At 65.4% G+C, this 435,893-nt stretch carries 432 protein-coding genes, 6 tRNA genes and 8 pseudogenes (1 of these 446 only partly in view); 218 read left to right on the top strand and 228 right to left on the bottom strand.

Annotation, left to right across the window (positions count from 1 at the left end; all coding sequences use genetic code 11):
- A pseudogene (locus tag ACAG21_RS05920) lies at positions 1-342 on the top strand (resuscitation-promoting factor RpfA); the annotation flags it as partial.
- Between the two features lie 31 nt (positions 343-373).
- Here the strand turns inward: ACAG21_RS05920 and ACAG21_RS05915 are convergent.
- The 4 genes from ACAG21_RS05915 to ACAG21_RS05900 are packed head-to-tail and all read right to left on the bottom strand — an operon-like array spanning position 374 to position 2,018.
- Positions 374-799: a molybdenum cofactor biosynthesis protein MoaE gene (locus ACAG21_RS05915; protein WP_370495018.1), complete on the bottom strand. Its 426-nt coding sequence runs from the start codon at positions 797-799 to the stop codon at positions 374-376.
- Positions 796-1,278, bottom strand: coding sequence for a molybdenum cofactor biosynthesis protein B (locus ACAG21_RS05910; RefSeq protein WP_370495017.1), 483 nt, complete (start codon positions 1,276-1,278; stop codon positions 796-798). The genes ACAG21_RS05915 and ACAG21_RS05910 overlap by 4 nt, the downstream gene beginning before the upstream one ends.
- Positions 1,278-1,805: a cyclic pyranopterin monophosphate synthase MoaC gene (gene moaC / locus ACAG21_RS05905; protein ID WP_370495016.1), complete on the bottom strand. Its 528-nt coding sequence runs from the start codon at positions 1,803-1,805 to the stop codon at positions 1,278-1,280. Before moaC ends, ACAG21_RS05910 begins: the two co-directional genes overlap by 1 nt.
- A 12-nt stretch (positions 1,806-1,817) precedes the next feature.
- Positions 1,818-2,018 carry a hypothetical protein gene (locus ACAG21_RS05900; RefSeq protein ID WP_370495015.1) on the bottom strand — a complete coding sequence of 67 codons (201 nt, stop codon included), beginning with the start codon at positions 2,016-2,018 and terminating at the stop codon, positions 1,818-1,820.
- 138 nt (positions 2,019-2,156) lie between these two features.
- On the opposite strand from ACAG21_RS05900, the gene ACAG21_RS05895 reads away from it, so the two are divergent.
- Together ACAG21_RS05895 and ACAG21_RS05890 are read left to right on the top strand one after the other, a co-directional pair.
- On the top strand, positions 2,157-4,409 hold the full coding sequence (locus tag ACAG21_RS05895) for a helicase-associated domain-containing protein (RefSeq protein WP_370495014.1): 2,253 nt from the start codon (positions 2,157-2,159) through the stop codon (positions 4,407-4,409).
- A 96-nt stretch (positions 4,410-4,505) separates the two neighbouring features.
- Complete coding sequence (locus ACAG21_RS05890; protein WP_370495013.1) at positions 4,506-6,155, top strand: DNA repair helicase XPB; 1,650 nt, start codon at positions 4,506-4,508, stop codon at positions 6,153-6,155.
- 83 nt (positions 6,156-6,238) lie between these two features.
- Here ACAG21_RS05890 and ACAG21_RS05885 read toward each other — a convergent pair whose 3' ends face one another.
- Entirely contained in the window at positions 6,239-7,384 is a 1,146-nt protein-coding gene (locus tag ACAG21_RS05885) for a thiolase family protein (RefSeq protein WP_370495012.1), read from the bottom strand.
- A 17-nt stretch (positions 7,385-7,401) separates the two neighbouring features.
- Positions 7,402-7,815 (bottom strand): Zn-ribbon domain-containing OB-fold protein, encoded by a 414-nt coding sequence (locus ACAG21_RS05880; protein ID WP_370495011.1) that lies wholly within the window; start codon positions 7,813-7,815, stop codon positions 7,402-7,404.
- 240 nt (positions 7,816-8,055) lie between these two features.
- Here ACAG21_RS05880 and ACAG21_RS05875 point away from each other — a divergent pair, with 240 nt between their 5' ends.
- Genes ACAG21_RS05875 through ACAG21_RS05860 form a run of 4 tightly spaced genes read left to right on the top strand, consistent with a single transcriptional unit; the run spans position 8,056 to position 10,930 of the window.
- Positions 8,056-8,871 carry an ABC transporter permease gene (locus ACAG21_RS05875; protein ID WP_370495010.1) on the top strand — a complete coding sequence of 272 codons (816 nt, stop codon included), beginning with the start codon at positions 8,056-8,058 and terminating at the stop codon, positions 8,869-8,871.
- Positions 8,868-9,605 (top strand): ABC transporter ATP-binding protein, encoded by a 738-nt coding sequence (locus ACAG21_RS05870; protein ID WP_370495009.1) that lies wholly within the window; start codon positions 8,868-8,870, stop codon positions 9,603-9,605. Before ACAG21_RS05875 ends, ACAG21_RS05870 begins: the two co-directional genes overlap by 4 nt.
- A complete protein-coding gene (locus tag ACAG21_RS05865; protein ID WP_370495008.1) occupies positions 9,602-10,618 on the top strand; it encodes an ABC transporter substrate-binding protein in 1,017 nt (338 codons plus the stop codon). The genes ACAG21_RS05870 and ACAG21_RS05865 overlap by 4 nt, the downstream gene beginning before the upstream one ends.
- 18 nt (positions 10,619-10,636) lie before the next feature.
- Positions 10,637-10,930, top strand: a complete 294-nt coding sequence (locus tag ACAG21_RS05860; RefSeq protein WP_096290020.1) for a putative quinol monooxygenase — start codon at positions 10,637-10,639, stop codon at positions 10,928-10,930.
- On the opposite strand, the gene ACAG21_RS05855 is transcribed toward ACAG21_RS05860, so the two are convergent.
- The 3 genes from ACAG21_RS05855 to ACAG21_RS05845 form a co-directional block, all read right to left on the bottom strand.
- Positions 10,927-11,910, bottom strand: a complete 984-nt coding sequence (locus ACAG21_RS05855) for an LLM class F420-dependent oxidoreductase (protein WP_370495006.1) — start codon at positions 11,908-11,910, stop codon at positions 10,927-10,929. The genes ACAG21_RS05860 and ACAG21_RS05855 overlap by 4 nt on opposite strands.
- Before the next feature lie 257 nt (positions 11,911-12,167).
- Positions 12,168-14,312: a 3-hydroxyacyl-CoA dehydrogenase NAD-binding domain-containing protein gene (locus tag ACAG21_RS05850; protein WP_370495005.1), complete on the bottom strand. Its 2,145-nt coding sequence runs from the start codon at positions 14,310-14,312 to the stop codon at positions 12,168-12,170.
- A gap of 4 nt (positions 14,313-14,316) precedes the next feature.
- Positions 14,317-15,528, bottom strand: coding sequence for an acetyl-CoA C-acetyltransferase (locus ACAG21_RS05845; RefSeq protein WP_370495004.1), 1,212 nt, complete (start codon positions 15,526-15,528; stop codon positions 14,317-14,319).
- A gap of 224 nt (positions 15,529-15,752) precedes the next feature.
- On the opposite strand from ACAG21_RS05845, the gene ACAG21_RS05840 reads away from it, so the two are divergent.
- Positions 15,753-16,925, top strand: coding sequence for a pyridoxal phosphate-dependent aminotransferase (locus ACAG21_RS05840; RefSeq protein ID WP_370495003.1), 1,173 nt, complete (start codon positions 15,753-15,755; stop codon positions 16,923-16,925).
- Here ACAG21_RS05840 and ACAG21_RS05835 read toward each other — a convergent pair.
- The 4 genes from ACAG21_RS05835 to ACAG21_RS05820 are packed head-to-tail and all read right to left on the bottom strand — an operon-like array spanning position 16,912 to position 19,483.
- Entirely contained in the window at positions 16,912-17,364 is a 453-nt protein-coding gene (locus ACAG21_RS05835) for an SRPBCC family protein (RefSeq protein ID WP_370495002.1), read from the bottom strand. The two genes, ACAG21_RS05840 and ACAG21_RS05835, sit on opposite strands and share 14 nt — an antisense overlap.
- Before the next feature lie 29 nt (positions 17,365-17,393).
- Positions 17,394-17,846 carry an SRPBCC family protein gene (locus ACAG21_RS05830; RefSeq protein ID WP_090606428.1) on the bottom strand — a complete coding sequence of 151 codons (453 nt, stop codon included), beginning with the start codon at positions 17,844-17,846 and terminating at the stop codon, positions 17,394-17,396.
- Positions 17,847-17,903: 57 nt separating this feature from the next.
- Positions 17,904-19,034 (bottom strand): CaiB/BaiF CoA transferase family protein, encoded by a 1,131-nt coding sequence (locus ACAG21_RS05825; RefSeq protein ID WP_370495001.1) that lies wholly within the window; start codon positions 19,032-19,034, stop codon positions 17,904-17,906.
- Between the two features lie 5 nt (positions 19,035-19,039).
- Positions 19,040-19,483: an SRPBCC family protein gene (locus ACAG21_RS05820; protein WP_370495000.1), complete on the bottom strand. Its 444-nt coding sequence runs from the start codon at positions 19,481-19,483 to the stop codon at positions 19,040-19,042.
- Positions 19,484-19,547: 64 nt separating this feature from the next.
- Between ACAG21_RS05820 and ACAG21_RS05815 the strand changes: the two genes are divergently transcribed.
- Positions 19,548-21,251, top strand: coding sequence for an alpha-keto acid decarboxylase family protein (locus ACAG21_RS05815; protein WP_370494999.1), 1,704 nt, complete (start codon positions 19,548-19,550; stop codon positions 21,249-21,251).
- Positions 21,252-21,266: 15 nt separating this feature from the next.
- Here the strand turns inward: ACAG21_RS05815 and ACAG21_RS05810 are convergent, their stop codons facing one another.
- The 5 genes from ACAG21_RS05810 to ACAG21_RS05790 all read right to left on the bottom strand — a co-directional run bounded on the left by ACAG21_RS05810 (position 21,267) and on the right by ACAG21_RS05790 (position 25,221).
- Positions 21,267-21,443 (bottom strand): (2Fe-2S)-binding protein, encoded by a 177-nt coding sequence (locus tag ACAG21_RS05810; RefSeq protein WP_342926996.1) that lies wholly within the window; start codon positions 21,441-21,443, stop codon positions 21,267-21,269.
- Positions 21,444-21,459: 16 nt separating this feature from the next.
- A complete protein-coding gene (locus tag ACAG21_RS05805) occupies positions 21,460-22,083 on the bottom strand; it encodes a fatty-acid--CoA ligase (RefSeq protein ID WP_370494998.1) in 624 nt (207 codons plus the stop codon).
- Positions 22,080-23,483: a FadD3 family acyl-CoA ligase gene (locus ACAG21_RS05800; RefSeq protein WP_370495051.1), complete on the bottom strand. Its 1,404-nt coding sequence runs from the start codon at positions 23,481-23,483 to the stop codon at positions 22,080-22,082. Before ACAG21_RS05800 ends, ACAG21_RS05805 begins: the two co-directional genes overlap by 4 nt.
- Positions 23,484-23,515: 32 nt before the next feature.
- Positions 23,516-24,706, bottom strand: coding sequence for an amidohydrolase family protein (locus ACAG21_RS05795; protein ID WP_096290031.1), 1,191 nt, complete (start codon positions 24,704-24,706; stop codon positions 23,516-23,518).
- A gap of 92 nt (positions 24,707-24,798) precedes the next feature.
- Positions 24,799-25,221 carry a lipoprotein LpqH gene (locus ACAG21_RS05790; RefSeq protein ID WP_370494997.1) on the bottom strand — a complete coding sequence of 141 codons (423 nt, stop codon included), beginning with the start codon at positions 25,219-25,221 and terminating at the stop codon, positions 24,799-24,801.
- A 109-nt stretch (positions 25,222-25,330) separates the two neighbouring features.
- Here ACAG21_RS05790 and ACAG21_RS05785 point away from each other — a divergent pair, with 109 nt between their 5' ends.
- Both ACAG21_RS05785 and ACAG21_RS05780 read left to right on the top strand, forming a co-directional pair.
- Positions 25,331-26,077: an enoyl-CoA hydratase/isomerase family protein gene (locus tag ACAG21_RS05785; protein ID WP_370494996.1), complete on the top strand. Its 747-nt coding sequence runs from the start codon at positions 25,331-25,333 to the stop codon at positions 26,075-26,077.
- A gap of 38 nt (positions 26,078-26,115) precedes the next feature.
- Complete coding sequence (locus ACAG21_RS05780; RefSeq protein WP_370495050.1) at positions 26,116-26,523, top strand: hypothetical protein; 408 nt, start codon at positions 26,116-26,118, stop codon at positions 26,521-26,523.
- On the opposite strand, the gene ACAG21_RS05775 is transcribed toward ACAG21_RS05780, so the two are convergent.
- On the bottom strand, positions 26,439-27,146 hold the full coding sequence (locus ACAG21_RS05775; protein WP_370494995.1) for a TetR/AcrR family transcriptional regulator: 708 nt from the start codon (positions 27,144-27,146) through the stop codon (positions 26,439-26,441). The two genes, ACAG21_RS05780 and ACAG21_RS05775, sit on opposite strands and share 85 nt — an antisense overlap.
- 184 nt (positions 27,147-27,330) lie before the next feature.
- On the opposite strand from ACAG21_RS05775, the gene ACAG21_RS05770 reads away from it, so the two are divergent.
- On the top strand, positions 27,331-28,626 hold the full coding sequence (locus ACAG21_RS05770; RefSeq protein WP_370494994.1) for a cytochrome P450: 1,296 nt from the start codon (positions 27,331-27,333) through the stop codon (positions 28,624-28,626).
- Positions 28,627-28,644: 18 nt separating this feature from the next.
- Here ACAG21_RS05770 and ACAG21_RS05765 read toward each other — a convergent pair whose 3' ends face one another.
- Genes ACAG21_RS05765 through ACAG21_RS05750 form a run of 4 tightly spaced genes read right to left on the bottom strand, consistent with a single transcriptional unit; the run spans position 28,645 to position 31,107 of the window.
- A complete protein-coding gene (locus tag ACAG21_RS05765) occupies positions 28,645-28,932 on the bottom strand; it encodes a cytochrome C oxidase subunit IV family protein (RefSeq protein ID WP_370494993.1) in 288 nt (95 codons plus the stop codon).
- Positions 28,929-29,522, bottom strand: a complete 594-nt coding sequence (locus ACAG21_RS05760; RefSeq protein WP_370494992.1) for a cytochrome c oxidase subunit 3 family protein — start codon at positions 29,520-29,522, stop codon at positions 28,929-28,931. Before ACAG21_RS05760 ends, ACAG21_RS05765 begins: the two co-directional genes overlap by 4 nt.
- Positions 29,519-30,334, bottom strand: a complete 816-nt coding sequence (locus ACAG21_RS05755) for a hypothetical protein (RefSeq protein WP_370494991.1) — start codon at positions 30,332-30,334, stop codon at positions 29,519-29,521. The genes ACAG21_RS05760 and ACAG21_RS05755 overlap by 4 nt, the downstream gene beginning before the upstream one ends.
- Positions 30,331-31,107: a hypothetical protein gene (locus tag ACAG21_RS05750; protein ID WP_370494990.1), complete on the bottom strand. Its 777-nt coding sequence runs from the start codon at positions 31,105-31,107 to the stop codon at positions 30,331-30,333. Before ACAG21_RS05750 ends, ACAG21_RS05755 begins: the two co-directional genes overlap by 4 nt.
- A gap of 104 nt (positions 31,108-31,211) precedes the next feature.
- Between ACAG21_RS05750 and ACAG21_RS05745 the strand changes: the two genes are divergently transcribed.
- Positions 31,212-31,814 carry a TetR/AcrR family transcriptional regulator gene (locus ACAG21_RS05745; RefSeq protein WP_370494989.1) on the top strand — a complete coding sequence of 201 codons (603 nt, stop codon included), beginning with the start codon at positions 31,212-31,214 and terminating at the stop codon, positions 31,812-31,814.
- 2 nt (positions 31,815-31,816) lie between these two features.
- Here ACAG21_RS05745 and ACAG21_RS05740 read toward each other — a convergent pair whose 3' ends face one another.
- Positions 31,817-32,206 (bottom strand): hypothetical protein, encoded by a 390-nt coding sequence (locus tag ACAG21_RS05740; RefSeq protein ID WP_370494988.1) that lies wholly within the window; start codon positions 32,204-32,206, stop codon positions 31,817-31,819.
- 212 nt (positions 32,207-32,418) lie between these two features.
- On the opposite strand from ACAG21_RS05740, the gene ACAG21_RS05735 reads away from it, so the two are divergent.
- The 3 genes from ACAG21_RS05735 (at position 32,419) to ACAG21_RS05725 (ending at position 34,365) form a co-directional block, all read left to right on the top strand.
- Positions 32,419-33,162: a hypothetical protein gene (locus ACAG21_RS05735; RefSeq protein WP_370494987.1), complete on the top strand. Its 744-nt coding sequence runs from the start codon at positions 32,419-32,421 to the stop codon at positions 33,160-33,162.
- Complete coding sequence (locus tag ACAG21_RS05730; RefSeq protein WP_370494986.1) at positions 33,159-33,764, top strand: hypothetical protein; 606 nt, start codon at positions 33,159-33,161, stop codon at positions 33,762-33,764. The genes ACAG21_RS05735 and ACAG21_RS05730 overlap by 4 nt, the downstream gene beginning before the upstream one ends.
- Positions 33,765-33,843: 79 nt before the next feature.
- Positions 33,844-34,365, top strand: a complete 522-nt coding sequence (locus ACAG21_RS05725) for a hypothetical protein (RefSeq protein WP_370494985.1) — start codon at positions 33,844-33,846, stop codon at positions 34,363-34,365.
- Between the two features lie 60 nt (positions 34,366-34,425).
- On the opposite strand, the gene ACAG21_RS05720 is transcribed toward ACAG21_RS05725, so the two are convergent.
- From ACAG21_RS05720 to ACAG21_RS05675, 10 genes are all read right to left on the bottom strand, one after another.
- Entirely contained in the window at positions 34,426-36,165 is a 1,740-nt protein-coding gene (locus tag ACAG21_RS05720) for an MCE family protein (RefSeq protein WP_370494984.1), read from the bottom strand.
- On the bottom strand, positions 36,166-37,425 hold the full coding sequence (locus ACAG21_RS05715; RefSeq protein WP_370494983.1) for an MCE family protein: 1,260 nt from the start codon (positions 37,423-37,425) through the stop codon (positions 36,166-36,168).
- Positions 37,422-38,840, bottom strand: coding sequence for an MCE family protein (locus tag ACAG21_RS05710; RefSeq protein WP_370494982.1), 1,419 nt, complete (start codon positions 38,838-38,840; stop codon positions 37,422-37,424). The genes ACAG21_RS05715 and ACAG21_RS05710 overlap by 4 nt, the downstream gene beginning before the upstream one ends.
- Positions 38,837-39,955, bottom strand: a complete 1,119-nt coding sequence (locus tag ACAG21_RS05705) for an MCE family protein (RefSeq protein ID WP_370494981.1) — start codon at positions 39,953-39,955, stop codon at positions 38,837-38,839. Before ACAG21_RS05705 ends, ACAG21_RS05710 begins: the two co-directional genes overlap by 4 nt.
- The gene (locus ACAG21_RS05700) at positions 39,955-40,977 is read right to left on the bottom strand and encodes an MCE family protein (RefSeq protein ID WP_370494980.1); all 1,023 of its coding nucleotides are present in this window, start codon (positions 40,975-40,977) and stop codon (positions 39,955-39,957) included. The genes ACAG21_RS05705 and ACAG21_RS05700 overlap by 1 nt, the downstream gene beginning before the upstream one ends.
- Entirely contained in the window at positions 40,974-42,137 is a 1,164-nt protein-coding gene (locus ACAG21_RS05695; protein WP_370495049.1) for an MCE family protein, read from the bottom strand. Before ACAG21_RS05695 ends, ACAG21_RS05700 begins: the two co-directional genes overlap by 4 nt.
- A gap of 123 nt (positions 42,138-42,260) precedes the next feature.
- Positions 42,261-43,106 carry an ABC transporter permease gene (locus ACAG21_RS05690; protein ID WP_370494979.1) on the bottom strand — a complete coding sequence of 282 codons (846 nt, stop codon included), beginning with the start codon at positions 43,104-43,106 and terminating at the stop codon, positions 42,261-42,263.
- Between the two features lie 10 nt (positions 43,107-43,116).
- Positions 43,117-43,935, bottom strand: a complete 819-nt coding sequence (locus ACAG21_RS05685) for an MlaE family ABC transporter permease (RefSeq protein ID WP_370494978.1) — start codon at positions 43,933-43,935, stop codon at positions 43,117-43,119.
- Between the two features lie 273 nt (positions 43,936-44,208).
- Positions 44,209-45,414: a CaiB/BaiF CoA transferase family protein gene (locus ACAG21_RS05680; RefSeq protein WP_370494977.1), complete on the bottom strand. Its 1,206-nt coding sequence runs from the start codon at positions 45,412-45,414 to the stop codon at positions 44,209-44,211.
- Complete coding sequence (locus tag ACAG21_RS05675; RefSeq protein ID WP_370494976.1) at positions 45,411-45,596, bottom strand: hypothetical protein; 186 nt, start codon at positions 45,594-45,596, stop codon at positions 45,411-45,413. Before ACAG21_RS05675 ends, ACAG21_RS05680 begins: the two co-directional genes overlap by 4 nt.
- A 278-nt stretch (positions 45,597-45,874) precedes the next feature.
- On the opposite strand from ACAG21_RS05675, the gene ACAG21_RS05670 reads away from it, so the two are divergent.
- The 6 genes from ACAG21_RS05670 (at position 45,875) to ACAG21_RS05645 (ending at position 50,285) form a co-directional block, all read left to right on the top strand.
- Positions 45,875-46,576: an SDR family NAD(P)-dependent oxidoreductase gene (locus ACAG21_RS05670; RefSeq protein WP_370494975.1), complete on the top strand. Its 702-nt coding sequence runs from the start codon at positions 45,875-45,877 to the stop codon at positions 46,574-46,576.
- Between the two features lie 62 nt (positions 46,577-46,638).
- On the top strand, positions 46,639-46,839 hold the full coding sequence (locus ACAG21_RS05665; RefSeq protein ID WP_370494974.1) for a ferredoxin: 201 nt from the start codon (positions 46,639-46,641) through the stop codon (positions 46,837-46,839).
- Between the two features lie 14 nt (positions 46,840-46,853).
- Positions 46,854-48,218, top strand: a complete 1,365-nt coding sequence (locus tag ACAG21_RS05660; RefSeq protein ID WP_370494973.1) for a cytochrome P450 — start codon at positions 46,854-46,856, stop codon at positions 48,216-48,218.
- A gap of 128 nt (positions 48,219-48,346) precedes the next feature.
- A complete protein-coding gene (locus ACAG21_RS05655; protein ID WP_370494972.1) occupies positions 48,347-48,760 on the top strand; it encodes a hypothetical protein in 414 nt (137 codons plus the stop codon).
- 35 nt (positions 48,761-48,795) lie between these two features.
- Positions 48,796-49,734, top strand: coding sequence for a hypothetical protein (locus ACAG21_RS05650; RefSeq protein WP_370494971.1), 939 nt, complete (start codon positions 48,796-48,798; stop codon positions 49,732-49,734).
- Positions 49,731-50,285 (top strand): hypothetical protein, encoded by a 555-nt coding sequence (locus ACAG21_RS05645; RefSeq protein WP_370494970.1) that lies wholly within the window; start codon positions 49,731-49,733, stop codon positions 50,283-50,285. Before ACAG21_RS05650 ends, ACAG21_RS05645 begins: the two co-directional genes overlap by 4 nt.
- 45 nt (positions 50,286-50,330) lie before the next feature.
- Here ACAG21_RS05645 and ACAG21_RS05640 read toward each other — a convergent pair whose 3' ends face one another.
- The 4 genes from ACAG21_RS05640 to ACAG21_RS05625 form a co-directional block, all read right to left on the bottom strand.
- A complete protein-coding gene (locus tag ACAG21_RS05640; RefSeq protein ID WP_370494969.1) occupies positions 50,331-51,503 on the bottom strand; it encodes an acyl-CoA dehydrogenase family protein in 1,173 nt (390 codons plus the stop codon).
- A complete protein-coding gene (locus ACAG21_RS05635) occupies positions 51,487-52,485 on the bottom strand; it encodes an acyl-CoA dehydrogenase family protein (RefSeq protein ID WP_370494968.1) in 999 nt (332 codons plus the stop codon). The genes ACAG21_RS05640 and ACAG21_RS05635 overlap by 17 nt, the downstream gene beginning before the upstream one ends.
- A 205-nt stretch (positions 52,486-52,690) precedes the next feature.
- Positions 52,691-53,428: an alpha/beta fold hydrolase gene (locus tag ACAG21_RS05630; RefSeq protein ID WP_370494967.1), complete on the bottom strand. Its 738-nt coding sequence runs from the start codon at positions 53,426-53,428 to the stop codon at positions 52,691-52,693.
- Positions 53,429-53,435: 7 nt separating this feature from the next.
- Positions 53,436-54,080, bottom strand: a complete 645-nt coding sequence (locus ACAG21_RS05625) for a TetR/AcrR family transcriptional regulator (protein ID WP_370494966.1) — start codon at positions 54,078-54,080, stop codon at positions 53,436-53,438.
- 111 nt (positions 54,081-54,191) lie between these two features.
- On the opposite strand from ACAG21_RS05625, the gene ACAG21_RS05620 reads away from it, so the two are divergent.
- The 6 genes from ACAG21_RS05620 to ACAG21_RS05595 all read left to right on the top strand — a co-directional run bounded on the left by ACAG21_RS05620 (position 54,192) and on the right by ACAG21_RS05595 (position 59,322).
- Positions 54,192-54,572, top strand: a complete 381-nt coding sequence (locus tag ACAG21_RS05620) for a carboxymuconolactone decarboxylase family protein (RefSeq protein ID WP_370494965.1) — start codon at positions 54,192-54,194, stop codon at positions 54,570-54,572.
- Between the two features lie 2 nt (positions 54,573-54,574).
- Positions 54,575-55,480, top strand: a complete 906-nt coding sequence (locus tag ACAG21_RS05615) for an NAD(P)-dependent oxidoreductase (protein ID WP_370494964.1) — start codon at positions 54,575-54,577, stop codon at positions 55,478-55,480.
- Positions 55,481-55,762: 282 nt separating this feature from the next.
- Positions 55,763-56,854 carry an amidohydrolase family protein gene (locus ACAG21_RS05610; protein WP_370494963.1) on the top strand — a complete coding sequence of 364 codons (1,092 nt, stop codon included), beginning with the start codon at positions 55,763-55,765 and terminating at the stop codon, positions 56,852-56,854.
- A 40-nt stretch (positions 56,855-56,894) separates the two neighbouring features.
- Positions 56,895-58,040 (top strand): amidohydrolase family protein, encoded by a 1,146-nt coding sequence (locus ACAG21_RS05605; protein WP_370494962.1) that lies wholly within the window; start codon positions 56,895-56,897, stop codon positions 58,038-58,040.
- A 1-nt stretch (position 58,041) separates the two neighbouring features.
- The gene (locus tag ACAG21_RS05600) at positions 58,042-58,440 is read left to right on the top strand and encodes a Rieske 2Fe-2S domain-containing protein (protein WP_090606541.1); all 399 of its coding nucleotides are present in this window, start codon (positions 58,042-58,044) and stop codon (positions 58,438-58,440) included.
- Positions 58,441-58,455: 15 nt separating this feature from the next.
- A complete protein-coding gene (locus ACAG21_RS05595) occupies positions 58,456-59,322 on the top strand; it encodes an alpha/beta fold hydrolase (RefSeq protein ID WP_370494961.1) in 867 nt (288 codons plus the stop codon).
- Positions 59,323-59,327: 5 nt separating this feature from the next.
- On the opposite strand, the gene ACAG21_RS05590 is transcribed toward ACAG21_RS05595, so the two are convergent.
- Positions 59,328-59,801, bottom strand: coding sequence for a hypothetical protein (locus ACAG21_RS05590; RefSeq protein WP_370494960.1), 474 nt, complete (start codon positions 59,799-59,801; stop codon positions 59,328-59,330).
- 36 nt (positions 59,802-59,837) lie between these two features.
- Here ACAG21_RS05590 and ACAG21_RS05585 point away from each other — a divergent pair, with 36 nt between their 5' ends.
- The 12 genes from ACAG21_RS05585 to ACAG21_RS05530 all read left to right on the top strand — a co-directional run bounded on the left by ACAG21_RS05585 (position 59,838) and on the right by ACAG21_RS05530 (position 71,991).
- Positions 59,838-61,139 (top strand): NADH-ubiquinone oxidoreductase-F iron-sulfur binding region domain-containing protein, encoded by a 1,302-nt coding sequence (locus ACAG21_RS05585; RefSeq protein WP_370494959.1) that lies wholly within the window; start codon positions 59,838-59,840, stop codon positions 61,137-61,139.
- A complete protein-coding gene (locus ACAG21_RS05580) occupies positions 61,136-61,432 on the top strand; it encodes a ferredoxin (protein ID WP_370494958.1) in 297 nt (98 codons plus the stop codon). The genes ACAG21_RS05585 and ACAG21_RS05580 overlap by 4 nt, the downstream gene beginning before the upstream one ends.
- 379 nt (positions 61,433-61,811) lie before the next feature.
- The gene (locus ACAG21_RS05575; protein ID WP_370494957.1) at positions 61,812-62,249 is read left to right on the top strand and encodes an MmpS family transport accessory protein; all 438 of its coding nucleotides are present in this window, start codon (positions 61,812-61,814) and stop codon (positions 62,247-62,249) included.
- Positions 62,246-65,113, top strand: a complete 2,868-nt coding sequence (locus ACAG21_RS05570; protein WP_370494956.1) for an RND family transporter — start codon at positions 62,246-62,248, stop codon at positions 65,111-65,113. The genes ACAG21_RS05575 and ACAG21_RS05570 overlap by 4 nt, the downstream gene beginning before the upstream one ends.
- Positions 65,114-65,184: 71 nt before the next feature.
- Positions 65,185-65,808, top strand: a complete 624-nt coding sequence (locus ACAG21_RS05565) for a TetR/AcrR family transcriptional regulator (protein ID WP_370494955.1) — start codon at positions 65,185-65,187, stop codon at positions 65,806-65,808.
- A 23-nt stretch (positions 65,809-65,831) separates the two neighbouring features.
- A complete protein-coding gene (locus ACAG21_RS05560) occupies positions 65,832-66,152 on the top strand; it encodes a hypothetical protein (protein ID WP_370494954.1) in 321 nt (106 codons plus the stop codon).
- Positions 66,153-66,285: 133 nt separating this feature from the next.
- On the top strand, positions 66,286-67,950 hold the full coding sequence (locus tag ACAG21_RS05555; protein ID WP_370494953.1) for an OB-fold domain-containing protein: 1,665 nt from the start codon (positions 66,286-66,288) through the stop codon (positions 67,948-67,950).
- A 7-nt stretch (positions 67,951-67,957) separates the two neighbouring features.
- Positions 67,958-68,848 (top strand): alpha/beta hydrolase, encoded by an 891-nt coding sequence (locus ACAG21_RS05550; RefSeq protein WP_370494952.1) that lies wholly within the window; start codon positions 67,958-67,960, stop codon positions 68,846-68,848.
- Complete coding sequence (locus tag ACAG21_RS05545; protein ID WP_370494951.1) at positions 68,845-69,660, top strand: NAD(P)-dependent oxidoreductase; 816 nt, start codon at positions 68,845-68,847, stop codon at positions 69,658-69,660. The genes ACAG21_RS05550 and ACAG21_RS05545 overlap by 4 nt, the downstream gene beginning before the upstream one ends.
- A complete protein-coding gene (locus ACAG21_RS05540) occupies positions 69,657-70,454 on the top strand; it encodes an NAD(P)-dependent oxidoreductase (RefSeq protein ID WP_370494950.1) in 798 nt (265 codons plus the stop codon). The genes ACAG21_RS05545 and ACAG21_RS05540 overlap by 4 nt, the downstream gene beginning before the upstream one ends.
- Positions 70,455-70,574: 120 nt before the next feature.
- Positions 70,575-71,780 carry a cytochrome P450 gene (locus tag ACAG21_RS05535; protein ID WP_370494949.1) on the top strand — a complete coding sequence of 402 codons (1,206 nt, stop codon included), beginning with the start codon at positions 70,575-70,577 and terminating at the stop codon, positions 71,778-71,780.
- A 10-nt stretch (positions 71,781-71,790) separates the two neighbouring features.
- Complete coding sequence (locus ACAG21_RS05530; RefSeq protein WP_370494948.1) at positions 71,791-71,991, top strand: ferredoxin; 201 nt, start codon at positions 71,791-71,793, stop codon at positions 71,989-71,991.
- A 3-nt stretch (positions 71,992-71,994) separates the two neighbouring features.
- On the opposite strand, the gene ACAG21_RS05525 is transcribed toward ACAG21_RS05530, so the two are convergent.
- The 9 genes from ACAG21_RS05525 to ACAG21_RS05485 form a co-directional block, all read right to left on the bottom strand.
- Entirely contained in the window at positions 71,995-72,228 is a 234-nt protein-coding gene (locus tag ACAG21_RS05525) for a DUF1330 domain-containing protein (protein WP_370495048.1), read from the bottom strand.
- Positions 72,229-72,309: 81 nt separating this feature from the next.
- On the bottom strand, positions 72,310-72,510 hold the full coding sequence (locus tag ACAG21_RS05520; protein WP_370494947.1) for a ferredoxin: 201 nt from the start codon (positions 72,508-72,510) through the stop codon (positions 72,310-72,312).
- Positions 72,507-73,790: a cytochrome P450 gene (locus ACAG21_RS05515; RefSeq protein ID WP_370494946.1), complete on the bottom strand. Its 1,284-nt coding sequence runs from the start codon at positions 73,788-73,790 to the stop codon at positions 72,507-72,509. The genes ACAG21_RS05520 and ACAG21_RS05515 overlap by 4 nt, the downstream gene beginning before the upstream one ends.
- A gap of 143 nt (positions 73,791-73,933) precedes the next feature.
- A complete protein-coding gene (locus tag ACAG21_RS05510; protein ID WP_370494945.1) occupies positions 73,934-74,449 on the bottom strand; it encodes a hypothetical protein in 516 nt (171 codons plus the stop codon).
- Between the two features lie 32 nt (positions 74,450-74,481).
- Complete coding sequence (locus tag ACAG21_RS05505) at positions 74,482-75,075, bottom strand: TetR/AcrR family transcriptional regulator (protein WP_370494944.1); 594 nt, start codon at positions 75,073-75,075, stop codon at positions 74,482-74,484.
- Between the two features lie 106 nt (positions 75,076-75,181).
- A complete protein-coding gene (locus ACAG21_RS05500) occupies positions 75,182-76,330 on the bottom strand; it encodes an acetyl-CoA C-acyltransferase (RefSeq protein ID WP_370494943.1) in 1,149 nt (382 codons plus the stop codon).
- 4 nt (positions 76,331-76,334) lie between these two features.
- A complete protein-coding gene (locus ACAG21_RS05495; RefSeq protein WP_370494942.1) occupies positions 76,335-77,147 on the bottom strand; it encodes an enoyl-CoA hydratase/isomerase family protein in 813 nt (270 codons plus the stop codon).
- 55 nt (positions 77,148-77,202) lie between these two features.
- Positions 77,203-78,369: an acyl-CoA dehydrogenase family protein gene (locus ACAG21_RS05490; RefSeq protein ID WP_370495047.1), complete on the bottom strand. Its 1,167-nt coding sequence runs from the start codon at positions 78,367-78,369 to the stop codon at positions 77,203-77,205.
- A gap of 72 nt (positions 78,370-78,441) precedes the next feature.
- Positions 78,442-79,740 (bottom strand): amidohydrolase family protein, encoded by a 1,299-nt coding sequence (locus ACAG21_RS05485; protein ID WP_370494941.1) that lies wholly within the window; start codon positions 79,738-79,740, stop codon positions 78,442-78,444.
- A 418-nt stretch (positions 79,741-80,158) separates the two neighbouring features.
- Here ACAG21_RS05485 and ACAG21_RS05480 point away from each other — a divergent pair, with 418 nt between their 5' ends.
- Genes ACAG21_RS05480 through ACAG21_RS05445 form a run of 8 tightly spaced genes read left to right on the top strand, consistent with a single transcriptional unit; the run spans position 80,159 to position 86,227 of the window.
- Positions 80,159-80,689 (top strand): carboxymuconolactone decarboxylase family protein, encoded by a 531-nt coding sequence (locus ACAG21_RS05480; RefSeq protein ID WP_370494940.1) that lies wholly within the window; start codon positions 80,159-80,161, stop codon positions 80,687-80,689.
- An 18-nt stretch (positions 80,690-80,707) separates the two neighbouring features.
- The gene (locus tag ACAG21_RS05475) at positions 80,708-81,985 is read left to right on the top strand and encodes an aromatic ring-hydroxylating dioxygenase subunit alpha (RefSeq protein ID WP_370494939.1); all 1,278 of its coding nucleotides are present in this window, start codon (positions 80,708-80,710) and stop codon (positions 81,983-81,985) included.
- Entirely contained in the window at positions 81,969-82,292 is a 324-nt protein-coding gene (locus ACAG21_RS05470) for a hypothetical protein (RefSeq protein WP_370494938.1), read from the top strand. The genes ACAG21_RS05475 and ACAG21_RS05470 overlap by 17 nt, the downstream gene beginning before the upstream one ends.
- A 3-nt stretch (positions 82,293-82,295) precedes the next feature.
- Positions 82,296-83,519: an amidohydrolase family protein gene (locus ACAG21_RS05465; RefSeq protein WP_370494937.1), complete on the top strand. Its 1,224-nt coding sequence runs from the start codon at positions 82,296-82,298 to the stop codon at positions 83,517-83,519.
- On the top strand, positions 83,494-83,925 hold the full coding sequence (locus ACAG21_RS05460) for a nuclear transport factor 2 family protein (RefSeq protein WP_370494936.1): 432 nt from the start codon (positions 83,494-83,496) through the stop codon (positions 83,923-83,925). Before ACAG21_RS05465 ends, ACAG21_RS05460 begins: the two co-directional genes overlap by 26 nt.
- A gap of 10 nt (positions 83,926-83,935) precedes the next feature.
- Positions 83,936-85,042, top strand: coding sequence for an acyl-CoA dehydrogenase family protein (locus tag ACAG21_RS05455; RefSeq protein WP_370494935.1), 1,107 nt, complete (start codon positions 83,936-83,938; stop codon positions 85,040-85,042).
- A 2-nt stretch (positions 85,043-85,044) separates the two neighbouring features.
- Entirely contained in the window at positions 85,045-85,866 is an 822-nt protein-coding gene (locus tag ACAG21_RS05450) for an acyl-CoA dehydrogenase family protein (RefSeq protein ID WP_370494934.1), read from the top strand.
- A gap of 46 nt (positions 85,867-85,912) precedes the next feature.
- On the top strand, positions 85,913-86,227 hold the full coding sequence (locus ACAG21_RS05445; protein WP_370494933.1) for a DUF4190 domain-containing protein: 315 nt from the start codon (positions 85,913-85,915) through the stop codon (positions 86,225-86,227).
- Here the strand turns inward: ACAG21_RS05445 and ACAG21_RS05440 are convergent.
- A complete protein-coding gene (locus ACAG21_RS05440) occupies positions 86,224-87,399 on the bottom strand; it encodes an acyl-CoA dehydrogenase family protein (protein WP_370494932.1) in 1,176 nt (391 codons plus the stop codon). The two genes, ACAG21_RS05445 and ACAG21_RS05440, sit on opposite strands and share 4 nt — an antisense overlap.
- Positions 87,400-87,638: 239 nt before the next feature.
- Here ACAG21_RS05440 and ACAG21_RS05435 point away from each other — a divergent pair, with 239 nt between their 5' ends.
- From ACAG21_RS05435 to ACAG21_RS05425, 3 genes and pseudogenes are all read left to right on the top strand, one after another.
- A complete protein-coding gene (locus ACAG21_RS05435) occupies positions 87,639-88,289 on the top strand; it encodes a TetR/AcrR family transcriptional regulator (protein WP_370494931.1) in 651 nt (216 codons plus the stop codon).
- 152 nt (positions 88,290-88,441) lie between these two features.
- Positions 88,442-88,570, top strand: a pseudogene (locus ACAG21_RS05430) (cytochrome P450); the annotation flags it as partial.
- Between the two features lie 38 nt (positions 88,571-88,608).
- The gene (locus tag ACAG21_RS05425) at positions 88,609-89,448 is read left to right on the top strand and encodes a mycofactocin-coupled SDR family oxidoreductase (protein WP_370494930.1); all 840 of its coding nucleotides are present in this window, start codon (positions 88,609-88,611) and stop codon (positions 89,446-89,448) included.
- Positions 89,449-89,525: 77 nt separating this feature from the next.
- On the opposite strand, the gene ACAG21_RS05420 is transcribed toward ACAG21_RS05425, so the two are convergent.
- Positions 89,526-89,942 carry a DUF5313 domain-containing protein gene (locus ACAG21_RS05420; protein ID WP_370494929.1) on the bottom strand — a complete coding sequence of 139 codons (417 nt, stop codon included), beginning with the start codon at positions 89,940-89,942 and terminating at the stop codon, positions 89,526-89,528.
- A 9-nt stretch (positions 89,943-89,951) separates the two neighbouring features.
- Positions 89,952-90,437, bottom strand: a complete 486-nt coding sequence (locus ACAG21_RS05415) for a MarR family winged helix-turn-helix transcriptional regulator (protein ID WP_370494928.1) — start codon at positions 90,435-90,437, stop codon at positions 89,952-89,954.
- A gap of 107 nt (positions 90,438-90,544) precedes the next feature.
- On the opposite strand from ACAG21_RS05415, the gene ACAG21_RS05410 reads away from it, so the two are divergent.
- Positions 90,545-91,384: an SDR family NAD(P)-dependent oxidoreductase gene (locus ACAG21_RS05410; protein ID WP_370494927.1), complete on the top strand. Its 840-nt coding sequence runs from the start codon at positions 90,545-90,547 to the stop codon at positions 91,382-91,384.
- On the opposite strand, the gene ACAG21_RS05405 is transcribed toward ACAG21_RS05410, so the two are convergent.
- The 9 genes from ACAG21_RS05405 to ACAG21_RS05365 form a co-directional block, all read right to left on the bottom strand.
- Complete coding sequence (locus ACAG21_RS05405) at positions 91,381-93,795, bottom strand: CaiB/BaiF CoA transferase family protein (protein ID WP_370495046.1); 2,415 nt, start codon at positions 93,793-93,795, stop codon at positions 91,381-91,383. The two genes, ACAG21_RS05410 and ACAG21_RS05405, sit on opposite strands and share 4 nt — an antisense overlap.
- A complete protein-coding gene (locus ACAG21_RS05400) occupies positions 93,792-94,787 on the bottom strand; it encodes an enoyl-CoA hydratase/isomerase family protein (RefSeq protein WP_370494926.1) in 996 nt (331 codons plus the stop codon). The genes ACAG21_RS05405 and ACAG21_RS05400 overlap by 4 nt, the downstream gene beginning before the upstream one ends.
- Before the next feature lie 2 nt (positions 94,788-94,789).
- Positions 94,790-95,917 (bottom strand): M24 family metallopeptidase, encoded by a 1,128-nt coding sequence (locus ACAG21_RS05395; protein WP_370494925.1) that lies wholly within the window; start codon positions 95,915-95,917, stop codon positions 94,790-94,792.
- Complete coding sequence (locus ACAG21_RS05390; RefSeq protein WP_370494924.1) at positions 95,907-97,151, bottom strand: M24 family metallopeptidase; 1,245 nt, start codon at positions 97,149-97,151, stop codon at positions 95,907-95,909. The genes ACAG21_RS05395 and ACAG21_RS05390 overlap by 11 nt, the downstream gene beginning before the upstream one ends.
- On the bottom strand, positions 97,151-98,323 hold the full coding sequence (locus ACAG21_RS05385; protein WP_370494923.1) for an amidohydrolase family protein: 1,173 nt from the start codon (positions 98,321-98,323) through the stop codon (positions 97,151-97,153). Before ACAG21_RS05385 ends, ACAG21_RS05390 begins: the two co-directional genes overlap by 1 nt.
- Before the next feature lie 65 nt (positions 98,324-98,388).
- Entirely contained in the window at positions 98,389-99,633 is a 1,245-nt protein-coding gene (locus ACAG21_RS05380; RefSeq protein WP_370494922.1) for a cytochrome P450, read from the bottom strand.
- Between the two features lies 1 nt (position 99,634).
- Positions 99,635-99,829 (bottom strand): ferredoxin, encoded by a 195-nt coding sequence (locus tag ACAG21_RS05375; RefSeq protein ID WP_370494921.1) that lies wholly within the window; start codon positions 99,827-99,829, stop codon positions 99,635-99,637.
- Positions 99,830-99,840: 11 nt separating this feature from the next.
- Positions 99,841-100,506, bottom strand: coding sequence for a TetR/AcrR family transcriptional regulator (locus ACAG21_RS05370; RefSeq protein ID WP_370494920.1), 666 nt, complete (start codon positions 100,504-100,506; stop codon positions 99,841-99,843).
- Between the two features lie 109 nt (positions 100,507-100,615).
- On the bottom strand, positions 100,616-101,425 hold the full coding sequence (locus ACAG21_RS05365) for an SDR family NAD(P)-dependent oxidoreductase (protein WP_370494919.1): 810 nt from the start codon (positions 101,423-101,425) through the stop codon (positions 100,616-100,618).
- Positions 101,426-101,558: 133 nt separating this feature from the next.
- On the opposite strand from ACAG21_RS05365, the gene ACAG21_RS05360 reads away from it, so the two are divergent.
- The 3 genes from ACAG21_RS05360 (at position 101,559) to ACAG21_RS05350 (ending at position 105,015) form a co-directional block, all read left to right on the top strand.
- Positions 101,559-102,434, top strand: coding sequence for a hypothetical protein (locus ACAG21_RS05360; RefSeq protein ID WP_370494918.1), 876 nt, complete (start codon positions 101,559-101,561; stop codon positions 102,432-102,434).
- A gap of 88 nt (positions 102,435-102,522) precedes the next feature.
- Positions 102,523-103,281, top strand: coding sequence for an SDR family oxidoreductase (locus tag ACAG21_RS05355; RefSeq protein ID WP_370494917.1), 759 nt, complete (start codon positions 102,523-102,525; stop codon positions 103,279-103,281).
- A gap of 99 nt (positions 103,282-103,380) precedes the next feature.
- Complete coding sequence (locus ACAG21_RS05350; protein ID WP_370494916.1) at positions 103,381-105,015, top strand: multicopper oxidase family protein; 1,635 nt, start codon at positions 103,381-103,383, stop codon at positions 105,013-105,015.
- Here the strand turns inward: ACAG21_RS05350 and ACAG21_RS05345 are convergent.
- From ACAG21_RS05345 to ACAG21_RS05310, 8 genes are read right to left on the bottom strand one after another with little or no spacing between them, the layout of a single operon-like run.
- Positions 105,012-105,830 carry an alpha/beta fold hydrolase gene (locus tag ACAG21_RS05345; RefSeq protein WP_370494915.1) on the bottom strand — a complete coding sequence of 273 codons (819 nt, stop codon included), beginning with the start codon at positions 105,828-105,830 and terminating at the stop codon, positions 105,012-105,014. The two genes, ACAG21_RS05350 and ACAG21_RS05345, sit on opposite strands and share 4 nt — an antisense overlap.
- Complete coding sequence (locus tag ACAG21_RS05340) at positions 105,830-106,828, bottom strand: cyclase family protein (protein WP_370494914.1); 999 nt, start codon at positions 106,826-106,828, stop codon at positions 105,830-105,832. Before ACAG21_RS05340 ends, ACAG21_RS05345 begins: the two co-directional genes overlap by 1 nt.
- Positions 106,806-107,645, bottom strand: coding sequence for a coniferyl-alcohol dehydrogenase (locus ACAG21_RS05335; RefSeq protein ID WP_370494913.1), 840 nt, complete (start codon positions 107,643-107,645; stop codon positions 106,806-106,808). The genes ACAG21_RS05340 and ACAG21_RS05335 overlap by 23 nt, the downstream gene beginning before the upstream one ends.
- Before the next feature lie 20 nt (positions 107,646-107,665).
- Positions 107,666-108,970 (bottom strand): LLM class flavin-dependent oxidoreductase, encoded by a 1,305-nt coding sequence (locus ACAG21_RS05330; protein ID WP_370494912.1) that lies wholly within the window; start codon positions 108,968-108,970, stop codon positions 107,666-107,668.
- Positions 108,971-108,988: 18 nt separating this feature from the next.
- Positions 108,989-110,686: an FAD-binding protein gene (locus ACAG21_RS05325; protein ID WP_370494911.1), complete on the bottom strand. Its 1,698-nt coding sequence runs from the start codon at positions 110,684-110,686 to the stop codon at positions 108,989-108,991.
- Entirely contained in the window at positions 110,683-111,600 is a 918-nt protein-coding gene (locus tag ACAG21_RS05320) for a 3-carboxyethylcatechol 2,3-dioxygenase (RefSeq protein WP_370494910.1), read from the bottom strand. The genes ACAG21_RS05325 and ACAG21_RS05320 overlap by 4 nt, the downstream gene beginning before the upstream one ends.
- Positions 111,548-113,254, bottom strand: coding sequence for a bifunctional 3-(3-hydroxy-phenyl)propionate/3-hydroxycinnamic acid hydroxylase (locus ACAG21_RS05315; RefSeq protein WP_370494909.1), 1,707 nt, complete (start codon positions 113,252-113,254; stop codon positions 111,548-111,550). The genes ACAG21_RS05320 and ACAG21_RS05315 overlap by 53 nt, the downstream gene beginning before the upstream one ends.
- Complete coding sequence (locus tag ACAG21_RS05310) at positions 113,254-114,117, bottom strand: alpha/beta fold hydrolase (RefSeq protein WP_370494908.1); 864 nt, start codon at positions 114,115-114,117, stop codon at positions 113,254-113,256. Before ACAG21_RS05310 ends, ACAG21_RS05315 begins: the two co-directional genes overlap by 1 nt.
- A 127-nt stretch (positions 114,118-114,244) precedes the next feature.
- Here ACAG21_RS05310 and ACAG21_RS05305 point away from each other — a divergent pair, with 127 nt between their 5' ends.
- Together ACAG21_RS05305 and ACAG21_RS05300 are read left to right on the top strand one after the other, a co-directional pair.
- Complete coding sequence (locus ACAG21_RS05305) at positions 114,245-114,922, top strand: IclR family transcriptional regulator (RefSeq protein ID WP_370494907.1); 678 nt, start codon at positions 114,245-114,247, stop codon at positions 114,920-114,922.
- Positions 114,923-114,936: 14 nt separating this feature from the next.
- Positions 114,937-116,550 (top strand): FAD-dependent oxidoreductase, encoded by a 1,614-nt coding sequence (locus ACAG21_RS05300; RefSeq protein WP_370494906.1) that lies wholly within the window; start codon positions 114,937-114,939, stop codon positions 116,548-116,550.
- Between the two features lie 4 nt (positions 116,551-116,554).
- On the opposite strand, the gene ACAG21_RS05295 is transcribed toward ACAG21_RS05300, so the two are convergent.
- Positions 116,555-117,772: a sensor histidine kinase gene (locus tag ACAG21_RS05295; RefSeq protein WP_370494905.1), complete on the bottom strand. Its 1,218-nt coding sequence runs from the start codon at positions 117,770-117,772 to the stop codon at positions 116,555-116,557.
- 113 nt (positions 117,773-117,885) lie between these two features.
- On the opposite strand from ACAG21_RS05295, the gene ACAG21_RS05290 reads away from it, so the two are divergent.
- Positions 117,886-118,539 (top strand): response regulator transcription factor, encoded by a 654-nt coding sequence (locus ACAG21_RS05290; RefSeq protein WP_096290117.1) that lies wholly within the window; start codon positions 117,886-117,888, stop codon positions 118,537-118,539.
- Here the strand turns inward: ACAG21_RS05290 and ACAG21_RS05285 are convergent.
- Complete coding sequence (locus tag ACAG21_RS05285; protein WP_370494904.1) at positions 118,532-119,431, bottom strand: thiamine pyrophosphate-dependent enzyme; 900 nt, start codon at positions 119,429-119,431, stop codon at positions 118,532-118,534. The two genes, ACAG21_RS05290 and ACAG21_RS05285, sit on opposite strands and share 8 nt — an antisense overlap.
- Positions 119,432-119,559: 128 nt before the next feature.
- Positions 119,560-120,447: a methylmalonyl Co-A mutase-associated GTPase MeaB gene (gene meaB / locus ACAG21_RS05280; protein WP_370494903.1), complete on the bottom strand. Its 888-nt coding sequence runs from the start codon at positions 120,445-120,447 to the stop codon at positions 119,560-119,562.
- 313 nt (positions 120,448-120,760) lie between these two features.
- Between meaB and ACAG21_RS05275 the strand changes: the two genes are divergently transcribed.
- Together ACAG21_RS05275 and ACAG21_RS05270 are read left to right on the top strand one after the other, a co-directional pair.
- Positions 120,761-121,630: a proline iminopeptidase-family hydrolase gene (locus tag ACAG21_RS05275; RefSeq protein ID WP_370494902.1), complete on the top strand. Its 870-nt coding sequence runs from the start codon at positions 120,761-120,763 to the stop codon at positions 121,628-121,630.
- Positions 121,631-121,762: 132 nt separating this feature from the next.
- Positions 121,763-122,005, top strand: a complete 243-nt coding sequence (locus tag ACAG21_RS05270) for a CsbD family protein (protein WP_096290120.1) — start codon at positions 121,763-121,765, stop codon at positions 122,003-122,005.
- Between the two features lie 36 nt (positions 122,006-122,041).
- Here the strand turns inward: ACAG21_RS05270 and ACAG21_RS05265 are convergent, their stop codons facing one another.
- Genes ACAG21_RS05265 through ACAG21_RS05250 form a run of 4 tightly spaced genes read right to left on the bottom strand, consistent with a single transcriptional unit; the run spans position 122,042 to position 126,181 of the window.
- Entirely contained in the window at positions 122,042-122,809 is a 768-nt protein-coding gene (locus ACAG21_RS05265) for an enoyl-CoA hydratase/isomerase family protein (RefSeq protein ID WP_370494901.1), read from the bottom strand.
- 1 nt (position 122,810) lies between these two features.
- Positions 122,811-123,908, bottom strand: a complete 1,098-nt coding sequence (locus ACAG21_RS05260; RefSeq protein WP_370494900.1) for an acyl-CoA dehydrogenase family protein — start codon at positions 123,906-123,908, stop codon at positions 122,811-122,813.
- Positions 123,895-124,800 (bottom strand): acyl-CoA dehydrogenase family protein, encoded by a 906-nt coding sequence (locus ACAG21_RS05255; protein ID WP_370494899.1) that lies wholly within the window; start codon positions 124,798-124,800, stop codon positions 123,895-123,897. The genes ACAG21_RS05260 and ACAG21_RS05255 overlap by 14 nt, the downstream gene beginning before the upstream one ends.
- Positions 124,778-126,181 (bottom strand): class I adenylate-forming enzyme family protein, encoded by a 1,404-nt coding sequence (locus ACAG21_RS05250; protein WP_370494898.1) that lies wholly within the window; start codon positions 126,179-126,181, stop codon positions 124,778-124,780. The genes ACAG21_RS05255 and ACAG21_RS05250 overlap by 23 nt, the downstream gene beginning before the upstream one ends.
- A 151-nt stretch (positions 126,182-126,332) precedes the next feature.
- Here ACAG21_RS05250 and ACAG21_RS05245 point away from each other — a divergent pair, with 151 nt between their 5' ends.
- Genes ACAG21_RS05245 through ACAG21_RS05235 form a run of 3 tightly spaced genes read left to right on the top strand, consistent with a single transcriptional unit; the run spans position 126,333 to position 128,290 of the window.
- On the top strand, positions 126,333-126,665 hold the full coding sequence (locus tag ACAG21_RS05245) for a 2Fe-2S iron-sulfur cluster-binding protein (protein ID WP_370495045.1): 333 nt from the start codon (positions 126,333-126,335) through the stop codon (positions 126,663-126,665).
- 19 nt (positions 126,666-126,684) lie between these two features.
- On the top strand, positions 126,685-126,999 hold the full coding sequence (locus tag ACAG21_RS05240; protein ID WP_370494897.1) for a hypothetical protein: 315 nt from the start codon (positions 126,685-126,687) through the stop codon (positions 126,997-126,999).
- A gap of 25 nt (positions 127,000-127,024) precedes the next feature.
- A complete protein-coding gene (locus ACAG21_RS05235) occupies positions 127,025-128,290 on the top strand; it encodes an amidohydrolase family protein (RefSeq protein WP_370494896.1) in 1,266 nt (421 codons plus the stop codon).
- 184 nt (positions 128,291-128,474) lie between these two features.
- Here the strand turns inward: ACAG21_RS05235 and ACAG21_RS05230 are convergent, their stop codons facing one another.
- A complete protein-coding gene (locus ACAG21_RS05230; RefSeq protein WP_370494895.1) occupies positions 128,475-129,368 on the bottom strand; it encodes an SDR family oxidoreductase in 894 nt (297 codons plus the stop codon).
- Positions 129,369-129,530: 162 nt separating this feature from the next.
- On the opposite strand from ACAG21_RS05230, the gene ACAG21_RS05225 reads away from it, so the two are divergent.
- Entirely contained in the window at positions 129,531-130,436 is a 906-nt protein-coding gene (locus ACAG21_RS05225; RefSeq protein ID WP_370494894.1) for a LysR substrate-binding domain-containing protein, read from the top strand.
- A gap of 6 nt (positions 130,437-130,442) precedes the next feature.
- Here the strand turns inward: ACAG21_RS05225 and ACAG21_RS05220 are convergent, their stop codons facing one another.
- Genes ACAG21_RS05220 through ACAG21_RS05205 form a run of 4 tightly spaced genes read right to left on the bottom strand, consistent with a single transcriptional unit; the run spans position 130,443 to position 134,412 of the window.
- Positions 130,443-131,480 carry a CaiB/BaiF CoA transferase family protein gene (locus ACAG21_RS05220; RefSeq protein WP_370494893.1) on the bottom strand — a complete coding sequence of 346 codons (1,038 nt, stop codon included), beginning with the start codon at positions 131,478-131,480 and terminating at the stop codon, positions 130,443-130,445.
- Positions 131,477-132,433: an LLM class F420-dependent oxidoreductase gene (locus ACAG21_RS05215; RefSeq protein WP_370494892.1), complete on the bottom strand. Its 957-nt coding sequence runs from the start codon at positions 132,431-132,433 to the stop codon at positions 131,477-131,479. The genes ACAG21_RS05220 and ACAG21_RS05215 overlap by 4 nt, the downstream gene beginning before the upstream one ends.
- Entirely contained in the window at positions 132,418-132,834 is a 417-nt protein-coding gene (locus tag ACAG21_RS05210) for a cobalamin-dependent protein (protein ID WP_370494891.1), read from the bottom strand. Before ACAG21_RS05210 ends, ACAG21_RS05215 begins: the two co-directional genes overlap by 16 nt.
- Positions 132,835-134,412 (bottom strand): methylmalonyl-CoA mutase family protein, encoded by a 1,578-nt coding sequence (locus ACAG21_RS05205; RefSeq protein WP_370494890.1) that lies wholly within the window; start codon positions 134,410-134,412, stop codon positions 132,835-132,837.
- A 90-nt stretch (positions 134,413-134,502) separates the two neighbouring features.
- Here ACAG21_RS05205 and ACAG21_RS05200 point away from each other — a divergent pair.
- Positions 134,503-134,784, top strand: a pseudogene (locus ACAG21_RS05200) (SDR family NAD(P)-dependent oxidoreductase); the annotation flags it as partial.
- Between the two features lie 110 nt (positions 134,785-134,894).
- Positions 134,895-136,433: an amidase gene (locus ACAG21_RS05195; protein ID WP_370494889.1), complete on the top strand. Its 1,539-nt coding sequence runs from the start codon at positions 134,895-134,897 to the stop codon at positions 136,431-136,433.
- Between the two features lie 2 nt (positions 136,434-136,435).
- On the opposite strand, the gene ACAG21_RS05190 is transcribed toward ACAG21_RS05195, so the two are convergent.
- Positions 136,436-137,242 carry a methyltransferase domain-containing protein gene (locus ACAG21_RS05190; protein ID WP_370494888.1) on the bottom strand — a complete coding sequence of 269 codons (807 nt, stop codon included), beginning with the start codon at positions 137,240-137,242 and terminating at the stop codon, positions 136,436-136,438.
- Positions 137,243-137,301: 59 nt separating this feature from the next.
- On the bottom strand, positions 137,302-137,994 hold the full coding sequence (locus ACAG21_RS05185; RefSeq protein WP_370495044.1) for a M15 family metallopeptidase: 693 nt from the start codon (positions 137,992-137,994) through the stop codon (positions 137,302-137,304).
- Between the two features lie 380 nt (positions 137,995-138,374).
- Here ACAG21_RS05185 and ACAG21_RS05180 point away from each other — a divergent pair, with 380 nt between their 5' ends.
- Complete coding sequence (locus ACAG21_RS05180) at positions 138,375-138,872, top strand: hypothetical protein (protein WP_370494887.1); 498 nt, start codon at positions 138,375-138,377, stop codon at positions 138,870-138,872.
- On the opposite strand, the gene ACAG21_RS05175 is transcribed toward ACAG21_RS05180, so the two are convergent.
- Complete coding sequence (locus ACAG21_RS05175; RefSeq protein WP_370494886.1) at positions 138,873-140,153, bottom strand: cytochrome P450; 1,281 nt, start codon at positions 140,151-140,153, stop codon at positions 138,873-138,875.
- A complete protein-coding gene (locus ACAG21_RS05170; RefSeq protein ID WP_370494885.1) occupies positions 140,150-140,380 on the bottom strand; it encodes a ferredoxin in 231 nt (76 codons plus the stop codon). Before ACAG21_RS05170 ends, ACAG21_RS05175 begins: the two co-directional genes overlap by 4 nt.
- A gap of 149 nt (positions 140,381-140,529) precedes the next feature.
- Here ACAG21_RS05170 and ACAG21_RS05165 point away from each other — a divergent pair, with 149 nt between their 5' ends.
- From ACAG21_RS05165 to ACAG21_RS05155, 3 genes are all read left to right on the top strand, one after another.
- Positions 140,530-141,078, top strand: a complete 549-nt coding sequence (locus ACAG21_RS05165) for a TetR/AcrR family transcriptional regulator (protein ID WP_370495043.1) — start codon at positions 140,530-140,532, stop codon at positions 141,076-141,078.
- A gap of 99 nt (positions 141,079-141,177) precedes the next feature.
- Complete coding sequence (locus ACAG21_RS05160; RefSeq protein WP_370494884.1) at positions 141,178-142,017, top strand: mycofactocin-coupled SDR family oxidoreductase; 840 nt, start codon at positions 141,178-141,180, stop codon at positions 142,015-142,017.
- 25 nt (positions 142,018-142,042) lie between these two features.
- Positions 142,043-142,498 carry a PPOX class F420-dependent oxidoreductase gene (locus ACAG21_RS05155; protein WP_370494883.1) on the top strand — a complete coding sequence of 152 codons (456 nt, stop codon included), beginning with the start codon at positions 142,043-142,045 and terminating at the stop codon, positions 142,496-142,498.
- A gap of 4 nt (positions 142,499-142,502) precedes the next feature.
- Here the strand turns inward: ACAG21_RS05155 and ACAG21_RS05150 are convergent, their stop codons facing one another.
- Positions 142,503-143,453, bottom strand: a complete 951-nt coding sequence (locus tag ACAG21_RS05150) for a C1 family peptidase (protein ID WP_370494882.1) — start codon at positions 143,451-143,453, stop codon at positions 142,503-142,505.
- 202 nt (positions 143,454-143,655) lie between these two features.
- On the opposite strand from ACAG21_RS05150, the gene ACAG21_RS05145 reads away from it, so the two are divergent.
- The 7 genes and pseudogenes from ACAG21_RS05145 (at position 143,656) to ACAG21_RS05115 (ending at position 150,036) form a co-directional block, all read left to right on the top strand.
- Complete coding sequence (locus ACAG21_RS05145) at positions 143,656-144,666, top strand: LacI family DNA-binding transcriptional regulator (RefSeq protein WP_370494881.1); 1,011 nt, start codon at positions 143,656-143,658, stop codon at positions 144,664-144,666.
- Positions 144,667-144,825: 159 nt separating this feature from the next.
- Positions 144,826-145,991 (top strand): annotated as a pseudogene (locus ACAG21_RS05140) (cytochrome P450).
- The gene (locus ACAG21_RS05135; RefSeq protein ID WP_370494880.1) at positions 145,988-146,836 is read left to right on the top strand and encodes an SDR family NAD(P)-dependent oxidoreductase; all 849 of its coding nucleotides are present in this window, start codon (positions 145,988-145,990) and stop codon (positions 146,834-146,836) included. Before ACAG21_RS05140 ends, ACAG21_RS05135 begins: the two are co-directional and overlap by 4 nt.
- 34 nt (positions 146,837-146,870) lie before the next feature.
- A pseudogene (locus ACAG21_RS05130) lies at positions 146,871-147,125 on the top strand (alcohol dehydrogenase catalytic domain-containing protein); the annotation flags it as partial.
- A 409-nt stretch (positions 147,126-147,534) separates the two neighbouring features.
- Entirely contained in the window at positions 147,535-147,813 is a 279-nt protein-coding gene (locus ACAG21_RS05125) for a zinc-binding dehydrogenase (RefSeq protein WP_370494879.1), read from the top strand.
- Between the two features lie 349 nt (positions 147,814-148,162).
- On the top strand, positions 148,163-149,665 hold the full coding sequence (locus tag ACAG21_RS05120; RefSeq protein WP_068028321.1) for a hypothetical protein: 1,503 nt from the start codon (positions 148,163-148,165) through the stop codon (positions 149,663-149,665).
- Between the two features lie 59 nt (positions 149,666-149,724).
- Positions 149,725-150,036 (top strand): hypothetical protein, encoded by a 312-nt coding sequence (locus ACAG21_RS05115; protein WP_131806047.1) that lies wholly within the window; start codon positions 149,725-149,727, stop codon positions 150,034-150,036.
- Positions 150,037-150,093: 57 nt separating this feature from the next.
- Here ACAG21_RS05115 and ACAG21_RS05110 read toward each other — a convergent pair whose 3' ends face one another.
- Positions 150,094-150,675 (bottom strand): TetR/AcrR family transcriptional regulator, encoded by a 582-nt coding sequence (locus tag ACAG21_RS05110; protein ID WP_014710943.1) that lies wholly within the window; start codon positions 150,673-150,675, stop codon positions 150,094-150,096.
- Between the two features lie 83 nt (positions 150,676-150,758).
- Between ACAG21_RS05110 and ACAG21_RS05105 the strand changes: the two genes are divergently transcribed.
- Positions 150,759-151,952: a cytochrome P450 gene (locus ACAG21_RS05105; RefSeq protein ID WP_014710942.1), complete on the top strand. Its 1,194-nt coding sequence runs from the start codon at positions 150,759-150,761 to the stop codon at positions 151,950-151,952.
- Between the two features lie 58 nt (positions 151,953-152,010).
- On the opposite strand, the gene ACAG21_RS05100 is transcribed toward ACAG21_RS05105, so the two are convergent.
- The gene (locus ACAG21_RS05100; protein WP_014710941.1) at positions 152,011-152,646 is read right to left on the bottom strand and encodes a TetR/AcrR family transcriptional regulator; all 636 of its coding nucleotides are present in this window, start codon (positions 152,644-152,646) and stop codon (positions 152,011-152,013) included.
- 796 nt (positions 152,647-153,442) lie between these two features.
- Between ACAG21_RS05100 and ACAG21_RS05095 the strand changes: the two genes are divergently transcribed.
- A complete protein-coding gene (locus tag ACAG21_RS05095) occupies positions 153,443-156,529 on the top strand; it encodes an RND family transporter (RefSeq protein WP_024636820.1) in 3,087 nt (1,028 codons plus the stop codon).
- The gene (locus ACAG21_RS05090; RefSeq protein ID WP_014710939.1) at positions 156,526-157,422 is read left to right on the top strand and encodes an alpha/beta fold hydrolase; all 897 of its coding nucleotides are present in this window, start codon (positions 156,526-156,528) and stop codon (positions 157,420-157,422) included. Before ACAG21_RS05095 ends, ACAG21_RS05090 begins: the two co-directional genes overlap by 4 nt.
- A gap of 28 nt (positions 157,423-157,450) precedes the next feature.
- On the opposite strand, the gene ACAG21_RS05085 is transcribed toward ACAG21_RS05090, so the two are convergent.
- Positions 157,451-157,897: a DUF6188 family protein gene (locus tag ACAG21_RS05085; protein ID WP_014710938.1), complete on the bottom strand. Its 447-nt coding sequence runs from the start codon at positions 157,895-157,897 to the stop codon at positions 157,451-157,453.
- A 264-nt stretch (positions 157,898-158,161) separates the two neighbouring features.
- Here ACAG21_RS05085 and ACAG21_RS05080 point away from each other — a divergent pair, with 264 nt between their 5' ends.
- Entirely contained in the window at positions 158,162-159,730 is a 1,569-nt protein-coding gene (locus ACAG21_RS05080; RefSeq protein ID WP_224097130.1) for a hypothetical protein, read from the top strand.
- 7 nt (positions 159,731-159,737) lie between these two features.
- Here the strand turns inward: ACAG21_RS05080 and ACAG21_RS05075 are convergent, their stop codons facing one another.
- Complete coding sequence (locus ACAG21_RS05075) at positions 159,738-160,169, bottom strand: NUDIX hydrolase (RefSeq protein WP_008263949.1); 432 nt, start codon at positions 160,167-160,169, stop codon at positions 159,738-159,740.
- 79 nt (positions 160,170-160,248) lie between these two features.
- Between ACAG21_RS05075 and ACAG21_RS05070 the strand changes: the two genes are divergently transcribed.
- From ACAG21_RS05070 to ACAG21_RS05050, 5 genes are all read left to right on the top strand, one after another.
- Positions 160,249-161,043 (top strand): GntR family transcriptional regulator, encoded by a 795-nt coding sequence (locus tag ACAG21_RS05070; protein ID WP_020821582.1) that lies wholly within the window; start codon positions 160,249-160,251, stop codon positions 161,041-161,043.
- Between the two features lie 99 nt (positions 161,044-161,142).
- Positions 161,143-161,565, top strand: coding sequence for a hypothetical protein (locus ACAG21_RS05065; protein ID WP_008263947.1), 423 nt, complete (start codon positions 161,143-161,145; stop codon positions 161,563-161,565).
- Positions 161,562-162,908 carry a hypothetical protein gene (locus tag ACAG21_RS05060; protein WP_020821580.1) on the top strand — a complete coding sequence of 449 codons (1,347 nt, stop codon included), beginning with the start codon at positions 161,562-161,564 and terminating at the stop codon, positions 162,906-162,908. Before ACAG21_RS05065 ends, ACAG21_RS05060 begins: the two co-directional genes overlap by 4 nt.
- Positions 162,909-162,918: 10 nt before the next feature.
- Positions 162,919-163,152 (top strand): AlpA family transcriptional regulator, encoded by a 234-nt coding sequence (locus ACAG21_RS05055; protein ID WP_008263943.1) that lies wholly within the window; start codon positions 162,919-162,921, stop codon positions 163,150-163,152.
- Positions 163,153-164,310 (top strand): site-specific integrase, encoded by a 1,158-nt coding sequence (locus tag ACAG21_RS05050; RefSeq protein ID WP_008263933.1) that lies wholly within the window; start codon positions 163,153-163,155, stop codon positions 164,308-164,310.
- 32 nt (positions 164,311-164,342) lie between these two features.
- Here ACAG21_RS05050 and ACAG21_RS05045 read toward each other — a convergent pair.
- From ACAG21_RS05045 to mobF, 3 genes are all read right to left on the bottom strand, one after another.
- Positions 164,343-164,414 (bottom strand) — tRNA-OTHER (locus ACAG21_RS05045).
- Positions 164,415-165,155: 741 nt separating this feature from the next.
- Positions 165,156-166,133, bottom strand: coding sequence for a hypothetical protein (locus ACAG21_RS05040; RefSeq protein ID WP_370494877.1), 978 nt, complete (start codon positions 166,131-166,133; stop codon positions 165,156-165,158).
- A gap of 334 nt (positions 166,134-166,467) precedes the next feature.
- Positions 166,468-169,272, bottom strand: a complete 2,805-nt coding sequence (gene mobF / locus ACAG21_RS05035) for a MobF family relaxase (RefSeq protein ID WP_370494876.1) — start codon at positions 169,270-169,272, stop codon at positions 166,468-166,470.
- Between the two features lie 70 nt (positions 169,273-169,342).
- Here mobF and ACAG21_RS05030 point away from each other — a divergent pair, with 70 nt between their 5' ends.
- The 4 genes from ACAG21_RS05030 (at position 169,343) to ACAG21_RS05015 (ending at position 172,889) form a co-directional block, all read left to right on the top strand.
- Positions 169,343-169,882, top strand: a complete 540-nt coding sequence (locus ACAG21_RS05030; RefSeq protein ID WP_370494875.1) for a helix-turn-helix domain-containing protein — start codon at positions 169,343-169,345, stop codon at positions 169,880-169,882.
- Entirely contained in the window at positions 169,872-170,084 is a 213-nt protein-coding gene (locus ACAG21_RS05025) for a helix-turn-helix transcriptional regulator (protein WP_370494874.1), read from the top strand. Before ACAG21_RS05030 ends, ACAG21_RS05025 begins: the two co-directional genes overlap by 11 nt.
- Positions 170,085-170,145: 61 nt before the next feature.
- Positions 170,146-171,222 carry a tyrosine-type recombinase/integrase gene (locus ACAG21_RS05020; RefSeq protein ID WP_370494873.1) on the top strand — a complete coding sequence of 359 codons (1,077 nt, stop codon included), beginning with the start codon at positions 170,146-170,148 and terminating at the stop codon, positions 171,220-171,222.
- 149 nt (positions 171,223-171,371) lie between these two features.
- Positions 171,372-172,889, top strand: coding sequence for an ArnT family glycosyltransferase (locus tag ACAG21_RS05015; RefSeq protein ID WP_370494872.1), 1,518 nt, complete (start codon positions 171,372-171,374; stop codon positions 172,887-172,889).
- Between the two features lie 46 nt (positions 172,890-172,935).
- On the opposite strand, the gene ACAG21_RS05010 is transcribed toward ACAG21_RS05015, so the two are convergent.
- A complete protein-coding gene (locus ACAG21_RS05010; protein WP_370494871.1) occupies positions 172,936-173,562 on the bottom strand; it encodes a TetR family transcriptional regulator in 627 nt (208 codons plus the stop codon).
- Between the two features lie 186 nt (positions 173,563-173,748).
- Between ACAG21_RS05010 and ACAG21_RS05005 the strand changes: the two genes are divergently transcribed.
- The 3 genes from ACAG21_RS05005 to ACAG21_RS04995 are packed head-to-tail and all read left to right on the top strand — an operon-like array spanning position 173,749 to position 176,213.
- Entirely contained in the window at positions 173,749-174,336 is a 588-nt protein-coding gene (locus ACAG21_RS05005; protein WP_370494870.1) for a recombinase family protein, read from the top strand.
- Complete coding sequence (locus ACAG21_RS05000; RefSeq protein WP_370494869.1) at positions 174,333-174,986, top strand: hypothetical protein; 654 nt, start codon at positions 174,333-174,335, stop codon at positions 174,984-174,986. Before ACAG21_RS05005 ends, ACAG21_RS05000 begins: the two co-directional genes overlap by 4 nt.
- Before the next feature lie 24 nt (positions 174,987-175,010).
- The gene (locus tag ACAG21_RS04995) at positions 175,011-176,213 is read left to right on the top strand and encodes a helix-turn-helix domain-containing protein (RefSeq protein WP_370494868.1); all 1,203 of its coding nucleotides are present in this window, start codon (positions 175,011-175,013) and stop codon (positions 176,211-176,213) included.
- 54 nt (positions 176,214-176,267) lie between these two features.
- On the opposite strand, the gene ACAG21_RS04990 is transcribed toward ACAG21_RS04995, so the two are convergent.
- On the bottom strand, positions 176,268-177,158 hold the full coding sequence (locus tag ACAG21_RS04990) for a DUF4238 domain-containing protein (RefSeq protein ID WP_370494867.1): 891 nt from the start codon (positions 177,156-177,158) through the stop codon (positions 176,268-176,270).
- A gap of 121 nt (positions 177,159-177,279) precedes the next feature.
- Between ACAG21_RS04990 and ACAG21_RS04985 the strand changes: the two genes are divergently transcribed.
- Both ACAG21_RS04985 and ACAG21_RS04980 read left to right on the top strand, forming a co-directional pair.
- On the top strand, positions 177,280-178,038 hold the full coding sequence (locus tag ACAG21_RS04985; RefSeq protein WP_370494866.1) for a YfbU family protein: 759 nt from the start codon (positions 177,280-177,282) through the stop codon (positions 178,036-178,038).
- Positions 178,039-178,261: 223 nt separating this feature from the next.
- A complete protein-coding gene (locus ACAG21_RS04980; protein WP_370494865.1) occupies positions 178,262-178,813 on the top strand; it encodes a hypothetical protein in 552 nt (183 codons plus the stop codon).
- 699 nt (positions 178,814-179,512) lie between these two features.
- Here the strand turns inward: ACAG21_RS04980 and ACAG21_RS04975 are convergent.
- The 3 genes from ACAG21_RS04975 to ACAG21_RS04965 form a co-directional block, all read right to left on the bottom strand.
- Positions 179,513-179,586: transfer RNA gene (locus ACAG21_RS04975), tRNA-Phe, on the bottom strand.
- Positions 179,587-179,620: 34 nt separating this feature from the next.
- A tRNA-Asp gene (locus tag ACAG21_RS04970) sits at positions 179,621-179,694 on the bottom strand.
- Positions 179,695-179,742: 48 nt separating this feature from the next.
- Positions 179,743-179,815: transfer RNA gene (locus ACAG21_RS04965), tRNA-Glu, on the bottom strand.
- Positions 179,816-179,926: 111 nt separating this feature from the next.
- Here ACAG21_RS04965 and ACAG21_RS04960 point away from each other — a divergent pair.
- From ACAG21_RS04960 to ACAG21_RS04925, 8 genes and pseudogenes are all read left to right on the top strand, one after another.
- Positions 179,927-180,002, top strand: a tRNA-Lys gene (locus ACAG21_RS04960).
- Positions 180,003-180,238: 236 nt separating this feature from the next.
- Positions 180,239-181,204 carry an IS481 family transposase gene (locus ACAG21_RS04955; RefSeq protein WP_370495042.1) on the top strand — a complete coding sequence of 322 codons (966 nt, stop codon included), beginning with the start codon at positions 180,239-180,241 and terminating at the stop codon, positions 181,202-181,204.
- 94 nt (positions 181,205-181,298) lie between these two features.
- A complete protein-coding gene (locus tag ACAG21_RS04950; protein WP_054585416.1) occupies positions 181,299-182,471 on the top strand; it encodes a site-specific integrase in 1,173 nt (390 codons plus the stop codon).
- Complete coding sequence (locus ACAG21_RS04945; RefSeq protein ID WP_155723712.1) at positions 182,468-184,957, top strand: tyrosine-type recombinase/integrase; 2,490 nt, start codon at positions 182,468-182,470, stop codon at positions 184,955-184,957. The genes ACAG21_RS04950 and ACAG21_RS04945 overlap by 4 nt, the downstream gene beginning before the upstream one ends.
- Positions 184,954-185,535: a DUF6262 family protein gene (locus ACAG21_RS04940; RefSeq protein WP_081216275.1), complete on the top strand. Its 582-nt coding sequence runs from the start codon at positions 184,954-184,956 to the stop codon at positions 185,533-185,535. Before ACAG21_RS04945 ends, ACAG21_RS04940 begins: the two co-directional genes overlap by 4 nt.
- Positions 185,536-185,544: 9 nt before the next feature.
- Positions 185,545-185,970, top strand: coding sequence for an ester cyclase (locus tag ACAG21_RS04935; protein WP_062899705.1), 426 nt, complete (start codon positions 185,545-185,547; stop codon positions 185,968-185,970).
- 122 nt (positions 185,971-186,092) lie between these two features.
- Positions 186,093-186,419 (top strand): annotated as a pseudogene (locus tag ACAG21_RS04930) (IS481 family transposase); the annotation flags it as partial.
- Positions 186,420-186,592: 173 nt separating this feature from the next.
- Positions 186,593-187,387, top strand: a complete 795-nt coding sequence (locus tag ACAG21_RS04925; protein ID WP_370494864.1) for a TIGR04255 family protein — start codon at positions 186,593-186,595, stop codon at positions 187,385-187,387.
- A gap of 4 nt (positions 187,388-187,391) precedes the next feature.
- Here ACAG21_RS04925 and ACAG21_RS04920 read toward each other — a convergent pair whose 3' ends face one another.
- The gene (locus ACAG21_RS04920; protein WP_370494863.1) at positions 187,392-188,291 is read right to left on the bottom strand and encodes a class I SAM-dependent methyltransferase; all 900 of its coding nucleotides are present in this window, start codon (positions 188,289-188,291) and stop codon (positions 187,392-187,394) included.
- Positions 188,292-188,416: 125 nt separating this feature from the next.
- On the opposite strand from ACAG21_RS04920, the gene ACAG21_RS04915 reads away from it, so the two are divergent.
- The gene (locus tag ACAG21_RS04915) at positions 188,417-188,914 is read left to right on the top strand and encodes a nucleoside deaminase (RefSeq protein ID WP_370494862.1); all 498 of its coding nucleotides are present in this window, start codon (positions 188,417-188,419) and stop codon (positions 188,912-188,914) included.
- A 2-nt stretch (positions 188,915-188,916) separates the two neighbouring features.
- Here the strand turns inward: ACAG21_RS04915 and ACAG21_RS04910 are convergent, their stop codons facing one another.
- Entirely contained in the window at positions 188,917-189,975 is a 1,059-nt protein-coding gene (locus ACAG21_RS04910; RefSeq protein WP_370494861.1) for an oxygenase MpaB family protein, read from the bottom strand.
- A gap of 68 nt (positions 189,976-190,043) precedes the next feature.
- On the opposite strand from ACAG21_RS04910, the gene ACAG21_RS04905 reads away from it, so the two are divergent.
- From ACAG21_RS04905 to phoU, 5 genes are all read left to right on the top strand, one after another.
- Positions 190,044-190,655, top strand: coding sequence for a TetR/AcrR family transcriptional regulator (locus ACAG21_RS04905; protein WP_370494860.1), 612 nt, complete (start codon positions 190,044-190,046; stop codon positions 190,653-190,655).
- A 136-nt stretch (positions 190,656-190,791) separates the two neighbouring features.
- Positions 190,792-191,820 carry an acyl-ACP desaturase gene (locus ACAG21_RS04900; RefSeq protein ID WP_370494859.1) on the top strand — a complete coding sequence of 343 codons (1,029 nt, stop codon included), beginning with the start codon at positions 190,792-190,794 and terminating at the stop codon, positions 191,818-191,820.
- A 7-nt stretch (positions 191,821-191,827) separates the two neighbouring features.
- Complete coding sequence (gene dusB / locus ACAG21_RS04895; RefSeq protein WP_370494858.1) at positions 191,828-192,961, top strand: tRNA dihydrouridine synthase DusB; 1,134 nt, start codon at positions 191,828-191,830, stop codon at positions 192,959-192,961.
- A gap of 222 nt (positions 192,962-193,183) precedes the next feature.
- The gene (locus ACAG21_RS04890; protein WP_370494857.1) at positions 193,184-195,295 is read left to right on the top strand and encodes an LCP family protein; all 2,112 of its coding nucleotides are present in this window, start codon (positions 193,184-193,186) and stop codon (positions 195,293-195,295) included.
- Between the two features lie 57 nt (positions 195,296-195,352).
- Complete coding sequence (gene phoU, locus ACAG21_RS04885; protein ID WP_370494856.1) at positions 195,353-196,021, top strand: phosphate signaling complex protein PhoU; 669 nt, start codon at positions 195,353-195,355, stop codon at positions 196,019-196,021.
- A 4-nt stretch (positions 196,022-196,025) separates the two neighbouring features.
- On the opposite strand, the gene pstB is transcribed toward phoU, so the two are convergent.
- From pstB to ACAG21_RS04855, 6 genes are all read right to left on the bottom strand, one after another.
- Positions 196,026-196,802, bottom strand: coding sequence for a phosphate ABC transporter ATP-binding protein PstB (gene pstB, locus ACAG21_RS04880; protein ID WP_096290155.1), 777 nt, complete (start codon positions 196,800-196,802; stop codon positions 196,026-196,028).
- 12 nt (positions 196,803-196,814) lie between these two features.
- Entirely contained in the window at positions 196,815-197,729 is a 915-nt protein-coding gene (gene pstA / locus ACAG21_RS04875) for a phosphate ABC transporter permease PstA (RefSeq protein ID WP_370494855.1), read from the bottom strand.
- Positions 197,726-198,757, bottom strand: coding sequence for a phosphate ABC transporter permease subunit PstC (pstC, locus tag ACAG21_RS04870; protein WP_370494854.1), 1,032 nt, complete (start codon positions 198,755-198,757; stop codon positions 197,726-197,728). Before pstC ends, pstA begins: the two co-directional genes overlap by 4 nt.
- A gap of 47 nt (positions 198,758-198,804) precedes the next feature.
- Complete coding sequence (gene pstS, locus ACAG21_RS04865) at positions 198,805-199,929, bottom strand: phosphate ABC transporter substrate-binding protein PstS (protein WP_370494853.1); 1,125 nt, start codon at positions 199,927-199,929, stop codon at positions 198,805-198,807.
- 140 nt (positions 199,930-200,069) lie between these two features.
- Entirely contained in the window at positions 200,070-200,987 is a 918-nt protein-coding gene (gene mshD, locus ACAG21_RS04860; protein WP_370494852.1) for a mycothiol synthase, read from the bottom strand.
- Positions 200,984-201,754 carry a winged-helix domain-containing protein gene (locus tag ACAG21_RS04855; RefSeq protein ID WP_370494851.1) on the bottom strand — a complete coding sequence of 257 codons (771 nt, stop codon included), beginning with the start codon at positions 201,752-201,754 and terminating at the stop codon, positions 200,984-200,986. The genes mshD and ACAG21_RS04855 overlap by 4 nt, the downstream gene beginning before the upstream one ends.
- A 189-nt stretch (positions 201,755-201,943) precedes the next feature.
- Here ACAG21_RS04855 and lmeA point away from each other — a divergent pair, with 189 nt between their 5' ends.
- The 9 genes from lmeA (at position 201,944) to ACAG21_RS04810 (ending at position 210,030) form a co-directional block, all read left to right on the top strand.
- Entirely contained in the window at positions 201,944-202,756 is an 813-nt protein-coding gene (gene lmeA, locus ACAG21_RS04850; protein WP_370495040.1) for a mannan chain length control protein LmeA, read from the top strand.
- A complete protein-coding gene (locus ACAG21_RS04845) occupies positions 202,753-203,172 on the top strand; it encodes a thioredoxin family protein (RefSeq protein ID WP_370494850.1) in 420 nt (139 codons plus the stop codon). The genes lmeA and ACAG21_RS04845 overlap by 4 nt, the downstream gene beginning before the upstream one ends.
- 5 nt (positions 203,173-203,177) lie before the next feature.
- Entirely contained in the window at positions 203,178-203,297 is a 120-nt protein-coding gene (locus ACAG21_RS04840; protein WP_370494849.1) for an Ms5788A family Cys-rich leader peptide, read from the top strand.
- Between the two features lie 94 nt (positions 203,298-203,391).
- Entirely contained in the window at positions 203,392-203,862 is a 471-nt protein-coding gene (locus ACAG21_RS04835; RefSeq protein ID WP_370494848.1) for a DUF4395 domain-containing protein, read from the top strand.
- A 37-nt stretch (positions 203,863-203,899) separates the two neighbouring features.
- Positions 203,900-204,733, top strand: coding sequence for a sulfurtransferase (locus tag ACAG21_RS04830; RefSeq protein ID WP_370494847.1), 834 nt, complete (start codon positions 203,900-203,902; stop codon positions 204,731-204,733).
- 2 nt (positions 204,734-204,735) lie between these two features.
- On the top strand, positions 204,736-205,038 hold the full coding sequence (locus tag ACAG21_RS04825; RefSeq protein ID WP_036471607.1) for a DUF1416 domain-containing protein: 303 nt from the start codon (positions 204,736-204,738) through the stop codon (positions 205,036-205,038).
- 163 nt (positions 205,039-205,201) lie between these two features.
- A complete protein-coding gene (locus ACAG21_RS04820) occupies positions 205,202-205,867 on the top strand; it encodes an FABP family protein (RefSeq protein ID WP_342928989.1) in 666 nt (221 codons plus the stop codon).
- A 117-nt stretch (positions 205,868-205,984) separates the two neighbouring features.
- The gene (locus tag ACAG21_RS04815) at positions 205,985-208,357 is read left to right on the top strand and encodes a hypothetical protein (RefSeq protein ID WP_370494846.1); all 2,373 of its coding nucleotides are present in this window, start codon (positions 205,985-205,987) and stop codon (positions 208,355-208,357) included.
- Between the two features lie 152 nt (positions 208,358-208,509).
- On the top strand, positions 208,510-210,030 hold the full coding sequence (locus tag ACAG21_RS04810) for a sensor domain-containing protein (protein ID WP_370494845.1): 1,521 nt from the start codon (positions 208,510-208,512) through the stop codon (positions 210,028-210,030).
- A 240-nt stretch (positions 210,031-210,270) separates the two neighbouring features.
- On the opposite strand, the gene ACAG21_RS04805 is transcribed toward ACAG21_RS04810, so the two are convergent.
- The gene (locus ACAG21_RS04805; RefSeq protein WP_370495039.1) at positions 210,271-211,143 is read right to left on the bottom strand and encodes an aminodeoxychorismate lyase; all 873 of its coding nucleotides are present in this window, start codon (positions 211,141-211,143) and stop codon (positions 210,271-210,273) included.
- 171 nt (positions 211,144-211,314) lie between these two features.
- On the opposite strand from ACAG21_RS04805, the gene ACAG21_RS04800 reads away from it, so the two are divergent.
- Positions 211,315-212,409, top strand: a complete 1,095-nt coding sequence (locus ACAG21_RS04800) for a folate-binding protein YgfZ (protein WP_370494844.1) — start codon at positions 211,315-211,317, stop codon at positions 212,407-212,409.
- A 147-nt stretch (positions 212,410-212,556) separates the two neighbouring features.
- Positions 212,557-212,736: a DUF3073 domain-containing protein gene (locus ACAG21_RS04795; RefSeq protein ID WP_370494843.1), complete on the top strand. Its 180-nt coding sequence runs from the start codon at positions 212,557-212,559 to the stop codon at positions 212,734-212,736.
- Between the two features lie 63 nt (positions 212,737-212,799).
- On the opposite strand, the gene purM is transcribed toward ACAG21_RS04795, so the two are convergent.
- The 3 genes from purM to ACAG21_RS04780 form a co-directional block, all read right to left on the bottom strand.
- Entirely contained in the window at positions 212,800-213,894 is a 1,095-nt protein-coding gene (purM, locus tag ACAG21_RS04790) for a phosphoribosylformylglycinamidine cyclo-ligase (protein ID WP_370494842.1), read from the bottom strand.
- A 60-nt stretch (positions 213,895-213,954) separates the two neighbouring features.
- Positions 213,955-215,490, bottom strand: coding sequence for an amidophosphoribosyltransferase (gene purF / locus ACAG21_RS04785; protein WP_370494841.1), 1,536 nt, complete (start codon positions 215,488-215,490; stop codon positions 213,955-213,957).
- A gap of 136 nt (positions 215,491-215,626) precedes the next feature.
- Complete coding sequence (locus ACAG21_RS04780) at positions 215,627-216,016, bottom strand: sterol carrier family protein (RefSeq protein WP_370494840.1); 390 nt, start codon at positions 216,014-216,016, stop codon at positions 215,627-215,629.
- A 19-nt stretch (positions 216,017-216,035) separates the two neighbouring features.
- Here ACAG21_RS04780 and ACAG21_RS04775 point away from each other — a divergent pair, with 19 nt between their 5' ends.
- The gene (locus ACAG21_RS04775; RefSeq protein WP_370494839.1) at positions 216,036-217,241 is read left to right on the top strand and encodes an MCE family protein; all 1,206 of its coding nucleotides are present in this window, start codon (positions 216,036-216,038) and stop codon (positions 217,239-217,241) included.
- Positions 217,242-217,349: 108 nt separating this feature from the next.
- Positions 217,350-218,570, top strand: coding sequence for an HAD family hydrolase (locus ACAG21_RS04770; RefSeq protein WP_370495038.1), 1,221 nt, complete (start codon positions 217,350-217,352; stop codon positions 218,568-218,570).
- 6 nt (positions 218,571-218,576) lie between these two features.
- On the opposite strand, the gene purL is transcribed toward ACAG21_RS04770, so the two are convergent.
- The 3 genes from purL to ACAG21_RS04755 all read right to left on the bottom strand — a co-directional run bounded on the left by purL (position 218,577) and on the right by ACAG21_RS04755 (position 222,623).
- Positions 218,577-220,853, bottom strand: coding sequence for a phosphoribosylformylglycinamidine synthase subunit PurL (gene purL, locus ACAG21_RS04765; protein ID WP_370495037.1), 2,277 nt, complete (start codon positions 220,851-220,853; stop codon positions 218,577-218,579).
- A gap of 142 nt (positions 220,854-220,995) precedes the next feature.
- Positions 220,996-221,343: a VOC family protein gene (locus tag ACAG21_RS04760; protein WP_096290177.1), complete on the bottom strand. Its 348-nt coding sequence runs from the start codon at positions 221,341-221,343 to the stop codon at positions 220,996-220,998.
- Between the two features lie 11 nt (positions 221,344-221,354).
- A complete protein-coding gene (locus ACAG21_RS04755) occupies positions 221,355-222,623 on the bottom strand; it encodes a M18 family aminopeptidase (RefSeq protein ID WP_370494838.1) in 1,269 nt (422 codons plus the stop codon).
- Between the two features lie 109 nt (positions 222,624-222,732).
- Here ACAG21_RS04755 and ACAG21_RS04750 point away from each other — a divergent pair, with 109 nt between their 5' ends.
- Together ACAG21_RS04750 and ACAG21_RS04745 are read left to right on the top strand one after the other, a co-directional pair.
- Positions 222,733-223,752: a Dyp-type peroxidase gene (locus tag ACAG21_RS04750; RefSeq protein WP_370494837.1), complete on the top strand. Its 1,020-nt coding sequence runs from the start codon at positions 222,733-222,735 to the stop codon at positions 223,750-223,752.
- Positions 223,749-224,549 (top strand): family 1 encapsulin nanocompartment shell protein, encoded by an 801-nt coding sequence (locus ACAG21_RS04745; RefSeq protein WP_370494836.1) that lies wholly within the window; start codon positions 223,749-223,751, stop codon positions 224,547-224,549. Before ACAG21_RS04750 ends, ACAG21_RS04745 begins: the two co-directional genes overlap by 4 nt.
- Positions 224,550-224,599: 50 nt before the next feature.
- Here ACAG21_RS04745 and ACAG21_RS04740 read toward each other — a convergent pair whose 3' ends face one another.
- Positions 224,600-226,303, bottom strand: coding sequence for an MOSC domain-containing protein (locus ACAG21_RS04740; RefSeq protein WP_370494835.1), 1,704 nt, complete (start codon positions 226,301-226,303; stop codon positions 224,600-224,602).
- Between the two features lie 177 nt (positions 226,304-226,480).
- On the opposite strand from ACAG21_RS04740, the gene ACAG21_RS04735 reads away from it, so the two are divergent.
- The 7 genes from ACAG21_RS04735 (at position 226,481) to ACAG21_RS04705 (ending at position 232,796) form a co-directional block, all read left to right on the top strand.
- The gene (locus ACAG21_RS04735) at positions 226,481-227,350 is read left to right on the top strand and encodes an alpha/beta fold hydrolase (RefSeq protein WP_370494834.1); all 870 of its coding nucleotides are present in this window, start codon (positions 226,481-226,483) and stop codon (positions 227,348-227,350) included.
- Positions 227,351-227,428: 78 nt separating this feature from the next.
- Positions 227,429-228,130 carry a TetR/AcrR family transcriptional regulator gene (locus tag ACAG21_RS04730; RefSeq protein ID WP_370494833.1) on the top strand — a complete coding sequence of 234 codons (702 nt, stop codon included), beginning with the start codon at positions 227,429-227,431 and terminating at the stop codon, positions 228,128-228,130.
- Entirely contained in the window at positions 228,127-228,783 is a 657-nt protein-coding gene (locus ACAG21_RS04725) for a TetR/AcrR family transcriptional regulator (protein WP_370494832.1), read from the top strand. Before ACAG21_RS04730 ends, ACAG21_RS04725 begins: the two co-directional genes overlap by 4 nt.
- A gap of 140 nt (positions 228,784-228,923) precedes the next feature.
- Positions 228,924-229,973, top strand: coding sequence for a zinc-binding dehydrogenase (locus tag ACAG21_RS04720; RefSeq protein ID WP_370494831.1), 1,050 nt, complete (start codon positions 228,924-228,926; stop codon positions 229,971-229,973).
- A 42-nt stretch (positions 229,974-230,015) separates the two neighbouring features.
- A complete protein-coding gene (locus ACAG21_RS04715) occupies positions 230,016-230,705 on the top strand; it encodes a haloacid dehalogenase type II (RefSeq protein ID WP_370494830.1) in 690 nt (229 codons plus the stop codon).
- A 157-nt stretch (positions 230,706-230,862) separates the two neighbouring features.
- Positions 230,863-232,314: an NAD(P)/FAD-dependent oxidoreductase gene (locus tag ACAG21_RS04710; RefSeq protein ID WP_370494829.1), complete on the top strand. Its 1,452-nt coding sequence runs from the start codon at positions 230,863-230,865 to the stop codon at positions 232,312-232,314.
- 14 nt (positions 232,315-232,328) lie between these two features.
- Complete coding sequence (locus tag ACAG21_RS04705; protein ID WP_370494828.1) at positions 232,329-232,796, top strand: cupin domain-containing protein; 468 nt, start codon at positions 232,329-232,331, stop codon at positions 232,794-232,796.
- Here ACAG21_RS04705 and ACAG21_RS04700 read toward each other — a convergent pair.
- Positions 232,790-233,188 carry a VOC family protein gene (locus ACAG21_RS04700; RefSeq protein ID WP_370494827.1) on the bottom strand — a complete coding sequence of 133 codons (399 nt, stop codon included), beginning with the start codon at positions 233,186-233,188 and terminating at the stop codon, positions 232,790-232,792. The genes ACAG21_RS04705 and ACAG21_RS04700 overlap by 7 nt on opposite strands.
- Positions 233,189-233,416: 228 nt before the next feature.
- Here ACAG21_RS04700 and ACAG21_RS04695 point away from each other — a divergent pair, with 228 nt between their 5' ends.
- A complete protein-coding gene (locus ACAG21_RS04695) occupies positions 233,417-233,881 on the top strand; it encodes a hypothetical protein (protein ID WP_342929010.1) in 465 nt (154 codons plus the stop codon).
- Here ACAG21_RS04695 and ACAG21_RS04690 read toward each other — a convergent pair.
- On the bottom strand, positions 233,867-234,940 hold the full coding sequence (locus ACAG21_RS04690) for an NAD-dependent epimerase/dehydratase family protein (RefSeq protein ID WP_370494826.1): 1,074 nt from the start codon (positions 234,938-234,940) through the stop codon (positions 233,867-233,869). The genes ACAG21_RS04695 and ACAG21_RS04690 overlap by 15 nt on opposite strands.
- 143 nt (positions 234,941-235,083) lie before the next feature.
- On the opposite strand from ACAG21_RS04690, the gene ACAG21_RS04685 reads away from it, so the two are divergent.
- Entirely contained in the window at positions 235,084-235,890 is an 807-nt protein-coding gene (locus tag ACAG21_RS04685; RefSeq protein ID WP_370494825.1) for a lysophospholipid acyltransferase family protein, read from the top strand.
- Positions 235,891-235,894: 4 nt separating this feature from the next.
- On the opposite strand, the gene ACAG21_RS04680 is transcribed toward ACAG21_RS04685, so the two are convergent.
- On the bottom strand, positions 235,895-236,734 hold the full coding sequence (locus ACAG21_RS04680; RefSeq protein WP_370494824.1) for a mycofactocin-coupled SDR family oxidoreductase: 840 nt from the start codon (positions 236,732-236,734) through the stop codon (positions 235,895-235,897).
- Positions 236,735-236,940: 206 nt separating this feature from the next.
- On the opposite strand from ACAG21_RS04680, the gene ACAG21_RS04675 reads away from it, so the two are divergent.
- A complete protein-coding gene (locus ACAG21_RS04675) occupies positions 236,941-238,362 on the top strand; it encodes a wax ester/triacylglycerol synthase family O-acyltransferase (protein WP_370494823.1) in 1,422 nt (473 codons plus the stop codon).
- On the opposite strand, the gene purQ is transcribed toward ACAG21_RS04675, so the two are convergent.
- From purQ to ACAG21_RS04660, 3 genes and pseudogenes are all read right to left on the bottom strand, one after another.
- A complete protein-coding gene (gene purQ / locus ACAG21_RS04670; RefSeq protein WP_370494822.1) occupies positions 238,333-239,007 on the bottom strand; it encodes a phosphoribosylformylglycinamidine synthase subunit PurQ in 675 nt (224 codons plus the stop codon). The genes ACAG21_RS04675 and purQ overlap by 30 nt on opposite strands.
- Positions 239,004-239,243 carry a phosphoribosylformylglycinamidine synthase subunit PurS gene (gene purS, locus ACAG21_RS04665; protein WP_370494821.1) on the bottom strand — a complete coding sequence of 80 codons (240 nt, stop codon included), beginning with the start codon at positions 239,241-239,243 and terminating at the stop codon, positions 239,004-239,006. The genes purQ and purS overlap by 4 nt, the downstream gene beginning before the upstream one ends.
- Positions 239,244-239,307: 64 nt before the next feature.
- Positions 239,308-240,041 (bottom strand): annotated as a pseudogene (locus ACAG21_RS04660) (ATPase).
- On the opposite strand from ACAG21_RS04660, the gene ACAG21_RS04655 reads away from it, so the two are divergent.
- Positions 240,018-240,656, top strand: a complete 639-nt coding sequence (locus ACAG21_RS04655; RefSeq protein ID WP_370494820.1) for an MBL fold metallo-hydrolase — start codon at positions 240,018-240,020, stop codon at positions 240,654-240,656. The pseudogene ACAG21_RS04660 and the gene ACAG21_RS04655 overlap by 24 nt on opposite strands.
- Positions 240,657-240,742: 86 nt before the next feature.
- Here ACAG21_RS04655 and ACAG21_RS04650 read toward each other — a convergent pair whose 3' ends face one another.
- Together ACAG21_RS04650 and ACAG21_RS04645 are read right to left on the bottom strand one after the other, a co-directional pair.
- The gene (locus tag ACAG21_RS04650; RefSeq protein ID WP_370494819.1) at positions 240,743-242,410 is read right to left on the bottom strand and encodes an FAD-binding dehydrogenase; all 1,668 of its coding nucleotides are present in this window, start codon (positions 242,408-242,410) and stop codon (positions 240,743-240,745) included.
- Between the two features lie 50 nt (positions 242,411-242,460).
- Positions 242,461-243,165 (bottom strand): DUF2334 domain-containing protein, encoded by a 705-nt coding sequence (locus tag ACAG21_RS04645; protein WP_370494818.1) that lies wholly within the window; start codon positions 243,163-243,165, stop codon positions 242,461-242,463.
- A gap of 233 nt (positions 243,166-243,398) precedes the next feature.
- Between ACAG21_RS04645 and ACAG21_RS04640 the strand changes: the two genes are divergently transcribed.
- Together ACAG21_RS04640 and ACAG21_RS04635 are read left to right on the top strand one after the other, a co-directional pair.
- Complete coding sequence (locus ACAG21_RS04640; RefSeq protein WP_370494817.1) at positions 243,399-245,018, top strand: DHA2 family efflux MFS transporter permease subunit; 1,620 nt, start codon at positions 243,399-243,401, stop codon at positions 245,016-245,018.
- Between the two features lie 226 nt (positions 245,019-245,244).
- The gene (locus ACAG21_RS04635; protein WP_370494816.1) at positions 245,245-246,885 is read left to right on the top strand and encodes a DHA2 family efflux MFS transporter permease subunit; all 1,641 of its coding nucleotides are present in this window, start codon (positions 245,245-245,247) and stop codon (positions 246,883-246,885) included.
- Positions 246,886-246,892: 7 nt separating this feature from the next.
- Here ACAG21_RS04635 and ACAG21_RS04630 read toward each other — a convergent pair whose 3' ends face one another.
- On the bottom strand, positions 246,893-247,456 hold the full coding sequence (locus ACAG21_RS04630; RefSeq protein WP_370495036.1) for a TetR/AcrR family transcriptional regulator: 564 nt from the start codon (positions 247,454-247,456) through the stop codon (positions 246,893-246,895).
- A gap of 99 nt (positions 247,457-247,555) precedes the next feature.
- Between ACAG21_RS04630 and ACAG21_RS04625 the strand changes: the two genes are divergently transcribed.
- Entirely contained in the window at positions 247,556-248,002 is a 447-nt protein-coding gene (locus ACAG21_RS04625) for a hypothetical protein (protein WP_370494815.1), read from the top strand.
- Here the strand turns inward: ACAG21_RS04625 and ACAG21_RS04620 are convergent.
- Positions 247,931-250,081 (bottom strand): S9 family peptidase, encoded by a 2,151-nt coding sequence (locus ACAG21_RS04620; RefSeq protein ID WP_370494814.1) that lies wholly within the window; start codon positions 250,079-250,081, stop codon positions 247,931-247,933. The genes ACAG21_RS04625 and ACAG21_RS04620 overlap by 72 nt on opposite strands.
- A complete protein-coding gene (locus ACAG21_RS04615; RefSeq protein WP_370494813.1) occupies positions 250,078-250,971 on the bottom strand; it encodes a phosphoribosylaminoimidazolesuccinocarboxamide synthase in 894 nt (297 codons plus the stop codon). Before ACAG21_RS04615 ends, ACAG21_RS04620 begins: the two co-directional genes overlap by 4 nt.
- 57 nt (positions 250,972-251,028) lie before the next feature.
- On the opposite strand from ACAG21_RS04615, the gene ACAG21_RS04610 reads away from it, so the two are divergent.
- Positions 251,029-251,649, top strand: coding sequence for a hypothetical protein (locus ACAG21_RS04610; RefSeq protein WP_370494812.1), 621 nt, complete (start codon positions 251,029-251,031; stop codon positions 251,647-251,649).
- Between the two features lie 48 nt (positions 251,650-251,697).
- Here ACAG21_RS04610 and ACAG21_RS04605 read toward each other — a convergent pair whose 3' ends face one another.
- Complete coding sequence (locus tag ACAG21_RS04605) at positions 251,698-252,957, bottom strand: cytochrome P450 (protein ID WP_370494811.1); 1,260 nt, start codon at positions 252,955-252,957, stop codon at positions 251,698-251,700.
- Positions 252,954-254,372 (bottom strand): adenylosuccinate lyase, encoded by a 1,419-nt coding sequence (purB, locus tag ACAG21_RS04600; protein WP_370494810.1) that lies wholly within the window; start codon positions 254,370-254,372, stop codon positions 252,954-252,956. The genes ACAG21_RS04605 and purB overlap by 4 nt, the downstream gene beginning before the upstream one ends.
- A gap of 190 nt (positions 254,373-254,562) precedes the next feature.
- Between purB and ACAG21_RS04595 the strand changes: the two genes are divergently transcribed.
- Complete coding sequence (locus ACAG21_RS04595) at positions 254,563-255,309, top strand: DUF429 domain-containing protein (RefSeq protein WP_370494809.1); 747 nt, start codon at positions 254,563-254,565, stop codon at positions 255,307-255,309.
- Positions 255,310-255,313: 4 nt separating this feature from the next.
- On the opposite strand, the gene ACAG21_RS04590 is transcribed toward ACAG21_RS04595, so the two are convergent.
- Positions 255,314-255,931 carry a TetR/AcrR family transcriptional regulator gene (locus ACAG21_RS04590; RefSeq protein ID WP_036471656.1) on the bottom strand — a complete coding sequence of 206 codons (618 nt, stop codon included), beginning with the start codon at positions 255,929-255,931 and terminating at the stop codon, positions 255,314-255,316.
- Between the two features lie 73 nt (positions 255,932-256,004).
- Between ACAG21_RS04590 and ACAG21_RS04585 the strand changes: the two genes are divergently transcribed.
- Entirely contained in the window at positions 256,005-256,919 is a 915-nt protein-coding gene (locus tag ACAG21_RS04585; protein ID WP_370495035.1) for an alpha/beta hydrolase-fold protein, read from the top strand.
- A 19-nt stretch (positions 256,920-256,938) separates the two neighbouring features.
- On the top strand, positions 256,939-258,522 hold the full coding sequence (locus ACAG21_RS04580; protein ID WP_370494808.1) for a gamma-glutamyltransferase family protein: 1,584 nt from the start codon (positions 256,939-256,941) through the stop codon (positions 258,520-258,522).
- Here ACAG21_RS04580 and purD read toward each other — a convergent pair.
- Complete coding sequence (purD, locus tag ACAG21_RS04575) at positions 258,519-259,787, bottom strand: phosphoribosylamine--glycine ligase (protein ID WP_370494807.1); 1,269 nt, start codon at positions 259,785-259,787, stop codon at positions 258,519-258,521. The genes ACAG21_RS04580 and purD overlap by 4 nt on opposite strands.
- Positions 259,788-259,812: 25 nt before the next feature.
- Positions 259,813-260,244: a MarR family winged helix-turn-helix transcriptional regulator gene (locus ACAG21_RS04570; RefSeq protein ID WP_370494806.1), complete on the bottom strand. Its 432-nt coding sequence runs from the start codon at positions 260,242-260,244 to the stop codon at positions 259,813-259,815.
- A gap of 48 nt (positions 260,245-260,292) precedes the next feature.
- On the opposite strand from ACAG21_RS04570, the gene ACAG21_RS04565 reads away from it, so the two are divergent.
- The gene (locus ACAG21_RS04565; RefSeq protein WP_370494805.1) at positions 260,293-261,387 is read left to right on the top strand and encodes an aldo/keto reductase; all 1,095 of its coding nucleotides are present in this window, start codon (positions 260,293-260,295) and stop codon (positions 261,385-261,387) included.
- Positions 261,388-261,396: 9 nt separating this feature from the next.
- On the opposite strand, the gene ACAG21_RS04560 is transcribed toward ACAG21_RS04565, so the two are convergent.
- From ACAG21_RS04560 to ACAG21_RS04545, 4 genes are read right to left on the bottom strand one after another with little or no spacing between them, the layout of a single operon-like run.
- Entirely contained in the window at positions 261,397-261,825 is a 429-nt protein-coding gene (locus ACAG21_RS04560) for a carboxymuconolactone decarboxylase family protein (RefSeq protein ID WP_370494804.1), read from the bottom strand.
- Positions 261,826-262,683 carry an NAD(P)-dependent oxidoreductase gene (locus ACAG21_RS04555; RefSeq protein WP_370494803.1) on the bottom strand — a complete coding sequence of 286 codons (858 nt, stop codon included), beginning with the start codon at positions 262,681-262,683 and terminating at the stop codon, positions 261,826-261,828.
- Positions 262,684-262,731: 48 nt separating this feature from the next.
- Entirely contained in the window at positions 262,732-263,481 is a 750-nt protein-coding gene (locus tag ACAG21_RS04550; protein ID WP_342929029.1) for an SDR family oxidoreductase, read from the bottom strand.
- Positions 263,482-263,500: 19 nt separating this feature from the next.
- Positions 263,501-264,967, bottom strand: a complete 1,467-nt coding sequence (locus tag ACAG21_RS04545; RefSeq protein WP_370494802.1) for an aldehyde dehydrogenase — start codon at positions 264,965-264,967, stop codon at positions 263,501-263,503.
- Between the two features lie 224 nt (positions 264,968-265,191).
- On the opposite strand from ACAG21_RS04545, the gene ACAG21_RS04540 reads away from it, so the two are divergent.
- The 9 genes from ACAG21_RS04540 (at position 265,192) to ACAG21_RS04500 (ending at position 273,784) form a co-directional block, all read left to right on the top strand.
- Entirely contained in the window at positions 265,192-265,827 is a 636-nt protein-coding gene (locus ACAG21_RS04540; RefSeq protein ID WP_370494801.1) for a TetR family transcriptional regulator, read from the top strand.
- A complete protein-coding gene (locus ACAG21_RS04535; protein ID WP_370494800.1) occupies positions 265,828-267,051 on the top strand; it encodes a cytochrome P450 in 1,224 nt (407 codons plus the stop codon).
- The gene (locus ACAG21_RS04530; protein WP_370494799.1) at positions 267,051-267,875 is read left to right on the top strand and encodes an SDR family oxidoreductase; all 825 of its coding nucleotides are present in this window, start codon (positions 267,051-267,053) and stop codon (positions 267,873-267,875) included. The genes ACAG21_RS04535 and ACAG21_RS04530 overlap by 1 nt, the downstream gene beginning before the upstream one ends.
- Positions 267,872-269,224 carry a cytochrome P450 gene (locus ACAG21_RS04525; protein WP_370494798.1) on the top strand — a complete coding sequence of 451 codons (1,353 nt, stop codon included), beginning with the start codon at positions 267,872-267,874 and terminating at the stop codon, positions 269,222-269,224. The genes ACAG21_RS04530 and ACAG21_RS04525 overlap by 4 nt, the downstream gene beginning before the upstream one ends.
- 9 nt (positions 269,225-269,233) lie before the next feature.
- Positions 269,234-269,440 (top strand): ferredoxin, encoded by a 207-nt coding sequence (locus ACAG21_RS04520; protein WP_370494797.1) that lies wholly within the window; start codon positions 269,234-269,236, stop codon positions 269,438-269,440.
- A gap of 3 nt (positions 269,441-269,443) precedes the next feature.
- The gene (locus ACAG21_RS04515; RefSeq protein ID WP_370494796.1) at positions 269,444-269,998 is read left to right on the top strand and encodes a nuclear transport factor 2 family protein; all 555 of its coding nucleotides are present in this window, start codon (positions 269,444-269,446) and stop codon (positions 269,996-269,998) included.
- A 154-nt stretch (positions 269,999-270,152) separates the two neighbouring features.
- Positions 270,153-271,280: an NDMA-dependent alcohol dehydrogenase gene (locus ACAG21_RS04510; protein WP_370494795.1), complete on the top strand. Its 1,128-nt coding sequence runs from the start codon at positions 270,153-270,155 to the stop codon at positions 271,278-271,280.
- 15 nt (positions 271,281-271,295) lie between these two features.
- Positions 271,296-273,350: an FAD-dependent oxidoreductase gene (locus ACAG21_RS04505; protein WP_370494794.1), complete on the top strand. Its 2,055-nt coding sequence runs from the start codon at positions 271,296-271,298 to the stop codon at positions 273,348-273,350.
- A 17-nt stretch (positions 273,351-273,367) separates the two neighbouring features.
- Positions 273,368-273,784 (top strand): ketosteroid isomerase family protein, encoded by a 417-nt coding sequence (locus ACAG21_RS04500; RefSeq protein ID WP_370494793.1) that lies wholly within the window; start codon positions 273,368-273,370, stop codon positions 273,782-273,784.
- Positions 273,785-273,955: 171 nt separating this feature from the next.
- Here the strand turns inward: ACAG21_RS04500 and ACAG21_RS04495 are convergent, their stop codons facing one another.
- A complete protein-coding gene (locus ACAG21_RS04495; protein ID WP_370494792.1) occupies positions 273,956-274,612 on the bottom strand; it encodes a dihydrofolate reductase family protein in 657 nt (218 codons plus the stop codon).
- A gap of 73 nt (positions 274,613-274,685) precedes the next feature.
- Between ACAG21_RS04495 and ACAG21_RS04490 the strand changes: the two genes are divergently transcribed.
- Both ACAG21_RS04490 and ACAG21_RS04485 read left to right on the top strand, forming a co-directional pair.
- Positions 274,686-274,880: a DUF417 family protein gene (locus tag ACAG21_RS04490; protein ID WP_370494791.1), complete on the top strand. Its 195-nt coding sequence runs from the start codon at positions 274,686-274,688 to the stop codon at positions 274,878-274,880.
- 53 nt (positions 274,881-274,933) lie between these two features.
- Positions 274,934-275,344: an HIT family protein gene (locus tag ACAG21_RS04485; protein ID WP_370494790.1), complete on the top strand. Its 411-nt coding sequence runs from the start codon at positions 274,934-274,936 to the stop codon at positions 275,342-275,344.
- On the opposite strand, the gene ACAG21_RS04480 is transcribed toward ACAG21_RS04485, so the two are convergent.
- Entirely contained in the window at positions 275,341-276,792 is a 1,452-nt protein-coding gene (locus tag ACAG21_RS04480) for a sensor histidine kinase (RefSeq protein WP_370494789.1), read from the bottom strand. The genes ACAG21_RS04485 and ACAG21_RS04480 overlap by 4 nt on opposite strands.
- 35 nt (positions 276,793-276,827) lie before the next feature.
- Complete coding sequence (gene phoP, locus ACAG21_RS04475) at positions 276,828-277,547, bottom strand: two-component system response regulator PhoP (protein ID WP_370494788.1); 720 nt, start codon at positions 277,545-277,547, stop codon at positions 276,828-276,830.
- 158 nt (positions 277,548-277,705) lie between these two features.
- On the opposite strand from phoP, the gene ACAG21_RS04470 reads away from it, so the two are divergent.
- Both ACAG21_RS04470 and ACAG21_RS04465 read left to right on the top strand, forming a co-directional pair.
- On the top strand, positions 277,706-278,431 hold the full coding sequence (locus ACAG21_RS04470; protein ID WP_370494787.1) for a hypothetical protein: 726 nt from the start codon (positions 277,706-277,708) through the stop codon (positions 278,429-278,431).
- A gap of 29 nt (positions 278,432-278,460) precedes the next feature.
- A tRNA-Thr gene (locus ACAG21_RS04465) sits at positions 278,461-278,532 on the top strand.
- Positions 278,533-278,551: 19 nt separating this feature from the next.
- Here ACAG21_RS04465 and ACAG21_RS04460 read toward each other — a convergent pair.
- Positions 278,552-279,343, bottom strand: coding sequence for a DUF732 domain-containing protein (locus tag ACAG21_RS04460; protein WP_370494786.1), 792 nt, complete (start codon positions 279,341-279,343; stop codon positions 278,552-278,554).
- Between the two features lie 196 nt (positions 279,344-279,539).
- On the opposite strand from ACAG21_RS04460, the gene ACAG21_RS04455 reads away from it, so the two are divergent.
- From ACAG21_RS04455 to ACAG21_RS04425, 7 genes and pseudogenes are all read left to right on the top strand, one after another.
- Complete coding sequence (locus ACAG21_RS04455; RefSeq protein ID WP_370494785.1) at positions 279,540-280,256, top strand: SDR family NAD(P)-dependent oxidoreductase; 717 nt, start codon at positions 279,540-279,542, stop codon at positions 280,254-280,256.
- 156 nt (positions 280,257-280,412) lie between these two features.
- Positions 280,413-280,727 carry a hypothetical protein gene (locus ACAG21_RS04450; RefSeq protein WP_370494784.1) on the top strand — a complete coding sequence of 105 codons (315 nt, stop codon included), beginning with the start codon at positions 280,413-280,415 and terminating at the stop codon, positions 280,725-280,727.
- 134 nt (positions 280,728-280,861) lie between these two features.
- Positions 280,862-281,311 carry a hypothetical protein gene (locus ACAG21_RS04445; protein ID WP_370494783.1) on the top strand — a complete coding sequence of 150 codons (450 nt, stop codon included), beginning with the start codon at positions 280,862-280,864 and terminating at the stop codon, positions 281,309-281,311.
- Positions 281,312-281,426: 115 nt separating this feature from the next.
- The gene (locus ACAG21_RS04440) at positions 281,427-281,867 is read left to right on the top strand and encodes a response regulator (RefSeq protein WP_370494782.1); all 441 of its coding nucleotides are present in this window, start codon (positions 281,427-281,429) and stop codon (positions 281,865-281,867) included.
- A gap of 90 nt (positions 281,868-281,957) precedes the next feature.
- Positions 281,958-282,373 (top strand): annotated as a pseudogene (locus tag ACAG21_RS04435) (ATP-binding protein).
- A gap of 1,089 nt (positions 282,374-283,462) precedes the next feature.
- Positions 283,463-284,194: a response regulator transcription factor gene (locus ACAG21_RS04430; protein ID WP_370494781.1), complete on the top strand. Its 732-nt coding sequence runs from the start codon at positions 283,463-283,465 to the stop codon at positions 284,192-284,194.
- Positions 284,191-285,693, top strand: coding sequence for a sensor histidine kinase (locus ACAG21_RS04425; protein WP_370494780.1), 1,503 nt, complete (start codon positions 284,191-284,193; stop codon positions 285,691-285,693). The genes ACAG21_RS04430 and ACAG21_RS04425 overlap by 4 nt, the downstream gene beginning before the upstream one ends.
- Here the strand turns inward: ACAG21_RS04425 and ACAG21_RS04420 are convergent, their stop codons facing one another.
- From ACAG21_RS04420 to ACAG21_RS04385, 8 genes are all read right to left on the bottom strand, one after another.
- The gene (locus tag ACAG21_RS04420; RefSeq protein ID WP_370494779.1) at positions 285,694-287,331 is read right to left on the bottom strand and encodes a sulfite reductase flavoprotein subunit alpha; all 1,638 of its coding nucleotides are present in this window, start codon (positions 287,329-287,331) and stop codon (positions 285,694-285,696) included.
- A 108-nt stretch (positions 287,332-287,439) separates the two neighbouring features.
- Positions 287,440-288,210, bottom strand: a complete 771-nt coding sequence (locus ACAG21_RS04415) for an enoyl-CoA hydratase (RefSeq protein ID WP_370494778.1) — start codon at positions 288,208-288,210, stop codon at positions 287,440-287,442.
- Between the two features lie 16 nt (positions 288,211-288,226).
- On the bottom strand, positions 288,227-289,159 hold the full coding sequence (locus tag ACAG21_RS04410; protein ID WP_370494777.1) for an MAP_0585 family protein: 933 nt from the start codon (positions 289,157-289,159) through the stop codon (positions 288,227-288,229).
- Between the two features lie 51 nt (positions 289,160-289,210).
- Positions 289,211-289,675 carry a lipoprotein LpqH gene (locus ACAG21_RS04405; RefSeq protein ID WP_370495034.1) on the bottom strand — a complete coding sequence of 155 codons (465 nt, stop codon included), beginning with the start codon at positions 289,673-289,675 and terminating at the stop codon, positions 289,211-289,213.
- A 143-nt stretch (positions 289,676-289,818) separates the two neighbouring features.
- Complete coding sequence (locus tag ACAG21_RS04400) at positions 289,819-290,463, bottom strand: S1 family peptidase (RefSeq protein ID WP_370494776.1); 645 nt, start codon at positions 290,461-290,463, stop codon at positions 289,819-289,821.
- A 72-nt stretch (positions 290,464-290,535) separates the two neighbouring features.
- Positions 290,536-291,411, bottom strand: coding sequence for an alpha/beta fold hydrolase (locus ACAG21_RS04395; RefSeq protein WP_370494775.1), 876 nt, complete (start codon positions 291,409-291,411; stop codon positions 290,536-290,538).
- A gap of 24 nt (positions 291,412-291,435) precedes the next feature.
- Positions 291,436-291,606, bottom strand: coding sequence for a hypothetical protein (locus ACAG21_RS04390; protein WP_165796487.1), 171 nt, complete (start codon positions 291,604-291,606; stop codon positions 291,436-291,438).
- A 195-nt stretch (positions 291,607-291,801) separates the two neighbouring features.
- Positions 291,802-292,950 (bottom strand): TDT family transporter, encoded by a 1,149-nt coding sequence (locus tag ACAG21_RS04385; RefSeq protein ID WP_370494774.1) that lies wholly within the window; start codon positions 292,948-292,950, stop codon positions 291,802-291,804.
- A gap of 122 nt (positions 292,951-293,072) precedes the next feature.
- On the opposite strand from ACAG21_RS04385, the gene ACAG21_RS04380 reads away from it, so the two are divergent.
- On the top strand, positions 293,073-293,279 hold the full coding sequence (locus ACAG21_RS04380) for a hypothetical protein (protein WP_370495033.1): 207 nt from the start codon (positions 293,073-293,075) through the stop codon (positions 293,277-293,279).
- A gap of 23 nt (positions 293,280-293,302) precedes the next feature.
- Here ACAG21_RS04380 and ACAG21_RS04375 read toward each other — a convergent pair whose 3' ends face one another.
- Positions 293,303-293,953 (bottom strand): DUF2510 domain-containing protein, encoded by a 651-nt coding sequence (locus ACAG21_RS04375; RefSeq protein WP_370494773.1) that lies wholly within the window; start codon positions 293,951-293,953, stop codon positions 293,303-293,305.
- A 265-nt stretch (positions 293,954-294,218) separates the two neighbouring features.
- Here ACAG21_RS04375 and ACAG21_RS04370 point away from each other — a divergent pair, with 265 nt between their 5' ends.
- Positions 294,219-295,799 (top strand): LCP family protein, encoded by a 1,581-nt coding sequence (locus ACAG21_RS04370; protein WP_370494772.1) that lies wholly within the window; start codon positions 294,219-294,221, stop codon positions 295,797-295,799.
- An 18-nt stretch (positions 295,800-295,817) separates the two neighbouring features.
- Here ACAG21_RS04370 and ACAG21_RS04365 read toward each other — a convergent pair whose 3' ends face one another.
- The 4 genes from ACAG21_RS04365 to ACAG21_RS04350 form a co-directional block, all read right to left on the bottom strand.
- Positions 295,818-296,609: an SDR family NAD(P)-dependent oxidoreductase gene (locus ACAG21_RS04365; protein ID WP_370494771.1), complete on the bottom strand. Its 792-nt coding sequence runs from the start codon at positions 296,607-296,609 to the stop codon at positions 295,818-295,820.
- Positions 296,610-296,618: 9 nt separating this feature from the next.
- Positions 296,619-297,464, bottom strand: a complete 846-nt coding sequence (locus ACAG21_RS04360) for an SDR family oxidoreductase (protein ID WP_370494770.1) — start codon at positions 297,462-297,464, stop codon at positions 296,619-296,621.
- A gap of 100 nt (positions 297,465-297,564) precedes the next feature.
- Positions 297,565-298,500 carry an enoyl-CoA hydratase gene (locus ACAG21_RS04355; protein WP_370494769.1) on the bottom strand — a complete coding sequence of 312 codons (936 nt, stop codon included), beginning with the start codon at positions 298,498-298,500 and terminating at the stop codon, positions 297,565-297,567.
- Positions 298,501-298,607: 107 nt separating this feature from the next.
- Positions 298,608-299,576 carry a DivIVA domain-containing protein gene (locus ACAG21_RS04350; RefSeq protein WP_370494768.1) on the bottom strand — a complete coding sequence of 323 codons (969 nt, stop codon included), beginning with the start codon at positions 299,574-299,576 and terminating at the stop codon, positions 298,608-298,610.
- A 596-nt stretch (positions 299,577-300,172) separates the two neighbouring features.
- Between ACAG21_RS04350 and ACAG21_RS04345 the strand changes: the two genes are divergently transcribed.
- The 3 genes from ACAG21_RS04345 to ACAG21_RS04335 all read left to right on the top strand — a co-directional run bounded on the left by ACAG21_RS04345 (position 300,173) and on the right by ACAG21_RS04335 (position 302,476).
- The gene (locus ACAG21_RS04345) at positions 300,173-300,337 is read left to right on the top strand and encodes a hypothetical protein (RefSeq protein WP_090607062.1); all 165 of its coding nucleotides are present in this window, start codon (positions 300,173-300,175) and stop codon (positions 300,335-300,337) included.
- Positions 300,338-301,819, top strand: a complete 1,482-nt coding sequence (locus ACAG21_RS04340; RefSeq protein WP_370494767.1) for a trehalose-6-phosphate synthase — start codon at positions 300,338-300,340, stop codon at positions 301,817-301,819.
- 78 nt (positions 301,820-301,897) lie between these two features.
- Positions 301,898-302,476 carry a hypothetical protein gene (locus ACAG21_RS04335; RefSeq protein WP_370494766.1) on the top strand — a complete coding sequence of 193 codons (579 nt, stop codon included), beginning with the start codon at positions 301,898-301,900 and terminating at the stop codon, positions 302,474-302,476.
- 10 nt (positions 302,477-302,486) lie between these two features.
- Here ACAG21_RS04335 and ACAG21_RS04330 read toward each other — a convergent pair whose 3' ends face one another.
- The 12 genes from ACAG21_RS04330 to ACAG21_RS04275 form a co-directional block, all read right to left on the bottom strand.
- Positions 302,487-302,978, bottom strand: coding sequence for a mammalian cell entry protein (locus ACAG21_RS04330; protein ID WP_370494765.1), 492 nt, complete (start codon positions 302,976-302,978; stop codon positions 302,487-302,489).
- Complete coding sequence (locus tag ACAG21_RS04325; protein WP_370494764.1) at positions 302,978-303,691, bottom strand: mammalian cell entry protein; 714 nt, start codon at positions 303,689-303,691, stop codon at positions 302,978-302,980. Before ACAG21_RS04325 ends, ACAG21_RS04330 begins: the two co-directional genes overlap by 1 nt.
- Positions 303,692-305,380, bottom strand: a complete 1,689-nt coding sequence (locus ACAG21_RS04320) for a virulence factor Mce family protein (RefSeq protein ID WP_370494763.1) — start codon at positions 305,378-305,380, stop codon at positions 303,692-303,694.
- Between the two features lie 10 nt (positions 305,381-305,390).
- Complete coding sequence (locus tag ACAG21_RS04315; RefSeq protein ID WP_370494762.1) at positions 305,391-306,548, bottom strand: virulence factor Mce family protein; 1,158 nt, start codon at positions 306,546-306,548, stop codon at positions 305,391-305,393.
- A complete protein-coding gene (locus ACAG21_RS04310) occupies positions 306,545-307,972 on the bottom strand; it encodes a virulence factor Mce family protein (RefSeq protein WP_370494761.1) in 1,428 nt (475 codons plus the stop codon). The genes ACAG21_RS04315 and ACAG21_RS04310 overlap by 4 nt, the downstream gene beginning before the upstream one ends.
- Before the next feature lie 16 nt (positions 307,973-307,988).
- Complete coding sequence (locus ACAG21_RS04305; RefSeq protein ID WP_370494760.1) at positions 307,989-309,053, bottom strand: virulence factor Mce family protein; 1,065 nt, start codon at positions 309,051-309,053, stop codon at positions 307,989-307,991.
- On the bottom strand, positions 309,040-310,095 hold the full coding sequence (locus ACAG21_RS04300) for an MCE family protein (protein ID WP_370494759.1): 1,056 nt from the start codon (positions 310,093-310,095) through the stop codon (positions 309,040-309,042). The genes ACAG21_RS04305 and ACAG21_RS04300 overlap by 14 nt, the downstream gene beginning before the upstream one ends.
- The gene (locus ACAG21_RS04295) at positions 310,095-311,297 is read right to left on the bottom strand and encodes an MCE family protein (RefSeq protein WP_370494758.1); all 1,203 of its coding nucleotides are present in this window, start codon (positions 311,295-311,297) and stop codon (positions 310,095-310,097) included. The genes ACAG21_RS04300 and ACAG21_RS04295 overlap by 1 nt, the downstream gene beginning before the upstream one ends.
- Positions 311,298-311,314: 17 nt before the next feature.
- Complete coding sequence (locus ACAG21_RS04290) at positions 311,315-312,157, bottom strand: MlaE family ABC transporter permease (RefSeq protein ID WP_370494757.1); 843 nt, start codon at positions 312,155-312,157, stop codon at positions 311,315-311,317.
- A 19-nt stretch (positions 312,158-312,176) separates the two neighbouring features.
- A complete protein-coding gene (locus tag ACAG21_RS04285; RefSeq protein ID WP_370494756.1) occupies positions 312,177-312,941 on the bottom strand; it encodes an MlaE family ABC transporter permease in 765 nt (254 codons plus the stop codon).
- Positions 312,942-313,178: 237 nt separating this feature from the next.
- Positions 313,179-314,093 carry a 3-oxoacyl-ACP reductase gene (locus ACAG21_RS04280; protein WP_370494755.1) on the bottom strand — a complete coding sequence of 305 codons (915 nt, stop codon included), beginning with the start codon at positions 314,091-314,093 and terminating at the stop codon, positions 313,179-313,181.
- A gap of 35 nt (positions 314,094-314,128) precedes the next feature.
- Positions 314,129-314,320: a ferredoxin gene (locus ACAG21_RS04275; protein WP_370494754.1), complete on the bottom strand. Its 192-nt coding sequence runs from the start codon at positions 314,318-314,320 to the stop codon at positions 314,129-314,131.
- A 191-nt stretch (positions 314,321-314,511) separates the two neighbouring features.
- On the opposite strand from ACAG21_RS04275, the gene ACAG21_RS04270 reads away from it, so the two are divergent.
- The 4 genes from ACAG21_RS04270 to ACAG21_RS04255 are packed head-to-tail and all read left to right on the top strand — an operon-like array spanning position 314,512 to position 319,045.
- A complete protein-coding gene (locus ACAG21_RS04270) occupies positions 314,512-315,693 on the top strand; it encodes an acyl-CoA dehydrogenase (protein ID WP_370494753.1) in 1,182 nt (393 codons plus the stop codon).
- Between the two features lie 23 nt (positions 315,694-315,716).
- Positions 315,717-316,814, top strand: coding sequence for an acyl-CoA dehydrogenase family protein (locus ACAG21_RS04265; RefSeq protein ID WP_370494752.1), 1,098 nt, complete (start codon positions 315,717-315,719; stop codon positions 316,812-316,814).
- Positions 316,815-316,818: 4 nt separating this feature from the next.
- The gene (gene fadD17, locus ACAG21_RS04260; protein WP_370494751.1) at positions 316,819-318,327 is read left to right on the top strand and encodes a long-chain-fatty-acid--CoA ligase FadD17; all 1,509 of its coding nucleotides are present in this window, start codon (positions 316,819-316,821) and stop codon (positions 318,325-318,327) included.
- Positions 318,328-318,331: 4 nt separating this feature from the next.
- Positions 318,332-319,045, top strand: a complete 714-nt coding sequence (locus tag ACAG21_RS04255) for a hypothetical protein (RefSeq protein ID WP_370494750.1) — start codon at positions 318,332-318,334, stop codon at positions 319,043-319,045.
- 24 nt (positions 319,046-319,069) lie between these two features.
- On the opposite strand, the gene ACAG21_RS04250 is transcribed toward ACAG21_RS04255, so the two are convergent.
- Genes ACAG21_RS04250 through ACAG21_RS04235 form a run of 4 tightly spaced genes read right to left on the bottom strand, consistent with a single transcriptional unit; the run spans position 319,070 to position 323,882 of the window.
- Complete coding sequence (locus ACAG21_RS04250; RefSeq protein ID WP_370494749.1) at positions 319,070-320,620, bottom strand: acetolactate synthase large subunit; 1,551 nt, start codon at positions 320,618-320,620, stop codon at positions 319,070-319,072.
- Positions 320,617-321,441, bottom strand: a complete 825-nt coding sequence (locus ACAG21_RS04245; protein WP_370494748.1) for an amidohydrolase family protein — start codon at positions 321,439-321,441, stop codon at positions 320,617-320,619. Before ACAG21_RS04245 ends, ACAG21_RS04250 begins: the two co-directional genes overlap by 4 nt.
- Before the next feature lie 25 nt (positions 321,442-321,466).
- Entirely contained in the window at positions 321,467-322,234 is a 768-nt protein-coding gene (locus tag ACAG21_RS04240; RefSeq protein WP_370495032.1) for a fructosamine kinase family protein, read from the bottom strand.
- Between the two features lie 4 nt (positions 322,235-322,238).
- Positions 322,239-323,882, bottom strand: coding sequence for an acyl-CoA synthetase (locus tag ACAG21_RS04235; RefSeq protein WP_370494747.1), 1,644 nt, complete (start codon positions 323,880-323,882; stop codon positions 322,239-322,241).
- 64 nt (positions 323,883-323,946) lie between these two features.
- Here ACAG21_RS04235 and ACAG21_RS04230 point away from each other — a divergent pair, with 64 nt between their 5' ends.
- On the top strand, positions 323,947-324,771 hold the full coding sequence (locus ACAG21_RS04230) for a crotonase/enoyl-CoA hydratase family protein (RefSeq protein ID WP_370494746.1): 825 nt from the start codon (positions 323,947-323,949) through the stop codon (positions 324,769-324,771).
- A 101-nt stretch (positions 324,772-324,872) separates the two neighbouring features.
- Positions 324,873-325,736 carry a hypothetical protein gene (locus tag ACAG21_RS04225; protein ID WP_370494745.1) on the top strand — a complete coding sequence of 288 codons (864 nt, stop codon included), beginning with the start codon at positions 324,873-324,875 and terminating at the stop codon, positions 325,734-325,736.
- Positions 325,737-325,770: 34 nt separating this feature from the next.
- On the opposite strand, the gene ACAG21_RS04220 is transcribed toward ACAG21_RS04225, so the two are convergent.
- Genes ACAG21_RS04220 through ACAG21_RS04210 form a run of 3 tightly spaced genes read right to left on the bottom strand, consistent with a single transcriptional unit; the run spans position 325,771 to position 328,767 of the window.
- Positions 325,771-326,979 (bottom strand): cytochrome P450, encoded by a 1,209-nt coding sequence (locus ACAG21_RS04220; RefSeq protein ID WP_370494744.1) that lies wholly within the window; start codon positions 326,977-326,979, stop codon positions 325,771-325,773.
- Positions 326,976-327,692 carry an acetoacetate decarboxylase family protein gene (locus ACAG21_RS04215; RefSeq protein ID WP_370494743.1) on the bottom strand — a complete coding sequence of 239 codons (717 nt, stop codon included), beginning with the start codon at positions 327,690-327,692 and terminating at the stop codon, positions 326,976-326,978. The genes ACAG21_RS04220 and ACAG21_RS04215 overlap by 4 nt, the downstream gene beginning before the upstream one ends.
- A gap of 43 nt (positions 327,693-327,735) precedes the next feature.
- Entirely contained in the window at positions 327,736-328,767 is a 1,032-nt protein-coding gene (locus ACAG21_RS04210; protein WP_370494742.1) for an LLM class F420-dependent oxidoreductase, read from the bottom strand.
- A gap of 70 nt (positions 328,768-328,837) precedes the next feature.
- Between ACAG21_RS04210 and ACAG21_RS04205 the strand changes: the two genes are divergently transcribed.
- From ACAG21_RS04205 to ACAG21_RS04180, 6 genes are all read left to right on the top strand, one after another.
- On the top strand, positions 328,838-329,827 hold the full coding sequence (locus tag ACAG21_RS04205) for a Zn-ribbon domain-containing OB-fold protein (RefSeq protein WP_370494741.1): 990 nt from the start codon (positions 328,838-328,840) through the stop codon (positions 329,825-329,827).
- A 15-nt stretch (positions 329,828-329,842) separates the two neighbouring features.
- On the top strand, positions 329,843-330,907 hold the full coding sequence (locus tag ACAG21_RS04200) for a thiolase domain-containing protein (protein ID WP_370494740.1): 1,065 nt from the start codon (positions 329,843-329,845) through the stop codon (positions 330,905-330,907).
- Entirely contained in the window at positions 330,907-332,100 is a 1,194-nt protein-coding gene (locus ACAG21_RS04195; protein ID WP_370494739.1) for a thiolase domain-containing protein, read from the top strand. Before ACAG21_RS04200 ends, ACAG21_RS04195 begins: the two co-directional genes overlap by 1 nt.
- Positions 332,097-332,504, top strand: a complete 408-nt coding sequence (locus tag ACAG21_RS04190) for a nuclear transport factor 2 family protein (RefSeq protein WP_370494738.1) — start codon at positions 332,097-332,099, stop codon at positions 332,502-332,504. The genes ACAG21_RS04195 and ACAG21_RS04190 overlap by 4 nt, the downstream gene beginning before the upstream one ends.
- 80 nt (positions 332,505-332,584) lie before the next feature.
- Complete coding sequence (locus ACAG21_RS04185) at positions 332,585-333,538, top strand: NHL repeat-containing protein (protein ID WP_370494737.1); 954 nt, start codon at positions 332,585-332,587, stop codon at positions 333,536-333,538.
- 108 nt (positions 333,539-333,646) lie between these two features.
- Positions 333,647-334,618 (top strand): NHL repeat-containing protein, encoded by a 972-nt coding sequence (locus ACAG21_RS04180; protein WP_370494736.1) that lies wholly within the window; start codon positions 333,647-333,649, stop codon positions 334,616-334,618.
- A gap of 36 nt (positions 334,619-334,654) precedes the next feature.
- On the opposite strand, the gene ACAG21_RS04175 is transcribed toward ACAG21_RS04180, so the two are convergent.
- On the bottom strand, positions 334,655-335,179 hold the full coding sequence (locus ACAG21_RS04175; protein ID WP_096290274.1) for a gamma carbonic anhydrase family protein: 525 nt from the start codon (positions 335,177-335,179) through the stop codon (positions 334,655-334,657).
- Positions 335,180-335,306: 127 nt separating this feature from the next.
- Here ACAG21_RS04175 and ACAG21_RS04170 point away from each other — a divergent pair, with 127 nt between their 5' ends.
- Entirely contained in the window at positions 335,307-336,479 is a 1,173-nt protein-coding gene (locus tag ACAG21_RS04170; RefSeq protein WP_370494735.1) for a Rieske 2Fe-2S domain-containing protein, read from the top strand.
- Between the two features lie 4 nt (positions 336,480-336,483).
- On the top strand, positions 336,484-336,930 hold the full coding sequence (locus ACAG21_RS04165) for a hypothetical protein (protein WP_370495031.1): 447 nt from the start codon (positions 336,484-336,486) through the stop codon (positions 336,928-336,930).
- Positions 336,931-337,079: 149 nt separating this feature from the next.
- Here ACAG21_RS04165 and ACAG21_RS04160 read toward each other — a convergent pair whose 3' ends face one another.
- The 7 genes from ACAG21_RS04160 to ACAG21_RS04130 form a co-directional block, all read right to left on the bottom strand.
- Positions 337,080-338,225, bottom strand: a complete 1,146-nt coding sequence (locus ACAG21_RS04160) for a sulfotransferase (RefSeq protein ID WP_370494734.1) — start codon at positions 338,223-338,225, stop codon at positions 337,080-337,082.
- Positions 338,225-339,007 (bottom strand): SDR family oxidoreductase, encoded by a 783-nt coding sequence (locus tag ACAG21_RS04155; RefSeq protein WP_370495030.1) that lies wholly within the window; start codon positions 339,005-339,007, stop codon positions 338,225-338,227. Before ACAG21_RS04155 ends, ACAG21_RS04160 begins: the two co-directional genes overlap by 1 nt.
- A 2-nt stretch (positions 339,008-339,009) precedes the next feature.
- Positions 339,010-340,137, bottom strand: coding sequence for a hypothetical protein (locus tag ACAG21_RS04150; protein WP_370494733.1), 1,128 nt, complete (start codon positions 340,135-340,137; stop codon positions 339,010-339,012).
- A 101-nt stretch (positions 340,138-340,238) separates the two neighbouring features.
- Complete coding sequence (locus ACAG21_RS04145) at positions 340,239-340,541, bottom strand: hypothetical protein (protein ID WP_370494732.1); 303 nt, start codon at positions 340,539-340,541, stop codon at positions 340,239-340,241.
- 67 nt (positions 340,542-340,608) lie between these two features.
- The gene (gene dmpG, locus ACAG21_RS04140; RefSeq protein WP_370494731.1) at positions 340,609-341,661 is read right to left on the bottom strand and encodes a 4-hydroxy-2-oxovalerate aldolase; all 1,053 of its coding nucleotides are present in this window, start codon (positions 341,659-341,661) and stop codon (positions 340,609-340,611) included.
- A 51-nt stretch (positions 341,662-341,712) separates the two neighbouring features.
- Positions 341,713-342,627, bottom strand: coding sequence for an acetaldehyde dehydrogenase (acetylating) (locus tag ACAG21_RS04135; RefSeq protein WP_370494730.1), 915 nt, complete (start codon positions 342,625-342,627; stop codon positions 341,713-341,715).
- Between the two features lie 60 nt (positions 342,628-342,687).
- Complete coding sequence (locus tag ACAG21_RS04130) at positions 342,688-343,473, bottom strand: 2-keto-4-pentenoate hydratase (RefSeq protein WP_370494729.1); 786 nt, start codon at positions 343,471-343,473, stop codon at positions 342,688-342,690.
- A 72-nt stretch (positions 343,474-343,545) separates the two neighbouring features.
- Between ACAG21_RS04130 and kstD the strand changes: the two genes are divergently transcribed.
- Positions 343,546-345,228: a 3-oxosteroid 1-dehydrogenase gene (gene kstD, locus ACAG21_RS04125; protein WP_370494728.1), complete on the top strand. Its 1,683-nt coding sequence runs from the start codon at positions 343,546-343,548 to the stop codon at positions 345,226-345,228.
- A 1-nt stretch (position 345,229) separates the two neighbouring features.
- Positions 345,230-346,090, top strand: coding sequence for a MaoC/PaaZ C-terminal domain-containing protein (locus tag ACAG21_RS04120; protein ID WP_370494727.1), 861 nt, complete (start codon positions 345,230-345,232; stop codon positions 346,088-346,090).
- Between the two features lie 61 nt (positions 346,091-346,151).
- Here the strand turns inward: ACAG21_RS04120 and ACAG21_RS04115 are convergent, their stop codons facing one another.
- The 7 genes from ACAG21_RS04115 to ACAG21_RS04085 all read right to left on the bottom strand — a co-directional run bounded on the left by ACAG21_RS04115 (position 346,152) and on the right by ACAG21_RS04085 (position 353,055).
- Complete coding sequence (locus tag ACAG21_RS04115; protein ID WP_370494726.1) at positions 346,152-346,997, bottom strand: hypothetical protein; 846 nt, start codon at positions 346,995-346,997, stop codon at positions 346,152-346,154.
- A 120-nt stretch (positions 346,998-347,117) separates the two neighbouring features.
- On the bottom strand, positions 347,118-348,287 hold the full coding sequence (locus tag ACAG21_RS04110; RefSeq protein WP_370494725.1) for a lipid-transfer protein: 1,170 nt from the start codon (positions 348,285-348,287) through the stop codon (positions 347,118-347,120).
- The gene (locus ACAG21_RS04105) at positions 348,287-348,688 is read right to left on the bottom strand and encodes a MaoC family dehydratase (RefSeq protein WP_370494724.1); all 402 of its coding nucleotides are present in this window, start codon (positions 348,686-348,688) and stop codon (positions 348,287-348,289) included. The genes ACAG21_RS04110 and ACAG21_RS04105 overlap by 1 nt, the downstream gene beginning before the upstream one ends.
- Positions 348,685-349,641 carry a bifunctional MaoC family dehydratase N-terminal/OB-fold nucleic acid binding domain-containing protein gene (locus tag ACAG21_RS04100; protein WP_370494723.1) on the bottom strand — a complete coding sequence of 319 codons (957 nt, stop codon included), beginning with the start codon at positions 349,639-349,641 and terminating at the stop codon, positions 348,685-348,687. Before ACAG21_RS04100 ends, ACAG21_RS04105 begins: the two co-directional genes overlap by 4 nt.
- Complete coding sequence (fadE29, locus tag ACAG21_RS04095) at positions 349,638-350,801, bottom strand: acyl-CoA dehydrogenase FadE29 (RefSeq protein ID WP_370494722.1); 1,164 nt, start codon at positions 350,799-350,801, stop codon at positions 349,638-349,640. Before fadE29 ends, ACAG21_RS04100 begins: the two co-directional genes overlap by 4 nt.
- Positions 350,792-351,805, bottom strand: coding sequence for an acyl-CoA dehydrogenase family protein (locus tag ACAG21_RS04090; protein ID WP_370494721.1), 1,014 nt, complete (start codon positions 351,803-351,805; stop codon positions 350,792-350,794). The genes fadE29 and ACAG21_RS04090 overlap by 10 nt, the downstream gene beginning before the upstream one ends.
- Positions 351,805-353,055 (bottom strand): cytochrome P450, encoded by a 1,251-nt coding sequence (locus ACAG21_RS04085; protein ID WP_370494720.1) that lies wholly within the window; start codon positions 353,053-353,055, stop codon positions 351,805-351,807. Before ACAG21_RS04085 ends, ACAG21_RS04090 begins: the two co-directional genes overlap by 1 nt.
- A 121-nt stretch (positions 353,056-353,176) precedes the next feature.
- Between ACAG21_RS04085 and ACAG21_RS04080 the strand changes: the two genes are divergently transcribed.
- From ACAG21_RS04080 to ACAG21_RS04065, 4 genes are all read left to right on the top strand, one after another.
- Positions 353,177-354,340: a steroid 3-ketoacyl-CoA thiolase gene (locus ACAG21_RS04080; protein WP_370494719.1), complete on the top strand. Its 1,164-nt coding sequence runs from the start codon at positions 353,177-353,179 to the stop codon at positions 354,338-354,340.
- Between the two features lie 8 nt (positions 354,341-354,348).
- Complete coding sequence (locus ACAG21_RS04075; protein ID WP_370494718.1) at positions 354,349-354,747, top strand: hypothetical protein; 399 nt, start codon at positions 354,349-354,351, stop codon at positions 354,745-354,747.
- A 10-nt stretch (positions 354,748-354,757) separates the two neighbouring features.
- On the top strand, positions 354,758-355,204 hold the full coding sequence (locus ACAG21_RS04070; protein WP_370494717.1) for a nitroreductase family deazaflavin-dependent oxidoreductase: 447 nt from the start codon (positions 354,758-354,760) through the stop codon (positions 355,202-355,204).
- Positions 355,205-355,347: 143 nt separating this feature from the next.
- The gene (locus ACAG21_RS04065; protein WP_370494716.1) at positions 355,348-357,429 is read left to right on the top strand and encodes an MFS transporter; all 2,082 of its coding nucleotides are present in this window, start codon (positions 355,348-355,350) and stop codon (positions 357,427-357,429) included.
- Here the strand turns inward: ACAG21_RS04065 and ACAG21_RS04060 are convergent.
- From ACAG21_RS04060 to ACAG21_RS04050, 3 genes are all read right to left on the bottom strand, one after another.
- Positions 357,419-358,294, bottom strand: coding sequence for a sulfotransferase domain-containing protein (locus ACAG21_RS04060; RefSeq protein WP_370494715.1), 876 nt, complete (start codon positions 358,292-358,294; stop codon positions 357,419-357,421). The genes ACAG21_RS04065 and ACAG21_RS04060 overlap by 11 nt on opposite strands.
- 245 nt (positions 358,295-358,539) lie before the next feature.
- Positions 358,540-359,445, bottom strand: coding sequence for an SDR family oxidoreductase (locus tag ACAG21_RS04055; RefSeq protein WP_370494714.1), 906 nt, complete (start codon positions 359,443-359,445; stop codon positions 358,540-358,542).
- Positions 359,446-359,464: 19 nt separating this feature from the next.
- Positions 359,465-360,247 carry an SDR family oxidoreductase gene (locus ACAG21_RS04050; RefSeq protein WP_370494713.1) on the bottom strand — a complete coding sequence of 261 codons (783 nt, stop codon included), beginning with the start codon at positions 360,245-360,247 and terminating at the stop codon, positions 359,465-359,467.
- Positions 360,248-360,312: 65 nt separating this feature from the next.
- Between ACAG21_RS04050 and echA20 the strand changes: the two genes are divergently transcribed.
- From echA20 to ipdC, 4 genes are read left to right on the top strand one after another with little or no spacing between them, the layout of a single operon-like run.
- On the top strand, positions 360,313-361,071 hold the full coding sequence (echA20, locus tag ACAG21_RS04045; protein WP_370494712.1) for a (7aS)-7a-methyl-1,5-dioxo-2,3,5,6,7,7a-hexahydro-1H-indene-carboxyl-CoA hydrolase: 759 nt from the start codon (positions 360,313-360,315) through the stop codon (positions 361,069-361,071).
- A complete protein-coding gene (ipdA, locus tag ACAG21_RS04040) occupies positions 361,068-361,952 on the top strand; it encodes a cholesterol ring-cleaving hydrolase subunit IpdA (RefSeq protein WP_370494711.1) in 885 nt (294 codons plus the stop codon). The genes echA20 and ipdA overlap by 4 nt, the downstream gene beginning before the upstream one ends.
- Entirely contained in the window at positions 361,949-362,692 is a 744-nt protein-coding gene (ipdB, locus tag ACAG21_RS04035; RefSeq protein ID WP_370494710.1) for a cholesterol ring-cleaving hydrolase subunit IpdB, read from the top strand. The genes ipdA and ipdB overlap by 4 nt, the downstream gene beginning before the upstream one ends.
- The gene (ipdC, locus tag ACAG21_RS04030) at positions 362,689-363,759 is read left to right on the top strand and encodes a (3aS,4S,5R,7aS)-5-hydroxy-7a-methyl-1-oxo-octahydro-1H-indene-4-carboxyl-CoA dehydrogenase (protein WP_370494709.1); all 1,071 of its coding nucleotides are present in this window, start codon (positions 362,689-362,691) and stop codon (positions 363,757-363,759) included. The genes ipdB and ipdC overlap by 4 nt, the downstream gene beginning before the upstream one ends.
- A 108-nt stretch (positions 363,760-363,867) precedes the next feature.
- Here ipdC and fadA6 read toward each other — a convergent pair whose 3' ends face one another.
- From fadA6 to ipdE1, 4 genes are read right to left on the bottom strand one after another with little or no spacing between them, the layout of a single operon-like run.
- Positions 363,868-365,028 (bottom strand): steroid 3-ketoacyl-CoA thiolase FadA6, encoded by a 1,161-nt coding sequence (gene fadA6, locus ACAG21_RS04025; protein ID WP_370494708.1) that lies wholly within the window; start codon positions 365,026-365,028, stop codon positions 363,868-363,870.
- Positions 365,029-365,030: 2 nt separating this feature from the next.
- Positions 365,031-365,633 (bottom strand): TetR family transcriptional regulator KstR2, encoded by a 603-nt coding sequence (gene kstR2 / locus ACAG21_RS04020; protein ID WP_370494707.1) that lies wholly within the window; start codon positions 365,631-365,633, stop codon positions 365,031-365,033.
- Positions 365,634-365,675: 42 nt separating this feature from the next.
- Positions 365,676-366,464: a (5R,7aS)-5-hydroxy-7a-methyl-1-oxo-2,3,5,6,7,7a-hexahydro-1H-indene-carboxyl-CoA reductase gene (gene ipdF, locus ACAG21_RS04015; RefSeq protein WP_370494706.1), complete on the bottom strand. Its 789-nt coding sequence runs from the start codon at positions 366,462-366,464 to the stop codon at positions 365,676-365,678.
- Positions 366,461-367,609: an acyl-CoA dehydrogenase IpdE1 gene (gene ipdE1, locus ACAG21_RS04010; protein ID WP_370494705.1), complete on the bottom strand. Its 1,149-nt coding sequence runs from the start codon at positions 367,607-367,609 to the stop codon at positions 366,461-366,463. The genes ipdF and ipdE1 overlap by 4 nt, the downstream gene beginning before the upstream one ends.
- A gap of 48 nt (positions 367,610-367,657) precedes the next feature.
- Here ipdE1 and fadD3 point away from each other — a divergent pair, with 48 nt between their 5' ends.
- The 5 genes from fadD3 to ACAG21_RS03985 are packed head-to-tail and all read left to right on the top strand — an operon-like array spanning position 367,658 to position 373,385.
- Positions 367,658-369,193, top strand: coding sequence for a 3-((3aS,4S,7aS)-7a-methyl-1,5-dioxo-octahydro-1H-inden-4-yl)propanoate--CoA ligase FadD3 (gene fadD3, locus ACAG21_RS04005; protein ID WP_370494704.1), 1,536 nt, complete (start codon positions 367,658-367,660; stop codon positions 369,191-369,193).
- A 1-nt stretch (position 369,194) separates the two neighbouring features.
- Positions 369,195-370,340 carry an acyl-CoA dehydrogenase family protein gene (locus ACAG21_RS04000; protein ID WP_370494703.1) on the top strand — a complete coding sequence of 382 codons (1,146 nt, stop codon included), beginning with the start codon at positions 369,195-369,197 and terminating at the stop codon, positions 370,338-370,340.
- Positions 370,337-371,272 carry an acyl-CoA dehydrogenase family protein gene (locus tag ACAG21_RS03995; RefSeq protein WP_370494702.1) on the top strand — a complete coding sequence of 312 codons (936 nt, stop codon included), beginning with the start codon at positions 370,337-370,339 and terminating at the stop codon, positions 371,270-371,272. The genes ACAG21_RS04000 and ACAG21_RS03995 overlap by 4 nt, the downstream gene beginning before the upstream one ends.
- Positions 371,269-372,219: an acyl-CoA dehydrogenase family protein gene (locus tag ACAG21_RS03990; protein ID WP_370494701.1), complete on the top strand. Its 951-nt coding sequence runs from the start codon at positions 371,269-371,271 to the stop codon at positions 372,217-372,219. Before ACAG21_RS03995 ends, ACAG21_RS03990 begins: the two co-directional genes overlap by 4 nt.
- A 44-nt stretch (positions 372,220-372,263) precedes the next feature.
- Entirely contained in the window at positions 372,264-373,385 is a 1,122-nt protein-coding gene (locus tag ACAG21_RS03985; protein WP_370495029.1) for a pyridoxal phosphate-dependent aminotransferase, read from the top strand.
- Here ACAG21_RS03985 and ACAG21_RS03980 read toward each other — a convergent pair.
- Together ACAG21_RS03980 and ACAG21_RS03975 are read right to left on the bottom strand one after the other, a co-directional pair.
- Complete coding sequence (locus ACAG21_RS03980) at positions 373,375-375,210, bottom strand: fatty acyl-AMP ligase (protein WP_370494700.1); 1,836 nt, start codon at positions 375,208-375,210, stop codon at positions 373,375-373,377. The two genes, ACAG21_RS03985 and ACAG21_RS03980, sit on opposite strands and share 11 nt — an antisense overlap.
- 250 nt (positions 375,211-375,460) lie before the next feature.
- Positions 375,461-376,291 carry an arylamine N-acetyltransferase gene (locus ACAG21_RS03975; protein WP_370494699.1) on the bottom strand — a complete coding sequence of 277 codons (831 nt, stop codon included), beginning with the start codon at positions 376,289-376,291 and terminating at the stop codon, positions 375,461-375,463.
- A 165-nt stretch (positions 376,292-376,456) separates the two neighbouring features.
- Here ACAG21_RS03975 and ACAG21_RS03970 point away from each other — a divergent pair, with 165 nt between their 5' ends.
- The 3 genes from ACAG21_RS03970 to ACAG21_RS03960 all read left to right on the top strand — a co-directional run bounded on the left by ACAG21_RS03970 (position 376,457) and on the right by ACAG21_RS03960 (position 383,800).
- Entirely contained in the window at positions 376,457-379,564 is a 3,108-nt protein-coding gene (locus tag ACAG21_RS03970; RefSeq protein WP_370494698.1) for a kelch repeat-containing protein, read from the top strand.
- A gap of 175 nt (positions 379,565-379,739) precedes the next feature.
- Positions 379,740-382,922, top strand: a complete 3,183-nt coding sequence (locus ACAG21_RS03965) for a kelch repeat-containing protein (protein ID WP_370494697.1) — start codon at positions 379,740-379,742, stop codon at positions 382,920-382,922.
- A gap of 398 nt (positions 382,923-383,320) precedes the next feature.
- Positions 383,321-383,800 (top strand): hypothetical protein, encoded by a 480-nt coding sequence (locus ACAG21_RS03960; protein WP_370494696.1) that lies wholly within the window; start codon positions 383,321-383,323, stop codon positions 383,798-383,800.
- 11 nt (positions 383,801-383,811) lie between these two features.
- Here the strand turns inward: ACAG21_RS03960 and hsaB are convergent, their stop codons facing one another.
- Genes hsaB through hsaA form a run of 4 tightly spaced genes read right to left on the bottom strand, consistent with a single transcriptional unit; the run spans position 383,812 to position 387,342 of the window.
- Positions 383,812-384,375: a 3-hydroxy-9,10-secoandrosta-1,3,5(10)-triene-9,17-dione monooxygenase reductase subunit gene (hsaB, locus tag ACAG21_RS03955; RefSeq protein ID WP_370494695.1), complete on the bottom strand. Its 564-nt coding sequence runs from the start codon at positions 384,373-384,375 to the stop codon at positions 383,812-383,814.
- 2 nt (positions 384,376-384,377) lie between these two features.
- Complete coding sequence (gene hsaC, locus ACAG21_RS03950) at positions 384,378-385,280, bottom strand: iron-dependent extradiol dioxygenase HsaC (protein ID WP_370494694.1); 903 nt, start codon at positions 385,278-385,280, stop codon at positions 384,378-384,380.
- Positions 385,280-386,155, bottom strand: coding sequence for a 4,5:9,10-diseco-3-hydroxy-5,9,17-trioxoandrosta-1(10),2-diene-4-oate hydrolase (gene hsaD, locus ACAG21_RS03945; RefSeq protein WP_370494693.1), 876 nt, complete (start codon positions 386,153-386,155; stop codon positions 385,280-385,282). Before hsaD ends, hsaC begins: the two co-directional genes overlap by 1 nt.
- Positions 386,156-386,157: 2 nt before the next feature.
- The gene (hsaA, locus tag ACAG21_RS03940; RefSeq protein WP_370494692.1) at positions 386,158-387,342 is read right to left on the bottom strand and encodes a 3-hydroxy-9,10-secoandrosta-1,3,5(10)-triene-9,17-dione monooxygenase oxygenase subunit; all 1,185 of its coding nucleotides are present in this window, start codon (positions 387,340-387,342) and stop codon (positions 386,158-386,160) included.
- 156 nt (positions 387,343-387,498) lie between these two features.
- Between hsaA and ACAG21_RS03935 the strand changes: the two genes are divergently transcribed.
- Both ACAG21_RS03935 and ACAG21_RS03930 read left to right on the top strand, forming a co-directional pair.
- The gene (locus ACAG21_RS03935) at positions 387,499-388,581 is read left to right on the top strand and encodes a 2Fe-2S iron-sulfur cluster-binding protein (RefSeq protein WP_370494691.1); all 1,083 of its coding nucleotides are present in this window, start codon (positions 387,499-387,501) and stop codon (positions 388,579-388,581) included.
- A gap of 35 nt (positions 388,582-388,616) precedes the next feature.
- Positions 388,617-389,150 carry a hypothetical protein gene (locus ACAG21_RS03930; RefSeq protein ID WP_370494690.1) on the top strand — a complete coding sequence of 178 codons (534 nt, stop codon included), beginning with the start codon at positions 388,617-388,619 and terminating at the stop codon, positions 389,148-389,150.
- Here the strand turns inward: ACAG21_RS03930 and ACAG21_RS03925 are convergent.
- A complete protein-coding gene (locus ACAG21_RS03925) occupies positions 389,147-391,279 on the bottom strand; it encodes an acyl-CoA dehydrogenase family protein (protein ID WP_370494689.1) in 2,133 nt (710 codons plus the stop codon). The genes ACAG21_RS03930 and ACAG21_RS03925 overlap by 4 nt on opposite strands.
- A 222-nt stretch (positions 391,280-391,501) precedes the next feature.
- Here ACAG21_RS03925 and ACAG21_RS03920 point away from each other — a divergent pair, with 222 nt between their 5' ends.
- A complete protein-coding gene (locus ACAG21_RS03920) occupies positions 391,502-392,488 on the top strand; it encodes a hypothetical protein (RefSeq protein ID WP_370494688.1) in 987 nt (328 codons plus the stop codon).
- Between the two features lie 309 nt (positions 392,489-392,797).
- Positions 392,798-393,400, top strand: a complete 603-nt coding sequence (gene kstR, locus ACAG21_RS03915; RefSeq protein WP_165796489.1) for a cholesterol catabolism transcriptional regulator KstR — start codon at positions 392,798-392,800, stop codon at positions 393,398-393,400.
- Here kstR and ACAG21_RS03910 read toward each other — a convergent pair.
- The gene (locus ACAG21_RS03910) at positions 393,397-394,476 is read right to left on the bottom strand and encodes a LacI family DNA-binding transcriptional regulator (protein WP_370494687.1); all 1,080 of its coding nucleotides are present in this window, start codon (positions 394,474-394,476) and stop codon (positions 393,397-393,399) included. The two genes, kstR and ACAG21_RS03910, sit on opposite strands and share 4 nt — an antisense overlap.
- Before the next feature lie 149 nt (positions 394,477-394,625).
- On the opposite strand from ACAG21_RS03910, the gene ACAG21_RS03905 reads away from it, so the two are divergent.
- Genes ACAG21_RS03905 through ACAG21_RS03875 form a run of 7 tightly spaced genes read left to right on the top strand, consistent with a single transcriptional unit; the run spans position 394,626 to position 400,933 of the window.
- Positions 394,626-395,555, top strand: coding sequence for a metal ABC transporter solute-binding protein, Zn/Mn family (locus tag ACAG21_RS03905; RefSeq protein ID WP_370494686.1), 930 nt, complete (start codon positions 394,626-394,628; stop codon positions 395,553-395,555).
- Positions 395,542-396,369, top strand: a complete 828-nt coding sequence (locus ACAG21_RS03900; protein ID WP_370494685.1) for a metal ABC transporter ATP-binding protein — start codon at positions 395,542-395,544, stop codon at positions 396,367-396,369. The genes ACAG21_RS03905 and ACAG21_RS03900 overlap by 14 nt, the downstream gene beginning before the upstream one ends.
- Positions 396,366-397,226 carry a metal ABC transporter permease gene (locus tag ACAG21_RS03895; protein WP_370494684.1) on the top strand — a complete coding sequence of 287 codons (861 nt, stop codon included), beginning with the start codon at positions 396,366-396,368 and terminating at the stop codon, positions 397,224-397,226. The genes ACAG21_RS03900 and ACAG21_RS03895 overlap by 4 nt, the downstream gene beginning before the upstream one ends.
- Before the next feature lie 48 nt (positions 397,227-397,274).
- On the top strand, positions 397,275-398,000 hold the full coding sequence (locus ACAG21_RS03890; protein WP_370494683.1) for a sensor domain-containing protein: 726 nt from the start codon (positions 397,275-397,277) through the stop codon (positions 397,998-398,000).
- 9 nt (positions 398,001-398,009) lie between these two features.
- Entirely contained in the window at positions 398,010-398,768 is a 759-nt protein-coding gene (locus ACAG21_RS03885) for a LamB/YcsF family protein (RefSeq protein ID WP_370494682.1), read from the top strand.
- Entirely contained in the window at positions 398,768-399,688 is a 921-nt protein-coding gene (locus ACAG21_RS03880; RefSeq protein WP_370494681.1) for an MBL fold metallo-hydrolase, read from the top strand. Before ACAG21_RS03885 ends, ACAG21_RS03880 begins: the two co-directional genes overlap by 1 nt.
- Positions 399,689-399,691: 3 nt before the next feature.
- Positions 399,692-400,933 (top strand): SLC13 family permease, encoded by a 1,242-nt coding sequence (locus ACAG21_RS03875; RefSeq protein ID WP_370494680.1) that lies wholly within the window; start codon positions 399,692-399,694, stop codon positions 400,931-400,933.
- 15 nt (positions 400,934-400,948) lie between these two features.
- Here the strand turns inward: ACAG21_RS03875 and ACAG21_RS03870 are convergent, their stop codons facing one another.
- On the bottom strand, positions 400,949-403,570 hold the full coding sequence (locus ACAG21_RS03870) for a LuxR C-terminal-related transcriptional regulator (RefSeq protein WP_370494679.1): 2,622 nt from the start codon (positions 403,568-403,570) through the stop codon (positions 400,949-400,951).
- Between the two features lie 170 nt (positions 403,571-403,740).
- Here ACAG21_RS03870 and ACAG21_RS03865 point away from each other — a divergent pair, with 170 nt between their 5' ends.
- Positions 403,741-405,162, top strand: coding sequence for an FAD-dependent oxidoreductase (locus ACAG21_RS03865; RefSeq protein ID WP_370494678.1), 1,422 nt, complete (start codon positions 403,741-403,743; stop codon positions 405,160-405,162).
- Here ACAG21_RS03865 and ACAG21_RS03860 read toward each other — a convergent pair.
- Genes ACAG21_RS03860 through carD form a run of 6 tightly spaced genes read right to left on the bottom strand, consistent with a single transcriptional unit; the run spans position 405,090 to position 410,144 of the window.
- Positions 405,090-406,082: a glycerophosphodiester phosphodiesterase gene (locus tag ACAG21_RS03860; protein WP_370494677.1), complete on the bottom strand. Its 993-nt coding sequence runs from the start codon at positions 406,080-406,082 to the stop codon at positions 405,090-405,092. The two genes, ACAG21_RS03865 and ACAG21_RS03860, sit on opposite strands and share 73 nt — an antisense overlap.
- Positions 406,083-406,087: 5 nt before the next feature.
- Entirely contained in the window at positions 406,088-407,020 is a 933-nt protein-coding gene (gene rlmB / locus ACAG21_RS03855; RefSeq protein ID WP_370494676.1) for a 23S rRNA (guanosine(2251)-2'-O)-methyltransferase RlmB, read from the bottom strand.
- Between the two features lie 11 nt (positions 407,021-407,031).
- Positions 407,032-408,441, bottom strand: a complete 1,410-nt coding sequence (gene cysS / locus ACAG21_RS03850) for a cysteine--tRNA ligase (protein ID WP_370494675.1) — start codon at positions 408,439-408,441, stop codon at positions 407,032-407,034.
- A 51-nt stretch (positions 408,442-408,492) separates the two neighbouring features.
- Positions 408,493-408,972 carry a 2-C-methyl-D-erythritol 2,4-cyclodiphosphate synthase gene (gene ispF, locus ACAG21_RS03845; protein WP_370494674.1) on the bottom strand — a complete coding sequence of 160 codons (480 nt, stop codon included), beginning with the start codon at positions 408,970-408,972 and terminating at the stop codon, positions 408,493-408,495.
- Complete coding sequence (ispD, locus tag ACAG21_RS03840) at positions 408,969-409,640, bottom strand: 2-C-methyl-D-erythritol 4-phosphate cytidylyltransferase (protein ID WP_370494673.1); 672 nt, start codon at positions 409,638-409,640, stop codon at positions 408,969-408,971. Before ispD ends, ispF begins: the two co-directional genes overlap by 4 nt.
- 15 nt (positions 409,641-409,655) lie before the next feature.
- Positions 409,656-410,144 (bottom strand): RNA polymerase-binding transcription factor CarD, encoded by a 489-nt coding sequence (carD, locus tag ACAG21_RS03835; protein ID WP_007166539.1) that lies wholly within the window; start codon positions 410,142-410,144, stop codon positions 409,656-409,658.
- Positions 410,145-410,446: 302 nt separating this feature from the next.
- Here carD and ACAG21_RS03830 point away from each other — a divergent pair, with 302 nt between their 5' ends.
- From ACAG21_RS03830 to disA, 3 genes are read left to right on the top strand one after another with little or no spacing between them, the layout of a single operon-like run.
- Positions 410,447-411,001, top strand: a complete 555-nt coding sequence (locus ACAG21_RS03830; protein ID WP_370494672.1) for a hypothetical protein — start codon at positions 410,447-410,449, stop codon at positions 410,999-411,001.
- A 50-nt stretch (positions 411,002-411,051) separates the two neighbouring features.
- Positions 411,052-412,461, top strand: coding sequence for a DNA repair protein RadA (gene radA / locus ACAG21_RS03825; protein WP_370494671.1), 1,410 nt, complete (start codon positions 411,052-411,054; stop codon positions 412,459-412,461).
- A 26-nt stretch (positions 412,462-412,487) separates the two neighbouring features.
- Positions 412,488-413,561: a DNA integrity scanning diadenylate cyclase DisA gene (disA, locus tag ACAG21_RS03820; protein ID WP_096290334.1), complete on the top strand. Its 1,074-nt coding sequence runs from the start codon at positions 412,488-412,490 to the stop codon at positions 413,559-413,561.
- Here disA and ACAG21_RS03815 read toward each other — a convergent pair whose 3' ends face one another.
- Entirely contained in the window at positions 413,562-414,368 is an 807-nt protein-coding gene (locus tag ACAG21_RS03815) for a hypothetical protein (protein ID WP_370495028.1), read from the bottom strand. It abuts the gene before it with no gap.
- A 125-nt stretch (positions 414,369-414,493) separates the two neighbouring features.
- A complete protein-coding gene (locus tag ACAG21_RS03810; RefSeq protein WP_370494670.1) occupies positions 414,494-415,111 on the bottom strand; it encodes a carbonic anhydrase in 618 nt (205 codons plus the stop codon).
- Between the two features lie 30 nt (positions 415,112-415,141).
- On the opposite strand from ACAG21_RS03810, the gene ACAG21_RS03805 reads away from it, so the two are divergent.
- Positions 415,142-416,026: an A/G-specific adenine glycosylase gene (locus ACAG21_RS03805; protein ID WP_370494669.1), complete on the top strand. Its 885-nt coding sequence runs from the start codon at positions 415,142-415,144 to the stop codon at positions 416,024-416,026.
- Here the strand turns inward: ACAG21_RS03805 and ACAG21_RS03800 are convergent.
- Entirely contained in the window at positions 416,009-416,764 is a 756-nt protein-coding gene (locus tag ACAG21_RS03800) for an alpha/beta fold hydrolase (RefSeq protein WP_370494668.1), read from the bottom strand. The genes ACAG21_RS03805 and ACAG21_RS03800 overlap by 18 nt on opposite strands.
- 64 nt (positions 416,765-416,828) lie before the next feature.
- Between ACAG21_RS03800 and mhuD the strand changes: the two genes are divergently transcribed.
- Both mhuD and ACAG21_RS03790 read left to right on the top strand, forming a co-directional pair.
- Positions 416,829-417,149 carry a mycobilin-forming heme oxygenase MhuD gene (gene mhuD, locus ACAG21_RS03795; RefSeq protein WP_370494667.1) on the top strand — a complete coding sequence of 107 codons (321 nt, stop codon included), beginning with the start codon at positions 416,829-416,831 and terminating at the stop codon, positions 417,147-417,149.
- The gene (locus ACAG21_RS03790; protein ID WP_370494666.1) at positions 417,112-418,497 is read left to right on the top strand and encodes a serine hydrolase; all 1,386 of its coding nucleotides are present in this window, start codon (positions 417,112-417,114) and stop codon (positions 418,495-418,497) included. The genes mhuD and ACAG21_RS03790 overlap by 38 nt, the downstream gene beginning before the upstream one ends.
- Here the strand turns inward: ACAG21_RS03790 and ACAG21_RS03785 are convergent, their stop codons facing one another.
- The 19 genes from ACAG21_RS03785 to ACAG21_RS03695 form a co-directional block, all read right to left on the bottom strand.
- The gene (locus ACAG21_RS03785; protein ID WP_370494665.1) at positions 418,498-419,049 is read right to left on the bottom strand and encodes a histidine phosphatase family protein; all 552 of its coding nucleotides are present in this window, start codon (positions 419,047-419,049) and stop codon (positions 418,498-418,500) included.
- On the bottom strand, positions 419,046-419,849 hold the full coding sequence (locus ACAG21_RS03780; protein WP_370494664.1) for a CbtA family protein: 804 nt from the start codon (positions 419,847-419,849) through the stop codon (positions 419,046-419,048). The genes ACAG21_RS03785 and ACAG21_RS03780 overlap by 4 nt, the downstream gene beginning before the upstream one ends.
- 6 nt (positions 419,850-419,855) lie before the next feature.
- Positions 419,856-420,065, bottom strand: a complete 210-nt coding sequence (locus tag ACAG21_RS03775; RefSeq protein ID WP_096290340.1) for a CbtB-domain containing protein — start codon at positions 420,063-420,065, stop codon at positions 419,856-419,858.
- Between the two features lie 163 nt (positions 420,066-420,228).
- Positions 420,229-420,609 (bottom strand): YbjQ family protein, encoded by a 381-nt coding sequence (locus ACAG21_RS03770; protein WP_370494663.1) that lies wholly within the window; start codon positions 420,607-420,609, stop codon positions 420,229-420,231.
- 131 nt (positions 420,610-420,740) lie between these two features.
- Positions 420,741-423,275 carry an ATP-dependent protease ATP-binding subunit ClpC gene (gene clpC1, locus ACAG21_RS03765; RefSeq protein WP_370494662.1) on the bottom strand — a complete coding sequence of 845 codons (2,535 nt, stop codon included), beginning with the start codon at positions 423,273-423,275 and terminating at the stop codon, positions 420,741-420,743.
- 294 nt (positions 423,276-423,569) lie between these two features.
- Complete coding sequence (gene lsr2, locus ACAG21_RS03760; RefSeq protein WP_085223269.1) at positions 423,570-423,908, bottom strand: histone-like nucleoid-structuring protein Lsr2; 339 nt, start codon at positions 423,906-423,908, stop codon at positions 423,570-423,572.
- 118 nt (positions 423,909-424,026) lie between these two features.
- Positions 424,027-425,526: a lysine--tRNA ligase gene (gene lysS / locus ACAG21_RS03755; RefSeq protein WP_370494661.1), complete on the bottom strand. Its 1,500-nt coding sequence runs from the start codon at positions 425,524-425,526 to the stop codon at positions 424,027-424,029.
- A gap of 115 nt (positions 425,527-425,641) precedes the next feature.
- A complete protein-coding gene (locus ACAG21_RS03750; protein ID WP_370494660.1) occupies positions 425,642-426,457 on the bottom strand; it encodes a type III pantothenate kinase in 816 nt (271 codons plus the stop codon).
- A 2-nt stretch (positions 426,458-426,459) separates the two neighbouring features.
- The gene (panD, locus tag ACAG21_RS03745; RefSeq protein ID WP_370494659.1) at positions 426,460-426,879 is read right to left on the bottom strand and encodes an aspartate 1-decarboxylase; all 420 of its coding nucleotides are present in this window, start codon (positions 426,877-426,879) and stop codon (positions 426,460-426,462) included.
- Complete coding sequence (gene panC / locus ACAG21_RS03740; protein WP_370495027.1) at positions 426,879-427,808, bottom strand: pantoate--beta-alanine ligase; 930 nt, start codon at positions 427,806-427,808, stop codon at positions 426,879-426,881. Before panC ends, panD begins: the two co-directional genes overlap by 1 nt.
- 5 nt (positions 427,809-427,813) lie before the next feature.
- A complete protein-coding gene (locus ACAG21_RS03735; RefSeq protein WP_370494658.1) occupies positions 427,814-428,725 on the bottom strand; it encodes a Rossmann-like and DUF2520 domain-containing protein in 912 nt (303 codons plus the stop codon).
- A gap of 115 nt (positions 428,726-428,840) precedes the next feature.
- Positions 428,841-430,223 (bottom strand): DUF6779 domain-containing protein, encoded by a 1,383-nt coding sequence (locus ACAG21_RS03730; protein WP_370494657.1) that lies wholly within the window; start codon positions 430,221-430,223, stop codon positions 428,841-428,843.
- Between the two features lie 142 nt (positions 430,224-430,365).
- The gene (locus ACAG21_RS03725; RefSeq protein WP_370494656.1) at positions 430,366-430,845 is read right to left on the bottom strand and encodes a DUF3180 domain-containing protein; all 480 of its coding nucleotides are present in this window, start codon (positions 430,843-430,845) and stop codon (positions 430,366-430,368) included.
- The gene (gene folK / locus ACAG21_RS03720) at positions 430,845-431,384 is read right to left on the bottom strand and encodes a 2-amino-4-hydroxy-6-hydroxymethyldihydropteridine diphosphokinase (protein WP_370494655.1); all 540 of its coding nucleotides are present in this window, start codon (positions 431,382-431,384) and stop codon (positions 430,845-430,847) included. The genes ACAG21_RS03725 and folK overlap by 1 nt, the downstream gene beginning before the upstream one ends.
- A 52-nt stretch (positions 431,385-431,436) precedes the next feature.
- Positions 431,437-431,835 carry a dihydroneopterin aldolase gene (gene folB / locus ACAG21_RS03715; RefSeq protein ID WP_370494654.1) on the bottom strand — a complete coding sequence of 133 codons (399 nt, stop codon included), beginning with the start codon at positions 431,833-431,835 and terminating at the stop codon, positions 431,437-431,439.
- On the bottom strand, positions 431,828-432,670 hold the full coding sequence (gene folP, locus ACAG21_RS03710) for a dihydropteroate synthase (protein WP_370494653.1): 843 nt from the start codon (positions 432,668-432,670) through the stop codon (positions 431,828-431,830). The genes folB and folP overlap by 8 nt, the downstream gene beginning before the upstream one ends.
- A complete protein-coding gene (folE, locus tag ACAG21_RS03705) occupies positions 432,667-433,275 on the bottom strand; it encodes a GTP cyclohydrolase I FolE (protein WP_370494652.1) in 609 nt (202 codons plus the stop codon). Before folE ends, folP begins: the two co-directional genes overlap by 4 nt.
- A 15-nt stretch (positions 433,276-433,290) precedes the next feature.
- On the bottom strand, positions 433,291-435,657 hold the full coding sequence (gene ftsH, locus ACAG21_RS03700) for an ATP-dependent zinc metalloprotease FtsH (protein WP_370494651.1): 2,367 nt from the start codon (positions 435,655-435,657) through the stop codon (positions 433,291-433,293).
- A 231-nt stretch (positions 435,658-435,888) separates the two neighbouring features.
- Positions 435,889-435,893, bottom strand: partial view of a VOC family protein gene (locus tag ACAG21_RS03695; RefSeq protein ID WP_370494650.1) — the end only. Its footprint extends 454 nt past the window's final position; only the last 5 of its 459 coding nucleotides appear in the window; the start codon falls outside the window, past its right edge — the gene reads right to left on this strand; the stop codon is at positions 435,889-435,891.

Below are 435,893 nucleotides of genomic sequence, written 5' to 3'. Positions count from 1 at the left end.
CCGCCGCCGGCCGACGCCCCGCCACCGGACGCTCCTCCGCCGCCCGCACCGGTGCAGCTGGCGTCCTTCGACCAACCGGCACCGCCCCCGGCCGATCTGCCGCCCGCCCCACCCGCAGACCTGCCGGCGCCTCCGGCTGACGCGCTGCCGCCGGCGCCGCCCGCCGACGCTCCGCCGCCCGCGGACGCCCCGCCGCCCGTCGACGCACCCCTGCCCGCGGACGCCGTGCAGCAGGCCACGAAGGTCGGCTACACGCAGAAACTGTGGGAAGCGATTCGCGGCGAAGACGTCAACGGCAACGACGCCCTGGACTCGCTGGCGCAGCCTGCCCCCGTCAACTGACGCGGGTGGGACCGGCGCTGAATTGACGGCGCTAGGCCGAACCCACCCATTCGTCGGTTCCGTCGTCGAAAAACTGGTGCTTCCAGACCGGTAGCCGCGCCTTGATGGTGTCGACCAGCTGAGCGCAGGTGGCGAATGCTTCCTGTCGATGGTCGGCGGCAACCGCGGCCACCAATGCCGCCTCGCCGATGTGCAGCACGCCGATCCGATGGCTGGCCGCGACCGCGCGCACGCCGTGGGAAGCCTGGCTGACCTCGGCCACCACCTCCGCCATCACCTGCGCTGCCGACGGATGCTCGGAGTACTCGAGCCGCACCACCCGGCGCCCTTCGTCGTGGTCGCGGATCATGCCGACGAACCCGACGATGGCCCCGGCGGAGCGGTGGCCTACCAGTTCTTCATGCTCGGCCAGAGAGATCGGCTGGTCGGTCATCGCCGCACGCAGGACGACCGTCATCGCTCGTGGTCTTTGCCCGCGATCTGGTCGAGGGCGTGGTCGAGCACGTCGGCAAGCACTCCCAGGCCGTCACGTACGCCACCGGGCGAGCCGGGCAGGTTGACGATCAGCGTCCGGTCGGCCACGCCGCATACGCCGCGCGACAGCACGGACGTCGGCACGTCGGGTAGCCCGGATTGGCGGATCGCCTCAGCCAGGCCGGGAATCAAGTAGTCGACCACCGCGACGGTCTGGTCCGGGGTGCTGTCGGTCGGCGAGATCCCGGTGCCACCCGTGGTGAGGATGACGTCGACGTCGTCGTCGAGTGCGTTGCGCAGCGCCTCTCCGACCGGGTTCCCGTCGGCGACCACTTCCGGTTCTGTGACCGAAAACCCGTGCTGCTCAAGCCATTCCGCGATGATCGGGCCGCATTTGTCGGTATACACACCGTCGGAGGCCCGAGTCGACGCGACGATGATGCGTGCGGATCGGGCGCCCATCAGCGCGCCCAACTTCCGGTCTTGCCACCCTCCTTGCGGAGCACGCGCACATCATCGATACGGGCCGCCGGGTCAACCGCCTTGATCATGTCGTAAAGCGTAAGCGCGGCCACGCTGACAGAGGTCAGCGCCTCCATCTCCACGCCGGTGCGATCGGTGCTGCGCACCGTTGCGATGATCTCGATATCCGACTCCCCCACGGTGAAATCGACGTCCACTCCGGTGAGCGCGAGTTGGTGGCACAACGGGATCAGGTCACTGGTGCGCTTGGCTGCCAGAATCCCCGCCACCCGGGCGGTCGCCAGCGCATCACCCTTGGGCAGACCGCCGCTGGAGATCAGCGCGACGACGTGCGCGGTGGTGCGCAAGGCGCCCGCGGCGACGGCGGTGCGCTTGGTGACTCCCTTTTCGCTGACGTCGACCATGTGTGCCGCGCCGCGCTCATCGAGGTGCGACAGTGCGTCCGGGCGGGATTGCTCCGACTGCCAGGCCTGTTCGGGTCTGGAAGCCCCGGATGCCCCAGCCATCGGTGGCAATACCTATCGGTTGATGACCGTAACTGGGTGAACGTAGGGCAGGTGGTCGGATTCCACCGGGAACACCAGGTCACCGAACGGCGACAGCGCACCCGTGCGATCGGTCACCAGCTCGCTTACCGCATGGTCGTCGGGGTCCGTCGTCGGCCAGCCGTTATCGACGTACCTGGTTTTGCCCGCCTTGCTCTCAGCAATGTCAGCCACGCCGTACATTCTGACAGGTCCTGCCCGCGCGCGTGGCGCTAGTCGGGGTTGCAGAGTTCTTCCCCACAGCCGGCCGCAGGCCCTGGTGCATAGTCGTCGCCGCCGGACCACCCGCAAGCTGCTTTACGCTGGTCAGCAATGACCGACAACACCCCGGATATCCCGCTGGGGTCCTGGCTGGCCGACTTGCCCGACGAGCGGCTGATCCAACTACTGGAACTACGGCCGGACCTTGCCCAGCCGCCTCCCGGCAACATCGCGGCCCTGGCCGCGCGCGCCGGGGCACGGCAGTCGGTCAAGGCTGCCACCGACGAGCTCGACTTCCTTCGGCTGGCGGTACTGGACGCCCTGCTGGTGCTGCATGCGGACAGCACGCCCGTGCCGACCGCCAAGCTGCTGGCGCTGATCGACGACCGCGCTCCCGAGGCCGACGTGCTCGAGGCGCTGGACGACCTGCGGCGGCGTGCCCTGGTGTGGGGCGACGTTGCGACGCGGATGGCCCCCGACGCCGGCCTGGCGTTGCCCTGGCATCCGGGGCAGGTGACCCTCGAGGACGCCACACGCACCGGCGAACAGATTTCGGAGCTGATCAACGGGCTCAACCAGGCGCAGCGGGAGGTGCTGGACAAGCTGCTCGAAGGCTCTCCGATGGGACGCACCCGCGACGCCGCGCCCGGCGCTCCGGCGGATCGGCCGGTGCCGCAGCTGCTGGCCATGGGGCTGCTGCGCCGGGTCGACGCCGAGACGGTCATCCTGCCCCGCCACGTCGCGCAGGTGCTGCGCGGCGAGCAGCCCGGCCCGATGCAGCTGACCGAACCCGACCCGGTGGTGTCCACGACGACCTCCGACGATGTCGACGCCTCGGCCGCGGGCGCCGTCATCGACCTGTTGCGTGAGTTCGACGTGCTGCTGGAAAGCCTTGGCACTACCCCGGTTTCCGAGCTGCGCAGCGGTGGTCTGGGAATACGCGAAGTCAAGCGACTGGCCAAGGCAACCGGCATCGACGAGCCGCGGCTCGGCCTGGTGCTCGAGGTGGCGGCCGCGGCCGGGCTGATCGCTAATGGCACGCCCGATCCGGAGCCGGAGAACGCCGACGGCTTGTACTGGGCGCCGACGGTGGCCGCCGACCGCTTCGCCGCGATGTCGGCCGCCGAGCGATGGCACCTACTGGCCAGCGCCTGGCTCGATCTCCCCGGCCGGCCGGCGCTGATCGGCGGTCGCGGCCCGGACGGCAAACCCTATGCGGCCCTGTCGGATTCGCTGTACTCGACGGCGGCTCCACTGGACCGGCGGTTGCTGCTGGGCATGCTCGCCGACCTGCCCGCGGGCGCCGGCGTCGACGCGACCTCGGCGTCGGCGGCGCTGATCTGGCGGCGACCGCGCTGGACCCGGCGGCTGCAGCCCGGTCCGCTGGCCGATCTACTGGCCGAGAGCCACGCGCTGGGCTTGGTGGGCCGCGGGGCGATCAGCACACCCGGCCGCGCGCTGCTGGCCGAAACCATCGACTTCTCCGCCACGGTCGACGCCATGGCGCGGGCTCTGCCCAAACCGATCGACCACTTCCTGGTGCAGGCCGACCTGACCGTCGTAGTGCCCGGGCCGCTAGAACGCGACCTCGCCGAGGAACTGGCGACCGTGGCCAACGTCGAATCCGCCGGGGCGGCGATGGTGTACCGCATCAGCGAGCAGTCGATCCGCCATGCGCTCGACGTCGGTAAGACCCGCGACTGGATGCATGCATTTTTCGCCAACCACTCTAAAACACCAGTGCCGCAAGGGCTTACGTATCTCATCGATGACGTTGCGCGGCGCCACGGCCAGCTGCGCATCGGCATGGCCGCCTCGTTCGTGCGCTGCGAAGACCCGGCACTGTTGGCCCAGGCGGTCGCGGCGGGCGAGGACCTGCAACTGCGGGCACTGGCCCCGACGGTGGCCGTCTCTCCCGCGCCGATCGCCGAGATGCTGGCCGCCCTGCGGGCTGCCGGATTTGCCCCGGCCGCCGAAGATTCGACCGGCGCCATCGTCGACGTGCGTCCGCGGCGGGCGCGGGTGCCTACGCCGCAGCAGCGCCGGCCCTACCGCCCGGCATCACGACCGAACGCCGAGACGCTGAACGCGGTGGTCTCGGTGTTGCGCAAGGTGACCACCGCACCGTTCGGCAGCAGCCGCGTCGACCCGGCGGCCGCGATTTCGCTGCTGGCGGATGCGGCGAAGAATCAGGACACACTGGTGATCGGCTACCTCGATGCCGCGGGCGTGGCCAGCCAGCGGATGGTGTCGCCGATTGCCGTTCGAGGCGGCCAGCTGGTGGCGTTCGATTCGGCGTTGGGAAGGTTGCGCGACTTCGCGATCCACCGCATCACGTCGGTGGTGTCGGCAGACAACGGATAATGGAGCCATGACCCGCGCCGACGACGATGCAGTGGGGGCGCCCCCAGCCGCGCAGCGGCGAGGGGACGCGAAGCGCGATGAGGAGGAACGGCGCCATTGACTGACGGACCATTGATCGTGCAGTCCGACAAGACGGTGCTGCTGGAAGTGGACCACGAGCTGGCCGACGCGGCGCGCGCCGCGCTTGCGCCATTCGCGGAGCTCGAGCGCGCACCCGAACACGTGCACACCTATCGCATCACCCCGCTGGCGCTGTGGAACGCCCGCGCCGCCGGGCATGACGCCGAACAGGTCGTCGATGTACTGGTCAACTTCTCGCGCTACGCGGTGCCGCAACCGCTGCTGGTCGACATCGTCGACACGATGGCCCGCTACGGCCGGCTGCAACTGGTCAAGAACCCGGCGCACGGGTTGACGCTGGTGAGCCTGGATCGCGCGGTGCTCGAAGAGGTGCTGCGCAACAAGAAGATCGCGCCGATGCTGGGTGCCCGCATCGACGACGACACCGTCATCGTCCACGGCAGCGAACGTGGCCGGGTCAAGCAGATGCTGCTCAAGATCGGTTGGCCCGCAGAGGATCTGGCCGGGTATGTCGACGGTGAGGCACATCCGATCAGCCTGGACCAGGAGGGCTGGGAGCTACGCGATTACCAGCGGCTGGCCGCGGACTCGTTCTGGGCCGGCGGCTCCGGGGTGGTGGTGCTTCCGTGCGGCGCCGGCAAGACGCTGGTCGGCGCCGCCGCGATGGCGAAGGCCAGTGCGACGACGCTGATCCTGGTCACCAACATCGTCGCGGCCCGGCAATGGAAACGCGAACTCATCGCGCGCACCTCGCTGACCGAGGACGAGATCGGCGAATATTCGGGCGAGCGCAAGGAAATTCGGCCGGTCACCATCTCGACCTACCAGATGATCACCCGCCGCAGTAAGGGCGAATACACGCATCTGGAGCTCTTCGACAGCCGCGACTGGGGGCTGATCGTCTACGACGAGGTGCACTTGTTGCCCGCGCCCGTGTTCCGGATGACCGCCGACCTGCAGTCCAAGCGACGCCTCGGCCTGACGGCTACGCTGATCCGCGAAGACGGCCGCGAGGGTGACGTGTTCTCCCTGATCGGCCCGAAGCGCTATGACGCACCGTGGAAGGACATCGAGGCGCAAGGCTGGATCGCGCCGGCGGAGTGCGTCGAAGTCCGGGTCACGATGACCGACAACGAGCGGATGATCTACGCCACCGCCGAACCCGAAGAGCGGTACAAGCTGTGTTCGACGGTGCATACCAAAATTGCTGTGGTCAAGTCGATTCTGGCGAAGCATCCCAACGAGCAGACCCTGGTGATCGGCGCCTACCTCGATCAGCTCGACGAGCTCGGCGCCGAGCTGAACGCCCCGGTGATCCAGGGCTCCACCAAGACCAAGGAACGCGAGGCGTTGTTCGACGCCTTTCGCACCGGCGAAATTTCGACACTGGTGGTGTCCAAGGTGGCCAACTTCTCCATCGACCTGCCGGAAGCCTCAGTGGCGGTACAGGTTTCGGGAACGTTCGGCTCGCGACAGGAGGAGGCCCAACGGCTGGGCCGCCTACTGCGCCCCAAGGCCGACGGCGGTGGCGCCATCTTCTACTCCGTGGTCGCCCGCGACAGTCTGGACGCCGAATACGCCGCGCACCGCCAGCGCTTCCTGGCCGAGCAGGGTTACGGTTACATCATCCGCGACGCGGACGACCTTCTGGGACCGGCGATTTAGTCGTCGACTTCGGCGCCGAACGTGCACTGACTGCGAGTTTTTCGGCGATTTCTCGCAGTGACAGCACGCTCGGCGAAAAGTGATCAGAGCGACAGGATCGTCGCTGAGGCGGTTCCGGGAGCGCCGTACACTTGCGCCAGACCGACCCGGGGGTTGCCCGGCACCTGACGGTCGCCGGCCTCGCCACGCAGCTGACGCACCAGCTCATGCACCTGTCGCAGCCCCGACGCACCGATCGGCTCGCCGTTGGCGATCAGCCCGCCATCGGTGTTCACCGGCATCGAGCCGTGAATCTCGGTGGCACCGTCGGCCAGCAGCTTCTCCTGCTCACCGTCGGCGCACAGCCCCGTCTCGGCCATGTGGATGACCTCGTTGCCGGCGTCGGTGTCCTGAAGCTGGGCGACGTCGACGTCCTCCGGGCCGATGCCCGCGGCTTCGTAGGCCGCTTTGGACGCGTACACCGTCGGCGAGACGTCCTCATCCAAGGGCGCGAACGTGGCATGCACCTCGTAGGCACCGAACGTGCGGGTGCGGATTTCGCAGGCGCGTACGTACACCGGCTTGTCGGTGTACTTGTGCGCGATGTCGGCGCGACACATGATGACCGCCGCCGCACCTTCGTCGGGCGCGCAGAACATGTACTGGGTCAACGGGTAGTTGAGCACGTTGGAGTTGAGGATCTCTTCGACCGAGATCTCCTTGCGCCGGAAGGCATTCGGGTTCAGTGCGCCATTGCGGAAGTTCTTGTTGGCCACCCGCGCCAGGGTTTCCTGCGAGATGTTGTGGTCGTGCAGGTACTTGTTGGCCTTCATACCGAAGAACTTGGTGGTGACGAACTGCCCGTTCTGCGCGTACCACTGCGGCAGCGCCAGCTTCGCGGGGTCGTCGGTGAACGCCCCGCGCGGGTGCTTGTCCAAGCCGATGGCGATGCCGATGTCGTACTTGCCCAGCGCGATGGTGTCGGCGGTCTGCTGTATGGCGCTGGCCGCGGTGGCACAGGCGTTGAAGACATTGGTGAACGTGATGCCGGTCAGCCCGACCAGCCGGGTCACTGCGTCCGGGTTGGACACTTCGTGGCTGCCGCCGAAGCCGAATTGGATGTCTTTCCACCCGACTCCGGCGTCGGTCAAAGCGGACTGGATCGCCTCGGCGCCCATTTGCATCGCGGTCTTCTCGAACCGGCCGAACGGGTGCAAGCCCACGCCGATGATGGCGACGTCGTTGGTCATCTCGGAGTCTCCTGGATCTAAACCGGCTGGAAGGCGAACGTGATGATCTCGTTGCCGTCGGCGTCGGTGGTGAACGGCACCATCGTGAGCTCCACCTCCTGGCCGAACTGCAGTTTGGCCGGGTCGTTCTCGGTCAAGCGGCCCTCGACCCGGATCACGTCACCGAGCTGCACCAGACCCACGCCGAACGGCACGAAGTCCTTGCCGGTCGGACCGGCGTAGGGGGCCCCGGGCGGGAAACCTTGGGTCGTCCACGCGACCACCGTTCCGGTCCGCGGCAACAGCACGTCGCTCATCGAGCCGCCGCTGCAGCGTGGGCACCGCTCCTGCACCGGGAAGGTGGTGGCACCGCAATCACCGCACCGACTACCGATCAGCTGCGGGTTCTCGTCCGGCCAGGTCGAAATCTCGGGGGCGAGTGCCTTCTGCATTGAGGGGTCCTCCAGGAACGTCCGCGGGTGCACCAAAAGAACAATTCTGACTGAACCGTATAACAGCTTTCCGAAAAGTGGAAACCACATTCTCATACCTTGCGGCGGCGGCAGGGTAGCCATTCCCGTCACCCGGAGCCAAACCCTTCAGCCGCTGGCCCAGCCCACCTAGCGTTTACATCGGACACCGCCGTCGCCGTCCATTCGCGATCCCGCGCTCCCCAGAGGTTCCTCGAATACATGGTCAGCATTCCCGCCGAGACGGCCGTCGGATCTGCGCCCGCGGCTACGGTCGCCAAGCCCCGCCGACAGCGCCGCCGGGCGATCATCCGGATCTCCTCACCGCTGGTGCTGCTGCTGGTGTGGCAGCTCCTCAGCGCCACCGGCCTGATCCCCCAGAACGTGCTGCCGGCCCCGCAGCTGATCTTCGATGCCGGCCTACAGCTGATCCGAAACGGCAAGCTCGTCGAGGCCCTGGAAGTGTCCGGGCTGCGCGTGGTGGAGGGACTGCTGCTCGGCGGCGTGATCGGTGTAGCCCTGAGCGTGGCGGTCGGGCTGTCGCGGTGGTTCGAGGCGACCGTCGACCCGCCGTTGCAGATGGTGCGCGCGCTCCCGCACCTGGGCCTGATTCCGCTGTTCATCCTGTGGTTCGGCATCGGCGAGCTGCCGAAGGTACTGCTGGTCGCGCTCGGCGTCAGCTTCCCGCTATACCTCAACACCGTATCCGCGATCAAGCAGGTCGACCCGAAACTGCTGGAAACCGCTGATGTTCTTGGCTTTTCGCTCTGGCAGCGACTGCGCACGATCATCTTCCCGAGTGCGGCGCCGCAGGTGCTGGTCGGGCTGCGGCAGTCGTTGGCGATCGCCTGGCTGACCCTGATCGTCGCCGAACAAATCAACGCGGACAAGGGCATTGGGTTCTTAATCAACAACGCCCGCGATTTCCTGCGCATCGACATCATCATTTTCTGCCTGGTCATCTACGCGCTGCTGGGCATCGGGACCGATGCCATTGTCCGCGCGCTGGAACATCGAGCCCTGAGGTATCGCACATGACACTGACATCCGAGCGACGGACCGCAGTCGTCGGCAGGCTCAACAACATCGACAAGTGGTACGGCCGCCGGCAGATCCTCAACGGTATCTCCCTGGAGATCCGCACCCACGAGATCGTCGCGCTGGTCGGCCGCAGCGGTTGTGGCAAGTCGACCGTATTACGGGTGCTGGCAGGGCTTTCCCCCGACCACACCGGTGAGCGCGAGGTCGCCGGGGCACCGGCGGTCGCCTTCCAGGAGCCGCGGCTGTTCCCGTGGCGCGACGTGCTGACCAACGTGCGCTACGGCCTTAATCGCACCAGCCTCTCGCCCGAGGCGGCCCGGGCCCGCTCGGAGCAGGCGCTGGGCGAGATCGGCCTTGCCGAGCATGCCGCGGCATGGCCGCTGACGCTGTCGGGTGGTCAGGCACAACGGGTTTCACTGGCTCGGGCACTGGTGGCCGAACCCCAGCTGCTGTTGCTCGACGAGCCGTTCGGCGCGCTGGATGCGCTGACCCGGCTTTCGATGCGCGCGCTATTGCTCGATCTGTGGCGTCGCCACGGATTCGGCGTACTGCTGGTCACCCACGACGTCGATGAGGCGATCGAGCTGGCCGACCGGGTGCTGGTCCTCGAAGACGGCCGCGTCGCCCACACCATCGAGATCGAAGCACCGCGCCCCACCCCGTCCGAGCGCACCGCCCAGCACGACCACTACCGCACCGATCTTCTCGACAAGCTCGGCGTTCGGCTTTGAAAGCCGAGCACCGCATCGCGATTCGCGCCGCACTGGTGCTGGCATTGGTGACCGCCACGCCCGGGTGCGTTTCACGGTCGTTGGGGCCGCAATTGATCGCCGTGCCGGCGTCCGTTCCGGTATCCGAGCTGGCCGGGGTCACGCTACAAGTCGGTGACCAAAAGGGCGGTACCCAAGCACTTTTGCGTGCCGCCGGTGAACTCGACAAGCTGCCGTACAAAATCGCGTTCTCGACGTTCACGTCCGGGCCTCCGCAGATCGAGGCGTTGACAGCGGGCAAGATCGATTTCGCGGTCACCGGCAACACCCCACCGGTGTTCGGCGCCGCGGCCAACTCGAAAACCCGGGTGGTCTCGGCGTGGGACGGCGCCCAGAGCGGCGAGCAGATCCTGGTGCGCGCCGATTCGCCGATCGACTCGGTCCCGAGCCTGAAGGGCAAGACGATTCTGGTGGCCAAGGGCAGCGCCGCTCACGCCAACGTGCTCGAGCACCTCGCCGACGTCGGACTGACGGCCAAGGACGTCAAGCTGGTGTTCCTGCAGCCCGCCGATGCACTGTCGGCATTCGCCAACGGGCAGGGCGATGCCTGGGTGATTTGGGAGCCCTATACGTCGCAAGCCACCCTCACGCTGAAGGTGCGCAATATCGGGACGGCCGAAAACGGCTATCAGTTCGGAAGCGCCTCCACTCAGGCACTCACCGACCCGAAGCGCAACGCCGTGCTGGGCGATCTGCTGGTCCGCTACCAGCGGGCCGCCCAGTGGGCGCGCGACAACCCGTCGGAGTGGGCGAAAAAGTACGCCAAGTCCGTGGGCCTGGACATCAAGATCGCCGAGCTCGCGCAGAGCCACCTACTGCGGCTTCCTGTTCCGCTCGACGACAAGGTGGTGGCCGCCGAACAACGCCTCGCCGACCTTTTCGCGGCCGCCGACCAAATTCCGGAGGCGCCCGACTTCGCCAAGTGGGTCGACCGTAGGTTCAACGGTGTGCTCGCGGTGAGCGGCACTTCGTGACGATGCGAGGAGACGACTGTGACGGTCATCGTGCTACTGGAACTGAAGTTCAAGCCCGACGAGGTCGGTGCTGGGCGTGAACTGATGGGGCGGACGCTGGAAACCACTCGGGCATTCGAGGGAAATCTCCGTACTGACGTCTGGGTCGACGAAGCCGACGAAGCCCACTGGATCATCTACGAGGAGTGGGAGTCGGTCGACGCCGACGAGGCCTACCGTGCGTTTCGCGCCGGCGAGGGCAAGGTGACTCAGCTGCCGCCGCTACTGGCGGCGCCTCCGGTCAAGACGCGGTACACCACCAGCGACGTCTAGCTCAGCGCGGGAATGACTTCCCGCTCGAACAACTCGATGCCGGAGCGGTCGTAGGCGGCCTCGGGGAAGTAGACGATCGCGTATTCGCAGCCGAGGTCGCGGATCTTGGTCAGCCGCTCGATCACCTGTTCCGTGGTGCCCATCGCCGAGTCGGGAAGGCTGCTGGTCATCGAATCCGCAAGGGACTCAGGCACATAGTTGACCAAACGGTCGCGCACCCGCTGCTGGCGGTCTTTGACCTCGGCCTCCGAGTTGCCGACGATGGCGGTGAAGTTGGCCGAACGCACGATCGCGTCGAAGTCGGTGCCCACGTCTCGGCAATGCCCGGCGAGCACCTCCGACTTCTGGGCAAACGCCTCGGGCTCGGGCGTGAAGTTGGTGTACTGCGCGTACTGTGCCGCGATGCGCAGCGTCACCTTCTCACCCCCACCGGCGATCCAAAGCGGAATACCGTTGTTCTGCAACGGCTTCGGCTCGACGATCGCACCGTCCACCTGGTAGTGCTTGCCGTCGAAGCTGACTTTGCCGTCACGCCAGGCGTCGCGCATGATCTGCACGCCTTCGTCGAGGCGACCCAATCGCACGCCGGCCGACGGGAACCCGTAACCGTAAGCGCGCCATTCGTGTTCGTACCAGCCGCCGCCGATACCCATCTGGATGCGACCGCCGGAGATGATGTCGGCGGTGGCCGCCACCTTGGCGAGGTAGACCGGATTGCGGTAACTCATCGCCGTGCACATTTGGCCGAGCTTGACCCGTGACGTGGTCGCGGCGTAGGCCGACATCAACGACCACGCCTCGTGCGTCGCTTCGGCGCTCGGCAGCGGGACGGTGTGGAAGTGGTCGTAGACCCACACCGAGTCCCAGGCGCTGCCGTCGGCGTAGGACGCCAAGTCCCGCATCACCGCCCAGTGTTTCGCCGGGTCGATGCCTACCAGATCCATCCGCCAGCCCTGCGGAATGAAGAAACCAAAGCGCATGGTTAGGGACTCTAGCTCTCGACGGGGCGGGCCGGAATGGGTTGGGCTGCCACGTTCGCTCACAGCAGATCGATACCAGCGATCCGGTCGGTCCCGGCACGGCAGCGCTCAATGAATGCGGGGCAAACTCGACGATACAAGTGATGAACGACTCGATGGAGCACAAGGACAACGCGGGCGTTTGAGACCATGGCAACAGCGAAAAGCCCCCGAAACCACGCTGTTTCGAGGGCTTTCGCGAAATGCTCGAACGGAACTTAGGTCAAAGAATCCGGCGGCAGGAAGCGGTCGCCGTACTTGGCGGCCAGCTCACGAGCCCGAGCCACGAAGGCTTCCTTGCCGGTACCGCCCGCACCGGAGTAGCCGACGATGAACTGTGCGCTACCACCGGTGTACGGCGGGAAGCCGATACCCATGATCGATCCGATGTTGGCGTCGGCAGTCGACGTCAACACGTTCTCGTCAAGGCACTTCTGGGTTTCCAGCGCCTCGGCGAACAACATGCGGTCGATCATGTCCTGCAGCGGCGGCTGCGAGGAGCCGGACTTGAACGTCTCCCGCAGGCCCGGCCACAGTTTGGTGCGCTTACCGTCGACGTACTCGTAGAAGCCCGCGCCCTTCAACCGCGACGGCCGGCCGAGCTCGATCATCTTCTCGACGACGGCCTCGGCGGGGTGCGGCTCGTAGGTGCCGCCGGCGTCCTCGACGCCCTGACGGGTGGCGGTGGCGATCTTGTGCATCAGCTCCAGGTTGAGCTCGTCGGACAGCTGCAGCGGCGGCGCCGGGTAGCCGGCCTGCGAACCGGCGTGCTCGATACTGGCGGGCTCCACACCCTCACCCAGCATCGCCAGCGCCTCGTTCACGAACGTGCCGATCACGCGGCTGGTGAAGAAGCCGCGACTGTCGTTGACGACGATCGGGGTCTTGCCGATCGCCAGCGTGTAGTCGAATACCCGAGCCAGCGCCTCATCAGAAGTCTTCTCGCCCTTGATGATTTCGACCAGTGGCATCTTGTCGACCGGCGAGAAGAAGTGGATTCCGATGAAGTCCTCTTGGCGCTTCACGCCGGTCGCCAGACCGGTGATCGGCAGCGTGGAGGTGTTCGATCCCAGCAGTGCGTTGGGCTCGACGATGTCCTCGATCTCCTGAAACACCTTGTGCTTGAGGTCCTGGTTCTCGAACACGGCCTCGATCACGAAGTCGACCCCCTTGAAGTCGGCGGGGTCGGCGGACGGCGTAATGCGGTCCAGCAGCGCCTTGCTCTTCTCCTCGGTGGTCCTGCCCCGCTCAAGCGCTTTGGCCTCAAGCTTTTCCGAGTAGTTCTTCCCCTTCTCGGCGGCCTCGAGGCTGACGTCCTTGAGCACCACGTCGTAGCCGGCCTTGGCCGACACGTAGGCGATGCCGGCGCCCATCATGCCCGCGCCCAGCACACCGATCTTGTTGATCTTCACCGGCTCGATCCCGTCGGGACGCGATCCACCGGAGTTGATGTACTGCAGATCGAAGAAGAACGCCTGGATCATGTTCTTCGCGACCTGACCCGTGACCAGCTGGGTGAAGTAGCGGCTCTCGATGCGGCTGGCGGTGTCGAAGTCCACCTGCGCGCCCTCGACGGCCGCGTCCAGAATGGCGCGCGGCGCCGGCATCGGGGCGCCCTTGAGCTGCTTCTTGAGCAGCGCCGGGAAGGACGGCAAGATGCCGGCCAGCGCGGGGCTGGACGGGGTGCCGCCGGGCATCTTGTAACTCTTTTTGTCCCAAGGCTGTTCGTGCGAGTCGGGGTTGGCCTTGATCCACGCCTTGGCAGCGGGCACCAGCTCCTCGACCGAGCCGACCAGCTCGTCGACCAGCCCGATCTCCTTGGCCTTCGCCGGCTTGAAGCGGGTGCCCTGCGACAGGATGTTCATGAACGCGTTCTGGATGCCGAACATCCGCACGGTACGGGTCACCCCGCCGCCGCCCGGCAGCAGGCCCAGCGTTACCTCGGGTAGACCCAGCTGACTTCCCTTGACATCGGCCGCAATTCGGTGGTGACACGCCAACGCGATCTCCAGGCCACCGCCGAGCGCGGCGCCGTTGATGGCAGCCACCACCGGCTTGCCCAGGGTCTCCAGGGCGCGCAGGTCCCGCTTGACCGACTCGACGGTGTCGAAGGCCTCGCCGGCGTTCTCGGGACCGAGGTTGATCATGGCCTTGAGGTCGCCACCGGCGAAGAAAGTCTTCTTCGCACTGGTGATAACCACACCGGTGATCGAATCCTTTTCTGCCGTAAGACGTTCGACCGTGTTGTGCATGGACGTGCTGTAGTGCTCGTTCATCACATTGGCCGACCCGGTGGGGTCGTCAAGTGTCAGCGTGACGATGCCGTCGGCGTCCTTGTCCCACTGAATCGTGTTCTCTGCCATGGCCTTAAACCCTCTCGATGATGGTCGCGACACCCATGCCGCCACCGATGCACAACGTGATCAGCGCGCGACGCGCGTTGCGGCGCTCGAGCTCGTCGACCATGGTTCCGGTGATCATGGCGCCGGTGGCGCCCAGCGGGTGGCCCATCGCGATGGCACCACCGTTGACGTTGAGCTTCTCGTCCGGGATGTTGAGGTCCTTCTGGAACTTCAGCACCACCGACGCGAATGCCTCGTTGAGTTCGAACAGGTCGATGTCGTCGATAGTCAGGCCGGCACGGTCGAGCACCTTGCGGGTGGCCGGCGTCGGGCCGGTGAGCATGATGACCGGGTCCGAGCCGCTGGTGGCCGTGGCCACGATGCGTGCCCGCGGGGTCAGGCCCTGTGACTTGCCCGCCGCCTCCGAACCGACCAGCACCAGCGCGGCGCCGTCGACGATGCCGGAGCTGTTGCCGCCGGTGTGCACGTGGTTGATCTTCTCGACGTAGTGATACTTCGTCAGCGCCACGTCGTCGAAGCCACCCATCTCGCCGATGCCGTCGAACGCGGTCTTCAGCTTGGCCAGACCCTCCATCGTGGTGTCGGGCCGCATGTGCTCGTCGTGATCGAGGATGACCAGACCATTCTGGTCGCGCACCGGCACGACCGACTTGGCGAAGTAACCGCCCGACCAGGCTTCGGCGGCCTTCTCCTGCGAGCGCAACGCATAAGCGTCGACATCCTCGCGGCTAAAGCCCTCGATGGTCGCGATCAGGTCGGCGCCGATGCCCTGCGGCACGAAGCCGATCCGGTAGTTGGTCTCGGGGTCGGTCGCCCAGGCGCCGCCGTCGGAGCCCATCGGCACGCGGCTCATCGACTCGACACCGCCGGCCAGCACCAGGTCGTCCCAGCCGGAGCGCACCTTCTGGGCGGCGGTGTTGACGGCCTCGAGACCCGAGGCGCAGAACCGGTTCAGCTGCACGCCACCGGTGGTCTCGGGCAGGCCGGCGGCCAGCACCGCGGTGCGGGCGATGTCGCCGCCCTGGTCACCGACCGGGGACACCACGCCCAGGATCATGTCGCTGATCAGGTTCTCGTCCAGGTCGGGATTGCGCCGGCGCAGCTCGTCGACCAGGCCGACCACCAGGTTCAGCGGCTTTACCTCGTTGAGCGATCCGTTGCGTTGCTTGCCGCGGGGTGTGCGGATGGCCTCATAGATGAAGGCTTCTTCGGACATGTCGACTTCCTGTTCGCAAAATGGGGGTTCGGTCCGTCTATGTGCACCCTAACAGGGGCTCCCGGCCAACCTGTTGGTTGGGCAGGTCGGCCCCGGTCAGGCTGCCGGGCGGTGATCGACGCGCCCCGCCGTCGCCGAGTGTCACGCTGGCGCGCCGACCGACAACGGGCGTTGCGCTGGCGTGACGCTCACGCTGCGACCGCCCCCGCCTAAGCTCGACGACCATGACGGTGTCGCGATTGCGGCCCTACGCGACCACGGTGTTCGCCGAAATGTCGGCGCTGGCCGCGCGCATCGGCGCGGTGAACCTGGGTCAGGGCTTTCCCGACGAGGATGGACCCCCGGCGATGTTGAAGGCCGCGCAGGACGCGATCGCCGACGGTGTCAATCAGTACCCGCCGGGACTCGGCATCGCGCCGCTGCGCCAGGCCGTCGCGGCGCAGCGCAAGCGGCACTTCGGCATCGACTACGACCCCGACACCGAGGTGCTGGTGACGGTCGGGGCCACCGAGGCCATCGCCTCGGCGGTGATCGGCCTCGTCGAGCCCGGCTCGCAGGTACTGCTGATCGAGCCCTTCTACGACTCCTACTCGCCGGTGGTCGCGATGGCCGGCGCACACCGCGCCGCCGTACCGCTGGTTTCCGACGGCCACGGCTTCGCGCTGGACATCGACGCGCTGAGGCGAGCGGTGACCCCGGCGACCCGCGCGCTCATCGTCAACTCGCCGCACAACCCCACCGGCGCCGTGCTGAGCGCGACCGAATTGGAGGCGATCGCAGAGATCGCGGTGGCCGCCGACCTTCTGGTGATCACCGATGAGGTGTACGAGCACCTGGTGTTCGACGGCCATCGGCATCTGCCGCTGGCCGGTTTCGACGGCATGGCGCAACGCACCATCACCATCTCCAGCGCGGCCAAGATGTTCAACTGCACCGGCTGGAAGATCGGATGGGCTTGCGGCCCAGCACAACTGATCGCCGGGATGCGCGCGGCCAAACAGTACCTGAGCTACGTCGGCGGGGCGCCGTTCCAGCCCGCGGTCGCGCTGGCGCTGGACACCGAGGACGCCTGGGTCCACGATTTGCGGCGCTCGCTGCAAGTCCGGCGCGACCGACTGGCCGCGGGCCTGGCCGATATCGGTTTTGCGGTGCACGAGAGTAACGGCAGTTACTTCCTGTGCGCCGACCCACGGCCACTCGGATATGACGACAGCACGACGTTCTGCGCGGCACTACCGGAAAAGGTTGGCGTGGCGGCTATTCCGATGTCAGCGTTCTGCGACCCGGCCGCACCGCATGCCGATCTGTGGAATCACCTGGTGCGCTTCACCTTCTGCAAGCGCGACGACACCCTCGACGAGGCGATCAGGCGGCTGTCCGCACTCAAGACTGCTTAGCGTCCTCGTCGCCCATCACGCGCTTGCGCAGGCCTTCCAGCGCGGCGTAGAGGATTTTGTTGCCCGCCGAGCGCACCCAGAACCCGGGCAGTGGTGCCCTCAGCTCGATCGTGAGGCTGAATCGGACCCGGGTCTTGTCGTCGCTCTCGCGCTCCAGGTTGTACTCGCCATGCTGGGCGTGTTGCTGCGAGGTCTTCTGCGCATCCCACACCATCCAGTCGGGACCCCAGTGATATTCCACCATTTCGGTGTCGGCGATGCCGCTCACCCTGATCGTCATTCGCACGTGGTGTGGCATGCCGTCGGGATATCGGTCAACGACTTCGACCCGCTTGTGCAACGGAGACCACGACGGCACGGCGTCCATGTCGGCCAGCGCCTCCATGATCACTTCCGGGGGCGCCCCGATGACAATTTCCGACGATGCGCGTATGGCCACTGGCTATCAAATTAGCAATGGAGACCGGCTTACGGTGCTTTATCCGGGCCGCCTCGTGCGACTAGATCGCGCAGCCCCTTGATCGAGGCGTCGAGAACGTGCTCCATCGCGCGCCGCACGACGAATCCGGGAATGGGCCCGGCCGGTTCGACGGTGATGTCGAACCGCACCCGTGTCTTGTCGATGCCCTCGGGCTTGAGGTTGTATTCGACGTGCTGACCGTGCTGTTGGGCCGTCCCCTTGACGTCGTAGACCACCCAGTCCGGGCCCCAGTGGTATTCCAGCACCTCTTTGTCGCGCAGGCCCAGAATTCTGATGGTGGTTTTCACGTGGTGCGCACGGCCGTCCGGATAACGGTCGACCACTTCGATCTTTTTATGCAGCGGCGACCAGGATTCCAGCACGCTGACATCCTCGAGCGCCCCCATGACCACGTCGAGCGGCGCATCAACTATGAATTCACGTGATGCCTTTACAGCCACTTAACTCAACCTAGCAATCCCGTTCGAGGCACGGAACGTATTCGGGTAAGTAATTCGCTACCAGTTGATTTCGTCGATCGGCGTCGTGGTGGCCGGCGGCGGTCCGACCGGTCCGGCCGGCGTTCGGGAGAAACGCGGAGCGGGCGCGGCCTGCTCGACACCGTGGGCGGTGATCAGCGTCGAGCGCGCCTTCAAATGTTCGTTGGTGGCGGCCTCGTTCCACGTCAGCACGGGCGTGACACACGCGTCGGTGCCGGCGAAAACCTCGGTCCACTCGTCTCGCGTCCGGCTGGCGAACCGCCGGGCGAACACGTCGTACATCTGCTGATACGAACCTGTTTCGAGCTGGCCACCCACCTCGTCGGGCGACAGACCGAGCCCGTTGAGCAACGCCGCGAAGAACTGCGGCTCAATCGCGCCGACGGCCATGTACTTGCCGTCGGAGGTTTCATAGCAACGGTAGAACGGCGAGCCGCCGTCGAGCAGAAACGATTCGCGCTTATCGCGCAGGCTGCCAATTGCCTTCATGGTCCACATCATTTGGGCGAGCACGCTGACGCCGTCGACCATCGCGGCGTCGACGACCTGCCCGCGGCCCGACCGCTCACGTTCGTACAGCGCGACAGCGATACCGATGAGCACCAGCATCGATCCGCCGCCGAAATCGGCGACCAGGTTCAGCGGCGGCATCGGCGGCCGATCGGCGTAACCCAGCGCCGACAGCGCACCGGTCTGCGACAGGTAGTTGATGTCGTGCCCGGCCGTCGACGCCAACGGCCCGTCCTGTCCCCAGCCGGTGATCCGCGCATAGATCAATCGCGGATTGACCGCCGCGCAATCGTCGGGTCCGATCCCGAGTCGCTCGCAGGTGCCCGGCCGGAAGCAGTCCAACAGCACGTCGGCTTTGGCGGCAAGCTCCAGCAATGCGCCCGGCTGAGTCTTGACGTCGAGGTCGACGATCCGCTTGCCCCGGTGCAACAGGTCGCGGTCCTCGGCCGGCATCGTCGGGACTGCCTGGTGGCGACCCGCCTCGCCCGGCTTCGCCGCGCTTGCGATCGCCACGCCGGGGCGGCGCACCCGCACCACGTCGGCACCCAGATCGGCGAGCATCATGCCCGCGTGGGGCCCGGGTCCGATGCCGCCGAGTTCGATGACTTTGATCCCGGCCAGGGGTCCCGCGCCGGTCACGGCGGCTACTTACCCTTCTTCACCTGCAGCACCCGCTTGCGCAAGCCCTCGGTCCCGGTATCGACGGTGCCTTTGATGGCGCGCTTCAACACGAAGCCGGGCAACGGAACCACGGGATCGACGCTGAGCTCGAACTTGACCAGGGTGGAGTCGCCCTTCGGCGTCAGTTTGTAGGAGGCGTCCTGGGAGCGCTGCTGACCGGAGCTGATCAGCGTCCAACTCACCTCGTTGTCGCCCCACGAGTACTCGATCACCTGCTCGTCGGTGATGCCCGCGGCTTTGACTTTCATCTTGACCTTGGTGGGGCGCCCGTCGGCGTCCCGCTCGAGGACTTCGACGCTCTGGTGGGGCGGCGACCATTCGGTCACCGAGTCGAGATCGGCGATGACGTCGAGGATCTCTTCGGGGCTGGCTTCGATAACAACTTCGCGGGTTTCGTTGATCGCCATGGCCCGCACGATAGCGAAACCACGTCCGGCCGGGAGCGCTTTCGACCAGCGTAACGTCGACTTCGTGACTGCTACCACGCCCGGCGCCGCGGATTCCGTCTACACCATCGGCGACTACCTGTTGGACCGTCTCGCCGAGCTTGGCGTCTCGGAGATCTTCGGCGTCCCCGGCGACTACAACCTGGAATTCCTCGACCACATCGTCGCGCATCCACGAATTCGGTGGGTGGGCAACGCCAACGAGTTGAACGCCGGCTACGCCGCCGACGGTTATGGCCGGTTACGCGGAATGGCCGCTGTGGTAACGACATTCGGGGTAGGTGAGCTTTCGGCGACCAACGCGATCGCCGGCAGCTACGCCGAGCACGTCCCGGTCGTGCACATCGTCGGTGGCCCCTCCAAGGACGCCCAGGGCACCAGACGGGCGTTGCACCATTCGCTCGGTGACGGAGACTTTGAGCACTTCTTCCGCATCAGCCGTGAAATCACCTGTGCTCAAGCCAATCTCATGCCGGCAACGGCGTGCCGGGAGATCGACCGGGTGCTGTTGGAGGTGCGCGAGCAGAAGCGGCCCGGCTACATCCTGCTGTCCACCGATGTGGCGCGCTTCCCTACCGAACCACCCGACGCTGCGCTGCCCCGCTACGCCGGCGGCACCAGCCCGCGCGCACTGTCGATGTTCGTCGACGCCGCCACCGAACTCATCGGCGACAACCGGTTGACCGTGCTGGCCGACCTGCTGGTGCATCGGCTACAGGCGGTCAAGGAACTCGAGGCGCTGCTGAACGCCGACGTGGTGCCCTACGCCACGCTCATGTGGGGCAAGAGCTTGCTCGACGAAAGCGCGCCCAACTACCTCGGCATCTACGCCGGCGCGGCCAGCGCGCCCGCCGTGCGTGCCGCGATCGAGGACGCACCCGCGTTGGTCACCGCCGGCGTGGTGTTCACCGACATGGTGAGCGGCTTCTTCAGCCAGCACATCGATGCAGCGCGGACCATCGACATCGGCCAATACCAGAGCACTGTGGCCGGTGAGGTGTTCGCGCCGCTGGAGATGGGCGCCGCGCTCGGCGCGCTGGCCGAAATCTTGACGCGGCGTGGGATCAGTTCACCGCCCGTCACGCCGGCAACCGACCAACAGCCCGCGGCCGCGGCCGCGGCGCCCGCCCGCGATCAGGCCCTGACCCAGGAGATGGTGTGGGACCGGCTGTGCAACGCGCTCACACCGGGCAACGTGGTACTCGCCGATCAGGGCACCTCCTTTTACGGCATGGCCGACCACCGGCTGCCCAAGGGGGTCACATTCATCGGCCAACCCCTTTGGGGCTCAATCGGTTACACGTTGCCCGCGGCGCTCGGCGCGGCCGTCGCACACCCGGACCGAAGGTCGGTGTTGCTGATCGGTGACGGCGCCGCGCAACTGACCGTGCAGGAACTCGGCACGTTCTTTCGCGAAGGGCGCTCGCCCGTCATCGTCGTGGTCAACAACGACGGCTATACGGTCGAACGGGCGATCCACGGAGAGACGGCGCCCTACAACGACATCGCCAGCTGGAGTTGGACCGACATCCCCAACGCCCTCGGCGTGGCCAACCACCTCGCGTTCCGCGCGCAAAACTATGGCGAACTCGACGACGCGCTGACCGCGGCGGCGGAGCATCAGGACCGCATGGTGCTTGTCGAAGTGGTCTTGCCCCGCATGGAAATTCCACCGCTGCTGGTCGAACTCGTGCAGCCGATGTCGCCGGACGGCAGTAGGCGCCGCTGAGCGGTGGCCGACGATCTAGCCTCTTCGGCCCGCCTTCGACGATTTCAGAATGGCCGCAACGGTGCGGCGGCAGCGGCCGCAGTCGGCGCCCGCACCACAGGCGTGTGCGACTGCATTCGTCGTCGATGCCCCGGCCGCGACGCACTCGGACACAGTTTGACTGGTGACTCCGTTACAAAGACATACGAACACCGAGTGGTCCGCTCACTCAAGCCTCGATACGCATGATGTCGAACATCTGGCCAACGAACAGCGGCGGATAGGCCCCCACTCCCGCCCCGGACATCCACTGGGCGGCGGCATCGGGGTGTTCGATCCACTCGCGAGCGCTCTGCTCGTCGGCGAACTCCTGCAGGATCAGCACTTCGTGGTCATCGTCGAAAGCCTGAAATACCCAGGTCTTTCGGATGCCGGCAGCAGCGAACCTGTCCATCGCCGAGCCGACTTCGGCGGTCAGGATCGCGACATCGTCGACCGACGCGATGGCGGCGACCACGATGCCGGGCGCCGACGGATTCGACTGCGGCGTCGGGACAAACCTGTCAACGATCTCACCAGCGAAAACCGCTGGAATGTCCTCGATACCGGCCTCGTCGAACCAGTTGAAGAACACCCGCGATCGGAGCAGTTCCACGATCGGCTCCCGGCTGTGCACCCCGATCATCACGAGCACGCGACCGTAGTCGTGCGTTGAGGTGTAGACGAGCACGTGGTGTGCGCCGATCTCGGAGAGGGCCGACTTGTTTCGCTCGAGTAGCGGCCATACCCGGCTGGGATCCGGAACGCGATAGTCCGACGCAATCACCATCGAGTGGATGTCGCCGTCGGTCAACGAAGTTGGTCCTTCATCACTTTGCCGGTCGCGTTGAGTGGGAGTGAATCAAGGAACTCTACCGCGCGTGGGACTTTGAAGCCCGCCATGCGCTCGCGACACCAACCGATCAATTCGTCGGCGCCCACGGCACCGTCGAGCACCACAAACGCCTTACCCACCTGTCCGAGCCGCTCGTCGGGCACGCCGATGACGGCGGCTTGCGCGACGGCCGGGTGACTGAGCAGGAAGCCTTCGATCTCGGCCGGGTAGGCGTTGAAGCCACCGACAATGAACATGTCCTTCTTGCGGCCGACGATGCGCAGCCGACCGGCCGGGTCTAGGTTGCCCAGATCGCCGGTGTGCAACCAGCCGTCTTCGTCGATCGCCTGCGCGGTGGCCGCGGGATCGTCGAGGTAGCCCTGCATGACGCCGTAGCCGCGAACCAGCACCTCGCCGTCGTCGGCAATGCGCACCTCGACATCCGCGCAGGGCACGCCCGCGGTGGTGGCAACGTCCTCGAAGGAGTCGCCCGGCAGCGACAGGGTGACATTGCCGGCCTCGGTCAGTCCGTAGCCGGTCATCAGTGTTTCAAACGGCAGTTCGTCGTGGATGCGACGGACCAGCTCCACCGGGATGTCCGCGGCGCCGGTCACACCGGCCCGCAACGTCGACAGCTTGGACTTGTCCTGCACCGTCAGCAGCGAGTGATACAACGTCGGCGGGCCGGGAAGCATCGTGATGTGTTCGCGCGCAATGAGATCCACCACGGTATCGACATCGAATACGGCGACTGGGAGCATCGTCGCGCCGCGCAGGAAGGACGTGACGAGTCCCGCTTTGAGGCCGAACGTATGGAAGTACGGATTGATCTGTAAGTAGCGGTCGCCCTCGCGCAGATCCGCGAGCGTCGCCCACTCCTCATACATGCGCAGGGTCTGGCGGTGGTTCATCATCGCACCCTTGGGGCGGCCGGTCGTGCCCGAGGTGAAGATGATGTCCGAGATGTCGCTGCCGCTCACCGCCCGCTCGAACGGCGAACCGCTGGAAAGGAAGTCGGACTTCACATCGATGACCGGCGTCCCCGCGGGCGCGGTGTAATCCTGGCCCAGGAACCCCTTCTGCACCAGGACGGCCTTGACCGCACTGCGGGCGATGATGTCACCCGCCTCGTCGGCCTTGAATCGCGTGTTGACCGGCACCAGCACCCCGCCCGCGGTCAGCAACCCGAACGCAGCGATGATCCACTCGGCCGAATTGGGCGCCCAGATGGCGACGCGGTCACCCTTGTCAACACCAAGCTCTGCGAATGCGCCTGCGGCACAACGAATTCGGCTGACAATTTCGGAGAATGTGAAGCGCAGCGGACCGTCGACAACTGCTTCCGCATCGCCGAAGCGGTCCGCCGCGCTCAAGACCATCTCGGGGATGGTCTGCCACGACTTGCCAGACGTCACACCGTGACGAGCCGACCGAGGTTGCCGCCCATGATTTTCGCCTGATCTTCCGGCTTCAGGTGCGACAGCGCCTCGATGTAATAGGTCGGCTCCGCCAAGCCTTCCGGGTGCGGCCAGTCCGAACCGTAGAGCACCTGGTCCACACCGACCAGTTTGACCAGATCGTCGATGCCGTCCTCGAAGAACGGGCTGACGTGAATCCGGCTCTTGACCATCTCGACCGGGTCGCTCGGGAAGGCCTCCGGCGCCTTGCGGAAGACCTCCGCCAAGCCGTCCAGCAGCGGGGTCATCCACTTCGAGCCGGCCTCGACGATCGCGACCTTCAGCTTGGGGTGGCGGTAGAGCGCGCCGTGAATCACCCACGAGCCCACCGAATCCTGGATCGGCCGCCACTCGTTGAGGATGCCCATCGCGTTGGTCTGGAATGGCAGCATCTCCTGGTCGGCGCCGTCCCACTCCGAGGTGTACCGGGAGTAGCCGCTGTCGGAAGAGTGCATGCCCACCAGCACGTCGTGCTCGACGACCCGCTCCCAGAACGGGTCGAACTCGGGCACCGCGAACGACCGCGGACCGCGGAAGCCGGGGACCGGCGCGGGGCGAACCAGGATGGCGCGGGCGCCACGCTTGACCGCCCACTCCAGCTCCTCGATCGCCTTCTCGACGATCGGCAGGGTGATGACCGGCGTGGTGAAGATGCGGTTTTGGTAGTTGAAGCCCCATACCTCGTCCAGCCACTCGTTCAGCGCGTGGACCAGAACGTGGATAGCGAGCGGGTCGTCGCGCAGGCGCTCCTCCAGGAGGCTGGCCAGGGTCGGGAACATCAATGTCTTGTCCAGGCCCAGCTCGTTCATCGTCTCCAGGCGCGGGCCGGGCTCGAAGAACGCAGGGATCGCGCGCATCGGCTCACCGAACAGCTCGCGCTTGCTCTTGCCCTCCGGGTTGCCGTACTTGAAGTACTCCTCCCAGGCGCCCGGGCGGGCGACGACCTCGAAGGTCGGGTTGGGAATGTAGTTGCTGATCTGGCCTCGGATGGCGATCTTGGTGCGACCGTTGATCTGCACGTACTGGACGTAGTCCTTGTACTCCTTGGGCAGGAACTTGGTCAGCGCCTCCGGCGGCTCGTAGAGATGGTTATCCGCGTCAAAGATCGGAAACGGTACGTCCACCTTGTGCGACAACTGGCCCATGAGATCCTCCTTCGCGATTTGTGAGAATACTATTCTCTACAAGGCCCGCACCGCAAACGTGCACCACAGTGGCGATCGCCACGCGCGCGGCGTCAGCAGGTCACGATGATCTTGAACGTCGCCGACGTTGCTTCATTCGGCTTATCGGTCTTGAAACCGTTGGCGGTGCCGGTGATCGTGAACTTGTCCCCGGACATGCTCATGTCGGCACGGGGGCCGTCGCCCCGGGCGTACATCCCGGTGAACCCGCCCAGATTTTGGATGCGCACCGACTCGGCCGACGGCGGTTGCGCCCCCTCGTCGATGATGATCTTGGCTCCGGCAAACTTGCCGCCGATATCGATCGTCCGGGTCCATTGCACTTGACCGCATTGCACGACGTGAAAATTCGCGTCCTCACCGTTGACGGTCACCGAGGCCGAGCTAGAGATTTGCGTGGCCGGTCGCGAGGTGCACGCACCGAGGCCGGCCACAGCGAGCACCGCGGCGGCCGCCACGACGATTCTGTCCTGCACGGGCCACCTCTATCCTCGATGTACAAACCCCTGCGGCCTGCAGCGATGATGTTATTCTCGCCGCACGAGAATGCCAATATCGACGCCTCTTCCGAGGAGCAACCAACGCATGCTGGACTTGGAGCTCGACAACGGGCTTGCGGTGCTCACCATCGACCGCCCTCACGCACGCAACGCGATCGCGCTCGACACCATGGACCAGCTGGAGAAGGCGCTCGACGCCGCGGCCGGTGCCCGGGCACTGGTGATCAGGGGCGCCGGCGACAAGGCTTTCGTGTCCGGCGGTGACCTCAAGGAGCTCAGCGCGCTGCGGACCATAGCGGAAGCCACCGCGATGGCAAAGCGGATGCGGTCCATCTGCGACCAGTTGGCGAGCTTCCCGGCTCCGGTGATCGCCGCACTCAACGGGCATGCCTTCGGTGGTGGCGCCGAAGTAGCCGTCGCCGCCGACATCCGGGTTGCCGCAAGCGATATCAAGATCGCGTTCAATCAGGTGACGCTGGAAATCATGCCGGCCTGGGGTGGCGCCGAGCGGCTGGCCGCCCTCGTCGGAAAGAGCAGAGCCCTGCTTCTCGCGGGCAGCGGAAAGACGGTCGACGCCGCCGAGGCCGAACGCATCGGGTTGGTGGACGCGGTGTTGCCGCGCGCCTCGTTCGAGGAAGGCTGGCGTGCGATTGCTGCGTCGCTGGCCAACCAGCCGGCTACCGAGATAAAACGGGTAATCAGCGGTGTTTCGCCCGATGAGGCGATAGCATCTTTTGCACGTTTGTGGGTTGCCGACGCGCACTGGCAGGCCGCAGAGCGGGTAGTTAACCGAAACGCCAAGCCACGACCGGCCGCCGGAGGAACGACATGAGTACCAGCGCCAACAGACCGCTGAGCATCGGTTCGGCGATGACCATGGCAGTTTTGTCGGTGGTCGGTCTAGCCGCGAACGCTCCACGCGCCCAGGCCGATCCGACTGCCGGCCCGGTCATGCATCACGTCAAGTACGCCGTCACCGCTGAGAATCCGATCTACACCGACATCTATTACCTGGACCATCAGCCGGACAGATTCTCCGATTACAGCCACAACCCGTACTCGTTCACGCCGCACGTCGATGTCGATCTCGGCCCGGGCAAGCCACCGTGGACCTACGATCTGGACATGACCAACCCCGACGCGTACGCGATGGTGGTGGCGAGCACGGGCACGGAGCCCGGCACGCCAGGGCTTCACTGTGTCCTGGCGGTAGATGGCGTTGTCGTCGTATCCAAGGACGGCCTCAAGGGCGTGCTCTGCTCGCTGCGCAATTGGTGAACCACCCAGGCCTCGGGTATTCCCGGAATCGGCTGCGGCTCGCCTTCGAGCCGCCGCAGGTGACTTTCGACTAATTGCACGGTTTCGGCGTGACCGGCGGAAATGCCCACCGCGTTTTCGAGCACCAGGAATCTGGACAAGCTGGACATGAGCACGGCAACCACCACCGGCGGCATCTCATCCACGCCGTACTTCTGCAGCGCAGTGGTCAGCGCTTGCCGTTGCTCTTCGCGGAAACATTCTGCGTAGTAGGCGATTTCGGCCCGCATCTCCTTGCGGTGATTGGCCAGCGCCATGAATTCCATCGAAATTCGGGTGAACGCGGGATCGGTGCCGAATCTCCACACCGCCCACAGCGGCTGCGGTGACTGCATCAGCTTTGCGTGCGCCGCGAGCGCTTCTTCACCACGGCGTCGGAATACCTCGAGGAACAGCTCCTCCATGGTGCGGAAGTAATAGTGCACCAGCTGCGGTTTCAGCCCGGCTTTGTTCGCGAGGCGCCGCGAGGTGACGGCGGCGTAGCCCTCTTCGATCATCAATTGTTCGGCGGCGTCGAGCAGTAGGCCGCGGTTCTTGGCGTCCGGCGCCCCGATCCTGCGGGCCTCCCTGGGGGCCGTGCTCATGCCGCTGCTCCATCCTGTCCACGCTCACCTGCCGACCAGGGGAATCGTAGCGCGGCGCGGTGTTGAGTCCTTGACCACGACATTACCGCCGTGCTAAGCAGGTGCTCAGCAGAATTCCGAAAGCGGGGGCGGTACTGCATGCCGCCGAACCCACCGGTAGACCCAGCCCAGAAAGACGCAATCTATGAGCAATTACGAGTCGATCGACTTCTTCACCGATCAGTCTCTGGTCCCGGATCCGCACCCCTACTTCGACTACCTGCGCAGCGAAAACCCCGTGCTGCGGTTGCCGCATCATGGCGTCGTCGCGGTCACCGGTTACGCGGAAGCCACCGAGATTTACAAAGACCCGGAAACGTTCTCCAACATCGTCGCGCTCGGCGGACCGTTCCCCCCGCTGCCCTTCACCCCCGAGGGCGGGGACATCAGGCCCCTGATCAACGAGCACCGCAGCTATTTTCCGATGCACGAGCACATGGTCACCATGGATCCACCGGACCACACCAAGGCCCGCTCGGTGCTGGCCAAGCTGTTGACGCCGAGCCGGCTGAAGCAGAACGAGGAGTTCATGTGGCGCCTCGCCGATCGCCAGCTCGACGAGTTCCTGCACAACGGCGAATGCGAATTCATCGCTGAATACTCAAAGCCGTTCGCCACCTTGGTGATCGCCGATCTGCTCGGCGTGCCGGAGGACGACCACAACGAGTTCCGCGCCGTCCTCGGCGCCGACCGTCCCGAGGCGCGCGTCGGCGCCCTCGACCACGAGTCGGTGGGCATCAACCCGCTGGAGTGGCTCGACGACAAGTTCTGCAGCTACATCGAGGACCGGCGGCGCGAACCGCGCGGCGACGTGTTGACCTTCCTCGCGGAAGCGAAGTACCCGGACGGCTCGACCCCGCCGGTGATCGAGGTGGTCCGCTCGGCCACCTTCCTTTTCGCGGCCGGCCAGGAGACTACCGCCAAGCTGCTCAGTGCCGCCTTGCAAGCCCTGGGCGACCGGCCCGACATCCAGCAACAGATTCGTGAAGACCGCACTCTGATCCCCGCGTTCATCGAGGAATCGTTGCGCATGGAAAGCCCGGTCAAGAGCGACTCTCGACTTGCCGTCCGCGACACCAACATCGGTGGTGTCGACATCCCGGCCGGCACCGTGGTGATGATCCTGCCGGGCGCGGCCAATCGCGATCCGCGCCGGTTCGAGAACCCGCACGAGTTCGACTTGCGCCGCAAGAACGTTCGCGAGCACATGGCGTTTGCCCGCGGTGTGCACTCCTGCCCGGGCGGACCACTCGCCCGCGTGGAGGGCAGGGTCTCGATCGAACGCATCCTGGACCGGATGCCGCACATCGAAATCAACGAAGCCCATCACGGGCCGGCGGCCGAGCGTCGTTACAGCTACGAGCCGACGTACATCCTGCGCGGTTTGAGCGAACTGCACCTGTCGTTCACGACAGCAGACGCGGTCGCACCCGTGGCCTGACACACTCGCTAGCGATTACTACGCGAGCCGCATTCCGACGGAATAGCAGCAGAGCATCGCGACGGCCATCAGCACGATCCAGGCGTCGGTCAGTCTGCACAGCAGCACGGGTGCGCTTCGCACCTCCATAAACTCACGAAAGATGATGCGCACCTTGATGAGTGCGATCACGATGACGCTCGCTGTCAGCACCGCGCTGGACTCGGCCTGCCCCGCTGCCGAGCGGTCTATCCACAGGTAGCCGAGCGTGAGCAACGCCAGGATCACCCACACGATCAGTAACCGCTTGTTGAATTTCACGCTCACCTCACCACGTACAGCAGCGCGAAGATGAGTACCCACAGGAAATCGACCGTGTGCCAGTAGGTCGCGCACGTTTCGATGATTTCCTGGGATTCCCGCGGTCTGGTTGCCGCACTTCGGAGTTGGTAAACGATGACGCCCAGGACGACGAAGCCGATCAGCAGATGGACGAAGTGGATCCCGGTGAGGAAGAAGTAGTAGGTGAAGAAGTCGTTGCTGTCCAACCCATTGCCGCTGTTGACCAGCCTGGCCCATTCGAACACCTTGAAGACGAGGAACACCGCGGCGAATGCGGCCGTGATGAACACATCTCGCAGCGCCGCCCGGTACTCGCCGGCGCGCGACGACTGAACGCACCGCGCCACCGACCACGAGCTCAGCAGCAAGACGAGGGTGTTGAAAACTCCGATGCGCAGGTCCAGGTGCGCCTGTGCATGTATGAAGAGCTCGGCGTTGCGGGCGCGGGAGAACAGGTAGAAGCCGAAATACCCTGTGAACACCAAGGTCTCAAACAACACGAAGGCCCACATGTCGGGCTGACCGGGCACGAACCGCTGGTCGCGGTCGGTGGGGTCGGTCTTGAGATCGGTCATTGCGCAACAGCCGTTTTCGGCGGGAAGGCCGGCAACTCCCCGGTGCCGAAGTCTTCGCGCCGGATCATCCGATACAACATGACGACGAAGGTGACTTGGTAGATGCCGAACACGACCATGTCCAGCCACCAGGCGATTTCACCATCCCAGGCCAACACACCACGCCGGAAGATCCAGCAGGGGGCGACGACCACCTCGGTCAGCGCGTTGCACAGGTTGAGATAGCCGAACCACTTGGGGAACACCCGATTCTTGTCGAGCAGGATCGCGACCATCCAGATGAGCGACCCGATCAAAAAGACCCCCATCGTTCCGTCGAACGACAAGAAGGCGAAGTCGTAGAGCCAGCCGATCACTTCCGGGTTGCGCTCCGGTCGCAACGTCCCGACGAGCAGTGCGATGTTGAGCAGGATCATGCCGGGAACCGCACTCAGCGAGTAGACGATCAGATACGAATAACCGAACGCGCGGCTGACCGACATGCGCCGCATCGAATATGCGATCAGGGCATTGTTTGTCGCGATCGCACCGCTGATGGCAAAGATGATGCCGAAACCGAGAGGTATGCCGAGGTGGCGCTCGGAGAACCAGTGGACCTGCGTCGCGAGGTCCCAGGTGGGTTCCGGTGGCGGCTGAACCTGCGCGATGATGAAGAACACCGGGAAGAACAAGTTGTAGAAGACGACGAGCACCCACCACGCCAACCAGAGTTCACGCTTGGGGTTGTGGCGCAGGTGCCAGGCGATCCGGTGATGTAGCGGGCCGGACGGGGGCGTAGCCGGCGAGGTCGGCGGTGTGATCACCGCACTCATGCGTTGACCAGTTCGTCTGGGCGCCCACGGTTCTCGTCACGCTCGCGATAAATGGCCTGCCCCAATGCAACTCCCATCACGACGATCCAGACCGCGATGGCAATGTTTTTCACCCAGAACGACAAGAGGCCGTCCCACGCCAGCGGGCCGGTCAGCGACACTCCGACAAAAGCCGCAGGCACCAGCGCGGCGGCCACGAGAAGGTTGAAGTGGGCCACCCAGCGCGGGAACACGGGTCGCGCTTGATCGTCGAAATAGATTGCCACAGCTAGTATCACGCTCTGACCGATTAGGAACGGGACCAGGATGGTGAAGGTCATCCAACCGAAATCGTTGAGCAATTGCGTCAACTCCGGGCTGCGCTCGGGCCGAAACGCGGCCAGCAGCCAGCAGACGTTCGCGACGAGAAACAACGTCGGACCACCGGCCACACAGCCCAGCATCGCGTAAGAGAAGATCGGCGTCCGATGTGCCATTCGGCGGATCTGCAGCACGATCAACGCCAGGATCGGGACGAGGCACACGCCGAACCAATTGAACACGATCATGCTGTAACGGATCTGTGGGATGTGCGCCGGATCCCGGTAGAACGCGGCAACCTGTTCCGCGGGCATCGAAGGTGACATCGGTGGATTGAAGCCCGGAAATAGCAGGAAACCGGCGATCCACAGCAGCACGGTGACGGGCAATGTCCACAGCAGAATGACCTCACCGTCAGTCGGCCGCAGCGCCGCTCGTCGACCTGGCGCACCCCCTCCGCCGATGTCTGTCATCGGTGACTCCCTTCGGCACGACATCGGCGTGCCACGTTCGGCTCCACCCGAAGCTAGCCGGTCGGCTAGCCTCGGGTCAATAGCCGGTCGTCTAGGCTCGTCCCGTGGGAACAGCAGAGCAGCCGGTCAGCGATGAAGCGCTGAGAGTTGTTCACTACAGCCCTGCCCGAACGCGAGTACTCGATGCCGCGCTCGACCTGTTCGCGCAGCACGGCGTCAGCGGTACGTCGCTGCAGATGATCGCCGACGCCGTCGGGATCACCAAAGCTGCTGTCTACCACCAATTTCGGACCAAGGATCAGATCGTCATCGCGGTGACCGAGCGCGAGCTCGGACGCCTGCTTCCCGCGCTGGAGGCCGCCGAGGCACATGGCAACGGACCGCAAGCGCGGGATGCGCTGCTGGAGAGCGTCGTTGAAATGGCGGTCCGCGACCGCCGGCTGGTGCGCACGCTGCAGTTCGATCCCGTCGTGGTCCGGCTGCTGGCCGAACACAAGCCGTTTCAACGCTTTATGGACCGGCTGTATGACGGACTGCTGAGCGATGCCGGCCTGGACGGCCGGATCGAGGCGGCCATGTTCTCCGGCGCGATCAGCACCGCGGTCATGCATCCGCTGCTGGCCGACATCGACGACGACACATTGCTCGAGCGGCTCACCGACATGATCAGGCGGCTACTCGGCCTGCATCGAGAAGCCGCCGAGTAAGGCTACGTGTCCGCGCGGACCCAGCTCATAATGCCGTCGTGGGCAAAGCAAATCAGGAATAGGCCGTCGGGCGCCTGTGCCACGTAGTTCTGGTAGTTCTGGCAGTTGGCGCCTTCCTCCTTGACTCCCGCCATCGGAGGTGACCGGAACCATCGCGGCTGATATCTCCTCGGTGAACCGCAGAACATCAGCCGGCCGGGCTGCGAGGCGAAGGAGACGTAACCGTCCGCGACACCGAAGGCGTAATAGGTGGTGTTGTCACACGGTGCCCCGAGGACCTGATGCGGCATGATGCCCGGCGTACAGTCGGGGTAGTCGCAGACGGTGGGACCGGCGAAGGACGGCGGCGCCGCCAGCACACCGGTGCCGAGCAACGCGGCAAATACGGCCACGATTAATCGCACCCGATTACTTTGCCACACCTGAAAAGAAAATTCTCCTGGTTGGAGAAGATCGCCTGAGCGAGAACGGCCAACCATGCCGGCACCCGAACGCTGCGGTGCGCCATTTCCCTGACTCGCGCGCATTTCCGCATGTAAGAGCCATGACTGGTGGTGAGCCATGAAGGCCAAGCGCGCAGGCCGAAGTGATAAGCTGCCTCTCCGTGCACGATCCGGACGGCCCCGACGCCGACGATTGTGGTGAGCCGGCGGATATGACCAATCCCGATGAACCACAGTCGCCCTCAGCGGTCGGCTCCGCGGTCCCGGCGCCCGCATCGGAAACGGACACCGAAGACGAAGTTGCCGAGGCCGAAGCGCGCGCCGAGGCGGCCAGGGCGCGCCTCGCACGGCTGCGGCAGGCGGCAGCAACCGATGCCGGGTCCCCAGATGCCAAGCGGCGCCGCGCAAAGTCCCCGCGCCGTCCGTCACGCAAAGCAGTAGCAGTTGGCGTCGGCATCCTGATCGCCTGCGCATCGGCCGGTGCGAGCGGTTACATGCTGTGGCAGCACCGCACCGTGGCGCACCATCGCCAGCTCGCCGCGGAGTTTGCTGGTGCCGCCCGGCAAGGGATCACGGCGCTGATGTCTATTGACCCCGATCATGCCAAGGCGGACGTCCAGCGGATGATCGATGCCACGACCGGCGACCTCAACGGTCAACTGTCGGCGATCTCGGTTCTGATGGTCAAAAAGGCGCAGGACTCGAAGATCGGCAGCAAGGTCACCGTCGAAGCTGTGGCCGTCGAATCGTTGAGCGACAATTCAGGTGTCGTGCTCGTGGCGGCGAAAACCGATGCCACTGGGCCGGATAACGAAAAGCCGCCACCGGCCTTGTTCCGACTGAGCGTCACCCTGAACCGCGACCACGGCCAGCTCAAGATGTCGAAAATTGACTACCTCTCATGACTGTCGAGGATGGTTCGTCGCCGGGCAGTACCGAAACAGCAACTGACGACCCGGAAACTGCGCCCGCCGGCCACGAGGCTCCCATCCGCCGGCTGGCAACGATCGGCCGTTGGTTGTTGGCGAGGTGGCGTTCGGTATTCGGGACAACGCTGGTCGTCGCCACCGTGGGCGTGGCTGTCGGCGTGTACATCGTTGTGCACCGGCCGGATCAGCGGATCGACGATGCGGCGGCACACCGCGCAATCCAGGCGGCGTCAGAGGGCGCGGTGGCGGTCTTGACGTATTCCTATGACCATTTGGATCGGGATTTCTCGGCAGCGAAATCCCATCTCACCGGCGAATTTTTGGCCTACTACAGCAAATTCACCACCGATATCGTCGGGCCGACGGCGAAGGAAGGGCACCTGACGGCATCGGCCAAGGTGGTTCGGGCCGCGATTTCGGATTTGCATCCCGATTCTGCGGTCGTGCTGATTTTCGTCGATCAGACCACGGCCAGCATGCAAAAGAAAGATCCCGCGCAGAACAAAAGTGCTGTCGTGGTCACGCTGACAAAGGTCAACGGTTCCTGGTTGATCGCGAAATTCGAGCCGGTCGGGTGAGTGCGATCCTAACCGTTACCTGGTCGGCTAAAACGGTGTAACGTCAACGCTCGAGAATTATGCGCTCTAGGAGCACCTGATGCGTTCAGCTAAAGCACTCACCACCGCAACGTTGGTGGCCACCACCGTATTTGGCGGATTGGGCACTGCGGCCACGGCCCAGGCGACGACCAAGGAAGAAGTGGCCCTCAATGGGACATATCACGTTACGTCCATCGGCGATTGGGCCCAGCGAAACGATCAATACTTCGGCGAGCCGACGGTCTACCAAACATGGACGATCAGCTCGACCTGCGACACATTCCAGGAATGCCACGGGACGGTGCGCAGCGACCAGGGATGGACCGCGCCTCTCTATCTGAATGACGGGGAGATGTGGAAGGCCAGACGCGAAGTGCCGAATTGGGAGCGGTGCGAAGACGGTACCGCGTTCCCCGGCCAGCAGACCTTCTATTTCTTCCCCGTAAACGAAAACGGGGGATTTCAAATCGGATCGCGGACGTTGTCCGGCAAGGACAAGACGGTCGGGCCAAGCGGTGCCTGCGGGCAAAACCAGTGGCTTGATATCACGATGCCGTTGCGCCTGGATCAGGTCTCCTGAGCAAGCGCTGGTAGCTCCGCCGTCCCCTTCACCTCCCAGCCCGGACCACCGCCGGCGACCTCAGGTGGGAAGCATGTCCTTCCACGTCTTCGGCGCTTTCGCGGGCGCCAGATCCGACTGCTCGTACAACTTCCCGTCCGGACCGACGTAACGACCAGTGCGCGGATCGTACTTCGCCACCACGATCGACGGCGCGGGCTTAGATCCGTTGGCTCCGAACGCACTTGGCGCGGCCTGCGGCTGTGGACCGTCGGCCTGATCCGGTGGCACGGGGGCCGCGGGTGGTGCCGGTGGTGGCGGGGGTGCGGCCGGAAGCTCGCCCGGTGCGGGGACGTCGAGCGGAGCGAACGCCGGAAGCTCCGCCGACATCGGCGATATGGGTCTCAGCGCTGGCCCCGACGACGGCACCGGAGGTACTGCCGCTCCTACCGTGCCCGATGGTGGATTTTCTCCGCGCGGACCCGCGGGTGTACCGCGCGGCACCGCTCCCGGCGGCAACGGCGTTCCCTGCACCGGCGCGAAGATTCTGCTGTCGCCGGTGATCCGGTCGTCGGGCGGCACGCCCTGGGAGAGCAGATTCGGATCCAGCGGGTAGGGGCCGAGCGTGTGCTGGCGCATCGCCAGTGGCATGTACGGCTTGTCACTGTTACAGATTTCGACGGTGGGTGCGCGCTTACCCGGGTGCCCCATGCAGGGATAGTTGCGCGCACCGCGAACCGCCATCGGCGAATCCTGCGGAAGCTTGCAATACAACCCGTCCGGGGTGTCGATGTCGCTGAGGTCGTCCGGGGATCGCCAGGTGTTGGGCGGCATGAAGCCGACCGTGCAAATAGGCGGATCGTCGATCGTTAGGGCGAAGTCGCCCATGGCTTTACCGTCGGGATGGTTTTCGCCCTGAGCGGCCTGCTCGATAGCAACCGCCGACGGCAGCAATACCAGCAGCTGCTCGATCGAAGGATGGTAGGTGACGCCGATCTGCCCGATGGTCGTCAGGTTGGCAAGCAACACCGGCAACGTTGGTTTGATTTGGTCGAGGAGCGCGGACGCTTCATTCGCAGCGTCAGGACCGTTTCGCAGGATGGTGCGGAAGTGGGAATCGTTGTTCGCCAACACATCCGAGATTCCCGCGAAGCTTCGCGCCCATGTCCTGATCGAATCGGTGGTCTGTGCCTGCGTATCCAGCAGCGGCCCAGTGTCTTCGGTGAGCGCCTTGGTGCGATCGACGACGCTGTTGGAGTCACGGGACAGTGTCTCCGACGAATCGATCAGTGAGCCCAGGTCGTAACCGGAACCGTTGAAGCCCTGGAAGGTCTCGTCGAGCAGTTGGCCCAGTTTGGTCTTCGGGATGCTGCCGACCAAGGCATTGAGCTGCTCGAGCATCGGCCCGACCGCTTGCGGAATCGTCGTGTCGCGCGCGGCGATCACCGAACCGTCATGCAGATACGGCGGCGAATCGGTCTTGGGCCGCAGGTCCACGTACTGCTCACCCACCGCGGAGACGCTGAGCACCTCCGCCGTCAGGTCCGCGGGGACCTTGGGTGAAGTGTTAAGCGACAGCGTCGCTTTCGCACCGGTGGGCGTCAAGCCCACCGAGGTGACCTTGCCGAGCTGAACCCCGCGGTAGGTCACATTCGAAAATTGGTACAGGCCGCCGGTAGCCGGCAGCTCCAGCGTCACCGTCATCCGGCCGATGCCCAGCAGGGTCGGTGCTTGGATGTAGAACAGGACCATCGCGATCACGCCGAGGGTCCCGACGATCGTGAAGATCCACAGCTGGAGCCGAACGAAGCGCGTCAGCATCTATCCGCCACCTCCCGTCGGTGCCGGGCCGGGCAGCGGCGGCGCTTGACCAAGACTCGCATCGGGCGTCTGTGTCGGCGGCGGTCCGGGCAGGGGACCAAACCCCGGCGGCGGCGCGGGCAGCGGTAGCGCATTCGGATCGACCCACGGCGGCCGTACCGGGTCATGCAACGGGTCGAGGGTGTAGTTCATGCGATACGGGTCCCCGGGCTCCGGCACCACCGGCATGTCCAGCTGGCCCCAGTGGGTCCCCAACAGCAAGCCCTTCTTGAGCCGTGGAATCGACAGATCAAGGTCGACATGCAGGTTGAAGTAGTCGCCGCGGACCGCGCGGTCGACGAAGTTCTGGGTGAACGGGAACACGAAACCCGCCGCGATGGCCATGCCGAACTCGGGTCCCACGTCGGCGAGCGCCTTGATGGCCGGCTCCAGGTTCTTGAGGTTCTTCACCAGATCGTCCTGCGCGTCGTTCACCAACCGCGAGGCCGTGTTGCTGAACGCCCGCAGGTGATCCAGCGCCTCGGTCAACCGCGGGCGCTCCTTGATCAACACATCGAGGGCGGGCGGAATCTTGTGCAGCGCCTCGGTCAACACGTCCCGCTGCGCGGCGAAGGTGCCCGACAACCGATTGAGCGCCTGAATCGACTCAACGATGTTGTCGCGCTGCTGATCCAGCGTCCCCACAAAGGTGTCCAGCCGCGTCAACAGATCACGCGCCGCACCCTCATGCCCGGACAGCGCGGCCGAGAAGTTGTGAATGACCTCCCCGATCTGGCCCAAACCGCCCCCGTTGACCACCGCGCCCAACGACGACAACGTCTGCTCGGTCGAGGGATACGCCGTCGAGCGGCTCAACGGAATCGTGGCCCCGGGCTGCAGCCGTCCACTTCCCTGCTGACCCAGCGGCGTATTGAGCTCCACATGCATCGAACCCAGCAGACTGGTCTGCCCCACGGTGGCCACCACATTGGCCGGAACCACTACATCGCGTTTGACCGAGATCTCGACGTCGGCATGCCAACCCTGCACCCGCATCTCACCGACACTGCCGACGACCACGTCGTCGACCATCACCGGCGAATTCGACTCCATCGTGCCCACATTCGGCAATTCGACGTGATAGATGTTGGCCCCCGGCCCACGCCCGACCGCACCCGGCAGCGGCAGCGAATTCAGGCCATGGAAGGCGCATCCCGACACCGACAACACCACACAACAACCAACGACGAGCGCCCGTCGCACCGCTATCCGCGCGATCATGGTTGGGCCCCTTCGGGTGGCAGCAGCATGTCCGACAGGTTCGACGCCGGTGGTGGCGGCGGCGGCATCGGTGTCGACGGCGGGGGCGGCAGCGGCATCGCCGCACCTGGTATCCGCTCCGGTGGCACCGCTCCCGGCGGTCCCACCGGATCACCCGGCAGGCCGGTGTAGGCCGACACCGCGGGCGGGATCTCGGGCGGTCCAGGCTTCGGGCCCTCGCCACCGGGCGCCAGGCGCGGTTCGGTGTAGAGAATCTTGGACGGGTCCATGGACTTCTGCAGAATGAAGTTGATCGGCAGTGGCGAGTTGTTGAAGTTGAGCAGTCGCAATCCCGGACCGAGGAACAGGGCGCACAGCTTGCCCGATTCGACCGCCGTGACGTTCTCGATGGCCCCGATCTGGTCGCAGCCCGGGGCCGACAGCAGCAGCTGTCCGCCCCACGTGGGATTCGCGAAGTTCATCAATCCGAACCCGCCGACGATGGTTCCGGTGTCGGCGTTGTAGTCGTTGAAGAAGTTGCCGAGCGAATTCGGCGCGCCGTGCAAGATGTTCTCCAGGGCCATGTGGTGATCGACCAGGTTCTGTGTGACGTCGGCCAGCCTGGCAATCTGCTCGCTGGTCTGGTTGCGGGTCCCGGCGATGAATCGCTGCACCTCGCCGACCGCGGTCGACAGATCTGTCAGGGCCGCATCCAGGTCGGATTTGCTGTCGTTGACCACGCTGGTGAGCGTGGCCAGGCGATCATTGAACTGCACGATCTGAATGTTGCTGTCCCGCAGCGCGCCGACGAAGGTCTGCAGGTTCTTGATGATGTCGACGATGTTGCCGCTGCCGTTGGCGAGGATCCGGGCGACCCCGGACAACTGACCGAGCGTCTGCCGCAGCTTGTCGCCGTTACCGTCGAGCGCGTTGGCGGCGCTGTCGATGAACCGGCCCACGGATGTGCCCGATACCCCACTCTTGGGTCCCAAATCCGTTGCCAGCCGCATCAACTGGGTTTTGACCTCGTCCCATTCGACCGGGACCGCGGTCCGGTCGACCGGTATTACTGCCCCGTCGTGCATGACCGGCCCGCGATCGCGATAGGCCGGTGTGAGCTGGACGTAGCGGGAGGCCACCAGGTTCGGGGCGACGATGACCGCCTTCGCATCGGCCGGAATGGGCACGCCGCGATCGACCTTCAGCGTCATCCTCGCCTGGGTGCCCTGTGGCGTAATCGATTCGATGTTGCCGACTTTGACACCGGATACCCGTACCTCGTCGTGGGGGTAGATCGCGGTGGCGGTGGTGAAATAGGCGGTAATCGTCTTCTGCCCGAAGAACATACTGCGGACGAGCACAGCAGCGCCGGCAACGAGCAGCACGACCAGGGCGACCGCCGCGATGGTCGCCAGCCTTCTGCGCGGGATGGTCATTGTGATCCACCGACCCGTCCGCCCAATGTGCAGCCGGGGCACATCGGAATTGCGTTGTACGGGAACGGAACCAGCGACCGAGGTACCGGCGAGGGGAAGCCGGGACCGCGAGAGGTGTCGAAGGTGCGGAAGCCCCAGAGGTAGTCGAAGAACGGTTGGAAGATCTGCGGCGCAAGGAAGTTCGGGACGAACGCCGAGTAGGCGTACATGCTGGAGATGCCCTCACCGACCGTGATCTGGAATTTCGCCAGGCCCGGCAGCGCTTTGCCGATGTTGTCGCGGTTCTTCTCCAGCATCGCGAGCACCCTGTTCAGCCTCTCGAGGGTCGGCGCCAGGGTCGCTTCGTTGTCGTGCACCAACGCCGTCAGCTGTTTGGCCACGACCGACGTGTTGGCCAGCAGGTCCACGATCTCCTGTCGGCGCGCCACCAAGACTTGCAGCAACGAGTCGGAGTTGAGGATGAGCTTGTTGACCTGTTGGCTGCGTTCGGAAAGAACGTTGGTGACGTCGGCGGCACTCTTGAACAGATCGCTCAGGTTCTTGTTGCGACTGTTCAGGGTGCGCGATAGCCGGGTGAGTGCGTCGAAGGCCGGCCCCATCTGGGGCGCGAGCTGGTCGAGCGTCGCCGACAACGTGTCCAGCGACTGATTGAGCGCGGTGGTGTTGGTTCCCGCGGTGTCCGAAGTCAGGTCGCTGACCGCTTCGGTCAACGAGTAAGGAGAGGACGTGCGCGAGACGGGAATGACTGTCATCGGGTGCATCGTGCCGCTGCCGGTGGACTCCAGTGTCAGCATCCGCTCGCCCAGCAGCGAGCCGGTGCGGATATGCGCGGTGGTCTCCGACCCGAGCAGGACGTCGCCCTTGGTCGTGAACGTCACCAGAGCATCGCCGTGCTGCAACGACACATCCGACACCGTGCCGACCTTCATCCCCGACACGATGACCGGGTTGCCCACCGCAATTCCGCCGGCTTCGGAAAACAGCGCCTGGTACCTGACCATCGTGGCCCACGAAATGAACCGGTCGGGCGACAGGCCCACCAGGATCACCAGCACCGCTAACACGACGCCGATGAATCCGGCCTTTACCCGGCCACCTCCGCGATACTTCAGCATTAGGGTTCCGTGCACCTTCCTGCTTCAGACCTAAAGACGTTGGCGTGCACCGTTTTGCCCTGAAGATCCGTCCCGCGCAGTTCTAACTGGCACAGGTAGTACGGGATGGTGGCGCCGGCCACGCCGAGTCGGACCAGCTTGCGATAGTTGTTCGGCGCCTTCTGAATCGCGGCGTCCAGGCGATCCTTGTCGCCATCGAGTATCGGAGCCAGCCGATTCAACTCCGCGATCGTGCCCGACAGCGGTGGCCGCGCGCTGGACAGCAGACTGGCCAGTGAGGCGGTTCCCCTGTCCAGAGCGTCGATGGCGGACCCGATGGTGTTGCGGTCATCGGACAGCCCACTGATCAGCTGCTCGAGGCGATCGACCGCGCCGGAGAACTGTTTGCCGTCCTTGGAGACCGTACCGACCACGATGTTGAGGTTGTCGATCAGCTGCTGCACGGTTTGATCGTTGTCCGCCAAGGCGTTTGAGAACGATGTCGTCTTGGCGAACAGCGACTCGAGGGTCGCGCCTTGGCCCTGGAAGACCTGCAACAGTGCTGAGGTCAGCGCGTTGACGTCGCGCGCATTCAGGCCTTGGGTCACGGGCTTCAGTCCGCCCAGCAGCAGATCGAGGTCAAGCGCCGGCTGGGTGCGGTTGACCGGAATCTGACCGCCGGCGGCCAGCAGCTTGGGCGAGCCGGGACCGTCGATGAGCTCGAGGTAGCGATCACCCACTAGGTTGAGGTAGCGAACGGCCGCCCTGGTGCCCTCGGTGAGGACGATGTTGCGGTCGGCGTCGAACTTCACCACAACTTTCTTGTCCGGTTGCAGCGAAACGCTATTGACCGTGCCCACCCGGATCCCGGCGACCCGCACCGACTGCCCCGGCTTGAGACGCGAGACGTCGGTGAACACCGCCGAATACTCGTTTGTCGAACCGGTCCGGTACTGACCGAAGATGAAGAACAGGAAAGCGGTAAGGATCGACATCACGACCGCGAAGATCCCGAACCTGATCAGCGTGGGGCGCATTCTCATCCGGGTTGTCCGATCTGAGCCGGGTTGCGGGGTGGACCGGCAATCGGCCCGTACAACAGCTGTTTGAGCAGGTCGGAGTTGAGCAGCGTCTGCTGGTTTCCGTACACGACGGGGTTGGCGCCGATATCGGTGATCAACTGCGGCGGGTTCGTGTTGAACGGCAGCTTCGGCAGACCCACGCACTGCGGGCCGCCGGTCGCCGCAACCTTGGGCAGGTTCGTCGGATACCGATAACGTTCGGCGCCCAACGTCAGGCTTGCCGAGATGTTGATGCTCGGTTCCGACAACGGCGCACCGTGCCCAATCTGGATAAGCCCGGCGAAACTACAGGTGAGCGCCTCGTGATACTCGTTGAGCAGATCGGTGGTCGGCACCAGCAGATGCATCACATCCGTCAGCGGCTGCCGGTTCTGGCTCAACACGTCATTTCCGATGTCGGCCAGGCCGATCGCGCTGATCAGCAGTGCATCGAGGTTGCGTTGCTCCTCGACAATCGTCTTGCTGATCCGGTTCGTGTTGGACACGGTCCGGATCAGGTCCGGTGCGGCGTCGGCATAGGCGTTGGATACCGCCGGCAACACCGCGAAGTCATGACGGAATGCGGGAAGGCTCGGCTCCAGCCTTGCCAGGAATGAATCCAAGTCGCTCAGGGCCTGGCCGAGCTTTGCGCCCCGGCCACTGAACGCCTGGGCCAGTGCACCCAGTGATTCGTTGAGCTTCGGGGGGTCGATCTGGGACAGCACCGACACCAATTGCTGGAACACCGTGTTGATTTCGACCATGACGTGCTGGCCCTGCAACGTCTGGCCGCTGTGTAGGCGCTGCGTCGAAGGTTGGGCAGGTTCCACCAGCAGGACGGATTTCGCGCCGAACACGGTTGATGACGCGATGTCGACCAGCACATTGCTGGGGATGAAGTGCAACTGCGACGGATCCATCGCCAAGTGAATAGCTGCTTGGCCGTTGGGCAGCGATTCGATCGAGTCGACCTTGCCCACCTGCACGCCGCGCATCTTGACCTTGGCGTCCGGGTTCATGACCAGGCCGGCGCGTTGCGAAATCACGGTCACCGGTACGGATTCGGTGAAGGAGCCCCGGAACAGGCCCACCGCGAAGGCGAAGATGACGGCGACGACGACCACGGTGGCCAGGCCCGCCAGCGGACGCGCGTAGGACTGGGCACCGAAGTGGCGCCCAGGCGACGCGGCGACAGGAGACGCGCTACTGGCCGCTTCAGACCGGTCTATGGGACCGGGTCCGAATGTGTCTGTCACGTCTGCCTCCTAACCGGACAGGTTGAAGTTGCCGTTCGTACCGTAAATAGACAGGGAGACCAGCAGCGTTACGGAGACCACGACGATGAGTGAGGTGCGTACCGCGTTGCCGGTCGCGTTGCCGACACCGGCGGGTCCCCCTGAAGCGAAATAGCCGTAGTAGGTGTGGATCAGCAGGATGGTGAGCGCCATCAGGATGGCCTGCAGGAACGACCACAACAGGTCGATCGGGTTCAGGAACGTGTTGAAGTAATGCTGGTACAGACCCTGCGACTGTCCGAGCAGGAACGTCGTGGTGAACTGACTGGCCACGAACGACAGGATTACGGCGACGCTGTACAGCGGCGTGATCGCCATCATTCCCGCCATGATCCGGGTGCTCACCAAATAGGCGATCGGCCGAATGGCCATGGCCTCCAACGCATCGATTTCTTCGTTGATACGCATGGCACCCAGCTGAGCAGTCACCCCGGCGCCGAAGGTGGCCGCGAGACCGATGCCGGCGACCACCGGTGCCGCGATGCGCACATTGATGAATGCGGACAGAAAGCCCGTCAGCGCTTCGATGCCGATATTGCCCAGCGATGTGTACCCCTGAATGGCCAGCGTGCCGCCCGCCGCCAGCGTCAGGAAGCCGACGATCACCACCGTCCCGCCGATCATCGCCAAAGTGCCCGCGCCCATGCTGATCTCGGCAATCAGTCGGATCACTTCGCGCCGGTAGTGGGTGGTCGCGAACGGCACCCCGGCCAGCGCCTTACCGTAAAACAGGGTGTGGTCGCCGATCCGGCCCAGCGAGGCGACCGGCTTCTCCAATTGGCGGGTCAATCGCGGATATGCAGCCCTCAGTGCCATTGGCCGGCCCCTACTTCGCCGTCATCTTGATGCCGATCGCGGTGACAACCACGTTGACGACGAACAGGGACATGAAGGCGTAGACCACGGTTTCGTTCACCGCGTTGCCAACGGCCTTGGCACCACCGCCGGTGATGGACAGGCCTCGATAGCAGGCGACCAGGCCGGCGATGAGGCCGAAAAGGGCCGCCTTGACACACGAGATGACCACCTCGGGTACGCCGGTGAGCAAGGTGATACCCGCGGCGAACGCGCCGGGATTGACGTCTTGGACGAATACCGAAAACACATAGCCGCCAAGGACGCCGATGATGACCACAAGGCTGTTGAGCAGAAACGCCACCAACCCCGATGCCAGCATGCGCGGGGTGACCAACCGCTGAATCGGGTTGATGCCCAGCACTTCCATCGCGTCGATTTCTTCGCGAATTGTTCGCGACCCCAAGTCCGCACACATTGCCGTGGCACCCGCGCCCGCCACGATCAACACCGTGACCAACGGACCGAGCTGAGTGACGGCGCCGAACGCCGCACCCGCACCCGATAGGTCCGCCGCGCCCAGTTCACGCAACAGGATGTTGAGTGTGAAGCTGACGAGGACGGTAAACGGGATCGCGACCAGCAAGGTCGGTGCCAGCGAAACCCGCGCGACAAACCACGATTGCTCCAAGAACTCCCGCCACTGAAAGGGCCGGCGGAATACGAACTTCACCGCGTCCGCCGACATCGCGAACAACGATCCAACCGCCTGCATGGGACCCGATAAGTCCCACTTGAGTTTCAGCGCAGGCAATCCCGTTGACCAGTGGTCAGCGCCCTTAGTCGCCATCCGCGTCAGTCCCTTCCCACGCTACGAGACTGACAGTCTTGTTGTTGCGCAACGGCTGGGGTAAGTTCGGTTGAACGGCAATGTCGAAATGCCCACCGGGGGGCGACATCCCGACCTCGAGCGCCGGCGAGACAGGCGTAACCTGCACTCACGCCAGTCCTCCGATCCGTCGCGTGAGAAAGCGTCCGGTCATTGTGACTCATGCCACGCTCGCGCGGAGCAAAAAACGCATAACCGTTATCGAACGCGCAAACATTTCAGTCAGCTCCACTCTCAGGTAACCGCGCCAGCGGTTTTGAGTTCGATGATGCGGTCCCAGTCGAGTCCCAATTCCTGCAGTATTTCGTCGGTTTGCTCGGCGAATCCGGGTGCGGGCCCGGTGTGCGGTGCGGTGAGATCGAACTGGACCGGATTGGCGACCAGTTCGAGTTCGCCTGCCCGGACAACATATTCGTTGGCCCGGATTTGGGTGTCATCGGCTGCCTGCAGCGTGTCTTGCACCGGCGCCCATGGCCCGGCCAACGTGGCAAAGCGTTCGCTCCACTCGGCAAGCGTGCGGGTTGCGATCACCTTGGTCAAGATCTCAACTGCTTCTGCCGTATTCGCGGTGATCTGCTCGATGGTGGCAAACCTTGGATCATCGACCAGCTCAGGCAGGTCAACGTGGCGGCACACATCGGCCCAGAATTTCGTCGGCTGCATCATCACGAAAGAGATGTAGCGACCATCCGATGTCGTGTACAAGCCGACCAACGGGTTGTTGGGTGCGCCGTGCACACCGGGTGGCGGTGCTTCCAGTCGTTGGTTCAGGTGCTTGGTCAACGCGACGGTGTGACCCATCGACCACAGCCCACTGCCCAGCAGCGACACGTCGACGACGGAGGGTTCGCCGGTGCGCTCTCGCTTGAGCAATGCGGCCGCAATGCCTCCGGCGAGGTTTGTCCCAGAGATCGTGTCGCCGTAGGCAGGTCCCGGCGGAGCGATCATGCCGGGCATCCCCGTCGGGGTGATGGTGGCCGCCGTTCCGGCCCGGCACCAGAAGGCGGTCATGTCGTAGCCGCCCTTGGTCGCCTCTTCGCCGCGTGGTCCGAGCGCGCTACCGCGCGCGTAGATGATGGACGGGTTCACCGCGCGGATGTCGTCGACGTCGATGCCGAACTTCTGCCGGGCACCGGGCAGGAAGCTCGTCAAGAACACGTCCGAGCGGCGGGCCAACTCGTAGAGGACTTCCTTGCCCTCGGGAATCGACATGTCGAGTCCGATGCTGCGCTTGCCGCGATTAGCGTGCTCGATGTTGGGATTTGGATCGCCTTCGACGCGCAGCATGCCGGTTTGCCGAAGTCCGCGCTGCGGATCGCCGGTCACCGCGTGCTCGACTTTGACGACGTCCGCGCCCCATTCGGCGAGCACCGCGCCCGCCGACGGGACGAACCCGTACATCGCGACTTCGAGAACTCGAATGCCTTCTAACGGCCTCATCGGCTGCCTCCCGGCATCGCAACGGTGCAGGTTTTGCGCTCCGAGAACTCGTTGAGCCCGGCCGGATCGAATGCGGGGAATGCCTTGTCGCCCGCGACGAGCCAGCCGTCGATCAACAGTCGGCGGGATACCTCTGACCTTGTCGTATCCGCGACGTCCGACACTGTGACCTGTACCGGCATTCGGCTCCTCTTGTGGTGGCACTCACGAAAATTTCATTCTCTTCCCCGGCGAATCTTACATTCGAGTCTCGAGAATTCAAGAAAGTCATAGGAATGGGACAAGGTCACTGACCAGCGCCGCAACGCCAAGGGGGGAAGCGCGTAACCGGCCGCGGCCCAGGCTGTGGCGCGTTTCGCGGGCCTGTTGCACGCCGCTTCCGTACGAGAGTAAGGTTCTCATAATTGCGAAGGAGATTCTTTGTGACTGAGATGGCCGCACTGAGCCTGGGAGTCGGGGCGTGAAGACCGCGGTGGTCACCGGTGGCGGATCCGGAATTGGGCTGGCGGTGGCCCATCGGCTGCGCGCCGACGGTGTCGACGTCGCAACCATCGATCTGAAGCCGTCGGACGCCGAGCTGTCGTTCACCGCCGACGTGACCGATCGCGCCCAGGTGGATGCCGCGCTGTCGGCGATCCGCGCGCAATTGGGCCCGGTCGCAGTTCTGGTCAACGCCGCCGGGCTGGATGGTTTCAAGCGCTTCAGCAACATCACGTTCGAGGACTGGCAACGCGTGGTCAACGTGAATCTGCACGGGGTCTTCCACGTGACTCAGGCGGTGCTGCCCGACATGGTCGAGGCGGGGTGGGGACGGATCGTCAACATCTCGTCGTCGAGCACACATTCCGGTGCTCCTTACATGTCGCACTATGTCGCGGCCAAGTCGGCGGTCAACGGGCTCACCAAGTCGCTGGCTCTCGAGTACGGCCCCAGCGGAATCACGGTCAACGCGGTGCCGCCCGGCTTCATCGACACCCCGATGCTGCGCAGCGCCGAGCAACGCGGCTACCTCGGCGACATCGACGAAACCATCGCCCGGACCCCGGTGCGCCGGATCGGCAAGCCTGAAGACATCGCGGCCGCGTGCGCGTTCCTGATATCCGAGGAAGCCGGCTACATCACCGGTCAGATACTGGGCGTCAACGGTGGTCGAAACACCTGAGCCAGGCCGTCATCGGGACTACCGTAACGCCAGCCACACCGCAGCCCCCAAGAGGAGACATCGTGAAGGTCTGGGTTGATTCGCAACGCTGCCAGGGTCATACCCTGTGCGCGATGATTGCGCCGGATTCATTCGTGCTCAGCGACATTGACGGCAGTTCGTCGGCGGTCAACGAGGTAGTGCCGGCCGACCAGGAGGACCAGGTGCGCGAGGCGGCGCACTCGTGCCCGGAGCAGGCGATCATCATCACGGACGAAATCTAAAGGGAGACAGCACCTTGAGCGTCGACGATGTCGTGAGTGACGGCGACCAGAACAAGCCGACGTACCATTTTGACCGAAACGCCCCGGAGTACCGGTCACAGTTCAAACAGATCACCGAGGAGATGCACGCCAAGTGCCCGATGGCGTGGACCGAGACCTACGGAGGGCACTGGGTCGCGGCCGGCAGCCACGAAGTCTTCGAGCTCGCCCGTTGCCCCGCGGTCTCCAACGACCACGACATCCATAACGAACGCCGCGGCTACAAGGGCATCTCCATCCCGACGGCGAGCCGCGTCGCCGCGGTGCGCGGGGGCATTCTCGAGATGGACGAGCCCGACCACCGCACGTACCGCAACGTATTGAACCCCTACCTGTCGCCGGCCGCGGTCAAGCGCTGGGAACCGTTCATCCACGACATCACTCGCGCGTGCCTCGACGAGAAAATCGAAACGGGCAGCATCGATTTCGTCGATGACCTGGCGAACGTCGTGCCTGCGGTGCTGACGTTGGCGATGCTGGGCATTCCGCTGAAGAAGTGGAACCTGTACAGCGAGCCGGTGCACGCGGCGGTCTACACCCCGGAACATTCCCCCGACATCGAGAAGGTCACCGCGATGCACCGGGAGATGGGCCTCGACATGGTCAACAACATGCTCGAGATCCGCGAGAATCCGCGGCCCGGCATCGTCAACGGGCTGCTGCAGTTGCGGATCGACGGAGAGCCCGCCCCGGATCTCGAGATCCTCGGCAATCTCGGCCTGGTCATCGGTGGGGGCTTCGACACCACGACGGCGCTGACCGCGCACACATTGGAATGGCTTTCGGAGAACCCCGCCGAGCGCGAGCGGTTGTCCAACAACCGTGACACCCTCCTGGACTCCGCGACCGAAGAATTTCTGCGCTACTTCACCCCCGCTGCCGGTGACGGCCGGACCTTCGCCGACGACGTCGAACTTGACGGCAATCATTTCAAAGAGGGTGAACGGCTGTGGATTTCGTGGGCCATGGCCAATCGCGACCCCGCACTGTTTGCCGACCCGGACAAGATCGTGCTTGACCGTAAAGGCAACCGGCACTTCAGTTTTGGTCTCGGTTTGCACCGGTGCAAAGGGTCCAACGTGGCGCGTACGGTGTTCAAATCCATGCTGACGGCGGTTCTCGACCGGATGCCCGACTATCGCTGCGACCCCGAAGGCACCGTCCACTACGAGACCATCGGCGTGATCCAGGGCATGCGGAAACTCCCGGCGACCTTCACCCCAGGTGCCAAAATCGGCGCGGGCCTCGACGAAACGCTGGACAAGCTGCAGCGCATCTGCGACGAGCAGCAACTGGCGCTGCCGGTCACCGAGCGGACGGACGTCGCCGTCATCGACTAGTCGACCTGGGCGCACCCGCCGTTGACTGCCGCGAATTTTGCGAGTAGGCCTTTTCAGCGTGACCGCGCCTTATATTTGAGGCCAGCGCGCGTACAGAGACGGGAGACGCTCCGGTGAAGACTTTCGCAGTGAGCCTTGCGCTCGCCACGGCCGCACTGACCGTCACGCCGACCGCGCACGCGGACATGACGATCGGTAATTACCGGGTGGATACGCCCCGGGAAACCGGACACCTCTGGGTCTGGGCTCTGGCCACATGCACTCCCAAAGCACCGGGATGCCTGACCATTCAAGCGGTTCCGCAACCCAACGGGCAAGCGGCACCGTGGAAGTCAGACGCTCACCTGTCCAACGGCCGCTACACCATGACCGTCGATGTGCCCGACGGGGTTCGCTGCGTGGTCCAGTTCTTCCCCTCGCATGACGTGTATTCGTGGGACGCGGTCACGCTTGCGGGTGAGGTCGTCTCGACATTCAACACGGGCTGCGGCGGCGCGCCCGGGGGCAGCAACACCTATCCGTTCACGCTCGTGCGATGGTAGCCGCGTGAGACGTTCATCGACCGGGAGCAAGCACTTTGGCTGAGGCGAAGAAACCGCCGCAAGACGCCACATCGAAAGCCGACACCATGGCGTTGATCGCGGAAGCCGAGGCCGAAGCCGCCGAAGCCGAAGCACTGGCCGCCGCGGCGCGCGCCCGCGCCCGGGCCGCCCGGCTCCGCCGCGAATTGCGGGAAGCCGAGACCGCCGAAACCACGGAGGAAGCGGCGGACACCGACGCGGCCGGCACTGACGAGGTGGAGATCGATGACGCCGACGCCGTCACCGAGACCGACGAATCTGACACCGACGTAACCGCCGACGACGAAGCGCAGACCGACGAGGAAGAAGAAGCCGAAGAAGAAGCCGACTCGGCCGACACCGACTCCGACGTCACCGACGCGGCGAAGACCGAGGAGGAAGCCTCCGACGAATCGCCCGAAGACACCGAATCCGAATTCGAGTCGGCCGACTCCCGGCGACGCCTGCGGTGGCCATCGCTGTCGGTGACGTGGAAGGCCGCCGTCATCCTCCTGATCTGTGTTTTCGTCGGGGCGAGCGGATACATGGCGTGGCAGCATCATGAAAGCACCCAACGAAACCAGCGCATCGCGAACTTCGTCGCCGGGGCCAGACAAGGCGTCGTCAACATGACTTCCTTGGACTTCAATCGTGCCAAGGAAGACGTCCAGCGGGTGATCGACAGCTCGACCGGTCAGTTCAGGGACGATTTTCAGCAGCGCTCAAAAGATTTCACGACCGTCGTCGAGCAGTCCAAAGTGGTCACCCAGGGAACCGTGAATGCGGCGGCCGTGCAATCCATCGACGGTAATTCCGCGTTGGTACTCGTCGCCGCGACATCGCGGATCACCAACGCCGCGGGCGCCAAAGACGAACCGCGAAGGTGGCGCCTGCGGGTGACCGTCACAGAAGACGGCGGGCAATACAAGATGTCCAAGCTGGAGTTCATTCCATGAGCAAGGACGACGACAGCGTCGACGCCGCTTCGGGCCAAACGAAACAGGGTGAGCCGCGCGCGTGGCCCAGGGTGAAAGTCGTTCCCGTTGTTCTGATTTTGCTCCTGCTGCTATCCGGCGGCGTGGCGACTTGGCTGTACTTCAAGCAGTACCGGCCCGACAAACAAACCGACGCCAGTGTCGCGAACGCGGTCGTCAGTTCGGCCTCCGACGGAACGGTCGCGTTGCTGTCCTACTCACCCGACACACTCGACAAAGACTTCGCCGCCGCTAAGTCCCACCTGTCCGGGGACTTCCTGTCGTACTACAACCAGTTCACCGAACAGATCGTGGCCCCGGCGGCCAAACAGAAGTCGCTGAAAACCAACGCTCGGGTGTTGGGGGCCGCGGTTCAGGAGTTACATCCGGATTCGGCCGTCGTACTGGTGTTAGTCGATCAGAGCACCACGAGCAAGGACAATCCCGACCCGGCGATGTCTTCCAGCAGTGTGCTGGTGAGTTTGACCCGGGTCAACGGCAACTGGCTGATCACCAAATTCGACCCCGTCTAGAAGACCGTTGAATGCCGTTGCGATTAACGGCAACTCGCTCGGGGATTAGCGCGGTAGGCCGAGCACGCGCTGGGCGATGATGTTGCGCTGAATCTCGGAGGTACCGCCGGCGATGGTGCCCGAGAAGCTTCGGGCATAGCGCTCGAACCAGCTGGCGAAATAGTGGTCGAGGTTCATGTGCGCGTACGGCCCGGTCAACGCCGGGTGCACGAGCCCGTCGGATCCCGCGGAGGTCAGCGCCAGCTCCATCCCACGCAACTCGGCCTCGGACCCGAGCAGCTTGAGTACCGAGATCGCGGCCACGTCGTCTTCGCCGCGCGCCGCGCGGGCCAACGCCACCGAACCCAACAGGCGCAGTGCCTGCTTGTCCATGATCGTGGACGCGTACTGGTCGCGCTCGACCTCGGTGCTCGGGCGGAAGTCGTCGATCATGTTGTCGAGCCGATCCGCGAATCCCAGCCACATCATCGTCCGCTCGTGCCCGAGTGACCCGTTGGCCACCTTCCAGCCCTGGTCGATCTCTCCGACCAGATTCTCCGCGGGCACCCGCACATCGGTGAAGAACACCTCGTTGAAATCCAGATCGTCGATGCCGCAGATCGACGGGAACGGCCGGCGCACCAGACCCGGGGTGTCGGTAGGGATGATCAGCACGCTGATTCCCTTGTGCTTAGGCACATCTGGATTGGTGCGGACGAACGTCAGCAGGACGTCGGCATCGTGGGCACCCGAGGTCCACACCTTCTGCCCGTTGACCACGAAGTGATCGCCGTCGAGCACCGCGCGAGTACGCAACGACGCCAGATCGGAGCCCGCGCTGGGCTCGCTCATTCCGAGGGACGCCGTAATCTCGGCCCGCAGAATCGGCACCGCCCAGCTCCGCTTCTGCTCGTCATTGCCGAACGACAACAGCGAGGCGCCAACGATATTGACGCCCTGAGGGTTGAAGCTGTGGTAGATCCGGCGCCGGCTGAGCTCCTCCAGGTAAACGAACTGCTGGATGACGCTCGCGTTGCGCCCGCCGAATTCCGGTGGCTGACTTGGCAGCAGCCAGCCGTTGTCGAACAACAGCCGCTGCCAGTCGCGTGCCCACTGCGGCATATGCGAGACCGACCGTGGTCGCTCGAGCGTTTCGCTTGCGGGAGGCAGATTTTCGTCGAGGAAAGCCGAGAACTGCGCCCGGAACTCCTCGACCTCGGAATCAAAAGTCAGCTGCACGGTATTCCTCCGCGATCCGGGCCCGGTGCTCGGCGGCGCCGCCGAGCATCGGTTCGCCGGCTTTGGCCCGTTTCAGCGCGAACTGCAGGTCGTTCTCCCAGGTGAAGCCCATGGCGCCGTGCAGCTGCAACCCGTGCCGGAATACCAACGACTGGCACTCCCCCGCCGAGGCTTTGGCCATCGCGGCCGCCAGGCGGCGGCGCGGGTCGTCGGACGCGATCGTCAGCGCGGCGAAGTAGGCAAGTGCGCGAGCACGTTCCACTGCGACGTGCATGTCGGCGGCCTTGTGCTGCACGGCCTGGAAGGAGCCGATCGGCGCGCCGAATTGCTGACGGCTTTTGACGTGCTCGAGCACCAGGTCGAGGATGCGTTGACAGGCGCCGACCATCGTGATGGCCATGCCGGTCAGCGCCAGATGATGAGCGCGTTCCGCGTCGACGGTCAGCCGCTCACTGTCGGGCACCCGGACTCCGGCGAACGACAGGTCGGCGACGTGCAACACCGGGTCGAACACCGAGGCCCGCCGGGTGGCGACCTGGCTGGCCGCGACGAGAAAGACTCCCGCGTCGGTCACAACCGCCAGCCGGTCCGCACGATCGCCGTCCAGGACGTGGCGTGCGGTGCCGTCCAGCACCCAGCCCTGCGCGTCGCGGTGCGCCACCACCCCGCCGTACACTGCGGTGCCTGACTGGTGCGGGTCGAACCGGTCCGCGGCGAGCGGCGCGAACTGACTCATCGTCGCCAGAAACGGCGTGGGATCGGTTGCGCGGCCGAGCTCTTCGAGCACGATGGCCAGCTCCACGGCGCTGTCCGATTCGTTGAGCTCGGTCCAGCCCTGGTCGACATAGGACTTCCATAACGGGCTCGGGTCTACGCCGTCCTCGGCCACGCTGCGCACCAGCGAGGGTGGGCACTGCTTTGCGACGGCGTCACGCACGGTGTCCTGCCACAGTCGCTGATCAGCATCGAACTCCAACAGCATCGGGGCCGCCTCCTGTCGTCACCGCCGTCGCGAGAATATCATTCTCCCTTCTGGAAGTAATAATCTCGGTTTCGGTGTATGACGTACACAAACGCAGGTGCGCCCACTTGCCGATGGTGGCGACGCCGAACGTGCACGCACTGCGAAAAAACGGCCGAAATCTCGCACTGAGAGCCCGCTCGGCAACTGGCGTCGGGCCGCCTATTCACCGATACGCCCCGCACCGATCGGCGAGCGTGGTGGCGAGCCAGCCTGGGCGAGAGAACATCACGTCGTGGCAGGCGTCGACACAGAGCATCGTGTCGACACCGCCGAGGGATTCGATCGCGCCGAGCTGCTGGCGCTGTGACAACGCTCGATCGGCCAGCGTCATGATCCACGTCCGCGGTACCTCGCCGGGCAGGTCGCCGCGATCGGCCGGTTCGAAGATGACGTTCGGCGATTCCAGGCAGAGTCGCGACAAGGTCAGCGCGCGCTGCTCGCGTGTCATTCCGTTACAGAACGCGAAAAGCGCTAGTGCCCTTGGCATTGGGACTGATCGACGAATCCGGCCCGCCGATCGCGCCAACGGGGCCAGCGGCCCGCGCAGCGCGTCCACCACCGACGATCCCTGCGGTGGCACGAACGCGGCCAACAGGATCATCTCCCGTACGCGCGCGGCCCCGAGCCTGGCCACGATGCCCGGCACCGTCAGCCCGCCCATCGAATGCCCCACGATCACAACCTCGTTGAAGCCGGCCTCATCGATATCGACGACCGCGGAGTTCACCCAGTCGGTGATCGTGACGGCCGTCAGATCTGCCGGCTTGCGACCGCGGCCGGGTAGATCGACGGCCAGCACTGGCAATTCCGGTGTCCGCCTAGTCAATTCGGCAACAGTGAGATCCCAGCAATCGGCCGCATGGGCGCCCCCATGCACCAGCACCAGCCCGGGCCAGGCCATCGCGAGTTCAGTCGCGACGCAGGATGCCGCGCAGGAACAGGTCTACGGCGTGCTGCAAGTGGCGCTCCTCTTCGTCGGGACTGCGGTAGATCCCGCTGTCCGCCAGCCGTGCGGGCAGGTGTTCGACGGCCGCGATGAAGTGGCCGGCGGCCAGCTCGAGATCGTCGACCTCGATGGCTCCAGTGTCTTGGTAGTGGCGGAGCATATCCATCACCTGCCGGTGACGCGCCGACCAAGTCATGGAGTGCGCGCTGAGCGCGAACTCCGGGAAACGCGCCGACTCGTTCATGGCGATCCGCTTCAGCCGCACGATGTCGGGATCGATCGCCCGTGCCAGACCGGCGCGGCCCGCCGCGACCAGCGCGGCCCGCAGGTCGCCGTCGCCAGATTCCCGGGTGTCGTCGCGCTCCATCCTCCGGGTGAGCGCCCAGGGAATGACGTCGAGGAAAACCGCGCGCTTGTCGGGGTAGCGGGCATAGAGAGTGCGCCGAGTGATGCCGGCAGCCTTGGCGATCGCGTCCATGCTGGTGGCGTCATATCCGTGCGTGACGAAAGTCGCGACGGCCGCGTTGCGCAGCTTTTGTTGCAGCTTCTTGGCTTCGGCGTGCGTCGGGCGTCCACGTCGGGTTGTGGTGATCACGAAAATATACATTAACGTGTAGATAACCGCTGGGACGACGAACGAGAATGGCCGGGTTCACCGCTACCAAGACCGCCGTCGTTCGTGTGTCATGCTGCGCACCCGGACCTAAGGGAGAGATCATTGGATCGCGAAACATACCAGCGCGGAATTGAAATCCGCTCGGCGGTGCTGGGTGAGGCGTACGTCAACAAGGCACTCGCCGACACCGACGAATTCTCGAAGCCGCTGCAAGATCTCGTCACCGAATACTGCTGGGGCCAGGTGTGGGGCCGAGAGGGGTTGCCGCGCAAGACGCGCAGCATGCTCAACCTGGCAATGATCCCAATCCTCAACCGGCCGAACGAATTACGAACCCACATCAAGGGTGCGCTGACCAACGGCGTGACGCGCGAAGAGATTTGCGAGATCTTCTTGCAGGTGGCCATCTATGCGGGTGTTCCGGCCGCGGTCGACAGCTTCCGCATCGCGCGCGAAGTGTTCGCCGCACTGGACGAGGACTAGTCGTGACAGAAATCGGCTTTATCGGGTTGGGCAACATGGGTTTTCCGATGGCGCGCCGCCTCGTCGCCGACGGCCACGACGTCATCGCCTTCGACACGAACAGCGCAACACTCGACCGCATCGTCGCACTCGGCGCCCGTGCCGCCGCGTCGGCCACCGATGTCGCCGACCGTGTGGAGACGGTGCTGGCCAGCCTTCCGTCACCAGCGGTGTCGCTGGAGGTCGCCAGTGCGGGTGTGATCGCGGGCTCCCGGGTCAAGCGCTACGTCGACCTGTCGACGGTGGGCAGCCGAACCTCAGTGCAGATCCATGACCTGCTGGCCGGGCGGGGCATCGCCGCCCTCGACAGCCCGGTGAGCGGTGGTGTCGGCGGCGCCGAGAAAGGGACACTCGCCCTGATGGTTTCCGGCCCGCGCAGCGAATTCGCGGCCGTCCGGCCCATCCTCGAGGCGATCGGCCGCCCGTTCTACATCGGGGAGAAGCCGGGGTCGGCGCAGACGATGAAGCTCGCCAACAACATCCTGGCGGCCAACGTGTTGATCGCGACATCAGAGGTCGTCGTGATGGGCGTCAAGGCCGGCCTCGACCCGGCCGTGATGATCGAAGTTCTCAATGCGGGCTCGGGCGCGACGAGCGCCAGCCGGGACAAGTTTCCGCGTGCGGTATTGCCGCGCACCTTCGACTACGGATTTGCCACCGGTCTGATGGTCAAAGACGTACGGCTCTATCTCGACGAGGCGAAGGCCCTGGGCGTGCCCGTCGACGTCGCCGAGACCATCGGCCGGCTCTGGGAAGCTGCCGCACTCGACCAAGGCGCCGACTCGGATTTCACGGCGGTCATCAAACCGTTCGAGAAGGCCGCCGGTGTCACCGTCGGTGGCGCCGCCGACGACGACCGGACGGCGTGACACCGTTTGCCAACTCTGTAACGGCCGCGTGGCCGGTGCGGCGACGCCGAGGCAATCTTGCCGGCTGCAAAGACGCCTTCCCATGAGTGCCGAGAATGGTATTATCCGCATTGAAGAACCACGATTGCCCTGATGGTGGAAATACCGTCTGCTACCAGGGCATATAGTTAACCGAGACGCTTACCGGAAATGCATTGATCGACAGCCTATGAGAATGTTAGATTATCTATCTTATGATCAGGTTTGGCTCACTTTGGCTACCGGAACCCGTGGGTGGCTGCCGTGATCGAACACGCTGACGGAACCAGCACGCCGCTCATCGACGCGAGCGTGCATATCTTCTTCCCGTCCAACAAAGCGCTGCGCAAGACCCTGCGGGAGCCGTTCAAGAGCCGCGGGTTCCCCGACTACGAGATGGATTGGTATGGCGCCCCGGGTGGCGAGTACGTACCCGACGCCGAAGGCCCGGACGGTCAGTACCCCGGTTCGGATCCAGAATTCGTTGGCAATGAGCTGTTTTCGAAGCGCGGCGTCGACGTCGCGGTCCTGCACCCGATGGCGCGCGGCATCATGCCGGACCGCCACCTGGGCAGCGCGCTGCACGCCGCGCACAACGAGATGATGGTGACCAACTGGCTGGAGAACAGCCAGTACGGCGAGCGGTTCCGCGGCACCATCCGGGTCAACCCCGACGACATCGCCGGCGCGCTGCGCGAGATCGAGAAATGGCGCGGGCACCCGCGCGTGGTCCAGATCGGCGTTCCCCTGCAATCCCGCGAGGTCTACGGAAAGCCGCAGTTCTGGCCGCTATGGGAGGCCGCGGTCGACGCCGGCCTGCCCGTTGCCGCACACATCGAGGTCGGCTCGGGCATCGCCTTTCCGCCGACGCCGTCCGGGAACACCCGCACCTACGAGCAATACGTCAGCTTCATGGCGCTGAACTACCTGTATCACCTGATGAACATGATCGCCGAGGGCGTGTTCGAGCGTTTCGACGGCCTCAAGTTCGTGTGGGGCGACGGCGCCGCGGACTTCATCACGCCCTTCATCTGGCGGATGGACACGTTCGGCCGACCGCACCTGGAGCAAACCCCGTGGGCGCCACGGATCCCCAGCGATTACCTGCCCGGCCACGTCTATTTCGTGCAGGGCAGCCTCGACGGTCCCGGTGACACCGAATTCGCCGGTGAATGGTTCAGCTTCACCGGCAAGGACGACATGGTGATGTTCGGCTCGAGTTACCCGCACTGGCAATGCGGCGATGTCAAGAAGCTGCCCAGCGCGCTGTCCGCCGAGCAGCGCGACAAGCTGTGCTGGCGAAACGCCGCGCAGCTCTACGGCATAGACATCCCCGCCGGCGTAGGCGCACAGTAGAAGTTGAAGCGGGCAGACCTAAAAGGGCTAGGAGACCCAGATGACGTTGACCCATTCGCGGGAGCGGGTTCCCGCTACCGAGCGCATAGCCGTGCGATGCGTCGATTCGGATGTCCACCCGGCGCCCAAGCGCGGCGAGCTGGTGCCGTACATCCCCGAGCCCTGGCGCAGCAAGTACTTCCTCACCCGCACCGTGGGTGAGCAGATTTACTACGACGCCCCCGACTACGCGCACTCCTACGCGATGCGCGTGGACGCCTTCCCGCCCAACGGTGAATTCCCTTGCAGCGACCCGGATATGGCGTTTCGCCAGCTGATCATGGAGGCCGGCTCCGACATCGCGATCCTGGAACCCGCCGCCTACCCGGCGCGGCTGCCCGAAGCACAGCACGCGATGTCGGCCGCATTGAACGACTGGCAGGCCAATCACTGGCTGGACAGCCACAACAACTGGCACGAGCGGTGGCGCGGTTCGATTTGCTGCGCCATCGAGGAGCCCGAGGAGTCCGCGCGTGAGATCGAGAAGTGGGCCGGACACCCGTTCATGGCGCAGATCCTGATCAAGGCTGAGCCGCGGCCGTCCTGGGGCCACCCGAAGTACGACCCGATCTGGGCAGCCGCCACCAAGCACGACATCACCGTGAGCTGCCACCTGTCGCGCAGCCAGTTCGACGAATTACCGATCCCGCCGGTCGGATTCCCTAGCTACAACCACGATTTCATGGTGACCTACTCGTTGCTGGCCGCGAACCAGGTGATGAGCCTGATTTTCGACGGCGTATTCGACCGGTTCCCGACGCTGCGGATCGTCTTCGTCGAGCACGCGTTCACCTGGATCCTGCCGCTGATGTGGCGGATGGACGCGATCTACGAGGCGCGCAAGTCCTGGATGGACATCAAGCGCAAGCCGTCGGAGTACGTCAAGGACCACATCAAGTTCACCACCCAGCCGCTGGACTACCCGGAAGACAAGACCGAGTTGACCCGCGCGCTGGAATGGATGGAATGCGAGAAGATCCTGCTGTTCTCATCGGACTACCCGCACTGGACGTTCGATGACCCGCGCTGGTTGGTCAAGCATCTGCCCAAGCACGCCCGCGACGCGATCATGTACAAGAACGGCATCGCGACCTATCACCTGCCGGAGACCGTTCCGGTGCTCGAGGGCCAGGTCCGGGTGCTCTGAATTGTCAGAAGAAACGAAACGGCCCGAGCCACGCCTCGCCCAGGGCCGCGAGCACGTCGTCGCCACCGTAGACGAGATTCCGCCGGGCAAGCACAAGCTGGTACCGATCGGGCGTCACGGTGTCGGTGTCTACAACGTCAACGGCACCTTCTACGCGATCGCGAATTACTGCCCGCACGAAGGCGGTCCGCTGTGCTCGGGGCGTGCCCGGGGACGCACGATCGTCGACGAATCCGTGCCGGGCGACGCCGTGATGGTGCGCGACCTGGAGTTCATCTACTGCCCTTGGCACCAATGGGGTTTCGAGCTGGCGACCGGCACCACCGCGGTCAAGCCGGAGTGGAGTATTCGCACCTACCCGGTGCGGGTCGTCGGCAACGACGTCCTGGTTCAGGCCTAACTACAGGAGAATCGCGTGCCATCAATTGAGATCAACGGGGGAAACGTCGTCTACGAAATCCTCGGTGACTCAGGTGATCTCATTGCCCTGACCCCAGGCGGACGGTTCAGCAAGGAAATCGAAGGTCTGCGTCCGCTGGCGGATGCACTTGCCGCGGGCGGCTACCGGGTGCTGCTGTGGGACCGGCCCAACTGCGGGGCGTCCGATGTGCAGTTCTACGGCCAGAGCGAGTCGCACATGCGCGCCGAGACCCTGCACAAACTGGTGACCGGGCTGGGCTTCGAACGCTGCATTCTCGCCGGCGGGTCCGGCGGGGCAAGGGATTCCATGCTGACCACGATGCTCTACCCGGAGATGGTCACCAAGCTGGTGGTATGGAACATCGTCGGCGGCGTCTACGGCAGCTTCGTGCTCGGCTCCTTCTACATCATCCCCAGCATCCTCGCGGTGCGCGGCACCGGCATGGACGGCGTGATCAACGTGACCGAGTGGAAAGAGCGTATCGCGCAGAACCCGGCCAACAAGCAACGGTTCCTCGACTTCGACTCCGACGAATTCCTCAAGCTCATGCTGCGCTGGCTCAACGCATTCGTTTCCAAGCCGGGGCAGACGATTCCCGGTGTCGAGGACGAAATGTTCGACCGGATAAGGGTTCCCACGTTGATCATTCGTGGCGGCGAGAACGACATGGATCATCCCAAGCGGACGTCGCTGGAAGTCAGTTGCCTGATCAAGGGATCAAAGCTCATCGACCCGCCGTGGCCCGAGGACGCCTGGGAGCGTGCCTCCGAGGACCGTGCGGCGGGCCGGGTGAAGCACTTCAACATGTTCGACACCTGGGTGCAGGCAGCCCCCCCGATCCTCGAATTCCTGGGCTCGTAATGGCGTCACACGGTGCGAATGTGGACCTCGCAGTTGAGCGACGCTTCCAGCGCCGTGTGGACCCGGCTTTCCGGAATCCGATCGAGATCCGCCTCGCGCACCGTGACGTAGACGATGTCGAATCCGTCGTCGCCGGGCGTGCGCACGATGTCACCGGTGAGCCCGAACCCGGCCAGTACGCCGTGGGCGTCGTCATCGGTTCCGCGGCTGACAAAGGTGACCACACCCGGGACAGGGGCGTTGCTGAACACTTTGGCGCACAACCCGATTGCGGCTTCTTTGGCCGTGTCGCTGTTTTCGGCCGCGATGAGCAATTCGACTTCACGGCGAGTTTTGGGCATGGCCGCGAGGTCGTTCTCGACCACGCCGGCACCGGCGTGACCCGCGAGCTCCAGGAGCGCTGCCATGCCGTCACGTAGTTGGGCCGGCGTCAGCACGCCTTCCGGGTCGACGTTGACACGCACCACCGCAGTTCGCATGGGCGCAAGCCTAACTAAGACGATGGCAGGCCAGCTTTGAACACCACGCAGTCCACCACGATCACCACCGCCACGCTTCCCGGGTGCGCACCGCGGTTGCTGAGCGCGCAAGCCGGTCGGGAAGACCTGGCTGCGTACCGACAGCTCGGCGGCTACCGTCGGCTCGCCGACGCCCAGGCATTGCTCGACGAAGTCCAAGCCAGCGGACTCGTGGGCCGCGGCGGCGCGGCCTTCCCGCTTGCGGTCAAGTTGCGCACGGTGCGCGACAACGGCCGTCTGATCACCGCTGCGCCCGTCGTCGTCGCGAATGGTGAAGAGGGAGAACCGGCTTCGGTCAAGGACCGCTGGCTGCTGCGCAACCGCCCCCATCTGGTGCTGGACGGACTGCGATTGGCCGCGGCGGTGGTGGCCGCGGACCGCGCCTACGTGTACGTGTCCGACCCTGAGTCGGCCTACAGCGTCGAAACCGCGCTCGGCGAGCTGGATTCCGACACCCTCGGTGTCACGGTCCGCGTATTGACCGTCCAGCCCGGATACGTGGCCGGCGAGGAGACCGCCGCGGTTCGGGTGATCAACGGGGGCCCGGCCAAACCGACCGACAAGCCGCCACGCCCATTCGAAGCGGGCGTCGATGAGCTGCCCACGCTGGTCAGCAATGTCGAGACGCTGGCCAATCTGCCTTACGTACAGGGCAACGGTTCGGCGGCGTTCCGCTCGCAGGGCACGTCGCTGTCGACCGGCACGTTCTTGGCCACGATCACCGGTGCCGGCAAGCCGCCGGTGCTGTACGAACTGCCCCACGGTCTGGCGTTCACCGAATTGCTTGCACTGCACGGCATTTCCCCTGAAAACGTGCGGGGCGCACTGATGGGTGGATACTTCGCGGGTGTGCTCAACCGGGCCGTGCTGGACACCACGCTGGACCACGAGACGATGCGGCGCCTGGGCAGCGGCCTGGGCTGCGGTGCGGTCTCGGTGATCACCGATGAGTGCCCCGTCGCGGTTGCGGCGGCCGTGCTGGCCTATTTCGACCGCGAGAATGCCGGCCAATGCGGGTCCTGCTTCAACGGGACGGCGGCGATGGCGGCCGCCGCCGGGGCGCTGCGCGACGGCGCCGCAACCACGGAGGACGTCGACCGGTTGCGCCGCTGGTCGGTGCTGCTGCGCGGACGCGGCGCCTGCGCCACACTGGATGCCGCCACCAATGTGGCCGCGAGCCTGCTCGACCAGTTCCCGGCCGAGGTCGCGGCGCATCTCGACAACACCTGTCCGGATTGCGCCGGCGGCGCATTCCGTGCCGAACGTCCCTACGAGGCGCAAGCTCTGAGGCAAGTATGAAAATCCGTCTGGACCGCACCATTTGCGACGGCTTCGGAGTCTGCGCCAAGTACGCGCCCGGATATTTCTCGCTGGACGACTGGGGTTATGCATCCCTGATCGGGGACGGCACCGTGGCCGAGGCGGATCGCGACGCCGTGATGCGCGCACTGATGGATTGCCCGGTGCATGCCATCACCGAACTCGGTGAACGCATCTTTCCCGCCGCCTCGCTACCGCTTACCGAGGTAGACGATCCGGCCGAGCATCTCAAAACCGACGAGAACGAAGCCGAATGGGGCTTCACCCGTTGAGCTTTCCCGGCTCTGATTCGTAACTCACCTTCGACACCGTCGGCGGCTAAGAGGACGGGGGCAACTGCCCGCTGGGCATCCGAGACGGATGCGAGCTAGGCAGGGCAAATCTTCTGCACCACAACGCGTACCGGCTCCGGCGCGCGCTGAGCAGCAGCAAGTTCGCTCCGACCGCCACTCCAAAGAGATGGCCGGCGACTTGGGGCAACGGTTCTGCGTTTTGACGCAATCGGATTAATTCGCGGGCCGCGCGGTCGTGCTGTACAGTTCCCCGTTGTGACGGAACGCGAGTTCCGTGTAGTGCCAAAATTGCCGTACCGGTCTCTGCGCTGCCTTGGGCGGAGCGCAGACCAAAGCTGGCAGACGTCAGGGGAAGACTGTGTTTCGAATCGTCAAGCGGGCGTGGATGCCGTTGCTCCTTCTCGTCGTGATCGTGCTGGGCGGTTACGTGGTCGTGCAGGTCCGCGACACCTTTGGCGCCAACGGCACGGCGATGTCCGGCGAGGCGAACGCCGATAATACGAAACCCTTTAATCCCAAACACATTACGTATGAAATAACCTCTTCGACGGGCGGGACTGTGAGCCTGAATTATTTGGATGAGAACGGGCAGCCGCATCTTGTCGACGCTGCGCCGTTACCGTGGTCGTACACGATCGTGACGACGTTGCCCTCGATGTCGGCCAACATTGTCGCCCAGGGCAGTACCGAGGTAAACGCGATCCGGTGCCGGGTGATCGTCGACGGTCAGGTGCGCGATGACCGTCACAGCGATGAGTACCAGCCGTTCATCTACTGCTTGGTGAAAGCCGTATGAGCACTACGCATTCGCTGCCCGGCCGACCGGTACTTGCCCGGCCGATTCGCGTCCTTTCGCTGCCGATCGTGTTGTTTTGGGTGCTCCTTGCGGTCGGCCTCGGTTTGATCTCACCGTCACTGGATGATGTGGCCGCCCAGCACTCGGTGCCGATGACCCCAAAGGACGCTCCGGCGTTCAAATCGATGATGCAAATCGGCCGGGTGTTCCACGAGTTCCGTTCTGACTCTTCGGCGATGGTGGTGTTGGAGGGCCAAGACAAACTCGGAGACAGCGCGCACGAATTCTACGACCGGATCGTGGCCAAGCTGAAGGCCGACACCGCCCACGTGCAGCATGTCCAGGACTTCTGGGGCGACCCTTTGACCGCCGCGGGTTCGCAGAGCGCGGACGGCAAGGCCGCCTATGTGCAGGTGTTCCTCGATGGTGATCAAGGGACCACACCCAGTCACGAGTCGGTAGCCGCAGTGCGCAAGATCGTCGCCGAGGTGCCCGCGCCGCCTGGCGTCAAGGCGTACGTGGCGGGCAACACGGTGCTCAACGCCGATGTCAGCTTGGTGGGGCACAAGAGCATGGCGACGATGGCGCTGGTCTCGATCGGTGTCATCCTGGTGATGCTGCTGGTGGTCTACCGCTCGGTCGGCACGACCATCTTCTGCCTGGTGATCATCGGCATCGAATTGTTTGCCGCACAGGGAGTTACGGCTACTGCCGGCAACGTGGGGATCATCGGCCTCACCCCATATGCGGTGAGCATGGTGACCATGCTGAGCATCGCGGCGGGAACGGATTACATCATCTTTCTCCTCGGCCGCTATCACGAGGCCCGGGCCCTCGGCCAGGATCGGGAGGACGCGTTTTACACCGCGTATCAGGGCGTTTCGCACGTGATCTTGGGTTCGGGTTTGACGATCGTGGGCGCCTGCGTCTGCCTGACGGCGACCCGGCTGCCATATTTCCAGACCATGGGGCTGCCGTGTGCGATCGCGTTGCTGGTGATCGTGCTGTCGGCACTGACCCTGGCACCTGCTGTGCTGGCTTTGGGATCTCGGTTCGGCCTCTTCGACCCGAAAGGCAATCTCTCCACCCGTAATTGGCGCAAGGTCGGGACCGCCGTGGTGCGCTGGCCGATACCGATCCTTCTCGTGACGATCATGATCGCCGTGATCGGTTTCGTCAGCCTGACCACCTATGTACCCAATTACAACGATCAAAAGTTCACGCCCCAAGATATGGCGGCCAACGTCGCATACGCCGCCGCCGATCGACACTTCTCCCAGGCCCGCATGAATCCCGAGCTGCTGATGGTCGAGGCCGACCACGATCTGCGGAACCCGGCGGACATGCTCGTCGTCGACCGAATCGCCAAGAGCGTGTTCCACTTACGGGGCATCGAACGCGTGCAGACCATCACCCGGCCACTGGGGGCCCCGATCGAGCACAGCTCGATTCCGTTTCAGATCGCGATGCAGAACTCCGGCACTCTGCAAACGGCAAAGTTCATGAACGACAACATGGCTCACATGCTCGAGCAGGCCGACGAGCTAGGCAAGACGATCTCCACGATGGAACACATGTATAGCGTCATGCGCGAGTTGACCGCGACCACGCACAGCATGGTGGGCAAGACCCACGACATGGTGGACACAACCAACGAATTGCGCGAGAACATGGCGGATTTCGAAGACGTCTGGCGGCCGATTCGCTCCTACTTCTACTGGGAGAAGCACTGCTTTGACATTCCGATCTGCTGGTCACTGCGGTCGATTTTCGACGCGCTCGACGGTATCGACAAGCTCGCCGACCAAATCAAAGGACTCAGCGGTGATCTCGACCACATGGATCAGTTGATGCCCCAGATGCTGGCCGATTTCCCGCCGATGATCGACACCATGAAGACGATGCGCGACTTCATGCTCTCGATGCATAGCACGATGCAGGGCACCCAGGCCCATCAGCAAGAGGCCGCCGAAGGATCGACGTTGATGGGGCAATACTTCGACGAGGCGAAAAACGACGACTCGTTCTATCTACCACCGGAAGTCTTCAAAAGCCCGGACTTTGTGCGCGGCCTCAAGATGTTTGTCTCTCCCGACGGAAAGGCCGCCCGGTTCATCATCACCCACCAGGGTGACCCCGCCACCGTCGAGGGCATCAAACACGTCGAGGGCATCAAAGACGCCGTCGCCGACGCCATCAAGGGCACACCGCTGGAGTCCTCGAAGGTCTACGTGGCCGGGATGGCCTCGATGTACAGCGACATGCAACAAGGGGTGATCATCGACCTTCTCGTCGCGGGAATCTCGGCGATGATCCTGATCTTCGGCATCATGTTGCTCATCACCCGCAGCCTGGTGGCCGCGCTCGTCATCGTCGGCACCGTCGCGGCGTCTCTGGGCACCGCCTGCGGCCTGTCGGTCTTGCTCTGGCAAGACATCATCGGCCTGGGCGTGCAGTGGATTGTGTTGCCGCTGTCCGTCGTGATCCTGCTGGCGGTGGGCTCCGACTACAACTTGCTCGTGGTGTCGCGACTCAAAGAAGAAATCCACGCGGGCCTCAACACAGGGATCATCCGCGGCATGGGCGCCTCCGGGCGGGTGGTCACCGCCGCAGGCATGGTCTTCGCCTTCACGATGATGTCGATGATCGTCAGCGAGCTCCGGGTGATCGGGGAGCTGGGCACCACCATCGGGTTGGGCCTGTTGGTCGACACGTTGATCGTGCGCTCGTTCATGACGCCGTCGATCGCCGCCGCCCTCGGACGCTGGTTCTGGTGGCCGCTGAACACCTTCCGCATTAGGCGATCCAGCCCGGCGGCCGACGATGCGCACACCGCACCGATCCCACAGTTAGTGGCGCCATGAAGCTAACCTGCCGGTCTGCGGGTCTGCCAGACTGTCGATGGAAAGGTAGTTCAGTCGACGGAGCAGGGCCCATGACAGGACGGGAATCCAAACTGCGCCAACGCACGGACGGGCGTTTGGACCGATCGCGCGATCCCGCCATCCTCAATGCCGCTTTGGCGGCTCTCGCCGAGCATGGGTATGACGCCACCAACATGAACGATGTCGCCGCGCGCGCCGGCGTGGGAAAGGCCGCAATCTATCGACGGTGGTCATCCAAGGCGGCCTTGATCACAGACGCTCTGATTTATTGGCGACCCGATCTGCTCACCGATGACGTCCCGGACACGGGCAGCCTGGCCGGCGACCTGGATGATCTGGTCGAACGCGTCAGACTCAATGACACCAGCCTGGTCAGCAACGATCTGGTGTTGCGCGTCGCGATGGAAGCCGCGCACGAGCCCGAACTCGCATCGGCACTCGATGACCTCATGCTTTGCAAAGGCAAACGCACGATATCCGCGATCCTGACGCAAGCCGCTGACCGCGGCGAAATATCGGCCGATCAGGACTGGTCAATGGTGGCCGACGTGCTCGTGGCCATGGCCCTGTTGCGGGTTGCCCGCGGAGAATCCGTCGATGCCAACTTCGTACGGCAGGTCATCGACACCCTGATCCTGCCCGTCGTGCACGCGTCAACGAACAAGACCGAGTAGGACAACGTATTAGGAGGGCCGTCATGGGGTGGTTCGTTCGTCGTTTGACCGCCGTCATTGCGGTCGTTTTCGGGGCAATGGCGACGGCGGCGATCGTGACGCCGGGAATCAGCTCGGCGCAGTGCGATTCGAACATGTCGTGGAATCAGGCGACCTTCGAGTGCAAACCGCCGCCGCCGGTGCCCGCGTGGTACGTGGCCCCGCCGGCGTATGCGCCGTCGTTCGCCGGGCTTGACGTGCCGCCCCCACCGCCACGGCCGTGGTGGTCACCGAACGATCCGATGTGGAGCGTCGGCTTTCACCAATGGGGTGCCTATTTCAACGGCGTCTGGGTCCCGTACTGACGCCGGCGGTCGTCGTCCCAATCCTTTTCGCGTGTCTGGCTCACGCCTGCCTGGCAGTGATAACGTAATTCTCCGATTCGTATAACGGGCCTACCACGTTGCACCCACGGGCCGGTCGACTCGCGGAGGTGACGTGTCAGCAGCACCGGGACGCCCATTGCCCCAGGTCACGCAGGAGAATGAGTTTTTCTGGACCTCGGGCGCCGACGGCAAGCTTCGGCTGCAGGCATGCCAGGCCTGCGAATCCCTGATCCATCCGCCGGCGCCGGTGTGCCGTTATTGCCGGTCGTTGGATATCGCGGTCCGCACGGTTTCCGGCAAGGCGACGCTGGCCGGCTTCACCATCAACGAGCGGTTCAGCCTGCCCGGGCTGGTGGCGCCCTACGTGATCGCGCAAGTTGCGATCGCCGAGGACCCGCGGGTGCGATTGACAACCAACATCGTGGATTGCGAGCCCGATCAGCTCGAGCTCGGCCAACAGGTCGAGGTCGTCTTCGAGCAGGTCGAGGACGTGTGGTTCCCGCTGTTTCGGCCCATCCCCGACGCCAATCCCGCTGCGCTACCGGTCGACGAGATCGCACCGGAACGCTTCGGCGAATACGTGCGCCCGATGCTCACCACCGACAAGTTCGAAGACAAGGTAGCGCTGACCGGGATCGGCATGTCACCGATCGGCCGGCGGCTGATGCAACCGCCGCTGGCGCTGACCGTGCAGGCCTGCGAGGCCGCGATCGCCGACGCCGGCCTGACGTACGCCGACATCGACGGCCTGTCCACCTACCCCGGCGCGATCAATGTCGGCGGATTCGGGGAGGGCGGCACCACCGCTCTCGAGGGTGCGCTGGGTATTCGGCCGACGTGGCACAACGGCGCGATGGAGACGTTCGGTCCGGGTGGCTCGGTGATCGCCGCGATGCTCGCGGTCGCCTGCGGGCTGGCGCGTCACGTGCTCTGCTTCCGAACGCTGTGGGAAGCCACCAACAGCGAGCTGATGAAGCAGGGCAAGATCGCCCCCCCAGGCGGTTTCGGGGGCCGGATGTCGGGCTGGCAGATGCCATTTGGCGCCACCTCCGCGGCTCACACGTTGGCGATGAACGCGCAGCGCCACTTTCAGCGATACGGCACCACCAAAGAAACGCTGGGCTGGATCGCGCTGAACCAGCGGGCGAACGCCGAACTCAACCCGACGGCCATCTACCGAACCCCGATGACGATGGACGACTACCTCAACGCGCGCCCCATCACGACGCCGTTCGGCCTGTACGACTGCGACGTGCCGTGCGACGGCGCGATCGCCGTGATCGTCTCCGCGATCGACGTGGCCCGTGATCTGGCCAAGCCCCCGGTCCTGGTCGAGGCTGTCGGAACGCAGATCGTCGAGCGACTCGACTGGGACCAGAGCACGCTGACCCACGAGCCGCAGGTACTGGGCCAGTCCGCGCATGTCTGGACGCGCACCTCGCTGCGGCCCGCCGACGTCGACGTCGCCGAGCTGTACGACGGGTTTTCATTCAACTGCCTGTCCTGGATCGAGGCGCTGGGCTTCTGCGGAATCGGCGAGGCCAAGGAGTTTCTGGACGGCGGCAAGAACATCGCCCGCGATGGCCAGCTGCCGCTCAACACGCACGGCGGCCAACTATCGCATGGCCGCACCCACGGCATGGGCCTGCTGCACGAGGCCATCACCCAATTGCGCGGCGCCGCGGGCGACCGCCAGGTCGACCATGCCCGGGTCGGGGTAGTCAGCAGCGGCGGCCTCACCCCCAGCGGCGTGCTCCTGCTGCGGGCCCCGGAATGAGGCGAGCATGAGCACTGCCGCGCCGACTCCGCGCCCCCGGCTGGTGATCGTCGACGGGGTGCCGATGTCGGCGGTGGTTTGCGAAGCCGCTGACCCCAAGGCCGTGATCGTGGCCATCCACGGCGGCGGCACCACCGCGGTCTACTTCGACTGCCCCGGCCACCCGTCGTATTCGTTACTACGCACCGGTGCGGCCGCGGGATTCACCGTGGTGGCGCTCGACCGGCCCGGCTACGGCAGTTCGGCGCCCTACCCCGAGGCGATGGTCTCCGGCGACCAGCGCGTCAACCTGGCATACGGCGCGGTCGAACGCATCATTGGCGAACGACCAAGCGGTGCAGGACTTTTCGTGATGGGCCATTCGGGCGGCTGCGAGCTGACGATGCGAATGGCCGCCGATGAGCGCGGTGCCGAGCTGCTCGGCATCGAATTGGCGGGCACCGGCCGGCACTATCACCCGGCGGCCAAAGAGATACTCAAAACAGCGACCCGCGAACGCCGCCCGCCCGGCATGCGCGACCTGCTGTGGAGCCCGGCGAACATGTATCCACCCGAGGTCCTCGGCGGAGCGACGGTGTCCCCGTCGGCTCCCTCCTACGAGGACCAGATGGTGTCGGACTGGGCCCGTCAAACCTTCCCGACGCTGGCCCCGGCCGTGCGGGTGCCGGTGCACTTCAGCATCGCCGAGCATGAAAAGGTCTGGCAGACCGATGATTCGGCGGTGCAGGAGATCGTCTCGATGTTCTCCGGCGTGCCGCGCTTCACCCTGCACCGGCAACCTGACGCCGGCCACAACATCAGCCTCAGCCACCGCGCACCGGAATACCACGCGAAGGTTCTCGGGTTCGTCGACGAGTGCGTGGCCGCGCGTTCAACCGACGAAGAGGCCGCCGGATGAGAGTCGGATTCATCGGATTGGGCAGCCAGGGCGGCCCCATGGCCCGGCGGATCGTCGAAGGTGGCTTCGCGACCACGCTGTGGGCGCGCCGACCCGCGTCGGTCGAGCCGTTCGCCGACACCTCGGCGGAAATCGCGTCGTCACCTGCCGAACTCGCCGCCGTCAGTGATCTGGTCTGCCTCTGCGTGGTCAGCGAGGCCGACATCGAGGAAATCGCCACCGGTGAACAGGGCCTGTTCGCGGGCCTGCAACCGGACAGTGTGATCGCGGTGCACAGCACCGTACACCCGAAAACCTGTCAAACAATCGCGAAAAAAGTTGCTGGCAAAGGTGTTTCGGTACTCGATGCCCCGGTCAGCGGCGGCGGTCCGGCTGCGGCGCAGGGCCGTTTGATGGTGATGGTCGGCGGCGAAACCGACACGGTTGAGCGCTGCCGTCCCGTCTTCGAAACCTATGGCGATCCCGTCGTCCACCTCGGCGAACTGGGCACCGGCCAAACCACCAAACTGCTCAACAACTTATTGTTCACCGCGAACCTGGGAACCGCGGCCACCGCCCTTTCGCTGGCGCAGTCCCTCGGCGTCGCACCGGATCGGCTCGTCGAAGTCGTCTCACGCAGCAGCGGAAACAGCTTCGCGCTCAACGCCATCGGCGGAATCGGCGGCTTGGACCGGCTGGCCGGCGTAGCGGGCACGTTGCTGCAGAAGGACGTGCGGCTGATCGTCGACCTCGCCGAGGCGGCCGCCGCCCGCGGGGGCGCCGTCCTCGATGCGGCCGACGCCGCGCTCACCCTGATGGAACACCCGAGGTGAAAGTCGGGTTCATCGGAGCCGGGCGGATGGGCCGTCCCATGGTGGCGCGTCTCGCCGCGGCGGGCCACGACGTGACGGTCTTGGTCCGCGACGCGACGAATGACGCCCAGCGCCACGATCTCGAGCAGCTGGGCGCAACCGTGGTGGACGCGGTAGACGACACCGCCGCGCAAGCCGATGTGGTGGTGCTCTGCGTGTTCACCGACGAGCAGGTGCGCCAGGTCTGCCTGGACGGCCCGCTGCTGTCGGCCATGCCGATGGGTTCGACCCTGGTGGTGCACACCACGACCCGCCCCGGAACGATCGAGGCCATCGCCGCCCGGGCGGGCCGTGTCCAGGTCGTCGACGCCGCGGTCAGCGGCGGCCCGCATGACATCGCGGCGGGCACCCTCACGCTGTTCGTCGGCGGCCAGGATGACACCGTGGCCCGACTGCAAGCACTATTGGGCTGCTACGGCGACCCGGTGCTGCACGTCGGCCCGCGCGGCGCCGGCCAGACGGTGAAGCTGGTCAACAATGCCCTGTTCGCCGGCCACCTCGGGCTGCTTGCCGAGTCGATCCGGCTGGGCGAGCGCCTCGGCGTTGCCGAACCGACCCTGCTCGGCGCATTGGCGCAGGGCAGCGCCACCAGCCGGGTGCTGGACCTTATCGCCGCGACGGGCTCGATCGCGGGGTTCATCGAGGTGGCCGGGGAATTCATCGGAAAAGACATCGCCGCCGTGCGCGGCATCGCCGCAGACCTCGGTGCCCTCGACGACGTCATCGGGGTCCTCGATGTCGGCGGAAAGGTTTGACATGTCGGCACTTCGGTTCTTCCCGGTTCGCGACGAAAGCGCTACCGTTAGCGTTACAGTCAGGCATTCAACCGTAACGGTTCCAGCCCGCCCTAACCCTCGCCGCTGAGGAGCATGTCAGTGACAAAGCCGAAAGTTCTCTTTGATCCGTACTCCGACGACTTCTACAACAATCCGTTCGAGATCTATGCGCGGATGCGCGAAGACGCCCCGTTGTACTACGACGAGAAAGAGGACTTCTACGCGCTGACCCGCCACGTTGACGTGTCCGCGGCATTCAAAGACTTCGAGACGTACTCCTCGGCGCGCGGCTGCGACCTGGCGATGGTGCGCCGAGGTGTCTCACCTGAGCAGCGGTCGATCATCTTCATGGACCCGCCGGACCACCGCCACATGCGCAGCCTGCTCAACAAGGCGTTCACCCCCCGGGCCGTCCAATCGCAGCGCGAAACGATCATCGAGGTGATCGACAAGTACCTGGGGGCTTGCGATCCGGACAACTTCGACGTGGTGCAGGACTTCTCCGGGCCGTTCCCGGTGGAGGTCATTACCCGGATGGCCGGCGTGCCAGAGGAGTACCGCCAGCAGGTGCGGCACTGGATCGACACCAGCCTGCATCACGAACCCGGGCAGATCGAGATCAGCGAGGCCGGGATGCAGGCCAACATCGAGACCGCGATGTATTACTACGGCCTGATTCAACAGCGGCGGGCGGACCCGCAGGACGACATGATCAGCAGGTTGATCGCGGCCGAGATCCCCACCGAAGACGGTCAGCCCCGCAAACTCGACGACATCGAGATCTGCGGGTTCGCAACCCTTCTGGGCGGCGCCGGCGCCGAGACCGTCACCAAACTGATGGGTAACGCGGCGGTCATCTTCGCCCGGCACCCCGACCAGTGGCAGAAGCTGCAAGAAGACCGCGAGAAGATCCCGGGGGCCGTCGAAGAGTTGTTGCGCTACGAGGGGCCGGTGCAGTACAACGTCCGCTACACCCTCAAAGAGGCACACGTCAGCGGCGGCGTGATTCCCCCCTTCAAGCCGGTATTCCTGTGCGGCGCAGCGGCCAACCGCGACAGCGACGCGTTCACCGACGCCGACACGTTCGACATCGAGCGCGACCAGACCGAGGCGCAACATCTGGGCCTGGGATACGGCATTCACAGCTGCCTCGGTGCCGCTCTCGCCCGCCTGGAAAGCAGGATCGCACTGGAGCGACTGCTGGACTTCATGCCGCGCTACGAGGTGGACTGGTCGGCGTGCAAGCGGGTAACCATGCAAAACGTGGCGGGCTGGAAGAGCGTGCCCGTCAAAGTGCTTCGATGAGGGGGCCACGATGACGAGGAAGATCGAGGTCGATTGGGGACTCTGCGAGAGCAACGGTGTCTGCATGGGCATCAACCCCGAGATCTTCGAGCTCGGTGATGACGACATGCTGACCGTTCACACCGAAGAAGTCACCCCGGAGAACGAGGCCGACGTGCGCGAGGCCGTGCGTCAATGCCCTCGGCAGGCGATCGCGATCGTCGGAGAGTAGCGGTCAAAATCCGGAGAGGATGACCACGTTGCAGTCGGCGGCCGCGTGGCGCAGTTTCGCCGCCTGCTGGTAGCCCTCGGATTCGTACCACGCGCGGGCTGCGTCGACGGACTCGAACTCCAGCACGACGGTCTGGTCGCCGTGCCAGTTGCCCTCAACGACTTTCGGCGCGGCGTCCACTGCGAGAGCGGTGGCGCCGCTCATCGTCGGAATCGCAGCCTCGGCGTAAGCCTTCATGCCCTCCGGGTCCTTGATGGCCTCGGTAAGGATGACATACCCTTTCGGCACTCGAATCTCCTTATTTGCGTGTGTATCTGGTCAGCTCTCGTCTTTGACTTCGCTGATGGCCTGCTCGGGGCAGCATTCGATGGCTTCCTGCGTGGCGGCTTCCAATTCCGTTGGGACATCGGAATCTATCGCTTCTGCGTAACCGTCGTCGGTCAGGCTGAACACGTCCGGACAGAGCGTGAGACACATACCGTGGCCGCGACAGCGTTGATCATCTACCCAAACTTTCATGCCAGCGTGAACTCCAAATGCAATTCGGTCAGGCCACGCAGAATGTACGTCGGAACGTATTGGTAGCGGCGGTCATTGGCCGGCCCGTGCATCTGCTCGTTGATCCTGATGTCGGTCGTGCGATCCAGCAGCCGCTCGAGCGCGACGCGGGTTTCGGCCCTCGCCAATGGCGCACCCGGGCAGCTGTGGATACCGCGCCCGAAGGAGATGTGCTGGCGGGCATTCTTGCGGGCCGGGTCGAACGTGGTCGGGTCCTCGAACCGGCGCGGGTCGCGGTTGGCCGCCGCCTGCACGATCATCACGGTGGTGCCGGCGGGCAGGTCGACGCCGCCGACATTGACCGGCCTCCGGTTCATCCGGAAGTCGCCCTTGACCGGGCTCTCGTGGCGCAGCGACTCCTCGATGAAGTTGGGCAGCAGGCTGCGGTCCCTGCGCAACTGCGCCTGGATGTCGGGGCGCTCGCCAAGTGTCTGCAACGCCGCGCCGAGCAGCCGAACCGTGGTCTCCTGGCCCGCGGAGAAGACGTTGGCGGCAACGCGCGCAACGTCCTCGACCTCCGGTGTCGAACCGTCGGGGAAGGTGGCGGTCGCCAGGCCGGTCAGCACGTCGTCGCGCGGGTTTTGCCGTCGGTCGCGGACATAGTCGGAGAACAGGCCGTACAGGAATTCCAGCGGGCTGTGTGACAGCGATTCCTTGCCGGTGCCGCCGATCCCACCACCCGCGTGTTCGGCGATGCCCTTGACGAACTTGTCGCGATCTTCCAGCGGCACGCCCAGCAAGTCGGCGATCACCAGCAATGTGAACGGGCCGGCGAAGCCCTTGATCCATTCACCGCGGCCGGGTGCCAGGAAGTCGTCGAGGGCCTGGTCGGCGAGCGCCCACATCGCGTCCTCGTTCTCCTTGAGGCGCTTGGGGGTGATCAGCCGCATCAGCAGCGATCGGTGATTGGTGTGGGTGGGCGGGTCGAGGGTGGGCAGCTGGTCGCTGAACGGCAGCTCGTCGCGATGCTGTTCGATCAGGTCGGTGATGTCACTGTCTTCCAGACCCTCGAGGCTCACCGGGAAGCCGGGAAACGGCCCGGTCACCGAGATGCACGAGGACCAGGTCTCCGCGTCGTTCAGCACGGCGCAGGCCTCTTCCCAGCCGGTGACCATCGTGACCCCGTGGTGCTCTTCGCGGGCCACCGGGCATTGCTCGCGCAGCGACTCGTAATAGGGGTACGGGTCCGCGATGAGCTCTTTGCCCCGGAAGAAGTCCATCTTGGAGAAGTCGTTCGTCATCTTGCTCCGTTCGAATCTCAGCAATGAGAATGAGCCTCTCAGAGATGAGCATTAGATTTCCACACAGCGTGATCGTCGTCAACGACGGGTGCCGCGAAGCGGTCACGACGCGTCGAATCCGCCCGGAAGCGCGAACCCCGGACTTAGCCGGCCGGGACCAGGTCGGCCGCCACCGACGGACAGGCCAGCAGGCCGCTGCGGAAGTTCTCGGTGTGACCGATCGAGTACTCAGGCATCGCCGCGGCGGCCAGCGCCTTGGCCTTGAACATCTGGGCGGCCATGCTCAGCCGGTGTTGTACCCGGCCGACGCTGCCATCGAGTTCCGCGGGCCAGGTGTCGCCCCACAGCGTGACCTCGGTGACGCCGTGATCGAGGGCCCGCAGGACGCCCTGGCGCACCCGCGAATCGCAACCCACCAGATCGGCCGCCGCCGCCAGCGCCTGCGGGCGGGGACGGTCGTCGACCGACTCCAGCGTGCGGTCCAGGTCGAGGGTACGGGCCCCGATGATCTGCAGCGGCCGAAGATCGGAGTGGTCGGCCAGGTCGGTGAGCAGGACGGTGACGTCCCACCCGGCCATCGACCGGTCGAACAGCCACCCCCCGGCGAATCGCACCACGTCGAGGACGCTGGAGGCGACGACGTCGAGCCGGTACCTCATGTCGTGCTCAGTGGCCTTGTCGGTTGCTTTTTCTAAGGCGTGAAGTCCCGCGCCAGCGTCTCGGCGTACTGCTTGAACACCTCGGTCAGAGGTATCGAAGGATCGAGCAACCATGTGGTTTCCATTCCGTGGACGAAGGCGAGTATCTCCACTGCCTTGATGGTGGGGTCGATGTCCCCGCGGTACCGGCCGTCGGCCTGACCGGTGCGGATGAGGTCGGCGACGATGTCGACGGCTTGCCGGTGCCGGTCGAGCATTCGGTCGTGCAACGGGGCGTCGGGTTGGATGTTCTCGACCAGCAGCACCGTGAACGTGCCGACCAATTCGGGCGCGCGGTGGAATCGATCGGCGACCGCGGAGATCTGGGCCATCAGGTCGCCGGCACGGTCGGCGTGCGAATCGTCGTCCTGATCGCGGGCGTCCAGAACCGCGTGCAGGAGCTGTTCCTTGGACTCGAAGTGATGCAGCAGCCCCGCGGGGGTGACGCCGGCCTCGCCGGCGATCTGGGCCAGCGTGGTGTTGCGCCAGCCGTTACGAATCAGCAGCCGCTGGGCGACCGAGAGGATCCGCTGCTTGCGGTCCTCACCTTTGGCGAGAAGCGTGTCGTAACGCCGTGCGTCGGGCACCGGGCTCCTTTGACCGATTGGCGGACTGAACCAACCTTCTGAACACACAGTAGGTAGGTTTGCCGCCTGTGACAACCGTCTCAGGCGGACTCATAAAAAGCTGGTGCTAAGCGACCAATTCGACCAGGGTGGCGTTGGCCGTGCCACCGCCCTCGCACATGGTCTGCAGCCCGTAACGAATGCCGTTATCGCGCATATGGTGCGCCAATCGGGTCATCAGCACCGCCCCCGACGCGCCCAGCGGGTGGCCCAGTGCGATGGCGCCGCCCAGCGGATTGACCAGGCTAGGCTCGGCGCCCGTCTCAGCGATCCAGGCCAACGGGACCGGCGCGAAGGCCTCGTTGACCTCGAATGCACCGACCTCTGCCAGCGAGACGCCCGCCTTGCTCAGCACTTTTTCGGTGGCCGGAATGGGACCGGTGAGCATCAGCACCGGGTCCGCTCCGGTGACGGCTCCGGCACGGTACCGCACGATCGGTGTCAATCCCAGCTCAACCGCCATTTCCGAGGTCGTCACCAGCAGCGCGGCGGCACCATCGGAGATCTGCGAGGAATTGCCGGCGTGGATGACGCCGTCTTCGGCGAAGGCGGGCTTGAGCGCGCCCAGCTTCTCCACGGTGCTCCCCCGCCGCACACCCTCGTCCGCGGTGACGACGGCCTCGTCGTCGGTGATGACCGGGACCATCTGATTGGTGAACGCGCCGCTGTCCTGCGCCGCCGCGGCCCGTTCATGGGATTGAACGGAGAATTCGTCCAGTTGGGTGCGCGAGAAGCCCCACTTCTTGGCAATCATCTCCGCGGACAGACCCTGGTTGAAGGAGAAATCGTCATAGCGGGCGAGGACTTTCGGGCCGTAGGGCATGCCGGTCGCTCGCGCCGACCCCAGCGGTACGCGGCTCATGACCTCGACACCGCCTGCCACGACGACGTCTTGCTGGCCCGACATCACCGCCTGCACCGCGAAGTCCAGGGCCTGCTGGCTGGAACCGCAGGCCCTGTTGACCGTGGTTCCGGGAATGCTCTCGGGCCAGCCGGCGGCCAGTACGGCGTAGCGGCCGATGTTGCTGGACTGGTCGCCGACCTGAGACACACATCCCCAGATCACGTCGTCGACGATCTCCGGTCCCACCCCGGCGCGATCCAGCAGCTCGTTGAGGACGAGGGCGGACAGGTCCGCGGCGTGCATGCCCGACAGTCCGCCGTTGCGTTTCCCGACCGGCGTCCGCACCGCCTCGACGATGACCGTCTCCCGCATGTCTCTACTCCAATTCCTGGTCAGATTTCGATAGCGCCCACCGGCCAGTAAACGACGGTTCCCGTCGCTCGCTGAAGGCGGCATAGGCGGCGGCCGCATCCGCGGTCGCGAAGTTGCCGATCTGCGCGCGTGCCTCGTTGGCCAGCGCGTCGCGCAAGGTGCGGTCGGCGCCCTCGTTGAGCAGGGCTTTAGTCTGGGCCAATGCAATCGGCGGACCCGCCGCCAGCCGCCCGGCCAAATCCTGAACGAATGTGTCGATCTCCTCGGCCGACACCACCCAGGTGACCAGGTTCAGCGCGAAGGCTTCCGCGGCGTCGATGGTGTCGGCCAGCAGTGCCAGCCGCTTAGCCTGTTGCAGGCCAGCGAGTTTCGGCAACAGCCAGGAGCCGCCGAGGTCGATGGACAAGCCCCGTTTCGAAAAGATCTGCGAGAACGTCGAATCGGGCGTTGCGACCACCAGATCGCAGCCGAGCGCCAGGTTCCATCCGGCGCCGACCGCCACGCCCGTCACCTTGGCCACCGTCGGTTTCGGCAGCTCATGTAACGCCAGCGCGACGTCGGTGAGCCGTTGCAGCTTGTACTTCGGATGGATGTCGTCGGGAATACCGATGTCGGCGCCGGAGCAAAACGCCCCGCCGGCCCCGGTGATCACCAGCGCACGCACGCTGTGGTCACGGCCCGCCTCGAGCAGCGCGTCACGCAACGCGATCCACAGCTCGGGGCTGATGGCGTTCTTGCGGCGCGGACGGTTGAGCGTCAGCGTACGCACCCCATCGGTGTCCGCGGACAGCAGCACAGCGTCGTCGGTAGTGGTCATCGAGGTCGAACGTACGTCAGGTCACCAAGCCGCCGCCCACCGGCAGCACCTGCCATCAATAGCTCCTCGGCAGTTTCAGGACATTGGCGCCCAAGAAGTTCAGGATCATCTCCTGGCTGACCGGAGCGATCTTCATCAGCCGGGACTCACGGAAGTAGCGGGTGATGTGGTATTCCTCGGCGTAGCCCATGCCGCCGTGGGTTTGCAACGCCCGGTCGGCGGCGGCGAAGCCCGCATCGGCACAGAGGTACTTTGCGATATTCGCTTCGCGCCCACAGGGTTTGCCGTTGTCATACAGCCAGGTGGCCTTGCGCAGCATCAGTTCGGCGGCGTCGAGACGGGCCAGCGAATCCGCGAGCGGGAACTGCAGGCCCTGGTTCATGCCGATCGGCCGGCCGAAAACCTCACGCTCGTTGCCGTACTTCACCGCTTTTTCCAGCGCCACCCGGCCGATTCCGAGCGCCTCGGCCGCGATAAGCATCCGCTCAGGATTCAGGCCATCGAGAATGTACTGAAATCCCTTGCCCTCCTCGCCAACCCGGTCCTCGACCGGCACCTCTAGGTTGTCGATGAACAATTCGTTGGAGCTGACGGCATTGCGGCCCATCTTGCGGATCGGGCGGACGTCGACGCGGCTGCGATCGAGATCGGTGAGGAACAGCGTCATCCCGTCGGTCTTCTTGGCGACCTCGTCGTAGCTCTGGGTGCGGGTCAGCAACAGGATCTTGGAGGATTCCATTGCCTTGGAGATCCACACCTTGCGGCCATTGACGACGTAGCGGTCTCCGTCGCGCTTGGCGAACGTGGTGATACGTGAAGTATCAAGTCCGGCACCGGGTTCGGTCACGCCGAAGCAGACGTGCACCTCACCCGTCGCCACCGACGGCAGGGTTCGCGCCTTGAGATCGTCCGAACCGTGTACGACGACGGGTTGCATGCCGAAAATGGACAGGTGGATCGCGCTGGCCGCGTTCATCGCACCGCCGGCCTTGGCCACCTCCTCGAGCAGGATGGTCGCCTCGGTGATTCCGAGTCCATGGCCGCCGTACTCGGTCGGGATCGTCATACCGAGCCAGCCGCCGTCGGCTATCGCCTTGTAGAACTCGGTCGGAAACTCGTGCGCGAGATCCTTTTCCATCCAATACTGGTCGTCGAACTTGCGCGCGAGCTCTGCGACCGACTTGCGGATCAGCTCCTGGTCATCGGTCAGCTCGAAATTCATTCCACCGCCGGGCACTGCCAGATCTCCTTCAAGTCAGTTCGTGCACCGGCGCACCAGCGGTCCGGTGGGGCGTCAGTCCTTGTTCCCGCTAAGAGCTTTCGCGTTGGCCGCGAAGTCCGCGAAGGACGAGCCGGCCCGGCTGTCCTTGTCGTGGCCCGCCGCCTTGATCGAGACGTCGTGACCCTCGGCGGCTTTGCGCAGTGCACCAACGGTCGCCTGTTCGCGCGAAATGTGCGTGAAGGGGTCGAACGAGTACCACCGCATGGCGTTCTCGTAGGTCATTTTGTTGATCTCGTCATCGGGAACGTTGTTGATGGACAACACATCCCACAACTCTTCCGGAGCACCCGGCCACATCGAGTCGCTGTGCGGGTAGTCAGCCTCCCAGCAGATGTTGTCGATGCCGATCATGTTGCGTAGCGCCACTCCGACCCTGTCACTGATGAAGCAGGTCAGGAAGTGGTCGCGGAAGACCTCGCTGGGCAGTTTGCCCTTGAAGTCCTGGTGCGTCCAGGCGGAGTGCATCTCGTAGGTCCGGTCCGCGCGCTCCAGGAAGTAAGGAATCCAGCCGGTCCCTCCCTCGGAGAGCGCGACCTTCAGGTCCGGGTACTCCTTGATCGGCCGCGACCACAGCAGGTCGGCGGCGGCCTGCACGATGTTCATCGGCTGCAGCGTGATCATCACGTCCATCGGCGCATCCGGCGCCGTGATGGCCAACCGCCCCGAGGAGCCGATGTGCACGTTCATCACGGTGTCGGTGTCCACCAAGGCTTTCCACAACGGGTTCCAGTACTCGTCGTGGAAGCTGGGATAACCCATCGCGGCGGGGTTTTCGGTGAAGGTCAAAGCGTGCACGCCCTTCTTCGACACCCGGCGGACTTCGGCGGCGCACGCCTCGGCATCCCAGATCACCGGGATCGCCATCGGGATGAATCGCGCGGGATAGGCGCCGCACCACTCGTCGATGTGCCAGTCGTTGTAAGCCTGCACCAGCGCGATCGAGAAGTCGTGGTCGTCGGTGGCGAACAGCCGCCCGGCGAAACCGGGGAACGACGGGAAGCAGATTGAAGCCAGGATGCCGCCGGCGTTCATGTCCTTGACGCGCTCGTCGACGTTGTAACAACCGGGCCGGATCTCGTCGAGTCCGGTCGGCTCGATGCCGTACTCCTCCTTGGGCCGGCCGGCGACGGCGTTGAGCGCAACGTTGGGGATGACCGTGTCGCGGAACTTCCACATGTCCGAACCGTCATCGTTGTGCACCAGCCGCGGCGCGTCGTCCTGGTACTTCTTCGGCAGGTGGTTCTTGAACATGTCGGGCGGCTCGACGGTGTGGTCGTCGACGCTGATCAGCATCATGTCTTCTTTGTTCATGAGCTTCCCTCTCCATCGGATCCACGTGCAGTCTGCTCCAAGGGCATTGGCTGTCGTCTCGCCCCGCTACCTCTGAAAACTAGCTTCTCGCCAGGTGAGAATCAACATCCACAGGACTGGACGAGCAAATCGAGGCCCTGTTCCGGTATACCCCTTTCGGGCGCCGAGTGCCCTCTCACGTGCGACTACGCGACCAGAAAAAGGCCAGCACCGGGCCAGGGTCCTAAGCACAAACCAAAAATTTGTTCAGACAGGACAGGATGGCGCCCCAGGACCTGCCGACATAACGGCGTACGGCCGCAAGCCTCTCGGCCAGCTCCGGCACGCTACCAGTTGGCATTGACCAACCGCGCGAATCGTGCAAGTCTGTTGGTTGTAAATGAGAATCTGATTCTCTTTCACCGAGAGGATTCCGTTGATGCGCTTGTCGCCGCTGCCCGCGGATCAGTGGGACGAGGCTACCCAGCAGGCACTCTCGGCGATGCGGGGCGCGGACACCAATAACGCTCTGTCCACGCTGGCTCACCACCCGCCGCTGGCCAAGGCGTTCCTCCGATTCAACGTTCACTTGCTGATGACATCGACGCTGCCGGCCCGCATTCGTGAATTGGCCATTCTGCGCGTCGCCCATCGCCGCGAGTGCGCCTACGAGTGGTCGCACCACGTCAGCATGGCTAAGGCGGCGGGCATCACCGACGAGCAGATCGACGACGTTCGCCAAGGCGAGGCCACCGACGCGTTCGACCGCACGGTGCTGACCGCGGTCGACGAACTCGAGGAACAGTCTCAGCTGTCCGACCAGACCTGGGCGGCACTCGGTGAGCGCCTCAACGACCAGCAGCGCATGGATTTCGTCTTCACGGTTGGCTGCTACGCCCTGCTGGCCATGGCTTTCAACACTTTTGGCGTAGAGCTCGAACAGGCCGCCGAATCCGGCGGCAAGACCTAGACAAGAGAGGTTAGGAACGTGGCCCACTTCCCCAAGCCAGCCGCCGGCAGCTGGACGGAAAACTACCCCGAGCTAGGGACCGCGCCGGTCGACTACACCGACTCGATCGACCCGGCATTCTTCGAGGCCGAGCGCGACGCGGTCTTCAGGAAGACCTGGCTCAACGTCGGCCGGGTCGAGCGGCTGCCCAAGACGGGCAGCTACTTCACCAGGGAACTGCCGTCGGTCGGCAAGGGCACCTCGGTGATCATCACCAAGACCAAGGACGGGACGGTCAAGGCGTACCACAATGTCTGTCGGCACCGCGGAAACAAGCTGGTGTGGAACGACTTTCCGAACGAGGAGACCTCCGGCACCTGCCGGCAGTTCACCTGCAAGTACCACGCCTGGCGCTACAGCCTGGACGGCGATCTGACCTTCGTCCAACAGGAAGACGAGTTCTTCAACCTCGACAAGAGTCAGTACGGTCTGGCCCCGGTTCGGTGCGAGGTCTGGGAAGGCTTCATCTTCATCAACTTCGACGACAACGCGGCGCCGCTGACCGACTACCTCGGGCCGCTGGCCAAGAGCATCGAGGGCTATCCCTTCAGCGAGATGACGGAAACGTACTCGTACCGGGCCGAGGTCGGCAGCAACTGGAAGTTGTTCATCGACGCGTTCGTCGAGTTCTACCACGCGCCGATCCTGCACCAGGGGCAGTACACCAAGGAGGAAGCCGCCAAGATCCAGAAGTACGGTTACGAGGCACTGCACTACGAGGTGGCCGGCCCGCACAGCCTGCAGTCGACCTGGGGTGGCCAGGCGCCGCCGGCGGACATGAGCATGGTCAAGCCCCTGGACCAGGTGTTGCGCAGCGGCCTGTTCGGTCCGTGGGACAAGCCCGAGCTGATGCAGAACTTCGAGCTGCCACCGGGGGTCAACGTGAAGAAGGTGCCGCAGTGGGGCATCGACTCGTGGCTGTTCTACCCGAACTTCATGCTGCTGATCTGGGAACCCGGCTGGTATCTGACCTACCACTACTGGCCCACCGCGGTGGACAAGCACATCTTCGAGTCGTCGCTGTATTTCGTTCCGCCGCGCAATGCGCGGGAGCGCCTGGCCCAGGAGTTGGCCGCCGTGACGTTCAAGGAGTATGCGTTGCAGGACGCCAACACCTTGGAGGCAACCCAGACCATGATCGGCACCCGTGCCGTCAAGGAGTTCTTGCTGTGCGACCAGGAAGTCCTGATCCGCCACCTGCACAAGACCACCGGTGACTATGTGAAGGAGTACCAGCGCAATGGCGTTACCGTCTGAATTCGCTTCCCTGGAGCCGTTTTTGGAGTGGGATCTGGCCACCGAACCCGAGCGCTACGCCAAGCGGCTGGCCTCGACAATGCCCGAGATGCAGGCGTTCTATGACGTCGCGTTTCCGAAGCTGAACGACGCCATCGCGTACTGCGACAAGTTCCCCCTCGACGACCTGCCCGACGACGCGAAAAGCCTGATGCACATCATGCAATCGTTGGTCATGGTGTCCTTCCCGATCGAGGCATGGAAGCAGCCGCGCGTTCCCGACAGCGGCGCGGCGTGGGTCGAAGTCATCCGGGAACCGGTGATCTGAGCGGTGCAGACGCTCAAGGCTGCCGGACTGCTCGACGTCGACGCCGGCGTAATCGTCTCGCCCGCCGTCGTGAAGATCGCCGAAGACCGGATCGTCGGCGTCGGGGGTGAACCCGAAGGCGAGATCATCGATCTCGGCGATCAGATCCTGCTGCCCGGCCTGATGGACATGGAGGTCAACCTCCTGATGGGCGGGCGCGGTGAGATGCCCGGGCTGTCCCAGGTGCAAGACGATCCCCCGACGCGAGTGCTGCGTGCGGTCGGCAACGCCCGGCGCACCCTGCGCGCGGGTTTCACCACCGTGCGCAACCTGGGCCTGTTCGTCAAGACCGGCGGCTACCTGCTCGACGTCGCGCTGGGCAAGGCCATCGACGCGGGGTGGATCGACGGACCCCGAATCGTCCCGGCCGGACACGCGATCACGCCGACCGGCGGGCACCTGGACCCGACGATGTTCGCCGCCTTCATGCCGGGTGCGTTACAGCTCACGGTCGAAGAGGGCATCGCCAACGGCGTCGACGAGATCCGCAAGGCGGTGCGCTATCAGATCAAGCACGGTGCCCAGTTGATCAAGGTGTGCGTCTCCGGTGGTGTCATGTCGTTGACCGGTGAGGCTGGCGCACAACACTATTCGGACGAAGAGCTGCGCGCGATCGTCGACGAGGCGCACCGGCGCGGGCTGCGCGTCGCGGCACACACGCACGGCGCCGAGGCAGTCAAGCACGCGGTCGCGTGCGGTATCGACTGCATCGAACACGGCTTCCTGATGGATGACGAGGCGATCCAAATGCTGGTCGACAACGACCGGTTCCTGGTGACCACCCGCAGGCTCGCCCAGGCGATGGATGTGTCCCGCGCTCCGAAGGAATTGCAGGACAAGGCCGCCGAGATGTTCCCCAAGGCGGAAACATCGATCAAGGCCGCCTACGAAGCCGGGGTCAAGATCGCGGTCGGCACCGATGCGCCCGCAATCCCCCACGGCCGCAACGCCGACGAACTTGTCACGCTGGTCGAATGGGGCATGCCGCCGCTGGCGGTGCTGCGGGCCGCAACCACCACCGCCGCAGAGCTGATCAACAAGACCGACCGGGGCAGGCTGGCGTCGGGTCAGCTCGCGGATATCATCGCGGTACCGGGAAACCCGTTGGAAGACATCACCGTTACCCAACGCGTCAGCTTTGTCATGAAAGGCGGCAAGGTCTATGTCAACACAGCCAACCAGAACTGACGATCTGGTCGAGATTCAGCAGCTGCTCGCCCGCTACGCCGTCACCATCACCCAAGAAGACATCGACGGCCTGATCGGCGTCTTCACCCCGGACGGGACCTACAGCGCGTTCGGCTCCACCTACCGGCTGGACAGGTTTCCCGAGCTGGTGGCCGCCGCACCAAAGGGCTTGTTCCTCACCGGAACCGCCTTGGTCGAGAACCTGGACGGCGACTCGGCGAGCGGCACCCAGCCGTTGTGCTTCATCGACGGCTCCACGCATGACATGCGGATCGGCTACTACCGCGACACCTACCTGCGGACCGCGCAAGGCTGGCGACTCAAGACCCGCGCCATGACGTTCATCCGCCGCAGCGGTGTGCACGACTCCGGTCGCCCGCACGCCATCGGCCGCCCACAGCCCTGAAAGCCGAGCCGTGAATGTCGAGGAGTTCCGATCGGGTCTGCGTAAGTGGCTCGACGAGAACGACTTAACGCCCGGACCCGACCATTCGCTGCAGGGGCACATGCTGCAGTTCCGTCGCGTCAGCCGGGCGTTGTACGACGCCGATTGGATGCGTTACGGCTGGGCTGAAGAGGTCGGCGGGTTGGGCGGACCGGCGCTGCTGCGCGCGATCGTCGGCGAAGAGGTGGTGGGCCGGCGGTTGGCCGAGCCCGGCCCGTATTCGATGCTCGAGGTGCTGACACCCACGATGATCGACTACGCCCCGCCGGAACTGGCAGCGGAGATGGTGCCGCGGCTGCTGCGTGGCGAAGAACAATGGTGCCAGGGCTTTTCCGAGCCCGGCTCCGGCAGCGACCTGGCCTCGCTGACCACTCGGGCCGTCCAGGACGGCAACAACTGGATCGTCAACGGGCAGAAGGTCTGGACCAGCTTCGCGCAGTTCTCCACCCGCTGCATTCTGCTGACCCGCACCGGGCCCGGCCATGACGGCATCACCGCATTCTTCGTCGACCTCGACACCCCCGGCATCACCATCCGGCCGCTGCGCACCATGCACGGCGTCGACGAGTTCTGCGAGGTGTACTACGACGACGTGGTGATCCCGTCGAGCCGGATGCTCGGCAAACCCGGCGACGGCTGGAAACTCGCGATGGACCTGCTCCCCTTCGAGCGGTCCACCTGCTTCTGGCAGCGCATCGCCTACCTCTACTCGCGCTTCGACGCGTTGATCGCCGAGGTCTCCGGCGGTAGCCAGCACGGCGGTCATGACGAATACGATCTGGGCGCAGCGTATCTCGCGCTGCACACGCTGCGTTGCCGGTCGCGTGCCACCCAGTACCGGCTGCGCGACGGTGCCCGTCTGGGCCCCGACACCTCCATCGACAAGGTGCTGCTGGCCTCCGCCGAACAACGGCTGTACGACACCGTGCGCGACCTGCTGCCCGGCGACCTCGAGCTCGACGACACGCCGTGGCGATCGGAGTACCTCTACTCACGTGCGTCGACCATCTACGGCGGGACCGCCGAGATTCAGCGCAACATCATCGCCCGCCGGCTTCTCGACCTCGGGAAGGAGTGATCATGGACCTGACCTCAGACTCCGAGGAACTGCAGCTGCTGACCGAGTCGGTGCGCACCGCGATGGGCGCGGCTTCCGGCGCCAAGCTCGATGCGGCGCTGGCCGAACTCGGTTGGCACGACATGTTGGACGAAATCCCAGACATCGCAATACCTTTGGTGTTCCGTCTGCTCGGCGAGACCGGGGCGCACGCGCCCGTGCTCAACGACGTGGTGCTACGCGCGGCCGGACGATCCCCCGGCGGCGTCACCCCGCTCCCGTTCGCCGGAGACTCCTGGGTGGTCTGGAAGCGCGAAGACATCCCGAGTTCGGCTGTCGACAACGACTTGCCGATACATCCTGTCGCAGAAGGCGATTCGGCTGCGCAGGCTGGACTGGGCGCCGGCCGGCAAGCATTGGGCTGGTGGCTGGTGGGTACCAGCCGCGCGATGCTCGCACTCGCGCGCCAGCACGCCCTGGACCGAGTGCAATTCGGCCGCCACATCAGCTCGTTCCAGGCGATCCGGCACCGGCTGGCCGAGACACTGGTAGCGATCGAAGGCGCCGAGGCGACCCTGCGCGCCGCGACCGCCGCATCGCAGGACCCCGACGACCTGGCCAGCTTGCTGGCCAAAGCGGCAGCCGGTCAGGCCGCACTGACCGCGGCGCGGCACTGTCAGCAAGTGCTCGGCGGTATCGGTTTCACGGCCGAACACCGGCTTCACCACCACATCAAACGGTCGCTGATCCTGGACAACCTGCTTGGCAGCGCCCGGGAACTGACCTTACAGGCCGGAGTAGCTTTGCGGGCCAAGGGATTTGCACCGCGGCTGGTGCAGCTGTAGCGCCTGCGAGTCGCGCGCGGGCACGTATTGCCTAGTATTAGCGCACATGCGCTATCACGTGGAACCTCGAAATCAGGCCGGCGTCGCCGCAGTGGTCCTGGGTGGGTTGGCACTCGCCACCTGCTGGTTGCTGATCGGGGTGCCGTTGGGTATCGCGGCGCTGATCACGGGCGACATCGCCCGCCGGCGAGCGAGCCGCGGTGAAGCCACCAATCCCCGGGCCGCGGTGGCCGGCATGGTATTAGGGACGGTGGCGATCGTCGCCGGGCTCATCGCCATCGGCTACTACTCCTGGCTGGATACCCAGGATCCCGACCGATTGCAGCGATGCCTGGACAATCCCGCCACCACTAACTGCTAACCGCGGGGTAGTCCCAGGACTCGTTCGGCGATGATGTTGCGCTGAACTTCGGACGTGCCGCCGGCGATGGTCGCGGCGAAGGTGCGCGTGTAGCGGTCAAACCAGCTGCCGTAATGGCTGTCCAGGTTGAGCGGAGCGAATGGCGCGGTGACCCCGCGCAACGCCAGCCCGTCGCCCCCCTTGGCGTTCAGGGCGTCCTCGCACGCGCGCTGCATCGCCTCGGAACCGAGCAGCTTGAGCACCGACTGCGCGGGCACGTCTTCTTGGCCGCGCGCGGCTTTGGCCAATGTCGCCGACCCCAGCAAGCGCATCGCGTAAAAGTCCATCACCAGCGTGGCGTAGCGATCCCGCTGCACGGGTCCGGTAGGCCTGGACTCGACCGTCAGCGCGTGCAGCATGTCGGCGTAGTCCAGCCACAGCATGGCGCGTTCATGGCCGAGTGAACCGGTCGCGACGCGCCAGCCCGCGTTGAGCTCCCCGACCAAGTTCTGCACCGGCACTCTCACGTCGGTGAAGAAGACCTCGTTGAAGTCGACGTCTTCGATGTCGGCCACCGAGGCGAACGGACGACACACCACACCGGGGGTGTCGGTCGGAATCAATAAAGCGCTGATTCCCTTGTGTTTTGGCGCATCGGGGTCGGTGCGCACGAACGTCAGCAACACGTCAGCGTGATGGGCACCCGATGTCCACACCTTCTGTCCGTTGACGACGAACTGGTCACCGTCGAGCACCGCGCGCGTCTTCAGCGAGGCGAGATCGGAACCCGCGCCGGGCTCGCTCATTCCCAGCGACGCCGTCATCTCCGCGCGCAGAATCGGCACTGCCCAGCGCTGCTTTTGTTCCGGCGTCCCGAACGACAGCAATGACGCCGCGATGATGCCCACGCCCTGCGGGTTGAAACTTTGATAGATCCGCCGCCGCGACAACTCCTCGAGGTAGACGTATTGCTGCAAGAGCGTGGCATTACGACCGCCGAACTCCGGGGGGTTCCCGGGTATCAGCCACCCGTTGTCGAACAGCAACCGCTGCCAGCGGCGGGCCCACTGCGGAATGTCCGAACTCGATTGCGGCCGTTCGCCCGTCTGCGCCGTGTCGAGGGGATTCGCGTCCAGGAAGGCCGCGAACTCCGCACGGAAATTCTCGACATGGGTGTCAAAGGTCAGCTGCACAGCACTCCCTTGAATTCGCCAGCGCGTGGATTGTCGGTAGATCCGGGTTTCCGCCGACGGCTCGGTTCACTCTTGCGATTCCGCTTCTATACACACGTCTAGGAGAATAGTATTCTCGTGTTGAGAAAGTTACAATCTCCGACACCTGGTCCGAGAGGGGGTCGAGCGCAGCGATGTCACGGCGTTCTCCGGTAGAGTCCAATCATGTTCTCCCCTCGCGGCAATCGTCCGAGCCTTCCGTGACCAACCCAAGCGAAGAGCCAGCCTGGAAACAACGCGCCGTCGAACGATCGATCAAGACGGCGAAACTGCGTGCGGCGCAGCGCGTTCAGCGCTTCCTCGACGCGGCGCAGGCCATCATCATCGAAAAGGGCAGCACAGACTTTACCGTCCAGGAGGTCGTGGACCGCTCCCGCCAGTCACTGCGGAGCTTCTACCTGCAGTTTGACGGCAAGCACGAGCTGTTGCTCGCATTGTTCGAGGATGCGCTGAGCCGATCGGCCGACCAGATCCGGGCCGCCACCGAAAGCCATTCCGACCCGCTGGAGCGCCTCAAGGTCGCCGTGGAGCTGTTGTACGAGGCCTCACGACCGGATCCCACGGCCAAACGCCCGCTGTTCACCGACTTTGCCCCGCGGTTGCTGGTAACGCACCCCGCTGAGGTCAAGATCGCTCATGCACCGCTGTTGGCATTACTGACCGAGCTCATGGAAGCGGCTTGCGACGCAGGCAAGTTGCGCGACGGACTCAATCCTCGCCGCATCGCCGCGATGACGATGCAGACGGTGATGTTCATCGCACAATCCAGCGGCGGCTCCGACGATGCGACGATTCATCCGATCACCGCTGACGAGGTGTGGGACTTCTGCTCTGCCGGATTCGTCGCCTGACACCAGCCGCGAAACGCCTCGGTCATCGCCCGACCTGAGCAAATAGCGCACCTGATTTGCCTGGCGAGAATCAGGTTCTCTAATATCTAGAATTACAAATAGCCGAAACGGATTCGTCGTTGACACCCCGGGGTGATGACACGGCTCAGTGGCGGCACCGCATCGCGCTCGAGGAGATCCTCAAACGCTTCCCGGAGTGGGACGTCGACCTTTCCGAGTGCAAGCTTTCCCCGACATCGACGGTGCGGGGATGGGAGGCAATGCCGGCTCGGCTCCGCTGAGGCGTGCCGAGAAATCGAGTCAGGAATTGAGGGTAGTGATGACTGGACGTGTTGAAGGCAAAGTTGCTTTCGTCACCGGGGCGGCGCGTGGTCAGGGCCGTGCACATGCGGTGCGGTTGGCCCAGGAGGGCGCCGACATCATCGCGGTGGACATCTGCAAGAAGATCGACACCGTGGATCTGATCGCCGCCTCCACGCCGGAGGATCTGGCCGAGACCGCAGACCTGGTGAAGGCACAGAACCGTCGGATCTACACCGCCGAGGTCGATGTCCGGGATTATGACGCGCTCAAGTCCGCGGTGGACACCGGCGTCGAGCAGCTCAGCAAGCTCGACATCATCGTCGCCAATGCGGGCATCGGCAACGGCGGCCAGACGCTGGACAAGACCAGCGAAGCCGACTGGACCGCAATGATCGACATCAACCTCGCCGGCGTGTGGAAGACGGTGAAAGCCGGTGTGCCGCATATCCTCGCGGGCGGCAACGGCGGTTCGATCATCCTGACGAGCTCGGTCGGCGGCCTCAAGGCCTATCCGCACACTGGGCACTACGTCGCCGCCAAGCACGGTGTGGTGGGTTTGATGCGCACCTTCGCCGTCGAGCTCGGCGCGCAGAACATCCGCGTCAACTCGGTGCACCCGACCAACGTCAACACCCCGCTGTTCATGAACGAGGGCACGATGAAGCTGTTCCGTCCCGACCTGGAGAACCCGGGGCCCGAAGACATGAAGGTTGTCGGCCAGCTGATGCACACCCTGCCGATCGGCTGGGTCGAGCCCGAGGACATCGCCAACGCGGTGCTGTTCCTGGCATCCGACGAGGCCCGGTACATCACCGGCGTCACACTGCCCGTCGACGGTGGCAGCTGCCTCAAGTAGCCGTTCCTAGCGCCGAACGCCGGCTCGTTGTGCTCGAAAGACCTTGATTAGCAGGGAAAGTCGAAGTTCAGCCGCCGCTAGAACGGACTGCTGTTGGCCTGCCATTCGGCCTCGGCCGGCCGTGGCCCGTAGCGGCGGGCGTAGTCCTCGTGCATCCGGGCCTGCTTCTGACGGTTGATCACGTCGACCAGGTTCGGATCCAAACCGTGGACCGCCAACCGGTGACGGCGCCAAACCTTGTTGAGCGCGAAGTTAACCACCAGCGCCCACGCGTACAGGGGCACGGTCATCTCCGTGTGCACATAGAGCGAGGCCGGCAGCAGCCAGAAGGGGGCGAGCACCAGCAGGGGAGGTATCGCCCACCTGATCATGTGCCGGCGGATGGCTCCCGGGCCGGCCAGGTCGTTTGCGACCCAGCTGCGCATCGAGTCCGGCAGGCGCCGGCCGTAGGCATAGCCGATGCGTTGCCACAGATTGGGTTTCGCGGTGGTCATGGTGACTCCTCAGGATTGCAAAGCGCCCGCCGCCACGGCGGCCGCGTTGATTCGGGTCAGGACCTGGTGCAGGTTCTCGAGTTCGGCCAGTTCGACACCCAGTCGTTCGACGACGGCGGGCGGAATCTCAAGTGCGCGCTCGCGCAAGGCGATTCCGCGCTCGGTGAGCGTGACATCGGTAGTGCGCTCGTCGATGACGTTCTTGGCGCGGGTGATCAAGCCAAGTCCCTCCAACCGTTTGAGCATCGGCGACAGCGTGGCCGACTCCATCTGCAAAGCGGTCGCGATCTGCTTGACCGACAGCGGGGGTTCGTTCGCCGCCTTCCGATGATCCCATAGCGCCAGCATCACCAGGTATTGCGGATGGGTCAGACCCAGCGGCTCCAATAGTGGTCGGTACACCGCCAACACCGCGCGATTGGTGGTCGCCAACGCGAAGCACACCTGGTGCTCGAGGGCGAGCGGATCGATCTCGCGGGCGGTCAGCGTGGCCATGTTTGGATCGTAGCCTAATAGTTAGTGTCCTATCTATATGAGGCCCCTCACAGCTACGACGAGACCGGGATCCGGCCGCCGGAGCGGGAGGAATACCCTCGGACTCCATGGACGGATTCGAGGGACGCGGGGCAGTGATCACCGGCGGTGCAAGCGGGATCGGCTTGGCCACCGCGACCGAGTTCGCCCGCCGCGGCGCCCGCATCGTGCTGGCCGATGTCGACAAGTCCGCGCTGGAACATGCCGTGACACACCTCAGGAGCGAGGGCGCCGACGCGCACGGCGTGGAGTGCGACGTGCGGCACATCGAGGAGATGGTTCATCTCGCGCAAGAGGCGTTCCGACTGCTCGGCCAGGTCGACATCGTCTTCAGTAACGCCGGCATCGTCGTCGCGGGCCCGCTCGTCGCCATGACCCACGAGGACTGGCGCTGGGTGATCGACATCGATCTGTGGGGTTCGATCCACGCCGTTGAGGCGTTCGTTCCGAGGCTGGTCGAGCAGGGCAAGGGCGGCCACATCGCCTTCACCGCCTCCTTTGCCGGGCTGGTGCCCAACGCCGGCCTCGGGGCGTACGGCGTTGCCAAGTATGGCGTTGTCGGCCTGGCCGAGACGCTGGCTCGCGAGGTCAAGGACAACGGGATCGGCGTTTCGGTGCTCTGCCCGATGGTCATCGAAACGAAGCTGGTCTCCAACTCCGAACGCATTCGCGGCGCGGACTATGGACTTGCCTCGACGCCCGATCTGACGGAAAGCTTCGGGCCGCTACCGCCGACCCAGGATCAAGGCGTGACGGTCGAGGAAGTCGCGCGGTTGACCGCCGATGCAATCCTGGCCAACCGGTTGTACATCCTGCCGCACGAGGCGGCTCGCGCCTCGGTCAAGCGCAGGTTCGAACGCATCGACCACACCTTCGACGACCAGGCCGCCGAAGGCTGGAAGCACTAGCCCGACCGCATCACGGGTGTTACGCCGATAACTCCGCCGGCTTCCAGGTCGGCGATCTCTGTCGGGCTCAAGCCCAGTTCAGCGAGCAGCTCATGGTTGTGTTGTCCCAGTGTGGGGGCTGGATGTGCGTGAAACACCGTCGGCCCGTTGGAGAATCGCATCGGCACGGTGCTCAGCCTCGCCCGCCCGTTCACCGGATGCTCGACTTCTTCGAAGAAACCGCGAAATGTCAGCTGCTCCAACTCGGTCTGCCGATGTGGTTGCAAGACCTTGGCCACCGGGACCCCGGCGTCCCAGAGCGTTGCCACGATGTCGTCGCGGGTACGGTTCTCACACCAGACGGCGAGCTGTTCGTCGATGGAATCCTGGTGCGCCCGCCGGCCGGCCTCGGTCGATAATACGGGATCGGTTGCCCAAGAAGGTGATCCGAGCGCCCGGGATAGATTTTCCCACTGCTCGTCGCTGGCCACCGCAATGGCGACCCAGCTGTCGAGCCGGCCGAACTCGTCGATATCGGCACTGCGGTAGAGATTCTGCGGCACCGCCGCAGGTCCGTGGTTGCCGTCGCGCTCCAGCAGCGCCGCGTATGCCGAGTACTCGATGACCTGCTCGGCGGAAATGCTCAGCGCCGCGTCGACCATCGCCGCTTCCACGAACACGCCCTCGCCGGTACGGCGGCGATGCTCGAGCGCCAGCAGTATTGCGTTGAGCGCATGCACACCGGCGTTGGGATCGCCGATCGAATACGGGTCATACGGCGTGCGATCCGGGTAGCCGGTGAGCCAACTGACACCGGATGCGGCTTCGATGACGTACGCGAAGGCCGGGTTGTCGCGCCACGGTCCGTCCAGGCCGAAGCCGGGCATCCGCACCATCACCACATCCGGCCGAATCGATTGAACAGCAGCGAAATCCAGACCGATCTGGTCCAGCACCCGAGGCGTGAAGTTCTCCACGATCACGTCACAGGTAGCGATCAGCTCCCGCAGCAGCTCCCGGCCCCGCAAGCTCTGCAGGTCCAGCGTCAGACTCTTCTTGTTGGTGTTGAGCGCCTCGAAGATCGGCGACTTCTCCCACCACTGCTCCTCGGTGACCGGTATGCCGGCGATCAGCCGGGTGCCATCCGGACGACGGGTGGACTCGAGGTGAATGACCTCGGCACCGAGCATGGCCAAGAAGTGGGTCCCGCAGGGACCCGCCCAGAACGTCGTCATATCCAGCACCCGAAGCCCGTTGAACGGCAACGGCATTGCCATGTCGGTCGGCTCGGGCCGCGGCGGCAAGTTCGCGGTGCGGTAGTGCTCGGTGTGCTCCCCGAGCCGCGGCGCCGGTTGCGGGCTGCGCAGTTGTGCGGGCCGCATCCGATACGGGTGACTCGGCTGCCAGAAGCCGCCCGGATTGCGCACGAACGAACCGCGTTCCACGAATTGATCGAACGAGGTGACATTCGCGCCGTTGGCGACCGGCGCGTTGGGAATCCGGAATGCCGAGGCCAGTTCCCGGATTTCGTCGACCGGGGTCGCGGCCACCCACTCGAAGATCTCCTCGGCGTAGACGTTGGCCAGCTCGGTGATCGACAGCGGCGACTCCTCGTCGATCCACTCGGGATGACCCACCATCGCGCACAAGTCGAACCACTGCTGCGCCGTGCCACACCCGAGATCCACCAGGCCGTCCTTCGCCTGAGCCACCCCCGGAATGGTGGGCCGCCGCGTGTCTCGCCACGGTCGGCCAAGCAGTTCGAAGTAGGTCACCGGGTAGTAGGTCAGGCACAGGACCTGCGTTTCCAACATCGACAGATCGAGTAATTCGCCTGCACCGCCGTGGATCCGGTGCCATCGCGATGTCAGGGTGGCCACACTTGCATAGACTCCGGCCAGGTACTCGCCTACCTGCCCGCCGACGAAGACGGGCGCCCGCTCCTGCTCGCCACGCCCGAGCCCCACGATCCCGCCCGACCACGCCTGCAGCGTGAACTCGGTCGCCGCGCGGTCTCGCCAAGGGCCTTCCAGCCCGAACGGCGTGATCGCGGTGACGGTGAGATGCGGGTGGCGGCGATGCAGGGCATGCGGCGAAAACTCCGGGTATTCAGCAACTTTCGAACCGGCCGACCAGACCACCGCATCCGACGATGCCAGTAGGCGGTTCACCAGGCCGGCGTCCTGAGCGACGTCGGCGACCACACTGTGTTTCGCACCGGCCAGGAAACGGAACAACGCGCCGTCACCGTCAGCCGGGATGGGGGCGCCGGATGCCGACCACTCGCGCAGCGGGTCGCCTTCTGGTGCTTCGACTTTGATGACGGTGGCGCCGCCGTCAGCCAGCAGCTTGGTGCAGTACGCACCCGCGATGCCGGTCGATAGATCGACGACCGTATACCCGGCCAGTGGCGGTTCGACGGGTGCCACTATGTCTTTCTCTTCGCTTTGGTGTCCTTGGCGGCACGCCCCTTCCTGCGCGCTTTCTTGCTCAGTGCCCAGTCGTCGGGGAACTTGCTGTCGTTGTCTTTGACCGCATCGCCTAAACCCTGTTTGACGGCGTCATCGATCGTCAGCTCGTCGCCACTGTCCGGACGGACGCTGCCGCCCATCGATTCGAAGACGCCGCTGAGCATGCTGCCCAGGTACTCACCCTGGAACTGCTTCATGATTTCGAAGAAGACCTTCTGCATGAAGACCGTGTCGGTGGGGCGATTGCGCGCGCACGCCAGCGCGTACTTCGCTACTTCTGCCTCGAGTTCGTCCCGGGGCACCACGCTGTTGAGGAAGTTGCAGTCGTACATCTCATCCGCGGTGAAAGCCCGTCCGGTGAAGACCATTTCCTGGAATTTGCGGATGCCCATCGTCTGCGCCCACCACCACATGCGGGGTCCCCAGCCGTAGTAGCGAAACGACGGATGCCCGAACAACGCGTCGTCGCTGGAGATCACCAAATCAGCATCGGCCGCCTGGTAGAAGTGCCAGCCGTAGCAGTAGCCCTTCGCCTCAAGGATGCTGATCTTCTTGAAGTCCTGCAGGCCGCGGATGCCGGAATTCGGGTTGGCATACCACTGGCCCAGGGTGGCGCCGTGGCGAAACGACCCCTGCGGCGGATATCTGACGTCGTCGGGGCCGATGCGGTATTCGGCAAGCCGTGGGCCTTGGTCGGCCGCATCGCGGACCCGCATCACCTCGGTCAGGTCCGCACCCGACCCGAGATCGTCGCCGGCGCCGCGAACCACCAAAACCTTGACGTCATCGTCAATGCTGGCCTGGTGCAACAACTCCGCGTAGCGCAGCCGCGCGGCGATCGTCGGCGCGTTGAGATAGTCCGGCCGGTCGAAAGTGATCGTCGCGATTCGCGTCGTCGCGTCTTTGTGGTACCGGATGATCTCTTCGGCCGCCGGCTCCGAGGGCTCAGGCATGGCTACGGTTGCCAGGACGGGCTCGCGGTAAGCACTTCGGGACCGTCGGCGGTGATCAGGACCGCTTCCCGCCCGAATACCGCACCGACTCCACCTTCCCACACGTAGCCGGTCACGGCGAGCACCATCCCCGGCTCCAAACGTTCCTCGGCTGCCGTCGAGGGCAGGTGCTTGGAGACGACGGGCGGGTCGAACCCCATGCCCAGACCGCGTGCCACCGGCATCGGCGGCTCGGGCTCCCCGGCGGCACGGTAGGCGGCCAGCAATTCGCTCGCTAAGGCACCGGGCCGGCAGGCGGCAATCAGCCTGCCCCACAGGCCTTCCCAACGCGCGTACAACGCGGCGGCGCCGTTGGGTGCATGCTTGCGATCAGCCGGCCAGGTCCGCCCGACCTCGCCGACATAACCGCCGGCCAGCACTCCGGCGGAGAATGCCACCAGATCACCGTCCTGGATACGGCCGTCACCCTCGGCCCGCCGCCACGGGTGCGCACGCGAAGTCACCCATGCGACATCTTGATTCGACGGCGTGCTCACTCCACCGGCCGCCGAGGCCTCCAGCAGGACTCCGGCCAGTGCTTGTTCGCTGACCCCCGGCCGCAACTCCGATACCGCGGCCGCAAGAGCCGACTCGACGACCGCGACGGAGTGCCGCAGCGCGGCAATCTCCTCGGCCGTCTTGATTCGGCGCGCGGCCCGCATCGCCAGCTCGCCGTCCACCAGTTGCGCATGAGGGAATGCCGTTGGCAACAGTTGTGCGAAAACCGGTGAGAGCGCGTCGGTTCCGACCCGCCGAGCGGTTGCCGCACCCGGTATGCGCTGCAGCGCAGACATCGTGTTCATCGGATTCCACGAGATGCCGTAGAGATTCTCGTGCGGGATGTCCTCGGGGATGCCCTCGTCCCACGTGCTCAGTAGGTGCACCGCACCGGTCTCGCGCACCAGCACGCAGCTTGGGCCGAACGGTCGCGTGCCCGCGACCCAGAGTTGTGGCGCGCCCGTTACGTAGCGAACGTTGGCCTGCCGCCCAAGAACCAGGACATCGAGATCATGGGCCGCCATTTGCTGCAGCGCCCGCTGGCGACGGCCCGAACGCAGGGTGCGCGCGTCGGGCAGGACTTCAGTTGCCATAAGGGTCATAGGGGTAGTTGGTCAATCGAATCCAGCCTTCCTCGGTAATCACCAGGACCTCCTCGCTGCGGTAGCCGCCGGTGCCGTCTTCCCACACCACGGGTTCCAGGACCAGCACCATCCCGGACTTGAGCACGAAATTCTCGTCGAACTCCTGGCCGAGATCCGTTCCGATCATTGGCATTTCGGCGGCGTTGACGCCGATGCCGTGGCCCAGATAGAAGTGCGGCAACCACGGCTTGGTGCCACCATTGGCCTTGATCGCGGCCCGTCCCAGATCGGCGGCGGTGGCGCCGGCCTTGGCGACACCCAGCACCGCGCTCATGATTTCGAACCATTTGTCGAACTGCGCCTGCTGGCGCGGTGACGGGTCGCGACCGACGAGCCAGGTGCGCCCGAAATCGGAGCAGTAACCCTGGTAGGTGATGCTGACGTCGGTCCACAACACGTCGCCTTCGACCAGCTCGCGCTCGGTGCTCAGCAACGGCAGTGCCAGGTCGCCGTGTGTGGTCCACACGCCTTCGGCCTTGCTCGGCGGCATCACCTGCCAGATCGGCTCCAGCATGCTGGCCGTGGCCCCCAACTCGAAGGCGCGGCGCAAAAAGCTTGCCGACAAATCGATCTGACGGATCCCAGGGGCCAGCCGTTTCTGGACTTCCACCATGGCTTCGTCGGTGATACGTATCGCGGTGCGCATGCACGACAATTCGTCCGGGGTCTTGACCGACTTGGCCGCACTGACGATCGCCGCTGCGTCTACGGGAGCGCCGCTGGGGAACAACAGGTTTGCGGCGCGAGACATCGCTCCCGTGCACTCGTCGACCGCGATCACCGCACCGGGCGGAATCAGGTCTGCAACCGTCCGCGCGAAATCGGCGACGCCCTCCTCGAATTCGAGGTAGACCGGCCCGTGCAGGTGATCGGCGGGCAGGTCGGATTCGTGCGACGCTCCCTCACGGAACGGCAGGAACAGGTGCGGCCATTCGTCGCCGCCGACCACCACGGCCACCGGTCGCTCGACATAGGACAGCCCGGCGTCGCCAAGTGGCCAGCTGGCACCGGTAGCGTAGACCACGGCATTGTTGCCCAGCAGGATCATCGCGTCCACGCCACGTTCGGCCATCGCCGAGCGCAGCCGGGCCCCGGTCTCGCGACGCAGGCGGGCAAGGTCGGGTGTTTCGGGAATCACCAGTCCGTTACCGGTGCTGGTGCCCAGTTGCGCGAAGGTCGTCACTACAGGCCCAAGAACTTCGTGATGTTGTCGCTGACGATCTTCTTCGCATTCGCCGGACCGACGGCCCCGACGACAGACTTCAGCGACTTCTCGGAATAGCCGTACGTGCTTTCGTTGTGCGGGTAGTCGCTGGACCACATCACCCGGTCCACGCCGATCTCGTCGATCAGCCGCAAGCCCAGCGGGTCGACCATGAACGATGCGGTCATGTGGGTGTCCCAGTAGTAGCGCACGTCGTGCTCGAGCTGGCGGTTGAACATGTGCTGGTAGGACGCCACCAGGTGTTCGGCATCTTGCAACGCCCAAGGCACCCAAGCGATCCCACCTTCGAACCAGCCGATCCGCAGCCCGGGATGATCGTCGAGAATTCCGGTGAAGAGGTACTTGGCGAACTGCTCGCGGAAGCCGTCGACGTTGATCATCATGCCGACCACCACGCTGTTGAACTCGCATGGGGTTTTCGGCGGGGTCTCGCCGATGTGATGCGTCACCGGGAGGCCGGCGGCTTCGATCTCGTCCCAGACCGGCTTCATCGCGGTGCTGCCGTAGTCGATCACGTTGCCGTCGTCGTCCTTGCCCGGGTTCAACGGCAGCAGGAAAGTCTTGAGTCCCAACGACTTCAATTCGGCCAGCGTTCGCCGGGCTCCTTCCGGCTCCCACCAGTTGATCAGGCCCGCACCGTAGAAGTGGCCGTTGGAACGCTCCTGCAACTCGGCGATGTACTCGTTGTATATGCGGAAGGCCAGTTCACGAAGTTTCTTGTCCGGGTAGTGGAAGAGCGCCAGGATTGCGTTGGGGAACGCGAGCTCCTTGTCGACGCCGTCCTCGCGCAGCTCCTGGATCCGTGCCTCGATGTTGGTGCTCGCGGCGCCGGGCAGGTCGTCGTACTGCATCAGCACGGCGCTGAAGTCGCCCGGCAGGAACGACTGTCCTTTGCGCCCGACTTGATAGGCGCCGTCCTCGTACCAGATCCGCGGCGCCTTGTCCTTCAGGTCATCCGGGAAGCGGTCGAAGAAGATGTCGTCGGCCAGCGAAATGTGGTTGTCGGCCGAGAAGACGACGGTCCCCTCCGGAAGCCCGACATCGCTGCCCACGGCGTGGCCACGCCGATCCTTGGGAGCGCCGTAGCCTCCGGGCGGGTAGAGCGAGGCGGTGGTTGTCGACGTTGACATTATTGACCCTCCATTCGGATCTGCTTGGAAGTGATCATCTCGGGCTGGTGCTCAATGGATTTCGTTTACCAGGTAACCGGGAGTTCGTAGACGCCGTAGGCGAGCCGGTCGTGCTTGAACGGGATCTCCTCGAACGGCACGGCCAGTTTCATGGTCGGGACACGACGCAAGAGCGTCTGGAACACGATCTGCAGTTCCGCCCGCGCGAGCTGCTGACCCACGCACTGATGGCGGCCGTAACCGAAGGCGACGTTGCGGTCGGCCCCGGCACGGTGCACGTAGAGGCGATCGGGCTCGGGGAAAACGTCGGGATCCCAGTTCGCGGGGGCCAGGTCGATGATGATGCCTTCGCCGGCGCGGATTGTCTCGCCGGCAATGTGGATGTCGTCGACGGCCACGCGACGCTGCCCATTCTGGATGATGCTCAGGTAACGCAGCAGCTCCTCCACCGCGCTCGCCAGAACCTTCGGGTCTTCGGCATCGCGGACCACGGCAAGTTGATCTGGATTCTCAAGCAGCGCAAGCACTCCGAGGCCGATCATGTTCGCGGTCGTCTCGTGTCCGGCGATCAGCAATCCGGTACCGAGCTGCGCGGCTTCTTTGACGCTGAGCTCGCCGGCCTTGACGCGTTCGGCCAGATCGGAGATCGCGTCCTGCGCGGGGTTCTCCATCTTGGTTTCGACCAGCTGGGCCAGGTACTTGTGCAGGCTCATCGCACCCCTGGCGGTGTCGGCACCGGTCGCATAACGCGCCAACCCCATCGAGGCGTGCTCCTGGAACATCTCGGCGTCTTCGTAGGGCACGCCGAGCATCTGGCTGATTACCAGGGATGGGACTGGAAGGGCAATGGCGGCAACGACATCCGCGGGCTGCGGACCAGCCAGCATCGTGTCGATGTGGTCATCGGTGATCTGCTGGATCGTGGGCCGCAGGCCTTCCACGCGCCGGAAGGTGAACGGTTTCGACAGCATCCGCCGATAGCGGGTGTGCTCGTCCCCGTCGGCGGTGAACACCGACCGGGGCCGCTTGTGCACGGTCGACAGCATGCCTTCGTTCCAGTGCGGGAATCCGGGCAGTCGGTCGTCGACGCTGACCCTGGAATCGGAGAACAGCTCGCGCACCTGCTCGTAGCCGGTGATGAGCCACGGGGTGCTGCCGTCCCAGATACGGACCCGCGTCAGCGGCCGCTCGTGGGCCAGGGCCATGACGTCCGGGGGTGGGGCGAACGGGCAGCGCTCGTCGCGAGCCATCGGGTAGTCGGGAATCTCGGAAGCGACCTCGGTCGTGCTACTCGTCAGTGCGTCTGACATGTCATTCCTCGATGTAGATTGCGTGGGCCGGGCATGCCGAGGCTGCCTGGCGGGCCCCTTCGGTCTGCTCGGCGGACGGGTACTCGTTGAGCAGGACGACCACACCGTCTTCGTCGCGCTGGTCGAACACCTCGGGTGCATTCATCACGCAGTTGCCCGAGGATGCGCAAATGTTCTGATCGACAGTAACTTTCATCGGCTTGCTCTTCATTCGTACGGAGTGACCGGCGCCAGCCACAGCCCCACGATCGCGTCGATGAGGCCGAATGCGGCTGCGCGCCAGGAGGGCTGGGCCATCGCAGCGCCTGCGGCGAGCGCACGTTCGCGATCGGCGCAGGTGTGCATCAAGAGGTTTCGGGCCATGATGTTGCGTTCGAAATGCACATCGGCCGGCAGGTTGGGCAAGCAGCGGTTGACACCGTCGACGACCTCGACGAGCGACGCAGAGCTGAGCGCACCCTTGACCACGATGTTGTAGTAGGCCGGATCGGTCATCGCCTGCGCCGCGAACCGCGCGTACCAGGTCGGGTTGCCGAGGTCCTCGAGGTGGTCGGTGAGTGGGCGCACCAGGCACGCCACCCAAGCGCGTAACTCGCCCGCTTCGCCCGACGCCCGCAGGTCGGCCACCATCTGCTCGCGCAGCTCCTCGACGGGTCCGCGGTGCTTCTCCTCGATGGCACGCACCAGGTCGGCCTTGGTACCGAAGTGGTATCCGACCGCGGCGTTGTTGCCCTGCCCCGCCGCCTCGCTGACCTGTCGGTTCGATACCGCGAACATGCCGTGCTCGGCATAGAGACGTTCGGCGGCCACCAGGATCGCTTCTTGAGTGGAGCTGGCCCGTTCGGTGCGAACGGCCCTGCCTGCCGTGGTCATTGGCCTAGTCAACCTCGTGGACCTGTTTAAGTCAAGCGCTTGATTTAAATGATTTGGGTCTGCACGGAGCCCTTCGGCGCGACGGCACCGTCGCGCTCCAGGCGAGCCCTCATCCCTCGCGCCTCTTCGAAGGGATCACCTTGCCGGCCGAGGTTCCTCCGTCCACCGGAAGCACCGTTCCGGTGACATAGAGCGAGCGGTCGCCCGCGAAATACAGCGCCGCCTGCGCGACGTCGTCGGGCGTGCCCTCCCGTTTCAGCGGACGGTCGTCGCGCATGCCTTGGCGGATCTTCGCCTCGAACTGGGCCAGCTGCTCCGGGTCCATCCCGGCCGCCGACTTCCCCAGGATCGGTGTGGGAATGCTGCCGGGTGCGATCGCGTTGACGCGAATCTCGTAGCGCGCCAGCTCAATTGCCGCGGATTTGGTGAACTGAATGACTGCCGCTTTCGACGCCCGATAGATCATCACCCCGCCGCCGGCCTGGATCCCGCCGATCGAGGTGAGGTTGATGATCGACCCGCCACCATTTTTGGCCATGTGCCGGGCGGCATCGCGGGTGCCTGCCATCACGCCGAGTACGTTGACGCCCATGATCCGGTGGAAGTCGGCCAGGTCGTCGTCGAGCAGTCGGCGCAGCGGGCTAGAAACCGCGGCGTTGTTCACCATCACATCCAGTCCGCCGAATTTTTCGACGGCGAAGGCGACCAGCGCCCCGACCTGTTCGGGGTCCGAGACGTCGGTCTGTGAGAACGCAGCATCGGCGCCCAGCGCGGCGGTCAACTCCTCGCCCCGGTCGGTATCGACGTCAGCGAGGACGACGCGCGCCCCTTCGGCCACAAAGCGTTCCGCAATGCCGCGACCGATACCGGAGGCGGCACCGGTGACGATGGCGACCTTGCCATCCAGTTCGTTGACCACCTGACGAGTTAATCGGGCACGCGACTATTAAGTCAAGCAGTTGATTTAAGTGTTTCCCCGAACTGGCCCGCCTCCGCTGGATTAATGTTTGCTGCATGAGCGAGCGGACCCCGGCTAACGGGTAGCGGCGTCGATGAATCCCGATACTTTCTGCACCTCCGACCAATGGAGCATGATCGCGTCGGCGGCGTCGACGTCACAGCTCGCCGGTGTGCTCGGCGGATTCCTCATCACCGCAATAGCTTTGCTGTTCGACCGCAACAGCCGCGAAGGCGTGCACACCCTGGCACTGTTCGCGTCGGCGGTGCTGATCCTGATGCTGGACAGCTTCCTGTTCAGCCTCATCAGCGGCACTCACCCGCCCGACAACGGCGACCGGCAGGGCATCTGCGCGATCGCCTGGACCCAGGGCGATCTGGCGACCGGGATGCTCGCGGCGGGCACCACCGGACTGTTTGCCGGCCTGGGCTGGATGCTGGCCAGCCACGCGGTGAACAAGGTGCCCGCCGACGATCCCGCGGACATCCGCGCCTACTGTTTCCTCGCCGACCTCGGCGGCTGGCTGACCTTCGGCGCCGCGATGGCGACGACGTTGATCATGAGCGAGACGAGCATCGACTACCTGCATTTCGTGCTCGGCCACCCGCCCGCGCTGTGGCTGACGGGGTCGATCGTGACGTTCTGCGCGCTGGCGATCCTGCTCGATTTCGTGGTGGTCTACTTCCGCACCAAGGCCCTCAACCGCTCGCTGGCCAACACCGCCGAGCCGACTCAGTTGGCACTGCGCTCGATCAAGGTCGCCACGGTGGGAACGCTGTTCCTCGCGGTCGCCGGCTCATGGCTCGCCGTCAGCCTGGCGCGCCTCCCGATCGGCTGGCTGACCACCCCCAACCGCGCGTTCGTCCTCTTCGTCTTCGTGCTCGCGCTGATCGTGCCGACGATCATCTCGACCGCCGCCTGCTATTCGGTCGCGAGCACCGACGACGGTTTCCGTCCACGCGTGCGTTAGCGGCCTCGTAGGGCTTCCGGGCGGGCAGCGCACCAGCCATGCTGGGTACGGCAGTGGCAGTTCATCGGAAAACTGGGAGGGCGTACTCATGAAGGTTTTGGTTATCGGTGGCAGCGGGCTGATCGGATCCCAGGTTGTCACCATGCTCACCGACCGGGGCCACGAAGCCGTTCCCGCCTCGCCGCGATCGGGTGTCAACGCCATCACCGGCGAAGGCCTCACCGAGGCCGTCGCCGGGGTGCACACGGTGGTAGACGTGTCCAATTCCCCGTCTTGGGCCGACGACGACGTGCTCGAGTTTTTCACCACCTCGACCCGCAACCTCCTCGAAGCGGAGCGGGCCGCCGGCGTACAGCACCACGTCGCACTCTCGATCGTGGGCGCCGACCGATTGCCCGACAGCGGCTACATGCGGGCCAAGGTCGCACAGGAGAAGGTGATCGAGGACTCGGGATTCCCGAACACGATCGTGCGGGCGACGCAGTTCTTCGAATTCGTTGGCGGCATTGCGGATTCGATGGCCGACGGCGACACAATTCGCGCGCCGCATGGAGCGTTCCAGCCCATCGCTTCCGCAGACGTCGCCACGGCCGTCACCCGCGCGGCGATCGACGATCCGGCCGGGCTGATCAACATTGCCGGCCCCGACAAGCAAGGTATGGACGACTTCATCCGGACGTGGTTCGCCGCAACCGGCGACGCGCGCGAGGTGGTCACCGACCCGCAGGCCCGCTACTACGGTGCGCTGCTCGACGACCGCGGCATCGTTCCCATCGACGGAGAGCAAGTCACGATCTACCCAACCAACTTCAGCGACTGGGCGGCTTCCCGGCAGCAAGCCGGCTGATAGCGGCCGAAAAATCGTCGGCAATGGTTGCGTTCTGGCTAACTCCCTAGCACGGTATATCTCGCCGGGCCCGTACCGACCGACGACAAGGAGCGATCAATGCCGCTGCTACCCACCAGTGGGGTTACCTTCGACGGGGCGCAGCTGACCCGGCGCGGCTTCATGGCGGCCGGCATCGCGGGTGGATTGACGCTGGCGGGGTGCGGCCATTCCAAGTCCCACGATCTGAGCAGTGCCGACAAGATGGCCGCCGCGATCGCTGCTGCCGAGTCGGCACGGCCGCACAGCGGGCGCACGGTGGACGTCAGCTTGACGCAGCAGCTGACCCAGATCGATTTGGGCGGACCGGTCGTGCGAACGCTGGCCTTCGGCGACACGATCCCCGGCCCGCTGATCCGGGCCAGCGTCGGCGACGAACTCGTGGTCAAGGTCTCGAACAAACTCGACCACATGACCTCGGTGCATTGGCACGGTATCGCGTTGCGCAACAACATGGATGGCGCGGAACCCGCCACCCCGAACATCGAAGCCGGCCAGGAATTCACGTATCAGTTCTCCGTACCGAACTCGGGCACATACTGGGCACATCCGCACACCGGCCTCGACGAGGACACCGGGCTGTACCTGCCGGTCATCATCGATGACCCCACCGAGGGCAACTACGACGCCGAATGGGTTGTCGTCCTTGACGATTGGACCGACGGCGTGGGAAAGAGTCCGCAGCAGCTCTACGAGGAACTCACGAACCCGAACAAGCCCAGCATGTCCAACATGCCCGCCGCACCCTCGACAGCCCCGACCACGTCGACGACTCCTACCACCTCGACCAGCGAGACCACTTCGACCAGCCCGACGACGTCGACCACCCCCACGACCCCGTCCACGTCAGCGTCGGCAATACCGAATGCCCGGGTTGGAAACAGCGACCTGCTTGGCGGCGACGCGGGAGACATCGCCTACCCGTACTATCTGATCAACGGGCGAATTCCCACGGCTCCCACCACCTTCAATGCCAAGCCGGGGCAACGGATCCGGATCCGCTTCATCAACACCGGCTCCGACACCACCTTCCGCGTCGCACTCGCCGGCCACCCCATGACAGTCACCCACACCGATGGCTACGCCGTGGTGCCCAGACAGGTTGACGCCCTGCTGATCGGGATGGCCGAACGGTACGACGTCATCGTGACCGCCGCCGACGGAGTCTTCCCACTGGTCGCAATGGCCGAAGGCAAGGGGGCGCTGGCGCGGGCCCTGCTGTCCACCGGAAAGGGCAGCCCACCCGATCCGCAGTTCCAACCGGCCGAACTGAACCGACGCGTGGGAACCATCGAGATGTTCACCGCCGCGACGCCGGTCATGTTGAGCCGGCCCGAACCAGGACTCAACCTTCCGGTCGTTCTGGGCGGCAACATGATCCAGTACGACTGGACGATCAATGGTGAGCCCTACAGCAAAACCAATCCGCTGCACGTTCAGCAGGGTCAGCGGCCGACCATCATCTTCGACAACCCGACGATGATGTATCACCCAATTCACTTGCACGGACATACATTCCAGCTGATAAATCCCGACGGATCGCTGGGCGCCCGCAAGGACACCGTGATGGTGTTACCCAAGCAGAAGATCCTGGCCGTTCTGGTGGCCGACAATCCCGGCGTGTGGCAGATGCACTGCCACAACACCTATCACCAGGTCGCCGGGATGATGACCCGGCTGGAATACGTCTTCTAAGAGGCCAGGAATTCCAGCAGCAGTTCGTTGACCGTTGCCGGCTGCTCGATCTGCGGGCAGTGGCCGGCGCTGTCGACCACCGTCGAGCGGGCGCCGTCGATCTGCCCGGCGATCTCGGCGGCCCACCCTCGCGGCAAGAGCTTGTCCTCTCCCCCTTCGACCACCAGCGTCGGCACGTCGATGCGCTCGTAGGCACGGGCGGTCGACGGCGTCGGGGGCCGCGACGAACCGGGGCGGCGGAATCGGGCCGCCGCCACCGCTTCCCACGCCCCCGGCGCGGTGCTCGATTCGTAGCGGCGGGCCACGTATTCCTCGTCGGCCGGATAGCCGGGATCGTGAAACAGGGCCTCGACGATGCGGCGCATCGCATCCAGGCTCGCGTCGTACTCCTGCAGCGCCTCAAAGTGCTTGTTCTGCTGGATCTCTCCGCCACCGCAGATGATCGTCAAGCTACGGACCGGTAACCGCGGCGCTTCGGACGTGGTGTCGTTGAGCAGGTTGATCGCGCCCATCGAGTTGCCCACGAAATGTGCCGAGTCGATACCGAGGAGCTCGCAGAAGCGAGCCACATGCCGTATCCGCATCCCCCGGCCGTCCACGAAGTCGATCACCTTCGCCGAGCTTCCATACCCCAGCATGTCCGGTGCCAGCACCCGGTAGTGTGCGGCCAGCGCGGAAACGTTGCGCTCCCAACCCAGTTCGGCGCTGGCGCCGAACTCACCGCCGTGGAGCAGCACCACCGGATCGCCCTTGCCGGCCTCCAGGTAACCGGTGACAAGGCCGTCGACCAGCATGGTCTTGCGTGCGAAGTCCATCACTTGATCGCAATCGGGTTGACGGGAGAGCCGACCGCACCGACCACCCGCAGCGGCGGTGCGACGAGCTGGAACTCGTACACGCCGTCGGCGGCGCAATCCTGCGCCAGCGCGGTGAGATCCCAGTATTCGCCGAAGATCATGCCCATGTCGCGCAGGCAGAGTAGATGCAGCGGGAAGGTAATGCCGTCGATCCCGGAAACCAGGTCTTCGACCTGAAGGTTATCCGCGGCCACGGCCGCGATCTCGTGATCATGCAGCCACCGGGCACATCGCCAGTCCAAGCCGGAATAGCCTTCGGTCTTGTTCCCGGTCATCAGAAACCTTGTCCACCAGCCGGTCCGGATCAGCACGATGTCGCCCCGCCCGACGGTCACACCCTGGGCGCGAACCACGTCGTCGAGTTCTTCCGGCGAGATCGGGTTTCCGGCCTCGAGGAATACCTCCGCTTTGCGATGGCGGACCAAGTCCAGCAGCACACCGCGGGACGTGATGCCCTTGACGTCAACCTTGTCGATGCCGCAGTGGTAGGCGCCCATGCTGGTGACCGAATCCGCCGCGAAGCCGTTGTAGAGCTGATCGTCGTAGTAGACGTGGGACAACGCATCCCACTGGCTTGCCGCCTGCAGCGGCATGATGATGATGTCGTCGTTGAAGCGGAACGGATTGTCGGGCGTCATGTAGCCGCTGAGCTGCTGAGCCACCGGGTTACGCGGCCAGCTCGGCCCGTACTTGGCCAGCGTGTTCACATCGCCGCCGTCGACGGTCATGATGTGCACCGGGTTGTGCCGAAACGCGAAGGCGCCCTGCGGACCCGAGGCGCCGAAGTCGACTCCGAGCGGAAATACCTTGCCATGGTTGACCAGACCGGCGGCCTGCGCGACCTTGTCCGCGGTGATGAAGTTCAGAGTGCCGAGCTCGTCGGCGTCGCCCCAGCGTCCCCAATTGGAGACGTCCCTTGCCACCCGACGAAAATCAGTCAAGTCCGCTCGGCTCATCTGGCGGGGCTCCTTTCTCGAGTTCACGAGCGATCGCCGCGCCCACGTTTCCACCGTCGACCCAGATGATCTGTCCCGTGATGTAGCTGGCCGCACCACTATTCAAGAAGAGCAGCACTGCCGCCTGCTCGGCGGGCTCGCAAACGCGCCCCAGCGGCTTGGGAATGTCGTCGAGGAATGCCTGCCCGTACGCCGTTCGCAGCTGATCGAGTATCGGCGTCTCGGTGACCCCGGGGCCGGAGCAGTTGATGCGGATACCTCTGGCGCCCAAGGGCGTAGCACTGCGCATCGTGTAGAAGATGATCGCTTCCTTGGACAGTTGGTAACCGTTGCCCACCACGTCGGGATTCGCCTCGCACCAGTCGATGCCCTCTTGCATCGTCGCGGTATTCAACAATGGCGCCACCGCCGCCGCGTGCTCCCGGTAGGCGGCGGCCGCGAGCGAGGACACGCTGACGATCGACGATCCCGCGGCCATCCTCGAAACCAGCGCCTCGGTGATCTGGCGGGTGCCCAGGAAGTTGATCGTGGCGACCAGTGCCGGGTTGCCGATCCCGGAGGAGACACCGGCGACGTTGAACAGCGTGTCGACCCGCCCACCGATGGACGCTACCGCACCATCGATCGATTCCGGGTCGGCGAGGTCGACCTCATGAAACTCGTTGAGCTCGAACGACGGTCGCCGCTTATCCAGCCCGACGACTTCGGCCCCGAGTTCGGTGAGCTGGCGCACCACATGCTCGCCAATGCCCGACGCACATCCGGTCACCACCGCACGGCGGCCGTCGTAGCGCCACAACCCGTCGATCTCGCCCACGGCTCGATTATCTTCCGGCGCTACTTCTTTTTCTGCTCTTCCTTCGCGCGCTGCGCCGCCTGCACCCGGCCCTCGTTGATCTCCGCCATGGCCTCGGGGATCTCGCTGGCGGTGAACTTGTCGCGTCCGGTGGGCAGGCCGCCGAACGCGTAAGTTTCGTCGAACAACGGGGCGGTCGACTTCGGCCGCCGCGCCTCGACCTTTTCGATAACCGGCGCCAGCCGCTTGGCCTTCTGCGCCACCGCCTTCTGGTCACGTTCGATGAACTCGGGCAGTACCTCTTTGCCCATCAGCTCGATGGATTCCATGGTGCCTTCGTGGCTGCGCGGGTTGAGCAGCAGGATGATCTCGTCGACGCCGCTCTCTTCATAGCCGCGCAGGAATTCGCGCACGGTGTCCGGGGATCCGATCGCGCCGCGGCCGGGTCCATAGGCCAGTGTCGGGTCCTTCTCGACCTCTTCGAGGTAGCGCTTCCACACTCCGGTGCGGCCGGGGCTGTGCATTCCGGTCAGGTAGTAGTGCATGATCCCGAATGAGAAGAATCCACCGCCCTGCCCCAGCCGTTGCAGCGCCTCTTCTTCAGTCTTGGCGACCATCATCGACAGGTCACCGCCGATGGCCAGGATGTTCGGGTTGATCTGCGGCGTGATGGGCACGCCGTTCTCCTCGAATTCCTTGTAGTAGCCGTTGACCCGGTCGGTCAGCGGCCCGGGCCCGGTGTAAGCGAAACTCAGTGCCCCGATGCACTTTTGGGCAGCCATCTGCACGCTTGCCGGCCGGGTGCAGGCAACCCAGACGGGCGGGTGCGGCTTTTGCAGCGGTTTGGGGATGACGTTGCGAGGAGGCATCTGGATATGCTCACCCTTGAAACCCGTGAACGGCTCTTCGATCATGCATCGGATCGCGACATCGAGGGACTCCTCCCACTGCGCGCGCTTGTCGGCGGGGTCGACATCGAATCCGCCGAGCTCGCCGACCGAGGACCCTTCCCCGGTGCCGAACTCGACACGCCCGTTGGAGAGCAGGTCGATGGTGGCGACGCGTTCGGCCACCCGCGCGGGGTGATTGACCGCGGGCAGCAGGTGCATGATGCCGAACCCGAGCCGGATGTCCTTGGTTCGCTGGCTTGCCGCGGCCAGGAAGATCTCCGGTGCGGTGGAGTGACAGTACTCCTCGAGGAAGTGGTGCTCGGTCAGCCAGACGGTGGAGAACCCCGCCTTGTCGGCGGCCTCCACCTCGTCCAGGCAGTCCTGCAACAGGACGTGCTCGTCATCGGGCGCCCACGGACGGGGTAGCGCGAACTCGTAGAACAGTGAAATTTTCATTGTTACCTCCTTAAGAGATCAGGCCTGGCTGGCAAGGTGTTTGGCGGCGACAAAGCCGAAGGTCATGGCGGGACCGATGGTCGCCCCGGCGCCCGCATAGCTGCGGCCCATTACCGGCGCGGAGGTGTTACCCACCGCGTACAAGCCGGGCACGATGGTCCCGTCGGGCCGCAGCACCCGGGCGTATTCGTCGGTCAGCAGACCGCCCGAGGTTCCGAGGTCGCCGAGCACGATGCGGAACGCATAGTAGGGCGGATCACCCAACGGATACAGATTGGGGTTGGGCAGGGTCGGATCGCCGTAGTAGTTGTCGTAAACGCTGTCCCCTCGGTTGAAATCGTCGTCGTGGCCCTTGCGCGCAAGTTCGTTGAACCGCGCCGCGGTGGAACGCAATTCGGCTGCCGGGACACCGATTTTGGTCGCCATTTCGTCCCAGCTGGTCGCCGCCTTGACCACACCGGAATCCAGCCATGCCTGCGGGATCTTGCGGCCGGTGGGCACCGGAGCACCGGGGATCTTCGGTAGCGGCAGGTGACCGCCGACGACATAGCGATTCCACGACCGGTGATCGGTGATCAGCCAGCACGGGATGTGGGTAACGCCGGACTTCTGCCCGTCGATCATCGCGTGGCCGAAGTCCATGTACGGGGCCGCCTCGTTGATGAATCGCTTACCTTCGCCGTTGACAATGAATTGCGACGGCATCATCCGCTCGTTGAGCATGAATTGCATTCGGCCGTCCGGCCATTGGATGGCCGGGAACCACCACGCCTCGTCGAGCAGATCGGTTGCGGCGCCCACCTTTTCGCCGGCGCGAATGCCGTCGCCCATCGCGACCGGGTTACCGAAGCTCCAATCCTCGCCCACGACGGGCAGCTGCTCCTTGCGCCAGGCAAGGTCGTGATCGAAACCGCCGGACGCCAGGATGACGCCGCGGCGCACACCGATCCGCTGCTGGGCGCCGTCACGCTCGATCGCTGCCCCGATCACCGAACCGTCGGCGTTGGTGAGCAACTCGGTCATCGGCGCGTCGAGCCAGAGCGGAATACCGCTGTCCCGCATCGCCAGCCGCAACCGGGCGACCAGCGATTGGCCGATAGCGGCCATCCGCTCGTTGAAGGCTCTCGCCTTGAACATCCGCCAGAGGAGCTTCAACAGCACCCCCTTGCCGGCCCACGTCTGCCTGATCCGGTAGAAGGTCCGAAGGTCTTTGGGGCCCAGCCAGATTCCCCGCGGAGCAAGTGCCAGCGGCTTGAGCATCAGTTGCTCGTCGGCACCCAGCTTCCGCAGGTCGATGGCTGGGACGTTGATGGTGCTGCCCAGCTCTGAGGCGCCCGGCAGTTCCGGGTAGTAGTCGGCGTAGTCGGGCTTCCAGACGAATTCGAACCACCCGGACAGCCCCTCGAGGAACTCCAGCATTTTCGGCGCCGACTCGACGTATTGGCGGATGCGCGCCTCGCTGACCAATCCCTCGGTGATCCTGAGCAGGTATTCGACCACGCCTTCGGGGTCCGGACAGTAACCCTCCCGACGTTGCGCCGGCGCGCCGGGAACCCAGATACCGCCACCCGACAATGCGGTGGAACCGCCGAAATACGAGGCCTTTTCGATCACCAACGCGTCGAGGCCGGACGCGCGCGCGGTCAGCGCGGCGGCCATGCCACCACCGCCGGAGCCGACGATCAACACGTCGACAACGTGATCGAAGTCGTTCATGCCGGCATCGCCGTTCTGATCGCGAACCCGGCGATCAGTTCTTCGGCCGGTTTGTAGTAGCGCAACGCCGTCTCATAGGGGCCCACGGTCTGCAGCGCGGCGAAAGCCGCTATCCAGGTGCGGACTTCGTGTGCGGAGCTGCCGCCCTCGTAGAGCACGAAGGCGTTCGACCAGAGATTGAACTCTTCGAGCCGGCCGGCATCGATGATCTCCAGAAAGCGGTGGTCCCAGGCCGGATTCAGTGGTTGCAGATCACTCTCGCCGCCGGCAAAGGCCTTGGCCGCCTCGATGACGGCGACCTGCCTGGCTTGCCGCTGCTCGGGCGTCATCGGCCGGCCACCCACGATGCGCTCCAGCACCGATTCCGGCGCCGTCGCCAGCGCCGGTACCGGCGGACTGTGGGAAAGCCCACCGGACCCGATCACCAAGACCCGCTTGTCCAGCGCGGCGAGATAGTTGCCGACGGCCGCGCCCAGCGCGCGGCATCGATGCAACGGCCCCAGCGGCACCGCGACCGCATTGACGAAGATCGGAATCGCCGGACGCGACAGGGCGTCGCCGAAGAGTTTCTCCAGCGGCTGGACGGTCCCGTGATCCACGTCCATGCTCGCCGATACCGCCACATCGATACCTGCCTCGAGCACCGCCTCGGCGCATTGCGACGCCAGGTCGGTCGGGACGTCGAGCGGACCGGCGTGCGTGCCGTAGTCACCGACTCCGTTGGCGTTCAAGCCGATACAGAACGGTGGCATCGCCTTGTAGAAAAATCCGTTGTAATGATCCGGCGAAAAGATGACGACGAGTTCGGGATCGTAATCGCGGACGAATTCGGCAGCCTGCGCAATCGCCCCTTCGACGTCGTCAAGCAGATCCCGCGACGGCCCCGGAAGATTCAGGAGCGGGCTGTGGGACATACAGCACAGAGCCATTGCCACTGTCGACATCACCCCCTCCCGGGATGAGCGTGAGGGCATCGAGCAGCGATGCGCTCAGATCGGGCGAGAGCTGGGCGATGCACGCTCCCGCGATGCAGCGATCGGGGCGCAGGAACACCACCGATTCGGAGTGCACGTCGAACCAGGACTTGAGCCCTCCGGTGCGGTCGCCCACGACGACGACATCCGGGTCGTCGTGTCCGGGCCAGTGCAGCTGAGTCTGCGGCCGCAACGCAACAAAACGGGCGCCCAACGCTTTCCACTTCGCGAAGGCCTGGTCGCCGAGGATCTTGCGCGGGTTGTTGTTCCAGCACAGCACGGCGAACCACGGGCCCAGCACGTCGTCCAGCAAGACATCCTGCTGAGTCCGGGTATCGACCCGCGGCTGAATGAACAGCGTGCCGACCGGCGATTGCGCGCCGTGGGGGGCGCTGTGCACGACGGCCCCGTGCTCGTAGCGTGGCATCGGCTTGAACCGCATCTCGAGCACGTATCGCTTGAGCGTGGGCACAATTGACGCCGAACGCACCAGCAGGTCGCGCGCGGTGGCGACGCGCCGGTTGGTCGGCGAGATGACCCGGCCCACCATGGTGGAAAGGTCGATCATGGCCCGCGCGTGCTTGCGGCGCTCCATGTCGTAGGTGTCGAGCAATTTGTCGTGGGCACGGCCGTTGACCACCGCGGCCAGCTTCCAGCCCAGGTTGGCGGCATCCCGGATACCGCTGTTGTAACCCTGCCCCTGCCACACCGGCATCAGATGTGCGGCGTCGCCGGCCAGCAGCAGCCGGCCACTGCGGAACGCCCCGGCGATACGCGAGTGATGGGTGTACACGCGGCGACGGATCACGTCCACCCGGTCGGGCCGCGGCACCATCCGGGCCAGCATCTGCTCCAGGAACGCCGGGTCCTCGGCCTGCTCGTCGGTCTCGTCGGCGTGAATCATGAACTCGAAGCGGCGAATTCCGTGCGCGATCGAAATCGAGGCATAGGGACGTTCGGGGTCGGCGCCCACCTCGCTGTTCGGGTGGCCCAGCGGGTCGTTGGCGATGTCGACCACCAGCCAGCGCGTCGAGGACGTCGTCCCGTCGAACGACACACCCATCATCCGGCGGGTCATGCTGCGGCCGCCGTCGCAGCCCACGACGTAGCGGGCCCGCACCGTCGTGCCTTCGCCGCCGAGCTCGACCGCGACGCCGTCGGTGTTTTGCTGACAGCCCGTCATCGGCCGGCTCCAGCGCACCTCGACGCAGTCGAATCGGTCCAGCCCGGCCAGCAATTCGGCGTCGACGAGCGGCTGGACGAACCCGTTGCGCTTCGGCCAGCCGAAACGCGAGTCGGGCGGTGCCATTTCGGCCAGCACCCGGCGATTGCCGTCGAAGAAACGCAGAATCTGGTTGGGCACCGTGTGCGGCAGCACCCGATCGACCAGGCCGATCGACTGAAAGGTGCGCAACGACTCGTCGTCCAGACCGACCCCGCGGGGGTAGTCGATCAGCGTGTCGCGCTCGTCGACCAACAGGGTTCGGACACCTTGCAAGCCAAGGATATTGGCTAACGTCAAGCCGACCGGGCCCGCGCCGACGATGACTACGTCGACATCGTGGCCAGGCGCCTGGTGCCGGTCGGTCGCCATCAGCGTCCCAGCAGGAAGTCGAGATGCAACTGGTTGAAGGTCTTGGCGTCCTCGTACTGCGGCCAGTGACCACAGCCGGGCATCACCTCGAAGCGCGCGCCCGGGATCATCGACGCCATGCGGCGCCCCTCGGTCACGTCGGCGGTGGGATCGTCACTGGTCCACAACACCAGCGTCGGCGCGACGATCGATCCGTATTCGGCCGGGCCGAGAATGTTGCGTGCGCGAATCTCGGGGTCCTGCAACGCCATGATGTCGCTCATCGCGGAGACGAATCCCGATTGCCGATATACCCGTTGGCGGCTGGCAACCAGATCGTCGTAATCCTTCGACTTGTCGGCCATCAGCCATTTGATGCGCGCTTGCACCGTCTCCCAGGTGGGGTTCTCGGCGGCCGCCATCGACAGCGTGATGATCCGTTGCATCACAACCGGATCGGCCTGGGAACCGCCGGCGGTGTTAAGGACCAGTCGCTCAACCACATCGGGATGATCGACCGCCGTGCGCGCGGCCACCCAGCCGCCCAGCGATTCGCCGCTGATGTAGGCGCGGTCCGCACCGATCGTGCCCAGCACGGCCATCAGGTGCTCGACGTAATGGCTGACCTCCAGCGGGTGACCCGGCTTGTCTGTGTATCCGTGCCCCAGCATGTCGATCGACCAGGTCCAGAAATGCTCGGCGTGGGCGGCAAGGTTGCGCACGTACGCCTCGGCATGGCCGCCGGATCCGTGCAGCAGCATCAGTACCGGCTTGCCGGGATCACCGGCACGCAGGTAGCGGGTCCGGACGCCCCCGGCGTCGAGGTAGCCCTGCTCAAACGCGACGCCCTGGAGGTCGCTCCAGATGCTCTCGAACTCCGCCACGGTTCCTCTCCGGCTAGTACTGGTGGAAATCAGATTCTCGTTTTAGACTTATTACGTGTGCGAATATCGCACACTGGCGTGCGTTATATATTAGAGCTTCGCTCTCGCATGGAGGTATGTCAAGGCTGTGACGGGTTCGGGTACCGGCTCGCAAACGCTCGCGAGGGGAATCACCGCGCTGCAGATGGTGGCGGATTCCCCGACCGGACTGACCGTCCAGCAGCTCGCCGACCAGGTCGGGGTGCACCGGACTATCGCCTATCGCCTGCTGTCGACGCTGGCCCAATTCCGTTTGGTGGCCAAGGGCGAAGACGGGCGATACCGGCCGGCCGCCGGCCTCGCGGTCCTCGGTGCCTCGTTCGACCGCAATGTGCGTCAGCTGAGTCTGCCGACGCTACGGGCCCTGGCCGACGAACTGGGTACCACCGTGTCCTTGCTCGTCGCCGAGGGCGATCAACAGGTGGCGGTCGCGGTGATCGTGCCGAGCCACGTGGCCTACCAACTGTCCTTCCACGAGGGCAGCCGGTACCCGCTGGACCGCGGCGCCGCTGGAATCGCTTTGCTGGCAAGCCTGCCCCCGCGGCCGGGTGAACGGGAACTGGTGTCGCGGGCACGCGAGCGCGGCTGGGTGACGACCTACGGCGAGATCGAACCGAATACGTACGGCCTGGCCGTGGCGGTCCACCGCCCGGCGCCGTCCCCACCGACATGCATCAACCTCATCTCCCATCGGGAGGACGTCGTGATGCGCGGCAGGGAAGCGGTCGTCAAAGCCGCCAAGCAGTTGTCCGAGCTGCTGAGCTGAAGGGATTGCAGCTGATGTCTTGGGATTCCGAAGTCGACGTCGTCGTGCTCGGCACGGGCGGGGCCGGGCTCACCGCCGCATTGTCGGCGGTGGCCGCCGGCGCGTCCGTCGAGGTGTTCGAGAAGGCCCCGACCGTTGGCGGGACCACCGCGGTGTCGGGCGGCATCATCTGGATCCCCGCCCATAACCGTTCTCCCGAAGGCGAATTGACGCAAGCCGACGCGTTGCGGTACCTGCGTGCGCAGTCCCTCGGGCAGATGGACGATGCCCTGGTCGAAACGTTCGTGCGTACCGGTCCGACCATGCTGGAATTCGTGGAAGAGCACAGCGCCCTGCGTTTCGACATCGCCGCGGGTTTCCCCGATTACCGGCCGGAGCTGCCCGGCGGACAGCCGAGCGGCGGCCGGTCCCTGAGTGCGGGCCCGTTCGACCTGAACGAGATCGGCGAGTGGGGCCAACGGATTACCTCGTTTCCCGCCGACTGGTCCAACGTCGGTATCGATGCCGAAACCCGAGCACGCCTACACGTGCAGATCGAGGAAGGCAGCGATCTGTGCGTGGCCGGTACCGCGCTGATCGCGGGGCTACTCAAGGGTTTGCTGGATGCCGGGGTGACACCGCACACCAACGCTCGCGCCGAAGAACTCATCGCCGAGGGCGGCGAAATCACCGGCGTGCGAATTGCCTTGGCCGGCAGGCGGATCAACGTGCGCGCGCGCCGCGGAGTCGTCCTCGCTGTCGGCGGCTTCGAATGGGACCCCGCCTTGGTGCAGGCATTCCTGCGCGGCCCGATGCATGGTCCGGTCTCGCCGCCGAACAACACCGGCGATGGGCTGCGAATGGCGATGGCACACGGTGCGGATCTGGCCAACATGGGCGAGGCATGGTGGGTCCCGATCGTGCAGATCCCCGGCGACACCATCGAAGGCAGGCAGCGCAGCCGCAGCGTGCGACTGGAGCGGACGCGGCCGAGAAGCATCATCGTCAACCAGGCGGGACACCGCTTCGTCAACGAGGCATGCGATTACAACTCGATGGCCGGCGCGTTCCAGTACCTGGACCCCCGCGACGGCTATATCAATGATCGCGGCTGGATAGTGTTCGACTCAGTTCACCTGCAGCGCTACGGATTTCTGGGTGTCGCTCCCGGCGAGCCGGTTCCGGACTGGTTCTGCGAGTCCGCGGACCTCAACGAACTGGGCGCCAAGACCGGCATCGACGCCGACGGTCTGATCCGCACGATCGACGAGTGGAACCGCCATGTCGCCGAGGGGCAAGATCCGGACTTCGGCCGCGGTTGCAGTGCCTACGACGGCTATTGGGGTGATGACAGCGCCACCACGGCTGCCGGCAAGACGCTCGGCCCAATCGACACCGCGCCCTATTACGCCGTGCCCGTGTCGATCGGGGCAATGGGCACCAAGGGCGGGCCGCGTACCGACCACGACGGCCGCGTTCTGCATGTCAACGGGGAACCGATCCCGGGCCTGTTCGCCGCGGGCAACGCGATGGCCGGGGCGACCGGCCGCGCCTACGGCGGTGCCGGCGGAACACTGGGTCCGGCAATGGTTTTCGGCTACCGCGCGGGCTACGCCGCCGCCACCGGAAAGTCTGTCGACCTGAAGTAGGGGTTCAGCCCTTCAGCGGCACTTCGACGCAGATGTGAGTGCCCACCGGGGCGTCGAGGATCAGGAAGATGCCGCCGGCCGCGTCCACCCGGGTCCGGTGCGACTCCAATCCGATGTGGCCCTCGCCGAGGCGGCGCGCCATGGTTTCTGCGTTGAAGCCCACTCCATCGTCGGTCACGTTCAACACACATCTGCCGTCGGTCACCCCGAGCGTGACCGATGCGTGCCGAGCCCTCGAGTGGTGCACGACATTGGACAGCAGTTCGCGCACGGCGCCGAAAACGATCCGGTCGATCTCGTCGCGAATCGGATAATCGATGTCGGTACTGACCTCGATGCCCGACCGTCGCTGGGTGTAGGCGGCCAGTTCCTGCACCGCGGCACCCAACCCGGCCTGCTCCAACACCGCCGGATGCAATTCAAAAGTCGCCTGCCGCAAGCTCTGCGAAGCGATCTGAAGCCCGGAGAGCGCGCGTTCGACACGTTCATCGCCGGGATAGGCGGCCCTGAGTTCGACGACCTCCTGCCGCACGGCCAGCACGTCTTGCAGGGGTCCGTCGTGAATGGATTCCGAAATGCGGCGCTGTAGCACGTCGGACGCCGTCATCGTCTGAGCCAGCAATTCCTCCTGCAACGCGCTCAGCCCAGCGATCGCGCGCGTGTGCCGTTCCTCCATGCGCACCGCCATATAGGCCGTGCCGCAGAGGCAGGCGTAAAGCGTGAACCGGAACAAGCACTCGGCAAGTCCGAATTCTTTTCGCATGAACGGATCTTCCAGCACCGCAACGAGGAACCCCGCCATCGAGCAGGCCAGTACCACCGCCGCGCGTCGCGACGAGGTATCCAGGCCGATGAAGATGGGCAGCAGCATCATGATCAGCAAGGGATCGATGCGGTCGGTGGACAACACCTGAAAGACCGTCAACGTAATGACGTCAACGATGGTGAATGCGAATGGTTCGAGCCGGCCGATCCCGACCAAGCGCCCCCTCTTGAGCCATTGAAAGGAAGCAAACGCTCGGGCCAAAGCAAACTGTGCGAAAACTGCGTACAGAACGATCAACAGGGCTTGCTGCGGCCATTCATGCCGCGGAGTGCCGATGATCATGGCCGCGATCATCAGCCCCACCACGCCGATCCGGATCACCGACGCGATCCGATACGAGCGCAGCTGGTGAATCCTGCGTACCCGGTGCAGCTCTGCGTCGCTGGTATCCGCCACGCGATCACAGTACTCATCTGTGCGCGCCCCTCCCGGGCTAAGCGGCAAAACCTTCATCAGGTTGTCCGCGGCGACAATCTGCGCTGGTGCGGCAAACGGCTACACTGACCGCCATGGCCGGCGCAGCAACGCCCGAGAAGGTCAGCGTCGTTGTCGGCGATGATCACCCGCTCTTCCGGGAAGGGGTGGTGCGCGCACTTGCGCTCAGCGGTGAGGTGAACGTCGTCGGCGAGGCCGACGACGGCACGCAAGCGTTGGAACTGATCAAGGAGCACCGGCCCGACGTCGCGTTGCTCGACTTCCGGATGCCCGGCATGGACGGCGCCCAAGTGGCCGCGGCGGTGCGAAGCAACGACTTGCCCACCCGCGTGCTGCTGCTGTCCGCCCACGACGAGGCGGCCATCGTGTATCAAGCGCTGCAGCAGGGCGCGGCCGGCTTTCTGCTCAAGGATTCGACGCGCACCGAGATCGTCAAAGCTGTGCTCGATTGCGCGAACGGGAACGACGTGGTGGCGCCCTCTCTTGCCGGAGGACTTGCCGCGCAGATTCGGCAGCGCGCCGAACCGTCGGCTCCTGTGCTGTCCGCTCGCGAGCGCGAGGTGCTCAATCGGATTGCGCGCGGTCAAAGCATCCCCGCGATCGCCGGCGAGCTGTTCGTCGCGCCCTCCACCGTCAAAACCCACGTGCAGCGCCTATACGAGAAGCTCGGGGTCAGCGACCGGGCGGCAGCTGTGGCCGAGGCGATGCGGCAAGGTCTGCTCAACTAGCGGCCGGCCAAACCTCGGGCTCCCGAATGGGCTCCGGCTGCTCTTCGGCCAACATCGCTTTGGCGTGAGCTTCGGCCTCGGCGACCAGGTGCCGAGCCCGGCGCTCCAGCTCGTAAAGGTGGCCGGCGCTGATGCCGGCGCCGATCAGTCGCTGCCTTTCGAAGACCAGTGGGTCGACCGAGGAGACACCGTTCGTGCGCTTTGTCATCGCCTGGACCAGAACGGGACCCCCGCCCTCGCCCGCCCGTCGCACAGCCTCGGCGACCGAGTCACGAACCGCCTCAACGTCGTTGCCGTCGACAGAGAGCACCGGGATACCGTGGCATTCGGCCGCGTAGTTGTCCTGACGGGCGTTCTCGACGACGAACACCACCGGAAGCTGCCAGGACACCGCGATGTGTGCGGCCTCGGCGAAGTCCGCGGACTTCACGTCACGAGTTTCCATGGCGCACAACGTAACCCGGCCGTCGTCAAGCAATTGCTTGCCGTAGGCATGTCCCACGGCCAGCAGCGGCGACTGCTGCAGAGCGTTTTGGGTTGCCGACAACCCACGAACGGACACCACGAACGACGCGTCCTCGTCGTTGTCCGGACCGAAGCCGGGTGCGGACAGCGCAGCGATGGCCGGGCCCAGCGGCAGCGCGCACGCGACCTGCTGCGCGTGCTGCAGATGAACGATGCCCGTGGTCATGACGTCGCCCGGACGAAGCGCCGCGGCGGTTCCGATGGCAACGGCTTCTTGGCCGAAGGCGGCCTGGACGGGCTGATTGAGGCGACCGTCGATGCGCAACTCCTCCACTGCCATGTCGAGCAGGCGCAAGACCCACATTTGCCGGTACATCTCCACCTGGTCACGCAACCGTGCCGCGGACAGTTCGGGTGTGCGAGTCATCTTGCGGGTCTCCTTAACTCGTCGTGGCTACAAGAGCTAAGTTAGGCCGCTCTGGCTGGGTAAACCTCCGCTGATCGGGCCGGAATCCGGATGAAAGCCCGTTCCCCCGATCGGGGGACAGGCGAGCCTCAGTCCTGGTCCTGACCTGCGCGTAACAGCAGTCGCGCGGCGGCCGAGTACGGGTCGTCCTGGCCGTCGACCACCGACTGAGCGAGCGCATCGAGGTCCGCCCGGGTCCGCAACTGACTTTGGGCCAGGGACAGGATTTGAGCGCGGGCTCGCGCCACCCGACGCTCACGGTTGTCGGTGCGGTGATGGTCGTCGATGACGGCGACGAGGTCTGCCACACCCTCACCTCGTGCGGCGATCAGGCTGACGATGGGTGCCTTGGTCTCGGCGCGCAGGTCGCGCACGGTCTGTTCGGCGCCTTCCCGGTCGGCCTTGTTGACCGCGACGATGTCGGCGACTTCGAGCACCCCCGCCTTGGCGGCCTGGACCGCGTCTCCCGCTCCGGGGTTGAGGATCACGACGGTGGGGTCGGCGACGGCGGCGATCTCGATCTCCGACTGCCCCACCCCCACGGTTTCCAGCAGCACCAAGTCGTAGCCGATCGCACCCAGCAGGCGGATGGCCGCCGGTACCGCGGCCGCCAAACCCCCAAGATGTCCGCGGCTTGCCACCGAGCGGATCAGCACGTCAGAGTCATTGATATGCGCGGCCATTCGAATCCGGTCGCCCAGTAGCGCCCCGCCGCTGAACGGCGATGACGGGTCGACCGCCAGCACGGCTACCCGGCAGCCGCGCTCGCGGTAGGCGCCGACGAGGGCCGCAACCGTCGTCGACTTACCCGCGCCGGGCGGGCCGGTAATCCCGACGACACGCACCGTGAGAGCGCTTGCCGGGCCGATGCCGGCCAGCACCTCGTCGCGCTGGTCACCCTCCACGAGGCTGAGCAGCCGACCCGCCGCGCGCTGAGATCCGTTGCGCGCTGCGGCAATTAGGTCGACGATCGTCATGACGACATTATGGGAGCCGGCACCTCGATGACAGCTTCGGGCACAGGTTTCTCCAGTTCAGCCGGCACAGTGCGGGGCTTCGAGAGCCGCCCCCAACTCGGTGAGAACACCATTCTCACATTTCGAGAGTCTCAGTTGCAAGGCGACGCCGGGCGCGAACCCTCCCCGAACCCGCGCGAGATTGCAACCACCGACACTGCCACTCGGCAAATACGTCGTTAGTTACAGCCTCGCGGCGGCATTTGCGGGCGGACTACGCTTTCGTGCCATCCGCGGACACTGCTCTTCAGACGTAGGGAGGCGGCGGGCAGCCATGACGCAATCAGAGGGGACCATCGCGGTTCCGGGCGGAAGAGTGTGGTTCAAGCGCGTCGGCGGTGGGGCGGGTCTTCCCCTGCTGGCGATTCACGGCGGGCCCGGCGTACCGCACAACTACTTGCTGTCACTGGAACGCCTGGCCGATGAACGCGAGGTCATTTTCTGGGATCAGCTTGGCTGCGGGAATTCGGAATGCCCGTCGGACACCACACTTTGGACGATGGACCGCTCGGTCGCCGAGGTGGACGCTGTCGTCGGCGCACTCGGCCTGGAACGCTTCCATGTGTTCGGCAACTCGTGGGGCGGAATGCTGGCGCAGCAGTACCTGCTCGACGTCCCGTCGACCGCGGCCAGCCTGACCATCTCCAACAGCATCGCGTCCATCCCCGCGTTCTCGGAGATGGTGGACCGGCTCAAGCGCGACTTGGACCCGGACACTCAATCCGCCATCGACCGCCACGAGGCCGCCGGCACCACGCACTCGCCCGAATACCAGGACGCGATCCGCACCTGGAATGAGACGTATCTCTGCCGGGTCCGGCCCTGGCCACCAGAACTTCAGGATGCGTTCATCCGCATGGGCGCCGAAGTCTTCGAAACGATGTTCGGCCCCAGCGACTTTCGCATCGTCGGCAACGTCAGCAACTGGGACGTATTCGACCGATTGGCCGAGCTCGACCTGCCGACCCTCGTCGTAGCGGGCCGCTACGACGAATGCGACCACGAGCACATGTACGCCATGCATCGGCGCATCAAAGACTCGCGGTTCGAGTTGTTCGAGTCGAGCTCGCATATGCCGTTCATCGAGCAACCCGCGTTGTTCGACGAGGTGATGCGCGACTTCCTGGGCCACCACGACGATTGAGATGGCCGTTGTCGCTGGTGAACGGACAAGGTGACCGACACCACACCCGACGCGCCGATTAAAACGTTGTCCCGACGGTCTCTTCGGGTACGGGACATTAGACCAATAACTTCTCACGAAGGGGGTTCCATCATGACTGAGCGCGACAATGGAATCGTGGAAGGCATCAAGGGCGTCATCGAGGACGCGATCGGGAAGACCAAGGAAATCCTTGGCATCCTCGTCAACCACGAGGGTCTTCGTAAGGAAGGCCGCGCCCAGCAGGACAAGGCCAAGGCGCAGCGCGACGTGGCCAAGAAAGAGGCTCAGGCCGAGGCTGCCCGCGGGGCGGAGAAGACGGCTGAGGCTCGCGAAAAGGCCGCGGCCAAGAGCTAGTCACGCCTGTCGAAGAACTGAGTCGCGTTGTGCGGCTCAGTTCTTCGCGGCGTTGAATTTCGCGACGTTGGCCCGGAAGTCCTCGGTCAGAAACGATTGGCTCTCGGCCGAGAGTGCGTAGTCGAGGCTGGCCAGCACCGCCCGCTCCAGGTGAATGTTGAGCACGCGCTTGGTGCTCTCGACGGCCTGCTGCGGTAGTGCCAAAATCTTTTCAGCGCAAGCGATCGCCTCGGCGAGCGGGTCGGCGGCCACATGGTTGGCCAGCCCGAGTTCGACGGCGCGCTGCGCCTTGATGCGAGTGCCGGTCAGCGCGTACTCCTTGGCCAGCAGCAGGCTGATGTGCAGCGGCCAGGTCAGTGGCCCACCGTCGGCGGCGACCAAGCCGACCTGCACGTGCGGGTCGGCCAGGTAGGCGTCCTCGGCGATGTAGACGAGGTCGCTCAGCGCGACCAGGCTGCAACCCAGTCCGACGGCCGGCCCATTTACCGCCGCTACCACAGGGATTCGGCACCGCGCCATGCCCAGTACGATCTCGCGCCCGTCGCGAATGGTCTTGGCCCGCAGGTCCGCATCGTTCGAGAGTTCCTCGAGGTATCCGAAGTCGCCGCCGGCCGAGAATGCCCGGCCGGCACCGGTGATCACCGCGGCGCGGGCGCCTGCATCGTCGGTCAACCGCTGCCAAATCCGCGCCAGCCCGGAGTGCAGGTCGTCGTTGACGGAGTTCAGCGAGTCCGGCCGGTTTAGCGTGATGATCCGCAGTGCACCGTCGGCACGGACGTCGATTTCAGCAGGCATGTCGTACACGTCAGACTCCCAATCCCAAGATGCGCGAAGCGATGATGTTTTTCTGGATCTGTGATGTCCCGCCCATGACGCTCTGCGCGCGGCTGTACAGGTAGGCGCTCAGCAGGTTTGGGTCGCGGGTTCCGGCGACCGCCAGCGCGGCGTGGCCCACCGATTGTTCGACCCAGGTCATCAGCAGCTTGTCCAACGAGCCTTCCGACCCGTGCGAGACCCCGTCCAGCTGCTCGGACAACCGCCGCCGCACGTGGTGGGTCAACATGTCCGATTGAACAGCAGCCCAGGCCAACTCTTCAGGAACCGAACCTTCTCGATCAACCCAGTGCGCCAACAGCTCTCGGACAAGCTTGCCGTATCGCGCTGCGTAGCCGAGGGTCGAGGGCTCACGTTCGTGTCCGACCACGGTCATCGCAACGGCCCAGCCGTCACCGGGAGCACCGACCATCCGATCCGCCGGTACTGTGGCGCCGTCGAAGAACACCTGGCCGAATTCGTTGGTGACGCCGTTCATCATCCGCAACGGACGTTGTTGCACGCCAGGCTGTTTCATCGCGATCACGAACGCCGACAGACCCCGGTGTCGCTTCGCGTCGGGATCGGTGCGGGCCAGTAGCAGACACCAGTCGGCGACGTCGGAGTAGCTGGTCCAGATTTTGTGTCCGTGGATGACGTAGCTGTCGCCGTCGCGGGTGGCGGTGGTGGTCAGCGACGCCAGATCCGAGCCCGCTCCGGGTTCGCTGAAGCCTTGGCACCAGCGCTCGGTGCCGTTGATGATGCCGGGCAGGAAGCGCTTGCGGACCTCGTCGCTGGCGTGCTCACCGATGCCGTACACCAGATAGCCGACGCTGGGCCGCGGCGGAGCGCCCGCCCGCACCAGCTCCTCGTCGACGATGACGTCGTACACCGGCGCCAGGTCCTGCCCACCCCAATCGCGTGGCCAGGACAGGCCGAAAAAGCCGTTCTCGTACAGGGCACGATGCCAGTCGGCCATCCGCGCCCAGTACTCGTCGCCCGACCCGGAGAATTCCTTGGCGTGCGCCGAAAGCCAAGTGCGCAGTCGCTCGCGGAAGGCGGCCTCTTCGGGTGAGTCACGAAAGTCCAAGATCGATCTCCTTCAACGTGACGGGCCACAGCTCCGTCGAGGTCAAGGCGCGGCGCAGGTAGACGTGCGCGATGCACTCCCAGGTATTGCCGATGCCGCCGTGTACCTGAACCGCGGTCTCACACACGGTTCGGGTGGCACGCGCGCAGTAGACCTTCGCGATGTGCGCGGCACGAATGGCTTCGGCCGGCTCGAGTTCGTCGACGCCCCACGCGGCATGGCGCAGCACGCTGACCGAACCCTCAATCAGGGCAAGGCTTTCCGCCAGCAGGTGGGCAATAGCCTGATACGAGCCGATCTGCTTGCCGTACTGTTCGCGAATTTTGGCGTAGTCACACGCGACGGCATGTGCGCCCCGGGCGATTCCGACCAGGTCTGCCGTCGTGGTGACCAGCGCGAGCGCGTACCACCGGGCCGCGGCGTCGTCCGCCAGCTCGCCGAGCTTCTCGGCAGAGCCACCCAATTCGGCCTCGGCTCTGGTCAAGTCGGCACCGGCACGCGCCGCACCGGGGTTTGCGGCCAGCACCGTGGTGCCGGACAACGATAGAACGCGCCGAGCACCGCGCACGTCGATCACGCGGTCGTCGACGGCCACCGTCGCGTCGGCGGCGTCGGCACCGGTGCGGTGGGCCAGGTCGTCGGCCAGCACCGGTCCGAGAAACGGGGTGTCGACCAACCGGCGGCCGAATTCCTCGGCGACGATCGCAACTTCGACACCGGAGGCCCCGTCGGAGCGCAGCGATCGCCAGCCCGTCGCCGCAATCTGCTTGTCCAGCCTGGCGATTCGGCTGTCGTCGGCGAGGTCCGCAACCGTGGCCGGCCCGAGATCGTCGGCCAGCTTGGCGGCGGCATCACGCAACTGTTGCTGTTCAGCTGTCAGACGTACATCCATAGCGCTCCTTCAGCACTCGGCGCAGCACCTTGCCCGACGGCAGGCGGGGAATATCAGATACGAATACGACCCGGCTCAGATGTTTGTAGGAGGCCAGCTTCTCATCCACCCTGGCGGTGAGGTCGGCGGCGTCGACGGGAACCCGGGTGGATACCGCGGCAACGACGGCTTCCCCGTTGATCCCGTCCGGAATGCCGAACACCGCACAGTCTTTGACGGCGGGATGCCCATGCAACACCGTCTCGATTTCGGCCGGTGCGACCTGGAAGCCACGCACCTTGATCATCTCCTTGAGGCGGTCGGTGATCCGCAACCAACGATCGGCGTCGAGCCAGCCGACGTCCCCGGTGCGATACCAGCCGTCGCACACCGCCTCGCCGGTCGCCGCGGCCGGCAGGTAGCCGGCCATCAGTGAGCTTGACCGCGCCTGGATCTCACCGACCTCACCCGGGCCGACCGGCTGACCGGTCTCCAGCGAGACGACCCGCAGCTGCACCCCCGGCACCGGGCGCCCGACCGTGTCGAGCCGGGCACCGTCGAGCGGATTGCAAGCAACGACAGGAAGTTCCGTGGTGCCGTAGGCCGGAACCCATCCGACGCCGGTGCGCCGTGTCACGGTCTCGGCGACGCTGACGCTGACCGGCGTCGCTCCCCACATGATGAAGCGCAGTGACGACAGGTCGTATGACTCGAGCGTCGGGTGCGAGGCGATGGCCAGCGCGATGGGCGCGACCGCCATTTCGATTGTGATGCGGTCTTTTTCGATGTGATGCAGCATCGAGTCGATATCGAAGCGGCGATGCAGGCGCAGCCAGGCTCCGGTGCGCAGCGCGGTGATGATGTTGAGCAGACCGAGGATGTGCGACGGCGGCGTGGCAACCTGGATGCGATCCCGGCGGGTGAGTTGCAGCGCGGCGCGCCAGTGCCGCACGGCCTCGGTCAATGTGGCGTGGGTGTGCCGGACCGCCTTCGGCAGGCCGGTGGTACCCGAACTGAACACCAGCACCGCATCGGCGCGCGGCAGAGACGACATTGGCATCGGCTCGGCGGGCGCGACCGGATCGTCCAGGAGCAGCATCGGCATCAGCCCGGCCAGCACCGGATGGTCCCCTACGGCGTGGCCGGGGTCGGTCAGCGACAACGCGTGATCGACCTCGTCGTGCTTCCACGCGGGACTGATCAGCACCGCCGTGGCGCCCAGCCGCCAGATCCCGAGCAGGACGGCGACGAATTCTGGGCGGTTCGACGACATGACGGCCACCCGCTGGCCCGCGGCGACACCGCTTTTGCTCAAGGCCGCGGCCAGATTGTTGGCCATCGTGTCGAGCTCGGGCAGGCTGAACTGCCGGTCCTCGAACGCGAGCGCGGCCGGCTCGGTCACGTCCTGTCCTTCCCCGCAGGCCAGGCTGACCCGACATCGGCGCAGTAGAGAAGATGCTATCGGCTAGTGAGAATAGTATTCTCTATACTGAAGAACGCAAGTACGGGCGGGGGCGGCAGAGTCGGAACCCGAAGCGTTACAGCGCGCGGCGATCGCCGCGACGATTGAGGAGACTCCAAGGGTGGCAGATCCCACATCGAACGGCGCCGAGCCCGGCACGGTGACGATCTTCCTGGAACGCAAGAAGGCGTCGGTACCGTTGGTGCCCGGCGAGACGCTCCTGGAAAGCGCGCGGCGGGCCGGCCTGGATCCCCCGTTCAACTGCGAGGCCGGCAACTGTGGCACCTGCATGGCCCGACTGGAGAGCGGGCACGCGACGATGCGGATCAACGACGCTCTCGACGACGACGAGGTGGACGAAGGCTACATTTTGACATGCCAGGGCGTACCCGATTCGGATTCGGTTACGGTGCGCTACGAATAGTCACGAAAGAGGTGGCGACATGGCCAAAGGCATCATCCTGGTGGAGAGTCGACCCAGTTCGCCTGAACGCGACCAGGAATACAACACCTGGTATGACGAAGTCCATCTGCCTGAGCTCGTCGCTCTCGACGGATTCGTCTCGGCGCGGCGCTTGCGTCCGGTCAACGCCGACGGCCCCTATGTGGCCATCTACGAGATCGAGGGCGACGACCTACAGGCCGTGCTGGACAACATGATCGCCAGTGCCGGGCAGCTGACGATGTCGGATGCATTGCTGCTTGATCCCGCGCCGATCCCCCGGCTGCTGTTGACGACGACCGAGTGCGGTGGCTAGCCGCTTGTCCGAGAAGGAATTTCGCATGGATGTCGATGACCTGATCCTGGTGAGCATTGACGACCACGTCGTCGAGCCGCCGGACATGTTCCTGCGCCACGTGCCCGCCAAGTACAAGCCCGAGGCGCCGATCGTCGTGGTCGACGACAAGGGCGTCGACCAGTGGATGTACCAGGGCAGGCCGCAGGGCGTGAGCGGTCTCAACGCCGTGGTGTCCTGGCCGGCCGAGGAATGGGGCCGCGATCCGGCCGGTTTCGCGGAGATGCGTCCCGGCGTCTACGACGTCCACGAACGCGTTCGGGACATGAACCGCAACGGCATTCTCGCGTCGATGTGCTTCCCGACGTTCACCGGCTTCTCTGCGCGGCATCTCAACATGCACCGCGAGGAGGCGACGCTGGTGATGGTGTCGGCCTACAACGACTGGCACATCGACGAATGGGCCGGCTCCTACCCGGACCGGTTCATCCCGATCGCCATCTTGCCGACGTGGAACCCGGAGGCCATGTGCGCCGAGATCCGCCGGGTGGCGGCCAAGGGCTGCCGGGCGGTGACGATGCCGGAATTGCCGCACCTGGAAGGGCTTCCGAGCTACCACGACGAGGACTACTGGGGCCCGGTGTTCCGCACCCTGTCCGAAGAGAACGTGGTGATGTGCCTGCACATCGGCACCGGATTCGGGGCGATCAGCATGGCCCCCAACGCTCCGATCGACAACATGATCATTCTGGCCACCCAGGTGTCGGCGATGTGCGCGCAGGATCTGCTGTGGGGCCCCGCGATGCGCAATTATCCCGACCTGAAGTTCGCCTTCTCCGAGGGCGGCATCGGCTGGATCCCGTTCTACCTGGACCGCAGCGACCGCCACTACACCAACCAGAAGTGGCTGCGCCGCGACTTCGGCGACAAGCTGCCCAGCGATGTGTTCCGCGAGCATTCGCTGGCCTGCTACGTCACCGACAAGACGTCACTGAAGCTGCGCCACGAGATCGGCATCGACATCATCGCCTGGGAGTGCGACTACCCGCACTCGGACTGCTTCTGGCCCGACGCGCCGGAGCAGGTGCTGGCCGAGCTGAACGCCGCCGGCGCCGACGACTCCGACATCAACAAGATCACCTGGGCCAACGCCTGCAAGTTCTTCAGCTGGGACCCGTTCGCCCGCACCGCCCGCGACCAGGCGACCGTTAAGGCTTTGCGCGCCAAGGCGACTGACGTCGACGTGTCCATCCGGCCGCGGGCCGAGTGGGCGCGGCTCTATGAGCAAAAGCAGGCCGCCGTAGCGCGGTAGATCCAAGGGCAGTCGGCGCCGAGTGTGAATACCTTATGCCCGAGTCGAATTCGATCCATCGACAGCAGCAGCGGCAAGCAGTACCAGGGCGTCCTTTCCTGATGACCTCGTTGGTCCACACCGCGCGGAATCCGGTTCACTCCAACCTGCCCACCGCTGCCGGTCGAGTCAGCCATGGTGTCGCTCATTCGCCGAAGTAATGGCCGGCGTCCAGGTCTTCGAGCAGGCCCGCCCGTTCCGGCTGCCAGCCGAGCACCTTCTGCGTCAAGGCGCTCGACGTCGGATTGTCCAGAGCCGCAAACAGCGCGAGGAAACCGAAATGGCCGGCTTCATCGGCCGGGATGCTGACCACCGGGACGTTCAGGTGGCGGCCGATCACCGCGGCGATGTCCCGGAATGGCACCCCCTCATCGGCGACACCGTGCAAACGCGTTCCCGGAGGCGCCTTTTCGAGTGCCAGCCGGTAGAGGTGGGCGGCGTCCAGCGTGTGGACCGCCGGCCAGCGGTTGGCCCCGTCGCCGATGTAAGCGGACTTGCCGGCGTCGCGGGCCGTGCCGATGAGGTGGTGGGCGAAGCCGTGGTGGTCCAAGTCGCTGTGGACCAACGGAGAAAGCCGGATCACGGACGATCGCACCCCCGCATCGGCCGGCGCGATTACCGCGTTCTCCGAGTCGACCCGCGGTCCGCTGGGCAGTGTGTCCTGCTCGGTGCCGAAACCACCCTGCCCCAACATCGAGAGCAGCAGCGTGCCCGAGGTGCTGACGAAGGGCCGGTCGGACCCGATGAGCGCCTCCCCGATTGCCCGCACAGCGCGCAGGTCGGTCTCGGCCGCACCCAGGAAGTCGTCGAAGTCATGTTTGAACGCGAGGTGAATGACGCCGTCGGAGGCCGCGGCGGCGTCTCGCAAGCCGTCGAGGTCGTCGAGGTCACCCCGGTGCACCCTGACACCCTTCGCCGCGAGCGCGGCGGCGGACTGGTCGGAGCGCGCCAGTCCAGTGACTTGATGCCCGGCTTGCGCGAGTTCGTCGACGACGGCCGAACCTATGTGTCCGCTCGCGCCGGTCACAAAGACATGCATGGATATCCCTTCGTTGCTCCATATTCGCGACTTCAAGTCAAGGAGCGCGCGGACTTCCTGTCCAAGGCCTGTTTCATATGGCGCGATACCGAATCAGCATCACCGCACGTTATGGGGCTAGTAGGTGCAAAGTTCTTTCGCGTCGATGGCTACACTTCACGCATGACCGATTCGGTGTCGCCGGTGATCGATCTCGACCTGCGGCTGGTCGGATACTTCGTCGTGGTCGCAGAACAGCGACACTTCGGCCGGGCCGCGAGCGCGCTGCGGGTCGCCCAGCCGTCGTTGAGCCGTCAGATCCGCCGACTCGAGCAGCAGCTGGGAGTTCGTCTGCTGGACCGCACGCCGCAGGGCACCCGGCTGACGGGGGCCGGGGAGGTGTTCCTGCCGCGAGCCAAGGCCCTACTGCGTTCGGCCACGCAAGCCGCCGCGCAAGCCCGGGCCGCCGCCCAGCCCCTCCGCATTGCGATCGGATACACAACCGGGATGATCGTCACCCCCGCGGTGCGCGAGATGCGCCGCGAACATCCCGATGCCGACGTGCAAGTGTCGCACCTGGATTGGGGCCAGGCCCTTGACGCCCTGCTCGGTCATCGGGTGGACGCCGTCGTCACCCGGTTACCGTTTCCGACCGACGGGCTGCACGTGACGATCCTCTATGACGAGCCACGGGTACTGGCGGTGCCCATCGACCACCGCCTGGCGGGCCGCGATTTCGTGACCCTCGACGACATCGCCGACGAGCCGATGCCGCGGGTGCGCAACTCCGACCCGGCCTGGAGCGCTTACTGGCGGATCGATCCCCGTCCCGACGGGCGGCGGGCGCCCGATGGACCATTCATCGATGCGCTCGAGGACAAGTTCGAAGTCATCGCCTCCGGACAGGCGGTGGCCATCACGGCCGGCTTCCACGGCAACGCGCTGCGACCCGACATCACCACGGTGCCACTGCAAGGCGTCGAGCCCTGCCGCGTCGTCTTGGCGACGCGCGCCGGGGATCGCAACCGGCTGGTGGCGGCGTTCCGCAAGCTGGCCGAAGCGCACCTCACCGCCCCGGCCCAGGCGTAACTGCGCTCACTCCGGCAGCTCCGGGGGCGGCCGATAGTCGGGCTGGTACCCGGAAACGTGGATCGGGCTGCCGACGAGGCGGAAATCCCCTGCCGTCACAACCACTTCCGGTGTCGCCTCGAGCGCCTCGGGCAAGGTCCTTACGGCCGCTGCCGGAACACCCAGCGGGCGCAGTCGACGTTCCCATCCGCCGGCGCTATCGGTTGCCAGCATCGCCGCGACCACCGCCAGCACTTCGTCGCGGCGAGCGACTCGCTCGGCCATCGTTTCAAACCCGCCGATGCCGGCCTCCGCGGCAAACGACTTCCAGAAGCCGTCGTGCGTGATGAACAGCGCCAGATACCCCTCGGCGGTCGGAAACAGCTGGGCCGGAACGTAATACGAGTGAGCCCCGTACGGTCGGCGCTGCGGCTCGACGCCACTGTTGAGATAGGCCGACGCGTGATAGTTCAGTTGTGACAGCATCACGTCGCGCAGCGACACATCGACCTGCCCACCGGTTCCGGAGATGATCTTGGCCAAAAGTCCCAGTGCCGCGGCCATTCCGGTGGAGTTGTCGGCCGAGGAGTAGCCGGGCAGCGTCGGCGGGCCATCCGGGTCGCCGGTCAGCGCGGCGGTGCCGACGCCGGCCTGCACCACGTAGTCGAAGGCGGGGTCGTCGCCGCCGTACAGGCCGAAGCCGGTGATCGCGACGCAGACGATCCGCTCGTTGTGCCGTCGCAACGCGTCATAGGTGAGCCCTAGCCGACGGATGGCCGAAGGTTTCAGGTTTACCAGCAACGCATGCGCCTGACCGACCAGCTCACCCAGCCGTTGCTGTCCCGCAGCGGAATTCAGGTCCAGCGTGATGCTGGACTTGTTGCGGTTGATGCTGGCGAAGTAGGTGGCGCCGACGCTGCGGGAGATCTCGCCACCGGCGGGCTCGATCTTGGTGACCTCGGCACCGAGATCGGCGAGCAGCATGGTGGCGTACGGACCCGCCAGCATGGTGCCGACTTCGAGGATGCGTATCCCCGTCAGTGGCCCGGTGTTGTTGTCGGTCAACGCAATTCCGCTGCGAGTGAGGCGATCACTTCGCGGGTTCGGCGCTTGGATGCGACCAGCTCGTCGCGGTTGTCGCCGATGGGCAACAGCCGTACCGACAGGTCGGTCACACCGGCGTCGGCGAACCGCCGCATCCGGGCGAGGATCGCTTCCTCGTCACCGGCCGCACACAAATCGCCGACATCGCGCGCGTCACCGCGATCGAGCAGGCGCTGGTAGTTGGGCGACACCTCGGCCTCGCCCAGGATCCGGTTGGCCCGCTCCTTGGCCTCGTCGACTCGTGAAGGCGCACAAAGGCATACCGGGATACCCGCGATGATCCGCGGCGACGGGCGACCGGCATCCGCGGCGGCCTTGGTGATCTTCGGTGCGATGTGATCACCGATCGCGCGCTCGTCGGCCATCCACAGCACGGTGCCGTCGGCCAGTTCACCGGCGATCTGCAGCATCACCGGCCCCAGCGCGGCGACCAGGACCGGCATCGGGGTATCGGCTCCGATCGCCATCGGGTTGTGCACGGTGAACGAGTCATTCTCGATGTCAACCGATCCGGGCCCGGCGGTCGCGGCGTTGAGCACCTGCAGGTAGTCGCGGGTGTAAGCGGACGGCTTCTCATACGGCAAACCGAGCATGTCACGGATGATCCAGTGGTGCGACGGTCCCACGCCCAGTGCCAGCCGCCCGCCGGCCACCGCATGCGTCGAAAGCGCTTGACGGGCAAGGGCAATCGGATGCTGGGCCTGCAGCGGCACCACTGCGGTACCCAGCTCTATGCGTGAGCTGTGCGCGGCCATCAACGACACCATAGTCAGGCAGTCGAAGTCGTTGGGCACCTGCGGCATCCACGCGGTGTCCAGACCCACGGATTCGGCCCATTCGATATCCGAGACCAGCCTGTCCACCTTGCGGGCCATATCGCCACGCTCGGCGCCGATCATCACTCCGACGCGCATGTTTCCTCCGTGGCAGTGCCGGTCAGTGAGCGGATTTCCCGTACCAGATTGTCGAGCGGTGTGCCGGTGGGGAATACGGCGGCAGCGCCGGCGGAGATCAGCTTGGGCACATCGGCGTGCGGGATGGTTCCCCCGACGACGACGGCGATGTCTGCGGCGTCGGCGGCGCGCAACGCCTCGACGGTCCGGGCGGTGAGAGCCAGGTGCGCACCCGACAAGATGCTCAGGCCGACGACGGCGACGTCCTCCTGCACCGCGATCGACGCGATGTCTTCGATGCGCTGCCGGATGCCGGTGTAGATGACCTCGAACCCGGCATCACGCAGGGTACGGGCGACGATCTTGGCGCCGCGGTCGTGTCCGTCGAGACCCGGTTTCGCGACCAGAATTCTTACCGCCATTTAGAACACCACCGGTTGCTGGAATTCGCCCCAGACCGCCTTGAGTGCGGAAACCATTTCCCCGACCGTGCAGTAGGCGTTGGCACAGTCGATCAACGTGTGCATCAGGTTGTCGTCTCCTTCGGCGGCACGCGACAAGTCTGCAAGGCAGGATTGCACTGCGGCCGAGTCTCTTTCGGCCTTGACCTTGGACAGCCGCTTGAGCTGCAAATCACGCCCTTCGGCGTCCAGCTCGTAGGTGACGACATCGTGTTCGGGCTCCTCGGTCACGAACCGGTTGACCCCGACGACCGGTCGCGTACCGGCTTCGATGTCGCGATGCAGGTTGAAGGCTTCGTCAGCGATCAGGCCCTGTAGGTACCCGTCCTCGATGGCCTGGACCATTCCGCCATGCCGCTCGAGGTCGGACATGATCTCGATGATGCGTTCCTCGGTGGCGTCGGTCAGCGCCTCGACGAAATACGAGCCGCCCAGCGGGTCGGCGACGCTGGCCACGCCGGTTTCATGCGCCAGGATCTGCTGGGTGCGCAGCGCCAGCGTCGTGGTCTCCTCGGTGGGCAGGGCGAACGGCTCGTCCCAGGCCGCGGTGAACATCGACTGGACCCCGCCCAGCACTGCGGCCATCGCCTCGTAGGCCACCCGGACGATGTTGTTGTGGGCCTGCGGCGCGTACAGCGATGCACCACCACAGACACAGCCGAAGCGGAACATCGCGGCCTTGGCGGACGTCGCTCCGTAGCGATCCTGCACGATGGTGGCCCAACGGCGGCGTCCCGCGCGGTATTTGGCGATCTCTTCGAAGAAATCTCCGTGGGTGTAGAAGAAAAACGAGATCTGTGGGGCGAACTGGTCGATCGTCATCCGGCCGCGCTGGACCACGGTGTCGCAATAGGTCACCCCGTCGGCCAGGGTGAACGCCATCTCCTGCACCGCGTTGGCCCCCGCGTCACGGAAGTGCGCTCCGGCCACCGAGATCGCGTTGAACCTGGGGACTTCGGCCGCGCAGAATTCGATGGTGTCGGCGATCAGCCGCAGCGACGGCTCGGGCGGCCAGATCCAGGTTCCGCGTGAGGCGTACTCCTTGAGGATGTCGTTCTGGATGGTCCCGGTGAGCTTGGCTCGCGGTATCCCCTTTTTCTCGGCGGCGGCGACGTAGAACGCCAGCAGGATCGCGGCCGTTCCGTTGATCGTCATGCTCGTGCTGAGCTTGTCCAGTGGGATGCCGTCGAACAGGATCTCGAAGTCGGCCAGGGTGTCGACCGCGACGCCGACGCGGCCGACCTCCTCGCCGAACTCGGGGTCGTCGGAGTCGTAGCCACACTGGGTGGGCAGGTCGAGCGCCACCGACAGCCCGGTTCCGCCCTGCTCGAGCAGGTAGCGGTAACGGCGATTGGATTCCTCGGCGGTGCCGAAGCCGGAGTACTGGCGGAAAGTCCATAACTTGCCGCGATAGCCGGATGCGAAGTTGCCCCGGGTGAAGGGGAACTCCCCGGGCGCCGGAGGCTCCGCGCTCCTATCCGCCGGCCCGTACACGGGCTGCAGCGGGATGCCGGAGGGAGTGTGGGCCGTATTATCCATCGATGAATAACGTACTTGCAAAAAAAGAGAATGCCAATACCACATGTTGACCAGGTCAAATGCGCGACCGGGCGGCTAGAGGGAGACGGGCTGGCCGACAACAAGCTCGCCGACCGCACAGTGGTGATCTCCGGGCAGCCGGGGCATCGGACGCGCGATCACAATCGGCGCGGCGCGCCAGGGCGCCAACGTGGTGCTGCTGGCCAAGACCGGCACCCCACATCCCCGTCTGCCGGGGACGGTGCACAAGCGGCCGCCGAGATCGAGGCCGCCGGCGGTAAGGCGCACGCGGTCAACGGCGACGTTCGCCGCGAAGAGAATGTGCGGCGCGTGGTCGACGCCGCGGTGCAGCGGTTCGGCGGCATCGATGTCACCGACCTGCCTCGCTATGGCGGCGGCGAGCAGCCGATACCCGACCTTTTCCTGGATAAATAGCTAAGCTGCTGGACGCACCGACCGCCGACTACCCCGACGAGGTCGAAATGACGGTTTCCCGGCCATCGGCTGCCGATATCGAAGCTGCTGCACAGCATTTCGGCTTTCACCTGAACGCCGAAGAACGACCGGGTTACCTGGCAGCCGTGGAGCAGACGTTGGCCTCTTACGACGTGGTCGACGCGCTCTACGAGAAGTTCGAACGTTCGCACGTGCCGCAACGCGCATACCAGTTCCCGCAACCGGCCGATAATCCACTGGGCGCCTGGTACGTGACCACCGAGATCACATCTGGCGTGAACGGCCCGCTGGCGGGACGATCGGTAGCGATCAAGGACAACATCGCGGTCGCCGGGATCCCGATGATGAACGGATCGCGGGCGCTGGAGGGTTATCTCCCCGGCCGCGACGCGACGGTGGTTAAGCGGTTGCTGGCCGCCGGGGCCACGATCGCGGGCAAGAGCGTCTGCGAGGACCTGTGCTGTTCGGGCTCCAGCTTCACACCGGCCTCCGGGCCGGTGCGAAATCCCTGGGATACCGATCGAGAGACGGGCGGATCGTCTAGCGGCAGTGCAGCATTGGTAGCCAGCGGCCAAGTCGACCTGGCCATCGGTGGTGACCAGGGCGGCTCAATCCGGATCCCCGCCTCGCTGTGCGGCATCGTCGGACACAAGCCGACGCACGGATTGGTCCCCTACACCGGCGCGTTCCCGATCGAGCGGACGGTCGACCATCTGGGCCCCATGACACGCAGCGTCGCCGACGCCGCGCTCTTGCTCACGGTGCTGGCCGGAGCCGACGGAAACGACCCGCGCCAGTCCGTGCAGCCGGCGGCGGTCGACTACCGGGCCGCGCTCACCGGCGACGTGACCGGTCTGCGGGTGGGCATCCTGCTGGAAGGATTCGGATGGCCCGGTTCGCCGCCGGCGGTAGACGACGTGGTCCGATCGGCAGTCCTGCGATTCAGCGAAATAGGCTGCAGCATCGGCGAAGTCAGCGTGCCCTGGCACCTCAACGCCCTGCATATACTTGCCGTCATCCTCACCGACGGCGGCACCGCGCAGATGTTGGACGGCAACGGGTACGGGTCCGGCGTGCAGGGACTCTATGACCCAGAACTCATGGCGCACTTCGCAACACAGCGAGTTGCCAAGGCCGATGAACTCTCCAGCACAGTCAAGGTCGCCGCGCTGACCGGCCACTACGGGCTGCACACGCTGGGTGGAGCGTCATATGCCAAGGCGCGCAATCTGATACCGCGGGTCAGTGCGGACTATGACGACGCGCTCACGCATTACGATGTGCTGGCCATGCCCACCGTGCCGGGTCTCGCCAATGTGCTGCCGCAGGGCAGCCCGCGAGACGTCGCCCTGATCCCGCGCGCCATGGGCAAAGCCCTCAACACCGGGCCGATGGATATCACCGGCCATCCGGCGATCTCGGTGCCGGCCGGCCTGGTCGACGGGCTGCCGGTAGGAATGATGCTGGTGGGCAAGCACTTCGACGACGCCACCGTGCTCAAGCTCGCCGACGCGTTCGAATCACTGTGCGGCGGCTTTCCGGTGGCACCGGCATTGAGGTCATAAATTCATGCGCGGCAGATGATTTCGCCGTGCGGGATCGCCAGCCAACCGTCTTCGGCGGCAGCCCACTGCCGCCATGCCGCCGAGATCTCCTCGAGCTGCGCGGTGGTGGCCAGGCCGAACCGCAGTATGTCACTGGCGATGCCAGAGTGCAGGATACGGTCGGCCCACATGCCGCCCCACCATTGGCGGGCCTCGGCTGTGGCATAGCACCAGAGGCTACCCGTCGGCGTGACGTCGGCGAAGCCAGCTTCCAGCGCCCAGGACAGCAGCCGCCGGCCCGCGTCGGGCTCACCGCCGTTGGCCCGCGCGGCCTGCTGGTAGATATCACGCCAAAAGTCCAATGCGGCAAGGCGTGGATACCAGATGAACCCCGCGTAGTCGGCATCTCGCGCCGCGACTATGCCGCCGGGCGCACATACCCGGCGCATCTCACGTAACGCCCGTACCGGATCGGCGACGTGCTGCAGCACCTGGTGCGCGTGCACGACATCGAACGTGCCGTCCGGGATGTCGAGCTGCTCGACGTCGGCGGTCGCGAACGAGACGTTGGACAGGTTGTGTCGCTGCGCCTCCGCGCGGGCCACGTCGAGGACGTCGGCGAATTGGTCGATGGCCGTGACCAATCCGGGCGCCACGAGGTCGGCGAGGTCGGCGGTGATCGTGCCGGGGCCGCAGCCCACGTCGAGCAACGACTGCCCGGGCTTGAGGTACGCCAGTAAGTAGCCGGCGGAATCCTGCGCCGTGCGCCGCTGATGACTACGCAGCACCGACTCGTGATGTCCGTGAGTGTAAGTGGCCCGGTCGTTCATAGCGCAAGCCTACCGGCCTGCCACCACATTATGGAACTCGTGTCTCGCTATATGAGACGCTAGTCGACGGGGACGTTGAGAATCGGGCGGTCGACGCCGGCGCCGGGACCGTCGAAGTGCCACCACTCACCCGAGTACGGGGACAATCCGCCGTACTTCATCGCGTCGCGCAACCGGGCCCGATTCGCCTGGGCGTCGGCACTGACACCCTGCGTCGCGAATGCCGTTGCGCGCGGGGTGAAATCGTCGAAGTCGGTGCCCATGTCAGCAAGGCATAGCCCGTCGGCGTGACGTTCCGCAGGGCACTGTGGTTGCACGCTGGTGAACGTCACGTCCACCGAACGTCCCGACTCGTGGCTGTGCGCATACGGGCCCGGCCGTGCCACCCACGCCGGGTTGGGAACCACGTTGAACATCCGGACCTGGACGTCGTGCGGACGGTAGCAATCCCAGAACACCAGTAGATGCCCTTGCGGGCGTAGCGCCGACGCGGCGGTCGCGAGCCCCGTAGCCATGGATTGATGCACCAGACACCGGGCGTCGGAGGGATACAACTGCGTGCCGGTGAAGTTGTTGGTCGTCGCGTAGCGCAGGTCGATGATCGCGTCGGGAACGACGGTGCGAACGTCGACGAAACCGGCCGCGCGCGCCGCGTCGCTGATGGGCGGCACGTCGGGACTCGCCTGCCCGGCGACGACGCCGAACTGCACGACCAGGCCGACGGCTGTCGCAACCGACAGGACCAGGCGCATACATCGCATGCAGCCATTGTCGTGGCTGGTGGTTGATTAACCCGGTAGGACGGCGGTGGTAAGTCGCCGACGATCACTTCGCGTTCGGCTCAAAGGTGCGACAGCGGGTATCGAGCCGCGCGCGTTTCATGCTGGACCTGATACAGGAAAAGCCCCGCAGACAATTGGGGCGGCGGTGGCAACGTCATTTACCGACAGCACGTGAAATGCCTTGTCGAGGACGACCAAGTGCGACGATGCGAAGTCAACAGTGTGAGCTGGATTGCATCCATCGCGACATGTGAGTTGCCTAACTGTCTGCCAATTATAGGCGCCGTCGTTCACTAATCTTGATACGTTTTGGGCTGTATCTTTGGCAGGAATTAAGCGTCAGGAAGTAAATGCGAAGAATAATCGCGCTGTTGTTCGTTGGCGCCAATATGCTTGCGCCGGCGACATTCTGGGCCGCAACGGGAGTTGCGGCGGCGGATGCCAGTTCGGGTGGCGCGCTGGTGCCCCTGACCCCGAAATTCCGGGCGTGCGACTTCACCTGGGCGGTTAATGTGCCGACGATGGGGAAGGGCAGCGGCCAGGCCGTCATCAGCAGAGCGGCATCCAACAAGGTCGTCGCGCAGGTGCAGCTGATTGCCGCCGAGCCGGGAGCCCACTACAACGTCAGGATGATCCAGTCCCCCCGGACTTCGGCAGGCTGCGGAGCCGGCGACGTCGGAGTCAGCGCCGGCGGCCTGGACACCGACGGCAGCGGCGCGGGCTCGACGACACTGGAAGGCCCGATCGCCGCGAATTCCACCGGCGTATGGGTTTTCGTTGACCGGCCCTCGCCGCACTCGCAGACACCGATCGACTTCTACACGTCGGAAATCGTCACGCCGATCTAGTTAATCGGCCGCGGTGAACTCGATGTGCATTTCGTCGAGCCCGCGCAGCAAAAACGTGGGCGTGTAGCCGTAGCGCCGGTTGGATGGCGCGCCATGCTCGGCCTCGCTGATCGCGATGTTGCGGGTGCGGTCAAGTAGCCGGTTGATCGTGACCTGCCCTTCCACCCGCGCGAGCGGCGCACCCGCGCAGGTGTGGATCCCCCGGCCGAAGGCGATGTGCTCACGCACATTTTTCCGGTCGATCTGAAACTCGTTGGGATTGTCAAACTTTCGCGGATCACGGTTGGCCGCGCCCAGGCACAGCATCAGCACCGTGCCCGCCGGGATGTGCACACCACCGAGCGTGGTGGTCTTGCGCGCCAGCCGGAAGTCGACCTTGGTCGGGCTCTGCATGCGCAACGCCTCTTCGATGAATGCGCCGACGAGGTCCCGGTCTGCGCGCACACGGTGCTGCAATTCCGGCTGATCACCGAGGACCCGTACGGCCGAGCTCAGCAGCTTGGTCACCGTCTCCTGTCCCGCCGCGAACAGGAACGTGGCCGGCCTGACCACCTCCAACAGTGGCGGGGTCGAGCCGTCGGGGTAGGTGGCGGTGGCCAGCCCGGTGAGCACGTCCTCGCGTGGGCGTTCGCGTCGCTCGGCGATGTAGCCGCTGAACAAGTCGTCGAGGTATTGCAGTGGGTTGCTCCCCACCGGTTCGTGGTCCAGAGCGCCGACCCGGGTACCCGGTGCGGTGCCCGCCCCGAGATTGCGCCGAATCTTTGCGCGATCCTCGTCCGGAACGCCGAGCAGGTCGGCGATCGCCAGTGTCGCGAACGGCTTCGCGTACTCGCCGAGGAACTCGCAGCGACCGTTGGCGATGAACTCGTCGATTTGCCGATCCGCCAGTTGCCAGATGTAGTCCTTGTTTTCCTGCAGCCGGCGCGGTGTTAGCAGCCGTCCCAACAGCGAACGTGCCTTTTCGTGTTCGGGCGGGTCCATGACGACCATGTGCTCGAAGATCGGGAACTCGTGGCGATGCGCTTCGATCTGCTCGCTGATGTCATCGCCTTCCGGCGTGAACGGCAGCGGCGGAAACGGGCCGCCGATCGCGTTGACCGCGGAGAACGAATCGACGTCTTTGAACGCGGCCTGGACTTCCTGGTAGCCGGTGACGGCGACGACGCCGTGATGCGGCTCCCGGAACACCGGACCCTGCTCCCGCAGATAGTCCCAGTACGCGTAGGGATCTTGGGCGGTGGCGGCGTCGGTGAAGTAGTCAATGTCGGCGAGATCGGTCATCGGTTCGAATCCTTTCCGGGAACGACAGATTCCGGCGCATCGTCGGCGACCACGCTGATGGCTTGGCGCGGACACGCGGCCACCGCGGCTTCCACGCTGTGCCGCAACGACTCGGCCGGGCGCTCGTCGCAGGTCGCCACGTCGTCACCCAGGTCGAAAACCTCCGGCGCGATCTCCAGGCAGAGGGCGTGCGCCTCACACAGGCGCGGATCCACCCGAACACGCATCTGCCCCTCCGTCTCCGTCTGCGAGTCCAAAAACTGATCGGTCGACCAAATTGTTAGGATGCGGTATGCCTACCACGCGCGGCGCAGACCGGTCAAGCAAAGCCCAGGCGCCGGCTGCTCGGCGCAACGATGCCGGCGCGCGCGAAAAGCTGATCGAGGCGACCGCCCGCATCATGCGCGAGGAAGGTTATGCCGCAGCCACTTCCCGGCGGGTCGCCGCGCAGGCCGGCGTCAAGCAGGCCCTGGTCTATTACTACTTTCCGACGATGGACGACCTATTCGTCGAAGTGCTGCGCGCCGGCGCGGAAGTCGCCCTGAGCCGCATGCGCGCCTTGCTCTCCGACGACGATCCACTGCAGGCGCTGTGGCTGATCAACAGTGATTCGGCATTCACGACGCTCAACGCCGAATTCATGGCATTAGCCAACCATCGCAAGGTAATTGGAGCCGAGCTGAAGGCGTATGCCGAACGTGTCCGTGACATCGAAACGGCCGCGGTCACGATGGTGCTCCGCGCCAACGGCGTCGACCTCGACGAGTATCCCCCGATGGCGATCTCGATGCTGATCGCGCAGACCGCCCGCAGCCTGTGCAACGAGAGCGCCGTGGGCGTCACCCAGGGACACGACGAATTACGGGCATTCGTGGCACGTTTGATGGGCCTGCTCAAAGCGCCCACGCCGACCCGGCGCGGCTAGCATCGGCCGCTGCACGGCACAGCTGTTGACAAGAGCGGGCGATTGGTGCCAGGCTCCTGATCGATCGATCAGTAACAGCCGAGCAGCGAGGGTGCGGTCATGAGTGGACGAATCGAGGGCAAGGTCGCGTTTATCACCGGCGCGGCCCGCGGGCAGGGACGCAGCCACGCGATGCGCCTGGCGGCCGAAGGCGCCGACATCATCGCGGTCGACATCTGCACGCCGGTCAGCAGCAACAGCGTGATCCCGCCGTCGACACCGGATGACCTGGCTGAAACCGCCGATCTGATCAAGGGCCTCAACCGTCGCGTGGTCACCGCCGAAGTCGACGTGCGCGACTTTGCGGCGCTGAAAGCCGCGGTGGACGGCGGCGTCGAGCAACTTGGCCGGCTGGACATCATCTGCGCCAACGCCGGCATCGGAAACGGTGGCCAGACACTCGACAAGACCAGTGAAGACGACTGGAACGACATGATCGACGTCAACCTCTCGGGCGTCTGGAAGACCGTCAAAGCCGGCGTACCACACCTGATTTCACAAGGCCAAGGCGGCTCGATCATCCTCACCAGCTCGGTCGGCGGCCTCAAAGCGTATCCGCACACCGGTCACTACATCGCCGCCAAGCACGGCGTCGTCGGCCTGATGCGTACCTTCGCCGTCGAACTCGGTCAGCACTTCATCCGGGTCAACTCCGTGCACCCCACCAACGTGAACACACCGATGTTCATGAATGAGGGAACGATGAAACTGTTTCGCCCGGATCTGGAAAACCCCGGTCCCGACGATCTGAAGGTCGCCGCGCAGTTCATGCACGTCCTCCCGATCGGATGGGTGGAGCCGGTGGACATCAGCAACGCGGTGCTGTTCCTGGCCTCCGATGAATCCCGTTACATCACAGGTCTTCCCGTTACCGTCGACGCCGGGAGCATGCTCAAGTAAGCGCGCGGTGGCTACCCTGGACTTCATGGCTCCCAAAGTGGCGACCGCGGACGTGGTCAGTCTTCCCGATCTTCTCGAGTTCATCCGGCCGCGACACAAGATGGTGCTGACCAACTTCCGTTCGGACGGATCGTTGCACACTTCCCCGGTGACCGGTGGCGTGGACGACCAGGGCCGCATCGTGATCGCCAGCTATCCGCAGCGCGCCAAAAGTGTGAACATCCGCCGCACCCCGTCGGCGAGCGTGCTCGTGCTCTCCGACGATTTCAACGGGCCCTACGTGCAAGTCGACGGGGACGCCGAAGTCATCGACTTGCCCGAAGCGGTGGAACTGCTTGTCGACTACTTCCGGGTCATCGCCGGAGAACACTCGGACTGGGACGACTACCGCCGTGCCATGGTCGATCAGGGCAAGTGTCTGATCCGCGTCACGCCGCGCCGCTGGGGTCCGGTGGCCACCGGCGGTTTCCCACCGAAGTAGGGGCTCAAGCCGACTCGGGTACGTAGACGCCTTGTCCCTGAGCCAATTTTTCCAGGGTGTCGTAGGCCATCCAGACGAACCCCTTTTGGCCCCAACGTCTTCCCCAGCTGTTCTGAATCCGGACCGCGCCGGTGCTATTGGGGTATGCGTCGTCGTAGCCGACGATGAGCATCACATGACCGGATTTCTTGCCGTTGCGGTCCCGACTCACCTTTCCATTCCCGACATACGGCGACGGTTGGCCGCGGTAGTGCGGAAAGTCCGTGTAGAGCGAGGTGCCGAAGGCGATCGGCACGCCGGACGCGATGACCGTACGAAGATTGTTCAATCCGTCGGCCCCGGTGATGTGCGTCAACTTGTACTCGGGGACGCGGAAGCTGGAATCCGGCGGGATGGGCTGCGAGCCATACTGCGACCATTCCACTCCGCACGTTGCCTTGGATCCCGGCTTGCGGTTCGGGGCGGCAGCCAGGGACGGAGTGCCGCCGTTGGCTTGCAGCCATTCCAGGCACTTGGTGATTTGGCCGCCGTGACAGGTGTTTTCGGGCGTTTTGTTCGCGATTTCGTATCGAATGTAGGCGTAGTCGGGTCCGGCCAGCCGCTCGGGACTGGTTGGCGGGATGCGGCTCTTGCGGGCCGCATAGAACGTCGCGAGGCCGTATACGGAAGCCCACACGAAGCAATTCGGCATGGTTTGCCGCCCCACCGGGGGCAGCCACTCCTGCGGCACGTGCGCGGCCGGCGGCACTTCGCCGCGGTGCGTGGGCTTTTCCGTTTTCCCGGGTTCTCCGGAGTCCGGATCGTATCCGTAGGAGGTGAGATCGGCCGGTTCTTCGCTCTGGTTTTCGATTTTCTCGGCGGCTTGCTCGGGCCCGCTGCACGAGGACAACGCCACGGCCAAGGCGCCGGCCGCCGACAAGCTCAGCATCGAACGCCTGCTGATCCTTGGATCCACGGGGTTCTCCTAGGTGAAGGCGACGGAGTTTGCCATCGACGCCTCATAACCTAATTGCGACGGCCCGTGCCCGCCCGGCGTTACAGAACCTGGCTTGATGGAGCCTTGCTGTTCGCCTAACCGCCCCGATCCGGGCGGTGCACACCGCGCCGGGACACCGCCAGCTGCCATGATGGTGCGCGATGCGGTTAGGGAGGTAGCGGTGCAAAACACGGGCGCACGCAGGCCGGTGACTAGTGCCGACGTCGCGCGCCGCGCAGGGGTGTCTACGGCAACCGTCAGCTATGTGCTCAATGGTGCTCCCGGCCAGTCGATCTCGGCGCAAACTAAGGCAGCCGTCCTGGGTGCGGCGAAGGACCTGGGTTACCGGCCCAACCTGGTGGCCCGCCACCTGCGCACCGGCGGCAGCGGACTGGTGCTCTACGTGGTGCCGCGCATGCCTCTGGGCGAGGTGCTTATTGAGGTGGCCAGCCGGCTGACAGCCGCGTTGTCACAACGTGGGCTGGTGCTGTCATTGCAGGTGGAGACCACTGATGCGCAAGACGTCATCGATGCGATCCACAATTTGCGGCCGATGGCGGTGACCAGCGTGTTCCCGCTCAGCGGTCGGGTACGTGACGCCGTGGAAGCCGCTGGACTGCCGCAGGTCTATCTGGGTAGCGCGAACCTGCAGACATTGGAATCGCTCAATGACAGCCTCGGCCGGGTCTGGGTCAACCATCTGGTCAGCCGCGGACATCGCCAACTGGCGTTCGCCTACTCGGGCGACGAGAAACTACGGGCGCAAGGCGACTACTGGCTGAGCGGGCTTCGCGCCGCCGCATCGCAGGCTGGTCTGCCCGACGTGGCGGCGGCAACAGTACCGACGACCGGGGGCAGCGCCGCCGCCGTCGTGGACGACTGGAAACAGTCGGGTGTCACAGCGGTCTGTGCGCAAACCGATCTGACCGCGCTGATGGTCCTACGCGGCATCCACAAATTGGGCTTGCGGTGCCCTGGCGACGTGGCGGTGATCGGCGCCGATGCGGGAGAACTCGGCTACGTCAGCGACCCGCTTCTCACGTCGGTGTCGTTCAATATCGAGGCGATCGCCAGACAGGCCGTCACGGCCCTGATGACGCAACTCGGGTTAGACGTCGATTTCGATGTCGACGACAGTCCCGCTGCCGGTGCGACCGAATTCGTCGCCCTGATCCAACGCGAATCCACCTAACCCCGGTTTGTCGCCATGTCTCCAGGGTTGACTTAATCGTGTAACTAGCTTAATCGTGTAAGCAACCTCGTACGAAAGGACGGTCCCTTGACTGTCAGCAATCCGACTCAGGCGTACTACGACCCCTACGATGCGGCACTGAACACCGACCCTTATGCGATGTTCGCGCGACTGCGTGAGGAGGCGCCGCTGTACTACAACGCCGAACATGACTTTTATGCACTGAGTCGCTTCAGCGACGTCGCCGCTGCACTGGTCGATCACGAGACCTACAGTTCCGCGCGAACCGCGATCGTCGAGTTGATCAAGGCCGACATCACTATCCCGCCCGGTGTCTTGATCTTCGAGGATCCGCCGCTGCACGACGTGCATCGCAAGCTGTTGTCGCGGATGTTCACGCCCCGCAAAGTTCTGGCGCTGGAGCCACAGATCCGGAAGTTCTGCGCCGAGAGCCTCGATCCGCTGGTCGGGTCCGGACGCTTCGACTTCGTCCAGGATCTCGGCGCGCAGATGCCGATGAAGACCATCAGCATGCTGGTCGGAATCCCCGAGGCCGACCGGGAGGCGATTCGCGATCACTCGAACGCCCAGATGCGCACCGACGACGGTAAGCCGATCAGGGCTGCGTCGGAGGGGCTGGTGCTGGGCGAGATGTTCGGCGAGTACCTGGACTGGCGCGCCCAGCATCCCGCTGACGACATCATGACGAGTTGCTCAACGCGGAGTTTGTCGACGAAACCGGCACCACGCGCCGCCTGACGCGAGAAGAGATCCTCAACTACGTCAACGTCGTCGCCGGCGCGGGTAACGAGACCACCGTGCGACTGATCGGGTGGATTGGCAAGGTGCTCGCCGACCACCCCGACCAACGTCGCGAACTCGTCGAACGCCCGGAGCTGATCCCGCAGGCAATAGAGGAATTGCTGCGGTTCGAGACCCCGGCTCCGCATGTCGCTCGCTACGTCACCCGCGAGGTCGGGTTGCACGGACAGACCGTGCCCGAAGGGAGCATCATGCTGTTGCTGCTGGCCGCCGCGACCCGCGACCATCGTCAGCATCCGCCCAACGGGGACGTGTTCGACATTCACCGCCCGGTGCATCAGCATGCGGTCTTCGGCGTCGGCGCGCACTATTGCCTGGGGTCGGCGTTGGCGCGACTGGAAGGCCGGATTGCGCTCGAGGAAATCCTCAGGCGATTCCCCGAATGGGACGTCGACATGACCAACGCCCGGTTCTCCACCACATCAACGGGTCGAGGCTGGGACACCCTTCCGGCCCATACCTATCCGGCGAAACGCTCGATCGGGTCAGGCGCGCCCGCGTGAAGACGATCGTGATCACCGGTGCGACGGCTGGTATCGGGTTGCACAGTGCCGAGCAACTCGGTGCGCAGGGCCATCGCCTGGTGCTGATTGCCCGCAGCGAAGCCAAGCTCGCCACCGCGGCCGCACGAGTCCGTGCCGCCGGCGCAGTTCACGTCGACACCGTTGTCGCCGACTTCCAATCACTGCGTGCGGTCGATGCGGCGGCACGAGTCGTCCTCGACAGCTGCGACCGACTCGACGTCTTGATCAACAACGCCGGCGGGCTGTTCGGGCACCGCACCCTGACACGCGACGGCTACGAGGCCACCTTCGGCGTGAACCACCTGGCGGGTTATCTGCTGACCGAACGTCTCAAATCGTTGCTGACCCACAGTGCCCCGGCCCGCATCGTCATCACCGCCTCTTCCGGGCACTCTCACGGGTCCATCGACTTCGACGACCTACATTTCGAACATCATTACGACGGCTTCAAGGCCTACTACCGATCCAAGCTGGCCAACGTCCTCTACATGCGCGCCCTGGCCGCCGAGCTGGACGGCAAGGGGGTCACCGCGAATGCTCTGCACCCGGGCATGGTGGCCACCGACATCTGGGACAGCACACCCGCTTTGGCGCGCCCGCTGGTCGCCGCGGTCAAACGAGTCGCGATGCTGACTCCCGCCCAAGGGGGCGCCCGCATCACCCACGTCGCCGTCGAACCTCGGCTCGACAACGTCACCGGCGCCTACTTCAACCGAAATCGCGTCAAGCAACCCTCCAAGCTGGCTCGCGACGCGGCGCTGGGCGCCCAGCTGTGCCGCGTCAGCGACCAACTCACCGGCATCGACCGCAGCCCAATTCGCTGATCCCCCGCCGCCACTGACCGAGGAGCAAGTACCTATGAAAGCCTGGCACCTGATCGCAGCCAACCAGCCGTTGCAGCGCGTGGAATGTGACGACCCCCAGCCCGGACCAGGCCAAGTCGTTGTCGACGTCCGCGCCGCAGGGTTGTGCCACAGCGACGTCGGATTCCTTGACGGCACTCTGACCCCGTTGCTCCCCAAGCTGCCGATCATCCCCGGCCATGAAGTGTCCGGCGTCATCGCCGAGCTGGGCCCCGACGTCGAGGATCTGGCCGTCGGCGACCGCGTCGTCATCGAATTGAGCGAACACGGCGCACCCGGCTGGTCGGCCGACGGCGGCTTCGCCGACAAGTGCCTGGCTTCGGCCAAGGGCATCATCAAACTGCCCGATCGAATCAGCTTCGCCCAAGCAGCGACCGCCACTGACGCGGGCCAAACCGCCTACGGCGCTGTGATGGGAGTCGGCGCGCTACAAGCCGGGGAACGCGTGGGAATCGTCGGTCTGGGCGGATTAGGCCTCACCGGGGCGCGCATCGCCGTGGTGGCCGGGGCTGAGGTCTTCGCCGCCGAACCCAAACGCGAGGTCTGGGAACTGGCGACGCAAAACGGCGTCACCCAGATCTTCGAGGACGTTCGCGACCTGGCGCCCCTGCAACTGGACGTCATCGTCGACTTCGCCGGATTCGGGACCACCACCGCTGGTGCCATTCAGCGCGGTCCGACCAGAAGGACGGGTCATCCAGGTGGGCCTCGGGCTCGACGAAGCAACCATCCCAACCACGGAACTCGTCTACAAAGAAGTGGCCCTGCGCGGCGCGCGGGGTGGACACCCCGGCGACCTGGAAGCCGTTCTGGGGCTGATGGCCGCCGGCCAGCTGTCCATCCACACCGAGACCATCGGATTTGATGACATCCCCACAGCCATCGAACGACTCAAGACTGGTGACACCCGAGGACGCCTGGTCGCCGAAACCGGGTGAGCCATTGCACCTTCGGCAAGAGAACGCCGAAATGCGTAGGGCACCTGAGATTTTGAAGGGGGCTCGGGTTCTTCGCGGCCGAACTCGACCGGCCAGTATGTTCGACAGTTGTGGCCAGGGCCGGGATCGAACCGGCGACCTTCCGCTTTTCAGGTGGATGGAACGGCCGCTGGCCTGCGGTTTAATGACTCCCATACGTCAAATACGCCGCGCTGAGCGCGTCTGACGCAGGCTGCTCGTCCGGCGATCGGACACAGACCGGACACGGTGACAGCACTCCCGACAAGGGACCCTTCATCGCCCGTCACTCAGTGATGCGCGCTGGGGGCTCCCGGGGAGCAGGTACCCGATGCCCGGCATCACGAGGTCGAGCGCGCATTCAACGAGCTCGATTGCGGAGCGACTCACCCTTCGGCCGGACACAACCCGAACGGCCAGCCGGAACACGGACGGAGCGGCGGACGCCGGTAGACCGCGAGTGCCCGAGGCCGGCAAGGCCGCAGGGCGCGAGAGCGGTAGCGGTCGGTCGGACGGCGGGAGCGGCGTAGACCGTGTTCCGGCTGGGACCAACGGGCTTGTTATATGCGCCAAAAGTGTCCGCGACACCGTCGACGGCATTGTTGATGCGGAACTGTCGGCCTCGGATGCCTTGGGGCTGCGGTTCCCGAGGCCCAACATGGTGGCCTCGGCAGCGGCGCTGTTCGAACCGGCCGAACCATGGGCGCATGGACGGGACCGGCTGGATGTCGAACCTGAGTGCGGGCGATTCCGGATCACGATCGGCCCGGGCGTCGTCCGTCTCGGCTGGACCAATCCCGTTCGCGCGGAGAAGGCATCTGAGCGGACCGTGGGCCAGCACATGCAGGACGTAGCGGGCGAGGTAGACCGCATAAAGGCCTGTCGTGATGTGCCTGACCCGTCGGGCCGTGCGATCACCGAATGGTCCCGCAAGTCGCGTGCGGCGATGTGCCGCACCTTCGCCGAGCTGGACTACACGCCGATGGTGGAAAGCGGACGGGTACCCGCGATGGTCACGCTGACCTACCCCGGCGACTGGGAATCGGTCGCACCCGATGGAGCCAGCGTAAAGCGACATATGATGCTGTGGCGCAAACGATTTCAGCGCGAATGGGGTGAACCAGCGCGCTACATCTGGAAGATGGAATTTCAACGCCGCGGCGCACCACACATTCACCTATGGATGGCTCCCCCGTATACCGTCGGTCGATCAGGCCGTAGGTTCAGCGAATGGTTGTCGCAGGAATGGGCGGAAGTCGTCGCCCATCCCGACCCTGAACAACGCACACGCCACTTGCGCGCCGGTACGGCTATCGACAGCCTCAACGGATTGCGTGCTTGCGACCCCAAACGCTTGGCGATCTACTTCACGAAGCACTCATCACCGAATAGATTGGGCGACAAGGAATACCAGCACATCGTTCCGGAGGCCTGGCGGCGGCCGGGCCGCGGACCGGGTCGCTTTTGGGGGGTCCACGGGTTGGAACGAGCAACCGCAGTCGTTGAGATCGCCCAGGACGCATACCTGACGGCCCGAAGGATCATCCGTCGGTGGTCTCGCTCACAGGCCATTCATAGCGATTGCACCCACTGCTTCCCCACCGCACTCGTTCCGCGAATGACCCGCGTCGCAGTTCAACGAACAAACTCCAAGACTGGCAAAGTACGCCACCGCAACGTCTGTCGGAGGCGACTTCTCTGCCGCCAAGGCGGCTTCGCGGGTGGCTACGCCCTTGTGAACGACGGACCAGCGTTCGCATCCCAGCTCGCGGCAGCGTTATCGGCGGATCGGGCGAAGGCGGTGCGCGACGAACAACTCGCGGGCCGTAAGTGATCTAACGCAATTCACCTCTGACCGTCGCATTGCAGCAACCGGCTACATACGCTTAGCACGTGACCATCGAACTGTCGCCGCGCCTGCCGGATGGTGAGCGGCCGAGGAATCATCAGGAATTGGCCGCTGAGCAGATGGACCTGGACAACGTGATCAACGAGCTACTCCTGCGGCTGGAGGATCATAAATATCGTTGGGAGCTTTATGAATTCGGACTTTCCGACACTGAAGAGCGACGTCAGGTGCACACAGTCATTGAGCAGCTGCGGCTGGCGGTGCATACGGGTGGGCCAGCCGTACTTCATCCGCTGCGTCACGCGCTGTCTGTAGCTCACTCCGACGACCCCGCGTCGCCTGGATGCTCCGGATAGTCCGAGTCGCGGGCCATGCTCAGCTGCGCACTACCGTCCACGCGGTGCGGGGGACGGCTAGCGCGGTCGTAAACCGACAAAAACGAGGTCGTGAATTGTTCTGGCAATTCGATCTTCGTCGAGCGCATCGTCAAGCACTAGGTAGGTCAGTGCGCTGGTCGTGACGGCACCGAATAGCGCGATCGCGGCAACTGCTGGGTTGTCGAGGGTCACGAGTGAGCCGTCGCCGGCGCCAGCGCGAAGTAACGTCTCGACGGGTGCGAAGTATGCGGCGCTGATCATGTCGGCGATGACGGGCATGCGGGCGGCGCGGCCCAGTTCCCCGATGAGAGCGCGGCAGACGGCGGGTCTCTGTGCCATCACGCGCAGCTGGGCACTGATGACTGCGTGCAGGCGCTGAGCGGCGGAGCCTTCTGCCTCCACGACTGCGGCGACCTCGTGCGCGACTTGCTGTAGGACGTCTTCGAGGAGGAAGGCGAGTATTTCCTCTTTGCCGGCGAAGTAGTAGTAAAGGGTGGCCTTGGCGATGCCGGTGGTGGCGGCGACGTCTTCGATCTTGGTGTCGTTGAGCCCGCGGTCTGCGAAAAGTGCCGCCGCCGGCGGCAGGCGGTCGGCAATTTTTCGCGGAACCTCGCGCATTGACGCTCCTCTCGGTTGGACTTACAGTCTAAACTACTGGATTAGACAGCCGTATAATTAGATTCACAGCGGTAGGAGCTCAGATGACGACGGTGCAACTTCGCTACGACCCGTTCGATGCGACGATTCAGGACGATCTCTACCCCATCTACCGGCAGCTGCGCGACAAAGCCCCGCTGTATCGCGCAGCCGATTCCAACACGTGGGTTTTCAGTCGCCACGAAGATGTCGTCAGCGCGCTGCTTGACCATCACACCTACTCATCCGTGGACGGCATATTTCCAACTCCACCGGGCTCAGATTTCCACGCATCGTTCTTGCCCATGATGATTTTGATGGATCCCCCGCGACACGATCAGCTGCGCGCGTTGGTAAGCAAGGCGTTCACCCCGCGGCGCATCGCGGCGTTAAGTAGTGGGATTGAGGACCTGGCGGAGGATTTATCAGATTGCCTTGACCGGGGCGCAGGGTCGGTTGACTTTGCCGCCGACTTTGCCGCCGTCCTGCCGGCCATGGTGATCGCTGATTTGCTCGGCATTCCTCGCGAGGACCGCGCACAGTTTCGGCAGTGGTCAACCACGATGGTCCAGTCCAATCCGGCGCGCGGTGAGATGGGCGAGGGGCTGGCCGCGGCTGCGGCCGTCTATGCCTACTTCACCGACTTCCTCGCCGAGCGTCGACGCGAACCGCGCGGCGACTTGATGTCGGCCTTGGTGTCCGCCGAGATCGACGGAAAGCGTCTTACTGACGAGGACCTCCTTGGCTTTTGCCTGTTGCTGCTCATCGCAGGCCATGAGACCACCTCGAACCTGCTCAGCAACGCCGCAGTAGTGCTTGCGAGCGATCCCGACATTCGCCGACGACTAGTCGCCGATGACAACTTGCTTGGTCCCGCAGTTGAGGAGCTCCTCCGGTATGACTCACCGGTGCAAGGACTTTCACGAACTCTGACCCGCGACGTCACGCTGCATGGCGTCACGATGTCCGTCGGTGATTCAGTGCTGCTGTTGTTCGGCTCGGCTAACCGTGACGAACGAGTGTTTGCTGATCCCGACGTGTTCGATATCGGGCGCAAACCCGAACATCAAGTGGCGTTCGGCCGAGGTATCCACTTCTGTCTCGGTGCGTCATTAGCGCGGATGGAGGCCCGGATAGCGTTGCGCGCCCTGCTGGCCCGAGTGCCCAACTGGGAAGTCGACCTAGAGAACGCGCAGCGCCTGCGGTCGGGCCTCATCCGGGGCTATATGTCTTTGCCTATCTCGTGGTCGGCAAATTAGCCGAACTGCGCGTCAGGCAGAGCGGCTGGGGCGGCGCCATTCCCGCGGAGCGGGATCACTACGATGCGGGCTCGTCGACCTTGCGGCGGTGCGCGGCGAGGAAGTCATCGACGATGCGCTCACAGTCTTGACGATCGATGGCACGCAGCCCGGTGAGGCGCGCGAAGGCGACCGGCCCCACGAGTTGGCACAGGATCAGCTCGGGGTCGAATTCATCGAGGTCGGCGCAGGCTTCGGGGCTTTGCAAAAGTAGATCGAACGGCTGGCGATACTGCTCGATGATCCGGGTCCGCAGCGCGTGCCGATCGTAGGTCTCCTGAGTGCTGTTTGATGTTGGGCCAAGCGCGACCCAAGCCAGTGTGGTGACGTGCAGCGGCGCCTCCTGGAACAGCGTGGCCTGTCGGCTCAACAGTTCGATGAGTTGGTCGCGCAACGATCCCGTCGCCGGCGGAAGGTGAACCTGCGGCAGCAGCCGTTCAAATGTGGCGGCCAGTAGTTGAGTGGAGCTGCTGAAGTGGCGATAGAGGGTCGTGCGCGCAACTTTAGAGGCCTTGGTGACCGCGTCTATGGTGACGGCTTCAATCCCGCCGGCGCTGAGGAGTTTGGTGGCTGCATCTAATAGCCGGGTCCGGGAGCGCACCAGGCGCGGATCGACATCGTCGTCGACCGGCATGTCAAAACCGTCGCGCTCCATATGGTCACCGTAAACCCTACGCATACCTGGCCCGCACCGAATCGCATCTGCATTGGCGATTGATCCAGCCACTACCCAACTAACGCTACTGTTGGTAGCATAGCGCTACCAATAGTACAGTTATTCGTAGGGGTTTGTGCGTAGTAGGGGGATTCGTGATCAGGCAACGGCTCGAACAACCCGTGGTCCAAAAGGCCACCAATGCACGGCTGGCATGTCGGTTCATGAGGCCATCCCACGAACCCTCCCAACTTGTGCGGCAGGGACTCGCACACGCCGAGGATGGCGTTCTGCGATGAATGCGCTGCTTGCGCTAACCAGGACCCAAGTGTGGATGAGTGCGGCTCGCGGTTTCAGGCTCAGCGGCCGCACCATTACCAGTGACATCCACCGAACGCCGCCGGACCAAGACCGCGTTCGTCCTCGGCATTACCCGCCTCGCTACTGCTCATACCTGGACGACAATTTGATGAACCGGGAAATGTACAACCACGTGCACGACGATCCCACCAGGCTAACTTCCCGGCTGGCTTTTCGTCTGCGGCGTTCATGAACCTTTCAGAATTTCGGCGACGGTGCGTCGTCACGGTCAATCAACCTGCGCGCCGAGGGGCACGTCGCGCCAGGCGCGAAATGCTGGTCCGTCGCCTGCGGGGTGCTCTCGGGCCAATCCAGGTGAGTAGTGCGGTAGCGGTCGACGGGTGCACGCCTGTCGCGGTTTCGGCGACGAAGCGAAAGGGTACTAGCGGTACTGTTCCGACACCGTTAGTTTCTTTTGGGATAACGGAGGTGGGGGATGGCGGACAACGGGTGGGTTTCCTCGGGGGTGGCGACGCTGAGTCGCCCAGTTCGGGAGCAACTTCGCAAGGTCGCGGCGGGCGAGGGCGCATACAGTGATCGACTAGCTCGCCTGGCGGGGTTCAGCATCCGACATAAGGTGCTGGTCATCGGGGCGTGGGTGGTGACCGCCGGCGTCCTGGCGATGCTGTTCCCCCAGCTGGAAACCGTTGTGAAACAGCAGTCGGTGAATCTGGTCCCCCCTGATGCTCCATCGCTGCAGACGGTTGACCGGATGGGCACGGCATTCGGCGAGCAGGGGTCCAAGACCACCGTCTTTGTTGCATTCGAGGACCCGACGGGCCTGACTGCGCCGGTGCGTCAGCGCTACAAAACGATGGTTTCGCGGTTGCGTGCCGACTCCCAGCACGTGCGACTGGTTCAGGATCTGTTAGCCGACCCCGTTACTGCGGGTCAGGCGATGAGCCAGGATGGCAAGGCGTGGTATGTGCCGGTCGGGGTAGCTGGCACGCTCGGCGATCCTAGAGCGGCGGAATCCGTTCGGGCGGTGCGCGCTATTGTCGCCGAGTCGTTTAGCGGTACGTCCACGATCGTTCGTGTAACCGGACCTCCCGCGACATTCAGCGATCTAATCGATTCGGCTGAGCAGGATTTGATTGGCATCTCCATCGTGACAGCCGGTCTGATCGCGGTGATTTTGCTGGTCATCTATCGGTCACTAGTTACCGCGTTGCTGCCATTGCTCGTGATCGGTGTGAGCCTGGCGGTCGGGCGCGGGGTGCTCTCGGCGCTGGGCGAATCAGGAATGCCGGTGTCGCAATTCACGATTGCGTTCATGACTGCCATCTTGTTGGGTGCCGGCACCGATTATTCCGTGTTTCTGATCAGCCGGTATCACGAGCAGCGCCGCCAGATGATTTCGGCTGACCTGGCTGTGATTAACGCAACCGCCACCATCGGGCGGGTGATCATGGCTTCCGCCGCGACTGTGGCGTTTGCGTTTCTATCCTTGGTCTTTGCGAAGCTGAGCGTATTTAGCGCATTAGGCCCGGCGTGCGCGATCGCTGTCTTTGTCGGAGTCGCAGCTACAGTAACGTTGTTTCCTCCGGTATTGGCGCTTGCCGCGAAACATGGCATTGGCGAACCCAAAGCTGACCGCACGCGCCGATACTGGAACTGGATCGCCGTGGCCGTGGTCCGCCGACCCGCCCCACTGCTGGCCGCCAGCCTGGCACTTGTATTAGGCCTCGCGGCTGTCGCGCTGACTATGCACATCAGCTACGACGATCGGCAAGGACAGCCGGCGACGACCACCAGCAATGAGGGCTATCGCTTGCTGGATAGGCATTTCCGCAAAGATATCGTCATCACACAGTTCATGGTCGTCGAATCACCCACAGATATGCGCACCAGTAAAGGCCTAGCCGACCTAGATGAAATGGCGTCTCGAGTGTCGCAATTGCCGGGCGTCACCAAGGTTTCCGGTGTCACTCGGCCCACCGGTGCACGCCTCGATCAGGCACAGCTCTCGTGGCAAAACGGCCAGATCGGCAACAAGATGGCCGGCGCGGTCGCCAAGGGAGACGCCCATAAGGACGACCTGGCCAAACTCACCAGTGGCGCCGACCAACTCGCCGGCGGCCTGGCGCAACTTGACACCACCCTGCGCACGGCATTGACACCGCTGACCGCGGTCCTTACCCAAGCCCAGTCCAGCGGATCGCAATTTCAACACTTTCGCCCTCTGCTGCAGCAACTTTCGGCTACCACACCAACCATCGATCAAGCGATCCGAACCGGGCCGGGACTGCGTCAAGAAGCTCAACAAGCCCAAAACGCGATCGCCACGATCGATCCGCTGGTTGGTGCGCTCAACACCTCCCCGTGGTGTGCCACCACACCCGAGTGTGCCCAGATCCGCGATCAGGTGCAGATTCTGGTGACCTTGCGCGATGGCGGCTTTTTCAGCCAGCTCGCCAACCTGGGCGACATGTACCAGCCGGGCAGCGACAATGCGGCGGGCACCGTAGCAGATCTGCAGAGCACGGTCACCTCGCTGAACAAGGCTTTCGGAGCACTCGGCGATCCCGCCGACATGGCCGGCAATATCCGCCGCCTCCAAAACGGCATCAGCCAGCTCGCGTCGGGTGCACAAGCCCTGGCCACCGGCGTGCACACCCTTGCCGACAGCAACATCGAAATGTTGTCCGGCATGAGTCAGGTCGCCACCCAATTACAAAATTCCGCGCGGTCCAGCGCCGGTTCGGACAACGCCAGCGGCTTTTACCTGCCCGCCAACACCTTCGAGAATCGCCAGTTCGCCGATGTGGCAAAACATTTTATGTCGGCCGATGGCAAGACCGCCCGCTTCGCGATCGAATCGAGCTACAACCCCTACAGCAGCCAAGCGATGGATCTCGCTCAGAAAATCACCGAAGTTGCCGGGGCCGCACGCCCGAACACCTCCCTGGCCAACGCCACGATATCGATGGCCGGTTTCCCCGCCGTCAACTCCGATATTCAGCGCCTGCTGTCGGCCGACTTTCATCTGCTGGCGATCGCCACGCTCGTCATCGTCGGAGTGATCCTTGTCCTTCTCCTGCGTGCCTTGCTGGCCCCGCTCTACCTCCTCGGTACGGTCGTACTCAACTATGGCGCGGCACTGGGCATTGGGACGCTCGTCTTCCAATACGGCCTGGGTAAGGAAATCGCCTGGCCCGTACCGCTTGTGGCGTTCATCATCCTGGTCGCCGTCGGCGCCGACTACAACATGCTGCTGATCTCGCGGTTACGCGAAGAATCCGCTCACAACATTCGCGTCGGCGTGCTACGCACGGTCGCAAACACCGGTTCAGTCATCACCTCAGCCGGGCTCATCTTCGCCGCGAGTATGTTCGGCCTGATGGTCGGCTCTGTCGGAATCATGATCCAAGTCGGATTCATCGTCGGCTGCGGCCTACTACTCGACACCTTCGTCGTTCGCACCCTCACGGTGCCCGCGATCGCTACGCTCCTGCGCGAGGCCAGCTGGTGGCCGCAACGGAAATCCTCGACTCACAACGGCCGACCACACCGGACCACATGACAATTGGCCGAGAGCGCATCCGCACCAGCGACGGGATCACTCTCGTGGCCGATTGCTACCGGCACGCCGCGACTCACCCCGTCGTGTTGCTGCTCCATGGCGGCGGCCAGAACCGTCACGCGTGGGCCACCACCGCCCGTCGACTCTATTCCCACGGCTACACCGTCGTCGCCTACGACACACGAGGTCACGGCGACAGCGACTGGGACCCGAGCGGACAATATGACATCGAACGGTTTGTGTCCGATCTGATCTCGGTACGAGGACACGTCAGCGCCGACAGTCCCCCCGCCGTCGTCGGCGCGTCGCTGGGTGGGCTGATCATCCTCGCTACCCATCTGCTGGCCCCACCCGACCTCTGGGCAGCCGTTGTCCTGGTCGACATCACCCCGCGAATGGAATTTCATGGGGCCCGTCGCATCCTGTCATTCATGGCCGGACACCCCGACGGATTCGGCACGCTCAATGATGCCGCCGATGTCATCGCCGAATACAACCCACGCCGCGCGCGACCCGAAAATCTCGACGGCCTGCACAAGGTTCTGCGCCAACGTAGCGATGGCCGATGGATCTGGCGCTGGGACCCGGCCTTCATCAGCTCCAACTTCGATGTCCTCCAAGGCAATCTCATGACGGGCAGCGAGGAGTTCGACGCCATCAGCGGATTCCTCGCCGAAGGAGCACGTCGAATCACGGCCCCAACGCTGTTGGTACGCGGGGCACTTTCAGACGTAGTCTCCCAGGAAACCGTCAGCGAATTCCGCCAGCTCGTCAGGCACGCCGAAACGACGGACGTCACCGGCACCGGTCACATGGTTGCCGGCGACAACAACGACGCGTTCACCGCCGCGGTTACCGACTTCCTCGACCGCGCCATGAGGACCCTGACATAAGCATCCAGCGAGTCTTCAGCCACCCGGGCTACTGATGTGCCATGGCTTTGGGTTGTGTTGCGTCTGAGTCATTCTCGTCGACAGGAAGGTCGTGCCGAATCGCTCGGACGCGACCTCGCGGCAGACACGCCACGTATCCGTGACACTTGCCATAGAGTTCCCACGAGGTCGCCGCTACATCCGGGTCGACGTCGATGCGGTGGCCGGGGGAGAAACAGAGATGTAAGGCCCCGTCGTCGTCGCACCAGGCGCGCGTGCAGATCGCTCCGGCAAGGTCCAACAGTGGCCGCTCCTCGGGCGAAAGGTTGATGGGGTCGATCAACACTTCATCCGACGGCCAGGCTCCTGCCGGCGGGAGGGTCAGTCGCAGCGGTCGGGAAATCACCAATTCGTTGTAACCGTCGAGGTCGAGTATGAGCCCTTCGTGCAGCGAGACTCGCTGAACGGTGCATTGCTCAATCCATTGCGTGTGCATAACCGCCCCCTTCGACGCGTCGGTGAGTCCCATCTATGCTACCGATAGTAGCGCAACGATACTATTAGTATTCCTATGCGCTATCGCGGGCGTTCCATGCATCAAGAATGCGCTGCAAACCTCGATCAATGCGCTCGCGCGCCTCCCCTGCCGTGCGGCTCTGGTGTGGCTGCGGTCGGTTGACCTGCCGTATGCATGCAGTCGTCGGAATGCGAACACTACGGACCGATCTGAGTTGTCATCCCCAAGTGCGACCATCCCAATATGGCGATCACCATCCCATCCGGCCGGCCGAACTGGCGCTTCATGCGCTACGTTCGGCCGCCGACGAGAGACTCGAAGTTGGAGCCTCTGTACCCATTGAGGCCGGCAACGCGCCCGGTGCGGCTGGGCATTGATGTCGGGACCATCGCGGAGCCGCCGGAGGAGGGCTACATCACCGGGTTCCTGACGCGCGACGAGATCGAGGTGCACCTATTGATCCCGGCGGCAACGGAAGCTCCGAGCGGGTGGACCGAGTTGCTCGATGAACCGCCTTGCCACACCGTCAATTTCACGAACGTAGCTGACGCAGGCAAGTTCTGCGACGCGGCCGAGTTCTCCGTCAGCACCGCTCGTGGCGAGAGCTACCGTGCCTGGTCCAAGGCTCGGTTCTTCGCCGCGTACCAGCAGCTCGATGAGCACGATGCGCCGGACGGCCTCCCCCCGTTGACGCTCGATCAGCGACATCGTGCAGCTGCCTATGCTGCCGCCGCCGGGGCTGTTGGCATCGATGCCATCGTCACCACCGCCCCCACTGCGGGACGAACAGATGTCGCCGACAACGATGTGGTCGTCAGCGTGACACCCGACGCGGCTGTACCACTCATCGGTCACTACTTGCGGGTGACTAGCAATCCGGTTGTGACGGTCGAGCGCGGCATGTTGGTGGGTGGCGGAAGCTGGGAGACGACGGAGTCGACTGCGACCATCGTCAATCTTTACGACTGGGGCACGGTCAGCGGATTGCCATACTTCGATGCCGCTTCAATGTTTGCGGCTGCCGCTAAAGGTGGACCTGAGGCCGCAGAGGCATTCACGTCGGTTCGCATCCGCCTGAGACGTGCAGCGCGCGCGTTCGACGATCTGCTGGCCGCGCTGTCGAACCCGCTGGACGGGAAGCGGAACGAAGATGTTGCCGAGGCTACCGCTGAAGCTTTTGACCGTGAATTACTCTATCTTGCAGCAGTTTTCGATATTTTCGGGCGTGCTTACCAAGCGATGGTCGACCCGTCAGTTGATCGGAAAAAGGCTCGGGGATCACTCGACTCGCGGACCTTCATCGACAAGGAAGTGCGAACGCAGTACGACCAGTCACTTTTGGGTGACGTGACGCGCCTGCGGGTGTATGCGTGGCTCTGCAAGCAGTTGAGGAATCACATCCACGATGGCGTTCTTGCCGTCGACACCCACCCTGGCCGCAGCTACGGCAACACGATGAACGTGGCGCTGAATCTCAGTGTGATTCCCGAGTTAGCCCTCGGTGCCGACAATGAGATGACTCAGCACCACTACGACGCGCTGGGAGTGTGGCAGACCGAACCTGTTTCGCCCTTTACCGGTTCGTCAATGGTGGCCGACCTTGCGACAACCGGTTTCACCCTCATCCGAGCGGCGCTCGAGTACATCGAAGCGTTCACGAAACTTATCGTCCGGAACAAACCGGCGAATGCGCCGTCGTCTAGTGCGTTCCTGGGATGCGTGCAGGCTCGTCCGGGCGAGGTCGAGCCAGCGCCCCCAAAGCGAGCAGTGTTCTATCAAGCACTGTTCGGATTACATCCGGACAGCGTGTAGTGGACCCCTAGCAGCCCGACACGAGGTTGACGCCGTCATGGACCCGCGAATGAGTTTCTTCGTCGAACGCGTCCAGTACACGCACCGCGAATGCAGGATTCATCGCTGACTGAACTTCCTCCCTTGTCATCCAACGAACCTCGCGGGCTTCCGCAGTGGGGTGAGTGTCCCCATCGGCCGGATGGCAGCGGTAGACCAGAGCGACAATCCCATGGGTCAGGTTCTTGTAAACGCCGGTGAGACGTTCTACCTTCACCGTCAATCCGGTTTCCTCAAGGACTTCGCGCCGAACACCGTCCTCAAAAGATTCGCCTAGTTCGAGTACACCACCAGGGGCTTCCCAGTGGCCGTTGTCGTCCCGCCTGATCACGAGAACGCGATCATCGTCACGCACTACGATGCCGGCGACACTGACCGAGTGCTTAGGCGAGGTTGCCATTTCTGGGGTCCTCCTTGTTCGATGCCGGCAGAAGAGACACGGGTTGACTGGCTTCCTAGACTAGTCGTCTAGACATGTGATGGAAGGCCAGCGGGTGCTGCAACTTGGACAAATCGACAGAGCCGATGACAAGCCGCCATATCGGCAGATCGCGGGCATGTTGCGAGAAGCGATCCGTTCCAACCGGCTAGCTCCCGGGGAACGACTGCCGTCTGAGACGGAACTTATCGAGCATTTCGGTGTGGCACGCATGACGGTAAGACAAGCTGTGCAGGAGCTTCGTTCCGAGGGACTGGTCGTCTCGCAGCATGGCCGCGGGGTGTTTATTCGCCCGACGCCCCCCATCCGCCGGCTCGCGTCGGATCGATTCGCGCGACAGCATCGCGCGGCAGGCAAGGCGGCGTTTACCGTCGAGGCCGAGAAATCGGGTTACTCGCCGCAAGTCGACAATATTGCGGTGAGCCGCGAGAAGCCGAATTCGTTTGTAGCGGAACGACTTCGATTATCACCGGACGATGACATCGTCGTGCGATCGCGCCGCTACCTGGCGAATGGCCGACCGGTTGAAACGGCGGTCTCCTTCATCCCGGCTGCTTTCGCCGAAGGCACGAGGATCGAGCAGGTGGACACTGGGCCCGGGGGCATCTACGCCCGACTGGAAGAGAATGGCCACGTACTCGGTCACTTCACCGAGGAGGTCGCAGCCCGAATGCCCACTCCCGAAGAACGGCGGCAACTGGAACTCGAACCAGGCGTTCCCGTATTGACAGTGCTGCGAACCGCATATGACGCGAATGACGTGGCGGTTGAGGTCTGCGACACGGTGAAAGTTGCTTCCGCCTACCTGCTCGAATACGAGTTCCCGGCCCGCTGAGCCCAAAGTCTTCGATCAACTGGGCGTCGACCGTTGCACTCCTCTAGACGACTATGTAACCTCAACTTGTCTAGAGCAGTTCTCATGAAAGGTCGACAAATGTCTGTGCCGAAATGGCTCAAGGTGTCACACCAGCAGGTTTTCCCACGCAAAGCGTTTGTGGTGTCCGACGTGACGGCGGTGATCGATTACGAGCGGTCGACGAAGGACAACAAGGTCCAGGCGACTGATCGAGAATCAGGCGCTCCGTTGTGGCAGGTCGAAGTCCTCGACGGCGACCCGACAGCTAGTAAGCGAGCGCGCACTCTCACCGTCAAGTTCGCAACGCCCAAGCAGCCTGTGTGCCCACCGAACACTGCCGGAATGCCCTTCACACCAGTGATTTTCGAGGAACTATACATATTGCCGTACGTAGACCGTTCGAGCGAATCCGGCCGCATCGCGTGGTCGTTTCGGGCCTCGGGTATGACTGCGGACACCGGCAAGGCGGGGTCCTCAGCGGGAGACCGGGTGTCAGCATGAGTCCGTACGACCCCGTAGTACCTAGCGATCCGTATTCGATTCCAGATCCCGACGCCGGCATCGACTTCTTTGACCTCACGCACCTGCTGGCGGTCGGCGCCATGTGGCTCATTGCGGTGATCGGCGTGGTCGCCGTTTCGCTCGTCGTTTGGAGAGTGCGTTCCCCCGCCACATTTGGGCGTTATGTTGCAACACCAGCATGTCGGGCCCGATGGCTGATCTGGGCATCGATCTCCTGGCCACGGGTTGCCAAGGCCTGCGGGTTGTCGACTCCCGAGCACGTCACACGCACGGACGCACAGGGCAAGAGCAGGACGAGGACAGTTTGGACTCATCCTCGCCTTCTCGGGGTGAGCATGTTCGGCGACTGCCTACGGATGACAGTCCGAACACGGACCGGCCAGACGGTGGACGACCTCGAAAACGCGGTCCCCGCAATTCGTGACGCTGTCGGGGCGCATTCCGCCCGCTCGACACTGATCGGCCCCGGCACGGTTCGCGTGGAATTCGTTATGAAACAATGCCTTTCAGAGGCAGAGACCGCTGCATTCCCAACCAGCGTCGAGCCGACGGGCGTCGAGGTCGGCCGGCGTGAGAATGGGTCGGCATGGACTCTGCGCGTCGCCGGCCTGCACACCCTCACTGTTGGGTGCTCGGGTGCGGGCAAGGGCTCCGTTTTTTGGGGCATTGCAGGCGGATTAGGCCCAGCCATCAAGGCGGGAACCGTGCGGCTGTTCGCCGTGGATCTCAAGTACGGGATCGAAGTGTCAGTCGGGTCTGCACTATTCAGCGGCATTGCGACGACCGAGGCCAACGCCGCGAGACTGCTGACCAACTTGGAGGAGCTACTAGACAGCCGCGGTCGCAGGATGGCCGGCCGAGCGCGTTCGCACACACCGAGCACCGCCGAACCGCTCGTCGTGCTGCTCATCGATGAATTCGCGGGCTTGACCGCATACATGACGGACGCGGCACTGAGGAAGCAAGTTGCGGGCTCACTCTCACGCATCCTGACAAAGGGTAGGGCTGTAGGCATCGTGGTCGCCGCATTCATGCAGGACCCTCGCAAGGAGATTCTGCCCATGCGCGGGTTGTTCACCCAAACCGTCGCACTGCGGCTGCGCTCACGCGACGAAGTCGCCATGGTCTTGGGTGACGGCCTCGCCGACGCCGCCCCCGCGCATCGGATCAACCCAAATGAGCCTGGTACCGGATACGTCATCGCCGAAGACGGGTCAACGATGCGAGTACGCGCCGACTTCTGGCCCGATTCGCTAATCCGTTCTGTCGCACAAGAATACGGGCCTACAAGCTCAAGTCGCGCTGGTTCAGCAGAGAACTGAGGACATCGGCATGACAACCCTCGGCATCAAAACCAGCGCCACCGCGACAGCGACCTTTCCAGAGCTTCTAACAGCGGAGCAGGTGGCCGAGCTGCTTGGCGTGTCCGCTGCGACGGTGAGTCGATGGGGCGCATTGCGCGAACACGGCGCAGACGTGGGACCGCCCTGCTACACGCTATCTGATCGCGTAAGACGTTGGGACGCAGCTGAAGTCCGCGCATGGCTTCGTAAGGTGCGTCGCTAAGTGGCCGGATCGGTCCCGCGCGGTATCCGAAAGCGGATCAATTCGGCCGGTCTGCCGCGCTATCAAGTGCGCTACCTGGTGCGTGATTCAGACTCCCCGTCGGGATGGGCTGAGACGTCGTCGACGTTCGCCACCTTGCGAGAAGCGCGGGCATTCAAGGCCGACCGGGATGGCGAAGCGGCGATCGGCGCCAGACGCTTCGACCCCCGACTTGGCCGGGCCAAACTCGCCGCTGTCTGGACGCAATACAGCGCGTTGAAACGCCCCGCAGTGTCGCCCAAGACCTGGAGCGGCTACACCCAGCATTGGGAACTACGCATCAGTCCGCGTTTCGGCCACGTCCCGGTTGATGAAATCAGCCGAAAGGATATACAGCAATTCATCGATTCCATGACCGTCGGTCCCTGGGCCAAACTCGCCACGCTGCGGCTGCTGCGGTCGATTCTCGACATGGCGCGCGAGGACGGTCGAATCCACAGCAACCCGGCTGACGGGGTGTCATCCGGGCGGATACCCACCCGAGAACGCCACCGCTATCTGACCGCCACCGAAGTCGCCGCCCTGGCAGCCGCATGCGGCGACCACGGCGACGTGGTGATCATCCTCGCCTTCACCGGCCTGCGCTGGTCCGAACTCGTCGGCCTGCGGGTCGGCGACATCGACCTAACTGCGCGTCGGCTCTATGTCCGCCAGGCCGCGCCAGAAGTGGAAGGCCGGATCATCGTCGGGCCGCCAAAAACTCGCGCCGCCGCCCGAACCGTCCCACTCCCCCAAATCGTCATCGACGCGCTCAAACCAAGGATCGATAATCGCGCGCCCACAGAACATGCAATCACCTCGCCAAATGGCGGGTTCCTCAGATCAAACAACTGGCGCCGGCATACCGACTGGAACGAAGCCCTAAAGAAAACCGGACTGGTGCCGCTGACGATTCACGACCTGCGCCACACCTACGCCAGCCTGGCCCGGGCCTCCGGCGCCGACCTCCGCTACGTCCAGAAGACGATGGGGCACTCGACGCCGACCGTCACCGCGAACATCTACAGCGACCTCTATTCAGACGAACTCGACCACGTAGCCACGAATCTCGACCGGCTTCAGGACGTCGCCAAAAACCGGGCGAACGGACAGGAACCGGACACACCGAACCATCCATAGAGTGCCATCACCGCGTCCGTGCAGCTCAAGACTGGTGGCCAGGGGCGGGATCGAACCGCCGACCTTCCGCTTTTCAGGCGGTTTTAAAGCCGGGGGATTTATCTCTGCGCTGGTCAGGATGCCCGGTACCGGCCGTGTTGGACGGGTTGGAACACCCGGCCGGAAGGTTTGGCCCTATTTTGGCCCTATCGACTGCGGCATATGCACTGCTGAGGCCGGGCGATGATTCAAGCTGGTGATGACCCACCTGCATGCCAGGATCGAGCGGTAGATCCGCAAGACGGATGAGACCGAACTGGAAGCGCACATAAGGACGACGTTTCCCAAGATCGATTTCTGGTTTGGAACGCGGTCCGGCCATGATTCGCCCAGCACCCGGAAGCGCTCTGCACAGTGACGACCAAGATTGGCCGTCGAGGCCCTTTGCCAAAAGGCCTTCGTGGGCCTCGCCGTGGCAGCGGATCGTCTGTCCGCGATCCGCTGCCACGGCCATAACGCCAGTTCGACGGCAGTATCTCGACCGAGACGGCATCAGGGTCGCCTGGAATTGAGTCAGTCGGAGCCATCTGTGTTGCGTTGGAATCGCAACGAGCCCGCGTGCCTGGCGGCACGCGGGCTCGTTGCGATTGTTTGCTTACTCGCCCTGGTCGGAGTTTGCTACGTCAGAGGTTTGCGGGGGCAGCGCAAATCCAAATGGCTGCCGCCGGTTAGCAGTGAAGAACTTTTCCGGGTCAGTCTGCAACAGCCTGACGCGTTCGGTGTCGAGTGCGTCTCGAACATCCTCATCCATCGGATCCGTCATCCTTTCACGCCCTACCTGGGCCTTTACCCCTACAACGTACAACCTACACCTCAAATTTCGTGGGACCTTGAGGGCGTTCCGCGGCATAAGTCAATGCAATGAGAGCAGACAATACCGCAGCAATCGGCACGTCGACTACAGGATCCAGGTCACCTTCGTGCAGCGAATCGACCGTCAACACCCCGTAGATATTATTTACGCCGATCAGCACCGGGTGCGTTAGATACGTCCGGTAGACGAGATGCTCGGCAGCAATAATTTCGTCGGAAACCTTGTTCAGGAACTTGACCTGGTTGTTCATCGTCTTCTGGAAGATGTCACTTCCCTCAGAGAAGACCCGTACAGATCGTTCGTGGCGCCCAAACCACATGTCGTCTTCGAGCGACATGGACTTCTTGTCTGGGGCCAGTACAAACAAGTTCGCCCGCGTCTTCGCCGTAGCTTTGCCCACCATCTTCGCGGCCGCGCACACCACCGTCTTCCGCGCAAGGATGGCCTTCGTTTTGCGCACTTGCGGGTCGGGGTGGCTGAGCGCCTCTGCAACCACGATCAGCACCGTGTAAAGGTCTTCGTGGAGGATTGTTTCCAACGCTTCCCGATGCTCACGTACTAGCTTCTCGACCGTCTCCTGATTATCGCGCTGAAGGCGTTCTATAGCTTCAGCGCGGCTACGCACCAGATTCTCTACTGTCTCGTTCTGACCTTGCACGAGTGTCTGGACGGTCTCGTTATGACCGGTTACCAACCGGTCAATTTCGGCTTGATGCTCGGCTTTGGCTTTGGCCATCCACGCGCCTTTGGAGCGCGTTCCGATGCTCCGTGCCCACAAAAGCCCCCAGCCGACCACGAACGCGCCCACCGCCGCCGCCGCCCAACCCAACTTGGCCCAACCGTGAGACTCGAAAATCCACAGGCCGGCCAGAGGGCTCAACGCAAAAGCCACAAGGGCGTAGTACTCGGGCGCCTCGCGGACCCAGGTTGGAAGGCGGGCCCCCTCGAAAGGCTTCTTGAGAACGTTCATATTGGCGCGCTTCAGCCCCTCCCCCTCGACAGCCGATTCTAGGTGCCCGGGGTGAGCCGTGGAGTAGTTTTCGGGGCATTGCTGGCGCCCAGAGTGATCAAAGCTCCAGAGTGATCAAAGTTGGTGCGGCGGAAGAGATTGACCGCGCGGCCTGACCGGCGCGGACCACGCGGAGCTGAGGTCACCAGCCGCTTAGCCCCCGGTCAGATGCTCGATTGGTAGCCGGGCGCCCTGTCCCGGCGATCCGGTCCGGAGCTCTCTAGCCGCTGAAGTGGAGTTACCTGAGTAGCGAGCAAATCCTTTTCGGGGCGCTGCGCGGGGCTCTGATGCCTGATTACACTTCGAGTCCGTAGTCGGTGCTGCGCTGTTGGTTTCTGTCGATATGCCGCTCTTGGGCTTCGGTGGCGTTGCGGTCGTGTTCATGCATGGCGGTCTTCCAAGCTTGGTACCGCTCATTGCGGTGTTGGGCAGCTCTCCCACGCCGGTGGAGGATGTCGCGCACGCGAGCGGGTAATGCATCGTCGGTACTTTGCGCGGCGTAGTCGTGGGCGGTCGAGGGTGCTTCATCGTTGGCGAGGATGGCGTCAATAAGGATGGCGGCTTCATAGTTGTCACCCCGTTGGGCAATGTGCGTTGTGAAGGGTTCTTTGTGGCCGAATTCGCCTGCCTCGGTGCTCCGTTCGTAGATGTGGGCGTGGTTGGCGTAGCGTCCGCGGGTCATGGCCACGTAAAGCAAATTGCGGCAAGAATCCTCGCGTAAAACGGCGATGCTGGCATCGGCGGTGACGCCTTGCGCGGAATGTACGGTGACGGCGTAGCCGAGGCTGACGTGCTCGCAGAAATAGTCCTGGCGGAAGAGAACACGGGCGCCGTCATCTAGGCGCTCGGCACCAAGGAGATTGCGCGTCGTGTCGATACCTGCGACTCGCCACCGGCTTCCGTTACGCACCGACGGCAGCGATTCCGCATTCGGACTGGAGTGGTGGAAGGAGATGTTGGGGTCGTTGCGTCGGCTGATGATCACATCGCCGACCGCCACCCGCTGTCCTCGAGCCACCGTAACGGTGGCCGCGTCGTGGTCGACGCGATCGTTGTGGATGCGCACATTCAGGGCATCGACCATCTCAGTGGTGTCGCACACCAATAACACATCACGGCCCCGCGCGTTGTCGGCGGCGTAAGCGGCGAGGGCATCGCTTGCCATGGTGATCGCATCCCCACAGTGCAGCCGATCGTGTCTGCGGTACCAATCTACCGCACGGCGAACATCTTTCGGTTCACCGTCCCGCAACGCCAACGATGCTTCACGCTCATCTCGATCCGTCATCCGCCACACCTCCGACAGGTGCTGCGTCCACGGCAGGTCTGTGCAGAGTTGGGCGAACATGCCGCCGCGGGCTTTGACCGGGGCCAGCTGATGGGGGTCACCGACCAGGACTGCCTTGACACTCGCCTGGGAGGTGGCGGTCAGGAGCTGGCGCAGGTCGTCGGTGCCGACCATGCCCGCTTCATCGACCACCACCAGCGTCGGGTGTTCGAGCTGCAAGGTGTTGTTGCGCAGCGAGTGCAGTGCTTTGGAGATGGTCATGCCCTCGTCGCCGGCTCCTTCGCGGATCGCGACATCGACGGCCTGACCGGTCGGCGCCAGAACGAGAACTCTCGCGCCGAATCGGTGATGCGTCGCATTGACGAGCGCACGCAGGGAGGTGGTCTTGCCCGCGCCAGCCGGGGCGCTCAACGGCTGAACGAGCCAAGGCGAGCGGCCAATGTTCTCCACTGCGGTCTTCTGATCGAGCGATAGGCCGGCGGTGTCGTCGTCTTGCACCCACAGCATGGCGCGCGGGTTCTGCGCGTCGACCAGATCGAGGACTGCGGCTTCTTCGGCCAGGATGCGCGCCAGCGTGAACCGCTCATGACCCTCGCGCTGGTGCGCCGCGCGCGGCGGGGTCAGCCGCATCCCGAAACCGTCGACCGCGGCCTCCACCGCCGCTCGCGGTGACTGCTCCCCGTCGACGGGAAGTTGTGCGGCGACGATCTCGACCAGATCCGCCCGGGTGAACACCGCCTTGTCGATTTTCTCCGCCGCCGCGGCAAGCTGTGCGTGGTTCAACGCGGCAGGCGCGGCAGCGCGGCGCGCCGCCCGCGCCTCCTGTACCGCGGCGCGGTCCAGCCCGAGACCGCGCGCGTCGTCGCGCCACTGCTGCTGCAACTGACTCCACGCCAACTCCTCCGGCTTGGCCGGACGCGTGGCTTTCTGCGCCGCCGCGAGCTGCGCCCCGCTGAGCGAACCGTCCTCCGACACCAGGTTGTGGGCGGCCCATTCCCGCAGCTGTGACGAGCGCCGCGACCACGCAGTTATCGTGTCGCGACTAATCCCAGCGATTTCGGCCATGCCGGTGGCGGGATCGACCGGCGCCCACAGAATCCCAAGAGACTGGAACAGTTCCCGGCGCAGCGTGGCCTGATAGATCACCCCGGCCGCTCGGGCCTCGTGATACAGCGACGTCCCATCCAACGACACCAGTCGGCCGTCGGCGCGGGCTTGCCGGTTCGGCACGATCACATGGGTGTGCAGATGCGGATCCCCGCACCGCGACGTCTCATGCTGATAGGCCACCGCGACCAACCCCGGTAACCGCACCAGATCCTTCTCCCCCGTCACCGGGTTGTGGACGCGGGTGTAGCCGGCGTGCGCGGCCAAATACTCCATCGCCTCACCCAGCGCAGCCGAATGTGCGGCCGCGAACGCCTTCTGCGCGACATCATTACCCTTCAGCGCACGCACCAACGACACACTCTTGGGCGCGGCAAACGTCAAATCAAACCCATGCACACCGCGAGTCCCGAACCCACGCCCCCGCGCACCGCTGGGCGCGACGCCGTCATCGAGCCAGCGCGCCACCACCGCCGAATCCGCTTCCCCACCCGCCCGCTGTGCATCGCTCAAACCGACCAGGCGCGCGGCGATGTGCCCATCGCCAGCACACACCCACACCGGAGTGCGAGTCTCGTGTTCGGAGTAGTACTCCCCCAGCCCACCATTCGCCCGCTGCAAATCAGCGCTTGCGCGCGAAGCCGTTGCGGCGGTGTCGATGTAGTAGTTGATCGACCACTGCTTGAGTTTCGAGATAGTCAACACCAGCGGGCCCACTCACAAACCGGGGATTCGACGCTTACTGCGCCACAACCATTCTCGCACCTTAGTGCAAATGTGCCAACATGTTTTGAGTGTTGTGTTCGTGAAACAGAAAGGGGCTGAGATGGTTTGGTTGTCGATAGGTACATGTGGGGATGTTCTGGGGTGCGGTGGGTATCGATGGGAACTGGGAAGCAGAGGGCGAGAGATGAGATGGGAAAGAGCAAGTCCTGCCGCAGTGCCGGCGACCCGAGTGCTCCGCGCACCACGAAAAATTTGTGCATCTAGAGCACCTGAGCGCGCTTACGCTCAATCTATGGCCCATTCGGGGCGGTTCAAAGGTAGGTCGATGGATACCGATGTCCCAAAAGTTTGGCTCACTCGTGAGCAAGTAGCTCAGCGCTTCCAAATACCGGTGAAGACCGTCGCGGAATGGGGTCGGGCGGGTTACGGGCCGCCGTACGCGTTAATCGGCCGCCACTGCCGCTATCCGTTGGATCGCCTCATTGAGTGGGAGCAGGCGCTTCTCGATCGTCAGAGCCCAGGCGTTGCGACGGAGCCCGGCCCTTACTTGCGAATAGCAGAGATGACGGTGAGTAGCCATGACGATTGAACTAGCAAGTGGGCGTGAGCTACTCACTGCCGAACAAGTTCATGAGATCACCGGGGTGCCCATATCGACGCTGCATGACTGGGCTGCCAAGCGTGAGCGTGGTGTCGAGACACCGGGGCCCCGCCATATGCGGCTGGGTCCACGTACCAGACGGTGGCACGTCGATGATGTACGGCAGTGGATCGCCTCATGCCGACGTTGAATTTCTGTCGGTGGGCGGTGTCAATCTAGACGTGCAGGATCCCTGAGCCAGGAGCACAGTAATGGCCATCAAACGTCGTGATACCGGCGACGGGCCGCGGTTCGATGTCGAGTGGCGATTGCCCGATCGGACCAAGCGCCGCAAAACTTTCAAGACCGAGCGTGAGGCTCGGGTCTTCGAAGCAGGCGTAATCACTCGCACCTCCTCGGGCGATGTTGTCGATCCCCACGCGGGCCGCGTCACCCTGGCGTCGGTCTACACGTCGTGGATTTCCTCACGAATTGATTTGAGTCCAAAGGTTCGGCGCGGGTATGAGGACAACTGGCGGCTGCGGGTCGAACCGCAGTTCGGCGGTTGGTCGATCTCGAAGATTGATCACGCATCGATCCAAAGTTGGGTCAACCGGTTGGTGAGCGACGGGTTGAGCCCGCGGACCGTGCGTTGGGTTCACTCGGTTCTGAAGATGTGCTTGGATCACGCGATTGACAACGGGCAGCTCTTGAGCCGAAACCCGGCTACCCGCACCAAATTTCCACCTCTGCGCGCCACCACGCACACCTATCTGACTTCTGCCGAAGTCGCCGCGTTGACGTTGTCCTGCGGAAGGCAGGGCGACATCGTGTCGATCCTGGCCTACACAGGACTGCGCTTCGGTGAGCTCACCGGTCTTAATGTCGAGGACGTCGATCTCGCGGCTCGCCGGATTCGGGTTCGTCGGTCTATCACCCAGGTCGGCGGAAAGCTGGTCGAGGGGAATACCAAGTCCGCTTCCGGTCGTCGATCGGTACCCATCCCCAACAGACTGCTGCCTATCCTGACGGCGCGGCTGGCCAAGCGGGCGCCCGGTCAACCGGCGATCACCTCACCGATGGGTTCGCGGCTCGGACTTGAGAACTGGAAACGCTCGGTGAAGTGGAGTACCGCGATCGCCGGCATCGGACGCCCCACTTTGCGCGTGCACGATCTCCGCCACACCTACGCGTCACTGGCTCGCCGCGCCGGCGCTGACCTTCGACTGCTGCAGAAGACGATGGGGCACGCGTCGATCACAGTCACAGCACACGTGTATGCGGATCTCTACGACGATGAGCTCGACGAAGTCGCGTCGGCATTGGACGCGCTGGACGCTGGTTCTTGAATTACCCGGGCTCACGCCGCACCTTGACATCGTCATTGAGAGTCTCACGGCGGAGCTTTGCCGCGAGGACTTCGAGCTCGGTGACGCTTAATTCAGCTCGACACATACGGGGCGTGGATCATTAGTGAAGCACCCGTTACAGTTATGCCGTGGCCGAGGAAATGATCGCCCAGGACGAACGCGTTGACGCCTGCCCGCCGATCGCAACGTGGGAAGTCGCCACCGTAGCGGTGATAGCCGGGACTGTGGCGGCTTTGTCTGCTTGCCGCTACGGCTATTACTACGACGAGTTGTACTTCATCGCTGCCGGCAAGCGACTGGCGTGGAGCTACGTTGATCAGGGTCCGTTGGTGCCGCTGCTGGCACGCGGTATGGATTGGCTGCTTCCGGGATCGTTTGCGACGCTGCGGATTCCCGCGATCATCGCCGCGGTGGTGGTTGTCGTGTTCGGGGCCGCAATCGCGCGTGAACTGGGTGGCGGGCGGGTCGCGCAGGTGCTCGCCGCGGTGGCGTGCGCGACGTCGGTGTGCGCGCTGGGTCAGAACCAGCGGTTGACGACCAACGGTGTTGATACCGCGTTATGGGTGGTGTTGGCGTGGCTGATCGTCCGCTGGGCGCGGACTCGGCGCGATGCGCTGCTGCTCGGGGCCGCACTGGTGACGGTCGCGGCACTGGAAGTGAAGTGGCTTGTCCCGGTGTTTTGGGTCGTGATTCTCGTTGCGGCCGGATGCCTCGGACCACGGGAACTGCTGCGCCGACCAGCACTGTGGGGCGGTGCCGTGCTCGTGGTGGTGAGTGCGGTGCCGATGCTGGTGTGGCAGGCCAAACATGGTTGGCCGCAAGTCGGGATGGGTGCTGTCGTGCGGGGGCAGACCACTGGCTTGGCGGGCGGCCTGCTCACCTTTCTGCCCCGGGTGGCCGAAATGTGCGGCCCGTTTGGCGCCGTTTTGCTGGTGTACGGGGGGTGGCGGCTTTGGCGATCTCCGCGGCTACGGCCTTACCGATTTGTCGGCTTGGCGTTTCTGCTGATGGTGATCATTTTTGCGGTTGTTGGTGGGCGCACCGAGTACGGCGGCGGCTTGTACGTGGCGGTGATGGCCGCGGGAGCCGTGGAATTGGCCCCGGCGGTGCGCACCCGGCTCGGCGCTGTTGCCGTCGCGGGCGGTGTTGTGGTGTCGGTCGTGACGTTCGTGGTGTGGCAGACGCCGTGGCGATCTGCTTCGCAGTTGACACCTGCCGCCGATTTCGCCGCTGGTGTCAATGGTCAGGCGTACGGCGAGTTCGGCTGGCCGCAACTGACAGTAGCGGTGGCCAGCGTGTACCAGCGGCTGCCGCCTGAACAGCGTCGCACGGCGGTCGTCGTGACGGAACGCTACATCCAAGCCAGCGCGCTCGATTATGACCGGACAGCTGCGGGCCTTCCCGCGGTTTACAGCCCCAAGCGCGGATTCGGTTATTTCGGCACTCCACCGGAGACCGCCCAGACCGTCATCTGGGTCGGTAGCAGCGCACAGGACTTGCAGAAGTGGTTCACCTCCGTGGTGCCGGCGTCGACGTTGGACGTTCGGCTCGGCATGCCCCTGGTCACACGGGACATCACCATCTGGACATGCACCCATCCCCGGCAGCCGTGGTCCTCGCTATGGCCGAAAATGATGAACCTCTAGCAGGGGCTGGGCAGGAGCACTCGAGATAGACGCGAAGCGCGGCGAGTCAGTGACCAGCGGGCAGTTCCTCGCGGAAAGCTGGCTGATCGACGGGTGTCCATGGCGCTAGAAGGAATTCGTCGATAAAGCGGGCGAAACTGTTATCGACGTAGCTGGGGTCATCTGCGGTGAAGTACTCGATGATGAAGCCTTGAAAGGCCGCCAGCGCGATCCGTGAACGGGTTTCCGCGACGTAGGCCGGAAACCCTAACGCCTCCAGTCGGGCTTGTGAGTTACGCGTCAGCAGCGACAATGTGCTCCAGGTGTAGGCCCGGTAGGCGCTGTCTCGACCACAGGCCGCACCGAAAACTTGCAGGACGATGCGCAAGGTGTCGCTGCGATCACCCCGCGTGCAGGCATGCCAGTCCTCAAAGCACCAACTGCGGTGTGCCACAAGCGACACCGGAAGCTCGACCTCTTCAGGCTCCGGAATCGCGGCACGCTGCTGACGATTCAGCACCTCAAGAATCAGTTGCTCCTTGCTGCCGAAGTAATACACCAGCATGCGAGCGCTGGTTCCCAGCTCGGCGGCCAGCGACCGCAGCGACGTATCGATCACCCCTGTGCGCGCCAGGACAACACTGGCGGCGTCAACAAGGTCCTGACGCTTCGCGTGATCAACTGGGCGGGGCACCCCTTAGTGTAACAATGCTTCACTAACGCTGGTTACACGAACGCGCTTGTCTCGTTTGTAGAGAAAAGAGACAGCCTCGGGCCGCCACTCCCCCACCGCATATCCGCTGGTGGACCTGTCTCATTTATTGTCTCACACCGCGTGTCTCCCATCCTCGATGTCGGAGGGGAATGAGACGGTAGTGCTGTGACAGCGGTTCTCGGATACGCGCGAGTCAGCACCGTTGGTCAGGATCTCGATGCGCAGCTCGCCGCGCTGACTGCCGAGGGTGTCGAATCTGGTCACGTGTTCACCGACAAGCTTTCCGGCGCGGTCAACACCGATCGGCCGGGCCTGGGCGCCATGCTGCACTACGCCCGGGAAGGCGACACCGTGGTGGTAATCGCTATCGACCGGCTGGGCCGATCCGTCGCGGAAGTAACCCGCACCATCGACGATCTTGGTAAGCGCCGAATTCTGTTGCGCGCTTTACGTGAAGGGGTGGACACGGGCACACCGACAGGTCGCGCGGTGGCCACCATCATGGCGACGTTGGCCGAACTCGAGCTCGAGCTCGGCCGCGAGCGGCGGGCCGCCTCGCGCGCCTCCCGCCGCGCACGCCGACTGCCGGTCACGAAACCCGCCAAGCTGACCCCTGAGCGTCAAGAACAGCTGCGCCGCCTTGCCGGAACGGGTGAACCTATTCACGAACTTGCTCAGGCGTTCGGGGTGAGCAGGGCAACGGCCTACCGCTATCTGGCCAAACTCGGTTCGCAACCCGGAGTCGTGTCATGAATATCGAGGATCTGCACCCCTCGACTCGTCTGCGCGCCGCGGCATGGGTCCCCGATGACGATCCGCAGCGATCGTGGGAGAACGCTATTTGTCCTGCGGCGCAATGGGTTTGGAGGCGAAGTGAAGCGGAGGGAGTGCCACCGCTGCTGGTGAGTAACGCGCTCAACGCTGCTAGTTGGGGGTATGCCGACCTCGACGAAATTATCCGAGCGGGTGGGCATGCCACCCCGAAAAGCCGAACGCGGCACGACCGCGGGCCAGTGCTCGCCTTCGCGCCGACGGAAACATCTTTGCAGTTGGCGATGGACCTCGCCCGCGGTTACTCCCTGGTGATCGTCGAGGGTTCGCAGCTGCCCGTAGCGGAATGGGCGGCCAACGCCGGGGCTATCAATCTTCTGACCGGGCGGCCCGCCGAGTCGCGAATCCCTAATGACGTGCGCGCCGCCCTCGACTCGGCGGTATTCTACGGCGGCCGGAATGGATGGACTGGCCCCGACGAAAAAGCCCAGGCTAGGCGCTATTTGAGCGACCACGTCCGAGCCGGGCGGCTCACCCCGGATCAAGCCGCTGCCTACGTGCTGTCGTCCCCATCGGTGTCCGATCGGGGCGCCAAGCGACTGCGCGACCTCCTCAGCAGCCGTAGCCGGTAACCCAGTAGCGCGCAAGGAGTCCTCATGAATTCGGTAGACCCCCGGACCGAGGAAGACCTGGAACACCTAGCCCAAAATGGCCTCCTGGAGGAAAGTCATTCGCTGGATCTCAAGAGGGAGCTGGGGTCGGGCACCGCAGCCAACAAGGATCTGGCGAAAGACATCGCCGCCTTCTCCCTCGATGGCGGAACGATCCTGATCGGTGTCGATGAAGACACCTCGCCGCCTAGCCTTTGGCCGGTACCGCTTGAGGGGCTCGCTGAGCGCATCGAGCAGGTAGCGCGGATGAGGGTCGACGAGGCAGTGCAGGTCCGCACTACCGTCATCGACTCGACAACCAAGACCGGCCACGGGTACGTCGTGGTCCACGTTCCGCAGTCATTCCGAGCGCCACACATGGCCGATGGCCGCTATTACGGCCGCGGCGACAAAACCAACCGCGTACTACCCAACACCGAGGTCGTGCGACTCCTCGACCGCCGCTTGGCGGACCGCCGCGATCTGCGAGCTGAGGCCCGCACGATCCGTACCGAGCTCGTCGGTGACGATGCGCCTCTGCTGGTTGTGCTGGCCGATCCGCTCGGCGCGCGGGAAGACATGCTCGTCTCCCTCACCGAAGCATCACAGTGGGAAGAGCCAGTACTCCAGCTCGTCCACTTAGTCACAGGCCCTGAACATCACAAATACGCGCCCACTCTGGCTCAGGCGGGTGGTTTCGCTCGCCGCCCTGGTGGCGTGGCGTTGACCACCGGCATGTACGACGGGCAGCGCTTCGCCGGCAGGGACTCCGCGGCCGAGATCGTGCTCTACGAGTCCGGCCGGCTCGTTCTGGCATCAGAGCGCGCCGTGACCACACGCTCATTCACACACATATCCCCGCCCCCACCTGATGCCACCGTCGTCTTGGAGATGTTGATCATTGGGCACGCCAGCTTGCTGGCCCGCCTTGCCGCTGCGGTGTCACACCGCTGGGGTTACACCGGTAGCTGGCGGTTCGCCCTCTCGATGAACGGCCTGCGCGGCTCGACGTCATGGATCATCGCCGACCGGAACTTCGGTGATAAAGGACCGATCTACACAGAAGACATCTACGAGCGCGCCACCGAGGCCTCACTCACTGACCTTGACGAAAACCCAGACCAGGTGGTCGCAGCACTCACGGCTCCGCTGCTGCGCAGCCTCGGCAGCTACCCGGCCTGGCAAAAGCGCTTTGCACAAGAGATTTGAGGAGCCGAGCCCCGAAGTTCATCGGATTCGAGTCAGATGGCTATGCGCGGCCCGCTATTGGTCGTCGTGGTTCCCTGTGACCGTGGCGATCTCCTGTGGGTTCGGCTCCGGCAGATCATTTGGGACGAGGTTCGCGTCGCCAGGATGGTGGTAGATGCACTGCCTGGCGTTGCGGACTGTCCTCTTGTTGAACAGGTCGCCGAGCGCGGCTTCGTCGGGGAATTCATCGATGACGCCGTCGTATTGGCCGGCACTCACGTGCTCGACGTGTTCGTCTCCCGGGGGTGGTTCGGACATCAGCAGTCCGGTTGTCCGTGATAAGGGCATGACGATGAACCACGCTGTGGCCATCCCAACGGGGGCGTAGTTGGGTAGGTGCTTGTGCCGGACGAGGCTGATCGGAGTGTCGCAGCACAGCAGCTTCATGTCTTTTAGACGCGCTAACGTCCATACGCGGCCGAAAATATATGGTGCCGTGTTTTCGATGTCGAGCATGGACTGAATGTGGATAGACTTCAGCGCCTCAACACGCGCGGCCGGTTCGGTGGGGAGACCGTCTTTGCCGCCGACGAGCTTCGATGCCGCGTCGACGATTTCAGTAAGCGAACGCCGTGCCCTGATGCCGCGCAAGTGCTGGACGGCCATGAAGGTCGCGAAAATTGCACGGGCTTCGCTGTCGAGTGGCCACAGGCCTTGCGTGAGGACCTTGCGGAGAATTTCCGCGGCGGGAGCTTCGATCTCGTCGCCGATCAACTTTTCGACCGCGTCGCGGTCGGGGCCGGTACCAACGTTGTAGAAGTCGTTGATGACTGAAACCTTCTGCACAGATTGGGGATATCGGATGTCACCGGGAAGGCGAACGACCTGGACGAAGCCCTTCTCGTCCGCGAACCCATCGAGGTAGAAACGGGGCACCGTGTGATGGCTCCGCGATATCTGCGCCATTGTCGCGAGGATAGTGAAGGACGACGACGGTCCCCGAAAGCCGCCACACAAACCCGGCTCAGCTGTCGTCGCGTATGACGCTGCTATGATTTAGTCATACAGGTCATACGAAGGAGGCGGTATGGCCGTCTTGAACATCCGGGTGGAAGACCGGATCCGCGATCAGCTTAAAGAGATCGCCGATGCCGAGGGCGTCACCATCAGTGAGTACGTGCGCGATCTGGTCATGGCGGCAATCATCCCGGTCTACGACGAACGGCTGGAACGGCACGGCGACGAGCCGGCGCCAGAAACCATGCGGATCACTGATCGGCAGGTGCTCTCGCTACTTCATCGCATCCTCGCGCGCGTGCTGCCCGAGGATGACGATGAGGACAGCGATGCCAAGTACCACCTACAGCGGGCGCGGGTGATCGAGGCAGGGTTCACCGGCGAGTACTGGCGGGAAGTCGCCGGATTTAGTACGGAGCTGTCGAAGCGGGACTGTGACCGCGTGCTGGACACCCTCCAGATGTTTCGGGTGATCACCTACAGCGTCGAACGGCTAGAAAAGGAAGGGGTCACCGTCAGCGAGGAACTTCGTCGCCAGCTGGAGTTTCGAGGTTTCGACTACAACGACGGCCTCGAAGGTCACATGGCCAGCTACGTGAAGCACTTGATGAGCGACGGCCGGTGGGCCGAGCTGCAACCGCAGGTCCGACGTCGCGACGACGGGAATTCTCACTACCGGGTTCTGGACACCTACATGCGGATGCTCGCCGAGCATCGGCGCATCATGGACACCCGAAGCCCAGGGTTCGACCCGGAGCACTACTTACTATCAGTGGAAGAGCTGGAGCAGATCGCCGCCGCCCGAGCCCACTCTTCACGCCACGGGTAGCGCGGACCTGCTTGTGAGCTCTGACACCTCCACGCGGTTCCTCATTGCCCCGCCGCATCGACCCGACCCGCGCCATCTGCGGCCAGGCCGTTGCATCCCTGCCCTGTAAACCTCGGTGCACCCATCCAAGAATTAATGACCGGGTTCCGAGGCCCGCAGGAAAGGATCTGATCCGGATGTGCGCCGCAGTCGTCCCGTACGGGACTCTGACCAAGGGTTTCGCATGCTGACCGCGTGGGCGGACGAGTCCGGATCGCGACCAGACCTCGATCCCGGTGCGTACCTGCTGGCTGCGACGCTGTGTGATGACGACGATGTCCCCGAAGTTCGCAAAACCCTCGAAGGCCTTCGCATCGGTGAGGCGAAATTACATTGGCATGGCAGCAGTCCCGAGCGCCGCGCCGAGCTCGTGGCCACCGTAGCCGAGCTGCCGGTCACTGGATTCGTCGTCGTTCACGTCGACAAAGACGCCGATGACCGGCGCCATCGCCGAAAGTGCATGGAGTTCCTCCTGCCGCACCTGGCGCTCATGCCGTGCTCGACGATCACCTTCGAATCCCGTGGCCAGCTTGATGCCAGCGACCTAGATACGATGCAAAAACTGAGGTCGAGGCGGGTTATCCAGTCGACGGTCCGGATTGAGCATTCCATCGGCCGTAACGAACCGGCGCTGTGGGCTTCCGACATCGTCTGCGGGGCCGTGGTCCAGGCCAGAATCGGCAATCGGACCTATCTCGACAAACTTGGAAGTGCAGTCGAGCTCCACACCATCTGACCTGCGGGACGAAGAAAGCTGCAACATGCAACGCTCGTTGCGGACACGCAGTTCTGGCCGTAGACTCGCACGTGTAGCCAGCCCATCGAGGTGGGTTTGGAAGTGAGCCGCAGGATTACTCGCCGGACGACGAGGCCTGTGGCTCGCGTATTTAAGGGTTTTTCGGTATTTTGCGGCGGCGCGTGACGCACAAAGCGTTCTGCAGGCGGGGCTGCCACAGCGTTATCTCGCAGCCGAGGGTGCGGTCTCGTGGAGTGCCTTCGCCGGTCAGCCCCACCCACAATCCGAATGAGGTCGCGGCCGCGACCTGGTCGCTGCTTGGGGTCTGCTGCGCCGCGGCGTTGGAGGGTTGGGCGTCTGATCAGCGGTTATGAGAACATCTCCGCCGAGATCCATAACCTGCTGGTTGATCTTCCCGGGTGGGAGTCCGACGCGCGAGGCGATCCCGAGCAAAGCCGGAGCCACTGTGGCATCAGTCTTAACGCCTAGTTTCTGTACCTGCTGACCTGACACGGGCACTCAACCAGCACGAGCGTCAACTGCAGCTCCGGCGATAGCGCCAAACCACGGGTCGCTTCTCGACGGATCATCCAGCGCCGCCAAATTTGGCCCTATTTTGGCCCTATAAGCGCGCCGCAGACCAGCTCGGAATTATGGCGAGGCGGGGAGCGAAGTCCTTTGAACTGCGCGACCTTTGAGTGGCCAGGGCCGGGATCGAACCGGCGACCTTCCGCTTTTCAGGCGGACGCTCGTACCAACTGAGCTACCTGGCCCGGAAGGCACCGATAACGTGCCTCGCCTTATGGGCGACCCTGACGGGACTCGAACCCGCGACCTCCGCCGTGACAGGGCGGCGCGCTAACCAACTGCGCCACAGGGCCTTGCTTTCGTACTTGTCCTGCTCGCTCCGACGTTACCGCCGTTGCGCGTACCCCCAACGGGATTCGAACCCGTGCTACCGCCGTGAAAGGGCGGCGTCCTAGGCCACTAGACGATGGGGGCCAAAGTCCAACTACCGTTGGGAGCCGCACCAGCTTAGGTCACCGCAGGCCCAATCCTCAAACGAGCGCCGTTCGAGCCGCGTTTGGAGCCCAAGTATCCTGAACGTTCGCCGCCCCTATAGCTCAGTTGGTAGAGCTACGGACTTTTAATCCGCAGGTCCTAGGTTCGAGTCCTAGTGGGGGCACCACAACGCGTGTGTTACCTCGGTTGATGCTTGACATTCCGGTTTCGGGTGATGGCTGACAGTGTTTCGGCTGATGGTTGACAGTTACTTCGGCTGATCCTTGACACTCCCTAGATGTACTGCCCAGGGAGGTTGGTTGGGCAAGTGTGACGACACGCTGTAGCGGTCGTTGATGGGCGAAGGCCCCCTGTCGTGGAGTGGAGCTGCTACCACTTCACCGCAACGATCAGGAGGCCTTCATGGTCCACGTTAATGCTGTTATGACTCCTCGAGGGCGCCTGCTGCTGGCCCGTCGTGTCGTCGAGGAGGGCTGGCCCATCGTTCGGGCCGCTGAGCACTTCCACGTGTCGTGGCCGACCGCTAAGCGGTGGGCCTCGCGGTATGCGGCGATGGGCCCACAGGGGATGGCCGATCGGTCCAGCCGCCCGCACCACAGCCCCAATCGCACGTCCACGGTAGTGGTGCGCAAGATTGTGCACCTTCGGTGGCGGCATCGACTCTCACCGTTAGCGATCGCGTCCCGGCTATCGATGTCGGCCTCCACGGTGCACGCAGTTTTAGTACGGTGTCGACTGAATCGTCTGTCGCACATCGATATTCGTACCGGCGAGCCCATTAGGCGCTACGAGCACGATCGTCCGGGTTCGCTGATGCATGTCGACGTCAAAAAGCTCGGCAACATTCCCATGGGCGGCGGGTGGCGCTTTGTCGGGCGCGCTCAGGGCATCAAGAACCGGACTAAGACCCCCGGCGCCGCCCGCAATGGTCGATATCAACCGGTCATGGGGCATGCCTTCGTGCACACCATCCTCGACGACCACTCCCGGGTGGCTTACGTCGAAATTCACGACAACGAAACGGCCCAGACCGCCATCGGCGTCCTGCGTCGGGCAGCAGGTTGGTTCAAGGCGCGCGGGGTCACCACCGAACGCGTCATCACTGACAACGGTCCCTGCTACAAATCTCACGCATGGCGCGATGCCTGCGCTGACCTGCAGATCGAGCACAAGCGGACCCGGCCCTACCGCCCGCAGACCAACGGCAAGGTCGAGCGATTCAACCGCACCATGGCACAAGAATGGGCCTTCGCACGCCACTACCCCAACGAACTAGCCCGACGACAAGCCCTGCCGGCCTGGCTTCATACCTACAATCACCACCGGCATTTTCTGGGGTTAGCCGACCTGTTGTGTGACGTTGCATAGACCGGCGACACGGGTCGGTTCTGCAACAGATCTCCCGGGCTGTGGTGCTCGTGGCTGGTAGTGGTAAAGCTGCCTGCTGCGAGAGGAGATCGGGATGCGGGCGTTTCCGGTGAGGTTGCCGTCCGGGGTGCGGTACTGGACGGTGCTCGATGAGGATCTGGCGGTGGTCGACGAGGCGGACGCATTCTTGCGCCATGTCCGATTCGGTCGTGACGGCTCGGAGTTGACGACTAGGTCGTATGCGGGTGGCCTCGCGTTGTTCCTGCGTTGGTGTGTTCGCACCGGCCGGCACTGGCATGACGGGGTGGCGGCGCTGGGGTTGTTCATCACCTGGCTGCGTCACGCGGGGCCGCAGGCCAGCGGCGCTGATGTTGTGGTGGGTGGGCAGGTGCTGGCCGGTCCGGGCACGGAACCGGCGCGTGGGGCGCGGCGGATCAACGGTGTGCTGACCGCGGTGCGGGGGTTCGTCGCCCACGCGGTGACATCGGGGCAGGCGCCGGGCGAGCTGATGCCGCTGATCTATGAGCTGGCCGACGAGCGTGACCTGCCCGCGCAGGCTCGCGGTGAGGAACATCGGATGACCTGGCGGATGCGGGCGCGGCATCGGTTGCATGAGCCGGAGGCAACGGTGGACCGGGCCAGCGACGCCGAGATCGTGGCGTTGCTGCGGGCCTGCCGGTCGGCGCGGGACCGGCTGATCGTGTTGTTGATGGCGCGGGCCGGGCTGCGACGCGGGGAGTTGTGTGGCCTGCGGCGCTCGGATGTGCACCTGCTGACCGACTCGCGGCTGCTGGGCTGTGAGATCCCGCGGGCGCACCTGCATGTGGTGCGCCGGGAGAATCCGAACGGGGCGTGGGCCAAATCCCGTCGCCAGCGGGTGGTGCCGCTGGATTTTCTGCTGGTGCAGGTGTTCGACGTCTACGAGTTTGAGCGGTTTGCAGTGCCGCGGGCGGCTGAGTCGGATTTCTTGTTGGTCAACCTGTTTCGCGAACCGATCGGTGCTCCGATGCGCCCAGACGCGATCAACGAACTGATCGCCGCGTGTGCGCGGCGGGCCGGGATCGAGCATGTGACGCCGCATCGGCTGCGGCACGCGTTCGGCAGCAACCTTGCCGACGCCGGTGCCGGCCTCGATGAGATCGCCACCCTGATGGGGCATGTGTCGATGAGTTCGTCGCAGGTCTACCTGCATCCCGACCCGGCCCGACTGCGTGAGGCCGTCGACCGGGTCCCCAGTCCCCGCGGACTGGCCGGGATGGACCGGTGAGCGCCGAGGCGGTGCAAGCGGGGGCGGTCGTCGCCGGCGGAGCGCACGTGTTCGCCGACCCGGGGATCGATCGGCACACTGCGGCGATCGCCACGGTGATCGACCCCGCGTTCCTCACCGAGGCCGGATGGGACCCGGCGCGGCGGGTGCTGTCGTTTGCCCCGGAGCATCCGCTGCTGGGCCGGCCCGTCTGCCGCGCGGCGGACTGTTCGACAACGGCACAGGCTGCGTCGCGGATCTGCGCCTCGTGCCGCCGTAGGCTTGCCGAACACGGACTCGGTGACGACGAGATCGCCTCGCTTCCACCGCGCGATCGCCCACGATCGGGGCGTGGACCGGATGCCTGTGTCGTGGACGGTTGTGGCCGCGAGTGGGAATCAGCAAGCTCGGGGTTGTGCCGCACACATGCAGAACAGTTGCGCGCCTTGCCGGTTGCCGATATCGACGAGTTTCTTGCCCACCGGCAAACCCGCCCCCTTGCGCCGTGCGGTCCGTGCGTGGTGGCCGCCTGCACCCGCCAGCGCCGCAACCCCGACGGGCTCTACTGCGACGCGCACCAGCAACGGCTGCGCACCGCCCGCGCACGCGACCCACAGCTGGATGAAATCCGCTGGCGAGTCGCCGAGCCGGCGATCGGTCGCGGCGGTGAGGTCAGTCTGCGCGGTCTGCCGCCGCTGGTCGTCGCCGAATTGCTGGTGGGCTTGCAGCAGCGCTGCCGGATCAACGCGGTCAAGACCGATGATGCCGTGCTGCGGGCGTTCTGCAACGACGTCCGGAGGCGGCAGGTGGGCTCGCTGGCCGACTACATCCCCGGCGATGACCGTGATCTGGAGTTCACCGGGCTGGCCAACTGCCTGATCGGTCATGCCCGCCGCGCCCTGTCGAGCCCGGAAACCGAAGTCGCCCAAGACGAGTGGGATCTGACGGTGTTTGGGCATCACGGTACGGTGTCGTTCACCGGTATCAGCCAGACCTGGCTGCGGGAAACGGCCAAACGGTGGGCCGCCGACGACCTGCCCAAACGGCGTGTCCGGCCGGGGCGGCGCACCAGCGCGGGCCTGGCGGTGCGTCACTATATCGGCTGCCTGACACGGTTGTCGGAGTCGCTGCGCATGCGCGATGACCGCGGCGACCACCCGGCGGCGTTGGGACGAGCCGACATGGAGGCGTTCCTGCACCGGCTGGCCTACCTCGAATCGGTCGGCCAAATCAGCGGTGATGCCCGGATCCGGGCCTGCCGCGAGGTTCGTGGCGTGCTCACCCGCATCCGCGCGATGGGGCTGACCCGCCCCGGCGGCATCGCCGCCGGACTGGGCGAGGACTTCGCGATTGGGCAGGCCGACGTGCCCGCCGAACCCGAACCGGCAGAACCCAACCGGGACCTGCCGCAGGAAATCATGCGGCAACTGTGCAGCCACCTGGCTGAAATGACTTCACCAGAGATGCGCACCGCGGTGGAGTTGGCCATCGACACCGGCCGCCGTCCCGAAGAGATCTGCGAGCTGGACTTCGACTGCCTGACCCGAGACGACGGCGGGCAGCCCGTGCTGATCTATGACAACCACAAGGCCAACCGTCCCGCACGGCGCCTGCCGATCGGCGAGCAGACCGCTGAGGTGATCCTCGCCCAGCAGCAACGGGTCCGGGCACGCTACCCGCACACTTCGGTCGGCGAGCTCAAGCTGCTGCCCACCGACCGGCGCAACCCCGGCGGGCGCCGCGCAATCACCGCCTTCAGCCTCGCATTCGCCCACCGCACCTGGGTCGACCGCATGCCGGTGCTGCACACCGCCGACGGCGTCGAATACGACAAAGCCAAGGTCGTGCTCTACGCCTACCGGCACAGCTACGCCCAACGCCACGCCGACGCCGGTGTTCCCGTCGAGGTGCTGCGAGAGCTGCTGTCGCATCGCAAACTCGAAACCACCAGCGGCTATTACCGAGTCGGCGAAGCCCGCCGCCGTGAGGCCGTCGACCGTGTCACCGCGATGCAGTTCGACCGGCACGGCAACCGCACCTGGCGGCAAGCCCAAGCATTATTGGACTCCGAGCACGCCCGCCGCGCCGTCGGCGAGGTCGCCGTCCCGTTCGGTGTCTGCGCCGAACCGTCCAACGTCAAGGCCGGGGGCGGTTCCTGCCCGTTTCGGTTCCGCTGCGCTGGCTGCGACCACTTCCGCACCGACGTCTCCTACCTGCCCGATCTGCATGCCTACCTCGACGACCTGCTGCGCACCCGAGAACGCCTGCTCGCCACCACCGAGCTCGATGACTGGGCACGCGCCGAGGCGATGCCGTCGGGTGAGGAGATCCGCCGCATCCGTCGCCTGATCGACCAGATCGGCAGCGGGCTCGAAGAACTGGAACCCGAACAGCGACAACAACTTCAACGAGCCATCACTGTGGTGCGCCGACACCGCAGCGTCATGCTCGGCATACCCCGCACTCGCCAACCCCTGCCCGACCTGCGCCCGGAGAGGACCCCATGACCACCACCACCCCTGCCGTCGACGCGATGATCGACGGACGTCGAGCCGACTCCACCAGACGCCGCCAGCGCGTCCTTTCCGCGCTCGACACCGCCATCAAAGACGGCGCCGAGCTCAGCGTCACCAGCATCGCTCGCAGCGCCGGAGTCGACCGCACCTTCCTCTACCGCCACCGCGACCTGCTCGAACGCATTCACACCGCCGAAACCCAGCCACCAGACAAACCAGGAATCGGCCCGCCGGTCACTCGCGCCTCACTGCAAGCTGACCTGCTCGCCGCCCAACAACGCTGCACCCGCATGGCCGCACGCACCCAACAACTCGAAACCCGCTTATCTGAGCTGCTCGGCGAACAAGCCTGGCGCGCAAGCGGACTCGGTGCCCCCACCGACATCGACCAACTTCAGCAACGCATCGTCACACTCGAACAACAAATCGTCGAGCTACGGCTGCAACTCGAAGAACGCGACCAAGACCTCGCCGCCGCCCGCGCCGCCAACCGCGAACTCATCACTCGTCTCAACACCGCGCACGAGATACCCGGCTCCGCACGACCCGAGACCGCCGTGGCACGTTAAGGAGCATTCATGAGGGGCTCGGTCCCGCTTTCGGCTCACGACCTGGTGCGGCGGTTCTACGAGCGGCTGTGGAACGAATGGGACAACGCCGCCGTCGATGACACGTTGGCGCCCGATATCACCTTCCGAGGATCCCTCGGAACCTCCACCACCGGCCGCGATCAATGGCGCGCCTATCGGGACCAAATCCAGCGTGGTGCGCCAGATTTCCACAATGAAATCCTCGACCTTGTCAGCGATGGGCACCGTGCAGCAGCCCGACTCCGGTACTCGGGAACTCACCTCGGGCCGCTGCTCGGCATCCCTGCAACCGGCCGCCAGTTCGTCTACTCCGGCGCTGCCTTCTTCACCACCGCAGACGATCTCATCACCGACATCTGGGTACTCGGCGACCTCGATACCCTCCGCCGACAACTGACCCAGCAAGACCGCTGAATCATCAAGACCAATCTGCTTGCACCACACCTGTTGCGCAGAATATCGTTCCACAATCAGCCGCACGACCTGCACAAAACACGGGAGACCTACAGCAGCTCCGGGCCGGACCCCCAGAGAAACGCCGGCATCAGTCGCTGGACATGGCCACCCCCGCACAACGCTTCAGCCCCGCACCGGCGATGCCACCGGCAACACGGACACCACCGGCTGCAGAGCGCACCAGCGAGGACTGGGTCAGCCGCCGGGTGTGTGCCAACGGCATCGTGTGCGTGTCCTGGCAGCAGGTCTGCGTGGGCCGCCACTACGCCGGCGCACGCTGCGATGTCCACGTCGACGGCGAGTTGCTGCGGTTTTTCATCGGCGACGAACTGGTCAAAACCGCCGCCCGAACCAGCCACGGCGAGGTACGAAACAAACGAGCCCTACGCACCCACGCGCAAGGCTGACCACAACATGAGTGTCAAGGATCAACCGACATAGAAACGTCAACCATCAACCGACGACGATGAACAGGGGCACCACAACGCGGTACGAACCCCGGTGGCGTCGGCCGTTACGGCAGATGACAGCAGGCCGAAGTCCTCGTTTGGCCGTCACCCGACTTGGCTATGCTTCGCGGGTGAGTGTCGATCCGGCCTGGCAAAACGCGCCCGCAGCTCTGGTTACGATGGAAATCCGTCACCCCGCAACGGATTCCCTCACCGAATCGTCGGGCCGAGAGCTCAAAAGCCTGCTCGCCGATGACCTGCCCATCGAACGCCAAGCTCAGGACGTCGCCTGGGCGATGGCTCCGGGGGGTGGCCCGGCGCCTACGGCGGAGCAGTTCGCCCGCTATGTCAACCGGGACGGCACGCTGGCCGCCTCGATCAAGAATCAGGCAATCGTCATCGAGACGACGGCCTACTCCACCTTCGAAGCACTCTCGGACGTCGCGATGCGCGTCATCGAGGCTCGTTCCCAGGTGTCGTCGATCGTCGGAGTGGAACGCATCGGTCTGCGCTATCTGCTGGAAATCCGCGTCCCGCTGGGCCCCGACGGTCGCATCGACTGGGCCGAATGGATCGCCGAGCCGCTGCTGGGCCCGCAACGCATCGCTCCCGGTGGGCTGACCCTGACCGAATGGCAGGGTGCTGCGGTCTACCGCGAACAGCAACCGGGCAAATCGATGATCGTGCGGTATGGACCGGGCATCGGCCAGGCCCTGGACCCCAACTACTACTTGCGCCGGACCCTGCCGGCGCAGCCCGGACCGTTTTTCCAGCTGGACATCGACAGCTTCTGGACCCCGGTCGCCTCGATCCCCGAATACAACCGGGATGCGGTCCGTGCGACGTTCCACAATCTCTACGAGCCGGCCCGTGCGGTGTTTCAGGAAATGCTCACCAGCCGCCTCAAGGATGACCTGCAGGGCTGATGCCTTATCGGCTGCGCACCGCCCTGCTGTAGGTCACATCCGCGAACGCCTGCGCCACGTCGTCTTCGGGGTAGTGAAAGCCGTTGGCCGCGTGCAGTTCCTTGACCGTCTGTGACGACACGTCCCAGCCACGCTGCTTGAGGTGGTCGACGAGGTGGCTGCGGTGGCCGTGGTAGACGAGATCGTTGAAGTCGACTTCGAAGCCGAGTTCGCTCATCCGGTCGTGGTGAGCGCGCCACCGTGGATCTGCGAAAATCGCTGTGTCGGGGACGAATTCGAAAGCCAGCTGGCTGCCCGGGGCGCTGAGTTCGGTGATGTTGTCGAACAACGTGTCCTGAGCCTCGTCGGGCAGGTAGACCAGCAAGCCCTCCGCGCTCCATGCCGAGGGTGCCTTCGGATCGAATCCCGCGGCCTGTAGCGCGCTGGCCCAGTCGTCACGCAGATCGACCGCGACGGTGCGGCGCTGCGCGGTCGGCTGTGCGCCGAGATCACCCAGAGTCAGGGTCTTGAACTCGATCACGTCGGGCATGTCGACCTCGTAGACGACGGTGCCCGCCGGCCACGGCAGACGGTAGGCGCGGGCATCCAGGCCCGAGGCGAGAATCACCGCCTGCGCGACGCCACTGCGTGCGGCTGCCACGAAGTACTGGTCGTAGAACCTGGTGCGACAGGCCATCCCCTCGGCCGTGCGGCGCGGGTCGAATTCGGCGTCCCCGCCGACCGGAATCTGCCCGTCGACCATTCGGACGTACACATCTATCCCGACTGCCCGCACCAACGCGGCGGCGTACGGGTCGTCGATCAACTTCTCGTCGTGGGACAGCGCCCGGTGGGCGGCGACCATGGTTGCCGTCGCCCCGACGCTCGTCGCGAGGTCCCAGCGATCGCTATCGGTGCGCGCCACAGTGCTCCCCTGAATCTGAAACTCCAACAAACATAGACAAGCTAGTTATTACCACGACCGGCGGCCGCTGAACCGGCCGGGACTACTCTCCGACCTATCTGCTGCCCGCCCGCGCCGGAGGACCCGTGACCGATTTTGCCCAACGGACCATCGACCTGGCCCGTCGAAACGTCGCCGAGGGCGGCCGCCCGTTCGCGACGGTGATCGTCCAAGACGGCCAGGTGCTCGCCGAGAGCGCCAACAAGGTCGCCCAGACCAACGATCCGACCGCCCACGCCGAGATCCTCGCGATTCGCGAAGCCTGCATCAAGCTGGGTACCGAGCACCTGGTTGACGCCACCATCTACGTGATGGCCCATCCGTGCCCGATGTGCCTGGGCTCGCTGTACTACTGCTCGCCTGCGGAAGTCGTCTTCTTGATCACCCGCGAGTCCTACGAGCAGTACTACCTCGATGACCGCAAATACTTTGAGGTCTCGACGTTCTACGACGAATTCGCCAAAAGCTGGGACCAGCGACGGCTGCCCATGCGATACCAGCCCCAGGACGACGCGGTCGAGGTCTACCGGTTGTGGAACGAACGCAACGGCGGCGAGCGCAAATCGACGGCGATTCCGGGCTAGCCCTAGGACACGTTGGGGCAGTAGTGCATTGGGTTGTCCCGCTCGTCGATCGGCGGCAGGTTGCGCGCCGGCGTGTGCACCAGCGGCGCGTCGGCCGGGATCCGTCCGGACGCCCGATCCAAGCCCGCCCTGGCCCGCGGATGCTTTCTGAATCGTGCTGGCACACAAGCGAACACGATACGAACAAGGTCACCGAGGCGCCGGTGCAGCCATTCGTCACGGCGCGACCAGTGGTAGCCCATCAGCTGGCGCACCGGCGGGTCGTACAGACCGACGGTGAACCAGACGAAGAACGGTGCCAGCAGTTTGCGTTGCGCCGCCCACAACCAATCCGGAACCTTGCCGGCAAATGGCGGCTTGGGCAGGTCGGTCAGATCCAGCACCGCACGTGCGGCCTCGTTGTTCTCTAACACGTTGCGGCACATGTGATCCCAGTAGGCCTGGAAGTCCTCCCAGGATGCCGGGACCGGCCGCATGCTCATGCCGTACATCCGATACCAGTCGATGTGTTCGGCGAACAGCTGGCGCTTCTGCTGCTCGGTCAGCCCGCCGCAGAACCGTTCTGCCACATGGATAGTCCCGACGAAGAAGGTGGCATGCGCCCAGTAGAAGACGTCGGGATTCAGTGCGTGATAGCGGCGCCCCTGTTCGTCGACACCCTTGATGTTGACGTGGTAGTCGCGCACCTCGGCGCCGGTGACCGGAGCGCGATCCCCGTCGAAGACGACGCCGCCGATCGGATACAACGACCGCAACAGCCGGGGCCAGCGTTCCCGGAAGAAGGTCGAGTGGTCGCTGACTGCCGCGCCCAGTTGCGGGTGCATGTTCTGCATGGAGCCCGCCCAGGGACCCTGCAACATGCCGCGCCAATCCCCGAAGTAGCGCCACGTCAGGGAATCGGGACCCAGTGGCGAAGCGTTATATCCAAATTGTGATACCGGACACCCGCTCGCGACCCCGCCAGAAACGGGGTCAGACATTGCCGACTCGTCGAGAGTGGTCGCGCCGCTACCAGCTTCGGCGCTGGTCAGTGGGCAGGCTGCGGACGTATGTTGGGTCACTATTGGGTTTCCTATAGCTAGCCGAATTTCTGACTACGTGCGTTGTCAATTTAGAGCTTAGGAGCGATGTGCAATCCGGTCAACGACGGGGCCGTTGGTCAGGCGTCCCCCTGGAAAGTCGCCACGCCCTCCGACGCGACAACCTGATCGCCGCCGGCGTGCAATTACTGGGCAGCGAACGCGGTCCAGCGCTGACCGTCCGGGCCGTCTGCCGCAAGGCCGCGCTGACCGAGCGCTACTTCTACGAGAGCTTTTCCGACCGTGACGAATTCGTGCGCGCGGTCTACGACGACGTCTGTGCCCGCGCCATGACCGCCCTCACCTCCGCGGACACCCCGCGAGAAGCGGTTGAGCAGTTCGTCGAGCTGATGGTCGACGACCCGGTGCGCGGGCGTGTGCTGCTCTTGGCGCCGGCCGTCGAGCCGATCCTGACCCAATCCGGCGCGGAGTGGATGCCCAGCTTCATCGATCTGCTGCAGAAAAAGCTGTCCAACATCGGCGATCCGGTGCTGCAGAAGATGATCGCCACCAGCCTGGTCGGCGGCCTGACCAGCTTGTTCACCGCCTATCTGAACAGGCAGCTCGGCGCCACTCGCAAACAGTTCATCGACTATTGCGTCAACATGCTCTTCAACACGGCGGCCCCGTATGTTCCACCCCCCGACGGGGTATCCGAGTAACGCCCGTTTGCCCGCTGAGAGCCAGCCGTATTAAGTAGCCAAGTTGTGACTCGGCGCGCCCGGGACGGAACTTGATGCTACTGATCGACACAGATATATTGACTGCAACCATTAGACACAGATAACTGGGGGTGTCATGCCAGCGACAGCCGACCTGACCGACTTGCAGCTTTTGCACGAGCTGGAGCCGGTGGTCGAGAAGTATCTCAATCGGCACCTGAGCATGCACAAGGCGTGGAACCCGCACGACTACATCCCGTGGTCGGACGGCAAGAACTTCTACGCGCTCGGCGGACAGGATTGGGACCCGGAGCAGAGCAAGCTCTCCGACCTCGCCCAGGTCGCGATGGTGCAGAACCTGATGACCGAGGACAACCTGCCCTCCTATCACCGTGAGATCGCGATGAACTTCGGTCTCGACGGCCCGTGGGGCACCTGGGTCAACCGGTGGACCGCCGAAGAGAACCGGCACGGCATCGCGCTGCGCGACTACCTCGTCGTGACCCGTGCTGTCGACCCCGTCGAGCTGGAGAAGCTGCGCATCGAGGTCGTCAACCGCGGCTTCAGCCCGGGCCAGAATCACCAGGTCCGCGACGACCTGTTCGCCGAGAGCCTGTTCGACTCGGTCATCTACGTGACCTTCCAGGAACTGGCGACCCGCATTTCGCACCGCAACACCGGCAGGGCCTGCAACGAGCCCATCGCGGACCAGTTGCTGGGCAAGATCTCGGCCGACGAAAACCTGCACATGATCTTCTACCGCGATGTCAGCGAGGCCGGCTTCGAGATCGACCCCAACCAGGCGACGAGGTCGCTGCACAAGATCCTGCGCAACTTCCAGATGCCCGGCTTCCAGGTGCCCGAGTTCCGCCGCAAGGCCGTCTACATCGCCGTCGGCGGCGTCTACGATCCGCGCATCCACCTCGACGAGGTCGTGATGCCGGTGCTGAAGAAATGGCGCTTCTTCGAGCGTGAGGACATCACCGGTGAGGCGGCCGCTCTGCGCGATGACCTCGGCCTGCTGATCAAGGAACTCGAGGATGCCTGCGACAAGTTCGAGGTGTCCAAGCAGCGCCAGCTCGACCGGGAAGCTCGCACGGGTAAGAAGGTCACCGCGTTCGAGCTGCACCAGACGGCCGGCAAGCTGGCGATGAGCAGGCGGTAACCAAGCAGTGCGCATCGGCTCCATCGAGCTCGCCAGCCCGGTGGTCTTGGCACCGATGGCAGGCGTGACCAACGTTGCGTTCCGGACGCTGTGCCGGGAGCTGGAGTTGAGCCGGGTCGGCACCGTCAGTGGGCTCTACGTCTGCGAGATGGTGACCGCGCGGGCACTCGTCGAGCGGCATCCGGTCACGATGCACATGACCACGTTCGCCCCGGACGAATTGCCGCGCTCGTTGCAGCTCTACACCGTCGACCCGGCCACCACCTACGCGGCGGCCAAGATGATCGCCGACGAGGGCCTGGCCGACCACATCGACATGAACTTCGGCTGCCCGGTGCCCAAGGTCACCAAGCGGGGCGGCGGCGCGGCGCTGCCGTTCAAGCGGCGCCTTTTCGGTCAGATCGTCGCCGCCGCGGTGCGCGCCACCGAAGGCACCGACATCCCGGTGACGGTGAAGTTCCGCGTCGGCATCGACGACGAGCACCACACCCACCTCGACGCCGGCCGCATTGCCGAAGCCGAGGGCGCGGCCGCGGTCGCGCTGCATGCCCGAACCGCGGCGCAGCGCTACTCCGGCACCGCCGACTGGGAACAGATCGCGCTGCTCAAGCAACACGTCACGACGATTCCAGTGCTGGGCAACGGTGACATCTACGACGCCAGCGACGCGCTGACGATGATGGCCAGCACCGGATGCGACGGCGTGGTGATCGGCCGCGGTTGCCTGGGCCGGCCCTGGCTGTTCGCCGAGCTGTCGGCCGCTTTCACCGGCACCCCGTCCCCCACCCCGCCGACGCTCGGTGAAGTCGCCGACATCGTGCGCCGGCACGGCGAGTTGCTCACCGCGCACTTCGGCGAGGACAAGGGCATGCGCGACATCCGCAAACACGTCGCCTGGTATCTGCACGGTTTCCCGGCCGGATCCGATCTGAGGCGCGCGCTGGCCCTGGTCAAGACGCTCGACGAGCTCGACGCGCTGCTGGACCGGCTGGACCGCACCGTCGAATTCCCGGAGACGGCGACCGGGCCGCGCGGCCGCCAGGGGTCACCGGCCCGCGTCAGCCTGCCCGAAGGCTGGCTGAACGACCCCGACGACTGCACGGTTCCGGCGGGGGCCGACGTCATGCACTCGGGCGGCTGAGCCGAACCCCGCTCGAAATCGCGTCTGCGTCGATAAGTCAGTACGATGTGGACCTTGCTTGATTGCGTTTGGGTGGCGGTCCGTTTAACCCGCTGCCCAGGGGCTGTGGATTACGGCGCGACCCACGGGTAGCGAAGCCGCAGCGTTGTTAGCGCGGCGCGGCGGTGAATTGGCGCACGGACATCACTGACGGCGGATCAGGGCTTCGGAGGCGAGTAGGACATGGGTGACGGCGAGGTAGACGCCACTCTTGACCACCGCCGTGGCCCCCGCGACCGTCAAGCCGTCTCCACGGGTTCGAGCGCCGCACCGTGGGAGCGGTTCTCCGAACCAGTCGCCGATGACAGCGTCCACCGTTGGCAGATTGAGCCGCCCGCCCGGACATCCGACCAAGAGGCGGCCGAACCTGTCGAGCGGTCGGTCCGCAGCGCGGAGCGAGGCGGAAGCCATGCTTCCGGTGCGCTCAGCGTCGCGGATCTGATCGCCAAGGTTGGCGCCACCAACGCCGGCACCCGGCACCGCCGGGCGGCCCTGGACGACGGACCCGAGCCGGACCTACAGGACACCCAGGTCATCGATACCCCGGCCTACTTGCTCGACGTCGTCTCGGAGGTTCCCGACCTCGAACTGACGAACTATCCGCAGGGCGACGAGCCCGCGCCCGAACTCGCGGTCGAGGAACCGAGCGATGCGCGCCCGGTCAAGCCGAAGCGGACCCGTCGACCGAAATCTCCCGCGAACTCGGCGCCGAAACGCACGTCACGCCGTCGGCCGATTCTGCTGGCCGTTCGATCGATGGCCGCTCTGTGCGCCGGGGTGGCGCTGGCCGTGACCGGCGGTGCTTACCAGTGGAGTGCGTCGAAAAACCACCGCCTCAATGTCATCAACGCGCTCGACCCGGACTCCGGCGACATCGTCGACCCCGGTGGCCAGTACGGCGATGAAGACTTCCTGATCGTCGGCATGGACTCGCGCTCGGGCGAGAACGCCGACATGGGCGCGGGTGACACGGAGGACGCGGGCGGCGCCCGGTCGGACACCGTGATCCTGGTCAACATCCCGGCGAACCGCAAACGCGTGGTGGCGGTCTCGTTCCCCCGCGATCTGGCGATCACCCCGATGCAGTGCGAAGCGTGGAACCCCGAAACCGGTAAGTACGGCCCCCTCTACGACGAGAAGACGAAGACCTGGGGTCCCAAGATGGTCTACACCGAGACCAAGCTGAACTCGGCGTTCTCCTTCGGCGGCCCGAAATGTCTGGTGAAAGAAATCCAGAAGCTGTCCGGGTTGAGCATCAACCGGTTCATCGCCGTCGACTTCGCCGGCTTCGCCAAGATGGTCGAAGCCCTCGGCGGCGTGGAGGTGTGCAGCAAGACCCCGCTGCACGACTACGAACTCGGTACCGTCCTCGAGCATTCGGGACGCCAGATCATCGATGGCCCAACGGCACTGAACTACGTGCGGGCCCGCCAGGTCACCACGGAATTCAACGGCGACTACGGGCGTATCAAACGTCAGCAATTGTTCTTGTCCTCGCTGCTGCGTTCGCTGATCTCCGAATCCACGCTGACCGACCTCAACAAGCTCAACAACGTCGTCAACATGTTCATCAGCAACAGCCGCGTGGACAACGTCCAGACCAAAGACCTTGTTCAGCTGGGACAGTCGCTGCAGGGCATGGCGGCCGGGCACTTCACCTTCGTCACGGTGCCCACCGGTGTGACCGACCAGAACGGCGACGAACCGCCGCGGACCGCCGACATGAAGGCCCTCTTCAGCGCGATCATCAACGACGATCCGCTGCCCGAGGAGAACGACCAGAACGCGCAGAACCTGTCGACGACGCCGAGCTCGGGACCGACGACCGCACCCACCACCAAGAAGTCATCGCCGCCGAGCGCCGCCCCCGAGGAACGACGCGAGCAGGTGACGACGACCTCACCCGACGAGGTCACCGTGCGGGTCTCCAATGCGACCCCGCAGAGCGGGCTCGCCGCCACCGCCACCAGCCAACTCAAACGCAACGGGTTCAACGTCATGTCACCCGATGACTATCCGAGTTCGCTGAACGCCACGACGGTGTTCTTCTCGCCCGGCAACGAACAAGCTGCCGCGACGGTGGCATCGGCATTCGCCAACTCGAAGGTTGCCCGGGTTTCCGGCTACGGGCAGGTCGTTCAGGTCGTGCTCGGCCCGGACTTCAAGTCGGTGAGCACTCCCGCGCCCAGCGGCTCGTCGCTGTCCGTCCAGATCGATCGCAGTCCGGGCAGCACGCCAACCAAATTGCCGGACGACCTGACGGTGACGAACGCCGCCGATACCACCTGTGAATAACCGTATTTCGGCTCAGTAGATCGCCGATCACGACGCCGAGTCAGTAGGCTTGGCGATATGCGGACCGCCTACCATGAGCAACTCTCGGATTTGTCCGAGCGCCTCGGCGAGATGTGCGGGCTGGCGGGGGTAGCTATGGAGCAGGCAACCCAGGCACTCCTGCAGGCCGATCTCGTCCTCGCCGAACAGGTTATCTCCGGCCACGAAGAAATAGCCCGGTTGAGCGCTCGCGCCGAGGAGAGTGCCTTCGTCCTGCTGGCGCTGCAGGCACCGGTGGCCGGCGATCTCCGGTCCATCGTGAGTGCCATCCAGATGGTGGCCGACATCGACCGGATGGGCGCGCTCGCGTTGCACGTCGCCAAGATCGCTCGCCGACGCCACCCTCAGCACGCTCTGCCCGAAGAGGTAAACGGCTATTTCGCTGAAATGGGCAGAGTAGCAGTCGAATTGGGCAACAGCGCGCAGGAAGTGGTGTTGTCCCGCGACCCGGAGAAAGCCGCCCGTATCCGCGACGAAGACGACGCGATGGACGATCTGCACCGGCACTTGTTCTCGGTGCTGATGGACCGCGAATGGAAGCACGGTGTGGCGGCCGCCGTCGACGTGACGCTACTGGGCCGCTTCTACGAACGCTTCGCCGACCACGCGGTCGAGGTGGCCAGGCGGGTGATTTTCCAGGCGACGGGCAAGTTACCCGAAGACGAGACGGCGCAAGCGTCGCCGTAACCCGTTAACCGAAGCGACCGGAGATGTAGTCCTCGGTGGCCTTCTGTTTGGGGTTGGAGAAGATCTTCTCGGTGTCGTCGATCTCGATGAGCCGGCCGGCTTTGCCCGCGGCTTCCAGGTTGAAAAACGCCGTCTGATCGCTGACACGAGCGGCCTGCTGCATGTTGTGCGTCACGATCACGATCGTGTAGTCCTGCTTCAACTCGCTGATCAGTTCCTCGATCGCCATCGTCGAGATCGGGTCCAGCGCGGAGCACGGCTCGTCCATCAGCAACACATCGGGCTGAACGGCGATCGCGCGCGCGATGCACAACCGCTGCTGCTGACCGCCGGACAGACCACCGCCGGGTTTGTGCAACCGATCCTTGACCTCATCCCACAGGTTGGCGCCGCGCAGCGAGTGTTCGGTGACTTCGTCGAGCAGCTTGCGATTGCGCACGCCCTGCAATTTCAGGCCCGCCACCACGTTGTCCCGAATAGACATGGCGGGAAACGGGTTTGGCCGCTGGAACACCATGCCGATCGCCCGTCGCACAGCAACCGGGTCGATGCCCGGGGCATAGATGTTTTCATCGTCAAGCATCACCGCACCCTGGACCCGCGCGCCCGGGATGACCTCGTGCATCCGGTTCAGCGTGCGCAAGACGGTCGTCTTGCCGCAGCCGGATGAGCCGATGAAAGCCGTCACACTCCGCGGCAGAATCGACAGCGTCACATCGGCGACCGCCTGAAACGACCCGTAGTAGATGTTGACGTCTTTGAGGTCCAACCGCTTGGCCACCGGTACTCCTGCCTAGGACTTCTTGGGGGCAAACATCTTCGAAACCACTCTGGCCCCGACGTTGATCACGGCGATGATCACGATCAGGGTAAGCCCCGCTCCCCAGAGCCGCTCGGTGGGAACCGGGTTGACGCCTGCGCCCGCAGCTGTCTCGTTGAACATCATGCCAGGCAACGACCCCATGAATCCCTTGAAGGGGTCGAAGTTCATCGCCTGCGAATAGCCGACCAAGACAAGCAGCGGCGCCGTCTCGCCCATCACCCGTGCCAGCGCCAACATGATCCCGGTGACGATGCCCGACAGCCCCGTCGGAATCACCACCCTGACAATGGTTTTCCACTTCGGAACACCCAGCGCGTAGCTGGCCTCGCGTAGGTCCATCGGCACAATCCGCAGCATCTCCTCCGTCGATCGCTCGATCACCGGCAGCATCAACAGGACCAGGGCCAATGACACAGCGAACCCGGAACGGTCAAGGCCCAGCGTGGCCACACACGACGCGTAGATGAACAATGCGGCAACAATTGATGGCACACCGGACAGGATGTCCACCATGAATGTCGCCAGCCTGCCGAGCCGGGTACCACCCCCATACTCGACCAGATAGATCGCGAGCATCACCCCGATGGGCACGGAGATCGCGGCGGACATCAATCCCTGCAACAGCGTGCCGACGATCGCGTGGTAGGCACCGCCTCCGCGCACAAACGGCGTCGTGCCCGCCTGTGAATGCGTCCACCACGACGCGGACGCGATAGCGTTGAACCCCTTGACGATAACCGCGCCCAGTACCCACAGCAGGGGCGCCAGCGCAATCAGCATGGACAGCGAAACCAACACCGTCGCAACGATGTTCGAGGCCCGGCGGCGCCGTCCGAGCCCGGACAGCGTGCGAGCCTTGAGCGGGCGGTCGTAGATCGAGGTCATCGCGGGCCCTTGCGGATCCCGGCGAGGGCGCCGCGCGCCAGCGCATCGACGACGAAGGTCAGCACGAAAAGCACCAGTCCCGCCGCGATATACGCGCCGGCCTTGTATCGGTCGCTGAATTCCCAAGCGGTGGCCGCGATCTTCGTTGCGAAGGTCGAGCCGCCGTCGAATAGCGACCAGCCGAACGCCTTTTGAGCGCCGCGCAAGATGATCAGCAGAGCGACCGTCTCACCCAGGGCCCGGCCCAGCCCCAGCATCGCGCCGCAGATGTACCCCGACCTACCGAACGGCAACACCGTTGTGGTGACGACCTCCCAGCGGGTGGCACCGAGCGCCAGCGCGGCCTCGATCTGTTCGTGCGGCGTCTGCACGAACACTTCCCGGGTGACCGCGGTGATCAGCGGCAGGATCATCACCGCCAGCACGATCCCGCCGGTGAAGATGGTGCCGCCGCCGGCGGGAGACGCACTGCCGTCGGCGAACAGGAAGAACCAGCCCAGCGACTGGTTCAGCCAAGTCGCAACCGGCCTCAGCTGGGGAGCCAGGACATACAGGCCCCATACGCCATAGATGATCGAGGGCACCGCGGCCAGCAGATCGACCGTGTAGGCCAGCGCCCCGGCGAGCCGCCGCGGTGCGTATTGGGTGAGGAAGATGGCGACGCCCAGCGCTACGGGCATCGCCAGGATCAACGCGAACACCGAGATGAACACCGTGACCTGCAGCAGGTCGAGAATGCCGAAGTGCATCGCCGAGGTGTTCGTGGTGACCCAGTTGCCGCGGTAGGTGAAGAAGTCTTCCTGGTTGCGCTTGAGCGCCGGTATGGCGCGCACCAGCAGAAACCCGCCGATCGCGATGACGACGGTAGCGACCAGGACCGCCGAGGTCTCCGCGAACTTGCGAAAGACCCGGTCCCCGAAGCGGGATTGGACAGCCTTCCAGGAACGGATGGGCACGACCGGCGCCTCGGGAAAGGACGCGGCGACAACCGCACCCGAACCCGCCTGGGATGGGTCTGGCGTAGTCATTGTGAATCCGTCACTGCTGGTTTTGGTGTGCTCCTGCGACCCGCGGGCTACTGCATCGCATTGATCGCGGTGATCAATCGCTCCTTGACCTTATCGGTCAACGCGATATAGCCGGCCGAGGAAAGGCTGGCCGGGCCGGTGTTCGCCGCCACGCTCAGGAAGGACTTGACCGCCTTGGCGGTCTCGGTGTCATAACCCTTCGAGCAGACGATCTCGTAGGTGGTCAGTACCAACGGATAGGCGCCCGGCTGCTGGGCGGCATACATCGAATTCAGGTTCAGCACCAGGTCGTTGCCTCCCGTCACGAAGGTGGCCGTGTCGATCGCGGCACTAGCCGTCGCGGTGGTCAGCGGGACCACACCGGTGGCCGTGGCGAGTTGCGCGTAGGGAAGGCCAGCCTGGTCAGCGAAGCCTTTTTCGACGTATCCGATGGCGCCGTGGGTGGCCCGCACCGCCTGGATGACACCGGAGGACTTCGTCGCTCCTTCGCCGACACCGCCCAAAAACTCGGTGCCGACTCCCTGCGACCAACTCTCCGGCGCCGCGGCGGTCAGAAACTTCTGCACGTTGTCGGTGGTACCCGACGAGTCCATCCGGTAAATCGGCGCGATCCTGATGTCGGGCAGCGCCACACCGGGATTCAGCGCCGTCAGGACTGGGTCGTTCCAGGCGGTGATCCGGCCGGTCAGAATCCTGGCCAGCGCATCGCTGTTGACGATCAACGACTTGACCTCGGGCAGGTTGTAGACCAGCGCCACCGGCCCAAACACCAGCGGCAGGTCCCACGCGGGGTTTCCGTTGCAGCGCTTGGTGGCCGGCAGGATCTGGTCGGCGATCAGCGGCGAGTCCGATCCGGCGAAATCGACGTGGCCGGCAATGAATTGCTCGCGGCCCGCTCCCGATCCCGTCGGGTTGTACGACACCGACTTGCGCGGGCAGTACTGGCCCCAGAGGTGGCCGAACACCGCCATCGCATTCTGTTGAGCGGTCGACCCTTCGGCCGTCAGTTCGTTTTTGCCGCCACAGGTCGGCGTGCCGGCGGGTCCCGAGGACGCGACCGAGGCCGGGTCGTGATGGTTGTCATCGCTGCCGCACGCCGTCAGGCCCGCACTGGTCATCGTGATCGTCAGCACCGCTGCCGCCAGCGCCTTGCCCACGTTGTCCAGGCTCACCGATCTCGCTTTCTGACACTGTTTCCACGCATGCCGCCGCCGCTCGAAACTATGCGCTGACGCACGGTTCACAAGAGTGCCTAAGTGGTGAACGTGCGGTGAATTGTCAGCTGGCACGCCACTTCTGCCTGCGCTTTCTTTCAGCCCGTGGCGGACGCCGGCGCATAGGCGGTGTCGACGCTGTAGGTGGTGAACCCCTGCCGCTGATAGGTCCGAACCGCAGCGACATTGTCCGATTCGACGTAGAGCAGCACGGTGACGCCGGCCGAGTCCGGCGGCCCGAGGAGCCGGCGCGCCAGCGACTCGATGCCCACGGCCGTCAGCATCTGCCCCAGCCCGCGGCCCTGCGCGGACGGGTCGACACCGAGGACGTACACCTCACCGAGACGCGGTTGGTCGAGATGCACCTTGGTCCAGTGGAAGCCCAGCAGCGCCTCGCTGTCGTCGAACGCCAAGAACAAGCCGGCCGGGTCGAACCAGGGCTCCCTGCGCCGCTCGGCCAGGTCGGCCGCGGTCCATCCGCCCTGTTCGGGATGCTCGACGAACGCGGCGTTGTTGACCCGCAGCAGCTCGGCGTCGTCGTCGGGACCCGCATAGGTGCGCACCCGCACGCCGGGCAACGGGCTTACCGGCCCGGGGATCTCGTGCAGCGAAAGCCTCATCTGGACAAGTTCGCGCACCGCGATCAGTCCCATCGCAGCCGCGGCCGCAGCAGCCGGCGCCAGGGTGCCATGTGCCCAAAAGCGGTTATTCCCATTGGTTTTGGCGATGGCCGCACGTCCCATCGCGGTGCCGATACCGCGCCGGCGGGCCTGCGGGTGGACCACGAGTTCGGCCATCGGTTCGCTGCCGTCACGCGGTGGACTGAGATTGAGGTAGCCCTGGATCGTGTTGTCCGCGGTGACCAGCAGGTGATCCGTGCGGTCGTGCCCGAGTTCGCGGAGAACCTGTTCACCTACGGGCGCTACCCCATCGAATTCGGTTGCCGCAGCAACCAGTTCGCGCACCTGCTGCTGCTCTTTAACGGTCAGTGCGGCGCGCCAATCAGGCGCGATCACTGACTGCGCAGCGGGTCGGCCAGTGGATCCTGCAGATCCTCGGCGTCGGCCTCGTCGCTTTCGGGCTCGTCGTCGGGCTGGGGAATCGGCGCTCGTCCGCGCGCCGGGCGAACCGCCTTGTAACCCACGTTGCGAACCGTGCCGATCAGCGCCTCGTACTCGGGTCCGAGCTTGGCCCGTAGCCGGCGCACGTGCACATCGACCGTGCGCGTGCCACCGAAGAAGTCGTAGCCCCACACTTCGTGCAGCAGCTGGGCGCGGGTGAACACCCGGCCCGCATGCTGGGCCAGGTACTTCAACAGCTCGAACTCTTTGTAGGTGAGGTCCAGCGGGCGGCCCCGCAGCCGCGCGGTGTAGGTGCCCTCGTCGATCACCAGCTCGCCGAGGCTGACCTTGCCGGCGCTTTCCTGGTCGGCCAGCCCACCACGTCGACCCACCACGAGCCGTATCCGGGCGTCAACCTCGGCGGGTCCGGTGCCGGGTAGCAGGATTTCGTCCAGCCCCCAGTCGGCGCTGACCGCTACCAGGCCACCCTCGGCCACCACCGCCACCACCGGGACCGACCGGCCCGCGGTGCTCAACAGCCGGCAAAGCCCGCGCGCGGCCGACAGATCGGTGCGCGCGTCCACGAGCACCGCGTCCGCGGTCCCCGCCTCCAGCAGTGAGGAAGGCTCGGGCGGCGCCGTCCGCACGGTGTGAGGAAGCAACGACAACGATGGCAGGACTGGGTCCGGGTGCAGCTCAGAGGTGAGTAGTAGTAGCTCCAAAAGCCCCTCCAGCTCGTGGGAAAGGCATCTCCCAGATTCATAAAGCCACGTGGCGTTAGTGGCCAGGCCATCTAACGATAACGTGCTACCTGGCCGTTGTGCGTGTCCTTGCTCACGACTGTGAGCCCCGCCACGAGGGAATCCGGACCGGAATCCGCCGCCGCGCGCCGCGGCGATCTACGCCACAATATGCGCATGCGCAGGGTGCTGATCAGTGTGATCGCCTCGGTTTCCGCCGTGGCGGCCATTGTCGTCGGCACCGTCGGCGTGGACTACGGCGCCAGCATCTACGCCGAATACCACCTTTCCCGCACCGTACGCAACGCGGCGGATCTGGGATCAGACCCCTTCGTTGCCATCCTGGCCTTCCCGTTCATTCCACAGGCCATGCGCCGCCACTACAACGAACTGGAGATCAAGGCAAACGGCATCGAGCACGCGCCGACCGGCAAGGCCACGCTGGAAGCCACCATGCACTCGATTGACCTGACCTACGCGTCGTGGCTGATCAGACCCGATGCGAAGCTGCCGGTGGGCAAGTTGGAGAGCCGCATCATCCTCGACTCGACGCACCTGGGCCGCTACCTCGGCATGGACGACCTGATGGTGGAAGCCCCGCCCGCCGAGACCAACGACGCCACCGGCGGCACCACTGAATCCGGTATTTCCGGCAATCACGGGCTGGTGTTCAGCGGCACCCCTAAATCGGCAAACTTCGACCACCGGGTGAGCGTGTCGATGGACCTGTCGATCGCCGCCGATGACCCGGCGACACTGGTATTCACCCCGACCGGCATCCTGACCGGACCCGACACCGCCAACCAGGCCGTCCCGGACGACAAGCGCGACGCCGTGCTGCGCGTCTTCGCCGCCAGGCTGCCCAATCAGCGGCTTCCGTTCGGCGTGGCGCCGCGCACGGTGGGGGCTCGCGGCTCGGACGTCATCATCGAGGGCATCACGACGGGAGTAACCGTGACCCTCGAAGGGTTTAACCAATCATGACCACCGCCGTCGTAGTCGCGATCGTGGCGGCCGTTGCTCTGGCGGTGGTGGCCGGTTGGCTGCTGACCCGGCGCTCCGGAAGTCTCAGACAGGTTGATTCCGGCCCCGGCGACAGCGCCGACTCCGCGGACCTGGGCCTGTCCAGCACCGGACCGACCGTCGTGCATTTCAGCGCACCGTGGTGCGGACCCTGCGATCGCGTCCGCCGGGTGGTCGGCCAGGTGTGCGACAACATGGGCGACGTGGCGCATGTGGAGGTCGACATCGACGCCAACCCCGCAGCCGCACGCCGGTTTTCGGTGTTGTCGCTGCCGACCACCCTGATTTTCGACGTCGACGGACGTCAGCGTTACCGGGCATCGGGTGTCCCCAAGGCCGCCGACCTGCGCTCCGCCCTCGAACCGCTGTTGGCTTGATCGCGATGTCATTGGGTAAGCTGACCGACGTGTCATCCCGCATGGAGCCCATGCTCACCAGGCGTCGCGCAGTCGATCTGTGCCGCATCGCGGGTTGTTGTTGTCGCTGTTGCTGTAGCTGCTGAGTAGCCGCGCCGCCCGCGCAGCACTCGGAGCAGCCCGGAATCCCACCGTGGTGTGTCTCGACTTTTCCGTGCAACAGGCGAATAGGAGTCTCTCGTGTCAAGCCCAATCACCAACGCCCAGCTGGACCGCGTCGACGTTCGTGGCCCCCGATTCGCCGCCTGGGTCACCACCGTGGTCCTGGTCGTCACCCTGCTCGTCTCGGCAGTGAGCCCGCTGGCAGCGGCGGTCATCCTCGGTTTGCAGGCCGTCGTCTTCGCGATCGGTGCTCTCGGCGGCCCGCGCCGCCACCCCTATGGCCGAGTGTTCGCCACGCTGGTGGCGCCGCGGCTGGGGCCGGTCAAGGAACGCGAACCCGTAGCTCCCCTGAAGTTCGCCCAGTTGGTCGGGCTGGTCTTCGCGATCGTCGGTACTACCGGATTCGCCGTCGGCGCGCCCCTGGTGGGCGTCGTCGCGACAGCGTTCGCTCTGGTGGCGGCGTTCCTGAATGCGGCCTTCGGCATCTGCCTGGGCTGCCAGCTTTATCCGCTTGTGGTTCGCTTACGACCGACCGCCGGCCCGGCGTAACCCACGTTCATCGCAAGTAATCGAAAGGATCCACCCCATGGCACGCTCTGACGTCCTGGTCTCCGCCGAATGGGCTGAGAAAAACCTCGACACGCCGAACGTCGTGTTCGTCGAGGTCGACGAGGACACCAGTGCCTACGACGGAGGCCACATCGCCGGTGCGGTCAAGCTCGACTGGCGCACCGACCTGCAGGACCCCGTCAAGCGCGACTTCGTCGACGCCCAGCAGTTCTCGAAGCTGCTGTCTGACCGCGGCATCGCCAACGACGACACCGTGGTGCTCTACGGCGGCAACAACAACTGGTTCGCCGCGTACGCCTACTGGTACTTCAAGCTGTACGGCCACAACGACGTCAAGCTGCTCGACGGCGGCCGCAAGAAGTGGGAGCTCGACGGACGCCCGCTGACCGCCGACCCCGTCAGCCGCCCGGCCACCTCATACACCGCGGCGCCGCCGGACAACACGATCCGGGCGTTCCGGGACGAGGTCATCGCGGCCATCAACACCAAAAACCTGGTCGACGTGCGCTCCCCCGACGAGTTCTCCGGCAAGATCCTGGCGCCCGCGCACCTGCCGCAGGAGCAAAGCCAGCGACCCGGACATATTCCGGGAGCGATCAACGTGCCGTGGAGCCGCGCCGCTAACGAGGACGGCACCTTCAAGTCGGACGAGGAGCTGGCCAAGCTGTACGCCGACGCCGGCCTGGACGGCACCAAGGAAACGATTGCCTATTGCCGAATCGGGGAACGTTCGTCGCACACCTGGTTCGTCCTGCAGGAATTACTCGGGCACAAGAACGTCAAGAACTACGACGGCAGTTGGACGGAATACGGCTCCCTGGTGGGCGCCCCGATCGAGTTGGGAAGCTGATTATGTGCTCTGCACCTAGGCAAGGACAGACGTTGCCGGCCAGCGTCGACCTGGAGAAGGAAACCGTGATCACCGGCCGCGTCGTGGACCGCGACGGCCAGGCCGTCGGTGGCGCGTTTGTCCGACTGCTGGACTCGTCGGACGAGTTCACAGCCGAGGTCGTCGCGTCGGCCACCGGCGACTTCCGGTTCTTCGCGGCACCGGGAGCGTGGACGCTGCGGGCGCTGTCCAAGGCAGGCAACGGCGACGCTGTCGTCGCGCCGTCGGGCGCCGGTATCCACGAGGTGGACGTCAAGATCGCATGACCGCCGACGCCGCCACCTGGATCCCCCGGGAGCGCGGTTGACGGCGCGAGGCGAATAGACTCGCTAGCGTGGTGCTCTTCTTCGAGATCATGCTGGTCGCGACAGTCGTGGTCATCTCCTGGTTTGCGTTGTACACCCTCTACCGACTCATCACTGACGAGTCGTGACGTACGAGGACCCTGAGGGACCGGCCGGTTCTGCAGGCTCCGGCGACCGCGCGGTGGCTGCCGCCGCCGAACGCGCCAAGGTGACCGCGGCCCGCAACATCCCCGCCTTCGACGATCTGCCGGTCCCGCCCGACACGGCGAACCTGCGTGAGGGCGCCAACCTCAACGACGCGCTGCTGGCCTTGTTGCCGCTCGTCGGCGTCTGGCGGGGCGAGGGCGAGGGCCGCGGACCTGATGGCGACTACCGATTCGGGCAGCAGATCGTGGTCTCCCACGACGGCGGCGATTACCTGAATTGGGAAGCCAGATCGTGGCGCCTGGACGCGGACGGCAACTACCAGGAACCCGGCCTGCGCGAGACCGGCTTCTGGCGGTTCGTCTTCGACCCCGACGACCTGAGCGAATCCCAGGCCATCGAGCTGTTGCTGGCCCACTCGTCCGGTTACGTCGAACTCTTCTATGGGCGCCCGCGCAACCAGTCGTCGTGGGAGCTGGTGACCGATGCCCTGGCCCGCAGCCGATCGGGTGTTCTGGTCGGCGGCGCCAAGCGTCTCTACGGCATCGTCGAAGGCGGCGACCTCGCCTACGTGGAGGAACGGGTGGACGCCGACGGCGGACTGGTCCCGCACCTGTCGGCGCGGCTGTCGCGATTCGTCGGCTAGCGGCCCGCTGCTGTTGCCCGACTGGCTAATTCGCGCTCGCACCAAACCATTGCCTTAGCCCAATCTTTTGCGTGTACTGTTCGACGTCCGAGCAGCCGCGCGAAGGGAGATCGGCGGATGCGTCCCACCAGGGCACCCTCGCCCATCTTGCGTTGGGCCGTAACCGCGGTCGGCTTGCTGCTGATCGCCTACCTGGCCGTGCTGGATGCGCGCCCCTCGATCGACGACTCATTTCCCGCCTGGCTGGGGTGGTTCGGCCGGCCGGGATCGATGCCGACGCTCGCCGTCGTTGTCATCGTGCTCATTTGGGCGTCCGTGCTGAATTTCCGCTCGGGTAGCCACCGGGTGGTGGGTGTTTCGTTCAGCCTGATTGCAGCCCTGGTCCCGATGACGGCGGTTCTCGGGCTGACTTCCTACTGGGGGTGTCACGACGCCAACCATCCGGCCTTCTTCACCCCCCTGATGGCGACGGCCAGTCTGGTCAAGGGTGGCACCGGGGACTTCTCGGTCAGCGGGAAAACCTGCCCGAGCCCCACGCCCGTCGGCCTGGAACTGGCCCGGATCGCCGCGCTGTCGGCGATCTTCACCGGATTGGGCGGTGCCGTGGTCGGGGTTTTCCGATCCCAGGTGGACCGAATACGGGCGAACTGGGCCGAATCCGTCACGGCCGTCGTCGGTATCGACAATGACACCCAGTCCATGCTCAGCGCCGTCGCGCGCACCTTGGACCGACGCAGCACCCTGGTCGTCATCACCGGCGCCAGCGACGACCGCGTGCAGCGGGCCCGCCGCCAAGGCGCCCGGGTGGTACTGGTGGACTTCAACACCCAGTCGACCCTGGTGTCACTTCGGCTGTGGCGCCGCCTGTCTCGGCTCTACCTGATGGCACCGGACCCGGCGCTCAACCTGCTGTGGCTCGACCTGATCAGCCGCCGGCTCTCCGAAATCGAGCACAAGCAGCGGCTGCCGTTGATCGTGCGCATGGACGATCCCTGGTTGGCCCAGGCGTGGCGTGCCCAGCAGTTCGGCGGGTCGGACACCCGATGGGCGGCCGACGTGGTCGGCAAATACGAGGTGACCGCGGGCCGGTTACTCAACAGCATCCTGACGACCGGGCGGACCAAGCAGGTATTCGTCTGTGGCACTTCGCAATTGACACTGGCACTGTGCGCGGACCTGACCCAGCGCGCGCTGGAGCGCGACTTCTACACCCCGCCCGGCGCGGTCGCGTTGCCCGCGCTGACCCTGGTCGAACGAGACGCCGAAGAATACCTGCGCGATCACGAATTCCACCGTCAGCAAGCCGGATTCGCCTCCGAGGGCCCGATGATCGATGCGGTTGCCGAGGCGCCGACGATACCGACCATGCTGAAGCTGATCGGCGATGTCGACCCTGCCACCAGCGCGGTCATCTTCGTCGACGCGCATGCCGGAACAACTGTGGCCCGGCTGGCCGCCCGCTTCCCCGACATGCCCATCTACGCTTCCGACCTGAACACCAGCATCACCGACGACTCGATCCAGGTCGTCGGCCGCCTGCAGTCCTACTCGCTGGTGCTCGACACCCAGGAGGGTCAGGTTCAGGACGCGTGGGAGCGCGCGGCCCGGCTGATCCACGAGCGCTATGTCGCCACGATCGACCCGAGTTGGACGCGGGGGCCCGCATCGGTGCCGTGGGCCGAGCTCAACGAGTTCTACCGCGGGTCCAACCGGCGCCAGGTCCGCAACGCGTTGTGGATGGTCGAACAGATCGCGGGTCATACCTGGAACACCTGGGGCAGCCCGCCACAGCAGCTTTCGGGCAGCGAGATGGCGGAGTTGACGCCGCTGGAACAGCTTGCGCTGATGGGCTTCGACCACGACTCCGCGCTGCGGATGGCCCAGGCAGAGCACGAGGACTGGTGCCGCTACTACCGGCGCAACGGCTGGAAATACGGCGCCCCACGCGACGACTCACGCAAGATCCACAACAAGCTCGTCGACTGGTCCGTGGTGGAAAGCGACCCGGAATTGCTCAATGCCGCGGTGCGCAGTTTGGCGGGAACGCTGTGGAGTCTGCGGCAGTTGGGCTTCCGGTCTCGTCCGCTGTGGCAGTCCTTCACCCGGGTGGGGACGGTCACCGCCGAACAACGAAGCGCGCCATGGACATGGACGTCTGACTCCGGGCACACCATGCGCGCCGACGCGGGCGACTGGGCCATCTCCGAGGACGGCAAGGTCTGGTCGGTACGCGACGACATTTTCCGGGACACTTACGAGCCCGCGGGCGACGGCCAGTGGCAACGCAAGGGGCGGGTACAAGCCCGCCCGGCCTACCCGGGCGAGACCATCAACACCTTGGAGGGGTCGACGAATGCCGCCGATGGCGATTGGGTCGTGCGCGGAGCCAGTGGTGAGCAATGGCCGGTCCCCGGTGACGAGTTCGCCCGACGCTATGCCGCATACCGACCGCCCGAACAAGCCCATGCCCCAGACGGCAGCGAGGGGTGAACGGCCTCCTGCTGCGAGTCCGCAATCGCGCTGAAAATTTGCGCATCCTCTAGCGGCTCAACACTGATACGGTATCGGCGCATGTGCGTACGGGTCGCGCAGGCAGGCTTTCGCCCCAGTTGATTAGCTCCGCTTCACCCTAGGAGAGTGCGATGGCGCTGTTTATCAGCTACTCGAGCCAAGACCGGTCGAAGGTCGACGCCCTGACCACCGCCCTCCGCCGCGGGCAGAACCAGGTGTGGTTCGACCAAGAGCTGGGCGGCGGCGATTCGTGGTGGGCCAAGATCCTTGAGCAGATTCGCGATTGTGAAGTGTTCGTCGTCGCGCTGTCGAGCAACTGGCTGCAATCCAAGCCGAGCCAGGCGGAGCTGCGCTACGCCCAGGCGCTGGGCCGTCCGATCCTTCCCGTCCGGATCGGTGAAGTCGACAGCATGCGCGTGAATCCCCTTGCCGCATTGCAGATCATCGATTACCGCGAACCGACGGTAGACGCCGGCATCCAGTTGGTCACCGCCGTGCACGCCCTTCGCAGCAAGCCCGTCCCGTTGCCCGACCCGCTGCCCGAAGAGCCCCCGGTGCCGTTCGGCTACATCACCCGGCTGGGGAATACCCTGGCCGAAAAAGAGCTGAGCCCCCAACAGCAGCTCCAGCTGTTGGTCGAACTGCGCTCCGGGTTCGACGAGGACGGCGACGACCCCAGCGCCCGCGGCGACATCGCGCAGCTGTTGCGCATGCTGCGCCTGCGGCACGACGTCACCTACCGCACCCGAAGCGAAATCGACAACGTGCTGGCCGAAATCGAGGCCAAAGACGGTTCGCCCGCAGGCGCCGCCGCGGCCGCGGCTCCGGCTACTGCGTCGACTCCCGCTGCAGCACCGAGCGGCGCGAACGCGGTGACCGTCCCGAGCGCGGTGAGCGGCGGCGCGGCCGGCGGCGGCGGGTCCAACAAGCGGCTGCTCATCATCGGCGCCGCCGCGGTCGCGGTCATCGCCGCGATCGCGATCGTCGTGGTGATGACCACGCAGAGCAGCAAGACCAAGCCGGCTCCGAATGCGTCGAACTCGAATTCGGCTCCGGCCGCGCCGAATTCGGCACCCAATCCGGGCTCGGCGAAGCTGGATTCCTTCCTGATCGGCGCCCCAGAAGTCGGTGCCATCGTGGGTGACCCAACGTTGGTGCCCGGCGAAAAAGTCAGTGGGCTACGCAGCCCGAAGTACACGCTGTCCGATCCCGAGTGCGCCGGCGCTTTCGAGCCCACCATCGCGGCGGTCTATCAGGACGCCGGCGGATTCACCGCCACGAGCACGCTGGTCGTGCACTCGCCTGGACAGGACCCGCCGGTGCGGATCATCGAGGCCGTCTCGGAATTCTCGTCGTCCGAGAAGGCGAGCGCGTTCGTCGCGGCATCCGCCGACAAATGGAAGGCCTGCGCCGGAAAAACGGTGACGGAGAAGCTCAATGGCAAGAGCTTCGATTACACATTCGCCCAAGTCGACGGGACCGTACCCCGGATCGCGATGCAGCGCACCCGTTCGGACAATGCCAAAACCTGCCACCACGTGCTGCACGCGGAGGGCGCCAACGTCATCGAGGTGAATGTGTGCGGCCCGGATGCCGTGCCGGGCCAAGCCGGCAAGATCGCCGAGCAGATCGCCAAGAAGGTGGACGACTAAAGGCCCAAGACATGGAGCGGCCCCCGAGCCATGTTCCCGGTTGGACAGACCGGGGAGCTCGGGGGCCGGGTGGCTACGTGGAATTCGCCAGCGCGCATATCGCTAGCTCTTCGGAAGCCATGCAGCTAGCGCGTAGCCACCTCACATGTCCATGAAGCTATCAATTTCGCGGACCACCTCCTTCCTTGTGTACGGCCGACCGTACCCGCCAGGGCGCGAGCCGACAACACAATTCAGCGCTCAGCGATCACTGACGATCGCCGTGTCGACCAGCTGGGCGAAGTCCTCGGCCATCGGCGATCGACCCAGCGGACGACCGTCGAGGGTGTGCACGCGAGCGGCCAGAGTCATACTCGATACCAACCAGACTCCTTGGGCAGCATGTAAATCCGCGACCCGTAGCGCCCGGTAGTCGCAGTCGTAGCCTTTACTGCGTGCCACCTCGAACAACGCCTGCTGGGTGGTGCCGCGCAAAATTGGATACCAGGGCGGCGGCGTCAGCAGGCACGGATTGCCGTCCGGGCCCGCATCGGAATTGGTGGCGATCACCACCGTCGAACGCGGGCCTTCCAGGATGTAGCCGTCGGAGCTGACGAAAATCACGTCGCCGGCGCCCCGCTGGGCGGCATGGCGCAACGCGGCCATATTCACCGCGTACGACAGGGTTTTCGCACCAGCCAACAGCCAGGGCATCTCACCGACACCGACGGCGGGCAATCCTCGGTCCAGGGTGATCGCCGCCAGCCCGTTATGGCGAACCACGGCAACCCTTTCCGGGACCGCGCTGACCATCACGTACGCGGTGGGCTCGGACCCACTCTCACGACCCCGGCTGTAGATCAACCGCAACGCGGCTTCGGCAGCCGAACCCGCCACCCATTCCCGGGTGGCGATGTCGATCGCGCGCCGCCACCGCGCAAGGTCCGGCGCGGGCAGGTCCATGAATTTGGCCGATTGAGTCAGGCGCTGCAAGTGCGACCCGACGAGACAGGCACTGCCGTCGCGGACCAAGAGGGTCTCGAAGGCACCGTCGCCGCGCACGGCCGCGAGGTCGTCGGCGTGCAAGAGCGGGGTGCCGGGCGGATGTATCTCGCCGTCCAGGGTGACGATCACACCCGTCTGGGCTGCCATGCCGATCGAGCCTAGCCGCCGGCGGGAAGGCTGCAGCCGGGCGTGTCCAGATCCGTAGAGTTGACGTGTGACCTGCGCTAGCGACGATGCAGTGGGGGCGCCCCCAGCCGCGGAGCGGCGAGGGGGACGAAGCGATGAGGAGGAGCAGCGCACATGACTGCAGTACCCGCCCCCGATTCCGGGCCCGACACCGGCGCGATCTGGCACTACGGCGATCCGCTCAGCGAGCAGCGTACCGCCGAAACCGATGCCGTGCTGGTGGACCGCTCGCATCGCGCGGTGCTCACCCTGACCGGCGCGGACCGGCAGAGCTGGTTGCACAACATCTCGACCCAGCACGTCAGCGAACTGCCCGACGGGGCCAGCACGCAGAACCTCAGCCTGGACGGGCAGGGCCGGGTGGAGGACCACTGGATACAGACCGAGCTGGGCGGCGTCACCTACCTCGACACCGAACCCTGGCGCGGTGAGCCGCTGCTGAACTACCTGAGCAAGATGGTGTTCTGGTCGGACGTCAAGCCTGCGGCCGCCGACCTGGCGGTGTTGTCGCTGATCGGCCCGCGGCTGGGTGATCGCGCGGTGCTCCAGGTGCTCGGCCTGGACGCCCTGCCCGACGAGCTGGCTGCGATCCCGCTGCCCGGCGGCGGCTTAGTGCGGCGGATGCCCGCCTCCGGCGCCGATCAGATCGAACTCGACCTGTTGGTGCCGCGGGGCGATCGCGCCGACTGGCAACGCCGCTTCGCGCAGGCCGGCGTGCGTCCGGCCGGGGTGTGGGCCTACGAAGCCCATCGGGTCGCGGCCGTGCGCCCGCGCCTCGGCGTGGACACCGACGAACGCACGATTCCGCACGAGGTGCGCTGGATCGGCGGTCCGGGTGCCGGGGCCGTCCATTTGGACAAGGGCTGCTATCGCGGCCAGGAAACCGTCGCCCGCGTCCACAACCTGGGCAAACCGCCCCGAATGCTGGTGTTGCTGCACCTCGACGGCTCGGTGGACCGGCCGTCGACCGGCGACGCGGTGCTCGCGGGCGGGCGTGTGGTGGGACGGCTGGGCACCGTCGTCGATCACGTGGATCTGGGCCCGATCGCGCTGGCGTTGCTCAAGCGTGGCATACCGGCCGACACCGAACTGGCGACCGGCCCGGAGGGCTCGGTGGCGGCGGTCATCGACGCCGATACGTTGCCGCCGAGCGAACAGATCGGCGCGGGACGGCTTGCCGTCGAGCGGTTGCGGGGCGGGACGAGATAATGTCCGTTGAAGTCCAACACGGCGGGCAGGGGGCACCGACGCTCATCCGCGAGGCACGGTAAGCTGTTGGCAGGACAATAACGACACCAAGAGATCGGAGCCGCCTACTTGTTAGGCCGCTCCGTTATTGCGCGAGGGGGTTCCCCCATGGGCCGCGGCCGGGCTAAGGCAAAGCAGACCAAGGTTGCTCGAGAACTTAAATACAGCTCCCCGCAGACCGATTTCGATCGGCTTCAGCGCGAGCTGGCGGGGACCGGTGCGGACGAATCCGGCGACCTGGACGGCGCCGACGAATCTTGGGATCGCGAAGACGACTGGCGCCGCTAGAATCTGCTCCGTGCCGATGCCGCGTGCATCGGCACAGTGTTGTTCCCAGCTAGGCGCTGGCTCTTAAAACCTCGGGTGCTGCCCAACGAGTTTCGCTCGCGGGCCATCTTTTCCGCCCTTGCAAATCGTCCCCAACACCCAGCAGTCCAGATGGCGTGCGGTCAAAATCGCCAGGGCGCGGTCGGTGTCTTCGGGTGCGACGACGGCGATCATGCCGACGCCCATATTGAACGTCTTCTCCATCTCCTCGCGCACGATGCGGCCACGCTGGGCGATCATCGCGAACACCGGCGCCGGCGTCCAGGTACCGCGGTCGACCTCGGCGGTCAGCCCGTGCGGGATGACCCGCTGCAGGTTGCCCGCCAATCCGCCACCGGTGACGTGGCAGAACGTGCGCACATGGGTTTCGGCGGCCAGCGCCAGGCAGTCCTTGGCGTAGATGCGGGTGGGCTCCAGCAACTCTTCACCCAGCGTGCGGCCGAACTCCTCGACGTAGCCGGCCAAGTTCATCCGATCGATCTCCAGCAGGACGCTGCGAGCCAGCGAATAGCCGTTGGAATGCAGGCCGGAGGACCCCATCGCGATGATCACGTCGCCGGGTTTGACCCGGTCGGGCCCCAGGATGTCGTCGGCTTCGACCACGCCGACGCCGGTGGCCGAGATGTCGTAGTGGTCGGGTTCCATCAGCCCGGGGTGTTCGGCGGTCTCGCCGCCCAGCAGCGCGCAGCCCGCGCGCACACACCCCTCGGCAATACCCGCGACGATGGCCGCCACCCGTTCGGGCACCGTGCGCCCGACGGCGATGTAGTCCTGCAGGAACAGTGGCTCGGCGCCGCAAACGACGAGGTCGTCGACGACCATGGCCACCAAGTCGAGGCCGACGGTGTCGTGCTTGTCCATCGCCTGTGCGACCGCCAGCTTGGTGCCGACGCCGTCGCTGGAGGCCGCCAGTACCGGCTCGCGGTAGTCGCCACGCAGCGCGAACAATCCGGCGAATCCGCCGAGCCCGCCCAGCACCTCGGGCCTGGTGGCTTTCGCAGCCAGCGGCTTGAACAGATCAACCGCGCGGTCACCGGCTTCGATATCCACCCCGGCCGATGCGTAAGTAATGCCCTGGCTGCCCGGTTCTTCGCCGGGGCTTTTTCCGGGATCCGTCATCGCGATAAAGGCTACCGGTAGGCGCTTCGCGCCGGTATCAAACGTCTTTGATGGATTCCGTCAGTGGCTGACGGGTACCTCGTCGGCCGCGACATCGCCGAGCTCCGCGCCGCGCGCGGCGTTGGCGAGCATGTGCTCGATGACGTTCTTACCCAGCGCTGTCTCGCTGGGCAGCTCGATCGGGTACTTGCCGTCGAAGCAGGCGGTGCACAGCCGGGAGGCCGGCTGCTCGGTCGCGGCGATCATGCCGCGCAGCGAGATGTAGCCCAGCGTGTCGGCGCCGATCGCGTGCCGCACCGCTTCGAGCATCTCGTCCTCGTCCTCGACGGCGTTGGCGATCAACTCGGCCGGCGACGGAAAGTCGATGCCGTAGAAGCACGGCCACTTCACCGGAGGCGAGGCAATCCGCACGTGCACCTCGACGGCGCCGGCCTCGCGCAGCATGCGCAACAGCGCGCGCTGAGTGTTACCCCGCACGATCGAGTCGTCGACGACGATGAGCCGCTTGCCGCGGATCACCTCTTTGAGTGGGTTGAGCTTCAGCCGGATGCCCAACTGACGGATGGTCTGGGACGGCTGGATGAATGTCCGCCCGACGTAGGCGTTTTTCATCAGGCCCTGCCCGTAGGGAATGCCGGACTCCTGCGCATATCCCACCGCGGCCGGGGTGCCGGATTCCGGCACCCCGATCACCAGGTCGGCGTCCACCGGGCGTTCGCGCGCCAGCCGGCGGCCGATCTCCACCCGCGCGCCGTGCACCGAGCGACCGCCGATCGTGCTGTCCGGTCGGGCCAGGTAGACGTATTCGAAAACGCACCCCTTGGGGGTGGGGTTGGCGAAGCGGGTGGAGCGCACGCCGTCGGCGTCAATGGCCAGCAGTTCGCCCGGCTCGATGTCGCGGACGAACGAGGCGCCGACGATGTCGAGCGCGGCGGTTTCGGAGGCCACCACCCAGCCGCGGTCGAGGCGTCCGAGCGAAAGCGGCCGCACCCCATGGGGATCGCGGGCCGCATACAGCGTGTTCTCGTCCATGAACGTCAGGCAGAAGGCGCCCCGCACGGTCGGCAACAGTTGCAGCGCAGACTGTTCCAGAGTGGAGTCGGCCGCACCGTGGGCGAGCAGCGCGCCCAGGATGTCGGAGTCGGTCGTCGCCGGGGCCGGGGCGCGCTTGGCGATCAGCCCGGCGTCGCGGGCCTGGCCGGCAAGCTCAGCGGTGTTGACGAGGTTCCCGTTGTGTCCCAAGGCAACCCCGGTACCGGCCGCGGTGTTGCGGAACACCGGCTGGGCGTTTTCCCAGGTGGTGTCGCCGGTGGTCGAGTATCGGCAGTGCCCGATCGCGACGTGGCCCGGCATGGCGGCCAGCGTCTGCTCGTCGAATACCTGACTGACCAGGCCGAGGTCTTTGAAGACCAATACCTGAGATCCATCGGCGACGGCGATGCCGGCGGCTTCCTGACCGCGATGCTGCAGCGCGTACAGGCCGTAGTAGGTGAGTTTGGCAACTTCCTCGCCCGGGGCCCATACCCCGAATACACCGCACTCTTCGCGGGGCGAGTTCAGGTCTTGCTCGGATACATCTGCTCCAGCGACGGTCACGGTGGGCGGCTCCCTAGCGAGGGGTAGTGACGCCTCGGAGTTTACGGGCACGTAAGCCCAGCGGACGAATCTGTTGGGCGTGTTGAACACGAATGTTCTCGGCGTGTCACCCTAAACCTGCAGTTCAGAGTTATATTCAGCCCACATCGAACAAGGGCAACCAGTGGTCAATTTCACCCGCCCGCGAGCCCGACAGCGTTAACAATCCGTTCGTTTTTGCGTCGGCGAGCGTCAACATCCCGGTGGCCAGCAGCAGCCAGGTCCGCGGATCGGTCTCGACGACGTTCGGCGGTGTGCCGCGGGTGTGTTTAGGCCCGGCCACGCACTGCACGGCGACGAACGGCGGGATCCGGACCTCGACGCTGGCGCCGGGCGCCAGCGCGCCCAGGGTGCGCGCGGTGAGCCGGACAGCGCTCGCCAGGGTGGCGCGATCCGGTGCCGGGCAGGTTTGATCGCGCAGCCAGTCCGCGACGGTCATGAGGACCTGACGTGTCTTGGCCGGATCGGCAGTATCGCGGGCGGCCATGCCTTAGGGTCTCAGAACCATGGATCCGCGCCGCGGGCCACCGTACAAAACCGTCGGCCTCGTGACGATCGTGGTCATGGGGCTCATCGGGCTGGTCCTGTACTCGCAGTTTCGCGGCGACCTCACCCCGAAAACGAAGTTGACGATGGTGGTCGCCCGCGCGGGCTTGGTGATGGATCCCGGCTCCAAGGTCACCTACAACGGCGTCGAGATCGGCCGGGTGGCCGGTATTTCCGAGATCACCCGAGGCGGCAAGCCGGCCGCCAAGGTGATGCTGGACGTGACTCCTAAGTACGTCAACATGATTCCGGCCAACGTGGTGGCCGAAGTGAAGGCGAGCACCGTGTTCGGCAACAAATACGTTGCGCTGAGCTCACCAAAAACCCCTGCGCCACAATCGATTACACCTTCGATGGTGATCGACGCGACGACGGTGACCACCGAGTTCAACACCGTCTTCGAGACGCTGACGTCGATCACCGAGAAGATCGATCCCGTCAAGGTGAACCTGACGCTGTCCGCGACGGCACAGGCGCTGGCCGGACTGGGCGAAAAATTTGGCGCATCGTTGCTCAACGGCAACGCGATCCTCGACGACGTAAACCCTCGGATGCCGATGATCCACTTCGACATTGCGCGGCTGGCCGCGCTCGGTGACACTTACGCCGACGCCGCGCCGGACTTGTGGAATGCGCTCGAGCACGCGGTGACCACGGCGCGCACGCTCGACCGGCAGCAGGGAGATCTGGATGCGGCGTTGCTGGCGGCGGCCGGATTGGGCAGCAGCGGCGCCGATGTCTTCGGCCGAAGCGGGCCGTACCTGGCGCGCGGGGCGGCCGATCTCGCCCCCAGTGCTCAACTGCTCGACGAGTACAGCCCCGAAATCTTCTGCACTATACGGAATTTCAACGAAGTCGCGCCCAAGCTCCACGTCGCGCTCGGCGACAACGGCTATGCGCTGGGTGCCCACTCGTCGGGCTCGATCGCGGGAGCGCCCAACCCGTACACCTACCCGGAGAACCTGCCGCGCACCAATGCCCGGGGCGGGCCCGGCGGGCGGCCGGGATGCTGGCGGTCGATTACCCGCGAACTGTGGCCCGCTCCCTTGCTCGTCATGGACACCGGCGCCAGCGTGGCCCCGTACAACCACTTCGAGGTCGGTTCACCGGTTGCCGTGGAGTATGTGTGGGGCCGCCAACTGGGCGACTACACGATCAACCCCTGAAGAGAGGTCCGAACAGAGTCGATGACAATCTCACGCTTGGCTGCTCACCGGGCAGCGACGTTCGCGCGTCGGCTCTCGGTGTTGACGATCACCGCGGCAACGCTGTCGATGTCGGGCTGCGGCGACTCCGGCGACCATCGTGAAGGCGACGCCAGCGACAACGGCTGCCGCACACTGGCCGCCGATCCTGGTTGGTATGGCGACAACCGGGACCGGATCAACGTGATGATCGGCCACCTCGGCACTTGCGGCAAGCTGGAACCCGAGACCGACGATCCTGCGCTGGCGTTGTTCGACTGGGACGGCACCATGGTGAAGAACGACATCGGCGACGCCACCTTCTTCTGGATGGTGCGCAATTCCAAGGTGCGCCAACCCGCCGACGGGGATTGGCGCACCACAAGCTCGTACCTCACCGCTGCCGCCGCGGCGGCGCTGGCCTCCGCGTGTGGCGCGCTGGCACCCGCAGGCCAGCCATTGCCGACGGGAACCAGCCCCGGATGCGCTGACGAACTGGTTTCGGTATACACCAATCGCCAGACACGAACGGGTGCAGCGGCATTCGACGGATACAACCATCGGCGCATGGCTCCCGCCGCCGCCTGGGCGGTACAACTGCTCGCCGGCTGGACCGAGGCCGAGGTCACCGGATTCGCCGAAGCGGCTCGGAAGGAAAGCCTGGACGCACCCGAGGGCACCGAGCAGCCGGTCGGCAGTGGCCGCCGGGCCGGGTGGGTCCGCTACTACTCCCAGATGCGTGATTTGGTTGCGACCTTGCAGGCCAACGGATTCGACGTACGGATCATCTCCGCCTCGCCGGAGCCCGTGGTGCGGGTGTGGGCCGCCGACCTCGGAATCTCCGCCGACCGGGTGATGGGAACCCGCACCGAGCACGACGGCGATTTGCTCACCGCGCGGTTGACGTCCTGCGGTGGGGAGGCCTCGATTCCGTTCAACGAGGGCAAACGCTGCCGGGTCAACGAGCAGGTGTTCGGCGTCCAAGGGGCGGCGGCGTTCGACCAGCTACCGGAGAACCGGCGCCAGGTGTTCGGGGCCGGCGACTCCGACGGAGACGCCACCTTCACCGCGGACGCGACCGCGCTGCGCCTGGTGATCAATCGCAACCAGATCGAGTTGATGTGCCGGGCCTACGCCAATCTCGACGGTCGATGGCTGGTCAACCCGATGTTCACTACCCCGTTGGGCGTCAGCTCGCCTTATCCTTGTGCGACACAGGGTTTCGATGCACCCAATGGCGGACAGGCGCCGTTGCTGCGGCCCGATGGCAGCCCCGTGCCCGACCAGCAGGACCGCGTGCACGCGGGTTAGTTCGGCTCAGCCGAAGAATCGCGACAGCACCGCTTCGGACGTAGCGCGCAGTTCGGCCAGTGACACCGTGAACAGGCCCTGGAATTCGACCGCATCCGAGTCCTGGTCGACGACGCCGATGCGAACGGCGGGAAGTCCGCGCGCCTCGCACATGGAGCGAAACCGGCTCTCTTCGGTGCGCGGCACCGCCACCAGCATCCGTCCCGCCGACTCGGAGAACAGCGTCACGAACGGATCGCTGCCCTCGGGAAGCACTATGCGGCAACCGGTTTCACCCGCCAGAGCTGACTCCACGATGGCCTGGGCCAAACCGCCCTCGGACAGGTCGTGGGCCGCGCTCACCAATCCGTCGCGTGCTGCGGCGCTGAGCACCTCGGCCAGCAGCTTCTCCCGCTGCAGGTCGACCGCGGGCGGTAGGCCCCCGAGATGGTCGCCGGTCACCTGGGCCCAGATCGACCCGTCGAACTCGTCGCGGGTGTCGCCGAGGAGCAGCAGGGATTCTCCCGGGTCGGTGCCCAGGGCCGTCGGGATGCGCCGATCGACATCGTCGATCACGCCCAGCACCCCCACCACCGGGGTGGGCAGGATTGCGACCGACCCGGTCTGGTTGTAGAAGCTGACATTGCCGCCGGTCACTGGAATCCCTAGGGCCACACAGCCATCGGCGAGACCGCGGACCGCCTGCGAGAACTGCCACATCACCCCCGGATCTTCGGGCGAGCCGAAGTTGAGGCAGTTGGTCACCGCGACCGGCACGGCCCCGGTGGCCGCGACATTGCGGTAGGCCTCGGCCAGCGCCAGCTGGGCTCCGATGTAGGGGTCCAGCTTGGTGTAGCGCCCCGACGCGTCCGTCGACAGCGCGATACCGCGGCCGGTGGACTCGTCGATGCGCAGCACCCCCCCGTCGGCGTGCTCGGCCAGCACGGTGTTGCCGCGCACATAGCGGTCGTACTGCTCGGTGATGAATGCCCGGCTGCACAGGTGCGGACTGCCCAGCAGCGCAAGCAAAGTCGCGCGCAGCTCGTCGCCGGTCGTCGGCCGGGGCAGGCCGGCCGAGGTGTCGGCGTTCAATGCGTCCTGCGATTCCGGGCGAGCCACCGGGCGTTCGTAGACCGGCCCTTGATGCGCCACGGTGCGCGGCGGCACGTCGACGACGGTCTCGCCATGCCAGGTGATGCGCAACCGGTCGCCGTCGGTGACCTCACCGATGACGGTCGCCAGCACCTCCCACTTGCGGCACACCGCCAGAAACGCCTCGACGTTCTCCGGAGCGACCACCGCGCACATCCGCTCCTGCGACTCGCTGGAGAGAATCTCGGCGGGCGTCATGTTCGCCGCCCGCAACGGGACCGTCTCCAGCTCGACGCGCATCCCGCCATCGCCTGCGGATGCGAGTTCTGAAGTCGCACAGGATAATCCGGCGCCGCCGAGGTCCTGAATGCCGATCACCAGCCCGGCGGCGTACAACTCCAGGCAGCACTCGATGAGCACCTTCTCGGTGAACGGGTCACCAACCTGCACCGAGGGTAGCTTTTTGCGGCCGGGGCCACCGCCCTCGTCGCCGCCGAAGGTCTCCGACGCCAGCACGGACACGCCGCCGATCCCGTCCAGGCCGGTGCGCGCGCCGAACAGGATGATCTTGTTGCCGGTTCCCGAGGCGAAAGCCAGGTGCAGGTCTTCCTTGCGCAGCACCCCGACGCACAACGCGTTCACCAACGGGTTGCCCGCATACGACGCGTCGAAGACGGTCTCGCCGCCGATGTTGGGCAGGCCGAGTGAGTTGCCGTAGCCGCCGATACCGCGGACCACGCCGTCGAGCACACGGCGGGTGTCGGGCGCATCGGCTGCACCGAACCGCAGCTGGTCCATCACGGCGACCGGCCGGGCACCCATGGCCATGATGTCGCGCACGATGCCGCCCACACCGGTGGCCGCACCCTGATAGGGCTCCACGTAGGACGGGTGATTGTGCGACTCGACCTTGAACGTGACGGCCCACCCGTCGCCGATGTCGACGACACCCGCGTTCTCGCCGATGCCGGCCAGCATGCCCGCGCGCATCTGCTCGGTCGTGGTCTCACCGAAGTAGCGCAGGTGCACCTTCGACGATTTGTACGAGCAGTGCTCGCTCCACATCACCGAGTACATCGCGAGCTCGGTGTCGGTGGGCCGACGACCCAAGATCTCGCGAATCCGCTGGTACTCGTCCTCTTTAAGACCCAATTCCCCGAAGGGTTGCGGCTGGTCGGGGGTGGCGGCCGCATGTTCGACGGTGTCGGCCACGTGAGTACGGGCGCCCGCTCCGGAGACAGTCACGCACACAGTCTAAAGAGCTAGTCGCCGCGCAGCAGGCGGACGCTTTCGGCGTCGGCCGGACAGAACAACTCGACGCGCTCGTCGACGCGCTGTTCGACGGCGTATCGCGCTACTGACGGGTCACGCAGAACACATTGCCCTCGGGGTCGGCCAGTACTACCCAGCGAAAATCATCGCCGAAGCTGTGCCGACCCACCTCGGTGGCTCCCGCGGCCGTCAGCCGCGACACCTCTTCGTCCACGTCCGCAGCACCGAAATCCAGGTGCACGCGGTTTTTGCCGGGAGTGGGATCTGGCACCTTCTGAAACCCGAGCTGCAGCCCCTCAGACAACGTCACCACCGTGAATTCGTCGGCGAGCAAGTCGTGTGTCGTGCCGCCGAATTGGTCCGCCCACCAACCGGCCAACGTCGCCGGATCGCTGCAGTCGATGGTGATCATTTCCACGTGGAGTGCCATATTGCGAAACCCTATGCCTCCGGCGACAAAAACGCTTGCAGCGCAGCGGAATACGCCACCACATCGTGCACGCCCATCAGCTCGCGTGCCGAGTGCATCGCGAGCTGAGGCGCGCCGACGTCGACGGTGGGGATGCCGGTTTGCGCCGCGGCCAGCGGCCCGATCGTCGAACCGCACGGCAGGTCGGCGCGATGCTCGTAGCGCTGCAGGGTCACCCCGGCCTGCTCACACGCCAGCGCGAACGCCGCCGCGGTTCGTCCGTCGGTGGCGTAGCGCAGATTGGGATGCACCTTGAGCACCGGTCCGCCGTTGATGGCGATCAGGTGGCCGGGCTCGTGCCGCTCCGGGTAGTTCGGGTGAGTGGCATGCGCCATGTCCGCCGAGGCCAGCAGCGATACCGGCAGGCGCCGCAGGAAGTCTTCCCGGCTGCCGCCGGACGCCAGCACGATGCGTTCGAGCACAGTGCTCAGCAGGTTGGACTGTGCACCATGGTCCGACGACGACCCGACCTCTTCGTGGTCGAACAGCACCAACACCGCCACGTTGCCCAGCGGCTCGGCACTCAGCAGCGCCTCCAAGCCCGCATAACAACTGGCCTGGTTGTCCAGCCGGGGTGCGCTGAGCAGGCTCGCGTCGGCGCCGAGCACCGTGGACGGTGTCAGGTCGTGCGTCATCAGGTCGGCGGCCAGCACATCGCCCGGTGCGACCCCGGCGCGCTCGGCCACGTAGTCCACGAATCCACGTGCTTGGTCACTTTGTGCGTTCGAGCCCCAGACCGCGTTGACGTGGCGCTGCGGGTCCAGGGTCACCGACTTGCGGTCCTCGGCCAGATGGATGGCCAGCTGCGGCACGCGCAGGATCGGGTCGTCGATCCGGACCAGCCGATGGTCGAGCGCCGAGCCGTCCCGCACCGTCAATCGGCCGCTGATCCCCAGATCGCGGTCCAGCCACGAGTTGAGCCACGCGCCACCGTAAGGCTCCAGTGCCACCACCTGCCAGCCGGCGACGACGCGGTCGGGATGTTGCTTGACCCGCAGGTTTGGGCTGTCGGTGTGCGCTCCGACGATCCGGAACGCACCGCCGGGGCCGGGTGTGTTCCAGGCGACCAGTGACCCCGCGCGCACGGTGAAGAAGCGCCCCGGACCTGCGGGCCAGGGGTCGGCTTCGCGGAGTTCGGTGTAGCCGGCGGCGAACAGCCGGCTCGCGGCCGTCGCGCAGGCATGGAACGGGGACGCAGAGGCGTCGATGAATTCGCAGAGGCCTGCGGCGCTGGCCGACATGTTCATCATCATGGCTGTTCGGCACCGCGTAGTTCACGCTGGGGCTGAATGCGCGGATCCTTACTCGCGCACTTCCCGCGCTCGCCGTCGCCACGCTAGGGTCGGCAGAGTGCCGACGGTTCAGCCCCAGCCCATCCTCGCTCCGTTGACGCCTGCCGCGATTTTTCTGGTGGTCACCATCGACGACGGCGGCGAAGCGACCGTCCACGACGCGCTGCCCGGCATCTCGGGGCTGGTGCGCGCCATCGGCTTTCGCGACCCGGCCAAACGCCTGTCGGCGATCACCTCAATCGGCTCGGCGGCCTGGGATCGGTTGTTCGGCGGGTCACGGCCCGCCGAACTGCACCCCTTCATCGAGCTGAACGGACCGCGGCACACCGCGCCTGCCACCGCCGGCGACCTGTTGTTCCACATTCGGGCCGAGACGATGGACGTGTGTTTCGAACTGGCCGGCCGCATCCTCAAGTCGATGGCCGGCGCGGTCACCGTCGTCGACGAAGTGCACGGTTTCAAATTCTTCGACAACCGCGACCTGCTGGGCTTTGTCGACGGCACCGAAAACCCCGACGGCGCAATCGCTATCAGCGCGAGCACAATCGGCGATGAGGACGCTGATTTCGCCGGCTCGTGCTATGTCCACGTGCAGAAATACCTACACGACATGACGGCATGGGAATCGCTGTCGGTGACCGAGCAGGAGCGGGTGATCGGCCGGACCAAACTGGAAGACATCGAACTCGACGACGATGTGAAGCCGGCCAACTCGCATGTCGCGCTCAACGTCATCGAAGACGACGACGGCAACGAGCTGAAGATCATCCGGCACAACATGCCATTCGGCGAACTCGGCGCCGGCGAGTTCGGCACCTACTACATCGGGTATTCGCGCACACCGGAAGTCACCGAACGGATGCTGCGCAATATGTTCATTGGCGATCCGCCCGGCAACACCGACCGCATCCTGGACTTCTCCACCGCCGTCACCGGCGGGTTGTTCTTCTCCCCGACCGTCGACTTCCTCGACGATCCACCACCCCTTCCCGCGCCACTCGAGACCGAGCGACCGGAACCACCGACGGCGAACGACGGCGTACTGTCGATCGGCAGCCTGAAAGGAACCACTCAATGAAGAACAACCTGTACCGCGAACTAGCGCCGATCACCGACGTCGCCTGGGCCGAAATCGAATTGGAAGCGACCCGGACGTTTAAACGGCACATCGCGGGACGCCGGGTGGTCGACGTGAGCGAGCCCGGCGGTCCCGTCACCGCCGCGGTGAGCACCGGACGTCTGGACGACGTGCAGGCACCCACCGAAGGCGTGATCGCGCATCTGCGGGCCAGCAAACCGCTTGTCCGCCTGCGGGTTCCATTCACCCTGTCGCGCGACGAGATCGACGATGTCGAGCGGGGTTCGCAAGACTCCGACTGGGATCCGGTCAAAACCGCCGCCAAGAAGCTGGCCTTCGTCGAGGACCGCGCCATCTTCGAGGGCTACCCCGCCGCGTCGATCGACGGGATCCGCAGCTGCAGCTCGAATCCCGCACTGACGGTGCCCGACGACCCGCGCGCGATTCCCGACATCATCACGCAGGCCTTGTCCGAGCTGCGGCTGGCCGGCGTCGACGGCCCGTATTCGGTTCTGCTGTCTGCCGACATCTACACCAAGGTCAGCGAGACCACCGAGCACGGCTATCCGATCCTCGAGCACATCAACCGGCTGGTCAACGGCGACATCATCTGGGCGCCCGCCATCGACGGTGCGTTCGTGCTGACCACCCGCGGCGGCGACTTCGATCTACAGCTTGGCACCGACGTCTCCATCGGCTACACCAGCCACGACGCCGACTCCGTGCAGCTGTACCTGCAGGAAACCCTGACGTTCCTGTGTTACACCGCCGAGGCATCGGTCGCGCTGAGCACATAGGGAGTCGTTTCGCCACAACAGCTTTCGCCGCTCAGCGGGGTGTCAGGCGCTCAGAGATCGAGCACCAGGTCGCTGGCCGGAGCCGCGGAGCAGACCAGCACCGTTCCCGATGGCGGCGGCTCCAGCGGTGTCTGGACGTATTTCGTGGTGCCGGTCACGACGCCCGTCTCGCACATATGGCAGACACCGCTTCGGCAGGAGAAACGAGTCGGCACGTCGCACGCCTCGGCGAAATCGAGGATGGTGCCGTAGTCGGGCGACCAGGCGGCGGTAAGTCCGCTGCGGGCGAAGGTAATTGACGGCCCGGTCCCCGGCGGCCCGGCCGGTGGGTGTGGGGGCGTGCGCGCAGCACCGTCGACGACACCGGGGTTGATCGGCGGCAGTGCACCGAACAGCTCGCTGTGGATACGCGTCGTGTCGAGACCCGCGGCCGCCAGCGCCTCACGCATATCGGTCATGAATTGGGTAGGGCCGCAGAGATATGCCGCGGCATCGGCCGGCAGTCCCAGCGCCGCTACGGCCGGCGAATCCAAACGCCCCTGCGTCTCGGTGTAGAACACCTGCTGGCGAGCATGCGGCAACGACTCGATCAGGCTCGTGACTTCGGTTGCGAAAGCTTGAGTTTCGCGATTGCGGCTGGTGTGCAACCACCAGATGTCGCGGGCGCTGCGGGCCGCCGCGAGTGCGTGCAGCATCGCCAAGACCGGGGTGATGCCGATTCCCGCCGACATCAAGACCACCGGCCGGTCGTCGTCGGCGAGGTAGAAATCGCCGCGCGGCGCCGCCGCTTCGATGACCCATCCGGGTTCGATGTGCGCATGCAGCCATCGACTGGCCAAGCCACGCTCTTCCCGCTTGACGCTGATGCGGTAATGATCGCCCGCGGCGGGGTCGCCCGAGAGCGAATAGCTGCGCAGCGGTACCGGATCGCCGGCCCCGGGAATGCGCACCGTGAGGTATTGCCCCGGCAGTGCCGGGGGCAGCGAGACACCATCGTCGGCCGCGAGGCGGATCGACAGCACCGACGGACTCTCGCGCTGTGTTGCCGTGACCCGCAACGGCCGAAACCCGTTCCACCCCGGCTCGACTCCGATGGCGGGACCCGACTGTGTCGCCGAGGCGAGCATGTCGTTGAAGGATTGCTGCCATCCGGGGCTCAGTGCCGGGACGTCGACGATCTTGCGCAGCGTATCGGCATCTTTGTTCGGCAGATACAGCAGTGCGTCGACATCGGCGACGCTGAGCTCGTGGCGGCCGCGGCGGGTTCGCACGATTTCGTCGCCGGCCTGGACGCGGCCCTCGGTGATCACGCGGAAGTAGAACCCTGGACGATGTTGGGCGACAAGAAGGTTGGGCATCTCCGGCTCGTCAAGCCTTAGCCCAACCCTGAAGCAGGTGACCCGTGGTTGGGTGACTTCGAATTCGGCGTCGCCGATGCGGTAGCGGTCGCCGATGCAGACGTCGTAGTCGGATAGCCCGGTGATGGTGAAGTTTTCGCCGAAATGGCCCGGAACCAGATCGTCACGCTTGAGGTAGTTCTTCCAAAAGCCGTACGACTCGGTCTGGTAGACCATGACCGCGCGTTGCTCACCGCCATGACCGCCGAGATCACCCTGTGCGTCGCCGTCGATGTTGAGGCGTCGCACCATGACCGGACCCTCGACCGGCGTCTTCCAGATCCCGGTATAGACGGTCTTGTCGTGCCACCGCACGTTCTTGGGCATGCCCACATTCACCGACACGAGACTGCCCACGGTCGTCTCCTCCACGCGGCCACAGATTGTGACAATCGGCCAGAGTATTCCGGGGTAACCGGCGGGTCAACCGGGATGGCGACCACGCCGGCTGACCCGGTGATGCATACTGGGATATACATCCCAAAATTGTGGATGGCGCGGTCGTACGAACCCACGTGCCGCAGGAGGAATCCCATGCCCGCTGTTCATCATCGTTTCGCAACCGTCGACGGCCATCGGCTGTTCTACCGTGAGGCCGGGGACGTGGGTAAGCCGGCGTTGGTTCTCTTGCACGGGTTTCCGACCAGCTCCCACATGTTCCGGCACCTGATTCCGGCGCTGGCCGACCGCTACCACGTGATCGCCACCGATCATTTGGGCTTTGGGTTCTCCGACGCCCCGGCCGTCACCGAGTTCGACTACACCTTCGATGCGCTGACCGACCTGACCGCGGGCCTGCTGCGCAGCCTCGGGCTCGATCGGTACGCAATCTACCTGCAGGACTACGGCGCCCCGATCGGATGGCGATTGGCGCTGCGTCAGCCGTCCGCCGTGACGGCGATCATCAGCCAGAACGGCAACGGCTACGACGCCGGGTTCGTGGAGAGTTTCTGGAAGACCGTGTGGGCCTACCAGGCCAACCCGACCGCGGAGACCGAGGCCCCGATACGCCAATTTCTCACTTTGGACGCGACCCGCTGGCAATACGTCACGGGCGTGCCCGACGAGACCCTCGTAGACCCCGAGTGCTGGCATCACGACTTCGCGCTGCTATCGCGGCCCGGCAACGACCTGGTGCAGCTAAAGCTGTTCCGCGACTATGCCACCAACGCTGCGATGTATCCCCGGGTGCACGAGTACTTTCGCACCACCGGGGTTCCGCTGCTCGCGGTGTGGGGCCGCGGCGACGAGATCTTCGGGCCCGCCGGCGCCGAAGCGTTCGCCGACGACCTGCCCGATGCGCAGATTCATCTGCTCGACGGCGGGCATTTCCTGCTGGAGTCCGCCCTCGACGAAGTCACCGGGTTGATCCGCAACTTCCTCGAGGCTCGCGTGCCCGCCTAACCGGGGTTCGCGGGCGGCGCGGTTAGCAATGGGCTGCATATCCCATAATCAGCGGCGTTCGCGAGTTAGCCTGACGCGATGGCCCATCCCGATGTTCAGCACGAACAACGGTTGACCGCCAAGGGGCGTGCCACCCGCGACAGGATTGTGCAGGCCGCAGCCCAGCTCATCGTCACCGAAGGCCTGTCGGCCGCCAACATGGACAATGTGCGTAAGGCCGCGTCGGTCAGCGGCTCTCAGCTCGCCCACTACTTCGCCGACAAGGGCGAATTGATTCGCGCGGTGATCAGACGCCAGATCGGCGTCGTTCTGGACTTCCATCGCCAGCCCACGCTCGGCGACCTGGACTCGTTCGACGACTTCGAGCGATGGATCGATCTGAACATGCGGTACCTGCGCCGGATCGGCACCTCCGGTGGCACACCGACCTACCATGCGCTGACCGCGCAGCTGGCCAAGTCCGACGACCAGACCCGCGCCACCTTGGCGGCGGGTTACTGGCAGTGGGTGGAGCTGCTCGAGCTCGCCATCCAACGGATGAAAGACACCAGGGTCCTGACCGCCGGCGCCAATCCACGGCAACTGGCGCTGGCCATCGTCTGCGCCCACCAGGGCGGCGGCACGTTGGCCTTCACCTATCGGGCGGCGTGGCCGCATGCCGATGCCACCCGGTTCGCGGTCAACTACCTGCGCATGTTTGCCGCCGATGCCGACGAACGCATGCCCCGGCCCGCGCGACGCCCGCGCGGACAGCGGGGAAAGTCAAGGGCAGCAACATGACTGAGGGAAGGCCTCGGTTCACCCGCAAGGGACAGGCAACGCGGGCGCGCATTGTCCAGGCCGCCGCCCGGTTGATGTTCCAGCGCGGCGTGGCCAACACCAGCATCGACGAGGTACGTAGCTCCGCCGGGGTGGGCGGGTCGCAGATGTCGCACTACTTCCACGACAAACGCGACCTGACCCGTGAGGTCATCGCCGCGCGACGCAATGAGGTCATCGAATTTCACACCCAACCCCGACTCGCAGGCCTCGACAGCATCGAGGCGCTGCAGGCCTGGGCCGACGCCTGCGTGGACAACATCGACACCGTGTATCGGCTGAACGGATGCGTCTACGGGTCACTGGCCGGCGAACTGATCGAGGCCGACGACGAAGTTCGCGACGACCTTGCGCACGGCTACGACCAATGGCTCGACCTGTTCCGCACCGGCATCGACGCGATGCGCCGGCGCGGCGATCTGCGCGCCGACGCGGACCCGCGACATCTGGCCGCCTCGCTGGTCGTCGCGCATCAAGGCGGCGCGATGATCACGCACGCCACCGGTGAGGCCGAACCGCTGCGGGTCGCCGTCAATGCCGCCGTCGACTATGTGCGTTCCTTCGAGGTCGATCAGCGGCGCCGAAAGCGATTGTCGCACAAGCGCAAATCCTGAACAACGCATCCTGACCCATGCACCGCTGCGCCCGGGCTGGACAATTTTGGGCTGAACGGCCCATAATAATGGGTCATACGGCCCAATATTATCGCGCGTCGATGTCCAACGTCTGACTGAAGATTGCAAAGAGGCATGTCATGACCACCACCAGCCATGCGACCGCACTGCCGACCGCTCCCGCAGTGGTACGCGAGCAACCCGGCGGGGACACGATGCGCGCGATCATCCTGACCGGGTTCGGAGGTCTAGACCGCCTGGTCCACACGGAGATCCCGAAACCACTGCCCAAGGTCGGCGAAGTAGTCGTCAAGGTCAAGGCCTTCGGCGTCAACCACGCCGAAATACACATGCGCCGCGGCGAGTGGGCCGAAGCGGCCGAAGTCAGCGGCATCGAATGCGTCGGCATCGTCGACTCGTGCCCGGGTGGCGAGTTCCCGGTCGGCGCCAAGGTCGCCGCACTGATGGGCGGCCTGGGCCGAACGGTGAACGGAAGCTATGCGGAATACACCCGGGTCCGCGCGGCAAACGTCACCCTGATGGAATCCGACCTGCCGTGGTCGCAACTGGCGGCCCTGCCGGAAACGTATGCGACGTCCTGGACTTGCCTGTTTCGCAATCTCAAACTGGAAGCCGGACAGACACTGCTGATCCGGGGCGCGACGTCGGCGCTGGGCCAGGCGGCCCTGAAGATGGCAGTCATCACCGGAGCCAACATCATCGCTACCGCGCGCAGCGAGCAGCGCTTTCCGATGCTGAAGCAACTCGGCGCCGCTCGCGCCGAATTGGAAAGGCCCGACCTCGCGGCTCACATCGCCGAGGCCAAACACATCGATGCGGTGCTCGACCTGGTCGGCAACAGCACCATCCTCGATTCCCTGGACATGCTGCGTGTAGGCGGCACCGCGTGTCTTGCCGGATGGCTGGGCGGACTCGCCCCGATCGGTGACTTCAACCCGCTGGCACGCATGGCCAGCGGCGTGAACTTCTCCTTCTTCGCCAGTCCCGTCTTTGGAAACCCGGGCTTCGAGGTGTCGAACATACCGCTGAGCGAGATCGCCCAGGAGGTCGCCGACGGCAAGCTCGACGCGAAGCCGGCGCGAGTCTTCTCGTTCAGCGAGATTCGCGAGGCGCACCGGGTGGCGGAGTCGGGAGAGGCCGGCGGAAAGATCGTCGTGGTGATGGACTAGCCGCGGACTGGACACCGATCAGGAGTTGGGAAAACATTGGGCATGCCGACGACGCCGTCTGTCCTCATTTTCGACGTGAACGAAACGTTGATCGATATCGATTCTCTCGCACCGCTTTTCGGGGAGTTGTTCGGTGACCAGCGGGTGCTTCGTGAGTGGTTCGGCCAGCTCGTCACGTACTCGATGACGGCCACGATGGCCGACTGCTATGTCGACTTCTTCACCCTCGGTCGCGGTGTACTGCACATGCTGGCGCACACGCACGGGGTGCAGGTCACCGACGCCGACGCGGGTCGCCTGCAAGAGCAGATGCGCACCATGCCGGCGCACCCCGACGCCGCAGAATCGCTGGCTACGCTGCGCGACAACGGTTTTCGGCTGGTGACGCTGACGAACTCACCACACCGGGCCGGTGTCGCGACGCCGCTGGACAATGCCGGGCTTGCGTCCCTTTTCGATCGACAGCTCAGCGTGGAATCGTGTCGCGCCTTCAAGCCGTCACCCCTGGTCTACCGGCACGCCTGCGAGGCACTCGGTGTGGCGCCCGCGGATTGCATGATGGTGGCCGCCCACGTATGGGATCTACTCGGCGCGCAGAATGTGGGGTTGAGCTCCGCGCTCGTCACCCGCCCGGGCAATTCCCCGCTGCGGGCCGAGGGACTGCCGCAGCCGACGATGGTGGTCGACGACCTGTACCAACTGGCCGGCCGGCTCGTCGCCGGGTCGAGCTGAGTCCCGCCATGCAGCGAGCCGGCGCCCGAATGACTCGCGTCATCGTTTGCCTCACCAGGGTTTTCACCATGTCACCGGCTAATCACCACATTGCGTCCAGCCGTTCGAGGGCCACGCAACACATTGAGACGAAACCGAACGAAAGGCGATTCCGACGATGGCATCCGATGCAGAATTCGACGTGGTGGTGCTCGGGGCCGGACCCATTGGTCAGAATGCCGCGGAGCGCGCCCGGGCCGCGGGCCTGCAGGTCGCGGTGGTGGAGCGCGAACTCGTCGGAGGTGAATGTTCCTACTGGGCCTGCGTACCCAGCAAAGCACTGTTGCGCCCGGTCCTGGCCCTGGCCGATGTCCGGCGCGTCGACGGCGCCCGCGAGGCGGTGACGGGGCCGATCGACCCATCCGGTGTGTTCGGGCGACGCAACCGCTATGTGACCAACTGGGACGACAGCGCCCAGGCCGACTGGGTGGCCGGAATCGGTGCCACGCTGGTGCGCGGGCACGGCCGGTTGGGCGGGGCGCGAGAAGTCACCGTGTCGGTGACCGGCGGCGAGAATGTCACGCTGCGTGCCCGGCACGCGGTCGTGATCTGCACCGGAAGTCGTTCCGCGCTGCCCGATCTTCCCGGCATCGTCGAGGCCCGGCCATGGACAAACCGTCAGGCAACCGACAGCAGCCACGTCCCGGGGCGCCTCGCGGTCGTCGGCGGCGGCGGAGTTGGGGTCGAGATGGCAACCGCGTGGCATGGCCTGGGTGCCTCGGTGACGCTGTTGGCTCGGGGATCGGGACTGCTGCCGAGGATGGAACCCTTTGTGGGCGAGTTGATCGGCCGGGGACTGCAAGACGCGGGTGTGGATCTGCGCCTCGGTGTATCTGTGCGGACACTTCGCCGGTCTGACCCGGCCGGACCGGTGACCCTCGAACTCGACGACAACACCGAATTGCAGTTCGACGAGGTGCTTTTCGCCACGGGCCGCGCACCGCTCACCGACGACATCGGCCTGGAAACGGTGGGCCTGGACCCGGGAAGCTGGCTCGACGTCGACGACACCTGCAGAGTGAAAGCCGTCTCGGACGGTTGGCTCTACGCGGCGGGCGACGTCAACCACCGCGCATTGCTGACGCATCAGGGCAAGTACCAAGGGCGCATCGCCGGCGCGGCGATCGGGGCCCGGGCCGCGGGCACACCGCTGGATACCGAGCCCTGGGGTACACATGCCACGACTGCCGATCATTTTGCGGTACCGCAAGCCTTCTTCACTGATCCCGAGGCGGCCGCCGTCGGCCTGACGGCTGAGCAGGCCGTGCAGGCCGGTCATCGGGTGCGCACCGTCGACATTGACATCGGTGAAGCCGTCATGGGCGCCAAACTTCACGCAGACGGCTATCGTGGCCGAGCGCGTATGGTGGTCGAGGAGGATCAGCGTTATTTGCTCGGGGTGACTTTGGTCGGTCCGGGTGCCACCGAAATGTTGCACTCTGCCACCATCGCCGTCGCCGGCCAGATTCCTATCGCTCGGCTCTGGCATGCGGTGCCATGCTTTCCGACGATCAGTGAACTTTGGCTGAGACTCCTTGAGGCTTACCGGGATTCGGACGACCGAGAGTAGCGACAGGAGCGCAGATGGCCACTGCTGACGGATTTCACCCAGACTTCGACGACGCCAAGCAGCAGGTGCCGCAGGGCCGGGTGCACCATATCAAGGCATCGGACATCAGTTCCGACACCGCACAATCGGAAGGACTGCGGCGCTTCGCGGCCCTGTCCGGTAAGTCGGTCGGCGCCGAGAAGCTGTGGATGGGTGAAACCCACGCGCTGCCCGAGACCGTCTCCTCCAACCATCATCACGGCGAGTCCGAGACCGCGATCTATGTGCGAAGCGGCCACCCGGAGTTCGTCTTTCACGACGGCGTCGACGAGGTGCGCATCACCGCCGCTCCCGGCGACTACGTCTTCATCCCGCCGTACCTGCCGCACCGAGAAGAGAATCCCGACCCGGACACGATTGCGGAGGTCGTGATCGCGCGCAGCAGCCAGGAGGCGATCGTGGTCAATCTGCCCGCGCTCTACCCGCTCGAAAGCGGTCAGTAGACCGCGATTTCGACCAGATTCCCGTCGATGTCCCGGCAGTAGTGTGAGGTCATCGGACCTAGCGCGCCGGTCTTGATGACCGGTCCCGCAGTGATCTCGACACCGCATGCCTGCAGGTGCGCACGCACCTCGTCGGGGCCGGCATCGGTGATGAAGCACAGGTCTTCGGAGCCCGCCGCTTCGACTGCCCCGGTCACCCAGTCCGGATCGTCGGCAAGCGCGCCGACCGGCCGCAGGTTGATCTTCTGATTTCCGAAGCTCAGCGCGGTACGACCGGACGGACCGAACGTCTCACGCGTCATGCCGAGCACTCGCTCGTACCACGCCGCGGTCGCCTCGATATCGTTGCAGTTGACCACAATGTGGTCGAACCGTTGCACCGCGAACCCCATCTTCAACCCTCCTAGCGCCACCTGAGAACGAGACTACTGATCGCGGCCGGCGCGAGCTGACTCCGCGGGGGCGGCGCCGACCTGAACGATTCAGTCGTATTCCGTTGCAGGGCAGTTCACTTCGCGTGACTGTATCGTTACATACTCAGCAAATTCTCACCAGTTTCTTTGCCGACACATCGCTCGACTCAAAGGGTCCGTAAAGCCGCAGGCCTCACCATTATTCTCATGACGACTGAGGCGTTGTCCGCCGACTTGATCGAACGCTACCTGTGCACCCGTGGCAGCCGCTATTTCCGCGGCCAGCACGACGGTGAATTCTTCTACGTCGCAAACACCCGCCCGCGACGGCTGCATGTCCACCTCGGGATCTCTCGTTGGCACCGCGACGAGTTCACGATTCAAGTCACGCCCGGGTGCTTCTTCCCCGCCGCCGACGGTGACGAGCTGGCAGAGCTTGCCGACTCGTGGAACCGGCGCAGCCGCGACGTCGTGGTGACCGTCCACGGGTCCTCCGATCCACAGCGGGTCGGCGTCCTGGCGCGCAGCTCCCGCAAAGTTCGGGAGCCCGTCGACTTCGACGACTTCGCGACCTACATCGACCACACCATCGCTGCCGCGATCGAGTTCTTCGCCGATGTGGACTCGGTCGCCGAATGCCCCTCGCAGCCGTTGGTGTTAGACGCCGGCTGAGCCGTCCGGCCGGGGCTCACCGAACTCGGCTCGGATCGCGCCCCACGGGTCCGCATGGCCGGCCGGTGATTTCCGGTATGCGCCGCGACGTTTGAGAACTTGGCGAACGATCGGAGAAAGCAGCCGCATCGGATAACGCTGCCAGCCCGCCGCCGCGCGCATCTCCGCCACCATGTCCGGCCAGGGGTGGCGTTGGAAGCGCAACGCCTGTTGCGCGCGGGCGGTATCCATCCAGTCGGTCACGTACCAGTCCTCGTCGCTGTCGGGGTCACCCGGGCGCCCTTCGGGCAGAACGTTGACCAGACCCCGCGAGGCCGCCAGCGTCTTGCCGACGTCGCACTGCCGCAGTAGATGCGACTCATCGCCGCCGATCAACAGGATCTCGCCGACCACGTCCGCGGTCGTCGCCGCAGAGAACGCGACCGCGACGTCGCGGACGTCGACGGTGTGAATGCGTCCGTCGGTCGGCAACGCGCTTTCCAGGAAGGGTGCGTCCAGGCTCAGCGGCATGGCACCCAGATCGACGCTCAGCACTCCGGCCAGCCGCAGGATCACCCATGGCAGGCCCGAGGTGCGGACCAGCTCCTCAGCCTCGACCTTGTGCGCGCCGTAGAGGTCCGACGGTCGCACCGGGGTGTCCGCCCGCAACCACTCGCGGTGCCGGCGCGGGTTGCGCGACCCGTGCACGGCGTTGCTCGAGGCCTGAACGAAACGCACCGGATGCCGGCAGGCCTCGGCCGCGCGCACTAGCGCTGCGGTCGCGTCGACGTTGACCCGCCTGGCCAGTTTCGGTTGCCGATAGATGCCGGGTGGAATGATCGCGGCCAGATGGATGATCACGGTCGGGGTGGTGTCGGCCACGAGGCGATCGACCTCGGCCGGGTCGGTCAGATCCGCCCACCGCACGGTGGCTGTATCGGATAACGACCGCGCCGCCCTGCGCTGTGCAGACGTGCCGAGATCGGTCGCGACGACGCGGTGGCCGTCGGCAACCAACTGGCGCACGGTCTGCGAGCCCACCAACCCGAAACCACCGGTAACCAGAACAACTTCGGCCATTTCCCCCCGATGCGTGGAATCCACAGCAAACGGATATGACATTCTCCCAGACAGAGAGTACCGTATGTCACACGCGGTGTGCCCAGGGGGAACGGCCTCGCGCTGGCAACTAATAGCAAGAACACAACCGCGGGGGAATCGCGATGGGCGACGCCGACGAAGACGGCCTCGAAACCGCCAAATGGGATCCGGCGTTCACGCAACAGGTGCGCAACACCGTCGGCCCGGCGGTCAATCGCTGGTTTCGGGCCGAAGTCCGAAACCTGGACAACATTCCGCCGGCCGGTGGGGCGCTGGTGGTTTCTAACCACTCCGGCGGCATCTTCACGCCCGACGTACTGATCTTCTCGTCAGCCTTCTACGACAAATTCGGTTACGACCGGCCGGTGTACACCCTGGCCCACTACGGCGTATTCCTCGGGCCGCTGGACGGCTGGCTACGCCGGGTGGGAGTTATCGAAGCCAGCCGCGAAAATGCTGCCACCGCACTGCATTCGGGCGCGGTCGTGTTGGTCTTTCCGGGCGGTGACTACGACTCCTATCGGCCCACACTGAGCGCGAACACCATCGACTTCAACGGGCGCACCGGCTATGTGCGCACCGCCATCGAAGCCGCAGTGCCGATCGTGCCGACCGTCTCGATCGGCGCCCAAGAGACCCAGCTGTTCCTGACCCGCGGCAACTGGCTGGCCCGCAAGCTCGGAATCACCAAGGCCCGCATGGACATTCTGCCGGTCAGCTTCGGGTTCCCGTTCGGGCTGAGCGTCATCTTTCCGCCGAACCTGCCGTTGCCCTCCAAGATCGTCACCGACGTGCTCGAGCCGATCGACGTCGTCGCCGAGTTCGGTAAAGACCCTGATATCGACGAGGTCGACGCCCACGTGCGCTCGGTGATGGAAGCCGCGCTCAAGCGGCTGGCCGCCCAGCGCCGTTTCCCCATCCTGGGCTAGCCGGCTAATGCTTCAGGTGGCCGCGATCCACAACGACCTGACTGCCCGACATGTTCGCGGACCCGTCTCCGGCGAGCCAGGCGACGACATCCGACACGTCCTCGGGTGCCAGGAATTCCTCTGGAGTGCCCGGCGCACGAAACGGCATCGGGGAGAAGCTATGGAAGTAGGCCGGGTGCTCGGCGAGGAACGTCAGCATCTCCTCGGAGCTTCCCATCGGTGTGGTCACCGCGTACGGGTGGACGGAATTGACCCGGATGCCGTACTCCCCCAATTCCACCGCCAACGAATTGGTCAGCCCGACCAAGCCGTGTTTGGACGCGGAGTAATGCCCGTTACCGGGTGTGGCCTTCAGGCCGGTGGTCGAGCTGATGATGATGATCGACCCGCCGTTGCCGAGCCTTATCATCGCCGGCACCGCGGCGCGCAAGGTGCGCCAGGTGCCACTCAGATTGACGTCGATCACGGTGTCCCATTCGTCTTCGGACAGCTCCCACAACCGGCCGAAGCTCAGCACACCGGCATTGGCGACGACGACATCGAGTCTGCCGAATTGATCGATCGCATCGGCAATCAGCTGCTCCTGGTCGGCCAGATTGCGGATATCGATTTCGCGAACCAGTGCCTTTCGCCCCGAATTCTCCACTGCCCGAGCCGTTTCCACCAGTTCGTCGGAAGTAGCGGCCGGGTAGCGGATGGTGGTGGAAACGGGAGCGCACACATCCACGGCGATGATATCCGCGCCTTCGTCGGCAAGCCGAAGGGCATGCGCGCGTCCCTGCCCGCGCGCCGCCCCGGTGACCAGCGCGACCCGGCCCTGCAGGCCAGTACTTGTTGGGATCACTGGCTTCCTCCCCAGATCGCCGAAAACTTCTGTGGCCGTGTGTGGTCCAAGCGACTTCGACGCCTCCCCCCGGCACGGCCCCCTCGATCGTGCGCCTGCGCACGGACCCCGACAACGACTCCTCTCCTACCAGGAGGGAGGCGGTGTCTCTCAGCGGCACGCATCGATCGTTGTCTTCAGGTCGCGCCGACACGGCGAGGTGACGTATGAAAAGACTCAATGGCATGGATGCCATGCTGCTCTACAGCGAGACGCCGAACCTGCACACGCACACGCTGAAAGTCGCGATACTCGACCCGTCCGACTTCGACGGTGAATTCAACTTCGAGGCCTTCCGCCTGCACGTGCGCCGTCGGCTGCACCTGTTGGAACCGTTGCGCTACAAGCTCGTCGACATCCCCGGCCAACTTCACCACCCGATGTGGCAAGAGAATTGCGACGTCGACCTGGACTACCACGTGCGCCGCGTGCGGGTGCCCGCCCCGGGCGGGCGGCGCGAACTGGACGATGTCATCGGGCGGGTGGCGTCCACGCCGCTGGACCGCAGCCGCCCGCTATGGGAGTTCCATTGCGCCGAGGGGCTTGCCGAAGGCCGATTCGCGTTGATCGCGAAGGTGCACCACGCGTTGGCCGACGGCGTCGCCTCGGTCAACCTGCTGGCACGTGCGATGGATCTCAAGGGTCCGGTGCAAGACGAGCGCGACAACGACGAGGCGGGCAGCACGGCGACGAAGGGTGATCTGCTGTGGGCGGCCGCGAGAGACCATGTCCGCCAGATTGTGGAGCTGCCCGGACTGATCAAGGACGCCGCGGTGGGCATGAGCCGGGTGCGGCGCCGGTCCAAAGAACGCGGGGATCACCCGGATCTGGCCGATGCCTTCGCCGCACCGTCGACCTTCCTCAACCACGTGGTGTCCCCACAACGCCGCTTCGCCAGCGTGACGCTGCCATTAGCCGAGGTGAAGGCGACCGCCAAGGCCTTGGGCAGCACGGTCAACGACATGGTCCTGGCCATAGCCACCGGCGGATTGCGCATGCTGCTGTTGCGCTACGACGGCCAAGCGCAGCGCCCGATCATTGCTTCGGTGCCCACGGCCACCGACAAGTCGGACCGCATCACCGGTAACGAGATCAGCGGTCTGATGATTTCGCTGCCGGTCCACATCGCCGATCCCGCCGAGCGGGCGCGGCTGGTCTCACTGGCGACGCGGATCGCCAAGGAAGACCTCGAAATCATGGGTCCCGAACTCTACGGCCGGATGATGGCCTATCTGCCGACGGCATTCGCCCCGGCCGCGTTCCGGTGGCTCGGCCGCCACGACGTGCCGAACAGGCTGATGAACGTGGCGGTCTCGAGCGTGGTGGGGCCGCGTGAGCGCGGCCATTTCGGTGGCGCCGCCGTCACGGAGATCTACTCCACCGGGGTGCTATCGCCGGGCGCGCCGGTCAATATCACCGTGTGGAGCTACGTCGACAGCCTAGGGATCGCGGTACTCACCGATGATCAGACGTTCGAAGACCCGCATGAAGCGACCGACGCCATGGCCCAAGCCTTCATCGAATTGCGCAGTGCCGCAGGACTTCCCGCGCAAAATATGTCAAGCGGCGAGCACGGCGTCCAGCGCTGAATAGAACAAACCCAGCCCGTCATCGGAGGGGCCCGTCAACGCTTCGATGGCATGTTCGGGGTGTGGCATCAGCCCGACAACGCGGCCGTTGGCCGAGCTGATGCCGGCGATGCCGCGCATCGAGCCGTTGATGTTCTCGTGGTATCGAAACACGACCCTTCCCTCGCCCTCGAGCTCGTCGAGCACGTTCTCCGGCGCCACGTAGCGGCCCTCGCCCGATTTCAGCGGGACCAGCAGGTCGGCGTCGGGTTCGAAGCGCGACGTCCACGCCGTCGAGTTGGATGCCACCCGAAGCCACACGTCGCGGCAGATGAAGTGCAGACCCGCGTTGCGGGTCAACACCCCGGGCAACAGGCGGGTCTCGCACAGCACCTGAAAACCGTTGCAAATCCCCAATACCGGCATACCGCGAGCCGCCGCATAGACCACTTCCGACATCACCGGGGCGAAGCGAGCGATCGCGCCGGCCCGCAGGTAGTCGCCGTAGGAGAACCCACCCGGCACCACGACCGCATCGACCGACTTGAGGTCGGCGTCGGCGTGCCACAGGCTCACCGGCTGGGCGCCGACGCGGCGCACCGCACGAGCGGCGTCCACGTCGTCCAGCGTGCCGGGAAAGGTGATGACGCCGATCCGCGCCGTCATAGCACTTCCCGGCTGATCGTCCAGTCCTCGATCACGGTGTTGGCCAACAGTGACTCTGCGATCTCGGCGAGCACCGAATCGTCGACGGTATCGTCGACCTCGAGCTCAAACCTCTTGCCCTGACGGACATCTGAGATCCCGTGATGTCCGAGTCGGCCCAGCGCGCCGACAATCGCCTGACCCTGCGGATCGAGAATCTCCGCTTTGGGCATCACATGAACGATCACCCGCGCCACCGGCGTTCCTCCTGACGAGTCGCTGTCGGCGCCAACTCTACCGGCGGCCGTTGCCGGACGCGGCTCACGGGCACGAGGCGATATACGCCTCGCACAGCGGGGCCGTCATGGAGTCCAGTACCTGGTTGTCCGCCATCGAGGGCCACGGCGCCTGCGGCGGGGCGGTAGACCACAGCGTCAGCTCGCTGATCGTGCTGCTCGCGACGTGTGCGACCAGGTAGGTATGCATCACCACGGGCCCGCTGATCACTGCGGCCATCCGGTTCGGTTCGTCGGTCGTGATCGACGGTGACTGCAGCGGCGCGCCCAGCTGGCAGCCGCGCAGCACCGCGACGGCATGGCCGAACACCGAGGAGGCGATCGCGCCGCCACGGGCGGTATCACCGCGCCAGTGCACGATCTGGGCCTTCAGCTGCCACTGGCCGTCCGGATGGTCCACGCTCGCGCGGGCCGCCACCGCCGAGGCGCGCGGGTCCTGCGCCAACGGCTGCGTGGCGCACAGCTCCTCGAACCTGAACCGCGGCCCGTTGCCCGCCCCGGTCACCTGCACCGCCAGGCCCGCCAGCGCGGGCCAGTTGTAGGCGGAGTTCAGCGGCACGGCGCGCTGCTGTATCCACGCGGTGGCCGGGATCTGGTCACAGGTCGGCGGACAGGCCTCCGGTTCGGCCGAGGCCGGGACCACGAAGATGAGGGCGGCCACCAGGCCGCCGGCGACCAGTATCGTCGCGAAAACTACCCGCACACGACCACCCCCGTCAGGGCACAATCGTAGGCATGCAACTGACGCATTTCGGGCATTCCTGCCTACTTGCCGAGTTCGATCACACTAGCGTGCTCTTTGACCCCGGAACCTTCGCGCATGGCTTCGAGGGCATCACCGGCCTGGACGCCATTCTGATCACACACCAGCATCCGGATCATGTCGACCCGGCGCGACTGCCGGCGCTGATCGAGGCCAACCCCGGTGCGGCCCTTTACACTGACTCGCAGACCGCGGCGCAGCTCGACGCGCCCTTCCAGGTGGTGCACGCCGGCGACGAGCTGACGGTCGGTGAACTGAGGATTCGGGCGCTCGGCGGAAAGCATGCGGTGATTCACCCGGAAATCCCTGTGATAGAGAACCTTTCGTATTTGGTCGACGACGGCGACCACCGCGCGCGGTTGATGCATCCCGGTGACGCCCTGTTCGTGCCCGACGAGCCGGTCGATGTATTGGCCGCACCGGCGGCCGCGCCGTGGATGAAGATCTCCGAGGCGATCGATTACCTGCGCGCGGTGTCCCCGACCCGGGCGGTGCCCATCCACCAGGGCATCGTCGCCCCCGAGGCGCGGGGTATCTACTACGGCCGCTTCACCGAGATGACCGACACCGACTTCCAGGTGCTGCCGGAGGAAAGCGCGGTCACCTTCTGACGTCCGCGGCTCCGAGCGTCACGCCAGCGCGACGTTCGCGGTTCACCGTCACTCTGGCGTGACATTCGGCGAGTGACGCTCGCGCGCTAGCTGATGTCGTCGGCGGCACCGCGACCGGCGGCGCGGCCGCTGAAGATGCAGCCGCCCAGGAAGGTGCCCTCCAGGGCGCGGTAACCGTGCACACCGCCGCCGCCGAACCCGGCCACCTCGCCGGCCGCGTACAGTCCGGTCAGCGGGGTGCCGCCGTCGGTGAGGACTCGCCCACCCAGGTCGGTCTCGATGCCGCCCAACGTCTTTCGCGTCAGGATGTGCAATTTGACCGCGATCATCGGCCCGGCTTTCGGATCGGTCAACCGGTGCGGTGCCACCACTCGGCCCAGCCGGTCGCCCAGATACCCGCGGGCGGCGCGGATCGCGGTGATCTGACCGTCTTTGGTGAATTTGTTGGCGACCTCACGATCGCGGGCGGTCACCTCCGCCTCCACCGTGGCATAGTCCAGCGGGGCCACGTCGGGCAGCTTGTTCATGCCGGTTACCAACTCGCCCAACGTATCCGCGCTGACGAAGTCCACACCCCGATCGATGAACGCCTGGACCGGTCCGGGCGGCCCAGAGCTGGCCCGATTGCGCACCAGCTCGCGCACGCTCTGCCCGGTCAGATCCGGGTTCTGCTCCTGCCCGGACAGGGCGAATTCCTTCTCAATGATTTTGGCGTTCAGGATAAACCAGGTGTAGTCGTACCCGGATTTAGTGATGTATTCCAGCGTGCCCAGCGTGTCGAACCCGGGATACAGCGGAACCGGCAACCGGTTGCCGGCCGCGTCCAGCCACAGCGACGAGGGGCCCGGGATGATCCGGATGCCGTGCAGCGGCCAGATCGGGTCGTAGTTCGTGATGCCCTCGGTGTAGTGCCACATCCGGTCGGGGTTGATCACGCGGGCCCCAGCCCGCTGAGAAATGCCGATCATCCTGCCGTCCACGTGGGCCGGCACGCCGCTCAGCATCTGCTCGGGCACGCGACCCATTCGCTTCGGCCAATTCTTGCGCACCAGATCGTGGTTGCCGCCGATCCCGCCGCTGGTGACGATCACCGCGGACGCACGAAACTCGAATTGCCCCAAAGCCTTTCGCGAGGACGACACGCCGCGAGGTTCGGTCGAAGGCTCGAGCACGGTACCCCGGACACCGGTCACCGCACCGGCCTCGACGATCAATTCGTCGACTTGGTGCCGGTGCGCGAAGCGGACCGTGGAGCGATCCCGCAGTTGCCGCGCGAAGATGTCGACCAGGGCCGGGCCGGTGCCCCAGGTGATGTGGAACCTGGGCACCGAGTTGCCATGCCCCTGCGCGTTGTAGCCGCCGCGCTCGGCCCAGCCGACCAATGGAAATAGTTTCAGGCCCCGTTCGCGCAGCCAACTGCGCTTCTCCCCGGCCGCGAAATCCACGTAGGCATGCGCCCACTGCCGTGGCCAGTAGTCCTCTTCGCGATCGAAAGCCGCTGTGCCCAACCAGTCCTGCAACGCGAGCTCGTGACTGTCCCGAATGCCCAGCCGGCGCTGCTCGGGGCTGTCGACGAAGAACAGACCACCGAACGACCAGAAGGCCTGACCCCCGAGGTTGGCGCTGTTCTCCTGATCAAGGACCAGCACCCGCAAGCCGCGGTCCACCAACTCGCAGGCGGCCACCAACCCGGAGAGGCCGGCCCCGACAACAATCGCGTCAGCGGCGAAGCCGGCTGCCGAAGAATCGCCCATGTCGGATCAGGGTAGTGCCCGGGCCGCAGCGATTAATCAGATGGCTTAGGTCAGGCCGCGTCGAGAATCGCCTTGTCGGGCCGCCAGCGGTAGACCGTCGGCGTGCACCCGTGCATCGAAGCGAGGTCGACGGCGTCCAGCATCGCCTGCAACGGCCCCGGCTTGCGCAACTGGCGAGCCGCAACCGCGACCCGCACGATGCCGCCGCGACGGGCGATCCGCTCGGAGGACAGCACCACCATGCGGCACCACCACGGCTCGGTGAGGAATCCTTCTCCGATGCCCAGTACCCGGGTGCGCACGGTGGCGTGACGGACCAGGTCGGTGATCCCGTGCAGATCGGCCAACAACCGGAAACCGTTGCCCGGCAATGCCGTAACCACGCCCGGCGAGACGGTCCAGCCCGGTGCGGCGAAGAGCCGGGTACGCAGTCCGAGGTGTTCGAGCACCCGGTCGGCGGCCATCAGCCGCAGGTTGGCCTCGTGTGCCCGCAGGATGGCGAACTCCCCACGCCGCTTCTTGGTGGCGGCGTCGTCATAGCCGTGCAGCACGATGGCGTCGCCGCCGGCGCGCCGGGCGGTCAGCCATTCGACGGTGCGCGGATCGTGGTCCAGCCGATAGTCACCGGACAGCCGCGGAGCGACCAGCAACGAAACCGGCACCTTGCGGGAATCCATTTGTGCGCAGAACGCCTCGACGTCGTCCAGGGTGCGCTCGCCTATCCCTGAAACCGAGACGATCAGTTTTCCAGACACAACCGCAGTTTGACGAGCGCAGGTGTCGGGATGGTGAAGGACACGCAGACTACAGGCGTATATCGACGCGTATGCCAGATGTCACTCGCGGCCCCGATACGGCTTTCGCCGCAACGTAGTTGGGCCGTTTACGTGATGTCCGCCACCCGGCGTTGCACGCTGGCGCACGGACCGCGCGGCCGACTCGTCGTGAGCAAACGCGGACCAGCGTCGCGATCGCAAAACGATTCGATATGCTAAGCAACGCCATGGAGAAGGCCCGTTCTGCAGCGGGCGACGCCGCGCTGCCCACCGCCCCCGCCGGGCTGCTGGGCGCCGAGGAACGTGTTTACCCGGACAAACTAGACGCCCCGCTGCTTCGGATTTCCGGTGTGTGTCTGCTGGCCACCATCATGGCGATCCTGGATGTCACCGTCGTCACCGTCGCCCAACGCACCTTCATCGCCGAGTTCGGGTCCAGCCAGGCTGTCGTCGCGTGGACGATGACCGGCTACACGCTCGGGTTGGCAACCGTGATCCCACTGACCGGCTGGGCGGCCGACCGGTTCGGCACCAAACGGCTCTTCATGGGCTCGGTGGTGGCGTTCGTGCTGGGCTCGCTGCTGTGCGCGCTGGCATCAACGATATTGCAGCTCATCATATTTCGCGTCGTGCAGGGCATCAGTGGCGGCATGCTGATGCCGCTCGGATTCATGATCATGACGCGCGAAGCCGGCCCAGGGCGACTGGGTCGCCTGATGTCGATATTGAGCATTCCGATGTTGCTCGCCCCGATCGCCGGCCCGATCCTGGGCGGTTGGCTGATCGACACTTCGAGTTGGAAGTGGATCTTCCTGATCAATCTGCCGGTCGGGCTCGCCACGTTCATCCTCGCCTGGATCGTGTTCCCGCGCGATCACCCGACGCGCTCGGAAACGTTCGACGTCATCGGCGGGCTGTTGCTCTCACCCGGGTTGGCGACGTTCCTGTTCGCGGTGTCGTCGATCCCGCGCTGCGGAACGGTCGCCGACCGTCGCGTCCTGATACCCGCGGTCATCGGCCTGACGTTGATCGCCGCGTTCGTGGTGCACGCATTGCGCCGCGCCGATCATCCCCTCATCGATCTGCATCTGTTCCAGAACCCGGTCCTCACCCGGGCCAACGTGACGATGTTGCTGTTCGCCGGCGCATTCTTCGGCGCCGGTCTACTGCTGCCGAGTTATTTCCAGCAGGTGCTACACCAGACGCCGATGCAAGCCGGGGTGCACCTGATCCCGCAGGGACTCGGCGCCATGCTGACGATGCGATTGGCCGGTCCGCTCGTGGATCGACATGGGCCGGGCAAATACGTGCTGGCCGGCATCGCGATGATCATCGCCGGCCTGGGCACGTTCGCTATCGGTGTGGCCAGACATGCCGGATATGCACCCACCCTGCTGATCGCGCTGACGATCATGGGACTGGGGATGGGATGCACGATGATGCCGCTGTCGGTGGCTTCGGTGCAGGCCTTGGCGCCGCACCAAATCGCCCGCGGCACCACGCTGATGAGCGTCAGCCACCAGGTGGGCGGCTCGGTGGGAACCGCGCTGATGGCCATGATCCTGACCGACCAATTCGACCGGAGCCCCGACATCGTCGCGGCGAACAAACTTGCGGCGCTACAGCAGCAGGCAGCGATCAGCGGCGTGCCGGTCGATCCGTCACAGATACCACATCAGTCACTCGCACCCGGATTTTCGGCCAATCTCTTGCATGACCTTTCGCAGGCCTATACGTCGGTATTCGTGGTCGCGGTGATATTGGTTGCTTTTACCATCATCCCGGCGTCGTTTCTGCCCAAAAAGCCCGCCGTCCAAACTGCCGCCGAATAGCCTCAATCGGCCTGTCGAGCAGCACCGATACCACCTTTGCACGATCTCGTGAAAATGCTGCTGTCGCACTGATTGGGGACGGGTCGAATTCGTCCGCGCGGGTGTCGAGACGATGACCGCCGAGCCTTCGGCAAGGTCGGATCGCGGCCCGTGGGCCCGGGCTTAACGGGTCGGTAATACCGGCAAAGCGACCAAATGGCGCGGTCGTCTCGTTATGCTCGGCCGTATGCTCAGCGACGCTATGGAAGGCGCGCGTTCCGCAGCCCCCAACGTCGCGATCCCCCTCGCCTCCGCCGGACACAGCGCCGCGGCAGGCCGCGACTACCCCGACAAGCTCGACGCCAAGCTGATGCGCGTCGTCTTCATCTGCGGGCTGGCCGCCGTGATGGCGGTGCTCGACAGCACCGTCGTCGCGGTCGCTCAAGGCACCTTCGTCACACAGTTCAATTCCACCCAGGCCGTCGTCTCCTGGACCGTGGCGGCCTACATGCTCGCGTTCGCGACCGTCATCCCGGTGACCGGTTGGGCGGCGGACAGATTCGGCACCAAACGGCTCTTCATCGGCTCGGTCCTGGTGTTCATGCTGGGCTCGTTGCTGTGCGCGATATCGCCAACCATCTTGCTGCTCATCGTCTTTCGAGTGGTTCAAGGTATCGGCGGCGGCATGTTGATGCCGCTGAGCTTCGTGATCCTGACTCATGAGGCGGGCCCGAAGCGCGTCGGTCGGCTCATGGCGATCGGGGGAATTCCAATCCTGCTCGGCCCGATCGGCGGGCCCATCCTGGGCGGCTGGCTGGTCGGCGCCTACGGCTGGCAGTGGATCTTCCTGATCAACCTACCCATCGGCCTGGTCGCGATCGTCCTCGCGGCAATCACCTTTCCGAAGGATCGCCCGGCCCCGGCGGAAAAGCTCGACATCGTCAGCGTGCTGCTGCTGCCGCCGGGTGTCACGCTCTTTTTGGCCGGGGTCTCATCGATCCCGGCAAAGGGCACAGTGGGCAATCCCGCCGTGTTGGTGCCGACGATTATGGGTTTTCTGCTGGTCGCGGCATTCGTCCTGCACTCCTTCCGCACCGACCATCCGCTGATCGACCTCCGCCTTTTCAAGAACCGCGTGGTCACCCAGGCCAATCTCGCCCTGCTGGTATTCGGTGCCCCGTTTGTCGGGCTGGGACTGCTGGTACCGAGTTACTTCCAGGTGGTGATGCACCAAACACCGATGCACTCCGGGATGTATTTGGCCCCGGTCGGCCTGGGTGCGGTGCTGACGATGCCGCTGGCCGGGGCGTTCATGGACAAACGCGGACCCGGCCTGATGGTGCTGATCGGCCTTCCCACGATGGCGGTGGGTCTGGGCATCTTCACCTATGGCGTCGCCACGGAGGCCGCGTACAACCCGACGCTGCTGATCGGGCTGGCCATCATGGGCCTGGGAGTCGGCTGCACCACGACGCCGCTGTCGGCGGCGGTCCTGCAGGCGCTGGCCCCGCATCAGGTCGCGCGCGGCACCACGCTGGTGACGGTCAACCAACAGGTGAGCGGTTCGATCGGCGCCGCGTTGCTGGGCGTGATCCTCACGCAGCTGTTCAACCACAACGAAACCCTGGTGACGGCAAATAAGCTCGTCGCGGCCCAACAGCAGGCCAGCGGGCAACGCATGCCGATCGAAGCCTCATCATCGGCATGGAAAACCATGGGCCCCGAGTTCGCGACCAACGTGACGCACGGCCTCTCCCACGCGTATACAGCGGTCTTCGTGGTGGCCGTCGCGATGGTGGTGCTGACGATCATCCCGGCCGCGTTTCTGCCGATGCGGCGCCCGGAGCCGGCGCAAGACCCCGAGCCGGCCGAAGCGCCGGCCGACTGATCCCCGCTCAACCCTCGAACAGCATCGTCGCGATCCGCAGCACGGTCTCCATTGGGTCGGCCTGCTTGACCTGAGCATTGACCGCATCGTTGAGCCAAAGCGTCGAAAACCCATGCACCAGTGACCATGCCGCCAACTGGGCACCCGCGGGGTCAGCCTGCGCGTGGGCGTCGCGCAGTGTTGCCACACCGCGCGACAGCTCGCCGGCCGCAGCGGCCTCCGCGGCGGCAAGTTCGGTGTCCGCGACGTCCAGCAGCGACTTGTTGAACATCACCTGATAGTGGCCGGGATGGTCGATCGCGAACCGCACATAGGCCAACGCCGCATCGGCGAAGTGACCCCGCGCAGCGGTCAACGCCTCGGCCAGCAGCCGAAACCCCTGCGCGGCCAGCGCGGTGAACAGCCCACGGCGATCGACGAAGTGGTGGGCCGGTGCGGCATGTGACACACCCGCGCCGCGGGCCAGCTCGCGCAACGACACTCCGGCTGCGCCACGCTCGGCCACCAGGCGCGCTGCCTCGCTGAGGATCACCGCGCGCAGGTCACCGTGGTGGTAAGTCGGACGGTCCATAGCAGCCATGGGGCCAGCATACCGAGCCATCTTGACAGTGACTAGATATCGGCCTAGCTTGAATCATCGATCTTGTCGGTGTCTAGATTGGATGGTGGGATGGCTCCCCTGATCACTCTGCTGTTGGGCGGCGTCACCGCCTGGATCACCGGCTTGCTCGGTGTCGATTACCTCGCCGGGTGGACCGCGGCCATCGCCGTCGGACTGGCCGCGATGTTTGTTCTGACCGGAATCGCCCATTTCGCGCCGCCGCTGCGCCGCGACCTGATCGCGATCGTGCCGCCGCGGCTGCCCGCGCCCGGCCTGCTCGTCACCGTCACCGGTGTGCTGGAGTTGCTGGGCGCGGCGGGACTGCTGCTTCCCACCACCCGGGCGGCGGCGGCACTGTGCCTCCTGCTGCTGATGCTGGCCATGTTCCCGGCCAACATCTACGCGTCCCGGATGCCCAATCCGCCCGAGTCGATGACGACTCGGCTACCCGTGCGCATCGCCACCGAGATCGTCTTCCTCGCCGCCGCCGTAGCGGTCGCCGTCGGCAGCAGCTAGCAGCCACGCGTATTGAAATGCGGTCTCCTGCCAGCCCCGGTAGCGACCACTGACGCCGCCGTGACCCGCCGCCATCTGCGTCTTGAGCAGCACCGGGTTGCCGTCGGCATTGGCATGACGCAGCGCCGCAACCCATTTGGCCGGCTCCACGTAGTAGACCCTGGTGTCGTTCAGCGAGGTCATCGCCAAAATGGCGGGATACTTCTTCGTCTCGACATTCTCATAGGGCGAGTAAGACTTCATGTACGCGTAAACTTCGCTGTCGCTCAAGGGATTTCCCCATTCGTCCCACTCGGTGACGGTGAGCGGCAGCGAAGGATCCAGGATCGTGGTCAGCGGGTCGACGAACGGGACCTGCGCGAGGATCCCGGCGAACAGATCCGGCGCCAGGTTGGCCACCGCTCCCATCAGCAGCCCACCCGCACTGCCGCCCAAGGCCACCAGCTGCTGCGGGCGCGTGACTCCCGAATCCACCAAATGCTGTGCGGCCGCCACGAAGTCGGTGAAGGTGTTCTTCTTCTCCAGCAGCTTTCCGTGCTCGTACCACAACCGGCCCATCTCTCCCCCGCCGCGGACGTGGGCGATGACGAACACCATGCCCCGGTCCAGCAGCGACAATCGCGCGATGGAAAAGGTTGGATCCGTGCATATCTCGTAGGCGCCATATCCGTAGATAAGGGTGGGCGCCGGGAATTCAAGGCCGGCGCGGTGCACGATCGAAACCGGGATGCGGGTGCCGTCGGAGGCGACCGCCCAGTCCCGCCGCTCGACGTAGTCGCTCGGCTGGTAGTCACCGAGTACGGGTTGCTCACGCAACAAGGTGCGCTCGCCGGTACCCAGGTCGATGTCGTAGACCCGCAGTGGCGTGACGAGGGACCCCGCCCTGATTCGCAGCTTGGGCGAAACCCAGTTCGGATTGCCGCCCAGGCCCGACGACATCAGCTCAGAATCGAAGGCGATCTCCTCGGGTTCGCCGTATTCGCCATCAGAACCGATGGGCCACAACTGGATTCGTGGCAATGCCGCACGCCGGTAACTGACCACCAGGTGACCGGCAAAGGCGTCCGCGGCTTCGAGCCGAACGTCGTCGCGGTGCGCAACCAGGGTGCGCTGTTGCGTCGGATCGCTGACCGGGGCCTCGGTGAGCGTGAAGTTCACCGCGCCGTCATTGTGCAGGATCAGGAAGCGATCCTGGCCCCCGACCACCGCATGCTCCACCGAGTATTCGACACCTTCACGGCGCGGCAGCACGACGGTGAACTCCGCCTGCGGGTCCGCGGCATCGGCGTAGCGCACCTCGGATGTGATCGATGAACCCGAGGCGATGAACACGTACGCCTCGCTTCGGCTCAGTCCCGCCCCAAGCCAAAACCGCTCGTCTGCTTCGTGATACACCAGTTCCGAGGGCTCCCCCGAGCCAAGCCGATACCGCCACACCTTGTCCGGGCGGTGGGCGTCGTCCAGGGTCAGGTAGTACACGGTGCGGTTGTCGGCCGCCCAGGTCACTCCGCCCGCGATGTCGGCGATTTCGTCCGGATACTTCTCGCCGGTCCGTAAGTCCTTGAACCGCAGCGTGTACCGTTCGTCCCCGATGACGTCGACGGAATAAGCGAGCAGATTGGCGTCCAGGCTGACCAGTGCGGCACCCAGGGCGAAGAAGTCGTGCCCGTCGGCCTCTTCATTTGAATCAAGCAGTACCTGCTCGCCTGGTATTTCGGTGTTCTCATCCAGAACCGGCGGGTCCCAGTCGTCGGGGTCTGATACCGGACAACGACATTGGACGCGATACTGCTTTCCCTCGAAGGTGCGCGAGTAGTACCACCAGTCACCCTGCCTGGTCGGCACCGACAAGTCGGTTTCCTTGGTCCGCGCCTTGATCTCGTCGAAGATCTTCTGCCGCAGCGGCTCCAGGTGGGCAAGGGCCTGGTCGACGTAGTCGTTCTCGGCCTCGAGATAAGAAATGACTTCGGGATTCGACTTCTCGCGCAGCCACTCGTAGGGGTCGACGAACACATCGCCGTGGTGCTCGCGTGTGGTGTCGATCCGTTTCGCGACAGGTGGGGTGCCGGCCGCAGTCATGCGGCCGGTCCGATCCAGTCGCCGAAGCTCAAGCCGGAAATCCGTTCGTAGGCATTGACATAACGGTCGCGTGTGGCGGCGATGATGTCATCCGGCAGCGGCGGTGGCGGTTCCGTGCCGTGCCGGTCCCAGCCGGACGCGGGGCTGGTGAGCCAATTGCGGACGAACTGCTTGTCGAAACTGGTCTGAACCACCCCGACGCGGTAATCCTCGGCAGGCCAGTACCGCGACGAGTCCGGGGTGAAGATCTCGTCGGCCAGCAGCAGGTTGCCGTCCCGGTCGGTGCCGAATTCGAACTTGGTGTCGGCGATGATGATTCCCCTCGTCAATGCATGATCGGCGGCCTGCACATAGATCTGCAACGTGCGGTCACGTAGTTGGTTGGCACGTACCGCACCCACCATCTCGATCACCCGGTCAAAGGTGATGTTCTCGTCGTGATCGCCCAGCGCGGCTTTGGTCGCCGGGGTGAACAGCGGCTGGCTGAACTTGCTGGCCTCCACCAGCCCAGGCGGCAGCGCGATGCCGCAGACCTTGCCGGTCGCCTGATAGTCCAGCAGTCCCGAGCCGGTGAGATACCCGCGGGCCACACATTCGACCGGCATCATCTCGAGCTGGCGCACCACCAGCGCACGGCCCAGCACCTCGTCCGGAATGCGCGGGTCGTCGGGCGGTCCGGCCAAGTGGTTGGGTGCCTCGACGAGGCCGAAGAAGAACACACTCATCGCGGTCAGGATGCGGCCCTTGTCCGGAATCGTGCTGTCCAGGACGAAGTCGTACGCCGAGATGCGGTCGCTGGCGACCAGCAACAGGTGCTCTTCGTCGACGCGATACAGCTCGCGGACCTTGCCGCTGGCCAGATGCTGGTAGTCGGACAGTGCAGGGCGCATCGGGCCAGCCTATCGGGAAGCCCACCCCGGCCCCGGAGCTGTGCTGGGATCGAGGTTATGAGATCGCGCTTTCTGCCCTACGCCACCACGCCCGGCCGATTGCTGGCCCAGCTGTTCAGCGACGCGGTCATCGTCGTGTGGACGGCGATCTGGTTGCTCATCGGCACCGCCGTCTACGACGCCATCTCGACGATCGCCGACGCCGGCCGTCAAGTCGAGGACGGCACCCACAGCATCGCGGGGAACCTGGCCTCCGCGGGGCATGGTGCACAACACATTCCGGTCGTCGGCGACAACGTCAGCAAGCCGCTCACCTCGGCGAGCCAGGCCGCCCTCGACATCGCCAACGCCGTCCACGACCTGGACACCACGGCCGGCTGGCTGGCGGTGCTGCTGGCACTGGCGGTGATCGCTCCCCCCGTCCTCATCGCGGCCGTGCCGTGGCTTTACCTGCGGCTGCGGTTCTTCCGGCGCAAATTGACCGTGACGGCCCTGGCGGCGACCCCGGCCGGTGAGGAGTTGCTGGCACTGCGGGCGCTGACCAATCGTTCGCCGGCGAAATTGGCCGCCGTCAGTGCGGATCCCGTCGGCGGCTGGCGTCACCAGGATCCATTCACAATTCGCGCGCTGGCCGCACTCGAACTGCGCTCGGCGGGGATCACGATTCGCGGGCACTAGCTGCGGTGAATAGATCGGGTGACGGCTCGACGTCGGCGAGCCGGAACCTCACGATTCCTCGAGTAGTTCCACAACCAAGTGCCGGATGCCGGTGTGGCGGTTGCTTCGGGTCCATTCGACGGGCGCCACCACTCGCACGGCGCCGAAACGCGACAGCAGCTCTTCGTACAACACGCGCAACTCCAGGCGCGCCAGATTGGCTCCCAGACAGTAATGCACGCCTTGACCGAAGCCCAGGTGCGGATTGGGTTTTCGGGCGATATCGAACTCGTCTGCGTGGTCGAAGACCATGGCGTCGCGATTCGCCGAACCCTCCCAGATCTGTACCTTCTGTCCCGCTTCGATCGACTGACCGCCGAGGACGACATCGCGGGTCGCAGTGCGCCGCTTGGACGGGGACGGTGATGTCCAGCGCACCATCTCCTCGACCGCCGTCGGCAACAGGCCGAAATCCGCGCGCAGCGCCCGCAATTGGTCCGGATGCTCGGCCAGCCAGAGCAGCCCGCCCGCCACCGCGTTGCGGGTCGTCTCCGCGCCGGCGCTGAAGAGCAGGCTGAAGAACAGGTACACCTCGAGATCGGACGGGACCGGACCGTCCACCTCGTCGACCGTTGCGTTGGCGACTACCGAGAGCATGTCGTCGGTCGGTTTGGCGCGCTTCGCGGCGATCAGCTCCTGGCCGTAGTTGTACATCCGCGACCCGGCTTCGGCGTCTCTTTCGGAGGCGGACAACTGCGAAAGCGAAGCCTTGCGCGAGCCGCCGAAGTCGAACTGCGGCTCGATTGCCTCGAACAGCCAATGTCGTTCGGATTCAGGCACTCCCAGCAGGATGCAGATCATCTGCATCGGGAGTTCGGCCGCGATGTCGACGAGGAAGTCGAACGGTTCGCCGGGCACCACATCGTCCAGCAGCCGTCGGGCCCGGGCCCGCAGATCATCTTCGACGCGGCGGATCATCCGCGGCGTCAGCCCGGAGCTGACCAGCCGCCGGATCTGCGAATGCCGTGGGTCATCCATCATGTTGAGCACCTGGCCCGCGATGGACAGGTCCTGCAACAGCGTGCCGCCGAACGGCCGAGTCCCGCCGGTCACCGATGAGTAGATCACCGGGTCCTTCAGCACAGCAAGGGTTTCCGAGTACGTCGCAACGGACCAAAAGCCCTCGCCGTCCGGGGTGTTGTCGGTCGGCTCATGCCAATAGACCGGCGCCTCGCGACGGTGCACGGCGAACAACTCGTGCGGGAAACCGTGGGCGAAATTATCCAGATCGGTGAAGTCGATCCCGGAGAGCGCGCCGGCGAGGGTCACAGGATTGCACCCGGAGCATATTTGGCGGCGTCCGGATATCGACCCACCAGCGAATCGACCATCGCGGCAACCTCGTCGACCTGATCTGCGGCGGCGCCGGTGAAGGCTTTCTTGTCCGCCAGCGCCGCGTCGAGCGCCGCGCGATCCAGCGGCAGTCGCTCGTCGGCGGCCAACCGGTCCAGCAGATCGGGCTCGGCGCCGCGTTCCCGCATCGCCAATGCCGTTGCCACCGCGTGCTCGCGGATCACGTGGTGCGCGGCCTCACGCCCCATGCCGGCCCGTACCGCTGCGATCAGCACCTTGGTGGTGGCCAGGAACGGCAAATAGCGGTCCAGCTCCCGCTCGATCACGGCGGGGTAGGCGCCGAATTCGTCGAGCACCGTCAAGAATGTCTCGATTTGGCCGTCGATAGCAAAGAAGCTGTCCGGCAAGGCAACTCGGCGTACCACCGAGCAGAAGACGTCGCCCTCGTTCCACTGCGCGCCGGCCAGCTCGGCGGCCATCGAGGCATACCCGCGCAGCACCACCTGCAGTCCGTTGACCCGTTCACAGCTACGGGTGTTCATCTTGTGCGGCATCGCCGAGGAACCCACCTGACCCTCCGCGAACCCTTCGGTCACGAGTTCGTGCCCCGCCATCAGCCGGATGGTGTGGGCCATCGATGACGGTCCGGCACCCAACTGCACCAGCGCGGAGAGCACGTCGTGGTCCAGCGAACGCGGATACACCTGCCCGACGCTAGTCAAAACCGTTGCGAAACCCAGGAATTCAGCAATACGCCGTTCGAGCTCGCTCAGCTTGACCGGATCGCCGTCGAGCAGGTCGAGCATGTCCTGCGAGGTACCCATCGGCCCCTTGATCCCGCGCAGCGGGTAACGGTCGATCAACTCGCGAAGTCTGGTCAATGCCACCAGCGTCTCCTGAGCCGCGGATGCGAACCGCTTGCCCAGCGTGGTGGCCTGCGCGGCGACGTTATGGCTGCGCCCCGCCATCACCAGGTCGCGATACAGCACCGCCCGCTCGGCGAGCCGCGCGACCACCGCCACCCCATGGGAGAAAACCAGCTCCAGGGACCGCCGGATCTGCAGCTGCTCGACATTCTCGGTCAGATCGCGACTGGTCATCCCCTTGTGCAGATGCTCGTGACCGGCCAGCGCGTTGAATTCCTCGATGCGGGCCTTGACGTCGTGGCGCAGCACGCGTTCGCGGGCCGCGATCGACGCCAGGTCCACATCCTCGAGCACTCGCTCGTAGTCGGCGACCGCCTCGGCGGGCACGGGAACACCGAGTTCGGACTGAGCCCGCAACACGGCCAGCCACAGCCGCCGCTCCGCGACGACCTTGGCCTCCGGCGACCAGATCCCGACCATCTCGGCGCTGGCGTACCGGGCGGCCAGCACATTCGGAATGCTCACAAGCACACAGCTTACGGTCGGCCCAGCCGGCATGGTTCTTCGCTTCGGCAGGACCCAAAGTGCCCGCCTCCGAGCGACAATTTGATCGTCACCCTGACGAATCTCCACGTTGTCGCTCGGAGGCGGGCACAGGGGACGTCGCTTCGACAAGACACCGATGCGACGAGCGCTGACGGCATAACCTGTCCCGATGCATTTCCTCGGCGTCGACCTCGCGTGGGGCATCCGCAATCCCACCGGTGTCGCCGTCGTCGACTCCGACGGTTGTCTGGTCAGCGCTGGCGCGGTCCGCGACGACGACGAAATCCTGGCGGCATTGCGCCCGTACGTGTGGGGCGATTGCTCGGTCGGCTTCGACGCGCCCCTCGTGGTGAACAACCGCACTGGTCAGCGCCCGGCCGAGACGGCGCTCAACCGCGACTTCCGCAGATTCGAGGCGGGCGCACACCCGGCCAACACCGGAAAACCCGAGTTCGCCAATGGGCCCCGCGCGGCGCGGCTGGCCGAGGCGCTGAGCCTCGACATGGATCCACGCTCCACCACGATGCGGCGCGCGCTCGAGGTGTACCCGCATGCCGCGACCGTGGCGCTGTTCCGGCTCGAGCGGACCCTGAAATACAAGGCCAAGCCGGGCCGCACCCTCGAGCGGCTCCGATCCGAGTTGCTATTGCTGATGGACGGGGTCGAGCGGCTTGCCGACACCGACGTGCCGATGCGCGTCGCCGACCACCGCGACTGGGTCGCGCTGCGCGAGCAGGTGACCGGCGCGCAGCGCAAGAGCGAGCTGCGTCGCGCCGAAGACCCGGTCGACGCCGTGGTCTGCGCCTATGTGGCGCTGTACGCGCAGCGCTGTCCGGCCCGCATCACGATTTACGGGGACTTGGCCAGCGGGTACATCGTTACGCCGTCGCTACCGCCGGAGCTCACCGGTCGGTGAGGGATCAGATCCGCACCGGGCGCTCGTCGATGGGTGCCAGGACGTCGATGATGTCGATCACCGTTCCCATTGCCGCGGTGCGCGGATCGCGCCCTTCGACCAGCGCGGAGACCACCGAGCCGTCGACCGCGCAGATCAAAGTGCAGATCAGCTCGATACGCACGGCTCGACCGGATCTTTCGATCGCCTCGGCGACGGCGTCGGCACGCTGACGCAGGCTGCGGCGCATGGTTTCGCGCAGCGCGGTCAGCCGAGTGCAGGCGATGTTGCGCTCGTATCGCGAGATCAGCTGCTCGACGAGGGTCTGATCGGAGAGGTCGCCCACCAATAGGTCGACCAGTACTTCGGCGGTGGTCTCGGGCCCGCGGCGCCGGCGGGACAGCGCGTTGACCCGCGCTCGCAGCTGCGCCACCTCGATCATCGCGATGTGTTCGACCGCGCGCGCGATCAAATCGTCCAGGGACGAGAAGTAATAAGTGGTGGACGCCAGGGGCAGACCGGCGCGCTGTGCGACCGCGCGGTGCCGCACCGCTTCGAACCCGCCTTCGGCAAGCAGCTCGGCGGCAGCGCTCACTAGCGCATACCGTCGACGTTCTCCTTTCGGAGTAACCGCTGCAGTCACGAGTAGCCATCGTGCCAGTCAAAGTGGTACTGCATTGCCATTTCCGCTAAACGGCCCGCCAGACCGGCATGGCATGATGGCCCGCATGCCCGACTTGAGCCGTCGCGCGGTGCTCAGTCTTGGTGCCAGCGCGGCTATAGGAGCAGCGGGCGCGTTTGCGCTCGACAACCTATTACACACCAGAACAACTCGCAGCATCCCGGTTTCGAGCGCGAGCACGCAGGCTCCGTTGGCGCCGTCGACCGCGCCGCTGGAACCGGCTCCTCCCGGGGACCCCGCGCCGACGATGACAACGGGTGCCTTCACCTCCGCGGCGCGTGGCGGGATATCGACAAACTGGGCGATCGCCCGGCCCCCGGGACAGACCAAGGCCCTGCGTCCGGTCATCGCCCTGCACGGCAAGGGCAGCGACGCGGCCACGGTAATGGCCGGCGGTGTCGAGCAGGGTCTGGCTCAGGCCGTCAACGCGGGACTGCCGCCGTTCGCGGTCGTCGCCGTCGACGGCGGCGGCGGCTACTGGCACAAGCGGTCCTCGGGCGAAGACTCCGGTGCGATGGTGCTGAACGAGCTGATTCCGATGCTGGACAGCCAGCGGCTGGACACCTCGCGGGTGGCATTCCTGGGCTGGTCGATGGGCGGCTACGGCGCGCTGCTGCTCGGCGGCCGGCTTGGACCGGCGCGCACCGCGGCGATCTGCGCGGTGAGCCCGGCGCTGTGGATGTCATCCGGCGCCGCCGCACCCGGCGCTTTCGACGGTCCCGACGACTTCGCGGCGAATTCGGTGTTCGGAATGCCGTCGCTGGCGTCCATTCCGATCCGGATCGACTGCGGCGACAGCGATCCCTTCTACGACGCGACCAAGCAGTTCATCGCGCAGTTGCCCCACCCGCCCGCAGGTGGTTTCTCGCCCGGCGGGCACAACCCCGCGTTCTGGAGTTCACAGCTGCCGGCCGAATTGACCTGGATGGCACCGCTGCTGACGGCCTAGTCGCGCTACCCTCGCGGACGTGAGCACGCCATTCGACTGGAACCTCCCCTACGCCTGGCCGCGCAAGCCCGTTCTGGGGTCGAACGTCGTGTGCACGTCGCAACCGCTCGCCGCCCAAGCCGGTCTTCGGATGCTTGCCGAGGGCGGCAGTGCAGTTGACGCGGCCGTTGCCACCGCGATCACACTGACCGTGGTGGAGCCGGTCTCCAACGGCATCGGCTCAGACGCCTACGCCATCGTCTGGGACGGCAAGCAGTTACACGGGCTGAACGCATCCGGCCGCTCGCCGGCCGCGTGGACGCCGGAGTACTTCGGCGGCAACGGTGTTCCCGCGCTGGGCTGGAATTCGGTGACCGTGCCGGGAGCGGTGTCGGCCTGGGTCGAGTTGCATGCCAAGTTCGGCAAACTCCCGTTCGAGCGCCTCTTCGAGCCGGCGATCTCCTACGGCCGCAACGGCTTCGCAGTGTCACCGACGATCGCGCAGCAATGGGCTGCCCAGGTCCCGACGTTCGAATCACAGCCGGGTTTCGCCGAGGCGTTCCTGCCCGACGGGCGGGCACCGAAACCCGGTGAGCGCGTTCGCCTTCCCGAGCACGCAGCAACACTGGAAAAGATCGCCGCGACCAACGGCGCGGCCTTTTACCGCGGCGAACTGGCGGCCCAACTCGAAGCGCACGCGACGGCGAACGGCGGCGTGTTGCGCGCCAGCGACCTCGCCGCCCACCGCGCCGATTGGGTGGGCACGATTTCGGGTACCTATCGCGGCTACACCGTCCACGAGATCCCGCCCAACGGCCAGGGCATCGTCGCGTTGATTGCGCTCGGAATCCTCGCGCAATTCGAAATGTCCTCGCTGCCGGTCGATTCCGCCGACAGCCTGCACCTGCAGATCGAAGCGCTCAAGCTGGCCTTCGCCGACGCGCAGGCCTACGTCTCCGACATCGACCACATGGCGGTGCGCCCCGAAGACCTGCTGGACTCCGAATACCTGAAGCAGCGGGCCGCGCTGATCGACCGCAATCTGGCCCAGCCCGCATCGGCCGGCGCCCCGGCGGGGGGCACCGTCTATCTCACCGCGGCCGACGCATCGGGAATGATGGTGTCGATGATCCAGTCGAACTACATGGGGTTCGGCTCCGGCGTGGTGGTGAGGGGCACCGGCATCTCATTGCAGAACCGCGGAGCGGGTTTCGTTGCGGATCAAGGACATCCGAACCAGGTCGGGCCGAACAAGCGGCCCTACCAGACGATCATTCCGGGTTTTGTCACCAAGGACGGCGCGCCCGTGATGAGCTTCGGGGTCATGGGCGGTCCGATGCAACCCCAGGGCCACGTGCAGGTGTTGGTCCGCATCGCCGACTACGGCCAGAATCCGCAAGCGGCCTGCGACGGCCCGCGGTTTCGCTGGTTACAGGGCATGCAGGTGGCCTGCGAGCCGGCCTTCCCGCCGGCGGCACTCGACGAGTTGCGTCGGCGCGGGCATGACCTGCTCACCGTCGACGACTACAACGCCTTCGGCAGCTGCCAGGCGATCTGGCGCCTCGACGACGGGTATCTCGCGGCCAGCGACCCACGTCGGGACGGGCAAGCCACCGCGTTCTAGACGTGGATTTTGCCCTCTTGCGCCGACAACCCGATATCGGTCCGGAAATGGCTGCCCGGCAACCGAATTGAGTCCAGGATCCGGTAAGCTGCCGCGCGCGCACCGGTAAGGTCGGCGCCGGTGCCGACCACCGACAGCACCCGTCCGCCCGACGAGACGATCGCCCCGTCGTCGCGCCGCGCTGTCCCGGCATGGAGCACACCGTCGGCTTCGGATCCGGCGATGACGTCGCCGACTCGCGGGCGTCCGGGATAGTTCTCGGCAGCCAGCACCACGGTCACGGCCGCACCGTCTTTCCAGCGCAACTCGCCGAAGTCGGCCAGCGCGCCGGTACTGGCAGCATGCAGCAGCTGCCCGAGTGGTGACTCCAGCAGGGCCAGCACCGCCTGGGTCTCCGGATCGCCGAAGCGGCAATTGAATTCGACCACCGCAGGCCCCTTGGCGGTGATCGCGAGGCCGACATAGAGCAATCCAGAGAAAGGGCAACCACGCCGAACCATCTCGGCCGCAACGGGTTCGACGATCCCGCTGACGATGCCGCGGCACACATCGGCGGGCAGCCACGGCAACGGCGCGTAAGCGCCCATGCCACCGGTGTTCGGGCCCGCGTCGCCGTCGCCCACCCGCTTGAAATCCTGTGCAGGCAGCAGCGGCACCACCGTCTCGCCGTCGACCACACAGAACAGCGAAACCTCGGGCCCGTCGAGGAAGGACTCCAGCAACACGGGATGACCGGACTCGAGCAAGCTCGCGCCATGGGCGCGGGCGACGTCGCGATCAGGCGTGACCACCACGCCCTTACCGGCCGCCAGAGAATCGTCCTTGACCACCCAGGCTGGGTCACCCACGGGCGGTCCGAAGCGACCGAGGGCCGCATCCAAATGCGCCGGATTGTCCACGATTTCGCTCGATGCGGTCCGCACCCCGGCGGCCGCCATGACCTCCTTGGCGAACGCCTTCGATCCCTCGATACGAGCCGCAGCCTTGCTGGGGCCGAAGCACGCGATGCCGGCGGCGCGCACAGCGTCGGCGACCCCGAGCACCAATGGCACCTCGGGTCCGATGACGACAAGGTCGGCACCGACCTCGCGGGCCAGCGCGACGACATCCGCGCCGGAGGTGACGTCGACGTCGTGCTGCTCGGCCAACCTGCCGGTGCCGGCGTTGCCGGGAGCAATGGCCAGCCCCGTGACCTGCGGATCTCTACTGAGAGCCAGCAGCAGGGCATGTTCTCGGGCACCGGAGCCGATCACCAGAACGCGCACGACAGGTCAGACTAGCGGCACGGCGTTACAGGATCTTCTCGAGCAGGTTCGTGAGGTCCTTTTGCTGTGCTGCCGTCAGGCGTCCAAGTCGCTTGTTGAACTCGGCGGACAGCAGCGCCAAGCCTTTCGCGGCAGCTTGGCGCCCGGCCGGGGTCAGCAGCAGCCGATGGCGGCGCAAATCCGCCGGGTCGATCTCTCGTCGCACGAATCCGGCGGCCTCGAGTCGCTTCAAGTACAACGTCACCGTTGCCTTGGGCATGCTCAGCGTGGCGGCCAACTCGGCCGGGTAGGGATGCTCGTCGATCTCGGCGAGCAGGAACAGCTCCTTGGACTCGAGCCCCAGCGCGCAGATGTCGGCCTCGGCGCACGATATGACCGAGAGCAGTACCCGATAGTTCAGTGACCAGATCTTGGCCGCATCAATCGCAGACATCGACTTGCCAGATCGTTCAGCCACGAACTAGTTTAGTAATGAACAACCTCATATCCGAACAATCTACCAGGAGTGGCCATCATGCCTCTGGATCAATACGTGACACTCGGACGGTCCGGCTTGCGCGTCAGCCCCCTGTGTCTGGGCGCGATGACCTTCGGCGAAGACCTCGGCTGGGGCACCAGCGTGGAAGAGTCGCAACAGATCATCGATCGCTACATCGAACTCGGCGGCAACTTCATCGACACGGCCAATTTCTACACCCGCAGCCACTCCGAAAAAATCATCGGCGACCACCTCGGACGCCACGCAGCGCGGCGCGATCGCCTGGTGATCGCGACGAAGTTCAGCGGCAACCTGTACCCGGGTGACCCCAATGGTGGCGGCGCGGGCCGCAAATCATTGATCAGCGCCTGCGAGAACTCGTTGCGGCGGCTGCAAACCGACTACATCGACCTGTACTGGCTACACATGTGGGACAAGAACACCCCTATCGAGGAGACGATGGCGGCGCTCGACGATCTCGTGACGGCCGGCAAGGTTCGCTACATCGGCGTTTCGGACACCCCGGCGTGGAAGATCGTCGAGGCCAATCTGATCGCCCGTTTCCGCGGCTGGTCGACGTTCATCGGCCTGCAGATCGAGTACTCGCTGCTGGAACGCACCGTCGAACAGGAACTGGTCCCGATGGCCGGCGAATTCGGCCTGGGCATCACGCCATGGTCTCCGCTGAAGGGCGGCGTGCTCAGCGGGAAGTACACGCGGCGAAACGCCGGACAGCACAATGCCGATCGCGGTGCGATGGTCGGTGCATTCCTCAACGACAAGACCTACGCGCTGATCGACGAACTCGAGGCCATCGCCCGCGCACACGAGACCAACGTTGCCAGCGTCGCGCTGGCGTGGCTGGGCGCACAGCCCGCCGTCTCGTCGATCATCATTGGGGCACGCAGACTTTCGCAGCTCGACGACAACCTCCGCGCCGTCGACGTCAACCTCACCGATGACGAACTGACTCGATTGAGCGAATTGACCAAGCCGAGACTCGGTTTCCCGCAAGGCATGATGGACATGGCGCCAGGCATCATCCAAGGCGGAACCACGGTCAACGGTGTCTACGGAGCGCCCTCCGAATTCGTGATGCCCGAAGGTGGTCAGCCGTACTGAGTTAGCGGGTCAGTCGCCTGAGTGCATCTTCAGCGCGGCATCGACGTTGGCCTTCTTGTCCTCGCCGGCCCCCTTGGCGGCGGCCTTCTTGCGCTTCGCGACGACGGCTGAGACCGCGCCGTTGAACGCGGAACCCAGCGGAAAGCCGAGGTAGTGGGTGAGGAAAACGGCCATCTCCTTGAGCTCGTCCTCGGTGAGTTCGCCGTTGAGCAGTGCCGCGTTGATCTGGATCTCCGCCAGGTCGCGGCTGCCAACCGCGGTCACCGCCGTCAACGTCATGATGCGCTTGTCTCGCATCGACAGGCCGGGCCGGTTCCAGATGTCACCGAACAGATGGTCGACGGTCAGATCGAAGTAAGCGTCTCCCTCGATATTGGGCATCTCCCACCCGTAGACCTCGTTCATTTTTTCGAGGCCCTTGCGGCGCAGCTCGTCCATTTACGTCTCTTTCTCTGTGTGCGGCACCCCGAGGCCGGCGGCCAGCCCCTCATACGCCAACTGGGCCAGCGGTAGGTCAACGGATACGGATTCTCCGAGGGCCAACGCGAGGCTCAGGTCCTTCTCGCCGAGCCCGCGGGTGTGCAGGAAAGCCTCGTACAGGAAGTTGCCCGGCTCAAGGTCTTTCATGTCTTCGCGCACCATGATCGCTCCCGGCCCGCCGGTGAGCGCATCGGTGTGGCGGACCACCCGGCCCAGCGCCTGCAGATTTAGCCCCGCCGCCTCGGCGAGTTTCATCGCCTCGCAGGCCGCGACGTACGAGGTGAACGTCAACATGTTGCGCGCCAGCTTCATTCGGGTGCCCGCACCCGGCTCGCCAGCATGGATGACCATCGCCGCCCAGTGCTTGAATGCCGGTTTGATCCTTTCGTATACCTCGCGATCGGCGCCCACCATCGTGGCGAGCTTGCCTTCCGCCGCGGCGGCCGCCCCACCGCTGACGGGCGCGTCGACGACATGGATGCCCTGCGGTTTGAGTTCGGCCGCCAGCTCGACCGCGGTGGTGTCGCTGATCGTCGAATGGATCGCAATGACGGTACCCGGCTTGGCATGTGCGGCCAACTCCGCGACGACCTCACGCACCTGGGCGTCGTTGAGCACGGTGATGTGGATGATGTCGGCGGCCGCGATGTCGGCGACGCTGTCGGCGATGCCGGCACCCTTCTCGACCAGTGGCGTCATCGCCTCGGTGCGAATGTCGTAAACCGTCACCCCGCCCGGCCATTCGGTCATCTTCGTGGCCATCGGGGCGCCCATATTGCCCAACCCGATGTACCCGAGCGTGAGGTCTTCAGTCATGGCGCCGCTCCTGCGCATCGCTGCGCTCTGCATCGTCGTCGGCGCGTGTCATGAGCGGAAGATCTGTCCGCCGTCGACGTTGAAGATCTGCCCGGTGATCCAGGACGCCTCATCCGACAGCAGGAACAGGCACATGCCGACGAGATCTTCCGGCTGTCCCATGCGCGACAAGGGAATTCCCTTGATGATGTCGGCAACCATCTCCTGCGGCGTGGTGGACCGGTTAGCCTCGGTGTCGATCGGACCCGGCGCGATGGCGTTGATCCGAATGTTCTGGCCCCCGAGTTCGGTGGCCAGCTGCTGGGTGAGTCCGTTGATGCCGACCTTGGCCAACCCGTAGAAGTTCGAGTACAGCCAGGCTGCGGTGGACGACTGGTTGATGATCGCTCCGCCGCCACGTTTGGCCATCTTCTTGTAGACCGCGCGGGTGCACCACAGCGCACCGTCGAGGTTCACGCTCATGAACTTCTTGTAGTACTCGGGGTCGACGGTAATCAGGAAGTCGAGCTTCATGCCGCCGAAGATCGCCGCGTTGTTCACCAGGTAGTCGATGCCGCCGAACTCGGCCAGCGTGCGGTCGGCCATCTCCTTGGCCGACGCCGGATCCGACACATCGACGGGCAGGGCCAGCGCGGTACCGCCTTCACCCTTGATCCCGTCGGCCACCTTCTCGGCACCCGCCACGTTGATATCCGCGACGACCACGGCCGCTCCCTCGCGGGCCAGCGCCTCGACATAGGCCTGGCCGATGCCACCGCCCGATCCGGTGACGATGGCGACCTTGTTCTCGAATCTCATGTGCTGCAAGCTCCTCTGGTTAAACCGCTGTCGCGATCGTCTTGGTTTCCAAGTACTCTTCGAACCCGGCCAGACCCATCTCGCGGCCGTTACCGGATTGCTTGTACCCGCCGAACGGTGCATCGGCCGAATACCACACGCCGCCATTGACATTGATGGTTCCGGCGCGCACCCGCGCGGCGACCCGGGCAGCCCGCTCCGGGTCGGCACCGAACACGGTGCCGGACAACCCGTATGCCGAGTCGTTGGCGATTCGCACGGCGTCGTCGTCACCGTCGTGCGCGATCACCGTCAGGACCGGTCCGAAGATCTCCTCGCGTGCGACGCGTGCGTCGTTGCCCAGACCGGCGATCAGGGTGGGCTCGATGAAGAAACCCACCTCGCGGTCGGCCGGGCGGCCGCCTCCGCAGGCGAACGTCCCGCCCTCGGCGATTGCCGAGTCGAGGTAGCCCTGGATCCGATCCCGCTGGCGCGCGGAAATCACGGGGCCGCAGATGGTTCCGGGGTCAGTGGGATCGCCGGCCTTGATACCGCCCATCGTCGCGGCCGCGATGGAGACGGCTTCGTCGTACTTGGCCCGCGGCACCACCAAACGAGTGGTGATCGCACAGCCCTGGCCGGCGTGCATGCACACCGAGAAGCCCGCCACCCCCACGGCTCCGGCGAGGTCGGCGTCGTCAAGGACGATGAACGCCGACTTGCCGCCCAGTTCGAGGAAAACCCTCTTGATCGTCGCAGCGCCATCGGCCATCACGGCGCGGCCGGTCGCGGTCGAGCCGGTGAACGAAACCATGTCCACCCGAGGGTCTTTGGACAACATCGCGCCCACACCGTGGTCGCTGGAGGTGACGATGTTGATCACACCCGCAGGAAAGTCGGTGTGCTCGGCGATCAGCTCGCCCAGCACGGCGGCACACCAAGGAGTGTCCGGAGCCGGCTTCAGGACGACGGTATTGCCGGCCGCCAGGGCTGGCCCGATCTTGGCAAGGTTGATCTGGTGCGGAAAGTTCCACGGCGTGATGGCACCCACGACCCCGACTGCCTCACGGGCGATGGTGCGCCGGGTGGGGATACCCATCGGCTTGGCCTCACCGAGATCCTGGTTGTAGTCGTAGGATTCGGCGGTATCGGCCGCGAACGCCAGGTCGTTGACCGGGACTTCGAGCTGAGCGATCGCGGTGAGCATGCGCGGCGCGCCGACCTCGGCGATGGTCATGTCGCGCAGCTCTTCAAGATGCTGCTGCATCGCCTCGCGCAGCTGGCGTACACACCGCACGCGCAGTTCGGTATTGCGCGACCAATCCGTCTCGTCGAAGGCGCGCCGCGCGGCATCGATCGCGCGGCTCATGTCGTCGGCGTTGGCGTCCGCGGCGACTCCCAGCACTTCCTCCGTCGCCGGATTGATCGTCGGAAAGGTACCGGCACCGCCGGGCGACATCTTGCCGTCGATGAAGAGTTCACTCACGCCGTCGGCCAACAAGGCCATCTCTCGCTCCCGTCTATGCGTGGCAAATCCAAGGGGCCGATTCGACACGCCCATTCGAATGGACAGTTGTCTGATAATGCCCCAAGGCACCATAGCTGTCGGGCCATCAGCGGTGCAAGAGCCGATCTCCAAAACGCGGGTCTACCACGACATAACTGCTTATTAACCAGCATTTTTAGCCGACGGGCTTGCTTCGCATCCGTTCTGTCCGATAGCTTGGACATGTGTCCAGCGATGCCCTGGTTACGGTCACAGCCCAGACCGAGCAACCAACCGGTCAGGCGCCGCGCAATCGCCGCCAAGAGGAGACCTTCCGCAAGGTGCTTGCCGCCGGCATCGAAACCCTGCGCGAGAAGTCGTACGCCGACCTGACGGTGCGTGCCGTCGCGGCCCGGGCCAGAGTGGCCCCCGCCACCGCTTACACCTATTTCTCGTCGAAAAACCACTTGATCGCGGAGGTGTATCTGGACCTGGTGCAACAGGTCCCGTTCTTCACCGATGTCAACGACCCCATGCCGGTTCGGGTGGATAAGGTGTTGCGTCATCTGGCGTTGGTGGTCGCCGACGAACCCGAGGTCGGCGCCGCGTGCACGATCGCGCTGCTCGGCGGAAGCGCCGATCCCGCGGTGGGTGCCGCGCGCGACCGCATCGGTGCGGAGATCCACCGTCGCATTGCGACGGCCATCGGACCCGGCGCCGACGCCAGCACGGTGTCCGCGCTGGAGATGACATTCTTCGGCGCACTGGTACAAGCCGCCAGTGGCCAGTTCACCTATCACCAGATCGCCGACCGGTTGGCCTATGTCGTCAGCCTGATCCTGCCCGGCGCCGGGGAGACGAGCCAGGAGACAACAACGTAAATGACCGTCCACATTGGAGACCACGAACTGGTCCTCGATCCTTACGACTACGACTTCCACGAGGATCCATATCCGTACTACAAACGCCTGCGCGACGAAGCGCCGCTGTATCGCAACGAGGAACTGAAGTTCTGGGCACTGTCGCGGCATCAGGATGTGCTGCAGGGATTCCGCAACAGCACAACGCTTTCCAACAAGTACGGCGTCTCGTTGGACCCCGCCTCGCGTGGACCGCATGCCAGCAAGACGATGAGCTTCCTCGCGATGGACGATCCGGCCCACCTGCGGCTGCGCACCCTGGTGTCGAAGGGGTTCACCCCGCGCCGCATTCGCGAGCTCGAACCGCGGGTCACCGAAATCGCGGTCAAGCACCTCGACACGATGCTCGAGGCGGCCGCATCCGGTGGCGCCACAGTCGATTTCGTCGACGAATTCGCGGGCAAGCTGCCGATGGATGTGATCTCCGAGCTGATGGGCGTACCCGAGGCCGACCGCGTGCAGGTCCGGGCCTGGGCCGACGGCGTGATGCACCGCGACGAGGGCGTCACCGACGTGCCGCCGGAGGCGGTCGAGGCGTCGATCAACCTGATCGTGTATTACCAGCAGATGGTCGCCGAGCGGCGCACCAAGCCGACCGACGATCTGACCACCGCGTTGCTGGAAGCAGAGATCGACGGCGACCGGCTGACCGACGACGAAGTACTGGGCTTCATGTTCCTGATGGTGATCGCCGGAAACGAAACCACCACTAAATTGCTTGCCAACGCCGCGTTTTGGGGACACAAGAATCCCGACCAGCTGGCGCGAGTCTACGACGATGCCGAACTGGTGACGCCGTGGGTCGAGGAGACTCTGCGCTACGACACGTCCAGCCAGATCCTCGCCCGCACCGTGGCCGGCGAGCTCACCCTCTACGACACCACGATTCCCGATGGGGACGTGGTTCTGCTGCTGCCCGGTTCCGCCCATCGCGACGAGCGGGTGTTCGACAACCCGGACGATTACCTGATCGGACGTGAAATCGGCTCCAAGTTAATGAGTTTCGGTAGCGGGGCGCACTTCTGTCTGGGAGCCCACCTGGCCCGGATGGAGGCACGCGTAGCGCTCACCGAGTTATTCAAGCGAATCCGCGGATATCAAGTCGACGAGGCCAACGCCGTCCGCGTCCACTCCAGCAATGTCCGCGGATTCGCTCACCTACCCATCACCGTGGAGACCCGCTGATGCCTCGCTTTGCCCCCCTGCCCGATCGTCGGCCGGTGATCGTCGCCGGCGCCTCCTCCGGTATCGGAGAGGCCACCGCGATCGAACTCGCCGCCCACGGCTTCCCGGTCGCCCTCGGCGCCCGCCGGGTTGAGAAGCTCGACGATATCGTCGGCAAGATCAATGCCGATGGCGGCGAGGCGGTCGGATTCCACCTCGATGTCACCGACCCGAACTCGGTGAAAACCTTTGTCGCACAGTCGATCGACGCGCTGGGTGACATCGAGGTACTGGTCGCCGGCGCGGGTGACACCTACTTCGGCAAGCTCGCCGAGATCGCAGGCGACGAATTCGAATCGCAGCTGCAGATCCACCTGGTCGGCGCCTTCCGGTTGGCCTCGGCCGTGCTGCCGGGCATGCTCGAACGACAGCGCGGCGACTTGATCTTCGTGGGTTCCGATGTCGCACTGCGCCAGCGACCGCACATGGGCGCCTACGGCGCGGCCAAGGCCGCACTCGTCGCCATGGTCACCAATTTCCAGATGGAGCTGGAGGGCACCGGTGTGCGGGCCTCGATCGTGCACCCGGGCCCGACCAAGACGTCGATGGGCTGGAGTCTCCCGGCCGACAAAATTGGTCCCGCACTGGAGGACTGGGCTAAGTGGGGCCAGGCCCGCCACGACTACTTCCTGCGCGCAGCAGACCTCGGACGAGCCATCACGTTCGTCGCCGAGACACCGCGTGGTGGATTCATCGCAAACATGGAGCTTCAGCCCGAAGCCCCGCTGGCCGACAACAAAGACCGACAGAAGCTCGCCCTGGGTGAAGAGGGGATGCCGTCATGACCACCGCTATCGTGCCCCGGGTTTCCGGCGGCGAAGAAGAGCACGGCCATCTTGAGGAATTCCGCACCGACCCAATCGGTTTGATGAAGCGCGTCCGCGAGGAGTGCGGCGACGTCGGTTGGTTCCAGCTGGTCGACAAGCACGTGATCCTGCTTTCCGGCGCGAACGCCAACGAGTTCTTCTTCCGGTCCGCCGACGAGGATCTCGACCAGGCCGAGGCTTACCCGTTCATGACGCCGATCTTCGGCAAGGGCGTGGTGTTCGACGCCAGCCCGGAGCGGCGCAAGGAGATGCTGCACAACTCCGCGCTGCGCGGCGAGCAGATGAAGGGGCACGCCGCCACCATCGAGGGCGAAGTCAAGAAGATGATCGCCGATTGGGGCGACGAAGGTGAAATCGAGCTGCTCGACTTCTTCGCCGAGCTGACCATCTACACCTCGACGGCCTGCCTGATCGGGCTGAAGTTCCGCGAACAGCTCGACCACCGCTTCGCCGAGTACTACCACCAATTGGAGCGCGGCACCGATCCGCTGTGCTACGTCGACCCGTACCTGCCGATCGAGAGCTTCAAGCTGCGCGACGAGGCACGGGTGAAACTCGTTGCACTGGTACAGGAAATCATGGATCAGCGGATCGCGAACCCACCCAAGGACAAAAGCGACCGCGACATGCTCGACGTCCTGGTGTCCATTAAGGACGAAGAGGGCAACCCGCGCTTCTCGGCCGACGAGGTCACCGGCATGTTCATCTCGCTGATGTTCGCCGGGCACCACACCAGCTCGGGGACCTCGGCGTGGACCCTGATCGAGCTCATCCGCCATCCCGACGTGTACGCAGAGGTGCTGACCGAACTCGACGAGCTGTACGCCGACGGCCAGGAGGTGAGTTTCCATGCGCTGCGGTCGATTCCGAAGCTGGACAATGTGGTCAAGGAGACACTGCGGCTGCACCCTCCGCTGATCATTCTGATGCGGGTGGCTCAAGGCGAGTTCGAGGTCGAAGGTTTCCCGATCCACAAGGGCGACTTCGTCGCCGCGTCCCCCGCGATCAGCAACCGCATTCCCGAGGACTTCCCCGATCCGGACGCGTTCAAGCCGGACCGCTACAACAAGCCAGAGCAGGCCGACATCGTCAACCGGTGGACCTGGATCCCGTTCGGCGCCGGGCGGCACCGCTGCGTGGGCGCCGCATTCGCCCAGATGCAGATCAAGGCGATCTTCTCGGTCTTGTTGCGCGAGTATGAGTTTGAGATGGCGCAGCCGGCTGACAGCTACCACAACGACCACTCCAAGATGGTCGTCCAGCTGGCCCGGCCGGCCAAGGCCCGCTACCGCAAGCGCACCGCCTAGGAGCCTGCGATGGCATTTCGTATCGGAGTCGACCTGGACTTGTGTCAGGGCCACGCCATGTGCGAGCTGGAGGCACCGGATTACTTCCAGGTGCCCAGGCGGGGCAAGGTCGAGATCCTCGACTCAGAACCGCCCGAAGACGCCCGCGATGAAGTCCAGCGCGCGGTCGACATGTGTCCAACACAAGCCCTATTCATCGAGGAAAAGGAAGACTGATCCATGACATCTCAAGCGTCACACTCGCGCGCGGACCTCGAGGCATGGGTCCAGCGGTGGCTGCAGACCAATAAGGACTGCGAAAAGGCCGGTGACTGGAAGCCGTTGGCCGACTTCTACGCCAAGGACGCGACCTACGGCTGGAACATCGGCCCGAAGGAAGACGTGATGTGCGTGGGTGTCGACGAGATCCGCGATGTCGCACTCGGCCTCGAGATGGAGGGCCTGGAGAACTGGGTCTACGAGTACCAGAAGGTGCTCATCGATGAGAAGCAGGGTGAGATCGTCGGCTTCTGGAAGCAGATCGTGAACAAGGCCGACGGCACCCGGGACGAGATCTACGGCATCGGTGGCAGCTGGTTCCGCCTGAACGCCGAAGGGCTTATCGAGTGGCAGCGTGACTTCTTCGACTTCGGTCACGTCGCGTACATGTTCGGCAAGCTGATCGAGTCCGGCGACCTGAGCGAAGGGATGCAGAAGCGCATCGAGCGCAGCATCGCCGGCGAGAAGCTGCCCGGTTACTACCCGCTCGGCCAGGCTCCTGTTCCCATCTGGTGACCTCCCGACCGGTTGGTTGGACCCCCAGTTGTTTACAGGCCGGTGATGCACGTCATAATGGTCAGCGAATGAGAACACGTTCTAAATTGCCGTCCGGCCCCGGCCGGCCCCTTTCACCGGCATTCGGGTCAGGGCACGTTAGTGGAGGTCCTTCATGAAGACAAAAGGCGCGCTGATCTGGGAATTCAACCAGCCGTGGTCCATCGAGGAAATTGAGATCGGCGACCCGAAAGCGCACGAGGTCAAGATCCAGATGGAAGCGGCCGGGATGTGCCATTCGGATCACCATCTAGTTACCGGTGGCATCCCGATGGCGGGCTTCCCGGTTCTCGGCGGCCACGAGGGTGCGGGCATCGTCACCGAGGTCGGCCCCGGCGTGGAGGACATCGAGCCGGGCGACCATGTGGTGCTGTCGTTCATCCCGTCCTGTGGGCAGTGCCCGACCTGCCAGTCCGGCATGCGCAACCTGTGCGACCTGGGCGCCGGCCTGCTCGGCGGTGAGGCGGTCAGCGACGGCACCTTCCGCATCCAGGCCCGCGGCCAGAACGTCTTCCCGATGACGCTGCTGGGCACCTTCTCGCCGTACATGGTGGTGCACCGCGCCTCGGTGGTGAAGATCGACCCGTCGGTGCCGTTCGAGGTGGCCGCCCTGGTTGGCTGCGGTGTGACCACCGGCTACGGTTCCGCGGTCCGCACCGCCGACATCCGGCCGGGCCAGGACGTCGCGATCGTGGGCGTCGGCGGAGTCGGCATGGCCGCGCTGCAGGGTGCGGTCAACGCCGGTGCCCGCTACATCTTCGCGATCGACCCGGTGGAGTGGAAGCGCGACCAGGCACTCAAGTTCGGCGCGACGCATGTCTACCCCGACATCAACGCCGCTCTGATGGGCATCGCCGAGGTCACCTACGGCCTGATGGCCCACAAGGTGGTTGTCACCGTCGGCGAGCTGCACGGTGCCGACATCGACAATTACCTGAACATCACCCAGAAGGGCGGGACCTGCGTGCTGACCGCGATCGGCAGCCTGCTGGACACCAACGTCAACATCAATCTGGCGATGCTGACGCTGATGCAGAAGAACCTGCAGGGCACCATCTTCGGTGGCGGCAACCCGCAGTACGACATCCCGCAGCTGCTGTCGATGTACAAGGCCGGCAAGCTCAACCTGGACGATATGGTCACCACCCAGTACCGCCTCGAGCAGATCAACGAGGGCTACCAGGACATGCTGGACGGCAAGAACATTCGCGGCGTCATCCGGTACACCGACGCCGACCGGTAACCCGACCGGTCCTGGGTGACCAGCTTTCCGCACCTCTTGGCGCCGGGGCGAATCGGCGCCATGACGGTGCGCAACCGGCTAGTCATGTCTCCCATGGAGACGATGTACGGCACCGGCGACGGCCTACCGTCGGCGCGCACCCGCGACTATTTCGCCGCGCGTGCCCGCGGCGGGGCCGGGTTGATCACCTTGGGTGCGACCGGGATTGACCATCACCACCCCGAGACGCCCGGTGGCCTGCATCTGGGCACCGACGAAGCGGTCGGCGCCCATCGGGCGCTGGTGGAGGTCGTGCACGAACACGGCGCCAAGATCCAGCCGCAGATCGTGCATGCCGGCCCCGACGGACTGGGACCGGAGATCTTCGGCGTCGAATCGTTGGGACCGTCGGTGATCCCGTCGTATCTCACCGGCCGCCCGTCCAGCGAGATCAGCAAGCGACAACTCTGCGAAGTCTTCGACCTGTTCAAGGCGGCGGTGCGCCGCGCCGCCGAGGCCGGCTACGACGGTATCGAACTGCACGCGGCACACGGGTACATGCTGTTGGGCTCTTTCCTTGCCCCACAACGTAATCGGCGTACCGATGACTATCGGGGTGACTCCACCCGGGGCCGGCTGCGGGTGGTGCTGGAGGCGCTGGCCGCCATTCGGTCCGAGGTGGGTGACGCGCTGCCCATCACGCTGCGCATCTCCGGCTATGAGCGGGTCGCCGGGGGGCGGGCGATCTACGAAACCGCCCGAATGGCACCCGAACTCGTCGCCGCGGGTGTCAACGCCTTCCATGTCAGCGGTGGGGTGATCGACCGGCTCGTCACGGGCATGGTCAACGCCGCCGACGACGGCGACGCGCTCAACGTCGGCGCGGCCGCGGCCGTCAAACAGGTGGTCGATGTGCCGGTGATCGCCGTCGGCCGGATCCATGACCCCAACCGGGCCGAGCAGATCCTCGCCGACGGACGCGCGGACTTCATAGCGATGGGGCGTCCGCTGCTGGCCGACCCGGATCTGCCCCGCAAACTGCAGACCGGTCAATCGCACCGCGTCCGCAAGTGCATCTCGTGCGAAAACTGCATCGACGCAATGGAACAGCGCTTCTCCGTCGACTGCGCCGTCAACCCCCGCACCGGCAAGGAACGCGAACTATCCGCGCCACGCGCCGGTCGCGGCAAGCGCGTCGTGGTGATCGGCGGCGGGCCGGCCGGCCTGGAGGCCGCCCGCGTGGCCGCTGGGCGCGGCCACCGCGTCACGCTCTTCGAGCGCGCCGGCCAGCTCGGCGGCGCGCTGCGCTGGGCCTGCGTACTGCATCCCGAGAACCAGCCGTTCCTGCGGTATCTGCGCGACGAGATCAAGCTCAGCACCACCAAAGTGCATCTGGGCCATGCAGTTTCGGCCGACGACGTTCTCGCGCTCGGGCCTGATGCCGTGGTGGTGGCCACCGGCGGACACGTCGCGGTGCCGGCGATTCCGGGGGCCGATCTGCCGCACGTCCACACCGGGCCGGGTTTGCGTCAGTTGCTCGGCGGCCACGCCGAGGCCTCCGATCCGGCCTGGCAACGGCTGGGCGCCTCGCTGCTGGGGGGCTGGCGGCAACGGCTGGTGCGCCCGGAAGCCGTCCGGGTTGCCACCCGCGCCTGGATGCCGGTCGGCCGACGGGTCGTGATCATCGGCGGCGACCTGGTCGCCCTGGAACTCGCCGAGTTCCTGGCGAGCCGGGGCCGGCTGGTGTCGATCCTCGAGTCCGGCAAGGACATCGCGCCGGAAGTGGGCAACAAGCGCAAGACCGAACACATGGACCGGCTCGATCGGCTCGGCGTCACCGTGCACATCCGCGCGGCCGTCGAGCGCATCACCACCCGGGGCGTGATGTTTACCCCTGTCGGTGGGGCCACCCGCGAACTGCCCGCCGACAGCGTCGTGATCGCCGGATCCGTCGAGCCCGACACCGCACTGTTCGACACCGTCAAGGCCGCCCTGCCCGGGGCCCAGGTGCATGCCGCCGGCGATTGCAGCGGTCTGGGGCTTATTCGTAAGGCAACCGAAGAGGGCGCACGCGCCGCGTGTGCGATCTAACGACAGGAGAGATAGCGATGACCCAAACCACCCAATCCCCGGCACTGACCGCGTCGCAGTCGTCGTGGCGCTGCGCGCAAGGCAAAGACCGGGACGGCTGGCTGGCGCTGATGACCGATGATGTGGTCATCGAGGACCCGATCGGCAAGTCGGTCACCAACCCCGACGGCACCGGTGTGCGCGGCAAAGCCGCCGTCGGCGAGTTCTTCGACAACAACATCGCGCAGAACCAGCTGACCATCACCTGCGAGGAGACGTTCCCGTCGAGTGATCCCAACGAGATCGCTCATATTCTGGTGCTGCAGAGCAAGTTTGAGGGCGGCATGACCAGCAAGGTGCGCGGCGTCTTCACCTACAAGGTCAACGACGCGGGGCTGATCACCAACATGCGCGGCTACTGGAACCTCGACGTGATGGAATTCGGCCAAGAGTAAGCCGTCGAATCGGCCCACCTATGCTGGGGCCATCGCGACCGCGGGAGCGGCCAGCAATGCCGCGGGAAATCGCACAGAGGGTCTCCTCCCGTGAGTTGCGTACGGTGATTCCGGCTCCGCAGAACGAAATCGCCGACGCTGCGCTAACCATTGGGCTTCGTGACGGCGTGCCTAGCGACGTGTAAAGCTCAGATGCGTGACGCCGCTGGGGCTAGTCACCGACTCCACCGCGAACCGCTGCTCGAGGCCCTCAAGCCCCTGCCACAACGGCTCCCCACGCCCCAACAAGATGGGCACCACCACGACGTGCATCTGGTCGACGAGATCCGCGGCGAGGAATTGGCGGACGGTCGACGGTCCCCCTCCGATGCGAATGTCGAGTTCTCCGGCGGCTTTTCGGGCGATCTCGAGGGATTGCGCGGGGTCGGCGTCGATGAAGTGGAATGTGGTGCCGCCATCCATCTCCATCGGGGGCCGAGGGTGGTGGGTAAGCACGAATACCGGCGTATGGAACGGCGGGTCGGCGCCCCACCAGCCGTTCCATTCGTCGCCGCCCTCTTGGCTGTCCCATGGGCCGAGCTGCGGTCCGAACTTGCGGCGCCCCATGATTTCGGCGCCGATGCCGGGCAGCCACGCGCGGGCAAAAGCGTCGTCGATGCCCGTCGTGCCACCCGGTTCGCCGTGCATTGCGCGGAACGTGCGCGTACCGAAAAACCAGTCGTGCAACCGGCCGCCGGCGTGCCCGAACGGTGCATCCGGGCTTTGTCCGATGCCCGTGCCGAAGCCGTCGAGGGAAACCGAAAAGTTGTGCACGCGTACCTGTGACATGGCGGGGCCTCCTTATGGTCTTTGAGAGACTGACTGTCGAGGCCACCAAACTCATCGGCCGATCGCCAGCCTGATGGCAATCGGCCTCTTCATCGCCACCATCAGCTTCTTGTCCACCACGCCAGGCATCTTCGAGGCCGCCGCCGCAGGCTTCCCCCTGCTGTCGGCGGACGGCGGATTCCTCGAAGACGTGGCGCTGCTCGGCCTCGCGGTGTGGACGCCGGCCGATGCACTGGCAACCCGCGACGCCATGGTGTCGACCGGGTAGTCCCGCCAGGGGGCTCGCCCAGACGGTGACACCCGCATACCTATGCTGGGGCCATGGCGTCGATCTTCACCAAGATCATCAACCGTGAACTACCGGGCCGATTTGTGTATGAGGACGACGACGTCGTCGCATTCCTGACGATCGAGCCGATGACCCAGGGGCACACGCTGGTGGTGCCGCGAGCCGAGATCGATCAGTGGCAGAGCGTCGAACAGGGCGCGTTCGCGCGCGTCATGTCGGTCAGCCAGCTGATCGGCAAGGCCGTGTGCAAGGCGTTTCGGGCCGAGCGGGCCGGGCTGATCATCGCCGGCCTGGAGGTGCCGCACCTGCACGTTCACGTCTTCCCCACCCGCAGCCTCAGCGATTTCGGCTTCGCCAACGTCGACCGCAATCCGTCGCCGGAGTCGCTCGATCAGGCGCAGGCCAGGATCAAAGCGGCGCTCGAGCAGTTGGGTCCGGCCTAGCCAACCTGGGCCGGGACGTCGCTGACGCGCGGCAGGGTGACGCGGAAGCAACACCCCTCGCCGGGCGCCGTTTGGACGGTGACCTTGCCGCCGTGCGCATGGACCAGCGAGTCGACGATGGACAGCCCAAGCCCGGTACCGCCGCTGGCCCGGGCACGCGACGAGTCGGTGCGGTAGAACCGCTCGAAGACCCGCGACGCGTCCTGCTGGCTCATGCCGGGCCCCCGATCGGCCACCTCGATCACGGCATCGTCGCCGTGGGTTCCGACCCGCACAATGACATCGGCACTTGTCGGGGTGTGTTGTAGGGCGTTGGCGACGAGGTTGCTCAGCACCTGGCGGATCCGGGCTTCGTCGCCGAGCACCTCGGGGGTCCCGGGGCCGTCGAGAACTTCCATCGAAACCGTGCGCTTGGGGTCGATCGCCCGCGCGTCATGTACGGCGTCACTGGCCAGCGCCAGCAGGTCGACGCGATGGTGTTCCAGCGGTCGCTGTACGTCCAGGCGCGCCAGCAGCAACAGGTCGTCGACCAGTAGGCCCATCCGGCTTGCTTCACTTTCGATGCGCGACAACAACATCGACACATCGCGGGCCGCGCCCTGCCGATACAGTTCGGCGAATCCGCGAATCGTGGTGAGCGGGGTTCGCAGTTCGTGACTGGCGTCGGTGATGAACCGTCGCATCCGATCCTCCGAGCCGCGTGCCGTCTCGGCCGAGGACACCGAGGAAGCCACCGCTTGCTGAATCTGGGTGAGCATTCCGTTGAGCGCCAACGAAAGTCGGCCCACTTCGGTGCGGGGATCACGTGCGGGGACACGACGATCCAGTTGGCCTGCGGCGATCGCGGCGGCGGTTTGTTCGACCTCGAGCAGCGGACGCAGGCTGCGGTGCACCACCGCGAATCCGGCGATGCCGACCACCACCAGCACCGCGACCCCGATGCCGAACTGCAGCCACACCAGCGACCGCACGGTTTGCTGGACGTCGGACAGGTCGATCGCGACGGTCGTCAAGCCGTGCGGCCCGTGTACCGACACCGCTCGCCACTGAATATCGGAGCCGTTGACCGACGGCAGCGTCGTGGGACTGGGGCCCACGTCGTTGTCGGGCGGCAAGGCCGGTTCGGCGTTGCGGTCATTGATGGCCGTAAACGGTTTGCCGTCGGTGCCGACGCCGCGCACGTAGTACTTCGACGGGGGCCGGCCCGGGTCCGGGCCTTCGTAGGAGGACGCCGTCAGTTGTCGCCGCGGGGCCAGCGCCCAGCCGCGCGAGGCCTCGAGCAGCGTCGCGTCGATGCGGCTGACCAGACTGTGCCGCAGGATCGACGTGACCATGACGCCCGAGGCCGCCAGCCCGCACGCCACCAACACCAGGGTTGCCGCGACCAGACCCACGCGCAGGGGCAGTCCCCGGCGAACCCGGGTGGCCGTTTCCGTCTTCTTCGCCACCAATGACTACTTTCCGCGAATGGCTGAGCGCGTACTCAGCGCGGCTCCCGAAGAACGTAGCCCACCCCGCGCAGGGTGTGCAGCAGCCGCTTCTCCCCAGTATCGATCTTTCGGCGCAGATACGACACATAGGACTCGACGACATTGACGTCGCCACCGAAGTCGTAACGCCAAACGTGGTCAAGGATTTTCGGCTTGCTCAGCACCGTGCCCGCATTGATCACGAAGTAACGCAGCAGCGTGAATTCGGTGGGCGACAACGACACCGGTTCGCCGGCCTTCCACACTTCGTGGGTTTCTTCGTCGAGCTCGATGTCGGCGAAAGTCAGTCGGGCATTGCGTGTTTCGGCGCCACCCTTGCCGGCGCGCCGCAAGATGACCCGCAGCCGGGCAACGACCTCCTCCAAACTGAACGGCTTGGTGACGTAGTCGTCGCCGCCGAGCGTCAGACCCGCGATCTTGTCCTGCAGGGAGTCACGCGCCGTCAGGAACAACGCCGGGGCATCGATGCCGTCGGCCCGCAGCCGGCGCAGCACACCAAAGCCGTCCATGCCGGGCATCATCACGTCGAGGATCACTGCGTCGGGACGCGCTTCACGCGCGCGGTCCAGGGCCTGGGCTCCGTTGGTCGCGGTGGAAACCTCGAACCCCTGGAACTTGAGACTCACTGAGAGCAGCTCGACGATATTGACCTCGTCGTCAACGACGAGGATGCGCGCTTCCGGTTTGGTGTCGCCTTGGGGTGCCGCTGTCATCTGGGTTGTTCCGTCCTAAGTTGAACGTTGCCTTCGTAATTATTGTGTGATTCCTGTGAGCTCGGTGACAAGCTTCTGCTAGTAGTCTGCCAGGAATCATCGCATCAGCTTGGACTGGTACCCGGTTTTTACCGGCGCGTCGTGCCTAGACTCAAACCATGGATCTCGCCAAGAGCATGGTGTCCGCCGCGACCGCGCCCGCCCGGGTCGGCCTCGCGGCCGCCGAAGCGAGCCTGAACTTGGCCACCGCGGCCGTCGGGGTGGCGAAGCGATCACTCGGCGAGAGCGGACAAACCCGCACCAACGCGGTGACCTCGATGCTGGGGCTCGACGACGCGATCAACCGTGCCAATCGGCTGGCCAGAATGATGGACGACGACGCGCCGCTGGGACGCGCGATGGCGGTCGACGGACCGCTCGACCGGTTACTGCGCCCGGGCGGCGTGGTCGACCTGCTGATGTCGGAGGGCGGGCTGGTCGATCGGCTGACCGCGGAGGGCGGCGGCCTGCATCGGGCGCTGCAGCCGGGCGGTCTGGCCGATCAGCTGCTGGCCGAGGAGGGGCTGATCGAGCGGGTGCTGTCCGAAGATGGGCTGGCGGACCGCCTGTTGTCCGAAGGCGGCCTGATCGACAAGCTGACCGCCAAACACGGTCCGCTGGATCAGCTTGCCGATGTCGCCGACACTCTGGCCCGATTGACGCCTGGGATGGAGGCGCTCGAGCCGGCCATCGCCACGCTGCAGGACGCCGTCAACGCGCTCACCATGGTCGTCAACCCGCTGAGCAACATCGCCGAGCGAATTCCGCTGCCGGGCCGGCGCCCCGGGCGGCGCACGGTGTCACGGCCGGTGCCGTCGCAGCGGATCATCGAGGGCGACGCCTGAACGGCTAAGCTGGCAGCCGATTTACCCCGGCCTCCTTAGCTCAGTGGTAGAGCACTCGCCTTGTAAGCGAAAGGTCGTCAGTTCAATCCTGACAGGGGGCTCCGCGCTGGGTGACCCGGTTTACGGGTGACCCGGGAGGTTATCCAGACCACCCTGAATGCCGTGCAGATCGTCTTGGATGCCCTGCAGTTTTCCCTCGATGGCCTGCAGATCCGAGAGAGTGTTCTGGTAGGCCGGCTGCATCTCGTCCGCCATCGACGGCCGGGACTGCGGGCAGTAGGAGACGATGGCGCCCGCGGTGACGTCGGTGCTTTGGTTGGCGTCCCATATCGAAGATTTCTGCACGAATCCGACCGCATCCGAGAAATTGCGTTGGCGCGCCAGGAAATCGCAGACCGCGTGTCCTTGGGCCACCACATACTCCTGGCTGGGAACCGGTACGCCTTCGCGCTTCAAAGCTTCGATGAAAGCCATGTCGACGACGTCAGTCCGCGGCCCCGGCGCTCTGGGTACGAGCGGCTGGGGCGGCGCGGCCGACGGCGAACCTTCCGTCGGTTGCGGTTGCGCCGACTGCGCCGATGAATCGTGGTGCCGCAACGCGAGCGTTACCACCACCGCGGCGACAAGGGCTATCAGAGATAGCGGCAGCGCCGCGACAAGGCCGAAGCGGCGCAGCGCGCCCTTGCGTCGGCGCGGTGTGGCCTTCTCGGTCTTCGGCTCGCGAGGGGTCTCGCGCATCCAGGCGTCCGGGACGTAGTCGAACTCCCCCGCCGCAACCGGACCGGGGTACGGAATCCCGGCGCTATGGGCCAGCAGCTCGTCGAGGAGCTCGTCGGCCTCTCGGGATGAGGGCTGGGCGCCCCGCGCAGCGATCCGCCGTAATTCCGACTCGATGGTCTCGCGGTCGCGCATATCAACCAGTTTGCGACCGTCACGACGTTGTGACAAGTCCAGGCCGGCACCGTGCGCACCACGGTGACCAGGCAACCGATGAATCGTCACGGGTTCAGGTATCGGATCACATACGGACATCTGCCGACCGATGGATCGACCACCGACGCCGGTGGGTGCCCGCTCACTGCCACCAGCAACGAAGGAGCTTGCGATCATGGTCACCATCTCGGACAAAGCGGTGCTGATTACCGGGGGCAACCGCGGTATCGGACGCGCCCTCGTCGACGAAGCCCTGAACAGGGGCGCCAGTCGGGTGTATGTCGGATCTCGAAAGCCGTTGGCCAACTACGGCTCTCGTGTCACACCATTGGCGCTGGACATCACCGAACCGGCGCAGATCCAACAGTCGGCCAGGCAGGTGGATGCCGTCGACATCCTGATCAATAACGCCGGTGTGGCGCGGTACGACGACCTAAGTGATCGATCCGCACTCGAACAACACTTGGCCGTCAACCTTTTCGGCACCTACGCGGTAATCAACGCGTACCTGCCTCTGCTGGCGCGCCACGGCGGCTCGATCGTCAACAACCTTTCGCTCAATGCCCTGGCGCCGTTGCCGATCATCCCGGCGTACTCGGTGTCCAAGGCCGCGGCGTTCTCGATGACGCAATCGCTGCGCTTCACCTTGGCTCCACAAGGTATCCGGGTGCATGCCGTACTCACCGGCCCGGTGGATACCGACATGACTCGAGGACTCGAAATTCCCAAAGCCTCAACGCAATCGGTAGCACAGGGCATCTTCGACGGATTGGAAAACGACGAAGACGAGATCTTTCCCGACGCCCTCTCGCAATCCTTGGCGGGAATGTGGCGCATGGGCCCGGCCAAGGTGCTCGAGAATCAATACGCAGCCCTGCTCGCCGGAGCCTAGCCCTTCAAAGGCCCAGTGCGGCAATCGATCGACGTGAATGCCGGGCAATTGGTGCTGCGATTCCCGACGGGACGAGGTTCAGCCACCCGGGAAAATGGGAGTCCACACAGTGACACCACAGTAAACTCTCGGTTAACGCGCGTACGGTCGGCGGCCATGAAGAAGTTGCTGTACGGAATGTCGCTGCTGATTCCGCTCGTTTCAATGGGCGCGCTGCCTGGCACGATCGCCACGGCAAGCGCCGATCCGGTGACCTTCTTGCCCGACTGGCCGAACCATAGAAATCAGACGGAAAAGACGATATGCGCCGCCTTGGCGCAGGGGTGGTCACGGCGCCAGATCGTCAGCACCGCGGAAAAGGCGAACAATTACGACCTGACCGGGGTGGATAGCGACGAGGCGGCCGAACGCGCCGACGCATACATCGATGCGGCTCGTTACGAGGATTGTCCGACGCTCAACGCGAGCTGATCTAGTTCAGGGGCCGCACGACGAGGCGCCGCAGGGTTTACCCGCAAGGCGCGTCGGGTAACTCCCATTCAACGAATCTGACTGGGTCGGAGCCGATGACCGTTGGCGCCGCACCGCGGAAAGAAGGATTGATCGTGGGCGCCAAGCACCGACTGACAGGACCGGGCAGACGACGCCGATTTCTCGTGGGTGGAGTTGCTCCCATTTCCCTTTTGGGCGCGCTGAGTTTTGCCGCACTGACTGTCGACACCGAAAAGCCAACGGCACCTGCCCATGTGACCGCGGCGACACCGGCGGCGTCGGTTCCGGTCAGTCAGGAGGGAGTCCTGATCGCGGTGTCGGAGGACTCGATAACCGCCCGAAGCGCCAGCGGATACACCAAGACCTATTTGCTCACCCCGGATACCACCCTCATTACCGACAACGGTAGAAAGCCGCTCACTGTCGCTTCGCATTTCACGGTGAACGATGCTGTGGACATTGTCGGAACGGTCCAAGGCGACAAGGCACTGGTGACCAGCCTGGCCCATCGCAATGTTGGGCACGGTGATGGCCCGCCAATGGATGTGATTGTCGGGCAATAGGTTAGCGACTAGTGAGCAAAGCGTCACAGTCGGATTATTGCCTATTGCCAAGGGGTAAACCACTTTTCAAGAAGCGCTTTGTGCGCGTCAGCCGCCCGAAAGGTGGATCCCCCCTATGACGTCGCCTTATCCGATAGACGTACTTCTCGTCGAAGACGATCCCGGCGATGAACTGATCACGCGAGAAGCGTTCGAGCACCACAAGATCGCCAACAAGCTCCATGTCGCACGTGATGGCGCCGAGGGATTGGACTTCCTCTACCGCCGCGGCGAATTTCGCGACGCGCCACGACCAGATCTGATCTTGCTGGATCTCAATCTGCCCAAATTCGACGGCCGTCACGTCTTACAGACCGTCAAATCAGACCCCGACCTGCAGGACATCCCGGTCGTCGTGCTCACCACGTCGTCCCTTCAAGAGGACATCTTGCGCAGTTACAACCTGCATGCCAACGCCTACGTCACCAAGCCTGTCGACCTCGACCGCTACATGGCCGCCATCAGAACGATCGACAACTTCTTCGTCCAGATCGTGCGGCTGCCCCCACGTCGCTGAGCCCGCAGGTCTCGGCGCGTCTGTTGAGCTGTGGCAGAAGCGATACGGGGCCCTGGTTTTTTCCAGAATCGACGGGGTATGCGATGGGCTATGAGCGTTGAGGTCCCCGCAGTTGTCGCCGTCCCGGCGCAGTTGAGTTGCGCGGGTGCGGCCGACGCCGCGACCGCGAGCAAGTTGCGTCACACCTTGCGGAACTGGTTGCGGGAGCTGCCGCAGGCGTCGCCACACGTCAGCGGGGACGTCATTCTCGGCGTCAACGAAGCACTGGCCAGGATGTCGTCGGCACCATGCGACTGCAGGCCGACTATGACCCCGCGGCGCAGACGATCAGCGTGTGCGTCAGCGATGGTGGCCGTTGGTGTCGGCGCTCGTCGCGCCAACCCCACGACCCTCGCGCGTCTCGCGGCATCATGTTGATGCACGCGTTGGCAGACCACTGCACCATCAACACTCACCCCGACGGCACCACGGTGTGCCTGGATTATTCGGCAGCCCAAACGGCTTGAGGCAGGTCGCTTCAAAGCCAGTCGATTTCAACGGCTTTGGTATTCGCGCGCGGCGCGGCGGTGGCCGCCTCCATACTTGCGACAGAGGCGGCCACCAGGTGCGTGTACCCGAATCAGAAGCCCGGCGGGTGCGGCGCTCCAGGCGGCGGCTGGCCAACCGGACCACCGGGAGGCGGGCCCCCAATCGGCCCACCTGACCCCGGGGGGCCGAACAGTCCACCCGGCCCGGGCGGCGGCGGTCCAGGCTGACCCGGGCCCGGTGGTGGCGGGAAGGGATCCGCTCCGGCCACCCCGCCACCGACGCCCGTCGCGGCGATCCCGAGAGCCCCCGCCAACAGCGACCCAGCGATTAACGTCTTTATCTTCATTACTCGACCCGTTTCTCATTTCTGTTCGTCGGTCCGTTTCCGTGGTTCGCACCCTTCGGCGGCGCACGTGCCGGCGGCGCCGGCCGACAAGCCGGCCAACGCGCGCATGCCGTCAACGGCCCTGGCCGGATGCCGGGGGCGGCGGCCCACCGGGAGCAGGTTGGTGCGCACCCGGCGATGGTTCGGGGGCCAAGGCTCCGGGCGGCGGTGGCGGCAGCTGCCCCGGCGGCGGCGCGAAGGCCGGTCTGGGCATCGGGGGCGGCGCTACCCAACCTCCGGCCGGGTCGGCCCATCCCAGGGGCGGGGGCATGGGAGCACCGCACCCACCCGGCGCGAAGCCGCACGGTGGGGGCGCCGGCATGGGGAACGGCCCCGGCGACAACGGGCCCGGCACGAAGATCGCTAGGAACAGGGTTGTCAGTATCGCTCCGAAAATGAACCCGGACGCGCCGACTCCGACCGCGACGCCGACGGGGTGGCGCCGCACGAAGGCCGGTCGGCCCAGCTGCTCGGCAGGAACTGCGGTCGGCGGGCGCTGGAATTCCCCAGTTGCCTCATCGGGTCTGGTCCGTAGTGGTTGCTCGTCGGCCATGCGTCCTCCAGATGTGTGACTGCTGTAGTGCCGGTGACGCTAGGAAGCGAATCTGGTCCCAACCTGAAGGCATCGACCCGAGGCGTCATTTCTTCATGTTGGTTTCAGAAACCTGTTGAGAATGAAGAGATGAGCCATCGCTTCGACTCCGATCGAGCGCCGCGGCCGGCTGGCAAACCCCGTTCCGGCATCGCAGCCCGGGTACTGGTCGTCGAGGACTCGGAGGCAATTCGCGAAATGGTCGGCGAAGCGTTGACCGGCGCCGGATATTTCACCGCGATGCGGCCCGATGGCGCAGGGCTGGAGGACGTGCTCGACGGCTTTCGGCCCGACCTGGTGGTGCTGGACGTGATGATGCCGGGGCGCGACGGCTTCGAGTTGATCGACGTTATTCGCGATTGGGGCCAGGCCGGGCTCGTGTTGCTCACCGCACGTGACGGACTGCCCGACCGATTGCGCGGTCTCGACGGGGGCGCCGACGATTACGTCGTCAAACCCTTCGAGCTGGCCGAGTTGATCTCCCGGGTGGGCTCGGTGCTACGCCGACGGGGCCGGCTTCCGACGGTCGTCCAGTGTGGCGACCTGACGTTGGACGTCGACGCGGCGGTGGCCACACGCGCGGGAACCGCGCTGGACCTCACCGGCACCGAACTTCGGCTGCTCGGGTTCCTGGTGGAGCAACGCGGGCGCATCGTCAGCACCGGGCAGATCCTGACCGCGCTGTGGGGCTACGACGCTTACGACGCCAATCTGGTGCATGTCCACATCAGCGGGCTGCGCCGGAAGTTGGAAGCCCACGGACCGCGCATCCTGCACACCGTGCGCGGCATCGGTTATCGCTTGCAGCCGGCACGGCCATGACCGACGACTCCGCCCCGGCGGTGCCGCGGACCCCGACCCCATCGCTGCGCCGACGGGTCGCCGTGCTTGTCCTTGGCGTGCTCACGGTGCTGCTGGTGGTGCTGGGCGTGACAATCGACGCGCTGCTGGGCATCCAGGCCCATCGCGATCTGCACGATCGGCTGATGGCCACCGCCGCGCGGGCCGATGCGCTGGCCGCCGGCAACATCCCGCCGGACCAGCTGGTGGCGCAGCTCAGCGGCGGCGGGATCCGCGTCTTGCTGGTGGCCGCGGACGGAAGCAGCTACGGGGACCCCGCCATCGCGTCCGACACGCGGGACGGCCCCACGGTCCCTCCTCCGCTGCCACCGCCACCACCGGGCTGGCAAGTCCCACCACCGCCGCCCGGCTGGGGTCCCCCACCGCATCCGCCCGCGGTATTCCCGTTCCCCCCGCCCGGAGCACCACCGCCGGACGCCACAGCGACGGTCGTGGTGCACCCGTTGGCCTCGGGCGGGCGAGTGATCCTGGTAGCCGACACGACGCAAACCACCGCGCTGATCCGGCACTTGCGTGAAGTGATGATCGCCGGCGGCGTGATCACCCTGGTGGTGGCCGGTATCTTGCTGGTCGTTGTCACCCGCACCGCCCTGCGGCCACTGGACCGGCTCACCACCCTCGCCCGATCCATCACCACCGGCGATCGGGGACAGCGACTGCGGCCAGATCGCGCCAACACCGAACTAGGCCGGGCAGCAGCAGCTTTCGACGGCATGCTGGACGCTTTGGAAGCGTCCGAACAGCGCACCCGTCAGTTCTTGGCCGATGCGGCCCATGAGCTGCGCACTCCGATCACCGGTATCCGGGCCACTGCTGAGCAGATCTTGGGTGCCACTGTGCAAGCGGAAAACGACGCGTCAGCGAACAGCCAATACCGCCGCGCGACACTGTTACTCAACGAATCCCGGCGGGCCGGTCGGCTGGTCGTCGACATGCTCGACCTGAGTCGCATCGACGCGGGCCTGACCCTGGAGCTCGCCGACACCGACCTCGTCGCGATCGCCGAAGCCGAACGCGAACGCGCGGCCATGCTTTCCCCCGATCTAACGGTGAGCCGTACCGGTGACCCAACCGCGCCCATTCACGCCGACCGCACCCGAGTAACCCAGATCGTGTCGAATCTCGTCGACAACGCCCGCCGGCACACCCCGGCCGGTGGCCACATCGTGCTCGAAGTGCGCGAGGCCGATCATTCCGGATTGCGATGTGCCGAGTTGACGGTCACGGACTCGGGACCGGGAATCCCGGACCCCGACCGCGAACGAATCTTCGACCGCCTTGTCCGACTTGACTCTTCGCGCAATCGGGACCACGGCGGCGCCGGGCTCGGCCTGCCCATCGCCCGCGCACTGGCGCGTGCCCACCAGGGGGAGCTGACCTGCCTGCCCAACGACAGGGGGGCGCGCTTTCGGCTCGTCCTGCCCTTACGTCGGGAGCCGGCGCACCGGGACGACAGCTAATCAGTAGACATCGCGCAGGTAGCGATGGCTCTTCACGAGGTCGTTGACGTACGCGTGTGCGGCGCCGTCCCTTATCCCGCCGCAGCTGGCCACAATTGTACGTAACGCCTCGTCGACATCCTTGGCCATGCGCTCGGCGTCGCCGCACACATAGACATACGCGCCGTCCTGCAACCATCCGAAGATGTCCGTCGCATTCTCCCACATACGGTGCTGCACATACTGTTTCGATTCCCCAGCCGCTCCATCGCGGGAGAACGCCAAGTCGAGTCGGGTCAGCGTGCCCGACCGGAGGAAGGCACCGAGCTCGTCACCGTAGAGGAAGTCGCAATGACGCCGCCGGTCTCCGAAGAACAACCATGATCGCCCGGACGCGCCGAGGACCTGCCGCTCTTGCAGGAAGCCACGGAACGGCGCGATGCCGGTGCCCGGGCCGATCATGATGATGGGCACGTCGGCCGCGGGCAACCGGAAGGAGTGGTTGGGTCGCAGGTGCACGCGTACGGTGTCAGCGCGGTCCGCCAGGAACGTCGACGCGACGCCGCCGTGCCGACGGTCGCCGACCGTGTAGCGAACCGTCGCTACCGTCAGGTGCACGTGGTCGGGGTGCACCAGTGGGCTCGACGCGATCGAATAGTCGCGCGACTGAAGTGGACGCAGGGTGTCGACGACTTCGTCGACAGTCAGCTCGCCCAGCCTGATCAGGTCGAGTACATCCTTGCCGTACCACCAAGAGCCCTGCCCCGCAACGGCTTCGGTGCTCAGCGCCTGCGCGGGGGCGTCGCGCGTGCGGGCGGCGACCAACGTCTGCAGCGCTCGCGACGGTGTCCGTATCTCGAGGTGCTCGGTGAGCAACTCCCCGAGGCCCTCGTCATAGCCGACGACGGCGTGGTCGGCACCCACGCCCAGCTCGCTCAGGATCGCTTCCACGAGTTTCGGATCGTTGCCGGCATGGACCGCGATGGAATCGCCCGCGTGGTAATCGATTCCAGCACCGAAGAGCTCCAGCTCGTAGTGACGGACCTCTTTGTCGGACTGGGGGGTGGTCAGCAGTCGGTTGACCACAACGTGCGCATCGAAGAGGGGATGGCTGCGATCGCGCCGTGCTTGTTCGGCATGGTCGGACGGGCGAGGCTCCGGCGCCCCGACGGCAATCGCGGTCGCAGGATCGGTGCGATCGGCCAGTAGCAGCTTGACGAGATCATCCGTCCACACCCGGGCCGCCTGCACATAGACGCCGTCGACGTCGACGCGGTCCATCAACCGGATTCCGCCCAGGGTTTCCAGTCGCTCATCGAGTAGCCGGCCGGCGTTGCAGAACTGCTCATATCCGGTGTCGCCCAGGGCAAGCACCGCGAACCGCAGATGATCCAGCCGCTGCGCACCCTCGGCACTGATCGCCTCCCAGAACAACGAGGCATTGTCCGGGAACTCGCCCTCCCCCCACGTCGAGCACACGACGACGAAGTGGGTCGCCGATTGCAGGTCGGTCGGCTCGATCTGGTTGAGCTCGATAGCGGTGGAGCTGACGGTGAGAGATTCTTCGACCGCTTCGGCGAACGTCATGGCAGCATCCTCGGCATTGCCCATGTCACTGCCGTAGCCGACGACCAGCGAGAATTCTGGTTGAGAAGTCATGATCGCTCCCGTCGCCGTCGCACGACACTCACTGTTTCATAAGCTTAGCCTTACCTTAGTTTTGGATCACGAAAGTAGCAAGAACTCCGCGGCTACCGCCCGGCAGGGCTAGCTGTCGTCGCGCTTGCGCGAAAGGAACGCCCGCATGTGCTGCTGCGGCTCGCCCGTCAGGAAAGCCAGACCGAACTGCTCGACGCTGTCTTCGATCGCGCCGTGCAGGGTCATATCGAACCATTTGTTGAGCAGGCGCTTTTGCTGACGGACCGCGGATGTACCGAACCCACTGAGTTTCGTGGTGAGTTCGGCGATGCGGTGGTCGAGCTGGTCGGCGGCGACCACCTCGTGCACGAGTCCCCACCCGAGCGCCGTCGCGGCGTCGATCGTCTCGCCGGTCAGCAATAGCCAGCCCGCATGCGAAGCACCGATCAGCGCGGGCAGCATCGCCGAATGGATGACCGACGGGATGCCGACGGCCACTTCCGGCATGCCAAATTTGGCCCCCGACTCCGCGATTCGCAGATCGCACGAGATCGCGACTTCCAGGCCGCCGCCGAGGCACCAGCCGGCGAGCCTGGCGATGACGGGTACCGGGCATTGGCGAATCGCCTCGCACAAGCCCGCGAGCCGGCGAATGAAAACCTCACCGGTCGAGCGGTCGAGGTCCACCATCTCGTTGATGTCGGCGCCGCCGATGAATGCCTGCTCACCTGCACCGCGCAGCACCACGACGCGGACGTCGGTGTCACCGCTGATCTCGCCGAACACCTGGGACAGTTCCTCGATGGCCCCGCTACCCAGGATGTTGAGCGTCTTGGAGTTGATCAGCTCGACCGTGACCAGGCCGCGATCGCGGCCCAGCCTGACGAATCGTCGCTCCAACTAACGGTTTTCGAGGTCAGTAAAGCGGGACCCACACACCGAAGAACCAGTAACCCCAACCGCCGAACTGCCAGTTGAAGACCGGAACAACGGTAAAGGTGTTGTAGGCGAACGGCGAGAAGTTGCTGCGCGCATACACCACGTCACGCGGGGGGCCGACCCACGGACGGTTCCAGCCACCCGGAGGCGGCGGGCCATTCCAGCCACCCGGAGGCGGTGGGCCGTACCAGTGTGGCGGCGGGTGACCCGGCGGCGGGCCGTCGTTCCAGCCCCAGCCTCGCGGCGGCGGTGGAGGCGGTGCGCCGTGGCCGACAATGCTGAAGCCGACAGATGAGTCCATCGGTCCGCCCACCTCGGCGCTGGCCGTCAGGTAGGTGCCGCGGGGCTGGTACGGCTCGTGCGGCGGTTGGGTGCTCGGCGCGACCACGGTCCGAGTGGGCCGCTGCCCGGACGGCGAGGTGGTTTGGCTGCCCGCCGGAGTCGTGCTTTGTGCGCTCGGCGCCGTGGTGGTTTGCTCGGCCGGCGTCGTGGTTTGGCTGGACGGCGGAGTCGTGGTCTGTTGGGCCGGCGTGGTCGTTTGGCTGGCCGGCGGAGTCGTGGTCTGCGTCGCCGGTGCGGTCGTGCTTGGCGCGCTCGCACTGGTTTGCGGCGCGGTGGTTTGCGGACTGGGCTGCTCAGTGGTCTGCGGCGCGGCCGTGGTCTGCGGCGCTGCGGTCGTCTGGGGCGCCGCCGTAGTCGCGGGCGCGGCCGTGGTCGCGGGTGCGGCGGTGGTGGCCGGCGGGGCGGTGGTTTCCGGCGCCTGCGGGCGCGGTCCGCCCGGCCCGCCGTGGCAGTTGCCATTCGGGCACGCCGGTGGGTCGAGCGGGAAGGCACTCGCGAATCCCGGGTTCAACGCCGAGATGCTGAGTCCCGCCGCGAGCGCCATCGCGCTGACACGCTTCTTCGACATTGCTGCGTCCCCTCTGGGCCTTCGGCCCCGACGATGTCTCGTTGGCCCGCGCTACGGGCAGGTCACGTCCATCTCAAAAGGCTTGGTTACCGTCTGCGGCTGTTCCGGATTGGTCATATCGGTACCGGTCGCGGTGCCCTTGATCGCGTAGTACTTGCCGTCCACGGCGGCCCCGGCATTGCTGGCCTGGTTCGGCGCCGCATCGGAATAGCCGAACGCGATGCCGTTGACGTTGCCCAGCCCGACCGCATGGACGATGGGCGGGTTGGCGTTGCTGATGACCGCACCCACGCCGGCGGAAGCATCACCAATCCCGATGTTGATGTTGTCGCCGTTCGGAGTGCAAGTGACCTGCCCGGTGACGTTCTGCTTCTGGCCGTCCACGATGACCTGTGGGCCGGCCGGTGCCGCAGCCGTGCTCGATGCGCCGGTGTTGGACTTGTTGCTCGAACAGCCGACACAACTGGCGACCACCATGGCCACGCCGGCCGCGCCGATCACGATCTCCCGTTTCACCGACCACTCCCTTGTGTTGCTGGTGCCGCTGACCACGTTCGCCTCTGTCAACACCTAGGGACCCTACCGGGCGGCGCGGGTCCGTACGCAAGATGCCGGAGCGGCTAGTACCCAATACCGGGCGCGCCGAAACCCGGTACCCGTCAGGGCAGAATTCGGATTCCCCACTTGCCCAGAAGCGGCTGCACCAGGGTGAAGTATGTGGTGTTGTCGTCACCATCCGGTGAGGACATCAAGATACCCACCGCGCTTACGGTCCCATCGTCGTTCTTCACGTAACCGGGACTACCGCTGTCACCACCCAGGCTGTACACGCTGGCTTCGACCACATCGCCGTCGATGTGGGTGATGGTTCCGCAGGTCTCTCCGGTGACCGCACCCAACTTGCAGAACGGTGAGCCCAGCTTAAGTTGGTTGCTGCTCAACACATCTCGGATAGTCAGTCCGCCGACACCACCGGTCGGCACACCCACGGCCGGGTTCAGGCGGATAATGGCGGCGTCGCGCTTGTCGCCTTCTTTCTCGCTGACGGTGATCGCCCCGAGCGGGATACTCGGGCCGTAGGTCCATACCGAGCCGTCGTGCGCGTCGCAATGACCGCTGGTCAGCAAGTAGTAGCTGCCGTCATTACCTTGCGCGGCGAAACCTGCTGTGCACCTGCTGCTTTCATCCTCGAGTTGCACGCCCGGCATCGGCGGCTCCTCGGCCGCAGCCGTATTCGCGAACACCGTCGCCGCCGTCATCATGGCAGCGAACAAGCCCAACGCCCGCAACCCCGCTATACCCACGCCGCTCTCCTCTTGTCGGGCCAGGATGCTACCAGCCGAATACGGCTTGTTCCTGGTCAGAGCGCGGCAACGTTATCCGACGTCGACGTGGCGGGACAGGAAATCCAGCACGGCGCCGGCGAAAACGTCATTGCGATCACCGGCGACCATGTGCCCCGCACCCTGCACATCGGTGAACTCGACCTCGGGAAAGCGCGCGAGAAACTCGTCGGCCCGTTCCTGGCTGACCAGATCGCTGACTTGGCCACGAACCAGCAGCATGGGCACGCCACTGCGCAGGATCGCCTCGACGGCGGTGTGCATGCGATCGGCGTCGGTGACCTCGAAGGGCGGGAAAGCCGCAGTGCCACTGATGAATTGGGGATCCCAATGCCAATACCAACGATCCCCACGGCGGCGCAGGTTGGTGGTCAGCCCCTCCAGGTCCGTCGGCCTTGGCCGGTACGGGTTGTATTCGGCGATCGCGTCGGCGACTTCTTCCAATGAAGCGAACCCGGATTCCACCCGGTCGGACATGAAGTTGTGGATGCGATTCGCCCCGGATTGCTCCATGTTGGGAACGATGTCGACGAGAACGACCGCACTGGCGATGCCGGGCGAGAGCTCCCCGGCCAGCAGCATGGAGGTGAAGCCGCCGAGGGAGGCGCCTACCAATACGGGTTTCGGCGGCAGCCCCCGCAGCACCTCTTGGACGTCCGCGGCAAAGCTGACGACGCGGTAGTCACCTTCGCTGGACCAGTCGGACTCGCCGTGGCCCCGCAAATCGATTGTGACGGCCTGCCAGCCACGCTTGGCGACCGCGGCAGCCGCGCGGCCCCAGGAGCGCCGGGTCTGTCCTCCCCCGTGCAAGAAGACCACGGCGCGGGAACGCGGATCGCCCTGGCGATCGGCGACGATGCGAACGCCACCTATCCCTGAGGTGGAGAACTGTTCAGGAGCCGTCGTCATCAGGAGATCCTAAGACGGCCCCGATCAGTCGTTGCCGGCTGGGGAATCGTGTTCGCCGCGAAAGAACTTGGCGACCCGCTGTGCGATCCGTCCCAATGGGCTTCCCGCTCGCTGCGCATCCTTGATGCGATCGTGCGTTTGCTTGCCTTCCCGGGCGTAATCGTCGACCGATTCGTCGCCTTCCTCAGCGCGCATGGGTGTCCTCCGTCTCTCAACGATCCGAGTTGCTGCCGGTACCGGCGGATCCGACATGTTCACTGCCCGAGCCGGTTTAACGTTGCCTACCCGCCAGGCGGGTACCAAAACGGTGCGCGCTCACGCGTCGTCGTCAGCTGCGCAATACGTTGTTCAGCGTGGCATCGAGCGGATGCCGCAGGCGCAGATCGGCATTCAGGACACCTGTTCCTTATGGGCCTTGACCGGCGCGGTGCTCGGCGGCAGCTTGAGCAGGTTGCCGCGCAGGCTGCCCCGGGCGGTGCGGATCGCCACCAACAACCAGGTGAACAGCAGGCCGCCGTAGCCGATGGCGGCCGCCACCTTGAAGGCCGGCAGGTGCGTGTGCGCCGCAAGCTGCGACGTCCCGGTCACGAAAGTGCCGACCGGGAAGGTCAGGCTCCACCACGTCAGGGCGAACGGCATTCCGCGTCGCAAGGTACGCACGGTGAGCGAGGTGGCCAGCGCGATCCACAGCACCGCGAAGCCCCACACCGGAACCCCATACAGAATCGCGAACGCGTTCAGGTCCTCGGCGACGTCGTGCTCGACGGCCAACCCCGCGACACCTCCGAGAAGCCCTGCCGCCGTGATGGATTGGCCAAGCGGACCCAACACGATCCACAGCGTCGGCACCCGCGCGGTGCCCGAGGTGCCGTACAGGACCAACCGGCTCCAGATCATCGCGATGATGTTCAGCGAGGCCAGCAGCGACAGCCCGAACATCGCATAGCAGAAATAAAGCATGGTTTGACGGCCGGTGCCCGCAGCCATGTGCGGCAGCAACAGCGCCCCCATCGCCGCGGTCACCATCGGCGGAACCACGGGCATCAGCCAGCCGCCGAACGCCGCGTCGGGTTCGACATCGTGCTGGGTGAACATCAGAAACGGAATGGTGACCGCGGTGAACAGCCCGCCAAGGGTCCCAGCGGTCCACAGCACCCAGTCCAGATCGACGGCGACACGCTCGCCGATCAGGTCTCTGCCGACCACCATCGCTCCCCCGCCGACGGTCATCAGTGCCATGGGAGCGGCCCCGTAGAAGTGGGCCATCTGCGGGTTGCGGGCGTGGCCGCGCGCCACCGTGGGGTGCCGCAGCCAGTGACCACCCACCACCACGATCAGCGTCGCCAGCAGTACCGCGGCGATCACCCACACCGCTTCCGCGAAAGCGCGCAGACCCACGACGTGAAACGGCAGCGTGGCACCGCCGATAGCAACGATTCCCGTTCCCATTACCGAGGCAAACCAATTGGGGCCGATGTTGCCGAGCACCTCGACCCGGGCATGCGACGACGGTGGGTTGTCAGAGGTTGCACTCGTCATATTTGACAGACCCTACTTCCCCGGGATCAGGCGATGTTGCGCTTACACTCCATCGGGTGACGTATTCCGTGCAAACGAGGCACACCGTGAACAAGACCCCCATCTTGGTCGGAATCATCGTCATGCTGGTAATCGGTGTACTCGCGCTGCCCACCAAGCAACGGTGCGGGGCACCGGGTCTGACTTGTGCCACCACTTTGGACAAACATGGCTATGTTCACTACTACTACGAGGTCGAACCGTTCGGCGTATACCTGGCGGAAATAGCGACCGGGTCGAATATCCGGGTGTTCTACCGTTCGGGCGAGGACCTCGAAAAGGTTCGCTAGCCTTGTGCCGCAACGGCTTTCGTTTATCCGTGGCAAACCTGCAACGCGTAAGCCATCGGTTCGTCGCCGCGCGCGTCGAGCTGTGACGACACCGCGAGCGTTGGACTCACGAAGTCCTTCTGGATACCGAATTTCGTTAGGTTAAGCGTCATCTCGACGGTGTCGGGTGCCGTCCTTCTGGCGTGCGTGCCAAGATCCGTCCGGATGTCGGCACCGTCGGATCGGGTGTTGGTGATCGCTAAGTCGTCGCTGCCCGGTCGCTGGGTCAGCACGGCGAACGGGGTGCCGTTGTTGGCGAGACGGTAGGTCAATTGATAGCTCGGCGCCGCCGGCAGAGGTTGGGCAAAGTGCACCACGAGTTGCAGAACGTCGGCCCGGGGATGGCTCACGCCGACCGAGTCCACGACGAGCGCCGGTGGCGGCCTGGTCACCGACTGCATCTGGCAAACAAGTCGGTCCGGCAGGTGCGACCAATCGTCGCGCGACGGCCGCACCCAGTTGTAAAAGCCGACGATCACGACGGACACCAGCAAAGCCAGGGGGATGACTGTCCGAAGACCCGGTGGGACCCTCTGCCAGATCTGCCGTAGGCCGCGTCCCGGCGCCTCGGCATCGACATTGCCCGCGTGCTGGTTTCCGTCCGGTGACGAGTCGGCATCGATCTCGTCGGCCATGTTTTCCTCCTGAGACCGGTCCGCGACGGTTACGGACCCTAGGCTCGGGGCATCCTAGCCAAAACATGCTGGTAGCGCGAAGATCGCCGTCGGCGATTTGGGCGATTCGCGAGCGTGAGAAGGACCACAGTGAGCCGCTGGGCGCGATCAAAATTGGGGGCTTCACAGCAAGCTACCGCATACTTGACCTCATGCTTTTCGCCTCATCACCGCAAACCGCTGATGCGGTATCCAGTGGTGTCCGGGTGAAGGGTCAAGGTTTCTGATGGCACGCTCCGGCGGTGCACATCGCCGCCATCGAGCGGTTCGCCAACCGTCACCTCTGCGCAGAGGGGTGACGCGGGCGTTCATGACGCTGGTGTCCACCGCCGCGGTGCTGATGACCGGCGCCGGCTACTACGTGGCGCACGGGGCGTTGGGTGGCATCACCGTGTCCCAAGCGCTGAGTCCCGACGATCCGCGATCCAGCGGCGACAACATGAACATCCTGCTGATCGGACTGGACTCGCGAAAAGACCAGGACGGCAACGACCTTCCCAATTCGATCCTCAAGCAGCTGCACGCGGGCGATTCAGATGATGGCGGCTACAACACCAACACGCTGATCCTCGTGCACGTCAGCTCCGACAACAAGGTGGTCGCCTTCTCGATCCCGCGCGACGACTGGGTCCCGTTCAACGGCGTGCCCGGGTACAACCACATCAAGATCAAGGAGGCGTACGGCCTCACCAAGCAGTACGTCGCTCAAAAGCTGATCAACCAGGGGATGAGCAGCCAGAAGGAGCTGGAGACCAAGGGCCGCGAAGCCGCCCGGGCAGCGACATTGCGGGCGGTGCGCAACCTGACCGGGGTGCCGATCGACTACTTCGCCGAGGTCAACCTGGCCGGCTTCTACGATCTGGCGCAAAGCCTGGGCGGCGTGAACGTCTGCCTCAACCACGCCGTCTACGACTCCTACTCCGGCGCCGACTTCCCCGCCGGGCCGCAACGGCTGGATGCCTCCGAGGCGCTCGCCTTCGTCCGGCAACGTCACGGGCTGGACAACGGCGACCTGGACCGTACCCACCGCCAGCAGGCGTTCATTGCGTCGGTCATGCGAGAGCTACAGGATTCCGGCACCTTCACCAACCTGGACAAGATGAAGAGCCTGATGGCCGTGGCTCGCAAAGACGTCGTGCTGTCGGCCGGCTGGGACGAGGACATGTTCCGTCGCATCGGCGAAATCGCCGGCAGCGCAGCGGCGAATCAGGTGGTATTCCGGACGCTGCCGGTGGTCCGGTACGACAACATCGGCGGGCAGGACGTGAACATCGTCGACCCGGTGGCGATCAAGGCCGAGGTCGCCTCGGCGATCGGCGGCGATATGCCGACAAGCTCGTCCCCGACGACGGCCGCCAAACCCAATCCGTCGACGATCGTCGACGTCGTCAACGCAAGCAGCACAAGCGGTCTCGCCAGCCAGGTGTCGCGCGCACTGAAGAAGTACGGCTACACCGCGGGCACGGTCCGCGACCGCAACTGGTTCGATCCGAGCAAGACATCCATCCAGTACGGCGCCGGCGCCCAGGCCGATGCGCAGAACCTGGCGAACCTGCTCAGCCTGGACGCCCCCAAGCAGCCCGACGCCGGCGTCGAACCCGGACACGTCCGGGTGATTGTCGATACCAGCTTCACGATGCCGACGCCGGACGAATCGATGGACGATTCGTACTCGTCGTCGTCCTCGTCTTCGTCCACCACGACGTCGACCAAGAACAGCTGGAATTACGGCTACGGCACCAGTACCTACCCGACACCCGATCAGGGCAAGCCGATCGACGGTCGCGGCGTGCCGTGCGTTAACTAGCGGCGATCGCAGGCACGTTCAGGCGTGCGTGCCGCCGTCCATCCGAATCTCGGTGCCCGTGATCCAGGCTCCGTCGTCGGAGACCAGCATCGCGATCACGCCGGCCACCGCCTCGGGTCCGGCCATCCCCGCGCCGCTGGATTCCGTCGTGGTGGGCAGGATCGGCATCAGCCGGGGAAACAGCGACCAATCAGCGTCTTTCGGGATGTATCCGCCGGTCGCATCGGTGATTCCGGACTTGATGCTGCCCGGCGCGACGCACGCGGCACGCAGACCGTCCTTCGCATATTCCAGCGCCAAGGCATGGGTGAACGCCTGGATTCCCCCCTTGCTCGCGGCGTAGGCCGCCATATAGGGGTGGGCGAACGACGCCGACGTCGAGCTGAAGTTGACGATCGCGCTGCGCGAATTCGTCAGTAGTGCCGGCAGTGCTTCGCGGACCACGAGGAAGGTGCCGGTCAGGTTGACGGCGATGATCTGGTTCCAGTGGTCGAGGGTGGTCTGGTGGGTGTGCCAGGCCCGCAGGATGCCGGCCGCGTTGACCAGCGAATCCAGGCCGCCGAGCTTCTCGACCGCCCGGCGGACGCCGTCGATGACGGAGTCCTCGTTGCCGACGTCGATCGGCATAGTGGTGAGCCGCTGCGCTGTCCCTGCCTCCTGCGCGCCGGCCTGGGTGTTGCTGAGACCGTCGGCCGAAATGTCGGCGGCGACGACGCCGGCGCCTTCGCTGAGCAACCGCAACGCGGTGGCTTGGCCGATCCCCGACGCGGCGCCTGTCACCAGGATCCGCTTGCCCTCGAGTCTGTTCATCTGCTTCTCCTAGACCACTCCGCGCAGCGCATCCTCACCGAACATCTGCACCATCATCGAGGAGTAGTCCGGGCCACGGCGCAGGATGTGGCCGCCGTCGACGTTGATGCACTGTCCGGTGATCCAGTTCGCCGCGTCGCTGAGCAAGAACAGTGCCAGGTTGGCGACGTCGGAGACCTCACCCACCCGCGGCAGCGGTGTGCACAACGCATAGTCGCCGCTGATCTCCGGGGACTGAATGACGCTGGCATCAACGAGATCCGTGCGGATCAAGCCCGGGCGGATGCTGTTGACCCGCACCCAGGACGGCCCGAGTTCGTCGGCGGCCAACATCATCATGTGGTCGATCGCCGACTTGGTGACGCCGTAGGGTCCGAACCATCGGTGGGTGTTGCTGGCCGCGATCGACGAGATTCCCACGAACGAGCCGCCGCCGCCGCGCACCAATTCACGACACACGTGCTTGAGCACGTACATGGTGCCATTGACGTTGAGGTCGACGGTGTTTCGCCATGCCTCCGAGTCGGTGTGGGTGATCGGCCCGATGGTCAGCGAGCCGCCCGCGCAGTGCACCGCACCGTTGAGCCGGCCGTGCCAGGCCGTGGCCGCGTCGACCGCACGGGTCACCTCCTCCTCGTCGGTGACGTCGGCGGGCTCGTAGCGGATCGCACCGCCTTTACCGGCGCTGTCGGCCAGCGCCTGGACCTCCTCGACGGCGCCCGCCAAACGGTCGGCATTGCGCCCGACGATCATGACGGAAGCCCCGGCCGCGGCCAGCCCGGCGGCCACGCCTTTACCGATTCCACTGCCGCCGCCGGTGATCACATACGTCCGGTCTTCGAAAGATAGCTGCACGAGGGCCCTCTCAAACTGGAACAGGTTCTAGCTATAGAAGCATGCAGCACCCTTGGCGAATATCGCTACCCCGGGTCTCGTTAGGTTGTCGCCCCGGCTCTTACGGCTGATCGCGGCGAGCGATCTTCGTCGGCTTCGCGTTGCGCCAGTCCTCGACGTGCGGCGGCTGGCCGACCGGCCACCTGTTCTCGTTGAACGCGGCCCAGTGCGCATGGCCCAGCAGGTGGACGTGGAACGCGTGCCGCAGCGCCTCGGTATAGCCCATCGCGTCGGAGGCGGCATTGACCGAATCCTTGATCAGCAGCGACGCCATCGTGGGCCGCTCGGCGATACGCCGCGCGAATTCCAGTGTCTTTTCTGCTAATTCGTCGACCGGGAAGACTTTGGAAACCATACCCAATCGGTGTGCTTCATCGGCGTCGATCGAATCACCGGTCAGCAGCAGCTCTTTGGCCTTACGCGGCCCGAATTCCCAAGGGTGGGCATAGTATTCGACGCCCGGCATTCCAAGTCGTACGGCAACCACGTCGCTGAACTTCGCGTTCTCGGCCGCGACGATCAGATCGCACGCCCAGATCAGCATCAGGCCCGCCGAGATCGCGTTGCCCTGCACCTGGGCAATGGTGATCTTGCGCAAATCGCGCCAGCGACAAGTGTTTTCGAAGAAATAGTGCCATTCCTGGTGGTACAGCTTCTCCATGATCGGCTCGAGGGTGGCACCGCGTGACCGGAAGCTCGGGTGCTGCCCGGGCCCGGGTGCACGCTCGGCCAGTGCCTGTTCGGAGCCCAAGTCGTGGCCGGCGGAGAAGTTCCTGCCGCGCGCCGCCAGGATCACCACGCGCACGGTGTCATCGGCCTCCGCGCGGCCGAACGCCTCGTCGAGCTGGACCAGCAGACCACGGCTCTGCGCGTTGTGAGCCTCGGGCCGGTTGAGCCAGATCCGCGCGATGCGGCCCTCGTCGAGGGTCTCGTAGGCCACCAGCTCATCGGCGCTGGAGTTGGCCGCAGCGGCATCGGCTTGCTCGGAGACTGTCATTGCGCCACCTCGTTCGTCGTTGAATGCGCTTGTTTACACATTACGGCGAGTGTGTAAGCAACTGCGCGTTGGGTTGGTCGCCGCCAGTCGAGCTGCGGCCGGCCGGGCTACGGCCGGTCGAGTGCGGCCGCCAGGAGGGCGGCGGCGGATTTGAGCAGGCCCAGCGAGCGGGCCAGCTCAGCGTTCTCTTCCTTCAGTTGATCCAGTTCGGTGGCCTCATTGGTGGCCACGGTGGCCTCGCTGCGGCGGGTCCGCTCGTGCACCGTCTCGGTCAGCGTGTTGCCGAGCGTGTCGGTGACCGCCCGGATCGCCATCCGCTCCATGTCATGGCGTCCGTGCACCGCCGCGACCGCACGCGTCTCCTCCAGGTGCGCGGCCCCGTTGACCGCGACCGGCGGCGGCACCGCGCGCAATTGCTGTCGCGCCATCTGGCCCGCGGCAGGCTCCGCGCCGGAGGCCACCGCATGGGGTTGCTCCAACAGGTGGTGCAGCTCGGCTTCGTGCTGCTCGATCTCCGATTCCCGCTCGGCGAGCCGCGCTTCGTGCTGCTCGAGCTCGTCCTCCTGCTGGCGAAGCTCGGACTCCCACTGGTTGAGCTCGGCTTCCCGGCGGCGAAGCTCGGACTCGCGCTGGGCGAGCTGCGCCTCGTGCTGCGCGACTTCGGCCTCGTGCTGGGCGAATTGCGCCTCGCGCTGCGCGACCTGGGCTTCCCGGTAGCGAAGCTGGGCGACCTGCTGGGGAAGCGGCGTTGCCCGGTGGGCGAGCTGGGCCTCCTGGTGGCGAATTTGTTCCCCGTGCTTGCGGATTTCGACTTCTTTCCGGCGGACTTCGGATTCGTGCTCGTGCAGCATGGCCTCCCGCTGGGCCAGCTCGGCTTCCCGCTTCTTGAGCCCCCCGTCGCGGTTGCGCAGCTCGGCGTTGCGGTGACGAAGCTCGGCGTCCTCTTCGATGTGACGGATCAGCTCTTGCTCAACCAGGTCGATGAACAGGTCGACTTCTTGCTCGCTGTAGCCACGTTTCCCAATACGCGCCCTGGAGAACGCGACATTGTGAACATCGGCCGGCGTGAGAGCCATTGTTGTTCTCCCGAAGTCTTAGATGTCAACGCAACGCCAAAATGCGACGCACTGCGGCTTAGGATAATGCCTTTGACGCGATGACATCCCGGTTTGCCTTTGAACAACTGGACATCAGTCAGTAGACAGACAGGTGCGGCCCTGCGCAGGCCACCGCGAAACGAGCCCCCGGCACTACCGTCGGGTCGCGTCTTTCCACGTCGCGACCGTGATCGTGCCGACGCCGGCCCACCCCGGACCGTTACCCCGACCGTCAATTGGGACCGCCGTGGATCCCACCGGATGCCCGGTGCCTGAGCCGTCGCGAACGTTCGCCAGGACGCCCCGCGGAATCATCACCCGGAATCCGGCGAATGCGAATCTTCGGATTTAACTTCCAGCGCTTTGCCCGGCCCTGCGGCACACAGCCGTGACCGCATGTCACTGCGAGGAAGTTTCGGTATTTGTTAACGATTTCAGTTCTTTGCATGAACAAATGACGGCGCGAGGGTTTCGGTCCGGTGCGCGGCAGAAACAGACCCGACCCGTGGGCGACCGGATTCCCCCACCGCGCCAGACGCCTGCGGGCCGATGTCGGCGTCGCATAGAGTTGTCCTATGCCTACGAAATCTGACCCTGGCGAAATCGGCGATGTCGAGCCGCTGGCCGACAGCACCGCTAACCAGGCCAGGCGGGTCGTCGCCGCGTACGCGAACGACGCTGACGAGTGCCGCGTTTTCTTGTCCATGCTCGGTATTGGACCGGCGAAACTCGACGCGTAAATGGCTCCCCGGGGAAGCCAGCGCTCGACGACTTCACAGTTCGGGAATTCCGACTTTGTGGTGGTCGCTAATCGGCTGCCGGTCGATTTGGAACGGCTTCCTGACGGCACCACAAGCTGGAAACGCAGCCCGGGCGGCTTGGTCACGGCCCTGGAGCCGTTGCTGCGCAAGCGCAGTGGGGCGTGGGTCGGGTGGCCCGGCGTCGTCGACGACGAAGTCGACGTCGACGATGAGCCGGTAGCCCAAGACGAGCTGCAGCTCTACCCGGTACGTCTGTCCTCCGACGACGTCGCCCAGTACTACGAGGGGTTCTCCAACGCGACGCTGTGGCCGCTGTACCACGACGTCATCGTCAAGCCGATCTACCACCGCGAATGGTGGGACCGCTACGTCGAGGTCAACGAACGCTTCGCCGAAGCCACCTCCCGCGCCGCCGCCCAGGGCGCCACGGTATGGGTCCAGGACTACCAACTGCAGCTGGTCCCGAAGATGCTGCGCACCCTGCGCCCGGATCTGACCATTGGCTTCTTCCTGCACATCCCGTTCCCACCGGTCGAGCTGTTCATGCAGATGCCGTGGCGCACCGAGATCATCGAGGGCTTGCTGGGTGCCGACCTGGTCGGGTTTCATCTGGTCGGTGGCGCACAGAATTTCCTGTTCCTATCCCGGCAACTGGTCGGCGCCAACACCTCGCGCGGTGCCGTCGGGGTGCGGTCGCGGTTCGGCGAGGTGCAGCTGGAATCCCGCACCGTCCGGGTGGGCGCCTTCCCCATCTCCATCGACTCCGGCGCTCTTGACCAGGTAGCGCGGCATCGCGACATCCGGCGCCACGCCAAGGAGATTCGCGCGGAGTTGGGCAACCCGCGCAAGATCCTGCTCGGGGTCGACCGGCTCGACTACACCAAGGGCATCGACGTTCGGCTGAAGGCGTTTTCCGAGTTGCTCGCCGAGGGTCGTATCAAGCGTGACGACACGGTGCTGGTCCAGCTGGCCACACCGAGCCGCGAACGCGTGGAGAGCTACCAGATTCTGCGCAACGACATCGAACGCCAAGTCGGCCACATCAACGGCGAATACGCCGAAGTCGGACATCCGGTGGTGCATTACATCCATCGCTCGGTTCCCCGCGACGAGCTCATCGCGTTCTTCGTGGCCAGCGACGTCATGCTGGTCACTCCGCTGCGGGACGGCATGAACCTGGTGGCCAAGGAGTACGTCGCCTGCCGCAGCGATCTGGGCGGTGCGCTGGTTTTGTCCGAATTCACCGGCGCTGCAGCCGAATTGCGACAGGCCTATCTGGTCAACCCACACGACCTCGAGGGCGTCAAGGACGCAATCGAGGCGGCGCTCAATCAGCCGGCGGACGAGGGCCGACGGCGGATGCGATCGTTGCGGCGCCAAGTGCTCGCTCACGACGTGGACCGTTGGGCACGATCATTTCTCGATGCGCTCGCCGAGGCGCATCCGCCGAATACGAAATAGCGGCGGACCCATGGTGTTGGCGCCGAAACGCTGTTTTACTCGATGCAGCGTATTGAGAAAGCCGGAAGGGAGGGCCCTGTGAAGATGCGTCGCGCGCTGGCCGCAGGAGCCGGCGTCTTCTCAGCAGTGGCAATCGGAATCGCGCTGGAATCCGGTAACCCGGCACACGCGCTCGGCCCACCGGCAGACGGCAAGTACAGCTACAACGAGGCCGGCGTTTCGGGGGTCACCTGGACCATCACGGCCATCTGCGATCAGCCCTCCGGAACCCGGAACATGAACGACTATTCCGACCCGATCATTTTCGCGATGCAATGCGCGCTGAACGTGGTGAGCGCCACTGACGAGAAGATCAGCGCTGCCGACAAACTGCAGAATTTCAGCGGCCGGGCCCGGATGTCCAGCATGCTGTGGACTTTCGGCGTCGACAAGGCAGACGGGGTGTCCTGTCCGGGGGGCGGCACCGCACCGTCCAGCGAAACCTGGGCCTTCAGCGACGAATCCATGAGCGGCACACATACCACGATGCACGGCGCCGTCTGCGGCATGGAACCGGCGATGAAAAAGACGCCGTTCTCGCTGCAGATGACCGGGCCGCCGCCCAGCCCGATCCAGCGTTACCCCATGCACTGCAACGAATTTGCGATGTGCTTCTGAGCGGATCGGCTTAGATCGGCGTGATGTAGTTGATCAGCCATTTGTTGCCGATCCTCTTGAAGTCCACCCGCAATCGGCTGCCGTCGTAAAGCGGCTGTCGTGTCTTGTCGGTCACGGTGCGGTTCATGTACACCATCACCGACGCCGAATCCCGCTTTGCCGACATGACCCCAACGCCAACAACATTGGCTTGGACGACCACCTCGCGCTTCTTGGCCTCGGGAATGATCTGCGCGTTGGCACTCTTCTGGAATTCCTGGCGATAGTCGGGCGTCAGCATCGGATAGGCATCGGCGAGACTGCGTTCGACGGTCTGGTAGTCGTAAGCGAAGACCGCGGGCACCTCTTTGGCGGCCAGCTGCGGTAGCACCGCTCGCGCAGCCTGCTCGCCACGGATTTCCACCCGTTCCCAGTAGAACCAGCCGGCCGCGGCGGACAACCCCACCACGCCGACAACCGCGAGATATCCCGCGGTGACGATCAGCCAACGCCGCCAACGCATCAGTTGCCCCCGTCGGGGTACTTCAGGTCGTAACCGGTCATGTGCCCCTGCTCGTCCTCGTGCACGATGACTCGCAGTCGGTAGGGCATCGATGGCTTGTGGACTCCGTCGATGTCGGCCACCGTTACCCGGACCGACACCAGCACCGAGGCGTTATCCGTAACTGTGTCAATGCCTTCCAGAGCCGCGCCGTTGATCACTGCCTCCGACGTCGCGTTGGTGGACCGGAAAAGCGCCTTGAGGTTTTCGATGTTGTTGTTGGCGCCGAGCATGCCGCGCAGCGGTCCGCTGGTGCCGTTGTAGAAACGGTTCACGCTGTCGTCGATGTTGTCCTGCTTGTAACTGAACATGTTTTGCACCGTCTGCGTGGCGGTGTCGACGAAACGCTGATCACGCGCCTGCGTGGCTTCGGCGTGGCGTTGCGAAATAACCAGGGCGGTCAGGCATGCGGCCAGCCCGCCAAGCGCCAACAATGCGGCCGCGAACGAAATCCAGCCAACCATGCGACCATTCGGCCGCCGCCGCGGTGGTGGCTTGAGCGTCTTGAGGGTCTTGGCGCGTTTGACCGGTTGCTTCTTCGGTGCGGCGGGAGCCTCGAGCGCGACTTCGGGCGCGCTGCTCGACTCGCTCTTCGCGGGACCAGCCGCGCGCGATGCCCGGCGACGAGTACGCGGTGGCGCCGTGGATGGTTCGCCACTGGTTGCAGAGGCCACTTACATCGGCCTTGGATCAAGCATGAGGTCCACCCAATTCTCGGCGCTGGACGTGTTCGCTCCGGCCGCGAAGATACCAGTGCCTCCTGCCGGGTCCCTGAACGCGCCGGTGGACTCGTCATAGGTGGTGTACGCGGGGCCGCTGGCCTGTGACGGCACACTCGGCGCAACCGGCGGACCCATCGCCTGCGGGGGTGATGGTGGCGGCAGCCACTTCGGATACGGGAGTATCGGCGGCACCGGGGGGACCCCGGGCGGCATCCACGACGGGTTGCCCGGCGGCGGCGGTCTGTCGTTGGGCGGCGGGGGGTCAAAGGCGGGCTGGTGGTTGGGCAGCGGCCCCGGCCCGGGCACCACACCCGGCGGGGGCGGACCGACGATGGGAGTACCCGGGTCCGGCTCCGCTTCCGGCGGTATGTAGGGGAACTTGTTGGGCGGCAACGTGTTCAGCCCATTTGTCTGCGGCGTGTTGTAGGGCACCGGCGGACCGCGCCACGGGTTGCGCCCAACCGGCACGTAGCCCTTCGGGTCGCGACACAGCTGAATCGTCGGGGCGCGCTTGCCGGGGAACTCCTGGCAGGGATAGTTGCGCGCGCCACGCACGGTGCTGGGGTCGTTCTGAGCGACCTTGCAGTACATGTCTCTCGGGAGTTCGCGCACCGTCTCGTCGGCAGGCGTGCGCATCAGCGGCGGTGGCAAGAACCCGACAGCGCACGGTGGTGGGTCGTTGAGGTCGAGCTTGAAGTCCAGCTTGCCGCCCTCGTCGAGGGGTGGGCCGCCCGCCATCGTGATGATCGCCGCGAACAGCGCCGGCAGCACCACCAACAGCTGCTCGATCGACTTGTGATAGATCACGCCGACCCGGCCCAGGTTCGCGAGGCTGGCGGCCAGGGCCGGGAAACTGGGGCGGATGCCCGAGAACGCGGTGCTCGCCTCATCGGCGGCGCCCGGCGCGGTGGCCAACGTCGAACGAAGCTGAGGATCGGCCCGTTGCACCTCGGAAGTGAACCGCGCCAACCCATCTGCCAGCGACTTGATGTCGGCGCCGGCGCGGATCTGGGATTGCAGGAACGGGCCTGCCTGGTCGATCAGCTGCGAGACTTGCGGATAGTCGGCGTTGGCTTCGTCCACCAGCAACCGGGCCGATTCAAGCAACCGGGCCAGCTCTGGACCCGAACCATTGGCCGCCTGGAACGTCTCGTGCAGCAGCTCCCGCAACTTGGTGTCGCCGAGGCTGTTGACCAGGGTCTCAGCCCGCTTCAACAGATCGGCGACGTCTTGACCGATCCGGGTGTTCGCCCGATCGATGTGAGAACCGTTGTGCAACTTGCTCGATGCTGGATCCTTCGGTGGCACCAGGTCGATGTACTGCTCACCGACGGCGGACACGCTTTTCACGGTGGCGATGACATTCGACGGAATGGGGGTGCCGCTGTTCAGCCGCATTTCGGCGGTGACGCCGGCCGGGTTCAGTGCCACCGAGTCCACCCTGCCGACGGCGACGCCGCGATAGGTGACGTTGGCGTTCTTGTACAGACCGCCCCCGGCGACGAAGTCGGCATTGGCCACATAGGTCCCGATGCCGAACGTCGCGGGCAGGCGCAGGTAGAAGATCGCCATGACGGTCAGCGTGACCGCGGTGATCACCGCGAATACCCAGAGCTGAATCCTGGTGAGCTTGTCAATCATCGTGCCGCCCTTACTGTCCCGAAGCCGTGCCGGGCGGAATCTTGAACGGGTCGGCCGCCTGTCCGGACAGGTTTGCCAGTTCGCCGGTCAAGAAGTCGGGCGGGTTGAGAATCTCGCTCATGTGCATCATGTTCGGGTCAAGCGCATACGACGTGGTGAAGAACGTTTCACCGAGCCGGCGCAAAGTCAGGTCGAACGTGGTGAACACGTTGAGGTAGTCGCCGCGGACGGCTTGCTTGATGCCGTAGTTAGGGAAGGGGAACGTCAGCAATATCTGCAGCGACGTGACGAGATTCTTCCGGTTGTCGTTGAGCGCCTTGACGACCGAGTAAAGGTCTTTGAGATCTTCGGCAAAGTCGGTCTTCGTCTTCGACAACACGTGCGAGGTGACCGTCGCCAACTTCTTCAGCGAGGCGAAGGCGTCGATTATGTGTTCGCGATTCTTGTTGAGCACCTTCAGCGCCTCAGGCAGGGTGTCCAGCGCCCGGGCCAGATTGTCCTTGTCGCGCGCGAGCGTCGCGGAAAACCGGTTCAATCCGTCGACGGCATCGATGATGTCGCCGACCTGCCGGTTGAGTCCCGACGTCAATTCAGCGAGCCTGGGTACCAGGTCGACGAACTGGTTCTGCCGCCCCGCCACCGCCTGGTATGTCTCATCGGTGATCTCTTCCAACGCACCGATATTGCCCTTGTTGACCACGACACCGAGGGCCGAGAAGACCTCTTCGGTGGTGGGGAACCGGCCGGTATTGGACTCCGAGATCTTGGAACCGTCGACAAGCCTGCCGGTCGCCGGCTTGCCCTTGGGCGCGGCCAGATCGATATGCAGCGAACCCAGCAATGAGGTCTGCGCGACGGTCGCGGTGGAATTCGCCGGCAACACGACGTTCTTGTCCAACGCCAATTTCACTGCGGCATAAAAGGATCCGTCGGGGCGCTGCTCAGCAGCGATACCGGCCACACTGCCGACCGTGACATCGTCGACCATGACCGGTGAGTTCTGCGGCAACGTCGCGACATCGGGCATTTCGACGGTGATCGAGAATGCGCCGCTGCCGTGACCGGCGGTACCCGGCATCGACAGCGAGTTCAGCCCGTTGAACTGGCAGCCGCCGAGCAGCACGGCACCCGCGGCCAATGCCCCGCCGCGCAACATGATTCGTCTCATCCGCCGCCCCCGGGAGCATTTTGCAAACCCGCGGCGGGGCCCGGCGCGGGACCCGGCAGGGGGCCGAACGCCGATCCCGGGGCGGGACCGGGAGCAGGAGCGGGAGCGCCGGCTGGGCCCGGCGCCGGTCCGGCCTGCGGGGCCGTCGGCACCAGCAGGGCCTGCAGGTCGGCCGGATTCTGGACTGCCGGCGGCGGAACACCTTGAGCCGGTACCCAGGTCAGCTGCGGAATAGGGGTCTGCGCCTTGGCTTCGGTGGCGGGCGTGTCGTAGATGATCTGACCCTTGTACGCCGTGATCGTGTTGAGCGGGTGGAACATCACCGGCGGGTAGTTCACCGCGAGTCGGCGCAGCACCGGTCCCAGCCGTTCGCGGCACAGCTCGGCACGCCGGTAATAGTCGGGTGCACGCGGGCCGGCGGCCGTCTCGAAGGAACCACCGCAGATGAACTGCACCGGGTTGGCGAACTCGGGAATCGACAACAGGCCGTTCAGCGTGCCCTGCGCCGGGTCATAGATGTTGTAGAAGTTGGCGATACCCGGGCCGGCGACGTGCAGCACCTGCTCGATGTTGTCGCTCTGATCGCTCAATGTCTTGCTGAAGTCGTTGAGCTGGTTGACCGTATCGATCAGCGTTGAGTTGTTCTGGTGCAAGAACCCGCGGATGTCCGTGAGTGCCTGGTTGAGGTTGCCCAGCGTAGTGTCCAGATGGCGTGAGCTGTCGGCAAGGACCTGCGATACCGACGCGACATTTCCGGCGAACTGCACGATCTGCTCGTTACTCGCCGACAGGGCGTTGACCAACACCTGCAGGTTCTTGATCGTGCCGAAGATGTCACTGCGCGAATCCCCCAGTCGCCCAGCCACTTGCGAAAGTTCCTGCAGCGCACTGTGGAACGATTGGCCCTTGCCGTCGAACGTATCCGCGGCCTGGTTGATCGCCGCTCCCAACGGCCCCTGCATCGACCCGGCGGTCGGTCCCAACGAGACCGCCAGTTGGGTGAGTGCTTCTTTGACCTCGTCCCATTCCACCGGGACCGCGGTGCGGGAAAGATCGATGCTGGCGCCATCGGGCAGCACCGCCCCGCCGGTGTAGGCCGGGGCGAGCTGAATGAACCTCGCTGCCACCAGGTTCGGCGACATGATGACGGCCTTGGCGTCCTTGGGGATCTTCAGGTCCTTGGGCACCGACATCGTGATCTTGACGTCCGACGGCCGCGGCTCGATGGAGTCGATCGTGCCGATCGGCACACCGAGCACCCGTACCTGATCTCCGGGATACAACCCGACCGCGGACGTGAAGTATCCGGTGATGGTGCGCTTATTCGCCTGCGACGTAAGCACATACACGCCGCCCACCAGCACCGCGACCAGCGCGATCATGGTGGTGTAGCGCAGCCCGCGGCTGCCGGCGATCCTCCTCATGAGGACAATCCCAGCATCATGGCGACTTCGGGCGGATGGTCCAGCGTTCCTGGATCAATCCGCGCAGGTAGTCGGAGAGGCTGGCCGGCAGCTTGCCGGGCTGGTAGAAGAAGTCGAACATCGTGGCCAGCAGCGGCGCCGGGATGACGCCGTAGACGTTGACGTTGAACCCTGGCCCGGAACCAACCACCTCGCCGAGCTCGGTGGCATAGACGGGCAACCGCTTGATGGCCTCGGTGATGTAGTCGCGGCGCTCGTTGAGGTTGCTCAGCACGTCGTTGAGCTTGCTCAGCGCGGGCCCGAACTCCTTGCGATTGTCGGCGACGAAGCCGGAAATCTGGATCGAGACGTCGTTGATGCCCGAGATCAATTGGCCCAGGGCGGCGCGGCGCTCATCGAGCGCGGCGAACAACTCGTTGCCGTCGTCGACCAACTTGTTGACCTGATTGGCCCGGTCGGACAACACCGCTGTCACCGACTTCGCGTGTGCCAGCAGGCTTTGCAGCGCTTCGTCTCGGCGATTCAGAGTCCGGGACAACGACGTCACCCCGTCCAGCGCGCCGCGCAGTTGCGGGGTGGCGCCATGCAGCGTGTCGGTGAGAACGTTCAGCGCCTGCTCGAACTGCGGCTTGTTCAGGTTGTTAGCGTTCTGACCCAGATCCTCAAGCGCTCCGGCCAGCGTGTACGGCGTGGTTGTGCGGCTGCGCGGAATCGTGGTGGTCTTGCCGTGACCGGCGGGCGTCACCGCAATGGAGCGCTCTCCCAGGATGGTGTCGGTGCGGATCGCGGCCAGTGACTGGTCACCGACCGCGACGTGGCGATCGACGGAGAACGTCACCTTCGCACTGTCGCCGGCCAGACCGACCGCCTGCACCTTGCCCACCTTGAAGCCCGACACGTACACGGAGTTGCCGGGCGAGATGCCGCCAGCGTCACTGAAGTAGGCGTCGTAGACCCGGCCCTGTGGCCAGAACGGCAAGTTGGCGTAGCCGAACGCGAGCAACACCACGCAGAGGACCAGCACCACGCCGAAGACCCCGGTGCGCAACGGATCACGTTCACGCTTGTCATTGCTTGACAAAAGCGCACCTCCCTTGGCTGGGATCCACCTGGCCACCCAGGGGCAGCCGGATGTCGCTGCCGGCCGGTCCGTTGATCTTGATCGTCACGGAGCAGAAGTAGATGTTGAAGAACGAGCCGTAGGCACCGAGTGCGGCCAGGCGCAGATAGTCCTCGCCCAGTTGCTCGACGTCGTTGTCGACCTCGGCCTTGCGATTGTCGATCTCGGTGGCCAGCGGCCGGGTGTTTTCCAGGACGCCCTGCAGCGGCCGACGTGAATTCTTCAGCAGCTCAGTGAGATCCGTTGTGGTCGACGCGAGCGGCGGGATAGCTCCGGCGATCGAGTCCTTGTTCTTGGCCAGCCCACTGATCAATTGCTGCAGCTGGTCGACGCTGGTCGAGAATTGCGCGCTCTTTTGATCGATGGTGCCCAGCACCTGGTTCAGGTTGGTGATCGTGTCACCGATGAGTTGGTCGCGCTGGCCCAGCGCCGTCGAGAAAGCACTGGTGTCGGCCAGCACGTTCGACAACGCTCCGCCCTGGCCCTGCAACAACTCGATGACGGCGCCGCTGATCGTGTTGACCTTGTCGGCGTCCAAACCCTTGAGCACCGGCCGCAGTCCACCCAGCAGCGCATCCAGATCCAGAGCGGGCTGGGTGTGTTGGGCGTTGATCGTGCCACCCGGCGCCAGCTTGCGCAGCTCCCCCGGACCCGACGTGATCTCGAGGAAGCGGTCACCGACCAGGTTTTCGTAGCGGATCACCGCTCGCGTGGACGAGTACAGCGTGTAGCGGCTGTCGATGCCGAATGTGACGTCGACGGTGTTGTCCGGGTTGAGTTTAACGCCGTTCACCGAACCGACGGGCACACCGGAAATGCGAACCTTTTGGCCGGCCTTCAGTCGAGACGCGTCGATAAACGTTGCGTGATAAGTGCTTTCGCTGCCGAACCGGAAGTCGCCGAAGACCACCACCAAACCCGCGGCGACCAGCAGCATCGCCACCGTGAAGATGCTGACCTTGATCACCATCGACCGGTGCGATGGCATTTCCGAACTCGCCATCAGAAGTCGTCCCGTTCCGCGAAGGAGCCGTGGAACAAGAACTGCAGCGTCGAGGGTGCGTCGAATTGCAATTCGGTGAATGGCTCGTACGGGATGTTGGCGTTATCGGTGACCAGGAACGGCGCCCGATACCACGATCCGCCGTTCTGCTTGTTCGGAATGTCCGGCAGCCCACGGCAGTTGGGCCCGCCGGAGGCGTTGACGATCGGCAGGGACTCCGGATACGTGTAGGACGGCGCGCCCAGGACGAAGCTCGACGAGGTGAACAGGCCCGCCTTGCGGACACCCAGAATCGGGCCGAACTCCTTGAGCCCACGATCGATACCCGCGAACAGGCAACCGAATTCGGGCGAGTAGTCGGCGGCCACCTTCAGTGGCGCCCGCAGCCTGTTCAGCGCGTCGATCAAGTCCTTCTCGGCCGGCTCCAACGTCTCGTAGGCGTTGTTGGACAGGCCTATCGTGGCCAGCAGGGTGTCGTTGAGGTTCTTCTGCTGGTCGACGACGGTCCTGTTGATGGTGGGCAGGTTGTCGAAGATCGTGTTCAGGTCCGGGGCGGCGTCGGCGTACACACCTGTGACGATCGCGGCCTTGCGGAAGTCCTCCTGCAGCGCGGGCAACTTCGGATTCGTTTGCTGTGCCAGGGTATTCAGGCCCGACAGCAGCGCACCGAAGTCGTCACCATGACCGCGCAAACCTTCGGCGAAGGCGCTGAGCGTCCCGTTCAATTCCACCGGGTCGACCTTATGCAGCAGATCCATCAGCGACTGAAACAGCGTGTTGACTTCCAGTTGCACCGCGGAGGCCTCGACGTGTGCGTTTGGGCGCAGCGATGTCGGCGAAGGAGCCTGGGGCGGCACGAATTCCACGGATTTGGCGCCGAAGATCGTATTACCCGCGATATGCACCGGCGCGTTGGAGGGGATGAAATGCAGGTCGTCGCTGTTGATCGCCAGCGTCAGGCGCGCCTGCTCACCTCCGTAGCTGATGTCGGTGACCTTGCCGATCTGGATGCCGCGGTACTTGACCTTGGCGCCCTTGTCCATCACCAGCCCAGCCCGTGGCGCCGCGACGGTGACCGTGTCGACGGAGGCGAAAGCCGCCGTGTACGAGAGGTACGTCAGCACCGAAAACGCCACCAACAAACTGGCCAGCAGCGCCGCTGCCAGCCGAACGTGTGTGCGTCGCGATCCGGTATCCGACATGTTTTTAAGCGGTCCCCTTACCCCGAGAGGTTGAAGTTACCGGACGCGCCGTAAACAGCCAGCGAGATGAACAAAGTAATGACGACAACGACGATCAGCGAGGTCCGCACCGCCTGACCGACCGCGATGCCCACCCCCACCGGCCCGCCACTGGCGTTGTAGCCGTAATAGGTATGGACCAGCATCACCGCAATGGACATCACGATGGCCTGCAGAAACGACCACAGGAGGTCCGACGGGATCAGGAACGTATTGAAGTAGTGGTCGTAGAGACCGGCCGACTGCCCATTGATGAAAACCGTGGTGAACCGGGCGGCGAAAAACGCGGCGAGCACCGACAGCGAATAGAGCGGGACGATCGCGACCAGGCCGGCGATCAGCCGCGTCGACACCAGATAGGACACCGAGTGCACCGCCATGCATTCGACGGCGTCGATCTCCTCTGACACCCGCATGGCGCCGAGTTGCGCGGTGGCACCGGCGCCGATCGTGGCCGCCAGCGCGATACCCGCGATGACCGGTGCGACCACGCGGACGTTCAGGAACGCCGACAGGAAGCCGGTCAATGCCTCGATACCGATGTTGCCCAGCGACGAGTAACCCTGGACGGCGATGACCCCGCCGGAGGCCAGCGTCAGGAACGCCGCGACGCCGACCGTGCCGCCGATCATCACCAGCGCGCCGGCCCCCAGCGTCATTTCCGCGACCAGCCGGATCGTCTCCTTGCGGTACCGGGTCAGCGCGTTGGGGACATAGCGCACGGTTTGGCCGTAGAACAGCGCCTGCTCGCCGAAGTCGTCGACCGGTCCCTGCAGCCGGGACGCGACACGACGAAACCGGTACGTGAAGTCGTAGCTCATCGCGTGATCACTCGCCTCGTCATTTGGTCGAGAACCGCACGCCGATGGCCGTCATCACGACGTTGATGACGAACAGACAAATGAACGCGTAGACGACGGTTTCGTTGACCGCGTTGCCGACGCCCTTCGGCCCGCCCTTGACGGTGAGGCCGCGGTAGCAGCCGACGAGACCAGCCATCACACCGAATAACAACGCCTTGACTTCGGCGAGCACCAACTCGCGCAGGCCGGTCAACACGGTCAACCCGTTGATGAACGCGCCCGGATTCACCCCCTGGAGAAACACGGAGAAAACGTACCCACCGGACAGACCGATTGCGCACACCAAACCGTTAAGCAACAGTGCGACAACGGTAGACGCCAGAACACGGGGCACCACCAGTCGGTGGATCGGGTCGATGCCGAGTACCCGCATCGCGTCGATTTCTTCGCGAATGGTGCGCGCACCGAGGTCGGCACAGATCGCGGTGGCGCCCGCCCCGGCGACGACGAGCACGGTCACCACCGGCCCCAGCTGGGTGATGGTGCCGAACGCCGTTCCGGCGCCGGACAAATCGGCCGCGCCGATTTCGCGGAGCAAGATATTGAGGGTGAATGCGACCAGGACGGTGAACGGGATCGACACCAACAGGGTCGGGACCAACGACACGCGCGCGATCATCCACGTCTGATCCAGAAACTCGCGGCCTTGAAACGGTCGTCGGAAAGAGGAACGGGCCGTATCGATCATCATCTCGAAAAACCCGCCGACAGCACGGGCGGGAACCGCAAGCTGTTCGATCAACCCGGTAGCCCCCCTTTGCTGCTCACGGCGAAGCCTGTGCTTCGCCTTTGCGTTGTCTTTCGTCGCAGCCGGCTCCGTGTGAGCCGGATCATATTAACTCAGAGAAAGTTCACGGTGTCAATGAACAGGTTATCTGTGCCTAAACCGTTAATTTGTCCTGGTCAGCGGCCTTAAATCATTGCCAATCTGACACACGTTCTACTAGCTGATTTCGCCCGGAGAAACAGCTTTGCGTCGCTATTGTTCCATTAACGCGGTCGCGGAAAAGTTACGTTCTGGATCCCGACCAGCAAAGTAGTCGCGCAAAGTGCTGCTGAGTTCGGCCGAGTCCCACGCGGCGCCGTCCGCGATGAACCGGTGCTCCGCCGTCGGAGCTGAGACCAATGTCACTTGAGGTCCGTAAACGATGAACACCTGACCGTTAACCTCAGCGGCCGCGGGAGACGACAGGAACTGGACCAGGTTCACCACGTGATCGGGCGACAGCGGGTCGACGCCGCCTTCCTCTATGTCTGGGGCGCTGCCGAACACGTCGGCCGTCATCGCGGTGCGCGCGCGTGGGCAGATCGCGTTGGCGCACACCCCGTAGCGGCCCAGCGCCCGGGCAGCGGTCAGGGTGAGCGAGATGATGCCGGCCTTTGCGGCGCCGTAGTTGGCCTGCCCGACCGGACCCACCAATCCGGCCTCGGAGGCGGTGTTGACGATCCGGCCGAAGATCGATCCGCCGGCGTCCTTGGCCCGACTGCGCCAGTAGGTCGCAGCGTTGCGGGTGAGCAGGAAGTGCCCGCGCAGGTGCACCGCGATGACCTGGTCCCATTCCTCGTCGGACATGTTGAACAGCATCCGGTCGCGGGTGATGCCGGCATTGTTGACCACGATGTCGAGTCCGCCCAGGCCATCGGCACACGACACCAGCTCGTCGGCCGTGGAGCGCTGGCTGATGTCGCCGGTCACCGCGACGGCCTTGGAACCGGCGGCACCGATCTCGTCGATCACGTCGGAGGCATCCAGGGCGGCGGCGATGTCGTTGACGACGACGGTGGCCCCGAGCCGGGCCAGACCGAGCGCTTCGGCACGCCCAAGTCCTGCGGCCGCACCGGTCACCACCGCGACCTTCCCGGACAGATCGGTCGCGTTCGTGCTGCTAGTCAATTTATGAATACCTCTAGTTTCGGGGGCCCTCGCCGCTAGTCTTCGCGCAGCAACGCCGCGCGCGGGCACTCGGCGATCGCCTGCTCGGCGAGATCTTCTTGGTCGGACGGAATCGGATCGAGCTTTACGACGGCGTAGTCCTCATCGTCGAGCTCGAAGATATCTGGCGCGATTCCCAAGCACACCGCGTTGCCTTCGCACCGGTCACGATCCACGATCACCCGCACGGCATCCTCCTTGAAGCTGGCCCGGATCTCGTCCCATGTCCCATCAGAATGTAGCTCCACCATAGGGCGCGCGTGCGTCTGAGGAAACGGTCGCTGGATTCCAAGACTAGAACGTGTTACAACCGGGAAGACGAACGGGTCGCCGTTGGTCGAATAGCCGCTTGTCACGTTCAACCAAAAGGACGGCTGGAATGCGCATCAGTTACACCCCTGAACAGGAGGAGCTGCGTCGCGAGTTGCGGTCGTACTTCACCGCGCTCATGACGCCGGAGCGCCGCGAGGCACTGACCTCTTCGGGCGACGGCGAGGTCGGGACCGGTACCGCGTACCGCGACACCGTCGCGCAGATGGGCAAGGACGGCTGGCTCACCCTGAACTGGCCCAAGGAATACGGCGGCCAGGACCGCTCCCCGATGGACTCGCTGATCTTTACCGACGAGGCCGCCATTGCCGGCGTGCCGGTGCCGTTCCTGACGATCAACAGCGTGGCGCCGACGATCATGGCGTTCGGCACGGAGGAGCAGAAGAAGTTCTTCCTGCCCAAGATCGCCGCCGGCGAGCTGCACTTCTCGATCGGCTACTCCGAGCCGGGCGCCGGCACCGACCTGGCCAACCTGCGCACCACGGCGGTCCGCGACGGCGACGACTACGTCATCAACGGCCAGAAGATGTGGACCAGCCTGATCGCCTACGCCGACTGGGTCTGGCTGGCGGTACGTACCAACCCCGAGGCCAAGAAGCACCGCGGCATTTCGATGCTGGTGGTGCCGACGACCGCCGAGGGTTTCTCCTGGACACCCGTGCACACGATGGCCGGGGTGGACACCAGCGCCACCTATTACTCGGACGTGCGCGTCCCGGTGACCAACCTGATCGGCGAGGAGAACGGCGGCTGGAAGCTGGTCACCAACCAGCTCAACCACGAGCGGGTCGCCCTGGTCTCGCCGCAGCCGATCTTCCTGGCCCTGCGCGAGGTTCGCGAATGGGCGCAAAACACCAAGGACGACGGCGGGGCCCGGCTGATCGACTCCGAGTGGGTCCAGCTGAACCTGGCGCGGGTGCACGCCAAGGCCGAGGTTCTCAAGTTGATCAACTGGGAACTGGCCTCGGCGCAGGGGCACGACCTGGGACCCGCGGACGCGTCGGCGGCGAAGGTGTACGGCACCGAGCTGGCCACCGAGGCCTACCGGCTGCTGATGGAGGTGCTGGGCACCGCGGCGACCGTGCGCCAGGATTCGCCGGGTGCGCTGTTGCGCGGCCGGGTCGAACGGATGCACCGCGCATGCCTGATCCTCACCTTCGGCGGCGGCACCAATGAGGTGCAGCGCGACATCATCGGCATGGTCGCCCTCGGCCTGCCTCGAAACCGCTAAGCATCGACAAGGACGGCATCGGAATGGATTTCACGACAACCGAAGCGGCGACTGACCTCGGCGGCCTGGTCGACACGATCGTGGACTCGGTGTGCACACCGGAGCACCAGCGTGAGCTCGACGGGCTCGAGCAACGGTTCGACCGCGGCCTGTGGCAGAAACTGATCGAGGCCGACATCCTTACCAGTGCGTCGGCTTCCACGCTGGGCGGCGACGGTTTCGGTGCGCTCGAACAGGTCGCGATCCTGGTTGCGCTCGGCCGCCAGTTGGCTGCCGTGCCATACCTGGAATCGGTGATGCTGGGCGCCGGGGTGCTGGCACGCTTCGGCTCCGAGGATCTGCAGCAGGCCTGGGGAGTACCGGCCGTCAAGGGAGAGAAGATCCTGACGGTGGCCCCCGACGGCGAAATGGGCGAGGGCCCCGTGCAGGCCACCCGCGCGGGCGACGGCTACCGGCTGACCGGGACGCGCACGCAGGTCTTCTTCGGCCCCGTTGCGGATGCCTTCCTTGTTCCGGCCGAAACCGATTCCGGCACAGCCGTTTTCGTGGTGAGCGCCGAAGACACGGGCGTCAAGGTGACCCCGCTGGCGACCACCGGGAAGAACAGTGTCGGGCATCTCGCGCTGGACGGCGTAGCCGTGGACGAGGCCCGCAAGGTCGGCGGAAGCGAAGTCGTCGCCTGGCTCGGCACGCTGGGAACCCTGGGCCGCAGCGCATATCAGCTCGGCGTACTCGATCGCGGTTTGCAGATGACCGCCGAATACGCCCGTGAGCGTGAGCAATTCGACCGTCCGATCGGCAGCTTCCAAGCGGTGTCGCAGCGACTGGCCGACGGCTACATCGACGTCAAGGGGCTGCGGTTGACGCTCACCCAAGCGGCGTGGAAGGTCTCCGAGGACATCCCCGCCGAGATCGACGTGGCCAGCGCGGCGTTCTGGGCAGCCGACGCCGGACACCGCGTCGCGCACACCATCGTGCACGTGCACGGCGGTGTGGGCGTCGACACCGATCACCCCGCACACCGCTACTTCCTGGCCGCCAAAGAGGCGGAGTTCGCGTTGGGCGGCGCCACCGGGCAGCTGCGCCGCATCGGTCGCGAGCTGGCGGAAACTCCTGCCTAGCTTCGTGATTCCGGCCGACCCGACGGTCACCAAGCTGTTGGAGCCGCTGGCCGAGATCGACGACCGGGGAATCTACTTCGAGGAGTCGTTCACCAGCTGGCGCGATCATCTGCGACACGGTGCCGCCATCGCGGCGACGCTGCGCGATCGGCTCGACCCCAACCGGCCGCCGCACGTCGGTGTACTGCTGGAGAACACGCCGTTCTTCTCGGCGATATTGACCGCGGCCGGGATGTCGGGGATTGTGCCGGTCGGTCTCAACTCGGTGCGCCGCGGCGAAGCACTGGCCCGCGATATCAGCCGGGCCGACTGCCAGCTGGTCCTGGCCGACTCGAAATCCGCTGCGACACTGGATGACATCGATCACCTGAACGTCGATTCGGCGCAGTGGGTGGCCGAAGTCGACGCACATCGCGATGCCGAGTTGCGGTTCCAGTCAGCGTCGGCCGAAGACCTCTTCATGCTGATCTTCACCTCGGGCACCAGCGGTGAGCCGAAGGCGGTGAAGTGCAGCCACGGCAAGGTCGCGATCGCCGGAACGACGATGGCACAACGGTTCGACCTCGGCCGCGACGACGTCTGCTATGTGTCGATGCCGCTGTTCCATTCCAACGCGGTTCTGGTCGGCTGGGCAGTGGCTGCGGCGTGCCAGGGCTCAATGGCGTTGCGGCGCAAGTTCTCTGCATCCAACTTTATGGTTGACGTCCGCCGCTACGGCGCGACCTACGCCAACTACGTCGGTAAGCCGCTGTCCTACGTGCTGGCCCAGCCGGAGCAACCCGACGACGCGGACAATCCACTGCGGGCGGTGTACGGCAACGAGGGCGTGCCCACCGACATCGAACGGTTCGCACGCAGATTCGGCTGCAAGGTGCAGGACGGGTTCGGCTCGACCGAAGGCGGCATCGCGATCGCCCGCACACCCGATACGCCGGCGGGCGCATTGGGACCGCTGACCGAGGGGCTGGACATCGTCGACCCTGAGACCGGCAAGTCCTGTCCGGCGGGAGTCGTCGGCGAACTGGTGAACACCAGCGGGCCGGGCCGTTTCGAGGGTTACTACAACGACGCTGCCGCCGAGGCCGAGAGAATGGCCGGTGGGATCTACCACAGCGGCGACCTCGCCTATCGCGACGAGGACGGATTCGCCTACTTCGCTGGGCGCCTTGGTGATTGGATGCGGGTCGACGGCGAGAACCTCGGTGCGGCACCGATCGAACGGGTGCTGCTGCGATACCCCGACGCGGCCGAGATCGCGGTCTATGCGATCCCCGACCCGGTGGTCGGTGACCAGGTGATGGCCGCTTTGGTGATGGCACCGGGCAGCGAGTTCGACGTCGAGAAATTTCGGGCGTTCCTGGCCGAGCAGCCCGACCTGGGGCCCAAACAATGGCCGTCGTACGTCCGGATCAGCGCGGAGCTGCCGCGCACGGTGACATTCAAGGTGCTCAAACGCCAGTTGGCGGCCGAAGGTACCGACTGTCATGATCGGGTATGGCCGATACCCCGATAGCCCTATGACGTCCCGGCCCCTGGAGCTCGCGCTGGAAGCGAGTTTTGTACAGCTCTCCGACGCGGTACCGGCCAACATCGGCGTGGCGATCGCGCGTCCGGACCGGACTTATTCACTGGGCAGGTGGTGGTCGGGCGTCGCCTGGTCGACGATCAAAGTGCCGTTGGCGATCGCGGCGTTGCGCAGCGATTGGCTCAACGCCCGCGAGTTGGCGGTCAAGGCCATCACCGAATCCGACAATCGCGCATCCGAACAGTTGTGGTCGCTGCTCGGCGAACCGGTGGACGCGGCCCGCAAGGTACAAGGCGTCGTCGCCGAAGGTGGCGACACCGCGACGGTGGTCGAATCGCGGCGACTTCGTCGCGGCTACACCGCATTTGGCCAGACGCAGTGGACACTGCAGCGGCAAGCGCGATTCGCCGCGGAGTTGCCGTCGGTACCGGGCGCGGCGGACGTAATCGAGCTGATGTCCGACCTTACGCCCGACCACCGCTGGGGCCTGGCCGCCAATGGCGCTGCGGCCAAAGGCGGTTGGGGCCCGGGCACCGATGGAGAGTACCTGGTACGGCAATTCGGGATCCTCCCCACGCCCGCCGGGGATTGGGGCGTGGCAGTGGCCGCCGAGGTCCCCGACGGCGGATTCGAAACCGGAGTCGAGGTCGTCAATACGTTGACGGACTGGCTTGTCAGCCGGCTGCCCGTGCTGGCCCGGTATTGACGGATCTGGCCGAATCATGGGGACTCAGCCGGTAATCGACGGCACCACCGCATCGATCAGATGCGGCCCGGGTTCGGCGAACGCCTCGCGCAACGCATCGGCGAACTCCTCGGCGGTGTTCACCCGGCGGGCCGGTACCCCCATACCCTCGGAGATCTTGACGAAATCCATTGTGGGACGCGATAAATCAAGTAGATCAAGGGCTTTGGGACCGGGGGCGGAACCGGCACCGACGCGCTGCAGCTCAATCCGCAAGATGTCGTAGGCGCTGTTGTCATACAGCACGGTGGTCACGTTGAGGTTCTCGCGCGCCTGCGTCCACAGCCCGGCAATCGTGTACATCGCCGACCCGTCGGATTCCAGGCAGAGCACCGGTCGGTCCGGGGCGGCCACCGCGGCACCGACCGCGGTGGGGATGCCGTAGCCGATCGCCCCACCGGTCAGCGTCAGCCAATCGTGCGCCGGCGCCCCGGCGGTGGCTTGAGCCAGCATCAAGCCCGAGGTGTTCGATTCGTCCACGACGATCGCACGTTCGGGCAGCAGCGCGCCGATCACGTCGGCCGCCGATGCCGAGGTCAACGCACCGGTCGGCAGCTGTGGACGCGACGCGGCGGCCAGGGGCGCAACCGTGCCGGGTGCGATCTCGTCGGCCAGCGCGCTCAGTGCGTCGGCCGCACCGAGGTAGTCGGCGAGCACGTGCACCCCGCAACCCGCCGGTACCAGGTCGCTGGGCATGTTCGGGTAGGCGAAGAACGACACCGGAGATTTGGCACCGGCCAGGATCAGATGCTTGGCGCCGTCCAGTTGGGCCGCGGCGGCCTCGGCGAAATACGCCAACCGCTCGACGGCGGGAACGCCGGCGCCGCGTTCCAGGCGCGTCGGAAACGTCTCGCAGAGCCAGCGAGCCCCGGTCGCCTCCGCGATCCGCGCGGCGGCGGCCAGCCCGGGGCCGCGGGTCGCATCACCGCCCACCATGATCACCGCCGGTTCCCCCGATCGCAGGATCTCCGCGACCTCGGGCCTGCGCAGCGGGTCCGCACTCGCCGTCCGCGCGGGCGGTGCTGGCGCGGGCTGGGCGCCCTCCGACCAGGACGCGTCGGCCGGCAGGATCAGCGTGCAGATCTGCGAGCGGGACCGGCTCGCCGCGAGCGCCTCGGCGGCGTCGAGTGCCACATCGGCGGCGGTAGCCGTGCGGCGCACCCATCCCGAGACACTGCCCGCGAGCGCGTCGATGTCGGATTCCAGTGGGGCGTCGTACTTTTTGTGATAGGTGGCGTGGTCGCCGACGACGACCACCATCGGCACATGCGCCCGGCGCGCGTTGTGCAGGTTGGCCAGGCCGTTGCCCAATCCTGGCCCCAGATGCAGCAACACTGCCGCCGGACGCTCGGCGATGCGGGCATAGCCATCGGCCGCGCCCGTCGCAACGCCCTCGAAAAGGGCTAGCACGCCCCGCATTCGGGGAACGGTGTCCAGCGCCGCCACGAAATGCATCTCCGAGGTGCCGGGATTGGCGAAGCACACGTCCACGCCGCCGTCGACCAGGGTGTTGATCAGAGCCTGCGCACCGTTCACCTGATTGCCTCCAGTTTGAATACGCGTTCGGCATTGCCGTGCAGAAAGTCATGTCGGGCCGCGCCGGAAAGCCCGAGTGCGTCGATCCCGGCCAAAGCGTGCGTGTGCGTGATCATCGGGTAGTTGGTGCCGAAGAGGACTTTGCGTTGTCCGGTACCGGTTTTCATGAACCGGATCAGTTCTTCCGGCAGCCGCTCAATGGTGTAGGCGGAGGTATCGATGTAGACGTTCTCGTGCTTGCGCGCGACGGCCACCATCTCCTCGGTCCATGGGTAGCCGACATGTCCGCACACGATCACCAGCTCAGGAAAATCCAGCGCAACCTGGTCTATGTAGGGAATCGGGCGCCCGGTCTCCGAGGGGCGCAGCGGTCCGGTGTGACCGACCTGGGTGCAGAACGGAACGCCGGCCTCGACACACTCGGCGAACAACGGGTAGTAACGGCGATCGGTGGGGGGCGCGTTCCACAGCCAGGGCACCACCCGCAGACCGACGAATCCTGCGCCGATCCGGCGCCGCAGCTCGCGGACCGCTTGCATCGGGCGATCGAGGTCGACGGTCGCCAGACCGGCAAACCGGTTCGGGTGCAACCGAACCCACTCGGCGACCTCGTCGTTGGAGACCAGGTCCTGACCGTGGGGGCCGTACCACGCGCTGAGCAGCCCGAAGCCGACGTCGGCCGCGTCCATCGCCGCGACGGTGACGTCTATCGGGATATCGGCGTCCGGGATCGCGCCGCCTGTCCAGCGACGTAAAGACGCCAGCATGTCGCTGCGCAGGAACCGCGCAGTGGGGTGCTGCATCCACACATCGATCGTCATCGCCACTCAACAGTAGCCGCGGGCCTCAGAGGGCCAGCGCGGCGCGGGCACAAGCGTGGGTGCGCTGGGCGTACCCGCCTCCGAACAGCACGACATGTGCCAGCAGCGGGTAAAGCTGGTGCAGGCCGACGCGGTCGCGCCACCCCGGTTGCAGCGTTCGCACCTGCTCATAGCCCGCGATGACGGCGTCGTAGTGCGGACAGCCGAATAGTGCGAGCATCGCCAGGTCGCTCTCGCGATGCCCGGCGTGCGCGGCCGGGTCGATCAGGACCACGCCGCCTGGTGTCCACATCACGTTGCCGCTCCACAGATCGCCGTGCAGGCGGGCTGGCCGGTCGCCGTCGTCGAAATCGCCTGCCAGGCAACGCCTTATCACCGCCCCGATCGCGGACCGGGCCGGCTCGTCGAGCCCGCCCGCGGCGAGCTCGAGCATCGGAGCCAACCGCTCTTCGGCGTAGTAGTCGCCCCAGCTTTGATGGTGGCGCAGCGACATCGGCAACGGCTGCGACAACGGGCCGAAGAAACCCGGGCCATCCCAGCCGTCGGGACCGGCGCCGAACGCCGGAGCACTCGCGTCGTGCGTGACGGCCAGTCGGGCTCCGAAGGAATGCGCCGCCGCCGGATCGGGACGCACCGACTCGAGGCGCCGCAGGGTCAGGCTCGTCGCGTCAACCGACACGATCGGCGCGCAAGGCACACCGCCGTCGACCGCGGCAAGCCATCGCAGTCCCGCGGCTTCCCAGGCGAAGTAGCCCGAAGGTGCGCCGGCGTGCTGTTTGACGAAGTCGGTCAGGGCGTCAGGCGGTCGTCGCGTGAGCGGCGTGCACGTCGTCGGCCGGACGCGCCTCCGTCTGCTCCTTGGCCCAGCGGTAGTCCGGCTTGCCGGCTGGTGAACGCTTCACCTCGTCGACGAGCCAAAGACTGCGTGGCACTTTGTAACCCGCGATCTCGGAGCGCACGAAGCGGTCCAGTTCCGCCAGCGACGGCCGGGTGCCCGGACGAGGCTGCACGACGGCGGCCACATGCTGGCCGTACCGGGGGTCGGGAACGCCGACCACCAGCGCGTCGAATACGTCGGGGTGGCCCTTGAGCGCCGCCTCGACCTCCTCGGGGTAGATCTTCTCGCCGCCGCTGTTGATCGACACCGAGCCGCGGCCCAGCATCGTGACGGTGCCGTCCTCCTCGACGAGCGCCCAGTCGCCGGGGATCGCGTAGCGGACCCCGTTGATGGTCTTGAACGTTTCCGCGGTCTTCTTCTCGTCCTTGTAGTAGCCGACCGGGATGTTGCCCTTCTTGGCGATGAATCCACGGACTCCGGAGCCCGGCTGGACCTCGTTGCCTTCCTCGTCGAGGACGACGGTGCGGTGGTCGATCGTCACGCGCGGCCCGCCGGCGTGCGGCGCGTCCTTTACGACGATGCTGGTGCCGCCGAATCCGGTCTCCGAGGAGCCGATCGAGTCGGTGATGACCCGGTTGGGCAGCAGCTCGAGCAGCCTTTCCTTGATGCTCGGCGAGAACAGCGCCGCGGTGCTGCCCAGCATGAACAGCGAGGACAGGTCGTAGTCGTGTTCGGTGTCGAGCGCGTCGAGCAGCGGGCGCGCCATCGCGTCGCCGGTGAAGAACAGCATGTTCACCTTGTGCTCGTGAATGTTGCGCCAGACCTCGTCGGCATTGAATTCCGGTGCGAGAACGGTGGTTTGGCCCGAGAAGATCGACCTCCAGGTGGCCGACTGGGTGGCGCCGTGGATCATCGGCGGAATCGGATAGTTGATCATCGGTGGATTGGCGGCGGCGGCCTTGGCCAGGTCGTACTCGTCCTCGACGAATTCGCCTGTGGCGAAGTCGGTTCCGCCGAGCAGCACCCGGTAGACGTCCTCATGGCGCCACATCACGCCCTTCGGGAAGCCGGTGGTGCCACCCGTATACAGCAGGTAGATGTCATCTTCGCTGCGCTCGCCGAAGTCGCGTTCGGGCGAACCCTGCTCGATCGCCGAGTAGAACTCCACGCCGCCGTAGCGCTGGTAGTCGTTGTCGGAGCCGTCCTCGACGACCAGGATCGTCTTGACGTTCGGGGTGTCCGGCAGCACGTTGGCCACCCGGTCGGAGTATTGGCGCTCGTGGACCAGGGCGACCATGTCGGAGTTGTCGAACAGGTAGCGAAGCTCGCCCTCGACGTAGCGGTAGTTGACGTTCACCAGAATGGCGCCCGCCTTCACGATGCCGAGCATCGCGATGACGATCTCGATGCGGTTACGGCAGTACAGCCCGACCTTGTCGTCCTTTTTCACCCCCTGGTCGATCAGGTAGTGGGCCAGGCGGTTGGCCTTCTCCTCCAACTGGGCGTAGGTCAGCTTCTCGTCGCCGCAGATCAGGGCGACACGGTCCGGCACAGCGTCGATGGCGTGCTCGGCAAGATCGGCAATATTCAGGGCCACGGCCACCAAATTAGAACGTGTTACATTTCTTGACAAGTTCGTACTCGATGTGGAGGGAAAGGCGGTAGCCGTGGCCCCGGATACAGGTCAAGCGCCAGCAAACGAACCAGCGGGACCCGACGCGATCGTTGAGCAGCGCGGTCACACACTCATCGTCACCCTGAACCGACCGCACGCTCGCAACGCGCTGAGCACCGAAATGATGGAAATCATGGTGCAGGCCTGGGACCGCGTCGACAACGACGACGACATCCGGTGCTGCATCCTGACGGGGGCCGGTGGCTACTTCTGCGCGGGCATGGATCTCAAGGCAGCAACTAAAAAACCGCCGGGCGAGTCGTTCAAAGACGGCAGCTACGACCCGTCACGTATCGACGCCCTGCTCAAGGGTCGCCGGCTGACCAAACCGCTGATCGCGGCCGTCGAAGGGCCCGCGATCGCCGGGGGCACCGAGATCCTGCAGGGCACCGACATCCGCGTCGCGGGTGAGAGCGCCAAGTTCGGCATCTCCGAGGCCAAGTGGAGCCTGTACCCGATGGGCGGCTCGGCCGTCCGGTTGGTGCGCCAGATCCCCTACACCGTGGCCTGTGACCTGCTGCTGACCGGTCGGCACATCAGTGCCGCCGAGGCCAAGGAGATCGGCCTGATCGGGCACCTGGTGCCGGACGGCCAGGCGCTGACCAAGGCACTCGAGATCGCCGAGCTGATCGAGAACAACGGCCCGCTGGCCGTGCAGGCGATCCTGCGGGCCATTCGCGAGACCGAGGGCATGCACGAGAACGACGCGTTCAAGATCGACACCCAGATCGGTATCAAGGTGTTCTTGTCCGACGACGCCAAAGAAGGCCCGCGGGCGTTCGCCGAGAAGCGCAAGCCCAACTTCCAGAACCGCTGACGCTTAGCGCCGAGCGTGCTCTCACTGCGAGATTTCGGCTGATTCTTCGCAGTCAGAGCACGTTCGGCGAACTTGTCGGACCCCAGGCCCACACTGCCTGCGTGCGTGAGCCATTCATCGGCAGCGAGGCCGTCAAGTCCGGCGCCCTGACGGCGTATCAGCTGCGTAGCCGATTCGTCGCGGTTCACCCCGACGTCTACCTGCCGGCCGGCGCGGAACTGAGCGCCACGACCCGTACTCGTGCCGCGTGGCTGTGGTCGCGGCGGCGCGGCATCGTCGCGGGGCAGTCCGCGTCGGTGCTGCACGGCGCCAAATGGGTCGATGATCGGGCACCGGCTCAGTTGCTGTACCAACACCGTCGGCCGCCGCCGGGAATTCGTACCTGGCTGGATCGCGTCGCTGACGACGAGACACAGCTGCTCGACGGCATGAGGGTAACGACGCCGACAAGAACCGCCTTCGATCTGGCCTGCCGCTACCCGATCAGCCGATCCGTCGCCGCCATCGACGCTTTGGTGAGGGCCACCAAGCTCGATATCGCCGACGTCGAGCTGATCGCCGAACGCTACAAAGGGCATCGCAACGTCAGGCGCGCCAGAGCTGCGCTGACGTTGGTCGACGCCGGATCCGAATCGCCGCGCGAGACATGGTTGCGGCTACTTCTCGTCGAGGCCGGATATCCACGGCCGCGGACTCAGATCCCGGTCTACGGCCCGTACGGCGAACTCGTGGCCGTGCTCGACATGGGTTGGGAGGACCTCAAAGTCGGCGTCGAATACGAGGGTGATCACCATCGGACTGATCGCCGCCAATTCAACCGGGACATCGCGCGCTTCGACGCGCTGACCGAACTCGGCTGGATCATTGTGCGCGTCACCGTCGAGGACGTCCCTGGCGGTGTCCTGCGCCGAGTCGCAGCGGCCTGGTCTCGGCGAACGTGCTCTCAGCGCGAAAAAGTCGCCTAGAAGTCGCAGTCAGAGCACGTTCGGCGGTGACGGGCTAGGAAAGCGGCGCGCTCGGGGTGAAGGTGACCGGCATCTGCTCCAGGCCGGACACGAAGTTCGCCGGACGCAACGGCAGCGGCGCGTCCGGAGATGCCAGCCGCATGTCGGGCAGGCGCTGCAGCAGGCGCGTCTGCATGATCGACAGCTCGAGCCGGGCGAGCTGGTTGCCGAGACAGAAGTGTGTGCCGAAGCCGAACGCGAGGTGGTTGTTCGGGTAGCGCTCGATGTTGAAGCTCTCCGGATCGTCGAAGACCTTCTCGTCGAAGTTCGCCGACTCGAACAGCAGGATCATCTTTTCGCCCTCGTGCAGGGCAGTCCCGTGGAACTCGGTATCGGCGGTGATCGTGCGCGCCATGTTCTTCACCGGCGCGGTCCAGCGCAGCATCTCTTCAATTGCGTTGGGCAGCAAGCTCAAATCCCCCGCCAGGCGCTTGTGCTGGTCGGGGTGCAACAGCAGTTGACGGGTGCCGCCGGACAGCGTGTGCCGCGTCGTCTCGTCGCCGCCGATCAGCAGCAGCAGCACCTCGGTGACTATCTGGTGGTCTTCGAGCCGTGCACCTTCGACCTCCGCGTGCACGAGCACGCTGACCAGGTCGTCGGTCGCCTCCTTCTTGCGCTCCTCGATCATGCCCATCATGTACTGGCTGTAGGTGGCGAAGGCGTCCATCGTGACCTGGACGTCGGCCTCGGCCGCGGTGCTGCTCAAGGAACTGACCAGATCGTCGGACCACTTGAGGAACATCGCGCGTTCCTCGGGACGCACTCCGAGCATGTCGCCGATGACCGCCATCGGCAGTGGCGCGGCCAGGTCCCAGACGAAGTCACATTCGCCGCGTTCGCACACCGCGTCGATCAGCGTGTCGCACAACGAGGTGATCGAAGCCTCCAGGTTCTTGACCCGCTTGCGGGTGAACCCGTAGTTGACGAGCTTGCGGCGCAACAGATGTTGCGGGTCGTCCATTTCGATCATCATCTCGACGCCCGGCTGGTCGGGTCGGATGCCGCCGGCGTTCGAGAACAGCTCGGGGTTGCGCTCGGCCTCGATGACGGACTGATACGTCGAGGCGGCGGCCAACCCGTTGCGGTCCCGGAAGACCGGCTCGTTCTCGCGCATCCACTTGTAGATGGGCCGGGAGTCACCGGCGTAGAAAGCGCCGTCGGTCAGGTCGACGTCGGGTTTGGTCGGTAGTCCAACAGCGGTCATGAGATCTCCTGGGCATCGCCGAATGTCATTTGAACCTGGTCAGCAGAGCTGGACAACATCGCGCGCTTCGGAAGACCAAGCGAAGCAAGTTCTTTCGCATACGGGTGATCGCCCAGCCGGACGCTCACACCCCCAAGCCGCGTCCGCACCCCGTCCAGGGTGTGTTCGAAGGCGGTCTCACGGGTGATTCCGTCGCGGTGCGAGTAGCTGCGCTGTGCCTGCTGACGCGGGGTCAACCGAATCGGCAGGCCCGGACGGAAGTCCATTCCGATCACCAGTTGCCCATCGACCGTGCAGTCGAACCCGAACTTACGACCCTCGCGAATCGCGAAGTCCGCCATGACTTTCGGGTAGCCCCAGATTTTCGTCCCCGCCTCCAGGGTGAACGCCTGGTCGACGGGCAGGTGATGGATGAACGCGCCGGCCGAACCCAACGCAGCCGGCCCGCTCGCGTTCGACCCCGGCGGGTTGACCATGACGCTGGTGCCGAACTCGTAGTACTGGCCCAGGTCGCCGTCGATGTAGTGCATCAGCATCAGCACCACGACCGCACGCCCGGGCAGGTAACGGCAGACCCGCAGGCCGCTGTAGTCGATCAGGTGCTGGGCGGCGTCGGCGTCCACCGAGAACATCGCCATGTGCTGATTTGCCTTGCGGATCCTCACCGGCATGGTGAGGACGGTGCCCGCGATGGTGTGCTGCGACACAGTCATCCGGTCAATCTAGAGCGTGGTCTTGACATGTAGCAAGAACTGTCTAGACGAGCGTGGCGAGCTCCCGGACCTGCTCGGCGCTGCGGCCGGAGACGACCATCATCGTGACGCCGGCTGCCTCCCATGCCTTGATCTGCTTACGGACGTGGTCGACGTCGCCCACGATCGCGGCATCATCGATGACCTCGTCGGGGATGATTTCGGCGGCCTTGTCCTTCTGGTTGCTGCGGAACAACTTGGTGACGTCGTCGACCACTTCGGCGTAGCCCATCCGGCGATACACGTCCGCATGGAAGTTGGTGTCCTCGGCACCCATTCCACCCATGTAGAGCGCGATGTAGGGCTTCATGGCCGCGAATGCGGCGCTGCGGTCCTCGGTGATCACGATGTTGGCCGTCGCGCAGATCTCGAAGTCCGCGCGGCTGCGGCGGGCGCCCGGCCGGGCAAAGCCCTCGTCCAGCCACTCGTTATAGGTGTCGGCCATCCGCGGCGTGTAGAAGATCGGCAGCCAGCCGTCGCAGATCTCGGCGGCCAGGGCAACGTTCTTCGGTCCCTCGGCGCCCAACATGATCGGGATGTCGCTGCGCAGCGGGTGGGTGATCGGCTTGAGCGGCTTGCCCAGGCCGCTGGTGCCCTCGCCGGTCCGCGGCAGCGGGTAGTGCGGGCCGTCGCTGGTCACCGGCGCCTTGCGTTCCCACACCTGGCGGATGATGTCGATGTATTCACGAGTGCGGGCCAGTGGCTTGGGGAACCACTGGCCGTACCAGCCCTCCACGACCTGCGGCCCGGACACCCCGAGCCCGAGAATGTGCCGGCCACCGGAGAGGTGATCGAGAGTGAGCGCGGCCATCGCGCACGCCGTCGGTGTGCGCGCGGACAGCTGAACGACCGACGTGCCAAGCCGCACTCGTTGCGTCGACGAACCCCACCAGGCCAGCGGCGTATAGGCGTCCGAACCCCATGCCTCGGCGGTGAACACGGCGTCGAATCCGGCGGCCTCCGCTTCGGCCACGAGCTCGCCGTGGTTCTCCGGCGGCTGAGCGCCCCAATATCCCAGCTGCAAACCCAGCTTCATGTCTCCGCCTTTCCTGGCCGAACCGGACCCGATATTGAAACGGTTCTTAGAACCTGTTCTACTCGATGGCGTGACAGCCACTTCGAGCGGCCCGACCACGATCGATCACTCCGAGCCGCCCCTCTCAGCGCCGTTAACTCTGGCCTTCGACTACACCCGTTCAGTCGGTACCACGCTTAGCAATTTCTTCACCGCACTACGTGAGCGTCGCGTCCTCGGGGTGCGCGGATCGGATGGCCGGGTGCATGTGCCACCGCCGGAATACGACCCGGTCACCTACGAACCGCTGGGCGAGATGGTACCGGTCTCACCGGTCGGCACCGTGGTCTCCTGGACCTGGCAGGCCGAGCCGCTGGGGGGCGAACCGCTGGACCGGCCGTTCGCCTGGGCCCTGATCAAGCTGGACGGCGCCGACACCGCGATGATCCACGCCGTCGACGCCGGCGCACCGGACAAGATCAAGACCGGCGCGCGGGTGCATGTGCACTGGGCCGACGAGACGGTGGGCTCCATCACCGACATCGCCTACTTCGCGCTGGGCGAAGACGCCGAGCCCGAGGGACCCCCTAGCGACCAGGACCCGGTCACGATGATCGTCACACCGGTCTCGCTGACCATTCAGCACAGCGCCTCGCACGAGGAAAGCGCTTACCTGCGCGCCATCGCGGAAGGCAAGCTGCTGGGCGCCAAGACGGGAAAGAACGGCAAGGTCTACTTCCCGCCGCACGGCGCGGACCCGGCCACCGGTCAGCCCACGACCGAGTTCGTCGAGCTGCCGGACAAGGGCACCGTGACAACGTTCGCGATCATCAACATCCCGTTCCAGGGACAGCGCATCAAGCCGCCGTATGTGGCCGCTTATGTGCTGTTGGACGGCGCCGACATCCCGTTCCTGCATCTGGTCGCCGACATCGACGCGCACGAGGTCCGGATGGGCATGCGAGTGGAAGCGGTGTGGAAACCCCGGGAAGAATGGGGATTTGGCATCGACAACATCGAGTACTTCCGGCCCACCGGTGAACCGGACGCCGAGTACGACACCTACAAGCACCACCTGTAAAGGGCTTACCTGCACATGAGCGAACGCAATGTTGCGGTCGTCGGCTTTGCCCACGCCCCGCATGTCCGCCGCACTGACGGCACCACCAACGGCGTCGAGATGTTGATTCCGTGTTTCGCCCAGCTCTACGACGAGCTGGGCATCGCCCGGACCGACATCGGATTCTGGTGCTCGGGATCGTCCGATTACCTTGCCGGAAGGGCCTTTTCGTTCATCTCGGCGATCGACTCGATCGGCGCCGTGCCGCCGATCAACGAATCGCACGTCGAGATGGATGCGGCCTGGGCCCTCTACGAGGCCTACATCAAGATCCTGACCGGCGAGGTGGACACCGCGCTGGTGTACGGCTTCGGCAAGTCTTCGGCCGGCATCCTGCGCCAGATCCTGTCCCGGCAGACCGACCCCTACACCGTCGCGCCGCTGTGGCCGGACTCGGTGTCGGTGGCCGGGCTGCAGGCCCGCCTGGGACTCGACTCCGGCAAGTGGACCGAAATGCAGATGGCCCGAGTCGCATTCGATGCATTCGCCAACGCCCGCCGGGTCGACAAGGTGGAATCGGCAGTCAACGTCGAAGGCCTGCTGGACCGGCCCTTCTTCGCCGATCCGCTGCGCCGGCACGACATCGCTCCGATCACCGACGGCGCCGCCGCGATCGTGCTGGCCGCCGACGACCGCGCGCGCGAGTTGCGCGAAAACCCGGCCTGGATAACCGGAATCGAGCATCGCATCGAAACCCCGGTGCTCGGCGCGCGCGACCTCACCGACTCTCCGTCGACGCGGGCCGCGACCAAGGCGGCCACCGGCGGCACCACCGCCGACCTCGACGTCGCCGAGATCCATGCGCCGTTCACCCACCAGCACCTGATCCTGACGGACGCCATTCGGATCCCGGGTAAGACGAAAGTCAATCCGTCCGGCGGTGCGCTGTCGGCCAACCCCATGTTCGTTGCCGGTCTCGAACGCATCGGATTTGCCGCACAACACATCTGGGACGGTTCTGCGAATCGGGTGCTGGCGCACGCCACCAGCGGGCCTGCGCTGCAACAGAACCTGGTCGCGGTCATGGAAGGAAAGAACTGATGGCCGGTGCAGGAGCGCACCTCGCCGCGGTACTGGGTACCGGGCAAACGAAGTACGTAGCCAAGCGCAAAGACGTCTCGATGAACGGCATGGTGCGTGAGGCCATCGACCGGGCGCTGGCCGACTCCGGTTCCACGTTCGACGACATCGACGCGGTAGTGGTCGGCAAGGCGCCCGACTTCTTCGAGGGCGTCATGATGCCCGAGCTGTTCATGGCCGACGCCATGGGCGCCACCGGCAAGCCACTCATCCGGGTGCACACCGCGGGATCGGTCGGCGGATCCACCGCGGTGGTGGCGGCCAGCCTGGTCCAATCGGGCAAGTACAAGCGCGTGCTGGCGATGGCCTGGGAGAAGCAGTCGGAGTCAAATGCCATGTGGGCGTTGTCGATTCCGATCCCATTCATCAAACCGGTCGGCGCGGGCGCGGGTGGATACTTCGCCCCGCACGTGCGCTCGTACATCCGCCGCTCGGGAGCACCACTGAACATCGGTGCCATCGTCGCGGTCAAGGACCGGCTCAACGGGGCCCGCAACCCACTGGCGCACTTGCACCAGCCCGACATCACCGTGGAAAAGGTGATGGAGTCCCCCATGCTGTGGGACCCGATCCGCTACGACGAGACCTGCCCATCGTCCGACGGTGCCGCCGCGGTCGTGATCGGTAACGAGGAGATCGCCGAAGCCCGTCTGGCGCAGGGAGAGCCGGTGGCGTGGATCCACGCGACCGCGCTGCGCACCGAGCCGCTGCAGTTCTCGGGCCGCGACCAGGTCAGCCCGCAGGCCAGCCGTGACGCGGCCGCGGCACTGTGGGAGGGGGCCGGCATCAAGAGCCCGATCGACGAGATCGATGCCGCCGAGATCTACGTGCCGTTCTCCTGGTTCGAGCCAATGTGGTTGGAAAGCCTGGGATTTGCCCCCGAGGGTGAGGGTTGGAAACTCACCGAGGCCGGCGAGACCAAGATCGGTGGAAAGCTGCCGGTGAACCCGTCCGGCGGGGTGCTGTCGTCGAATCCGATCGGCGCGTCGGGCCTGATTCGCTTCGCCGAGGCGGCCATCCAGGTGATGGGCAAGGGCGGCGACCACCAGGTCCCCAACGCCCGAAAAGCGTTGGGACACGCCTACGGCGGTGGCTCGCAGTACTACTCCATGTGGGTGGTCGGTGCCGACAAGCCCGAGAAAGTCAGCGCGTGAGCGAAACTCCCGCCCACGAGGCGGGCCGTCGCTCGCGCGAGGCGGTCGCCGCCAGGGATAAACAAGCCTGGCTCGAGGTCTTCACCGACGACGCCATCGTCGAGGATCCCATCGGGCCGTCGGCCTTCGATCCCGAAGGTAAGGGACACCGCGGCCGCGACGCGATCTCGGCGTTCTGGGACAAGGCCATCGCCCCTACCACCAAGATCGAGTTCTTCTTCCGCGATACCTACCAATGCGGCAACGAGGAAGCGAACGTCGGCCACATCCTGATCACGACGGGCGACTACCAGACGACGGCCGAAGGCGTGTTCACCTACAAGGCCAACGACGAGGGCAAACTGGTTGCCCTGCGGGCCTATTGGGAGATGGACCGCGCTGCGGCCAATACCCGCAAGATCTAGGTCGTCCGCAAACCCGTTCCGGGAATTCACCTGGATCTTCCTGTGCCCGTGCGGCGTCGCGCGCTACTCTCCTGGTTCCCATGGACGAAATCAGGTCGAAAACCCCCGCAACGAGTCGGTCGCACCGGCGGCTGCGGATGCTCTCCATTGCCGGCGCGGCAACCCTGGTGATCCTCGCGGCGGTCGCCGTCTACCTATTGTCCGGCCGGACATCAGCAACCCAGGCCTCCGTAAAGCCCAGTCCGACGCCTGCGGCGAAATCCGCCGCGACCGCCCTGCCGTTCGAGCTCGTGGATACCGACGGGCTGGAGGTCGACGGTGCGGGCAACGTGTACGTCTCCGACTCGGGCACCGACCGGGTGTGGGAGCTCAAAGCCGGCTCTGACAAGCCGATCGTGCTCCCCTTCACCGGACTCAAAGAGCCGGGCGGTCTAGCGGTGGACGGCCACAATGCCCTCTATGTGGTCGACCAGACAAACAAACGGGTACTGAAATTGCCGGCCGGCTCCAGCACACCGGTCGAATTGCCGATGACCGGGCTCGAAGAGCCTCATGGATTGGCGGTGAATAGCCGCGGGACTGTCTTTGTCGCCGACTTCAAGGGCAATCGGGTGTTGGAATTGCCCGCGGGCTCGAATACTCAGGTTGAGTTGCCATTCAGCGGCCTCAACCAGCCTTACGACCTAGCCGTGGACGAGGCCGACACCGTTTATGCCGCCGACGCCGGCAACAACCGGGTGGTGAAACTGGCGGCGGGATCGAGCACCCCGGTCGACCTGCCGTTCACTGGTCTGAACTTCCCGAACAGTGTGGCGATCGACCACAGCGGCAACGTGTACGTGACGGACCTGAACAACAATCGGGTGCTCAAGCTCTCGGTGGGTTCCAATACCGAGTCGAAGCTGCCGTTCAGCAATTTAGTCGCCCCGTTCGAGGTGGCGGTGAGCCCACCGGGCGACATCTACGTCGCGGATTTCCACAACAGGGTCCTCAAATTGCCCGCGGGATATCAGACGGTACCAGTGGAAAGTTGAACGGGCATTTCTGGTCAGCGCTTTTCTTCTGAAGTTGCTGTGCGCCGGGAAAGCCGCGCGGTAGTGTCCTGGTGTCGCGAACACCGTGGTGGTTGAGGAGCCGGGCGCATGGACGACGATTGGGAGTTCGAGACACCCGCAAAGGCCAAGCCGCAACGGCGGTCACGGCCACCGCTGACGATCATGGCCGCCGCGGCCGTCGTTGTCATTGCGGTCGTCGCCGTGGCCGGGTACCTCGCCTTCGCGCGAACGTCGGCAGGCAGCGCATCGTCCACCCAGACCACGACCACAAGCGCTGCGCCCACGTCTGGCGCGGTCGTGCTGCCGTTCACCCTCGCGGATCCTGAAGGGGTGGAAGTGGATAGCGCCGGCAACGTGTATGTCGCCGACTCGGGCGGCAACCGGGTGCTCGAGTTGCGGGCCGGCACGAATACGCCAATCGAATTGCCGTTCACGGGTTTGAACCGTCCGGCCGGTCTGGCCACGGACCGCAACGGTGATCTCTATGTCGTCGACGAATACAACAAGCGGGTGCTGGAGCTTCCCGTCGGCACCAAGACGCAGATCGAACTTCCGTTCACCGGCCTGACCGAGCCCCATGGTGTGACGGCAGACAGCGTCGGCAACGTCTACGTGGCCGACTTCAAGAACAACCAGGTACTCGAAATGCCCTCCGGCTCAACCGTTCAGGTTCCGGTTCCGTTCACCGGTCTCAACCAGCCCTACGATCTCGCAGTCGACAGCGCTGACGCGGTCTATGTCGCCGACGCCGGCAACAATCGGGTGCAGAAGTTGGCCGCGGGCACGACCACCCCGGTCATTCTGCCGTTTACCGGCCTGAACTTTCCGAACAGCGTGGCCATCGATCGCAGCAACAGCGTCTACGTCACCGACTTGAACAACAATCGGGTGTTGCGGTTGACGGCGGGCTCGAACACGGTGTCGGTGTTGCCTTTCGGCGATCTCTTCGCGCCCTATGGGATCGCGGTCGGGCCGCAGGATGACGTGTATGTGGTCGACTTCCGCAACCGGGTGCTGAAGCTGCCGGCCGGATATCAGCCGACCGAACTTTCGCATTGATCCCGATGGTCTAGCTTTCGCATTGATCCCGATGGTCTAGATCGGTTCCAACCCGGTGAGATGCCGCTGCGCGAGATCGCGATAGGCCTGCGGATTCAGGTTGATCCACATCTCGGCACCCGTTCCGGCGATCGGGCCCTTGATCTGAGCAGGCGCTCCGACTACCAGAACGCCGGCCGGAATCTGCGTGCCGGCGGTCACCAGAGAATGCGCTGCGACCAGGCTGCGCGCACCGATCACCGCGCCGTCGAGAACAGTGGCGTGGTTGGCGATCATCGCTTCAGAACCCACGTGAACGCCGTGAATGACACACATATGGGCCACCGTGGCGCCCGGTCCGATGTCGACGGGGATGCCCGGCGGAGCGTGCAATACCGATCCGTCCTGCACATTGGCGCCTTCTCGCACGACGATCGGGCCGTAGTCGCCGCGGAGCACGGCGTTGAACCAGACCGACGCCCCGGCCTCGACCGTGACGTCGCCGATCAGGGTCGCGGTCGGCGCCACGAAAGCTGTCGGATCGATCCGGGGCGCCCGACCTTCGAAAGCGAACAGTGGCATCGTCTAGATATACCGCAAGCGTGAAACGCCCCCGGGGAAACGCAGCTAGACCCGCTGTCGTTGCGCGTCCGTGTCAGAAAACTGTAACGTGTTCTAGTTAGAGGGCAACCACGTTGGAGGTGACAGGGTGAGTACCGACACTAAAGCGGTCGGCATCCGGGAAATCGATCCCGGCGCGTTGCCGACCCGGTACGCCCGCGGCTGGCACTGCCTGGGCGTCGCAAAGGACTTCCAGGACGGCAAGCCGCACTCGATTCAGGCGTTCGGCACCAAGCTGGTGGTCTTCGCGGATTCGCAGGGCGACATCAAGGTCCTCGACGGCTACTGCCGCCACATGGGCGGGGACCTGTCCGAGGGCACCATCAAGGGCGACGAGGTCGCATGCCCGTTCCACGACTGGCGCTGGGGCGGCGATGGCCGCTGCAAGCTCGTGCCGTACGCGAAGCGCACGCCCAAGACGGCGCGTACCCGTTCGTGGACGACCGACGTGCGCGGCGGTCTGCTGTTCGTCTGGCACGACCACGAGAACAATCCGCCCGACCCCGCTGTGCGCATTCCGGACATCCCGGAAGCCCACAGCGACGAGTGGACCGAGTGGCGCTGGAACAGCATCCTCATCGAGGGGTCCAACTGCCGCGACATCATCGACAACGTCACCGATATGGCGCACTTCTTCTACATCCACTTCGGGTTGCCGACGTACTTCAAGAACGTCTTCGAGGGCCACATCGCTTCGCAGTACCTGCACAACGTGGGGCGGCCGGACGTCAACGATCTGGGCACCTCCTACGGCGAGGCGCACCTGGATTCCGAGGCTTCCTACTTCGGCCCGTCGTTCATGATCAACTGGCTGCACAACAGCTATGGCGGTTACAAGGCCGAATCGATTCTGATCAACTGCCACTACCCGGTGACCCAGAACTCGTTCGTGCTGCAGTGGGGCGTCATCGTCGAAAAGCCCAAGGGCATGGACGAAAAGATGACCGAGAAGCTGTCCAGGGTCTTCACCGAAGGCGTCAGCAAGGGCTTTTTGCAGGACGTCGAGATCTGGAAGCACAAGACGAGGATCGACAACCCGTTGCTGGTTGAGGAAGACGGCGCCGTGTACCAGTTGCGGCGCTGGTATCAGCAGTTCTACGTCGATGCCGCCGACGTCGAACCGGAAATGGTGGAGCGCTTCGAGATCGAGGTCGACACCACTCGCGCCATCGAACACTGGAACGTCGAGGTTGCCGAGAACCTCAAGGCACGGGATGCCGAAGCCGCTGCGGCCGAAGAAGTTCCAGCCGAACAGCACTGACGACATGGGTGACGACCAGCCGGTGGTTCCCGACGTCGATCGACTCGCCCGGTCGATGTTGCTGCTGCATGGCGGCGGCCACGACCACGAGGACAAACCCGCTCACAACGGCGGGTCTGGATCATGGTCGAAGTCAAGGGATTTCGCTAACGACCCGAAGCGGGCCGCTGCGGTCCGCGAGGCCAGCCTGGCTGATCGGCAGCGCTACCTGACGTCAGGTCTGCAGCCGGTCGATTGCCGCTTCTGCCATGTCACGGTGACCGTGCGCAGGATGGGACCGGGACATACTGCGGTGCAATGGAATACCGACGCGTCTCAGCGTTGTGCCTACTTCACCGAAGTGCGGGAATCCGGCGGTGATCCGGCACGAACCCGATCCTGCCCTCGCCTGTCCGACAGCATCGAACACGCGGTGGCCGAAGGCTACCTGGAGCGTCCAGAAGAAGACTGACTCAGGGGTTGACGGCCGCGCGGGGTTTGGCCACACCGACCTCTCCGGAGGAATTGGCGTTGTGCCCGCCTACGAGCGACAACTCGCCGAGGCCGTCGGCGCTGTCGCTCAGAGGCGGGCAAATCGTGTGCCGCCTGGGCTCAGCGAGATCACAGCCCGGCGAAGCGTTCCTTGACCTCTTCAGCGGTGAGCCCGTAATCGGCCAGCGAGTACTTGTGTTTCGGGGCCCGCGCACCGGTCTGACTCTCGGCGTGGCTGTCCTCCATGGCCTTTCGCGCCTCGTCGGTCAGGTTCAGGCCGAAGTGGCGGTACACCGTGGCGACCGTCCCGAGCGGATCGGCGATCAAGTCGCGGTAGTCGACGTCGCAGAACTGGGCGGGATCGTATTTGGCGCGTGCGGTGTTGAACAACTGCAGACCGCGCGACCAGGTTTCCATTGCGTCAGCACCGATCTGGGCGCCCGAGAAGGTCGTCGACCATCCCTCGGCGGTGTGCTGCGCCAACGAGCACATCGAACCCATGATCGTCTCGACCGGCCGGTGAGTCTGGATCACCAGGGCGTCCGGATAGGTCGTCATCAACGCGTCCAGCGCGAACAGATGACTGGGATTCTTAAGCACCCAACGCTTTTCGACGTCGTTCAGCCCAATCAACTGAAGGTTGCGGCGGTGCCGCTGGTATGACGGCGTCCAGTCCTGTTGCGAGAGCCACTGCGAATAGGTAGGTAGGTGCGAAAGCGTCTCATAGGACACCGAATGCAGCGACTGCCGCAGCAGCTGCCAGCACTCCTCCAGCTCATAGGCGGCCATGAAGTGCAGGCCCGTGTACTCCGGGTTCTCCGCGTGAGCCTTTTCGAACTGCGCGTTCAGCGAGCTGTACCACGGGTTCGAGTCCCACTCGTCGCGCGGCGGGCGCGGTTGCGGGAATTCCGCCAACCACAGATGCAGTCCCTGATGCACGGGATCCGCTCCCAGCAGGCGGTGCAAAATCGTGGTGCCGGTGCGCGGCAGGCCGGTGACGAAGATCGGCCGCTCGATGGCGACGTCGGCGTGCTGCGGGTACTGCTTCCAGGAGGCTTCGGAGAACAGCCTGGCCACCAGCGCACCGCGCAAGAAGAACCGATTCATCTTGCTGCCCAACGCCGTTAGATTGGCGTCACGCCGGTAAGAATCCAGCAGCACCCCCAGCGCCTCGCGGTAGTTGTCGTCGTCAACGCCGAAGTCGTCGAGCCCGACCAGCTTGGTTGCCGACGCGTGCATGTCCTCCACTGTGCCGACGTCGGTACGCTCTGCCATTAGGTGTGGTACTCCCCGCAGTTGACATCCAATGTCTGCCCGGTGATGCCGCTGGACAGATCGCTTGCCATGAACAGAATTGCCGAGGCGACCTCGTCCTCGGTAGGCAGTCGCTTCAAGTCGGAGTTCGCCGCAGTGGCCTGGTAGATCTCCTCGGCCGTGGTGCCATACTTGCCGGCTTGGTGGTTGAAGTAGGCCTGCAACGTATCGCCCCAGATGTAACCGGGTGCAACGGAATTGACGCGAATACCCTTGTCGCCGAGCTCGGTCGCCAACGACTGCGACATGGACAGCAGGGCGGACTTGGCCATCTTGTACGCGCCGTACTTGGCCTGCGAGTGCCGCAGCACCATCGAGTTGACGTTGACGACCGAACCCTTGGAGGCTTCCAGCGCCGGGGTGTAAGCCTGGATCAACCGCAACGCCCCGAGTGCGCTGAGCTCGATCGCGTCACGAATGTGCTGAAATGTGGTGCCCGCCAACGGCTTCATTGAAGGCACCCGAAACGCATTGTTGATCAGCACGTCGACCTTGCCGTAGGTCGCCATCGTCTGTTCGACCAGGTTGTTCACCTGATCGTCGTCGGTGATGTCGGTCGACACCGCCAGCGCCTGGTGGCCGGCGTCCTTGAGTTGCTGGGCGACCTCTTCGAGCCGCTCGGCGGTGCGTGCCGCAAGCACCAGATCGGCCCCGTCACGCGCACATCGATGCGCCAACGTAGTACCGAGGCCCGGTCCGACGCCACTGATGACGACTACTTTTTTCTTGAGCATCCCTGACATCGTCACCCCAGCATCCTTGCTTGAATCTGCTGCTGGCGCAGCGCAATTCGTGCACGCCAGTCATCATCGGAAATCTTGTTGTGGTCGAAATACGGCAGCTTGCTCGCCACCGCGTCCAGGTCGACCAGTTCCACCGTCGGCCCGTCGGCTTCGGTCAGCTCCCGTGACACCCGCTGCCAGCGGAATTGCAGATACCCGCGCCGGTGCCCCAGCGTCTCGACCCAGTTGGTCACACCCGGATTCCCGTCGGCAACCACGATGCGGACCTTGCCGTCCGGATCCGCCTGTGCCTGAGTGTTGTTCAGCGACGTCTGGTGGTTGATGTAGTCCAGCGAGATGTACCACAGGCTACCGAGCTGGAAGCCGAGGTAGGGCGCATCGCTAACCGGAATGGTGATGATCAGCGCCTGGTCGGGCCGCAGGTCCCAGTGCCCCACCGACGAATACTGGGTGGCCAGTCCGCCCGGGGTCAGCCGCGGCGCCACCATGGTGTTGACCGGGAGATTGTCGTAGAACCACTGCGGGAACTGCAGCCAGGTCTTCACCCGCTGCACCAGCTGCTTTCCGGCTGTGGCGTAACGCTTTTCGATGAGCTCGCGAGTCAGCGGCGGCGGGGCGGTGCCGGCGGTGTCCAGCCGGGAGATGGCCAACGTGCCGCGCTGAGCTGACCAGTCGCCGTAGACCTCACGCATCACCAACTGCCCATTGCTGGTTGGTCGCACCCGCCACTCGAAGGTGCCGTCAGCGGCGATCTCCAGTTCACGGTCATCGAACGCTGCCTGGCTGGCGGGCACGTTGTCGTCGGTGTACTCACCGCCGAGCAGCTGGAAGCTCAGGTCGGTGGTGGTACCGCGGACGCCGGTGACCACGTAGTCGTGGTTGGCGTGCACCCGGGTGCCGAAGTACAAGGTGTCAGGATTGTCCAGACCCATCTTGGTGAATGGCCCGGTGCCCGACTGCAGGAACGGATGGTCGCGGTCATAGTCGACTGCCAGATGAATACAGGCCGATATGCAACCAGCCAGGTATTGCATGCCTTCGAGCAGGTCGGCTTCGGTCTCGATGAAGGGTGCGGCGGCTACCAGCTTCTCGGCTTCGGCGATCGCATCGTTGAGAGAGTCAGAGAACACGCCTAGACGCTAGAACGTGTTCTACTTTTTCGTCAATGGCGAACATTCTCGCGTGTCGCCGCCGGGGTTTGCCGACTTGACAGACTAGGCCGGTCCGCCCGCTACGAGGTGCACTGCTGTGACAGGTTGATCAGGCGCTGGCGGACATCCGGATGCCGATTCAGGTAGTCGATGACGTTGGGGCCGCCGCCCTCGGCCTGAGACTTGGCGGACAGCGTCGCCTTCACGTCGGGATGCCGCGACAGGTACGCGTCGATGGATTGGCCCACCGTCTGATTACAGGGATCCGCGCCTGCGACCGGCAGCGCGATCAGCGTGGCAGCCGTTGCAGTGAGTAGCCCCCCGGCGATCAGGCCGTACAGTCCGCGGCGACCCATGCCGCTTGTGTTGGATGTCGTCCTCATGCGCGCCACGCTACCGACCCCAGCTGTGCCCCGGCTGTGCCCGAGCTTTGTTGCGGTAGCAGTGTTGTCAGGGCGTGACCGCGGGGGTTTCCCGTTCGCGTTTGATTTCTAGGGCGATGTCGATCAGTTGGTCTTCTTGGCCGCCGATGAGTTTGCGCTGTCCGGCGCGGTGCAGCAGTTCGTGGGCGGGGACGCCGTAGCGTTCGCCTTGGCGGACGGCGTGTTTGAGGAAGCTCGAGTAGACCCCGGAGTAGCCCATGATCAGCGCGTTGCGGTCGAGCAGGCACTCGGCCGGCATGGCCGGGCGCACCACGTCCTCGGCGGCGTCGGCGATGTCGAAGAAGTCGATGCCGGTCTTGATGCCGATCTTGTCGAAGACGCCGATCAGGGCCTCGACGGGCGCGTTGCCCGCGCCCGCGCCGAAACGGCGCACGCTGCCGTCGATCTGCTTGGCACCCGCGCGCACGGCCTCGACCGAGTTGGCCACCCCGAGCCCGAGATTCTCGTGCCCGTGGAAACCGACCTGGGCGTCCTCGCCAAGCTCGGCGACCAGCGCGGACACCCGGTCGGCCACCCCGTCGAGTACCAGGGCGCCGGCGGAGTCCACGACGTAGACGCATTGGCAGCCGGCATCGGCCATGATGCGGGCCTGGGCGGCCAGTTTCTCCGGCGCAATGGTGTGGGCCATCATCAGAAACCCGACGGTTTCCAGACCCAGCTCGCGGGCCAGCCCGAAGTGCTGGATCGACACGTCGGCCTCGGTGCAGTGGGTGGCGATCCGGCAGATCGAACCACCGTTGTTCTGCGCCTCCTTGATGTCCTCTTTGGTGCCCACCCCCGGCAGCATCAAGAACGCGATCTTGGCGTCCTTGGCCGTTTCGGCGGCCAGCTTGATCAGCTCCTGCTCGGGGGTTTTGGAGAAGCCGTAGTTGAAGCTCGAGCCGCCCAGTCCGTCGCCGTGGGTCACCTCGATCACCGGAACCCCGGCCGCGTCCAGTGCCGACACGATCGCCTGGACCTCGTCGGTGCTGAATTGGTGACGCTTGTGATGGGAGCCGTCGCGCAGCGACGTGTCCGTCATCCGCACGTCCCACACCGGGTTGAAGAAGACTTCACTCATGGCGCCACTCCTCCTCATCGCTGCGCGCTGCATCGTCGACGGCGCGGGTACTCATGCCTGTACTCCTGTGACGGCTAGCGTCTCCTTGGCGATCTCCTCGCCGACCTTGGTGGCCGCCGCGGTCATGATGTCGAGATTGCCGGCATAGGGCGGCAGGTAGTCCCCGGCGCCCTCGACCTCGACGAAGGTCGTGACCACATGGTTGCCGCCGTTGACCACCGACGGCTCGTCGAACTGCGGCTCGTTGAGCAGCCGGTAACCGGGAACATAGGTCTGCACCTCGGCGACCACATCCTTGATGGATTGGGCGATCGCGTCGCGGTCGGCGTCCTCCGGAATGGCGCAGAAAATGGTGTCGCGCATGATCATCGGCGGATCGGCCGGGTTCAAGATGATGATCGCCTTACCACGGGCGGCGCCACCGATGGTCTGCACGCCCTTGCTGGTGGTCTTGGTGAACTCGTCGATGTTCGCCCGGGTGCCCGGCCCGGCGGACACCGACGACACCGACGCGACGATCTCGGCATAGGGCACCGTCACCACTCGCGAGACCGCGTAGACGATCGGGATGGTGGCCTGCCCGCCGCAGGTGATCATGTTGACGTTGGGCGCATCCAGGTGCTGGCGCAGGTTCGCCGGCGGAATCACCGCCGGACCCACCGCCGCCGGCGTCAAATCAATGGCCCGGATCCCGGCGGCCTGGTACTTCGGCGCCGCGTCGCGGTGCACGTAGGCGCTGGTCGCCTCGAACACCATGTCGGGTTTCTCCGACTGAGCCAGCAGCCAGTCCACCCCCTCATGGGTGGTCTCCAAACCCAGCTTGCGGGCCCGCGCCAAACCCTCGCTTTGCGGGTCGATGCCCACCATCCAGCGCGGTTCCAGCCAGTCCGATCGCAGCAGCTTGTAGAGCAAATCGGTGCTGATATTTCCCGACCCGACAATCGCCACACTCGCCTTCGACGGCATGATGCTGCCTTTCCCTGCTCTTTCAAGCGTTAAATCAACTGATTCAAAACTAATCCGAGCCTATTCGAACGACAAATGGACCGAGCCGAGACCGGTGAATTCCGCGACGAAGTCGTCACCGGGGCGGGCATCGATCGCCTTGGTGCAGGAACCCGGAAGCACTACGTCACCTTTACGCAGCCGTACCCCAAAGCTTTCCACCTTGCGGGCCAGCCATGCCACCGCCGTCACCGGATTGCCCAGCACGGCATCGCTGCGACCCTCGGCGATCACCTCACCGTTGCGGGTCAACACCGCATCGATCGCCGTGACGTCAATGTCAGCGGGCGACACCCGGGCCTTGCCCAACACGTAACCGGCCGACGAGGCGTTGTCGGCGATGGTGTCGCACAACGCGATCTTCCAGTCGGTGATCCGGGTGTCGATCAACTCGATCGAGGGCACCAGGGCTTCGGTGGCCGCCAGCACATCGGATTCGGTGCACCCGGCACCCGGCAGGTCGGCAGCCAGGATGAAACCGACCTCCACCTCCACCCGCGGGTACAAGTATTTGTCCGCCTTGACCGCGACGTCCTCGAACACCTGCATCTCGTCGAGCAGGTGGCCGTAGTCCGGCTCGTCGACACCCATCATCTGCTGCATCGCCTTGCTCGACAGGCCGACTTTGTGGCCCAGCACCCGCGCACCCTCAGCAACCCGCTGGCGGATATTGATCAACTGAATCTCGTAGGCGTCAACAACGTCGATGTCGGGATGCGCGGACGTTAACGGAGCAATCGGTTCACGACTACGCTCGGCCTGCGCCAGGTCGGCTGCCAGCTCGTCGCGGATCGCAACACTGAGCATTTACCGAAGTCCCCTCGTCCGTTTGACCGGGCCGGTAGCGGCCAGCCCGGGCAATTCTATAACGTGTTCTACATGACAGCGCAGGAGTACGACGTCGTCGTGGTCGGCAGCGGCGGAGCCGGCATGGTGGCTGCCCTCACCGCCGCGCACCGAGGCCTTTCGACATTAGTCATCGAAAAGGCGCCGCACTTCGGCGGCTCCACCGCGCGCTCGGGCGGCGGCGTCTGGATCCCGAACAACGAGGTCCTCAAGCGTGACGGCGTGAAGGACACCGCCGAGGCGGCCCGCACCTACCTGCACGGCATCGTCGGCAACGTGGTCGAGCCGGAACGCATCGACACCTACCTGCAGCGCGGCCCCGAGATGCTGTCATTCGTGCTCAAGAACACGCCGCTGAAGATGTGCTGGGTACCGAAGTACTCGGACTATTACCCCGAGGCGCCCGGCGGCCGGGCGGAGGGGCGCTCGATCGAGCCCAAACCTTTCGACGCGCGCAAGCTCGGGCCCGACGAGGATGGACTGGAGCCGGCGTACGGCAAGGTGCCGCTCAATGTGGTTGTAATGCAACAGGATTACGTGCGACTGAACATGCTCAAGCGGCACCCGCGCGGAGTGCTGCGCAGCCTGAAGGTCGGCGCTCGCACCATGTGGGCTAAGGCGACCGGTAAGAACCTGGTCGGTATGGGCCGGGCCCTGATCGGTCCGTTGCGGATCGGCTTGCAGCAGGCGGGTGTGCCGGTGCAGCTGAACACCGCTTTGACCGATCTGTACGTCGAGGACGGCGTGGTGCGTGGTGTGTATGTGCGCGCCACGGGTGACCCCGAGTCGGTTGAGCCGCGGCTGATCCGGGCACGGCGCGGCGTGATCCTGGCCAGCGGTGGCTTCGAGCACAACGAGCAGATGCGGGTGAAGTACCAGCGCGCACCCATCACCACCGAGTGGACGGTCGGCGCCAAGGCCAATACCGGTGACGGCATCATCGCGGGCGAAAAGCTCGGCGCCGCACTGGATATCATGGAGGACGCCTGGTGGGGCCCAACGGTTCCGCTGGTGGGCGCGCCCTGGTTCGCGTTGTCGGAGCGCAACTCGCCGGGGTCGATCATCGTCAACATGTCGGGCAAGCGGTTCATGAACGAGTCGATGCCCTACGTCGAAGCTTGCCACCACATGTACGGCGGAGAATTCGGCCAGGGCCCCGGGCCGGGCGAGAACATTCCCGCGTGGCTGGTGTTCGACCAGCAGTACCGGGACCGCTACATCTTCGCGGGACTGCAGCCCGGACAACGCATTCCGACCAAATGGATGGAATCCGGCGTCATCATCAAGGCCGACACCCTCGAAGAGCTGGCCGACAAGGCGGGGTTACCCGTCGCCGAGTTCACCGCGACCGTGGCGCGGTTCAACGGCTTTGCCCGCTCGGGGGTCGACGAGGATTTCCACCGTGGTGAGAGCGCCTATGACAAGTACTACGGCGACCCCACCAACAAGCCCAACCCGAACCTCGGCGAGCTGACCCACGCGCCGTACTACGCCGCCAAGATGGTGCCCGGCGATCTGGGCACCAAGGGCGGCATCCGAACCGATGTCCACGGCCGCGCGCTGCGCGACGACGACAGCATCATCGACGGCCTGTACGCGGCGGGCAACGTCAGTGCACCGGTGATGGGGCACACCTATCCGGGCCCGGGCGGCACCATCGGGCCGGCGATGACTTTCGGATACCTCGCCGCGCTGCACATCGCAGGAGAGAACTGACATGCCGATCGATGTAGACGTCGCGCTGGCCGCCGAGCTGGAGCCGCTCGAATTCTCTTGGTCCAGTAGCGATATCCAGCTGTACCACCTGGGGTTGGGCGCGGGCGCCGACCCCATGGATCCGCGCGAGCTGCGCTACCTGGTCGACGAGACCCCCCAGGTCCTGCCGACGTTCGGCAATGTCGCGGCGTCGTTCCACATGACCAAGCCGCCGACGGTGCAGTTCCCCGGCATCGACATCGAGCTGAGCAAGGTGCTGCACGCCAGCGAGCGCATCGAGGTGCCCGGGCCGTTGCCGCCGTCGGGCTCGGCCACGGCCGTCACCCGGTTCACCGATATCTGGGACAAGGGCAAGGCCGCGGTGATCTGGAGCGAGACGACGGCGACCGCTCCCGACGGCACCGTGCTGTGGACGCAGCGGCGGTCGATCTTCGCCCGCGGTGAAGGCGGATTCGGTGGCGATCGCGGGCCGTCCTCGTCGGACGGTGCGCCCGATCGGGCTCCGGACCTCGAGGTGGACCTGCCGATCCTGCCGCAGCAGGCGCTGCTGTACCGGCTGTGCGGCGACCGCAATCCGCTGCATTCTGACCCCGAATTCGCTGCTGCCGCAGGCTTTCCCCAGCCGATCCTGCACGGCCTGTGCACCTACGGTATGACTTGCAAGGTCATCACCGACGCGCTGCTGGATGGCGACGCCGCAGCGGTGGCGGCATACGGTGCGCGCTTTGCCGGTGTCGCGTTCCCCGGCGAGACGCTCAAAGTCGGCATCTGGAAAGACGACGGCCGTTTCGTGGCCAGCGTGGTCGCGCCGGCCCGCGACAACGCCGTAGTGCTGTCCGGCGTCGAGCTCATCCCGGCGTAAGGCTCGTTTGCTCTGGGTGTCGAGTGTGCGGCCAGCCGCACATTGGACGTCGAGCGTGCGGCTAGAAGCACACTCGACGGCTGAATGCGGCACGCACACGGCTAATAATTTCGGCAGGCCGGTCAGCCGCGACCACTCGGATAACGATCCAGCCGAGCCGCTCGAGCGTTTCTAAGCGACGGACATCCCAGTTATATTGCCTGCGATCGCTGCGATGGTGATCGCCGTCGTACTCGACGGCGACCTTCACGTCGTCCCAACCCATGTCCAAATACGCGAAGGCACTGCCACATTCGTCTAACACCGGAATCTGCGTTTGCGGCCGCGGCAAGCCGGCCTCGATCAGCACGATGCGAAGCCACGACTCTTTCGGTGACTGTGCGCCCGCATCAAACAGATCCACCGCTCGGCGTGCTTGAGCAACACCCCTGCGCCCTACGTATTTACGGGCCAACAGTTCAACATCGGCGTTCTTGATCTCCGCAACCCTGGCGAGCGCGTCGATTCCTGCAACCGCTGTCATCACTGGATACCAGCATCCCAAGTCTAATGCTGTCCTGACCGGCGACGTGACGGGCAAGCCCGCAACAATTTCGATCTCGTCCTGCTCAATCCGGTCGCGGTGGGTCCGTAATCCCGACGGGATCCGGCGATTGTCGTGAATCAAGTCCACAAATTGTGCATCGTCAACCCACTTGCTGCCGTGTAGGGCAGCCGCGGCGAACCCCGCGACTGTCCCTCGTCGTCCGCTCCATAGCCACGCCGCTTTGGAACGCAGCTCGATGGATACCTGGACATCGCGCTCTACGTATACATCAGGGAACATTCGACGGTGCCGCGTTCCGAGCTGCGTCTTGGTCAATGCGCCTGCGGCGATCGCCTCACTGCCGATGAATGGCTCACGCACGACGGCAGCGTCGCACGTCGCGCGGCGCGCGTCACTTCAGTCGCCGAGTGTGCGGCTAGCCGCACATTGGACGTCGAGTGTGCGGCTAGAAGCACGCTCGGCGTAAGCAGGAGCAGCGAGCTAGCCGAGGATCAGGCCGGAGGTGGGTACACCAGTTCCGGCGGTGACGAGTACGTGCTCGACGTCGGGTACCGGGTTCACCGAAGTGCCCCGCAGCTGACGCACACCCTCCGCGATGCCGTTCATGCCGTGGATGTAGGCCTCGCCGAGTTGGCCACCGTGGGTGTTGATGGGCAATCGCCCGCCCATCTCGACCGCCCCGTTGGCGATGAAGTCCTTGGCCTCGCCGCGACCGCAGAAACCCAACTCCTCCAACTGAATCAGCGTGAAGGGCGTGAAGTGGTCATAGAGGATCGCGGTCTGGATGTCGGTCGGCTTGAGACCGGATTGCTGCCACATCTGCTGACCGACCAGCCCCATCTCGGGGAGACCAATTTCGGGCCGGTAGTAGCTGACCATCGTGTACTGGTCGGGGCTGGACCCCTGGGCCGCGGCCTCGATGATCGCGGGTCGCTGCTTGAGGTCCTTCGCCCGCTCCGGCGACGTCACCACAATTGCGACGGCTCCGTCGGTTTCCTGGCAGCAGTCCAGCAGCCGCAGCGGCTCGGCGATCCACCGCGAATTCTGGTGATCCTCAATGGTTATCGGCTTCTCGTAAAAGTACGCCTTGGGATTCTTGGCAGCGTGCTTGCGGTCGGCCACCGAGATGGCACCGAAGTCGCGGCTGGTCGCCCCGGACCAGTGCATGTACCGCTGGGCGATCATCGCAACCTGCGCAGCCGGCGTCGACAACCCATGCGGATACGAGAACGAGTTGTCGGCAGCGGTCGAATCAGCCTGTACACCAGCATTTCCCACGAGCCTGGTCTGCACCTGGCCGAATCGCATGCCCGAGCGTTCGTTGAACGCGCGGTAGGCCACCACGACGTCGGCCACACCGGTCGCCACGGCCATCGCCGCATGCAGAATGGTCCCGCACGCCGCGCCCCCGCCATAACCGGTCTGGGCGAAGAATTTCAGATCACCGATGCCGGTCGCGCGCGCCACCGCGGTCTCGTTGTTGGTGTCCATCGTGAAGGTGGTCAACCCGTCGACGTCGGACGGGCGTAGACCCGCGTCGTCCAACGCATCCAGAACCGCCTCGGCCGCCAGCCTCAGCTCACTGCGGCCGGAGTCCTTGGAGAAGTCGGTGGCACCGATGCCGACGATCGCGGCCTTACCCGACAACATCAGGCACCCCCGATCGTGAGCGTGACGTTCGCGATGACGTGATCGCCAAGGCTGTTGCGGCCGAACACCTTCAATGTGATCAGGCCGTCCTCGACGGCGGTCACCTCACCGGAAAAGGTAACGGTGTCGTAGGCATACCACGGCACTCCAAGCCGCAGCCCGATCGATTTGATCAGCGCCGTCGGTCCCGCCCAGTCGGTGACGTAGCGCTGCACCAGCCCCGTATCGGTCAGGATGTTGACGAAGATGTCCTTGGAACCCTTGGCCTGCGCCAAGTCGCGGTCATGGTGCACATCCTGAAAGTCCCTGGTGGCCAGTGCCGTTGAGATGATGAAAGTGGGGGTGCCTTCGAGCTTGAGTTCGGGCAGGATGGTGCCCACTTCCACAGCAGGTGCGCTCATGCGTCCGGCTCCCAGGCGTACAGGCTCCACTCCGGGCCGGACTCACCGGCCGGGAAGTCGATATAGGTTGCGCGAACCGGCATTCCGATCTTGATCGCGGCGTGGTCGACCCCGCGCAACTCGCCGAGCATACGAACGCCCTCTTCCAGTTCGACCAGCGCGATCACGAAGGGCAGCGTGCGACCCGGCACCTTCGGCGCGTGGTGCACCACGTAGCTGTACAACGTGCCACGACCGCTGGCCACCACGAAGTCGATGGGATCGGCTTTGTCCTGCCAGACGGCCGGCACCGGCGGGTGCTGCAGGCTGCCGTCGGGCCGCCGCTGGATGCGTAACTCGTGAGCTTTGACGCCCTCCCAGAAGAAGGCGGTGTCGCGCGACATCGCCGGACGCATCATGGCGTCGGCGTCCAGGTCCGCGGGAACGGAGGCGGCATCGGCAGCCGCCTCCTCGCGAGGTTTGAATTTGAGTATGCGCCAGGCCATCTCGGCGACATCCTCGTCACCCACCCGCCAGGTGATGTGCTGGTTGATGAACCAGCCCTCACCGAGCCCGGTCTGCTTCGGCCCGACGACGTCGCGCATCTCGGAATGGATCGTGACCTGCTCACCGGGACGTAGGTACCGGTGGTAGGTCTGCTCACAGTTGGTCGCGACCACGCCGATGTAGCCGGCGTCATCGAAGAGCTGCATGATCGGGCCCATGGGGTCGTCGGTCGGGCGCTCCCCGCCCTGACCGAACATCGTCCACACCTGAATCATGGCCGGCGGAGCAACGATTCCCGGATGACCCGCAGCCTTGGCGGCGGCCTCGTCGACATAGATTGGGTTGGCGTCACCGAGGGCCTCGACCCAGTTGTTGATGATCGGCTGGTTCACCGGATCCCGCGCGACGCGCGGCGCGGCGACAACGGTGGCGGTGATCTCCGCGACCGCTTCCTTGATATCGGTCATCGAGGCACCCTCGGCACTTTGAGGCCGGCCGCCGCGATCATCTCGCGCATCACCTCGTTCACGCCTCCACCGAAGGTAATCACCAGATTGCGCTTGGTCTGCGAGTCGAGCCATTCGAGCAACTCGGCGGTGTCCGGCTCGGCCGGGTTACCGTATTTGCCGACGATCTCTTCGGCCAGTCGACCGATACGCTGAATGCTCTCGGTACCAAAGACTTTCGTCGACGCGGCATCCGCGACGTTGATGTCCTCGCCGGCCGCGGCGACCTGCCAGTTGAGTAGCTCGTTGATCCGCCACATCGAGTAGATCTCGCCGAGCCCGCGTTTGACGTCGTCGTGGTCGATCGGTGTGACCCCGTTGCCGCCCGGCTTGGACGCCCAGGCATGCAGCCGGTCGTATATGCCGGCGGTGCGTCCGGCCGGACCCAGCATCACACGCTCGTTGTTGAGCTGTGTGGTGATCAGCCGCCAGCCACCGTTCTCCTCGCCGACGAGCATGTCGGCCGGCACCCGTACATCGTTGTAGTACGTCGCATTGGTGTGGTGGGCGCCGTCGGACAAAATGACCGGTGTCCAGGAAAAGCCGGGATCCTTGGTATCGACGATCAGGATCGAAATACCCTTGTGCTTAACGGCTTCCGGGTCGGTGCGGCAGGCCAGCCAGATGTAGTCGGCGTCATGGCCTCCGGTCGTCCACATCTTCTGGCCGTTGACGATGTACTCGTCGCCCTGGCGCACGGCCGACGTCCGCAGCGATGCCAGGTCGGTTCCCGCCTCGGGCTCGCTGTAGCCGATCGCGAAGTGCACCTCACCGGCGAGAATCGCGGGCAGGAACTTCTTCTTCTGCAACTCGCTGCCGTACTGCTGCAGGGTCGGGCCGACCGTCTGCAGCGTCACCGCGGGCAGCGGCACGTCGGCGCGATGTGCCTCGTTGACGAAGATCGACTGCTCGATGGGGCCGAAGCCCAAGCCGCCGAACTCTTTTGGCCAACCGACCCCAAGCTTGCCGTCCTGGCCCATCCGCCGGATCACAGCGCGATAGGCCTCGTTGTGCCGGTCGGACTCCATCGCCTTCGCCTCTTCGGGCGTAATCAGATTCGAGAAGTATTCGCGGAGCTCCGCTTGCAGCGCACGCTGTTCGGGAGTCAGGTCTATGAACATTGCGCTCCCACCAGGTCGAGGCGATGAGATGGCCCGCCCAGCAGCCGGGACAGGTCTTTGATCGTGGAGTAGTACCGGTGCATCGGATAAGTGATGTCCATACCCATGCCGCCGTGCAAGTGATGACAGGTCTGCATAACCGGCGGGGCCTGCGACGCGATCCAGTACCCGAGCACATCGAGATCGTCGTCGGCATCACGGCCTTCGGACAGCCGCCACACCACCGACTTCGCGGCCAAACCGATGGTGCGCGAGGCGATGTAGACCTGGGCCAATTGCGCGGCCACGGTCTGGAAGGTCGACAGCGGCTTACCGAACTGCTTGCGCCCGGCCACGTAGTCGGCGGTCAGCCGCAGTGCACCGGCCACCAGGCCGTCGGTGAAGGCGCCGATCGCCGCGAGCGCCAGCTCGTTGATCCGGCGCGCGGTGGCGCCGTCGAGCACGTCGGTGTCGGGAATCGCGACCGCCGCGAACGTCACCGTGTACTCGTCGGAACCATTTGACGTCGGGGTACGAACCAGCTGCACCCCGTCGGCCTTCGGCGACACCACGACCACCGCACTGTCGGCGGTCACGATGATCCAATCCGCTTGTTCGGCATATGCCACAGCGACTTTGGTGCCCGACAACCGCCCGTCGGCGAACGTGGTCGCGGGCCGGTCGGGCAGCGCCGAGCCGGGCTCGTTGAACGCCGCGGTCAGCACTGCGCCGTTGCCGACACCGGCCAGGAACCGTTCCTGCTGTTCGTCGGAGGCCAGATCCACCAGCGGCACCACGCCAAAGCCCAGCGTGGCCAATGCCGGCGTGATTGCACCGTGCCGGCCGACCTCGGTCAGCACCGTGGCGACCTCGGCCAACCCCACCCCGTCACCGCCCAGGCGCTCCGGCACCGGCAGCGCCGTCACACCACCGCGCACCAAAGCGTCCCAGCCCAAATCTTTCTGAAGGACCGACGTAGCCACGTCGGCGACAGCCTGCTGCGTTGCAGTGAGATCGAAGTCCATCAGTTGGCAACCGCGCTCTTTCCGGTGTAGTCGACCTGCCAGTGCTTGATGCCGTTGAGCCAACCCGACCGTAGCCGTTCGGGTTCCGAAAGCGGCTTCAGGTCCGGCATGTGGTCGGCGACCGCGTTAAAGATCAGGTTGATGGTCATCCGGGCCAGGTTCGCGCCGATGCAGTAATGCGCGCCGGTACCACCGAAGCCGACGTGCGGATTCGGGTCGCGCAGGATGTTGAACGAGTGCGGGTCGTCGAACACATCTTCGTCGAAGTTGGCCGACCGGTAGGACATCACCGCTCGCTGCCCCTTCTTGATCAGTACACCGCCCAGCTCGACGTCCTCGTTGGCGGTGCGTTGGAAGGCCGACACCGGGGTGGCCCACCGGATGATCTCGTCGGCGGTGGTCGACGGGCGCTCCTTCTTGAACAGCTCCCACTGATCCGGGTTGTTCGCCATCGCGATCATGCCGTGGGTGATCGAGTTACGAGTGGTCTCGTTCCCCGCGACCGCCAGCATCACCACGAAGAAGCCGAACTCGTCGTCGGAGAGCTTCTCGCCATCGATGTCGGCCTGGACCAGCGTCGTGACGATGTCGTCGGTGGGGTTCTCGTTGCGCTCGGCCGCCATCGCCATCGCATAGGTGATCAGCTCCATCGAGGACTGCGCCGGGTCGACCGTCGCGTACTCGGGGTCCGTGCCGCCGGTCATCTCGTTGGACCAGCGGAACAGCTTGTCGCGGTCCTCCTGCGGAACGCCGAGCAGGCCGGCGATCGCCTGCAGCGGCAGCTCACACGAGACCTGTTCGACGAAGTCGCCGCTACCCTCCGCAGCGGCCGTCTTGGCGATGTTCTCTGCACGCTGGGCGAGCTCGGCTTCCAGCCGCCCGATGGCTCGCGGGGTGAACCCGCGGGAGATGATTTTGCGCAGCCGGGTATGGTGCGGCGCGTCCATGTTCAGCATGACGCTGCGCTGCAGCTCCACCTGCTCACGTTTCATCTCCGGCGGCCACGTCGGGATCGCGCCGTTCTGCCAGCTGGAAAAGACGTCATTGCGGCGCGAGATCTCCTTGACGTCGGCGTGCTTGGTGACAATCCAGTATCCGTTGTCCTCGAAGCCGCCCGAACCGCCCGGGATGTCCACCCAGTGGATGGGCTCGGCCTTGCGTAGCTCGGCGAGCTCCGCAACCGGCAGCCCGGCCAGGTTGACGTCGGGGTCCAGAAAGTCGAAGTCTGCGGGAATGTTGGGGGGTGCCATGTGTATGCGCTCCTCAATTGCAACGTGTTCTAGTGCCAGTAAAACACGGCTCCTGCGCTGATAAAAGCCGCCCGGGCATCCTCGCTTGTCAGAGTAATGAAACGTGTTCTAGCCTGACGGAATGGGTAACCCTGTCATCGTCGAAGCCACACGTAGCCCCATCGGTAAGCGGAACGGGTGGCTGTCCGGCCTGCACGCCACCGAGTTACTGGGCGCCACGCAGAAGGCTCTTGTGGAGAAGGCCGGTATCGACCCCGGCGACGTCGAGCAGATCATCGGCGGCTGCGTCACGCAGTTCGGCGAGCAGTCCAACAACATCACCCGAGTGAGCTGGCTGGTTGCCGGGCTCCCGGAGCACGTCGGCGCTGCGACCGTGGACTGCCAGTGCGGCAGCGGCCAGCAGGCCAACGGCCTGATCGCGGGCCTGATCGCGGTGGGTGCCATCGACATCGGCATCGCCTGCGGCATCGAGGCGATGAGCCGAGTCGGCCTGGGCGCCAACGCCGGACCCGATCGCGGGATCCTTCGGCCGGCGTCGTGGGACATCGATCTGCCCGATCAGTTCACCGCCGCCGAGCGCATCGCCAAGCGTCGCGGCATCAGCCGCGAGGAGATCGACCAATTCGGCTTCGACTCGCAGCGCAAGGCCCAGCAGGCATGGGCCGAAGGCCGGTTCGACCGCGAGATCAGCGGCATCGAGGCGCCGGTGCTCGACGAGAACAAGCAGCCGACCAGCGACCGTCACGTCGTGACCAAGGACCAGGGCCTGCGTGAGACCACGCTGGAGGGCCTGGCCTCGCTGAAACCGGTGATCGAGGGCGGGATCCACACGGCGGGTACGTCGTCGCAGATCTCCGACGGCGCGGCCGCGGTGCTGTGGATGGACGAGGACAAGGCCAAGGCACTGGGCCTGAAGCCGCGGGCCCGCATCATCAGCCAGGCGCTGGTCGGCGCCGAGCCGTACTACCACCTCGACGGCCCGGTGCAGTCGACCGCCAAGGTGCTGGAGAAGGCCGGGATGAAGATGGGTGACATCGACATCACCGAGATCAACGAGGCCTTCGCCTCGGTCGTGCTGTCCTGGGCGCGGGTGCACAACCCCGACATGGACAAGGTGAACGTCAACGGCGGCGCGATCGCGTTGGGCCACCCCGTGGGCAGCACCGGCAGCCGGCTGATCACCACCGCGCTGCACGAACTGGAGCGCACCGATCAGACCACCGCGCTGATCACGATGTGCGCGGGCGGCGCGCTGTCCACCGGCACCATCATCGAGCGCATCTAGCACCAGAAGTGCTTGTCACGAAGCCGGTTTCAGAGAAGAACCGCATCGCCGCGGCGCAGGCATATATCGACGCCCTGGTCAGTCACGCCGGCGATGCGGTTCCGTTCGCGCCGGGGTGCACCCGCATCGAGCAGGGATTCAAGAACGGCTTCTCCGGGAACCACCTGCGCCGCAGCCTCAGTCGCGGACCGCAGTACCGGTTGCTCGCCGCGACCACGCCGCCGGACTATTCCCTCAACGGCGACGAGGTGCGTGCCGAATACAAGGTGCTGACCAAGGCGGCGTTCGGTGGACGGCGCGTCGGCGCACGGGTTGACGAGACGTTCGTCATCCCCGCCGAAAGTCCAAGCGGGCAAGCAGAAATCCACCACATCAGGGTCCGGTTCCACCCCTTCATACAGCGCTAGGGACGACGACATGGAAAAGCCCAAATCTCTCAACTCACCCGCCGTCGGCTTCTTCATCAAGTGGATGTCGAAGGGCAACGCGTGGATCTACAAGCTCAGCAACGGAAAACTCGGCGGCGTGTTCCAGAAGGCGCCAGTCGCTCTGCTGACGACGACAGGTCGCAAGACCGGTGAGCCCCGGGTGAGCCCGCTGCTCTACCTGCGCGAGGGCAACCGCGTGATCCTGGTCGCCTCAAAGGGCGGTAGCGACAAGCACCCCATGTGGTATCTCAACCTCAAGGCCAATCCCAAAGTCTCGGTACAGATCAAGGACGAAGTGCTGCAGTTGACGGCACGCGACGCCACCGAGGCGGAGCGTGAGGAGTATTGGCCGAAGTTGGACGCCATGTACCCGTCGTTCGGCGACTACCGGTCGTGGACCGAGCGGGTGATCCCGATCGTCATCTGCGACCCGTAAGCCTGGGCCCCCGGACACCGGGAGCGCCGGCCGCGCGCATCCCGTCGCGTGATGGCCCGCAACAACAGGACACGACCGCGTCCAACTGCTAGAACGAACGTGGCGAACCCATGCGGGGCTCCAACGTCGACGGGAGCGCAGTGATGACGAGACCGGCCGCACCCACGACTTCCGATTCCCTACCCCCATTCCCCTGCACGCCGACGATCAGCGCGACGCGACGCGGCGTCCTTTTCGCGGCGCTGTCGCTCGGGGTGTTGATCGCGGCAATGAACCAGGCGATGGTGGTGCCCGCACTGCCGACGATCGTTGACGACCTGGGCGGTTCCGGTCAGCAATCGTGGGCCGTCGCCGCCTACCTGCTCGGGGGCATCGTGGTCGTACCGGCAGCCGGCAAGCTCGGTGACCTGTTGGGCCGCAAGCGGGTGCTGGAAAGTGCCGTCGTGGTCTTTCTGATCGGCTCGGTGCTGTGCGCGTGTTCCGGAACGATGACCATGTTGGCACTTTCGCGCGTGGTGCAGGGTATCGGCGCGGGGGCGACGTCGGTGACCGCCGCGGCACTGGTCGGTGAGGTGTTCCCGATCCGGGACCGCGGCAGCTATCAGGGCATCCTCGGGGCGGTGTTCGGCGTCGCCACCGTCGCCGGCCCGTTGCTCGGCGGGTTCTTCACCGACTACCTGAACTGGCGCTGGGCGTTCTGGATCAACGTGCCGAGCTCCGTCGCGGTTCTCGCGGTTGCCGCCGCGACCATCCCGGTGCTGCCCCGGCGCCCCAAACCGGCCATCGATTACGTCGGCATCGTGATAATCGCCTTGGCCACTACGGCTTTGATCATGGCCACGAGTTGGGGTGGAACCACCTACCGTTGGGACTCGGCTCCGATCATCGCGCTGTTCGCCGGCGCTGCGCTGGCACTGCTCGTGTTCGTTCGAGTGGAAAGCCGAGCCCCCGCGGGCATCCTGCCGCCGCGACTGTTTCGAAGCCCGGTGTTCTCGGTGTGTTCCCTGCTGTCGTTGTTGGTCGGATTCGCGATGCTGGGCGCACTCACCTTCGTGCCGATGTACCTGCGCTACGTCGACGGCGCCTCACCGACCATCTCGGGTCTGCGGACGCTGCCCATGGTGGTCGGGCTGCTGACCACCTCGCTGGCCGCGGGCACCCTGGTCGGGCGGACCGGCCGGTACAAGATCTTTCCGCTCGCCGGAACGGCACTGATGGCTGTCGGCTTCTTGCTGATGGCGCGGATGGACGAGTCGACGCCTTGGCTGGTGCAGTTCTGTTACCTCGTCATCCTGGGTGCCGGGATCGGCTTCTCCATGCAGGTGCTGATCCTGATCGTGCAGAGCACTTCGCGGTTCGAGGACCTGGGCCTGGCCACCTCGGGTGTGACGTTCTTCCGTTTGGTCGGTGGAGCTTTCGGCGCGGCGATATTCGGGGCGCTGTTCGCCAACTTCCTGGACCGGCGAATGGGATCAACCCTGACGGCCCGCGGCCTGCCCGCCGATGCCGTGCATTCGCCGGCCGCTCTGCATCGGCTTCCCCAGGACGTCGCGGCGTCGGTGGTCCGGGCATATGCCGGGTCGCTGGGACAAATGTTTCTGTGCGCGGCCTTCATCGCGCTGGTGGGATTCGTCCTCGCGCTGTTCCTGCGCGAGGCGCCACTGAACGCGATCCACGACAGCCCCAGCTGCCTGGGAGACGGCTTCGCCGTGCCGAGAATCAAAACGCCCCAGGATGTTTTGGAGATCGCGGTCGGACGCCTGCTGGACGAGGCGCCCGAGCTGCCACTGGGCGATCTCGCCGAGCAGCCGGGTTGTCCGCTCGACGTCGCCGGGCTGTGGGCAGTGTTGCGGATTTACCAGTACGAGCGGTGGTTCGACGCGGCCCGGCTCGCCGACATCGCCACCCATCTGCACCTACCTCATCAAGTTCTCGAACCCCTCTTCGACCGTCTCGTCCAGACGGGTTACGCATCACGCGATGGAGATCGGCTCGTTCTGACCGCGGACGGACTGCGGCAGGTCGACTCCCTGGCCGGCCTCATCCGGCGGCGGCTCGTCGAGCATCTGGCAGCGTCGTCCGGTTCCGTCGAGCTGCCTAATGACGAGGAGTTCGAAGCCGCCCTGCGACGCATCGCCGATGGCGTTCTGGTGCAACGAGATTGGGATGACGACGTCGACGGGCTGGCGGTGTCCGGCAGCGCTACCGCAACGGTCAGCCGGTGACGGACAGTTCGCCCGTTTCCAGCCAGCCCGCGCACGGTGCACCCAGCTCGTGCAATGCCACCTGGTCGAAGCGCGCGACTTGCGCCGCCGTCAGCTCGTCGCGGTAATCCCGTTTGGGCCCCTTGGCGAAGAAGGCTTTGGCGCTGGACATGTGCGTCCCGTTAAACGGCGCCATCTTTTCCGCCCGGCCGCTCATGTAGTCGAACGAGCAATGCTCGGCGATGACGTCGGTGCGCAGCGATGCGGGATCGATGCCCAAAAACGCCGCGATACGGGCGATCTGACCGGTGAGGTCATCGGTGAGTTCGCGGTAGTGCAGGTGCAACACGTTCGGCTCGCCGCGCAGCTTCCACCATGACCGCACGATGTCGAACAGGTCCGAACAGCCATAGCCGCCGGTGTCGAGCCAGAGGTCGAAGAAGGCTTGCATATCCCCAGGAATGACCAAAGGCGTAGAACTACCCGACCACTGGGCGTAGATCCGGTTGATTTTCGCCATTGTCGATTCGGAATAGTGATAGATCATGTTGTGAAAGCTGATCGCGGCGTCCTTGCCGTTTCTGCCGACAAACACGTACCGGGCCTCCTGGGCCAGCGGCAGCGCATCCGCGGGCAGGTGCGACTTGATGACTCGCCTGCCGCCCGCCTCCCGCTGTCGCTTGAGCACGTCGAGCATCCCGTCGTGATCGCCCCAGCTGGATTCGAGCCAAGGCGAGGTGTCTGAAAGACTGCCTTCGGTCTCGTCCCCGTTATGCAATATCTGCTGGATTATCCGCTGGGTCCACGTCGTGCCGGCCTTGACCGGAGTGACGATGACGACGTCGCCGTCGACCAGGCCGCCCTGGGCAAGAAAGTCATTCCACACCAAGGAATTATGTAAGTAGTCCCGCACAACTCTAGTTGGGGCGATCAACGGTTTCGTCATCACAGCACCGCTTTTCGATCGGGCACGCCGCACGAGATACGCCCGTCGTGCCAATTTTTCCGATGGTGTCGTATACGTGTTAGGCACACTGACAATACGACATCGGTGTTCGCATCCGCCAGAAATAGCGTCGGCTGGTTGAAGTCGCCTCGTTGTCCGCAACCGCGGTCGCGCTGAAAACCGCCCTAGGCGCCGTAGACCGGGACCGGGGGCCGCGCCTTGGCCAGCAGGTCGGCGACGACCGGGCCAAGTTCGGCGGGATCCCAGCGGTCGCCCTTGTCGACCTGCGGGCCGTGCGCCCAGCCCTCGGCGACGCGGATCTTGCCACCCTCGACCTCGAAGACCTTCCCGGTGACGTCGCGTGATTCGACGCTGCCGAGCCAAACGACAATGGGCGAAACGTTTTCCGGTGCCATCGCGTCGAAAGCCTGGTCCTGCGTTGCCATCATCTCCGCGAAGACGGTCTCGGTCATGCGGGTCCGGGCCGACGGCGCGATCGCGTTGACCGTGACGCCGTATCGGCCCATTTCGGCGGCGGCGACCAGCGTCATGGCCGCGATGCCGGCCTTGGCGGCGCTGTAGTTGCCCTGCCCGACGCTGCCCTGCAGGCCGGCACCCGAGCTGGTGTTAATGATCCGCGCGTCAACCGCTTTGCCCTCTTTGGACAGCCCGCGCCAGTACGACGCGGCATGACGCATCGTGGCGAAGTGGCCCTTGAGGTGCACCGCGATGACCGCGTCGAACTCTTCCTCGCTGGTGTTGGCGATCATCCGGTCACGCACAATGCCGGCGTTGTTCACCAGGACGTCGAGTCCGCCGAACGTATCCACTGCGGTCTGAACCAGCGCGGCGGCTTGATCCCAGTCCGCGATGTTGGATCCGTTGGCGACGGCTTCGCCTCCGGCAGCAGTGATCTCGTCGACCACGCTCTGCGCGGCACTGCCGCCGCTTGCCGGTGATCCGTCCAGACCCACGCCAATGTCGTTGACGACTACGCGCGCGCCTTCGGCCGCGAAGGCCAGTGCATGCGCGCGACCGATTCCGCCGCCCGCTCCGGTGACGATGACGACACGGCCGTCGACTATTCCCATTAGTGCTCCTTGAGATCCGCTACTTGATCGCGCTGGCGTTCGTGGTGGCCAGATAGTGCGGCGGCTCGCCGCCCCCGTGCACCTCGAGCGAAGCACCGCTGATGTAGGACGCCGCGTCGGAGGCCAAAAAGGCTGCGGCCCAGCCGACATCCTCTGGTTTGGCCAGCCGGCCCAGTGGCACATTCTTGGAGATCGCGGCGATCGACTCGGCGTCGCCGTAGAACAAGTCGGCCTGTTCGGTCTCGACCATGCCGACCACGCAGGCATTCACCCGGACCTTGGGTCCCCATTCCACCGCCAGCGTCTGGGTGAGGCTTTCCAGGCCGGCCTTCGCCGCACCATACGCGCCGGTGCCCGGAGATGGCCGCCGGCCGGACAGGCTGCAGATGTTGACGATCGATCCCCCGCCCGGCAGGGTTTGCATCTTTTCATTGGCGAATTGCGAAACCAGCAGCGCGCCAATGAGATTGAGTTCGATGATTTTGCGGTTGAACTTAGGGCTGGACTCCGCGGTCAGCACGTAGGGCGATCCGCCGGCGTTGTTGACGACGACGTCGAGGCGTCCATGCCGCTCGACGATCTCGTCGATCAGCAATGTGACCTGGTCCTCCTCGCGGATATCGCAGGCGTGAAACTCATACGGCAGCCCCTCGACGGCACGGCGCGCGCAGGTGATCACCGTCGCGCCCTGCTCGGCGAATACCGCACTAATTCCCGCGCCCACCCCGCGGACGCCGCCCGTCACCAGAACCACCCGCCCGGCCAATCCCAGATTGATGGCGGATGCTTCGGCGCGAGTCACTGTGCTAGCGTACCAAGCAAGTGCTTGCTTAGGTAGTCGGCCTCAATTTCACGAGGAAGTGCCAATTGACCATTACATCCACCAGCACAGAACCGGGCATAGTCGCGGTCACCGTCAACTACCCGCCCGTCAACGCCATCCCGTCGCGGGGCTGGTTCGAACTCGGCGACGCGATCACTGCCGCCGGCGCGAACCCCGAAACCCACGCGGTGATCCTGCGTGCCGAGGGCCGCGGATTCAACGCCGGCGTCGACATCAAAGAGATGCAGCGCACCGAGGGATTCACCGCGCTGATCGATGCCAACCGCGGTTGCTTCCACGCCTTCCGCGCGGTCTACGAATGCGCCGTTCCGGTGATAGCCGCGGTAAACGGGTTCTGCGTCGGCGGCGGCATCGGCCTGGTCGGCAACGCCGACGTCATCGTGGCCTCCGACGACGCCACCTTCGGGTTGCCGGAGGTGGAGCGCGGCGCGCTGGGTGCGGCCACCCACTTGTCCCGACTGGTCCCGCAACACATGATGCGGCGGTTGTTCTTCACCGCCGCCACCGTGGACGCCGCGACCCTGCATCACTTCGGTTCGGTACACGAGGTGGTCCCCCGCGACGAGCTCGACGAGGCCGCTCTGCGAGTCGCCCGCGACATCGCCACCAAAGACACCCGCGTGATCCGCGCGGCCAAGGAGGCGCTGAACTTGATCGACGTGCAGCGGGTCAACTCGAGTTACCGCATGGAACAAGGTTTTACGTTCGAGCTCAACCTCGCCGGGGTGTCCGACGAGCACCGCGACGCGTTCGCCGGTACGACGAAGGGTGAGAAATCTTGAGCGACAAGAGAACCACTCTCGACGAGGCCGTTGCCGGGCTGCGCAGCGGCATGACCATCGGCATCGGCGGTTGGGGGTCGCGGCGCAAGCCGATGGCGTTCGTGCGCGCCATGCTGCGCACCGACGTCAAGGACCTGACCGTGGTCACCTACGGCGGGCCCGACCTTGGATTACTGTGCGCCGCAGGCAAGGTCAAGCGGGCCTACTACGGATTCGTCTCGCTGGACTCGCCACCGTTCTACGACCCGTGGTTCGCCAAAGCGCGCAGCGCCGGGCAGATCGAAGCCCGGGAGATGGACGAAGGCATGCTGCGCTGCGGGCTGCAGGCCGCGGCACAGCGGTTGCCGTTCCTACCGATTCGCGCGGGACTGGGCAGCTCGGTGCTCGACTTCTGGGAAGGCGAGCTGCAGACGGTGACCAGCCCCTATCCCGCGCCAGGTGGTGGGCACGAGACGCTGATCGCGATGCCGGCGCTGCGCTTGGACGCGGCGTTCGTGCACCTCAATCTCGGTGACAGCAAAGGCAATGCGGCCTACACCGGCATCGACCCCTACTTCGACGACCTGTTCTTGATGGCCGCCGAGAAGCGCTACTTGTCGGTGGAGCGGTTGGTGTCCACCCAAGAGCTGGTCAAGGCGGTGCCGCCGCAGGCACTGCTGGTGAACCGGATGATGGTCGACGGCGTCGTCGAAGCGCCCAACGGTGCACACTTCACCACCGCCGCACCGGATTACGGCCGCGACGAGAAATTCCAGCGGCATTACGCCGAGGCCGCCTCCACCGAAGAGGGCTGGCAGCAGTTCGTGGCCACCTACCTGTCCGGCGGCGAATCCGAATATCAGTCAGCCGTGCGGGCTTTCGCAGAGGAGGCAGCCAAGTGAGCACCCGAGCCGAAGTGTGTGCGGTCGCCTGCGCTGATCTGTTCAGGGACGCCGGCGAAATCATGGTCAGTCCGATGACGAACATGGCCTCGGTCGGCGCGCGGTTGGCCCGGCTGACGTTCTCCCCCGACATCCTGCTGACCGACGGCGAGGCACAGCTGCTGGCCGACACGCCCGCGCTGGGCGCCTCGGGCGACGTCGAGGGGTGGATGCCGTTCGGCCGGGTCTTCGAGACCCTGGCCTGGGGCAGGCGCCACGTGGTAATGGGCGCGAATCAGGTTGACCGCTTTGGCAATCAGAACATCTCGGCGTTCGGGCCCCTGCAACAGCCCAAGCGCCAGATGTTCGGTGTCCGCGGCGCGCCCGGCAATGCGATCAACCACGCGACCAGTTACTGGGTCGGCAACCACTCCAAGCGAGTGTTCTGCGAGAAGGTCGACATCGTCTGCGGAATCGGCTGGGACAACGTGGACGCTGACAATCCGGCATTCCGGTTCGCCAACACCTATCGGGTGGTCTCGAACCTCGGCGTCTTCGACTTCGGCGGGCCGGACCGCAGCATGCGGGCGGTGTCGCTGCATCCAGGTGTGTCGCCCGACGAGGTCCGGGAGAACACGTCATTCGAGATCGACGGCCTCGACGGCGCCGCGGAGACCCGGTTGCCGACCGACGAGGAACTACGCCTGATCCGCGAGACAGTCGACCCGAAAGCGTTGCGCGACCGAGAGATACGTTCATGAAGTTGCGCACGCCGCTGACCGAGCTGGTCGGCGTCGAGCACCCAGTGGTGCAAACCGGGATGGGCTGGGTGGCCGGCGCGCGGCTGGTGGCAGCCACCGCCAATGCCGGCGGGCTCGGCATCCTGGCGTCGGCCACGATGACACTGGACGAGTTGGCGACGGCCATCGGCAAGGTCAAGGCCGCCACCGACAAGCCGTTCGGTGTAAACATGCGCGCCGATGCGGCGGATGCCGGCGACCGGGTTGAGCTGATGATCCGCGAAGGCGTGAAGGTGGCGTCGTTCGCGCTGGCGCCCAAGCAGGAACTGATCGCCCGCCTGAAAGAGGCCGGGGCGGTGGTGATTCCGTCGATCGGCGCGGCCAAGCATGCACGCAAGGTCGCGAGCTGGGGCGCCGACGCGATGATCGTGCAGGGCGGCGAGGGCGGCGGGCACACCGGACCCGTCGCGACCACGCTGCTGCTGCCGTCGGTGCTGGACGCCGTACGGGGCACCGGTATCCCGGTCATCGCGGCGGGCGGCTTCTTCGACGGACGCGGACTGGCTGCCGCGTTGTCCTACGGCGCGGCCGGGGTGGCGATGGGCACCCGGTTTCTGCTCACGTCGGATTCCACCGTGCCCGACGCGGTGAAGCGCCGCTATCTGGAGTCGGCGCTGGACGGCACCGTCGTCACCACCCGTGTCGACGGCATGCCGCACCGGGTGCTGCGCACCGGTCTGGTCGAGAAGCTGGAAAACGGCACTCCGATAAGGGGTTTGACGGCCGCGGTGCGCAATGCCGCGAAGTTCAAGCACATGTCCGGCATGACGTGGAAGTCGATGATCCAAGACGGCCTGGCGATGCGCCACGGCAAGGAAATGACACTGGCGCAGGTGGTGATGGCGGCCAACACTCCAATGCTGTTGAAGGCCGGCCTCGTTGAGGGCAACACCGACGCCGGCGTGCTGGCGTCCGGACAGGTAGCCGGCATTCTCGAAGACCTACCGTCGTGCGCCGAGCTGATCGAGTCGATCGTGCACGACGCGATCGAACACCTGCAGGCGGCGTCAGGGCTGATCTCGGAATAGCCCCCGACGGCGTCGAGTGTGACGCCAGGGCGTTGAGTGTGCACCCACGGCGTGGTTCATCGGCGCGTCGCCGCCAAGGACGCACACTCAAAGCCGCAGTGCAACGAGTTACAGGCGCTCGATGATCGTGACGTTGGCGGTGCCGCCGCCCTCGCACATCGTCTGCAGACCGTAACGGCCGCCGATGCGTTCGAGTTCGTTGAGCATGGTGGTGAAAAGCTTTGCGCCAGTTGCACCCAGCGGGTGGCCGAGGGCGATCGCACCGCCGTTGGGGTTGACCTTTTCCGGATCGGCCTTGACTTCCTTGAGCCACGCCATCACCACCGGTGCGAAGGCCTCGTTGATCTCGACCGTGTCGATGTCGCTGATTGACAGCCCGGTCTTTTCCAGCGCGTAGCGGGTAGCCGGAATGGGGCCGGTCAGCATGAACACCGGATCGGCCGCACGGGCGCTGATGTGGTGGATACGGGCGCGCGGCTTCAGCTTGTGGTCCTTGACCGCCTGCTCGGAAGCCAGCAGCACCGCGCTCGCGCCGTCGGAGATCTGGCTGGCCATCGCCGCCGTCAGCCGGCCGCCGTCGACCAGCGTCTTGAGTCCGGCCATCTTCTCCAGCGACGACTCGCGCGGGCCCTCATCGACCCGGAACGGCCCGGATTCGGTTTCGACAGTGATGATCTCGTTGTCGAAGTGGCCGCTGCGAATGGCCGCGAATGCGCGCTCGTGGCTGGTCAGCGAGTACTGCTCCATCTCCTCGCGCGACAGGTTCCACTTCTCGGCGATCATCTCCGCGCCGCGGAACTGGGAGATCTCCTGGTCGCCGTAGCGGTGCAGCCACTGCTTGGACTCGTTGGTCGGCGAGGTGAAGCCGAACTGCTCGCCGACCGTCATCGCCGACGAGATCGGGATCCAGCTCATGTTCTGCATGCCGCCGGCCACGATAAGATCGGCCGTACCGGCCATGATCGCCTGTGCGCCAAAGGAAACCGCTTGCTGGCTGGAGCCGCACTGCCGGTCCACGGTGACACCGGGGACCTCTTCGGGGTAGCCGGCGGCCAGCCACGAGAGCCGCGCGATGTTGCCGGCCTGTCCGCCGATGGCGTCGACGCAGCCGGCGATCACGTCCTCGACGGCGGCGGGGTCGACGTCCACCCGGTCGAGCAGTCCGCGCCACGCGTGGGCGCCCAGGTCGACGGGATGGATCCCGGCTAGGGCGCCGTTGCGCTTGCCGACCGCGGTACGCACAGCGTCGATGACGTACGCCTCAGCCATGTTCAGACTCCTTCTTTGGTGATCCCGCCAAGTACGATGGCGAGATATTGCTGGCCCACCTGCTCTGCGGTGAGCGGTCCGCCGGGTTGATACCAGCGCACCGACACCCAGGTGGTGTCACGGATAAATCGGTAGACAAGGTCGACGTCGAGGTCGGGCTGGAAGTAGCCCTCGTCGACGCCCTGATTCAGCAACTCGACCCACATCTTGCGTTGTTGCCGATTCATGTCCTCGATGTAGGAGAAACGGGGCTGCGACAGCAGCCGCTGAGCTTCGTCCTGGTAAATGACGACCTGTGCGTGTCGATGCTCGATCGCCTCGAACGAGGCCATGAACAGGCCCTTGAGCCGCTCCAGCGGATTCGTTTCGCTGTCGACGATTTCTTGGTAGCGGGCGAACAGCCAGTCCAGGAAGCTGCGCAACAGCTCGTCGACCATCTCCTCTTTGGAGGAGAAATGGTGGTACAGGCTGCCGGACAAGATGCCGGCGCCGTCGGCGATATCGCGCACCGTCGTGGCGCGCAGACCCCGCTCGGCGAACATGGTGGCGGCAAGCTCCAGGAGCTCGTCTCGCCGGCTGTTCGCCTGACCGGTCACTCGGTCCACCCGGTCAGGATATCAACCAAGCGCTTGCTTGGCTACCCGGGATCACGGGTGCTGACTGGAAACCGAGATGACCTCGCCGGTGAGGTAGCTCGAGTAGTCGCTGGCCAAGAACGCGATGGTGGCCGCGACCTCCCACGGCTCGGCGGCCCTCCCGAACGCTTCGCCGGCCGACAGCCGGTCCAGTAGATCGGCTGAGGTGGTCTTATCCAGGAACTTGTGCCGCGCGATGCTGGGCGACACCGCATTGATCCGGACGTCGTATTCGGCGGCTTCGATTGCACTGCAACGGGTCAGCGCCATCACGCCCGCTTTTGCGGCCGCATAGTGCGACTGCGAGTGTTGCGCCCGCCAGCCCAGGACGCTGGCGTTGTTGACGATGACGCCGCCATGCGGCGCGTCGCGAAAGTACCGCAGCGCGGCCCGGGTGGCGCGGAACACCGACGTCAGGGTGACGTCGAGGACACGGTCCCATTCGTCGTCGGTCATGTCGGCCACCGGCGTCTGCCCACCCAGGCCGGCGTTGTTGACCAGCACGTCGATGCGTCCCATCCGCGCGGTGGCCGAGTCGATCAGCGCGTCGACCTGAGCAGTCGACGTCACGTCGCACACCACATGCTCGACCCGACCCTGGCCCAGCGCCGACAGCTCCTCGGCGGCCTCGCCCAGCCGCCGCTCGTGGTGGTCGGAGATCACCACGTCGGCGCCCTCGGCCAGGGCCCGGCGGGCGGTCGCCGAGCCGATGCCGGTGCCCGCGGCCGCCGTCACGACGACGACCTTTCCGGTCAAGAGTCCATGTCCGGCAATCTCTTTCGGCGCTTCGGCCAGACTCATCCCTTGACCTCCCGGGGTAGGCCGAGCACCCGCTCGGCGATGATGTTGCGCTGAATCTCGTTGGATCCGCCGTAAATGGTGTCGGCACGGCTGAACAGGAACAGCCGCTGCCACTCGTCGAACTCGCCGTCCGTCAGGGCCAGGCCGGGTTTGCCGACGACATCCATCGCCAGCTCGCCGAGGTCACGATGCCAGTTGGCCCACAACAACTTCGACACGTTGTCCTGGCCGGGCTGCTCGACATCCATCGTGGCGAGCGCGTAGCTGCGCATGGCCCGCAGGCCGGCCCAGGCTCGCGTCAGCCGCTCGCGGATAAACGGATCATCGGCGGCACCGTTGCGCCGCGCGACTTCGGCCAGATTGGAAAGCTCACGGGCGTAACGGATCTGCTGCCCCAGCGTGGAGACGCCGCGCTCGAAGGTGAGCGTCCCCATCGCGACCCGCCAGCCGTCGCCCGGCTCGCCCACCACCAGGTGAGCCTCGGTGCGGGCGTCGTCGAAGAAGACCTCGTTGAATTCCGAGTCGCCGGTCAACTGAATGATCGGGCGTACTTGCACGCCCGGCTGGTCCAGCGGCACCAGCAGATACGACAGCCCAGCATGCCGCTTGGAACCCTTCTCGGTGCGCGCGACCACGAAGCACCACTGCGCCCAGTGCGCCAGCGACGTCCAAACCTTCTGGCCGTTGATCACCCACTCGTCGCCGTCGAGCTCGGCGGTGGTCGCGACGTTGGCCAAGTCGCTGCCCGCGCCGGGCTCCGAATACCCTTGGCACCACAGCTCGGTCACGTCGAGAATTCGTGGCAGGAAACGCTGCTGCTGCTCGGGGGTCCCAAACGCGATCAGCGTCGGGCCGAGCAGCTCCTCACCGAAGTGGTTGACCTTGTCCGGAGCATCGGCCTTGGCGTACTCCTCGTAGAAAGCCACCCGGTGTGCGGTCGACAGGCCCCGGCCGCCGTGCTCTTCCGGCCACCCCAGACACGTCAGTCCCGCCGCGGCGAGATGCTGGTTCCATGCCCGACGCTCTTCGAATGCTTCGTGCTCGCGCCCTGGACCACCCAGGCCCTTGAGCGCTGCGAATTCACCGACCAGATTGTCGGCGAGCCAATCGCGGACCTCCGCCCGGAACTCCTCGACGTCCTGCATGCCCTGTAGGCTAACCTACCAAGCACTTGCTTTGTTAGGAGTATCCCCATGACTGGCGATCCGCGCACGGTGCCCGCGGCATTGGATCGTTTCGTCGACCGATTCCCCGACCATGCTGCCTTGATCACCGAGGACAGGTCGTTCACCGCGACCGAACTGCGCGACGAGGTGCACCGCGCGGCCGCGGCGCTGATCGCGCTGGGCGTCAAGCACGGCGATCGGGTGGCCGTGTGGTCACCGAACACTTGGCATTGGGTGGTCGCCTGTCTCGGGATTCACCACGCCGGTGCCGCGCTGGTGCCGTTGAACACCCGCTACACCGCCGCCGAGGCCAGCGACATCCTGGCGCGCACCGATGCACCGGTGCTGTTCGGAATGGGCCAATTCCTCGGCAACGATCGGGTCGGCGACCTCGACCGTGCCGCGCTGCCCGCGTTACGCCACATCGTGCGGATTCCGATCGACGCCGATGACGGGAATTGGGACGAGTTCATCGAGGAGGGCACCGACACCGACGCCGTGATCGCCCGGGCCGCCGCGGTCGTGCCCGACGACCTCAGCGACATCCTGTTCACCTCCGGAACCACCGGTCGCAGCAAAGGTGTGTTGTGCGCGCACCGGCAGTCGCTGTCGGCGTCGGCGTCGTGGGCAGCCAACGGCAAGATCAGCAGCGACGACCGCTATTTGTGTATCAACCCGTTCTTCCACAACTTCGGCTACAAGGCCGGCATCCTGGCGTGCCTGCAAACCGGGGCGACGCTGATCCCGCACCTGACATTCGATCCGCTGCGCACACTGCAGGCGATCGAGCAGCACCGCATCACCGTATTGCCCGGCCCGCCAACGATTTACCAAACGCTGCTCGATCACCCGGCCCGCGGCGACTACGACCTGAGTTCGCTGCGGTTCGCCGTCACCGGGGCCGCCACCGTGCCGGTTGTGTTGGTCGAACGCATGCAGTCCGAGCTCGACATCGACATCGTGCTGACCGCCTACGGCCTGACCGAGGCCAACGGGATGGGTACCAGTTGCCGTGCCGACGACGACGCGGTGACGGTCGCGACCACCTGTGGCCGCCCCTTCGCCGACTTCGAATTACGTATCGACTCAGCGACTCCCGGTGAGGCCGGTGAGGTGCTGTTGCGCGGGCCGAATGTGATGCTCGGCTACCTCGACGACCCGGAGGCCACCGCCGCGGCCATCGACGCCGACGGCTGGCTGCACACCGGCGACATCGGCGTCCTCGACACGAATGGCAACCTGCGTATCACCGACCGCCTCAAAGACATGTACATCTGCGGTGGATTCAACGTCTACCCCGCCGAGATCGAACAGGTGCTAGCCCGCATGGATGGGGTGGCCGACGCCGCGGTGATCGGGGTTCCCGACGAGCGCCTGGGCGAGGTCGGCCGGGCGTTCCTGGTGACCCGGCCCGGCGCGAACCTCGATGAGCAGTCGGTAATCGCTTACACCCGAGAACATTTGGCGAACTTCAAGGCACCGCGGTCGGTGCGGTTCGTCGACGAATTGCCGCGCAACGCCGGCGGCAAGGTGCTGAAACCACAATTGCGAGAGTTGGCCTGAATTGGATCTGGAACTAGACGAAGAGACGCTGGCCTTTGCGGCCGAGGTGCGGGACTTCCTCTCGGCCAACGCCGAGTCGATCCCGACGCAGTCATATGACAACGCGGAAGGCTTTGCCCAGCACCGCCATTGGGACAAAGTGCTGTACGACGCCGGCCTGTCGGTCATCAACTGGCCCAAAAAGTACGGTGGCCGCGACGCGTCGCTGTTGCATTGGGTCATCTACGAGGAAGAGTACTTCCGTGCCGGAGCGCCGGGTCGCGCCAGCGCCAACGGCATCTCGATGCTGGCGCCGACGTTGTTCGCGCATGGCACCGAAGAGCAGTTGGACCGCATCCTGCCGAAAATGGCCAGCGGCGAACAGATCTGGGCGCAGGCGTGGTCGGAGCCCGAATCCGGCAGCGACCTGGCGTCGTTGCGGTCCACCGCCACCCAGACCGAAGGCGGCTGGCTGCTGAACGGCCAGAAGATCTGGAGCTCGCGGGCGCCGTTCGCCGAGATGGGTTTCGGACTGTTCCGTTCCGATCCTACGGCGCAGCGGCATAACGGGTTGACCTACTTCATGTTCGACCTGAAGGCCACAGGCGTGACCGTGCGGCCCATCGTCCAGCTGGGCGGCGACACCGGATTCGGTGAGATCTTCCTCGACGACGTCTTCGTGCCCGACGAGGATGTCATCGGCACCCCGAACGACGGCTGGCGCGCGGCCATGAGCACGTCCAGCAACGAGCGCGGCATGTCGCTGCGCAGCCCGGCCCGTTTCCTGGCGGCCGCGCAGCGGCTGGTGCAGCTGTGGAAAGACAACGGCTCACCCACCGAATTCGCCGATCGGGTCGCCGACGCCTGGATCAAAGCCCAGGCCTACCGGTTGCAGACGTTCGGCACGGTGACCCGGCTGTCCGCCGGCGGCGAGCTGGGTGCCGAATCCTCGGTGACGAAAGTGTTCTGGTCCGACCTCGACGTGGCGATTCACCAAACCGCGCTGGACATCCGGGGCGCCGACGGGGAGCTGGCCGGGCCGTGGACCGATGGCTTGCTGTTCGCGCTGGGCGGCCCAATCTACGCCGGTACCAACGAAATTCAGCGCAATATTATCTCCGAGCGGCTGTTGGGCCTGCCGCGCGAAACGTCCGGAGGCAAGAAGTGAAATTTGCGCTCGACGAACAGCAGCGCGACTTCGCGGCCAGCATCGACGCGGCGCTGGGTGCGGCGGACCTGCCGGGCGCGCTGCGCGCGTGGTCCGACGGCGACATCGGGCCTGGCCGCAAGGTGTGGGAGCAACTGGCCGACCTCGGCGTCACCGCACTGATGGTGCCGGAGAAATACGACGGTCTCGATGCCCACCCGGTGGATCTGGTGGTCGCGCTCGAACGCCTCGGCCGCTGGTGTGTGCCCGGCCCGGTCACCGAATCCATCGCCGTGGCACCTATTTTGCTCGTTGACGACCAGCGCAGCGCCGAGTTGTCCTGCGGTGAACTGATCGCCACGGTCGCGCTGCCGCCGCACACGCCGCGTGCGGTGGACGCCCAAGCCGCCGGGCTGGTGCTGCTGGCCACCGGCGACGGTGTCAGCGAAGCGGATGCGGGCGGATGCCACCGATCCGTGGACCCCAGCCGGCGCCTGTACGACGTGGCGGCTACCGGCGCGACTTGGCAGGCAGATGTCCAGCGCGCCTACGAGTTCGGCGCACTGGCCACCGCGGCGCAGTTGGTCGGGGCCGCCGAGGCCCTGCTGAATGCCACCGTCGAATACGCCAAGCAACGCGCGCAGTTCGGGCGGGTGATCGGCTCGTATCAGGCGATCAAGCACAAGCTGGCCGACGTGCACATCGCGATCGAACTGGCGCGCCCGCTCGTATACGGCGCGGCCCTGTCGCTGGAGCCCCGTGATGTCAGCGCGGCGAAAGCCGCGGCATCCGACGCCGGCCTGCTGGCCGCACGGTCGGCGTTGCAGACGCACGGCGCGATCGGCTTCACCCAGGAGCACGACCTGTCACTATGGCTGCTGCGGGTGCAGGCGCTGCGGTCGGCCTGGGGCACGCCGGAGGCGCACCGGCGCCGAGTGTTGGAGGCACTGTGACTGAGGAACGGGAACTGCTGCGCGAGACCGTTGCTGCGCTGGTCACCAAGCACGCCAACCCCGCGGCAGTGCGCACCGCGATCGAATCGGAGCGCGGCTACGACGAATCCCTGTGGCAGCTGCTGTGCGAGCAGGTCGGTGCCGCAGCGCTGGTGATACCCGAGGAGCTGGGCGGGGCCGGCGGCGAATTGGCCGATGCCGCAACGGTTCTCCAGGAGCTTGGCCGGGCCTTGGTGCCCTCCCCGTTGTTGGGCACCACGCTGGCGGAGCTCGCGTTGCTGGCCGCGCCCGAACCGGATGCCCAGACGCTGGAAGCCCTGGCCGCGGGCGCCTCGATCGGGGCGGTGGTGTTCGACCCGGACTACGTCGTCAACGGCGACATCGCCGACGTCGTGGTCGCCGCGACCGACGGGGAACTGAGCCGGTGGACCCGGTTCAGCGTGCAGCCCGTTACCGCGATGGACCCCACCCGACGGCTGGCCCGAGTCCAGCCCGAAGACACTGTGGCGCTGGGCCCCGACCCGGGCCTGGCCGACACCGCGGCCATCCTGTTGGCGGCCGAGCAGGTCGGCGCCGCCGAACGCTGCCTGGAACTGACCGTCGAATACGCCAAGAACCGCGTGCAATTCGGCAGGCCGATCGGCAGCTTCCAGGCGCTCAAGCATCGGATGGCCGATCTGTATGTCGCGATCGCCGCGGCCAAGGCCGTGGTGAACGAAGCATGCGACGACCCCACGCCCACCAACGCCGCAACGGCTCGGCTGGCCGCCACCGAGGCGCTGTGTACTGTGACGAGCGAGGGCATCCAGCTGCACGGGGGCATCGCGATCACCTGGGAGCACGACATGCACTTGTATTTCAAACGCGCACACGGCAGCGCCCAGCTGCTCGACTCGCCGCGAGAGGTGCTGCGTCAACTCGAATCCGAGGTGCTCGAAACGTCGTGAACGCCTCCGTCGCGCTACGCGCCGGCATCCCGCCCTTCCATGTGATGGATGTCTGGCTGGCGGCAGCGGAGCGCCAGCGCAGCCACGGCGATCTGGTCAACCTCTCCGCGGGGCAACCCAGTGTGGGCGCTCCAGAGCCGGTCCGGGCCGCGGCGGCAGCGGCTGTGCAAGCCAACCAGCTGGGCTACACCATCGCCCTGGGCATTCCCGAGCTGCGCGCCGCTATCGCAGCGAATTATCAACGCCTGCATGGTATCTCGGTCGAACCCGACGCCGTGGTAGTCACCACGGGATCCTCGGGCGGGTTCCTGCTGGCATTTCTGGCGTGTTTCGACGTCGGGGATCGGGTCGCACTGGCCAGCCCCGGCTACCCGTGTTATCGGAACATCCTGTCCGCGTTGGGATGTGAGGTGGTGGAGATCCCATGCGGCCCGCAGACCCGATTCCAGCCCACCGCGCAGATGCTCGCCGAACTCGACCCGCCGGTGCGCGGTGTCATCGTGGCCAGTCCGGCTAATCCCACCGGCACCGTCATACCACCCGAAGAGCTGGCGGCGATCGCATCGTGGTGCGACTCGTCCGGTGTCCGGCTGATCAGCGATGAGGTCTATCACGGGCTGGTCTACGAGGGTGCCCCACAAACCAGCAGCGCCTGGCAGACGTCACGAAATGCCGTGGTGGTCAACAGCTTTTCCAAGTACTACGCGATGACGGGCTGGCGGCTGGGCTGGTTGCTGGTGCCTCCCGAGCTGCGTCGCGCGGTGGACTGCCTGACTGGTAACTTCACCATCTGCCCGCCGGTGCTCTCGCAAATCGCCGCGGTCGCCGCATTCACGCCGCAGGCAACCGCCGAGGCCGAAGGCAACCTCAACCACTACACGGTCAACCGCTCGCTGCTGCTGGACGGGCTGCGCGGAATCGGCATCGACCGGCTGGCTGCGACAGATGGTGCGTTCTACGTCTACGCCGACGTCTCGGACTACACCGACGACTCGCTGGAGTTCTGTTCAAAACTGTTGGCCGACACCGGCGTTGCGATCGCCCCCGGTATCGACTTCGACACCACGCGTGGCAACAGGTTCGTCCGGCTGTCGTTCGCCGGACCGACCAGCGACATCGAGGAAGCCGTGCGCCGAATCGGGCCGTGGCTGTCGGTCAGCGGTTGAACTTGCCGGCCAGGTACTCGGCCCGGGCGGCACTGCGGGCAAGTTTGCCGCTGGTAGTGCGGGGAATGGTGCCGGCCGCCACGAGCCGAACGTCGGCGATCCGGACTTGGTGGTTGCGCGAAATCGCCGCCCGCACAATGTCTGCGATCTGACCGAGGTCGGTACGCCCGGCGCCGGCGGCTCGCTCGGCCACGATCACCAGCTGCTCGCCGGAGCCGCCATCGGTGGATCCGAGCGCCTCAGCGGGAACGGAGAAGGCGGCGACATAGCCGGTACGAATGGCCGGCGACGACTCGCTGACCGTGGTCTCGATGTCGAACGGGTAATGGTTGCGGCCGTCGATGATGATCAAGTCCTTGATCCGGCCGGTCAGGTACAACTCGCCGTCCAGGTAGACCCCGAGATCGCCGGTCGCCAACCAGCAGCCGTTGTCGGCGGCACCCTCGGCATGGCTGCCACGGCTGAGCCGGGACTGCAGCTTGTTGCCGAACACGCGTCGGGTTTCGTCCTCGCGCCCGAAGTAACCGCGGCCGATGTTGACGCCGTGCAACCAGATTTCGCCCACGGTGCCGTCGGGCACCTCGGCGCCGTCCGGATCGGTGATCACCGCCCACTGATCAGGGATCGGCTGCCCGCAGGACACCTGAGCGACCGCGTTGGGATCGTCGGGTGCGACGATCACCGCGCGCCCGGCGCCGAGCTGTTCGCGGTCGAGGTAGATCACGCTCGCCGCGGCCTCCTGCGAGATGCTGGCCACCGAGAGCGTCGCCTCCGCCATCCCGTAGGACGGCTTGACCGCGTTCGCAGGCAGCCCGTAGGGAGCAAACGCGTTGGTGAACTTCTCGATCGCCGACATCGTGACGGGTTCGGACCCGTTGAGGATGCACACGACGTTGCTGAGGTCCAGAGTCTCGCCCGCCGGCGGCAATCCACGCTCGGACGTCAGTTCGAAGGCAAAGTTCGGCGCCGCCGCGAAGGTGCGGCCGTAGGCCGACTCGATGCCCAACTGCTTGATCCAGCGGTAGGGCCGGCGAAGAAACGCCATCGGATCCATGATCGTGACGTGTGCCCCGAAGAACGCGGTGAACATGATCATCATCAGCCCCATGTCGTGAAACAGGGGCAGCCAACTCACCGTGCGGACATCCACGTCCAGCCCGCCGGACATGACCATCTGCATCGCATTGGTGTAGACGGAGCGGTGGGTGATCTCCACCCCGGCCGGTGACCGGGTCGAACCCGAGGTGTACTGCAAGTAGGCGACGTCGTCGGTGTGCAGGTCGGCGCCGGTGAACATCGAACCAAGGGTCTCCGGCAGCGCGTCGACCGCAATCATCCGCGGGCGCTCGTTCGGCGCCAGCGTCCGGATGAAGGCGCGAACGGACTCGGCGACGGCAGTCGTGGTCAATACCGCCGCCGGGCGGGCATCTTCCAGCACCGCAGCCAGCCGCTCGGCATGCCCGGACATGGTCGGCGCGAACAGCGGCACGGCGATATTGCCTGCATAGACGCTGCCGAAGAACGCCGCGACGTAGTCGAGGCCCTGCGGTGCGAGGATCGCCACCCGGTCCCCCGGCTTGGTGACTTGCTGCAGCCGGGCACCGATCGAGCACACCCGGACCCATAGCTGGTTCCAGCTGAGCACCACGGGCCGGCCATCTGGTTCGTGCGAGTAGTCAAGGAAACGGTAGGCCGGGCTGTCCCCGTGTTCGGCACGGTTCTTGTCGAAGTACGACGTCAGCGTCAGGCCTTCGGGCACGGCGATTGCGAGCTCGCGGGACACGAATCGTTCCGCATCGTCCGAGGCGCCCACAACGTCATCCAAACAAAGATCCCGACTCACGGTAGGACAGATTAATGGGCGCGTGTGCTATTTGCCGCACCGGTTCGATATGGCGGAGATCACGATCGGGCCACTATCGGCGCATTTGTCACTGCTTTTCGGCCTGGTGGCGCGACCCTGTCCGCCAGGGACGCATTTGCCAGGCGACCATTTTGAGCAGTCGGTTTTCGGTCGCCGAGACAGCTGGGGAAACGTTTCTTGCAAACCCCGTACGCGCCGGAGATTTCGTTGCTCAATTGCCGACGATATTGGCGATGCGCGCTTCGAGCCGGCCGCGATCGCCGACATCGTCGATATTGATGCCGAACCGGTCGCGCAGCGCGTCCACCACCGCGGCGGCATCGTCGAGAACGATCTTTTCGGTCCCGCCGTCGCGATGAACGGCCAGGTTAGGCCCGGACAGATTGATCCGGGTGTCGCCGCTCACCCGGGCAACCATCAGGCCGGTCACGAAGTGCGAGGCGGGGTTTGTCGAGACGTACCAGCTACCCATCTGCAGATCGATCTGCGGCCGGGTTTGGGTGGTGAATTCGTACAGCGATTGCCACTCGCCGCGCAGTTGCGCCTGTAGCACCAGCCCGTCGCCGCGGTCCTGCAACCGGTAGGGCTCGTGCGTGGTCTGCTGGACGTTGCCGATTTCGAAGCGAATCGGAGACGTCAAGGTCTGGCCGCCGAAACCGACGTCGACGAGATAGGACCCCTGCGAACCGGGGAACGTCACGGCCAACACGGTGTGGGTCTGTGCCGGCACCGCAGCGTCGGGCGCCAGCATCCAGATCACCCGCCCGGTCAACCGCCGCACCCGAAAGCCGACTTCGGCCAGCACGTAACCCAACAGCCCGTTGTGCTCGTAGCAATAGCCACCGCGGTGCCGGTGCACCAACTTGTCGATCAGGGCGTCGGGACCCAGATCGTCGACCGGCACCCCCATCATCGGATCGAGATTCTCGAACGGGATGGTCTGGGTGTGAGCGGTCATCAGACCCTGCAGCACCTCGAGGGTCGGTTCGACGGCACCGCCGTAACCGATGCGGTCGAAGTACGCGGTCAGATCCAGTGTCATGACTCCATTCTGACTGAGGGTTAACCAACAGGAAACCCAAGGCGACAGAAGGTGTTTGGAACACGTTCATGCCTCGCCGAGACCGTTGCGCTGACAGCGCGCGCGCGGTCCCTTTTAGTTACGCTTGAGCACGCGAGTCACACTTAGGCAGGAGGTTGGCCGCCCGTGGCTGATGCACCCAAGACCGAAGGCCCGGCATCCGTCGTCAAGGGAATCTTGGAGGAGTTGGCCGCCGCCGGATTCGACAACGCCCGCCAGGTCGGCAAGGGCGGCGCCGGGGTGGTCTACCGCTGTCACGAGACGGCGTTGGGCCGCAAGGTCGCAATCAAAGTGATGCCGGCGAGTTTCGATGAGGAGGGCCGGGCGCGCTTTCTGCGTGAGGGCTATGCGATGGGTGGACTTTCGGGGCACCCGAACATCCTGAACATCTTGCGTGTCGGCATCACCTCGAGTGGCCAGCCCTACATCGTGATGCCTTACTGCGCCGAGGATTCCCTGGCGGTGCGGCTGCGCCGCGAGGGTCGAATCCCGTGGCCGGAGGCCATGCGTATCGGGGTGAAGTTGAGTGGTGCATTGGAAACCGCCCACAAGACCGGCATTTTGCACCGCGACATCAAGCCCGCGAACGTGCTCGTCAACGATTACGGCGAACCGCAATTGGCCGACTTCGGGATCGCTCACATCCAGGGCGGGTATGAAACCACGAGCGGATTCTTTTCCGGCACAATCGACTACACACCGCCGGAGTCGTTAGCGGGTAATCCCGCGACGGTGGCCTCCGACGTATATTCGCTCGGCGCCACGATTTACACGCTGATCGCCGGAACCGCTCCCTACGAGCGCCTGGCGAGCGAAGACCTCGTCGCGCAGTACCTGCGTATCAGCACCACCTCGATTCCCGATTTGCGCGCCAACGGAGTCCCCGAGGCGGTTTGCGCGGCAATCGAAAGCGCGATGGCGGTGGATCCCGCGGACCGCCCCTCATCCGCGGCGGAATTGGGCCGCGAGTTCCAGGCCGCCCAGCGCAGCAACGGCTTGCCCGCCGACGCGATGGCAATCACCGACTCCGGTCGCCACTCGATACGTGCTGCGGCCGTGGAGATCTCGCAATTGAAGGGACCCGCTTCCGGCGACGACGGCGCACCGGCACCGTCCACGGCCCCGGCCACCCTGGTCCGGGAATCCGTTATCCAGCACGAGTTTTCGGATGCGGCCCCGATCTTGCGCGCCGTCTACGACGCCGAGGTGCAGCCGGAGATCGCGCAGGCACACCAAGACGGTGATGGCGGGGACCCTCCGAAAGACGGTTCGTCCGGTCCCGGCGGACCGCCCGGCGAAAAGCCCCCACTGCGGGCGCGGGCGGCGGGGTGGTTCTCGGAGCCGGGAAAGAAGCGCAGCCGCATCGGATTAGCCGCCGGCGCGGCTGTCATGGTCGCTGTGCTGGTCGCCGGCATCGTCTATGCCACACTGCCGTCCGGCGGGGACAACCGCACGACCGCCTCGAATGCGCAACTGCCCTCGGCGCACCCCGCACCACAGGCTGTGCAGTGGACGCCGATTTCGGATGCGCGGGTCGCCCGCTATGCGGTCGCGACGACGCAAGTCGACGGCACCATTTGGGTTTTCGGTGGAATCCGAAGCGACGGCACCGTCACCGCGCGGCACGAGGGCTATGACCCGGCCATCGACGAATGGAAACGCGGCGACGATCTGCCCGTCCCGATTTCGCACGCGATGGCGGTCACCTGGCAGGGCAATCCAGTGGTGCTGGGCGGCTGGACCACTGCGGAGGGCAAGAATGTTGCAGCAGACCAAGTTTGGCGGCTAGTCAACGGTCACTGGGTCGAGCTGCCCCACTTGCTGCAGCCCAGGGCTGCGGCCGCAGCGGCGGTGGCGGGCGACCGCATCGTCGTCACGGGCGGTGTCGATGCGAACGGCGCCCTACTGAACACCACCGAAGTGTTCGACGGCAATGCGTGGACGCTTGGTGCGCCACTGCCCACGCCCCGGCAGCTGCTGGCCGCGGCCTCGGACGGAAAGCTGGTGTACGCACTTGGCGGAACGAACGGCGCCGACTTGGCCACAGTCGAGGCATATGACATCGGCATGAAAGCGTGGATGTCGTTGCCCGCCTTACCAAAAGCCCGCAGCGAGCTCGGCGCGACGGTGGCGGATGGACGCCTGGTGGCCCTCGGCGGCGTCTCGTCGGGCCAGGTCCTCAAGAGCGTTTCCATCTACGATCTGACGACCAGAACCTGGTCCGGCCTACCGGATATGGCGACCGCACGACACGGCATGGCGGTCGCCTCGGTGGAGCGGTCGGTCTATGCGATCGGCGGGTCGACGGCGATCGGGGACCAGCAAGCGATCACGTCGGCCGAGATGATCAAACTGCCGCCCCGCAAGACCCAGCCGGCGCCGCCGTGGCGTTCGCTACCGGACGCTCCGACGCCCCGGCTGATGATGGCCTCGGCCGTGCTCAACGACAAGGTCTGGATCCTCGGTGGGCTGCGCAACGGCGTTGCGCTGCAAACCGTTGAGAGCTATGAGCCACGCACCGGCATCTGGGAACCCGGGCCCGCGTTGCCGATCGCGCTGCACCACGCAGCGGCCACGGCCTACCGCGGCGAGGTCGTCGTCCTCGGCGGCACGGGCGACAACATCGCCGACGGCTCGAACAAGGTATTCGCGCTGCGCGGCGGCAACTGGGTGGAGCTACCGTCGCTGCGGCACGGCAGGGCGGCGCCGGCCGCGGCGGTGGTCGGAGACAAACTGGTGGTCGTGGGCGGGCAGAGCGGCAAGCAGCTGGTTCCGCAAACCGAGGTATTCGACGGGACGTCGTGGCAGGACGCCGCCGACCTGCCGACCCCGCGCGAACACCTGGCCGCGGTATCGGACGGCGCGTACGTCTACGCGCTCGGCGGCAGGTCGCTTTCGCCCGACCAGAACTCCGGGGCACTGGAGCGGTTCGACCTCGGATCGGGAACGTGGGCGAAGTTGGTCGGTATGCCGACACCGCGCGGCAGCTACGGTGCCACCTATATCGACGGACGCATCGTCGCGCTCGGCGGCGAAGAGCCGTCGCGGGTGCTCAATGTCGGCGAGATGTACGACATTGCCACCGGGAAGTGGACGACGCTGCCGCCGCTGCCGACCCCGCGCCACGCCGAGGTGGTGGCCACGGTCGGCAACACCGTCTACGTCATCGGGGGTGCGAACCGCCCCTCGCATGAAGGTCCCGTCGCGACCGTCGAGGCTCTCGATTTCAACTAGTGCGGCTGTTCAGGACGCCTTTGCTGGTTGTCTCGCGCGTTCGGCAGCGCCACGGCGGGGGCCACGGCGGATTTCCGCCGATTGATCATGCCCGAATCATGTCCCCGGACAGGCACCTAGCGATACTCTTGAGCTCGCGAATTCGACAATCGCGGGGAAGTTGAGCGCTAAGAATATGGGTGATGGGTCCCCCAAAGACGCGGCGCCGCCCAGCGGCATCATCGCGGAATTATCCGACGCCGGATTCGAGGACGCACGCCAAGTCGCCAGGGGCGGCGCTGGAGTCATCTACTGCGCCTACGAGACAGCGCTGGGGCGCAACGTCGCGATCAAGGTGTTGCCGTCGCATATCGACGAGGAAAGCCGGGAGCGCTTTCTGCGTGAAGGCTATGCAATGGGCGGACTCTCGGGGCATCCGAACATCGTCAACATTCTGCGCGTCGGGGTGACCGACAGCGGCCGGCCCTACATCGTGATGCCGTACATGTCCTCGGATTCCCTGGCGGTCCGGTTGCGCCGCGAAGGGCCGACCGCCTGGCCCGAGGCGTTGCGAATCGCCGTAAAGCTTTGCGGCGCACTGGAAACCGCGCACCGAAGCGGTACCTTACATCGTGACATCAAGCCCGCCAACGTGCTTGTCAGCGACTACGGCGAGCCCCTGCTGAGCGACTTCGGCATCGCCCACATCGAGGGTGGTTACGAAACTGCGACCGGGTTCTTCTCAGGCACAATCGACTACACCGCGCCGGAGGTCATGACCGGTAAGCCGGCCACCGTGGCCTCCGACCTCTATTCGCTGGGCGCCACGATCTATGCGCTGATCGCCGGCGCGGCCGCGCATGAACGCAAGAACGACGAGGACCTCGTCGCCCAGTATCTGCGCATCAGTACGACGCGGATTCCCGACATGCGCCCGGAAGGAATCCCGGAAGCCGTCTGCGCGGCGATCGAGCATGCGATGGCGATCGATCCCGCGGAACGGCCCGCGTCCGCAGCGGAGTTCGGCCGTGAATTGCAGGCCGCGCAGAAGCTCAGTGGATTGCGACCCGATTCGATGGCGATCACCAGCACCGCAACCGAATCGGGGCGGCCGCTGAACAAGCCGCCCGGCGGCGGCACCCAGACGTCGATTGCCTCCACCGACGCCATCGCGTCGGCACCGGACGGTACGACGTCGACCGTTCCCGGCTCGGTCCCGCCGGCCGCGGACCCGGGCTCCACCCGGCAACCGGGTGACGTCGTCGGGGGCGCGTCGCCGCGCCTGCAGCCCGCTGCTCCCGGTCAGTCCGAGTTCACCCAAGCGGCGAGCAGCCTCCGGGGCGCCTCTGCCGCGGAAACCCAAGCGTTGCTTGGTGCTTCGGCGGCCGGCGGCGGGTCCGGTACGCCACCGAGCGGTCCCGGACAACCGGTGTCGTCCGGTTCGGTCCCACCCTCCTGGCGCAAGCCGATCCTGGTCAAGGTGCGGGAGTGGTTCAGCGAGCCGGGCAAGAAGCGCAATCGTTTGGGGCTGGTCGCAGGCGCGCTCGTCGTTGTCGTGTTGCTGGTCGTCGGCGGCCTGTTCTTCCTGGCACCCGACAACAAGAACCAGCAGCCGGTCGCGGGCAAGCCGGCGACCCCGGCGCCGGTGGTATGGAAGCCGATCACCAACGATCGCGTGTCGCGCGTCGAGACCGCGACCACGCAGGTCGACGGAACCATCTGGGTCTTCGGCGGGATTCGCAGCGATGGCGCCGTCAGCGCGCTGCAAGAGGGCTACGACCCCGTCATCGACAGCTGGAAAGGCGGCGACGACCTTCCCGTCGCCGTCCAGGACGCGATGGCGGTCAACTGGCAGGGCAACCCGGTGGTACTCGGTGGCTTCAAGAACGTCGGCGCCAAACCTGTTGCGACCGACCAGGTTTGGCGAGTTGTCAACAGTCGCTGGGTAGAGCTGCCGCGGCTGCTGCAGCCCCGCGCGGGAGCGGCGGCCGCGGTCGTGGGCGACCGCCTGGTCGTCACCGGCGGTGTCGACGCCAACGGCGCTCTGCTCAACACCACCGAGGTATTCGACGGCACGTCCTGGAGCCTCGGCGCTCCGATACCGACTCCGCGCCAGCAGCTGGCCGCGGCGTCGGACGGAAAGCTCGTCTACACCGTCGGCGGTAGCACCGGGGACTCCGATCAGGTGAACGTCGAGGCCTATGACCCGGTCGCCAAGACCTGGACGACGCTGCCCGGACTTCCGCAGGCGCGCAGCGACCTTGGCGTTGCGATCACCGATGGGCGGCTGGTGGCCGTCGGCGGCGTCTCCGGAGGCCAGGTACTCAAGAGCGTTTCGGTGTTCGACCTGATGAGCAAAACGTGGTCCGGCCTGCCCGACATGTCGACCCCGCGGCACGGCATGGCGGTCGCCGCGGTCGAGAAGTCCGTCTACGCGATCGGCGGGTCGAGCGCCATCGGCAACGGTCAGCCGACGTCGACGGCCGAAGCACTCAAGTTGCCGGCCCGCAAGATTCAGCCGGCCGCGCAGTGGCGCTCGCTGCCGGACGCGCCAACCGCCCGGCTGATGATGGCGTGGGCGGTGCTCAACGGCAAGATCTGGATCATGGGCGGCTTGCGCAATGGCGTCGCCCTGCAGACGGTCGAGAGTTTCGACCCGAAGACCGGAGCCTGGGAAACGGGGCCGCCGTTGCCCATTCCGCTGCACCACGCGGCCGCCGCGACCTACCGCGGTGAGGTGGTCATTCTCGGTGGCGCCAGCGACAACATCGCCGACGGGTCCAACAAGGTGTTCGCCCTGCGCGGCGGCAATTGGGTGGAGTTAGCGCCGCTGACACACGCTCGCGCGGCGCCGGCCGCCGCGGTGGTCGGCGACAAACTCGTCGCCGTTGGCGGGCAGAACGCCAAGCAGCTGGTGCCGCAAACCGAGGTCTTCGATGGCAGTTCGTGGAAAGACTCCACCGACATGCCCACCCCGCGCGAACACCTCGCCGCGGTCTCCGACGGCACCTACGTGTACACCGTCGGCGGCCGGTTCCTGTCCTCGGACAAGAACTCCGCGGCGTTGGAACGGTTCGACCCGCAATCCGGACAGTGGACCAAGCTGGTCGGTATGCCGACGCCACGCGGCAGCTACGGCGCCACCTATATCGACGGCCGGATTCTGGCGGTCGGCGGCGAAGAGCCGACCCGCGTGCTCAACGTCGTCGAGATGTACGACATCTCCGAGGACAAATGGAGCACGCTGCCCCCGATGCCGACGCCGCGGCATGCCGAGGTTGTCGCCACCGTGGGCAACACGGTCTATGTGATCGGTGGCGCGAACCGGCCCACGCACGAGGGCCCGATCGCGACCGTCGAGGCGCTGGATTTCATGTAGCCGGCACGCCACCGCAAATCGGGCCACGCACAACCGTGCTCATCCTCACGCCGCACGGCGATTCAGTCAATGAGCCGATGCGCGCCAGGCCCGACCGGGGGACTAGACGCAGTTGGCGCGCAAAATCTCGCCCGGAAGCAGCGCTTTTCGCTGTTGTTTGATATATGTCGAATATGGGGATCCGTTAACTCGGATCGGCCCGGTGGCCCGCCCCCTCAACGGGCCACCGGGGAACCCATCACCGCGATGCTCTCTGAGATGCCCCAAGACGGCGGCATTGAAACCACTTACCGGCAAGGCCATCCACCCCAGTTTGTTGTTTTATTTGTGTGCAATACGGGGACTCGTCCAAGGGGCCGCAGCGCCAACAACACCCACCTTGGAAAACGGAGCCCATGATGAGCACAAACACGATGTGGATAGTGATAGCCGTCGTAGCAGTCTTGTTGATCGCCGCTCTGGTCGTGGTGATCAGCAAGAGCCGGACACGCCACCGTCAGCGGCAGGCCGAGGCGATTCGCGAGCAGGCCAGAGTCGAGTCGGCCAAGGTCGAACGTCGCGAAGCACTCGCCCAGGAGACCGCGGCAAAGGCACGTGCGGCGCAGGCCGAGGCCGAAGTGAAGGCGGCAGAAGCCGCACGGCTGCAGGAGCGGGCCGCCCAACATCAGAACGACGCGGCGACATCGCGCGAACAACTTCAGGAACAGTTCGACCGCGCCGACAATATCGACCCGAGGACCGCAAAGCAGGCCAAGCAGGCAGACGAGACCGACGAACTCACCTCAGACCGCAGCGCGGCCTGGTCCTCAGCGGGTGACGAGCTGCGAACCAGCCCGGAGGCAGTCCAACAGGAAACCTACCGAGGCACGCACGGCTGACCTCAGGCCGCCTAGAGCCAGGTGTCCTGCGTCGTCGTGGTGAGGAAAGCTTCCAGGTCGTCGCGCCACCGAGCGGGCGTGGTCTTGTCCGGTTCGATCCCGGTGTATTCGCCGCGATAGAACAGCAGCGGCCGCGGCTTGATCTTGGGCGCCTCCGACAGCGACTGCACTGCGCCGAACACCACGAAGTGATCGCCGCCGTCGTGCACGGAGGCCACCGTGCAGTCGATATGGGCAAGCGATCCGTCGATGATCGGCGAGCCGAGTTCTGATTCGTGCCAGTCGATTCCGGCGAACTTGTCGGGTTCTTTGGATCCGAACCGGGCCGAGACGTGCTTCTGGCTCTCGGTCAGCATGTTGACGCAGAACCGGCCGCTGGCCTCGATGGCCTGCCAGGACCGCGACACCTTGGTTGGGCAGAAAAGCACCAGCGGCGGGTCCAGTGACAGCGCCGCGAAGGACTGGCATGCGAAGCCGATTGGAACGTCGTCGTGCACGGTGGTGATGATCGTGATCCCCGTGCAGAACTGACCCAGCACGTTGCGGAACGTGCGCGGGTCGATCGGCGCGGCCATGGTTAACCCTTGAAGCCGACGCTGAAGTCGTGGCCCCACAGGCTGATCGCGGTACTCTCCCGGGCGATCCAATCGTCGTCTTCGACTTGTCTTCCCTCACAACCGAATTCGATATCGAATCCGCTGGGCGTCTTCATATAGAAGGACAGCATCAGGTCGTTGACATGGCGGCCCAGCGTGGCCGACATCGGCACCTTCTTGCGCAGCGCCCGGTCCAGGCAGAGCCCGACGTCGTCGGAGTTCTCCACCTCGACCATCAGGTGCACGATGCCGCTGGGAGTCTGCCCCGGCATGAAGGCCAGGCTGTGATGGCGGGGATTGCAGCCCAGGAAGCGCAGCCAGGCCGGCGGGCCGTCGGCGGGCCGGCCGACCACCTGCGGCGGCAGCCGCATCGAGTCGCGCAGCTTGAAGTCCAGCACGTCGCGGTAGAAGTGCAATGTCTCTTCGTCGTCCCGGGTGGTCAAGACCACGTGCCCCAGGCCCTGCTCCTCGGTGACGAACTTGTGCCCGTACGGGCTGACCACGCGGCGGTGCTCGAGGGCGGCGCCGTGGAAGACCTCCAGGCAGTTACCCGACGGGTCGGAGAACCGGATCATCTCGTCGACCCGGCGATCGGCCAGCTCGGCGGCGGTGGCCTCCTTGTAGGGCGTGCCCTCGACGTCGAGCCGATTGCGGATCTCTTGCAGCCCTGCGGCATTCGCGCATTCCCAGCCGGCTTCGATGAGCCGGTCCTGCTCGCCGGGCACGATCACCAGCCGGGCCGGGAAATCATCCATCCGCAGATACAGCGCACCTTCGGTGGCACCCTTGCCCTCGACCATGCCCAGAACCTTGAGCCCGTATTCGCGCCAGGCCGCCATGTCGGTGGCCTCGATGCGCAGGTAGCCCAGCGAGCGGATGCTCATCACGCACCTCCCAGGAAATCGATGGTGAGCTTGTTGAACTCGTCGAACTTCTCCACCTGCGCCCAGTGCCCACACTGCCCGAAAACGTGTAGCTGTGCACGCGGGATGGTCTTGAGTGCGACCAGGGCGCCGTCCAGCGGGTTGACCCGATCCTCGCGGCCCCAGATCAGCAGCACCGGCTGGCGCAGTTTGTGCACTTCACGCCACATCATGCCGAGCTCGAAATCGGCTCCGGCGAAAGACATTCCCATCGCGCGCGTCGCCGTCAGCGATTCGGGAGTGCTGGCCAACTCGAACCGCTGCTCGACCAATTCGGGGGTGATCAGTTTCTGGTCGTAGACCATCACCCGCAGAAATGCCTCGAGATTCTCCCGGGTGGGCTCGGCGGAGAATTTGCCCAGCCGCTTGACGCCCTCGGTCGGGTCGGGGGCGAACAGGTTCACGCTCACCCCGCCCGGGCCCATCAACACCAGGCGCCCGGCCTTGTCCGGATAGTCCAACGCGAACCGCACCGCGGTGCCACCGCCCAGCGAATTCCCTACCAGCGGAACACGTCCCAGGCCCAACTGGTCGAAAAGACCCTTGAGCGCGCGCGCCGCGTAATGGTTGAACTGCCCGTGTTCGGCACGTTTGTCGGAGTGGCCGTAGCCGGGCTGGTCGACGGCCAGCACATGAAACCGCTGCGCCAGCACCGGGATATTGCGCGAGAAGTTCGTCCAACTCGCCGCACCCGGACCGCCGCCGTGCAGCAGCACGATCGTCTGCTCGTTGCCTTCGCCCGCCTCGTGGTAATGCAGCTTCAGCGGGCCATCCACGTCCACCTCCGCGAAGCGCGAGGTGGACTCGAACGTCAACTCCCCCGTAGTCGCCGTCACGGCTAGACCATGGTGTCGCCGGGCGGCAACCCGAACTCGTTGTTCCCGAAGATCTGGTAGGCCCGCTCGGGATCGTTGGCCGCGTGCACCCGGCCGGCGTGTGCGTCGCGCCAGAAGCGTTGCACCGGTTGGTCATTGCCCAGGGCCGTGGCGCCGGATGCCTCGAACAGCCGGTCGATCGAGGCGATCGCCCGGCCGGTGGCACGGACCTGGTCGCGGCGCGCCCGGGCGCGCAGCTCGAACGGGATCTCCTTGCCGGCCGACAACAGCGCGTACTCGTCGGCGACGTTTCCGCTGAGCTGACGCCATGCGGCGTCGATGTCGCTGGCCGCCTCGGCGATACGCACCTTGGCGAACGGGTCGTCCTTGGCCTTCTCGCCGGCGAACGCCGCGCGCACCCGCTTGCCCTGGTGCTCGACGTGTGCGTCGTACGCGCCGTAGGCCATCCCGACGATCGGAGCCGAAATGGTGGTGGGATGCATTGTGCCCCAAGGCATCTTGTAAACCGCCGCGGTGTTGGTCTGATACCCGCCCGCGGTGCCGTCGTTCATGGCCTTGTAGGACAGGAACCGGTGCCGCGGCACGAAGACGTCCTTGACGACGACGGTGTTACTGCCGGTGCCGCGCAGGCCGACGACATGCCATACGTCGTCGATGCGGTACTCAATGCGCGGGATCAGGAAGCTGCCGAAGTCGACGGGCCGACCGTCCTTGATCACGGGTCCGCCCAAAAACGCCCAGGTGGCGTGATCGCAACCCGACGACCAGTTCCACGACCCGTTGACCAGGTAGCCGCCGTCGGTCACGACGCCGGCGCCCATCGGGGCATACGACGACGAGACCCGGGTCTTGGGGTCCTCGCCCCAGACCTCCTCCTGCGCCTGCTGGTCGAACAGCGCCAGGTGCCAGTTGTGCACGCCGATGATCGAGCTCACCCAGCCGGTGGAACCACAGGCGCTGGCCAGCCGCCGCACGGCCTCGTAGAACAGCGCGGGGTCGCATTGCAGACCGCCCCACTGTTCGGGCTGCAGCAGCGTGAAGAAGCCGACCTCGTCGAGCTCGGCAACGGTCTCCTCGGGCAGCCGGCGCAGGTCCTCTGTCGCCTGAGCGCGCTCCCGGATCCTGGGAAGCAGATCGTCGATCCCCGCTAAGACCGACTGCGCATCACGCTGTTGAATGGACGTCACTAGGTTTGCCTCCTGGGCCAGACTTACTCAGTGGACTTACACAGCAGACTAGAACATGTTCTGATTTGTGTCGAGCAGGGTATGCCTGCGCCTGGTAGCGATATGAATCGGGTTTTCTGTAACATGTTCTAGTTGTCTTGAAAGGGAGGGCGGGTCTTGACGAAAGCAGACCTGGACGAGCCGCTCGGCGACCACGTCCTTGAACTGCAGATCGCCGAGGTCATCGACGAGACCGACGACGCGCGCTCGCTGGTGTTCGCGGTGCCGGACGCATCGGGCGACCCGGAGATCCCGCCGGAGCGGCTGCGTTACGCGCCGGGCCAGTTCCTGACACTGCGGGTGCCCAGCGACCGTACCGGCTCGGTGGCACGCTGCTACTCGTTGTGCAGCTCGCCCTTCACCGATGACGCGCTCGCTGTCACGGTGAAGCGGACCGCGGACGGATATGCGTCCAACTGGCTGTGCGACAACGCACGCCAGGGCATGCGGATCCACGTGCTGGCCCCGTCGGGCAACTTCGTTCCCAAGACGCTCGACCAGGATTTCCTGCTGCTGGCCGCCGGCAGCGGGATCACCCCGATCATGTCGATCTGCAAGTCGGCGCTGTCCGAGGGCAGCGGACAGGTGACGCTGGTCTACGCCAACCGCGACGAAGGCTCGGTGATTTTCGCCGACGGGCTGCGCGAGCTGGCCGCCAAGTATCCCGACCGGCTCACCGTGCTGCATTGGTTGGAATCGCTGCAGGGTCTGCCCAGCGCCGCGGCGCTGGCGAAGCTGGCCACGCCGTTCACCGATCGGCACGCCTTCATCTGCGGGCCGGGCCCGTTCATGGACGCCGCCCGCCAGGCACTGGAGACGCTGGAAGTGCCTGCGCCGCAAGTGCATATCGAGGTGTTCAAGTCGCTGGAGTCCGATCCGTTCGCCGCGGTCACGATCGAGGACACCGACGAGGGCGACCAGCCGCCGGCCACCGCGGTGGTGGAACTGGACGGTGAGACCCACACCGTGTCGTGGCCGCGCAGCGCCAAACTGCTCGACGTACTGCTTGCCAAGGGTCTCGATGCGCCGTTCTCCTGCCGGGAAGGCCACTGCGGGGCCTGCGCCTGCACGTTGCGCAGCGGCAAAGTCAACATGGAGGTCAACGACGTGCTCGAGCAGCAGGACCTCGACGAGGGGCTAATTCTGGCCTGTCAATCTCACCCGGAATCTGATTCGGTAGAAGTCACTTACGACGAATAGTCGCTCGAGGGGTTCGACGGAAGGAATCGCCGGTGATGCGATCGGTAACGGGGTTGGCAACCGTCGGCCTGATGTTGACTTTTCTGCCGGCTCCCGCGGCCGGGGCGGCGAGCAACACCGCGACCACGTTGTTTCCGCTGGACGGGCCGAACCAGCTGGAAACGCACATGTTCCTCAACTGCTTCAAGTCCGATGGCCATTGCGACTTCGTCGCCGGGGCCGACACCCGCACCCCCGACGGCGGCGTGATCGGCTTCCCGCCAGGCCTGTGGGCGCGCCAAACTACCGAGATCCGGTCCAACAACCGGATGGCCTACCTGGACGCGCACGCCAACGGGCAGTACGAGCGGGTGATGAAATCAATGGGGACCGACGAGATCACGACCGTCTACTTCGGCGAAGGACCGCCCGACAAGTACCAGACAACCGGGCGCATCGACTCCACCGACTGGGGAACGGGGCAGCCCAAGACCGACGAAACCGTCTACACCTGCACTCACATCCAGGTGGTCTACAGCGGGGTCAACATCACCTCGCCGAGCACCTGCGCGGTCACGACGTTCAGCTAGCGCGGCAGGCCCAGTAGGCGCTCGGCCGCGACGGTCAGCAGGATCTGCTCGGTGCCTCCCGCGATCGTGAGGCAGCGGGTGTTGAGGAAGTCGAACACCGCTCGGTCGCCGTCTTCCCGGCGATCAACGAGCCCACCGCCCTCGGCGACGTCCATCGTGAATTCGGCCAGCGTCTGCCGGTAGCGCACGCCGATCAGCTTGCGCACGCTGGATTGCGCGCCGGGGTCCTGGCCACCGACCGCGAGCTGGGCGATGCGCTGGTCCAGCAGCGCACCCGTCTGGGCCAGAATGATCAGCCGCCCCAGCCGGTCCTGCTCGGCGACGTCGAGATCCCGCTTCGCCAGCAGCTCGAGCAGCTCTTCCATCGGGTTACCGAGCGCCGTCCCGCTGGCCATCGCGACCCGCTCGTTGGCCAGCGTGGTGCGGGCCAGCCGCCAGCCGTCGTTCACCGTGCCGACCACCATCTCGTCGGGCACGAAGACGTTGTCCAGGAACACCTCGTTGAACAGCGAGTCGCCGGTGATCTCGCGCAGCGGCCGGATGTCGATGCCGGGCGATTTCATGTCGATCAAGAAGTAGGTGATGCCCTTGTGCTTCGGGGCGTCGGGATCGGTGCGCGCCAGGCACACGCCCCAGGCCGCCTTGTGCGCGGCCGATGTCCACACCTTCTGCCCGGTCAGCAACCAACCGCCTTCCCCGCGTACCGCCTTGGTGCGCAGCGACGCCAGGTCCGAGCCCGCTCCCGGCTCGGAAAACAGCTGGCACCAAAGGAATTCACCACGCGTGGTGGCGGGCACGAAGCGCTCGATCTGCTCTGGAGTGCCGTGCTCCAGGATCGTCGGCGCCGCCCACCAGCCGATCACCAGGTCGGGTCGCTCAACCCCGGCTGCGGCCAGCTCCTGGTCGATCAGCAGCTGCTCGGCCGGCGACGCGGCGCGCCCGTACGGCTTGGGCCAGTGCGGCGCCTGCAGGCCCGCGTCGGCCAGGGCCACCTGCCGCTTCTCGGCGGGCAGCGCCGCGACCTCGGCGATAGTCGCGGCGAGCTCGGCGCGCTGGTCCTCGACCTCCGTCAGGTCGATGCTCAGCCGTCGGCGCACCCCATCCTGGGTGAGCTCGGTGATGCGGCGCAGCCAACGCTCGGTCCCGCCGAGGTACCGGCCGATCGCGTGCGCGCGGCGCAGGTACAGGTGCGCGTCGTGTTCCCAGGTGCAGCCGATGCCGCCGAGCACCTGAATGCAGTCCTTGACGTTCGCCTTCACCGCCGGGATCGCGACGCCGGCGGCCAGCGCGGCGGCAATCGAGAACTGTCTCTCGTCGGAAGCGCCGGCGGCACGGGCCGCGTCGGCGGCGGCCACCTCGGCCTGCTCCGCGCGGCACAACATCTCCGCGCACAGGTGCTTGATGGCCTGGAAGCTTCCGATCGGCTTACCGAACTGCTCGCGCACCTTGGCGTAATCGACGGCAGTCTCGAGCGACCAGCGTGTGACGCCGGCGGCTTCGGCCGCCAGCACGGTCGCGGCCAGCTCCTCGACCCGCTGCCGTGACGCGTCGATCGGGGTCGCCGGTGCCGACGTCAGCACCACGCGCGCCAGCGGCCGGGAAAAATCGGCGGCCTGCAACGGCTCCAGCCGCACACCGTCGCTGCCGGTGTCGACGAGGACCCACTTCTCACCGGCGGGCAACAACAGCAGACCTCCGTCGGCGCCGCCCAGCACGAAGTCGACGGTGCCCGATGCCCGGGCGCCGTCGAACTGGACGTCACCCTCGAGCGCCAAGCCCGCGAACCGCTCCCCCGCCGCGAGCGCGGACAGCACCTCGGGATCGGTGACGACCAAGGTGGCCAGCGCGGTGGTCGCGATCGGCCCGGGCACCAGCGCCTTGGCCGCCTCTTCGACCATCGCGCAGAGGTCTTCGATGCTGCCGCCCGCCCCGCCGGCGTCCTCTGAGATGGCGACCCCGAACAGGCCAAGGTCGGCCAGCCGGGCGAACACCGCACGCCAGGCGTCCGGATCGCCCTGCTCGACCTCGCGGATCGCGACGGTCCCGCCGGGACCGGAGGTGGCATTGCGGGCCCAATCCCGCACCAATTCGCGCGCCGCGAACTGTTCGTCAGTGACGGTCGCTACCACCTGGGGCCCTCCGTGTGCTTGATTCATCGTGACCGTTAGGGACGCTACAGCCCACTAGAACGTGTTCTAATAATGCCAGCGATCGACCGTCAAGTCGAATGCCCTCGCCCTGGCAGTCGGTGCGTGCGCCCCGTGATTGCTCGGCCTAACAGCTGCCGCTTCGGCTGCTGCATTCGCGCCTGATCACGCCCGATTCCATGAGCAAAGTGTTTCAATTTCTTAATGACCTTGGGTTCGCTGGCCCGGCGCGCCGGCCGCCACATCGCGGCCGTGCTCAGCGCGGCCGCGATCGCCGCAATTGTGGCTGTCCCGCGCTCAGCCCGGGGCGATTCGATTGCGGCCGACAGCACCACTGACGTTGCGTGCGCGGCCTCGACCCGCCAGGTACCGACGACTTGGTATGTCCCGAGCACGCCGCCGCTCGGATTGGTGTGGTTGCAGCACGGCTTCGTCGAGGGCAAATTCGTATGGTCTGCATTCGCCACCGAGCTCGCCAACAGCGGATACCTCGTGATGGCCACCACGCTACCCACCGTCCATCCCTTCGGCTGCACCCTGGAGCACCTGATCGACAACACCGGCTTCCTCGACAACATCGCCGATGTGTTTGCCCACAAAGATGATCCGGATGGCGCCTTGGCAACGTCGTTCGCAGCGGCGGCGTCAGATCTGGGCCGAACCGTCATGCCGTTGCCCGAGAAGTTGGTATTCGTGGGCCATTCGGCCGGGGTGGAGGCCGTCGAATACGTCGCCGAGCGCCTGCACAACGCCTACCCGGCCGCCTTCAGTCAGCTGCGCGGCATCATCAGCGAAGACGGCGTGAAGTCATTTATCGGCTCTAATACCGACAAGGCGTTGGCGGGGCTGTCCAGCACCACCCTGCCGATCTACGCCACGGCGTCACCGCACCTGCTCTGCAACGCTTTCCGAAGCGGCACCAGGGCACTCGAACGGTATCTGCCGGATCGAGCGTTTCTCGGGGTGAAGGTGACCACCGGCGCCCACGGCGACGCGCTCGGCATGTCATCGCCTGGTTACGAAAACCTGGTATGCGGTCGTCCGAAGCCGGCGAATGTGGCGGCCGTATGGGGTCTGACGCGAGGCTGGATCACCGACATGTTCGCGGGAACGATCACGCCCGATTTCTACCCGGGTGGCAGCTACTACACCGACCTACTGACCTCAGGCACCATCACCACGCTGCCGTAAGAAGCCTCGAAGGCACCGTGGGGAGGGCAGCGCCGGAAGAGCGTTCGGGCCAGAGCCATCGTCGCGGCGCGGGCGTCCTCGTTCTTCGCCACTAGAACGTGTTCTAATAGTTCCAGCGATCGACCTCAAGTCGAACGCCATTACAGCAGGACAGCTCGCTGCCCCGGCGGGATGGAGGTGGGAAATTCACGCGCGACTTGGTTATCGTTTGCGAACGAACCACCCGAAAGAGGAGCAACCCGTCAGATGTCGTCCGCGAACGCTAACTCTGGCCACGTCCCTGAGTCGCAGCCACGCGAGGTCATGAACGTGGCAGTACTGGCTGAATCCGAGCTGGGCTCGGAGGCACAACGCGAGCGTCGCAAGCGCATCCTGGACGCCACCATGGCCATCGCGTCCAAGGGTGGGTACGAAGCAGTTCAGATGCGCGCGGTGGCGGATCGCGCGGACGTGGCTGTCGGGACGCTGTACCGCTATTTCCCTTCGAAAGTGCACTTGTTGGTGTCGGCCCTGGGCCGGGAGTTCGGCCGCATCGACGCGAAAACCGACCGCTCCGCGATGGCGGGCGGCACGCCGTTTCAGCGGCTGAATTTCATGGTCGGCAAGCTCAACCGCGCGATGCAGCGCAACCCGCTGCTCACCGAGGCCATGACGCGTGCCTACGTCTTCGCCGACGCGTCGGCGGCCAGCGAGGTCGACCAGGTGGAAAAGCTGATCGACAGCATGTTCGCCCGCGCGATGAGTGACGGCGAACCGACCGAGGACCAGTACCACATCGCCCGGGTGATCTCCGACGTGTGGTTGTCGAACCTGCTGGCCTGGCTCACCCGCCGCGCGTCGGCGACCGATGTCAGCAAGCGGCTCGACCTGGCCGTGCGGTTGCTGATCGGCGACTCTGAGTCCTCGGCCTAAACCGGCGGACCGGAGGTCCGGCCGCGGATCAGCTCGGTCTCCAGCAGCTCGACGACCGGCAGGCCGGACCGTGGCGGGTTGAGCAGCAGTTCTCCCGCTCGATGGCCCTTGCGCAGGCTCGGCTGCGACACCGTCGTCAGGCCGCGGCTGATCGCCTCGGGCACCCCGTCGAATCCGGTGACGCTGATCTGACCGGGCACGTAAATGCCATGTGCGCGAAGGTAATCCATCGCCGACAGAGCCAAGATGTCTGCGGTACACATCAATGCCGTGATCCGCGGATTGGCCTCCAGCGCCACCCTGGCCGCCTCACCGCCCGATTCCGGCAGGTGTTCGTAGCTCTCCACCACGGTCAGCGAATCGGGGTCCACACCGGCGGCCTGCATGGCGTCCCACACCCCGGTGATGCGTTCGCGCTGCACGTCGAAAGTCAACGAGCGCAGCCGGTCCGCGTCGGCCACGTCTTGGCGCCGGTCCTGGCCCAATCGCATTGTCAGCAGCCCGATCTCGCGATGCCCCAAGCTCAGCACGTATGCGGCGAGCTCGCGCATCGCCGCCCTGTCGTCGATGCCCACTCGCGAAACTCCGGCCAGGTCCTTGGGCTGGTCGACGACCACCACCGGCACCCGCCGCTGCAGCACCACTTGCAGGTAGGGGTCGTCGTCGCGGACCGAATACACCACGAAGCCGTCCACCCCGGCGGCCAGCACCGCGGCCTCGCCGTCCTCGCGGCTACGGCTGGGGCCGACGGCCACCAGCAGCAGGCCCTGCCCCTGTTCTTCGCAGGACTGCGCCACTCCCGTGACGAAATCGCGCGCAGCCGGGTCGCTGAAGAAATACGTCAGCGGCTCGGCCATCAACAATCCGACCGCACCGGCCTTGCGGGTGCGCAACGACCGCGCCACCGGGTCCGGTCCGGCGTAGCCCAGCCGCTTGGCCGTCGCGAGCACCCGCTCGCGAAGGTCGGGCGAGAGCTGATCGGGCCGGTTGAAGGCGTTCGAGATGGTGGTGCGAGAAACTTTCAGTTCGGCCGCCAACGACGCCAGAGTCGCACGCCGGCGTGGTGTGGGACTCACGTTCGCCGACGCTACAGCGCGCCGCGGCCAGCGCCTAAGCCGCCGCGATCTGCTACTTTCTAATGGAAACGATTTTCATTAGTATTATGACGGCGCGGGCCGGACAGCCACCGGAATTTCACGCCCGCGGTCAGCGCTGATGGGACGAAATGGGACAAGTAAACGGGCGCACGCGCATCCTGACGGCCTTGGCCACCTGCGTGCTCGCAGCGACGGCGATCACCGGCTGCGGTGTCGCCGGTTCCGCGCACTCGCAGGGGGCCAGCGTGGTGGCCTCCACCGATGTGTGGGGCAGTGTCGCCCGCGCCGTCGCCGGACGCCATGTCAACGTCAAGTCGGTCCTGTCCGGCGCCACGATCGATCCACACACTTATCAGGCCAGCGCCTCGGACGCCGCGGTCATCATGGATGCCGGATTGGTGGTCTACAACGGTGGCGGCTACGACCCCTGGGCGACGCAGGTGCTGAGCGGCCATTCGGACATCAAGACGGTGGACGCCTACTCGTTCGCCCCGAAGGCGGACAACGCAAACCCGCCCAACGAGCACGTTTTCTACGACCTGGGCGTTGCCAAGGCCGTCGCCAACACCATCGCCGACCGCCTCGCGGCCATCGACGCGGCCAACGCCGCCGACTATCGGGCCAACGCCGCCGGGTTCGGCCGCGACGTCGACAACATCGCCGCTTCGGAACGCACCATCGCCAACACGTTCCCCGACACCTCCGTCGTCGCGACCGAACCGGTGGCGTACTACCTGGTGAAGGCCACCGGCCTGGTAGACCGCACCCCCGAAAGTTTCATGTCCGCCAACGAGAACGGGACCGATCCGTCGCCGGCCGACATGGCGTTCGTCCTCGACCTGGTCAACCGCCACCAAGTCGCGGCAGTGCTGGTCAACCCGCAGACCGCGACGCCCGCGATCAACGGCCTGCAGGACGCTGCACGCCGAGCGGGCGTTCCGGTCACGCTGGTGACCGAGACGCTGCCCGACGGCGCCGATTACCTGACCTGGCAGCGCAAGACCGTCGACCAATTGCAGGCCGCGCTGCGATCGGGCCGGGCCAATGCCCGTAATTGACCAAGCGCTGGAAACGGCCGACCAGCGACCTCCCGCCGTCTCGCTGACCGGTGCCCGACTGGCGTTCGGCGACCGCGTGCTGTGGGACGGCCTCGACCTGTCGGTGTCACCGGGTGAATTCATCGCGGTGCTCGGACCCAACGGCACCGGCAAGACCTCGCTGCTCAAAGTGTTGCTCGGACAATTGCTGCTGAGCGCCGGCGCCGCGCACGTCGACGGCAAGGAGGTCACCTCGGGCAGCGGAGCCATCGGCTATGTGCCCCAACACCGCCCGATCGACCGGGACGTGATGCTGGTCGGACGCGACCTGGTCCGGCTGGGTATCGACGGGAACCGCTGGGGAGTGATGCCGCTGCGTTCGGCCGAGCGCAGCCGCCGCAAGCTGGCCGTACGGCAAGCGCTGGCACAGGTCAACGGCGAGTCGCTGGCCGACGTGCGGGTCGGGCTGATGTCGGGCGGGGAGTTGCAGCGCATGCGCATCGCCCAGGCCCTGGCCAGCGATCCGATGCTGTTGCTGTGCGACGAGCCGCTGCTGGCTCTTGACCCGGCCAACGCCAAGCTGGTCGCGGCGCTGATCGATCGCCGCCGCCGGGAGGCCGACACCACGGTCATGGTCGTTACCCACGAGATCAACACGATCCTGCCGTACGTCGACCGGGTGCTCTACCTGGTCGACGGCCGCTTCCGGATCGGCACCGTCGAGCAGGTGATGAACACCGAAACGCTCTCGACGTTGTACCGAGCGGACATCCAGGTGGTGACGGTCAACGGCCGCTACGTAGTGATCGGTGACGACAACGGGCACGCGTTATGAGCAACCAGCTCTCCGGGGTGCTGGATCATCTGTTCTCGTTCGACATCACGGCTGCCCTGCTCAGCCACGACTTCGTCCAGCAGGCGCTGCTGGCGGCCGCGCTGCTGGGACTGGTGGCCGGGCTGATCGGCCCGTTCATCGTGATGCGGCAGATGTCGTTCGCCGTGCACGGGTCAAGCGAATTGTCGCTGACCGGCGCCGCTTTCGCGTTGCTGGTCGGATTTCAGGTGGGTCTGGGTGCGCTGATCGGCAGCGCGGTGGCGGCCGCACTGTTCGGCGTTCTCGGACAGCGGGACCGGGAACGCGATTCGGTGACCGGGGTGGTGCTGGCGTTCGGGCTGGGCCTGGCGGTGCTGTTCATCTACCTCTACCCCGGACGCACGACGACGAGCTTCGCGTTGCTCACCGGCCAGATCGTCGGGGTGGGCTATACCGGACTGGCGACGCTGGCACTCGTCTGCCTGCTGGTCATCGGCGTCCTGGTGGCCTGCTACCGGCCGCTGTTGTTCGCCACGGTCGATCCCGACGTCGCGGCGGCCCGCGGGGTGCCGGTGCGGGCGCTGGGCATCGTGTTCGCCGCGCTGGTCGGCGTGGTGGCCGCTCAGGCCGTGCAGATCGTCGGCGCGCTGCTGGTGATGTCGTTGCTGATCACGCCCGCGGCGGCGGCGGCCCGGGTGGTCGCCTCGCCGGCGGTGGCGATCCTGGCGTCGGTGGTTTTCGCCGAGGTCGCCGCGGTGGGGGGAATCGTGCTGTCGCTGGCACCGGGGGTCCCGGTGTCGGTGTTCGTTGCAACGATCTCGTTTCTGATTTATCTATTTTGCTGGCTGCTGGGCCGACAGCGGGAGGCCAGCACTTAAGCTTGCGCGCGTTCCCAGCCCGAGGCGAAGGTGGCTAAGCAGCAGGCGATGTACCCCGTACTCCGATGGCCTCTCGCGCTGCTTGCCGCTGGTGTGCTGACGGCCGGCTGCACCAGGGCGGTCGACGGAAAGGCGCTGGCCGCCCCACCCGTGACCCACCTTCCCGCTGGCCGGGCGGCCGACCCGGCGCCCCGCGCGATACCGACGACCGTCCTGGACGGCCTGCTGCTGGGTCAGGACCAGGTCGTCGCGCTGGTGGGCGGCGCGAACATGGCGCTGGTCGGCACCGCCACCGCCACCACGGACTCATCGACGATCGTCGACGATCGCGGCTGCCTGGGAGTCGGTTCGGTGGGCGACGTGACGACCTACGCCCACAGCGGATATGTCGCGATGCGCGGCAACCAGTTCAGCACGCCCAACGCCGTGCAGGCCGATGCCACGCAGCTCGTCACGTCGTTCACCACCGGTGGCGACGCGCAGGCGCTGCTGCAGCGTGCCCTACAGGATTGGCGAGGATGCGCCCAGCGCCGGTACGGGTTTCACTCCTCGAACGGCAATCACAGCTACTTCCTCACCCAGGACCTGCGAGTCAGCGGCTCGCGCATCGCGTTGGCGATGCGCCAGGAGGAAGACCCGCGGTGGGGCTGCTCGCACGCGATGGCCGCACAGGATTCCGTCGTCGTCGAGGTCCGGGTCTGCCTGCTCGGCGAGGACACCGATGCCGCGGCCGACAACCTCCTCGATCAGATCATTGCCAGGATCCCCCAATAAGCTAGGCGAGTGGCCGCTATCGACCTGAACGCCGACTTGGGCGAGGGCTTTGGCGTCTGGAGCCTGGGCGATGATGACGCGATGCTGGCAATAGTCACCAGCGCCAACGTCGCGTGCGGCTTCCATGCGGGTGATCCCGCCAACCTGATGCGGGTGTGTCGGTTGGCGGCTGAGCGTGGCGTGCGCATCGGAGCCCAAGTCAGCTACCGCGACCTGGCCGGGTTCGGCCGGCGCTTCATCGATGTCGCCGTCGAGGATCTCGTCGCCGACGTGGTGTATCAGATCGGCGCTTTGCAGGCGATCGCGCGCGCGGCGGGCTCGACGGTTTCCTACATCAAACCCCATGGCGCGCTGTACAACACCATCGTGACCAATCGCGAGCAGGCGGCCGCCGTCGCAGCGGCGGTTCAGCTGGCCGACGCCACGTTGCCGGTGCTGGGCATGGCGGGTTCGGCGTTCTTCGAAGAGGCCGCCCGCGTCGGATTGCACACCATCGCAGAGGCTTTCGCCGATCGCACCTACCAGCCGGACGGCCAACTGGTGTCGCGCCGAGAGGACGGCGCGGTGCTGGACGACCCGGCCGAGATCGCGCAGCGCGTGGTGTCGATGGTGTCCTCCGGGCAGATCACCGCAGTCGACGGCTCCCAAGTTTCCGTGAGCGTGGAATCGGTTTGCGTGCATGGTGATTCACCCGGCGCGGTGCAGATCGCCACCGCGGTGCGCGAACAGCTCGAGGCCGCCGGCATCGACATCAGGCCGTTCTGCTGATGCGCCTGCGGTTCGGTCGCCCCGACATCGCCCGCTATTCGTCCCGGTTCGACGCGCCCCCCGCCGGCGCCGACGGCCTCGCGGCGACCTGGATGGGTGTGGCAACACTGCTGATTGACGACGGTTCGTCGGCACTGATGACCGACGGCTACTTCTCGCGCCCGAGCCTGGCGCGGGTCGCGGCCGGGCGGCTGTCGCCGTCGGCGGCGCGGGTGGACGGCTGCCTGGCCCGGGCAAAGGTGTCGCGGCTGGCGGCTGTGATCCCGGTGCACACCCACGTCGACCACGTAATGGATTCCGCGCTGGTCACCGACCGTACCGGAGCGCAGTTGGTCGGCGGTGAGTCCGCGGCCAACGTCGGGCGTGGCTACGGCCTGCCGGAGAACCGCCTGATCATCGCGGTGCCCGGCGAACCAATCCGGTTGGGCGCCTTCGACGTAACGCTCATCGAGTCACACCATTGCCCGCCTGACCGGTTCCCCGGCGTGATCGAGGAGCCCCTGGTGCCGCCGGTGAAGGCGTCGGCCTATCGTTGCGGCGAGTCGTGGTCGGCGCTGATCCATCATCTGCCGTCGGACAAGCGACTGCTGATCCAGGGCAGTGCCGGCTTCGTCAAAGGTGCGCTGGCCGCACAGCGCGCCGAGGCCGTCTATCTATCGGTCGGCCAGCTGGGTCTGCAGCCGCGGTCCTACCTGCTCGACTACTGGGCCGAGACCGTGCAAGCAGTAGGCGCGCGCCGAGTGATCCTGATCCACTGGGACGACTTCTTCCGTCCGCTGTCAAAGCCATTGCGGGCTTTGCCATACGCCGGTGACGACCTGGACGTCTCGATTCGGGTGCTCGACGAGCTGGCCGCACGCGACGGTGTCGCGTTGCACATGCCGACGGTGTGGCGACGCGAAAACCCTTGGACGGTTTAGGCCTTGTATTTAACCGTCGCGCTGCTGCTGCTTGCCGTGGTCCTGGGGTTCGCCGTTACGCGCCCGCGCGGCTGGCCCGAGGCGCTGGCCGCGGTTCCGGCTGCGCTCATCGTGGTTGCGATCGGCGCGATCTCGGTCCACCAGGCGGCCCGGCAGGTCGCCGACTTGTCGGGGGTGGTCGCGTTCCTGGGCGCGGTGCTGGTGCTGGCCAAGCTTTGCGACGACGAAGGCCTGTTCGAGGCCGCGGGTGCGATGATCGCCCGGACGCCCCGCGGATCGCACGGACTGCTGCGGCACGTGTTCGTCATCGCCGCCGCCATCACCGCAGTCCTGAGCCTGGACGCCACCGTGGTATTGCTGACCCCCGTGGTGCTGGCCGCCGTGCGCCGGCTGCGAACTCCGTTGCGCCCGTACGCCTACGCCACGGCCCACCTTGCCAACGGCGCCTCGCTGCTGCTGCCGGTGTCCAACCTGACCAACCTGCTGGCGTTTCACGTCGCGAACGTCTCCTTCACCAAGTTCACCCTGGTGATGGCGTTGCCGTGGCTGGCCACGGTCGCCACGCTGTACCTGGTCTTCCGCGGCTTCTTCGCGCGCGATCTGCGCGTCGCGCCCGACCCGGACCAACTCGAGCCGGCGTCCCGGCCGCCGGTGTTCGTGTTGGTGGTAGTGGGGCTGACCCTGGCCGGGTTCGCCTTCTCCGAGCCGCTGGGAGTGGCTCCCGCGTGGGTGGCGCTGGCCGGCGCCTCGGTGCTCGCGGTGCGCAGCCTGCGCCACCGGCACACCACCGTGATGGAAATCGTTCGCTCGGCCCAGGTTTCGTTTCTGGTGTTCGTGCTGGCGCTGGGCGTCGTGGTGCAGGCGGTCACGCTGAACGGGATGGACCGCGCGATGTCCGCCGTGCTGCCGCACGGGTCGGGGCTGCCCGCGCTGCTGGCCATCGCCGCGGTGGCCGCCGTGCTGGCCAACGTCGTCAACAATCTGCCGGCCACGCTGGTGCTGCTGCCGCTGGTCGCCCCCAGCGGCCCGGTCGCGGTCCTGGCGGTGCTGATCGGGGTCAACATCGGACCGAACCTGACCTACGTCGGTTCGCTGTCAAACCTGCTGTGGCGGCGCGTGCTTCGCCAGCACGACGTCGAAGCCGGCGTCGGCGAGTACACCCGCCTGGGCCTGTGTACGGTACCCCCGGCTCTGCTGGTGTCGGTGCTGGCGCTGTGGTCCTCGGCGCGGCTGCTGGGCCTCTAGCTGCAGCACGGTTTCTCAGCGTGTGCCGCAGGGGCCCGATCGAATGATCGACGCCAGTTCCTCGCGCGACTGGGCACCCACTCGCTGGCAGGCCCGGTACACGTGACCCTCGACCGTGCGCACGGACATCACCAGCTGCTCGGCGATGTCCCGGTTGGACAGCCCGGCCACCACGAGTTCGACGACATCGCGTTGGCGACCCGACAGTTTGATACCCGTCGGAGTCCGCAACGCCGGCGTGTGCAGCCCACCGCATTCATCGGCTAACTCCCTGGCCAGCGCGGCGGCATACATTGCGCGCCGATGGTGCTGGCCTTCGTCGAACGCGACGGACGCCTGCGCCGCCGCGTCGGCGGCGGTGGCCCGGTCACCGATCTCGCGGTAGGCCGCCGAGGCCGCGAGCAGGCCTTCGCCGTCCCCATCGTGCAGGGCCGCGGCGTGTGCAGCGACGGCGGCGGCCAGCGGCAGCGACAACTCATCGGCCAGCTCCCGCGCTCGCGCGGCCTGTGAAGCGTCGCCCCATTGAGCCGCGGCCTGGATGCAGGCGAGCTCATGGGTGGGCTGGGCGCGGTCGCGGGCCAGGCGTGCCGCCTGCTGCGCGCTCGCCACGGCCTCGGTCAGGTGGCCGCTTGCCGCCATCGCCCAGCCGCCGGCCAGCGCCAGTGCGGTGTGCATGAACAGAAAGTCGGGCGGCACGCACGAGCGCGCGGCCGCGACGGCATCATTGGCCTCGCCGGCTTCTCCGAGCTTGGCGTGCGCTTCGGCAAGTGCGAAATAGGTGGCCGGCCTCAATCCCGTGGTGACAGAGTGTATTTGCACTCCCGCGACCGCTTCATGCACCAACCGGGCCGACTCCGCGACGGCGCCGCGGGCCAGCGCTGCGTTGCCCAACAGGAACGAGAGGTTCGCATAGGCCAGGCCGGGAATCTCGCGGGCCGAATCGGCCAGTTGCCTTGCTGTGCTGACGAATTCGTCGATCCGTCCGACCAGCCGACAGGCCCGGCCGTAGACGGCGCCGAACCAATATCGCATATGGGAAGCCTGGAAAGACGTTGTCGCACGGCGCAGCGCCTGCTGCGCGATATCCGAGAGACCGTCGACCTGACCGAGTGCCCCCATTGCCATGATCAACGCAAGGGAGGCCATCATCGCGTGAAACCCCGGGAGCTCCGGGAAATCCAATGCGGCCCGGGCGTTTACGACCGCGATTTCGCAGCGCGCCGACACCGCGTCCAGGCACGCCTGCACCGCCAACCGCTCGGCCCGTTGCGCCGGTGCCTCGGGGTTGGCGGCGAGGCCGGCGAGAATCGGGGCCGCATCGTGCGGTCTGGCGAGCCACCAGATCAGGTTGGCCGCCCGCACGGTCGCCCAGTGGTGGCAGCCGGGCTGGCCGTCGCAGGCCATCTCACGCAACGCCGCCTCGGCGGGCTCACCGCGCCCAAGTAGCACCAAGTTCATCGCCCGCACCTCGGCCGCTCCGGGCGCGCCGGCTTTCGCGGCGGCAGTGGCGAACCGGTCGGCCAGATCCAGATCAAGCAGTGTCATGGCGTGCCGCGCCGATTCCAGGTACAGCCCGGGGTCGGGGGCGAGATCCGACTCGAGCCGTAGCAGCGCGCGGCGCACGGTGGCCTGCATGTCGGCGTCGGCGTCGTCGGCCAACCGCGTCGCGAGCCGCCCCCGGATTTCCGAGAGATACAGCTCGCCGGCGCTCGCGCGGCGCAGTTCGCCGAACAGCGGGTGGGCCAGCCGCGCCGTCAATCCGCTGGCCGTGCGCTCGATGCTCACCAGCCCCATCCGCTCGGCGGCAGCCACGTCGCCGCGGTCCACCACATCGCAGAGCACGCCGATGGCTAGCGGCTCGCATTGCGACAACGTGTCGACGACCATCGCCATACCCGGGCTCAGCCGGCCCATCTGGCGGCCCAGCGTGTCGGACAGGCTCGCCGAGACCGCCACATCGCCGTCCCACATCCACACCCCGGCGGTTTTGCGCATCCGCCCGGCAGCCACCTGATCGGCCACCAGCTGCCGCAGGAACAGGGCGTTGCCGCCGGTCAGCTTTTGGAACCGGGCCGCGCTGCGCGCATCGACGGGGCCGTCCAGCCTGCTCTCGATGACCTCGCGGGTGGCCGCCGCCGAAAGCGGTTCAAGATCAAGCCGTTCCAGCAGCCCGTCCTTCCACAACGCCGTCACCGCATCGGGTTCGTCGCTGCCGGTGCGGATTGTGACCACCAGTCGCACCCCGCCCGACTGCGCCAGCTGATGAACCACGAGGGCAGACAATCCGTCGAGCAAGTGCGCGTCGTCGACCCCTACTACGACCTTGCCTCGACGCTGTTGTGCGACAAACGAATTGATGACCCGCTGTACATCGGTCAACGGGTTCGACATCGCCTCACCGAGCGAGCCGATGAACGCTCCCAACGGCAGCGCGTGCGCCGAGTCGGTGCCGACGATCCATTTCGTCCGCTCCCCCGCCGCCGCGGCCCGCCGCAGCGCCTCGTGGGCCAGCCAAGTCTTGCCCACGCCGGCGGCTCCGGCGACTACCACGCCCGAGTGATTGCCTGCCGCGCTGAGGGCACGGCGAATGATCCCTAATTCACTGTCGCGCCCGGTCAGCGGCTCAGCGCCGATCACTCGGCGACTATAACTTTGCGGGAGCATCGAATGGGCGGCTTTGCCGACGTTTCGGTGACCCGATGTGTAGCGGACACGTACCAGTCGCGTAGTCGACTACGCTGCCGCCGCCGGTCAGCCGCCAGCAACATGGCTTTCGTCAGATAAGCGCTCAGCACAGGCGGTGGGCTATGGCGAAGATCGGTATTCACGCGGTGGTACTGGGGGCGAGCATGGCCGGTCTGTCGGCCGCGCGGTCGCTCAGTGAGTTCTATGACCTGGTGACGGTGGTGGAGCGCGACCCGCTGCCCGACATCGGCGTACCCCGCCGGGGTGTGCCGCAGGGCAAGCACCTGCACGGCCTGCTGCCTCGCGGCGCGCAGGTACTCGAAGAATTCTTCCCCGGCATCCTCGACGAGCTGGTCGTCGACGGTGCGCACTACGCCGACGGCCGGGATCTGTCGCAGCTCTACTACAACGTGGGCGGTCACCTGATGGTGCGCAACGGCAGCGCTCCCTCGTTCACCGCCCACCTCGCCACCCGGCCGTTCCTCGAGGATCACCTCCGCGCGCGGCTGCGCGCCATTCCCAACGTCATGCTGCTCGATGGGCACGACATCGCGGGCGTGACCGCAACGGCGGACCACCATCGCGTCAACGGGGCACGGGTGGTCGACCGTCGCACCCGCGAAGACCTCACGCTCAGCGCCGATTTAGTGGTCGACGCAACTGGGCGGGGCGCCCGCACCCCGGCGTGGCTGGAATCCCTGGGCTACAACGGCCCGCGCGAGGACGAGGTCACGGTGGAGCTGACCTACGTGAGCCAGCTGCTGCGCATGGCGCCGGATGCGCTGCACGAACTCGGCTTCGTCGTCGGCCCCGTGCCGGGCCGGCCGCGCGGACTGGGCATCCTGCATACGGAGAACGACACCTGGATGTTCACCGTCTTCGGCATGGCGAGCCATGGTCCACGCCCCGACCTGATATCGATGTGCGAGTTTGTCGAAGACTTCGCACCGCCGCACCTGCTGGCCGCGATTCGAGCCGCCGAACCGGTCGGAGAACCCGCGCGGCACCGTACGCCGTCCAGCCGCTGGCGCCGCTACGACAAGATGCGGCGATTCCCCCAGGGCCTGCTGGTCATCGGCGACGCGATCTGCAGCTTCAACCCGATCTACGGCCAGGGCATGACGGTAGCCGCACTCGAGGCGCTGACACTGGGCGATTGCTTACTCAGCGGCACAAGGGATTTGGCGCCGCGATTCTTCCGGGCCGCGGCGGTGCCGATCCGCCAGGCGTGGGAGCTGTCGGCCAGCCCCGACCGCTGCCTCCCCGAAATCGAGGGCACCCCGTCGCTGCTCACCCGACTGCTCGACGCATACGTCGATCGCGTGCTCACCGCCGCCGAATACGACACCGACGCCGTCGATCGGTTCGTCAGAGTGACCGCGCTCGTCGACCCCGCTACCGCGCTACTGCGCCCGGGCATGCTGTGGCGCGCCGCCCTGGCCAACCGCCGCCGCCGGCAGCACGGCAACGGTCAGATCGCCGACGCGGCAGTGGGCAATGGCATGCCCAGCTCGGCCATCACACCGCGCAGCAGCGTCGGGTAATCGGTGATGAGTCCGTCGACGCCATAGCCGATTTGCTCGCGCATCGCCGTGGCGTCGTTGACGGTCCATGGAATGACCCTGAGCCCCAACGCATGTGCGTGATCGACGTACGGCTTGCCGGTGACCAACTGATACCGGGGCGAGACAATGTTCGCCCCCACCATCAGCGCCCCGATCACCGCATCCCCGACGACTGTGGCGTCGATGCCGGCCAGCCACGGTGAATCCGGCGCCCAGGTCTCGTCGTTGTACAAGGCCACCAACGGAATCGACGGTTCGGCCCGGTGCACCATCGGCAGGGTCCGCCAGTCGAAGCTCTGAATGTCGACCGAAGAGACCTTGCCCGCCGACCTGACCACGCCCAGAATTACGTCGACGAACTCCTGGGGCTCGGCCGATCGGCTCGGCCGGTCGGCCTCCACCTTGGTTTCGATGTTGTAGCGCACCCCTGGCCCATTCGGAGCCCGGTAGGAGTCGGCGAGCGCGAAGACTTCCGGCAAGGTCGCAATCTTATTGCCCCGCACCACTTCAGCCCGGGGAAACTCGGCGAGCAGCCGACCGCAGTCCAAGGTGTGCAGCTGCGCCAGAGTGAGTTCGTGCACCAGCTTTCCGACATACGGGTACTGCGGATCGCCGGCAACCGCCGGCCCGGTGTCCACGCATTTTTCGGCGTCGATCGTCGGATCGTGCCACACCACGGGCTGCCGGTCTTTGGTGATGACGATGTCGAGTTCGAGTGTGCTGACGCCTAGTTCGAGCGCTTTGGCGAAGGCTCGCAGCGATTCCTCGGTGGTCTCACCCCGACCACCGCGATGTGCCTGCAGGTCGAAGTCGGGTGCTTGCGCTGCGGACACCGGCAGCGACACCAGCAATGCGACCGCGGTCAGCACCACGCCCAGGCGCGTGAGCCGGCCGGCCAACCCGGTTAACTCCTGCGCTGACGCGCGATTTCGGCGAGCACCACCCCGGCGGCCACCGAGGCATTCAACGATTCGGCATGACCGGCCATCGGTATCGACACCACCTGGTCGCAGTTCTGCCGCACCAACCGGGAGAGGCCCTTGCCTTCGGACCCGACGACCACCACGATCGGGTCGGTGCCGTCCAGGTCGTCCACCACGGTGTCACCGCCGGCGTCCAATCCGATCACCCGCAGCCCGCGGTCGGCCCAATTCGTCAGTGTTCTGTTGAGATTGGTCGCGCGCGCGACGGGCAGGCGGGCCGCGGCGCCGGCACTGGTGCGCCAGGCCACCGCCGTCACCGAAGCCGAACGGCGTTGCGGGATAACCACTCCGTGGCCGCCGAAGGCCGCAACCGAGCGGACGATTGCCCCGAGGTTGCGGGGATCGGAGATGTTGTCCAGTGCGACCAGCAGCGCCGGCGGCGACTGCAGTGCGGCTGTGAGCAGGTCGTCGGGGTGGGCGTAGTTGTACGGCGGCACCTGCAGCGCGATGCCCTGGTGCAGATGGTTGGCGGTCATCTTGTCCAGGTCGGTACGGGGCACTTCCAAAATCGCGACGCCCAAATCGGCTGCCCGGGCTACGGATTCGGTGACACGCTCGTCGGCTTCGGTGCCGAGTGCGATGTACAGCGCCGTCGCGGGCACCCCCGCGCGCAGGCATTCCACCACCGGGTTGCGGCCGAGTACGGTTTCGGTCTCATCGGTGCGTTTGGCCGTCCGGCGTTGCTGCGGCTGGGCGGCGCGCTTGGCAGCAGGATGGTTCGGGCGCATGTGAGCGGGCGGCGTGGGGCCCCGGCCCTCCAGGCCACGACGCCGTTGGCCGCCCGAGCCCACGGTCGGTGCCTTCTTGCTGCCGGACTTACGTATTGCGCCCTGGCGCCGCGAGTTGCCGGCCATCTACTCGTCCATCACTTGTCTGGACCCGCTTGCAGCTCCCAGTGCGGCCCGTCGGCGGTGTCGGTGACCTCGATGCCGGCGTTCTTGAGTCGGTCCCGGATCTCGTCTGCCAGAGCCCAATTGCGCTCCTCGCGGGCTCGCTTGCGGCTTTCCAGCTCGGACTGAACCAGCACGTCGACGGCCGCGAGTGCGGCCGATGTCTCGTCGCGTGTTTCCCAGCGTTCGTCGAGCGGGTCGCAGCCCAGGATGCCCATCATCGCCCGGATCGAGCCGGCGTGCCGCAGAGCACCTTCATGGTCGCCGGCGTCGAGCGCCCGATTGCCCTCGGCGCGGGCATGGTGGATCTCGGCCAGCGCGATCGGCACCGCGAGGTCGTCGTCGAGTGCGTCGGCGAATCGCGGCGTCCACTCGCCGGGGACCACGCCGCCGACCCTAACCCGCACCCGGTGCAGGAATTCCTCAACTCCCACATAGGCTTTCACCGCATCCTGCAGGGCGGTATCGGAGAATTCGAGCATCGAGCGATAGTGAGCGCTACCCAGGTAGTAGCGCAGTTCCGGCGGCCGCACCCGCTGCAACATCGCCGGAATGGACAACACGTTGCCCAGCGACTTGCTCATCTTCTCGCCGCCCATCGTCACCCAGCCGTTGTGCAGCCAGTAGCGGGCGAACCCATCCCCGGCCGCACGGCTCTGGGCGATTTCGTTCTCATGATGGGGGAACACCAAATCCATTCCCCCACAATGGATGTCGAATTCAGGGCCCAGGTAGGTGCGTGCCATCGCCGAGCATTCCAGGTGCCAGCCCGGGCGCCCGCGCCCCCACGGCGACGGCCATGAGGGCTCGCCCGGCTTCTCGCCCTTCCACAAGGTGAAGTCACGCTGGTCGCGCTTGCCGGTCCCCGCCCCCTCGCCCTGGTGGACGTCATCGATCTTGTGGCCGGACAGCTGACCGTACTCGGGGTAGCTGAGCACATCGAAGTAGACGTCACCGGCGGCGGCATACGCGTGACCATTTTCGATCAGGCGTTCCATTAACTCGACCATCTGGGTGATATGGCCGGTGGCTCGCGGCTCCGCCGACGGCGGCAAGACGTCCAGGGCGTCGTAGGCCGCGGTGAACGCGCGCTCGTAGGTCGCCGCCCACTCCCACCACGGCCGGCATGCGGCGGCGGCCTTGGCGAGGATCTTGTCTTCGATGTCGGTCACGTTGCGGATGAACGCGACGTCATAGCCGCGCGCCATCAGCCAGCGCCGCAGGATGTCGAAGGCCACGCCGCTGCGGACATGGCCGATGTGCGGCTGGCCCTGAACGGTGGCGCCACAGAGGTAGATGGAGACGTGCCCCTCGCGCAGCGGAACGAAATCACGCACAGCACCGGCGGCGGTGTCGTGTAGCCGCATGGGGGGGCGATCGGTCACGACGTGCCAGCTTACCTGCTACTTCAGATCGGCCGACCGCCGCTCGCAAGGCTATCCGTGCGCGACAACGAGGGCCGTCGCGATCGCGGCCAAACCCTCACCCCGCCCGGTCAGGCCCAGCCCGTCGGTGGTGGTCGCCAAGACCGATACCGGCGCGCCCACCAGATCCGACAGCAGTTGCTGCGCCTCGGCGCGGCGCGGGCCGATCTTCGGCCGATTGCCGATCACTTGCACGGCCGCATTTCCGACCCGATACCCGGCCTCCGACACCAGTTCGACGACGTGGCGCAGCATGTCGGCGCCGCTGACGCCCTTCCATCGCGGATCGTCGACCCCGAACACGCCGCCGATGTCGCCCAACCCGACAGCCGACAGCAGCGCATCGCACAACGCGTGCGCCGCGACGTCGCCGTCGGAATGGCCCGCGCAGCCGTCGGTGTCGGGAAACAGCAGACCCAGCAACCAGCAGGGCCGTCCGCGCTCAATCGGGTGTACGTCGGTACCGAGGCCGACCCGAGGCAACTCGGTCACCCGCGCACAATCGCTTGGGCCAGCAGCAGATCCAGCGGTGTGGTGATTTTGAATGCCAGCGGGTCGCCATCGACCACCTGAACCTGGCCACCGACGTACTCGACCATCGATGCGTCGTCGGTGAAAACCGCGCCCGCCGCTTGCTGGTAGGCGCGCAACAACAGTTCGGTGGCGAACCCCTGCGGCGTCTGCACCGCACGCAGCCCGGCACGTTCCGGCGTGCCCAGCACCACACCGTTGGCATCCACGGCCTTGATGGTGTCATGCAGCGGCATTGCGGGCACCACAGCGCCGTGTCCGGCCCGCAGCATGTCCACCACTCGCACGATCAGCTCAGGTGGCGTCAACGCCCGGGCAGCGTCGTGTACCAGCACAAAATCCGGTTCGCCGGGTAGGGCGGACAACGCCAGATTGACCGATTCGGTGCGCCCGACTCCGCCGGCCACCACGGTGGCCTGGCTGCCTAGGACTTGCTTGGCCTGGTCGACGCGATCGGCGGGTACCGCCGCCACGACCTGACTAACGACCCCCGAATCCAGCAGACCCGCAACGGCCCATTCCAGTAGCGTGCGCCCGTCGAGTTCGCAAAATGCTTTCGGAATGCCGGCACGCAGCCGCTCCCCCAAGCCCGCGGCCGGGACCACTGCAACAACTGTGCCCCCGACCACCTGAGCTCAGGGCCTTCAGGAAGCTGCGGCCAAAACCTCGTCGAGAATGGTCTCCGCTTTGGCGTCGTCGGTGCTCTCCGCGAGCGCCAACTCACCGACCAGAATCTGGCGGGCCTTGGCCAGCATGCGCTTTTCGCCCGCGGACAGGCCGCGCTCCTGGTCGCGACGCCATAGGTCGCGGACAACTTCGGCGACCTTGTTGACGTCGCCGGAAGCAAGCTTTTCGAGATTGGCCTTGTAACGCCGTGACCAGTTGGTGGGCTCTTCCGTGTGGGGAGCGCGCAACACCTGGAAGACCTTGTCCAGGCCTTCTTGTCCGACGACGTCGCGGACGCCGACGTACTCGGCGTTGTCGGCGGGAACTCGAACGGTCAGGTCACCCTGCGCAACTTTCAAGACGAGATACTCTTTTTGCTCCCCTTTGATGGTGCGGGTTTCGATCGCCTCGACTAACGCAGCACCGTGGTGTGGATATACAACGGTGTCGCCGACCTTGAAGATCATCAGATTCGAGCCCCTTTCGTTACTTCAGTCTAACACGGCGGTCCAACACACGCGTAGCAACGGTGCAGGTCAGGGGCACAACGCGCGCGGAATAGGGGTTGACAGACGGACGAAGACGTGCAATAGAACACACTAGCAATGCCTGGTCGGTGCCCCGGCAGTGGCCCAGCGACCGGCGCTGCGGTGCTGGTCTTGCTACCTGCGCTACCGCTTAAACGTCGTTCCTACTACTGTGCATAGTTGCACGCGTCATCGTGCCGCGACTTGCTCTGAACAGCCAGACCGAGCCCAGGAGGCATCGAGTGAACCGCTTCAAGACCAGCCTCGCGGTCGGCCTTCGCACCCGGGTCGTCCTCGCCGGCCTGGCCGCCCTGGTCGCCACCGTGCTCACCGGCTGTGGCGCCGGACAGATCTCGCAGATGGCCACCCAGGAGCCTGCCGTCAACGGCAACAAGGTCACGTTCAACAACGTGGCGCTGCGCGACATCCGCATCCAAGCCGCGCAGACCGGCGACTACCTGCGTCCGGGTAGGAACGTGGACCTGGTGCTGGTAGCGGTGAACCAGTCGCCGGACGTCGAGGACCGGCTGCTCGGCATCACCAGCGACATCGGCACCGTGACCGTGACCGGTGACGCTCGCCTGCCCGCCAGCGGCATGCTGTTCATCGGCACGCCGGAGGGCCAGCGGGTGGCGCCGGGCCCGCTCAACCCCAACAGCGCGGCCAAGGCCTCGGTCAACTTGGCCAAGCCGATCACCAACGGCCTGGCCTATAACTTCACCTTCACCTTCGAGAAGGCCGGCCAAGCCAGTGTGCAGGTGCCGATTTCGGCCGGGATGGCTGCGCCGGAGGTCTGAACGGCCGTGTCACGGCGGGACTTGTCGGTGCGGGCGGATACCGTCATGACGTGGCTAACCCGCGCTCGCAATACCGTTGCTCGGAGTGCCAACACGTCACCGCCAAATGGGTTGGCCGCTGCGGGGAATGCGGCACCTGGGGCACCGTCGATGAGGTGACCGTGCTCAGCGCGGTGGGCGGCCGTCGTTCGCTGAAGCCGACGTCGCAGGCCGTTCCGATCAGTTCGATCGAACCCAACATCAGCCAGCACCGTGCGACGGGCATCGGCGAGCTCGACCGCGTACTCGGCGGCGGCGTCGTGCCCGGCTCGGTCACGCTGCTGGCCGGCGATCCGGGCGTCGGTAAATCGACGTTGCTGCTCAAGGTCGCCCACCTGTGGGCGCAGTCGGGGCGGCGCGCGCTGTACATCTCCGGCGAGGAGTCCGCGGGCCAGATCAGGCTGCGCGCGGACCGCATCGATTGTGGCAGTGACGAGCTCTACCTGGCCGCCGAATCCGACGTGCACACGGTGCTCGAGCACATGGCGACGGTCAAGCCCGCGCTGGTGATCGTCGACTCGGTGCAGACGATGTCCACCGCCGAGTCCGACGGCGTCGCGGGCGGAGTCACGCAGGTGCGCGCCGTGACGGCGGCGCTGACGGCCGCGGCCAAGTCCAACGGCGTGGCGCTGATCCTCGTCGGCCACGTCACCAAGGACGGCGCGATCGCCGGCCCGCGCTCGCTGGAACACCTCGTCGACGTCGTCCTGCATTTCGAAGGCGACCGCAACGGCTCGCTGCGGATGGTCCGCGGCATCAAGAACCGATTTGGCGGCGCCGACGAAGTCGGGTGTTTCATGTTGCACGACAACGGAATCGAGGGTGTTGCCGACCCGTCCAACCTGTTCTTGGACCAGCGGCCCGCCCCGGTGCCGGGCACCGCGATCACGGTCGCCCTGGACGGCAAACGGCCGCTGATCGGCGAAGTCCAGGCGCTGCTGGCCACGCCGAACGCCGGCTCACCGCGCCGTGCGGTCAGCGGGATCGACCACTCCCGTGCCGCGATGATCACCGCCGTGCTGGAAAAGCACGCCAAGCTGCCGCTGGCCGCCAACGACATCTACCTGTCCACGGTGGGCGGCATGCGGCTGACCGATCCGTCCTCTGACCTCGCCGTCGCGATCGCGCTGGCTTCAGCCCTGGCCGACCTGCCGCTGCCCACCACCGCGGTGATGATCGGGGAGGTCGGCCTCGCCGGCGATCTGCGCCGGGTCAGCGGCATGGACCGGCGCCTGGCCGAAGCCGCCCGGCAGGGGTTCAGCATCGCGCTGATTCCGCCGGGATGTGACGCCGTTCCGCGGAGCATGCGAGCGCTGACCGCACCCAACATCGGGGCGGCACTGCAGCACATGATCGACGTCGCCCACAACCGCGCCCCCGAGCCCGCGGGACCCAAACGGCTATACATTGCTACGCCATAAGCCCTGGCGTAGCAGAATGACAGGCTGTGACGCGTCCGACGCTGCGTGAAACAGTCGCCCGCCTGGCACCGGGCACCGGGCTCCGGGATGGCCTGGAGCGCATTCTGCGCGGTCGTACCGGTGCGCTGATCGTGCTCGGCAACGACGAGAACGTCGAGGCCATCTGCGACGGCGGCTTCGCCCTGGATGTCCGATACGCCCCGACGCGGCTGCGCGAACTGGCGAAAATGGACGGCGCCGTCGTGCTGTCCACCGACGGCAGCCGCATCGTGCGGGCCAACGTGCAGCTGGTTCCCGATCCGTCGATACCCACCGACGAGTCGGGCACCCGGCACCGCTCGGCGGAACGCGCCGCGATCCAGACCGGCCACCCGGTGATCTCGGTCAGCCATTCGATGAACATCGTCACCGTGTATGTCGGCGGGGAGCGTCACGTGCTGGCCGATTCCGCCACCATCCTGTCGCGGGCTAACCAGGCCATCGCAACCCTGGAGCGCTACAAAACCCGCCTCGACGAGGTCAGCCGGTTGCTCTCGCGAGCCGAGATCGAAGACTTCGTCACGCTGCGCGACGTGATGACGGTGGTGCAGCGACTCGAGCTGGTCCGCCGTATCGGGCTGGTGATCGACTACGACGTCGTCGAACTGGGCACCGACGGACGGCAGCTGCGGCTACAGCTCGAGGAGCTGCTGGGCGGCAACGACACCGATCGGGAGTTGATCGTGCGCGACTACCACGCCAGCCCCGAGCCGCTGTCCGATGCGCAGATGATCGCGACGCTGGACGAGCTGGACGCGTTGTCGGACACCGAGCTGCTCGAAATCACCTCGCTGGCAAAGGTTTTCGGTTATCCGACGACGACGGAAGCGCAGGATTCGGCGCTGAGCCCACGTGGCTACCGCGCGATGGCCGGTATCCCCCGGCTGCAGTTCGCCCACGTCGACCTGTTGGTCCGCAACTTCGGGACGCTGCAGGGTCTGCTGGCCGCCAGCGCCAACGATCTGCAGTCTGTCGACGGCATCGGCTCGATGTGGGCGCGCCATGTGCGGGAAGGGCTGTCGCAGTTGGCGGAGTCGACGATCGCCGACCCGCTCAACTGACTAGCCGGCCGGCGAAGGACCGGGAGCCGCTCCGGGCGGCGCCTCGGGCTGCGGTACCGCCGGCTGACCCGGCACCGGCCCCGGCGGGGGCGGTGGCTGGTTCAGAATGAACGGCACCGCGATCGAGCGCAGGTTGCCCAGCTGCACGACGAGGTTGTATGTGCCCGGGCCGATCGCCGGCCGCGGCAACGGGCAGTGCGGCGAGGATCCCATCCCCGTCCACGTCACCGCCGTCGTCACCTGCTCGCCCGGCGTGAAGGTCTTGACCAGGGTCTCGTTGGACGGCGCGCAGTCCAGGTTGGACCACAGCCGCTTGTTGTCCAGCGAGTAGACGTAGGCGGCCAGGACAGCGGCGCCGACGTCGCGCTTGCAGGCCACCAGGCCGATGTTGGTGACGACCATCGTGAATTTGGGCTGGTCACCGATGAAGTACTGGGGGGCGTTCGTCAGCCCCTTGACGGCAAGCGTCGAGTCCGGGCAGTCGTCACCCTCCTTGAGCACCGGTGGCGGCTGAACGGCGGCGGTCGGCGTCGGTGCCTCAGGATTTTGCCCCTGCGCGGGCGGGACCGGGGTGACGCCCTCCTGCCCCGGCGGGGGCGGAGCTTGCGGCGGCGGTGCTGCCGGTGTGCTTTGGCCCGGCCCGGCCTTGTTGACGCTGGCGGGCTTGGTGCCCGCGCTATTGCCCATGAAGGCGATGGCAATGGCGACAGCGATGCCGATCACGACGACCGCGATCCCCAGGGCCAGCCCCCTGCGCCGCCAATAGATCTCCGTGGGTAGCGGGCCACGCGGTTCCAGATCCAGCACGGTCACACCATAAGTCCAGGTCACACCGATTTGTCCGACCCGGCCCGGCGTGTCGCGATGTTAGCTGGCGTTGGATCGTGTTAGGCCCCTGTTCGCGGCCTTGTGATGAGGGCGTGAGTGGCCCGTTATTCGCCGATGTCGCCGATGTGGTCGACCAACGCCGCACGCCCGTCGGCGAGGTGGTAAGTGACCCCGGCCAGCGCCAGGGTGCCCGCCGACACCCGCTCCGCGATGGCCGCGGAACGCGAAGTGAGCTGAGCCAACGTCTCGCTGACGTGCCGCGCCTCGAACTCGTCGACGCGGCTGAGTCCGTCGCGGCGACCGATCAGGATCGACGGAGCGACGCGCTCAACCACGTCGCGCACGAAGCCGGCCGGGATCGCACCGTCGTCGACCGCGCCGATCGCGGCCTTGACGGCGCCGCAGCTGTCGTGGCCGAGCACGACGATCAGCGGGACGTCGAGCACCGACACCGCGAACTCGATGGACCCGAGCACCGCCGAGTCGACGGCCTGTCCGGCGGTGCGCACCACGAACATGTCGCCTAGGCCCTGGTCGAAGATGAGCTCGGCGGCCACCCGACTGTCGGAACAACCGAATACCACCGCGGTGGGTTTTTGCCCCGCGGCCAGGCTGGCGCGATGCTCGACGCTCTGGCTGGGGTGCGCGGGCTGACCGGCAACGAATCGCTCGTTACCCTCTTTGAGTGCTTTCCATGCGGATACCGGATTCGAGTTGGGCATGGGACACATTCTGGCGTGCCGCGGGCGCCGATGACTAGCCAGGGGCAAATCCCGACGAATGAACTTCTGGGGTGGTACGAGCGCTCGCGCCGTGATCTGCCCTGGCGGGAACCGGGTGTGGACGCCTGGCAGATCCTGGTCAGCGAGTTCATGCTGCAGCAGACGCCGGTGGCTCGGGTGCTGCCGATCTGGACGGAATGGGTGCGCCGCTGGCCCACCCCGTCGGCGACGGCGGCGGCCAGCGCGGCCGATGTGCTGCGGGCCTGGGGCACGCTGGGTTATCCGCGGCGGGCCAAGCGGCTGCACGAATGCGCCATCGTCATCGCGCGCGATCACGGCGACGTCGTTCCCGATGACGTCGAAACCCTGTTGGAACTACCAGGTATCGGCACCTACACGGCGCGAGCCGTGGCGTGCTTCGCCTACCGCAAGCGGGTGCCGGTGGTGGACACCAATGTGCGACGGGTGGTCGCCCGAGCCGTGCACGGCCTGGCCGATGCCGGTCCGGCCTCGGCCACCCGCGACCTTGCCGACGTCTCGGCGCTGTTACCGGAAGACGCTACGGCCCCGCAGTTTTCGGTAGCACTGATGGAACTGGGCGCCACAGTATGCATTGCGCGCACGCCGCGCTGCGGGTTGTGCCCGCTCGAGCACTGCGCGTGGCGGCAGGCCGGATTTCCTCCGGCAGCGGCGCCGGCCCGCCGCATTCAGACGTATGCCGGAACGGATCGCCAAGTCCGCGGTCGGTTGCTGGATGTCTTGCGCGCCAACGACTCTCCGGTGACCCGGGCCGAGCTGGATGTGGCGTGGCTCACCGATACCGCCCAACGCGACCGGGCGTTGTATTCACTGCTTGCCGACGGCCTCGTGACACAGACGCGCGACGGCCGGTTCGGATTAGCCGGCGAGGAATGACTCGACCGCTTGCCGGTAGACATCGGGCGCTTCGTCGTGAATCAGATGACCCGCTTCAGGAACCGCTAAATATGTTGCTGTCGAATGCTTTTCGTACATTTCGCGCATCTGGCCGGGCGGGGTGACGGAGTTGCCGGCCTCGAGTAGCAGCGCCGGAACCCGGACCGCCAGCCAGTGCTCCCAGTAGTCCCGGGTGCCCCATTCGGCAGCGATCTCGATCCATCGCGAGGTGTGACCGTGCAGCCGCCAACCGGTGCCGGTGCGGTCGAAGGCCTCCAGAAAATAACGGCCGGCAACCGGACCGAATTCGTTGTAAACCTGTTCGGCGGTGTCGAATTCGACCGGAAGCGCATGCAGCCACGGCTCCCAGGGACCCGTGGTGCGGCCGCGAAAGTCGGGCGCCATGTCCTCGAGCACCAGCGCCGAAACCAGTTCGGGGCGCTGCGCGGCCAGACACCAGGAGTGCAGCGCCCCCATCGAATGTCCCACCAGCCGCACCGGCGTCGCCAACGGGGTTATCGCTTCGGCGAGGTCGGCCACGAAACGTTCGGTGTTGATCGGGTGCGGGTCGGCCACATCGCGACCGCGATGCCACGGCGCATCGTAGGTGTACACGGTGCCCAGCCGGGTCAGCCACGGCAGCTGGCGCGACCAGGTGGTGCCGCGGCCCATCAGGCCGTGCACCAGTATCAACGGCTCGCCTTGCCCGCCCTGGCAGGTCAACAGATCGGTGGGCATAGCACCATCTTGCGTGGCCCGCCCAGGAGCAGGACAGGGCAGGGGGCGGGGTAGCCTAGCGAACATGCCGCCAGTGGTGAAGATCAACGCAATTGAAGTACCCGCCGACGCTGGCCCTGAGCTGGAAAAGCGCTTCGCCCACCGCGCCCACGCGGTGGACAACCAGCCCGGCTTCCTCGGCTTTCAGCTACTGCGCCCGGTAAAGGGCGAGAACCGCTACTTCGTCGTGACACACTGGGAGTCCGATGAAGCATTCCAGGCCTGGGCGAGTGGGCCCGCCGTCGAAGCCCATGCTGGTCAGCGTGCCAACCCGGTGGCGACCGGTGCGTCGCTGCTGGAATTCGAGGTTGTCATGGACGTTACGGGGAGCAAGCAGTCTGAATAGGCCGCATAACCTGGGTCCCGCGCGACAGCGCGTGCTGGCCGTGACGGCCGCCGCGGCACTTGTTGCGACTTTGGCTCCGGGTTGCTCGCCTTCGCCGTCGCCGCAGGCGAACGCGGCCAATCCGGGCCGGGCGATCGACACCCGGACACCCCCAGGACTACGGGCCCAGCAGACCGTCGACATGCTCAACTCCGACTGGCCGATCGGCCCGGTTGGAGTACGCACGCTGGCCGCGCCCGACCAGGTGGACTCGGTCGAAAAGACCATGGAAGAACTCTGGTGGGATCGCCCCTTCACGCTGGACGGGGTAGACATCAGTGCCAGCGTCGCCACGCTGCACCTCACCTCGTCTTACGGAGCGCGGCAAGACATCCGGATCCACACCGACGACATCGGCCGAGTTGATCGATTCGAGCTCGACACGTTGTCGCCCACGATCACCTCGTGGCATGACATCGACGCGACGCTGAGCAAGACCGGTGCGCGGTACTCCTATCAGGTCGCCAAGGTCGACGACGGCCACTGCGATCCCGTGATGGGAACCAATACCGTCGAATCTCTGCCGCTGGCATCGATTTTCAAGTTATACGTGCTGCACGCCCTGGCCGGCGCGGTGCGCAACCACACGGTGTCCTGGGACGATCAGCTGACCGTTACCGACAAGAGCAAGGCGGTGGGCTCTTCGGGCCTGGGACTTGCTCCCGGCGACCATGTTTCGGTGCGCACCGCGGCCGAGAAGATGATCGCCAACAGCGACAACATGGCCACCGACTTGCTGATCGAACGATTGGGCAAGCACGCCATCGAATCCGCACTCGCCACGGCCGGCCATCACGATCCGGCCAGCATGACCCCGTTCCCCACGATGTATGAGCTGTTCTCCATCGGCTGGGGCGAACCGGATCTGCGCAGCCAGTGGCAGAATGCGACGCCGCAGGTCCGCGCCCAGCTGCTGGCACAGGCGAATTCCGCTCCCTACCAACCTGATCCGGCTCGCGCCCACACCCCGGCCTCGGCCTCCGGGGCGGAGTGGTACGGCAGCGCCGAGGACATCTGCCGAGTGCACGCCGCGCTGCAGGCCGACGCCGTCGGCGAGGCCGCACCCGTCAAGCAGATCCTGTCGGCGGTCTCCGGTATCCAGCTGGACCGAAGCGTGTGGCCGTACATCGGCGCGAAAGCCGGTGGGCTGCCGGGTGATCTGACCTTCAGCTGGTACGCCGTCGACAAGACGCAGCAACCGTGGGTGGTCAGTTTCCAGCTGAACTGGCCCCGCGACCACGGCCCGAAGGTGACCGGCTGGATGCTGGGAGTGGCCAAGAAGACTTTCGCGCTGGTCGCGCCGCAGTAGTCACTGCAGCCGCAGCGTCCACCGGCCGTTTCGATAATGCATGGTTGTACGGCTAAGCGGGGCAATGTCGATGCGCCAGAACGACTTCGGTGCTATGTCGAGAGCCGTCAGGATCGCCGCGCGGATCACCCCCGGATGGGTGACGGCAACAGTGCGCGACGGGCCTTGGGTCAACGACGCCAGCCAGCCGGCGACCCGCTCGGTGAGCTCGACGATTGACTCACCGCCGTGTGGCGCCTGAGCCGGGTCATTGCGCCACGCCTCGAGCTCTGCCTCCGAGACGGCCCCGAGGGCCTGGCCGCGCCAGAGCCCGCAATCGAGGTCGGCCAGCCGCGGCTCGACCATGGCCTCCAGGCCCAGCAGCTCCGCGGTTTGCCGGGTCCGCAGTTCGGGACCGGCAATGTGCCGTGCGCCGCGAATGTCAAGGCCCGCAGCGACTTCGGCCCGTCGACGGCCGGCGTCGCTGAGCGGCTCGTCGGCCGGAAATCGTGCGGCCGCCATCGCATCGGTCATAGCGTGCGACACCATCTCCAGCCGCACGACCCGCGTCACACCGCGCTGCTCGATACCCGTCCGCTTTCGGCACGCTCTGGAAGCAACCGCCCTGCCAGCGTCGCGAAGACCAGGCCGATGGTCACCCAGAGCAACAGCTGCGTGCCCAGCGACAACAACCTGAATTCGTAGAGGACATCGGCGGGAAAGCCGGGATACATGATCGCGCCCGACGCGTCGCGCAATGGTTCGGGCGTCTCGTCGACCGTGGGCAGCAGCACCATCACCACCGCGACGGCCACCAGATAAGCCCCGGCGGCGAGCAGCCGTCCGTTCCAGTCACCGAACCGGTCGGTCAACCGCCCGGCCAGCCATACCGCCGCGATCGCCAGCACCACCGACACCACCACCATCGCCAGGTACCAACCGGTGCGGACCCCGATCGTGTCGGACTGGCCGACGGCCGGCGGGTTCGGCGGATATTTCACGAACGGGACCAGGTACACCGCCACGAACGCGCCGGCCGACAGTAACAGCGAAAGCTGGCGTGGCGCAGGGCTTTCCGCACGAACTGTTGCGCGGGCATACCCGACGCAGAACAGCACCGCGAACAATGCGCCCATCGCAAGACCGAAGATAAGCACCCCGAAACCGAGTCCGGGGTTGGCCTGCACGCCACGGGTGAACAGCTCGGCGCCATGCTCGTGCACGCCGTGGGCGTTCTCGGCGTCGGTTCGACCGTCCTCGAATTCGATCGCGCGGGCGATGACGGGTTCGGCACACACACGGGCAAAGATGAATGCCAGTACGGCGCCGATTGCGCCCGCCAGCAGCCCGCGTCCGATCAGACGCTTCTCCACGCCGGGTCAGTGGCAGGGGAAGCCGAGGAGATGGCGCGCATCGTGCACGAATTCGTGCACATGCGTGTCGCTGCCGAACAACGACACCGCGCCCTGATCGACACCGACGAAGTAAAGAGCCAATAACGCCAGGAAGGCGGTTGCCGCCAACCAGAGCGCGGCATGTGCCGCCGACAAATCAATCGAACGGGTGCCGGTCGTCTCGGAACTGGACACTGTTGACTCCTTCTGGGAATGACGCGTCCCACGTTGGTGACGGGTTCCGGGTCTGACTTTCTACAGTGGCGCGACCGTTCTGGAATTTCACCAGATTCCATAGCCCGTCGGAAAAACAGTTAACAGCCGTCAGTCTAAACGGACCGCACGATGGAACAAACAATCACTGCTGCGCGGGGCCGCCACCGTAACCGAGCTGGCTGGCCGTGTACTTGGCCCCGTCGGTGACCGGCACCGCCTCGACAGCCGTGCCGTAGGCGCAGATCTCGGTCCAGACGTCGCCGATTTCGGTGGTGTCGAAGCGCATCGCGATGATGGCGTTGCCGCCGCGGTTACGCGCCTCGGAAATCAGCCGGCCCATCGCCTCGTTGCGGCTTTCGGCCAGATTCTTGGTCATCCCTTGCAGCTCCCCGCCGAACATGGCCTTGAAGCCCGCGCCCATCTGGGAGAACGCATTTCGCGATCGAACGGTCAGCCCGAACACTTCGCCGCAGACGCGTCGAATCTCCCAGCCCGGAAGGTCGTTGGTGGTGACGATCAGCACAGATAAGCCCCTTAGCCCTCAGCACAGCAAACGGGTGGTTAGTCCGGTCAGAGACTAGACCCCATTGTGGCAACCCGCTTCGCCCGGCTCCGCCGCGCTCGCGATCGCCACGCCACCCGTCTGCGGTAGTGCTACTGGTTCTCGGGAGCCGCGTGCGCTCCGGCTTTCTGCAGCTCCGGCTCGGCCGGCGGCTTGCGTGTCCCGGTGAACGTGAACTTCGCGTCCTCGCCGGCACCTTCGCCGTCCCAGTTGTCCACGTCGACGGTGACCACCTGGCCGGGGCCCACCTCGTCGAAGAGGATCTTCTCCGACAGCTGGTCCTCGATCTCGCGCTGGATGGTGCGCCGCAGCGGGCGAGCACCCAGCACCGGGTCGAAGCCGCGCTTGGCGAGCAACGACTTGGCCTTGTCGGTCAGCTCCAGAGCCATGTCCTTGGCCTTGAGCTGGGTGGCGACCCGGCCGATCATCAGGTCCACCATCTGGATGATCTCGTCGCGAGTCAGCTGGTGGAAGACGATGATGTCGTCGATGCGGTTGAGGAACTCCGGGCGGAAGTGCTTCTTCAGCTCGTCGTTGACCTTCTGCTTCATCCGCTCGTAGTCGTTTTCGCCGCCACCCTGGGTGAAGCCCAGGCCGACCGGCTTGGAGATGTCCGACGTACCGAGGTTGGAGGTGAAGATCAGCACGGTGTTCTTGAAGTCGACCGTGCGGCCCTGCCCGTCGGTGAGCCGGCCATCCTCGAGGACCTGCAACAGGCTGTTGTAGATCTCCTGGTGTGCCTTCTCGATCTCGTCGAACAGCACCACGGAGAACGGCTTGCGGCGCACCTTCTCGGTGAGCTGACCGCCCTCCTCGTAGCCGACGTATCCCGGTGGGGCACCGAACAACCGCGACGCGGTGAACCGGTCGTGGAACTCACCCATGTCGATCTGGATGAGCGCGTCGTCGTCGCCGAACAGGAAGTTCGCCAGCGCCTTGGACAGCTCGGTCTTACCGACACCGGAAGGACCGGCGAAGATGAACGAACCGGACGGGCGCTTGGGGTCCTTCAACCCGGCGCGGGTGCGGCGGATCGCCTTGGAGACGGCCTTGACCGCATCCACCTGGCCGATGATCCGCTTGTGCAGCTCTTCCTCCATGCGGAGCAGGCGCGTGGTCTCGGCCTCGGTGAGCTTGAACACCGGGATTCCGGTCCAGTTACCCAGCACCTCGGCGATCTGCTCGTCGTCGACCTCGGCGACCACATCGAGATCGCCTGAACGCCACTGCTTTTCGCGCTCGGTCCGCTGGGCGACCAGTTGCTTCTCCCGGTCGCGCAGGCTGGCGGCCTTCTCGAAGTCCTGAGCGTCGATCGCCGATTCTTTCTCCCGGCGTGCCTCGGCGATCTTCTCGTCGAACTCGCGCAGGTCTGGCGGCGCGGTCATCCGGCGGATGCGCATCCGGGCGCCTGCCTCGTCGATCAGGTCGATCGCCTTGTCCGGCAGGAACCGGTCGTTGATGTAGCGGTCGGCCAGTGTGGCGGCCGCGACCATCGCGGAATCGGTGATCGACACCCGGTGGTGCGCCTCGTACCGGTCGCGCAGCCCCTTGAGGATCTCGATGGTGTGCTCCACCGTCGGCTCGCCCACCTGCACGGGCTGGAAGCGGCGCTCCAGGGCGGCGTCCTTCTCGATGTACTTGCGGTACTCGTCGAGCGTGGTGGCGCCGATGGTCTGCAGTTCCCCGCGCGCCAGCTTCGGCTTGAGGATCGACGCGGCGTCGATCGCGCCCTCGGCGGCACCGGCACCCACCAGGGTGTGCAGCTCGTCGATGAACAGGATGATGTCGCCGCGGGTGTTGATCTCCTTGAGCACCTTCTTCAGGCGTTCCTCGAAATCACCGCGGTAGCGGCTGCCGGCCACCAGCGACCCCAGGTCCAGGGTGTAGAGCTGCTTGTCCTTCAGCGTCTCGGGCACCTCGCCGTGCACGATGGCCTGCGCCAGGCCCTCGACCACGGCGGTCTTCCCGACGCCGGGCTCGCCGATCAGCACCGGGTTGTTCTTGGTGCGCCGGCTCAGCACCTGCATCACCCGCTCGATTTCCTTCTCGCGGCCGATGACGGGGTCCAGCTTGCCTTCCATCGCGGCAGCCGTCAGGTTGCGCCCGAACTGGTCGAGCACCAGCGAGGTGGACGGGCTGCCCGACTCGCCGCCGCGGCCACCGGTTCCGGCCTCGGCGGCCTCCTTGCCCTGGTAGCCACTGAGCAGCTGAATCACCTGCTGGCGCACCCGGGTCAGCTCGGCACCCAGCTTGACCAGCACTTGCGCGGCCACGCCCTCGCCCTCACGGATCAGGCCCAGCAGGATGTGCTCGGTGCCGATGTAGTTGTGGCCCAGCTGCAGCGCCTCGCGCAGGCTCAGCTCGAGAACCTTCTTGGCACGCGGGGTGAACGGGATGTGCCCGGACGGAGCCTGCTGCCCCTGGCCGATGATCTCCTCGACCTGGCTGCGGACGCCCTCGAGCGAGATCCCAAGCGACTCCAGCGACTTCGCGGCGACGCCTTCACCTTCGTGAATCAGACCCAGCAGGATGTGCTCGGTGCCGATGTAGTTGTGGTTGAGCATCCGGGCCTCTTCTTGGGCCAGGACGACCACCCTGCGGGCACGGTCGGTAAATCTTTCGAACATCGGTGGTTACCTGCTCTCCCTCACCATCGGTACTTCATGTTGTCGGCACAGGGGCCGCCACGCGTACCTGGTGTCCACTGTAATGGTCGGCCCGTCAGGGTTCTAACCTTGCGGTGCCTTGCCGTTCGGGCCTGGTCCGCTCCGTGGCGGGGAATCCCCGTCACGACGGAGCCATAGCTGGAGAAACGAGACTAACCATAAATTCGTTTCCCGCGAGCGCCGATGATCGTTTCGCCGCCAGCGAAAACAGAACCGGCGCCCAGGCCTTGCGACCGGGCGCCGGTTAACGCTTTGTTAGGTGGCCGCGTGGAATGCGTCGATCACGTCCGCCGGGATGCGGCCGCGCGTCGACACGTTGTGTCCATTTCGGCGGGCCCATTCGCGGATCGCCGCACTCTGCTCGCGGTCGATGGCCCCGCGCCCCCGCCCGGTTCCGGAACGCCCCCGACGACGACCCCCGACGCGGCGGCCGGCTGCCACCCATTGCTTCAGATCACCGCGGAGTTTCGCCGCATTCTTCGTTGAAAGATCAATCTCATAGGTCACCCCGTCAAGCCCGAATTCGACGGTTTCGTCGGCGGCACCCGCACCGTCGAAATCATCAACCAAGGTGACGGTGACTTTTTTCGCCATTAGCTTACCCTCGCGTTCTTCCTGAGCAGTTGCTGGGCAGTTTGGACCCACTCCCCGGTCACTAATCTGCCATATGAACGCAGCATACTCAATCTGAGCGCAACGCAGTGTTCGGCTTTCAGCTGGAGTGCGGTCGAACAATCGGGAACAAAACTGTCTCTCTAATTGACAGGCCGGTCAAAGTCATCAACAACCGGTCGATACCCATTCCCGTTCCGGTGGTTGGCGGCATCCCATACTCGAGCGCCGCGAGAAAATCTTCATCAAGCGCCATAGCCTCGTCATCGCCGGCCGCGGCGGCGCGTGCTTGTTCGGCAAATCGTTCGCGCTGCACGACCGGATCGTTTAATTCCGAGTACCCGGTGGCCAGTTCCACTCCGCGCACATAGAGATCCCACTTCTCGGTCACACCCGGGATGCTGCGGTGCTGTCGAGTCAAAGGTGTTGTCTCGACAGGGAAATCCTTGACGAACGTCGGCGCGGTCAGCGTATTACCCACCGCATGCTCCCATAGTTCCTCGACGAGCTTGCCGTGTCCGTACCCGCGGTCCGTGGGTATCTCGACACCCAGCCGGTCCGCGATGGCCCATAGCCGCTCGACCGTGGTCTGCGGTGTGATCTCTTCACCGAGTGCCGCAGACAGCGACGGATACATTTGTATCGACGCCCATTCTCCGTCTATGTCGTAGACACTGCCATCTGGCAACGAGAGTTGTCGGGTACCGATCGCCTCGTCGGCCACCTCTTGAATAAGCTCTCGCGTCACGAGTGCCGAATCGTCATAGGTTCCGTACGTCTGGTACGTCTCCAACATCGAGAATTCCGGAGAATGCGTCGAATCAGAACCTTCGTTTCTGAAGACGCGATTTAGCTCGAAGACCTTGTCGAATCCACCGACGATGCATCGCTTGAGGAACAGTTCCGGTGCGATCCTCAGGTAGAGATCGATGTCAAGCGCATTGGAATGCGTGATGAACGGCCGAGCAGCGGCGCCACCCGCCAACGTCTGCAAGATTGGCGTTTCGACTTCGAGAAACCCGCGCCGTTCCAGCGCGTTGCGTATGGCGCGGACAACGGCGATCCGCTGCCTTGCCACCTCGCGCGCCTGGGGGCGCACGATCAGGTCGACATAACGCTGCCGCACCCGCGATTCCTCGCTCATGTCCTTGTGCGCGACGGGCAGCGGCCGCAGTGACTTGGATGCGATCCGCCAGGAATCGGCAAGGACGGACAATTCGCCGCGTCGCGAGCTGATCACGTTGCCGTGCACGTACACGATGTCGCCGAGGTCGACATCGGCTTTCCACGCGTTCAGCGAATCCTGGCCGACCTTGTCCAGGCTGATCATTACCTGCAGCGTGGCGCCGTCGCCGTCCTGCAGCGTCGCAAAACACAATTTGCCGGAATTGCGCGCGAATATGACCCGCCCCGCCACGCCGACGATGTCGTCGGTCGCGGTGTCGACCGCCAGGTCGGGGTATGCGGAGCGGACCTGAGCCAGCGTGTGGCTGCGTTCGATGGCCACCGGGTAGGGGTCAAGCCCCTCGGCCAACAGCCGAGCACGCTTATCCCGGCGAATCCGGAACTGCTCGGGGAGGTCTTGATCGGCGGCACTCACGACGTGCCAGCTTAAATGACATCGGGGCGGGCCCGCCGCAGGCGTCGGGAGTGCGCTGGTGGCTTCGAGTGTGCTGCCAGGGCGCCGTACGCGCACACTCGCGGCAATAGAAAAGTCAGCGTGCGGTTTTCAGCCGGCCGCGCTGGGCATCGCGGTTGCGCTCGAAGACAAGCCGCAGCCCCTGCAGCGTCAGGTGCTGGTCGTAATGGGCGGCGGTCTGTAGCTCGCACAGCAGCAGCGGCGCGGTGTGGCCGGTCGCCACGATCACCACGTCGTCGCCGGAAAAGCCATCGACGTCTTCGCGAATGCGACCCACCAGGCCGTCGACCAGTCCGGCGAAACCGAATACCGCGCCGGCCTGCATGCACTCGACGGTGTTCTTGCCGACGACCGACCGGGGCCGGGACAGCTCGACCCGGCGCAGCGCGGCAGAGCGGGCCGCGGCGGCATCCGAGGAGACCTGAATCCCGGGCGCGATGGCGCCGCCGAGGAACTCGCCCTTGGCCGACACCACGTCCACACAGATCGACGATCCGAAGTCGACGACGATGCAGGGTTTCCCGAATTTCTGATAGGCCGCCAGGCAGTTGACGATCCGGTCGGCGCCCACTTCTTTCGGATTGTCGACCAGCAGCGGGATCCCGGTCCGCACGCCAGGCTCGATCAGCACGTGCGGCACCGACGGCCAGTACTGGTCGAGCATGACCCGCACCTCGTGCAGCACCGACGGGACGGTGGACAGCGCCGCGGCACCGGTCAACTGCTCGGAGTCGTCGCCGATCAGGCCGTCGATGGTCAGGGCCAGTTCGTCCGCGGTGACCTCGGACTCGGTGCGGATCCGCCACTGCTGCACGACTTTTGCGTGCTCCTTGGCACCGGACAGCAGCCCGACGACGGTGTGCGTGTTACGGACGTCGATCGCCAGCAGCACGGCTATCGCGCACCCATCCGGGGATTCATTAGCTCAGCCGCATCGTCGGGCACGAATGCCGGGTCGCTACCCAGGTCGATCTGCTTGTTGTCGGCGTCGACGAAGACGATGCGCGGCTGGTAGGCACGCGCCTGCGCATCTTCCATCGTGCCGTAGGCGATCAGGATCACCAGGTCGCCAGGGTGCACGAGATGCGCTGCCGCACCATTGATTCCGATGATGCCGGTGCCACGCTCGCCGGTAATCGCGTAGGTGACCAGACGGGCGCCGTTGTCGATGTCCACGATGGTCACCTGTTCGCCCTCGAGCAGGTCGGCGGCGTCCATCAAGTCGGCGTCGATCGTCACCGAGCCTACGTAGTGCAGATCGGCCTGCGTGACCGTGGCGCGGTGAATCTTCGATTTCAGCATCGTGCGAAACATCAATTCCTCCAAGGTGATTCAACATGCCCGTCCGGCCCCTCAGGAGTGCCGGCGAGATTACCGATTTGGATTGCAACGTTGTCCAGCAGTCTCGTGGTGCCCAGGCGGGCGGCGACCAGCAGCCGGCCGGCTCCACCGACGGGATCCGGCCCCAGCTCGGTGCCGCGCAGTACCAGGTAGTCGACCGCGATTGCGGGTGCGGCGTCGAGCACCGCGCGGGCCGCGTCCAGCGCAGCCCGGACACCATGCGTCGCCGCGTGCGCCCCGGCCGTCAGCGCCGCCGAAAGGACCACGGCCAGTTCGCGCTGCTCGCTGTCGAGGTAGCGGTTGCGCGACGACATCGCCAGGCCGTCGGGTTCCCGGACGATCGGCACGCCGACGATCTGCACGTCGACGTTCAGATCGGCAACCATCTGCCGGATCAGCACCAGTTGCTGGTAATCCTTCTCGCCGAAGAAAGCGCGGTCCGGGCGCACGATCTGCAGCAGCTTGCACACCACTGTCAGCATTCCCGCGAAATGCGTTGGCCGCGAAGCACCTTCGAGTTCACCGGCCAACGGCCCGGGCGCCACGGTGGTGCGCATGCCGTCGGGATACATCGCCGCTGCGGTGGGGGCGAACACGATCTCCACCCCTTCGCCGCGCAATAGCTGAAGGTCGGCGTCCAGCGTGCGTGGGTAGGCGTCGAGGTCTTCCCCGGCACCGAACTGCAACGGATTCACGAAGATCGAAACCACCACCACCGAGCCCGGCACGCGCTTGGCGGCGCGCACCAGGGCCAGATGCCCGTCGTGCAGTGCGCCCATCGTCGGCACCAGCATCACCCGCCGGCCGGTGTGGCGCAGCGCGCGGCTGACATCCGATACCTCGCGCGGTGCCGAGTAGACGTTGAGTTCGCCCGGCTTGAAGGCCGGTGGCCGGACCGTCATCGCGTTCATCGCGCCAGCACCTCGAGGACGGCCTCCGGAGCGTGGGCACGCTGCGCGGTGCGCAGGGCGTTGACCCGGTAGGCCTGGGCCAGTTCCGGATCAACCTGCGTGAGCGCGTGCAGATGGTCGGCGACCGCGGCGGCGTCACCGCGGGCGACCGGACCGGTGAGTGCGGCCTGACCGCGCTGCAGCGTGTTCTCCAGCGCCGCCCGGGCCAGTGGGCCGACGATGCGTTCGGCGAGCCCGCCGGGCTGCTCGTCGATGGTCTGTTGCCCGAGCAGTTCGCTACCCCGCAGCGCGGCCCGCAACGCGTCGAGCGCGTCGGCCAGCACCGCGACGATGTGGTTGCCCGCGTGGGCCAGGGCGGCGTGGTAGAGGACGCGCGCCTCCTCCGGAACGCAGAACGGCTCGCCGCCCATCTCCAGCACCAGTGACTGTCCGATCGCCTGGCCGACCTCGTCGGCCGCGGTGATGCCGAAGCAGGTGTCGGGCAGCCGGCTGATGTCCTCGTCGGAGCCGTTGAACGTCATCGCCGGGTGAATCGACAGCGGTATGCAGCCCTGATGCGTCAGCGGCGCCAGAATCCCGACCCCGTTGGCTCCCGACGTGTGCACGACGATAGTCCCGGGCCGCACCGCGGAGGTGGCAGCCAGCCCGGACACCAGGCCGGCGAGTTCGCTGTCGGGAACGGCCAGTAGCAGCAGTTCGGCCGCCGCGGCCACGTCGGGCGGGGAGGCCACCGTGGTATCGGGCAGTCGCTGGGCCGCCCGCTGGCGCGACGCGTGGGAGATCGCACTGCACGCCACCACGACGTGCTCAGCGCGCTCCAGCGCAACACCCAAGGCGGTGCCCACCCGGCCAGCCGAAATGATCCCTACCTTGAGCCTGGCCGGGCGTAAACCGTCGAACTGCTCCATCGCAGACGACCTCACATGTTGATTCGTTCGTTCCAGTCCCAGCTACTGGGTACCGGACGGTCACCAAGACTGTAGTCCATTCGGGACGCCGCCCCAATGTGACGAATGTCCCAGCTCAGCCTTCCCGTCGCCGCCGCCGGCCACCGCCGGATGGCTGCACCTGAAGCCGTGCCAACAGGTCGGCAACCGACTGACCTCCGGTTTGCGGGCTTTCGCCTTCCGGCGCTTCGTCCGCGCCCAGGTGGCGGGGGGCGGGCTCCAGATGTGGCGGCGGAGCCAGTCGTGGCGGCGGGGGGGCCGTATCGTTCGGGACGTGCCGGGGGTGCGGCGGCGGGGGCGGTGCGGTCGCGGCCGCCGGGGGCGGCGGTGCGGCGGGCTCGTCTGTCGAGATGAAGTTCCGCACGCTGTAGTCGCGGTACTCCGCGGAGTGGCGCGAGCGGGCCCTACGACCGGATTCGCCGGCCGACGCCGGCGGTTCGTTCGACGACGGCGGACCGTCGGCCTGCTCCTCGGGGTCGGCATACCGCCGCCGCCGCCGGCCCGGCGGCGTGGCAGCGTCGGGCGCATCGGAGCCGGCCCAGTTGGTGCCCACAGCGCCCGGGGGCAGCCAGAGCCCGTCGGCGTTGACCGGTTGCCAGTCCGGCACCAAGCCGGGCGGCGGCTCCGGCTGCCACTGCTGGGGCTCGAAGCGCTGCTGCTCGGCCGACGCCGCGGCGGGCATCGGCGGAGGAGCGAACGGGACCTCCTGCGGCGGCACATACGGCGGCGCCTCGGGATAGCCGCCCTGCTGCGGCGGCGGGTAGGAAGGCTCTTGCTGACCCTCGTAGGGGAACCGGGCCCGCTCCCGCGCGCGGGGCGGGAGCAGCGGTTCTTCGGGCACGTCGATGATCGCGGACTCGTCGGTGCGGGGTTCGGCCGAGCTGACCGAGGCGCCCTCGCGGACCGACGTGACGCGATCGCTGGTCACCCAATCGACACCCGCACCTTCGCCATTGCGGTCCCAGTCGCTGTAGGCGCGGGCCGGCGGCGTATCGGTTTCCAGGGTCTCCAGCGCGGGCCGCTGCTCGAGATCGGTGTCGAACAGGATTTCCAGGCTGGTCCGCAGCGCGGCCACTTCCGCACGTAGCGCGGCCAGATCGTCGGCGGCCTGGGCGCGTATCTCGGAGGCCAACTCGCGCCGCAGCTGGGACTCGACGGTCAGTTCGTACTCCCGGCGGGCCGAGATCTCCCGATCCAGCTGCAGGTCGTAGACCAGCTTCAGGTCACGCACCCGCGACTGATCGGCGTCGCTTTGCCGGCGGTACAGCACCGACACAAAGGCACCGGCGACCGCGGCCCACAGCGCCAGGATCACAGCGAGCTTGAGAAGTTCCACGCGATTGGTAAAAACCAGTGCGGAACTGGCGCCTATCGCGAGGACCAGCAACGTCGTCAAGAGCACCCACCCCGGCCTGCGGCCGCCGCGCCGTACCCGGGCGCCGCGGGACAGAACGGTCATGGCCTGACTGTACCTGTGCGACGTCATTGAGCGTGTCGCGCTACTCCGGCGATTCTCACCTGGGTTAATTCGTTGATTTATCGCCGTTAACTGGCCGGTGGTTCTGGCCGGCCGCCGGTGGCGGTCCGCAACCTCGGACGCCCTAGCTTTCGGCCCCCTCGGCGTGGTCGGCCGGATCCGGTGGCGGGGACTTGCAGCAATGCTGCAGCCACAACGCGGCGACCAACAGCGCCAGCGCGCTGACGGCCGCCACCACCGTTCCGGTGGTGTCCTCCGCGGCGACCCGCAGCCACGATCGCCGCGGCAGGAAAAACACCAGGATCCCGATCCACCAACCCAGCACCAGGGCACCCACCCAGGCCGACGCCTTGGCGACCATCACGCTGCGGGCCACCGAAAGCGGGTGCAGCCAACCGGGCCCGTCACCGATTTCCCCGTCGTTGACCTTGGCCCGCACGTAGCGCGCCCACAGCGCCTCGGCGATGGCTACGACCAGCAGCGACAGACCGGTCCACAGGGTGATCGGCGGAAACCACCGAAACAGCACCTTGATCAGCAGATATCCCAGAAAGGCGGCCCCGAGGACCGCGGCCGTCAGGTCACGTTTTCTGGTCGGGCCCATCAGCTGTCCGATTCTGGATCGGACGAGTGCTGCAGCGTGTACCCCGACAACCGGACCGCGTCCTGATCGGCGGGGTCTAGTTCGGCGAGCAACTGCGCGACGGGACGCAGCCCGCCGGCGACGGTGAGCACGGCATCCGGGTCGACGGCCAGCCAGGGGACCAGCACGAAGGCCCGCAGATGGGCCAACGGATGCGGCAGCGTCAGGTTGTTTTCGCGGCTGAGCAGTTCGCCGTCGGCCGTGCGACAGGCGATCAGGTCCACGTCCAGGGTGCGCGGGCCCCAGCGCTCGCCGCGGATCCGGCCCGCGGCCTGTTCGAACTCCTGCGCCCGGCGCAGCCAGCCCTGCCCGTCGAGGGCCGGATCGTCGGCGATGAGCACCGCGTTGAGGAACGGGCCCTGCTCCACCCGCCCCCACGGGGCGGTCTCGTACACCGGAGAGACAGCCAGCAGCGCGTCGCCGAGGCCATCGACAACCGACTGCAGCCGCGCCAGCCGATCCCCGAGGTTGGAGCCGATGGACAGTACGACTGAGGTCATGAGCGCCGCTCCTTCTCATCGCTGCGCTCTGCATCGTCGCCGGCGCGCGTCATCACACCCCGCCCGCCGGAACCACCGAACCGCGCCCGCCGCGCCGCGACCGGCGAATCACCACCGCCACGTCGGCGAACTGCAGCTCGATCGGGGCATGCGGCTTGTGCACAGTCACCTCGACGGCGTACACACGTTCGTCGTCCATCACGAAGTCGGCGATCTCGGCGCCCACCGTTTCGATCAGGTTGCGCGCCGGGCCCCCGACGATCGCGGCGGCCCGCTCGGCCAGGGCGACGTAGTCGTAGGTGTCGGCCAAGTCGTCGCTGGCGGCGGCGTCGACCAGGTCGATCCACGCCACGATGTCGACGACGAACTCCTGCCCACTTGCCCGCTCGAATTCGTAGACTCCGTGCCGGCCATGAACTGTCAAGCCGCGCAACTCGATTCGGTCAGCCATCGCTCTGGGTCCGCTCCGTCCGGGTCCACGCGTCCACGACCTTGAGTGCGTCGACCGAGGCCCGTACGTCGTGCACTCGCACACCCCAGGCCCCGTGGAGGGCGGCCAGCGCGGAAATCACCGCGGTCGCCGTTTCACGCCCGTCGGGCGGTCGCGGCGTCCCATCCGATCCGGCCAACAGCGTACCGAGGAAGCGTTTGCGCGAGGCACCCAGGAGTACCGGCATCCCGGTGGCGACCAACTCGGGCAAAGCCTGCAGCAACGCCCAATTGTGTTGTCCCGTCTTGGCGAATCCGAGCCCCGGGTCGATGACCAGCTTTGCCGGGTCGACGCCGGCGGCCACCGCGTCCTCCACGGCGGCCAGCAATTCCGAACGCACCTCGGCCACCACGTCGCGATACCGCGGGGCCTCGTGCGGACGGTCCGAGGAGACCGACCGCCAGTGCATCATGACCCACCGCACCCCGGCCTCGGCCACCAGCGGGGCCATCGCAGGATCGGCGCGCCCACCGGAGACATCGTTGACGATCCGCGCACCGTTCTGCAGCGCGGCACGCGCGACGTCGGCGTGCATGGTGTCAATGCTGACAGTAATACCTTGTGCCGCAAGCTCTTTGACGACGGGTACGACGCGGGAGCTCTCGATGCGGGGATCGATCCGGGTGGCGCCGGGCCGGGTGGACTCCCCGCCGACGTCGACGATGCTCGCGCCGTCGGCCGCCAACGCCAGGCCGTGCGCGACGGCGTTGTCAACACACAGGTAGCGCCCGCCGTCGGAGAAGGAGTCGTCAGTGACGTTCACAACCCCGACTACCTGCACCGGCGACGAACTCACTTACGCAGGATGAGGTCGAGCGCTTCGGCTCGTGAGGCGGCATCGGTTTTGAACTGCCCGCGCACCGCCGAGGTGGTGGTGATGGCGCCGGGCTTGCGCACACCCCGCATCGCCATGCACAAATGCTCGGCCTCCACCACGACGATCACCCCGCGCGGGTCGAGCCGGTTCACCAGGGCGTCGGCGATCTGGCTGGTGAGCCGCTCTTGGACCTGCGGGCGTTTGGCGTAAAGGTCAACCAGCCGTGCGATTTTCGACAACCCGGTCACTCTGCCGTCCTCGCCGGGGATGTAGCCGACGTGGGCCACCCCGTGGAACGAGACCAGATGATGCTCGCACGTGGAGTACAGCGGGATTTCCTTGACGATCACCAACTCGTCGTGCTCTTCGTCGAACATGGTGTTGAGCACATCGGAGGGGTCGGTGTAGAGACCGGAGAAGATCTCCCGGTATGCGCGCGCCACGCGTGCCGGAGTGTCCCGCAACCCATCTCGATCGGGATCTTCGCCGATCGCGTGCAACAGCTCGCGAACTGCCGCCTCCGCACGTGCCTGGTCGAACGCCCGGACGCGATCCAACGCGGCGCGGGTATCCGGCAGCACCATCGAAATCTCCGTTCGTCAGCCTCGGGCCGGCGGATTAGGCCGGCTCACGTCCTCATCCGGTTGGTCTGGCGATCTCGCCGGATCCGGGCTGGGCTGCGCCGGCGGGGGGTAGGGGGGATAGGGCGGGTACGACGGCTGACCCTGGCCCTGGCCACGACTCGGCTGGCCCGGATAACTCGGGGCCGGCGCAGGCCAATACGGCTGCGGCGGAGGTGGATACCAGTGGCCTTGGGGTTGTTGCTGCTGCGGTGGTGGCGGCCATCCGGGCGCATACCAGCCGGCCGGAGCGCCGTAGTCGGGCTGGGTGGGACGACGCTCGCGATCTCCCGTGCCTTCACCGCCGTGAGAACCGTTGGGGCCGTGTGCTTTTCGGTCGGCCTCGGCGCGTGCAGCCTCGGCAGCCTGACTGGCCGCCGCGATCGCCGCTTTGAAAGCCGGCTCGGGAACGGGTTGCGGCCACGGCTCCCCGCGCTCGATCGCCAGCTCGCCGGGCGTCTTGATGGGCGGCTTATCCGACGGGATGCGGCCGCCGAAATCGTCGAACATCGTGAGCCGGGGCCGCTTTTCGACGCCGGAGAAGATCTGCTCCAGCTCGGGCCGGTGCAGGGTTTCCTTCTCCAGCAGCTCGCCCGCCAGCGTATCGAGTACGTCTCGGTATTCGGTGAGGATTTCCCAGGCCTCGGTGTGCGCGGCCTCGATGAGCTTGCGGATCTCGTCGTCGATGTCGCGCGCGACCTCGTGCGAATAATCCGCTTGGTTGCCCATGGTCCGGCCCAGGAACGGGTCGCCGTGCTCGGAACCGTATTTGACGGCACCGAGTTTGGAACTCATACCGAATTCGGTGACCATCGCGCGCGCGGTTTTGGTGGCCTGCTCGATGTCGGACACCGCGCCCGTGGTCGGCTCGCGGAAGACCAATTCCTCGGCGGCGCGCCCACCCATCGCGAACACCAGCTGCGCAACCATCTCCGAGCGGGTGCGCAGTCCCTTGTCCTCCTCGGGCACCGCGACGGCGTGCCCGCCGGTGCGCCCGCGCGCCAGAATCGTCACCTTGTAGACCGGGTCGATGTCGGGCATCGCCCACGCGGCCAGGGTGTGCCCGCCTTCGTGGTAGGCAGTGATCTTCTTCTCGTGCTCGCTGATGATCCGGCCCTTGCGGCGCGGTCCGCCGATCACGCGGTCGACGGCCTCCTCGAGGGCAGGCCCGGTGATGACGGTGCCGTTTTCCCGCGCGGTCAGCAGCGCGGCCTCGTTGATGACGTTGGCCAGGTCGGCACCGGTCATGCCGACGGTCCGCTTGGCCAGCCCGTCGAGGTCGGCGTCCGGAGCGATCGGCTTGCCCTTCGAGTGCACCGCCAGTACCGCACGCCGGCCGGCCAGGTCGGGGTTGGACACCGGGATCTGCCGGTCGAAGCGGCCCGGGCGCAACAGCGCCGGGTCGAGGATGTCGGGCCGGTTGGTCGCCGCGATCAGGATCACCCCGGCGCGATCGCCGAAGCCGTCCATCTCGACCAGCAACTGGTTCAGCGTCTGCTCACGCTCGTCGTGGCCACCGCCAAGCCCCGCGCCACGCTGGCGGCCCACCGCGTCGATCTCGTCGACGAAGATGATGCAGGGGCTGTTCTGCTTGGCCTGTTCGAACAGGTCGCGCACCCGCGAGGCGCCGACGCCGACGAACATCTCGACGAAATCGGAACCCGAGATCGTGAAGAACGGAACGCCGGCCTCACCGGCCACGGCGCGGGCCAGCAGCGTCTTACCGGTTCCCGGCGGCCCGTAAAGCAGCACGCCCTTGGGGATCTTGGCGCCCAGCGCCTGATACCGCGACGGGTTCTGCAGGAAGTCCTTGATCTCGTAGAGCTCCTCGACCGCCTCGTCGACGCCGGCTACGTCGGCGAACGTGGTCTTGGGCATGTCCTTGGAGAGCTGTTTGGCGCGTGACTTGCCGAAGCCGAAGCCCATCCGGGCGCCGCCCTGCATGCGCGAGAACATCACGAACAGCCCGACCAGCAGCAGCAGCGGCAGCACGTAAACCAGCAGCTCACCCAGGATGCTGCCTTCGTTGACGACGGTGCTGACCTTGGCGTTCTTCGCGTTCAGCGCGTTGAGCAGGTCGACGGCGTAGCCGTTGGGGTACTTGGTGATGACCTTGTCGGAGTTGTCGGTGTCGTTGTTGCCCTTCTTCAGGGTCAACCGCAGTTGCTGCTCACGGTCGTCGATTTGCCCGCTCTTGACGTTGTCGCCACTGATCTGGGACATCGCCACCGAGGTGTCGACGGGCTTGTATCCGCGGGTGTCATCGCTGAAATAGAAGAACGACCAGCCGAGCAGCACTACTACAGCGATCGCCGTGACTATGCGAATCACGTTTTTCCGGTTCATCAATCATCGGCCGTTACGGCCAGGTCCTTCCCCGATAACACGCAGCTGGAAAAGTTCAGGTTACCTCTGTGGCGATTGCCAGCTCCGGTTAACCGGAGCGCAGCAGGTCGCCACCGTCGTCTCTAGTGGCAATCGCCAGGTCCGACAATGCCGGAGCGCAGTGGGTTGCCACCACCCAACCCGTTCAACGAGCGGCGGTTCCCGATAGCGCTCGTGCGCCCGGTGAAGCGACTAGT

The sequence above is a fragment of the Mycobacterium sp. pR1184 genome (assembly GCF_041287235.1).
GTDB lineage: Bacteria > Actinomycetota > Actinomycetes > Mycobacteriales > Mycobacteriaceae > Mycobacterium.
Note: the sequence above shows the minus strand (reverse complement) of the source record. Positions and strands in the feature narration are given on the sequence as shown.

What these genes read in the sequence shown, in the direction of transcription:
- ACAG21_RS05915 (WP_370495018.1), bottom strand. Translation starts at nt 799, where the DNA reads ATGACGGTCGTCCTGCGTGCGGCGATGACCGACCAGCCGATCTCTCTG.
- ACAG21_RS05910 (WP_370495017.1), bottom strand. Translation starts at nt 1,278, where the DNA reads ATGGGCGCCCGATCCGCACGCATCATCGTCGCGTCGACTCGGGCCTCC.
- moaC (WP_370495016.1), bottom strand. Translation starts at nt 1,805, where the DNA reads ATGGCTGGGGCATCCGGGGCTTCCAGACCCGAACAGGCCTGGCAGTCG.
- ACAG21_RS05895 (WP_370495014.1), top strand. Translation starts at nt 2,157, where the DNA reads ATGACCGACAACACCCCGGATATCCCGCTGGGGTCCTGGCTGGCCGAC.
- ACAG21_RS05885 (WP_370495012.1), bottom strand. Translation starts at nt 7,384, where the DNA reads ATGACCAACGACGTCGCCATCATCGGCGTGGGCTTGCACCCGTTCGGC.
- ACAG21_RS05880 (WP_370495011.1), bottom strand. Translation starts at nt 7,815, where the DNA reads ATGCAGAAGGCACTCGCCCCCGAGATTTCGACCTGGCCGGACGAGAAC.
- ACAG21_RS05875 (WP_370495010.1), top strand. Translation starts at nt 8,056, where the DNA reads ATGGTCAGCATTCCCGCCGAGACGGCCGTCGGATCTGCGCCCGCGGCT.
- ACAG21_RS05870 (WP_370495009.1), top strand. Translation starts at nt 8,868, where the DNA reads ATGACACTGACATCCGAGCGACGGACCGCAGTCGTCGGCAGGCTCAAC.
- ACAG21_RS05855 (WP_370495006.1), bottom strand. Translation starts at nt 11,910, where the DNA reads ATGCGCTTTGGTTTCTTCATTCCGCAGGGCTGGCGGATGGATCTGGTA.
- ACAG21_RS05850 (WP_370495005.1), bottom strand. Translation starts at nt 14,312, where the DNA reads ATGGCAGAGAACACGATTCAGTGGGACAAGGACGCCGACGGCATCGTC.
- ACAG21_RS05845 (WP_370495004.1), bottom strand. Translation starts at nt 15,528, where the DNA reads ATGTCCGAAGAAGCCTTCATCTATGAGGCCATCCGCACACCCCGCGGC.
- ACAG21_RS05840 (WP_370495003.1), top strand. Translation starts at nt 15,753, where the DNA reads ATGACGGTGTCGCGATTGCGGCCCTACGCGACCACGGTGTTCGCCGAA.
- ACAG21_RS05820 (WP_370495000.1), bottom strand. Translation starts at nt 19,483, where the DNA reads ATGGCGATCAACGAAACCCGCGAAGTTGTTATCGAAGCCAGCCCCGAA.
- ACAG21_RS05800 (WP_370495051.1), bottom strand. Translation starts at nt 23,483, where the DNA reads ATGGTCTTGAGCGCGGCGGACCGCTTCGGCGATGCGGAAGCAGTTGTC.
- ACAG21_RS05795 (WP_096290031.1), bottom strand. Translation starts at nt 24,706, where the DNA reads ATGGGCCAGTTGTCGCACAAGGTGGACGTACCGTTTCCGATCTTTGAC.
- ACAG21_RS05785 (WP_370494996.1), top strand. Translation starts at nt 25,331, where the DNA reads ATGCTGGACTTGGAGCTCGACAACGGGCTTGCGGTGCTCACCATCGAC.
- ACAG21_RS05780 (WP_370495050.1), top strand. Translation starts at nt 26,116, where the DNA reads ATGACCATGGCAGTTTTGTCGGTGGTCGGTCTAGCCGCGAACGCTCCA.
- ACAG21_RS05775 (WP_370494995.1), bottom strand. Translation starts at nt 27,146, where the DNA reads ATGAGCACGGCCCCCAGGGAGGCCCGCAGGATCGGGGCGCCGGACGCC.
- ACAG21_RS05770 (WP_370494994.1), top strand. Translation starts at nt 27,331, where the DNA reads ATGAGCAATTACGAGTCGATCGACTTCTTCACCGATCAGTCTCTGGTC.
- ACAG21_RS05760 (WP_370494992.1), bottom strand. Translation starts at nt 29,522, where the DNA reads ATGACCGATCTCAAGACCGACCCCACCGACCGCGACCAGCGGTTCGTG.
- ACAG21_RS05755 (WP_370494991.1), bottom strand. Translation starts at nt 30,334, where the DNA reads ATGAGTGCGGTGATCACACCGCCGACCTCGCCGGCTACGCCCCCGTCC.
- ACAG21_RS05750 (WP_370494990.1), bottom strand. Translation starts at nt 31,107, where the DNA reads ATGACAGACATCGGCGGAGGGGGTGCGCCAGGTCGACGAGCGGCGCTG.
- ACAG21_RS05730 (WP_370494986.1), top strand. Translation starts at nt 33,159, where the DNA reads ATGACTGTCGAGGATGGTTCGTCGCCGGGCAGTACCGAAACAGCAACT.
- ACAG21_RS05725 (WP_370494985.1), top strand. Translation starts at nt 33,844, where the DNA reads ATGCGTTCAGCTAAAGCACTCACCACCGCAACGTTGGTGGCCACCACC.
- ACAG21_RS05720 (WP_370494984.1), bottom strand. Translation starts at nt 36,165, where the DNA reads ATGCTGACGCGCTTCGTTCGGCTCCAGCTGTGGATCTTCACGATCGTC.
- ACAG21_RS05715 (WP_370494983.1), bottom strand. Translation starts at nt 37,425, where the DNA reads ATGATCGCGCGGATAGCGGTGCGACGGGCGCTCGTCGTTGGTTGTTGT.
- ACAG21_RS05710 (WP_370494982.1), bottom strand. Translation starts at nt 38,840, where the DNA reads ATGACCATCCCGCGCAGAAGGCTGGCGACCATCGCGGCGGTCGCCCTG.
- ACAG21_RS05705 (WP_370494981.1), bottom strand. Translation starts at nt 39,955, where the DNA reads ATGCTGAAGTATCGCGGAGGTGGCCGGGTAAAGGCCGGATTCATCGGC.
- ACAG21_RS05700 (WP_370494980.1), bottom strand. Translation starts at nt 40,977, where the DNA reads ATGAGAATGCGCCCCACGCTGATCAGGTTCGGGATCTTCGCGGTCGTG.
- ACAG21_RS05690 (WP_370494979.1), bottom strand. Translation starts at nt 43,106, where the DNA reads ATGGCACTGAGGGCTGCATATCCGCGATTGACCCGCCAATTGGAGAAG.
- ACAG21_RS05685 (WP_370494978.1), bottom strand. Translation starts at nt 43,935, where the DNA reads ATGGCGACTAAGGGCGCTGACCACTGGTCAACGGGATTGCCTGCGCTG.
- ACAG21_RS05680 (WP_370494977.1), bottom strand. Translation starts at nt 45,414, where the DNA reads ATGAGGCCGTTAGAAGGCATTCGAGTTCTCGAAGTCGCGATGTACGGG.
- ACAG21_RS05675 (WP_370494976.1), bottom strand. Translation starts at nt 45,596, where the DNA reads ATGCCGGTACAGGTCACAGTGTCGGACGTCGCGGATACGACAAGGTCA.
- ACAG21_RS05645 (WP_370494970.1), top strand. Translation starts at nt 49,731, where the DNA reads ATGAGCAAGGACGACGACAGCGTCGACGCCGCTTCGGGCCAAACGAAA.
- ACAG21_RS05635 (WP_370494968.1), bottom strand. Translation starts at nt 52,485, where the DNA reads ATGCTGTTGGAGTTCGATGCTGATCAGCGACTGTGGCAGGACACCGTG.
- ACAG21_RS05630 (WP_370494967.1), bottom strand. Translation starts at nt 53,428, where the DNA reads ATGGCCTGGCCCGGGCTGGTGCTGGTGCATGGGGGCGCCCATGCGGCC.
- ACAG21_RS05625 (WP_370494966.1), bottom strand. Translation starts at nt 54,080, where the DNA reads ATGTATATTTTCGTGATCACCACAACCCGACGTGGACGCCCGACGCAC.
- ACAG21_RS05605 (WP_370494962.1), top strand. Translation starts at nt 56,895, where the DNA reads ATGACGTTGACCCATTCGCGGGAGCGGGTTCCCGCTACCGAGCGCATA.
- ACAG21_RS05590 (WP_370494960.1), bottom strand. Translation starts at nt 59,801, where the DNA reads ATGCGAACTGCGGTGGTGCGTGTCAACGTCGACCCGGAAGGCGTGCTG.
- ACAG21_RS05580 (WP_370494958.1), top strand. Translation starts at nt 61,136, where the DNA reads ATGAAAATCCGTCTGGACCGCACCATTTGCGACGGCTTCGGAGTCTGC.
- ACAG21_RS05570 (WP_370494956.1), top strand. Translation starts at nt 62,246, where the DNA reads ATGAGCACTACGCATTCGCTGCCCGGCCGACCGGTACTTGCCCGGCCG.
- ACAG21_RS05565 (WP_370494955.1), top strand. Translation starts at nt 65,185, where the DNA reads ATGACAGGACGGGAATCCAAACTGCGCCAACGCACGGACGGGCGTTTG.
- ACAG21_RS05560 (WP_370494954.1), top strand. Translation starts at nt 65,832, where the DNA reads ATGGGGTGGTTCGTTCGTCGTTTGACCGCCGTCATTGCGGTCGTTTTC.
- ACAG21_RS05550 (WP_370494952.1), top strand. Translation starts at nt 67,958, where the DNA reads ATGAGCACTGCCGCGCCGACTCCGCGCCCCCGGCTGGTGATCGTCGAC.
- ACAG21_RS05545 (WP_370494951.1), top strand. Translation starts at nt 68,845, where the DNA reads ATGAGAGTCGGATTCATCGGATTGGGCAGCCAGGGCGGCCCCATGGCC.
- ACAG21_RS05530 (WP_370494948.1), top strand. Translation starts at nt 71,791, where the DNA reads ATGACGAGGAAGATCGAGGTCGATTGGGGACTCTGCGAGAGCAACGGT.
- ACAG21_RS05525 (WP_370495048.1), bottom strand. Translation starts at nt 72,228, where the DNA reads ATGAAGGCTTACGCCGAGGCTGCGATTCCGACGATGAGCGGCGCCACC.
- ACAG21_RS05520 (WP_370494947.1), bottom strand. Translation starts at nt 72,510, where the DNA reads ATGAAAGTTTGGGTAGATGATCAACGCTGTCGCGGCCACGGTATGTGT.
- ACAG21_RS05515 (WP_370494946.1), bottom strand. Translation starts at nt 73,790, where the DNA reads ATGACGAACGACTTCTCCAAGATGGACTTCTTCCGGGGCAAAGAGCTC.
- ACAG21_RS05510 (WP_370494945.1), bottom strand. Translation starts at nt 74,449, where the DNA reads ATGAGGTACCGGCTCGACGTCGTCGCCTCCAGCGTCCTCGACGTGGTG.
- ACAG21_RS05500 (WP_370494943.1), bottom strand. Translation starts at nt 76,330, where the DNA reads ATGCGGGAGACGGTCATCGTCGAGGCGGTGCGGACGCCGGTCGGGAAA.
- ACAG21_RS05495 (WP_370494942.1), bottom strand. Translation starts at nt 77,147, where the DNA reads ATGACCACTACCGACGACGCTGTGCTGCTGTCCGCGGACACCGATGGG.
- ACAG21_RS05490 (WP_370495047.1), bottom strand. Translation starts at nt 78,369, where the DNA reads ATGAATTTCGAGCTGACCGATGACCAGGAGCTGATCCGCAAGTCGGTC.
- ACAG21_RS05485 (WP_370494941.1), bottom strand. Translation starts at nt 79,740, where the DNA reads ATGAACAAAGAAGACATGATGCTGATCAGCGTCGACGACCACACCGTC.
- ACAG21_RS05480 (WP_370494940.1), top strand. Translation starts at nt 80,159, where the DNA reads ATGCGCTTGTCGCCGCTGCCCGCGGATCAGTGGGACGAGGCTACCCAG.
- ACAG21_RS05470 (WP_370494938.1), top strand. Translation starts at nt 81,969, where the DNA reads ATGGCGTTACCGTCTGAATTCGCTTCCCTGGAGCCGTTTTTGGAGTGG.
- ACAG21_RS05460 (WP_370494936.1), top strand. Translation starts at nt 83,494, where the DNA reads ATGTCAACACAGCCAACCAGAACTGACGATCTGGTCGAGATTCAGCAG.
- ACAG21_RS05450 (WP_370494934.1), top strand. Translation starts at nt 85,045, where the DNA reads ATGGACCTGACCTCAGACTCCGAGGAACTGCAGCTGCTGACCGAGTCG.
- ACAG21_RS05445 (WP_370494933.1), top strand. Translation starts at nt 85,913, where the DNA reads ATGCGCTATCACGTGGAACCTCGAAATCAGGCCGGCGTCGCCGCAGTG.
- ACAG21_RS05425 (WP_370494930.1), top strand. Translation starts at nt 88,609, where the DNA reads ATGACTGGACGTGTTGAAGGCAAAGTTGCTTTCGTCACCGGGGCGGCG.
- ACAG21_RS05420 (WP_370494929.1), bottom strand. Translation starts at nt 89,942, where the DNA reads ATGACCACCGCGAAACCCAATCTGTGGCAACGCATCGGCTATGCCTAC.
- ACAG21_RS05415 (WP_370494928.1), bottom strand. Translation starts at nt 90,437, where the DNA reads ATGGCCACGCTGACCGCCCGCGAGATCGATCCGCTCGCCCTCGAGCAC.
- ACAG21_RS05410 (WP_370494927.1), top strand. Translation starts at nt 90,545, where the DNA reads ATGGACGGATTCGAGGGACGCGGGGCAGTGATCACCGGCGGTGCAAGC.
- ACAG21_RS05400 (WP_370494926.1), bottom strand. Translation starts at nt 94,787, where the DNA reads ATGCCTGAGCCCTCGGAGCCGGCGGCCGAAGAGATCATCCGGTACCAC.
- ACAG21_RS05395 (WP_370494925.1), bottom strand. Translation starts at nt 95,917, where the DNA reads ATGGCAACTGAAGTCCTGCCCGACGCGCGCACCCTGCGTTCGGGCCGT.
- ACAG21_RS05385 (WP_370494923.1), bottom strand. Translation starts at nt 98,323, where the DNA reads ATGTCAACGTCGACAACCACCGCCTCGCTCTACCCGCCCGGAGGCTAC.
- ACAG21_RS05380 (WP_370494922.1), bottom strand. Translation starts at nt 99,633, where the DNA reads ATGTCAGACGCACTGACGAGTAGCACGACCGAGGTCGCTTCCGAGATT.
- ACAG21_RS05375 (WP_370494921.1), bottom strand. Translation starts at nt 99,829, where the DNA reads ATGAAAGTTACTGTCGATCAGAACATTTGCGCATCCTCGGGCAACTGC.
- ACAG21_RS05370 (WP_370494920.1), bottom strand. Translation starts at nt 100,506, where the DNA reads ATGACCACGGCAGGCAGGGCCGTTCGCACCGAACGGGCCAGCTCCACT.
- ACAG21_RS05360 (WP_370494918.1), top strand. Translation starts at nt 101,559, where the DNA reads ATGAATCCCGATACTTTCTGCACCTCCGACCAATGGAGCATGATCGCG.
- ACAG21_RS05355 (WP_370494917.1), top strand. Translation starts at nt 102,523, where the DNA reads ATGAAGGTTTTGGTTATCGGTGGCAGCGGGCTGATCGGATCCCAGGTT.
- ACAG21_RS05350 (WP_370494916.1), top strand. Translation starts at nt 103,381, where the DNA reads ATGCCGCTGCTACCCACCAGTGGGGTTACCTTCGACGGGGCGCAGCTG.
- ACAG21_RS05345 (WP_370494915.1), bottom strand. Translation starts at nt 105,830, where the DNA reads ATGGACTTCGCACGCAAGACCATGCTGGTCGACGGCCTTGTCACCGGT.
- ACAG21_RS05340 (WP_370494914.1), bottom strand. Translation starts at nt 106,828, where the DNA reads ATGAGCCGAGCGGACTTGACTGATTTTCGTCGGGTGGCAAGGGACGTC.
- ACAG21_RS05330 (WP_370494912.1), bottom strand. Translation starts at nt 108,970, where the DNA reads ATGAAAATTTCACTGTTCTACGAGTTCGCGCTACCCCGTCCGTGGGCG.
- ACAG21_RS05325 (WP_370494911.1), bottom strand. Translation starts at nt 110,686, where the DNA reads ATGAACGACTTCGATCACGTTGTCGACGTGTTGATCGTCGGCTCCGGC.
- ACAG21_RS05320 (WP_370494910.1), bottom strand. Translation starts at nt 111,600, where the DNA reads ATGTCCCACAGCCCGCTCCTGAATCTTCCGGGGCCGTCGCGGGATCTG.
- ACAG21_RS05315 (WP_370494909.1), bottom strand. Translation starts at nt 113,254, where the DNA reads ATGGCGACCGACCGGCACCAGGCGCCTGGCCACGATGTCGACGTAGTC.
- ACAG21_RS05300 (WP_370494906.1), top strand. Translation starts at nt 114,937, where the DNA reads ATGTCTTGGGATTCCGAAGTCGACGTCGTCGTGCTCGGCACGGGCGGG.
- ACAG21_RS05290 (WP_096290117.1), top strand. Translation starts at nt 117,886, where the DNA reads ATGGCCGGCGCAGCAACGCCCGAGAAGGTCAGCGTCGTTGTCGGCGAT.
- ACAG21_RS05285 (WP_370494904.1), bottom strand. Translation starts at nt 119,431, where the DNA reads ATGACTCGCACACCCGAACTGTCCGCGGCACGGTTGCGTGACCAGGTG.
- meaB (WP_370494903.1), bottom strand. Translation starts at nt 120,447, where the DNA reads ATGACGATCGTCGACCTAATTGCCGCAGCGCGCAACGGATCTCAGCGC.
- ACAG21_RS05275 (WP_370494902.1), top strand. Translation starts at nt 120,761, where the DNA reads ATGACGCAATCAGAGGGGACCATCGCGGTTCCGGGCGGAAGAGTGTGG.
- ACAG21_RS05270 (WP_096290120.1), top strand. Translation starts at nt 121,763, where the DNA reads ATGACTGAGCGCGACAATGGAATCGTGGAAGGCATCAAGGGCGTCATC.
- ACAG21_RS05255 (WP_370494899.1), bottom strand. Translation starts at nt 124,800, where the DNA reads ATGGATGTACGTCTGACAGCTGAACAGCAACAGTTGCGTGATGCCGCC.
- ACAG21_RS05240 (WP_370494897.1), top strand. Translation starts at nt 126,685, where the DNA reads ATGGCCAAAGGCATCATCCTGGTGGAGAGTCGACCCAGTTCGCCTGAA.
- ACAG21_RS05235 (WP_370494896.1), top strand. Translation starts at nt 127,025, where the DNA reads ATGGATGTCGATGACCTGATCCTGGTGAGCATTGACGACCACGTCGTC.
- ACAG21_RS05230 (WP_370494895.1), bottom strand. Translation starts at nt 129,368, where the DNA reads ATGCATGTCTTTGTGACCGGCGCGAGCGGACACATAGGTTCGGCCGTC.
- ACAG21_RS05225 (WP_370494894.1), top strand. Translation starts at nt 129,531, where the DNA reads ATGACCGATTCGGTGTCGCCGGTGATCGATCTCGACCTGCGGCTGGTC.
- ACAG21_RS05215 (WP_370494892.1), bottom strand. Translation starts at nt 132,433, where the DNA reads ATGCGCGTCGGAGTGATGATCGGCGCCGAGCGTGGCGATATGGCCCGC.
- ACAG21_RS05210 (WP_370494891.1), bottom strand. Translation starts at nt 132,834, where the DNA reads ATGGCGGTAAGAATTCTGGTCGCGAAACCGGGTCTCGACGGACACGAC.
- ACAG21_RS05205 (WP_370494890.1), bottom strand. Translation starts at nt 134,412, where the DNA reads ATGGATAATACGGCCCACACTCCCTCCGGCATCCCGCTGCAGCCCGTG.
- ACAG21_RS05195 (WP_370494889.1), top strand. Translation starts at nt 134,895, where the DNA reads ATGACGGTTTCCCGGCCATCGGCTGCCGATATCGAAGCTGCTGCACAG.
- ACAG21_RS05190 (WP_370494888.1), bottom strand. Translation starts at nt 137,242, where the DNA reads ATGAACGACCGGGCCACTTACACTCACGGACATCACGAGTCGGTGCTG.
- ACAG21_RS05185 (WP_370495044.1), bottom strand. Translation starts at nt 137,994, where the DNA reads ATGCGCCTGGTCCTGTCGGTTGCGACAGCCGTCGGCCTGGTCGTGCAG.
- ACAG21_RS05180 (WP_370494887.1), top strand. Translation starts at nt 138,375, where the DNA reads ATGCGAAGAATAATCGCGCTGTTGTTCGTTGGCGCCAATATGCTTGCG.
- ACAG21_RS05175 (WP_370494886.1), bottom strand. Translation starts at nt 140,153, where the DNA reads ATGACCGATCTCGCCGACATTGACTACTTCACCGACGCCGCCACCGCC.
- ACAG21_RS05170 (WP_370494885.1), bottom strand. Translation starts at nt 140,380, where the DNA reads ATGCGTGTTCGGGTGGATCCGCGCCTGTGTGAGGCGCACGCCCTCTGC.
- ACAG21_RS05160 (WP_370494884.1), top strand. Translation starts at nt 141,178, where the DNA reads ATGAGTGGACGAATCGAGGGCAAGGTCGCGTTTATCACCGGCGCGGCC.
- ACAG21_RS05155 (WP_370494883.1), top strand. Translation starts at nt 142,043, where the DNA reads ATGGCTCCCAAAGTGGCGACCGCGGACGTGGTCAGTCTTCCCGATCTT.
- ACAG21_RS05120 (WP_068028321.1), top strand. Translation starts at nt 148,163, where the DNA reads ATGCCCGGCATCACGAGGTCGAGCGCGCATTCAACGAGCTCGATTGCG.
- ACAG21_RS05110 (WP_014710943.1), bottom strand. Translation starts at nt 150,675, where the DNA reads ATGCGCGAGGTTCCGCGAAAAATTGCCGACCGCCTGCCGCCGGCGGCG.
- ACAG21_RS05105 (WP_014710942.1), top strand. Translation starts at nt 150,759, where the DNA reads ATGACGACGGTGCAACTTCGCTACGACCCGTTCGATGCGACGATTCAG.
- ACAG21_RS05100 (WP_014710941.1), bottom strand. Translation starts at nt 152,646, where the DNA reads ATGGAGCGCGACGGTTTTGACATGCCGGTCGACGACGATGTCGATCCG.
- ACAG21_RS05095 (WP_024636820.1), top strand. Translation starts at nt 153,443, where the DNA reads ATGGCGGACAACGGGTGGGTTTCCTCGGGGGTGGCGACGCTGAGTCGC.
- ACAG21_RS05090 (WP_014710939.1), top strand. Translation starts at nt 156,526, where the DNA reads ATGACAATTGGCCGAGAGCGCATCCGCACCAGCGACGGGATCACTCTC.
- ACAG21_RS05085 (WP_014710938.1), bottom strand. Translation starts at nt 157,897, where the DNA reads ATGCACACGCAATGGATTGAGCAATGCACCGTTCAGCGAGTCTCGCTG.
- ACAG21_RS05080 (WP_224097130.1), top strand. Translation starts at nt 158,162, where the DNA reads ATGGCGATCACCATCCCATCCGGCCGGCCGAACTGGCGCTTCATGCGC.
- ACAG21_RS05075 (WP_008263949.1), bottom strand. Translation starts at nt 160,169, where the DNA reads ATGGCAACCTCGCCTAAGCACTCGGTCAGTGTCGCCGGCATCGTAGTG.
- ACAG21_RS05070 (WP_020821582.1), top strand. Translation starts at nt 160,249, where the DNA reads ATGGAAGGCCAGCGGGTGCTGCAACTTGGACAAATCGACAGAGCCGAT.
- ACAG21_RS05065 (WP_008263947.1), top strand. Translation starts at nt 161,143, where the DNA reads ATGTCTGTGCCGAAATGGCTCAAGGTGTCACACCAGCAGGTTTTCCCA.
- ACAG21_RS05060 (WP_020821580.1), top strand. Translation starts at nt 161,562, where the DNA reads ATGAGTCCGTACGACCCCGTAGTACCTAGCGATCCGTATTCGATTCCA.
- ACAG21_RS05055 (WP_008263943.1), top strand. Translation starts at nt 162,919, where the DNA reads ATGACAACCCTCGGCATCAAAACCAGCGCCACCGCGACAGCGACCTTT.
- ACAG21_RS05040 (WP_370494877.1), bottom strand. Translation starts at nt 166,133, where the DNA reads ATGAACGTTCTCAAGAAGCCTTTCGAGGGGGCCCGCCTTCCAACCTGG.
- ACAG21_RS05030 (WP_370494875.1), top strand. Translation starts at nt 169,343, where the DNA reads ATGTGCCAACATGTTTTGAGTGTTGTGTTCGTGAAACAGAAAGGGGCT.
- ACAG21_RS05025 (WP_370494874.1), top strand. Translation starts at nt 169,872, where the DNA reads ATGACGATTGAACTAGCAAGTGGGCGTGAGCTACTCACTGCCGAACAA.
- ACAG21_RS05020 (WP_370494873.1), top strand. Translation starts at nt 170,146, where the DNA reads ATGGCCATCAAACGTCGTGATACCGGCGACGGGCCGCGGTTCGATGTC.
- ACAG21_RS05000 (WP_370494869.1), top strand. Translation starts at nt 174,333, where the DNA reads ATGAATATCGAGGATCTGCACCCCTCGACTCGTCTGCGCGCCGCGGCA.
- ACAG21_RS04995 (WP_370494868.1), top strand. Translation starts at nt 175,011, where the DNA reads ATGAATTCGGTAGACCCCCGGACCGAGGAAGACCTGGAACACCTAGCC.
- ACAG21_RS04990 (WP_370494867.1), bottom strand. Translation starts at nt 177,158, where the DNA reads ATGGCGCAGATATCGCGGAGCCATCACACGGTGCCCCGTTTCTACCTC.
- ACAG21_RS04985 (WP_370494866.1), top strand. Translation starts at nt 177,280, where the DNA reads ATGGCCGTCTTGAACATCCGGGTGGAAGACCGGATCCGCGATCAGCTT.
- ACAG21_RS04980 (WP_370494865.1), top strand. Translation starts at nt 178,262, where the DNA reads ATGCTGACCGCGTGGGCGGACGAGTCCGGATCGCGACCAGACCTCGAT.
- ACAG21_RS04955 (WP_370495042.1), top strand. Translation starts at nt 180,239, where the DNA reads ATGGTCCACGTTAATGCTGTTATGACTCCTCGAGGGCGCCTGCTGCTG.
- ACAG21_RS04950 (WP_054585416.1), top strand. Translation starts at nt 181,299, where the DNA reads ATGCGGGCGTTTCCGGTGAGGTTGCCGTCCGGGGTGCGGTACTGGACG.
- ACAG21_RS04940 (WP_081216275.1), top strand. Translation starts at nt 184,954, where the DNA reads ATGACCACCACCACCCCTGCCGTCGACGCGATGATCGACGGACGTCGA.
- ACAG21_RS04935 (WP_062899705.1), top strand. Translation starts at nt 185,545, where the DNA reads ATGAGGGGCTCGGTCCCGCTTTCGGCTCACGACCTGGTGCGGCGGTTC.
- ACAG21_RS04900 (WP_370494859.1), top strand. Translation starts at nt 190,792, where the DNA reads ATGCCAGCGACAGCCGACCTGACCGACTTGCAGCTTTTGCACGAGCTG.
- ACAG21_RS04890 (WP_370494857.1), top strand. Translation starts at nt 193,184, where the DNA reads ATGGGTGACGGCGAGGTAGACGCCACTCTTGACCACCGCCGTGGCCCC.
- phoU (WP_370494856.1), top strand. Translation starts at nt 195,353, where the DNA reads ATGCGGACCGCCTACCATGAGCAACTCTCGGATTTGTCCGAGCGCCTC.
- pstA (WP_370494855.1), bottom strand. Translation starts at nt 197,729, where the DNA reads ATGACCTCGATCTACGACCGCCCGCTCAAGGCTCGCACGCTGTCCGGG.
- pstC (WP_370494854.1), bottom strand. Translation starts at nt 198,757, where the DNA reads ATGACTACGCCAGACCCATCCCAGGCGGGTTCGGGTGCGGTTGTCGCC.
- lmeA (WP_370495040.1), top strand. Translation starts at nt 201,944, where the DNA reads ATGCGCATGCGCAGGGTGCTGATCAGTGTGATCGCCTCGGTTTCCGCC.
- ACAG21_RS04845 (WP_370494850.1), top strand. Translation starts at nt 202,753, where the DNA reads ATGACCACCGCCGTCGTAGTCGCGATCGTGGCGGCCGTTGCTCTGGCG.
- ACAG21_RS04840 (WP_370494849.1), top strand. Translation starts at nt 203,178, where the DNA reads ATGTCATTGGGTAAGCTGACCGACGTGTCATCCCGCATGGAGCCCATG.
- ACAG21_RS04830 (WP_370494847.1), top strand. Translation starts at nt 203,900, where the DNA reads ATGGCACGCTCTGACGTCCTGGTCTCCGCCGAATGGGCTGAGAAAAAC.
- ACAG21_RS04825 (WP_036471607.1), top strand. Translation starts at nt 204,736, where the DNA reads ATGTGCTCTGCACCTAGGCAAGGACAGACGTTGCCGGCCAGCGTCGAC.
- ACAG21_RS04815 (WP_370494846.1), top strand. Translation starts at nt 205,985, where the DNA reads ATGCGTCCCACCAGGGCACCCTCGCCCATCTTGCGTTGGGCCGTAACC.
- ACAG21_RS04810 (WP_370494845.1), top strand. Translation starts at nt 208,510, where the DNA reads ATGGCGCTGTTTATCAGCTACTCGAGCCAAGACCGGTCGAAGGTCGAC.
- ACAG21_RS04800 (WP_370494844.1), top strand. Translation starts at nt 211,315, where the DNA reads ATGACTGCAGTACCCGCCCCCGATTCCGGGCCCGACACCGGCGCGATC.
- ACAG21_RS04795 (WP_370494843.1), top strand. Translation starts at nt 212,557, where the DNA reads ATGGGCCGCGGCCGGGCTAAGGCAAAGCAGACCAAGGTTGCTCGAGAA.
- purM (WP_370494842.1), bottom strand. Translation starts at nt 213,894, where the DNA reads ATGACGGATCCCGGAAAAAGCCCCGGCGAAGAACCGGGCAGCCAGGGC.
- ACAG21_RS04780 (WP_370494840.1), bottom strand. Translation starts at nt 216,016, where the DNA reads ATGGCCGCCCGCGATACTGCCGATCCGGCCAAGACACGTCAGGTCCTC.
- ACAG21_RS04775 (WP_370494839.1), top strand. Translation starts at nt 216,036, where the DNA reads ATGGATCCGCGCCGCGGGCCACCGTACAAAACCGTCGGCCTCGTGACG.
- ACAG21_RS04770 (WP_370495038.1), top strand. Translation starts at nt 217,350, where the DNA reads ATGTCGGGCTGCGGCGACTCCGGCGACCATCGTGAAGGCGACGCCAGC.
- ACAG21_RS04760 (WP_096290177.1), bottom strand. Translation starts at nt 221,343, where the DNA reads ATGGCACTCCACGTGGAAATGATCACCATCGACTGCAGCGATCCGGCG.
- ACAG21_RS04755 (WP_370494838.1), bottom strand. Translation starts at nt 222,623, where the DNA reads ATGTCGGCCAGCGCCGCAGGCCTCTGCGAATTCATCGACGCCTCTGCG.
- ACAG21_RS04745 (WP_370494836.1), top strand. Translation starts at nt 223,749, where the DNA reads ATGAAGAACAACCTGTACCGCGAACTAGCGCCGATCACCGACGTCGCC.
- ACAG21_RS04735 (WP_370494834.1), top strand. Translation starts at nt 226,481, where the DNA reads ATGCCCGCTGTTCATCATCGTTTCGCAACCGTCGACGGCCATCGGCTG.
- ACAG21_RS04730 (WP_370494833.1), top strand. Translation starts at nt 227,429, where the DNA reads ATGGCCCATCCCGATGTTCAGCACGAACAACGGTTGACCGCCAAGGGG.
- ACAG21_RS04725 (WP_370494832.1), top strand. Translation starts at nt 228,127, where the DNA reads ATGACTGAGGGAAGGCCTCGGTTCACCCGCAAGGGACAGGCAACGCGG.
- ACAG21_RS04720 (WP_370494831.1), top strand. Translation starts at nt 228,924, where the DNA reads ATGACCACCACCAGCCATGCGACCGCACTGCCGACCGCTCCCGCAGTG.
- ACAG21_RS04715 (WP_370494830.1), top strand. Translation starts at nt 230,016, where the DNA reads ATGCCGACGACGCCGTCTGTCCTCATTTTCGACGTGAACGAAACGTTG.
- ACAG21_RS04710 (WP_370494829.1), top strand. Translation starts at nt 230,863, where the DNA reads ATGGCATCCGATGCAGAATTCGACGTGGTGGTGCTCGGGGCCGGACCC.
- ACAG21_RS04705 (WP_370494828.1), top strand. Translation starts at nt 232,329, where the DNA reads ATGGCCACTGCTGACGGATTTCACCCAGACTTCGACGACGCCAAGCAG.
- ACAG21_RS04700 (WP_370494827.1), bottom strand. Translation starts at nt 233,188, where the DNA reads ATGGGGTTCGCGGTGCAACGGTTCGACCACATTGTGGTCAACTGCAAC.
- ACAG21_RS04695 (WP_342929010.1), top strand. Translation starts at nt 233,417, where the DNA reads ATGACGACTGAGGCGTTGTCCGCCGACTTGATCGAACGCTACCTGTGC.
- ACAG21_RS04690 (WP_370494826.1), bottom strand. Translation starts at nt 234,940, where the DNA reads ATGGCCGAAGTTGTTCTGGTTACCGGTGGTTTCGGGTTGGTGGGCTCG.
- ACAG21_RS04685 (WP_370494825.1), top strand. Translation starts at nt 235,084, where the DNA reads ATGGGCGACGCCGACGAAGACGGCCTCGAAACCGCCAAATGGGATCCG.
- ACAG21_RS04675 (WP_370494823.1), top strand. Translation starts at nt 236,941, where the DNA reads ATGAAAAGACTCAATGGCATGGATGCCATGCTGCTCTACAGCGAGACG.
- purQ (WP_370494822.1), bottom strand. Translation starts at nt 239,007, where the DNA reads ATGACGGCGCGGATCGGCGTCATCACCTTTCCCGGCACGCTGGACGAC.
- ACAG21_RS04655 (WP_370494820.1), top strand. Translation starts at nt 240,018, where the DNA reads ATGCAACTGACGCATTTCGGGCATTCCTGCCTACTTGCCGAGTTCGAT.
- ACAG21_RS04650 (WP_370494819.1), bottom strand. Translation starts at nt 242,410, where the DNA reads ATGGGCGATTCTTCGGCAGCCGGCTTCGCCGCTGACGCGATTGTTGTC.
- ACAG21_RS04640 (WP_370494817.1), top strand. Translation starts at nt 243,399, where the DNA reads ATGCTAAGCAACGCCATGGAGAAGGCCCGTTCTGCAGCGGGCGACGCC.
- ACAG21_RS04635 (WP_370494816.1), top strand. Translation starts at nt 245,245, where the DNA reads ATGCTCAGCGACGCTATGGAAGGCGCGCGTTCCGCAGCCCCCAACGTC.
- ACAG21_RS04630 (WP_370495036.1), bottom strand. Translation starts at nt 247,456, where the DNA reads ATGGACCGTCCGACTTACCACCACGGTGACCTGCGCGCGGTGATCCTC.
- ACAG21_RS04625 (WP_370494815.1), top strand. Translation starts at nt 247,556, where the DNA reads ATGGCTCCCCTGATCACTCTGCTGTTGGGCGGCGTCACCGCCTGGATC.
- ACAG21_RS04620 (WP_370494814.1), bottom strand. Translation starts at nt 250,081, where the DNA reads ATGACTGCGGCCGGCACCCCACCTGTCGCGAAACGGATCGACACCACA.
- ACAG21_RS04615 (WP_370494813.1), bottom strand. Translation starts at nt 250,971, where the DNA reads ATGCGCCCTGCACTGTCCGACTACCAGCATCTGGCCAGCGGCAAGGTC.
- ACAG21_RS04610 (WP_370494812.1), top strand. Translation starts at nt 251,029, where the DNA reads ATGAGATCGCGCTTTCTGCCCTACGCCACCACGCCCGGCCGATTGCTG.
- ACAG21_RS04595 (WP_370494809.1), top strand. Translation starts at nt 254,563, where the DNA reads ATGCATTTCCTCGGCGTCGACCTCGCGTGGGGCATCCGCAATCCCACC.
- ACAG21_RS04585 (WP_370495035.1), top strand. Translation starts at nt 256,005, where the DNA reads ATGATGGCCCGCATGCCCGACTTGAGCCGTCGCGCGGTGCTCAGTCTT.
- ACAG21_RS04560 (WP_370494804.1), bottom strand. Translation starts at nt 261,825, where the DNA reads ATGGACGAGCTGCGCCGCAAGGGCCTCGAAAAAATGAACGAGGTCTAC.
- ACAG21_RS04555 (WP_370494803.1), bottom strand. Translation starts at nt 262,683, where the DNA reads ATGACTGAAGACCTCACGCTCGGGTACATCGGGTTGGGCAATATGGGC.
- ACAG21_RS04550 (WP_342929029.1), bottom strand. Translation starts at nt 263,481, where the DNA reads ATGAGATTCGAGAACAAGGTCGCCATCGTCACCGGATCGGGCGGTGGC.
- ACAG21_RS04545 (WP_370494802.1), bottom strand. Translation starts at nt 264,967, where the DNA reads ATGGCCTTGTTGGCCGACGGCGTGAGTGAACTCTTCATCGACGGCAAG.
- ACAG21_RS04535 (WP_370494800.1), top strand. Translation starts at nt 265,828, where the DNA reads ATGACCGTCCACATTGGAGACCACGAACTGGTCCTCGATCCTTACGAC.
- ACAG21_RS04530 (WP_370494799.1), top strand. Translation starts at nt 267,051, where the DNA reads ATGCCTCGCTTTGCCCCCCTGCCCGATCGTCGGCCGGTGATCGTCGCC.
- ACAG21_RS04525 (WP_370494798.1), top strand. Translation starts at nt 267,872, where the DNA reads ATGACCACCGCTATCGTGCCCCGGGTTTCCGGCGGCGAAGAAGAGCAC.
- ACAG21_RS04520 (WP_370494797.1), top strand. Translation starts at nt 269,234, where the DNA reads ATGGCATTTCGTATCGGAGTCGACCTGGACTTGTGTCAGGGCCACGCC.
- ACAG21_RS04515 (WP_370494796.1), top strand. Translation starts at nt 269,444, where the DNA reads ATGACATCTCAAGCGTCACACTCGCGCGCGGACCTCGAGGCATGGGTC.
- ACAG21_RS04510 (WP_370494795.1), top strand. Translation starts at nt 270,153, where the DNA reads ATGAAGACAAAAGGCGCGCTGATCTGGGAATTCAACCAGCCGTGGTCC.
- ACAG21_RS04500 (WP_370494793.1), top strand. Translation starts at nt 273,368, where the DNA reads ATGACCCAAACCACCCAATCCCCGGCACTGACCGCGTCGCAGTCGTCG.
- ACAG21_RS04495 (WP_370494792.1), bottom strand. Translation starts at nt 274,612, where the DNA reads ATGTCACAGGTACGCGTGCACAACTTTTCGGTTTCCCTCGACGGCTTC.
- ACAG21_RS04490 (WP_370494791.1), top strand. Translation starts at nt 274,686, where the DNA reads ATGGCAATCGGCCTCTTCATCGCCACCATCAGCTTCTTGTCCACCACG.
- ACAG21_RS04485 (WP_370494790.1), top strand. Translation starts at nt 274,934, where the DNA reads ATGGCGTCGATCTTCACCAAGATCATCAACCGTGAACTACCGGGCCGA.
- phoP (WP_370494788.1), bottom strand. Translation starts at nt 277,547, where the DNA reads ATGACAGCGGCACCCCAAGGCGACACCAAACCGGAAGCGCGCATCCTC.
- ACAG21_RS04470 (WP_370494787.1), top strand. Translation starts at nt 277,706, where the DNA reads ATGGATCTCGCCAAGAGCATGGTGTCCGCCGCGACCGCGCCCGCCCGG.
- ACAG21_RS04460 (WP_370494786.1), bottom strand. Translation starts at nt 279,343, where the DNA reads ATGCGCGACCGCGAGACCATCGAGTCGGAATTACGGCGGATCGCTGCG.
- ACAG21_RS04455 (WP_370494785.1), top strand. Translation starts at nt 279,540, where the DNA reads ATGGTCACCATCTCGGACAAAGCGGTGCTGATTACCGGGGGCAACCGC.
- ACAG21_RS04450 (WP_370494784.1), top strand. Translation starts at nt 280,413, where the DNA reads ATGAAGAAGTTGCTGTACGGAATGTCGCTGCTGATTCCGCTCGTTTCA.
- ACAG21_RS04440 (WP_370494782.1), top strand. Translation starts at nt 281,427, where the DNA reads ATGACGTCGCCTTATCCGATAGACGTACTTCTCGTCGAAGACGATCCC.
- ACAG21_RS04430 (WP_370494781.1), top strand. Translation starts at nt 283,463, where the DNA reads ATGAGCCATCGCTTCGACTCCGATCGAGCGCCGCGGCCGGCTGGCAAA.
- ACAG21_RS04425 (WP_370494780.1), top strand. Translation starts at nt 284,191, where the DNA reads ATGACCGACGACTCCGCCCCGGCGGTGCCGCGGACCCCGACCCCATCG.
- ACAG21_RS04420 (WP_370494779.1), bottom strand. Translation starts at nt 287,331, where the DNA reads ATGACTTCTCAACCAGAATTCTCGCTGGTCGTCGGCTACGGCAGTGAC.
- ACAG21_RS04410 (WP_370494777.1), bottom strand. Translation starts at nt 289,159, where the DNA reads ATGTCGAAGAAGCGTGTCAGCGCGATGGCGCTCGCGGCGGGACTCAGC.
- ACAG21_RS04395 (WP_370494775.1), bottom strand. Translation starts at nt 291,411, where the DNA reads ATGACGACGGCTCCTGAACAGTTCTCCACCTCAGGGATAGGTGGCGTT.
- ACAG21_RS04390 (WP_165796487.1), bottom strand. Translation starts at nt 291,606, where the DNA reads ATGCGCGCTGAGGAAGGCGACGAATCGGTCGACGATTACGCCCGGGAA.
- ACAG21_RS04385 (WP_370494774.1), bottom strand. Translation starts at nt 292,950, where the DNA reads ATGACGAGTGCAACCTCTGACAACCCACCGTCGTCGCATGCCCGGGTC.
- ACAG21_RS04380 (WP_370495033.1), top strand. Translation starts at nt 293,073, where the DNA reads ATGCTGGTAATCGGTGTACTCGCGCTGCCCACCAAGCAACGGTGCGGG.
- ACAG21_RS04375 (WP_370494773.1), bottom strand. Translation starts at nt 293,953, where the DNA reads ATGGCCGACGAGATCGATGCCGACTCGTCACCGGACGGAAACCAGCAC.
- ACAG21_RS04370 (WP_370494772.1), top strand. Translation starts at nt 294,219, where the DNA reads ATGGCACGCTCCGGCGGTGCACATCGCCGCCATCGAGCGGTTCGCCAA.
- ACAG21_RS04365 (WP_370494771.1), bottom strand. Translation starts at nt 296,609, where the DNA reads ATGAACAGACTCGAGGGCAAGCGGATCCTGGTGACAGGCGCCGCGTCG.
- ACAG21_RS04355 (WP_370494769.1), bottom strand. Translation starts at nt 298,500, where the DNA reads ATGACAGTCTCCGAGCAAGCCGATGCCGCTGCGGCCAACTCCAGCGCC.
- ACAG21_RS04350 (WP_370494768.1), bottom strand. Translation starts at nt 299,576, where the DNA reads ATGGCTCTCACGCCGGCCGATGTTCACAATGTCGCGTTCTCCAGGGCG.
- ACAG21_RS04345 (WP_090607062.1), top strand. Translation starts at nt 300,173, where the DNA reads ATGCCTACGAAATCTGACCCTGGCGAAATCGGCGATGTCGAGCCGCTG.
- ACAG21_RS04340 (WP_370494767.1), top strand. Translation starts at nt 300,338, where the DNA reads ATGGCTCCCCGGGGAAGCCAGCGCTCGACGACTTCACAGTTCGGGAAT.
- ACAG21_RS04330 (WP_370494765.1), bottom strand. Translation starts at nt 302,978, where the DNA reads ATGCGTTGGCGGCGTTGGCTGATCGTCACCGCGGGATATCTCGCGGTT.
- ACAG21_RS04320 (WP_370494763.1), bottom strand. Translation starts at nt 305,380, where the DNA reads ATGATTGACAAGCTCACCAGGATTCAGCTCTGGGTATTCGCGGTGATC.
- ACAG21_RS04315 (WP_370494762.1), bottom strand. Translation starts at nt 306,548, where the DNA reads ATGAGACGAATCATGTTGCGCGGCGGGGCATTGGCCGCGGGTGCCGTG.
- ACAG21_RS04310 (WP_370494761.1), bottom strand. Translation starts at nt 307,972, where the DNA reads ATGAGGAGGATCGCCGGCAGCCGCGGGCTGCGCTACACCACCATGATC.
- ACAG21_RS04300 (WP_370494759.1), bottom strand. Translation starts at nt 310,095, where the DNA reads ATGGCGAGTTCGGAAATGCCATCGCACCGGTCGATGGTGATCAAGGTC.
- ACAG21_RS04295 (WP_370494758.1), bottom strand. Translation starts at nt 311,297, where the DNA reads ATGTCGGATACCGGATCGCGACGCACACACGTTCGGCTGGCAGCGGCG.
- ACAG21_RS04290 (WP_370494757.1), bottom strand. Translation starts at nt 312,157, where the DNA reads ATGAGCTACGACTTCACGTACCGGTTTCGTCGTGTCGCGTCCCGGCTG.
- ACAG21_RS04270 (WP_370494753.1), top strand. Translation starts at nt 314,512, where the DNA reads ATGCGCATCAGTTACACCCCTGAACAGGAGGAGCTGCGTCGCGAGTTG.
- ACAG21_RS04265 (WP_370494752.1), top strand. Translation starts at nt 315,717, where the DNA reads ATGGATTTCACGACAACCGAAGCGGCGACTGACCTCGGCGGCCTGGTC.
- ACAG21_RS04255 (WP_370494750.1), top strand. Translation starts at nt 318,332, where the DNA reads ATGACGTCCCGGCCCCTGGAGCTCGCGCTGGAAGCGAGTTTTGTACAG.
- ACAG21_RS04245 (WP_370494748.1), bottom strand. Translation starts at nt 321,441, where the DNA reads ATGACGATCGATGTGTGGATGCAGCACCCCACTGCGCGGTTCCTGCGC.
- ACAG21_RS04220 (WP_370494744.1), bottom strand. Translation starts at nt 326,979, where the DNA reads ATGACCGCTGTTGGACTACCGACCAAACCCGACGTCGACCTGACCGAC.
- ACAG21_RS04215 (WP_370494743.1), bottom strand. Translation starts at nt 327,692, where the DNA reads ATGACTGTGTCGCAGCACACCATCGCGGGCACCGTCCTCACCATGCCG.
- ACAG21_RS04210 (WP_370494742.1), bottom strand. Translation starts at nt 328,767, where the DNA reads ATGAAGCTGGGTTTGCAGCTGGGATATTGGGGCGCTCAGCCGCCGGAG.
- ACAG21_RS04200 (WP_370494740.1), top strand. Translation starts at nt 329,843, where the DNA reads ATGAGCGAACGCAATGTTGCGGTCGTCGGCTTTGCCCACGCCCCGCAT.
- ACAG21_RS04195 (WP_370494739.1), top strand. Translation starts at nt 330,907, where the DNA reads ATGGCCGGTGCAGGAGCGCACCTCGCCGCGGTACTGGGTACCGGGCAA.
- ACAG21_RS04185 (WP_370494737.1), top strand. Translation starts at nt 332,585, where the DNA reads ATGGACGAAATCAGGTCGAAAACCCCCGCAACGAGTCGGTCGCACCGG.
- ACAG21_RS04180 (WP_370494736.1), top strand. Translation starts at nt 333,647, where the DNA reads ATGGACGACGATTGGGAGTTCGAGACACCCGCAAAGGCCAAGCCGCAA.
- ACAG21_RS04175 (WP_096290274.1), bottom strand. Translation starts at nt 335,179, where the DNA reads ATGCCACTGTTCGCTTTCGAAGGTCGGGCGCCCCGGATCGATCCGACA.
- ACAG21_RS04165 (WP_370495031.1), top strand. Translation starts at nt 336,484, where the DNA reads ATGGGTGACGACCAGCCGGTGGTTCCCGACGTCGATCGACTCGCCCGG.
- ACAG21_RS04160 (WP_370494734.1), bottom strand. Translation starts at nt 338,225, where the DNA reads ATGGCAGAGCGTACCGACGTCGGCACAGTGGAGGACATGCACGCGTCG.
- ACAG21_RS04155 (WP_370495030.1), bottom strand. Translation starts at nt 339,007, where the DNA reads ATGTCAGGGATGCTCAAGAAAAAAGTAGTCGTCATCAGTGGCGTCGGA.
- ACAG21_RS04145 (WP_370494732.1), bottom strand. Translation starts at nt 340,541, where the DNA reads ATGAGGACGACATCCAACACAAGCGGCATGGGTCGCCGCGGACTGTAC.
- dmpG (WP_370494731.1), bottom strand. Translation starts at nt 341,661, where the DNA reads ATGAGTGAAGTCTTCTTCAACCCGGTGTGGGACGTGCGGATGACGGAC.
- ACAG21_RS04135 (WP_370494730.1), bottom strand. Translation starts at nt 342,627, where the DNA reads ATGCCGTCGAAGGCGAGTGTGGCGATTGTCGGGTCGGGAAATATCAGC.
- ACAG21_RS04130 (WP_370494729.1), bottom strand. Translation starts at nt 343,473, where the DNA reads ATGCTCAGTGTTGCGATCCGCGACGAGCTGGCAGCCGACCTGGCGCAG.
- kstD (WP_370494728.1), top strand. Translation starts at nt 343,546, where the DNA reads ATGACAGCGCAGGAGTACGACGTCGTCGTGGTCGGCAGCGGCGGAGCC.
- ACAG21_RS04120 (WP_370494727.1), top strand. Translation starts at nt 345,230, where the DNA reads ATGCCGATCGATGTAGACGTCGCGCTGGCCGCCGAGCTGGAGCCGCTC.
- ACAG21_RS04110 (WP_370494725.1), bottom strand. Translation starts at nt 348,287, where the DNA reads ATGTTGTCGGGTAAGGCCGCGATCGTCGGCATCGGTGCCACCGACTTC.
- ACAG21_RS04105 (WP_370494724.1), bottom strand. Translation starts at nt 348,688, where the DNA reads ATGAGCGCACCTGCTGTGGAAGTGGGCACCATCCTGCCCGAACTCAAG.
- ACAG21_RS04100 (WP_370494723.1), bottom strand. Translation starts at nt 349,641, where the DNA reads ATGACCGATATCAAGGAAGCGGTCGCGGAGATCACCGCCACCGTTGTC.
- fadE29 (WP_370494722.1), bottom strand. Translation starts at nt 350,801, where the DNA reads ATGTTCATAGACCTGACTCCCGAACAGCGTGCGCTGCAAGCGGAGCTC.
- ACAG21_RS04090 (WP_370494721.1), bottom strand. Translation starts at nt 351,805, where the DNA reads ATGGACTTCGATCTCACTGCAACGCAGCAGGCTGTCGCCGACGTGGCT.
- ACAG21_RS04085 (WP_370494720.1), bottom strand. Translation starts at nt 353,055, where the DNA reads ATGGCACCCCCCAACATTCCCGCAGACTTCGACTTTCTGGACCCCGAC.
- ACAG21_RS04080 (WP_370494719.1), top strand. Translation starts at nt 353,177, where the DNA reads ATGGGTAACCCTGTCATCGTCGAAGCCACACGTAGCCCCATCGGTAAG.
- ACAG21_RS04070 (WP_370494717.1), top strand. Translation starts at nt 354,758, where the DNA reads ATGGAAAAGCCCAAATCTCTCAACTCACCCGCCGTCGGCTTCTTCATC.
- ACAG21_RS04065 (WP_370494716.1), top strand. Translation starts at nt 355,348, where the DNA reads ATGACGAGACCGGCCGCACCCACGACTTCCGATTCCCTACCCCCATTC.
- ACAG21_RS04055 (WP_370494714.1), bottom strand. Translation starts at nt 359,445, where the DNA reads ATGGGAATAGTCGACGGCCGTGTCGTCATCGTCACCGGAGCGGGCGGC.
- ipdC (WP_370494709.1), top strand. Translation starts at nt 362,689, where the DNA reads ATGAAGTTGCGCACGCCGCTGACCGAGCTGGTCGGCGTCGAGCACCCA.
- fadA6 (WP_370494708.1), bottom strand. Translation starts at nt 365,028, where the DNA reads ATGGCTGAGGCGTACGTCATCGACGCTGTGCGTACCGCGGTCGGCAAG.
- ipdF (WP_370494706.1), bottom strand. Translation starts at nt 366,464, where the DNA reads ATGAGTCTGGCCGAAGCGCCGAAAGAGATTGCCGGACATGGACTCTTG.
- ipdE1 (WP_370494705.1), bottom strand. Translation starts at nt 367,609, where the DNA reads ATGCAGGACGTCGAGGAGTTCCGGGCGGAGGTCCGCGATTGGCTCGCC.
- fadD3 (WP_370494704.1), top strand. Translation starts at nt 367,658, where the DNA reads ATGACTGGCGATCCGCGCACGGTGCCCGCGGCATTGGATCGTTTCGTC.
- ACAG21_RS03985 (WP_370495029.1), top strand. Translation starts at nt 372,264, where the DNA reads ATGGATGTCTGGCTGGCGGCAGCGGAGCGCCAGCGCAGCCACGGCGAT.
- ACAG21_RS03975 (WP_370494699.1), bottom strand. Translation starts at nt 376,291, where the DNA reads ATGACACTGGATCTGACCGCGTACTTCGACCGCATCGGTTACGGCGGT.
- ACAG21_RS03965 (WP_370494697.1), top strand. Translation starts at nt 379,740, where the DNA reads ATGGGTGATGGGTCCCCCAAAGACGCGGCGCCGCCCAGCGGCATCATC.
- ACAG21_RS03960 (WP_370494696.1), top strand. Translation starts at nt 383,321, where the DNA reads ATGAGCACAAACACGATGTGGATAGTGATAGCCGTCGTAGCAGTCTTG.
- hsaB (WP_370494695.1), bottom strand. Translation starts at nt 384,375, where the DNA reads ATGGCCGCGCCGATCGACCCGCGCACGTTCCGCAACGTGCTGGGTCAG.
- hsaC (WP_370494694.1), bottom strand. Translation starts at nt 385,280, where the DNA reads ATGAGCATCCGCTCGCTGGGCTACCTGCGCATCGAGGCCACCGACATG.
- ACAG21_RS03930 (WP_370494690.1), top strand. Translation starts at nt 388,617, where the DNA reads ATGCGATCGGTAACGGGGTTGGCAACCGTCGGCCTGATGTTGACTTTT.
- ACAG21_RS03920 (WP_370494688.1), top strand. Translation starts at nt 391,502, where the DNA reads ATGACCTTGGGTTCGCTGGCCCGGCGCGCCGGCCGCCACATCGCGGCC.
- ACAG21_RS03905 (WP_370494686.1), top strand. Translation starts at nt 394,626, where the DNA reads ATGGGACAAGTAAACGGGCGCACGCGCATCCTGACGGCCTTGGCCACC.
- ACAG21_RS03900 (WP_370494685.1), top strand. Translation starts at nt 395,542, where the DNA reads ATGCCCGTAATTGACCAAGCGCTGGAAACGGCCGACCAGCGACCTCCC.
- ACAG21_RS03895 (WP_370494684.1), top strand. Translation starts at nt 396,366, where the DNA reads ATGAGCAACCAGCTCTCCGGGGTGCTGGATCATCTGTTCTCGTTCGAC.
- ACAG21_RS03890 (WP_370494683.1), top strand. Translation starts at nt 397,275, where the DNA reads ATGTACCCCGTACTCCGATGGCCTCTCGCGCTGCTTGCCGCTGGTGTG.
- ACAG21_RS03880 (WP_370494681.1), top strand. Translation starts at nt 398,768, where the DNA reads ATGCGCCTGCGGTTCGGTCGCCCCGACATCGCCCGCTATTCGTCCCGG.
- ACAG21_RS03865 (WP_370494678.1), top strand. Translation starts at nt 403,741, where the DNA reads ATGGCGAAGATCGGTATTCACGCGGTGGTACTGGGGGCGAGCATGGCC.
- rlmB (WP_370494676.1), bottom strand. Translation starts at nt 407,020, where the DNA reads ATGGCCGGCAACTCGCGGCGCCAGGGCGCAATACGTAAGTCCGGCAGC.
- carD (WP_007166539.1), bottom strand. Translation starts at nt 410,144, where the DNA reads ATGATCTTCAAGGTCGGCGACACCGTTGTATATCCACACCACGGTGCT.
- ACAG21_RS03810 (WP_370494670.1), bottom strand. Translation starts at nt 415,111, where the DNA reads ATGCCCAACTCGAATCCGGTATCCGCATGGAAAGCACTCAAAGAGGGT.
- ACAG21_RS03805 (WP_370494669.1), top strand. Translation starts at nt 415,142, where the DNA reads ATGACTAGCCAGGGGCAAATCCCGACGAATGAACTTCTGGGGTGGTAC.
- ACAG21_RS03800 (WP_370494668.1), bottom strand. Translation starts at nt 416,764, where the DNA reads ATGCCCACCGATCTGTTGACCTGCCAGGGCGGGCAAGGCGAGCCGTTG.
- mhuD (WP_370494667.1), top strand. Translation starts at nt 416,829, where the DNA reads ATGCCGCCAGTGGTGAAGATCAACGCAATTGAAGTACCCGCCGACGCT.
- clpC1 (WP_370494662.1), bottom strand. Translation starts at nt 423,275, where the DNA reads ATGTTCGAAAGATTTACCGACCGTGCCCGCAGGGTGGTCGTCCTGGCC.
- lsr2 (WP_085223269.1), bottom strand. Translation starts at nt 423,908, where the DNA reads ATGGCGAAAAAAGTCACCGTCACCTTGGTTGATGATTTCGACGGTGCG.
- panD (WP_370494659.1), bottom strand. Translation starts at nt 426,879, where the DNA reads ATGTTTCGCACGATGCTGAAATCGAAGATTCACCGCGCCACGGTCACG.
- panC (WP_370495027.1), bottom strand. Translation starts at nt 427,808, where the DNA reads ATGACGGTCCGGCCACCGGCCTTCAAGCCGGGCGAACTCAACGTCTAC.
- ACAG21_RS03735 (WP_370494658.1), bottom strand. Translation starts at nt 428,725, where the DNA reads ATGGAGCAGTTCGACGGTTTACGCCCGGCCAGGCTCAAGGTAGGGATC.
- ACAG21_RS03730 (WP_370494657.1), bottom strand. Translation starts at nt 430,223, where the DNA reads ATGACCGTTCTGTCCCGCGGCGCCCGGGTACGGCGCGGCGGCCGCAGG.
- ACAG21_RS03725 (WP_370494656.1), bottom strand. Translation starts at nt 430,845, where the DNA reads ATGGGCCCGACCAGAAAACGTGACCTGACGGCCGCGGTCCTCGGGGCC.
- folK (WP_370494655.1), bottom strand. Translation starts at nt 431,384, where the DNA reads ATGACCTCAGTCGTACTGTCCATCGGCTCCAACCTCGGGGATCGGCTG.
- folB (WP_370494654.1), bottom strand. Translation starts at nt 431,835, where the DNA reads ATGGCTGACCGAATCGAGTTGCGCGGCTTGACAGTTCATGGCCGGCAC.
- folE (WP_370494652.1), bottom strand. Translation starts at nt 433,275, where the DNA reads ATGGTGCTGCCGGATACCCGCGCCGCGTTGGATCGCGTCCGGGCGTTC.
- ftsH (WP_370494651.1), bottom strand. Translation starts at nt 435,657, where the DNA reads ATGAACCGGAAAAACGTGATTCGCATAGTCACGGCGATCGCTGTAGTA.